Source organism: Mesorhizobium sp. Pch-S (assembly GCF_004136315.1).
Classification (GTDB): domain Bacteria; phylum Pseudomonadota; class Alphaproteobacteria; order Rhizobiales; family Rhizobiaceae; genus Mesorhizobium.
In genome coordinates, this window is the sequence record NZ_CP029562.1 from 4,042,220 (window position 1) to 4,496,578 (window position 454,359).

Consider the following 454,359-nt stretch of genomic DNA (forward strand, 5'->3'; position numbering starts at 1 on the left):
GTGGATGCCTTCACCGTTGGCGTGATGGCCGTCGCGTTCGTGTCGGCTGCCTACAGCTCGGAAGTGTTTCGCGGCGCCCATGCCGCTATCCCGATCGGGCAGTTCGAGGCCTATACGGCGTTGGGACTGCGTCCGCTTGCAGGGCTCTGGACCGTCATCATCCCGCAGATGTTCCGGCTGGCGCTGCCGGGTCTGGGCAACGTCTGGATCATGGCGATCAAGGAAACGACATTGCTTTCGGTGATCTCGCTTGCCGAGCTGATGCGGGTTGTCGGCGTCGCCGGACGCACGACCGGGCAACCCTTCGTCTTCTATGGCGTGGCGGCGCTCGTCTATCTCGTGCTGGTGGCGATTTCCTCGCGGGCATTCCACATTCTCGAAACCAGAATGCGCTGGGCCTGACCATGGATATCGAGACAGCTCTTCATGTCGCAGGAGAACTTGCCGGGGCGATCTGGGTCACCCTGGCGCTTGCGGCTGTGACTCTGCCGCTGGGTTTGATCTTTGCTGGCCTGGCTACCTGGGCAAGGCGCTCGCCCTATCGTGTCCTCAGGGGCGTAGCATCGACCTATGTGCTGGCGTTCCGTTCCATACCTCTGCTCGTGCAGATATTCGTGCTTTACTACGGCCTCAGCCAGTTCGCCTGGCTGCGGGCCAGTCCGGTCTGGATCGTGCTCAAGGATCCGTTTGCCTGCGCGGTGATCGCGATGAGCGTCTGTGCGGGCGCCTATACGGCGGAAGTGATGCGGGGCGGTCTGGCCGCCGTGCCCGAGGGCGCAATCGAGGCGGCTCGCGCGCTCGGCCTTTCACGGTTCAAGACGTTCCTGCTGGTGACTATGCCGATCGCCATACGCCGGGCGCTCCCGGCCTACAGCAACGAGATCGTCGTCACCTTGAAGTCGACCTCGCTTGCCTGCACGATCACGGTGATGGAGCTGACCGGGGTCGCCAAGGACCTGATGAGCCAGACCTTCGCGGTCATCGAAGTGTTCTGCATGGTGGCGCTCATCTACCTGATCATCAACATGGTGCTGATCTTCCTGCTGCAGCAGGTCGAGAGATGGCTGACGCCACCGTATCAACGCAAACCGATGTTCGCGGGGTTGCGTCGTGCGGCCGCAAAGCGTCCGCTTGAAGGGGCTGTTTCACAGAAGGGGTAAAGCCAGGGCAGCGCTCAGCTCACTGCGGGGCTGCATCCTCATCGGTCCAGCGCGGACGGCGCATCTGGAACGTCTCGGCCGTTGCGAGATAATCCATATAGCCGAGCCGGGCGACATTGCCGGCCTTCTTCTGATCGAAGAGCCCGTCCGTCAGCATGGCATCATCGATATGGATGCCGACGACCTCGCCCATGACCACGAAGACTCCGGCCCAGCGACCATCGAGGCCTTTTGGTTCGATGATCTCGGTCAATCGGCATTCGAGCACGGCGGGAGCGCCTGCGACATGCGGGGTGGCGATCAGCCTCGAATTGGCGGCTTCCAGCCCGGCATAACCGAATTCGCTGATCCCGCGCGGTGCGTCGACCGAGGTCGCGTTCATCTGGCGGGCAAGTTTTTCACCGACCAGGTTGACGGCGAATTCGCCTGTTTCACGGGCGAAGACGACGCTGTCCTTCTCGGCATCGGCGGAGAACCAGACGAGATAAGGATCGACTGAGAGTGCATTGAAGAAGGAGTAGGGCGCGAGGTTTGTCGCGCCCAAGCTGCTGCAGGTCGAAATCCAGCCGATCGGCCGTGGCGACACGATCGCCTTGAACGGATCGTGGGGCAGGCCATGGCCGTCGGATGGACGGTAGAACATGAACGTCAGTCCTGTCGTGCCGCGACGAGATCCGCCTCGACCTTCCAGGCCGGGTTGGCAAGGCCTGTCACCACGACGGCTGTCGTTGCGGTCTGGACCCCGGCAAAGAGGCGGTTGCGGATGCCGGCATAGGTGATGATGTCCTCGGCCGACATGCAATAGGCGTTGAATTTGACGATGTCGGCGAAGGTCATGCCAGCGGAAGCGAGGATGGCGCGGATGTTCTCCATCATCTGCTCGGTCTGTTCTTCCAGGCTCTCCGGCACGGTGCCGTCCGGCCGCACGCCGACTTGGCCAGCGACGTAGAGATGGCGGCTGGCGGCCGGCACTTCGACGGCATGCGCATAGAGGTTGCGGGCAGGCGGTGCGATGGTCGCCGGATTGTGCAGTTTGTTGCCGTTGGTCATTTTATCCTCCCTTGGAAGCCTGAAATTCAGCGCGTTGAGCTGCAAAGCTCGTCGCAATCGTGATGACGGTTTGGTTGCCGAGATGAACCATATAGTTCACTTTGTCAACCAAATCATGTTGCGTGTAACGCGACAAAGGAGTGGATTTCCGATGGCGTTTCGGGTTGAGGTGAAATCGCGCTTCCCGCTTTGGGCGAATGCGGACGGGCGCCTGCAGGGGACGAGGGAATGAGTGGACCGGACAGCGGCGTCGACGATGCCGACAACATGGCGCATCTGATCGAAGCGCATGACGCACGCGATCTGTTTTCATTCCAGTTGCAGCGCCTCGCATCGCTTTCGAGCCGCATCGCTTTCCTGTCGATCAGCCCGCGCTACAAGCTTACGGTTCGGGAATGGCGCGCGCTTGCCGTGCTCGACTATCTCAAAGAAGCGCCGTTGCAGCTTCTGGCCAACCACAGCGGTCTTTTGAAAAGCCAGATGAGCCGTGTCGTGTCCGGCCTCATCGACCGCGGCCTGATCAGCCGCTCGGAAAACCCCGAGGACGGCCGCAGCATCCTGCTGCGTCTCACTGGTGAGGGCAGGGAGATCGTGGCGAAGATCCTCGCCGATTCCGAACACCGCAACGAGATGATGCTCTCGAGCCTGTCTTCGGAAGAGCGTTCGCAGCTTCAGAAATCGCTGCAGGCCGTCTTCAAGAGTTCGATCACCTATTACGACCAGCTTCGCCGCGAGGTCGTCGCCGCTGGTGGCGATCTCGGCGAGGAAGAGTGATGCCAACGCCACACATCCTCCTGGACGCGTAGAAGACGTTTCAGCCTCGTTTGCGCATGCTTGTTTCGAAATCGGTTCCGATTTTGGGGCGCGGGCGCAAGTCGCCTGCTTCCGCTGCCTCCAGTCTCCAGACAAATCATCAGCTTGGCCGCTGCGTGCAAAATGTGCGGCGGGGTTGAGATATTTTCACTCAAGATAGTTGACGATGTGAACTACATAGTTTACGAAATCAACTAAATTGGAATTGAGGAATACGGATGGAACTGGCGAAGCTGTTCATCGATGGCGCATGGTGCGAGGGGAGCTCCGGACGATCCGGCAAGGTCATCGATCCGGCAACCGGTGAAACCTTCGCTTCGGTGACACATGCTGCTCCGGCCGATCTCGATCGCGCGCTGTCCGCCGCCCGGCGCGCCTTCCTCGAGTGGCGCCTGGTTTCGCCTTATGAACGTTCGAAATTGCTGCGCAAGGCAGCCAACCTGTTGCGCGATCGCGCGCCGGACATCGCCGCGCTGATGACGCGCGAGCAGGGCAAGCCGCTTGCCGAGGCGCTCGGCGAGACCATCGGTTCAGCCGATCACATCGACTGGTATGCCGAAGAAGGGCGCCGTGCCTATGGCCGGCTTATCCCCGCCCGTGCGCCCGGTGTGCGCCAGATCGTGATCAAGGAGCCGGTCGGTCCCGTCGCCGGTTTCTCACCGTGGAATTTCCCCGTCAGCCAGGCGGTCCGTAAAATCGCCGGCGCTGTGGCTGCCGGTTGCACGATCATCATCAAATGCCCGGAAGAGACGCCGTTCTCCCCGATCGAACTGGTCCGTTGCTTTGCGGATGCCGGTGTTCCGGCCGGCGTCGTCAACCTCGTCTTCGGGGTGCCGGCTGAGATATCCGAGTATCTCATTCCCGCTCCGCAGATCCGCAAGATCTCCTTCACCGGCTCCATTCCGATCGGCAAGCACCTCGGCCAGCTGGCGGCCGCTCACGTCAAGCGCGCGACACTCGAGCTTGGCGGGCATTCGCCGTTCATCGTCTGCGAGGACGCCGACCCCGAGGACGCGGTCAAGCTCGGCCTGTTCCTGAAGTACCGCAACGCCGGGCAGGTCTGCGCCGCGCCGTCCCGCTATTATGTGCATGAGCGGCACTACAAGCGTTTTGTCGATGCCTTCGTTGCCGGTTCGGAAAGCCTGAAAGTCGGTCCGGGCACGGAGGCGGGCGTTCAGATGGGACCGCTGGCCAATTCCCGCCGCCTCGACGCCATGCAGGCTTTCGTTACCGACGCCGAGAGCCGTGGTGCCAGGGTGCTAGTCGGCGGCAAACGCATCGGCAACCAGGGAAATTTCTTCGCGCCGACCGTTCTGGTCGACACACCTGACGACGCGCGTCTGATGGTTGACGAGCCGTTCGGTCCGCTTGCGCCGATCGCGCCCTTTTCCAGGCTTGACGATGCGATCGCGCGTTCGAACAGCCTTCCCTATGGCCTTGCCGCCTTCGCCTTCACCCGCTCTGAGCGCACGTCGACGCTGCTCGGCGAACAGCTGGAGTCCGGCATGGTTTCGATCAATCACTTCGGCATTGCCGCGCCGGAGACACCGTTCGGCGGCGTCAAGGAAAGCGGCTATGGCAGCGAAGGTGGAGTGGAAGGCCTCGATGCCTTCTTCCAGACGAAGTTCATCAGTGAACTGGGGCTCAAGGACGCGGCGGCCTGAGCCTTAAAACAGAAAGAAGTGACGCCGATCAACGTCAATTGTGTGTCATCAATGGGAGAGATGAAGATGCACAAGTCTGTCAAACGCGGACTTATCACAGCAGCGGCCTGGGCCGTATTGTCGACCACCGCCATGGCCGCGGATACGCTGACGCTTGCAGGGCTCGGCGGCAAGGTTCAGGACGACCTCACTGCAACGCTGTTCAAGCCATCGGCGGAAAAGATCGGCGCCGAACTTCGCACGGAATCGCATGACGGCATCGCTGCCGTACGTGTGCAGGTGCAGTCCGGTGCGCCGGGCTGGGATGTCGCGCATCTCGGTGCTGAAGACTGCGCCATTGGCGCGGCCGAGGGTTTGTTCGAACCGATCGACTATTCGATCGTCAATGGTGACGGTATCCCGGAAGGCGTGCGCGCCAAGAACTGGATCGCCACGAACACCTATTCGGTCGTTCTCGCCTGGCGCACCGACAAATACGGCGACAACCCGCCAAAGGACTGGAAGGACTTCTGGAACGTCGAAAAGTTTCCAGGCCGCCGGGCGCTCAGCGTCTATCCGCAGGAGATGATGGAGATCGCGCTGCTCGGCGACGGCGTCGAACGCGACAAGGTCTACCCGCTCGACACCAAACGTTCGCTGGCGGCCCTCGAGAAGATCAAGCCGAGCGTGTCGGTATGGTGGACCTCGGGTGCGCAGTCCGCGCAGCTGCTCAAGGATGGTGAAGTCGACATGGAAGCCATCTGGGGCAGCCGTATCGCCGGCGTCATCGCCGACGGCGCACCGGTCAAGTTCACCTATCAGGATGGCGTCATCGGCTTTGGTTGCGTCGCCATCCTGAAGGGCTCCAAGAACGTGGCAGCCGCGCAGAAGCTTGTTGCCAACATCGTCTCGCCCGAGATGCAGGCGCGCATCCCGACGATGATGGGTTACTACGGGCCGTCGAACAAGAAAGCCTTCGAGGCAACCCAGTTCTCCGCCGACATACTCGCGCAATCGAACGCTTCGCCGGAAAACGCGGCAAAGCAGGTAACCATGCAGCCGACCTGGTGGTCCGAGAACATCCAGAGCGTCCAGGAAGACTTCAAGAACCTCATCGTCCAGTAGGTCCCGCATTCCTGGAATTCGGAAGGTGGATCGTGGCGTCCACCTTCCACCCAGACCTCGACGTTGCACCGTGTGCCGCACGTCTGTTTCGACGCGCAAGCCGGTGCAGCGATCTCTGACTCGTCTTTGTATCGGTGGATTGTCGATGATGCTGCCAACGACCTTTGTAGAGAAAGCCGGTCAAACGCGGCGGCTGACCGAAGCGCTCGACGCGTCCCGTCGTCGGTCGCAAGATGCGTCCTGGCCGCTTTCACGCTTGAGTGCGTAGCGAATGCCGACCGTTTACAAGGAGGCCGCGATGCCCGGCAGGGTCGAAATCCGAAACATCAAGAAAGCCTATGGCAGCTTTCTCGCGCTCGATGACGTGTCGCTTGATATCGCGCCGGGCGAGTTCCTGACGCTGCTCGGACCGTCGGGATCGGGCAAGACGACGCTTCTCAATGTGCTTGCCGGCTTCGTGCGTCCGGATTCCGGCTCGATCACCATCGACGGCGCCGAATTCCTGCTGCTGCCGCCGCACAAGCGCAATCTGGGCATGGTATTCCAAAACTACGCGCTGTTTCCCCATATGAGCGTGCGCCGCAATGTCGGCTATCCGCTGCGCCTGCGCGGCGTCTCCGGCGTCGATCTCGATCGTCGTGTCGAGGAAGCACTTGGCCTGGTCCAGATGGCGCATCTCGCCGACCGTGGCGTCAACGCGCTCTCGGGCGGCCAGCGCCAGCGCGTGGCGCTGGCGCGCGCCATCGTCTTCGAACCGTCGATCCTGCTGATGGACGAGCCGCTTTCGGCGCTCGACAAGAAGCTGCGTGAGCACATGCAGCTTGAACTGAAGCGGCTGCATGATCGATTGGGAACGACCACGGTCTATGTCACGCATGACCAGCGCGAGGCATTGACGCTTTCGGACCGCATCGCTGTGGTGAACGGCGGCAAGATCGTGCAGCTCGGAACACCCGACGAGATCTACGACCGGCCGAAGAACAAGTTCGTGGCGGATTTCATCGGCGAGACCCGCTTCCTGCCCGTCGAAACCAATGCTTCGGGCGCGTTGCTCTATGGCCGTCCGCTCAGGACGCGCGACGACTGGAAGAGCAGCGACAAACCCTGGCTCGTCATCCGCCCCGAGCGGCTGCGCTGGAAGGGCGACGAAACCGAGACCGCGAACCGGATCGAGGCCGAGGCGACCGACATCATCTATCAGGGCGACAGCTATCTGATCACGGTCCGCATGCCTGACGGCATCGAGCTCGACCTGCGTCGCGGGCCAGACCTCGGCGGCAGGGACCTGCCGGAGCGCGGGCAACCGATCCAGCTGTGGCTCGACCGCGAACACACGATCCTGGTGGCGGACAAGTCATGACGATGGTGCTCAATCACCCGGGCATCACCGATGCCGACCACAATGCCGATGCCTTGAAGCGACAGGGCAGCCGCGAGCGTCGCGCGCTTGCGTCGCTGACGCTGCCGGGCGCGATCCTGATCTTCCTTGTCCTGGTCCTGCCGATCGGCTGGCTGTTCTGGCTTTCCTTCTTCGGGCCTTCCGGGGAGCCGACGCTGGAAAACTACACGCGCATGCTGAAGCCGATCTATGTGCGCACCTTTATCTCCACCTTCGAGGTGGCAGGCCTGGTGACACTCGTCTGCGTGCTGCTCGGCTATCCCGTTGCCTACCTGCTGTCGCAGCTTTCCGAACGCACCGCAGGGCTGCTGATGATCTTCGTGGTTCTGCCGTTCTGGACTTCGGTACTTGTGCGCACCTACGCCTGGCTTGTGCTGCTGCAGCGCACCGGACTGGTCAATACGTGGCTGATCGAGGCCGGACTGATCTCCACGCCGCTGCCGCTGGTGCACAACATGCTGGGCACGGTGATCGGCATGGTGCATGTCATGCTGCCGTTCCTGATCCTGCCGCTCTATGCCTCGATGCGGGCGATCGACCCGGTCTACATGCGCGCCGCCGCCAATTGCGGCGCCACGCCCTCGCAGGCATTCCGCCAGGTTTTCCTGCCGATGTCGCTGCCCGGGCTTGCCGCCGGTGTCGCGCTCGTCTTCGTGCTCTGCCTCGGCTTCTTCGTCACGCCGGCATTGCTTGGCGGCGGGCGTGTCGCGATGTGGGCGATGCAGATCGCCAACAACATCTCCGTGTATGGCAACTGGGGTGCTGCGAGTGCGCTCGGGGTCGTGCTCCTCGTGGTCACCGCCATCATCCTCTACGTCTTCAAGCGACTCTTCAGGGTCGACGGTTTCGAGGGCGTACGCTGATGCTGAACCGTCCCGCGACCGAGACCCAGATCACGCATTTCCAGAGGCTGTGGCTCTACATGCTGGTGGCGCTGGTGTTCGCCTTCCTGATCATCCCCTGCCTCATCGTCATTCCGATGTCCTTCTCGGGCAGCAAATATCTGGAGTTCCCACCCCGGAGCTGGAGCCTGCAGTGGTACCAGGCTTATCTGGGATCGCCCGAGTGGCGCGCGGCCACTTTCGTGTCGTTGCGCGCCGCGCTGCTGACGACGGTCTTCGCGACGACGTTCGGCACGCTTGCCGCCTACGGAATCTCGCGGGCTTACGGCGCTGCCTCGTCGCTGGCGCGCGGCGTTTTCATGCTGCCGATGCTGGTGCCGCTGATCCTCATCGCCATCGGCTGCTTCTTCGTCTACGCCAAGATCGGCCTGAACGGCACGACCATCGGCCTGGTCATGGCGCATACCGTGCTGGCGTTGCCTTTTGTCGTCATCGCGGTGCTGAGCGGCCTTGCCAGCTACGACATGAACCAGGAGCGTGTCGCCCAAAGCCTCGGCGCATCCCGTCCCTGGGCCTTTCTCACCGTCACGCTGCCGCAGATCCGTCTTTCGGTGATGTCGGGTGCGCTTTTCGCCTTCGTCACCTCCTTCGACGAAGTCGTGATCGCGCTGTTCATCTCCGGCGGAGAGAACGCGACGCTGACCCGGCTGATGTTCGCCAACATCCGCGACCAGATCGATCCGACCGTTGCGGCGATTTCCTCGCTGCTGATCGGGCTTTCGATAATCCTGCTGGTCGGCTCGCATCTGCTGCGCGGCCGGGAGGATCGCAAATGAGCGCCGATGTCGTCATCTGCGAATGCTTCGCGCGCGACGGCCTGCAGCACGAGCCCGATTTTGTCGCTACCGCCGACAAGATAGCGTTGATCGACGCGTTCACCGCGGCGGGTTTCCCGCGCATCGAGGCGACCAGTTATTCGCATCCCGGCAAGGTGCCGGCCTTTGGCGATGCGGGCGATGTACTCGCCGGCATCGGGCGGCGTCCCGGCGTCTACTACAAGGCGACGACACCGAACCTTACCGGCGTCGAGCGGGCAGTGGCCGATCTCGCCGCCGGGCATGGCGCCAACGAGGTGAGCCTGCTCGCCTCTGCAACTGAATCCCACACGCAGCGCAATCTCGGAACATCGCGCGAGGGCCAATGGGAGCGCATTGCCGAGATGGTGGATGCCGCAGGTAAGCGATTCCGGCTCGTCGGCGTCATCTCGGTAGCGCTCGGCTGCCCGTTCGAGGGCGTGGTCCCACCAGAGCGGGTCGTCGAGGATGTGCTGCGCTTCGCAAGGCATGGCGTTAAGATCGTGACGATCGGCGACACAACCGGGCTCGGCACGCCGACCAAAGTCGCGCGGCTTTTCCGTCTTCTGAGCGCCGCCGCTTCGGACGTGATCTGCGTCGGTCATTTCCATGATACGCGCGGCATCGGCGTCGCCAATTGTGTCGCGGCCTATGAAGCGGGCTGCCGCTATTTCGATTCATCCTTTGGCGGCGTCGGCGGCCATCCGACGAAGATCCGCTACGGCTCAGGTCGCGCGGGCAACGTCGCCACCGAAGATCTGGTCAATCTGTTCGAGATGGAAGGGGTCTCCACCGGGCTCGATCTCGACAGGGTGATGGTTGCCTCGCGCCTCTGCGAGCAGGTGCTTGGGCGCCAGCTCGACAGCAAGGTGGCGCGGGCAGGGTTCGCGACATCGTTCGCCGAGGCCCACGAGAATGCGTGAGAGGACCGAAATGCCAGAATGCATAGTTGTCGAGGACAGGGGTGCCGTGCGGATCATCCGCATGAACCGGCCCGACAAGCTCAACGCGCTCAATACAGAGCTGACCCAGGGGCTGCTCGACGCATTGAACGCGACGGATGGCGACGATGCGGTCCGTGCGGTCGTGCTTGCCGGCGAAGGCAAGGGGTTCTGTGCTGGCGCCGATCTCTCCGAATTCAAGGACCTGACGCCGGACCAGCAGCATCGCGTGCTGGCTCGCGCCGACCTGACCTGCCGGCTGCAATCCAAACTGCAGGAGATGAAGAAGCCTGTCGTGTCGGCGGTGCAAGGTGCTGCGGTCGGTGGCGGCGCGGGCCTGGCGATCGGCTGCGACATGATGGTGGCCGGAGCCGACCTCAAATTCGGCTATCCCGAACTCAAGCACGACATCGTCCCGGCCCTGGTCATGACCGGGCTGCAGCGGCAGCTCGGACGCAAGGCCGCTTTCGAGATGGTGAGCCTTGGCCGATTGATCGGCGCCGAAGAAGCGCAGGCGCTCGGCCTCGCCAACCGGGTCGTTCGCACGGACGCCGTAATCGATACAGCGCTCGAGATCGCGAACCAGTGGGCGAAGGCCAACCCGATGGCGATGGCCGCCGCCAAGGCACTGTTCTATCGTGTTGCCGACCTGCCTTTCGATGCCGCCATGGCCGCCGGACGCGACGTCAACGCGCTGATGCGCGGCTTCCGGAGGACCGAAAAGTGAAGCCCCTCGACGGTATCCGCATCCTGGATTTCAGCCGCGTGCTCGCCGGGCCGATGGCAACGCAGATCCTGGCGGAACTTGGCGCCGAGGTGATCAAGATCGAGCGGCCGGGCAGCGGCGACGAGACGCGCTCGTTCGAGCCGCGCGTGGCCAGTGGTGACAGCGGCTATTTCTTTGCTTTCAACCGCGGCAAGAAATCGGTGACGCTCAACCTCAAGTCGCCAGACGGCCAGGCGATTGCCCGCTCACTGGCGCAGAACGCGGATGTTGTCGTCGAGAACTTCCTGCCGGGGGAAATGGCGCGCTTCGGGCTCGGCTACGAACAGCTTTCAGCTGATAACCCCAAGCTTGTCTACGTCTCGTGCACGGGCTTCGGACAGACCGGCCCTTACAGCGACCGCAACGGCTACGACACCATCTTCCAGGCGCTGTCGGGCGTTATGGCCCTGACCGGGCATCCGGATGGCGCGCCAGCCAAGGTCGGGGTGCCTTTTGCCGACCTGTCATCCGGCCTCTGGATCGCCATCTCCGTTCTGGCAGGCATTGCTGGACGGGCACAGTCGGGACGCGGCACCCATGTCGACCTGTCGATGCTCGACGTGCAGGTCTCGATGCTGACCATTGCCGCCGCGCGCTGGTTCCTGCTGGGCGAGGACCCGAAACGCACCGGCACCGAGCACCCCGGCCGTGTTCCGTCCGCGGCTTTCGAATGCGGGGATGGACGCTGGTTGCACATCTCGGGTTCCGACCAGCATTGGGCGGCAATCTGCGCGGTGCTTGACCTGGATGAACTTGCGGCGGACGCGGCACTGGATCGCAATTCCGAACGCGTCGTCCAGCGCGAACGGGTGATGGCCGCTATGACGGCGGCAATTGCCGGGCGTGGACGCGACGAGCTTGCCGAAGCATTGCGCGCTGCCAATGTGCCGGCAGGCGAGGTCAACAGTGTCGCCGAGATCCTTGCCGACCCTCATGTCGAGGCGCGCGGCATGGCCGCCGCCTTCGAACATCCGAAAGCCGGCCGGATCGGCGCGTTGCGGACTCCGGTCAGGCTGTCCGGTTACGACGAGATTTCGATCGGCGTACCGCCGGTTCTCGGCGCCGACACCGAGGTCGTGCTCGGCGAGATGCTCGGTTTGCAGGCCGAGGAAATAGACAGATTGCGTGGCGAAGGAGTGATCTGATGTCGGGACCGGTCAAGGTCAAGCGCGAGGGAGCGGTCGCCCGCGTCGTTCTTTCACGATCCGAGGCGCGAAACGCACTCAACCTGCCGATGTGCCATGGGCTGACCGAAGCTTTCAGGGCGATTGATCGCGATCACGATATCCGTGTCGTGATCGTCGAGGGGGAGGGGCCGGTGTTCTGCGCCGGCGCCGATCTCAAGGAGCGCAAGGGGCGCGACGCGGCCTGGATCCGCCAGCGCCGGCTCGCCTCCTTCGAAGCCTATTCGATGATCGAGCGCTGCGCGCGACCGGTGATCGCGCTCGTCCAGGGGCCAACCGTCGGTTCGGGCGGCGAAATCGCCATGAGCTGCGATTTCATTGTTGCGGCGAGCGATGCGAGCTTCCGTTTTCCGGAAGCGCATTGGGGCACGGTCGGGGCCACGCAGCGGCTGCAACGCGTTGTCGGTGTGTCACGGGCCAAGGAACTGCTCTACACCGGCCGCGAGATGCCGGCTGCGGAAGCCTATGCGCTCGGCATGGTGGCACGGCTGACTGAGCCATCGAAGCTTTCGGAAGAAGGCATGACGATCGCGCTCAAGATCGCCGAGGCGCCACCGCTCTCGATCGCGCTGACAAAGCAGTCCGTCGACCTTGGCTCGCGGACGGACCTGGATTCAGGCATCCGCATCGAACTCGCCGCGATCGAACGCGTGCTTGCCGACAATGGCTGGAAGAACGGCGTCGACCGTTTCCTGCAGAATGTCGGCAACGGCACCGCCGACGCCAGTTGAACCGTCCTTTGTTGCCACATGATCTTCGTTTGAAAAGTCCGCAACTTTTTGAGGATCGTGCTTTCAGGAGACCGCTATGACCCAGCTCGCCAATTCCGCCGCCGCCCGCGACATCCGCTATCAAATCCACTCGCAGACCAATATCCGCCAGCATGAGAAGGATGGTCCGCTGATCATCACGCGCGGCGAGGGCGCCTATATCTATGACGACAGCGGCAACCGTTATCTGGACGCCATGTCGGGCCTGTGGTGCGTGGCGCTGGGTTATTCCGATACCTCGATCAAGGAGGCGGTGAAGGCGCAGATCGACGAACTGCCTTACTTTCATCTGTTCGCGCACCGCTCCAACAACCCTTCGATCGATCTCGCCGAGAAACTGATCCAGAATTCACCCGGCATGTCCCGTGTCGTCTTCCAATGTTCGGGTTCGGAAGCAAACGACACCGCCGTCAAGCTGATCTGGTACTACTGGAACGCGCTTGGCCGGCCCGAGAAGAAGAAGATCATCGCCCGCAAGCGCGCCTATCATGGCACCGGCATCGCTTCCGGCAGTCTCACCTTCCTGCCGAACATCCATCGCGAGTTCGATCTGCCGATCGACCGCTTCCTGCATGTGACATGCCCGCATTTTTACCGCGAAGGCCGGCCAGGCGAGAGCGAGGCCGATTTCGTCAAGCGACTGGCCGATGAACTTGAGCAGCTCATCCTTGCGGAAGGTCCGGAAACCGTCGGTGGCTTCTTTGCCGAGCCGGTGATGGGCACCGGTGGCGTCGTGATGCCGCCAGACGGCTATTTCGAAGCCATTCAGGCGGTGCTCGACAAATATGAGGTGCTGACGGTTTCCGATGAGGTCATCTGCGGTTTCGGACGCACGGGCACCTATTGGGGCGCGGAAGCGGTCGGCTACAAGCCGGATATGATCACCTGCGCTAAGGCGCTGTCGTCTGCCTATCTGCCGATCTCGGCTGTCATCGTGTCGGAGAAGATCGTCGATGCGATGCGCGAGCAGTCCGACAAGGTCGGCGTCTTCGGTCACGGCTACACCTATGGCGGTCATCCGGTGTGCGCGGCGGCCGCTCTTGCGTCGCTCAACCGTTATGAAGAACTCGATACGACCCGCAACGCACGCGAGACCGGAGCCTATTTCCAGAAGCGGCTTGCCGAATTGAAGGATCATCCGATCGTCGGCGAGGTGCGTGGCATCGGGCTGATGGCCGGTGTCGAGCTCGTCAGCGATAAAAAGACCAAGGCGCCGTTCGACGCGTCGGTCGGGGCGGCGGCGGCCTGTTCGCGCTTCGCACTCGAGCGTGGCCTCGTCACCCGCAATCTCGGCGAGACGATGTCGTTCTCGCCGCCCCTGATCGTGACGACGAAGGAAATCGACTTCATCGTCGACACGTTCCGGGAAGCGCTCGACCAGACGCTGGCATGGGCCAACGCCAAGGCCGCAGCCTGATCGATCGGCCAGAGCACATGAACGTCACCACGCTTTTCATCAATGGCGCGATCCGGACGATGGATCGGGCGCGCCCGACAGCCGAGGCGATCGCTGCCGATGCCTCGGGTCGCATTCTTGCCCTCGGCACGACAGCCGAGCTTCGGGACCTCGCCGGCCCCGATACCACGGTCGTCGATCTCGGCGGACGTTTCGTCATGCCCGGTATCGTCGACTTCCACATGCATGTCATTTCCGGCATGACGACACGATTGCGCTCCTTCGCCATCGACGCCGGTGACGACTTCGAGGCCGTGCTGATGCGGGTACGCAAGGCAGCCGAAGGCAAACCGGAAGGTGCCTGGCTCACCGGCAGCGCTTACGGGGCGACGGCACTGGCCGATATCGAGAAGCTCGGCATCGAGGCAAAGCGGCTGCTCGACGAGGCGAGCGGCGGCCGCCCCGTGCTCCTTACCCATGGCAGCCTGCACGGCGCCTTCGCGAACGGTGCGGCGCTTGCCGCTGCGGGCATTGACGCCTCCACAGCTGACCCCGCCGGCGGCCGTATCGTGCGCGTTGACGGCGAGGTGACCGGCCTTCTCGAGGAAAGCGCGATGTGGATCGTCGATGGCGCCGTCCCGGCGCTCGGCGACGGCGAGATCGTCGATGTGGCACGCGCCGCCGTCGGCTATTTCAATTCGGTTGGCGTCACCGGCTTTTCCGACGCGCAGTCGACGCCGGAAATGATCGCCGCTTTTCGTACCCTCGACAATGCCGGCGAGCTTTCGACCTGGGCTGGATTCCACCTGTCCGCCAGCCGCACCTGTTCGACCTGGTCCAAGGAAGCCGAGGAGTTTCTGAGCCGCCATGAAGCCGCCTGCGGCCCGCATATGGTGGCTGGCAACGCCAAGATCTTCCTCGACGGCGTGCCGTCGCTGAAGACTGCGGCAATGATCGCGGCCTATCCCGGCACGAACGAACATGGCGAAATGTATCTGTCGCCGGATGAGCTCTTCGCCGAGATCGCCGCGCATGACCGGCAAGGCATCGGCGTGAAGGTCCATGCGGTGGGCGATGCCGCCATCTGCCGTGTGCTCGACGCCGTCGAACGGGTCCGTGCCGAAAACGGTGACAATGGCCCATGGCACCACATCGCGCATGGCCAATACATTCCGCATGAGGATATCCCGCGCATGAAACGGCTGCGGGTCATCGCCGACCTCAATCCGCCGATGTGGTTCGTCAACCATGCCAGCCTTGCGCATGAACGTGTTGTCGGCAAGGAGCGCTACGCCACCGTCTGGCCGATCCGCACCATGCTGGAGGCCGGCGTGACGATGGCGGTTGGGTCCGACTGGATGACAGTCTTCCCGGAACTGAGCCCATGGCAATCGCTGGCCGGGTTGCTCACCCGCGCGGATCCCTCGGGCCGGTTGCCGGGTGTGCATTCGCCGCACGAAGCCATCACACTCGACCAGGCACTGCCGCTGATGACGCGCAACGGCGCGCAAGGCATGGGCCTTGGCGACAAGACCGGTCAATTGGCACCAGGCTTCTCGGCGGACTTCATCGTGCTCGACCGCGATCTCCACGCCGTGGAGCCGCGCGCCATTGCCGATACAAAAGTCCTGAAGACCTTCTTCGAAGGCAGGGAAGTCTACACCGCTTGAAATCTGGCCGGGCAGGCCTCGACAGCAACACCAAGCAAAACCCCGCCGGAGCCTATCCGGCGGGGTTTTCATTTGCGGTTCCGGCCCCAGGTGAGCCGGAACCGAACTTGCGTATCCTTCAGCCGACCCTGGCGAGCGCCTTGTCGAGTGCTTCGACGAGCATGTCGGCGTTCTCGCGCGAAAACACCATGGGCGGGCGGATCTTCAGGAGGTTCCTGCCGGCGCCGGTAAGACCGACCAGCACGCCGCGGGTAAGCAGATCTTCGATCACGGCACGTGCCTTTGTCGGTGACGGCTTGTCCCCTTCGACAATTTCGACGCCGGCGAAAAGGCCGGTACCGCGCACGTCGCCGATCGCGGCGTGGCGACCCATCAGGCCGGCGAGGTTTTCGCGCAGATGGGTGCCAATATGGAGCGCGTTCTCCTGCAGCTTTTCTTTCTCGATGACATCGAGCACGGCGAGGCCGGCGGCTGCGGCGACCTGGTTGCCACCGAAGGTGTTGAAGTAGCGCTGGCTCTGAAGGAAACCCTCGACCAGCGAGCGGCGCGCGACGACGACGCCCAACGGAATGCCGTTGCCCATCGGCTTGCCCATGGTGACGATGTCGGGAACGAGCCCGGCGTGCTGGAAGCCCCAGTAGTGGCTGCCGGTGCGGCCGAGTGCGGTCTGCACCTCGTCGGCAATGACAAGTCCGCCGGCGCGACGGATCTCCGCAATGGCCGGATCGAGATAGCCGGACGGCACCGAATAGAGACCGTCGGATGCGAAGACCGGGCAGACGAAGAAGGCGGCCGGATGATGCCCACGCTTCGCCAGTCCTGCAATGCTTTTTGTGTAGGTCGAGGCATAATCGCCGGAGGACAGTGCGTTGCCGTTGCCTCCGGCGGCACCCGCGAAGCGGGGCGCGGACACGGTGCCGATCCAGGGTTCGAGGCGGTCATGCGGCAGCGTTGCCGTGTCGAGCGCGCCGATGATGGTGGAATTGCCATGGAACGCGGCGTCGGTAACGAGGGCACCCGTGCCACCGGTATTCGCGGTCGCGATGCGCCAGGCGAGCTCATTGGCTTCGGTTCCCGAGCAGACGAACATCGCCGTGTCGAGATGGTCCGGCAGGGTGGCCGTCAGCCGCTCGGCATAGTCGACGATCAGCTCGCTCGGATAGCGGGTGTTGGAGTTGAAGACCCGCACCTGGTTCGCCACAGCGTCCGAGACCTGCGGGTGGCAGTGACCGACATGCGGCACGTTGTTGTAGGCGTCGAGATAACGCTTGCCATGCGTGTCGGTTACCCAGACGCCTTCACCTTTCACCGGCATGAAGGGCTGCTGGTAGAACTCCTTGTACATCGGCCCCATGGCTTTCCGGCGCCGCGCCATCAGATCCTCAAAGTGCTGGTCGGTCGAGGTCGAACGGGGGGCTGCTGCAAGCGCGGTCATGGCTTTCTCCAGATGTTCTGAGGCGTGTTCGGGATTGATCGACAGCGCGCGCGAGAGCGCTTCCCATCCCATTTCGGATATATCGGCCCGATAAGGCGAAGGACCGTCCAATGTGGCGCTGCGCCAGGCCACGATGATCTCGCGGGACAGCAGCCGCATCTTCACAAGGTCGAAGAGGACGGCGACTTCGGCGTGTTCAAGCGGCATCGCGGTGGCATAGGCGGACAGGAATTCGGAAGCGACACCGAGAACATCCGGCTCGCGGTAGAGCTGGTGAGCGATCGCTATCGCCGCCTCGTTGATGAGGCAGGTCTCCACCATGTCGCCGAAGTCGATGATGCCGGTGATCGCACCGGAACACGGGTCGCGCATGATGTTGTTCTGGTGGATGTCGTTGTGGACCACCTGCCTGCGCAGTCCGGTGAAGGCCGGCACGACATGCGTCGTGAAATCCGTCATGACCTTCTCGGCGATCGCGCGACGCCTGGGGTCGGTGATGTGGTGGATGCGATCTTCGAGTGCCGCAGCGTGTCGCAGGTCCCAGATCATGTCCGTAGGGCCGCCGGAATGCCGGAAGCTGGAAAGTGCGCGATCCAGTCGGCCAGCCAGCCGGCCGGCGTCACGGCGGAAGCCGGGGGTGGCACGAAAGTCGAGTGCCGGCTCACCGGGCAGGTGCGTGACGAGCCGTGCCATGAAGACCGCGCTGTCGTGGTGCACGGGCACGATCGTCGCTCCTTCCAGCGAGGTGACCGTGCGCGGTACCGGCAGATCCTGATCGGCCATGGCGATGTGGTCCAGCGCGGCATTCTGGAAGGCGAGCGCCTGAGCCGGCTCGGCCGCATTGGCGATCTTCAGCACATAGTGGCGGCCATCCGCGGCCGTTACCTTGAGGTTCTGATCACGCTCGCCGGATAGAGGTTTGAAGGTGCCGGACAGCCCGTAGACGTCGAGCAGTCGTGCAAGTTCGGTGGCGGCAAGACGAGGAACACGGGCGGTCAGGATGTTGCCTGCCTCCGTACTGGCTTCCGCAGATTGTCGGGACCTGCTTTCCAGCATGTTCAAGCTCCTGATCTGGTGCGGAAGTCGTTCATAGTGCGGAGTCGTCGACGGCTTGTCGCAACGTTGGCGGATGCGTTGACATGACGGATCTGATTGTTTCTTTTCGCGACAAACGAACCGGCAGGGAGATGGTATGAGCGAGAACCGCACCGTGCTCGTCAGCGGCTACGCCCAGGCCCCGCGTGGTACCGGCATGTCGGAAACCATGACCTGGATCGGCGTGGTACTGGAGATCGATTTGCGAACCCACGAGATCGTTGCGGCCGACGCGACCTTCGTGACGGACTTGGCGCGTGACTTCTTTCGCCGGACGGTGCTGGGCTATCGCCTGACCGACGGGCTCGAAGGGCTCACCGCACTGATTGAAAATCGTATCCATACGCCGTCAAAGAACTCCCTGCAGACTGCGCTCCAGGCGGCCTTCCAGCGCTATGTCGAGGCCCGCCAGGCGGGCAAAGGCTGAGCGGTATTCCGCGATCAGGCGCAGTGTCAGTTCCTCGGCACCGGGGAGATCATCGATCAGTCCTGCGCTCTGGCCGGCCTCGATCTTGCCGTTGCCAACATCGCCGTCGAGAGCCGCAAGCTTGAGCGAACTGGCGGCGAAGATCGCACGGCGTGTCTCGATGTCGGCGCCGGCGGTTTCTGCCTCGAGGAAGCGCACCGCGAAATCGTTGCAGACCATGCGGATCGGGCTCATGCCACGGCCGACCAGCGCCGTGTCGGCGATCCCGGCGGCGAGGACCTTCTGCTTGTAGGCCTCGTGCACGCTCGCCTCCTTGGTGGCGAGATAACGTGTTCCGAGCTGTACCGCGTCAGCACCGAGCGCGAGCATGGCGACGATGCCTGCGCCATCGGCAACGCCACCGCCGGCGATCAGGATCGCTTCGGGTGCTGCCTTGGCGATGGCGCGAACCAGAACGAGCGTCGACACTTGATCGGGTGGTGGATGACCGCCGGCTTCGCCGCCGACGGCGACAATTGCGTCGACACCGGTTTCGAGAGCTTTCAGCGCGTGAGTCTCCGAAGCGACGACGTGGATGCACTTGATACCGGCGGCCTGGAAGCGGCCGAGATACTTCTTTGGACCGCCCTGCGAGGCGATGAGGATGGGTGCCTGTTCCTCGATGACGATATCGAGGATTTCATCGGCCTGCGGCCGGTAAAGCGGCACATTGACCGCGAAGGGTTTGTCGGTCGATGCTTTCAGCGTTCGCAGCGCATTGCGGAAATCCTCGACGAACATCGGGCCAGCGGCAAGAACGCCGAGCCCGCCGGCATTGCAAACGGCGGCCGGCAGCACCGGGTTCGACGAGGCCCAGCTCATCCCGGCCTGGACGATCGGGTGAGCGATGCCGAAAGTCTTGGTGAAACGTGTGGTCACGAGGCGCTCTCCTCAAGGCCGAAATGGCGTTTGGCGTGCTCGATCAGCAGGCGCTTCGGCACTTTCGAACTGGCGGTGAGGCCGACGATGTCGAAGCTTTCGATGACGGCGAGATATTTCGGCAGTTTGAAGCCGGCGAGCCTTGGTTTCGCCCAGGCCAGAACCTCGTCGGCGGTCACAACTTCGCCGTCGCGCGGCACGACATAAGCGCCGGGCACCTCGATGAGGCGGGGGTCGGGCAAGGCGAACACCTGTGCCTGACGGATTTTCGGATGGCCGATCAGCACGTCCTCGACGTCGGCCGGCGCGACATTCTCGCCGCCGACACGAATAATCTCCTTCAGCCGTCCGACAAAGGTGACGCGGTCGTCCTCGCGCATGACACCCATGTCGCCGGTCTTGAGGAAGCGTCGGCGGTCATGGTCTCGCGCGTCGCCTGTTCGTCACGGTAGTAGCCTTTCATCACGCACCAGCCGCGCACGCGGATTTCGCCCTTCTGGCCGCGGGGCAGTTCGAGACCGCTCGTCGGATTGCAGATACGGACTTCCAGGCCGGGATGAGGGCGCATCCAGCCGGCGATGCGCTCTTCCACCGGATCAGTGTGATCGGAGGCCATGATGTTGGGTGAAGCTTCGGAGAGGCCATAGCCGGTCACCGTCTGTTCGGCGCCGAATTCCTCGACCGCGCGGCGCATGATCGCCGGGCTTATCGCCGCCCATCCGCCGCGGAGCGTGTAGGAGTGCGGTTCGAAGTCCGGGCTGCCCAGCATCATCAGATACATGGTGTCGTTGCCGGAGGTGAGGGTGCAGGCCTCTTCGCGGATGAGCCGAAGCGCTTCCTCGCCGGTGAAGCGATGCATCGTCACCAGCGTGATGGCGTGCACGGCGGACAGCACGACCGCGAGCGTCGAACCGGCAACGTGGAAAAAGGGGCGGGCCGACAGGTAGCGGTCGCCTTCGCGAGCGCCCATGCGTTCGCCGAGGAAATGGGCGTCGGTCACCATATTGGCGTGGGTGAGCAGCACCGCCTTCGGGAAAGAGGTCGAACCGGAGGTGAATTGGATCAGCGCGACGTCGTCCGGCTCGGGCAAGGCTGGGAGATCGACGCCCTCGCCCTTGGCGAGGAAGTCGGCATACTGCCTGCAGGTCCCCGGCGCCGCATCGCCGAGTACAACGACGTCGGTCAGAAGCGGCAGTTCTGGCGAAGGCAGCGCGGTATCAACCGTTGAGCAGACCTCGCGCAGCACGGCGATGAAGTCGATCTTCAGCAGGCTGTCGACTGTAAGCAGCATCCGCGCGTCGGCACGTTCAAGCTGCATGCGGATCTCTCCTGGCGTCAACCGCGTGTTGACTGGCACGCAAACCGCGCCGACCCGCACGATGCCGTGGAACAGGATCGCCCATTCGACACTGTTGCCGGCGCAGATCGCGACATGGTCACCGCGACGAATGCCCGAGGCGACAAGACCGCGGGCCACCTTCAGGCTCTCGTTTCGCAGTCGGTCGAAGGTTATCCTTTCACCGTTGCCGACCAGGGCTTCGGTGTCCGGCCGAAGTGCCACCGCGCGATCGAGCGCCTCGCAGATGGTGGCCGGGATATCGGAAGAGCCGGACGGTTGCCGGTTCTGCATCTGGGTCACTGACCAGTCCTCCAAAACGAAAAACCGGCGGCTGTCGTGGCAAAGCGCCATGACATCCGCCGGTCTGAAATCCTTGAAAATCGCACCGCAGCCTTTTTCGGCGCGGTGCCAGGAAGTCTCCTAGCACCTGTTTGAATGAACTTCGATGCGATGGATGTCAAGCCGACGAGTTGGCAGGTGCCGGGGAGCATCAGGCGCGCGCGTTGTGCCGCCCATTGGGCCGAGGTGGGTGACATGACCGGGATTGTCCGAGTTTCGAGGTGGTGCGCCGAGCGGTTGACAGATAGTTGATAACGTGAACGATATAGTTCACATTATCAACCAAAATATCGCAAGGAGCTGGAAGCCTTCAGCAGACTGCAAGAGCGTGCTTCTGACGCGAACGGGACCATGGACTGTCCCGTTCGGTCGAAGGGCAGCTGTTACCTGGCGATGACCATTCGGCAACGCCGGCACGCTGTCATGTCCTGAATTTCACCCAGACCAGGAGAAAGCAGATGAGGGGAATGTCGCGAACTGGTTTTCTATCCATGGCCTTGTCGGCCATGTTGTTGTCCGCCGTGCCGGGCGTCATTTTGGCTGAAGAAAGCAGGTCGGCACAGACGGAAATCGTCAGCAACAAGAATGTTGCCATCGAAGTTCTTGTCGAGGGCAAGGGGCCGGCTGTCGTGCTTTTGCCGTCGCAGGGACGGGACAGCTATGGCGACTATGACGTGCTCTCGAAGACATTGGCTGCCGGTGGCTTCAAGGTCCTGCGGCCGCAGCCGCGGGGAATAGGCAAGTCGGTCGGTCCGATGAAGGGGGTGGACCTCTATGATTTCGCGCAGGACGTCGCCAATGTCATCGATGCCCTGGGTGATGGACGTGCGGTCGTGGCCGGTCATGCCTATGGTCATTTCGTTGCCCGCATGACCGCAACACGCTATCCCGAAAAGGTGCGCGGCGTCGTCGTTGCCGCTGGTTCCGCCAGCGACACGGCGGAACGCAATCCGCTTGTCTGGTGGGCCCCCGACTTCGCAGGCAATCTCAGCCTGCCGGACGAGCAACGCCTGGCTGCTTTGAAGGGAGCTTTCTTTGCCAAAGGCCATGACGCAAGCGGCTGGTTGAAGGGCTGGTATCCCGAGGTCACAGCGATGCAGTCGGAAAAACCGGTACCGAGGAAGATCTGGTGGGCGGCAGGCACCGCGCCCATCCTCGAGATCATCCCCGAGGAAGACCCGTTCAAGCCACGTGATCGCTGGGACGAACTGCGCAAGCAATTCGGCGAGCGCGTGACCACGGTGACGGTGGCCAATGCCTCGCACGCGCTGATGCCGGAACAGCCCGCCGCAGTCGCCGAGGCCATTTCAAAATGGGCGCACGACCTCCCGAAATAGCGCCGTTCTGTCTCGTGCAGCGCCCTAGCAAACACCGTGGCGGGCCGGCCATGCCGGGCCGCCATCATCGTGTGTCAGCGCATCAGCTTTCGGAATTCCGACTGGACGGCAGTCATGGCGGGAAGATAGAGGCGCGCCATTTCATCGGTCTCCGTACGCGATGCAGCGACGCCGACGTTCATCGCCGCGACCGTCTGGCCGCGCGAATTGTAAAGTGGGATGCCGATCGAGCGCAGCCCGAGCTCGACCTCCTGATCGACGATCGCATGACCTTGCAGCCTGACCCGTGCGAATTCTGCAACGAGCGCTTCTGGATCCGTAAGGGTATGGGCGGTTCGAGCCGATAATGGTGCCTGGGAAAGGATTTCTCTGGCTGCAGCTTCGGGCAGGGCAGCAAGCAGCACCCGGCCCATCGAGGTACAATAGGCGGGCAGGCGGGAGCCCGGCATGAGGCCGATCGACATCACCTTCCTTTGCGCCGCGCGTGCCACATAGACGATGTCGGTTTCATCGAGGATCGAAACCGAGGAACTCTCGCCGATCTGTTCGGACAGGCGGTCGAGCAGGGGTTGCATCAGCTGCGGAAGCGGCATGGTGGCGAGGCAGGCCGTGCCAAGCCGCAACACGCGCGGTGTCAGGGTGAAGAACTTGCCGTCATAGTCGGCATAGCCGAGATGGGCCAAGGTCAGCAGGCAGCGCCGCGCCGTAGCCCGGTCGAGCCCCGATGCGACGGAAACCTCCGATATCGATTGCCGCGGATGCTCGGCCGTGAAGGTTTCGATGACCGACAGGCCCTTGGCCAGGCCGCCCATGATGTCGCGTTCCAGGAGGGACATCGCTTCACTTCCATGCATATTGATTTGTGCGAATAGTCAACAAAAGAACGATATCGCACAAACTGTATTGAAGGACCACTTCATTGTCGCATATTGCCGTATCCGAGTAGGAGGACAGCATGGACAAGACAGTGGCCAGCCTTGCCGAGGCGGTGGCCGTCGTCCAAGACGGCGCGACCGTGATGATCGGCGGCTTTGGCGGCGCGGGTGCGCCAATCGAATTGATCCACGCGCTCATCGACCGTTTTCGGGCGACCGGCAGCCCGGGACGGCTGACCGTAGTCAACAACAATGCCGGCAATGGTCGCATCGGCATTGCCGCCATGATCGATGAAGGCATGGTGACGAAGATGGTGTGTTCGTTTCCGCGTTCGTCCGACCCGCGCGCCTTTACCGAGAAATATCTGGCGGGTGAGATCGAACTGGAACTGGTGCCGCAAGGAACGCTCGCCGAGCGCATTCGCGCCGGGGGCGCGGGCATCCCGGCCTTTTTCACGCCCACGAGCTACGGCACCGAACTCGCCGCCGGCAAGCCGGTCGCCGAGTTCGAAGGCCGCAGCTATGTGCAGGAGCGCTGGCTGAAGGCCGATGTGGCCCTGATCAAGGCCGAACTGGCCGATCGCCGCGGCAATCTCACTTATCGCAAGGCGGCGCGCAATTTTTCACCGTTGATGGCGATGGCCGCCCGCACGACCGTGGTGCAGGCGCATGCGATCGTCGAGCCAGGTGGCATCGATCCCGAGCAGGTGATGACACCTGGGATCTTCGTTGACCGTATCGTCAAGGTAGTCGACGCCGCGCAGGAAGAGGCGCTGATCAGGCAGGGAGTGGAATACGCATGAAACTCACCAACGCCCAGATCGCCTGGCGGGCGGCGCAGGACATCGAAGACGGTGCCTATGTCAATCTCGGCATCGGCTTTCCCGAGATGGTGGCGCAGTTCCAGCCCTCCGGCCGCGCGGCGATCTTCCACACCGAAAACGGCATCCTCGACTTCGGGGAAGCGCCGGTGGCGGGAGAAGAGGATTGGGATCTGATCAACGCCGGCAAGAAGGCGGTGACGTTGAAGCCGGGGGCTGCGTTCTTCCATCACGCCGACAGCTTCGCCATGGTGCGTGGCGGCCATCTCGATGTGGCGATCCTCGGTGCCTACGAGGTCGCCGAGACGGGTGATCTCGCCAACTGGAGCACCGGCCCGAAAGGGGTGCCGGCGGTCGGCGGCGCCATGGACCTCGTGCATGGCGCCAAACGTGTCGCGGTCATAACCGACCATGTCACCAAGGACGGCAAGCCCAAGCTGGTCAAGCGCTGCAGCCTGCCGCTGACCGGAGTGGGCTGCGTGACGCGCGTCTACACCAGCCTCGCTGTCATCGACATCGTGAGTTCGCGGTTCGTGCTGCGGGAAAAGCTGCCAACTCTCAGCCTTGACGAATTGCAGGCACTCACCGGCGCTGAATTGCTGGTCGAAGGCGAAATCATCAACCTGAACGTTCCGGAAGTCTAAGATGAGCGAAGCGTATATCTGCGATTATGTTCGCACGCCGATCGGGCGGTTTGGCGGGGTGCTTGCGTCGGTTCGTGCGGATGATCTCGGCGCTGCGCCGATCAGGGCGCTGGTGGCGCGCAATGCCGGCATCGACTGGGAAGCGGTCGACGACGTCTATTATGGCTGCGCCAACCAGGCCGGCGAGGATAACCGCAACGTTGCCCGCATGGCGGCACTGCTGGCCGGACTGCCGGTGGCGGTGCCGGGCTCGACTGTCAACCGCCTCTGCGGTTCGGGCATGGATGCGGTGGCCATTGCCGCCCGCGCCATCAAGGCAGGCGAAGCCGAGCTGTTGATTGCCGGTGGTGTCGAATCGATGAGCCGTGCTCCCTTCGTCATGCCCAAGGCCGAGACCGCCTTCTCGCGCCAGGCCGAGATCCACGACACCACCATCGGCTGGCGTTTCGTCAATCCGCTGATGAAGAAGCAGTACGGCATCGATTCCATGCCGGAGACCGCTGAGAACGTCGCCGAACAATTCGCGGTCAGCAGGGCCGACCAGGATGCCTTCGCGGTGCGCAGCCAGGACAAGGCCGTGGCAGCACAGGCCAATGGCCGGCTGGCGAAAGAGATCGTTGCCGTCACCATCCCGCAGAGGAAGGGTGATGCGATCGTGGTGGCACAGGACGAGCATCCGCGTGCCGGCACCACCGTTGAGACGCTGGCCAGGCTCGCAACGCCGTTCCGCAAGGAGGGCGGCACGGTGACGGCGGGCAACGCCTCGGGCGTCAATGACGGTGCTGCGGCATTGATCGTGGCCTCGGAAGCAGCGGTGCGGAAGTATGGCCTCACCCCGATCGCCCGTGTGCTGGGTGCTGCCACGGCTGGTGTCGAGCCGCGCATCATGGGCATCGGCCCGGTGCCAGCGACGCAAAAGCTCTGTACCCGGCTTGGACTGACACCGCAGGACTTCGACGTGGTTGAACTCAACGAGGCATTCGCGGCGCAGGGCCTTGCGGTGCTGCGCGAGCTCGGGCTCGCCGAGGATGCACCACACATCAATCCGAATGGCGGCGCGATCGCACTCGGTCATCCGCTCGGCATGAGCGGTGCCCGCATCACCGGCACGGCGGCGCTGGAACTGAAGGAGCGCAGCGCCCGCCTCGCGCTCGCCACCATGTGCATCGGCGTCGGGCAGGGCATCGCCATCGCACTCGAAAGGGTGTGAGTTTGGCCAAATCGTACTCAAGCTGACGGACAGTCGCTTGCTCCGGCTCAAACTTTTCCTGATGGGTCTGCGCTGGCCAGAGCAATTCCGGGAAAAGTGCGTAGCGGTTTTCCGTGCGGAACTGCGTAAAAACAAGGAGCCGGAGCGTTTCCGTGTTTCCGTTAAAATGGAAACGCTCTAGCATCAGCTTGTCGTTCTCAGTATGACAGCCATACACTGTTGACCGAAGGCTGTTGTCCAACCGGGAGCAGGCACCAACTTGTCCACCGAAATGCCGGGGTAGTGGCTTTGGCTCAAAGGCAAAGACAGATCGCATCCGAGGATAGCGAGGAACGGAAACTTCGCTATCTGCACGTCTATGACTGGATCCTCGATTTCATCGCCAAGAACAATCTGACCGGCGGCGACAAACTGCCGAGTTCGACCGAGCTCGCCAGATTGACCGGCGTCAGCCTGATCTCGGTGCGACACGCTCTCGACAAGCTGGAACACGCCGGCAAGATCCACCGCCACCAGGGCATCGGCACTTTCGTCGCCAAGGATCGCATCGTTAGCGAACCGAGCAGAACCGGGCGTCTTCTGGAAACGCTCTCTCCGTCCGGCGGGCCGGACCTCGCCACGGAGGTGCTTGCCATCAACATCGGCCTGCCCGGGCCGGAGATTGCCAAGGCGCTATCGATCGAGATCGGCCAGCCCGTCTGGGAAATCATGCGGCGTCGCAGCCTCGGGACAACACCGGCGATCCTGGAGCAGGCGGTGCTGCCGCTCAGCCTTGTCCCGGCCATCAACGAGAGCGATCTGCAGGCGGGCGACTCGCTCTACACGTTGCTTGCCGAGCGTTACGGCCTGCGCGACGACTATGCCGAACAATCGCTGGAAGTGGACAAGCCCACCGCTGCGGAGCGCGAGGCGCTGGACCTTGGCCCGCGTGACCAGATCGTGCGGATCAGAGGTGTTTCCTTCACCGCCGATGGCAAGGCCTTCGACTGTTACCAGCAGACCTACAAGGCCTCGGATTTCGTGTTCTATACGTCAGGTTCCGGAAGCCGGCATCTGCTGCAACCGACCGACATGAAACAATGGGTGGTGCTGCCGCTGCATGGCGGCAAGTCCGCGTCTTCGGCGAAAAAGGTGGCCGGCCGCTCAGGCCGATAGGTCGGCCAAGGTCGAGCGGTTCGGATCCGGGTGGGGGATGCTGGCGAGCAGCGCCCGCGTGTAATCGGCCTTCGGCGAGCGGACCACCGCGGAAGCCACACCTTCTTCCACGATCCTGCCTTGATGCATGACGGCAATACGGTCCGCATAGTGCGCCGCAGTCGAAAGATCGTGCGTGATCATCAGGATGCCCATCCTGGCGTCGGTGCGCAGTTCGTCGAGGAGCTCGAGCACACCGGCGCGCACCGATACGTCCAGCATGGACACTGGCTCGTCTGCCAGCAGCAATTCCGGTTTGAGCACGATCGCCGAAGCGATTGCGACGCGCTGGCGCTGGCCGCCTGACAGTTCATGCGGGAAGCGGTTGAGATAACGTTCGACCGGGGTCAGACCGACGCGTTCGAGAGCCGCATGGATCAGGCTGTCGCGCTCTTTGGCCGTCAGGCCGATGCCGTGGACGCGCAATGGTTCCTCGACCGTCGAGCGCACGCGATAGCGCAGGTCGAGTGACTCATACGGATCCTGGTAGATCATCTGCACTTGGCGGCGCAGTGGCCGCCACTGTCCGCTGGTCAGGCCGGTGACGTCACGGCCATTGAGATGGATGGATCCGGAGCGCGCCCTGACCATGCCGAGGATCGCCTGCAGCGTCGTTGTCTTGCCGCTGCCGGATTGTCCGACCAGCGCGACCATCTCACCACGATCGACGTGCAGCGAGACGTTCTCCACCGCGGAAGGCGCTTCCGGCTCAGCGCCACGCATCACATCGCGGAGGCTGCGGACGCGCGGGTAGGATACGCTGATGTTCCGCACTTCGAGCAAGGGCGAGGCGGACTCTGTTTTCGTCGATGCCGGGGAAGTCCTGACGGGAGCCTCCGGCGTGCTGAACACGTCCGGCGTCGCCTCGAAAAGCTTGCGTGTGTATTCGTGCTTTGGCCGATGATAGAGGTCGCTGACCTCTCCCTGTTCGACGACCTCGCCTTTCAACATGACAGCCGCCCGGTGACAGCTTTGCGCGACGATGGCGAGATCGTGTGTGACGAGGACGAGCGCGAGGTTCAACTCTTTGCTCAGCCGGACCAGCAGTTTCATCACCTGGTCCTGCACCATGACGTCGAGGGCTGTCGTTGGTTCATCGGCCAGCAGGACCTTGGGCTCGCATGCCAGGGCCATCGCGATCATGGCGCGCTGGCGCATGCCGCCGGACAATTGATGCGGAAAGCGCGCGGCATGATCGGCCGGGATGCCGACCAGCTCCAGCAATTCGCCGATCCGGCGTGTCATGGCGATGCCACGTGCAACGCCATGCATCTGCATAGCTTCTGCGATCTGCCAACCGATGGTCCTGACCGGATTGAACGCGCTCATGGCACCCTGGAAGACCATGGCGATATCTTTCCAGCGATGCGGCGCGACGCTGGCTTCTCCACCATGCAGGATATCGGTGCCGCCAAGCAGGATGCGGCCGGAGACTTCCGCGGTTGCCGGTAGCAAGCCCATTGCGGCGAGAATGGTGGTGGTCTTACCCGAACCGGATTCGCCGACGAGCCCGAGGCGCTCGCCGGGGGCGAGTTCCAGGTTGACGTTCTTGACGACATGGAATTCGGCGCGGCCGTTGGCGGTGTTGGCGCCGAACCAGATGTTCAGGTCTTGGATTGCGAAGGCGCTGCTCAAGCTGGAGTTCCTTGTCAAATAGCATCCGGCCCGCGGCCGACGAGCGGACGCAGCTTCCAGCCATGCAATGAGAGATATGAGACCTTGAGGCGGGGATTGAGCCCGTCCTCGATCGAACGGCCGAGCATGTAGCAACCCATGATCAGCACGGCGACAGCAACGCCGGCGGGAACGATCGCCCACCAGGCGCCGCTGCTGACCGCTGCGCGATCGAAGGCGTGTTCCATGATGGTGCCCCAGGTGATCGCTGTCGGATCGGACAGGCCGAGAAATGCCAGCGCGGTCTCGTTGAAGATGGCGACGGTGATGGCCAGCACGGTGTTGGCAACCAAAAGCGGCCCGATCTGCGGCAGGATGTGGCGAATGATGATGTGGAAATGGCTGGCGCCAAGCGCCTCGACGCGTTTCACATAAACCCGTTCACGCAGGCTTTTGACCTGCGCACGGATAAGCCGCGCGGTACTCGTCCACATCAAGGCGCCGATGACGATGATGACATGGGAGAGGCTTGGGCCCCACACCGCGGCAATCACGATCATCAGCACGATCTGCGGGATGACGAGGAAATAGTCGGTGATGCGCATCAGCACCGTATCCACCCAGCCGCCGAAATAACCCGACAGGATACCGACCGTCGCACCGATGCCGATGGCGATGAGGGTCGCGGTCGCGCCGACGATCATCGAGATACGACCACCGCGCAGCACCAGGCTGAACACGTCGATGCCGCCGTCGTCACAGCCGAACCAGTGTTGCCAGGAGGGTGGCTCGAACACCGCGCAGGTAGCTTCGTGGACGCTGTAGGGCTCGATCAAAGGCGAGATCAGCCCGAGCAGGACGAAGACGGTGACGATGGCAAGGCCGGCAAGCGCGGCGCGCTGGTGCAGCACGTCGTTCAGCATCGGCCAGAAGCCGAGCCGGGTCTCGGCTTCCGGGGCGGCTGGCCCAGGCAGGGAAAGGGTCATGTCGTTATCCGGGGATCGAGCTTGTAGTAGATGAGGTCGGCAATGAGGTTGAAGGTGATCACCACCACGGTGATGGCTAGGAACCCGCCTTGAAGCATCGGATAGTCGCGCTTGAGCACTGCCGTGTAGAGAGCCCGGCCAATGCCCGGCCAGGAGAAGATGACCTCGATGAGGATGGAGCCCGTGACGACGGCGCCGAGCGACATCGCCACCATGGTGACGATCGGCAGCATGGCGTTTCGCAAGGCATGCGCACGGATGAGCCGGCCTCGCGGCACGCCCTTTGCCTTGGCCGTCAGGATGTAGTCCTCGCCCAGCGTTTCCAACATCGCTGAACGCACGATCAGCGCGTTCTCGGCATAAAGGGTCAACGCCAGTGTGGTTACGGGCAGCACCATATGCTTCAGCGTGTCGAGGAAGGTCTCCCATCCCGAGCCACCCATGGCGAAGGGATCGCTCATGCCGGCAGATGGCAGCACGCTGGCGAATATGATGAGCAGCATCATGCCGAGAAATTGCGTCGGGAAGGCATAGAACAGGACGGCGATGTTGGTGCTGAGGTGGTCGGTCATGCTGCCACGGCGAACGGCCGAAATGACGCCGACGATCACACCGAGCGTCAAAGCGAGGATCGTGCCTGTCGCAACCATCGGGATGGTGTTGCCAAACGCTTCGACGAGATTGTCGAACACCGGCTGCCTGTTCATATAGGAAACGCCGAAATTGCCCTGCAGCGTCTGCTGGAGATAAAGCAGGTATTGTTCCCACAGCGGCTTATCGAGACCGAACTGTGCGGTCAGAGCCTGTTTCAAGGCGGGTGAGGCGTTCGGCACGCGCGAAATCTGACTGACCGGGCCGCCGGGAAGCACGCGGAACAGGATGAAATTGAGCGTCAAGGCCACAAAAACCGTGACGACAGCGAAAACTATTCGCTTCCAGATATAGGCCGATCCCCGCAACGCCTCTGCTCCTCCCAAGCGGCTTGACATGTACTCATCATACTCAGTAGCCTGAATATGAGGCAAGTCCCCATTTTGGAGAATCTTGCGTCTCGGGAGAACACAATGAAAAAGAAACCTCACCAGAGTTGGAATATCCGCACCCTGGCGATCGCCGCAGCAGTCGCGGCAGCGGCCGTTTTCCAGGTGCCCGCAATACCATCAGCCTCTGCAGCCGAAATCCTGCGTATCGGCGCGACCCAACCGATCGACTCGCTCAACCCGTTCGTCTCGGACTCCGATTACAGCTCAGTGTTCTATCAGTATGTGTACCCACACCTGACTGAATATGATGCCAAGCTCGAAATCGTGCCGTCCTTCGCCACCAAGTGGGAAACCTCGGCGGATGGCAAGGTCTGGACGTTCCACACCGTCGCGAATGCGAAGTGGTCCGATGGCGAGCCGCTGACGGCGAAGGATGCGGCCTTCACCTTCAACCTGATCCGCAAATTCCAGACCGGCACCACCGGCAAGCTGGCCGGTTGGGTTGCTCATATGGAGGATGCCAAGGCCACCGACGACAACACGCTGGTGCTGACCTATTCCTTGCCGGTCGCCAATGTGCTCACGCAGCTGCAGGCGTTGCCGATCCTGCCGCAGCACATCTGGGAGCCTCTGGCGGAGGGCGATGGCGAACAGATCCCGACCTTCGCGAATGCCGCCCCCGTGGTCGCAGGTGGCCCGTTCATGCTGACCAAGCATGAGAATGAACAGATCGCGCTTTTTGCCCGCAATCCGAACTGGTGGGGCGAGAAGAAGCCAGTGATCGACGGCTTCGGTCTGCAGTTCTTCGCCAATGACGATGCCATGATCACCGCGCTTGTCACCGACAAGCTCGACATGATCGGCGAGCAGACGCCGCCGACATCCGTCGAGACCTTGAAAAAGGCCGGGATGACCGTGCTGAGCGGGCCAGGGGTCGGCATGAAGACGCTGATCATCAACACCAGCGCCGACAAGCCGAACAATCGGGAATTGCTCGACGCCAAGGTGCGCGAAGCCCTGGAGTACGCCATCGATCGGGAGACGATCGACAAGATCGTCTGGCTCGGCTTCTCCACGCCGGGTTCGACCATCGTGGCGCCGGCAAGCGGTTATCATGACGAAGCGATCAAGCCGCTGCCCTACGATACCGACAAGGCAAACCAGATCCTGGACGAGAAGGGTTACAAGAAGGGCGCCGACGGCATCCGCATCGTCGACGGCAGGCGCATGGCCTATGAAGTGATCTTCCCGACAGAAGAGAACGGTACCGGCGACCGCGCCTTCCAGATCATCCAGTCGGGCTTCAAGAAGATCGGCGTCGAGATCACCCAGCGCAAGATGGATCCAGGCGCCGCGGCCGAAGCGATACAGGCTCCCGAGGCGAAATATCTCGATTATGATTTCGCGATGTGGAGCTGGGTGCCACCGGTGGAGCCGGACTTCATGCTGAGTATTGTCACCTGCGCGGCGCGTGGCGGCAACAGCGACAGCGGCTACTGCAATGCAGACTACGACAAGATGTATCTGAAGCAGGGTACACTGCTCGACAACAAGGAACGCCGGGCCGAGATTTCCGCCATGCAGAAGCACATCTTCGAAGCTCGTCCCTATATCGTGCTCAACTATCCGAATGTCATCGAAGCCCACAGCCCGAAATGGGAAGGCTTCGTGCTGTCGCCTCTGGTTGGTTCGGTGAACAACCTGTCGACCGAAACGCTGATGAACGTTCACAAGGTGAAATAGCATGACCACCCTATGCATCGGCAGCGAGCCGTCTGTTCTGGCCAAAGCGAACATTCTGGTGATGCCCGCTTTTGCGGGAGCCAGTGGGTTTGAAGTTGCCGATGCTGAGTTGGCGGGGAAGGCGGCACATGGCGGGCAATTTGCCCGTCATGTGCTGCGCCTTGATCCATCCTTCGAGGGCAAGGTCGGGCAGCTTTCGGCACTTCTGGTACCGGCGTCGGACCAGCCGGCGGTGCTTCTGGTCGGTCTCGGAGCGCGCGAAGCTTTTACTGCAAACACGCTGCGCGAAGCCCTGATGCCGGTGGCGTATTTCCTGCGGAAGCGAGGTCAAGGCGTCATTGCGTTGGATGGGCTGGGAGCCGAGCCGGCCTCTATCGTACGGGCTGCGGCAGAAGCCTGTCTGATTGGCGGCCATGCCCGGATGAGCAAGTCCGAAGTCGTGATCGAGCTTCTGGTGTCCGGTTCAGCCGGGCTGCAACGCGCCTTCGAAATCGGCATGGCAGCGGGCAGGGCGGTCAATTGGGTGCGCGATCTTGTCGAAACGCCGGGCGGTGACCTCGTGCCGGCGCGTTTTGCGCAGATTGTGGCCGAGCGTGCACGGCAACTGGGTGTTGGTGTAGAGGTTTGGGACGAGGCTGAACTGGCCAGGCAAGGGTTCGGAGCGACGCAGGCTGTCGGTCGCGGCAGCGCGAACAAGCCATGCGTGGTGTGCCTCTATCCTGGTCGCAAAGAGGCGCGTCTCGGTTTGGCGGGCAAAGGCATCACCTTCGATTCCGGCGGCATCAATCTGAAGCGGAATGCGGAAGAGATCGCCTGGATGAAGGCCGATATGGCCGCTGCCGCTGCGGTGGCCGGCGCCGTTTTTGCAGCCGTGGAACTCGGTGCGGATCCAGACGTGACTGTCGTCCTGCCGATGGCGGAGAACATGCCGGGTGGCCATGCCTTGCGTCCGGGCGATGTCGTAAGTCATCCCGGTGGCCGCAAAACGGAAGTTGTCGACACCGATTGCGAAGGCCGCCTGGTTCTGGCGGATGCAGTTGCTCATCTCGCCAGGAGCGGCGTCAAAGAGATCATCGATGTCGGCACGCTCACCGATGGCGGCGGCGTCGGTCCGCTGTTGTGGGGATGCTGGTCGACATCGACCTCGCTTGCTGCTGCGCTTTGCGATGCCGGCGAATTCGCCGGCGAGCCGGGCTGGCGATTGCCGCTCAGAGCCGAGTACGAACGCCTGATCGAATCGAAAGTCGCCGACATCGCCAACGCGCCCTTGTCGGTTCCAGACAGCGGTCAGCTTGCCGCTACCTATCTCCGGACATTTGCTGGTGACGTCCCCTGGGCTCACATCGACAATGGATCGAGCGCCTATCTCGACCAAGGGTTCGAACCGTGGCCGGTGGGAGCCACGGGCTCGCCGGTCAGGGCGCTGCTGCAATTGCTGCTCAACCGGGCTGGTGAATAGGTTCCAACGCCATGACATCGATCGAAATCATCGCGCAGCGGCTGCGCGCACTGGCTGATGAATTCACGCAGCATTGGCCAATTCCCGGAGGCATCGTCATTGCTGTCTCGCGCGACGAGACCCTGCTCGAACTTCCCTTTGGTCTTGCCAACATTGATGCGCGCCAGTTGGTCACGCGCGAACATCTGTTTGCCATCGGCTCCATCAGCAAAGGCTTCGTCGGCTTGACGCTGCTGCAGCTTGCCGAGGAGGGAAAAGTCGATCTCGACGCACCCGTCACAACCTATCTGCCCTGGTTCAGTGTCGGCTCGGACTACCCGATGTTCACGCTGCGCCATCTGCTCAACCACTCTGCTGGATTGCCTGCCGGGACCGACTCCCTGCCGGACGAAATCGGGCAAGGCTGGTGGCTAAGGGAACTTTCCACGGGCTTCGCGCCCGGCAGCGCGTTCCACTATTCCAACATCGGCTACATTCTGCTCGGTCTTGTCGTTTCTGCCGTCACCGGGCAACCGACCGTCAAAGTCTACAGGGAGCGACTGCTCGCGCCGTTCGGGATGGCTGCCAGCGCGCCTTGCATCTCGAACCGGGACCGGCATCGATTTGCGGTTGGTTACGCGCCTGCTCGGGATGACTGTCCGTGGCTGCCAGGAAGTGCGTTGGCGCCGGCAACCTGGTTCGAAACCAACACGTCCGATGGCAACATCGCCGCGACAGGTCCGGATCTGGCGCGGTTCGTGCGGATGCTGCTGGGGGCGGGGCAACTGGATGGAAGAACGGTTGTCAGCCCGACAGCGTTCGAACAGTTGACCGGGCTTCTGGCGCCGGAAGGAGAGCCGATCGTCGAGTACCTGGCGGATACCGGTGTCGAGCGGAGCGTCTACGGTCTCGGCATCAATGCCGAGACCATCCGGGGTGGCCATTGCCTGACCCATGGCGGTGGCATGGTTGGGTACGCCACGTTCGTGCTGGCGGATCTGTCTCGCGATGTCGGCATCGTCGTGCTGACCAACGCCAATGGCGACTGTCCGGGCGCGCAAGTGATTGCCCGCGCGGCACATGCCTGGCTGACAGGTCATGAGATCGAGTTGCCTCCGATCAGGCTCGACCTCGATGTGCACGATCAGCTTGCGTTCCAGCCCGCGATGCTGGGCGATTTCTCCGCCCATGATGCGGTCGGCAATCCGGTCGCTGTCTCTTTTGCCGTCGATGAGGGCAAGGTCATGCTTTCGAGTGGAGGCATCCGGGGGCACGTCTTCAAGACGTGGTCGTCGCGTTACGTCACCGATCATCCTGCCTTCGCGACGTTTCACCTGACATTCGAACAGGGTATCGACGGTGGGGAGGGCGGATGGAACTATGGTCCGCTCGAACTGCGCCGAAAGCCGAACGCTTCGACAGGCGGCGGCAAGGCTTCCAGCGCCTGCGTCGGTCACTACCGCTCGCATTCGCCCTGGTACACGAATTTCCGCATTGTCTCGCGCGGTGGGCGCCTGTTGCTGATCGCGCCCGGTGGCGTCGAGGCACCCGGCGAGGACCTGGAACTGGTGGAACTCGAGCCCGGCGTTTTCCGGGTCGGCGCCGAAACCCATGCGCCCGAGCGCCTGGTTCTCGGCCCGGTCGTCAACGACAAGGTCATCTCGGTGACCCGGGACGGCAATCGCTATTCACGAACCTTCACCGATTGAACGACGGTCTCATTATTCCATTCGTTGTCGTTGACATGTCATCATACTCATTATAATAAGTATGCAAACTTGTTCTCCGAGGAGAGATTTTATGCCTGCATACAAGACACCCTCGCGCTCCACCCGGAGCCGAGACTATTTTGCCCGCTCCAGCGAGATCATCCCGAGTGGTGTCAACAGCACGGCGCGCGCCGTCTGGTCGGGCTGGGATCCTTATCCGCTGTTTGTGGATCGCGGCACAGGCTCGCGTCTCTTCGACGTCGACGGCAATGAGTACATCGACTATCTGCTCGGCCTCGGGCCGATGATCCTGGGCCATCGTCCGCAGAAGATCACCGATGCCGTCGTGGATTTCATCCAGAATCGCGGTACGGTTTTCGCGATGCCGGCGGCCGAAGAGATCACGCTGTCGGAAAAGATCATTGCCGCGGTGCCGGCGATCGAGCAGGTTCGCCTGTGCAACACCGGAACCGAGGCGGTTCTCTATGCCGTACGCCTTGCCCGCGCCTTCACCGGCCGCAAGAAGCTCATCCGTTTCGAGGGCATGTATCACGGCTTCTCCGACGGCGTTTACTGGAGCAAGCATCCGACCCTGGAAACGGCAGGCCCCGACAAGACGCCGAAGGCAATCCCCCAAGGTCCCGGCATGCCGGCCGGTCTCGACGATTCCCTGATCATCCTGCCATGGAACGATGTCGAGGCGCTGCGCGACGCGATCGCCCGCGAAGGCCAGAACATTGCTGCCGTCATCACCGAGGCGGTGATGTGCAACACCGGCTGTATCCTGCCGGAGCCGGGTTATCTCGAAGCGATGCGCGAATTGACGGCCAAGGCCGGCATCATCCTGATCTGCGACGAGGTCATCACCGGCTTCCGTCTCAGCCTCGGTGGTGCGCAGGGCTATTACGGCCTCCAGCCTGACCTCTCCACCTTTGCCAAGGGCCTTGGTGGCGGTTTCCCGGTCGCGGCACTCGGCGGGCGCAAGGACATCATGGCGCTTGTCGCGGACGGCACCGTCTCGATGGCGGGTACCTATGCGGCCAACGGCATCGCGGTGACGGCAGCCAATGCGACGCTCGACCAGTTGGCGACGCCGGGCCTCTACGACACGCTCTACCAGCGTTGCCAGAAGCTGTTCGACGGTTTGGCCAAGGTGATCGCCGACAACGACATCCCGGCCTATGTGACCGGCGTCGGGCCGGTCATGCAGCTCTGGTTCGCCGACAAGCCGATCCGCAACTATCGCGACGCTGCCCGTTATGCACGTCACGACGTCTTCCGGACATGGTGGGAAGAGATGCTCGACCGTGGTGTCCTGTTCCACCCCGGCGCGTTCGAGAACCTGTTCATCTCCTTCGCCCACACCGAGGACGACATCGCGCAGACCGTCGCCATCGCCGGCGAGGCGATGCGTGCGGTCAAGGCAAAGCACTGAACCTCCGACAAGGCGCCTTTGCATGCAGGCTGAAGCCTGCAAAGCTCGGGCGCCTTCTCCCTCAAGGACAGCAATGAAGAACGACAACGTCATCCTCGGCATCGATCTCGGCACCTCGGCCATCAAATGCGTGGCGATGTCGGTGTCGGGCAAGGTCATGGCCACTACCGAGGCGGCGTTTCCCCTGACAAGGGAGTTGCCCGGCCAGGCCGAGCAGAATCCGCTCGACTGGCTGGCTGCCCTTGAGGCTGCGGTCAAGCAGTTCGACGCAGATGTTGCAAAACAGGTCTCCGCCATCGGCCTGACCGGCCAGCTGCCCACCCTGGTCTGTCTGGAGGGTGATCGGCCGCTGCCATCCGCGATCACCTGGATGGACAGCCGCGCCGACACCTGGGCATCGGGCATCCTCGACGAGCGCAAGCGGCAGATGATCTATGAACGGACGGGAATGCCCATCGATGGGCGTTACCTGGCGCCGATGTTCCGTCATCATCTCGACTGTTTCGGCAAGGGCGTGACCACGATCCTGTCCGCCAAGGATTTCCTGCATTTCGCGCTGACAGGCGAATTGGCGACCGATCCGTCGACTGCGGCGGGATACGGTCTTTACGATCTCGACGGCAAATCCTGGGCTTCGGACCTCTGTGCCATATGGGGTGTCGACACGTCTCTGCTGCCGGCGATCCGGCCGGCTGAAGCGACGAGCCCGCTTCGCGACGACGTGGCGACGCGCCTCGGCTTGCCGGCAGGCGCACCCGTGGCCGTCGGCTGCGCGGACTCGGTCGCCAGCGTCTATGCCATGGCCGGCCTCGGCAGCGGCACGGTGTGCGTCACCACCGGGTCCAGCACCATCATCATGGACAGTCTGCGCGATCCGTTGCGCGACCCGCAGCGGCGCTATCTGCTGACGCCTCATGCTGTCGATGGCGTGTTCGGGCGTGAAATGGACCTGCTCTCGACCGGTACCAGCTATCGCTGGCTGAACGACTTGCTCGGCTGGGACAATGGCAGGATCGACGCCGCAGCGGCGACATCGCAGGCAGGCGCCAACGGCCTGATGTTCTCGCCCTATCTGGCTGGGGGCGAGCAGGGCGCGTTGTGGAATCCGAACCTGCGCGGCGTCCTGCATGGTCTGACGGTGCAGCACAAGGCGCAGGACATCGCCCGTGCCTATCTCGAAGGCGTGCAGTTCGAGATCAGGCGTTGCATCGACATCCTGGCGGAGACCTCGAAGATCGAGCGTGTCGTCCTGGCCGGTCACGCCGTTTCGCATGTCTCGACGCGGCAGATGCTGGCCGACATTCTGGGGCGCCCGGTGGTGAGCTATCATCACTCTTCGCCGGCCGCGATCGGCGCGGCATTGCTGGCTATTCCTCAAGCCGAGCGTCCTGCACCAACAGCATCACAGACGGATGTGGTCGCCCCTTCCGTTATCTCCACCAACTACGAAAAGATCTATCGGCGCTACTCAGCGCTCTTCCCCGCGATTGCCGAGGCTTCAGACTGAGATGACGAAATTGAACGTGACCTGGGCGGCGGATCGCGCTGCCATGGCGAAGCTCGCTGCGAACCATGTCAGCGCCGCGTTGCTCGACGGATCCGTGACGAGCCTCGCCTTGCCGACGGGCGATACCCCAATCGGCATGTATGAGGAGTTGTCGCAACGCTGCCAGCGCGGCGAAATCAGCTTCGGCGACACGACGCTGTTCAACCTCGATGAATATGTCGGCATGTCGCCCGACAATCCGCGCAGCTATCATGCCTTCATGCGACGCCATCTGATCGACCGCATCGATGCACCCGAGGATCAGGTCAATCTCCTGCGTGGTGATGCTTCCGACGCCGATGAGGAATGTCGCGCGTTCGATCGCGCCATCGCTGCGGCCGGCGGCATAGACCTTGCGGTGCTGGGATTGGGCGCCAATGGGCATATTGCCTTCAACGAGCCAGGCGTTGCCTGGGATCTCGATACGCATGTGGTTGCTTTGGATGAGAGGACACGGCAGGCGCATCGTCCCAACTTTCCCGACGAAGTCAGTGTGCCAAGCACGGGCGTGACAATGGGCATCAACACGCTGCGCTCCGCCAGAAAGGTGCTGTTGCTATGCGCCGGCGAGAGCAAACGCGAAGCCATGGCCGCGCTGTTGTCCGGCCGCGAGGACCCGGCCTGGCCCGTCACCAGCCTGCTTGGGCACAGCGACCTGGTGATCGTGGCCGAAGAAGCCCTGATGCCATCCTGAAGGCCGTCCGTGGAAGGCCGCTGACAGTCCGACACAATCAACGAATGGGAGCCGAACATGACCTGGAGTGGTGTCTTTCCTGCCGTAACGACCAAGATGGATGCCTCGGGCGTGATCGATCTCACCGCTACCCAGGCAAGCATCGATCGTCTCATCACCAACGGCGTGTCGGGCATCATAGTTTTGCCGATGCTGGGCGAAAATGCCTCGCTTACGCAGGCTGAGCGCGACGCTGTCGTGCGGGCGGCCAAGGAAGTGGTTGCGGGGCGCGTGCCGCTTCTTTCAGGTCTGGCGGAACTCTCGACAGACAATGCCGTTGCTGCAGCCCGAAACTATCAGCGGCTCGGAGCGGAAGGCTTGATGACGTTTCCGTCTCTCGCCTATCGCACGGATCGGCGCGAGACGGCGACATGGTACAAGACCGTCGCCGAAGCCAGCGATCTGCCGATCATGATCTACAACAATCCACTCGCCTATAAGGTCGATGTCGACGTCGAGACGTTGAAGATGCTGGCCGATGTCCGGGGCGTCGTCGCGATCAAGGAAGAGACCGGCGACATCCGCCGCGTGACGGACCTCTTCAATGCCTTCGGCGATCGTTTCGACATCTTCTGCGGTGTCGACGACCTCATCCTGGAAAGCGTGGCACTCGGCGTCGTCGGCTGGGTATCGGGCATGACCAACGCCTGGCCCGCCGAATGCGTGAGGTTGTTCGAAACGGCCAAGCGCGGCGACTTCGCTGCGGCATTACCGCTGTACCGCTTGCTGACGCCGGCCTTCCATCTCGATACGGACGTCAAGCTCGTCCAGTACATCAAGTTGGCCGAGCATCTTGTCTATGGCGCTCCGGAACATGTCCGGGCTCCGCGCCTGCCTGTGATCGAGGAGGAACGGGCGAGGGCGGAAGCGGTCATCAGGGCGACGATCAAGGCTTTGGCCAACGCGAATTGATCGATCGCTTTTGCAACTCGAACAAGCGTTGCCGGCAGTTAGCCCGGCAATGCCCGCGTTTCAGGACCAGTCTCCTCGTAAACATCAGCTGCGCGACGCTTCGCAGGTCAGTGCTTCAAACGACACGAAGATAGCTGGTCATGCCTGTCTTCTGGTGTTCGATGATGTGGCAATGCAGCAGCCAGTCGCCAGGATTGTCGGCCACGAAGCCGAGCTGCACCTTCTCATCGGCCTGGATCAGGTAGGTGTCCGAGATCAGCGGCTGGACCTGGCGCTTCGAAGAGGAGAGCACCGTGAAGCTCATGCCATGCAGATGGATGGGGTGGGCATGCGGCGTCAGGTTCTCCATGTCGATGACGTAGCTTTTTCCCAACTTCAACTCGGCCAGTGGCGCAGTTGGATCGGGCGTATCGCCCGGCCACGGCACCTTGTTGATGGCCCAGAAGCTGTAGCCAAGCGAACCGCAGATGCTGTCTGCCGCCACATTCTCTGCCGTCGCACTGAGGGCCAGCCGGATGTGCTGGGCTGAAGCGACATCGACATGTTCGATGGGATTGGCTTCGAGCGGTGCGAGATCACGCGCGTCGCGCCGCAACGAGGCTCCGGACGAGCGCAGTGTTGCCAGCACCGCCGACTTCGTTCCGCGAATATCCTCGAGGCTGACAAGCGCTCCCTCTTTGTCGGGCATGCGTATCGCCAGTTCCAGGCGCTGGCCGGGGCCGAGCTGGATGAGATCGAGGGGGAACGGCTTCGGAAGCGGATTGCCGTCGATCGCGATCACCGTTGCGTCCGCCCCCTGGACACGAAACGAATAGATGCGCGTCACATCCGTGATCGCCACGCGCAGACGCACGAGCCCACCCGACGGCGCATCGTATTGCGGCTGCTCGATCCAGTTGGCGGTGCGCACCGTGCCGAAGGTTCCGGTGCGTGCGGCGTCGCGAGGCCGATACTGCTCGATGAATTGCCCGTCGCCACCAAGGCGCCAGTCGCGCAGATTGAGCACCACTTCCGCATCGAATTCAGGGTCGCTGGGGTTCTCGACGACGATCACGCCGGTCAGGCCGTGACCCATCTGAATCAAGGTGTTGCAGTGCGGGTGGTACCAGAACGTGCCCGCGTCGGGCGGCGTGAAGGCATAGTCGAATTGATCGCCAGTATAGACATAGGGCTGCACGAGGAACGGCACCCCATCCATTTTGTTTGGGACGCGGATGCCGTGCCAGTGGATGGTGGTCGGTTCGTCGATGCCGTTGACCAGCCGCGCCGCAAAGGCCGCGCCCTTCTTCATGCGCAACACCGGCGGCATTCCCGCATCGCCGTAGGTGAGCACATCCCGGGTCAGGTCGGTGCCCGTCAGTTTTGCCTCGATCTTCCGCGGCTTGAGGATTTGTGGTTCCGGAGCAGCCAGCGCGGAGCGAATGGAATTGCCTGTCCAGCCCAGCCCGAAACCACAGGCAACCCCAGCCGACGCCTTCAGGATGGCGCGGCGCGTGACTTTCGGCATGAGGGCTCCACAATTCGATTTTGACCGATGCCCAAGAGGCAGGATGTCTAGGCCCGGCCGGCTATCGGCATCAGCCGCAGATCTGCCGTGCGACGGCGTTCGCAAGCTGCCAACAGGGCGGAACTCAGGATCTCCATATCGGTTTTGGTGTTGGGTCGCCAGCCGCAGGGACAAGGATCGACACCGGAGTGCGCGTCCGCCATTTCCCGATAGATGGTGCCGATCGATCGTGCCACCAGTCGCATCACCGCCAAGGGCGGCAATCCCGCACGGTGCATGACCTCGCAAATCTCGTTCATCACAGTGGTGCGGATATGTGCCTCGGCGTCGGCATGGCGATTTTCTACTTCGATTTGTGACACGCGTTAACTCTCTGCATTATCGTTTGAAGGGATTGCCGGCGTGGCTGTTCGCTGCGTCGCGCTTCTCGGCATCGCTGCGGCCGTCCGCAGCCAGGATTCCCGAGGAATACACGACCATATAGCGCGACGGCGCCGATGAAAACAAAAACATGAATATTTTTGTCATATTTTGTTGCGGCAGATCGGAGGCGCATACACATGCCGACGGTTCGCCTTCAAGTCGACCGCTGTTCGCCCCTCAATAGAACTCTTTCAGGGTCAGCGTCGTTTCACGCCCGTCGCAATGGGTGAGATTGACCTTTCGACCGGGTCTGCCGACGCTCCAGGCCCGCTGGGCGCCATTTTGCCAGGTTGCGTCCACCATTTGGCCATCGACCTTGCAGATGCGATCGTTGACCTTCAGCCCGGCCTTAGCGGCTGGCGAGCCCCGCATGACGTGAAGCAGGACCAAACCTTCGGTGGTGTAGTTGCCTATGACGCCGCTGGTCGAGGAGGGCCGATCGGGGACGGATGTCTCGCGTGGGGACAACACCATGCGTTTCGCCTGCGCATCGATCATGAAATTGAACCGTTCCAGCAGTCCCATGCCGACAAGCACATCGAATTGCGGGAAACCGGACACGGCCGTTTCAGTCGTACTTGTCGGAACGCGCTCGAAACGCAGACCGGCAAATTGAACGATGTCTGCACGAAACAGACCCTCGACTTGAATCCGGCCAATCACCTGGGAGACACGATCGGTCATTCGCTCTGGCGTGATCGCGAGCCGAGGCAACACAGCATTGCGTATTATAAGATCGCTGTCTGCGCCGGTGTCGATGGCTGTACGGTCGAACTCATGGCCGTTGATGGAAATGCGTGTTTCAAAAGGGCCGTCCGGAGTCATCTTCAAAGGCACCTTGGTACCGGCGGGCAGGGCAGAAGCTCCGCTGGGCAACAGGCGCAAGCGGTTTTGATCCCAATCGACTTGCAGTGCATGGGTGGAAAGAACATCGGCACCAACGACGATAGCGAATGGTGTGCCAAGCTGGGCCTGAAGGTCACTCAAATCCAGCACTGCGATTGTTTCGCCGCGTTGGCGCAGACCAGCGAATTCGAAAGAGGTGAAATCGGTCCCCTGGGTCTCCACGGTCTTGCCGAAGACGTCAAAGGATCCGAGATGACGGAGCGGCATTGCCTTTCTCTGGGCCACACCAAGGTCCAGTATCGTGTGGCTCGTGCCCGTATCGATCAGCGCGGGCAGGGTTTCACCATCCAGCACCGCATCGACAATCAAAAAAGGATATGCCGCGGGTTTCAGCTCGATCCATTCAGGCTTGGCGGCAGCGCCCACGGCAATTGGCTGGCCGGGTTGAGTCGTTGTGGGCGATGTCTTGCTTTGCGCCATATTGCAGCTGCAGGCCAGCGCAAACAAAACCGCCCCCGCATACAACCGGCGGACCAGCGGAGCTTGCCTGATCGTTGGTGGACGAGGTCTCATGCGCCCGCGTTTCAGAACAGAAAACATGCTGCATCTTGCGGGCACAAAAAACTTCTGCAAGCGCATTCAAGAGCTAGGCCGAAATACTGGCAGCGACACAAAGAGGCGGTCGTCCGGTTGCGTCGTGGCCGGTCGGTCCCGGGTGTGTCGACGATCCGATTCCCGCCGTACGTTTGCGTGGCGACCGTGCCCGGAAGGTTACTGCAGCATGGTCCCTGGCGGTATTATAGATCTTGCATGACCCTCGATACCGAGTCGCCCTCCCGCCTTGCCGTCCTTGCCAAACCATCGCAGTGGCTGGTGCTGCTCCCGTTGACGCTGGTGTTGATTACGCTGCTTGAGCTGGTCCACCTGCCTGCGGCGCTGTTGATCGGCTCACTGGTCGCGGGAATCGTGGCAGGCGTCAACGGTGCCACCACCCGCGTGCCGCGCATGGCATTTGCCTCGGCTCAGGCAATAATCGGCTGCCTGATCGCGGGGTCGATCTCCCTCAGCATCTTTTCAACGCTGGCCGAGGGATGGCTGCTGGTGTTGGGTGTCGTGCTGGCGACGCTGACAGCGTCCAGCCTTCTGGGCTGGCTGATCAGCCGTCTCGACATTTTGCCAGGGACGACCGGCGTCTGGGGCGCCGCGCCGGGTGCGTCTACCGCAATGGTGCTGATGGCGGGTGCGTTCGGGGCGGACCAGCGCCTGGTCGCCTTCATGCAATATCTGCGCGTGGTGATCGTCACCATTGCAGCAGCCGCCGTGGCGCGGCTGTGGGTCGACAAATCAGGCGTGGCCGAACCGGCAATCGTCTGGTTTCCACCTCTCGATTGGCCGGCTTTTGGCTTGACCCTGGTGGTTGCTGCGGTTGGTGGTTTTGCGGGCCGCATGGCGCGTTTGCCATCGCCGTTTTTCCTCGGCGCCTTCATACTCGGCGGCTTCGTCCATCTTGCGCTTGGGCAGACGATGCAGATACCGGAATGGCTGCTGGCGCTGAGCTATGTCGCCATCGGGTGGACCATCGGGCTGAATTTCACCATCCATACCGTGCGGCATGCCGCCAGGGCATTACCGCAGATCATCGCCGCCATTCTCGTGCTGATGGGTTTTTGCGGGCTGATGGCCTGGCTGATCGTCAGGATGTTCGACGTCGATCCGCTCACCGCCTATCTGGCGACCAGCCCGGGTGGCATGGATTCGGTGGCGATCATTGCTGCGGCGTCGGACAAGGTTGATCTTTCCTTCGTGATGGCGCTGCAGGCAGCCCGGTTCCTCGTGGTTCTGTTGGCTGGTCCCAGCATCTCGCGTCTGGTTGCCCGGACGCTGAAGTAAAGGGCTCTGGCTGCTGAACTTCGGGCTGCACAGACAATCTTCACCCGGTCGGGTGAACCAAGTCCCTGTAAAAACGACTGGAAAAACAGGTCGCATAGGGCCAAAAACAAAATCGAGGCTTTGCGCAAGATCGCAGGGACGTGACTCTCAGGTCGAGGACGACAGTTGCACGGCTGGGTATTGCGATCGTTTCGACTGCTGGTTTTTCTTCTCGTTCCGTTGTGGTTCGCCGCCGGCGCGCAGGCTGCCGAGCCGAGCAAGCTTACGATCGTCACATCTTATCCTGCTGCGTTCTTCGAGCCGTTCCAGAGGGCGTTCGAGGCGAAAAACCGCGACGTGAGCATCACGATAATCCAGCGAAACACCGCGAGCGCCAGTCGCTACATCATCGAAAAGCAGGAGCAACCGGCAGATATGTTCTGGGCGTCGGCTGCGGATGCCTTCGAACTGCTCAAGCGGCACGGTAGTCTGAGAAAGGTCCATCCCCGTATCACGGGAGCGCCCGAAAAAGTGCTTGGCTATCCGTTGAATGATCCGGATGGCTACTATCTCGGCTTCGCCTTGTCGGGCTACGGCATCGTCTACAACGGAGCCTATCTGGCGCAGTACGGACTGGCGCCGCCACGCGAATGGCAACAACTCCTCGAACCTGTCTATTCCGGCCATATCGGCATTACGACGCCTTCCCGTTCCGGCACCACACATCTGATGGTGGAAGCGCTGCTGCAGACCTACGGCTGGGACAAGGGCTGGGCGATGCTTTCGAACCTGGGTGGTAATCTTTCCACAGTGACGGCGCGCAGTTTCGGTGTTGCCTCGGGTGTCGCCCAGCGCCGGTTCGGCATCGGCATCACGATCGACTTTCTCGCTCGGACACCGAGCATAGGCGCCAATGACACGGTTTTTGTCATGCCGTCCGACACTGTCTTCGTGCCTGCCAGCATTGGCATTCTGTCGCGCGCCCGAAACGTCGAAGCCGCCGAACGCTTCATCGATTTCATATTGTCGGAAGAAGGCCAGCGCATACTTCTCACGCCGGCAGTCGGGCGCATTCCAGTCAGGCCGTCCCTCAATCGCGGGCTGTTGCCCGGCAACGATGCCGGGCTGCTCAAGGACACAACCTTCGACGCAGGCCTTTCGGCCGAACGGTACGGCCTCGTCAACCTGATGTTCGACGACTATGTCGTCCGCCGCCGTGCGGTTCTGGCGCGTCTTTGGAAACGCCTTGCTGAATTCGAGGCGATGAACATCGTGTCGCCGAGAACGCAGGCCTTGTTGTCGCGCGCGCGACACAGCCTCGAGGCGCCTCCCATTTCGGAGGCTGAGGCACGCCGGCTCGACAGTGATTTGAAAGCCGAATGGCCGCGGCGCATCGCGTGGTCGCCGTCTCAGATCGAATTTGCCGCTCGTCTGCGCGGCAACATCGAGCTCAAGCTGGCTGATGCGGAGGCCCTGATCGCTGAAATTTCCGACGATCAGGGATCCCGATGGCGGCGATAACCGATACGATCCCGGTTCATGATCTGTCGCGCAGACAGCGCTGGCGGATGGGCATCGGCGGTCGCCTGTTCGCGGCATTCGTGGCCATCGTCGGGCTGGCGGTCGGAGCCTGCGTCGTCGGCTGGCTTTCCTATGCTAGGCTTTCGGGGGAGCTTTCGGCAATTGTCGAAGCCCAGATGCCGCGTCTAGCCTTCGCGTCGCGTCTGTCGAAAGCCGGCGCGGACATCGGCTCGGTAACGGCTGTCCTCACCGGAGCTGGTACGCGGGCCGAATATGACGAAGTGCGTGGTGTCTATGCTGAGCGTCTGAAGGCTTTGCAGGACCTGCTCACTCAACCTGACGCCGCGCGCGACGTCGCCCAGATCGGTCCGGTTGCCGGCGCCATCGGTGAGAATCTGAGCCGGATAGACATCGCCGCCGGCAAGCGATTCACACTGCTCGAAGCGATGCGTGCCGACACCGATGAACTGCGCTGGCTGCAGGCCGATCTGATCGAGGAAGCGGATCCTCTCGTCGATGACATCCGGTTCAACATCGAGGCCGAGGCGCGAAAGCCAGGCGGCTCTAATGCGCTTGGCGAACAGCGCAAGAGTGAGGCGCTTCTGACCGCGCTGTCCCAGGCGAACCTCGCCATCGGGCTGATCGGCCGACTGGTCAATGCGACCACCGTCGCGGAGATCCAGGAGACCAACGCATTTCTTGGCGACAGCGTCGACGAACTGGCCACGCGACTGGACACGCTTTCCGGATGGCCCGACAGCATCACGCTGCGCCAACTCGCCCGTCGGATACTCGAGCAGGCGAATGTGCGCACGGGGATTCCGAACCGGAAGAATTCCGAGATGGCGCAGGCCGTCAAATTGAGTGAGTTAGCGCAGGAGAATGCGCGGCTCGTGGAAACCCTGGGCCGCAATATCGAGGCCGAAGTCACCGCCATTCAGGCGAGTGCCAACGCCGCCAGTCTGCGCGCCGCGCAGGCCATCGACATCGGCCGCAAACTGCTGGCCGCGATCGCGTTGCTGTCGGTCACTGTGGCAATCGCCATCGGCTATCTCTACGTGCACCGCAATGTGCTGTCGCGTATCCGTCAATTGGCGGTGGCTGCGGGCAACATCGGCGAGGGACGGCACTCGGTCCAGCTTCCACCCATCGAACCAGACGAGCTCGGCGATCTCGCTCATGCGCTGGCGCTGTTTCGCCAGACACGGGACGAACTCATCCAATCGGCAAAACTTGCAGCTCTCGGCCAGATGGCCGCGGGAATAGGGCATGAGCTCAACCAACCGCTGGCGGCGATCCGCGCCCATATCCACAGTGGCTCGACACTGATCAGCCGCGGCAACAGTGAGCAGGCGCTGGTCAATCTGGAAAAGATCAAGGCGCTGACGGGGCGCATGGCCGACCAGATCAGCCATATTCGCCGCTTCGCCCGACGTCCGGACGCCCAATTGCGTGCGATCGAGCTGAAGGCGGTGATCGCTGATGCTCTCAGCCTGCTTGAGCATCGCTTCGACGAAGAAGAGACAGAACTTCGACTGGACCTCGCCGATGAAACGATGCTGGTCCTGGCCGAGCCGATCAGGCTGGAGCAGGTTGTCGTCAACCTCGTCACCAACGCGCTTGATGCCGTGAAGGAGACGACGCGGCGCAGCGTGACGGTAACGGCCAGGCCGACAGCCGATGGTGCGAGCCTGATTGTCGCCGACACCGGATCCGGGATCGCCACCGCGGATTTGCAGGCGGTGTTCGATCCGTTCTTCACCACCAAACCAGCAGGGACCGGCCTCGGTCTCGGTCTTTCCATCTCCTACAACATCGTCAAGGACTTCGGCGCCGACATCACGGTGATCGAGAGCGGGCCGCAAGGCACACGCTTCCAGGTCCGGTTGAAAGGACCCGAAAGATGATCGATGTCATCCTCGTCGATGACGATGCCAACGTGCTTGATGGTTACCGCGAGGTGCTGGAACTTGAAGGCCTCGAAGTTGCCGCCCATGCTTCAGTGGCCGCCGCCGTTTCCATTATCAGAGCCGACACCGAAGCAGTCATCGTCTCGGATGTGCGAATGCCTGGGCATGATGGTTTCGACCTCATCGCCCTGATGCGCGGCATCGATCCAGATATCCCGATCGTGCTGATGTCCGGCCATGGTGATATTCCGATGGCTTTGCGCGCCATGCGTGAGGGCGCATGGGATTTTGTCGAAAAGCCGGCCGATCCGCTGCATCTCATCGAGACGGTCAAACGCGCGCGCGCACACCGGCAGCTTCTGTTGGAGAACCGCCGTCTGCGTTTGTCGGCCGACGCCGATGGTTGGGAAACGCGGCTCATCGGTCATTCGGCGCCGGTCGTTGCGCTGCGCGAGAAATTGAAGCGCGTTGTCGGCATTGCCACCGACATCCTCGTCATAGGCGAGACCGGAACAGGCAAGGAGGTCGCGGCGCGCGCCCTGCACGATTTCAGCAATCGCAAGGGCAATTTCGTCGCCGTCAATTGTGGTGCCATTCCCGAGACCATGCTGGAGTCCGAACTCTTCGGCCATGAGGCCGGTGCCTTTACCGGGGCGCGTGAAAAACGCATCGGCAAGATCGAACATGCCGATGGTGGCACCCTGTTCCTCGATGAGATCGAATCCATGCCGCTGGCCGCTCAGGTTCGTCTGCTGCGGGTTCTGCAGGAACGCGTCATCGAACGGCTGGGGTCGAATACGGAACGGCCCGTCGACCTGCAGGTGGTGGCTGCCACCAAGGCCGACCTGCATCAACTGGCGGGGCAGGGGCGGTTTCGCGAAGACCTTGCCTATCGGCTTGATATCGCGCGGATAGAACTGCCGCCACTCAGTGTCCGCAAGGGCGATGTCGGCCTGCTGTTCCGGCATTTCCTGGCGCTTGCGGCCAAGCGCCAGGGGCGGACACCACCGAAGGTCGATGCGGCATTCCTGACAGGGCTTGAGCGTCGATCATGGCCGGGCAACGTTCGCGAGTTGCGCAACGTCGCCGAGCGCTTCGTTCTCGGCCTTGAAGATCTCGGGGCGGACGGGAACACGAGCCAGTCGACGACGCTGGAAGAGCAGATGGATCGCATGGAACGCACCATCATCCTCGACAGCCTGTCCGCTCAGGAAGGGCGTGTGGGAGCCACAGCCGACGCACTCGGCATTTCGCGCAAGACGCTCTACCTCAAGATGCGCAAGCACGGCATAGCTGCGCGTGGCGAGGATGGTGACGTTACCTGAATTACCCATGCTGCAGCGGGGTAACGTTACCGTTTTTACCCAATCTTCGCCAAGGAAGCCCGGAATTGCGGGATTTCCGCAACTGGCACGTCGCTTGCTCCACTCCTGGTCAACCGCCAAAGCCTGGCGGTGATTGGGAGGAGGTATCTTATGTTGAAGACCATTGCCGCGGCGATGCTGATCTCGGCTGCCGCCATCGTTGCCGCTCACGCTGAAGAGGGCGGTAAGGTGACCATCGTCACGTCCTTCTCAAAGGATGTGACCGATCCATTCAAGGCCGGTTTCGAGGCGGCCAACCCCGGCTACACGCTCGATGTCCAGAACAAGAGTACCAGTTCCGGCGTCAAATATGTCGATGAAACCAAAGGCAACAACCAGACCGATCTGTTCTGGGCTTCCGCGCCGGATGCCTTCGACAGCCTGAAGAGCCGAAAGCTTTTGACCAGATTCACGCCATCCGTGTCCGGCCTGCCTGAAAAGGTCGGCTCCTATCCGGTCAACGACCCGGATGGCTTCTATTTCGGCTTCGCGGCATCGGGCTACGGCATCATGTCGAACGACCGCTATCTCGAAGCCAACAACATCGCGAAGCCCACGGAATGGGGTGACCTGACGAAGCCGGAATATTACGACCATGTCGCGATCGCGGCTCCCTCGCGCTCCGGCACCACGCACCTCACCATCGAGACGATCCTCCAGGGGGAGGGTTGGGACAAGGGTTGGGGGACGCTCAAAGGCATCGGCGGCAATCTGCAGCAGGTCACCGAGCGCTCGTTCGGCGTGCCCGATGCCGTGAATTCCGGCCAGACCGGCATCGGCATCGTCATCGACTTCTTCGCCTTCTCGGCGCAGGCGAGCGGCTTCCCGGTCAGTTTCGCCTACCCATCGGTGACAACGGTGGTCCCGGCCAATATCGGCATCATCGCCAACGCTCCGAACCAGAAGGGCGCGGAGGCGTTCGTCAACTATCTGCTTTCGGAGAAGGGCCAGACCGTCCTCCTCGAACCGACGATCCGCCGCCTGCCGATCAATCCCGCACTCTATGAAAAGGCTCCCGAAGGCTTCCCGAATCCGTTCAAGGATCCGCGTTTCCAGTCGATGATCACCTTTGATGCCGATGTCTCGAAGAAGCGTACCGATGTCGTCGACACTTTGTTCGATCAACTGATCTCGTTCCAGCTCGACAAGCTGAAGGGGGCGACCAAGGCAATCCATGCCGCCGAGGGGGCGTTGGCCAAAAGTGACAATCCGCAAGCACGCGGATTGCTCGAGGAGGCGCGTTCGCTGATCGCGGCGATGCCGATCACCGCCGAGCAGGCGGCAAGCCAGGAAATCCGGGATGCATTTACCGGCGGCGACCAGAAGACCGCTCGCCAGGCTGAGCTCGAACAGCAGTGGGCGGCATTCGCCACCGAGAAATATACGGCTGCCCAGAGCAAGGCGGAAGCCGCGCTGGACCTCATCGACTGAGCGAACCGGCGTGTCGGCCGTCTGCGCGAGCAGGCGGCCATTTCCGATCACCTACGTTTTCCGTGCTGGCCTCATCAGGCCTGGCATGATGAACTCATCCGGAGCCAGTCATGGCATTTGCTGCCGCAATCCCGATAAACCGTATTTCAGCCAGGCCCGGCCAGATCGCCGCGGTTGCCTTGATCGCCCTGTTTCTGGCGATCTTCCTGATCATTCCGGCGGGAACCGTGATCTACACGGCCTTTACGGAAAAAGGCACCGGCGCGCTCACCATCGTCAATTTCCTGGACTTCTTCCGTACCAGGCTGTTCCAGCAGTCCTTCTTCAATTCGGTCTATGTGTCGGCCATGTCGGTGGTCTGGGGTACGCTGATCGCCCTGCCTCTGGCTGTGCTCACCACACGTTTCGAATTCCGCGGCTCGCTCCTGATCCAGACGCTGGGGTTCATTCCCCTGATCATGCCGCCCTTCGTCGGTGCGGTGGCAATGCAATTGCTTTTTGGCCGCAACGGTACCGTCAACCTCCTGCTCAATGATTGGCTGGGGTTCCGCATCCCTTTCATGGAGGGGCTGAACGGCGTCATCTTTGTGCAGTCCCTGCACTATTTCCCGTTCATCCTGATCAATCTGTCGACCAGCCTGCGCAACATCGACCGATCGATGGAAGAGGCGGCCCAGAACCTAGGCTCCTCCGGTTTCCGCCTGTTCCGCCGCATCGTCTTTCCACTGGCGATGCCTGGTTATCTGGCAGGAGCCTCGCTGGTCTTCGTCAAGGTTTTCGACGACCTGGCCACGCCGCTGCTGCTCAATGTCAAGGATATGCTGGCGCCGCAGGCCTATCTGCGCGTCACCTCGGTCGGCCTTACCGATCCGATGGGCTACGTCATCTCGGTCATCCTGATCGTGGTGTCGATCTTTGCCATGTGGCTGTCGGCGGTGGCGATGCGCGGCAAGGACTATTCGACCGTTCAGCGTGGCGGCGGCGGGCTTTCCAAGCGTCCGCTCGGTCGCGGCGAAGCGGTGGTGGCGTATTGTGTGGTGGGACTGATCCTGCTTCTGGTGCTGTCGCCACACATCGGCCTTCTGCTGTTGTCGCTGGCCACTGTGTGGTCGTTCAGTCCGCTGCCGGACGGTCTTACGGTCGCTCACTACACCCGCGTTTTCGGCGAGAGCTCGCTCTACATCAAGAACACGCTGATCTATGCCAGCCTGGCAGGTCTCATCGACGTCATCGTCGGCGGCGCCATCGCCTACCTCGTGCTGCGCACCAAGGTCATTGGTCGGCATTGGCTCGACTGGGCGGCCACCGCAGCCCTGGCAATCCCCGGGGTGGTGCTCGGCATCGGCTATCTCCGCACCTTCTACGGCGTCACCCTGCCCGATGGGACCCCGCTTGCAACCCTCTGGGTGATGGTCGTGCTGGCGCTTGCCATCCGCCGATGCCTTATGCCCTGCGGGCCTGCTACGCGGCGCTGCAGCAGGTCTCGCAGTCGCTCGAGGAAGCGGCGGAAAACCTCGGCGCCACCAAGCAGCGCACCATCCGGCGCATCGTGCTGCCGCTCATGACCGGTGGTCTGCTGGCGGGTTTCGTCACCTCTTTCTCGACCGCGGCCGTCGAGCTTTCGGCAACGCTGATGCTCATCCAGAGCAATTCCGACGCACCCATAGCTTACGGGCTCTACGTCTTCATGCAGTCACCCGCCGGACGCGGGCCGGGGGCGGCACTCGGCGTTATCGCCGTCATCATGGTCGCGGTCTGCACGCTGTTGTCCCACTACGTGGTCGAGCGTCGCCAGAAGACGCTCGGGATGCACAAATAAGAACTCCAGGGAGCGAACGATGAACATTGAAATCCGAAATGACGCGGGCTCCCGTGGAGCTGCCAGGGCCGTCCGCATCAGCGATGTCAATCTCTACTATGGCCAGCAACACGTGCTGAAGGACATCAACCTCGAGATCAGGCCTGGCGAGTTTTTCGCCTTTCTCGGCCCCTCCGGCTGTGGAAAGACGACATTGCTCAGACTGATCGCGGGTTTCAACCATGCCCGCCAGGGAAAGGTGGTGATCGGTGGTGACGATATCCTCGACATGCCGCCCTGGAAGCGCGAGATCGGCATGGTGTTCCAGTCCTATGCGCTCTGGCCACATATGACGGTGGCGCAGAACGTTGCCTTTGGCCTGGAAGAGCGGCGCCTGCGCAAGGCCGAAGTCGAGCGCCGGGTGAACGCCGCGCTCGATCTGGTCGGGCTCAAGCACCTTGCGGAGCGCCGTCCGGCGCAACTCTCTGGCGGCCAGCAACAGCGCGTGGCGCTGGCGCGAACCATCGCGATCGAGCCCAGAGTGCTTTTGCTTGATGAGCCGCTCTCCAATCTCGACGCCAAGATGCGCGTGGAGGTGCGACGCGAGCTCAGGGAATTGCAGCAGCGGCTGCACCTGACGACCATCTTCGTCACCCACGACCAGGAAGAGGCGAATACGGTGTGCGATCGCATCGCCGTTTTCAACGAGGGCCGCATCCAGCAGGTCGGCACGCCAATGGGGCTCTATGAGAAGCCGGCCAATCTGTTCGTCGCCAACTTCCTCGGCACGGCGAATATCCTTGGTGGAAGCGTGACGGGTGGAGGGAATTCACGGCGTTTCGACGTTTCCGGCGCCGGCTCCATCCCGATCCCGGCTCATGCGGACGTGCCTGAAGGCGCCAAGCTGGTGCTGCGCCCGCAATATGTCGCGATCGGCGTCGATGAACCGGGTTCCGTATCGTTGCCGGGCAGGATCGCGCATCGCGAGTTCCTCGGGGCTACCGTGCGTTACGGCGTCCAGGTCGGAACCGCCACGGTGCTCGTCGATGCGCCATTCCACTCGGGTGGTTCCCTGCTCGAAGCCGGCAGGGAGACCACTATCGGCTTCAAACCGGAGTCGGCGCTCTGGCTGGCGGACTGATGATCCCGCGCCAGACCGGCGAACATCAACTCGGCAAGCTCATCGCCAGGTCCCAGAAGGCCTTGACCAGCTTGCCGCTGGCGCGTTCGCGCAGGCAGATGAGGGCTTCGTCCATCAGCACTTCCGGTGCCTCGATCTGGATCGGTTTCAGCCTCCCGTCATAGCCGAACTCGGCCTTGGTGACGAAGCCGACGCCGGCGCCCGATGCCACGATCTCACGCACGGCCTCGCGGCCTTCTGCCTCGATCGCGGGCTTCAGGTCGACGCGCATTTCGGCAGCCAGCGCCTCCAGCTTGAAGCGGGTCTTCGAGCCGCGCTCGCGTAGCACCAGCGGATGCGAGACGATATCGGCCAGCGCGAGCTTCTTCGCACTGGCCAGCGGGTGGTTGTGAGCGACGAAGGCGATGATCGGCGAGGAATTGAGCTTCAGGATCTGGAAGTCGGAGCTTTCCGGGATTTCACCCAGCACGCCCATGTCCGCCTCATAGGCATAGAGACCGGAGATCACGGTTTCGGTGTTGCCGGCCCTGAGCGACACCTGAACGCCGGGGTATTTCGCCCGGAATGCCGCCAGGACGTGCAGCAGATGGTGCGCGGCGTCGGCGATGATGCGCAGCGTACCTGCACGCAGGGCGCGCGATTCCGACAAAAGGTCATTGGCCTGCTGCTCATTGTCGAACATGCGATGCGTGATCTCGAGCAACCGCTCGCCCTGCGCCGTCAGCGTCACCTGCTTCTTGTGGCGGTTGAAGAGCAGCACGTCATATTCTTCCTCCAGCTTGCGAACCTGGTCGGAAATCGCCGGCTGGGTCAGGAACAGCGTCTCGGCGGCGCGCGAAAAACCGCCGCAGACGGCGACATAGTGGAAGGCCCGCAACTGCACGTATCGCATGGCTTCTTTCCATAAACGGAGACGATGCAACCATAGAAACTAACGAATTGACTTATGTAAAGGCCGGGCTGATGTTTTTTCGACGAGAGGATGCCGGCCATGCATTTTTCACTTCTCTTGCTGCATCTCGCAGGCGCGACCCTGTTGCTGCTCTATGCCGTGCACATGGTGCGCACCGGGATGGAGCGCGCCTATGCGGGGCTGCTGCGCCGGCTGTTCGGCGAGGCAAAAGGCGGCACGTTGCACGCTGTAACAGGCGGAGCGGCGATGGCGGTGATGTTGCAGAGCTCGACCGCGGTGGCGATGATCGCCTGCGGCTTCGTTGCCAGCGGCCTGCTCGCCGTGCCGGTGGGACTGGCGCTGCTGCTTGGCGCCGATTTCGGCTCGGCGCTGGTCGTGCGCATCCTGTCCTTCGATCTTGGCTGGCTGGTTCCGGTCTGTCTGCTGATCGGTGGCATCATGCATCTCAAACTCTCCGGCGAGAGGCTGCGCGAAACCGGGCGCATGCTGCTCGGCATCGGCTTCATCCTGTTGTCACTTCGCTTCATCGGCGAAGCGACAGGCCCGCTGCGTCATGCCGAGTTGCTGCCGGTGATCGCCGGCTATCTGGCGAGCGACGCCATGATGGCCGTGCTGCTCGGCGCGCTGTTCACCTGGCTGATCCACTCAAGCGTCGCGGCAATTCTCATGATCTCCGCCTTTGCCGCCCAAGGCGTCATCCCGCTCGAAGCCGGCTTGCCGCTGATCCTTGGCGCTAATATCGGCAGCGGGTTGATTGCCTTCTGGCTGTCGCGCTCCATGGACGGGGCGGCGCAGCGGCTGCCGCTTGGCAATCTGTTGTTTCGCGCGGCTGCGGCCGTCATTGCGCTGGTGATGGTCGAAACCCTCGGCGTGCCTGCCATCCTGCGCGGACTGGATCCGGCGACGGCGCTGGTCGATTTCCACCTCGCCTTCAATGCCGTGCTTGCCCTGTCGTGCCTGCCTTTCGTCAAGCCGGTCGCCCGGCTGGCGACACGTGTGACGCAGCAGGCTCCAGGTGAAGGGGAGGCGGACATCGCCCGTCAACGGCTCAGCGCGCTCGACCGCTCGGTGATCGGTAGCCCGACCCTGGCACTGGCCAGCGCGACACGCGAACTGCTGCGCATGGGCGAACTGGTCGAGCAGATGTTCCGGCCGGTCATGGACATGTTCCGCTCTGGAACGTCCGAACAGATCGCCCGGCTGCGCGGCATCGACGACGAGATCAACGACACGCATACCGGCATCAAGCTCTACATCGCCGAGGTCAATCGCGGTGAGCTCACGGGAGATGAGGCACGCCGTGGCATCGAGCTAACCGATGTTGCGATCAATTTCGAATATGCGGGTGATATCATCGCCAAGAACCTCCTGCTGCTGGCATCCGAGCGGGCCGAAAAGGCATTGCAGTTTTCCGCCGAGGGTTGGCGTGAGCTCGACGAGCTGCACGCCCGTGTTGTCGAAAACTCGCAGCTCGCGCTGAACGTATTGATCTCCAATGACGTCGCCTCCGCGCGCCAGCTGGTCGCCGAGAAGGAGCACGTCCGCGCCATGCAGCGCGAGAGCCATGAGCGTCATCTGCGCCGGCTCCAGTCCGGCAGGATCGAGAGCATCGAAACCAGCGACATCCACCTCGAAGCCGTGCGCGCCTTCAAGGAGATCAATTCGCTGCTGGTGGCGACCGCCTACCCGCTGCTGACCCGCACCGGCGACCTCGCCAGCAGTCGTCTCGTGCGTGTGACCAGGTCATAAATTAAACTTATCTTCGGATACAAAATAACGATTTTTCAGATATCTGGTTCTCTGCAACAATCCTCACATCGAAGCGCCATATCGTTGCGCGGTGGAGGACAGTCGATGCGAGCCGAATTTTCGCCTGTAGAAGGTTTCGATCCGCCGGCCCTGGGTGAGCCCTATCTGCTGACGCCGGGACCGCTGACCACAGCCTACGCCGTCAAGCAGGCGATGCTGCGCGACTGGGGGTCCTGGGATGGCGATTTCCGGGCGATGACCGCCGATCTGCGCCGCCGCCTGCTGGCGTTGATCGGCGACAGCAAGGGCGAATATGACTGCGTGCCGATCCAGGGCTCCGGTTCCTTCTGCGTTGAGGCGATGCTCGGCTCCTTCGTGCCGAAGGACGGCAAGGTGCTGGTTCTCGCCAACGGCGCCTATGGTCTGCGCGCCGCGCAGACCATGCAGTATCTCGGCCGCGCCTACACGCTGATCGACAAGGGGGACTACCTGCCGCCGCGTGGCGACGAGGTGGGGGCAGCCCTCGATGCCGATCCGGCCATCACCCATGTTCTCGCCATCCATTGCGAGACCAGTTCCGGCATCCTCAATCCGGTCGCCGAGATTTCTGAAGCCGTCTATGCCAGGGGCCGCAAGCTGCTGGTCGATTCCATGAGCGCGTTCGGTGCCATCCCTCTCGAAGTCGGCAGGATCCGCTACGAGGCGATGGTCTCCTCGGCCAACAAATGCATCGAGGGCGTGCCGGGCTTCGGTTTCGTCATCGCCAGGAAAAGCGAGCTGGAAAAGGCCAAGGGCAACAGCCACTCGCTGTCGCTCGACATCCACGCGCAATGGGCTGCGATGGAGAAGACCGGCCAGTGGCGCTTCACCCCACCCACCCATGTGGTGGCTGCCTTCCTCGAGGCCTTGCGCATGCATGAAGCTGAAGGTGGCGTCGCCGCCCGCGGCGCACGCTACAGGAAGAACCGCGACGTCATGGTCGAAGGCATGCGCCGGCTCGGGTTCGAGACCTTGCTGTCCGATCGCTGGCTGTCGCCGATCATCGTCACCTTCTTCTGCCCGTCGGACGGCAACTTCGTCTTCGAGCGCTTCTACGAGCTGATGAAGGACAAGGGCTTCATCATCTATCCGGGCAAGCTGACGGTGGTCGATTCCTTCCGGGTCGGCTGCATCGGCCGCATGGATGAACACGTCATGCGCCGTGTCGTCGAGGCCGCCCGCCAGTCGCTGGCCGAAATGGGCGTGACGAGCGCCGCGCCGCCCCAGGCAGCCTTGGCCGAACGCGCCAAGCTTGCCGCCTGATCGAACCAAACCAATAAGGAACCACCCCGATGAACCAGATGTCTCCTGTCACCGTCTCGGCCAATGGACGCGACTATGCCTGGCCACGGGTGCCGGCGATTGCGATCTGCCTGGACGGCTGCGAGCCAGCCTATCTCGACGAAGCGATCAAGGCAGGGCTGATGCCGGCGCTGGAACGCATCAAGGCAAAAGGCACCGTGCGCACCGCGCATTCGGTGATCCCGTCCTTCACCAACCCCAACAACCTCTCCATCGCCACCGGTCGTCCGCCGGCTGTGCACGGCATCTGCGGCAACTACCTCTACAATCCGGAAACGGGCGAGGAGGTGATGATGAACGATCCGAAGTTCCTGCGTGCGCCGACCGTCTTCCAAGCTTTCTACGACGCTGGCGCCAAGGTGGCGGTGGTAACGGCGAAAGACAAGCTGCGCGCGCTGCTCGGCCATGGGTTGGCCTATGACGACAACCGCGCCGTCTGCTTCTCTTCCGAGAAGGCGGACACCACGACGAAGGCCGCCAACGGCATCGACAATGCCTCCGCCTGGCTCGGCCGCCCGGTGCCGGAAGTCTATTCCGCCGAACTGTCGGAGTTCGTCTTCGCGGCCGGTGTGAAGCTGCTCAGGGAATTCCGGCCGGACGTCATGTACCTGACCACCACCGACTACGTGCAGCACAAATATGCGCCGGGCGTGAAGCAGGCGAACGACTTCTACGCCATGTTCGACCGCTATCTCGCAGAACTCGATACACTGGGTGCCGCTATCGTCGTCACCGCCGATCACGGCATGAAGCCCAAGCACAAGGCCGACGGTTCGCCCGACGTCGTCTATGTCCAGGACCTGCTCGACGAGTGGCTGGGCAAGGATGCCGCGCGCGTCATCCTGCCGATCACCGATCCTTATGTCGTGCATCATGGTGCGCTCGGTTCTTTCGCTACCGCCTATCTGCCGAAGGGCGCCGACCGTGCCGCTATCATGGCGCGGCTCGCCAAGATCGATGGCATCACGCTGGTGCTCGGCCGCGAGGAAGGCTGCGCCCGCTTCGAACTGCCGGAGGACCGCATGGGCGACATCATCATGGTGTCAGCCGAGAACAAGACCATCGGCACCTCGGAACACCGCCATGATCTTGCAGCGCTCGACGAGCCGCTGCGCTCACATGGTGGTCTGACCGAGCAGGCCGTGCCCTTCATCACCAACCGTGTGCTGGCCAACCAGCCCGAAGCGCCGCTGCTGCGGAACTTCGATGCCTTCTATTATGCGGTGATGGCAGCCGCTCAGCCGGCGCAGTGAGGACGATGCCATGACCAAGGCAGAAACGTCGATCAAGGTCCGGCACGAGCCGATGCGCATCGCAGGCCGCAAGGTCGATGCCGACGATGTCATCGAGGTGCGCTACCCATGGGACGATACGGTGGCCGGCACGGTGCCGGCTGGCGGGGCGGCCCATGCCAGGGAAGCTTTCGAAATCGCTGCCGGCTACACCTCGAAGCTGACACGATACGAGCGCCAGAAAATCCTCTTGAAGACAGCCGAACTGCTCAACGCCCGCAAGGACGAGATTTCCGACCTCGTCACGCTGGAGCTCGGCATCTCCAAGCAGGATTCGCTCTACGAGGTCGGCCGTGCCTATGACGTGTTCACGCTGGCCGGCCAGATGGCGATCCAGGATGACGGCCAGATATTCTCCTGCGATCTCACCCCACATGGCAAGCAGCGAAAGATCTTCACGCTGCGCGAGCCGCTCAAGGCGATCTCGGCGATCACGCCGTTCAACCACCCGCTCAACATGGTGGCGCACAAGGTGGCGCCGGCGATCGCCACGAACAACTGTGTCGTCGTCAAGCCGACAGAACTCACGCCGATGACGGCGCTGGTACTGGCTGACATCCTCTACGAGGCGGGCCTGCCGCCGCAGATGCTGTCGGTCGTCACCGGTTGGCCACAGGATATCGGCGACGAGATGATCACCAACCCGAACATCGAGCTGATCACTTTCACCGGCGGTGTGCCGGTCGGCAAGATGATCGCGTCGAAAGCCGGCTACCGGCGCCAGGTGCTGGAGCTTGGCGGCAACGATCCCCTGATCATCCTCAACGATCTGTCCGACGACGATCTCGTGAAGGCGGCTGACCTGGCCGTCGCCGGCGCCACCAAGAATTCCGGCCAGCGCTGCACGGCGGTGAAGCGCATCCTTGTGCAGGAGAAGGTGGCCGACCGCTTCGTGCCCATGGTGCTGGAGCGCGCCAGGAAGATCGTGTTCGGCGATCCGATGGACCTTGCCACGCAACTCGGCACCGTGGTGCATGAAAAGGCAGCCGCGCTGTTCGAACGCCGTGTGCACATGGCGGCGGAGCAGGGTGCCGAGGTGCTCTACAATCCTGGGCGCAGGGGCGCGCTGTTGCCGCCGATCGTTGTCGACCGCGTGCCGCACGCCTCAGAACTGGTGATGGAAGAAACCTTCGGGCCGATCGTGCCGATCATCCGCGCCCCGGACGATGACGATGCCCTGATCGCGCTGTCCAACTCGACCGCCTTCGGCCTGTCGTCGGGTGTGTGCACCAACGATTTCCGCCGTATGCAGAAATACATCTCCGGTCTGCAGGTTGGCACCGTCAACATCTGGGAAGTGCCCGGCTATCGCATCGAGATGAGCCCGTTCGGCGGCATCAAGGACAGCGGCAACGGTTACAAGGAAGGCGTCATCGAGGCGATGAAGTCCTACACCAACGTCAAGACCTTCTCACTGCCCTGGTAGGGCGGTGGTGGCAGGGGCGCACCTGCCACCGTTCGGGAATCCTGGAGACGGCCATGGCGATCGTGCACACCGAAGGGGAGTCCAACAAGGCGCCTGCCCGCAAGGACTGGGACGCGCGCCAGGATCATGCGCCGTCGCGCGAACTGCTGCGGCGCGACGCCGATGCCTTCCTGCACCAGTCGCTGTCCAGTCCGTGCGTATCGACCATCGCCAAAGCCGAGGGCATCTGGATCGAGGACCTGGCCGGCCGGCGGCTCATGGATTTCCACGGCAACAGCGTCCACCATATCGGCTATGCGCATCCGCGCCTGATCGCCGCCATCAAGCGGCAGCTCGACGAGCTGTCCTTCGCGCCGCGCCGTTTCGCCAACGAACCTGCTGTCGAGCTTGCAGAAAAACTCGGCCAGCTGGCGCCCGCCGACCTGTCGAAAGTGCTGTTCACCACCGGTGGCTCCGACGCCATCGAGGTTGCGCTGAAGATCGCGCGTGCTGCCACCGGCCGCTTCAAGACGCTGTCCTTCTGGGATGCTTTCCACGGTGCCGGTTTCGGTGCCGCCAGCGTCGGCGGTGAGGCGACGTTCCGTTCGCAGATTGCCGGTCCGCTTATGACCGGCACCGAGCATGTCGCGCCCTGGGCCAGCCGCAACTGCGCCTATGGCCATGACAGTCTCGAGGCCTCGGCCAGGGCCTGCGCCAGCATGATCTCCTATGTGCTCGGCCGCGAGGGCGATTTCGCCGCGGTCATCGCCGAGCCGATGCGGGCAACGCCGCTGGTGCCGGCGCCTGGTTTCTGGAAGGCGGTGCGCGAGGCCTGCGACCGCCATGGCACGCTGCTGATCTTCGACGAGATCCCGACGGGTCTCGGCAAGACTGGAAAATTCTTCTCGCATCAGCATGACGACGTTACGCCCGACATCGTGGTGTTGGGCAAGGCACTGGGCGGCGGCGTGTTGCCGATCGCCTCGGTCATCGCCAGGCGTGCGCTCGACGTCGCCGGCGATTTCGCCATCGGCCACTACACCCATGAAAAGAACCCGGTGACGGCGCGGGCCGCGCTCACCACCATCGCCATCATCGAGGAGGAAGGCCTGGCCGAGCGCGCGGCCGAACTCGGCGGCTACGCCATGGACCGGCTCGCCGAGCTGATCGGCCGTTCGCCGCATGTCGGCGAGGTGCGCGGCCGCGGTCTGATGATGGGCGTCGAGCTGGTCGATGATCGCGAAAGCTACCGGCCGGCGCGGGAGTTGGCAGAACGTGTCTACTACCGCTGCCTGCAAGAAGGGCTGAGCTTCAAGATCAGCGCCGGCAACGTGCTGACCCTGTCGCCGCCACTGGTCATCGGTATGGCAGATCTCGAACGGGCGCTTGCCATCGTCGAAGACGCTGTGATGGCTGGGTGACCGGTCGGCTCGCAAAGAAAAAAGCAGGAAAGTGGGAGACGACAGTGACGCAGTATGACTTGGCGGTGGTGGGGGCTGGTATCGTGGGGCTCGCCCATGCGCTTGCCGCCGCGCGACGCGGCCTGAGTGTGGTGGTCATCGATCGCGATGCCCAGGCCAATGGCGCCTCGATCCGCAATTTCGGGCTGGTTGTGGTCAGCGGGCAGGAGCCCGGCATTTCACGTGCGCGCGCCGAAAAAAGCCGCGCCATCTGGCTCGATCTCGCTGATGAGGCCGGGCTCGACGTCCTGCATCGCGGCAAGCTGGTGATCGCCCGCCGGCCTGAAGCGCTTGCCGTGCTGCAGGCCTTTGCCGCAACGCCGGATGGCGCCGAATGCGAGCTTCTGTCGCCGGCCGATGTCATCTCGCGGCAGCCCGCCTTGCACGCTGCCGAGATCTCCGGTGGTCTGTACAGCCCGTTCGAACTGCGCGTGGAATCGCGTGAGGTGCTGCCGAAACTGACCGCATTCCTGGGCGAAGGGTTGGGTGTCGAATTCCGCTTCGGCGTCGCCGTCACCGCGATTGAGCCCGGCAGCGTGGTGACCAGTGCCGGGCGGATCCATGCGGCAAGGGTGGCGGTGTGTCCGGGTGACGACCTGACCAGCCTGTTTCCCGAGCGCATCGGCCAGTATGGCGTCCGCCGTTGCAAGCTGCAGATGCTGCGCCTCGCCAATCCCGGATTCAAGTTGGGTTCGGCGCTGGTCTCGGATCTCAGCCTGTTGCGTTACGAAGGCTATGCGGGGCTGCCGGAGGCAGCGGCGTTGCGGCGTCGGCTGGAGAGCGAGCAGGCTGGTGAACTTGCCAATGGCGTCCATCTCATCGTCACACAGAGTGCCGACGGCTCGCTGGTCATCGGCGATTCCCACCACTACGGCACGACACCGGATCCCTTCGGTTCCGATGAGGTCGACCGGCTCATACTGGGCGAATTCGCCAGGCTGTTTCCTGCGGCCCAACCGACCGTGACCGCGCGCTGGACCGGAACCTATTCCTCAGCCAGCCACGCCGCGTTTCGCGACGCCCCGCATGAGGATGTCCGTCTGGTGATGGTTACGTCCGGCACTGGTGCCAGCACCGGCTTTGCGCTGGGCGAAGAGACGGTGGCGGAGTTGTTTGGCTGACACAGACCGTTTCAATGGATGATGCGGGGTGCAAATAGCGGATCTCCGCACTCGGATGCTCACATACTGAAATACGCTCCGCTTCACTGCGTGCGTTTCGTTCATATCGATCAATGTGAAATGGTCTCCGGGGTGCAGCGATACGCGTCGGAGGCGAAGCGCTTCATGTCGACTGTCGGCGCTCGGAAGTCTTGCGTGACACCCGTGTGACAAACATCAGTAGAACCTATTCCATCATAGGATAAATAGATTTCACTTATCGTATTGGCCTCATCTAGAGTGGCTCATGGACGACGCGTGCCGGCATCTCTGGGCCGGTACAGCCGCAAACCGGCGTCCCAATGCATCGAAGAATGTGCCACCAGACGGGGAATCCAAGCCATGAAATCTCGCATAGCATCCGTGCTTGCAGCGCTTGCTGCAACCTTCGCTGCCTCGGCGGCGATCGCCGAAACCAATCTGACGGTCTACACCGCGATCGAGGCCGTCGACCTCGACCGTTACAAGGCCACTTTCGAAAAAGCCTATCCGGACATCAAGATCAACTGGGTGCGCGACTCCACCGGCGTGATGACGGCGAAGCTGCTTGCCGAGAAGGACAATCCGCAGGCCGATGTCGTCTGGGGGCTGGCCGCGACCTCGCTGCTCCTGCTCAAAAGCGAGGGCATGCTGGAGCCTTATGCGCCGGCCGGCGTCGACAAGCTCGACAAGCGTTTCGTCGACAGTGCCAACCCACCGTCCTGGACCGGCATGGATGCCTATGTCGCCGCCATCTGCTTCAACACCGTGGAGGCAAAGAAGCTTGGTATCGCAGCGCCCAAGAGCTGGAAGGACCTGACCAAGCCCGAATACAAGGGCCATGTGGTGATGCCGAATCCGAACTCCTCGGGCACCGGTTTCCTCGACGTATCGGCCTGGCTGCAGATGTTCGGCGAGAAGGATGCGTGGGCCTTCATGGATGGCCTGCACCAGAACATTTCCGCCTATACGCATTCGGGTTCCAAGCCCTGCAAGATGGCGGGCGCCGGCGAGACGGTGATCGGCGTTTCGTTCGAGTTTCCCGGAGCCAAGGCCAAGTCCGCGGGTGCGCCGATCGACATCATCTTCCCCGAGGAAGGTTCCGGCTGGGAGGCTGAAGCCACGGCTATCGTTGCCGGCACCGCCAATCTCGAAGCAGCCAGGAAGCTGGTCGACTTCGCGGTCTCTAAAGAGGCCAACGAGATGTACAATGAAGGCTACGCCGTGCTCGCCTATCCCGGCATCGCCAAGCCGGTCGAGCATCTGCCTGCCGATGTCGCCGACCACATGATCAAGAACGACTTCGAGTGGGCTGCCAACAACCGCAAGGCGGTGCTGGCGGAGTGGGCAAAGCGCTACGACGCCAAGTCCGAGCCGAAAAGCTGAACATTCCAGCCGGGCGTCGTCAGAAGCGGCGCCCGTTCTGCTTGAACTCCAGAGCGTTTCCGCTTGCACCAAAGATGGGCCACGAGATGAAACACGAGACCGTGACCGGAGCGGGCGCCGCCCCGCTGCGCCTTGCGCATGAGGCACCAGAGAGGCCTGGCTATCTGGTCATCGACCAGGTGTGGAAGACATTCGGCGACTTCGTCGCGCTGAAAGGTGTCTCGCTGGACATCAGGGAAGGCGAGTTCATCTGCTTCCTCGGACCTTCCGGCTGCGGCAAGACCACCTTGCTGCGTGCCATCGCCGGGCTCGATCTGCAGACGCGCGGCACCATCCGGCAGGCTGACAGGGACATTTCCAACCTGCCGCCGTCAAAGCGCGACTATGGTATCGTCTTCCAGTCCTATGCGTTGTTTCCCAACCTGACGATCGAACGGAATATCGCCTTCGGCCTTGAGAATGCCCGGCGACCGAAAGCGGAGGTCCAGGCTCGTGTCGCGGAACTGCTCGCTCTGGTCGGCCTGTCGGAACAGGCGAAGAAATATCCGGCTCAGCTGTCCGGCGGCCAGCAGCAGCGCATCGCACTTGCCCGTGCCATGGCAGTCTCGCCGGGCCTGCTTCTGCTCGATGAGCCGTTGTCGGCGCTCGACGCCAAGGTGCGTGTCCATCTGCGCCATGAAATCAAGGAACTGCAGCGCAAGCTCGGCGTCACCACCATCATGGTCACCCATGACCAGGAAGAAGCGCTTTCGATGGCCGATCGCATCGTGGTGATGAACCACGGCGTCATCGAACAGGTCGGAACACCAACCGAGGTCTATCGCCATCCGAAGACACTGTTCGTCGCCGACTTCATCGGTGAGACGAACCAGTTCCCGGCGCGGATGATCCACAGAGAGACGGTCGGGCTCGCCGGTACCGAACTCGCCTGCGCGTCCTGCGAGCTTGCCCAAGGCAGCGACGTAACAGCAGTGATCCGCCCGGTCGACATCATTCCTCATTCGCTTGACGGGCACGAAGACATCAGGACGCCGCAGAACCTGCTCGACGTCACGGTGGCGGAGATGGAGTTCCTCGGCGGCTTCTGGCGCTGCCGGTTGTCGTCGCCGCGCTTCGGCGAGCGTGTGCTGGTCGCAGACTTCTCGATCAATGCGATCCGCCGCCTGGGGATCGAGAAAGGTGGCGCGATGCGGGTGGAGTTGCCGCAGAACCGCATGCTTGTTTTTGCAAGGGCGGGCTGAGATGAGCGCCGCAGCTCTTGTCCTTCCTGCCGGTCGCGCGCCGCGCCTGCATCTTTCGTCCGACGACATGGTCAAGCGCGGCCTCATGCTGGTCATCGCGCTTTATCTCGTCTTGGCGCTGGCAGCGCCGCTCTACGTGCTGCTGTCGAAGTCGATGTCGACCTACCGCTTCGATCTCGACACCTTCGAGATTGCGCGCAGCGATGAAAGCGGTGCCGCTTTCGGCCCGGCACGTACCGTGGCCGCGCTCAACGCGGATGCCAAGGCGATCTCCGAGGCGCAACTCGCCAGCGGTTCCGACGGGCGGCTGTCGCTGACCAAGCTGTACGAAGACTTCAGTTTCCGCAGCCCGGTCAAATACCGCATCCGCGGCACGACCGACCAGTCCGCCTTCCTGGTCGGTTCGGACCTGAAGCGCGGCACGGATTGGGTGGAGGTCGATTCCAACACCTTCCGCCGCGTGGTGCTGCGCCCGGCGCGCACCGTCGGCTTTGACAATTTCGTCGCCTATTTCTCCACGCCCTCGCTGGCGCAGGCGATCTGGAACTCCGTGCTGATGGGCGTCGTCAGTACGGTGCTGGTCATCGCCATCGCCTTCGGTCTTGCCTATGCGCTCAATCGCAGCCGCATGCGCGGCAAGGGCTTGTTCCGGCTGATCATGACGGTGCCGATCCTGGTGCCGTCGCTGCTTCCCGGCATCGCGCTGGTCTATCTGTTCGGCAACCAGGGCCTGTTGAAAAGCTGGATGATGGGCCATTCGATCTACGGGCCGATCGGCATCGTCATCGGTTCGGTCTTCTTCACGCTGCCGCACGCGCTGCTCATCATCTCGACGTCGCTCAGCGTTGCTGACGCCCGCCACTACGAAGCAGCGGTGGCTTTGCGTGCCACCAAATGGCGCACCTTCTGGACGGTGACGGTGCCCGGCGCGCGCTACGGTATCGTGTCTGCTGCCTTCGTCGTCTTCACCATGGTGATCACCGATTTCGGCCTGCCCAAGGTCATTGGCGGCCAGTACAACATGCTCGCCGTCGACATCTACAAGCAGGTCATCGGCCAGCAGAATTTCGAGATGGGCGCGGTGGTGTCGGTGCTGCTTATCATTCCGGCGATCGCAGCGTTCTTCGTCGACCGCACCATCCAGAAGAAACAGGTCGCGCTGCTGTCTGCCCGCTCGGTGCCCTACGAGCCGAAACCGAACCATGGCTTCGACTGGGGCTGTTTTGCCTACTGCGCCCTGATCGCGGCGTTCATCCTGACCATGATCGGTGTCTGCCAGCTGGCGGCAATGGTGAAGTTCTGGCCCTACGACCTGACGCCGAGCCTGAAGAATTTCCGCTTCGACCTGATGGATGGCGGCGGCTGGGCCTCCTACCACAACTCGATCAGGATGGCGCTCCTGACCGCTTTCTTCGGCACCATCATCGTCTTCATCGGTGCCTATATGGTGGAAAAAAGCGACGGCTTCCGAGCCGGGCGTTCGTTGTTCCAGTTCCTCGCCATGCTGCCGATGGCGGTGCCCGGCATGGTGCTCGGCCTTGCCTACATCTTCTTCTTCAACAACCCGGCCAACCCGCTGCACGCCATCTACGGCACTATGACCATCCTGGTGGTCTGCACGATCACCCATTTCTACACCGTATCGCATCTCACCGCGCTGACGGCGCTGAAGCAGATGGACCGCGAGTTCGAGCCGGTGGCGGCCTCACTGAAGCAACCGTTCCACAAGCTGTTTTTCCGCGTCACGCTGCCGGTCTGCCTGCCGGCGATCCTCGATATCTCGATCTATCTGTTCGTTAACGCCATGACGACCGTTTCGGCCGTGGTGTTCCTCTATTCGACGCAGACGCAGCTTGCCTCGGTGGCCGTGCTCAACATGGACGATGCCGGTGATGTCGCGCCGGCCGCCGCGATGGGCATGATGATCTTCTACACCAACATCGCAGCGCGACTGATCCATGCGGCGGTGTCACGTTTCCTGCTGTCGCGAACTCAGGTCTGGCGGGCGAGATGAGAGCTGGAGATTAAGGTCCCTGCTCGGAAGTTTGCTATCTGCAGCCTCGCGGACCGTGCCGAGTGCTCCGGTGCCCGCATTTCGCGAGCGAAGGCCGATCACCAATGAACCATGCACGCCGGTGCCTTCGACGGGATTTTCCCTGCAACCGGAGGCACCGGAAAGTACTGGGTCGTCACCTGGACTTCGGTTGCGGTCTTGTCGTTGAAAAGCCGCGCGATGAGGTGCAGCGCCTCATCGAGGCCTGAAGATATGCCGCCGCCGGTGAGTCGGTTGCCGGATTCGACAAAACGGGGATGACCCCTGGCCACTTTGACGGCGGGAAAACGGCGCAGGCAGTCGACAAACGCCCAATGTGTCGTGGCCTTGTGGCCGTCCAGCAGCCCGGCCCGAGCCAGCAGCAGCGCACCTTCGCAGACTGAGCAGACCCATTTCGCCTTGGCTGCGACCTGCCGCAGGTAGGCGAGATAGGGTGATGCCGGGTCGCTCATGATCGTCCCTAGCGCATCAGGGGCGCCGCCAGGCACCCACAGGATGTCCAGCGTTGGCGTTGCCGCGAAGCTGGCCTGGGCGTCGAAGCGCACTCCGTTCAGCGAGGTGACGGGTCTGCCGTCTATCGACAGGAGAACCGTCTCCAATCCCTTTTTCTTGTCGACCCAGGAGAACATCTCCAGAGGACCGGCAACATCGAGCAGGTTGACGCCGTCATAGACCGGGATGCCGAGTTGCATGTGATCCATCCTCTCCATCCGAAATGTGCATGATCTGCCGTGGAGTTGCCGTCGCATTTTCTTTCAAGGGAATGCGACGCTGCCAGAAAGGGGTGTCCCATCGTGCCGCCGCTGCATAGTGGGCCGCGAGCATCGGGACGTAGTCGCTGAAGCCTTGAGCCGCGATCATCGAATACCGTGCACGGGCAAGGTTTTCGCGCCCCTCCAGCATGTCCGACACGGCGTAGGCTGCCAGGATACCCGAGCGCAGGGCGTGTACGATCCCGCGCGATGAGAGTGGGTCGGCTGCAAACAGGCAGTCCCCCGCAGCAACCCAACGTTCGCCGGCGGCCGGATCGATCGTGGCGGTTCCGGCCGGCTTGACCAGGCTTGTGATTTCGCGCGCCCCGGCCGGCAGGAGCCGCGCGACGAATTGCGTTGCAGCCAGGGAGCGATACCAATGGTCGGCTTGACGCAGTCCGTTGCCCAAGTCGGGATCAGTGAGGCATGCCACCACACGGTGCCGGCCCGGCAGATCGGCGCTGTACCACCAACCTTCGGGACGAGCCTCGACGACCATCCGGCAGTCGCCGGGGGCGCCATCGAAAAAGCGGGAATAGGCGGCAAGGTGTCCGTGCGCGGTAACCTTTGCGCCGAAGTGCCGCGCCAGTCCCCAGCCGCGGCCAGTCGTCCAGATCACTGCCTGTGCGATGATGTCTGCATCAACCAGTTTGAGTCGCCAGCCGCTGTTTTCGCGCGTTGCCGATCGTACTGCTGTTCCGAGCCACACTTCGACGCCCGCCACTTCAGCGGCGCGCAGCATCAGCCGGTCGAACCGTGCCCTGTCGAGATGCCAGCCTGCGCCGTGGGCGGAGAAGATACTGTGCTTTTCACCGGGCGGTTCGTCCGCCCAGGCAGAAACCAGCGTGCGATTTTCAACGAAGGCGGTGTCCGAAAAAAGCGTCCAGGCCCCAAGCTGACGCAACAGGCCCTGCGCTACCGCCGGCAGCACTTCCCCCGGCTTTGGTCGGTCGTGCCGTCCCGCCTCGATCAGAACCACCCGCCGCCCGGGCGCGTGGCGGCGCAGCATCAGTGCCGCCGCTGCACCGGCCGGTCCACCGCCGATGACAACGAAGTCAGTTTGCTCTGACAGCATAGAAGGAGGCCACGACCCCGGCTGGATTGGTGCTGCCGCCGTCTCCCGAGTGCGGGATGGTGCGCACAACCGAGCCGACTATCGCCGGCACCTCCAGGCGATCGGTGCTGTTCGGCCAGACAGGTACGAGCCAACCGATATAGTCGTAGATCCATTCCTCGCCGCCGACCACGCCTTTGCCCTGGAAACGGACCTGCATGGGAGAGCCGTAACCGAAGCTGCCGCGCAGATCGAGCGACCATCCCGGTCCGCCGATAGTCCCGGCAAGTTCCGTTTCGGATTTCTCCACGATGGCCAGCGTGCCTTCGCCAAACAGGAGGTCGTTGGCCGCCTTGCTGATATCGGGGTCGTTGAGGAAGCTGCGATAGGTCCAGTTGCCGATAAAGGGGTTGCTCATCCTCATTCTCCGGAATCTTCGACGCAGATGTATTTTTCAGCAGGCGAGGGCTGGTCGAGCCCGCCCGCGGGATTGCGAACGATGAAGCCGAGCTTGGACCACTCGGTCACCATCTTGAGGTCGCCGGCAAGCGTCTGCGGAATGCCGCGCGCCCAGTTGCGGAACTGAAGACCGTCCTTGGTGGGATAGTAGGTCTGCATTGGCCGGTGTGCCGGCCACCACAGGGTCTCCCATACCCGTCTTTCGCGTTCGAGCAGCGTGTCGCCGACGCTGTCGGGATACAGCACGTTCCACTCCTCATAGGTGACGTCGATCGTCTGGGTGGAACATTCGTTGAAATCGGCTTGCCAAGGCAGGCCGCTGAGCTTGGTAAGATCGCCCGGCTGCAGGCCGGTATCGAAATCGCTGCCCTGGGACAGCGGGTCGGATGCATAGGCGATATAGCCTTCCTCGCTTACGCCCGAGCCCCAGCGGTTGGCATTCTCCTGTGCCGCGGTCAGCGCAAAGCTGTACCATTCAGGGTCGGCCTTGATGCGATAGGGCTCGCGCCAGATCGCTGGATTGCGGATGATCCACGTCACTTCGCCGCCTGGGCAGAACGCGCCGCCGAGGCCGTTCGACAGCACGCCCCGATCCAGGCCGCGGCCGCCCGGCACATTCCAGTCCGCGTAGGGCTGCCATGGATCGATCGCCGGAGCGAAGCCCGCCTCCACCTCGTCGATGAAGATGCCATCGGCCCATTGCCGCAGCAGGAACAGCTGCGTGTCGGTCAGCCGCAGGAATTTGCTCACCGTCTTGTTGGTGATCGGATTGTCACCGGCGAGCAAGGGCATCAACGGCAGATGATAGGTCCGTGTCGCCGGATTGGCTTCCAGCCGGAACAGGTTTTCCTCACCGGGTTTGCGCAACAGGTTGAAGAGATATTGCCGCGCGGGGCGGCCAGGGTCGGTGGTCGCGTCCCTGCCTGCTGCGGCAAGTGACCGGTCGAGCAATTGTCCGGATCGGTATTCGAACGCCAGCCGCCGCAGCGCCGCCGCGATCGGCTCGTCAGGATCAGTCGTGCGGTCCGGCGTTGCAGGTTCCTGTCGCGACGAGGGGCGGGCGACCGCCAGCATCCGCTTCCGTGGCGCCGCCGCGGCAGCGGCAATGCGTGCGATGACATCGGTGACCGCCGCGTCATAGGCATCGCGGGCTGTCGCATAGGCGTCGTCCGCCGTCGTGTCGTTCTCGCTGAATGTCTGATGCCAGCGCATGGCATAGGCACGCGGCGTTTCACCATCCCGTGGCGCACATACGGCAGCGCTGAAAGCCGCCGCCGCCGCCTTGAGTGCTGTGCCGGCATCGCCGACCACCGCGTCATTTGCCGTGCCTGGCGCCTGGGTCGCGTCGAGCAGCATCAGGCTCGGTTCAACCACGCTCTCGAGCAGACGGCCGCCGACGTGGTCGGCCTGTGCGCGCGCTTCCTTCTGCGCCAGCGCGCGCGGTGCGATCCGTGGTGGGATGCACAGGCGATAGGGATCGAAGGTTCCGCGGCTGGTCTGGTTGTGCGGAAAGTTTGATTGCTGAAGGATGTTGGCGAAATAGGAGAATTCGTCGGCACGGAAAATGATCGGCCAGATGTCGCGCCAGAACCAGGGGCGATAGGCGGGGTTCCACTCCACGGGCCCGGCCTTCCAATGCAGCAGGGCCGCCGTGTCGGTCGGGTCGATTTTCTGAGGGGCATCGAAGGTGCCGGCGGTGCCATACATGTCGGTGCGGTAGGCGAATTCGCGGATCGACATATCCTCGACCACGTCTTCCAGCGTGATCATGTCGAGGATTTCCGGCGCGTAGCGCGGGTAGCCGACCAGAACCCAGGCCGGGTATTCGACATCGATGTAGCGCAGTGCCTGGACACGCTCCTCCATCATCACCAGCCGCGCCATCACCGGTCCATCGGAAATGTCGTCAAACCAGCCGTCGCTGTTGGCATAGGTCTCGATGCGGGGATGACCGAAACCGCTCAGGAACGAACCGCTGTTGCCGTATCCGCCAAGCACCAGCAGCCGGCCGTCGTCGTCCGTCATCATGTCGCCAAGCGTGTCGATCTCGTTCGGCGCCATTCCCGCCGGCGGGAAGGTGACGGCGTAGGCCGGGTTGGTGTCGCGGCCGAAACGCGCCTTGCGCCGCGAGGTGCAATCGATGGCTTGCGGGCCGGCGTCGATGATCAGTTTCTGCCGTTCGACCGGATCGGTGATGCCGGAATTGCGCAGGGGCGTGCCATCGGGATAGCCGGCCTCGCCACGCAGGCCGTCAAAGGTGAACCATGCCGCCTTCTTGTTGGCGAGCTGAACACGCCACTGGATATCGACCAGTTTGCCGCGATTGCCGCCACCTTCGATGTGATCGCCGATCCTGAGCGCAATGCCTTCGGGATGGGCTTCGTCATAGGCGAAGATCTGAAACCGCGCGGCCTGGCGCTTGATGCGCCCCTTGCTGTCCTTGAAATGCTTGATGGGCGCGTCGCCCTTGGCGGCGTTGCCGTTGGCGTCGCATTCGATCGGCAATTGCGCGGGCTTTTCCGGTGTGATGCAGAAGGCTTCCGGGCTGTCGCCAAGCCGGGCGATGCCGACTGCGGGATGGATGCGATAGATCTTTGGGTCGGCCATCGATGTCCCCCTGAGCCTGTGCCGGCCACATGTTGTTTCAGTCGAGAAAGTTGAGCGAGACGCCGTCGAGCCTCAAAAGCTCGCGGTCCTCTTCGTAAGAAGCGCCGATTACGACCAGGCTCACCGTCAGGCTCTTGGCGCCGGCAGCGATCAAGCGCCGCGCGGCGCGGGTTACGTCGATGCGGTGGTTGCGAGGCGTGTTCATGCTGCGCTCGCGCAGGTCGAACTTGCGGTTTTCCGCCGGTGGAATTTCGCAATGGCCAGGTCCGCCATAACATTCGCCATGTCCGAACACGGCGGCATAGCCGGCATAGCCGGGTACGTTGAGCGGTGTGCTGGCATCGGCGTCCGGCGTGTTCAGGAACACACGGATGAAGCAGGAGCGCGGCAGTTGCGGTACACGGTGCAGCCGCACCTCGGCCGATCGGAAACTCTTGGTCGCATCAGGCACTGCGATCGGCGCCGAGACGAAACGGCCGACCGGATTGGTCAAGCCGACCGGCATCAGGCATCCGCCGCGAACATACTCATAACCGAAACGGCTCATGTCGAGTGTGTCGCGCACCGCATAACTCCACGGTGTCAGTGCCGAATCGAGATCGGCCGGCAGGCCGTCCGGGTGATCCTGCTGCCAGCGCCACCAGAGCCGGTCGATGTTCGCATGGACGGGCCAGAAGATCGGATCATAGGACGCGGTCAGGTTCGAGAACATGTCGCCGAACTGCGGCTCGGAATAGAGATCGTCACGCTGGTGGAATTTGCGGCCGGCGACGCGCACCGCGCTGTTGCGATCGGTGGGCGCATCCGTCTTGAAAGCCGGGTTCATGCCGCCGGTCCAGATGTGCATCGTGTTGTGCGGGTTCTGGTCGAGGAAGCCGAAACTGTCGACATAGAGGCTGCCGCCGCCGAAATCGCGGAAGGTGCGCAGCGAAAGGATCTCGTCGATATCCTCCTGCGCCGGGTAGTGGTAGTGGATGACGGTGTTGATCGTGCCCTTGCCGAACTGGCCGGAATAGCGCAGCGGATACCAGAGCGAATTGGCGTCAAGAAGCGCGTCGATCAGGCGCTTGCGGTTTTCGCCGGCCACATACTCCTTGCCGCACGTGGCGCTGACGGCATCGTAGGCCTGCGTCGGGTTGGCCCAGAGCTGTCCGACCAACGTGTCGACGCTGGCCGGAAAGCCATGATCACGCAGGAAACGCGCCGAAGTTTCGGTGAGATAGCCCTTGAAGGCATCGGGAAGGATCGCGCCATTGGCCGGGTCTTCAGGCTTGTAGCGCTGCGCCGGGAAATCCCACCACGGCATCGTCACATCCGGGCAGAAATCCTGCAGCGCCTGTTCAAATTCATAGAGATAGACGCGATGCCATGGCAGGAACCGCTCCCAGCCATGCTGGCAGTGGTTCTGATGGATGAGGGCCAGGTTGTTGTAGGAACGCTTGTCGCCGACCCACTTGTTCAGCTTGTAGAGTTCGCGGAAGGCATGGCGCAGCCGCTCCTTCTGCGGTTCGCTCAGCACATCGACATCCATGCGCTGCCGCAACTCGCCCTTGGCATAGCGCCAGGCTGCTGGATCCGACGCCGGGCCGAAGACCGGGCCGGGAAGTCCTTTCACCTCGACGCGCGCTTCGGTCGGGACGCTGACCTCACCGGCGAGCGCAATCTGCTCGATCAGGTCCCCGGGACAGCCTTCCTCGATCCAGGTTTCGATGCGGTCGATATCCTCGTCGGCGATGGGCGAGCCACCCCAGGGCAGGCGCGGGAACTGCTTGCCGTCGAAAGGCGGCAGCCCGCGCAAACCACGGATCAGTGCCGAGCGCGCGCCGCGGCCCCTGGCATCGCTCGTGCCGCAACATGTGGTGGTGAGTGGCGCGATCAGCGGCATGCCGTGCAACTGCAGTCCCAGGAACTCCGGCAGGGCCAGCCCCGTCAGGCTGCCTGGCCCTTCGGTGCCGCCGGCCGCGATGAGGATTGCCTCGACGTCGCTCCAGGTGAAGGGTGGTGTCGGTTCGGATCGCGGCGCGTCACTTGTGGCCATCGTGACCACCCATCTGGCCGTCCATCTGCATGGACATGGCGCTGCCTTGCGGACCAACCACCTGATCGGGCAGCACCACCGCCACGTTCTGCATCATGCCCTGGTCCTCGTGATCGAGGATATGGCAGTGGAGTACGTATTCGCCGATATAGCGTTCGTAGCGTGTGCGCAGTGTGATGGTGTAGATGCCGGAGAAACCGGCCGGCAGCGATTGCGGGATCAGGCTCTTGATCCACAGCGTATCCTTCCAGACCCCCTTCAACCCCGGATATTGCGGATCGAAGGGCTCGCCACCGGCATCGTCGACTGCGCCCGCCGCGCTGACGTCCTTGCCATTGGGATCGATGACCGAGACGATCTGGAACGGGTTAACGTGAATGTGGAACGGGTGACTGACGAAATGGGATTGCAGCACCCATTCCTGCGCCTTGCCGAGTGGCAGCTGGCGGTCGATCCGCGTTGGGTCGTAAGGCCTTACATCGGCTGTCTTGAGCGTGTTGCCGACCTCGAATTTCACGTCCTTTCCGGTCGTGTCGATGAAGAAAGTCAGCTCCTGGGTACCATTGCCCTTGACCTCTTCGTCGGTGACGTCGGGATGCGGCGTAAAGCGCGTCAGCTTTGTGCCGGCCTTGAGGTCAGCCACCACCGCTGCCTTGACGTTGGACGGCATGTTGGTCTCGGCAAGCGCAACCAGCTTGTTGTTGAGGTAGGTCTCGACGTTGGTGACCGGCGTCCCGGCTGCGACATCCACGATCGAGAGCAACTGTGGCTCGACGTTGAGCCCGTTGACCACGCCCGACTTCGGCGCCGAGGAGTCGATCACGCAATAACGGCCTGCCTCTGGAAACACCACAAGCGCGTCGAAGCGGTAGCCGGGCTGGAGAGTTGCAACCTTGGTCATCTGCCCTGAAGCCATCGTCAGGCCGTCGGCCGCGACCAGCATGTAGGGCACGGGTTTCGTGTCGCATGTATCCTTGATGAAGGCGGCGCTGGCGTCAGCCTGAAGCAGCGTCTTTGCGCCAGGCTGCAACTTGCCGTCGAGAACCTTGAAGAATTGCAGGCTGATCGTGTCGCGCACACCGGCGTGGATCATGCGCCAGCGTTCGATCTGGCCCTGTTTGGCGGTCAGGGGGTTGTTGGCATCAAACACTTGGCCGTTCAGCGACGTATACCGACCGGAGGCCGGCCAGGTTCCAGGGCCAAACTGGTCGTAACCTTCGATGCCGCCGATATCACCCGGGTCGCAAATGTACCGGCCGTTGATATCCTGCTTGATGGGACCCAACTCGCCGGGCTTCGCGGCCGGCGCACGACAGGCATACTGGATCTGCTGCATCACCAGCAGCCGCTCGGGGATCGCGGAGGTCGGGATCAGCGTATCGAGGTCACCATGCGCGGAAGGCGTCGGCGGACGGTTACCGCGAATGATGAGTGCGCCTGCCATGCCACTCGACACCTGCAGAGCGGTGGAGCCGTGACGGTGGGTGTGGTACCAGAACGTGCCTGAAGGGTGATCGGACGGGATGTTGTATTCGTAGGTGAACTTCGTCTGCGGATTGATCGACAAGAGCACGTTGTCGCTGTTGCCTGACGGGCTTACCCACAGCCCATGCGTATGCAGATTGGTTCCGTTGAAGCAATGCGGGATGTCGGGCATTTGTCCGCCAGGCATACAGCCGGGGTCGCCTGGCTGGGGGCCCGCCGGCAGCTGGTTGTCCAATGTGACGCGCACTGTATCGCCGGGAGTCGCCTCGATCGTCGGCGAGACATAGGGCGCCTTGGGATCGACACCCTTGCCGGTGTACCCGCGCAGATGAACCTTGTCGTATCCGCCTGTCGACGGATTGTAGATCTGGTTGTCGATATACTGGATCTTGAGATTGAGCAGGCGATCCCCGCGTACTGGCGCTGTGTTGCCGGGCAACGGCGCGGCCGGAGCAAGCTCTTTCAGAACAGGTTTGGCGATCGGCTCGCGCTCGTCCTGCAATACCGGCGGATTGATGATCTCGGCCATCGCGGGCAGCACCGCGAAGGGTGTCAGGCTGCCGACAAAAACCCCCGCAAAAAACCGCGCACGCGCCATCGATCCTCCACGCAGCATGGGGCTCCCCTTCAGATATATTATAAACTGCTAACATACTGCGCTGGATATTGATGCATGTCCAGCGCCTTGCCCTGTAGAGCGAGAAATTTTACTTGTCGTAAGACTTTGCGGGATTTCCTGATGTCACATTTATACCGCTCATAATCAAATCAGTTAGAATTTCGTTCTATTTGTAAAAAGCCGGCTGAAGGTTACGCGTCCGCTGAGACGGCGGATACTGAACACATCTCCTTCATTTGACGTACTGTCCTGCTGCTTGCGCGGTGAGACGAACAGGGCTGTGTCACAACGCAGTTGATCTTTCAGATCAGAACTTCTTGCCCAGGTTGATCAGGAAGCCGTTGTCGGTGCCGCCATCGCTGCCGAACAGGCCGCGATATTCGAGCCGGACTGCAAAATCCTGCGTCGTCTGGATGTTCATCCCCAGCCCGAGCATGAAACGGTCCTTTGCCGATCCGTCGATCGAGGTGTGATAGAACGGCCCGCCGAACATGTCCGCGTAGTTCATCGTGATCGCGCTGTCGCCCTGGAAGTCATGCTGATACTCCAGCCTGAGTTGCGGCGTGATCACGCCGAAGCTGACGGGGATCTTATAGGCCAGCCTCAGACCAAGGTTCCCGGTGACGGTGTCGATATCCTGCTCGCCATAATGCAGCGCCAGTGACGGATCGCCTTTTTCGGTGAAGGCATCCAGCGTGGCGCGAGCCACGTCCAGGCGCGCGTATGGCGAAATCAGCCAGTTCTCGACCTGATACTTGGCGCCCGCCGAGACCGAGGCGAACCACTGACCGCCGTCGCGCTCACCGGTGACGAAGCCACCGCCTGATGTCAGGTAGCGCTTGGAATCGAACGAGAGCCATTGGTAGCCAAGCAGGCCGTCGATGAAGAAGTTCTGACCCGGGTGGTAGCTGGCATAGAGCCCTGCCGTGTAGGCCTTGCCGGTGCTGCGGCTGCCATTGTCGCCGATGTCACTGACATCCCGGCCGTAGCCGACACCAAGCCCGAGCGCGAACGCACGGCTGAATCGATAGTCGATGCCGCCGCTGAGCCCTGTCGTCTCGAACTTGTAGCCGTCATCGCCTTCCCGGTCGCCGACGTTGATCGAACCCCCCGTCCAGATCGTCACCTTGCTGTGGCCGAAGCTGCCGGTGCCGAAGCCGCCAGGTGTGCTCGCCGTGGTGCTGTCGTCCAGATACGATTTGAAGGGCAAGTCCTTTTCGGCCGCTACCTGACGGCTGCCGCAGGATTCGCCGTGCGGAACCAGATCGTCCTTGCCGCAGGTGCTGTTGAAGGAAAGGGCAATGCCCTGGACAAAGGCCAGGGTGTCGGTGGGTTCCTGGCCATTGTCACCGTCATGCAGCCCCTCCAGCCGCTGCTGGAAGTTGCCGATCTGCGAGTTTGCGAAGCGGCGTGTCGCGGCCGTCTCCGCGTTGAGGATGCCCATGACTTCGCTGTCGCGCGTCGGGTCGGGCCGCCCCTGGACGTTGATCGTGATCGCGGTCACCGCCGAGGTTGCGTAGGCGTTGCTGAGCGTGAAGGTCACCGTCACGGTGCCTTCGAACGTCGTCGTCGGCGTGAAGGTCATCTGGTAGCCGTTGAGCGACGTCGTACCGGATGACGATGGTGGCACCGAAACCAGGCTTGCGCTGGTGAACGGACCGCCGCTGGCGTCCTTGGCAAGATCGACAACGACTGCCTTGCCCGACATCGTGGTGACACTCTGCGCGACGGCAACCGGACGCGGCCTGACATTGACGGTTACCAATGCCGGCGCGGACGTTCCGCCCGGACCGCTCGCCGTGTATTGCAGGCTGTCGGAGCCGGTGAAGGAGGCGCCAGGCGTGTAGACGATGTCGGTGCCGCTCACTATGGCGGTGCCGTGTCCCGGCGCACTGACGATCGCGATCGCGGTGATCGTCCCGGTATCATTGGCGAGGACGTTGATGGTTACAGGCTGGCCATCGAGTGTCTGGGCCGTATCAGGATTGGCGACCGGCGGGTTGTTGGCGATCGCCAGCGTGTAGACTGCGGACCCCGTGTAGCCGAGATGGTCCGTTGCCGTCACCGTGAAAGTGGATGAACCGACGACCGTGGGGGTGCCCGAGAAGACGCCGGCCGATGACAGGGATATGCCGGGCGGCAGTGTGCCGCTTGTCACCGCGAAGCCGTAGGGCGTGCTGCCGCCGTTTGCGGTCAGCGCCTGGTTGTAGGGGAGGCCATATTGGCCGTCCGGCAGAGCGCCTGGAGAAAGCGTAATGGTCGGGGCGGCGATGACAAGCGTGTACGCCACGCTCGTGGTGCCGGCGGTTCCGGTCGTGCTGTCGGTCACCGTCACGGTGAAGTTGAAGGTGCCGTCGACGGTTGGCGTGCCTGAAAGCAGGCCTGCCCCAGACAAAGTCAGGCCGGTAGGCAGCGCACCCGCGGTAACCGAGAACGTATATGGCGCGTTGCCACCGCTTGCCGTCAATGTCTGGCTGTAAGCGGTTCCGGCGGTGCCGGATGGCACGCTGGGCGGCAGCATGGTCAGGCTGGGTACGGCAACGGTCATGGTGTACGGGCGTGACCCTGTTTGACCGTGGGCGTCGCTTGCCGTGATCGTGAATGAAAAATTGCCGGCTGCCGTCGGAGTGCCCGACAGCGCTCCGGTTGGACCGAGCACCATGCCAGGCGGCAGTGTGCCCGCGGTCACCGAGAAGCTGTAGGGAGCAACCGCACCGGTTGCCGTCACGGTGTCCGAGTAGTTTGAACCGGCTGTCGCGTTCGCCAGCGTTGTCGGATTGACCACGACAACAGGTGTCGCGACCTGCAATGTGTAGCTGACATCGGTCGAGAAGGGCGCTCCGGCTCCGGTGCTGCTGTCCGTCGCCCTGACGGTGACATTGTAGGAACCTGGCACGGTGGCGGTTCCCGAAAGCTCGCCGCTGCCGCTGAGGTTCAAGCCGGTGGGAAGTGTACCGGCAGAAACGGTGTAGCTGTAGGGGGTCGTGCCGCCGGATGCCGTGAACTGCTGGCTGAACGCTGCGCCATAGGTCACCGGAATGGTACCCGCCGGTGGCGTCAGTCCGAGCGTCGGCGCGCCGACGGTCAGCGTGAATGGCTGGGATATCGATACGGGACCGGTTCCGCTGCTGCTGTCGGTGGCTGTGACGGTGAGATTGAAGGAGCCGGCCGCCGTTGGCGTCCCGGAGACGGTAACGCTGTTGGAGGTCGTCCCCGTGGTGGAAAGCCCCGCCGGCAAACCGCTTACCGCCACGGTGTATGGCGCCGCGCCGCCGGATGCGGTGAAGGTCTGGGTGTAGGTAGCGCCAACCTGCGCCGCGAGCGGACCGGAGGCGTTCACGACGATCGTCGGATCGCCGACGGTGATGGTGACCGTCGCCGGCGCGGAGGTTCCACCACTGTTTGTCGCGGTGTAGGTGAACGTGTCAGGGCCACGATATCCGGGGGTGGGCGTGTAGCTGATCGACAGGCCGGTTGCCGTGGCGGTGCCGTGGTCAGCCAATGTGGCAATAGCGACGGACAGCGCCGCCCCACCGGTGATGTTCAGCGTCACCGGATTGGCGCTGCTGCCGTAACCGACAGTGGCGGACACCGGATTGGCGACTGGCGGAATGTCGATGATCTGGACCGAGTAGGCGGTGCTGCCGGTGGCGGCCGTGCCTGTGGTGCTGTCCGTCGCCGTCACGGTGAAGTTGAAGGTACCCGGGGCGGTCGGTGTGCCTGACAGCGTGCCGGTCGTGGACAATGTCAGCCCCGCAGGCTGCGCACCGGACGTGATGGCAAAGGTGTATGGGCTATTACCGCCGCTTGCCGACAGTGTCTGGTTGTAACCGGACGCGACCGAGCCGTCTGGAAGGCTGGGGGGCGATACGGTCAGGCTGGGAAGGCCGACCGTCAAATTGTAAGGCCGTGTGCCTGTCTGGCCGTTGGCGTCGGTTGCCGTGACCGTGAATGCGAAGGTGCCGGATTGTGTCGGCGTGCCTGTGAGCTGGCCATCCGTGGCCAATGACAGCCCGGCCCGGAGCGTGGCCGGTACGGTCGAGAATGTGTAGGGCCCAATACCGCCGGATGCGGTGAAGGTGGCGGAATAACTCGAAGCTGCCGTGGCGTTTGTCAGCGTCGAGGGTGAAACCACGATGGAGGGTGCTGCGACCTGCATCACGTAGTTCTGTGTCCGGGCAAACGGTGCGCCGGTGCCGGTGCTGCTGTCCGTTGCCCGAACCGAGAAGGTGAACAGTCCCGTTACGGTCGGTGTTCCCGAGAGCACACCGGAGGTGGGGTCCAGCGACAAGCCTGCCGGCAGTGCTCCGGCACTGACGGTATAGGTGTAAGGCCCTGTACCGCCGGAGGCAGTGTATTGTTGGCTGTATGCTGTCGCATAGGTCGCGCTGAGTGTTCCCGCCGGCGGCGTCAGGGCAAGGGTTGGTGCGCTCACCGACAGGGTAAAGGGCTGAGAAATCGAGACCGGACCGGTGCCGGTACTGCTGTCGGTGCCCGTGACATCGAGGTTGAAACTGCCGGCCGCGGTTGGTGTTCCGGAGACAGTAACGCTGCTGGAGGTCGTCCCCGTTGTGGAAAGCCCGGCCGGTAGGCCGCTTACCGCCAGTGTGTATGGCGCAGCGCCGCCCGATGCGGTGAAGGTCTGCGTATAGGCGACGCCGATCTGCGCGGTCAGTGCATTGGATGGGGTGACGGTGATCGTCGGATTGCTGACCGTGATGGTGACGGTTGCCGGCGCCGAAGTCCCCGCCGAATTGGTCGCCGTATAGGTGAAGGAATCCGAGCCGCGGAAGCCCGTATTGGGCTGGTAGGTGATCGATGTCCCGCTCGCGATGGCCGTCCCGTTGGCTGCTGCAGTGCCGATCGCGACGGAAGTCGGTGTCCCGCCTGTGGTGTTGAGGGTGATTGGATTGGCGCCGCTGTTGTAGCCAACAGTGGCTGAAACCGGATTGGCGACCGGCGGGATGTTGACGATTGTCAGAGCGTAGCCGCGCGGCGCGCTGGAATAGGGAGCGCCGGTGCCTGTGCTGTTGTCCGTTGCGGTGACCGCGAAGTTGAAATTGCCGGCAGCGGTCGGTGTACCGGACAAGGTGCCGGTTGAGGCAGACAGAGTGATGCCGGGAGGAAGCGCGCCAGCTGTGACGACATATGTATAGGGCGAGGTGCCACCGGAAGCCGGATTGAGTGTGGCCGAATAAGCCGCGCCCATCGTGCCATTGGCCAAAGTCGTGGCCGGCAGCGTGATGGTCGGTGCGGCGACCGTCAGGGAATAGGGCTGAGTACCGCTGAACGGCCCGGGCGCGCCGCTGGCGTCTGTGGCCCTGACGGTGAAGTTGAACGTTCCGCCCGCAGTCGGCGTGCCGGAAATCGTGCCTCCTGGAGCGAGCGTGAGTCCGGCGGGAAGCGAGCCTGAGATGACGGAAAATGTATAGGGAGATACGCCGCCGCTGGCAGTGACGGTGGTGCTGTAGGCCGATCCGACAGCCGCTCCGCCCGGCAGGGTTGTCGGGGCTACCACGATGGTTGGCGCGGCATTGATGTCGACGGTTACGGTGTGGAGTTTCAGCCAGACACCGCCAGTCGAGATCGTGGTGCTGTCCTGCACTTTTATCGTGAAGGTGAAGCTGCCCAGGGTCGTTGGGGTGCCGGAAAGCAGGCCGCCGCCGGACAGTGACAATCCAGGCGGCAGGGTGCCTGTTTCAAGAGTGTAGGCATAAGGCGCAGTACCGCCGCTCGTGCTGAATTGCTGGCTGTAGGCAATACCCTGCGCGCCAGCTGCAGGGCTGGCCGGCGAAACAACCATTGTCGGTCCGGGAACGCTGAAACTGTAGCTTTTGTCGGCCGTCAATGCCGTGGGCGATGTCGAATCCGTCACGTGCACGGTATAATTGTAGGGACCTGAGCCGGTCGGAGTGCCTGAAATCCTGCCGTTTGTCGCAAGGGTGAGCCCCGGCGGCAGGCTGCCGCCACCCGGAGTGTAGGTATAGGGCGCCGTGCCATTGGCGGATGTCAGGGTCTGATCATAGAAAACGCTGATCTGGGGCGTTGGCAGGCTTGCCGGGCTGACGGTAATCGGCGAGGAGGCGGGGGTGATCGTAACGTTGACCGTCACGACACCAGCAGAGGCGTCCTTGAAGGTGAAGGTGTCCGTGGTGGCACCATCGCCGTTGTTGACATAGGTCAGCAATCCTGCGGCGGCATTATCGATCGTTACATGTCCATGCGCGGGTTGCACCACGTCGCTTTGCGGGTTTGTGCCGAAGGGGTCGCATGACGACGCATTGATTTGTTTGCTGCCACCAGACACCACTGTGATGGCAATAGGTGTGGGGCACCCGACCGACGGAGCCGCCTGTACCGGAGAGGCCGCCCCGGCAGCGAGGCAAACAAGCGCCAGCATGCCCAACCACAGCACGAAGCCGCTTGCAAGCGTACGCGCACGCTCGGTGCGATACTTTGTATTCCAGTTCAATGCATGCCCCCATGCCGGAAATTTGTACGCTTTATTGCCGAGTCGGAGAATTCTTCGATATCAAATGTACCGATGGATTCGAAATGCCTGCACGATTTCTATCGTGGATTCCCACTCGAAGTAGATCATGAAGTTTTATTCATGTCCACCTTGAGCTTAAAAATACACTTGCAGAATCCATGAATCGTGAGCAATATCAATATAATGTCTTGAGCTTGGGTGATTGGGGGAGATAATGGCCGAAGTTTTCCTCGGGCAGATCATGATGACCGGTTTTGCTTTCGCGCAAAAGGGTTTCGCCTTTTGTAATGGGGCGATTGTGTCGATCTCCCAGAATCAAGCGCTCTTTTCGCTTCTGGGTACGGTATACGGTGGCAACGGCACGACGAATTTTGCGTTACCCAACCTGCAGAGCCGCACACCTGTCGGGTTTGGATCCTCGGTCGATCCGTCCTGGCAGCCTTCACCCTATGCGTTGGGAGAAACTGGCGGCGCTGAGAATGTCACGCTGCTCGTCCAGCAACTGCCGGCACACAATCATGTCGGCAACGCAACCACGACAGCGGGTGCCGGACGCAGCCCCGGCAACGCGCTTTATGGCACCACCACGAATGCAATTTATGCCGCACCGGGTGGCCGTGTGGTTCCCTTGGCGACTCCGACCGTTACCTTTGTCGGTGGCAATCAGTCACACCCGAACATCCAGCCTTACGAGACGATCAACTACAACATCGCGATGAACGGAATCTACCCGTCGCGCTCGTGACATCGGCCAGCCAGCGCAACCTCTGCACGGAGATCATCGATGAGTGAGCCCTATGTTGGCGAAATCCGGATGTTCGGTTTTCCGCGCGTGCCGAACGGATGGCTGCCTTGCAATGGAGGACTGTATTCCATTGCCGAGTATGAAGTGCTGTACCAATTGATCGGTACGACTTATGGAGGCGACGGACAGGTTACTTTCGCCACTCCCCAACTTTCCGGGCGCGTTCCGATACACCAGGGGACTGGTCCCGGCCTTTCGCGCTACATTATCGGCCAGATGGCAGGCAGTGAATCAGTGACTTTGCTGCCGATGCAGATACCGCAGCACAATCATTCGATGACCGCGACGCAGTCGACCGCCAACGCCACCTCCGTTAGCACGACCGTGGAACTCGGTGCCGTTACGAACGACACGATGTACGTGACCGATCTTACCGGAGCTGCGCCCGTGGTTTCCGCTCCACAATCGACACAACCCAGCGGTGGAAGTTCACCTCACGACAACACAATGCCGACCTTGACGGTGCAGTTCTGCATCGCCTGGGCCGGAATTTACCCATCGCAAGGCTGAACAGCGCTGAGGGTTGTTTAACGGAACCGGTTCGTCATCAAGATCGCAGGAATGTCCCAATGACCACGCCTTTCATCGGTGAGATACAGGTTTTCGGTTTCAACTTCGCTCCCCGCGGATGGGCGTTCTGCAGTGGTTCGCTTGTGCCGATCCAACAGTATTCGGCGCTTTTCTCACTGCTGGGCGTCAATTATGGCGGCAATGGCACCACCAATTTTCAGCTGCCTAACCTCGTCAATCGCGCTGGCTGCAATCAGGGCCGGGGGCCAGGATTGACTCCGCGCGCCATTGGCGAAACGTTCGGCGAAAATAGCGAGACATTGACGGTGGCCGAAATGCCGGCCCACATGCATCAGTTTACGATATACAATCAAAGTGATGGAACCAAGAAAGCGGCCTCGCCCTCCGCCGGCAATTCTTTGACGTCGCCGGCGAACACAAGTGCATTTGTCGCGGGTCACAGGCGAACGCGCAGTTCATACCCAACATGATAGGTTTAAACGGCGGCAGCCAGCCACACGAGAATCGGCAACCCTACATCGCGATCAACTACTGTATAGCGATGGCGGGCGCCTTCCCGTCCTTTGGATGATGGGGCTTCTTGGCGTGGAACCGTTGCCGGCATTTCCTGCCGGTGCGAATTCTCAGCTCAAGCTGTCTCATGGCGCGGCCCGCGCAGCGACGTATGAAGATATTGTATTCCTGCGTCGGCTCTACTGGTCCTTCCGTATGGACGAAATGGAACCGGTGCCCTGGCCGCCGGAACTGAAATGGGCGTTCATCGACCAGCAGTTCGATCTGCAGCATCGCCACTATGTGGCGCGGTTCTCAGAGGCTGATTTCCTTATTTTGCTGCACGGGAACGAGCCGATTGGCAGGCTCTATGTCGATACCGCCGCCGAGCAATGGCACGTCATCGACATCGGCTTCCTGCCACAGTGGCGCAACCTCGGCAAAGGGCAGGTCATGCTGAAAACGATCCAGCGCCAAGCCAGGGCCCGCTCGGCCAGCGTCATGCTGCATGTCGAGCGTCGAAATGTCAGGGCTCAGGCTCTCTATCGCCGCCTGCACTTTCGTGAAACCGAAGCCGGCGACACGCACATTCAGATGCAATGGACGGCGTCCTGAGCGTCATCGCGGCAGCCAGAACCCGTTAGTTGAAGATCGCCTGATAGACGATGCCGTCCTTATCCCTGGCGACGGGAACGAGGAAGATGTCCATCTGACCGAGGGTGGCGTTTTTCAGCTTGTAGAGTTTTTGCGGCAGCACCACCTGCGAACCGCTCCGGAACATCAGGGAAAAGGGAGATCGTCGCATTCCGGGAAAGCCGGATTCCGGCAAAGGGCGGGCCTCCGCCAGGGTAAGCGCTACCGAACTCTCTCCAAGCTCGATGTCGAACGCGCTGCCGACGCTGCCGGCGAAATGACTGAGTGTTACGATTTCCATGATTTATCCGCCCCATCGGATCGTTGGCAAAGCACAAGTCACGCACTTGTGCGAAGCCTCTTCGAGAATAACGTGTGCGCCGGCTTTCCGACATTGTATTTTTTCAAGGCATGCCAAGGTTCCGTTGGATCTTTCCTTTAATACAAGGCGGAATGATCTGCCGGATTCCAGTGATTGCCTGTCGGCAAGGCGAGGTCGTCAGCTTTACGGCCTTTCACCGCGCTACAACGCCTCCAGGCTTATCGTGGGCGGTGCGGTCATCAGCCTGGAAGGCTGGTTCACGACGGAGCCGCTGCCGAAAAAAGCGACGAACAGGATCGACGTTCCCCAGTTGAAGTCGAATGAATAGCTGTTGCCGCCAGCCGTTGCATAGTAACCGGCCGGGGCCGGCGTGGGGTGACCGGGGCCGGTATCGCCATACTGCGAGTTCAGCGCGATGGCATAGGCATTGTTGCCACTCGTATCCTGAGGTCCGCCGATGATGGCGAACAGGCACAGGTTGGCCGAATTGGCCTGGAAGCCAAGCTGCATGTATTGCGGTTCGGTGATCGCCTGCAGTGTACCGTTGACGGGAACTGGAATGGGTTCGCCTGTGGTCGGCAATGTTACAGGCAGCGCCCCGATGCCGGGGCCATAGGCAGCGATCCAGATCGGCGTGTTGTTGTTCGTGCTGATGTTGGTCACGTTCAGATTGTTGGCCTGCCAGTTGCTGATCAGGACTGTCGGCTGCAGCGCAAGCGCCGGCGCCAGCAGGAACTGTGGCTGGCCGCCACCGCTGGTCAGCGCCAGCTTGCCGGCATTGTTCATCGGAGAGCTGTTCTGAAAAGCCAGGATCATCGACCCGGCCGGTGTCTGCGTCATCGTTGCGCTTTGACGCACTGCCAATGTCACTGGCAAGCCATTCCAATCCGACGCTGCGGGGGGCTGATCGAATAGGGTGAATTCCGAAGGCGGCATGGCTTCCGTTCGAACTGAGGCCGCGGCGAAAATGCTCAAAGGCATAGATTACAAAGACTGCAGCAATGCCGTCACTGGTGCTGCCGTCTGCGGCGACAGATTGACCACATAGACAGACGCAGCGCCCCAGTTGAAAGGCAGCGCGTATCTGTTGCCGGCGGCGGTTGCAAAAAAACCGGCCGGCGGAGCCGGCAAGGGGGGCGGCCCGGTGTCGCCGCCTGGTGCATTGAGGGCAATCACATAGGCGTTGTTGCCGGACTGGTCCTGGGGACCGCCCACGACGGCAACAACTTCGAGATTGCTCGTACTTGCACTGAACCCGAGCTGCATCCAGTTCGGTGTCGTCGTTCCCTGAACGGCCTGGCGCATCGCCAGCTGGACCGGCGTGCCGATTGTCAGCGGCCCGGGTTGCATGCCGGGGATGCCCGGGCCATAGGCCTGAACGAGGATTGGGGTCGCGGCATTGACGCTGATGTTTGTGAGCGTGAGGTTGTTGGCCTGCCAGTTCGCGGTCAAGATGCTGATCATCCGGGCCAGCGCCGGAACCGGAAGGATCGTCGGATCGCTGCCGCCCGAAGTGATGGCAAGCCTGCCGGCATTGTTCTGCTGCGACTGGTTGAAGTAGCCGACGATGAGGGAGCCGTTGGGCGTCTGCGGCATCGTTACGCTGCCGCGCACGGCGAGCGTCTGCGGCAAGCCGTTCCAGGCCGCGTTGACCATGCCTTCCGGGACGACGTCGCGCATGTCGGGAAGTCCTATTTCTTGCCGCCGTTGTGGTGGGAGCCGGCGCGTGGGCCGGCTCCCGCGTTTCAGTCACAGAGACAGCAGTTGTGCCGTCAGGGACGAGGCAGTCGAAGGCGACATGTTCGCCACGTAGACAACCGAGGAACCCCAGTTGAATTCGAAAGAATAGTTGTTGCCGCCCGTGGTCGCATAATAGCCCTGCGGAGCTGGCGTCCCCGTGCCTGGGCCGGTGTTGCCGGAGGGCGAGTTCAGCGCGATGGCATAGGCGTTGTTGCCCGATGCATCCTGCGGGCCGCCGACGACGGCGACGATGATCAACTGGCCCGTATTCGTTCCAAGCGCCAGCTGCATCCAGTTCGGGGTCGAGGTCCCCTGCGCGACAGCGCCAGGCTTGAGGGTCAGCGCGGTGTTGATGGCGAGTGTGACCGGCTTCTGGCCGGGCAGGCCGGGACCGAACGCTTCGATCCAGATCGGGGTGGCGGCCGCGACGCTGACATTGGTGACGTTGAGGTTGTTCGCCTGCCAGTTGTTGACGAGGATGTTGGGCTGCGAGAGCAGTGCCGGCGCGTTGAGGAATGATGGCTGCGAGCCACCCGAAGTCAGCGCCAGTTTGCCGGCATTGTTCAGCGAAGCGGTGTTCTGGTAGGCGAAGACCATCGAACCGTTGGTCGTCTGCGGCATTGCCGCACTTTCGCGGTAGGCCAGCGTCAGCGGCGAGCCGTCCCAGTTGGTGGTGGATGCATTAGCACCGAGGATATTGTATTTCGCGGTCGTTGCCATCGATTTGCCTCGCGGTTTGCGGTTTAAGACTGTTGGTCCTGCACGTTGTCGAGCGGCGGCCTTACCGTCGCCCTGTCGTTGTCTCGTCATCGGAGATGCGGCCACATTTCATGGCTGCGGCCCGATTCATCAGGTTTCGAAAACGGCTTTCCTCCTTCCGGTCATGTCCGCGCGACGCCGCCGCAAAAGCCGCCAGGGCGGTCAGTTGGCGTCGATGTCCGTGAGCTTCAGTTGCAGATTGCTGAAGCGCAGCACCGGCGTGTTGACGCCGCTGAGCGCTGCATAAAGCGTGATGTCGAAGACCAGCATTGCCCCGGCCGGCACTGCATTGGCGCCAAACACGATGTCGTTGCCGGATGCCCAGCCGGCGATCGCCTCGGCAAAAAGCGCCGCGAAATCGCCAAGTTGCGCCGGTTGCTGGCCATCGATCTCGAACGAGCGCGCCAACACGATCGGAACCAGCGGGCTGATCGAGGCGCTGTCGAAAGCGCCTCCGGCAACCGCGGGCAGTGGGAACTGATACGAACAACCCACCTTCACACGCCTTGTCGTCGCATCCGCGAGATTGGCGGCCGCATGAGCACCGAGCAGCGACTGTGTCTGCGTCGGGTCGGCCAGAAGGTCCGCCATGATGGTGTAGATGCGCTGGCACAGGCTCGCTGGCGACGATGGGCAGGCGCTCCCGGCCCCTTGGCCGGGCAGTGTCGTCACGTCGATCGGTGTGGCATTGTCGATGAATGGGGTGACGGGCTGGCTCGGCCGTACCTGCGGCGTCTTGTAGACGAATTCCGACACCACCTGCCACGCCGACTTGTCAGCGGCCTCGAGCGTGATCAGGTTGCGCTCGATCTGCACGACGGCCAGTGCGTTCTCTGCCGCGAGTACATTGAGCGCATCGACTTCGATCGTGTGCGCAACGCCGAAACCACCCGACGCGGCATTCTCTACCTCGAACAACAGGCCGTTGGGTGGCGATGGCTGGACCGGATGCTGGTTCGGGTAAGGAGTCAGGTTCGACGGGTCGAGCGCGGTAACGGTCAGCGCGACATTGGCAAAGCTCGATTCACCCTGCGCGGCTGGCCACTGCACTTCGATCAGCCGCGTCGTTCCGTCCGGCTGCAGTGCATCGGTGACGACGTAGCTGTCCGTGACGCTCGCCAGGCGCTGCGCATCGACAAGGTTCAGACCCGGATTCCAGTCCTTGTTTGCAGTCACTTCGCCGATGGCGGTGGCGAAAGCGTCAACGGCGTCTGCCCAGGCCGGATCGGCGGGGTTGCGCAGCAGCGGACCGATGGCGCCATAGACCGCAGAAGTACGCGCCAGCGCCGTGAACAGATCATAGGGGCCATCAATGCCCGGACCGTCGCCGACGCGGTTCGGTGAGCTGTCCGAGGCGGCGCTGAGCCTGGTGTTGTAGGTGACGGCGGTGTTGATCTGATCCTGGGCAACCAGGAACGCCTGATAGGTATAGAGGTAGCTCCAGTCCGCGCCGTCGGCGATCGGATTGCCCGAAGCCGATGCCGGCGTGTACTTCGACCATGTCTGGCCGATCATTGTCGGCGGCGTCGGATACTGGCGGTAGACCACCGGTATGGTCGTCAGCGTGTCGGCGGGGCCGATATGCGGTACGCCCTGTGGATAGGGATCGATCAATTGCAGCCAGATCGAAGGGCGTGCCTCGCCCGGGGCGCCCGCCGGGGCCAGGAAGTATTGCAGATTGGTCACGGCGAAGCGCAGGTCGAACGGCACAACCGCCGCTGCCGCGGCATCGGGATCGCCATAGAGGAAAGTGAGCGGACTGGCGCCTGTGCTGCTGATGCCGACATGCGCGGTTGACAGGCCGGAGTTCTGCCGTGTGGCCGAGAAGGTGCCGGCGCCCGAGCCGCTGGCCGCCATGGTGATGGTGAAGGTCGTGTCGCTAGTGACGTCGACGTCGTAGACACCGTTCGTCGGCAATTGGCCGGAACTCGCCTGGAACATCATGAGCACCCGGCTGCCATCGGTCAGGCCATGCGGATTGCCGGTCGTTGCCGACAGCGTCGTACCGCTCCAGCTGTAGCTTCCGGCCAGCACTGCTTCGATCTGGCCGAAAAGCTCGATGTTGCCGTCGGCGGCGGCCGACACGGGCTGGTTCCAGGTCACATCGTATTGCACGATGGTATCGACGGAGTACGCCGTCATCAGGGCGGCGCGCATCTGCTGTTCGAACACGTCCTGAGCGATTGCCAGTGCCGCCGTCGTGCCCGTGAATGGTGATTGCGGACCGAACAGCCAGTCCACCTCATACTGCGCGTATTTCTGCGCCAGCGTCTCGCGGCCGAGCGCAATCTGATTGTAGGCACCGGGCGCGACCTCGAAAGCCTTTGCCGCCGAGGCCGGTGACAGCACGTCGTCCACGGCCTGGAAGAATGTCCGGTTGAGCTGGTCGAGGTCGGTGTCGACGAACAACTGCTGCGCTGGCAGCGCCGGCAGTTTGGTCGATAGTGCCGGCATCGGCACACTGGCGCTGTTGAGCACGTTGTCGAGCGGCTTGGGTGACAGGAAGCGCGGACCAGCTCCGGCGACGCCGATCGTGATATCGAGCAGCGATGCTGCTGCGGCCCACAATGGCTGCGAACCCCGTTGCGCGCTGCCGGTTCCGTCCTGTGCGAGCTTCAAGGCTTTGAGCCGTTTGCGTGCAAGCCCCGTGCTCGACAGCTTCTGTCCGGACGGAGCGTCGGTGCCGTTCATGCCCACCGCCAGTTTCTGGGCGGGGAAAGCACCGGTGAAGGCGGCGGCGAATTGCGACATGTTGCTGGCGCCGCCTGTTGCCGGGACAAAACCGGTCGCGACGTTCTGGGCCGACGGTACCAGGATCGTTCCGAACTGGTCCTTCAGATAGGGGGAGATCAGATTGGCGTCTCGCGTGATGCCGAGCAGCACGACGATCTCGAAGAGCGGCGGCAGTGCGCCTGGGCCACTCACAGGCATCGAGATGGTCACAGCGCTCGGGAAGTTCGTGCTGGTACCCGCAAGCCAGTCGACCAGGCCTGCGACCATGCCGGTGACCTTGCTGGTATCGGCGGCCGGGACGGCAAAACTGGCGAAGCTGCTGCCGTCGGCCTGAAGCGCGAGGCTTGTCTCCACATAGAACGACACGCCGGGGCCATTGATCTGATCTTCGATGATGCGGAAGTTGGCGAGCGCCGCGGCTTTCTGGTCGGCCGACATGCCGCTGAAAGCAGCCTGGCTCGGCGTCAGCGTGATCTCGATCGTGTTCGCCTGCGAAGCATTGAAGCCATAGGTCGGCAGGATGCCGGGCCATTGGTCGACCGGCACGAGCGGGTCGAAGTAGAGATTGGTATCGCTGTAGCTCGCTGGCGTCGGTAATTGGTTGCCGAAGGCGTCGTTGACGAAGAACGACAGTGCGAACTTGTCGCCGATGGAAGCATAGCGATCGGGTGTCGGCGAACCGACATTGGCGGTCGCCACATTGTAGAGCGGCGCAAACACGCGATACGTGCTGGTGGTCGCTGACGGATCGGGTTTCTGCGGCTGGATGGGTGCCGACAGATTGCTCAGGACGAAGCCTGTCGTCGCCTGGACCTGGTAGGTGATGAGGCTGTAGAGGGAATTCAGCGCTGCCGGTGTCGCACCTGCTGCAAGCAGAGCCTCATGCAGGTCGTCATCGTCGGTGACGCCGGATGCGCGCAATGCCTCGATGATATCGCTACGCGCATGGTGGCTCGCCGCGCCGAGCCGCTTGCTCTTTGCCAGGCGAGCAGGTGTCGCGAGTTGCATGACGCTCTCGGCGCGTGTGAGCTCGACACCGAAGGTGCCGGGTGCAACCTTGACGTAGCGCGTCTCCAGCGCTGGATCGGCGGTCTCGGCATAATAGACGAGGCCGTTCTGCGTTCCGGCCAGCACGACGGCATTGTGATAAGGCTGGATCGCCAGTGGCGAACCGTTCTGGTTGCTGCCGCTGCCAGGCTTGTAGGTCACCAGCAGGGTGACCTGTGCCACGCCTTTGACGAAGAGCGCGGTCGGCAGCGAATTTCCGCTCTTGTCGATGAAACGCAAATAATAGCCCGGCGCGTTGGTGACGGTCGCCTGCTGGATGATCTGCAGGAAGCCATAGCCGCCATCACTTCCGACATCGGTGCTGGCACCGACCGAAACGCCGGCCGGCAGGTCAAACGCAAAGCCGAGCAGTCCTTGCGGCGGCTGCGATACCGTCGTGGTGTTGGTGCGCAGTGCAAACACGGCGTCGGCATCGACCGTGGCCGAGACGAGCCCCGGGGCGCCTGCCGCTGTCTGGTAGAGGATCTGGATCGCATCGATCGGCCGGTCGCCAGCCTTGAGATCGTCCAGGATGCGGCCGAGCAAAGCCTCGTCCGATTGGCTGGCGCCGGACAGTGCGTAGACATCGGGCAGCATGCTGCCCTGCGTGGCGCCGGGGATCTGCTTGACCGTCAATGTGACGCTGGTGGCGAAGGTGATATCGCCAGTCGGCAGCGGCGTGCCGTCCGGCATATACGCGCCTTGTGCCTGGCGCGATTTCACAAGCGCGGGAATGGCGGCGGTGCCTTCGTTCGTCTGAAGCTTCGCCAGGCTGGGCGCGAACGGCCGCAGGCTGAGGGCACTGGCGCCGGATGGCGTCCAGACGATGGCATTCTCCAGCGCGAAGGACTGAGGACCTGTCGAGCTGAGTGCGATCGGCGTCGGAGTGCCGGGCGCTGTAACGGATGCCTCGGTGAGGCCCTGATACTGAGACAGGACGTTCTTGGTGAGCGAGAACGAGGCGTTCGTGGCGAGCCAGCCCTGCGTCTTGTCGGGGTTGGTCAGCGTGATGCTGTAACTGTCACTCTTGGCGAAACCGCCTGCCGGGAATTCCTGCCACAACAGCGCATACAGCGGGTTGGTGAGGGTCGAAGCTGCACCACCAGGCACGGTTAGGCCTGCGGTATAAGGCAGGCGTACGCCGCCACGCAGCGCACTCGACATCTGCCCGGCGAGGCCCTGGAAACGCGTCTGCGCACCCGGGGTGGGTGCGGCAACTGCCGCCATGAACAGCTTGTCGAGCGGCGACGAGGTCAGCCCGCTGTTCTGCATCGTCACCAGAAGCTCGTGGATCGCGCCGCGGATCAGGCCCTTGAAGTAGTCGAGGAAAATCTCCTGCGACAGCGGGGTCGTTCCGCTGCCCACATTGGCTGAGGAGGGATTCGAGGTCTGGTTGACGAACAGCTGGCTGAAATAGGCATCGACTGTCTGCAGGTAACTTGGCGAGACAGGGTTCTGCGCCTGGAACTGATAGGACAGGTCCTGCGCGTTGCCGTTGCCGTCCGCACGCCCGCTGGTGGCTATATTGAGGAACGGCGGCATAGGGAACACGGTTGCCTTGGCATCCGCAGTCGGGGTGGCGAGCGTGGCGCCGAAATTGGCGAGCTGGCCAAGCACCGTCGGATAATCGATCCATCCGGTCAGCGCATCCGGGTCGCTGTCGAGCTCCTTCAATCCGAGCGTGCCGCTGGCCGGGTCGAATTCGAGCAGGACTTCCGAGTTGTAGGCCGCCAGGTTCAGCGCGTGCATGACAGCGAAGGTGGCGAGCTGCGTCGTCACGGCCTCGAATGGCTTGAAGTCGGCATAGGTCGGGTTTTGCGGCGGGTTGTCGTCATATTGCACGCCGAGCGAGGTGACGACCCACGGCGCTCCGTTGCTCGTCGCGTCCGGAAACACCACCGTCAATTCCGGCAGGAACAGGATCGGCAGATTTTTCGGCAGGTTAGGCAGCAGCCCGACGCTCGGCGCGACGCTGGCAAGAAGCCTCTGTCTCAGCCCGGCGAAACTCTCGACCCTGGCCTGCTGCGAGGAACCGGCTAGCTGCCACTCGAAGCGGAAGGAGGCGTTGAAGCTGAAGCTGATCGAAATGGAGAACAGGAAGAGGTTGATGTGGACCATCACGCTGACGCTGACACTGGCCTCGATGTAGAGCAGGATGGAGCCGCTGCCGCCACCTGGAACGCTGGGCGGCTCCAGTGCAAGGATGATACCGATCGATGCCTGCAGGCGGACATTGACGCTGGCCTTGATGATGACGAAGTCGATCGAGCCATAGAGCTCGCCGATGATGCCGAACTGGCCCTGCAGTGAAAGCGCGTCGGGTTTTTTGGCGAGGTCGCCGCCGCCGCTGGTCAGATAACCGGCTGCACCCTGGATGATGCCGAAGAACGTGACACTCACGCCGGCCTTCAGCGGGCCTGCAGTAAAATCCTTGCCGACACCAAGCCGAGCGGCAAACCCGAAGGCTAGGATGCTCTGGTAGGTGCCCCTGAAGACGTCGGGATCGGTGGCGGAACTCAGGCTCGCGATGTAGAAGCCGCCCGATCCGGTGACGGGAATGGGACCGGCCTGCGCCTGCACCTGGAAGCAGACGCTCCAGTTGTCGCCGTCCGGGAAGCCGAGATCGACCTTCCAGTCGCCATTGGTGTAGACGTCGACGCCGAGCGTCGGCAACGTCAGCGAGGCAGCGCCGACCTGGAACGTGCGCAGGCTGTCCGGCAGGCTGAAGACCGTGGCGAATTTGCCGATCGTGTCGGATATCTTGGTGTAGACGACCTCGATCTCCGCACCCTTGCCGGCGCCGCCGGTCAACCGCAGCAGCAGCGCGTAGAATGGCGTCACGTCATAGAAGACGAAGCCGACCTGGATGACTTTCAGGAGATTGAAGTCGGTGACGATGATCCACTTGCCGTCGGGATGGTAGATGTCGGAATATTTCTTGTTCTGCAGGGCTTCCCAGAAATCGTCCTGCATGAACTTCAGGAAATCGTCGAAATTGGCGGGCGGATTGGTCGGATCGGGACCAACCCGCTGGCCGATCCCGAGATAGACCAGATCGAAGACATCGCTTGCGGCTCCGGCCCTGACAGGCGCCCGTCCCGGTACGAGCAGTTCCTGTGTGTCGCCGCCGCCACCGCCGTCCTTGCCCTGGTTGTAGGCGCCGATCCAACCGATCTGGTCAGCGCCCTCGGTCGGCGCGAACAGTCCAATGCTGATAGTGCCGTCCGGCGGCAGCCGGTTGCCCAATATCTCGATGAAGCAGTTGTGCATGCCGAGCACCAGCATCCTGGGATCGGCATTGGCGGCGTATTCGAGGTTGAACTGCTCGATCGAGATGGTCAGCACGCCCTCGATCTTGATTTCGAGCTTGCCGTCGACCTGCGGCAGCTGGATGCCGAAGGCAAGGCCGCCTCCGTCCTCCGGGCTCAGCCAGCCGATCAGCACGCTGAATTTGAAGGCGGACAGCGAGCCCACGAGCCCGCCCATCGAGCCGAGATCGAGGTCGAAGATCAGAGCGTAGTTGAAATTGTCCTGCAGCGTGATGCCGTTTTCGGCGAGCCCAGGCAGTGAACCGAGCGAATAATAATTCAGGCTCTCGATCGTCTCGTCGGCATCACCCGAATAGAGGAACGACTGCAGCTTGAACGGGATCATGTCGAGCAGGCTGTCGGCGCCACTGCGCTTTTCGGTAGAGCCGAGATCGAGCCGCAAGTCGCCTGGTGCGAAGGAAAGCGACAGGTTGTCGGTCGACGGCTGCTGCTGCACCGAAGGATTGTAGATGGTCAGGTCGAAGCCGACCTCGATGCCGAGATTGGAGAAAACCAGCTTTTCGAACGAGAACAGGTCCAGCACCTGCAGTTCGTTGAATTCGATGTCGCCCCATATGCCGAAATGCGCCTTGATATGGGTGGTGGTGCCGTTGCTCGGCGAGGTTGCCGGCGTCTCCTCGTCGAAGGAGAATTGCAGCTTGCTCAGCGTGATCTGCTTGAGGAACTTGTTGTCGGCAAAGTCGAAGACGAAGTCACCCTGGGCGACGAAGGAATAGACGCCTTGTCCGGAGCTGCTGTCGTCGCCGCTGGTCGCGTGCGCCTGGTAGGAGCCCATGATGGCGATGACATTGGCCCCGTCTCCGGCGGGTGCGTCCTGGCCAGGGTCGAGGCTCACGCCGACCTTGAACAGCTTGTTGATGGTGAGATTGATCTCGCAGGCGAAACTGCGCAGCTCGGAATTGGTGAACAGCGCGCGCAGATACTCGACCTCGAAGCCGAAATCGATGCCGGCCGCCGGCGCGGAATTGGTCGCCGCCTTCTCATAGTCGACCAATGCGAAGGTCGCGCTCTGGGCCAGCGTCGGCACGGATTGTGACGGATCGGTGTTGTTGATTTCGATGCCGACATGGTGGACGCGAAAGCCGGCAATGCCCGGATCCTGCATGCCGCCAAGCACGGCACGCACCGCGGTCGGCAGCTCGTCGAGCTGCATGTTGCAGTTGACGGCGAGGATGCCGTTGAAGGCGGGGTTGGTGACTGTCTGATAAAAGTTCCAGTAGAGCGAGGTGGTGTCCGGCTGCCCGCCGCCTTCGGGAAACACGCTGGCCTTCGCATCGGCGATCAGCTTTTGCAGATAGGTCTGTGCGGCGGTGGCGGTGAAGGTCTTGTTGAAGGTGTCGGGCTGCGACCACAGCCTCGTGTCGGCGACGAGCTGCTCGATCGTTTCGCCCGGATAGAACTTCATCATGAAGATCGGCGGCGTGCCGTCCGGTGCGGCCAGCCCGCCCGATGAAAGATCGAAGGTCCAGTCGCCTATTTCGAGCTTGTCGGCCGAGAAGTCGAACAGGGACTGTCCCTTGCCGAGCGGGTCGGCACTGGCCGGGTTTTCGCTGATCACCGTGAAGATCTGGTTCTGCTGGACCGCCTTGCAGATCGACGGGCCCATGTCGGCGAATTCGAGGATGCCGGCGGCGCTGGTCGCCATCTGCAGCCCTGTCCACGCCAGCGGCGTGCCGGCAAGCTCGGCCAGCATGCCTTGCGGCGTCATGGCAAGGATTGATGCGTCGGTTGAAGCCGCCCGCTCCGATTTGAGCGTCGGTGCAGGAATGAACCCGGCAGCGCGCCTCGGGTTGAGCGCGCGCGACTCCATCTCGAGATAGTCCGTAGCGTTCAGGCCGGGGTCGGTGGAGAAAGCGAGCCCGGCATAGGGAACCAGTGGCACAGGTGGGGCGTCGCCCTGAGCGCTCCACGATGCCACCGGGAAATAATCGAGCACATAGACATCGAGGCCCGAGGCCGGAGGGGCTCCTTCAAGGAGGGCCGATGAGCTGGAAGGCTGCTTGTACAGCGGTGCGCGTTCCGGCTGGGAGACGTAGCTGCCTTGCTGGACGATCAACTGCACCCACGAGGTGGTGGCGATGGCATCGAGAAAGGCCGGATCCGTCGATGAATCCTGTGCTGACGGAATGCGGTAGGCCGGCTGTCCCGGTACGAACTGCAACTTGTCGGGTATGTCGCCCACCGTGACGCCCAGGAACTCGGTGCCTGTGACGCCGCACAGCATCTGCACGGTTTCAGTGCCTGTCGCAGCTGTCCGATCGCTGCCGGTGTCGAGTGCCAGCCCGAATTGGCCTGCCGGCGCCAGGTAGTAATAGCGCTCTTCGCCGGGCGATTGCTGCGGCCGACCAGCAAAGACGAGGCGGCTGGCCGTGCCGATATCACCAGTGTTGACGGTGCTGAGGGCGAACGGCTTGCCATTGGCGGTGACGAAGGTCGAACCAAGCAGCGGGTCGGTGAACTGGAAGAAGCTGCGCGACGCGTCGAGTGGCCCAAGAACATCCAAAGTGACGTTGAAGCCGAACGGCGTCGTCGCTCCACCAGCGCCACGGAAGACGGGATAGCTCAAGGCGCCGACCAGCCCGCCACCCGTTGGCGGGCTGAAATACATCAGGCCGGCTTCGAACTGGACGAGGTCCGTGGCGGCGAGGTCGAACGCCGCATTCACCGTTCCGGCATATGGTCCGGTGAGCGCCAGGCTGGCATAAGGCGCCTGTGAATAGAAGGTTACCGTGGCACCCGCAGGCGGCGTCGCCGTCAAAAGCAGTGCGGCCGGTGGCTGACTGTTGGCGATCTGCAGGCTGTTGGAAGCATCGTCGAACAGGATCGTCGTCGACAGCCCGAACAGGTCCGGCTGTACCTGGAACGTCACGCTTTGCCTGAACGCCAGGGAGAAGGACTGCGAGACCGTTGGCGTGGAAGTGCCTTGTCCCATTACCGCAACCAGCACCGGCGCGACGGTCAGCGGTTCCGGGAACCAGCCGATCTGCGTTCCGGAGTTGGAAGTAAAGGCAGCGCGGATGCCGGCTTCGAAAGCTTTCCAGTCGCGTGTGGCCGAAGGCGCGAAAAAGGCAACGTAACCCAGCTGCGCCGGATCGATCCAGCTCTCTGCCGTCAGGTTGAATGTCGGGTCACTGCGGGTCGCGTCCTGAAACAGGAAAGCTACTCGGGCATTGGCAGGGGTATCAGCTAGGTAAACGCCACTTGCGTCGCGTTTGAAAGCGATCATACCCGTCCCCCAACATGCCAGAGCACAACCAGTCCATGCTCTGCATCCGGCGGATGAGAACTTGGGTATGGCTTCAATTCTACATAGACACGAAGTATAACGATAAGACGAATAAGTAGGCTTGTAAAAGACTTTATTTGGGTGATTCTCAAACAGACATAAATCTTAGCGAATGGCTTCGCCGACGAACTTCCATATACGTATATGAGCTTATTTTTAGTTTGTGAAAATAGTATCGGATTTTAAATGAAATCAATGGTTTAGAGTTTTCTAATATGCCGACTTCCATTTTTCTCCTGAAATGATTTGCCGGACAAATCAGGCTTTCGCTGTGTATTGGAGAACGCGATTAAAGCTGGCGATGGTCGGCCGGATTGGGCCGGCAACCACCTGATCTTACTTGGTCAGCTCGGCGACACGGCTCAACGCGGCCGAGAAACCTCTCAGAGAGATCTTCAGGTCGAGCGGCTGGGAAGGTGAGAACGATCTGGCTGCAATGTTGAGAACCGTGCCACCTTTGAGCTTGGCGACATCGTCCGCTTCGAATGACACCGGTGCGAGACAGCCCTGTGGCAGGCAAGTGGAAAATGGCACTGGCTGGCTCTTCGCATCGGCGTCGATTTTCACGCTGGCACCATCGGCGAGTGCCAATCCGAAGGGAAGCTGCAGCACACCATTGAGCTTGCCTTGCGTGGCCGAGAATTCGACGGTGACGACATTCTGGCCCGTCTGGTTGTTGCTCTGCACTTGCCGCATAACGCAAAAGCTCTGTTCGTCACGCCCCTGGCAGGCCACAACCCAGTCCTGATAGGTTTCGACGAGCGAACCGGCACCACCGGGCAACGGTGCTGCCAGCGTTGGCGCAACCATCGCCGGGAGAGCGGGCAGACACAGCGCCCTGGCCACGATCTGGACGGTTTTTCTGAAGAACCGATTGCTGGCCATTTATTGTCCATTCCCGAAAAATGTCGCCTCGTCTGCGAACGAGACCCACGGCCATGCCGGGAACTCGACCAGTGCCGGGTCTGCATGCGCGTGTGCTGTGCCGAAGGCAAAAAGCTGGGTGGTCGAAAAACCTTCGGGAACCAGCGTCCGCGGCGGAAGAGGGCGGTTGAACAGTGCATTCACATCTGCAGTGGCGAATGCGATGTCGTTGTTCAGCACGTAGTTTTGCGCGTCGACGCCACCAAGCCGCAAGCCGGTGATGCTGATCGTCTTGCCCTGCCCGGGATTGGCGTCGATGAACTGGCCGCTTGCCGCGCCAACCTGCAGCGCATCGCCGGCCACGGCACCGACGAAGACAGCCTGCGCGTAGTCGAGCCGTACATCCGTGGTTCCGTCGTAGGTCTTGTTCACACCTCGAATTCCGGTAATCGCCGAGATCGTTGCGCGTGCGATATCGGCCGTCGTCACGGCGGTTTCGGCGATCGCATAATTCGCGGCATCCTGACCGGAAAGCGTGACCCCTCCGAGGATCACGACCTTTCCTGTACCAGCATTCCTGTCGGAGAACAGGGCGCTCGAATAGGCGAAGGACACCTGGTCGGCTGCCAGCACCCCGTCGAGACGGCCGCCCGTGACCGTTGCCCATCTGTTACCGTCATAGGTTTTGCCGGCGGCGGTCAAGTCGACCAGCGAGAGGTTCGCCCTTGCAATGTCCGCCGTGGTCGTCGCGGTCGTGCGGGCCAGCGTATAGTTGCCAGCATCGGCACCAGACAGCGCGATGCCCGTGATGCTGATGGTCTTGCCGTTGCCTGCGTTCTTGTCCGCGTACGTCGCGGTGAGGAATGTCGACGACAGATCGTCGCCGGCGATCCTGTTGTCGATTGCGCCTGCGTTGGTGATCTGGGCATCCGTCGAACCATCGTAGACCTTGCCGGCGGCCTTATAGCCGTCGACGGAAACGGTGCGTTTCTCGATGGTGGCCGTCGTGGAAGCCGTGGTGTTCGCAAGCGTGTAGTTGCCGGCGTCGTCGCCACCCAGCGCCAGGCCTGAGATGACGACTGTCTTGCCGTTGCCGGCGTTCTTGTCCAGGAAGGCGCCGCTTGCGCTGGCAACCGTCAGCCTGTCGCCATCGACCATGCCGGTGAAGCCGGCAACGCTGGCATCGAGGGTGGCTGCGGTCGAGCCGTTGTAGACCTTGTCGGCGGCGGTGATGCCCGTGATGGCGGAAATCGTTGCCCTGGCGATATCGGCCGTGGTCGATGCGGTGGTGTTTGCAAGCGTGTAGTTGTTGGCATCGTCGCCGCCCAGCGTCAGGCCGGAGATGGTGACGGTCTTGCCGTTGCCGGCGTTCTTGTCGCCGAACGCACCTGTGGCGCTGGCAACCGTCAGCCTGTCGCCATTGACCATGCCGGTGAAGCCGGCAGCACTGGCATCGAGGGTGGCTGCTACCGAGCCGTCGTAGGTCTTGTCGGCGGCGGTGATATCCGTGACGGAGGAAATCGTCGCCTTGGTGACGTTCGCGCTCGTCGTCGCTGTGGTGTTGGCCAGCGTGTAGTTGCCGGCGTCAGCGCCCAACAGGGCTATGCCGCTGACGGTGACACCCTTGCCGCTACCGGCATTCTTGTCCGCGAAAGCCGCATTGAGGAAGGTCGACGCCAGATCGTCGTCGGCGATCATGTTGTCGATCGTGCCGGCATTGGTGATCTGGACGCCCGTCAAGCCGTTGTAGACCCTGTCAGCGGCGGTAAAACCGCCGACGGAAACGCTGCGTTTCTCGATGGTTGCCGTTGTCGAAGCCGTGGTGTTGGCAAGCGTGTAGTTGCCGGCATCGTCGCCACTCAATGTCAGCCCGGCGATAGTCACGGTCTTGCCGTTACCGGCGTTCTTGTCGCCAAACGCGCCGGTTGCGCTGGCGACCGTCAGCCTGTCGCCATTGACCATGCCGGAGAAGCCGGCACCCGAGAGATTGAGGGTGGCATTGGCCTGTCCATCATAGACCTTGTCCGACGCGGTGATGCCGGTGACGGCGGAAATCGTCGCCTTGGCGATGTTCGCGCTCGTCGTCGCCGTCGTGTTCACCAGCGTGTAGTTGGCGACGTCGGCGCCCGACAGGGCGATGCCGCTGACGGTGACGGTCTTGCCGCTGCCGGCATTCTTGTCCGCGAAGGTGGCGGCAAGGAATGTCGACGCCAGATCGTCACCGGCGACCATGCTGTCGATCGAGCCGACATTGGTGATCTGGACGCCCGTCAAGCCGTTGTAGACCCTGTCTGCGGCGGTAAAACCGCCGACGGAAACGCTACGCTTCTCGATGGTGGCCGTTGTCGAAGCCGTGGTGTTGGCAAGCGTGTAGTTGTCGGCATCGTCGCCACCCAGCACCAGCCCGGAGATGGTGACGCTCTTGCCATTGCCGGCGTTCTTGTTACCGAACGCACCGGTTGCACTGGCGACCGTCAGCCTGTCGCCATTGACCATGCCGGAGAATCCGGCGCCCGAAAGATTGAGGGTCGCATTGGCCTGGCCATCATAGACCTTGTCCGATGCGGTGATGCCGCTGACACTGCTGATCACAGCTTTGGCGATATTCGCGGTCGTGGTGATCGCACCAAGGTCCAGAATGTAGTGATCGGCATCGGCACCACCGAGCACGAAGTTCGTGATGGTAACGGTTTTGCCGTTTCCTGCGTTCTTGTCGGAGAACGCGCCTGTCGCGGAAGAAAGCAGCAATTCTTCACCGGCGACCAGCCCCTGGAAGGTCGCGCCTGACAGGTTCAACGAGGCTGCGGTCGAACCATCATAGGTCTTGTTTGCAGTGAGGATGCCAGAAATGCCGGTAATGACGGCGCGGACGATGTCGACGGCATAGGTGCCGTTGGTAAGCGTGTAGTTGGAGGCCAGCCCCGTGCCATCGCCAAGCGCGAGTGTTCCGAGCGCAACGACCTTGCCGGTTCCGAGACCGTTGTCGACCATCATGCCCTGGCCGGTCAGGTTGAGCGTCTCGCCATTGGCGAGGTTGAGCAGGCTGAAGATCGATGCATTGAGGACCGATGTGCGGTCGTAACCGCGGCTGCCGGAAAGCGAGATCACGCGTTTGTTGATCGTCAGGCCACCGGTGTCAAAACCCATGAAGTAGTCGCTGGCATCACCCGTCGCATAGCTCATCGACAGCATGCCCGGTGTGGCCCAGCCATAGGTCCCGGCGTTGAACGTGTTGATCCCGCTGCCCCAGCCCGCGGTGACATTGCCTGCACCGATGCCGCTGAACACGACGCCGCTGGTCGACGGCGTATCGCCATAGCTGCCGGTGGCATTGCCGCCGACCCGTACGTAGTAGTTATAGATGGGGATTGACGTCAGACCACGAATGACCGGCGCGCCACCGGCCTTTGGCGTCGCCCAGACCGAAGCGAAGTCCCAGCCCGCCGCGATGAGGCGGAATGGATCGTTCAGTTGCTGCAGTGTGAGGTCCGTCAGTGGTTGGCAGTTTGGATTGCCGCAAGCGCTGGCGCGGCCCGAGGCAGCGGAACTCCAGCTGCTGTTGCTGATCGTGGCCTGGTTCTGTTCCACCAGTCCGCCAGTATTGTTGTTGCCGCTGACCGCACCCGCGGCAAAGGCGTTGGTGATGGTGCTAAGGTTCATGCCAACCAGCCCGCCGACATTCTGGCTGCCACTGACCGCGCCCGATGCGTAGACGGTATCGAGAGTGCCCTGGTTCGTTCCAACCAACCCGCCGACAGCCTGACTGCCGCTTACCGCGCCGCTGGCATAGGCGTTCTTGACGGTGGAAAATGTCCTGCCAAACAGTCCGCCGACATTGTCGGCGCCGGTGACGGTGCCCGTGGAATAGGCGATGTTGATCTGCGCGTTGTTTTGACCGACCAGGCCGCCGGTGTAGTTCGCACCGCTGACGTTCATCGTCGAGAAGACGTTGTCGAGGGTTCCGTTGTTCGTCGAGCCGACGAGGGATCCGGTGCTGTGTCGTCCGATCACCTTGCCGCCGACAAGGCCCACATTGCGGATCTGCGCGTAGTAGGTCTGACCGAACAGGCCCACGCCATCCATATCGGGACGATTGATGACGAGGTTGGAAATCGTATGGCCTTGCCCGTCGAACCTGCCGGTGAACAACCCCATGCTGGCGTTGTCGCCGACCGGTAAAAAGCCCTTGCCCGCGGAGGACGACGTCGCCCACATGTCGGAGCGGCTGTCGTCGGTCAGGAGGCTGCCGAAGTCGATATCGTGCAGCAGCCGGTAGTTGGCGCCGACATTCAGGGCCATGAGCTGAAGCTGGTTGACGCTGGAAATGACGGTCGAATATTCCGACCGCAGGAAGGGTCGGGTGTTGCCCTCGATCATGTACCAGTCGTTCGCGAAATCCCAACCGACATAGGTCGCCTGTGTCAGCATCTCCGCCGTCGTGTAACCGCCGACATTGGACATGGTGGGGGACCCCCAGCCTGGCTGCCAGTAGATGAACCGGTCGGTCCCCGCGCTTTCGCGATCGAAGAAGCTGTCGCGGATGAATGATCCCGGACTGGCCACGCCCGCCAGGCCGCCCACATATACCTGTCCGGTGACCCTGCCGCTCGAGAAGGCCTGGGACACAGTGCCTTTTGACAGCCACCCGACCAGCCCGCCGACGTAGCCGCCACCATTGACGCTGCCTGTCGCGTAGGACTGGGTTACGGTGTTCGTATCGAACTTCATGTAGCCGACCAGCCCGCCGACATTGTTGTTGCCGCTGACCGCGCCGGTCGCATAGGAGCGCAGGACCGTTCCGCCCTCCAAAAGGCCCACCAGACCGCCGACGGAGTTGGCGTTGTCTGCTCTCACGCTGCCTGTGGCAAAGGAATCCGAGACAGCGCCGTTGCTGAAACCGACAAGGCCGCCCACATTCCAGCGTGCGAAATTGCTGGTGGGCACGAGGACAGATCCGGACGCGTGGGAGCGGCTGATCGTTCCGCGACTGTTGTAGCCGACAAGGCCACCAATGCCATCTCCCATCGCCTCTACCGTTGCAGTGGACCAGGCATTGGTGATCGTTCCCCATTCGGTGCCACCCAGCAGTGCGCCGACGTTGTACGCGCCCCTGATGCTGCCGCCGGAAACGCCGATGTTGCCGATCTGGCCACCATTGCCTTCTGAGCCGCCCATGAAGCCGACCAGGCCGACGTTACCTTCGCCCGGACGATTGATGGTGAGTTTCTTGACGACATGGCCGAGTCCATCAAGCCCGCCGGTGAATTTCCCTGCGTAATCGCCGATCGGGTCGAAGCCCGCCCCGCCGTTCCAGCCAGCCGTCGCCGTCGCATCGATATCGGCGCCCAGCACGTAGTAGCCGGAAAGATTGCCGTTGATGCCCTGCAGGTCCCGGCCCGTGGTACTGCCGGCCGCGCCAAGCGCGGTTATGACGGTCCAGTCGATCGCAGCAGCGGTGCCTTTCTGCGTGCGGAACAGGCTGCCGGCGGCAAGGTTGACGGGGGCATTGATCGTGTAGCTGCCGGCGGCGTTCGTCTGCGCATACTGCAAAACGAGGCCGTCCGCGAGCGTCGTGCCGGTCGAGTTGAGGCTGGCATTGACGACGATATCCTTGTCCGCCCGCAGGGTCAGGACATGGGAGCCCCATGTCACCGGAGCGTTGACGGTGATGTTGCCGTCGTCGCCACCGGCCGCGTTGTATGTGGTGACCGTGACATCGCCGGTGGCAAGCGACGCCTGGAGTGCTGCCGCGTAGTCGGCGTCGATGGTGATGTTGACCGGGTCGATGAGCCAGTGGCCACCGGAGGTTTCCACCTTAGCAGTCTTGTCGATCTTCACCTTCGCGGCGGAGGTTTCGACCTTTCTCGCCTTCAGCTTGCCCGCGACCTTGACCTCGCCGTGCTGCATGTCGCCAAGCAGCAGGATACGTCCGTCGCGCGTGCCGATGGAATTTGCTTCGATGGTGCCGGTGTTGTTGACGACACCCTTCATGGCTGCCGATGCGCCCTTGGCCGTCAGGATGGCCACACCCTTGCTCGCCTTGATGACGCCCTTGTTCTCGACCAGCGTTTCCATGGTCGAACCCTTCACCTCAACGGAGAGCAGGCCGTCGCCATTGAAGTCGAGCAGCACGTCCGTTCCGCCCGCAAGCGCGGTGTTGCCGGTGATCGTGCCAGCGTTGGAAACGGATGGCGCGATCAGCGCGACGGTGCCGCCGGCGATATCGCCTTCATTGACGATCGATCCGCCTGTGCCGGTGAAATTGTAGTGGCCGGCGAGGAACTTCTCGTTGCTGATGCCAAGGGTTGAAGCGACAAAGGCGCCGGTCTGCACGCGACCTGTCTTGCCGACGGCCACGCCGTTGGGATTGATCAGGAAGACCTGCCCGTTTGCGGTGAGGTTGCCGAGGATCTGCGAAGGATCCTGCCCGGTCACGCGGTTCAGGGCAGTAGAGGTTGCGCCCGGCTGATTGAAGGTGACGGAGTTACCCGCACCGATGGAGAAGCTCTGCCAGTTCGCGATCATCCTGTCGGAGGACTGGTTGATCGTCATGGCGCCACCGTTCGCGCCGATCGTCGCCGAACCGGAAACAACCTGTCCGCCAGTGGGCAGTGCTTCCTGCGCCAGGGCAGGGGAGACGAGCACGGTGGAAGACAGCAGCGCCGCGAGGGTGCTCGCCGCAGCGCCGCCTTCCATCCGGGTGCCCGCTGCCAGCCTGTTCCTGCGCCGTCCGGCCTTGCCGCCACCGGAGCCGCGCGCGCATTCCGGCACCACGATCAGACGGCCGAGACTCTTCGACCAGATATGCCTGTAGATCCTGTTCATGTTTCCACCTCAGAATTTGACCGCGGCCTGCAACCAGAACTGGTTGCGGCGCGTGCTGCCGTCGGCATTCTCGTCTGTCAGGCGATCGCGGCCGGGATTGGAGCCGAGCGCATGCGCCCAGGCTGCGGAGAAGCTCAGGTTTTCGCGGGACCAGCGGGCTGAAATGCCGGCGCTTGCCAGTCCGTAATCGTTGCAGCCGCACGCACTGGCGGTTGCAATGCCGTTCGACCGCCTGTTCACGCGCACGTAGCCGGCATCGAGGAACGAGGCGACCTGCAAGGCGCCCCACATGTCCGCAGGCACGTCGTAGCGCAGCTCGAGCGTGCCGAGCACGCCCATGTCGCCGCGGCCTTCGCCAACCGGATAACCACGCACACCGTAAGGACCACCGAGCGAGAAATCCTGCGAGCTGTCGAGGTTCTTGCTCGCCCACTGGCCGGTGACGCGGCCGAACAGCGAGAAATCACCGGGGAGCGCCTGTAGGCGCGCGACCTGGCCATTCAGCGTGTGGAAGACGCCCTGCGTGCGCAGGCTTGCCGTGTCCGCTGCCAGCGCGCCGGGAACGCGCGAAAGATCGAGATCGCCAAAGGTCCAGCCGAGCGACCAGTTCGTCAGTCCGCCGCCGAGCAGATCGTCGCGCAGGTCGCCACCGATGCCGAGGGTGCCCGAGATGACGCGCTTGTCCTGCAGGCGACCGACGAGGCTGTCATCGATCAGGGCTTTCCAGTCGAGGCCAGCGGTCAGCCGGACATTGACGTCGCGCGAGCGTACAAGGCTGTAGTCGAGGCCGACGCCAGCATAGTGGGCGAGGCCCTCCAGTCCGAGGGCGGAACCGACGGCATCGATGTTGCGGTAGTCCAGAAAACCGTAATTGGCATTGAGGGACAGCGGGCTGATGCCCAGCGGGATGCTGAAGGCGGCTTGCCCGAACTTCTGCCCTTCGGAAAGGGTCGTCGTAAAACGCGTGACGTCGCCATAACCGGAGAGATCCGTCATGACGACTTGCCCGTTCGCCTCCGCCTTGCCGGTGGATGGCGAACCGGCGTTGTCGCCCCAGAGGCTGGCGGACAAGAGCGGTGTCTGTTCAACGCCGATGATGAGCCGGCTGGTCTGCGGAGCGTTGCCGGCCACCAGTCTCGCCCGTGCCGTGACGCCGGGAAGATCGTTCATCCGCAGCAGGACCGCCTCCAGATCCTTCTTTTCCACGCCTTCGACAGGAAGGTCGGCTACGATGCGTTCAAGCCTGCCCTGACGAATGCGGACGTCGCCGCTGCGTTCGAAGGTCGTCTCGCTGAGGCGCCCTTCGCGGATTTCGACACGCAGTACGCCTTCGGTGATGTCCTGTGGCGGCAGGATGGCAAAAGCCAACACCCGCCCTTCCTTCTGCGCAGCCATCGTCACAGTGTCGGCGATTGCCTTGATGCCGGCGATGTCGAGGCGCTGCCCCTGAACGGACGCCGCGATACGCGTACGTTCTGCCTCCGGCAGGATCTCGGTCCTGCCGCTGAAAATGAGCTTTTGAACGACGATCGTCTGGCCCTGCCGAGGTGCCGCAACGCGCTTCTCCCGAGGGGTCGTGTCGTCGGCGGACGGCAGTCGATCCAGTCTCTGGGCGTCTTCGCGCCGTTGCTGCTCACGTAGAAGCGAGCCTGCATCCTGCGCAGCGGCGGGAAGGGATATTCCTGCCCACAGAAGGCACAGAAGAGCCGAAGTCCTGAAATGCACGACATGTTTCCTTTGAAATGACCCCGGCCCGGACAGGCCGGCGAGCGGCGTCATCCACGCAGGTCTATGAAAAGGTGCCAGGATCGTCGCCGTCCATTTTTGACACTTGCCAGCCGGTGCTTCCCAGGGCCGTCGCGACGGTGAAAGCCTTGTCGAGAGCGAGCAGTTTGTAAGCCTGCGCGCGAGCGTACTCGTGGTAGAAGTCGTGCGAGATCCAGATGCGGGAATGTCCCCGCCGTCCGCTCCAGCCGATCCCGCCGATCGATTCCGCCTCGGTGATCTTGCGGCTGGCATGCGCGCGGGACAGTCCGAAGGACCGGGCCATGTAGGAAATCGAGCTGAGATCGGTGAGGAAACCGCCATCGACCCGCGTCACCATGCGATCGATGCCCGCAACGAGCCGGTCCATCAAAAGGCCGCCGGCATCGGCCCATGTGAAGATCGTATAGAGCGGTCCCGGCGTGCGGACGCCGGGGTTGGAGAGCATGGTGCTGCCCGCGACCGGCGCAAGGCCGATCAGCCAGTTCTGGGGATCTGCAAGAAAGCGGGCGTTGCGTGCCTTGCTGTCGAGCATGTCGAGGGCACGGAAATGGAGGCTGTACCAGCGTATCAGGATCAGGAGGGTTTCGTCGGAAGGGACGAACGCATCGTGCGATGGCCGTATGACGCCGTATTTCAGCGCTTCGTCAAAGAATGCATGAGCGGTGTTGCGGCTGGCGATGCCGTGCTGCAGGGCCAGATGCGCCATGCGGCGCCGTGTCAGGCAGGGCCGGCCGTCCGCAACCCCGCGAAAATGCTCGGCAAGCGCTGCCTGGCAGAGCAGCCACCGCTGCTGTGTTGCAAACAATGCCGCTGCCCTGGGGGCGATCCCGTGAATGGCGACGAACTCTGCCGACATCATCGCCACCGCCGCAGCGAAGCCTTCGCTCGCAATCAGCCTGTCAGCATTTCCCGCAGCGATCGCTGCGGAGCCATCGACAGCCCGGTCGTCCTGCCACTCAAAAACACTTCCCATGAAATGGTGCTCGTCCCGCCTGAATTTGCGGGGTGAACGACCTTCCGGCATGGCCTGTGTTCGACCGAATCGCCGTTTTCTGCCGCACCTCATCCCCGTCCCGGTGCAATCGCGGCTGCGCCGTGCAGCCCAATGAAGAGCTTAGGCATGATCTTCCGCCCGGGTCCTGAAAACGGCGGCGCAAAGGTCTGAAAAGTTCTGAAATCTTCTGAAAGCGCGGGTGGCGGGATGTGTGAAAAGCGGGGAACTGTACGCTTTTTCGCCTTTCCGGCGCGTGTTGACCGTTGCGCTGTGGTCTCTCTATGGTGCGCCGCCGTTGGCGGTCAGTGGCTTGGGTGTGGAAGCGTGTTCAGTTTCTCGGGATTCACGCTGGATCCGGAACGCGGGGAATTGCGTACCCCCAGCGGGGAGTTGGCGCGCCTGCGCCCGAGAGCATTCGAACTGCTGCGGTTCTTCGTCGTCAACCCACGACGCCTGATCAGCAAACGCGAACTGATGGAAGCCGTCTGGCCGGGTATCCATGTCGGGGAAGACAGCCTCTTCCAGGCGATCCGTGATATCCGCATCGCGCTGGGCGACGCTGACAAGCAGATCATCAGGCTCATGTTTGGCCGCGGTTATCTGTTTGCGGCCGATGTTTCCGGGATTGGAAATCCGGCGCCGGGTGACAATGAGGCAGTTTCCGCGCCGCCGCCCGTCATGCGCGGCCGTCGCGCCCGCCTGGGGTTTCTTGTCGCTGCGCTTGCCCTGGTGGCCGTTGCGATTGGCGTAACCGTTGTCATGAAAGGCAGCTTCGTCCATCCCTTGCCAGCCTCGCTCGGTGTCCGGCCAATCGTGCATGTTGCCGAGGACCCGCAAGCCAGCTCCCTGTCCCAAGGCATCCTGACAGAGCTTGTTGGCGGTTTTTCGAAGATCGACGGCATCGATCTCATCGAACAGGGGGAGAGGAGCGTTTCGGATCGACGACGACCTGCGACTTATGAAGTCCAGGGAGAACTGCGTCGCGAAGGGCCGTCCTGGCATTATCAGGCGCGTCTCATTGATCTCGCGACCGGGCGCATCGAGACCGTTGCTGAAATTTCGGCGGATCCGGCGGGAAGCGATATCCAGAAATTGCAGAGCCGGTTCGCGGCGCGCATTGGCTATGCCCTTGCTGAAAAGCTGAATGGCCTGCAGGCCGTCGAACAACCAAAACGGGATGTCACGGGTGATGTCGCGATACGGCAGGCGATCGCCTCGATCAATCAGACGACACGGGAGCGCTTTTCAACCGCACGTGCAATCCTCGAGACGAACCTCGGCACTGATCCCGACAATGTCGATCTGCAGGTTGCACTGGCTGGACTTCATCTGCGTGGCATCCAGATGACCTGGTATGATCAGGCCGAAACCCTGGTCGCGGAGGAAAATGCGCGGGTCCTTCTGGAGAAGGCACTGAAGGCACGGCCGAACAATGCCGCGGTGCTCGGCGCCTATTGCCGCTTTCTCACCGTAACCAACCAGTTTTCCGAAAGTCTTGTTGCCTGTGCAAGGGTTCTGACGGTCAACCCCTGGGATGGAATGGCCCTCTTTCATCTCGGCATGACGCAGATTCAACTGGGTCGTTTCGATGACGCGCTTGCAGTCTTTTCCGAGGCTGACCGGTTCGACACGCCGGAAGTCTCTCGATGGACATGGATGCTGGGTGCAGGCTGGGCAAGTCTTCTGGCGGGACGGAATGAAGCCGCAGTTGACTGGCTTGAACGCTCGGTTGCGATAACGGCAGCATCTGGCCGAGCCCACCTGCTCCTTGCTGCAGCGTACCAACGTCTCGGGCGGGACGAAGATGCAAGAAAGGCTCTCGCGAAAGCGATGGAAATCAGGCCGGATTCCACGTCTCGCAACATTTCACTGCCGGCTCGCAATGCCAGCGACGTCTATCTTCGTGCCCGTCAGGACATCAACCGCATACTCGTCGGGCTTGGCTTGCCGAGCTAGCTGCATTGACCGCCACGAGCGGGTGGCGGCTGGTCCAACAAGAAGAATGATGGCGATCATTGCCGTGGGCATGTTTTGTGTCCCCTTTCTACAGTGGCTTGCCGCTATCGTGCGGCATACGACTGCGAATCCACGGCGAGACAAAGGGCATTGGCAGGGATGCAACCCCCGACAGAAACAGTCACTTCCAATGAGATCATGCCACGCCAGACAGAAGTCGTGGTCATCGGCGGCGGCATCATCGGTGTCAGTACGGCCCTGTTTCTGGCAATGGCAGGGGTTCCGGTCGTCCTGTGTGAAAAGGGCGAAATCGCGGGCGAACAATCCAGTCGCAACTGGGGCTGGGTCCGCAGAATGGGACGTGACCCGCGCGAACTTCCGCTGATCGTTGAAGCGATCAAGATCTGGGAAGACCTTTCCCGAATGCTTGGTGAAGACGTCGGCTACCGGCAAACCGGTATCCTGTACGCCTGTGAAAATGCCGGAGATGAGGCGCAGCGGGAAGCCTGGCTGAGAGCGGCCGGACCTTACAGCCTGGACACACATATGATGCGGGGGCAGTCGCTCGCCGACTTGCTGCCTGGTGCGGCAAAGCCTTGGCGAAGTGGTCTCTATACGCCAAGCGATGGACGCGCCGAACCGCAGAAGGCGGCCCCGGCGATTGCGCGCGCAGCGCAGCGACAGGGTGCCGTTGTCCTGCAGCAATGTGCCGTCCGTGGTGTCGAAACGACATCCGGGCGGGTAACATCGGTGGTGACGGAGCGCGGTCCAATCGCATGCAAGACGGTGGTTCTCGCCGGCGGAATCTGGAGTACGCTTTTCTGCCGCAGTCTGGGTATTCGTCTGCCGCAGCTTGGCGTGAGGGCCTCCGTTCTGCGGACCAGCCCGCTTGACGGACCTCCTGGCGCTGCCTGGTCATCGCAGTTCGCTTATCGAAAGCGTCTCGACGGCGGGTACACCATCGCCAATGGTTCTGAAAACCGCGCCGAAATAACCCCGGACAGCTTCCGCTATTTCATGGATTTCCTGCCCCTTCTCAAAATCGAGGGGCGACACCTCCAGCTGAGATTTGGCCGCGCCTTTTTCGACCGATGGCGATTGGAGCGCCCATGGGCTCTCGATGATGTTTCACCATTCGAACACGTGCGCACCCTTGACCCCGACCCGGTCGAAACGACGCTCGACAAGGCCTATCGATCCTTGACGCGCGTCTTTCCCCGATTCAGCGAGGCCAGGATCGTGCAGAGATGGGGTGGGATGATCGATGCGATGCCAGACACGATCCCGGTCATCTCGCCCATCGATGTGCTTCCCGGACTGATCGTTGGCACCGGCTTTTCCGGTCATGGCTTTGGAATTGGACCCGGGGCAGGGCGCCTTCTTGCGGATCTGGCGCTCGGCCGGGAGCCGATTGTCGATCCGTCTCCATTCAGGCACTCAAGGTTCCATGACGGTTCTCCGATCCGACCCTTCGGCGGCGTTTGATGGCCGGTCCGGGCAGATTTCCGGCCACGATGAACGGCTTGAGCCCGGAAGCCCGCAGGGGAATTGAGGTCAGTGCTGGCGTGCGCCAGCGCAAGACGTCGCCCGCGAAACGCGCAGATCGTTCTCGCCGGGGGGCCTGGCTCGACTGATTGCATCAATCGGCGAAGTAAACTACGCCATGGCTGGATAAAGGGCTCGGAAGATGTCAGCGACGTGGCGTATTGGCATTCTGTTTTCTCGCAGTGGCATCACTGCGGTCACGGAATCCGAGCATTTCTTCGGAACGGCACTGGCCATCGAGGAGATCAACGCCGGCGGCGGCGTCCTGGGACGCCAGATCGAGCCGATAGCTTATGATCCGGCTGGCGATCCCGAGGGGTATCGCTCCCTGGCCCGCAAACTGCTGACCGAAGACGACGTCAACGTGATCTTCGGATGTTCGATGTCGGGAAGCCGAAAGGCTGCCCTACCCATCGTCGAACGACACAATGGCCTGCTCTGGTATCCGTCGATCTATGAAGGCTTCGAATATTCCGAAAACGTCCTTTATACGGGCGCCACCCTCAACCAGAACACATTCGCGCTCGCCGATTTCATCATGCAGCACTATGGGTCGCGCATCTTCATGGCCGGTTCCGACTACATCTATCCGCACGAATCCAATCGGGTCATGCGCGATCTGCTGGAGTGCAAGGGCGGCGAGATCGTCGGCGAACATTATGTGCCGCTGGATGCTGACGAGCGCACGATGCGCCGGCTCATGAAGGAGATCGAGAAAACCGAGGCTGATGCAGTGTTTTCGACCGTCATCGGGCGCAGCGCACAGAAACTCTACGGCATGTATGCCGATGCCGGTATCGATCGGGAAAAGCGTCCAATCGCGAGCCTGACACTCGCCGAAAGTGAAATCCGTGTCATCGGTCCAGAGCGGTGCACCGGTCACGTCCTGTCTGCTCCCTATCTCGCTACGGTCGAAAATGACGAAAACCATCGCTTCATCCGAGCCCTGACGGCTCGCTTCGATGGCAATGCCATGGCGACGATGTGGTCACAGACCGCCTATGCCCAGATTCACCTGTTTGCGCGAGCTCTCGAACTGGCGGAAACCCTTGACACTCACCGCCTGGGGCAGGCGGCGTTGGCGGTCGACTACATGTCGCCGGAGGGGCGCCTACACTTTGATCCGGAAAACCGGCATGTCTGGTCCACGCCTCGCATCGGGGTCGCGAATGCGAAAGGACAGTTCGATATCGCCTGGGAATCGCAGGTTCAGATACGGCCTGATCCCTATCTCGCCTCCATTCGTTTCGAGGAGCCGTGGTTGCAGAGCTCATAAGGTGTCGACATTGAAACGAATCCTCGACGATCTGCGCCAGGCGCGGGTTCTGGTTCTGCACCCGCGGGACGAGGACGGGTCGGCATTGGTCGATCATCTCAAGCGGCTGGGCTGCGACGTCAAGGCGATGTGGCCGCCGCCAGCGACGCTCTCGGCCGATCTCGACGCCATTTTTCTGCAGGTCGGCGACACTGCGATCGATCCGCTGGTCTCGTTGCTGGAAGGTACCAAGGCCGCGGTCATAGCCATTGTGACCTATGAGAGCCCGACTTCGCTGAAGGCGATTGTCGATCTCAATGCGCACGGCGTCCTGACCAAGCCGCTGCGTCAGCTTGGCGTGCTGACCCAGTTCGCCCTGGCGCGATATCGCGTCGGCTACTAAAGCCGGCTGGCCAATAAGGTCCGCAAGCTGGAGGATACGCTGAAAGGCCGCCGGGCGATCGAGAAGGCAGTGAAGATCCTAACCGAGCTGAATGGGATCGAGGAAGACGCAGCCTACAAGCTCATCAGGGATCAGGCGACCTCCAAGCGGGTTGCGATCGTCACCGTAGCCGAGAGCATTATCTCGGCAAGCGAGGCGATGCGGGCTTTTGGTCTCACCGTGTCGGGGCCGTTGAAAGTCTGACGGCTGCCGGCTTCGACTGCGCATGCCGACACTGATCCTGCGGCGCCTGCTTTTGCCGCCGCTCTATTTTTTGCCGCTTGACGACTTCCGCCAAACTGTGTTTGCTTCAGCGAGAGAGCAGGTTTGCTCGGCGGCTGGATAGCCGCGAAAATTCTGGCTGTGCAGCCCTTGGCTAGCGGATTGAATTCCGCGCCAGGGGTTTTTTGCGTTTGGAGATAGACTTGAGCATACCGACGGAAGTGCTTCGCCCCGATTTCAACGTCGCCTGCATCCAGTACGAGCCGGTCATAGGCAGGGTCGATGCCAATCTGGCCGCCATGGAGGCGCGCATCCGCGAGGCGCACGCCAGTGGTGCCAGTCTGGCTGTGCTGCCCGAACTGGCCGATACAGGCTACGTCTTCGAAAGCCGCGAGGAACTTGCGCGCCTGGCCGCGCCAATTCCGGACGGATTGTCAGCGCAGCGTCTGATCGCATTGGCCCAGGAACTCGGCATCCACATCGTCTGCGGGCTCGCTGAGAGAGATGGCGACCTGTTCTACAACTCTGCCATCCTTTGCGGCCCATCCGGCTATATCGGCAAGTTCCGCAAACTCCACCTGTGGAATCGCGAGAAGCTGTTCTTCGAGCCCGGAGATCTTGGTCTGCCGGTGTTCGACACGGCTCTGGGACCGATCGGATTGGCAATCTGCTACGACGGCTGGTTCCCGGAGACATTTCGCCAGCTCGGGCTGAAGGGCGCGGAACTGGTCTGCGTGCCGACCAACTGGGTGCCGATCCCCGGTCATGACGGCGCAGACGTACCGATGGCCAACATCCTTCATCAGGCCGCGGCTCATTCGAATGCTCTCTATATCGCTTGCGCCGACCGCATCGGAACGGAGCGCGGACAGCCGTTTATCGGCAGCAGCATCATCGTGGGCCCGAATGGCAGGCTGTTGGCAGGCCCCGCCAGCCGAACTGGCGATGCCATTCTCATGGCTGCCGTTTCGCCTGGCATCGCAGTGCAAAGCCGCATCGTCAGCGAACGCAACGATGTGATCAATGATCGACGGCCGGACGTCTACGGCTGACCGATACGAATCCACCAACGACAACCATGAAAAAAAGGGGAACCAACATGGGTAGAACGACAAGAAAACTGCTTTTCGCGATGGCCGGCGCGCTGCTGGCGACAGCAGCATGGGCCGAGGAGCCGATCAAGATCGGCATACCGGTTGGCCTGTCTGGTGCCAACAGCGTGGTTGCGCCGTCGGTGGTGCAATCGGCCGAGCTGGCCGTCGAGGAGATCAATGCGGCGGGCGGCGTGCTGGGGCGCAAGCTGGAGCTTGAGATCGCCGACGATGCCTCGGGCGCGGCGGGGGCGCAGAAGGCATTCGACTCGCTCGTTTTCCAGAAGGAGGTCAACGCCATCATCTCGATGGAGACCAGCGCGGCCCGAAATGCCGGCCTGCCCATCGTCGCGAAGGGCGAAGTTCCCTTCATCTACACCTCCTTCTACGAAGGGCGTTCCTGCAGCCCAAACCTCTATGTGAACGGCTGGGTGCCTGAACAGCAGGTGCCACCCGTCGTCGACTATTTCGTCAAGAAGGAGGGAGCCAAGAAATTCTTCCTGGTGGGCAGCGACTATGCCTTCGGCCGGGGCATGCTCGAGTTCGCCCGGACATATATCGAGAAGGCTGGCGCGCAGGTCGTGGGTGAGGAATATCTGCCCATCGAAGGCACTGACTGGACGGCCATCATTTCCAAGCTGAAAAGTTCCGGTGCCGATGCCCTGATCACATCGACTGCCGGAGGAGCGCCGAACGTCACGCTCACCAAGCAGCTGCGGGGCGCGGGCGTGAAACTGCCTTACGGCAATCTCGCCGTTGACGAGGGGACGGCCAAGAGCATGGGGCCTGACGCTGCAGGCATATACATTGCAGCCTCCTACGTGACTTCCATCGACAGCCCGGCCAACAAGAAATTCCTCGAGGCCATGCAGAAGAAGTTCAGCGGTGATTTGCGCACGCCCAACGACCTTTCCGTGCCGCAATATGAGGGCATCTATCTCTACAAGGCTGCTGTCGAGAAGGCGGGTTCCACCGATACGTCCGCCGTGCTTTCAGCTCTGGGGGAAGTCTCCTTCGCCGGTCCGCGCGGTACGGTTTCGATGAACAAGCAGCACCATGCGCCGCTGACGATGTATCTCGGCCAGGTGCAGGAGGACGGCTCGGTGAAGGTGGTCGATACTTTCGCGGATGTCGATCCCGGCACCCAGTGTCCCAATCTCTGACATCGATCTGATCGAAAGGGGCGGCTGGGCCTGCTCCTTTCGACACAGGGAGAGATCATGACCATTCTGCTCGACGTTATCACGACCGCAGCCATCCTGTTTGTCGTCGCGGCCGGACTCCTGGCGATCTTTGGCGTGCTCAAGATCATCAATTTCGCCCATGGCGCCTGGCTGACGGTCGGCGGCTACTGCGCGGTCGCCACCATGGCGATGGGGCTCAATCCATGGCTGGCGCTGCCGATCGCATTCGTCGTCGGCTCGGCCCTCGGTGGCATTACCGAAGTGCTTGTGGTGCGGCCGCTCTACCGGCGGCCGCTCGATGCCATCCTCGCCACCTGGGGTCTCGGTATCGTCGTCGGTCAATTGATCACGCTGTTGTTTGGCCGTGACGTGCAATTCACGCCGAACCTGCTCTCGGGAACGATCGATGTCTTTGGTATCGACTACTCGTTCTATCGGCTCTTCATGGTCCTGGCGGCCCTGGTCGTCGGCCTTGGTTTCGCCGTGCTGCTTGACGGAACCCGTCTTGGCCTCTCTGCCCGCGCGGTCATCATGAACGAGACGCTGGCGCGCGCGCTGGGCATCGATACGGCGAAAGTGCGCCTGACCACCTTCATGATCGGCACGGGGCTGACTGCACTGGCTGGAGTGCTCCTGACACCGCTGACCAGCGTGGACCCCGACATGGGGCTGGCCTGGCTCATCGGCGCCTTCATGCTGGTCATGGTGGCGGCTCCTCGTTTGGCGCCCTGGCCGTGGCGTGTCTGGTTTTCGGCGGAGCGCAGACGCTGGTCAGCACATTCGTCAGCCCGGTGCTTGGCGGCATCACGGTCGCCGTCCTTTGCGCGCTCGTGCTTCGTATCAGCCCGAAAGGATTCGCTAGTGCCTGAATCCAGATTGCCCAACATCCGGGTTTGGCTGCTCGGGGCGCTCGTCGTCGCTTCGCTGCTCATGATCGCATTCGGCCCGACCTTCCTCGACCGCTTTGCCCTCAACGTGCTCAGCCGTTCGATGATCTACGCCATGCTGGCAGTGACCGTCGATCTGCTGTGGGGGTACACGGGTGTCCTGACCTTTGGCCAAGCTGCTTTCTTCGGCATCGGCGCTTACGCAACCGCCATGGTTCTGACCCATCTGGGCAACAGTCCCGAACTGATGCTGTTGGCTCTCGCGCTGGCCATACTGGTTCCGCTGGTCTTGGGTATCGTGGTCGGCTGGCTTTCCTTCGGCTACGGCACCACCCCGCTCTACGCCACCGTGATCTCTCTCGTTCTGCCGATCGTCGTCACGCAGGTCGCGTTCTCCGGGGGGCAATGGACAGGATCAAGCAGCGGGCTGGTGGGGTACGCCACCCTGCCGCTCAGCCTGGCGGGATATTTTCGGCTGACGGGTATCTGTCTTCTCGCCGTCGCCGCCGCGGCCTGGATTTTCGTGCGTTCCGATGCAGGCAAGGTGCTCGTCGCGATCCGCGACAACGAGGCCCGCTGCGCCTATCTCGGCCTCAACGCCAGCCGCATCAAGATCGCTCTTACCGCCGTTCTGGCTGGCGTGACGGGGTTGGCCGGCTTTCTCTTTGCCAATGCATCCGGTGTGGTTGCACCCGAAAACACCGGCTTTGTCTTTGGCACCGAACTGGTCATCTGGACGGCACTCGGCGGTCGAGGCACCATTCTGGGCCCGGTGCTCGGAACCATCGGCATCGACTACCTTTCGGCCAGCCTTTCGGGCCAGCTGCCATTCCTGTGGAAGCTTGTCGTCGGTGCCCTCTTTGTGGCGATGATCATCCTGTTGCCGAACGGCCTGGCCGGGTTGGTCGGGAAAATCCTGCCGCGCGGCAAAGGCCCTCGGGGACAGGACAGCCCTTTGCGCCTGGCGCAAGCCATGCAGGCACGGCAGGACGTCGTCGACAAGCCATCGCTTTTGACGATCCACGATCTGGGGAAATCCTACGGCAGCCTGAACGTCCTGCAAGGCATCAATCTGACGGTGCAGCCAGGCGAACTGGTCAGCCTCGTCGGGCCTAACGGGGCCGGCAAGACGACGCTGATGCGTTGCCTGTCCGATGGCACTGAATCGATCAGTGGCTCGGTATCCGTGCGTGGCGTCAACATTGCGGGTCTTGCTCCTGACGCCATCGTGGCCCTGGGCGTCGGTCGCAAATTCCAGGTCGCGAGCGTGTTCGACAGCCTGACTGTCGCCGAGTGCCTGCGCATGGCTCGCGCGGCACGACACGTTCCCAGCCTTGTACACAGCTCGCAGGAACTGGATTTGCCTTCGGCCGCGGTGGATATCCTGAAATTGACAGCGCTCGACGGAATGCTCGATCGGCCGGTCTCCTCACTGTCGCATGGCCTGAAACAAAGCCTTGAACTGACGATGGTCGTAGCGCTGGAGCCACAACTGATCCTGCTCGACGAGCCGACGGCGGGCTTGACCAAGACGGAACGGATGACCATCGGAACGATCCTCAAGAAATTGACAGGTGAGTTGGGATTGGCGGCCATTCTGGTTGAGCACGACCTCGACTTCGTCCGGGACATATCGAGCCGCATCGTGGTGCTGCATCAGGGCCAGCTGGTGCTCGATGGGACCGTGCAGGACGTCGTCAATTCCGAGCTCGTCAAGGCAATCTACTCAGGAGGCGCACATGACTGAACCAACCGCGCCTGTTGCAAAACTGTCGCTCACCGCTGTGTCCAGCGGATACGGCGCCATCAACATCATCGACGCGTTGTCGATGGCCGTCCCTCGTGGCCAGATATTTGCCCTGATGGGCAAGAACGGCATGGGCAAGACGACTCTGCTGAAGACGATCCTCGGCTTCGTGTCGATGCGGTCGGGCAGCATCGATCTCGATGGGCAACCCATCGCCGGTGCATCGCCAGCTTCGCTGGTTGCTTCCGGCGTCGCCTATGCTCCGCAGGAGCACGCGCTGTTCCAGGAACTGACGATCCGCGACAACCTTCGTCTGGCCCTGCACACGGACAAGGAGCTGAAGCAGGGGATCGAGCGGGTCTGTCAGCACTTTCCCTTTCTCCGGGAGAGGGTGAACCAGAAGGCGGGAACGCTCTCGGGCGGTGAGCAGAAGATGCTGATCCTCGGCCGCGCCTTGATGCTTCAGCCGAAGCTTCTGTTGATCGACGAGATATCGGAGGGTCTCCAGCCTTCCGTGGTCGAGCGGATTGGAAGAGTGCTCGTCGAGGAGTGCAGGGCAAACAACACCACCGTGTTGATGGTCGAACAGAATCTCGATCTGGTGCTTGGCATCGCCAATCGCTGGGCCGTGCTGAAGCTTGGCCGTATCGATGACGCCGGCGAAATGGACAGCGGATCGCGGGCACGTATCCTTGCGCATCTCAAGATCTAGCGTGCATGCGCGAAAGCGCTTGGCGAAGCGGTTCGATCGCTGGCCCAGATGAGCAATGCAATGTCTGAGAGTACGATGGTAGCGGGAGAGGGACTTGAACCCCCGACCCCAGGATTATGATTCCCGTGCTCTAACCAACTGAGCTACCCCGCCATCAGGGAGGCGCCAATCCATGGAAGCCACTTTGAAGTGGGCCACAAGGTCAGCGCCAAGGTCGCGCGGATATAAGGGGGCGGTGGTAATCCTGTCAAGCACGGAGACAGGGCAGAAACCAGAGAAACTCACATATGTTCGAACGGCTCGGCTGGATGGCCGGGACAGCGGCAATGCAGGCCTTGTTTAGGTGGCAGACGGGATTGGGACGAGGCTGATGCCAGGGGACCCTTGCCCCAGGTGATGACAGAAAGCTCATCGCGCCGGCTCATCGAAAAGTGGTGCATCGGCGTCAGCCAATCCAACAGGCGATGGTGACGGGGTTGAGTTCGGCGAAGGGCACCGCTATGTCTCAACCACGATTTTTGCGCGAAATGCTTGAGTTCCTATTTGATGAAACCGCGTATAGCAGTCCTCGGATGCGGGTACTGGGGCAGCAACCATATCCGGACGCTGAAAGGGCTGGGCGCACTCCATGCGGTTTCAGATGCCAATTTCGCGCGTGCTGAAGGTTTTGCCAGCGAACAGGACTGCCTGGCCATCGCGCCGGACGACCTTTTCAAGCGCGACGATGTCGACGCCATCGTCATGGCGCTGCCGCCGCAGTTCCATGCCGATCTTTCGATCCGTGCCGTCGAGGCCGGCAAGGACGTGCTGGTCGAGAAGCCGATCGCGTTGACAGTGCCGGATGCCGAGCGCTCGGTTCAAGCGGCAAAGGACAATCACCGCGTCTTCATGGTTGGCCATGTGCTGCGTTTCCATCCGGCTTTCGAGAAACTGAAGGCGCTGGTGGATGCCGGCGAACTCGGCGAAATCCGCTACATCCATTCACACCGTCTCGGCCTTGGCAAATTCCACACCGAGAATGATGCGTTGTGGGATCTGGCGCCGCACGACCTGTCGATGATCCTGGCTCTTACCGGCACCGAACCGCTGGAAGTGCGCGGCGAGGGGGCGGCGCTGCTCGACCATCTCAGTGATTTCGCGCATCTGCACATGCGCTTCCCGAACAATCTGAGAAGCCACCTCTTTGCTTCGCGGCTCAATCCCTATCGTGAGCGCCGCCTGACCGTGGTCGGCGCCAGGGCGATGGCGGTTTTCGACGACGTCGAGCCTTGGGAAAGAAAGCTCGCGGTTTATCATCACGCCGTATGGCAGGACAGCGGTCAATGGGCCGCCACCAGCAACGAGCCGACCTATATCGAGGTCGAGCAGGGAATGCCGCTGACGCGTGAGCTGCAGCACTTTCTGCAATGCATCGAAACGCGCGCCGAGCCCCGCACGGACGGCGAAGAAGCGATCCGGGTGCTGCGTATCCTGACCGCGGGTACGGTCACCCACGGCCGTATCGGCGGCTGATGTTCCCAGAGCTTTCCGTTTTTCGACGGAAACGCGGAAACGCTCCAACTTTCGTTTCTACGAAATTCCGGACGGAAAACCGCTACGCACTTTACCTGGAATGCTCCCGCCATTTATGGGGTCTGGCCGTTACTCTGCGGCGATAGTCGACGGCTTCCCGGTCAGGCGGCTCAGCATGGCTTCGGCCTCGGCGCCGCGTTCCGACCGCTCGATGAAGCCGCCGCCAAAGACGCGGGCCTCATTGCCGTCATCGGAATAAAGCACGCATGCCTGGCCCGGCGCGATGCCGGACTCGCCATCCACCAACTCGACCCAGGTGCTGCCGTTGCGGTGATGGAGAACGGCAGGCCGCGGCGGGCGCGTCGAGCGCACCTTGGCGAACAGTTCGAGGCCGCCGGTCGGAATGGCTGCAAGGGCGTCGTCGCCCAGCCAGTTCATGGACCGCAGATAGATCTTGTGCGTTTCCAGCGCCTCGCGCGGACCGACGATGACCCTTGAACGGTCGGCGTCGAGATGAACGACATAGAGCGGTTCGCCAGAGGCGACACCGATGCCACGGCGCTGGCCGATGGTGTAGCGCAGGATGCCGTCATGCCTGCCAAGCACCCGGCCGTCGATATGGACGATGTCGCCGGGATTGGCGGCTGTGGGCTTCAACTTTGCGATGACGTCGGAATACTTGCCCTGCGGCACGAAGCAGATGTCCTGACTGTCCTGCTTGGCGGCTACAACGAGGCCCATCTGTTCAGCCATGGCTCGTACGTCCGGCTTGGGCAAACCGCCAAGGGGAAAGCGCAGGTAGTCGATCTGCGCCTGCGTGGTGGCAAACAGGAAATAGCTCTGGTCGCGATCGGCATCGACCGGACGATACAGGGCGCGATGGGCGCCGTTGGCCCTTGAACGGATATAATGGCCTGTCGCCAGAGCATCGGCACCGAGATCCTGGGCCGTTGCCAGAAGGTCGGCGAACTTGACGGTCTGATTGCACGACACGCAGGGGATCGGTGTCTCGCCGGCGACGTAGCTTTCGGCGAACGGATTGATCACAGCCTTGCGGAAGCGTTCTTCGTAGTCGAGGACATAGTGAGGGATGCCGAGGGTTTCCGAAACCCGGCGCGCGTCCTCGATATCCTGGCCCGCACAGCAGGAACCGGCGCGATGGGTGGCCGCGCCATGGTCGTAGAGTTGCAGGGTTACGCCGACGACATCATAGCCCTCGCGCTTGAGGAGACCGGCGACGACGGAGGAATCAACGCCGCCAGACATGGCAACGACAACGCGCGTGTCTTCTGGGCGTCCGGGAAGGTCCAGGCTGTTCATCATGTCAGTTCCGAATTCAGGCCACAAACAAGCGGCCCCGACTATATAGGGCATCGGTCACGCAGGCGCCAGCACAAGCAGGGGCCAGCCGGCCCTTTGAGTTCCGACACTTGCATCCGACGCTTGCACTGGCATCAGGTCATGCCGGATGCGGATATCCGGCGCATTTGGCGCGCTGTCGGGCTTTTGTCTCAAAAGCTTACGAAAAGCCTAACGTGACGTTCACGAACATTACTTATCCATGAGCAACCGCTTAGGCAATTTTTAAAGCTGTGGCGGTACTGTGGCAGGGATTGGTTCTGTGAGTTTTCAGTAGAGAGTACGATGACCGATCTGGTTAGACCGCGAGTCAAATATGTTATAGGGCCTGACGGCAGCCCTCTTACGATTGCCGATCTGCCGCCGACGAACACCCGTCGTTGGGTTATTCGGCGCAAGGCGGAAGTGGTTGCTGCGGTGCGGGGCGGATTGCTCAGCCTCGACGAAGCCTGTCAGCGCTACAAACTCACGACGGAGGAATTTCTTTCCTGGCAGGCGTCCATTGACGAATATGGCCTGGCTGGATTGCGAACGACGCGTATTCAGCAATACAGGCACTGACAGGTCTGTTTTTCGAGAATGAAAAAGGCGCGGGTTCCGCGCCTTTTCGTTTGATGCGGCTTCAGATTTCGAGCGCTATCTTTCCCGTGGGCCTGGTTGCCAGAAATGCGTGAGCCTCCCCGGCCTGCTCCAGCGGGAATATCCTGGAGACATGAACGCTCAGCTTTCCCGCCTCGATGAGTTTGGCCAGCTCGCCGAGACCTGCCTGATCCGGAACAACCGAAATATGCTCATGGCGGATGCCGCGCGCCCTGGCCTCGGCCTTGGCCTTGTCGGAAATGCCGAGCAGTGAAACCAGCGTACCACCGTCTTTCAGGACCTTGAGAGCTTGTTCCGCGTTCTCACCTCCGATCGGCTCCAGGACGATATCGATATCCGACACCACGTCGGAAAAACGCGTCGTCGTGTAGTCGACGACCTCATCGGCGCCGAGACCGCGAACAAAGTCGAGCTTTGAAGAACTCGTCGTCGCCACGACATAGGCACCGCGCGCCTTGGCGATCTGCACGGCGAGATGCCCGACGCCGCCGGCGGCGGCCTGGACGAGGACGCGTTGGCCAGACCTGACTTGCGCCGCTCCAACCAGTCCCTGCCAGGCGGTCAAGCCGGCGAGGGGCAGGGCGCCGGCATGGATGTGGTCGATTCCCGTGGGTTTCAAGACGAGTTCATTGGCGGGAGCTGTCACCAACTCGGCATAGGCTCCAGCTTCCCTGGGAAACAGCGGCATGCCGAAGACTTCGTCGCCCACCGCAAAACCGGACGCCTCCGGACCGAGCTTTTCGATGACGCCGGCAATATCCCAGCCAACTGTGAAAGGTGGTTCGCCGAGCAGCGGATAAGCCCCGCTGCGGACGGCGGTATCCACCGGATTGATGCCTGCCGCATGAACCCGCACGAGCACCTCTCCTCTGGCTGGCTCCGGGGCAGGGCGATCTGCGATGGTCAATACTTCAGGCCCGCCAACGCTGGTCTGGACAATGGCACGCATGGGTGTCTCCTGTTTTGAATGACACTATAGAAAAGATAGTATCTATCCATTGTCCAGTACGTACCATTTTGATATATAGGTACCTCATGTATAGCGATGATTGCGAACCCTACGGCTACGACGCGTTCCGGCGGACCTGCCCGTCGCATGCCGTGCTGGAAATGCTTTCGAGTAAATGGGTCTATCTGACGGTGGGCGCGTTACGGCGTGGCCGCATGCGTCATGGTGAGCTGGCCCGGAAGATGGAAGGCATCACGCCCAAGATGCTGACCCAGACGCTGCGTACGCTGGAACGCGATGGGCTGGTTCGACGAGAGATTTTCCCGGTCATTCCTCCGCGCGTGGAGTATGAATTGACCGCGCTGGGGCATGACCTTGCCGGTCTGCTCGACCAGATTCGTTCCTGGTCTGAAGTGCATGTGCCCGATATCAGAAGCGCGCGCCTCGCGGCGGAGGAAATCAGCGGGCAGGTGCCTGGTCGCTGATGCAACAGAGGCTGACCTGAGAAAGTCGGCTTTGAATGTCGCGAATCTCGGGAAGCGCAGACTAGCCGATCATTGCGCTGCGACCGCCGGTTTCCGGCTCGCGTACCCGCGAATCGCGTGATTCGAGCAACTCCGCCTTGGCCAGTTCGGCTTCGGCCTCATTGAGCAGGGCTTCAGCTGCGCTGCGCTGCTGAGCGAGGTCCGCCTGCGAGTTGCGGAGATTGTCGCGCCGCAGCCGTGCTGCCTTGGCGAAGGTCGGATAGGCGAAGTGGTTGATGTCGGTGATGCCGGCTTTTTTCTCTTCGGCCGTGATCTGGAACTCCAGTTCTCCAGCCATGCGCTCGAATTCGGCGATCATCATGTCCAGCTGCAGAAGCTGCCGGCGTTTCTCATTCACCTGAAATTGCTTCAGTCGAACGAGGTTCTCGCGTGACTTCATGATTCGGTACTCCTGCCAACGCACACTTGCACTATCGCCCCGCTGGCCTTGCGAGGCTCCCGTGTTGCCCGTATTCCCCCCGATTTTCGGAACTCTATGGAAAACAAAGTCCTAAGATTTTTTCCGAACGGTAACCATTCGTTTACGGGCATTGTTAATCATACGGGTCAGGGCTTAAGGCCGGGTAAAAATTTCGACCCGGGCGCGGGACGTAAGAGATGAGTCCGTTGAGTCGGTTACGGCACTTTCTTAATGTGCCGAATCAAAATTTGACGCGATGAATCGTCTTTGGATTCAAGTGTGTGTGGAAAGAGGTTAAAATTTCTGGTATCGCTTCGAACGCGAAATTAGGATTTGTTAACCATTCAGTGGCAGCTTCGGCTCAGGCAATCACTGCTCCGGTCCCGGACGGGTCAGGTTCGGCAGCAGAAAGGGGAATAAAATGCGCGTTCTGCTGATAGAAGACGACAGTGCAACCGCCCAGAGCATCGAACTGATGCTCAAATCCGAAAGTTTCAACGTCTACACCACCGATCTCGGTGAAGAAGGCGTCGATCTCGGTAAGCTCTACGACTACGACATCATTCTCCTGGATCTGAACCTCCCGGATATGTCGGGCTACGAAGTGCTGCGCACGCTGCGCCTCTCCAAAGTGAAGACGCCGATCCTGATCCTGTCAGGCATGGCCGGCATCGAGGACAAGGTCCGCGGTCTCGGTTTCGGCGCAGACGACTATATGACCAAGCCATTCCACAAGGACGAGCTGGTCGCCCGTATCCACGCCATCGTGCGCCGTTCCAAGGGCCATGCCCAGTCGGTCATCGCGACCGGCGAACTGATCGTCAACCTCGACGCCAAAACCGTCGAAGTCAGCGGCCAGCGCGTGCATCTGACCGGCAAGGAATATCAGATGCTGGAACTGCTCTCGCTGCGCAAGGGCACCACGCTGACCAAGGAAATGTTCCTCAACCACCTTTATGGCGGCATGGACGAGCCGGAGTTGAAGATCATCGACGTCTTCATCTGCAAGCTGCGCAAGAAGCTCGACGCGGCCTCCGGAGGCCAGAACTACATCGAAACGGTCTGGGGACGCGGCTATGTGCTGCGCGAGCCGGAAGAAATTCGCGAAAGCGCCTGATCGACCCTAGAGTCGAACATCAAAGGACCCGGCCTGTGCCGGGTTTTTTGTTGGGGCCGGCGCCCGGCCGCGTGTCGTATCGCGGCTTGTCTGCAGCGCGCGAAAGCGATCCAGCAACTGGACACGGTTGAAGGGCTTCAGCAGATAACCATGTGCGCCCGCACGCTTGGCACGCATGATGGTACCGAGATCGAGCTCGACCAGAAGAGCGACGATCTGCGGAACGATCGGGCTGCCGATCGAGCGGATATGGCCGATGAACTCCGTGAGTTGCATGTCCGGCAGCGACACATCAAAAACAATGATGTCCGGCATTTCCGCGGAACAGAGATCTATTGCTTCCCTGCCGGCCGTGGCTTCTATGACCAGCATGCTTTCGCTGGTCAGGATGCGCTTGGCGACCTTGCGGATCACGCTCGACTTGTCGACGAACATGCAGCGTTTCATGCCGATCCCTCTTTCCCGCCTGGAATGCGGGTCCTACCCTTCGCTGCACTATTAGCGCAGGGCGTTTAAAAAGCGGAAAAGGCAATGCGTAAAATTTGCACGAGACTGCCCATCTCGTGCAGATAAGGCCTGGTCAGGGCGCAAAATTCGCCGCTGCGCGTGCCGGCCGGCCGGGAATGGGCAGGTCGTAAGGGCTATGTGGCCAGTAGAACGATCTCATCCGCAGTGGCGCGGATCGTAATCGTCATGCCGGCCTCTCGCGCCAGCAGCAGCGTATAGTATGGCTGTACCGAATGGGCGTCGATCGGCTCTTCGGGCTTGCCGCCCGAGTGAAGCTCGAGGAATTTCGGCGGAACCCGCAGCATCGGGCCGCTTGCCGCAAGGGTGAAACGCGGTTCGGTTTCCAGCTCTTCCAGGGATATGGACAGCCTCCCGCCTCGTGGAATGGCTGCATTGGCGATCAGAACCAGGTTCAGCAGCAGCTTGACCTTGTTCTTCGGCAGCAGGGCGCGACCGCCTGTCCATGTCAATTCCGGCTTTTCGTTTTTCAGATAGGCAACCGTGACCGCCTCCGCGTCACCGGTATCGATGAGCATGCCGGCCGAGCCGGCCGCACCGTAGGCAATGCGTGCGAACTGCAGGCGAGCCGACGCATTGCGGGCGCTCTGGCGAATAAGGTTCATGGCGTCCTCATCGGCGCCACCTTCGTCCAGCAGTTCAAGTCCGTTGTTGATCGCGCCGACCGGCGAGATGATGTCGTGGCAGACCTTGCTGCAAAGCAGTGCGGCGAGCTCGGAGGGGGTAAGGGTGAAAAGGTCAGCCATGGAAACCTCGAAAAGATGCAACAGCGCCTGGACATTCGTCCATCGCACCGACCGCGCGAATCACGCTCTTCCCAGTTCCGTCTGGATATACGGCGCGTTCGGGTGGAGCAACCAATCCGAGATGGTCCCTAGGCGCATCGCGCCGGCCGCTTGGCAAAAACATATCTGCGACCGGCCTTCGAACCGCCATCATCATGTGAGAGCTTAATGGTTGAAAAAGAATTACGGCATAGTTTGCCAAGGAATGGCACCGGAAGCGGCCGATTGAGAGTCGCGGGTGCGAGGCGTCGGCGAAGGTGCTCCCAGACGGAGATTGGAAGCATGCATTCCCGATTTCGCGATTGGCGCATTCCCCGCGCTCTCGCCCTGACGATCGCCCTGTTGGGCTTTTTCACCCTTTCGCTCCAGGCTTCGTACGCCCAGCAGTATACGTCGCAGGAAATCGTCGACTCAGGCCACAAGTTCTTCGGCGAAACCTCGGGCGGGTTGGCTACGGTCGTCGAGAAGATCTTCTCAACCTACGGTCTGCCGAACGGTTATGTGCTGGGGGAGGAGGGTTCGGGTGCTTTCGTGGGTGGCCTCACCTACGGCGAAGGCAAGCTCTACACCAAGAATGCCGGCGACCACAAAGTCTACTGGCAGGGCCCATCCCTGGGTTGGGATTTCGGCGGGCAGGGTTCCCGGGTCATGGTGCTGGTCTATAATCTCGACGATGTCAGCAACCTCTACAATCGCTTTGCCGGTGTCGCAGGTTCGGCCTACGTGATCGCGGGCCTTGGTTTCAATGTTCTCAAGTCGGGCAACGTGCTTCTTGTGCCGATCCGCACCGGCGTCGGCGCCAGGCTTGGCGTCAACCTGGGCTACCTGAAGCTCACGCAGCAGCCGACCTGGAACCCTTTCTGATCCTGGCGGCTTGATTACGATCTGCGGGTTGTGAAAGAGGTCTCCAATCCGCAGAAATACTGGTGCCGAATACTGGATTTTGCCTGTCAGACCATGCAAAGTTTTGCCTGCTTGGCGCGAGTGGCCGAACTTAACGGATAGACCATCTTGGTTCAGTCGATCCTCTTCTTCCTCCTCGGTTTCCTGTGTGCGGGTTTTTTGGTCGTCCTGATCGCGCCTGCCGCCTGGCGACGGGCGGTTGTGCTGACGAAAAAACGGATTCAAGCGGCAATGCCGCTCACCTCCACGGAAATCACCGCGGACAAAGATCGCTTGCGCGCCGAGTTTGCGGTGACTGCACGCCGGCTGGAGATGGATGCCAAAACCTCGAAGGAGATGGCCAACGATCGTTTCATCGAGGTCAATCGTGTCCGCGAAGAGTTGAAGCTGGCGGCGAGCGAAGCGACCCGCAAGGCGGAGCTGATCACCGTGCTGGAAACCGCTGGCACGGAGTTGAAAGTGCAACTGGCGCAGCGCGCGGCTGAAATCGGGCGTATGTCGGAGAAACTTGCCAAGCTTGAAGCGGATGCGGCGAAAAAGAATGAGGAGATCGAGAAACTCGGTCAGCTCTATGAGGAGGCCAGCTTCTCGTCATCCAACAGGCAGATCGAACTGGTGGCGCGCGAATCCGAGATCGAGAAGCTGAACAACGACATCTCCGTGCTGCGCGCCCAGCGCAAGGAAGCGGAGAAGCGTCATCAGGATATTTTGACCGAGGGCAAGGCTGCCATCGATGCGCTGGCAAACGAGAAGAAGAAGCTGGCGGACCGGGAACAGAAACTCGAACGTCTTCTTTCGACATTGGCGGACCGCGACGAAACGCTGGAGCGACGTGAGCGGGAACTGGCAAGGCTGAAGGAAGAAATGAAGAAGAAAGGATTGCAGGCCGAAATCCCCGCCAAGGGGCAAGGTGCTGCAGCCAATGATGGACAACGCCATCAGGAGGACCGCGCGGCGATGCAACTTTCTCCCCTGCTTTCCGGTGCTGCCGGCGGTGACACCGAAAAAGCGGTCGCCAAGCTCAACAATGATCGCGAACGGCTGGAGGCGAGGCTGACGACACTTGTTCGTGAGAACAAGAAGCTGCGAGGGGCCACTTCCTTCGAAAACGGCCAGCGCGACGGCGGGGCGAGAGAGCAGCGCGAGGGTACGCTTCTGCGTGAACAGATGCAGGACCTCGCTGCCGAGATCATAACGCTGACGGCTGCGCTGGAGGGACCGAATTCGGAAGTCGCCAAGGCGCTCGCCGTTCCGGAGGCTGGCGCAAACGCCGCCAAGAACCGCGCCGCAATTCGCAGCATCGCCGAACGCGTGCGGGCGCTGCAGAAGACCACCTCGCCGGGCTGACATATCGCAATCCGCGATTTTCGGTTCTCCAAGCGTAAGTTGAACCCTAACGATCACTCGCGGAGAAATGGTGCAGGGCGATGGCCGAGGCCGCCGCTACGTTCACGCTGTCGAAGCCCTTGGCCATGTTGATGCGGAGCGTTTGCATTCGCGCCAGCAGAGGCGCCGGCAGACCTTCTCCTTCCGTGCCGAGATAGAGAGCAGTCTTCTCACCTGGCTGGACGTCGCGAATATCCGTCACGCCGCTCGGCGAGAGCGCAAAACTCTTGAAGCCGCAGGCCATCAGGTCGGTCGACAGGCTGGCGGGATCCGGAGCCGCAGCAAAAGGCACCTTCAACGCGGCGCCAACCGAGACCCGGATCGCTTTGCGGTAGAGAGGATCACAGCACGTCGGGTCGATGAATACGGCATCGGCGCCGAAAGCGGCTGCGTTGCGGAAGATCGCACCCAGATTGTCGTGATTGGCAATGCCTACAGCGACGACAATCAAAGCCTTTTGCGGAAGCGTGCGGAGGATGTCGTCAACCTGTAACGGTGTGCCCTTTTCTCCCACAGCCAGTATGCCACGGTGGATGGGGAAGCCGGCGATGCGATCCATGACCTCGCGACCGGCTACGTAGACAGGCACCCGTACAGGCGCCTTATCGAAAACCTCCTCGAGGCCTGCGAGGCGATTCTCCAGCACGAGCACGGACTCAGCCTGGAAGCGACTGCCATTCAAAAGCACATTCAGGACGACTTTGCCTTCGGCAATAAAGCGTCCCTGTCTGCCGACGACATCACGCTCGCGAATGTCGAGATATGGGGCGACCCGGGGATCTTCCGGATCATCGATACGAATGGTGTCCATCGGCGACCGCGGATGAGAGTTTCAACGTCTCCTGCACAATCGCGGATCGGACGCTTCGAGGTCGCTATAGCTTGGCGAGCTTCATTTCGGAAGCCATCTCACGCGCAGCACTGCTGCTCGCCTCTCGCGATCAACCTGATCTGGACAGACCGTCAATACAACCAGGACGATTTGTGGTGTTTATTTGCCGGTACCGAGAAATCGCGAATGCTGCTGGGGTTCGGAGCTGCCTCCGAAAATCGCGCCCAGGGTGCGAAGCAACTGGCGAACGGCATCCGAGCGGCAGGAATAATAGATCATCTGCCGGTCGCGGCGCGTCTGGACCAGACCGAAGGCTCGCAGCTTTGCCAGATGCTGCGAAAGAGCAGATTGGCTGAGATCCACCTTTTCGGCGATCGTGCCTACTGTCAATTCGTCATCGATGAGATGATTCATGATGGCGAGCCGCTTCTCGTTTCCCATCAGTGTGAGGAACGCAGCTGCGGTTTCGGTATCGGAGACCTGGTTTTCTGGAAGCATCAGATGCCCACCTTTGTTCATCACGGAAGCCATGGGGGCAATGGCGTTATGATTCACTCATACACTAATTTTATTAAGTGTTGCAAGTGTGGATGCAACCTTAAGTCACAACTGCGTGATCATGCGTCTGCCGTTCGCTCAGGAATTGACCGTCTCCTGCGCCGCCGCAGCTCGGCCGGCCTTCGCCATCTCCACCAGCGTCTTGCGCAGATCCTGCTGTGTTTCCAGCGGCTTGGGAAAGAACACACGTTCGACCCGGTCACCGTTGACCAGATCCATTCCATCCGCGTCGAACCCGGCCAATGACCAGCCTTCGCCTTCCGCCCTGGCGTAGTGGTGGGCATAGACCGCCACGGCGTCGAGATGTTCGCTGTTCATGTGATCGAGTGCGGACTGCTCGCTTTCAGCCAAGGTGCCATTGATGGCACCATCCACGATCAGATCGGAATGATCCAGCAGATAAGCCTTTCCGAAACCGCCGTTGAGCGAGGCGCGTTCGACGTCGAGCCGGAAGAAGGAAAAATCCCCAAGGCCGACGTAAAGCCTCGCTTTGGGATTGCGGTTGAGGTAGCGGCGTTCCGCCCGCATCTGCTCGTCCGCGCCTCGTTCCAGCCGGGTTGCACGGCAAATCAGGCTCATGCGCGGATGGGCGAGAGCGTCTCCCTTGCCGGGTTCGCCGACCAACAAAGAACAGCGTGGATCGGCGAGCAATGCGCCCGTATGGGCGGCGAGCATCGAGATCAGGATCAGTGGCGTGCCATCAATATCGGTGGCAACACCAACACGGCTGACAAGCGGCGAACCTGAGGCCGGCTCGATGACGGCAAGTGCCCCGTAGCGCGCGGTGCGAAGCAGAGTTTTGGCCAGCTGGATCGACTGGGCGTCGGTTTCCCGGATCACGTCTTTCTTCGGCTGTTCCACCACACTCACCATTATAAGCTGAATATTGTCATCCACTTATCAGCCGATCACACCGGCTTTGACAAGGGCCTCGGTCTCGTCCTCCGGAACGCCAAAACGCGCCAGGATCGAGGCAACCGGGCGTCTGTTTTCGGAAGCCGGCTCGCTTACCGTGGATGGTGTCGCCGAAAAACGGGGAGCCGGCGCCGGTCTGGTGAAACGGCCGACATCGACAAAGGCATTGCGCGCACGATTGTGCGGATGCTGCCGTGCTTCGGCGAACGACAACACCGGCGCGATGCAAGCGTCGGTCCCGGCAAACAGCCGATCCCACTCGTCGCGGGATTTTTCCTGCACCCGGACAGCTATGGCCTCACGCATCCGAGGCCAGAGTTTCTGGTCGTACTGACCTGCCGCGAACTGTTGGTCGAGCGGTAACAGACGGGCGAACTCTGCAAAGAACTGCGGCTCCAGGCATCCAACGGCGATGTGGCGACCATCGGCAGTTTCGTAGGTGTCGTAGAAAGGGCAACCGGAATCGAGAAGATTGACACCACGCCGATCATTCCAGAGGTCGCTGGCCATCGCGGCCTGGATCGGAAGGGCCAGCATGGAAGCCCCTTCGACCATGGCCAAGTCGACAACCTGTCCTTTGCCTCCACGAGAGCGCTGGAACAGTGCCGCAAGCAATCCGGTCATCAGCATCATGGTCCCTCCGCCATAGTCGGCGACCAGGTTGAGTGGAGGGACGGGTCTTTCGCCGTCGTGGCCGATGGCGTGCAGGATACCTGAGTAAGCGAGGTAGGTGATGTCGTGGCCGGCGCGATCGGCAAGGGGACCGTCCTGTCCGAAACCCGTCACGCGTCCGTAGATCAGCGCCGGATTGCGTGCCAGGGCCGCGTCGGGTCCAAGGCCAAGCCGTTCCATCACGCCCGGCCGAAAACCCTCGATCAGGAAATCGGCTTTCCCGGCAAGCCGCAGCACCAGTTCGGTGCATTCAGGACGCTTCAGGTCCACGACGAGGACATCGCGGCCATGCCGGTCGATATCATGTTCGGCCGGCAACTGCAGGAATTGCCGGCCGGCGCTGCTGCGCTCGATCCGGAGTACCGCCGCCCCCATCTCGGAAAGCATGAGCGCGGCGAGGGGGACGGGACCGAGCCCCGCCATTTCGATCACGGTAAGTCCGGCCAGCGGCCCGCGTCCGGGTTCCTGCGGGTTGGCCGGCACCATGGCTTATTTCGGTGCCATGCGGATGGCACCGTCCAGGCGGATGGTTTCGCCATTCAGCATCTGGTTTTCGACGATGTGCAACGCCAGCGCCGCATATTCGGACGGCTCGCCGAGCCGGGAGGGGAAGGGCACGGCTGCACCGAGCGAATCCTGCACTTCTTGCGGCATGCCGGCCATCATCGGTGTCTTGAAGATGCCGGGAGCGATCGTGCAGACGCGGATGCCCGAGCGGGCAAGGTCGCGAGCCACCGGTAAGGTCATGCCGACAACGCCACCCTTGGAGGCGGAATAGGCGGCTTGCCCGATCTGCCCGTCGAAAGCCGCGACCGAGGCCGTGTTGATGATGACGCCGCGTTCACCGCCGGCCAACGGTTCGAGCTTGGCGGCGCGGTCCGCAACCAGCCGGATCATGTTGAAACTGCCGATCAGGTTGACCTCGATCACCCTGCGATACTGATCGAGAGGATGGGGGCCGTCCTTGCCGACGGTCTTCACACCGATCGCGATCCCGGCGCAATTCACCAGGATGCGCGGTTCTCCGAGCGATTTTGCAACCTCGGCCACCGCGGCCGCCCCGTTCTCGGCGCTGGAGACGTCGCATTTGACCGCGATGCCGCCAATGTCTGCCGCCACCTTGTCGGCTCGGTCGATACCAACATCGAAAAGAGCGACCTTGGCACCCTTGGCTGCAAGCGCGCGCGCCGTCGCTTCACCCAGGCCTGAGCCGCCTCCGGTCACGATTGCGATCTGGCCGTGTGGGTTCATGCGCTGTTCTCCTTGCTTGTCGGGAATATGCTAGGGGGCCGCGGCAAACGCTGCAACAGGCAAGGCATCAGGGTGAAGGTGACCCGGCGTTACGCTGGTTCGCCGACACCGACCTGGTCGGCGTGATGAACCATGCCGGTCAGTCTGGCCGTTGCGCCCGGTTCGATTTCATGCGTCAGAAGACGGTCGAGGTCGACCGGCCTTGGCATGGTGATTTGTCCGCGCGGAATCCGCTTGAAGCCGAGCGGGCCGTAGTAGGGCTCATCGCCGACCAGGATAACGCAGGCTGAACCAGCCTTTGCAGCGGCCCCCAGCGCCATGGCCACCAGCTTGCGACCGATGCCGAGGTTCTTGAACGCCGGCCGCACGGCAAGGGGGCCAAGAAGCAGTGCTTTGCCGGAGCCCGCCATGACCCTGGTCATCCGCACCGACGCGATCACGGTGCCGCCGTTCATGGCGACGAAGGAAAGGTCGCGCTCGTGAGGGCCGCCCTCGCGGATCTTGTAGGCGGCGCGGGCGAAGCGTCCAGGCCCGAAGGCTTCTTCGTTGATCGATTCGATTTCGGGATCATGCGCCGGGGTTTCCGGCAGGTAGGTCACGTCGGCAAGGCTCATGGTCTTTGCGTTCCGGTATGCAAGGAAAGGTTGCTGCAAGCGGCAGCGTTCGCCAGTCAGCGCTTCAAGCGCGGGCGATCTTTCGTCGTCGGTCGAACCGGATTCTTGCAAAGTCGAACATGCGGATTGTCCGCTAGCATCAAATATTCACGATCGCAATCGGTGTTTTGAACGGTGTTGCGCCAGCGTTTGACAGTGTGTTCAGCCAAAACGCATTTCCCAGGGCCGGCATGCCCCCTAGATTGCAGCCGCAGGACAGGAGGAATGTCGATGGGATTGCTGGTCGATGGCAAATGGCAGGACCGCTGGTACGATACCAACAGCAGCGGCGGCAGGTTCGAACGCTCCCAATCGCAATGGCGCGACTGGGTAACCGTTGACGGCAAGCCGGCGGAGGGACGTTCGCGGGGCTTCAAGGCGGAGCCTGACCGCTATCATCTCTATGTTTCGCTCGCCTGTCCCTGGGCGCATCGCACGTTGATCTTCAGGGTGCTGAAGAAGCTGGAAACCGTGATTTCTGTCTCGGTGGTCCATCACCTGATGCTCGAAAACGGCTGGACCTTCCAGGCCGAAGACGGTGCGACCGGCGACACCCTCTATGGCCTCGACTTCCTGCATCAGGTCTACACAAGGGCGGATCCTGCCTATTCAGGTCGGGTTACCGTGCCTGTCCTGTGGGACAAGAAGGAACAGACCATCGTCTCCAACGAATCTTCCGAGATCATCCGGATGTTCAACTCAGCATTCGATGAGTGGGGCGATGCGTCGGTCGACTTTTATCCGCCTGCGTTGCAAACCGAGATCGACGCAGTCAATGGGCAAGTGTATGGCGCCGTGAACAATGGCGTCTACAAGGCGGGTTTCGCGACCAGCCAGGCTGCCTATCAGGAAGCCTTCGGAGAGCTGTTTGCGGCGCTCGACGGTCTGGAGGCAAGATTGTCACGCCAGCGCTATCTCGTCGGCGATCACATTACCGAAGCGGACTGGCGGCTGTTCACCACGCTCATTCGTTTCGATCCGGTCTATGTAGGTCATTTCAAATGCAACCTGCGCCGCATTGCCGACTATCCGAACCTGTCGAACTATCTGCGCGATCTTTACCAGGTCCCGGGCGTGGCCCAGACGATCGACATGCATCACATCAAGGCGCACTACTACGCCAGCCATCGTGACATCAATCCGACCGGCATCATTCCGCTTGGTCCTCAGGTCGATCATCTGGCAGCACACGACCGTGCCCGCTTGAAGAAGGCCGCCTGAGCTTACCAGTAGGGCGAAACCGTCATGCCCTGGAATGTCTCGGCAATGCGCCTGAGCGTTGCCGGAGTCGTGCCTTGCGGCAGTTGTTCGAGCGGGAAGAAGCCGGCCTCGGCGATCTCGTGGTCGGGACGTTTCGGCTCGGTCTGGTGAAAAGCCTCGACCAGGTAGAGCCCGACATGGTCACGCGGGCTTGATGTCCTGTTGAAGTGGATGGATTGCAGCGCCGGTGGCGCCGAGATCGTGATGTTGCCTTCTTCCTGGAGCTCCCGGGCGAGCGCCTCTCCCATGGTCTCCCCCTTTTCGACGCCGCCTCCCGGCAGCTGCCAGCCGGGGACATAGGTGTGGCGGATGAGGAAGATCGAATTGCGCTCGCGGTCATGAATCAGGCCGCGGACGCCGAGGGTCATCGGTCGCTTCAGCACGAACAGGGTGTGGAAGAGCTTCGCCCTGAGGCGGGGCCAACCGCTCTGGCGGAAGGATAGTTCGGGATCTGTGCCGGTCATTTCAGGTGAACCACTGGTGGATTGCGGGCGATCGGTCGCTTATGAAGGTTTCATGTTCAGGCTTGCGCATCTCTCCGACGCCCATCTCGGTCCGTTGCCCGGTGTATCGTATCGCGATCTCGCCTCCAAGCGCGTGCTGGGCTATGTCAACTGGCAACGCAACCGCCGCCGTACCATGCACGATGCCGTCATCGACACGCTGGTCGCCGATCTCAAGGCAAATGGGGCCGACCACATTGCGGTGACCGGCGACCTGGTCAACCTGGCGCTGGACAGCGAAATCGAAATGGCCCGCCTGTGGCTGGAGATGCTCGGGTCGCCAAGCGACGTTTCCGTGGTTCCCGGCAATCATGACGCCTACGTTCCCGGCGCCTTCGACAAGGCGTGCCGCGCATGGGCGCCATGGATGAGCGGCGATGGCGCCAATATCCACGTCGATCGTCATAGTTTTCCCTATCTGAGACGTCGAGGCGAAGTCGCGCTGATCGGCGTGTCGACCGCGCGCGCAACCGCGCCGTTCATGGCGAACGGCTTCTTCGAGGAGAAGCAGGCCGAGCGTTTGGCGCAGCTTCTGGACCAAACCGGCAAGCAGGGCCTTTGCCGCGTGATCCTCATCCATCATCCGCCGATCCGCGGCGCGGTGGCCCAAACCAAGCGGCTTTTCGGCATCCGCCGGTTTCAGAACATCGTCAAGCGGCATGGCGCCGAACTGGTGCTGCACGGCCATTCACATGATCCGACGCTGTTCTGGATCGGGCGGGTTCATCGATTGCCCGTTGTGGGCGTTGCCGCTGCCGGGCAGGGCCCTGGGGGACGGCATCCTGCCGCGCAATACAATCTGATCGAGATCGATAAAACCGCGAATGGCTGGCGTATCGGATTGACACGTCGCGGGATCACCGGACCTGCGCTCGCGATCGCCGACCTTCAGACACTGGAGCTCGGCGCAGAACCGGAAAAATCTACGGTCTGAGGGTCTCGATCAAGGGCAGGAGGCGGTCCCAGAACAGGGCAGTCGAGACGGCGAGGCCCGCGAGCACGCCGACCAGCACAAGGCCAAGCCAGCTAAGGATCGTGCGGCCACGTGTTCGCACGTCTGCCTGGGGCTTGGTTTCCGTTGGCGGACCGGCTTGAGGCTTTGGCTGCTCCATCGATTCGATGCCGCCTTCCATGAGGCGCTGCCGTTCGACCAGACGCTCGGCGACATAGCGGGTGACCTGGTCGCCAACGATCTTCATATCCGGGGACTCGGCCAGAACGACACGGCCAAGACGCGTGTCCTTGACGAAACGATAGGTTCGACGATCTCGGCCCATCGCGACATGGCTGACGGCGTCGATCCACAATCGTGGCTGCAGTCCCGAAGACAGCGCGAAATCGAAATAATCGATATCGGAGGTTACGTCTGCAAAGACCGGCGACAGCTCCGACGCCAGCAATTCCAGCCGCATGCGATGAGCTTCGCGCATGTCGACGACGACGTCGTCGCGGTCCGCCAGCGCGTTCTTCACGTCGCGGACAGCCTCCGACAGCTTGCTGCGCGCCTGGTTGATCGGGGTAACGGTTTCGCCTGCTTCCGGCATCGCCTTGCCTCGCGGTTTGGTAAACCACCGGTTAACACGAACCGGGAAGGATTTCATCCATCGCGATTGTGTCGGAATGATCTCGGAACCGCTGGGCGTCGGGTATCAGGGAAAATCCGGTGTCGAAATCGGTTCATTCGCCTGATTTCGCAGGATGCCGCGTAACAGTTCGATGATAAGTCCTGGGGTCTCGTCGATCAGCATGTGGCCGGCGACAGGCACCAGATGCAGGTCGAAATGGGCAGGCAGTTTGTCTGACTGGCTGACGGGCAGGACGGTGTCCAGGACCCCCCAGACGACCGCGACAGGCATGGCGAGACTGGCGACCAGTTCGGCCGGAATGACGCCCTGCCGCCCGCCGCGCGTGATGGCCATCACGATCTCGGCGAGCTTTTCCATCTGGCCGGAGCGGGCGCGCATCGCCATATCATCGGCAACGGCTCGTTCGGACACGAGATGTCCAGGGCCCGACATGGCCGCAAGGCACGCCCGGATTTCATCATCCTGAGCAGCCTTGGCAAAGCGACGCAGCAGTGCCGCGTCGATTTCCTCGCCATATCCCCCTGGCGCCAACAATGTCAGCGAAGCAATACGCTCGGGCGCTGAAAGCGCGATCAAGGTCGCGACAGCCCCGCCCATCGAATGGCCGACAAGGTGAACCTGGTCGGCGTTGCGCTCCACGAGGTCGGCAAGAACGGCTTCAGCCATCCGTTTCGGCGATCGCGCTCCCTCTACTTCCAGCGAAGCACCATGGCCCGGCAGGTCATAGGCGATGATCTCGGCCGCGTCGGCAAGCTGAGACCCGATCTCTGTCCACATGCCATGAGAACCACCGAAACCGTGCAGCAGCACAATCGTTGGTCCGGTTCCTTGTTCGTGAGCGAAGAGGGAAGTCATCAAGTCGCGCCGCTCAATCCCGCCGTTCGAAGGGCTCCGATGAATTTTTCTATCATATCAGCCGGGTAGTTACGCTTGAGAAGAGTTGCCCGCGGGTTGCTGACATAGGTCGGGAAATTGGCTTCCAGCAGATCGATGATGTCTTTGACCAGGCGCTGGTTGCCGGCTTCGGATGCCACGATCAATCGCCCCGTGAGAAAAAGCGGATTGGGAGCGACTGTTGCAAGAGGAGCAACCGCCTTGGTTGCGAGTGCCTTGTCGCCCTGCATGTAGGCGCTTGCAAAAAGCCCGTAGTCCCACCATGCGGCGTGGGCGCCGTTTGCGGCTTCGATCGCCTGGGTCATCGCGGTCGCACCCCTCGTGTAGTCGCCGCTGAAGGTCAGGGCATAGGCATAGGCAGCGATCGCCTGGGGATCGTACGGGTTCATCCCGTATGCCTTGGATGTCCACTGGACAGTGTCTGTCCACATCCCGAGCCGATTGGAGATATAAGCCTTGGCATTGTAGGCGCGGGGACTTGAAGGATCTGCCTGTATCGCGCGCTGGGCGAATTCCGCAGCCTTCTCCAACGAGGCGTCGGCGGGATAGGCATAGCGCCAGATCAACCCGGTTGTCGTCAGGGTCGACAAGCTCGAATAGACGAGCGACGACTTGGCATTGCCGTCGGCCAGGGCCTCGAAACAACGATAGGCCTTTTCGTGGACTCTGGCGTTGGCCTCGAGTTCGAAGGCATTTTCCTGGATCAGGCAGTCAACGAGGCCCTTGGCCTGGCCGCTCCGGGCCAGGGACGTATAGATGGCGCCGGATACCGGTACCGTGTCGCCCAGAATTTTTCCGACCTGAGGGCCAACCTGCGCCGAGGTGGTGTCGAATTCCGTCAAGTTGCGGGACAAGACGACCGTTCCGTTTTGCAGGTTCTGGATCTCGACCGCGACGGTTCCCGTCGAAGGACCTGGCTGGACGTTGAAAACGAAGCTTGTGGCGTCCGCCGCCCTGTTGCGGTCCTGGGCCGGATCGCGACCGACAAAATTGATGGTTTCGAAATGGGAAAGACCGGCTCGCAGCGCGGTGACCACGCGCTCCACGGCGGCGCCGGTTCCTTTTGCCGTGAGATAGACGATTGGCAGATCTTCCAAGTTCTGCACGGTCCCTGTCGCAGGTGACGGCTGCGGAGCGGTCGTCGCAACGCCGGTTGCGTGCTTCAGTCCGGCGTTCTGCAGCCCCTGCAGGAGTTTCTCCGTCATGTCGGGCGGATAGTGATTTTTGGTGAAGGTGGCTCGTGGATTTGCCGCGAAATCAGGGAACCTGGTATGCAAATCCGCCAACAGGCGCGTCATTTCATCGGACTTGCCGTCCTGGGTTGCGACGATGAGTTGTGCCACGAGGTATTCTGGCTGGGGTTCGACTGTCGACAGTGCCTGTGCGGCACGCTTCTGCAATTCGAGGTCATCCAGCATGAACGCTCCTTGGAAGAGCGCATAGTCGAGCCATTTGCTGTGCGGGTTTGCGAGGTTGAGGCTGCGTGCCAGCAGGGCCGTGCCTTCCCGATAGTCGGCCACCATCACAAGCGCCCAGCCGTAGTGATAGACGGCTCTCAGATCATAGGGGGCTGCATCATAGGCTTTCTTCGCCCAGCGAACCCTTTCCTTCTGGTTTCCGATGACGCCTTCGGCATAGGCGGCCATGCGATAGGCGCGCGAACTGCTCGGATCGATCTGAATCGCCTTGTTCACATAGGCCATCGCCTGCTGCACGCTCGGATTGGGCGGATAAGGATAGCCCCAGACGATCGCGTCCAGTTGCTGGCCTGCGAGGGTCGCATAGATCATCGCCGATGTTTCGCCGTGCGCGACCAGATTTTCCAGACAACGATAGGCGGCTTCATGGCCTTCGGCGCTCTGGTTGGATGGATAGCTTTTTGAGAGAATTACGCAGGTGGTCAGGTCGTTTTGCAGACGATTTTGCTCGATGTAGCCATAGATGGACCCAAACGGGCCGGTAACGCTGCCGAGGATCTTGGCAACATGATCGGTCACCTGCGAAGCGGTGGTCTCGAACGCAGTCAGCGTCTCTGAAGTCAGGATGCGCCCCGTCTTCAGGTTCTTCACCTCAATTGCCACGCTGCCAAGGGTAGCGCCCGAGCCGAGCGTGAAGACAAAAGTCGTGGGATCGTCAGCGCGCAGCGGATCCTCGCTGGGCTTGCGATCGATGAACTGGATGGTTTCCATGTTGGAAAGACCGGCGCGCAATATCGTCTCGACGCGCTGGATCTGCGGGTTTTCCTGCCCTGCGAGAAGATAGACGGCAGGGAGTTTTTCCAGTGCCGTCGCTACTCCCAGCGCCGGCTTGTCACCTCTTGCCGGATTGCCGGGAACGAGGTCGGGGCCGTAGGCCTGACGCAGCATCAGCACCATGAGAGCGACAACAACGATGAAAAAGACCGCGATGGCGATCCAGAAGGCATGAAGATGCCTGAACAGGAAAACAGCGGAGCCCGGAAGGCTCTGCATGCCGGCTGTCGGAATGGGTTCTGCTTCCGCCAGCGCGATTGAGCCCGTCTGCTTTCTAGTGATCGGGACCAGTTGCGGCGTCTGCGGATGAAACGGGATTCCGACCCCGTTGGGTTCGTAGCTTGGGACATAGCTGCCGCGTGGGATCACGATGCGGATCGGCTCGCCGGAACCTTCACCGCTAAAATACTGGTCGAGCAGTTCCCTCAGCCTGCCCGCCTGCACACGCACCACTGCATCGGTGGAAGGGTCGAACCCCGAATCCTTTCCAAAGACATCGATGGCAATGGAAAAGCCCTTGAGCTTGTCGGCCTCGCCGGACTGTTCGCGCTCAACCAGATAGCGCAGCAATTCGCGCGCACGCTCGGAGCGTCCAAATGTCTGGCTCGCTAACAGTCTATCAAGCGTTTCGCGCACTGCGGGGGCGGCAGGCGTGGAATGCTGCAAGTGTCGAACCTCTCAAGCCGGCACAGGTCGTACGACATTACCCGCGATACTCGCACTTCCGCGCCAATACCGTCCCAAGCCCGGTTGAATCATTACAACCCCGGCTGGAAAAATCCAGCCGGGGTTTTTCGTAAAGCGTGGAAATCAGTAGGCTTTGAGGCCGATTATGCGATTTGCAGCGGATACAACCGCTTCAAGCGATGCAGCAACGATGTTGGTGTTGATACCCGCGCCGAAGACCTTGCCACCAGGATGCTCCATTTCGACATAGGAGACGGCCGAGGCGTTCGAACCACGCTGCAAGGAATGCTCCGAGTAGTCGAGCACCGACATCGAAATGCCGACATGCCGCGAAAGCGCGTCGACAAACCCGTCGATCGGACCGGTACCCGTACCTTTGATGATGGTTTCCTTGCCCTTGTCGAGAATGACTGCCTCGACAACGCGCCGGCCTTTCACCGCAGGATCCGGGAATGTCTGATGATCGACAAACTTCAACCTGCCATGAGGCTGTTCGACATATCTGTCGATAAAGCGGTCGTAGATCCGCTTTGCCGGCACTTCCTTGCCCTCGGCATCGGTGATGGCCTGGATGTCCTGGCTGAATTCGATCTGCAGATTGCGCGGCAGGTTGATGCCGTAATCGGCCTGCAGCACATAGGCGATGCCGCCCTTGCCGGACTGCGAATTGATCCGGATGATCGCTTCGTAGGAGCGGCCGACATCCTGCGGGTCGATCGGCAGATAGGGCACTTCCCAGACTTCCTTGTTGGCGCTCTGTATCGCCTTCATGCCTTTGTTGATGGCGTCCTGATGCGAGCCGGAGAAGGCCGTATAGACCAGTTCGCCGACATAGGGATGGCGTTCGGGAATCTTGAGCTGGTTGGAATACTCATAGACGTCCTTCATGCGGTTGATGTCGGAGCAATCCAGATCCGGGTCGACGCCCTGCGTGAACATGTTGAGCGCCAGCGTGACGACGTCGACGTTGCCGGTGCGCTCGCCATTGCCGAACAGCGTGCCTTCGACACGGTCGGCGCCAGCCATCAGGCCAAGCTCGGTCGTGGCGATACCGGTGCCGCGGTCATTGTGCGGATGCAGCGAGATGATCAGGCTGTCGCGATTGTCGAGATGGCGGATCATCCATTCGATGCGGTCGGCATAGACGTTGGGCGTCGACATCTCGACGGTCGACGGCAGATTGATGATCAGCTTGTTGTCGGGTGTCGGCTTCACGATTTCGGTGACCGCGTTGCAGATCTCCAGTGCCACCTCCAGTTCGGTGCCGGTGAAGCTCTCCGGCGAGTACTGAAAACGATAACCGCCACCGGCCTTGGCGGCCATGTCGGTGATCATCTTGGCGGCGTCGGTGGCAATCTGCTTGATGCCGGCGACATCCTTCTGGAAAACGACGCGGCGCTGCAACTCGCTGGTCGAATTGTAGAAATGAACGATCGGGGTCTTGGCACCCTGGAGTGCCTCGAAGGTGCGCGTGATCAATTCCGGACGGCACTGTACCAGCACCTGCAGGTCGACATCGTCCGGAACGCCGCTTTCTTCGATGCACCAGCGCGCGAAATCGAAATCGGTCTGCGACGCGGATGGGAAGCCGACCTCGATTTCCTTGAAGCCCATGTCGAGCAACAGTTGGAACATGCGCGCCTTGCGTTCATGGCCCATCGGGTCGATCAGCGCCTGGTTGCCGTCGCGCAGGTCGACGGAGCACCAGATCGGGGCTTTTTCGATCTTCCTGTCCGGCCAGGTGCGATCGGTGAGGCCGACCAGCGGGTAGGGTTCATACTTGCGTACGGCACTCGGCATGCCTTTGGGGGCGAAAGCTTGGGGCATGTCGGCCTCGACGCTCGTTCGTTGCGTGAAATTCATTTTTCAGTCTCCCGGCTGCTGTCCGGCATTGCCGAAGCACAAGCAGCGCCTTCAGAGCAATTCCAGGAAAAGTGTGTAACGGTTTTCCGTCCGGAATTGCGTAAAAGAGTTTAGAGCGTTTCCGCGTTTCCGTGAAAAACGGAAACGCTCCAGCGAAGTCAATCGGTTTGGTGACTTGAGGAGCTTGCCTGGGAATAAGCCCTGGCGGCAACGACCGCCGGGCGCTCCTTCAGCGGACCCGGCGATCGCCGATAAGGCCGAGAAGAAGTAGAGCCGAGGAAAGCGCGCGCACGGTCTCGCCGGCCAGGCCGGTCGGACGGAAAGCAGATGCTGCTGGGCGCGTCTTCATGGTCGCTCTCTTACAGGAGCGTTCCTTTCGAGGCAAGCCAGACGTCATCAGGTGCTATGAGGCCAGAGTGCCCGAGCGGTTTTCCTTTGCGGTTTCACACAAATGCGGCAGACTTCGCCGATCGCATAGCGACCAGGAGGACTGACCATGAATTTCGTGTTCTTCTCGCCGCATTTTCCGGCCAACGGTGCCGATTTCTGTGATCGTCTGAAAAAAGCCGGCGCAACGGTGCTGGGCATCGGTGACGCGCCCTACGACCTTTTGGCGCCGAGACTCAAAGGGGCGCTCAGCGAATATTATCGCATCACCGACCTGGAAGATTACGACCAGACCTATCGGGCGATGGGGCACTTCATCCACAAATGGGGTCGCATCGACCGGTTCGAGTCGCTCAACGAGCATTGGCTCGATCTCGAGGCCGGTATCCGTACCGACTTCAACATCGAAGGCATCAAGCTCGACTATGTGAAGAACATCAAACGCAAAAGCCGCATGCGGGCCTCTTTCCGCAAGGCCGGCGTCAACGTCATCGCTCAGCGCAAGACATCGGACCGCGCTGGTGCCATGACCTTCCTGCGCAAGGTCGGCTATCCGGTGGTGGTGAAGCCGGATTCCGGTGCGGGTGCAGCACACACCTACAAGATCTCCAACGTTGCTGAACTGGACGAGTTCTTCCGCATCAAGCCGGAAGGCATGAGCTTCGTCATGGAGGAATTCATCGACGGGCTGGTTGTGACCTATGACGGCCTGGTCAATCGGGACGGCAAGATCGTCTTTGCCGCGAGCACCAAGTATGACGACTCCATCATGGACGTCGTCAACAAGAACAAGCACATGAGCTACACCTGCCGTCCGGAAATCCCGGCGGAGGTGGAGGAGGCCGGCCGCAAGATCGTCAAGGCATTCGACCTCAAGGAGCGCTTCTTCCATATCGAACTGTTCGAAACCAGGCAGGGCCGGATCATCGCGCTCGAGGTCAACATCCGACCACCCGGCGCCTGGATGCCGGACGCGATCAACTACAGCTTCGATATCGATATCTATGCCGAATGGGCCAACATGGTGGTCCGGAACGAGGTCGGCGGACCGTTCGAAGGCAAGTATTTCACCGTTTACGCCAGCCGCAAGAAGCATATCCGCTATCGCCACAGCCACGCCGATGTGTTAGCCGCCCACGCCGACAAGATCGTCCATCATCAGGACATCGAAGAGGTCTTCAGCCGCGCCATGGGAAACTACGCCTATCAATTGCGGTCGCGCGACCGCCAGGCCCTGCGGGAAGCGGTCGACTACATCCATGCCGAGGAGGCGTAAGCGATGGACATCTCCTATCACAAGCGCTGGAGTGGCAAACTCGGGCGCGACATGGAATACAAGCGCTACGGTTATGCCGGCCGTTCCGTCATTGTCTTTCCGACCTCGCAAGGGCGCTTCTACCAATTCGAGGATGCCGGCGGAGTGGGCTCACTGGCCGAGTTCATAGACACCGGCCGCATCCAGATCTTTACGGTCGACGGCATCGACAGCGAGAGCTTCTTCGACAAGCACGGCGCCCCCGCGCAGCGGATCGCCCGGCATGAAGCCTATTTCCGCTATCTGCGCGAAGAGGCCTTGCCTGAATTCGCGGCCATCGCTTCGGAAGCCAACGGCGGACGCTCGCTGAAACCGCTGTTCTCGGGCTGTTCGATGGGGGGATATCACTCATCGAATTTCGTGTTCCGCTATCCCGATCTGGCCGCCGGCGTGATTTCCCTCTCCGGTGTCTATTCGACCCGGGGGTTCCTCGGGGACGGCCTGGCTGGCGATATCTATTACAACTCTCCGCTCGACTATCTGCCCGGCGTTTCCGATGACGCCCTGCTTTCACGGTTGCGCGCGCTGCGGCTGATCTTCTGCTGCGGGCAGGGTGCCTGGGAAGAGCAGATGCTGGCGGAAACGCATGCATTGGAACGCGTGCTGCGTGACAAGGCCATCCCGGCCTGGGTCGACTACTGGGGCGGCGATGTCGACCACGACTGGCCGTGGTGGCACAAGCAGCTTCCCTATTTTTTCAGCCGCTGGCTGGATGAGGATCTGAAACACCGGCTGGATTGAGGTTGTCCTTTCGCATTCCCACCTTGTTGTCTGCCCTTCCCGATTGTCGTAACCAATCCAAGGGTGAGGGATGAGGAGGAACAGCATGGCATTTTCTAAATTCACACGTCGCGCGGTCTTGGCGCTCGGTCTGTCGGTGCTACCACTGGCAGGCATGGTCTCTCAGTCGGTCGCGCAGGAATTCCCCAACCGTACGGTGACGCTGGTGGTGCCGTTCGCCGCCGGTGGCTCGACCGACCTCGTTGCACGCATCATCGCGCAGAAGATGTCTGATGATCTCGGCCAGCAGGTCATCGTCGAGAACGTCGCCGGTGCTGGCGGCAACATCGGCGCCGATCGCGTCGCGCGCGCCGATCCGGATGGCTACACCATCCTGATGGGCACCGTTGCGACCCATGCGCTCAACCCGCTGATCCTGAAAACCAAGCCCTACGACCCCGAGAAGGACTTCTCGCCGGTCTCCCTGCTGGTGATCGTCCCCAACGTGCTGGTGGTCAATCCGGAATTGCCGGCCAAGAACGTGCAGGAGCTGGTTGCGCTGCTGAAGGCTGAACCGGATAAATACTCCTACGCCTCATCAGGCATTGGCACGCCGCTGCACCTCTCGGGCGAACTGTTCAAGATCATGGCGGGCGTCGAAATGCAGCACATTCCCTACAAGGGCGCTGGTCCGGCACTCAACGACGTGATCGCCAACCAGGTGCCCATCATGTTCGACAACCTGCCGTCCTCATCCTCGCACATCAAGGGCGGCACGCTGAAGGCGCTGGGCGTGACGACGGCCAAACGTGTGCCGTCGTTCCCTGACCTGCCGACCATCGCCGAGTCCGGCGTGCCGGGTTACGAAACCTATACCTGGAATGCGCTGTTTGCGCCGCCCGGCACGCCGAAGGAGGTGGTCGACCGCCTCAATGCATCGGCGAACAAGGCGATGAAAGATCCGGCGGTGATTGCAAAGATGGGCGATTTCAGCGCCACCATCGTCGGCTCGACCCCGGAAGAGCTTGGCTCCCACGTCAAGGCAGAGCTCGCCAAATGGGAGCCGATCGTCAAGCAGGCCAAAATCCAGGTCGATTGATCGAAGCCTCCGAGCGGTTGCGCGGGAGTTAGCCCTGCGCACCCGCATCGGCGGGCTGGTTCAGCCCATAGCCACCTGCCGGTTCGGTTTCGAACTGAAAGTCGAACCCGGACACCATCGGGCGGGCCTTGGCGATTGCTTCCTGCACATGCGGAAGCTGCAGTGATGCCTTGTGGCTCGCGGCATCGATCCAGACCTCGGTGACCCAGATCGCCGTTGTGTCTGCGGGGTCACGGGCGACGATGTAATTCAGGCAGCCGGGCATGGAATCGGTGGCTTCGAGCAGGAGCTGCAGGAGTTCCTCTCGCTTGCCGGGAGTTGCGCGCATCTTTCCGATCAGGCCATACATCAGGCACTCCCTTCGATCGCCACCCTCTATACTGATCATCCGATGAAATCGGGCCCGATATCAAGGCCTTAGATAAGCATACCCTGCGGCCTGCAGCTCGGCGAGTTTCACGACCCCGCCAGCATCGGCGCTGACGAAGCCCTCGAACAGATCCGGCAACGCTATGTCCATGCCGTGCATGGTGTTGGCGCAGGCCTGTGGCGTCATGCCCCTTTTCACCAGACCGGCAAAACGGCTGGAGACCGCTGCTGAAGCGCCGTCGCGCTTGAAAGCGGCCAGCGCCGGACCATGGACCACCAGGACGATGTCGACCTCGCCGCCGGTGCCATCGAAATGGTTCTTGATGTTGCCAAGCACGAAGGCGACCTTGTCGAGGTCATCGAGATGGTAGGCGACCTTCTGTCTTGGATACGATACCGGCGCAGCCGTTGCCGCCGTCAACCCCAGAAGCGCTCCGGTCGAAGCCAGAAATCCGCGGAAGATATCCCTGCGAAGCATGAAAACCGTCCCGTTCTAGGCAGCATAATGCGCGTGGCCTTCGACTGGTTCCTAGCATAAAATCCGCGACAGCGGATCTCTGTGGGAGGGCTCGATGATGATGTCGAGAAAGATCGCAGCGGGGAGTGCAGCAATCGTCGGCGCGCTCATCGCGACAGCCGCGGCTCATGCCGATGAGCCGCGCATGCTGAAGGAGCTCAGCCCGGATGGCGGCGGCGCCTGTTTCAGCCGTGTTTATGATGCGAGCCATCTGAAAGCCCACCCGCATCAGAAGGTTGCGCGGATCTTCTTCTATCATGGTCCCGATCCGGTCAGCCGACCGAGCGAAGACCCGACGGATGGCTTGGGTACCGCTGGCTACAACGGCTTCATGGCGACGACGGTACGGGGTGCTTCCAAGCCCGAATGGGTCGGCGGCTGGTGCAATGTTTCAGGAGAGACAGGCGAGAAAGCCGCGATCCATTGCGGCATGGAGTGCGACCGGACCATGGCCGAGCTGAGCCTGGATGCCAAGGGACGGCTCAAGGTCGATGCCTTCGACCGCGACATCTACCTGGACATCGGCGCGGAAGACGAGCTTGGCACGGCGGAATACGAGCGCCAGGCACTTGGTACGGACGATAACGGCTTCCTGCTCGAGCGAAGGCCCGCAGCGGATTGCAAGGCGGAATTCGCACGCATCGCTCCGGCCAATCCGGCGCAGGGCGATCCGTTGCGCATACGGTTGAAGCCTGACCAGCCCTTCTGCTTCGGGCGGGACTATTCACTCGAGCACCTGGCATCGCATCCCGAACAGGTGACGCAGACCATCCGGGTCTCTCGTGGCGCGGCACAGGTTGCAAGCTTTGCCGCCCAGGGAAGCGCCGCGGACTGGCCGAATGGTGCCGATCTTGTGGTTGCCATGACCACACGCAAAGGCGGTGTGAAGGCCACGCAAAGTTACTCCTGCCAGGGCGAAGCCGACCAGTGGCGCTGCGTGGCGATTGTCGCCACCGGTGGGGCGTCCTGCGATCTCTCGGAAAAGGAAATCTACCTGCGCCGCGGCGCCAATGGCACCATGATGCTGGCCAACCCGAAGGAAAGCCTGCCGCTCACCGATCTGTGCCAGGGGGGCGGCGATACAAAATCGGACGACAGGGTCTTCCGCCTGGAGGCGATGCCGCAGTCAGCCTGTTCGCAGTAAGCTTGAGCAAAATAGAAAACTGGAGCGTTCCCGCGTTTCCGTGAGAAAGGGAAACGCTCCCGGCTTCAGGCGAAGGGGACCGCAACCGTTCCCTTCGGCAACTTGGCTTCGTTGTCCGGCTCGACGTGGATGGTGACACGCACGGACGGGATCTCGGCCTTCAACGCATCCTCGATGCGGTCGCAGATGACATGGCTGTCGCCGACCGACATATCCGCATCGACCACCATGTGAAATTCGATGAAGGTGGCGCGGCCGGCAATACGGGTCCTCAGGTCGTGGACTTCCTGCGCGCCCTTTGAATTGGCAGAGATTATGTCGCGGATGCGCATGTGCTCGTCCATCTCGACGGCGCGGTCCATCAGCCCGCTCATCGACGAACCGATGACATGCCAGCCCTGCCACAGGATGTTCAGCGCAACGATGACGGCCAGCGCGGGGTCGAGGAAGCGCCAGCCGGTGTAGACTGCCCCGACCAGACCCACGAAGACGCCGACCGAGGTGACGACGTCGGTCAGGATATGCTTGCCGTCGGCGACAAGGGCTGGGGAGCGCGCGGAACGGCGCTGCTGATCAGCATCCAGGCCCAGACGGCGTTGAGCAAGGTCGCGAGGCCGTTGACGGCCAGACCCATCCACGGCTGTTCGAGCGGGGCCGGATTCTGCCAGGTGCGCCAGACCTCGTTGAGGATCAGCATGGCGGCGACCACGATCAGCACACCCTCCAGAACGGCGGAGAGGTACTCCGCCTTGTGATGGCCGAAGGGGTGGTCCTGGTCGGCGGGCTTGTGGCTGATGCGGATCGCCCAGAAGGCGGCAGCCGAGGCGATCACGTTGACGATCGATTCCAGTGCATCCGAATAGAGCGCGACAGAGCCGGTGATCAGCCAGGCGAGCAGCTTGAGGCCGAGCACGACGAAGGCCACCACGATCGACCAGAAGGCGAGCGTGGCGACTTTCTGCTTGGATGCGTCCTTGGCCGTAACTGCTGTCATTTCCGTCTAGGCAGCCTTTTCCTTTGCCTTGCGCGGCAGATGCGCGACGACATTCTCGATCATGCGCATGCCGGCGTTGTGACCGAGGGTCATGATCGATTCGGGATGGAATTGCACGGCTGCAATCGGCTCCTTCTTGTGTTCGAAGGCCATGATGACGCCATCCTCGGTCTCCGCCGTGACGATGAAATCATCGGGCAGGCGAACCGGGTCGGCAAAGATGGAATGATAGCGGCCGACCGTCACTTCCTTGGGCAGCCCGGAGAAGACGACGCCGGGTTTCGAGACGCGGATGCGCGATGGCTTACCGTGCATGGGGATGGCGAGCTGCCGCAGCTCGCCGCCATAAGCTTCGGCCAGCGCCTGCAGGCCGAGACAGACGCCGAAGATCGGCAGTTCGCGTTTCCGCGCTTTCTTGATGGTGGCGGCGCAGTCGAAATCCTTTGGTGTGCCGGGGCCGGGCGAGAGCACGACGAGATCCGGCTTGAAGCTGTCGAACACTTCTTCCGGCACCGGCGTGCGCACGGTGGACACATCGGCGCCGGTCTGGCGGAAGTAGTTCGCCAGCGTGTGGACGAAACTGTCCTCGTGGTCGACGAGCAGGATACGGACACCTTCGCCGACGCGGGCGGTGGCGCGTTCGACACCGGCGGAATTGCCGGCCTTGGCGTCGCGGATGGCGGAGAGCATGGCGGAGGCCTTCAGTTCGGTTTCTGCTTCTTCTTCCTCGGGGATGGAATCGAACAGCAGCGTGGCGCCGGCTCGCACTTCGGCGATGCCGTCCTTGATGCGGATGGTGCGCAGCGTCAAGCCGGTGTTCATGTCGCCGTTGAAATGCACCATGCCGATGGCACCGCCATACCATGCGCGGGGGCTCTTCTCATTCTGCTCGATGAACCGCATGGCCCAGAGTTTCGGGGCACCGGTGACGGTCACCGCCCAGGCGTGGGACAGGAAGGCGTCGAAAGCGTCCATGCCCTCACGCAGGCGGCCTTCGATGTGGTCGACCGTGTGGATCAGGCGCGAATACATCTCGATCTGACGACGGCCGATGACACGCACCGAGCCGGGCTCGCAGACCCTGGACTTGTCGTTGCGGTCGACATCCGAGCACATGGTGAGCTCGGACTCGTCCTTCTTGGAGTTGAGCAGCTTGAGGATCTGCTCCGAGTCCGAAATGGCGTCGTCGCCGCGCTTGATGGTGCCGGAAATCGGGCAGGTCTCGACGCGGCGGCCATTGACGCGCACGAACATCTCCGGCGATGCACCGATCAGATACTCGCCTTCGCCGAGATTGATGAAGAAGGAATAGGGCGAAGGGTTGATGGTCTTGAGGCGGCGCGAGATTTCCGAAGGAGCCGTTTCGCAGCGCTCGTAGAACATCTGGCCAGGCACGACCTCGAACAGATCACCGCGCTTGAAGCTGTCCATCGCCCGACGCACCAGCTTGGCATATTCGCCGGGCTCATGATCGCCGCGCGGCGGGATGCGGTCGGCCGGTCTGAAGGGTTCGGCCACCGGCTCGCGCGGCAGGCCCTCGGTCGAAAAGCCGTTGCCGGCATAGTCGTAGCGGTCGGTCCAGGCCTTGGCGGAATAGTGGTCGACGACCAGGATCTCGTCGGGCAGGAACAGTACGAGGTCGCGCTGGCTTTCCTTGCGCTCGAGCTTCAACTCGACGGGGTCGAACTGGAAGGCAAGGTCGTAGCCGAAGGCGCCATAGAGGCCGAGATTGCTGTCTTCGGGGCTCTTGAACAGGCCGGTGATGGCGCGCAGCACGGTGAAGACCGAAGGCATCCGGCTGCGCTCTTCTTCGGTGAAGACCCGGCCGGGTTTCGCAATCTCCAGCCTGGTCAGCGCCCTGGTGCTCTCGCTGACGGTGATTTCCGCAAGACCGGCCAAAACGCTGTTGATCGTGGGCAGCAGTACTTCGCCACGCGCGTTCAGCGCTTCGATCTTCATCGCGCGGCCGCGCGATGAGATGACCAGCGGCGGATCGATGATGGCGGTGTCCCAGCGTGTGTAGCGGCCGGGATATTCGTAGTTGGACGAGAAGACCGCGCCGCGCCGCGCATTCAGGCCATCGAGATAGGATTCGATCGCGCCCTGATAGGGTGTGTCGTGCCGCTGTCGCGTGATCGCGATGCCGCCGGCGGTTACGAACCGCTCCGCGCCGTTTTCCAGGATTTCCACCGTCATTGCCATCTCCCTGTTCCGCCGCGGCGAGGTCTGGAGGCATTTCTGGAAAACGAAAAGGCCGCCGGACTTCTCCTGCGGCCATTCTGGTCTTTCACGCACACGCGTTTTCGACAGGCCGCTGCTAGCTGGCCCACCACCAAATGGTCTTGATCGAAAGCATGTTCATGGCGAATTCCTTAGCGGCGAATGGGGGCTCATGCAACCGGATTTGCGTGGAGGGTGTTCACGCCGAGTGAACGAACTCCTCGTTGAAGATGGACGAAGCCTCAAGGTTGCGCGCCAGAAGCGCGCTGCGTGCCGCGTTGACCATTCCGGGCGGTCCGCACAGATAGGCCTCGGTTCCGCTGTCGAGCGGGATGGTGCGGACCGCATCCAGCGCCGCGATCGGATTGCCGACGAAGCCTTCCCACGCATCCGTGGCCTTGTCGGCAGCCAGCGCTACTTCCAAAGGCAGCGTTTCGGCGAGCTTGCGCAGGGTTTCGAGCGCATAGGCATCTTCGGCGTCGGCGAAACCGGCGATCACGGCCAGCGGCGGTGTGGTGGCGGGGTCGATGCTTGACAGCATCGAGACGATCGGTGCCAGGCCGGTACCGCCGGCGACAAACAGCTTCGGCCGTGCGGTCGCGCGCAGGTAGAAGACGCCGAACGGGCCGCGCACCGTGAAGGCATCCTCGGGCCTGGCCCTCTCGTTGAGATAGGTGGACATGGCGCCGCCGGGCAGGTCTCGCACATGCAGCACCTGTTCCTTGCCCGAGGGCGGGTTCGCCATCGAAAAGCGGCGCGGGCTGGCCATGCCGGGAAAAATCACCTCGACATACTGGCCGGGCAGGAAGGGCAAGGGGAACTGGAGCCGGTAGCGGATTTCCCAGACCGAGCGCGATGCCCGTGAAAACGTGTTGATCCTGGCGCGGCGCAGGGAAGGGGGCGTCACGTCGGTGCGCTGGTAGGGCAGGGTCAAGGCCATGCCGGGTTGCGCCGGGGTGATGCACAGAAGCACTTCGCCGCCATTGGCGTCGCGCGCCATGCAGGTTCGGCATGTGCCTTCGCGGCAATTGCTGGCCAGCACGTTGCCGGCCTTCTCGGCCGAAACGAGGATGGACTGGCCGTCGACCGGCGCGAAATGCATCACCTCGCCATCGGAAAAGGTGAGGTGGATGTGATCCTGGTTTTCCATCAGAAATCGTCGGACACGTAGCCGGTTGAAAGGCCGTCGATGCTGACGACGTTGTTGGCGAGACGATAGGCTTCGATCTGGTCCTCGCTCTGGCCTCCGGCCCATCTCACCAGCTCGTCGCGCTCCTGCATGTCGCTGACGACAGGAATGCTCCAGCCGCAGGAGGTCGCCACGCTCTCGACATGGAGCCGGAAGAGCTGGCGCACGCCGGGAAGGTCAGGATAGGGCGCACGCAGGGTTGGCCATTCCGGATGGTCCGGCCGGATCAGGTCGGCCTTGCCATAGAGGCGCAGGGTCATGGCCTTGCCGGAAAAGGCGCAGAACATCATCGTCATGCGTCCGTTCTCGGTGACGTGGGCGGCGGTCTCGTTACCCGAACCGGTCAGGTCGAGATAGGTCACGGTTCGCTCATCCAGCACCCGCAGCGTGTCGAGCCCTTTAGGTGACAGATTCACGCGGCCGTCCTGCGGCGCGGTCGCAACGAAGAACAGCTTCTGCGCTTCGATGAAGGCCCGCATGTCATCGGGGATGGTACGCCAACCCAGTCCCATGGCTCTCTCCTCACCACATCATGAAGGAAGCGACGTCGGCATCGGCGACCTTGCCGGCGATGACGTCGGTGATTGCCTGGTCGACGATGGCAACGCCTTCGGCGGCTTCGTCCTCCGTCAGCGTCAGCGGCGGCATGAATTCCAATACGTTGGCCTTCAGGCCGACATAGGTCAGGGCCGCGCCCAATTCGTAGCAGCGATAGATGATCTTGGCCGTGGTGGTCGCATGCACCGGTTCGCGTGAGTCGCGATCGACGACAAGGTCGACACCGACGGCGAGGCCGCGACCGCGGACTTCGCCGATGATCTCGTGCCGGTCGGCCAGCGCGCGCAGGCCGTCGGCGAAGATCTTGCCGACGCGGCCGGAGCGTTCCACCAGTTGCTCGTCCTCGATCGCCTTGAGCACCGCGCCGCCAGCTGCCGTCGCAACCGGGTTGCCGGCGGTGGTCAGCAGGGCGAAAGCCGGCGCGTGATCCATGATCTCTTTCGGTCCGATCACCGCCGACAATGGCAGGCCGCCACCCAGCGCCTTGCCGAACACCACCATGTCGGGTGTCAGGCCCTCGTGCTCGAAGCAATGCAGGAGGCCGCTGCGAGCCAGGCCGACCTTGACCTCGTCGACGACGATCCTGATGCCATGCCGGCGGCAGCGCTCCTGCAGTGCCTTCAGGAAGCCGGGCGGTGGCACGATCAGGCCGCCGTCGGACATCAGCGGCTCGATGAAGACGGCGGCGACCTGTTCGGGCGGGCAGGTGGTCTCGAACTGGTAGTCGAGCATGGCCAGTACGGCTTCGGCGCTGAAGCGTGGCCGGTAAGGGTCGGGATAGGGCAGCAGCAACACGCCGGGCCTCGGCAGCGTGTGGGTCATGGCGGTGTGGCCGCTGATGCCCATCGAGCCCGAGAGATTGCCGTGGTAGGAGCCGATGAAGGAGATGAAGCGCGGCCTGCCGGTGGCGGCTGCCAGGACGCGCAACGCGCAGTCGTTGGCATCGGATCCGGAGTGGCCGAACCAGACCCGGCGCTCGCCGTCCCCCGGCGTGATCGCCAGCAGCTTCTCGGCCAGGGAGACGGCCGGTTCATTCGGATAGAGCAGCAGGCTGGCGCCCGCCATGTTGCGAATGGATTTCTCCACCGCCTCGACGATGGCGGGATGACCATAGCCAAGCAGCGCTGGGCCAGCTGAGCCCGACAGGTCGAGCACTTCGCGGCCACCTTCCTCGATCAGCCGGTTGCCACGGCCGCCGATGAGCGAAAGCGGCGAGAAACGCAGCCGCCCGATTTCCGCAATTGCCCGTGCATCGCGCTCGCGCAGGCCGAGGTTGCTCATCCCAGAGCCTCCTGGACGTGCGCAAGTGCTGCAGCCATTCTTGCGGCCCATTCCTCGATGCCGGCCTTGTCGGAGAGCAGATCCTGGCGGATCTCGACCAGTGCCGCCTCGATGCCACGCCGATCGCCATGGATCGGAACGGCGTAGTCGGCATCCTCGCTGATCACGTATGGAACATTGGGCGCGACGTTGAGCGATGGGTCGACACGCAGGCCGTCGAGAATAGCCTCACCCAGATGGGCTGCGCGGTCGTAAAGCACGCCGGCGTGCCATGGGCGTCTCTCCCCCAGGAAAACCGGGGTAAAGGAATGGATCGTCACGATGCGCGTCGGCCACCCGGCGGCCTGGCGGCTATCGAGATGGCGTGCGACCAGGTCGTGAAACGGCTTGAACATGACGGCTGCGCGCCGTTCCCGCTCGACGTCGTCTACACCGGCATTGCCGGGAATGTCGGTGTCCTCGGAGCGCACCGGGATGCTGCCTTCCGAACCGAGCGGCCGGTTGAGGTCGATCAGCAGACGCGAATAGTTGCTGAGGAAGGCAGGAGCGTCGAGCCGTTCCGAGAGACGGCGCGTCACCTCCGCCGCGCCGATGTCCCACGCGATGTGGCGCTGCAGATGCGGCGCGTCCAGGCCCAGGCCGTGGTAGCGGGCTGGCATATGGTTGGACGCGTGCTCGCACAGAAGCACGATGCCGGAGCGGCCGTCCGCGTTGAGCACCTCGACGGCCTGTGGCCAGTCGTGTTCGGGTTCGGCATCCATAATCAGTAAAGCTTTCGGTACAGATCACACACGCCGACGGGGTCGAGACCGGCGAGACGCTCGGCTTCATGGCGTTTGACCCCGACAAAGGTCTCCACGAAGAGTGGTGAGAACCAGCCGGTGACTGTTTCGTCGGCGAGCAGGGCATCCAATGCTGCCGGAAGGTTTTCCGGCAACCGCTTCAGGCCAAGCTTCGCCTTTTCCGCCTCGGTCATCTGCTCCGGATCACCGGTCACCAGCGGTGGCGTGGCGAGGCCCGCCTTGATGCCTTCCAGCCCGGCGCGCACGATGGCGGCCATGGACAGATATGGATTGGCGGTCGCATCGGCGGCGCGATATTCGATGTTGTACTGGCGCGAGGGATCGCGTCCGCCAATCGTCACCGTCGGGCAGATGCGCAGCGAGGCTTCGCGGTCGCGGTCGGCCAGCCAGGTGTAGGACGAACTCCAGCTGTGCGGCTTCAGCCTGTAGAAAGAAGGCACGCTCGACGCCGTCAACGCGGTGATCGCCGGCAGGTGTTTCAGGACACCGGCGCAGAAGGCACCGGCAATATCCGACAGGCCGCCCGGCTTGCCGGCGTCATAGGTCACCGGCTTGCCGGCGGCGTCGGTGAAGCTGAAGTGGATATGCACGCCGTTGCCGACACCGTCCGGCACCGATTTCGGCGCGAAGGTCGCGTGCCAGCCATTGTTGCGGGCAAGTTCACGCGTGATCTCGCGGATCGCCACGGCGCGGTCGGCCGCAGTGAGTGCGTCGGCCGGGGCGTGCGTGACCTCGAATTGTTCATCACCGAATTCGGCGATGATGACCTCCGGTGCGACGCCGGCTTCCTCCAGTGCCGCCATCAGCGTCGGCGCGAACGGATCGGCCCGCCGCAGCGCGGCGAAAGACAGCGAATGGGCAGGGGCGAAATCGGCGCCTGAAATCTGGAATTCCTGCTCGAAGGCACCCGTGAGGCTGAGGCCGGTCACGGCCTTCAGCTCGGCGAGCGCATCGATCAGCATGGTGCGGGTGCAACCGAGCCACGGCGTGCCGTCGAGTTCGACGATGTTGCCGGCCACCATGTCGAACGGCGTGGCCGAGCCGGTCAGCGCTGTGCGGAAGCGCGCCTTGAGATCGGGAATGAGGCGCAGGTCGCCCGACGAGCCCCAGGGATTGGGGACGACAATGGAGTTGAATGGCGTCAGCGACAGATTGGCCTGCAGCCAGCCGACACCGGTGGCGGCGACCTTTTCCAGGCGGCTTTCGGCTACCGAGCGACCACGCGTGATCGCCGCGAGATCCGTCGTGACGACGGCGACGAGGGATTCGACAGGCGTCGTCATGCGGCCTTCCCCATCGCTTCGATGCGAGCCACGGCGGTGTCGGTATCGGTGACCCAGCAATAGCCGCCGAATGCCTTGAGCGCGATGTCATGGCGTTCCTGCGTGCGGGTGGCGCAGGCGTCGGACACGCAGGTGACGAGATAGCCACGATCGGCGGCATCGCGCACGGTCATGTCCACGCATTGGTCGGTGAGGACACCGACCACGATGAGGTAGCGGATGCCGAGGTTCTTCAGCAGGTAGTCGACATTGGTCGAGTTGAAGATGCCTGAAGAGGTCTTGGGCAGCATGATCTCGTCGCCAACAGGGGCGAGCGGCGCAATCGGCAGCCCTTCCGGCAGGCTCGGCGGGATATGGATGGGCGTGAGCTTGTGATCGAGCGAACGGTCGCGGCCGTCCTCGGTCAGGCTCTGGATGATGGTGTGCAGCACCTCGACGCCGTTGGCACGCGCAGCTCTCAGCAGCCGCTCCTGGTTGGGGATCGTCTCGGTCGCCGTCTGGCGATAGAAGTAGTGATCCGGCCCAAGCTCCGGATGGTCGGGGTCGGCACCCGGCTCCAGCCATATCCGCTGCATGTCGACGAGCAGGAGCGCGGTTTCGCCGCGACGAAACGGTTCGTCGCGCCTGGGGAGGGATTGGGTCATTGCTTGCGGTCCTGCCTTGGTGATTTCGGTCCGGGGGTTGTCCTGGCGCCATCCTGCGACGGTTCGTCGAGGGTGACGGCATTGGCATGCCGCACTTCCTCCAGCCGCTCAATGCGGGCGCGGCCCTCGTCTCCCAGGGTCGAGAGGATATGGGCGGTGAGCGCTTCCATCTGAGCGATGGCTGGCGCCAGCGTATCATAGGGAGAGGCGACCTCGAGCGGGCTGACGATGGTCGTCTCCGCGAATTCCGCGACCGGCGACAACCACTGGTCGGTGAACAGCACGACGCGCACATCGCGCGCGGCTGCCTGACGGGCGAAGGAGACGACATCGAGCTGGTAGCGGCGATAGTCGAAAACGACGAGCACATCCTTGCGACCAAGGTCGGCGAGGATGTCCAGGGATTGGCTGGAAAGGACCCCGATGTCGCGAACGTTTGCCCGAAACTGCAGCAGGTATCCGGCGAACATGCCCGCCACGTGACGGCTGAAGCGCCCGCCGACCAGCACGATATCGCCCTTGGCTTCCATGATCAGGCGGGCGGTACGGTCATATGTGGTCAGCGGCGTGATGCTCGCTGCCTTTCCCATCGCCTCGTCCACGGAGGCCAGATAGGCTAGGATAGGGTTGTCTTCCGAACCGGATGGACGCTTGGCTTCCATCATCAGCAGCGGCGAATGCAGTCTCGCTTCGACTTCCGCCAGGAGCTTTGCCTGGAAGTCCGGATAGCCCTCGTAACCAAGCTTGACAGCCAGCCGTACCACGGTGGGATCGCTCACCCCGGCGCGGCGGGCGAGACTTGAAGCGCTGCCGAGGCCGGCGCCCGGATAGTCCGTGAGCAGCAGGCGCACGATCTTCTCCTCGGAAGGAGTAAGCGCCAGATCCTGCCGCATCAGAACATCGCGTATCGCCATCTGCCTCCCCTGGCTGCTCTTTTTATCGTTGCAGAGTTTATTACAGAAACAGAATTATCGGTCAACAATGAAGAAATATTGACATAGCTCCCGATGTCGTCTTAGCTGGCCGTAAAGCAGCGACAGACTGTGGGGAACGACGAATGAAGAACGGCGATGACATCATCATCGTGGGCGCCGGGATCGTAGGATCGAGCGCCGCGATGTACCTGGCCGGCGAAGGTGCGCGGGTAACACTCATCGAGCAGACGCATCCCGCGGGAGGACCTTCGGGCAAATCGTCCGCGCTCCTGCATGCCTTCTACCTGATGCCGGAACTGTCGCAGCTTGCCATTCGCGGGCGGGAGATCCTGGTTGCTCTTCCGGAACTCGCGCAGGAGGGATCCTTCGTCACGCAAGTCGGCATGATGTGGGTTTGCGGCGAAGAGAACACCGTGAGCTGGTCAGCGGCCGCCGAGCGCATTCGCGGCGAGGGCGCCCGAATGGAGACATTGACGCCAGCCGAATTCGCTGCCGAAGCCCCCGGCTTTGCCTCTGACGACGTGGCGCTTGCGATCTGGGAGCCGGAATATGGTTACGCCGACGCCTTCGGCGCCACCAATGCGATAGCCCGCGCGGCACGCGCACGGGGCGCCCGGATCCTGCAGAACACTCCCGTTGCCGGGCTGCTGCGCGCAGGCGACCGGATCAGCGGCGTCGCGCTCGCCGACGGAACCCAGCTCGAAGCCGACACGGTCATCCTGGCTGCCGGACCGTGGACGCGCCGCTTGCTCGCAACGGCCTCGCTCGACCTGCCGCTGCATGTCGAGCGCCATCCGATGGCGGTATTGAATGCCAGCGGCAAGGCGCGTCACGTCATGCCCTGGGCCTGGTGCGATGACATTTCCCGCAACTATGCAAGACCCGACAATGATGGCGTGATCCTCGCCGGCACATGGGCCGGTGGCGGCACCGGAATGCGTCATGAAGAGACCATCCGCCCGAGGCTGGTCGAGGACCCGGACAATTACATGGAGGGTGTCGAGGAGGCCGAGTCGGTCGATATTCTCGAGACCTTCGCCTCCCGCGTGCCAGCGATGATGGAGCTCGGGATCAGGCCTGGCTATGCCGGCCTCTACGACATGAGTCCGGACGATCTACCGGTGATCGGCGCCATGCCGGGCGTCGAAGGGTTGCTTGTTTCGGCGGGTTCGTCGGGGCACGGCTTCAAGACCGGGCCGGCTGTGGGCGAGGCCGTTGGCAAGCTGGCACTGCATGGTGCCCAGCCTATTCTGACGCCGTTTTCCCCGACCCGTTTCGGAGCCGTGTGATGGCGGTCATGACGATGGAGCAGAGCACGTCTCGTTCGATCCTGCCGGCGGCTTTCCGCAATGCAGGCGTCGATGCGCTGGCGATGATCGCCGCGCTGGTGCTTGCAGCCCTGGCGATCTACCTCTTCGGCAACGCGGCGATGCAGCGTGTGGTCACCTATGCGGCGATCATGCTGACGGCGGTGCTGGGCCTCCAGATATTCTCCGGCAACACCGGCATCGTTTCCTTCGGCCATGCCGCCTTTGTCGGACTTGGCGCCTATGCCACGGGCATACTGACATTGCCCGCCGCCCTGCAGCGCACCGCCCTGCGCGACCTGCCGCAGTTCCTGTCCGGATACGAAATGTCCTTTTTTGCGGCGCTCGCGGTGGTGGTGGTTCTGGCCGTACTGGTCGGCCTAATCACCGGAACGCCTTTGCTGCGGCTTTCAGGGTCCAGTGCTTCGATCGCCACGCTTGCCTTGCTCATCATCGTCTACACATTGCTGGTCGCGGGCCGCGAGATCACGCGAGGCAGCCAGCCCTTCTATGGCGTGCCGCGCGAGGTTGGGCTGTGGACGGCTGTCGCGATCGCGGCCATGGCGATCGTGGCTGCGCGACTGTTCCGCGAAACCTCCTTCGGTCTGGCCGCACGCGCTGCCGCCGACGACGAACGCGGTGCCGCCGCTGTCGGCGTCGACCACCGCATGGCGCGGCTGGCCGCTTGGGTCATGGGTGCCGTGGCCGCTGCTGCCGCCGGCGCCATGATGGCGCAATTCCTCGGCGCCTTCTCGCCCAAGGATTTCTATTTCGATTTCGGCTTCACCATGCTTGCCATGCTGATCGTCGGCGGCATGACGTCCTCGCTCGGCGCATTCGCTGGTGTGGTCGTCACGGTGCTCGTGGTCGAGGTGGTCCGCCGTTTCGAAGGCGGTGGCATGGTGCTCGGCCTGCAGATGCCCGTGTTGTTCGGCCTCACGCAGGGCGTGCTGGCGGTGGCCATGATCCTCGTCATCTGGCGGCGTCCGACGGGCCTGTTCGGCGACCACGAACTCAACCTGCTGCGGCGCTCCGGCACGAAGGCAAATCCCGCCAGTTCGGCGCCGGATGTCGTGCCTGTCCGCGCAGCAGGCGGCCCGATATCGGTCGAACACCTGTCGCGCCGCTATGCAGGCGTGGTGGCGGTCGATGACGTGACGCTCACCTTCCAGCCCGACAGCATCACCGGCATCATCGGGCCCAACGGGGCGGGCAAGACGACGCTGCTCAACATGATCGCGGGTGATGTCACGCCGAGCTCCGGCACCGTTTCGGTCGGGGTGCCATCGCGACGAGCAAGCGCGTTCCGCTTCGCCCGCGCCGGCATCGCCCGCACCTTCCAGAACATCCGCGTCTTCCCACGCATGACGGTGCTCGAAAACGTCGTCGTGGCCGCTCGCGAAGTCGAGCCGGGCCTTGCGGCGGCCGAGGCAGCCGCACGACATGAACTGGCGCGCATGGGGCTGGAGGCTTTCGCGGATCGGCCGGCAGCCTCTCTCGCCTATGGACAACGCCGCCGGCTGGAAGTGGCACGCGCTCTGGCATTGAAGCCGCGCTTCCTGCTGCTCGACGAACCGGCGGCCGGCATGAATGCGGTGGAGACAGCCGAGCTCGTGTCGATCCTGGCGGCCGTGCGCAGCGAACGGCATATCGGTGTGATCCTCATCGAACACGACATGCGGCTGGTGATGAACCTGTGCGAGCGCATCGTCGTGGTCGATCGCGGTCGCGTGATCGCCGACGGCACGCCGGCGGAAGTGCAGAACAACCCTGCGGTCGTGGCCGCCTATCTCGGCAGCCGCACGGCACGCGCCCGCAAGGAGAACGGCGTCCAATGAACAAGAACAACCGGACATCCAATGGGAGAACTCATATGAGGCATATTCGCAATCGTTCAGCCTTGCTTGCAGCCATATCCGCCATCGCCGTCACGACAGCCGCGCCGGCCTTCGCGGAAGAGATCATCATCGGCGCTGCGACCGCCCAGACGGGCGGGCTTGCACCCTACGACCAGCCGGCACTGGCCGGGTTGCGCATGGCGATCGATGAACTGAACGCCAAGGGCGGCCTTGCCGGCAAGTACAAGGTCAACCTGATCATCAAGGACACGCGCAGCGACACTGCGCAGACGGCCACCGTCACGCAGGAGCTGATCGACGCCGGCGCCAAGATCATGATCACGCCGTGCGATGCCGACCCATCGATCTCCGCGGGCCAGCTCACCCAGCCGCTCGGTATCCCCTCGCTGACGCTCTGCGGCTCGGCACCTGTGCTTACCCAGGCGGTCGGCGACGTGATGTTCGGTACCTATCCAGCCGACAATCTACAGGCGACTGCCGTCGCGGATTTCGCCATCGCCGAAGGCAAGCGCAAGGTCTTCCTGCTGACATCGCCCGACGCGACCTATGTCGCCAACCTGCCGGAGTATTTCGGCAAGGTGTTCGAGAAGAAGGGCGGCAAGATCGTCGGCCGCGGCACGTTCACCATGAACCAGCCGGACTTCTCAGCCGAGATCACCAACATCAAGGGCCTGGCCGAGCAGCCCGATCTGATCATGACGGCTGCCTATGAGCCGGATTTCCCGGCTTTCATCCAGCAATTGCGTGGCGCCGGCATCAACATTCCCGTCTATGGTGCCGATGCTATCGGAACCCCGACCATCAAGGCGCTTGGCAAGCTGGTCGACGGTGTCGTGTACACCGCGGCCGGCTATCCGGAAGCCGGCAGCAAACTGGAGGCCTTCAATGCAGCCTTCACCAAACACGCAGGCCATGCGCCGGAATCCACCTATGAGGTCAATGGCTACGAGATCGGGCTGATCCTCGACCAGGCAGTGAAGACCGCCGGTTCGGACGATCCGAAGGCGATCCGCGATGCCATCGCCAATCTCAAGGACTTCGAGGGCATCACCGGCAAGATCACCTATGCCGGTACCGACCGCATGCCGCTGCGACCGGTCGTACTGATGCGCTACGAAGGCGGCGAGCCCAAATATGTCGAAACCGTCGTGCCGGCCGCGGCCGACGTTCCGGCGCCGTGACGCCATGCTGAGCGTCGAGGCCCTCAGGATCCGATATGGCGAGGTCGAGGCGGTGCGCCGTGTCGACCTCACGGTTGGCGCCGGCGAAATCGTCGCGCTCGTCGGCGCCAACGGTGCCGGCAAGAGCTCAACGCTCGGCGCCGTCGCCGGGCTGGTGCCGGCGGCCGGCGGCAGGGTGCTGCTCGAGGGCAAGGACATCACCGGCATGCCTGCCGAAGCGATCGCACGTCGTGGCGTGGCACTCGTGCCGGAGGGGCGGCGCATCTTCGCCAGCCTGACCGTGGCCGAGAATCTGCGCCTCGGCGGTGCCGTCCACCAGACCGCCTCCGAGGCGAAGGCGCGGGAAGAGGAGATGCTTGAGCTGTTTCCCATCCTGCGCCGCTATCATCAGGTGAAAGGTGGAAACCTCTCCGGCGGCGAGCAGCAGATGCTGGCGATCGCGCGCGCCCTCATGGCACGGCCAAAGCTCATTCTGCTCGACGAGCCGTCGCTCGGGCTTGCTCCACAGATCATCGACACCGTGTTCGACCTTATCGCGCAGCTCCGCAGCAACGGGCTGACGGTGCTTCTGGTCGAGCAGAACGTCGCGCTCGCGCTCGAGATCGCCGACCGCGCCACGGTGCTCGCCAATGGCGAAGTCGCATTGACAGGCACGGCCGCTGAACTCGCCAGTTCCGATCTCGTGCGCCAAGCCTATCTCGGAGCCTGATCATGATCGCGCAACAGATCATCAATGCAGTGAGCCTCGGCGGCGTCTATGCGCTGCTGGCGCTTGGACTGGCCATCGTCTTTTCCATCGTCGGGCTCATCAATTTCGCCCATGGCGAACTGATGACGCTGACGGGTTACGCGCTGCTCGCAGCCCTCATTGCCGGCGTGCCATTTCCTGCGGCCGTGCTCCTCGCCGTCATCTGCGCGGCTGTCGCCGCGGTGGCAATGGAACGTGTTGCCTTCCGGCCGATGCGCGGCGCCAGTGTCACCAGCCTTCTCCTGACCAGCTTCGCCGTCTCGGGACTGCTCAAGGTCATTTTCCAGAACGGGGTGTCGGCGCGCCCGCAGGCCGTGGCCATACCGAGCTGGATGACCGGCGCCTTCTCGATCGGCGATTTCACCATCGGTGTCGGGCCGACGATTTCGATCGTCGTCTCCATCCTGGCATTGATCGCCCTGGAGTTTTTCCTGCGGCGCACCGTGACCGGTACGGCGATGCGGGCGGCCGCGGAGGATTTCGACGTCGTGCGGCTGATGGGCATTCCCGCCAACCGTATCATCGCGACGGCATTCCTCTTGTCCGGCCTGCTTGCCGGGCTCGCCGCGATGCTTTGGGTGGCGAGCCGCGCCTCGGTCGATCCGCTGATGGGTTTCACTCCCGTGCTCAAGGCCTTCATCGCTGCCGTCGTCGGCGGACTGGGCAGCCTGCCGGGCGCAGTGGCTGGCGGCTTCCTGCTCGGCGTAACCGAGGTCCTCTTGCAGGCGACGTTGCCGGCGGCCATCGCGCCCTACCGTGACGCGATCGTGCTGTCGGGTGTCATCGCGGTGCTGCTGATCCGACCCCAGGGTCTCATTCCGGCCGTGCGCGTGCAGAGAAGCTGAGGTCTGCGGGGCGAACGACAGCGGCAGCAACAGTCGCGCTCCAGGCGCTTGCCAGGAGCAGCCCGGTGCTTGGCTGTGCATCGACGCATGCGCAAAGATAAAACAAGGAGACAGCGGCATGACCGCAGCGAAGCTGAACATCGTTCCGTTCGTGAGCGTGGATTCCATGATGAAGCTGGTGCTGGCCATCGGCGTCGAGCGCTTCCTGACCGAACTGGCAGCCTATATCGAAGAGGACTTCCGCCGCTGGGAGCTGTTCGACAAGACACCGCGCGTCGCCTCGCACAGCCATGACGGCGTCATCGAGCTGATGCCGACCAGCGACGGCCGCCTCTACGGCTTCAAATATGTCAACGGCCATCCGAAGAACACGCGCGAGGGCCTGCAGACGGTGACCGCCTTCGGTGTTCTGGCCGATGTCGGCTCGGGCTACCCGATGCTGCTGACCGAGATGACCATCCTGACGGCACTGCGCACCGCCGCCACCTCGGCGCTGGTTGCCAAATACCTGGCGCCGAAGGGTGCCCGCACCATGACCATCATCGGCAATGGCGCGCAGTCGGAGTTCCAGGCCATCGCCTTCAAGGCGATCACCGGCATCGACCGGCTGCGGCTCTACGACATCGATCCGTCGGCCTCGAAGCGCTGTGCCAGGAACCTCGCCGGTATGGGCTTCGACATCACCATCTGCGCCTCCGGCCAGGAGGCGGTGGAGGGCGCCGAGGTCATCACCACGGTGACGGCCGACAAGCAGTATGCGACGATCCTGACCGACAACATGGTCGGTTCGGGCGTGCACATCAACGCGGTCGGCGGCGACTGCCCCGGCAAGACCGAACTGCATCGCGACATCCTGCTGCGCTCTGACATCTTCGTGGAGTTCCCGCCGCAGACGCGCATCGAGGGCGAGATCCAGCAGCTGGATGCGGATCATCCGGTGATCGAGCTTTGGCAGGTGATGGCGGGCAAGGCTGCGGGCCGCACCAGCGCCAAGCAGATCACGCTGTTCGATTCGGTCGGCTTTGCCACCGAGGATTTCTCGGCGCTGCGTTATGTGCGTGACCAGCTGCAGGCGACCGGCCTTTATGAGGAACTCGACCTGCTCGCCGATCCCGACGAACCGCGTGACCTCTTCGGCATGCTGCTCAGGGCAGACAAAAAGCAAGGCGGCGCCAAGGGCGCCGCCTGACAAGAAGCTGTGCCGGCTGCTCTAGTGCCGCCCTGGCGTTTCGGCGAGATAGCGTTCCGCCAGCGTCGTCCAGTAACGCACACCGGTGGCGATGATGTCGTCGTTGAAGTCGTATTGCGCGGTGTGCAAGGGGCGAGGCGCTGCCTCGCCCTCTCTGGCTGAGCCGAGGAACACGTAGCTGCCGGGTACGCTGCCCAGCATGAACGCGAAGTCCTCGGCGCCCATGATCGGTTGCATGTCGTCGTCGACGAGCTTTTCGCCAACGACTTCCTCGGCGACGGAGGCGGCAAACTGCGTTTCAGTCCGGGTGTTGCGAAGCACGGGATAGCCTCGCTCGAAAATGAACTTATGCCCAGCGCCGACAGCTTCGGTGGCGTTGCGCACGATCTTCTCCAATCCGGCCTCGAAGGCGTCGCGAACGCTGTCGTTAAGTGTGTACAGGGTGCCGCGAACGACCGCTTCGTCCGGCGTGACATGGACGCCCTGACGGTGGCTCGGGTCGCCGCTGCGGAATTGCGTGATCGACAGCACCACGGGTTCGGCCGGGTTCAGGTAGCGCGCCTTGAACATGTGCATTTCCTGCACGATCGCGGCTGCCGTCAGCAAGGGATCCGCAACGGCGAACTGCGTCGCGGGATGTGCGATGCGGCTCAGCACATGGAATTCGAAGGTGTCGATCGATGCAAGCATCGGCCCGGTCCGCATCATGAAGCGACCAGCCGGGACATTGGGAAAATTGTGCATGCCGAAGACCGCATCGACGGGGAATTTCTCAAACAGGCCGTCCTTGACCATGGCATTGCCACCGCAGTGCTGGTCACCGGTCTCCTCGGCTGGCTGGAAAATGAAACGCACGGTACCGTCGAAATCGCCATTCCTGGCGAGATGGCTGGCTGCTGCCAGCAGCATGGCGGTGTGGCCGTCATGCCCGCACGCGTGCATCTTGCCGTCGATCGTCGAGCGGTGGTCGAATGTGTTCTCCTCCTGGATGAACAGCGCATCCATGTCGGCGCGAAGGCCGACCACCACAGGGCTGGTGCCACGTTTCAGCGTGCCGACCACACCTGTTCCGCCAAGACCACGATGCACCTCGATGCCGAATTCCCGCAGTTTCGTGGCGACGAAATCGGCCGTCGCTTCTTCTTCGAAAGCTGTCTCGGGATGGGCATGGAGATGCCGGCGCCAGGCCGTGGCCTCTTCAACGAGGCTGTTGTCGATCGGCGATCTGGTCATTTGTGGTCTCCTCCAATTGTCCCGCCTGGGCTGCGACTATGTCTGTGTCCTTCGGATCGGTAGCCGCAGCTTGCCGATAAGCTCCACCAGCCCCTCAGGCGCCAGCCTGAGCACCAGGATCATTGCCACGGCAATGACGATGAAGCGGGCATCCTCGAAACCCTGCAAACCGGCCATAGCCTCGGTGGCGAAGGTCAGGACAAGCGCGGCAAGCACGGGTCCGAAGACGGTGTTGACGCCACCGATCAGGACCATCGACAGGGCAAGCGACAACGTTCCAAAACCGAAGACTTCCGGCGATGCAACACGCAGGTATATCGCGTAGAAACCACCGGCGATGCCGGTGAAGATCGCGCTCAGCGTCAGCGCCAGGATACGCTGGCGGGCAACGGAGATGCCGCGCGCCGCGGCATAGTCCTCGGCATCGCGGACCGCCTTGAGCGATTTTCCGAAGGACGAGTTGCTCACCAGCGCGAGGAAGAGACAGGAAAACGCCAGCAGCACCAGGCCGACATAGTAATAGCCGAACTTGAAATCCTTCAGGAAACTGTAGCTGCCCAGCTCCAGGAATGGCAGGCGGACCATGCCCTCCGCGCCCCCGGTGACCTGGGATTGGCTGAGGACCAGTTGCAGCACGAGTTGCGTGAAGGCGAAGGTGACAAGGACGACATAGATGCCCTTAAGCCGCGCGACCGGAGCAGCCAGCAGCAGCGCCGAGAAAGCGGCTGTGCCGCCGCCCAGCAGCATGGCAATCCAGGGATTGACGCCAAACGTCTTGCTGGCGATCGCCGCGGTATAGACTCCGATGCCGAAGAAGGTGAGGTGTCCGAAATTGAAGACGCCGCAATGGCCGAGGCTGAGGTTCCAGTTCGAGGCGATGACTGCGTAGACGAAGGCGATGATGAACAAATGCCTGACATAGCTATCCGCGATGAACAGCGGCACGACGGCAAGCGCAGCAAACAGGGCCGCAATGGCGAGGAGGTGACGTTTGTTGGTCATCATTTGCCTCCGAACACGCCATTCGGCCTGAACAGCAGGACCAGGATCATGAGCAGGAACAGCACGAAGGGTGTCCAGTAGAGACCCAGTCCCAGGATCAGAAACGCTTCGATGAAGCCGATGAGATAGGCGGCTCCTGCGGTCGCGCCGAGATTGCCCAGCCCGCCGAAGATGACGACGATCATCGCCTTGGTCAGCGGTTCGCTGCCCATCGTCGGCGTGATGAAGCGGATCGAGCCGAGCAAGGCACCGGTGAGCCCGGCCAGCGCAGCCGAGATGCCGAACGCGAGCGCAAAGGCGATTGGCACATCGATGCCGAGAAGTGCCGCCGAATCCTGGTTCTGGCCGACTGCACGCAGGCTGCGGCCGCGATTGGTCATGACGGTGAAGCGCCACAAGGCGACCAGGATAAGCGGCGCCAGAACGATCAGGAGGGCTTCATGTGCCGAGATGGTGGTGCCCAGGATCTGTACCTCGCCAGGGATCAGGCGCGGCAGCTGCTTCAGTCGCGCGCCCCAGATCATCTGCGCGCCGCGTTCGAGAATGACCATCGCAGCGAGCGTGGTCATGGCGGTGATCAGCAGCATGTTGCGGTTGCTGTAGAACGGCCGAACAAGGAGGCGTTCGATGACGATGCCGATAAGTCCGGCGGCAAGCGTCCCCGACAGGATGCCGACGATCGGCCCCAAACCGAGCACTTCGCTGACGGTCCAGGCGATGAACGCCCCGACCATCATCAGTGCGCCATGGGAGAAGTTGAACACGCCCAGCGTGGTCCAGACGAGGCTGAGGCCACTCGACATCAAGGCATAGAGCGAGCCAAGCACGAGACCGGAGACGAGTGTTGCGAGAAGGGCTTCCATCAGTGTGTTCCCTCCGCACCGAAGTAGAGGCGCATCACCTCTTCGTGGTCGGGTGCATTGGCGCTGCTGATCTCGCGCACCACCTCGCCATGCTCGACCATATAGAGGCGGTTGGTCAGCGACAGCAGGAACTCGACATCCTGCTCGACGACGATCAGCGGCACTCCGGTCCTCGAAATCTTGGCAATGGCTGCCGCCAGTTCTTCCTTCAGGCGTGGGGATAGTCCCAGCGTCGGCTCGTCCAGCATCAGCAGGCGCGGCGCACACATCAGGGCGCAGCCGATCGACAGCATCTGGCGCTCGCCGCCCGACAATGTGCGCGCAGTTTGCTGCTTGCGCTCGGCAAGACGTGGAAACAGCCCATAGACCTCATCGATACGCCGCGCGGCTTCCGCCCTGGCGCGTTTGCTGAAGGCTGCCAGCTCCAGCGTCTCGGCGATGCGCATGGTGCCGAACAGGGTGTTGCCTTGCGGCGCGTGGATCAAACCCGCTGCCACGATCGCCGGCGGGCGTTGTGTGGTGATGTCGTTGCCATCGAAAGTGATCGAGCCAGCGGTCGGACGCAACAGGCCGGAAATGGCCCTGAGCAAAGTCGACTTGCCGTGGCCGTTCGGTCCGAACAGGCCGATCGACTCGCCTTCGTCGATGTGGACCGATAGCCCGTTCAAGACGCGGGCAGCGCCATATCCGGCTTCCAGGCCGGCGATGTCGAGAAGCCGCCGCATCAGCTGCGCCCTCCAAGATAGGCTTCGATCACCTGTGGGTTCCGGACGACATCGTGCGGGTCGCCGGCGGCCAGGACGCTGCCCTGGTTCAGCACGATCAGGCGTTGCGAGACCGACAACAGCAGGCTGAGCACATGTTCGATGAGGAGCACGGTGATGCCGCTCCTGTTCACCGCCACCAGAAGATCGTCGAGCCGCTGGATTTCGGGTTTCGTCAGCCCCGAAGCAGGCTCATCCAGCATCAGCAGGGCCGGCTTGGATATCAGAGCCGAGGCGATCATGAGCTGTTTCTTTTCGTAGACGGACAATTCTCGTGACGGCATCGAGCGGCGCGTCCGGCCGAAATCCACCGAGCGCAGGGCATCTTCGATGCGCGCTTCGGCCTCGGTGCGGGAAAGCCGGCCATTATAGGTGGCGCTGACCAGCAAGGTTTCGTCGGCAGACAGTGCCGGGAACTCGGCATCCTTCTGGAATGTGCGCACCAGACCCGCCCGCGAGATGCGATGCGCCGGCCAGCGATCGATGCGCTCGCCCATGAAACGCACTTCGCCCGCCGTCGGTCCGAACGGGACGCCGGTGATCAGGTTGAACAAGGTGCTCTTGCCGGATCCATTGGGGCCCGCAATGCCGAGGATTTCGCCGCGCGTGACGGTGAAGCTGACGTCGTTGACCGCCTTCAACCCACCGAAAAACTTGCAGGCCCCTGCGATCTCGAGAATGTTTTCGTTCATGCGTGTCGCTCGATGGAGAGGGTGCCGCGCCTGGAGCGTTTCCGTTGCTCACGGAAACGCTCCAATTCCTTGTTTTCATGCAATTCCAAGGAAAGCCGTTGCGCAGCTTTCCTGGAATGGCTCTGAGCGCGGGTCTGCCGGATCACTTCATCCAGACAGGCTGCTTGAACTCGCCGCCTGCATAGTCCTTCGGATAGAACAGCACGCGCTTGCCATCCTGGATCTGATAGAATTGGATCGGCATTCCGTCCTTGCCCTGGACCGCGAGGTGCGTGGCCGGGTCAAATCGCGTGCGCCCCATGGCAGTCTGCTTGTCGGCCTTGCCGATCTCGGCACCGATTTCCTTGCGCTTGGCAGGATCGCCGACCTTGGCCAGTGCGTCGGCATAGAGCATCACCTGCTCGTAGAGCATGACGCCATAGGAGCCGGGCTCGACATTGTATGCGGCCTTGTACTTGCCGATGACTTCGTCGGCGCGCGGGTTGCTGGCTGCGCGCACCGGGCCGCCGAGGGCGTTGTAGACGATGCCCGAGGACTTCTCCTTGGTCAGTTCCAGGAACTCCGGCACCGACGGTGCATACTGGATGAAGACGAGGCTGTTGGTCGGATTTTCCATGAACTGACGCATGAAGGTCGCGGCGTTCGCGGAGACGTAGTCGGTGTTGATCAGCAGGGCAGGCGGATCCTGTCGTACCTTGGCGAGGAAACCCCGCCAGTCGTTGATCTCGCCGAAGGGCAGCAGGTCATTCTGCGTCACTTCCCAGCCGGCAGCCTTGAAGGCCTCGGCCATGCCGTTGGCAATACCCTTCGAATAGGGATTGTCGGATGCCACCAGCGCCACTTTCTTGTTCGGCAGCTTCAGCTTGCCGCTCGTGGCAAGTTCGTCGATGACCGGCACGATCTCGGTGTTGTAGGCGTCATAGGACGGCGTCAGCGACCACACGGTGGTGAAGCGGGACGGGTCCGGCGAGACGATGTCCTTCGTCTGCTGCGAATTGCCCGAGACAAGATAGATCATGTCCTGCTCGGCCATCATGTCGATTTCAAAATTGCTGGTCGACGCATAGCCCGTGAAGATGGCGCCCGTCGCCTGGTCGCCGAGCAGGCGCTCGGCCGCGGTGGCGACCTTGTCGGCGCTGGCATCGCCGACATCGGCAACGACGGCTTCGAAAGTGTGGCCGGCGATGCCGCCGGCCTTGTTGAGATCCTCCACTGCGAGCTTGACGCCGTTGGCCACTTCCTGGCCGTCTGCTGCGGCAGGGCCGGTGAGGGGAGCAAGAATGCCCAGCTTGATCACGTCGGCGCTGGCGAAAGCGGTTGAGGCAGCCAGTGCGAGCGCAGAGACCGCGCCCATGAAAATACGTCTTGTCAGCATGTCGTTCCCCTTGCCGTTTTTATGTCTGGAGCGGTTCCATTTTCACGGAAACGCGGAGATGCTCTAACTCTTTGTTTCTGCACAATTCCGGTCGCAAAACTGCTGCGCCTTTTTGCCGGAATTGCTCTAGCGTGTTCCACAGTTGTCGATGATCGCTGCGGCGATCACCTTCGTCGTCTCGATCAGGCTTTCAATCTCCACGCATTCATTGTCGCCATGGAAGCCGTCGCCGGCCGGTCCGTAAATCACCGGCACCACGCCTGCGCCGGCATAGTGGGCGGCGTCGGTGACGGCTTCGAAGCCTTTGATCTCGGGCGTCTTGCGCTGCACATGCCGCGCCCGTTCGGCGAGCGATGAGACCAGAGGGTGATCGGCGGGTGTGTTCATCGGCGGGAAGTTCAGGCCGAACAGATCCCATTCGATCGCCGGAGGATGATCACGCATCCAGGCGTCCGTCTGCGCGAAATGGCTGACAAAGTTTTCGAATTCTGCCTTCACGTCCTCGAACCGCTCCTGCGGCATGAACTTGTAGTCGAGGTCGATGGTAACGATGTCGGGAATGATCGCGGCATTGGTCATGATCAGCGGCGTGCCATCGGGCCCGAGGCCCGCGCCACCGCGGATGACTCCGGGGTTGATCGTGGCGAGGCCGGCCGGCGTCAGCGGATGCCAGTTGTCGCGACAGCGTGACTGCTCGAAATCGCGCAAGGCCATGAGGAAACGCGTCGCGAGCTCAATGGCGTTGACGCCGGGCTCCAGGCGACCCTGGACGTGGGGTTGCGGCCACATCGAATTGAAGCGCCAGCCGGCATGAGCCTGCTTGCCGAAGATGGTGACCCTGACCCAGGTCAAGCCGCCTTCGGCTGGTACAATGTTGCCCCATGTCGGCTCGGCAATGATCGCGCGCCGGGCGAGCCGCTTTTCGCGCTTCACCAGATCCATGGCGCCGAAACCGCCGGCTTCCTCGTCGACGACGCTGTGAATGGCCAACCGGCCTTCGAGCTTGATACCGGCCTGCTTCACTGCGCGTGCCGCTGCCACGCAGGCAGCGACGCCGGCCTTCATGTCGACGGCGCCGCGCCCCCAGAGCTTGCCTTCGGCGATCTCTCCGCCAAAAGGATCGCGCGCCCAGCGGCTTGCGTCGCCGACCGGGACGACGTCGATGTGGCCGCACAGGATCAGGCTCCTGTCGTCGGAGCCGTCCCATTCGCCGATCAGGTTCGGCCGACCGGGGAACACATCCCAGCCGCGCGTTTCGAAACCAAGGTCCTTGAGGTGCCCGTCGAGAAGAAGCTGAAGGTCCGCCTCTCGGTTGATGCCTTGCTCGACCTGGAACTTTGGATTGACGGAAGGGATCCTGACCAGGTCGCGTGCCAGATTGACGACATAGTCCCGGTCGGCGTCGATACGGCTCCAGACTTCGTTGGTTCCATCGCTCATCGGCTCGTCCCTTCCAATTCAGCAATCAGCGCGTCGGTGGTGACCTGACGGCAATAACCCTTGATGGTGTTGAGTGAGTTGTTGTGCCGTTCGCCGGTGTAGGTGGCGCACGCATCGGTCACCTGGGTCACCAGATAGCCGAGGTCGCAGGCATCGCGGATGGCACTTTCCACGCACTGGTCGGTGAGGATGCCACTGATGACCAACTGGCGGACGCCGAGATTGCGCAGGATGTAGTCGATGTGGGTGGAGACGAAGACCGACGATGACGACTTGGGCAGGCTGATCTCATCGTCGCCGGGAGCAAGCTCGTCGATGACCTTGCCATCCCACGAGCCCCTGGGCACGTTGAAGCCGGTGATCTTGTAGTCGAGGCTGCGGTCGCGCCCGTCCTTGGTCAGGCTTTCGATGGTGGTGTACATCACCTCGATGCGGCTGTTCCGGAATGCCTGTTGCAGGCGCTGCATGTTGGGGATGACGCGATTGCCGAGTTCGTCGAAAAACCAGCCATATCGGCGGTCGAATTCGGCGTCTTCGAGCTCGGCGAACTCGGCGCCTTTGCGATGGGCCGAGAAATTCTGGACATCGATGAAAAGCAGGGCGGATTGCTCGGGCACGAGCGCCACGTCGCGGGTCAGCATGATGGGTCGGTCTCCGGCTTGGCTGCACTGCAAACGGCGTTCATTTCGCGCGCGGTGGTGATGGCGCATGCACGCGGATGGGGTACTGTGGCGAGACTTGCGTCTGCGTGAGATTTTCCGCGCCGATGCCTTGAGTTGCCCGGCGCTGAAGGCCGTCTGGGGAGGCCGGTCGGGATGTGAAGGTCGGCCAGGAGATCTTGGGGACTATGCTTGCAGTCAAGAAAAAGGAGACACTGCGCCGCGCTGGCGATCCCCTTAGGCGAAGGGACCTCAACACGCGATGCGCGCAGTGCTGATGGCAAGTTGACTTCCAATTTCAGTTCCCATTCTTTTTTCCAAAAGATGATGAAAAAATTCCATCAATGTCAATCGATAAAACGATATTGACTGAAAAATTTCTATATGGAAGGGTGCGGCATGGAGCTACGCCAACAGATCGACAGCCTTGCCGAAACGCTTACCCCTGCCGAGCGAAAGCTCGCGGCGGCGCTCCTGTCCGACTATCCGTTCGCCGGGTTGCAGACGATCCAGACACTCGCCGAGCAGACGGGCGTGTCGGCGCCCTCGATCACCCGCTTCGTCACGAAACTGGGGTGTCACGGCTACCAGGATTTCCAACGGCGGCTGATCGGCGAACTGAAGGAGGGTCACCGCTCTCCCGTCGATCTGCATGAACGCATGACCAGCGGCGGCGCGGATTTCCTGCAGTCCTTCCTGGATCTTACCGCGGAGGCGGTCCGCGCTGTCGGCGAGTCGCTGACGCAGAGCCAGTTCGAAAGGATCTGCGACCTGCTGGCAGATGACAAGCGTGCCATTTACATCGTCGGCGGCCGTATCAGTGATGCCATCGCGCAGCACTTCTCGCGGCATCTGCGGCAGGTCAGGCGCAATGTTTTCCACCTGCCGCCCGATACCGAGATCTGGCCTGAATATATCCTGCGCATGCGCGCGCGTGACCTGCTGATCATCTTCGACTTCCGGCGCTATCAGCAGCGGCTGGTCGAACTGGCGGACAAGGTGCGCCGATCGGCAGGGACCTCTGTCATACTCGTCACGGACAAGTGGATGTCGCCCGCTGCCGCCTATGCGGCCGAGGTCATCGCGTTGCCGACTGAAAACAGGACCGCATGGGACAGCTATGCCGGCGCGCTTGCGGTTGTCGACGCCTTGGTTGCAAGCATTTCCGAGCGGGACTGGGATGCGACGCGAGACCGTATCAAGGCGTGGGACGCGGTCCGGTTCGAGCGAAGCGACAAGTCCGGGGAATGAATTCACGACGATGAGTCGATTGCGGCTCATCTCCTTGCCGGACGTCGGCCTCAATCATGAAGCCAACGTCCGTTGGGGTTGGCAGCCGAAATCACATGACCAGCAGCGGGGCTTTCCCGGAAACACGATCGTAAAGATCGATCACGTCCTGGTTGAACATGCGCACGCAGCCTGCTGACGCCGATTTGCCGATCGAACGCCACTGCGGCGAGCCGTGGATGCGGTAGAGCGTGTCCTTGCCGTCCTTGAAAATGTACAGCGCACGCGCGCCCAGCGGGTTGGTCACACCGGGCTGCATGCCCTGCCGCCATTTTTCCAGCTTCTGATCGCGGCGGATCATGGACGCCGGTGGCGTCCAGGTCGGCCATTTGCGCTTCCATTGCACGATCGCGCGCCCTTTCCAGGCGTGACCTTGCTTGCCAAGTCCGACGCCATAGCGCATGGCCTTGCCGTTGGGCTGGACCAGATAGAGGAAGTTCTGTCGCGTATCGACGACGATCGATCCGGCTGGTTCTCCCGTCGGATCATCGACAAGCTGGCGCAGGAACTTGGGATCGACCTTGCCAACATCGATGGCCGGCAGGCTATAGCCGCCGTCATCGATGGCCGCATACCTCCCCGTATCCCTGCCCTGGTAGGATGCGGGCTCGATTTTTGCCGGAGCCATGGCTGTCGTTGCTGCAATGGCCGGCATTGGCGGAAAGACTGCGGCGGCTTTTGTGTTGGCCTGGACGGTCTGTGAGCATCCGGCGGCGATCATGAGCGGCAGAACCGCAATGCCCGGCAAGCACCGCCGAAGCATCGAGAGGATAGTCATTTCTGGTTTGTTGCCTTTTATGGATATGGAATGTGGGCTGAAAGCCGTGCTTTCTTCTTCATCTCAACATGACCACGATGTGGCCCTTGGGCGCCGCAAAGCAGATTGTTTTGCCATGTGGTGTGCGGGCAACATCTTTCCTGCCGTCTGTGGTAATGCAGGGCCGATATGCGAAAGCAGAGGTCACCCGGGCTGAGGTTTTTCCGTCAGGTCGCGACGCAGGAATTCGTTCAGCCGCTCGACCGCGGGCGTCGCCGACATCGGATTGCGCATGATCCCGATTTCCAGATCGGGAAGCGGCGGCAGGCCCTCGTTCTCACCGATGATGCGCAGGGAAGGCGGCACGCTCAATTGTGCCAGTCCGGCAACGGCCAAACCGGCCTGAACGACGGCGATGAGACCGAGCAGGCTGGCGCTGGAATAGGTGCAGTGAAAGGTGCGGTCTATGCTGGACAGCACCTGCAACATGTTCACACGCGCCGCACAACCGGGTTCGAACAGGGCGACCGGCAAAGGATCCTTTTCCCAGGCGACGTGATTTGGCGAAGCAACCCAGACACAACGCTCCAGCCGCAGCACTTCGAGCGCCTGGTCCGGCAGTCGGGTGATGATAGCGAGATCCAGCCGGCCTTCCTCCAGCGTCTTCACCAATGCAGTCGATTGCTCGCAGACAAGCTCCACCGTCACCAGCGGATGCGCGGCGGAGAACCGCGACAGAACCGGTGGCAACAGATAGGCGGCATAGTCGTCCGGGACGCCGAGCCGGACACTGCCCGCTTCCTCGGGGCGGGTAACGCTGGCCAGGGCTTCATCCGAGAGCTTCAGCAACCGCCGGGCATAGACCAGGAATTCCTCACCGGCGGCATTCGGCACTACCGCGCGCGGTGTGCGGATCAGGAGCGGCTTTCCGATCGTCTGCTCAAGCCGCTGCATCTGCATGCTGACGGCAGACTGGCTTCGCCCGACACGTGGGGCGGCATTGGAAAAGCTGCCGCTCTCGGCGATGGCGACAAAGGTCTTCAGCAGATCGAGGTCGAGGGGCAGGGCCATGGTGCTATCAGCATAACGAATAGCTTTCACCAAATCTATTCGTTTGCATGAAGATGAGTGCAGTGGCTTGCTGATCGTCCACGCGACGCGGACAAACCCATATGAGCGACATGCCGACCAGCCGATTTCCTGCCCTGAGCCTGGCGGTCGCGATGATGATCGCCGGCACGGTCGGTGCCTTTGTCACGGAGGCGGGGGTCGATCCCATCACCACCGTCTTCTGGCGCTGCGTTTTCGCCACGCTGTTCCTGGGCGCATGGTGCCTGCTGCGCGGCTACCTGCCGGATCCTCGCCTTTCCAGGGCCAGGCTGTTACGCGCGGCGCTCTGCGGCGTCTGCATGGTGCTGAGCTGGGTCTTCTTCTTTGCCGGTTTTGCCCGCACCTCGATCGCCGTCATGACGATCATCTATCACATCCAGCCGTTCTTCGTGGTCTTGATCGGCGTGGTGTTTCTCAAGGAGCGGGTCAGCGCTGACCAGGTCGTCTGGATGGTTCTGGCCTTTGTCGGAGTCGTGCTGGCGAGCGGTCTTGTCGCTTCAAATACCGTAATCACCGCGAGCTGGGCCATGGGCATCCTCATGGCGCTCGGCGGCGCGCTGCTCTATGCGATCGTGACGGTCCTCGCCAAGGGGCTCGGCGAGCAGCGCCCGGAAGTGACGGTGTTGTGCCAGACCGTCGTGGGCGCGCTCATGCTGGCCCCGCTGGCGAATTTCTCGCAAAGCATTGCGATCACGTCCTGGGGATGGTTGATCGGCATTGGCGTGCTGCACACTGGCGTCGCTTATGTGATGATGTTTTCGGCCTATCCGCGCCTTTCCACGCCGGTCATCGGCGTGCTGACCTTCATCTATCCCGTGGTCGCCATTCTCATCGACTGGGCGATCTATGATCATCCGATCGGGCTGCCGCAGGCGATCGGCATGGTGATGATCGCGTCCGCGACATTGGGTGTGCGTCTCGGGTGGCGTTTTCCGGGACGGGCGGCATCCATATCTCCCGCCGAATAGCTTGCTGCACGGTCTGGTGTCACACAGCCTTCAAGCCGGAAACCTACAGAGCTGCTCTAACGTCCTTTCCCTGGAGCAGCCGTGGCCTACGAACGAAACGACGCCTTTGCCGAGACATTCACCGAAATCGGCAGGAGCGGGCCTCCCCATTATCTCAACCGTCGCTTCGACGCGGATGGCACATTCCTGCCGCAGCCTGGAAACACCATCGTCAGCCATGTCATCGACGGTTCGGCAACGCAGCGAGCGCTGGCGCGTGTACGTGAGGCGCTCAAGGCACTGCCTTACGGCGACCGCTTTGCCTATACGCCGGTTTCCAGCCTGCACATGACCGTCTTCCAGGGCACGATCGAAGGGCGGCGCAAGCCGGCCTACTGGCCGCAGGAGCTCGCCTTCGAGGCACCGATCGACGAGACCACGACCTTCTTTCTCGAGCGCCTGAAAGCCTTTCCGGAAGCGTCGGAATTTCGCATGCGGCCCGTTGAAGTCACTCCGCTGGGGTTGGTCGTGACCGGTGCCACGCTTACAGACGAACAGAGCATTCGCGCGCTGCGTGACCGGCTGACCGTGCCTTTCGGCTATAGCCACCCGGATCACGACAGCTATACCTTCCACATCACGCTTGCCTATCTCAAAGCATGGCTGCCGGCAGGTGCAGAGACTACTTATCTGCCAGCGCTGGCTGAGCTGACGCGCGAACTTGCAGCGGAGGTCGAGGTGCTTGAACTCGAAGTGCCGGCATTCTGCACCTTCAACGACATGACCGAATTCAAGCCACAGCACTACATTGCCTGAGTGTGCGGCGCGGGCCTGGCCTTTCGTTAAGCTTCAAGTGCTCCGGCGCGGGCATCCTCGCTGCGCTCGCTGCCAACCAGCTTGACGAGATCGTCCCCCTTTCGCGTGATGCGATGTGACCGGCGGGTCAGGATATAGCCATCCTGTGGCGCGAAGATTTCGGCACGGCCGCCGGCTTCGCCTGGCGTGTGCACGATGGTGGCCAGCCTGTCGCCCTTCTTGACCCAGTCGCCGGGCTTCACGTCATAAAGCAAGGCACCGGCCTTGGGGGCGGGCATCATGTCGATGTTTTCGAGCGGCGCGACTACGCCTTCGAAGCGGCCGGGCTTCGGCACCGTGGTGTCGGCAACGACGCCACGCGCGACAAGTAGCCTGTAGAGGCCCGCGGCATCGGCTTCAGCGGTTGCCCCGTTGACGTCGGCAACGCCGCGATATTCGACGGTCGTGACGACAAGGCTCCCGAGCCTTTCCCTGCCGCTGGCCAGATGCGGCTGCAACGATGCTTCCTCGAAGGCCGAGCCGCTTTCGCCTTCCCAAAGCAACACGGCTTCAACACCCATGGCGGCGGCACAATCCTGCATTGCAGGCCACAACACGGCGGGTACGTAGAGATAGGCGGTGCTTTCGTCGTCGCAATGCAGGTCGAGCACGATGTCGTGGCCGACCGATAGCTTGAGCAGCCGTGCCTTCAGGCGCTGGTCGACCGTCGGAAGGTACTCTTCCTCAGGCAGCAGCGAGATATCCGGCTTGTCGATCAGTGGGAAGTCGCGGTTGAAATTGACGCGGTTCGGCAGGTGGAAACGGCCTTCCAGCTCGCCGAAGATGTATTGCGCGCGACCGACCGGATTGGCCCATGGCACGACGGTGATCGAGCCTTTGATGCGACCTTCGGCTTCGGCTTTGGTAAGCAACGGCATCAACGCATCAATGGCAACCGTGCCGGGCAGCTCGCCGGCATGCAATGCCGCTTGCAGATAGGCGGTTGGCGCCTTGCTATCGCTTCCCTTGAAACGGTAGACCGGAAATTCGTAGGCAACGCCCGCGCTGTCGCCGACAAGCCGCTCGATCGTCTTTTCCATGGTCTTCTCCCTTCGGGAGCAATTCCAGCAAAAGTGGGTAGCGGTTGCGTCCGGAATTGCGTCAAACAAAAATCAGAGCGTTTGCTCGTTTTCGAGAATAACGGAAACACTCAAGTGATTGCCGTTCTTGCCGTGCATACGGGTGCATGTCGAGTGGTCCAGCGCTGCGGACGATGAGCGCAGCGCTGGATCCGGCATTGCCGATCAGACGAGCGGCTTGAGTTCCTGCGCAATCGTTGGCAGCAGCTCGGCGACATTGGGATGGATGTGCACGGCACGTTGCAGTGTCCTCACCGGCGCCCTGGCGTACATCAGGTCGAGCACACAATGCACCACCTCGTCGCCCCCGGGTCCCAGCACGGAACAACCGAGGATTTCGCCACTGTCGGCATCGACCAGGATCTTCATGAACCCTTGCGTCTCACCCTTTTCCACCGCCCGGCCAACTCTGGTCATCGGGCGCTGGCCAACCAAAGCGCGACGACCGGACCTGCGCACGGCTGCCTCGGTCATGCCGGCACGGCCAAGTGGCGGATCGGTATAGAGCGCATAGGCCTCGATACGATCACTGACTTTGCGAGGATCGTTGTCGAGCAGGTTTGCGGCAACGATTTCGTAGTCGTTGTAGGAGGTGTGCGTGAAGGCACCCTTGCCGTTGCAGTCGCCCATTGCCCAGATATGCGGCACGCTGGTGTGCAACTGATCGTCCACCTCGACGAAGCCGCGCTTGTCGACCGTCACGCCAGCCTTGTCGAGGCCAAGGTCGTCGGTGTTTGGAATACGGCCAAGCGCCAGCAGCACATGCGAGGCGATCACGGGCGGCTTGCCCTGCGCAAAGGTGACGGCAGTCTGGTCGTCCTGCCTGGTGAAGGAGATCTCTTCAGCACCGAGGTGCACGGTGATCCCTTCCTTCTCGAACATGGACAGGATGGTTCCGGACACATCCTCATCCTCGCGTCCGATCAGACGAGGGGCTCTTTCGATGACGGTGACCTCAGAGCCAAAACGGCGGAACATCTGCGCGAATTCCAGCGAGATGTAGCTGCCACCGACGACAACGAGATGCCCGGGCAGCACGTCGAGGTCCATGATCGATGAGTTGGTGAGGAAGGTGATGTCGGCGAGGCCGGGCAGGTCCGGCACCGAGGCACGGCCACCGACATTGAGGAAAATCTTCCCCGCGGTGAGCAGGTCATCGCCGACACGAACAGTGTGCGGATCCTCAAAGCGGGCATGGCCGCGGAACAGCGTGCAGCCAGGCATGGATGCGATCCAATCTTCCAATCCCTTGCGGGCGTCGTTGGACACCTTGTCCTTGCGCGCCTTGATCGCTTTCATATCCACGCCGACAGGACCGGAAAGCGTCACGCCATAGTCGGCAGCGCGGCGAGCGAGGTGTGCGGCATAGGCACTGGCAACCATTGTTTTGGTCGGCATGCAGCCGGTGTTGACACAAGTGCCGCCAACCAGCTTGCGCTCGACCAGCGCGACCCTCATGCCGGCAGCACTGAGGCGGCCGGCCAGCGAGGGGCCGGCCTGGCCGCAACCGATGATGATGGCATCGAATGTCCTGGCTGCGCCCGTCATGCGACAGCCATGACGATCAGAAGCGCACCGACGATTGCAATGACATCCTCGACCAGGGCGGCGGGGAGGTCGCGTCCGAAAGCGGCGGCCATCCTGGCGCGCAACTCCGCACCGCCATAGGTCCCGATGACAGCGCCGACGGCACCGGCGATCAGTCCGCCGATCAGTACTCCTCCCGTCGTGCCGACGACAGCGCCGGCAAAAGCGCCTCCGACAAGCCGTGCGCCAAACTGCTGCGGCACCTTGCGGCTTGGCGTGGATGGAAGCTGGTCGGCGATCAGCTCGACAACGGCGAGGACCGAGAAAATGGCGACGGTGATCCAGTGGCCGGTGAAGCTTGCCCAGGTACCGGTCACCGGCAGCCAGCCAAGATAGGTGCCCCAGGCCACCGCGGCGGGCGCCATCATGGTTCGCAAGCCGGCGACGACGCCGATCAGCAGCGCAAGCAGAAAAAGCATCTTAACCCCCTCGATTGACCAGCAGTGGCCACATGAGCAACCTATCATATGAGTGGTATTTGACCATGGCTGCGGTATCGGACGAACGCGTTCGCAACCGCGCTGATCGCGATGCCACGGCGAGCATTCCGGAGACCGGCAATGATGAAAAGTGAACTGCAGAAGATGGCCTCCGGTGAGTGGTACAACTGTGTCGACCCGGAACTTGATGTGTTGGTCTCGCTGCCAGCGAAGCGATCTTCGAGCACAATTCGCTGCCGCCCCGGCAGCGCGGCGACATCGCGCCGGTTCTGCGCGGGCTTTTGGGACTGGCGGGGCAAGGCGTGCGCATCGAAGCGCCTTTCCATTGTGCCTATGGCTTCAATATATTCCTCGGGGATCGCGTTTTCCTGAATGCTTCATGTGTCGTTCTGGACACCGCACCGGTGCATATCGGCAAGGCGACCATGCTTGGTCCGCATGTGCAGATCTATTGTCCCGAACATCACAAGGGGGCGGCCGAACGGCGTTCCGGTCTGGAAATCGGCCGGCCGGTTACAATCGGCGAGAACGCCTGGATCGGCGGAGGTGCCATCATCCTGAGCGGCGTGACGATCGGCGACAACGCCATCGTCGGTGCCGGTTCCGTGGTGACCCGGGACATGCCCGCCGGAGCCACCGTCGTCGGCAATCCTGCTCGGCCAGTTCGCTGAAATCATTGTTCCTGTGGGTTGACAGGCAAGCCGCGGGTCGCGTTACTAGCGTCGTTAATGTTCTCAGGGCGGGGTGAAAGTCCCCACCGGCGGTAAGAGCTTCGGCTCAAGCCCGCGAGCGCTTTCCGGCTTGCCGGAAAGGTCAGCAGATCCGGTGCGATTCCGGAGCCGACGGTTACAGTCCGGATGGAAGAGAACGAGCGGATCAACGGTAGCGCAAGCTGCCGCTTTTCCGTGTCGTGCGTCCTGATTCTGGTTCGAAACGGAAGGAAGGACCCATGAATCAGCAATCCCAGAAACAGTTCGAAACCCGTCGCGTCGCCGTCATTCGCGCACGCTGGCATGCCGATATTGTCGACCAATGCGTCGAAAGCTTTACCAAGGAAATCGAGGCGTTGAGCGGAGGTAGTCTGGTCGTCGACGTCTTCGATGTGCCGGGCGCCTATGAAATTCCGCTGCATGCCAAGACGCTTGCCCAGACAGGCCGCCATGCAGCGGTGCTTGGCGTTGCCTTCGTCGTGAACGGCGGCATCTATCGCCACGAATTCGTGGCGCAGGCAGTGCTGGACGGCATGATGAATGTCCAGCTCGGGACCGGCGTACCGGTGCTGTCAGCTGTGCTGACGCCACACAATTTCCACGACGGCGCCGAGCATCACCGCTTCTTCTTCGAGCATTTCAAGGTCAAAGGCCGCGAAGCGGCCCATGCCTGTGTCGAAATCCTCAAGGCGCGCGAGTTGATCGCGGCTTAAGCAAGAGAATAGGGCAGTAGGGCAGGTCGTTTTCGACTGCCCTACTGCCATTCCCGTTTAGAACAACCCCTCGATCTGTCCCTGATCGTTGAGGAAGATCTTCTCCGACGATGGTTTGGAGGGCAGGCCGGGCATGGTCATGACCTCGCCGCAGATGATGACGACGAAGCCGGCACCGGCAGCAAGACGGACCTCGCGCACCGGAACCGTGTGGCCGGTCGGAGCACCACGCAGGTTCGGATCGGTCGAGAAGGAATACTGCGTCTTGGCCATGCAGACGGGAAGGTTGCCGTAGCCGGCCTGTTCCCACTGGTGCAGCTGATCACGGATCGCCTTGTCGGCGATCGCCTCGTCACCGCGATAGATGCGCTTGACGATGGTGTTGATCTTCTCGAACAGCGGCATGTCGTCGGGATAGAGCGGCGAGAACTGCGAGGCGCCGCTCTCGGCGATCTCCACCACCTTGTGGGCAAGCTCCTCGATGCCGGCGGAGCCCTGCGCCCAGTGCTTGCACAGGATCGCCTCGGCCCCTTGCGCCGCCACGAACGCCTTCATCGCCTCGATCTCGGCATCGGTGTCGGAGACGAAGTGGTTGATGGCAACCACCGCCGGCACGCCGAACTGCTTCACGTTCTCGATGTGACGACCGAGATTGGCGCAGCCTTTCTTCACCGCCTCGATGTTCTCCTGGCCGAGGTCTTCCTTCTTCACCCCGCCATTCATCTTCATGGCGCGCACGGTGGCGACGATGACGGCAGCGGCCGGCTTCAGGCCAGCCTTGCGGCATTTGATGTCGAAGAACTTCTCGGCACCGAGATCGGCACCGAAGCCGGCTTCGGTCACGACATAGTCGGCGAGCTTGAGCGCGGTGGTGGTGGCGACCACCGAGTTGCAGCCATGGGCGATGTTGGCGAAGGGGCCGCCATGCACGAAGGCAGGGTTGTTCTCCAGCGTCTGCACCAGGTTCGGCTGGATGGCATCCTTCAACAGCACCGCCATGGCGCCGTCGGCCTTGAGGTCACGGGCATAGACCGGGGTCTTGTCGCGGCGATAGGCGACGATGATGTCGCCGAGGCGCTTTTCGAGATCCTTCAGGTCGGTGGCAAGGCACAGGATCGCCATCACCTCGGAGGCGACGGTGATGTCAAAGCCGGCCTCGCGCGGGAAACCGTTGGCGACACCGCCGAGCGAGACGATGATCTGGCGCAGCGCGCGGTCGTTCATGTCCATGACGCGGCGCCAGGCGACGCGACGGATGTCGATGCCGAGTTCATTGCCCCAGTAGATGTGGTTGTCGATGAGGGCCGACAGAAGGTTGTGGGCGGTGGTGATGGCGTGGAAGTCGCCGGTGAAGTGCAGGTTCATGTCTTCCATAGGCACGACCTGGGCATAACCGCCGCCGGCGGCACCGCCCTTGACGCCGAAATTGGGTCCGAGCGAGGCTTCGCGGATGCAAACGACGGCCTTCTTGCCGATGCGGTTGAGGCCATCACCCAGACCGACCGTGGTGGTGGTCTTGCCTTCGCCGGCCGGTGTCGGGTTGATGGCGGTGACCAGGATCAGCTTGCCGTCCTTGTTGCCTTTGACCGACTTGATGAACTCGGCCGAGACCTTGGCCTTGTCATGGCCGTAGGGCAGCAGATGCTCGCTCGGAATGCCGATCTTCTCACCGATCGCCTGGATCGGCTGTTTCTTCGCGCTTCGCGCGATCTCGATGTCACTCTTGTAATCGGCCATATCCGGTGATCTCCCAAATCATCAGGCGAGGCATTCGCCGTCGGTGTCGTGCGGCATAGAAGCCGAGTGTGGGCCGTTTCCGCCGTCTCAAAACAGCCGCGCAATACGCGAAATGCGACAGGCTTATCCGGAGCGAATAGTGAATAGGCAGTGGCGAATAGCGCACGGCACAGCGGTGTCTGCCGGCCAGCCTGCGACATAACCACAACCGGCTAACTTCATTCGCTATTCGCTATTGCGCCAGCACGTTGCTGATTTCGACCAGGTTCGAGCGGACGCGCAGGACGTAGAAGCCCATCGTCGTCAGATGCGTGGCGAAGATGCCTGTTTCATCGCTGTTTGCGATAAGCCAGGGCTGGATGCGCAGGGCGGAGACGAACTGGGCATCCATGGTGTCCCACAGGCTCTTGAGGTTCTTCTGCTTGAGCACGTCCTCGTAGTCTGCCTGCGCTGCCATCATCAGTCCGTAATAGGCATAGAGCTGACCATAGGCGAACCAGAAGCGATCATCCGCACGCGGGTCGAAGAAGCCATAATTGTAGTTCTCTGCCCGGTCCTTGAGAATCGCCGAGGTCGAGCCGATGTCGGATGCGATACGGTCGAGATACTGCTTGAGATTGTCGGCGCGGGCATCGAAGACCGCCTGGCAGGCGCCGAGCCTGGCATTGAAAGCACGCAGTTTCTTGATCGCATCACGGTAGTAGCTCGGCGTCGGCGTCTTGGGGCCGAACGGGCTCAGGCCGAAGTACCAGGTGTATTCGTCGAACTGCAGATTGCCGCGGGCATCCTGCAGGTCGCCGTCGATCTGCGACGTGGTGCGGACACGGCCCATATTGTCGGCGAGTTCGGTGGCGGTGCGTCGCACCGCCTGGTTGATGCCACGCTGGAACGAGGCTTTGTTGTCCATGAACGGCGTCTTGTCCCAGTCGTAACCGAAAAGGCCGACCTTGTAGAGGATCATGGAGGAGATCCAGGCGTTCTGGTTCACGTTGAAATCGGTCAGGTCCGCCGCGACGTCTGCAATCGCAGAGCGTCCGCACGATTTGGTCGTGTCGGTGCCGCCGCCGGCAGTCACCTGTTCGCCCGCCGAGACGTTACGGCTTTCGAATTTGTACTTGTCGACATAGTTCGGATCGAAATTGTTCCACCACTGCGTGGCATAGAAGAAGTTGGCGTAGAGGGCGAGGAGGATGAGCAGGCCGACGCCCACCAGGGTCTTCAGGATCCAGCCGCGCTGAAAATACCAGCGGCCGAGCCACATGAACGGCCACAGGATGATGCCGATCAGCAGGCCGATGCCGCGGCCTATCCACTGGAATATCCGGGTGATGAAATTCACGATCGGATCTAGCATGCCGTGGCACCCCCTAGTCGGTCAGGCCATAGAGACGGTTTCTGAACGTCTCCTTGTCCCTGAGATATGTGGTTTTCAGGACGTCGACAACATGTGACCGCCAGGCCTCGCTGAAGCCTTCATAGTCCTTGTAGAAACCCTGTTTGTTGAAGACGTACCTGGCAACGAAATCCGAGGGTACAAAATCCGAGATCAGCCGGTTGGTCAGCCAGGCATCGGCATGCCTTGGTTTGGCACGAACGACCAGGAAGCGCTGCCGGGGCTGCACATCCTCGATCTTGAGCTGGCCAAGCTGGCCGATCTCGCGCTTGGCGGCATTAAGGAAGGGGAAATCGCCGTCACGGTTGATCGTCGAAGCGTTGTTGTGGATCCAGGTCTGCAGCCAGACCTTGTCGACGCTGGACAGATTGCGATCCGGGTCGGAATGCCAGATCAGGTTGCGCACCACCATTTCGGCGCGGTGCTCGAGATAGCCGGAGCTTTCGATCCACGAAGCGCGCGGCAACTCGATACGACCGCTGGAAGCGAGGAAACGGAAGACGGCGTCAGGATCCTTGATCGACAGGTAACTCACCTGCCATGGCCGCGAGCGCCGGAACCCCGGTGCGGCAGGGTCGCCGATGACGGTGGTCACATCGGGGTCAACGAAAACGTACAGCCCGCCGAAATGGCTCGTCCAATAGGCGTTGTGGCGGAAAATGACCTGGTCGGGCACCAGCGCGTTTTCGCGGATGTCGCCGGTGACCTTGGCCAACTCCACCATGCGCTCGAGCATCTTGTTGTCGCGCCAGGCGTTGGGTTCCTGCTTCAGCCGGTCGACCAGCGTGCCGAGTTCCGAAGCCTTGCCGAGGACGTCCTCGGCCGAGAGGACACGGAACTCCACCTGGTTGATGGAGAGCAGATCCTCGATGTCATTCACCGTCGAGACCGAATCCTCGATCTCGCCATAGATGACGTCCTTGATCGTCAGCGCGTCGATGGCGCGGCTGTTCTTCGACATGAACTCGAACATCAGCTGTGAGGTGTTCGAGAAAGCCGTGTGCACCACCGGCAGGTCAATCTGCGACGGGGTCAGGATGATGAACCGGCGGTTGATGCCGTTGGGATCGAGATAGTCATAGTCGCCGCATTCCTCGGCGATCTCGGGTGAGAAACCGGTTCGATCGACGTGAAAACTCTTCAGCCTGGTGGGCTTAAAGCCGAACGCCTTCAGCGCCTTGTTGTAGCGGTCGATGAGATGCGGCTCGTCGACCGGCAGCAGCCGGCCGTAGATGAGTTCGTTGTCGCGCAGGAGGTCCATTATTCCTTCTCCCCGTTCACGGGGAGAAGGTGCCCGAAGGGCGGATGAGGGGCGGCACAGGCAGTCATGGTTGTTTGTCGACACCTGTTGATGCGGGAAGGAATTTGATGTCGTGTGAAGTCATTTTCTGATCCAGCGTGCCGTCGAGCGCGGCGAGAATCGTATCCAGGACCGAGCGTCGGTCTTTGAGAACATCTGCATGCCAAATCCGCAATACGGACCATCCGTTTCCATTCATGGTTTCGTCCCGGAAGCGATCTGTCTGGCTTGTGGCATGCTGGCTACCATCAACTTCGACGACAAGGTTTGCTTCGCGACATGCGAAGTCCGCAAAATACGGGCCGATCGGTAACTGGCGGACAAATTTGTAGCCATTCAGGCGCCTTCCGCGAAGTTCGTACCAGAGCTTTTCCTCGGCCTCATTGTCTACGCGCCGAAGCAATCGCGCTCTTGAGGTTCTGGACTCATTGCCGCCACGCATGGCGCTGCCCCTCATCCGTCACTTCGTGACACCTTCTCCCCGTAAACGGGGAGAAGGAAAGAGATTACGCGTTCCACAGCCCCTTCTTCTTCAACTCCTCCATTTCCCTGACTGCCCTTTCGCGCAGTCGAGCGTCGCGCAGCAGCCTGTCGACCGCCGCATCGTCGGACTTGTCGGCGTAACGGAATTCGGAATCGGCGTAGCGGTTGATCTCCTGCATGATAACGTCCATGTCGAACGGACGACGCAACTCCTCGATCATCGCCTTCTTGTCGTCGTAGCTCTTGTGCATGAAAGCTTCGGGTTTTTCGAACCACTCGTCCGGCAGTTCGATGTCCATGGCACGCATCTTGATGGCGTCGGTGACGTTCTTGATGGCGCGGCCGGTGAAGCGCGGCTCGGCTTCTTTGATCAGGTGCAGGTAGCTGCCGACATCTTCCAGCGTCTTCGGCTCGCCACTCTCCTTGATGAAGCGGTCGTAAACCTTCAGCAGGCCGTCCTCATGCGGCTTGTCATGACCTTCATAAGCCTCCGCCACGGCGCGCTGGATCTCCTGGGCGGCGTAGAGCTTGTGCTCGCCGAGCGGGATCTTGTGGTTCTTGCCGGCAAGCAGCACGAAGATGTCGATATAGTCGTCGCGGGTCTGCGGGCCGTCGACCAGCCAGCGCGCTCCGGCGCGCTGGCGCAGCGCGTCGTCGACATTTTCGGGATAGTTGGAAAACATGCCGAAGGCGCAGTTGCCGCGTACCACCGTGCCGGCGCCGGCAAAGGCATCCATCAGCACGCCGGTGATTTCCTGCTGTCCGGCGGATGCACGGTCGTCGGAACGCTTGGCCGCCACCTGGTCGATGTCGTCGATGGTGCCGAAGCCGATCGCGCGCGGATTGAGCACATTGTTGATGAACTGTCGGCAGTTCTGGCCGGATTTTCCCTGGTAGGACGAGATCTGGTCGACGCCGAAATTCTCATAGGCGAAGGGATAGCCGGCGACCTTGCAATAGTCGTTGACCAGGCCGGCGATCATCTGGATCAGCGTCGTCTTGCCGGTGCCGGGTGCGCCGTCGCCGATGAAGGTGAACAGGAAACCACCGAGTTCGACAAACGGATTCAGCTCCCGGTCGAAGTCGTAGGCCATCAGCATCTTGGCCAGCTTCACCGACTGGTATTTGGCGATGTGATTGCCGACGACCTCTTCGGGTTTCTTGAAGGTCATCACCAGCGGTTTCGACTTCTTGCCGGGCGCGACATCGAACCCATCGATGGTGAAGTCGTCGGTGTCGATGCGAAGGTGTGTGTTCTCGAAGGCGCCAAGCCCGTCGAAGCGGGCCTTGCGTGCAAGCAGGCCATCGATGGCAACGCGCGCAAAGCTCTTCGCACGAGTCAGGAGATCGGCGTCGTCTTTGGTGCCGGCGAGAGCCTTGTCGAGGCCGGCAACAAGAGATTTCACCGCATCCTGCGGCGTGTCGAACAGAAAATCCGGTTCGGCTATGTCGTTCGGCGCCTCACCATCGCCGTCAATGAGCTGAGCCAGATAGGAAGCAAAAGCGAAAGCAGCGACATAGGCGGAGGCGGAAAGCAGCTTCTTGAATTGTGTGGCCTGATCACCCTCGAGTGGTGAACGCGCGTTCTGCGCCTGCATGCTTTCAAGGTCGGTCGAGCGCGCGAAGATGTCGGAAACCGCCAATGCCACGGCAATGCCGCGTCGGGCACGGTAAAGGAGCGTGTGTTGCGGGATCGACATCAACTGATCGTCGGGTCGAATGGAGGCCACTGTCTTCTGCAGCTCGACCTCGCGCGTCTTGCGCAGCGATCCGCTCGAAACCGTTGAGACGAAGCGGCGACCCGTGCCGGCAAGCGCCGTGCCGGATTCGCCGGACGAATCCTCCAGCACGACAATGCGGGTGATGAAGCTCTGCGCGGTGGCGCGGTGCTTCTCGATGTCGGCTTCGGGAATGGTGGTAAGCCCGGTGTCCATTCGATCCCTCGTTACGCAGTCTCGGTCAGGCGGTCAGACGTCGGAAATTACCCGCCCGCCGGACAGGATGTGCACCTTGTAGCCGTTGAATATCTTCTGGGCTTCGCCGGCCGCATAGAGCGCCTGATAGGCTTCGTGCGGTACCAGCGCGTGGTTCTCGAAACTGGAGACACCCTGCCGTGTCGCCTCCAGGTCGTCGGTGTTGATGAAGAATTCCTGCGTCGTCTTCTCGCTTGAGAAAAGGCCGCGGCGGCCGGGCTTTTCACCTTTCGAATAGACCTCCTGGATGGTCCAGGTCAGCAGCCAGGCATTTTCCGGCTTGCGCACCTTGGCCAGTACCTCGGTCACCGTCGAGTTGTTGTCGGTGATGCCGGCGGAATAGAAGGGGCCAAGAACCACGCGCCGCAACTGCTTGGGATGCAACGGCTCGAAATCCTTGTCGAGGTTGACGGCGATCGTCAACGGAGACAACGAGTAGGACGAATTCTTTTCGGTGAAGTCGTCGAAGCGCCGCGCGAGGTCAGGGTTCAACAAGCCGTCCACGGGCAGCGGAATCTCGACCTTTTCATTCAGTCGTCCATCCTTGCCGACCAACTGACGTACGATGTCATCGGAGGAATCTTCCACGGTCACCATATAGATCAGCGGCAGGTTGGCGGTGCCGTCGAAGCTTGCCCAATGCACGAGATAATAGGGCAGGCCGGACTTCGGATTGACCGAGACCTTGGCTGTCTGTGCCAGCGTGAACGGACCGAAGGTCTCGCCGCTCTTGATGTCTTCCAGGTAAAGCCGCTCTGCCATCGACTTCTGCAGCGTCGTCGGGAATTCCTTGTGGCGCAGGATGAAGTCGGCCATTTCGGCGCGCAGCTCGCGCGCTGACGGAATGGTGGCGAGCCGGCTGTCGGCCTGGCGCCGGTCGTTCTCCAGTTCAAGCAGGTTCTGAAAGACCGGATAGCCACTTTCAGCACGGGAGATCTTGAAGGTCTCCATGAAGCCGAGACGGTTGCGCCAGCAGGTGAAAGACTTGTCGAGGCGGCTGATGTACTCGGCCACGATCTTGGCGACGATGCCATGCCGGTAGAGCGGCGAGCGATCGTCGCGCATGAAGATCTCGAGGCCGGACAGGGCAGCCGTTATGGCCGAGAAATAGCGCTCGGCCGCATCGGTTTCGATGCTCATGCCTTGGCTCCCTTCCACGTGAGGGGAGCAAGGTGGTTGGTGAGGTTACAAAAAGGCATCGATGAAAGCGAACTGTCCTGCCGTGCTAGCGCAATTCCAGGAAAAGTGTGCACGGTTTTCCGTTCGGAATTGCGCAAAAACAAAGAGTTAGAGCGTTTCCGCGTTTCCTTGAAAAACGGAAACGCTCTAAGGTCAGGACTGAACATAGTTCGCTGAATTGTGCTTCTTCATGACTTCGTCGAAGCGGCGGGCGAAGGCGTCGTCGGCCAGCTTCTTGCGGCGCTGGATGTCGGCGGTCGCTACCATGTTCTTCTCGTGCATTTCGAGCAGGTCGCCAATGTGTTTCTGGGCGGCGGCGCCAATTCCGGCCATCGTCTCTTCAGCGGTGGTATCCACCTGCGAGCCCAGCGTGTTGATCTTGTGCGCGACATCCTGCTGGGCAGCCGTCTTCAACGAATCCTCCAGCGCCTTGTAGAGCACGATGCGCTGTTCTGTATCGATGGTCAGCTTGTTGATCAGCGTCGACTGCGCGGCGATCTGATTGTTCAACGAATCCACAAAGGTCTGGAACATGGAGGTGTAGCGTTCCAGCGTCTGGCTGGCCGCAAGCAATTCCTGTTCCTTGGCCTGGCGCTCGTTGTATTCCGTCGCGAGCTTGGTGCGATCGCTCTCCAGTGCGGTGCGTTCCTTCTGGCTGGTCGAGGCGGCGATCTTGTTTTCGATGTCGAGCAGCAGCGGGTTCAGTTCCTGGATGCGCTTCTGAACGGCTTCGAGTTCGGCCATGGTCGCCTTGCGGCGTTCGATCACCTGCGAAAGGCTGGTCTCGGAGGTCTTGTAGCGCTGGTCGAGCACTTCCTTCTGCGCTTTCAGGATGCCGACGATCGTGTCGGACTTGGCCAGAAGCTCCTGCAGGTTGCCGGCGAGCGACATGTTGCGCACGCGGTCGGTACGCATGCGCTGCTTCTTCTGCGCCGAAAAGATACCGACGAAGCTTTCCCAGCCGGTGTAGTTCTTCATGCTTTCGAATTCGGAGCCAAAGACATTGGTCGCGTCCTCAAGGCCGATGATCAGATCGGCGATGTTGGCTTCCATTGTCTTCTGCTGCTTGAGAACATCCTGAATGCGGGCATTCTCGATGTCGAAATTGGCGTCGCCGATCTTCTGATCAGCCTTGGCGAGCGTGTCGAGCACGGTACCGGACTGCTCGATCTTGGAACGCATGTCTTCGACGACCTGCCTGGTCTTGGCGATTTCGGTATCGAAGTTTTGCAATGTCGCCATCAGATCCCCCTAGTGGTGGCAAGTCCAAACTGCTCGTTGCAGTGGTGGCGAATATATGTGGGGCGATTGGCGATTGAAAGACGCATACAGTGCTTTCGCCGCGAGCATGGTCATTCGCGGCGATGCTTGCGACGAAAAATCCCTGTTACGGTTTCGGATCGGCTTTCAGATACGCGATGACATTGGCGATCTCAGTGTCGTCCTTCAGGCCCATGTAAGCCATCTTGTTGCCTGGAACCTTCTGTTTCGGGCTGCGCAGATAGTCGGCCAGCGAGGTCTCGTCCCAGACGAGGCCTGCAGCGCCCGCGTCCTTCATGGCCTGCGAATATTTGGCCAGATAGCTTGGCGCGGTGCCGGCGGTGCGGCCGATGACGCCCAGCAGATGCGGTCCGAGCCTGTCCTTTTCGGATGTGGCGTCATGGCAGGCCATGCATTTGTTGAACACTTTCTTGCCGGCGACCGCGTCACCATCCGCGAGCGCGGGCAGGGCAACGAGCGTGGCGAGAATGGCGATGGCTGGGCCGAGTGCCTGGCGTTTCATGATCGTTCCTCGGATGGATAGCAACGCTGTCAGCGTATCAGCAGCCGCCCGCGAACGGCCATAGTACTCTTGGCCGCAGCTTGTAGCCCAACTCGGGAAGAATGCGCCTCAGGGGCGTGAAAAGCCGATGAAATCATCGGGTTGCGCGCGGCCCATCTCCTCCTCCCAGTGACGGCGGCAGAGCGAAACATAGATGTCCTTGCCGATCGCCACCTGCTCGCCCTGCCGGGCGACCTTGCCGTCGGGGCCGAGGCGCACGACCATCGTGGCCTTGCGGCCGCAGCGACAGATGGTGCGTACTTCGCGCAGGTCATCAGCTATTGCCAGAAGGGCGCGCGAACCGGTGAAAAGATTGCCCTGGAAGTCGGTGCGCAGGCCGTAACACATCACGGGAATGCCGAGCCGGTCGGCAACACGCGCGAGCTGCCAGACCTGTTCTTCCTCCAGGAACTGTGCCTCGTCGATGAAGATGCAGTGCACGGTGGTGTGTTCGTGGTGCTCGGCGATGCGGGCATAGAGGTCGTCGCCGCTGCGGAACATTTCCGCCTCCGCCTCCAGGCCGATGCGCGACGAGATGAAACCCGTGTCTCCCTTGCGGTAGTGGCCGGCTACGAACAGCATCGTGGTCATGCCGCTTTCGCGATAATTGTAGGAAGCCTGCAAGAGCATGGTGGTCTTGCCGGCGTTCATGGTTGCGTAGTTGAAATAGAGCTTGGCCATGACCCTTTATGCAGAAGTTGTGAGCGGCGGGGAGGGGCGCTTTCGGACCTTCCACCAAAAAAGCTCGGCCGTGTCGCTGATCGGCCAATGCGCGCCGTCAATCGTATCTCCTGGTGCTTGAAACAACACAAGAATGGTGTTTGGCTGACACAACAAGGCCAGGCGCAGGAATCCGCTTCGCCAAACAAACACAATGGGAGAAAGTTCATGTTGCGCATGAAGTCTATCGTCGCAGGATTCGGCCTGGCTGCCTTGCTGTCCACCAGCGCGGCGTTCGCCGGCGATGCCGCAAGCTGCAAGAAGGTGCGCCTCTCGGATGTCGGCTGGACCGATATCCAGGCGACCACCGGCGTCGCATCCGTGCTGCTCACCGCGCTTGGCTACGAGCCGGAAGTCATCCAGCTCTCGGTGCCGGTCACCTATGCCTCGCTGAAAAACAAGGATCTCGACGTCTTCCTCGGCAACTGGATGCCGTCGATGACCAACGACATCAAGGATTATACAGCCGACGGTTCGGTCGAGACCATTTCGGAGAACCTTTCGGGCGCCGGTTACGGCATCGTTGTGCCGACCTATGTTGCCGAAGGCGGCGTGAAAACGCTGACCGACCTCGGCAAGTTCAAGGACAAGTTTGAGGGCAAGATCTACGGCATCGAGGCCGGCAATGACGGCAACCGCATCATCCTCGACATGATCAAGAATCCTGCTGACAACCTGCAGGGTTTCGAACTGGTCGAATCCTCGGAGGCCGGCATGCTGACGCAGGCCGAGCAGTCGATGAAGGAAAACAAGTGGATCGCCTTCCTCGGCTGGACACCGCATCCGGTGATGGGCGCCATGAAGATCACCTATCTCGATGGTATGGGTGACTCCGGCTTCGGCGCGGCGACCGTCTCGACCAATGTTCGCAAGGGCTATCTGCAGGAGTGCCCGAATGCGGGTGCCTTCATCAAGAACCTGAAGTTCAATCTGGATATGGAAGGCCAGATGATGGATGGCATCCTCAAGGGCGGCAATGCCAACGACGTCGCAAAGGACTGGCTGAAAAAGAACCCGGACGCTGCAACGCCCTGGCTTGCCGGCGTGACGACCTTTGATGGTGGCGATGCGGCTGCTGCTGTGAAAAGCGCGATCGGCGGCTGACCGAAATCGCTCTTTCCGTGAAAAACGGAAACGCTCTAGGTAGGGCAGCCGCCCGTCGGGGGCTGCCCTTTTTTGCAGGCTGTGACAAGATAACGATGCCTCGAGGGTAGGACGGAGGCATGACGAGGGAGGGCAGATGGATCCCGTTTCGAATTTCCTGGTCGCTTGGAAAATACCGGTCGGCTTGTGGGGAAAGGCGTTCTTCACGTTCCTCACTGACAACTTCAACACCATTTTCCGCGGTTTCTCGAACGGGCTGAACACGCTGCTCGACGGCATCGTCAATCTGCTTCTGATGATGCCGCCTGTTGTCGTCGTCCTGCTGATCGCGCTGCTTGCGTGGTGGCTGCAGCGCTCCAGGGCGCTGGCGATCGGCGTCCTGCTCAGCCTGCTCTTCATCATCAACCAGGGCCTGTGGAAACAGACCGTCCAGACGCTCGTTCTCGTCGTTGCCGCTGCCGCCGCCTCCATGGCGATCGGCGTGCCGCTTGGCATCTGGGCCGCTCACAAGCCGAAGGTCTACAGGGTCATGCTGCCGGTCCTGGACCTGATGCAGACGCTGCCGACCTTCGTCTATCTGATCCCGGTGCTCACCCTGTTCGGACTTGGCAACGCTCCGGGTCTCATCGTCACCATCATCTTCGTTATTCCAACGGCGGTGCGCCTGACTCACCTGGGTGTCACCTCGGTGCCGAAAGCGATCATCGAGGCCGGCGAAGCCTTTGGTGCCACCAAACGCCAGCTTCTGTGGAAGGTCGAACTGCCGGCGGCGCTGCCGACCATCATGGCGGGATTGACCCAGTGCATCATGCTGTCGCTGTCGATGGTGGTGTTCGCCGCGCTGATCGGCGCCGGCGGCCTTGGCACCGAGATCAACCGCGCACTTGGCTCACGCAAGATCGACCTTGGACTTGAAGCTGGTCTTGCCATCGTGGTGCTGGCGATCGTGCTCGACCGCATGACGCGTATCGGCGTGGGAGGCAAGAAATGACTGTTGCCGTCGATTTCAAGAATGTCGACATCGTTTTCGGCCCGGATACGCGCGATGCGCTGGCAATGGTCGACAAAGGAGCGACCCGCGCGGAGATCCTGGAGCAGACCGGCAATGTTCTGGGTTGTGCCGGAGCCAATCTCACCGTCAATGAAGGTGAGATATCCGTGCTGATGGGGCTGTCCGGTTCCGGCAAGTCGACGCTGCTGCGTGCCGTCAACCGGCTCAACATCGTCAGCCGTGGCCAGGTGATGGTAAAGAATGGCAACGGCATGGTCGACGTCGTCTCCTGCGACGAGGCGACATTGCGCCAATTGCGCCAGCATCAGGTCGCCATGGTGTTCCAGCAGTTCGGTCTTTTGCCCTGGCGCACCGTGGAGGAGAATGTCGGTCTGGGCCTCGAACTTGCCGGTGTACCGGAAGCTGAACGCAAGACGCGCGTGGAGAAGCAGCTCAAGCTCGTCAACCTCGATCCGTGGGCGAAAAAGTACGCGCATGAGCTGTCCGGCGGCATGCAGCAGCGCGTCGGCCTGGCCCGGGCCTTCGCCACGGAAGCGCCGATCCTGCTGATGGATGAACCCTTCTCGGCACTCGATCCGCTGATCCGCACCAAGCTGCAGGACGAACTGCTGCAACTGCAGAAGACGCTGAAGAAGACCATCATCTTCGTCAGCCATGATCTCGAGGAAGCACTCAAGATCGGCAATACGATCACCATCATGGAAGGCGGGCGCATCGTGCAGTCCGGCCCACCCGAAGACATCGTGCTGAAGCCGGCCAACGACTATGTGCGTGAGTTCATCTCCAACGTGAATCCGCTCTCTGTGCTGACTGCGTGGAATGTCATGCGCGATCGTCGCGACCTGGAAACCGCGGATGATGGGTGGATCTGGCTCGACCGGCGCAAGACGACGCGGTTCAAGATCGACAGCCACGGGCTGGTGGCTGCCGCGGAACGCGATGGCAAGCCGGCGGTTTGGATTTCCTGCGCTGACGTGGAACGCCAGCCCGACGAGGCATCGCAGGTATTCTGGGCGACGCCTGGAACGTCGCTGAAGACGGTGATGCTTGCGATGCACCGCTCGCAGACTGCGCCGGTGGCACTGTTCGACGACCAGTCGCGGTTCGTCGGCGCCATCGGTATTCGCGACGTGCTGTCGGCTGTTCTGCGGCGCTAGAGCAATTCCGCGTTTCCGTGAAAGCGGAAACGCTCCAGGGACATCAGGCAGGCCGTATCGTTCCTGAAGTTCCGCTGTGCGCAGGTCGTCCTGCCGCGCATTCGAATATAATCATGTTATGCCAGAGCCTCCTCACCCGATGGTCCATCGGGGCAGGGCAGGCTTGCTGGTTTTCGATTCCGACCCATATCGCCCGTCGGGTTCCTGGGAGGGAATGAGATGAGTGCCCGGAATGCTCCTGCTGCAGTTCGTATCGCATATTGGTTCTGGATCGTCGCGATCATCACCGCGCTGACCGAACTGGCCGCCCGTTTCCTGAGTGACCCGCGTGGGCCGATGCAGGCCCTTTCCGAGAGCGGCACCGAACTTGCGGTGCGCACCTGTGCTTATGTGCTGCTGTTTTCGCTGGCGACCTTCATGCGGCGCGGCTCCAACGTCGCGCGTCACCTGCTGACGCTGATCTATGGCGGCCTCGGTACGCTTTCCCTGGTTCTGGAACCGATCATGTGGGTCGCGGACGGTGGTGATGCACTGAGCTTCATCAGTGAAGCCAGTCTTGCGATGTGGTCGATGATTATCAGCCGCATCCTGCATATCTTGGCCGTCTGGGGTGGTGTCATCTTCGCCTACCGCAGTGACGCCGGCGCGTACTTCCGTCGCGCGCCAACAGCGCAGACCGCCCGGCCTAGGTAGCGAGTGGCAGGCGCAGTTCGGTCTGAAGCCCGCCTTCCGGATGGTTTGACAGATAGATTTCGCCGCCGGCGGCGCGAGCAATGTTGCGGGCGATCGTCAAGCCGAGGCCGAGACCACCCGTCTCGCGATTGCGCGATTTCTCCAGCCGGATGAACGGGCTGAACACGGCATCGAGCTTGGCCTGCGGTATGCCGGGGCCTTCGTCCCGGATGACCAGGGCAATCTGGTTATCCGAATGGTGCAGGCTGAGCTGCGCTCGCTGACCATAGGTCACCGCATTCTGGACGAGGTTGGTGACGCATCGCCTGAGCGCGACCGGTCTCGCCCTGCATATCAGTTCACGCGAAGGCAGTTCGTTGTCATCCAGCGTCACGTCCGGGAAGCCGTCGGCAATCGACTCCACAAGGGATACGAAATCGATGCGCTCGCTCTTCTCTTCGGCCACCTCGAAGGTGGCGAAGTCGATGACGGAGCGGGCGATGTCCTCGATATCGCCGAGGTCCCTGGCAAGGTCTTCGCGCAGCTTCGATTTGCGCAGCAGCGCAAGCCGCAGGCGCATGCGGGTGAGCGGGGTGCGCAGGTCGTGCGCCAGCGCAGCCGCCAGCTGTTCGCGGTCCTCGACATATTCGCGCAGCCGCGACTGCATCACATTGATGGCGCGCGCCGCGGTTCTGATCTCACGACTGCCGGCTTCGGATATCGCAGGACTTTTCAGATCCTTGCTGATGCGCTTCACCGCCGTTTCCATGATCCTGTAGGGCGCGGTCAGGCGACGGATGGACCAGACCGACATCACAACCACCAGCCCGGCCATGATGCCGTAGAGCGGCAGGCTTTCCGGACTCAACACCGGTCCCGGCGGGATGATCGGTTCGGTGAAGTTCAGCCATTGACCGTCGGAGAACTGGATCGAGGCGGTCAGCTTGTCGCTGTGCGCAAAACCTGCGGAGAGCGTTAGCAGATCCTTCTCCACCTGGCCGATGTCGGTGCCTGGCCTGCGCGGCGGCTTTTCGGATTCGGTGGCGGCGTCACGCCGCACTCTCGCTTCGATGACGCCGAAGCGAGACAGGCGACTGACGAGAATATCTTCCAGTTCCGCCAGTTGATCGTCCTGGGCGATTGACGACGCGACGACCGGCGTGTCCGAAACCGTCAGTGCGTAGCTGGTGCTTGCCACCCCTGAAGCCATGCGCTTGCGGTCCACCGGTGTGGCCGAATAGAGCAGTTGCACGACGGCGAAGGCACGATCGTTCAGCCGATAATAGTCGACGACGTCGGATGCCGCGGCGCGGTCGCGCGCAACGATGTAGAGGGTCGCAACCTGGCTGACGAGCAGGCTGGCGATCACCACCAACAGGACCCAGGCAGGCAGGGTCTGAGGCAGGAATCGCTTCATTCGCTGACGGTCTCGGGAATGAACTGGTAGCCGCCGCTGCGTACCGTCTGAATCAACTGCGGCGTCTTTGGATCGTCTTCCATCTTGCGACGCAACCGGCTGACCAGGATGTCGATGCTGCGGTCGTAGGCGATGGCGCCATCGCCGCCCGAAAGCTCGATGAGCTGATCGCGGGTCAGCACGCGCTGGGCACTCTTGACGAACGTATGCAGCAGATTGAACTCGGCGGCGGTCAGTTCCACCCGCACATCGCCGGGCGCCACCAGGCTGCGGCGCGAACAATCCATGGTCCAGCCTGCAAAACGGTAAATCTGCCGGGGCGGCAGGCGCTTTGCTTCGACAGCTCCGCCGTTGCGCCTCAGCACGGCCCGGATCCGTGCCAGCAATTCGCGCGGGTCGAACGGTTTCGGCAGGTAGTCATCGGCCCCCATCTCGAGGCCGACGACGCGGTCGGTGGTCTCGTTGACCGCCGTCAGCATGATGATCGGGATGTCCTGGTTGGCGCTACGCAGTTCGCGGCAGAGTTCGAGGCCGCTCTTGCCCGGCAGCATCACGTCGAGAACGACCAGGTCGAAATGACCACGCCGCATGACGGTTTCCATTTCGGTGCCGTCGCGTGCCACCGAGGTGCGCAGGCCGCGTTTCTCGAAGAATTCCTGCAGCAGATCGCGGATGCCCCTGTCGTCGTCGACGATGAGAATATGCGGATCGGTTTTCACTCAATACCTGTCTTCTGGACCGGTCTCTCGGCCGGCGGCGAGGTCGTGATTTGCGTCATATAGGATAGGACCGCCCGGGTGTCTTGGCCAGCGGATCGACAAAAAGTCCGCAGAAACAATCCAGAAACAAAATTCAACAAACTGGAAAAACTCCTGAAAAAAATCAATGGCATAACAGTAACCGCAGCGGCCAGAACACCGGTCGCGGCGCCTCGCCACAGGGAGACCAGGACCCGGCCATGCCAAGAAGTTCGTATCGATGGATGGGAGCGCTGTTCGGCATTTCGCTCGCCATGGTCGGTGCCGGACATTCGAACGCGGAAGCTGCGATCACCCGAAGCGAACGTTGCAACCGGCTAAGTCGACAGCTCGACGAGGCCATCGAAAACCACGCCCAGGCGGTGCAGGTCGCCCAGGCAAAGGTGCTCCAGAAAAAGGCGACCCGCTACTGCGCCGATCACAAGCAGGCGCAGGGTATCCGGACTTTCGCCAACGCACTGAAGCTCCTCGGAGTGACACCGGACGATTCCAGCCAGTGAAGCTCGAAACCCAGCCTGCGAACAAAGGAAAGCAGATCATGAAAAAGACCCTTCTCTCCGCTCTCGGCCTCGCCGTTGCTCTCGCCTTCTCGATGCCAGTTCTCGGCACTTCCGCCGCCAACGCCGCTTCGGCGACCGCGACGACAACGACGACCGCCCCAGCGGCTGCCCCGGCGGCTACCGCCACCACGACCGCCAAGAAGCCGGTCGAGAAGATGGCGGTCAAGAAGGTGAAGAAGCACAAGAAGGCTGCCAAGAAGGCCGAAGCCAAGAAGACGATGTAATTCGTCCTGGCGACCTCGAGGCCGTCTTCGAACCCCCTCACGAAGGCGGCCTTGCCACTTAGGACTAAGACCCGCCGCGGCCATGCGGGCCACAGCGGAAAGGCGCTCCGACGCGCAGAACGGGTGACGCCCGAGCGGCCCACCCGCTGTTCCGCCCCAGCACCAGGGTTCTCGAAGACCGCTGGCAGTCGGCCCTCGGCCGTGCCTCCGGACAGGCCCGCGCAACCAGGAACAACTCCCATGAAGAAGTCCATCCTTTCAGCTCTCGGCCTTGCTGTCGCGCTCGCTTTCGCGGTTCCTGCCCTCGGCACAGGCACGGCAAATGCCGCCGAAGTCGCCAAGCATGTCGTGCACAAGAAGCATCACCGTCACCACAGCGTTGCGCACAAGAGGCATCACGCAAGCAGGCATCACGCCCGTAAGCATCATCGGCATCATGCCCGTCGGCACCATGTCCACATGGCCGCCAAGAAGGTGTGAGCACTCCCGACCGACAGGCTAAGAAAGGCCGCCTCCGGTATCCGGAGAGCGGCCCTCTTTTTACCGATGTCGATGCGCGTGGTTGTCTTCGCGGTCCGATCGCAAGGCTGAACGCTCCGTTTCCTAGCGGCCCTCGCGATACCACATGCTGCCCATCGCCAGGAGCAGCAGGCCCAGGCCAAGGAAACCGCCGAAAAGCGGAACACGCGAGACAGCCTTCAGCACGCTGTCATTCGTGGTTCGCAGGCCGATCCAGTCGCGACCTGCCGCTTCAGCCTGGTCCCTGATCGGCACGATCGAGGGCAAGGTAACATCACCGCCGGTGCCGGCGGCCACACGGCGCACGCTGCCGCCCGTGGCCTCGGCTGCGGGTTTCAGGATGTTCTCCGTCGAAACCACGTCGCCGAATTCCGGTGCATTGACTGGACCGACATGCGCCAGCGCGGTGAGATCGCCGCTTGCGACCTGATAGAGCCCGATCTCGCTCACTTCGACACTGCCGCTGAAGATGCCGGGTTCCGATTTCTGCAGCTTGATCGTCAGGGCCTTGCCGGACGGTGTGATGATGCGCGCGCTGCCGGGGTCCTCGCTCATGGTCTGGCGGCGGACTTCGAGCGTCATGCCTCGACCCTCCGTGGTCAGGCGTTCCTCTTCGAGCTCCGGCTCCTTCATCAGCCAATGCGCGATCCGGCGATAGAGCTGCACATAGGGGCCACCGCCTTCGAAACCGCGAGCCCACAGCCAACCCTGGTCGGACAGCAGCATGCCGACACGACCTTCGCCCTTGCGGTCAAGCACCAGCAGTGGGCGATCGTCGGCGCCTTTCATGACAACCTCGCCCTCCGGCCTGTCGATGCCGATGGTGCGGAACCAGCGCCCCCAGCGTGGTGGGTTGAGCTCGGAGCCCTCCAGGCCTCGTGTGACGGGGTGGCGTTGGCCGAGGTCGGTCAAGCGCGGATAGAAGGACTTGTCGATCACTTCACCCGTGGGCATGCCGGGCAGGGCTCCCATCAGGGGTGTGCGTGCGATGCTGGCCTGGCCACCATACTCCGGACCGGCGGCGATGAGCAGCGCGCCGCCTTTTTCGACATATTCCGTGATGTAGTCGTAGTAGAGGGTCGGCAGCACATCGCGGTGCTGATAGCGATCGAAAATGATCAGATCGAACTCGTTGATCTTCTCCACGAACAGTTCGCGGACAGGAAAAGCAATCAGCGACAATTCATTGATCGGCGTCCCATCCTGTTTTTCCGGCGGCCGCAGGATGGTGAAGTGAACCAGGTCCACCGAAGCATCTGATTTCAGCAGATTGCGCCAGGTGCGCTCGCCAGCGTGCGGCTCTCCCGAAACGAGCAGGACGCGCAGATTCTCGCGGATGCCGTCCACCAGCGCGATCGTGCGGTTGTTTACATCGGTGAGTTCGCCGTCTTCCTTCGGAATGGCAAGCTCGACGATGTTGCGGCCCGCAGTCGGGATCGTGACCTGCAGGGGCATTTCCTGACCAATGAAGGCGCGTTCGACGGCCACCTGCTGGCCGTTGACGGAAACACGCACTTCAACCGGCCCGGTCTGGCCGTCGGTGGCAATGACGCGATAAGTCATGTCGAGCGGCTTGCCGACCAGTCCGAAGCGAGGTGCCTTGTCGAAGCGGACGCGGCGGTCCTTCTCGCCTTCCTGGCCGGTGATCAGCGCGTGCAGCGGGGCGTTGAGTTCCGAACGTCCGGCCGGCACGTCGTGCACTTCGCCGTCTGTGATCATCACCGCACCGGCGACACGCGACGGCGGCACGTCGCGCAGCGCGCCGTTCAAGGCCGAGAACAGTCTTGTCTCGGTACGCTCTTCGGCTGCTCCACTCTTGCCCGCTTCGACAACACGCACGTCGAATTGCTTGAAACGGGCAATCCGTTCCTTCAGGCCGGCAAGGGCTGCATCCGTCTGCGCCTTGCGATCGCCGATATCTTGGCTCTGGCTGCGGTCGACGACGACAGCCACGACGCTTTTCAAAGCTTCGCGCTCCTCATCGAGCAGAACAGGGTTCAGGAGAGCGAGCGCAAAGGCGGCGAGCGCTGCAAGACGCAGGTAAGCGCCCCGCTGCCGGAACCACAGACCCGCGCCCGCGATAAGCGCCAGTGGTGCGAGGATCGCTGCCAGCAGCGGCCAGGAGAGCAGGGGGTCCAATGCGACCGACCAGTTCATGTCACTGCCCAAGCCGCTGCAGCAGATCCGGCACGTGGACCTGATCCGATTTGTAGTTGCCCGTCAGCATGTACATCATGATGTTGACGCCGGAGCGGAAAGCCAGTTCGCGCTGCATTGGATCGGACGGCACGGTCGGCAGCAGGGGGCTGCCGCTGCCATCTACAGCCCAGGCACCGGCGAAGTCATTGGCGGTGATCATGATCGGGGTAACGCCGTCTCCGGTTCGGACCGGGCGATTGTCGGGATTCGCCGCCTCCAGTGAAGCTTCCACCCAAAGCGGACTGCCTGCGAAACGTCCCGGGAAATCGTTGAGAATGTAGAACGACTTGGTCAGCACGTGATCGGACGGTACCGGTTCCAGTGGCGGCACGTTGAGACTGCCGAGGATTTCGCGCAGGCGCAGGGTTGCCGGACTGGTCGATGTCTCGATCGATGCCGCGTACTGGTCGCGCGTGTCGAACAGGATCTTTCCCCCGTTCTTCATATACTCGTCGATGCGGGCAATCGCCGCTTGCGACGGCGTCGGGACATTGGCATCAACCGGCCAGTAGATGAGCGGATAAAAAGCCAGGTCGTCGCTTTCGACGTTGACGCCGGTGGGTTCTCCTGGTTCCAGCGCGGTCTTTTCGCGCAGGAAGCGGGTCAATCCCGTCATGCCGGCTCGACTGACGGAATCGATGCTGGAATTGCCGGTCAGGACATAAGCGAGGCGGGTCACCGATGTGGCCTCGATTGCCTGGGGGTCGTCAGGCTTGGCGTCGTTTGCCGAGGCTGGCGGAGCTTGCAGGAACAGAGCGGGAAGCACGATCAGTGCAAGGACCGCTGCAGTGATCCGTCTGGCGTTCCGGCGCCAGAGGCCGGCAAGCCAGAGCACGATGAGGCCATCGAGGATCAAAAGGGCAAGCGCTCCGAACAAGAGCGGTCCTTTCATGTCGCGCGACTCGTCGACCGCGTAGCTCTCTGCAACAATCGGTACCGATGTTGTCGGTCTACGGATCGGTGTCAGTGTGGCGTCGGCAGTCAGCAAATTGTGTGCGAACACGCTGTCTTCCGTCCCGTAAAGACCCGGCGGATTCTCGATCGTCACGGCAAGCGGCCCTTTGCCGGTCTGCAGCGGCTTTGCATCACCACTCGGGGGTTCGATCTGCCCGTCGGCGGCGATCATCCGGTATGGCGGCAACGATGCGGCCGGTCCGCTTTCCGCGCTTCCCGTTGCGCCCTGGTTGCGTGAAAGCTGGACGATGGCCCGCAACATTTCGACGAAGCTTCCCGAAATCGGCAGGTTCGACCAGGTTGCCGCTGGCGTGATGTGGAAAAGCACGACGATGCCCTTGCCGCGGCGATCTGCCGTCACCAGCGGCGTGCCGTCGGCCAGCGTCGCCCAGGTGCGCTCGGCAAGCGTTGGTGTCGGTTCTGCCAGGATCTGGCGGGTCACGGTGACATCCTGTGGCGGAGCGAGTTTCGCAAAGGGGCCGTTTGGCGGGAATTCGGTCACCTTCTGCGGTTCGGTCCAGGACAGGGTGCCGCCGAGCTGACGCTCGCCCAGCCGCAGCTTCACCGGCAGCAAGTCTTCGTCGTTGCCGGCGGTAAGCAGGCGCGTGCTGGCAAACCGGACCAGTGTGCCACCGTTCTGCATCCATTTGATCAATGGCGCGCGCGTGGCCTCCGGCACCGTGCCGACATCGCCCATGACAATGACGGCAGGCTTCTGCTCGAGCAGCTCGGGAATGGCCTGCAGCAGGTCCGGACTCTTCGGCTCGATGATATCTGCAGACGGCTCCAGCGCCCGGCGGATATAATAGAGCGGAGACAGGAGCTGTCTCGTGTCGTCTGTCGGCGCCTGGGAGAGCAACCCGACACGCCGCCGTTTAGCCGTGCCGTCCAGCAACCTTACGCCGGCTGCCTGATTTTCACCGTCGAGTGCAATCGATGCAAAATCGTTGCGCAGCTCGAAGGGAACGACGATCTCGCCGGACGCCGTTGTTTCGCCTGGCCGGAAGGTGATCGGGGCGTCGCCGATGCGACGCCCCTTCTCGTCGAAAGCACCGGCAGTCATGAAGCGGGGAGTTGCTCCTGACGGTGCGCGCACTGCCGTGACGCTGAAGCGATCGAGGCCGTTGTCGGCTGTTGTGAGTCCGACCATGTCGAGGCGATCCGGCGTCGCCCAGACAATGTTGGCCAGCTTGCGTTCGAGCAGCGGTGCAAAGGCCTTGGCATCGTCCTTGGCGGCCAGACCGTCGGTCAGCATGGCCAGCGTCACGCCCGCCTTGTCCCCGATCGTGTTTGCGACAGCAAGAAAGACTCCTTCCCGATCGACCGGTACGGGGCGTGGCCTGACCGCATTGAGGCGACTGCGTGCTTCACCGGCGCCGTAGGGGCCAATGTCCTGATTGGCCTTCTCCGACGTGAAGGCCAGGATGATCGGCATTTCCTTCTTTTCTGCGTCGTTGATCAGGCGGCCCGCGGTCGCGACACGTTTGTCCCAGTCTGGTGCGCTCGCCCAGCCATTGTCGATGACGAGTGCGAGCAGGTTTCCCCCGACGGGGATGCGTTCGCGCGGGTTCCAGACAGGTTCGGCGATCGCGAAAATGACAAGGGCGGCCATAACCAGCCGCAGCAGTGTCAACCACCAGGGGCTGCGGTTCGGCGTGTCGTCGGATTTGAGGACCCTGGCCAGGATCCTGAGTGGCGGAAACACTTCCGTTTGTGGCTTAGGCGGCGTGAAGCGCAGCAGCCACCAGATGATCGGCAGGACAATCAGCCCCCACAACACCATCGGCGCGCCGAATGAGAGTGGAAGCCAGCTCATGTGCCGACCCTTCCGAGATGGCTGTCTTCCGAGCTCAAGGCCATATGCAGGCGGACCAGCGCTTCCGAAGCCAGGTGGTCGGTATGGTTGACCGTGTAGCTCCAGCCCAGGCGTTTCGCCCAGGTGGCGACCGTCTCACGGCGGGCGACATAGAGATTACGATACTCGTCGGCCAGAATCTCGGCGCGGCCCGCGGTCAGCTTGTCGCCGGTCTCAGGATCGGTGAACTCGGTGCGGCCGGCGTAGGGGAAGGTCTCTTCGGCGGGGTCTGCCACCTCGACCAGATGCGCGCGAGCGCCGCGACGCGCCAGGCCATCCAGCCATTCGAGCGTTTCTCCGGCCGGATCAAGGAAGTCGCTGACAAGAATGACGTCGGAAAAGCGACGGATGCCAGAGAAATCCGGCTTTGCCGGCAAAATGCTGGCCTGTGCCAGATGCGACGCGATGCGCTCGGCGCCGTTGCGATTGATGAATGGGTCTATGAGGCCAGGCCATGCGATACGCTCGCCGCTGCGCGACAGCAATTCAGCCATCGCGAGTGTCAGCACAAGCGCGCGCGACTGCTTGGAAACCTTGGCTCCCGCCGACTTGTAGAGCATTGACGAAGAAGGATCGGCCCACAGCCACACGGTGTGGGCCGCTTCCCATTCGCGGTCACGCACGTAGATATGGTCATCACGCGCCGAGCGGCGCCAGTCGATGTTGGCAATCGCTTCGCCTTCGACATAAGGCCGAAACTGCCAGAAATCCTCGCCGATGCCACGTTTGCGGCGACCGTGCCAACCGGCGATGACGGTGTTGACGATGCGACGTGCCTCGATCAGCAGATCCGGTACCAGCGAAGCACGCAGGCGTCCTCTGGCCAGCGCATCCCGCGCGGCTACTGGTGCCTGTGCCTCGCCTATCCTCGCCATCAGGCCTCTACCTAAAGTCCCTTGGTGAGCTTGGCCACCACGTCGCGTACGCTCATGCCTTCGGCTCGTGCCGCAAAGGTCAGCGCCATGCGGTGCTGCAGTACAGGCTCTGCCAAGGCCCTGACGTCGTCGACGGATGGCGCAAGGCGTCCGTCATAGAGCGCGCGGGCGCGGGCGCACAAGGTCAATGCCTGGCTGGCACGCGGACCCGGGCCCCAGGCGATGTTCTTGTCGGTCTCGGCGTCCCCCTGGCCCGGACGGGCGGACCGCACCAGTTTGAGGATCGCCTCGACAACGCTCTCGGGCACCGGCATGCGGCGTATCAACGTCTGGATCTCACGCAGCCTTGCCGGGTCGAGCACATTCTCGGGCTTGGCTTCGTCGACACCGGTTGTCTCAAGCAGGATGCGCCGCTCGGCTTCGATCTCGGGATAGAGGATGTCGACCTGCATCAGGAAACGGTCGAGCTGTGCCTCGGGCAGCGGGTATGTGCCTTCCTGTTCCAGAGGGTTCTGCGTGGCGAGCACATGGAAGGGAGCGGGCAGGTCGTGTCGCGCACCCGCTATGGTCACATGGTACTCCTGCATCGACTGCAGCAATGCCGACTGCGTGCGCGGCGAGGCGCGGTTGATCTCGTCCGCCATCAGCAACTGCGCGAAGATCGGGCCGCGAATGAAGCGGAAGGAGCGCTTGCCGATGTCATCCTGCTCCATCACTTCGGAGCCCAGTATATCGGAGGGCATCAGGTCCGGCGTGAACTGGATGCGGCGGGCGTCGAGACCCAGCACCACCCCGAGTGTCTCCACCAGCTTGGTCTTGGCAAGGCCTGGCACGCCAACCAGCAGCGCATGGCCGCCGGCCAGGATCGCGACCAATGTGCGTTCGATGACGCTTTCCTGGCCGAAGATAACCTTGCCGACGCCGTCACGAATGCGCGAGATATCGGAAAGCGCCTTTTCCGCCTCGGCGATCATCTGCTTTTCGTCGATCGGGCTTTCCTTGACCATCACGCTCATGAGGCATCGATCCTTGTCGTTGGGGACACCCGTGTTGTCGTAAACATAGGCCCCGCATCATCTCAGCGCTTATTATGCCGCGATTCGGCCGTCGCCGGGCTCTGGCCCCGAGCTTATTTGACCGTGTAAGGCTGACAAGCGCAACAACAGTGACTATTTCGTGACGATGACTGAAGCTTCCGGACAAACGCCTGACAGCCTGACCGCCGTCGCAGATGCGCGCGGGCTGGAAGCGCTGGTCGCGCGCGCGACCCGCTCCGGCAAGGGGTTGCCACCGGTGGAGCGCTGGAATCCGCCTTTTTGTGGCGACATCGACATGGAAATCCGCCGGGACGGTACCTGGTTCTATCTCGGGACACCCATCGGCCGGATGCCGCTGGTGCAGTTGTTCTCAACCGTGCTGCGCAAGGATGAAGACGGCAGGACCTATCTGGTCACTCCCGTCGAGAGGGTCGGTATCCGGGTGGTCGACGCCCCCTTTGTCGCCGTCGAGGTCAATGTCTCCGGCACTGGAGATGGCCAGGTCATCACCTTCCGCACCAATGTCGGCGATGTCGTCGAGGTCGGGCCGTCCAATCCGCTGCGTTTCGTGGACGAAGCCGAGACCGGCGGGCTGAAGCCCTACGTTCTGGTGCGCGGTCGGCTTGAGGCGCTGGTGTCGCGTGCCGTGATGTATGAACTGGTCGGGCACGGCGAAGAGATCGACGTCGACGGCGTTGCCATGTTTGCGGTGCGGTCGAACAAGCAGACCTACCCGATCATGCCGGCGGCGCGGCTTGCGGAGTTGAGCAACTGATGGATCAGCCGGTTCCTTCATTGTTTTCGGCTGCCGATTTTCGGGCGCGCGCGGCGCGCGAGGAAAATTTCATCATCCATCCGGATGAGGATGGCGACCATCGTTTCAATCCAGGGCATCCACGCCTGAAGCGCAGCGAACCGCTGCGCGACGCGGCGGTGCTGATTCCGGTGGTCGATCGGGGCGCGCAGGCCACGGTATTGCTGACCAAACGCGCCGAGACATTGCGCAGCCACACCGGGCAGGTCGCTTTTCCGGGTGGGCGCATCGATAGTGGTGACCGCTCCGCCGAATTCGCCGCATTGCGTGAGACCGATGAGGAAGTCGGGCTCGGACGCGAGTTCATCGAGGTCATCGGTCGCATGCCCGACTATGTCTCGGGCAGCGGCTACCGCATCGCGCCGGTGCTTTCGATCGTGCGGCCCGGTTTTTCGCTGACCTTGAACAGCGACGAGGTCGATGCCGCCTTCGAGGTTCCGCTCGGCTTCCTGATGGACCCGGCCAATCATCGTCGTGACAGCCGGTTCTGGAACGACCTCGAATGGTTTTTCTATGAAATGCCCTATGACGGCCAGCGGATCTGGGGCGTCACGGCCGGCATCATCCGCACCCTCTACGAAAGGCTGTATGCTTGATGAGCCAGGTCTCCATTGCCGACAAGGCCGACTGGCTCAACGACAAGCATCTCAAGCGGTTGCTCGAAGCACTATCGAGCGATGGCGAGGAAGCCCGCGTCGCCGGCGGTGCGGTGCGCAACGCGCTGATCGGCGAGCCCGTAGCCGACATCGACGTCGCCACCACCACCTTGCCCGACGAGACGGTGCGGCGTGCCAGGGCTGCCGGGTTCAAGGCCGTGCCGACGGGTATCGACCATGGCACCATCACTGTCGTTGCATCCGGCAAGGGCTATGAGGTGACGACGCTGCGCGCCGATGTCGAGACCGACGGCCGTCACGCCAAGGTGTCGTTCGGCCGCGACTGGAAAGCGGATGCGGAACGGCGCGACTTCACCATCAATGCTCTGTATGCCACGGCGGACGGCACGGTCATCGACCTGGTTGGCGGCATCGCCGACATCGAAGCTCGTCAGTTGCGTTTCATCGGCGATGCCGAAAAACGCATCCGCGAAGACTACCTGCGCATCCTGCGCTTCTTCCGGTTCTTCGCGTGGTATGGGGCAGGGCGCCCGGATGCGGAAGGTCTGAAGGCGTGCGCACGCTTGAAGGAAGGGCTCGACCAACTTTCCGCCGAGCGCGTCTGGTCGGAACTCAAGAAGCTGTTGTCGGCGCCGGATCCTTCACGGGCGCTGCTGTGGATGCGCCAGGCCGGAGTGCTGTCGCGTGTGCTGCCGGAAAGCGAGAAATGGGGTATCGACGCCATTCACGGGCTGGTCGCGGCAGAGCGCGATCTCGGTTGGCCTGCACAGGCGCTGCTCCGGCTGGAGGCAATCGTACCGCCCGATGCCGCACGCATGAAGGTCCTTGCCGAGCGGCTGCGTTTTTCGACGGATGAGGGAAACCGGCTGCAACGCTGGGCGCTGGCGCCGGCGATCGAAATGAAGACCACAGAAGGCACTTTGGCCAAGACACTCTATCTTGGCGACCGCCAGTCCATTGTCGACCGGTTGAAACTGTCGCTCGCTTCGGCGCGCGTGCGCGTCGCGATGGATGGCAATGCAGCGTTGACCGACGCTGGCGGCTATGCGCGTCTGCTCGGCTTTGCGGAAAAGTGGGAGAAACCGGTATTTCCGATCAAAGGTGCGGATATATCGGCCCTCGGCGTGCCGCCGGGGCCGAAATTCGGAACCCTGCTCAAAAATCTGGAAGGCGAATGGATCGGCAAGGGCTTCAAGCCCGACCGCGGCGCGCTGCTCGAACGCGCCGCCGAGATGCTTGCTGACTAGGGCCGCTCGACGCGCTTGGTCAGGCCGCGTCGCGGACCTTGTCGATGCGCGAGCGGATCGCTTCGATCATGGTTTCACGGATGATGGTCTCGCCATGGGTCTCGCGCATGTGCTCGACGGCACGACGCATGACTTCGGCTTCCTCGTCTGCCCGCGTATGCCATTCGCAGCCGGGGACCAGCGAGCCGCAATGAAATTCCTTCATCGGAGTCCTCCTATCTCGTCATCTGGAACGTCCAGCATAACACGCGCCCGCCATTTTGGTTGCGTCGAAAATGGCGGAGCAGGGACATTGTGGTTGTCAGGAAGCGGGCAGCCTAGAGCGTTTCCGTTTTTCACGGAAACGAGGGAACGCTCTAACTTTTTGTTTTTTCGCAATTCCAGGAAAACCACTACGCACTTTTCCTGGAATTGCTTCAGGGCCACTTCACCTGTGGCGGCAGGCTGGACAGGATGGAATTGACGTTGCCGCCTGTCTTCAGCCCAAACAGCGTACCGCGGTCATAGAGCAGATTGAATTCGGCGTAGCGGCCGCGCCGCACCAACTGCTCGTCGCGGTCGCCATCGGTCCAGTTCTCGTTGAAATTACCGCGCATAAGGTGCTGGTAGACGACCAGGAAGGCACGGCCGACATCCTGTACGAAGCGGAAGTCCGCTTCCCAGCCGCCCTTTTCCTCCGTCGAGTGCAACCAGTCGAAGAAGATGCCGCCGACGCCACGCGCCTCGTTGCGGTGTGGCAGGAAGAAGTATTCGTCGCACCAGTCCTTGAACCTCGCGTAATCGGCGACGGCGGGGTGTTTCTCGCAGGCGAACTGCATGGCGCGGTGAAAGCGAAGCGTATCGGGATCGTCCTGGGTGCGGCGGCGGTCGAGCACCGGCGTCAGGTCGGCACCACCTCCGAACCAATGCCGGGAAGTGACGACCATGCGTGTGTTCATATGCACGGCGGGCACATTCGGGTTCCATGGGTGTGCGATCAGCGAGATACCGCTTGCCCAGAAGCTCGGATCCTCCTCGGCACCCGGTATCTGTTTGCGAAACTCCGGCGAGAATTCACCGTGAACGGTCGAGGCGTGCACGCCGACTTTTTCGAAGACGCGTCCATGCATGATCGACATGACGCCGCCACCGCCTCTGCCTTCTTCGCGCTGCCAGGGGGTGCGCTCGAAGCGCCCCGGCGCCCAGGAGGACTGTGGGCCAGCCACTTCGTCCTCGATCGCCTCGAAGGCGATGCAGATCCGATCGCGCAATTCCTCGAACCAGGTGCGTGCGCGTTCCTTCCTGTTTTCGATGTCCGCCGGCAAGCCGACCGGTATTTCGGGTCTTTCCAACTGCCATCTCCGCTCGCGGGCATGGTTGCCCGACAAATGACTCGTCTTTTTCGGGCGCGATCCCTAATCTCTTGAAACGTTGGGTCAAGGAGTTCTTTCATGCGTACTCCATCAAGACCACCGCTGGATGGCCTCAAAAAGAGGCTGGATCGGGCCCGCGCCGAGGCGACGCCGCGTGATGGTTTCCTGCGCGAGACTTTCGTCCTGCCGCGCACCGATGCCAGGTTGAAAGCCAAGGAATGGTTCGAGCGGTGGCCGAAACAGGCCTATTGGACCAGCATTGAAAGCTGGTTCGAGCGCCCTGGTGATGTGATCGAGTTCACCATTCGCAGGCTGCCGGCGGCGGATTGAGCGCTATCGGCGTGCCAAAATCCGGTTGAAGGTCCTTCAAAACAGATGATCACAGCTTCGCGACGACAAATCCGCCGAATTCGTCGCTTGACTTCAAGTTAACTTGAACTTTTAGAACGAAGACCTTCGAAGGCGAACGAAGGTTGCAGCGATGTGTGGAACAGGCCGGGCTCTGTCGCAGGAATGTCTCGGAGCAAGCCAACGGCGAGAGCTTGCTGAACCAGGAGGATTGCAACGGGACGCGGTCGGTGCTGCGTCAGCCAAGCTGCCGCAGCGCTTCGCCCGCAACCATGGCCACCGAAAGCGCGACATTGAGGCTGCGGGCGCCGGGCTGCATCGGGATGAGCAGGCGGACATCGGAGGCAGCGTGAACCGCCTCGGGCACGCCGGCCGATTCGCGCCCGAACAGCACGACATCGTTCCTGGCGAAAACAAAATCGGTATAGGGCACTGCTGCCTTGGTCGACAGCAGCACCAGTCGGCGCGCTTCGCTTCGTCGCCAATCCTCGAAGCTCGCCCAGTCGACATGGCGGGTCAGCGCGGCCATTTCGAGATAGTCCATGCCGGCGCGCCTGAGATTGCGGTCGGAGAGGTCGAAGCCGGCGGGTTCGATGATGTCGACGGCAAGACCCATGCAGGCCGCAAAGCGGAGGATTGTTCCGGTGTTGCCGGCGATATCCGGCTGGTAGAGCGCGACGCGCAGACCGTGCTTCATTTCCGGCTGTTCTCAAGTTCTGCCGCAGGGCCTGATCGCAAAGTGCGTGGCAGATCGGCCACAGGCATCCCATGGTTTCGACGATTGCTGGACTGGCGTCTGGTCATTTTCTTCGAATGCGTGTATCAGGCCGGCATTGTCAACACGAGCCGACGGAGGCGTTCATGGAAATGATGACCATGCGTAATGCACGCTTTCTCGCCTGGGGCGTATGCCCGACGGCTGGCTCGGTTCGACGTTTCTCCTAACTCTTTAGGCCCAATCGCACCGATTCCAGCCGGACCTTCTTTCCGGCCATCAAGGGAATCCTGCGATGTTTTCTCGTCAGTCCAAGGGACCTCCGGTCCCCTCCGAGTTTAATCAGTCTCAACCGTTTGGCGCTCCCGGTGTGCATTCCGCCGGCGCGCGCAATCCATCTTTCGACCTGTTCTTTTCAATGGAGGACGGACCCATGTTCGATCCCTTTAAGACTCCAGGCTCCCGCAGCCTGCACGACCGCAAGCTGGCAACCTGGGCGTTGCTGGTCGGTGAGACCCGTTCTTCGGCTGTCCACGCCGAAATGCGTCGCAGGCCGCATCGCGGCATGCTGCCGGACGTCGACTTCTCGCGCGCTGTTCCGGCTCCGGGCCGGCCGTCGCTGGTACGCCGGTTCATCCGGCTGCTGCGACCTCGTCTGGTAAAGACGGATACTCCTGCCGCAACTTTCCAGGAGGGCGAGCGTAGCGGAACCGAGCATTCGGGTGCACATATCGATGGCGCCCGCATTGCTGGTCCGGCAACGCTACGCGCCGAAGACGATCGCGAAGTCATGACCCTGTCGCGCGCTGCATAAGGCTGCGCGCGACCTCATTCCTTACTAGAGTACGAAACCATGTTCCGCTGGTTTGAAAAGAAACTGAACCCGTTTCCGGCCGCAGAGCCGGTCGAGCCGCCAAATACGCTGTGGGCTTTCTGCTGGTATTTCACCAAGCCGGCATGGCCGTTCGTGCTGCTGGCAACCGTGCTGATGGCGCTGATCGCCTTCCTGGAAGTCTGGATGTTCGGCTTCCTTGGTCACATCGTCGACTGGCTGTCGGCTCAGAACCGGGAAACGTTCCTGCAGACCGAATGGTGGAAGCTGGCGGGCATGGCGCTGGTGATCGCAATCCTGCTGCCGGCTGCGGTGACGCTTTCGTCCTTCAACACCTACCAGACGCTGTTCGGCAACTATCCGATGCGCATCCGCTGGCAGGTGCATCGCTATCTGCTCAAGCAGTCGATGGCCTTCTACCAGGACGAGTTCGCCGGACGCATCGCCACCAAGCTGATGCAGACGGCGCTTGCCGTGCGCGAAACGGTGCTGAAATTCGCTGAGGTCCTGAACTATGTCGTGGTCTATTTCCTCGGCATGCTGATTATCGTCGGCTCTGCTGATTGGCGCCTTGCGGCACCGATCGTGCTTTGGCTCGTCGCCTATCTCGTTGCCTTGCGTTACTTCGTTCCACGACTTGGCAAGGTGTCGGAAGCCAGGCCGACGCACGTTCGGTCATGACCGGCCGTATTGTCGACAGCTACACCAACATCCAGACCGTGAAGCTGTTCTCGCATGGACGTCGCGAGTCCGACTACGCGCGCGAAGGCATGACCGAGTTCCTCGACACCGCCTATGCGCAAGGCAGGCTGATCAGCAAGTTCTACATCGTGGTGTACCTGCTGAATTCGCTTTTGCTGCTGGCTGTCGGTGCGATGGCGATCGGCTTCTGGCTGCACGAGATCGTGACCGTGGGTGCCGTGGCGGTGGTGGTTGGCCTCGTGCTGCGCCTCTATGGCATGTCGCAATGGATCATGTGGGAGGTGTCGGGCCTGTTCGAGAACATCGGCACCGTGCAGGACGGCATCAGCTCGATCTCGATGCCTCGGCTGGTTGAAGACAAGCCGGGTGCCGGTGACCTTCAGGTCAGTAAAGGTGAGATCCGTTTCGACGACATCCGCTTCCACTATGGCAAGCAGAAGGGTGTCATTGAAAACCTGTCGCTGACGGTGAAGCCGGGCGAGAAGGTGGGCATTGTCGGTCGTTCGGGTGCCGGCAAGTCGACGCTCGTCAACCTGCTGCTGCGCTTCTACGACCTCGAGGGTGGCCGCATCCTGATCGATGGCGACAACATCGCCGACGTCACGCAGGATTCGCTGCGCGCCCATATCGGCATGGTCACGCAGGACACATCGCTGCTGCACCGCTCCGTGCGCGACAACATCCTCTATGGTCGCCCCGAAGCCGGAGAAGAGGCAATGCTGGAGGCAGCGCGACGTGCCGAGGCGCTCGGCTTCGTTGGCGGATTGTCGGATGCGAAGGGCCGCAAGGGCTTCGACGCGCATGTCGGCGAACGCGGCGTGAAGCTCTCCGGCGGACAGCGCCAGCGTATCGCGATTGCCCGCGTCATGTTGAAGGACGCGCCGATCCTCATCCTCGACGAGGCGACTTCCGCGCTCGATTCGGAGGTCGAGGCGGCGATCCAGGAGAACCTGTACAAGCTGATGCAGGGCAAGACAGTGATTGCCATCGCGCACCGCCTGTCGACCATCGCAGCGATGGATCGGCTGGTGGTGATGGATCAGGGCCGTATCATCGAGGAAGGTTCGCATGACGAACTGGTTGCCAAAGGCGGGCTCTATGCCCAGCTTTGGCAACGCCAGTCGGGTGGGTTCCTGCTGCATGACGACCCCGGCCACGAACCCGCAGCCAAGATGAAGCTCGAGGTGACGGACGAGGCGGCCGAATAGATCCGGTCTCACACCCACCCGCTCCAACTGGAGCGGGTGGGTGTCCTGGGCCGCCCGAAAGACAATGCTGGGCGAGGTCCGGCCCGAAAAACAAATCTATACAGTCCGGCTGTGGGGCCTGTGGTCCCCCAGGGACCCAAGCCCGCACGAGTGAAGAAGATGTTCGCCAAGGTTTTCGAGTGGTTTGAGACCCGCTACTCGCCCATTGCGCTGGCTGAAGAGCGTCAGCCGCCAATGGGGCTGTGGAACTTTTTCCGCTATTTCATCATGCAGTTCCGCGCCGGTTTCGCGATGCGCATGCTGTTCGTCGCTGCAGGCGCGATCGTGGACGCGATGCTGCCGATCTTCGTCGGCATCATTGTCGGCCTGCTGGCGAGTTCCGACCCGCGCAGCTTCTTCACGGAGCATGGAACGACACTTGTCGTCATGGCCGGCGTTGTCTTCCTGCGGCCGCTCACTATCGTGCTCGACGCGCTCGTGCGCAACCACGCGATCGCCCCCAACTTCATCGATCTCATCCGTTGGCAGAGTCATTGGCATGTCACGCGGCAGGACTGGACGTTCTTCCAGAATGACTTCGCCGGCCGCATTGGCACCAAGGTCATGCAGAGCGGCGATTCCATCGAGATCGCCGTCAACCTGACCATCGATACCGTCTGGTATGCAGTGGTGTTCGTGATCGTTGCCATCACCGTGCTGGCGCAGTTCGACGTCACGCTCGTCGCGGCGATCGCTGTCTGGCTGGTGCTCTATGGTCTGCTGCTCAGATACTGCATGCCGCTGATCGCGCGGCGCTCGACGGACCTTTCGGAAGAATGGTCGGTGATGAGCGGCCGCATCGTCGACAGCTACACCAACATCCTGACGTTGAAGACGTTCTCGACCGGCGAACATGAGGACAGATATGTTTCACAGGCCGTGCTGAAACACGCCCAGACATTCTACCGGCTGATGCGCGTGTTCACCGGCATGTGGTCGGCCCTGTTCGTCATGAACGCCAGCCTGCTCGTTGCGATCAGCTGGCTGGCGCTGGCGCGCTGGAGCACGGGCGGGATGAGTGCCGCAGCCGTGGCTACAGCCATTCCTTTTGCATTGCAGATTGCGGGTATCTCATACCGGATACTGGACGCCGGTGGGAACATCTTCCGCCAGATCGGGACGGCCGCCAACTCGATGACCACGATCGCCAGGCCGATCAGAATGTTCGACGCGCCCGGCGCCGAAGCATTGCAGGTGACCAGGGGCGCGATCGAACTCGACCGGGTCAACTTCAACTACGGGCGCAAGGATGGAAAGGGCGGTCTTATCGAAAACCTGTCGCTGAAAATCGCGCCGGGCGAGCGGGTGGGGATCGTCGGGCGATCAGGCGCCGGTAAATCGACATTGGTGAACCTGTTGCTGCGTCTCTACGACGTTCAGGACGGCCGCGTCCTGATCGACGGTCAGGATGTGCGCGACGTGACGCAGGAGAGCGTCCGTGCGGCGATCGGATTCGTCAGCCAGGATACCTCGCTGCTGCATCGCTCCGTGCGCGAGAACCTGAAATACGGACGCCAGGACGCCACGGATGCCGACATCTCGCGGGTGGTGGATGCAGCCCAGGTGGCCGATGTCGTCGCCGGCCTGGTCGACCGCGAGGGACGATACGGCTTCGATGCCCATGTCGGCGAGCGTGGGGTGAAGCTCTCCGGCGGGCAGCGCCAGCGCATCGCCATCGCGCGGGTGGTGCTGAAGGACGCGCCGATCCTGATCCTCGACGAAGCAACCTCGGCGCTGGATTCCGAGGTCGAGGCGGCGATCCAGGAGAACCTCTATCGCCTGATGGAGGGCAAGACGGTGATCGCCATCGCTCACCGGCTCTCGACCATCGCGGCGATGGATCGGCTGGTGGTGATGGACCAGGGCCGTATCATCGAGCAAGGCTCTCACGATGAGCTGGTTGCCAGGGGTGGCATCTATGCTCAACTCTGGCAGCGCCAGTCGGGCGGGTTCCTGCTGCGCGACGATCCCGCACAGGAACCCGCCGCCGTCACGAATGCGGGATTGACCGAAGAGGCAGCGGAGCGATGATTGCTCCGACAGACGCCGGTCGTCGCTCTCGCGAAGACGTGAATCGGAACAAAAGGATGAGCGTGGCGATTGATGCCTTGATTCAGGTTCCTGATGCCAAGTGTGAGGACACCGATACGTGACCAGCGAACGTTTCCGTGATCGCATCTGGCGCTCCGTCGAAGGTGCCATCGACCCGTTCAGCGATACGGATCGTGAAGTGCTGCCGGCGGATGCCTGGCGCTTCATTCTCTACTTTGCCAATCAGGCCAAGGGCGCCTTCGTGCTGTTGCTCATCACCGGCGGCCTGGCCGGTGCGGTGGATGCGGCGATGTACTGGTCGGTGGGCTGGCTGATCGACCTGCTCGACAAGTCTTCGCCCGCCACCCTGCTTGCCGATCACTGGCCGGCGCTGGTTGGACTGCTGTTGCTGATCCTCGTCGTGCGTGCCGTCATCATGATCGCTTCGGCGGTGGTCGAACAGCAGGTGGTGGTGCCCGGCTTCTATTCGATGGTGCGCTGGCAGGCGTTCCGGCGCGTGATCCAGCAGCCTTATGGTTTCTACCAGAACGATTTCGCCGGCCGCATTGCGACCAAGATCATGCAGGGCGGCGAAGCCGTCGGCGATTTCATCATCAATGTGCTGCAGACGATGTGGTCGTTCCTGACCTTCCTGATCCTGGCCATCACCATCCTGATGTCGCTGGATCCCCTGATGGGCGTCGTCGTGGCGTTGTGGTTCGCAGGCTATGCCGCCATCGTCTGGTTCCTGTTGCCGGAAATGCGACGTGCCGGCCGTGAGACCGCCGACCAGCGCTCGGTTTTCAATGGGCGGCTGGTCGACGCTTTCACCAACATCGTCGCGGTCAAGCTGTTCGACAGTGGCAAGCGCGAGCACGCCTATATCCGCGACGGGCTGGAAGGCTTCCTGACCGCGGTGGTGCGGCTGACACGGGCGATCACCACGGTGCGTTCCTCGGTCGCCATCCTCAATGGCATCATGATGAGCCTGATCGCCGTCATCGCTGTCATGAACTGGACGTCGGGCCACATCTCGACCGGCGCGATCGCCGCAGCACTCGGCCTCGTATTCCGGCTGAACCAGATGTCGGGCTGGATGATGTTCAACATCAATGGGCTGGTGCGCAACTACGCCACCGTGCAGGACGCCACCCGCACGATCTCCGTGACACCGGCTATCCGCGATGCCGAGGACGCTGCGGTGCTGCCGCGCGCCAGTGGCGACATTCGTTTCGAAAATGTCTCTTTCCACTATGGCAAGGAAGGCGGCGTCATCGACAATCTGAACCTGCATATCCGTCCGGGCGAACGCGTGGCGATCGTCGGACCTTCGGGGGCCGGCAAGACGACGATCGTCAACCTGATGCTGCGGCTGTTCGATGTGGAAAAGGGCCGCATCCTGATCGACGGCCGCGATATCCGCGAGCTGACCCAGGCTTCGCTGCGCGCGCAGTTCGGCGTGGTCAGCCAGGAAGCAATGCTGATGCATCGCTCGATCCGCGACAACATCGGCTATGGCCGCGAGGGCGCCTCCGAAGCGGAGATCGTGGAGGCGGCCACGCGCGCTGCCGCGCACGACTTCATCGTCCATGTCGAGGACCCGCGTGGTCGCAAGGGATACGAGGCCCAGGTCGGCGAACGCGGTGTCAAGCTTTCCGGCGGACAGCGGCAACGCGTGGCGATCGCCCGCATGATGTTGAAGGATGCTCCGATCCTCATCCTCGACGAGGCGACCTCGGCACTCGATTCGGAGGTCGAAGCGGCGATCCAGGACAATCTCTACCAGTTGATGGAGGGCAAGACCGTGATTGCGATCGCGCATCGGCTGTCCACCATCGCCGCCCTCGATCGTCTGGTGGTCATGGACAAGGGCCGAATCGTCGAAGAAGGGACCCACGAGGAACTGGTCGCCGCCGACGGCCTTTATTCGCGGTTGTGGAAGCGGCAGTCGGGCGGTTTCCTGTTTAGCGGCGACGACTCACTGGACGCCGCAAGCGCGGCGGAGTGAGTCATCATGGCATCCGGCAGGTATCGGGCGACACGTGAAAGGGTGAATTATGACACTTAGGCCGCCATCGGGTTACTCGGGCTCCTCCAGCGGTTTACTGGCCGAGGCGATGTTCGATGCGCTGGGGCACGAGGTGCTGGCGGAGAAGGCCGCCGCGCTTGGCAGAGCGGGTGAGCGGGCCGAAAAAGCACTGTTGCGGCTTAAAAACCATACCGGCGACGAGGCAGACAGGGCGAAGTTGCTCAAGGAGACGGCTGGTTTCGTCTATGCCTGGTTCATCCAGCGTGAATTGTGCGGTTTTCGACGCCATGACGCGGTGATCCGTGACCTTCAGATACCCCGCGAAGTGCTTGTCAGGCTGGGGGCGGCATAGGATCATTTTCCGGCGCGGCATTTCTCCCCGCGACAATCTGCCCTGTAGTCTTCACCCGACTGGACAAAAACGGGCCGCACGCATAAACCGAAATCCAAATGCCGGAGGAATTCGCTAGCCTGTTGCCATGCGCTGTCGGGCGGGTGCGAATTGAGCGGGGATGCTCAAGCGGGACAGGGGGCTCGCCTTTCGGTGCGGAAGAGGCGAAAGGACCAGGCAGCCGTGAGCGCAACCGACGAAAACCATGATCCCAATCGCCGTGATTTTCTTTACATAGCCACCGGCATGGCCGGCGTGGTTGGCGCGGCTTCTGTCGCCTGGCCGTTCATCGATCAGATGCGTCCGGATGCTTCCACGCTGGCGCTGGCTTCAGTCGAGGTGGATGTGTCCTCGCTGACGCCTGGCATGTCCCTGACGGTGAAGTGGCGTGGCAAGCCCGTGTTCATCCGCAACCGCACACCGGAAGAAGTGCAGGCTGCGCAGGAGGTCAAGCTCGAACAGCTGAAAGACCCGCTTGCACGCAACGCCAACCTTCCTTCGGATGCCACAGCCAACGACATTGATCGTTCCGCTGGCAAGGGCAAGGAAAACTGGCTGGTGATGATCGGCGTGTGCACCCACCTCGGCTGTATCCCACTTGGCCAGCAGGGTGAATATGGTGGCTGGTTCTGCCCGTGCCACGGCTCGGTCTACGACACGGCGGGCCGTATCCGCCAGGGACCGGCACCCGAGAACATGGCCGTTCCGGTCTTTTCATTCATCTCCGATACCAAGATCCGCGTCGGCTGAGGCAGGGGGACATTTCCATGAGCGAGGGACACTCGACCTATACGCCAACGACCGGTCTTGGACGCTGGTTCGACGCACGCATGCCGCTGCCGCGGCTCGTCTATGACTCCTTCATCGCCTATCCGGTGCCGCGCAACCTGAACTACATGTGGACGTTCGGTGGCATCCTGTCGATCATGCTGGTGTCGCAGATCATCACCGGTATCGTGCTGGCGATGCATTATGTCTCCGATACGAGCCTCGCCTTCGGTTCGGTCGAGAAGATCATGCGCGACGTCAACAGCGGTTGGCTCCTGCGCTACATGCACTCCAACGGCGCGTCGTTCTTCTTCATCGCCGTCTACCTGCACATCTTCCGCGGTCTGTACTACGGTTCCTACAAGGCTCCGCGCGAGTTGCTGTGGGTGCTCGGCTGCATCATCTATCTGCTGATGATGGCGACCGGTTTCATGGGTTATGTGCTGCCGTGGGGCCAGATGTCCTTCTGGGGCGCTACCGTCATCACCGGCTTCTTCACCGCCATTCCGTTGGTCGGCGACTGGATCCAGCAGCTTCTCCTCGGCGGCTTCGCGGTCGATAATCCGACGCTGAACCGCTTCTTTGCACTGCACTACCTGCTGCCGTTCATGATCGCCGGCGTCGTTGTGCTGCACGTCTGGGCGCTGCACGTCACCGGACAGAACAACCCGACCGGCATCGAGGTGAAGTCGAAAACCGACACCGTCGCCTTCACGCCTTACGCGACCGTCAAGGATGCGCTCGGCATGGTCGTGTTCCTTCTGGTGTTCGCCTACTTCATCTTCTACATGCCGAACTATCTCGGCCATCCGGACAACTACACGGTTGCCGATCCGCTGAAGACGCCGGCCCACATCGTTCCGGAATGGTACTTCCTGCCGTTCTACGCGATCCTGCGTGCCATCACCTTCAACATCGGACCGATCGATTCGAAGCTCGGCGGCGTGCTTGCCATGTTCGGTGCCATCGCGATGCTGTTCATCCTGCCATGGCTGGATACCTCGAAAGTGCGCTCGGCGGTCTATCGCCCGTGGTACAAGCTGTTCTTCTGGCTCTTCACCGCCAATGCCATCTTCCTTGGCTGGCTCGGTTCGAAGCCGGCGGAAGGTTGGTATATTCCGGCAATGCAGGGCTCGACGCTGTTCTACTTCGCCTTCTTCCTGGTCGTCCTGCCGGTGCTCGGTCTGATCGAGACGCCGCGCCGCCTGCCCAATTCCATCACCGAAGCGGTGCTGGAAAAGAACAAGGCGGGCTCCGGACATCCCGCTGGCGCGACTGCCGCGCCGGAAACCAAGGGCTGAGCGAAAAGAGAATCCAGGGGATATTGGTATGAAGAAGATTCTCATTTCGCTGGCAGCGGTTTCCGCACTGCTCGTCGGTGCGGCCGCCTACGCCGAGGAAGCCGGTAAGGCAGGTGAGGCCTCGCACGCGGCCAACCCGACCCATTTCCCGATCCACGAACCCAAGGAAATGAAGTGGACCTTCGCAGGGCCATTCGGAACCTACGACAAGGCTCAGCTGCAGCGCGGGCTCAAGGTATACAAGGAAGTCTGCTCGGCCTGCCATTCGATGAAGCTGGTGGCTTTCCGCACGCTTTCGGACCTCGGTTATTCCGAGGTGCAGGTGAAGGCGCTCGCCGCCAGCTACACCGTGCAGGACGGTCCGAACGACGCCGGCGAAATGTTCGAGCGTCCCGGCCTGCCGTCCGACCACTTCCCGTCGCCTTATCCGAATGACCAGGCGGCTGCGGCCGCCAATGGCGGCGCTGTTCCGCCGGACATGTCGCTGCTCGCCAAAGCGCGCGGCCTGACGCGCGGGTTCCCGCAATTCGTCATCGACATCTTCACGCAATATGCCGAGAGCGGGCCCGACTACATCCATGCGCTGCTCAACGGCTATGACGAGCAGCCGCCGGCCGGCATGAAGATCCCAGAGGGCACGCACTACAATCCGTACTTCAATGCGGGCGTGTCGCTGAAGATGCCGAAGCCGATTTCGGCTGATCAGGTCACCTATGACGACGGTACCCAGCAGACGGTCGAGCAGTACTCGGAAGACGTCACCGCGTTCCTGATGTGGGCGGCCGAACCGAAGCTGGAAGACCGCAAGAAGACCGGCTTCCGCGTCATCGTGTTCCTGCTGCTCTTCGCGGTTCTGATGTACCTGACCAAGCGCAAGGTCTGGTCGAACGTCGCCCACTGACATCCGAGACACGCGTAAAAAAGGGGCCGGCCTGTTCATTCAGGCCGGCCTTTTTGTTTTCGGTTGGCGTCACATGCCTGTCACTGCATCGGAAGAAGCTTTGCCATCCCACTCGACAGGATGGTTCCCATGCGCAAAACCAGCTTCCTTGCCGGCCTGCTTCTTCTTGTCCTGACCACGACCGGTCAGGCTGAGGACGCGAAGCCTTTCATTACCAATGCCGACGTCGATCTGACTGCGATTCTGCCGCCGCCACCCGCCAACGATTCCACCATCACCAAAGCAGAACTTGCCGAGGTTTTGACGCTGCAGCTTACGCGTACTCCTGAAATGGAAGCACGGGCCAAGGCTGATGCCGAAGAGAATGTCTGGCGGTTTTCCGACGTCATGGGTCCGAAGTTCACCAAGGAAGCGCTGCCGAAGCTTGATGCTTTTTTTGAACGCGTGGTGGCTACCGAAGGCGCGGTCGTCGACCCCGCCAAGGATGTCTGGAAACGTCCTAGGCCGCATATGCTGAGTGATCTGGTCAGGCCCGTCGTCAAGCCGTCCACCTCGGGTTCTTGGCCGTCAGGCCACACGACCCTCGGCACCGTGATGGGGATTGTCCTGTCCGACATGGTTCCCGAGAAGCGTGCCGAGATCATGGCGCGGGCATGGGAATATGGTCACAACCGGGTCGTCGCCGGGATCCATTATCCTTCCGACATCGAGATGGGGCGGATTTCGGGCGCGGTGATTGCTTCCAACCTGCAGCACAATGCGGAATTCGAGACCGAATATGCTGCGGCGAAGGCAGAGTTGCGCGCTGACCTCGGCATGTAGTGAAAAGCCTCGAACCGGCACCGCCAACCGATGATTGCGAAAAGGGGCGTCGGAACGATGTCCCTTCAGCTTTTCTGGATAAGTCGCCTGCCTGATAGACACCCATACATGCGCGTGTTTACGTGCGGTTGGGGGGCGTCGTTAGGGAGGAAAGCCGTGGCTGGTCCATCTCACTCGACTGCCGCTGATTCCGGCATGCGCGAGCGCGTCGTTCGAAAAGTTGCCTGGCGGTTGATGCCGTTTCTCGGCCTGCTTTATTTCATCAACTATCTTGATCGTACCAATATCGGTTTTGCCGCGCCGCACGGCATGAACGATGCGCTGGGCTTCGACAAGGCTGCCTTCGGGCTTGCCTCAGGCATCTTCTTCATCGGTTATCTGCTGCTTGAAGTGCCCAGCAATCTTATCCTGCACAAGGTGGGGGCGCGGCGCTGGATCGCGCGCATCATGGTGAGCTGGGGCATCGTCGCCTCGCTGATGGCCTTCGTGCCAAATGCGCTGTCGATGTATGGCCTGCGCTTCCTGCTCGGCATTGCCGAGGCCGGCTTCTTCCCCGGCATCATCCTTTATCTGACGTTCTGGTTCCCCAAGCGCGAGCGTGCGCGTGCAGTGGCACTGTTCATGATCGCGATACCGGTGTCGTCGGTGATCGGCTCGCCTTTGTCCGCATGGCTGATCTCGGCTGGTCATGGATTGGTGTTCGGGCTGGACGGCTGGCGCTTCATGTTCCTGGTCGAAGGCCTGCCGGCGATCCTGATCGGCGTGCTGTGCTGGTTCTATCTCACCGACAAGCCGCAGGACGCTGCCTGGCTGACGGCGGAAGAGCGCAACTGGCTGCAGAACGAGATGGATAGCGAACATGCCCAGACAAGCCAGCGCTATCACTACCCGCTCAGAAAGGCGCTGACACAGCCTCGCATCCTGGCACTGGCCTTCGTCTATTTCGGCGTCGTCTACGGGCTCTACGCGGTTGGTTTCTTCCTGCCGACGATCATCGCCGGCTTCAAGCAGGCCTTCAACACGGAGTATTCGATCATCGAGCAGGGTTTCATCGTCGCTATCCCCTACGCTTTCGGCGCGATTGCCATGTATCTGTGGGCCAGGCACGGCGACCGGACAAGGGAGCGGGTGTGGCACGTGGCCATTCCAGCCATTGTCGGCGGTCTCGCCATTCCGGTCGCGCTTTACATGCAATCGCCTTTCACCACGATGATCGCGGTGACGATCTGCGCCATGGGCATCTGTTCGGCGCTGCCGACTTTCTGGGCATTGCCGACACGGTTCCTGACGGGGGCTGCGGCAGCCGGCGGCATAGCGCTCATCAACTCGCTGGGTAACCTTGCCGGGTTCGTCGGACCCTATGTGACCGGCTGGCTCACCGACCTGACTGGCAATCCGAAGGCAGGGCTCTGGGTGGTCGGGGCCTTCATGATCGCCGCCGGGATCGTCGCCGTCCTGCTCAAGGCAGCGCCGGAGCCAGACGACGGGCGGGTTGCGGAGTCCGATACATTGCCGGCGTAGCGGCCTGCACTCATACACGCCGGAAGTCGCAGATAGGATGGCTTCCGGCTTTTCTTTGCCTGCCGCAGCCGTTAGAGCGTTTCCGTTTTCACGGAACCGCGGAAATGCTCTTTTTGTTTCTACGCAGTTTCCGACGCAAAACCGCTACACACTTTTGCTGGAATTGCTCTATCGATGGGCGGAACAGGGAATGGATTCTTGATGTCATCGATCGAAGAGACACTGCTTTCCGCCATCCGCACCATCCCGGATTATCCGAAACCGGGTGTCCTGTTTCGCGACATCACCACGCTGCTTGGCAATGCGCGCGCCTTTCGCCGGGCCATCGATGAACTGGTGCATCCCTATGCCGGGCAGAAAATAGAAAAGATCGCCGGGATCGAAGCGCGTGGCTTCATCCTGGGCGGTGCCATCGCGCATCAGCTGTCGGCCGGCTTCGTGCCGATCCGCAAGAAGGGCAAGCTGCCGCATGAGACCGTGCGCGTCGCTTACAGCCTGGAATACGGGCTCGACGAGATGGAAATGCACAAGGACGGTGTAGTCCCGGGTGAGAAGGTGATCCTGGTCGACGATCTGATCGCCACAGGCGGCACGGCAGAAGCGGCGGTAAAGCTGCTGCGCCAGATCGGCGCCGATATCGTGGCGGCCTGCTTTGTCATCGACTTGCCGGATCTTGGCGGGCGCAGGAAGCTCGAAGCACTCGACGTGCCGGTGCGCACGCTGATCGCCTTTGACGGGCATTGAGAAGGTCGAGTCTCCAGGCAGGCGCAGTCTCGCTCTGGAAGGCGGACCTCACATCCCTTTGATCGCCCTGAACAAGGTGAAGGCAGCGACGGCCATCAGGAGCAGACCGGCGCCCCGGCCGATCCAAACGGTTGCCGCGTGATTTTCGGTCAATGCATCGCGGCCGCGCAAAGCGGCGAGTGCCAGCCCGCCATAGACGACCATCTGCACGGTGATGGTCATGGTGCCCATGATCAGCGCCTGCAGCCAGATTGGGCCGTAAATCGGTTTCATGAACTGCGGGTAGACGGCGAGCACGAACAGCCAGGCCTTGGGATTGAGCACGCAGGTAAGCACGCCTTGCGCCAGGATCGTGCCAAGAGGGCGGGCTGCTGCTGCCTCGACCCTGTCGACGGCAATGGCGCTGCGGGATAGCGTGAAGCCGATCCACATCATGTAGAGCGAGCCGGCCACCATCATGGCTGGCGCCACCACCGGCAGCAAAGTCGACAGGCCGGTCACGAAGATCGTGCCGAAGATGGTGTGACAGATGCCGCCAAGCATGATGCCGGCGGTTGCTGCAACACCTGCCTGCCGCCCCCCGGTGAGCGCATTGGCCAACACGAACAGCATGTCCATGCCGGGCACGACAATGATGCCGACCAGCAGAACGAAGTAGAGCCACAACGCGCTGGCATCCATCGGCCGTATCCCCCAAACCGGATCCGCCGCCACGGCGAACCTCGCTCCCTGTCGAGGGCCGATCCAATAGCGCAGGCATGCTGACACCCTGCTGTCAGGATGCGATGGCGATGCTCGGGTTTTGAAAAGCTTATTCAGCCTTCACCAGCACGGAACTTTCGAACTCGATCACCTTGTCGCCGGTGGAATCGAAGGCCTCGCACAGAATGGTCAGCAACCGCCAGCCCGGCCGCGATGCCAGTGCGCGGTGAGCCAGGCCGGTGCGTGTGAAGGTGACTGTCTCGCCCGCGAATACCGGTTTCAGCCATTTGAGGTTGCGGAACCCCGGCGAGGGGCCGTATTCCGGCTCCGGACCAGGGCCATCCCAGGCGATATCGGGCCGCTTCGGCGTCTTCAGATTGTATTTCATCCAGGTCGAGGCTGTGTGCCAGCCTGAAGCGCACAAACCGCCGAGCAGGCTCTTCCTGGCCGCCTCTTCGTCGACATGGAAGACCTGCGGGTCGAACTTGCGGGCGAAGGCCTTGATCGCCTCCGGCTCGAAGGTGTGAGAGCCGAGCGTGACGGTGACGCCGATGCCGAAATACTCGTCGAGCGTCATGCCTCGCCTCCGGCCCGGGTCAGGAACATGCCGGTGTTCTCCAGTTCGAAAACCGCCTCATTGCGCTGGTTGAACAACTCGGCGCGCATGGTGACGAAACCGAGCCTCGGCTTCGACTTGGACAGGCGCTTGGCAAGCACCGTGGTGCGGCCGGTCAGCGTGTCGCCGGCAAGCACCGGCTTCTTCCATTTGACCTGGTCGACGCCGGGCGCCCCCTGCGAGGTGGATTCCAGCAGGAAGGCGTCGCACAGCATGCGCATGAACATGCAGCAGGTGTGCCAGCCGGAAGCAGAGAGACCGCCGAGAAGGCTGGCCTTGCCGGCTTCCTCGTCGAGATGCATGGGCTGGAAGTCGAATTCGGAAGCGAATTCGATGATCTCCGCTGCCTTCACTTTCTTGGTGCCGAGGTCGAGGATGGCGCCTTCCTCGAAATCCTCATAGGCCCATTTCTTGCCGGTCATCACGCAACCTCGTTCAAGCTTGTACGATTATTGTGACCGTTGCCCTGTCCTCCCGCAAGATCATGCGGGTCTTGGTTCAGTGCTTTAAGCCATGTGGATGGCATGATCCCGGCAAGTCTCAGATCGTCAAAGCCAGCCGCGCCGGCGGAAGTAGAGATAGGGCAGGATCGCGGAGACGATCATGAGGCCGATCGCGAATGGATAGCCGACCGCCCATTTCAGCTCCGGCATGAGTTCGAAATTCATGCCGTAGATGGAGGCCACCAGCGTCGGCGGCAGGAAGATGACGGCCGCGACCGAGAAGATCTTGATGATGGCGTTCTGTTCGATGGAGATCATGCCAAGCGTGGCGTCGAGCAGGAAGCTGATCTTCTGCGACAGAAACGTGGCGTGGTCGGCCAGCGACAGCACATCCCGCGCCAGCGTCTTGATGCGGGCGCGGGTATCCTTGCCCATCTTGGTCTGCGTGGCAGCATGCGCGAGGAAACCCGCCACCCGTTGCAGAGAGGTCAGGCTGTCGCGCACGCTCGAGGCAAGATCCTCCTTGCGGCCGATGCTCTTCAGGAGTTCCTGGAAATCGCGGTCGCGGCGCGAGGCCTTGGTCGCCGTCGCTTCGAAGATGTCGCGTGAGATCGCCTCGATATCGCGGCCAGCTTTCTCCAGGATGTCGGCGAGGCGATCGACGATCGCTTCGAGCAGGCCGAGCAGGATGGTGTCGGCGCTGGTGCAGCCGGTGGCCACTTTCTCGGCGCGCAACGGAAATGTCTTGAAAGCCCGCGGTTCGTGATACCGCACGGTGACCAGTCGTTTCGACGCCAGCACGAAGGTGACCGGCGACATCTCCGGCTTCTCGCCTTCTGTCTGCGATGGCAGGTTGGCAGTCATGAAATATCCGCCGTCCTCGACATAGAGGCGGCTGGATATCTCGATCTCCTCCATCTCCTCGCGCGTCGGCACGGCGATGCCGAACACCGCCTCGATCGTGGCTTCTTCTTCCTTGGTGGGATTGAGCAGGTCGACCCAGACGATGGCGTCCCGGTTCTGCTCGATGTCCTCAACGGGACGCAGGCGGTCATTATCCACGACGAAGGCTTTGATCATCGCGTGGTCTCCCATGCTGGAAACGATATGAGGCCCAAAGGGCACAGGCTCATGACGGCACCGAGGGGAGAAATCCAGCCGGTGCAAGGGCGCGATAGACCCGGGGTCGAGCCGCGTCAAGCTTCAAAGATTGCCAGATTCCTGGCGCGGAGCAGGCGATGCACTTGCCGCGGAGTGATCGGTGTAGAATAAACGTCGCGTTGCTCTCCGGGACATGATCGCGGTTTCAAGTGCAGTCCGGCGCCAGAACCATTGTCGAAACCTGCAGCTTTGCTCTCGGGTCGGCTGATCTTCTCCGCGCGCGCGCTTCTGCGCGTCGTTTCGCTCTGCACATGCACGAGACATTCTCGGTGGTTGTCGTCATCGCCGGAAGCGCTTCGCTGTATTCGAAGAGATGGAGCAAGAAGGCGCAGGCAGGCGACGTATTTTTCTTCAATCCATTCGAGGTCCATGGTGGTGGCAGCCTGGATCAATCGGTCCAATATGAGGTTCTCTATCCGTCGCGCCACCTGGTCGCTGATTGCCTGTCCGGCGCAGGATGCAGGACCTCTATTCCCTTGTTTCAAACCGACGTTCTGCGCAAATGCGCAGCAACCGAGGCATTCATCGATGTACTGTCGTCGGCGACATCGGGCATCACCCAGGTCGAGACAGCGCTGGGCACCTTGTTGCGCAGTTGTTCGTTCGAATCGGTCAGCTTTCCCGAACGTAGTATGACCGCGGTCCGGGCAGCCTGCGATTTTATCGAAGAACGATACATGCACGCCGTCAGCACGGACCTGCTCGCCCGTCATGTCGGGCTTCACAAGAGCCATTTCATTCGGACATTTCATCGGGCTACGGGTATTGCGCCGCAGACCTACCTCCGGCAGTTGCGGATCGCGAGGGCGCGGGATCTGATCTGCGAAGGTGCTGAATTGTGCGAGGCAGCACAGTCAGTCGGCTTCTGTGATCAGGCGCACCTCACGCGCGAATTCAAGAAAGTCTATGGAGTTCCTCCCGGCCGCTTGTCGCGCGACCTCCGGATCTCCCGTCACTAGAGCGTTTCCGTTTTTCAAGGAAACGCGGAAACGCTCTAAGTTTCGTTTTCGCCGCTTTTTTGTAACGCCGAGTGATTCCACTCGGCTACAAAATGCTCCAGGCACGCAAATCCCGTTCAAGAATCGATTCCTCGCTTGGCCTATCGGTAGGACCTCAACTCCAGGAGGTCGATCATATGTCCCGCCAAGTCTCGGAAACTTATCTGAAAACCCATCCGGACAGCGAAGGCCACTATGGCAGATATGGCGGTATCCATTATCCCGAAGCGCTCCGGCCCGAACTGGTCGCCTTGGCTGAAACATACCGACGCGCCTTGGGCAGCGAGGATTTTCAGCGCAAGCTCGAGGACGCTCGCGCGCATTTCCAGGGCCGTCCCACGCCCGTGCACCGCCTCGCCAATCTTTCCGCCCAGATCGGCGGCGCGACGCTGTTCGTCAAACGCGAGGATCTGAACCACACCGGTGCCCACAAGCTCAATCATTGCGTCGGTTTCGCCCTGCTGGCGCGCCACATGGGCAAGACCAAGCTGATTGCAGAGACAGGTGCCGGCCAGCACGGGGTCGCACTTGCCACGGCGGCAGCCTGTTTCGGCCTGGAATGCGAGGTCCACATCGGAGAGGTCGATTTCGAGAAAGCCCACTCCAATGTGAGCCGCATGAAGGTTCTGGGGGCAACTGTTGTTGTCGCGACACGCGGGCAGTCCGCTCTCAAGGAAGCGAGCGATTCCGCCTACGATGCTTACGTGCGGCAGCATCGACAGGCACTTTATGCGATCGGCTCGGCGATCGGCCCGCATCCATTTCCAATGATTGTCCGCGATTTTCAATCGGTCGTCGGACAAGAGGCCCGGCAACAGTTCCTGGCGATGAACAATGGAGCTCTACCCAACCATGTCGTGGCATGCGTGGCTGGAGGGTCGAACGCGATGGGCATCTATGCCGGCTTTCTCGACGACAAGGGTGTGTCGTTGCACGGCGTCGAGCCATTGGGAAAATCAGCCGAGCCTGGCGAGCATGCCGCGACATTGAGCTTCGGAACACCTGGAACGCTGCATGGTGCGCGCTGCATCGTTCTTCAGGACGCGGAGGGCAACGTCGCCAAGGTTTCTTCAATCGCGTCCGGGCTTGTCTATCCGGGCGTCGGCCCCGAGATATGCATGCTCCATGATGCGGGGCGTGTGTCGTTCACCGCGGTGGACGACATGCAGGCCGTTTCGGCATTCTATCGATTATCCAGGGCTGAAGGCATCATTCCCGCGCTCGAGAGCGCGCACGCGGTCGCGTTTGCGATGCAACTGGCGGAACGGTGCCGACCGTCGGAGCGAATCCTCATCAACCTTTCAGGCCGGGGGGACAAGGACGTGGACTTCGTGACGACGAACTACGGTGGCTGATCTGCGGCGAGTGGACTTGGAGCTAGACGCGTGCAAAATCGCGACATGTCGGACGTGCACCACTTGCGATCCTCGGGCCTTGCACTTGAGAGCCACATCAGCGGCCGCAAGATTGCCCAGAGCGCGGGCGAAGCTTGGATGGGGTTGGAAGCGCAGATCTTTCGCCGCCGTTTCCGGGAGGACGAGCTTCTTGTCCCAGCGGTGGCAGAGCCTTTCCTGGTTTGGATTGTCTCCGGGGAAGCCTTGCTCGAGGAGTGCGACCCTGGTGGTGAATGGCATGGCGGAGTTGTGAAGGCCGGATCCTTTTTCCTCACCCATACCGACACTCCATACCTGATGCGATGGCAGGCGCGCGAGGAGACGCCCTTCGAGGTGATGCACCTCTATCTGGATCGGAGCCTCATCGACAGGGCGGCGGTCACACTGGGTCTGAAGGCGGTCAGATGCCGGTTTCGCAACATCTCGATCGGTTCTGACGGCCTGATTTCCGCCATCATGGCCGCCCTTGCCGATGAGCTTGGGATCCAGCCGCGCGCGAATGGACTGTTCGTACAAGGGCTGGCCCAGAGTCTCGCCATCCACCTTCTGCGTGGATATTCGGATATGACCGGGAAGCCGCTGCGCGCGCTTGCACAACTGCCTGCCTGGCGGCTCCGTGCTGCGGTCGATCATATGGAGGCGCATCTTGACGAACCGTTCGATCTCGACCGTCTCGCGGATCTCTGCGGGATGAGCCGGTTTCACTTCAGCCGGGCTTTCCACAACACGACCGGGTTCAGCCCGTCGCGGTGGTTTATTCGACGCAGGATCGCGCTCGCAAAGCAGATGCTGCGCGAGCGCGATGCCCCGATTATCGAAATCAGCATGGCTGTCGGCTATGAGAGCCCCGGGCATTTCGCTCAGGTTTTCCGTCGCGAGACGGGCATGTCTCCACGCGCCTACCGCCTTGCCTGAAAATTCTGCGCAAAATCACGATGGTTTTGACAAACCCGCGAACGCCGCAAACCGTCGCCTTGTCTAGGTGTCTCTGCATTCAACCGATGTCCCCTAGTCGGGACCAACGAATGGAGCAGACCCATGAATATTGTTGGCAAAGTCGCGCTTGTCACCGGCGCATCGAGCGGGATAGGCGCAGCCACGGCAAAAAGACTGGCGGCGGAAGGAGTGATCGTGGGGCTGGCGGCTCGCCGCAAGGATAGGATCGAAGCGCTTGCCGCGGAGATCGAGGCGGCTGGCGGCAGGGCGCTCGCCTTGCAGGCGGATGTCACCGATCTCGGTTCCTGCGAAACGGCAGCGCGAGCTCTGATCAATCAGTTCGGTCGTCTCGATGTGCTCGTCAACAACGCCGGCTTGATGCCGCTCTCCGACGTGGACAGCCTGAAGACGGACGAATGGAAACGCATGGTGGATGTGAACGTCTCAGGCGTTCTCAATGCCACTGCATCCGTGTTGCCGCAGATGATTGCTCAGCACTCGGGCCACATCTTCAATATGTCCTCGATTGCCGGGCGCAAGGTGTTCACCGGCCTCACGGTTTACTGCGCCACCAAAGCCGCCGTTGCGGCGTTTTCGGACGGGCTTCGAATGGAGGTCGGCCCCAAGCACAACATCCGCGTCACCTGCATCCAGCCAGGGGCGGTAAAATCCGAACTCTACGATCACATCACCGATGCAAATTATCGCAGGCAGATGGACGACCTGGCTTCGAAGATGACCTTCCTTGAAGGGGAGGACATCGCGGATACCATTCTTTTTGCACTGAAGTCGCCCGCACGCATGGATGTGGCGGAGCTGTTCGTCCTGCCGACCGAACAGGGTTGGTAAGCTGAAGGATCGCTGCGCGAAAATGTGACGATCCTTCCCAAGACCGGGATCGCAAAGGCGACTGCCGGCGATGGGGTCAGAAAAACTCGTCGAGCAACTGGTAGTAGGAAAGCTTCGCCGGATCGGCGTCTGGTTTTCCATACAAGGCGAGGAAAGGCGCGATCCATTCCTCGCCGAAATCGTCGCGGATGCTCCTGCAGACAAGCGCGAGATCCTGGCAACGGTCGGCGACGCCAAGCCGGCCGCAGTCGATGAAACCGGAGAAGCGGCCGCCATCGACCATCAAGTTCGGCAGGCAGGCATCGCCATGGGTGACGACGAGGTCCTCGCTCGTCGGACGGAGGGCGACCAGATCGGCAAAGACCTGCTGCGCTGTCTGCCCGAGGCGCTCACCGTCGAAATCCTCTTCGTCGATCAGCCCGGCCTCCAGACGCGCCCTGGCATCGGCGATACGCCGTTCGAGCCTGTGGTCGAACGGGCAGGAGTGCACATCCAGCGCATGCAGGGTTCGCAGCGCGCCGGCTATCATCGCGATGGTGGTTTCGGCGGGCAGGGGGCCAGCAGACTCCAGGTCTTTGCCCGGCAGGGCGCTCATCAGCAGCCAGTTACGGCCGCCATGCACCGCGAAGGCCAGGACCTCGGGGCAAGATATCCCCTGAGCTGCAAGCCAGCGCAGGCGTTCGGCCTCTGCCGGAACTTCGGCGAAGCCGTTGGCATCGTCGATCTTCAGGAACAGGCTGGACTTGCCCGGTGCATCCAGTTTGAAGACACCGGCATCCGACAGGCCGGTCATCTGCTGCCGTGCGCCATACCCGATGACGAGTTCCGGGAATGGCAGCGGCAAGGGGATGGTATTCATGTTCTCGAGCTCTTGACCCGCAGCGTGTGTCACGAGCCGCTCGGCGCCGCGGCGAAGGACAGCGTCGTGGCGACGTTTCTTTCATGGACGGCTTCATAGGGCTCGAAATAGTGAACCCAGCCCGCTTCCAGTTCCGGCGCGATGAATTCGCGCAGGCCCTGCGAACGTAGGCGGGGGTCCTCGACGCAGCGCAAAAGGCCTTTGATGTAGGCAGCCGTGGCATCGATCAACGTGTTCCGATAGCCGCCACCGGCGATCATTTCGGGAGCGCCGTGATTGGGCAGTATCGCTGCGGGATGTAGCGAACGAAGCCGCTCCAGATCGACAAGATGTTGCGCGAAATGCTGAGGTTCGCCGACATAGGTGACGGTGTCTTCAAGCGTGTCGCCAGCGAACAACAACCGCGTCTCCGGCAGCCACAGCACCGTCGCGTCATCGCTGTGGATGTTGAGCTCGATCAGCCTGACTTGGTGCCTGCCGATCACGAGTGTCATTTCGCCTTCGAACAGGATGGTCGGGAGCACCAGCGGTGAAATCGCCGGCGGGCCTTCGAGCGTCCCGGCCTCGATGTCGGCCTTCTGTCGCTCAAGATGAGCTGCGGTGCGCCAATTGGCGATGATGGCGCAGTCGGCAAAAACGCCGGTGCCGGCAACATGATCGAGATGCCAGTGGCTGAGCACGACCGTGAACCTTTTCACCCCCTTGGCTTGAAGGGTGGACCGGATCAATGCCGCATGGTCAAGCGAGACATGCGTATCGTAGACCAGAGCTTCGTCACCGCTGACCAGTGCATAGCTGGCGATGCCGAGCGAGAGCGCTCCGTCGTCCACCCAGTTCGGGTGGTCGGCAAATCGCTGGTTTTCGATGCGGCCGTCGTAAAAGGCGTACACGTCGGGGGCCGGTTGCAGGATGCGCAGATGTCGGGTTGCTGCCGAAACCATAGCTCACCTATTGCCTTTGCCCTCGGAGCGTTTCCGTTTTTTACGGAAACGCGGAAACGCTCTAAGTTTTTGTTTTCGCCGCATTTTGTAACGCCTAGTGATTCCACATGGCTACAAAATGCTCTGGGGCTCTTGCGATGCGAACGGTCAGGTGTTGAACTTAAACAGCATGACGTCGCCGTCCTGCACGACATACTCCTTGCCTTCGTCGCGCGCCTTGCCGGCTTCCTTGGCCGCCACTTCACCGCCCAGCGACACGAAATCGTCATAGGCGATGGTCTGGGCGCGGATGAAACCGCGTTCGAAATCGGTGTGGATGACGCCGGCAGCACCCGGTGCCTTGGTGCCACGCTCGATCGTCCAGGCGCGCGTCTCCTTGGGGCCTGCGGTGAAATAGGTGATCAGGTGCAAAAGCTCGTAGCCGGCGCGGATCAGTCGGTCGAGGCCTGGTTCATGCAGGCCCATCGCCTCCAGGAATTCCTTCTGCTCGCCGTCCGGGAGCTGGGCAACCTCGGCTTCGATGGCTGCCGAGATGATGACGGTGGAGGCGCCTTGCGCCGCTGCCATCGCTTCGACCGCCTTGGTGTGCTCGTTGCCGGTTGCGGCCTCGGCCTCGGCGACGTTGCAGACGTAGAGAACGGGATGGGCGGTGAGCAGGTTGAGATCCTGCAGGATCTTCAGGTCCTCGGCTGCGATGTCCTTCAGCAGGACGCGGCAGGGCTTGCCGTCCTGCAGCAGCGCCAGCGCCTGTTCCATCACCGGCAGGACGGTCATGGATTCCTTGTCCTTGGCCTGGGCACGCTTGCGCACGTTGACGATGCGCCGTTCGAGGCTCTCGAGATCGGAGAGCATCAGTTCGGTCTCGACCGTGTCGGCATCCGCCACCGGGTTGATGCGGCCCTCGACGTGCGTGATGTCGTCATCCTCGAAGCAGCGCAGCACGTGCACGATGGCATCGACCTCGCGGATGTTGGCGAGGAACTGGTTGCCGAGTCCTTCACCCTTCGAAGCGCCGCGCACCAGGCCGGCGATGTCGACGAAGGAGATGCGGGTCGGGATGATCTCCTTCGACTTGGCGATTTCGGCGATCTTCTTCAGGCGCGGATCCGGCACCGCCACCTCGCCGGTGTTCGGCTCGATGGTGCAGAAAGGATAGTTGGCCGCCTGGGCCGCCGCGGTGCGCGTCAGCGCGTTGAACAGCGTGGACTTGCCGACGTTGGGCAGCCCAACGATGCCGCATTTGAAACCCATGATGATGTGGTCCTATCGGGAGTTCGAATTTTGTTCAGGGCTATGGGCGAAAGGGCCTTGGATCGTCAAGTCTTTCGGCGTCGCAAGCGACATTGCTGCCGCCGTCAGTCGGGATTCTTGTCGTAGGCCTTGGTTCCCTCGGGCAGGACCACCCATGAATGGCGCCGGCAGTCGTAGACAGAGTCTTCCGGAGGCGGGAAGTCCGGATCGGCGAAACAACCGACCGCAACGGCCACGTACATCGCCTCGGCGCCTTCCTCGGTGTGGAACAGGCTGGTGCCGCAGACAGGGCAGAACCTGAAGAGATAGCGCGAGCCCCTGTCGCCGATGCGCAGGTATTCGGTGGCAGTGCCGGTTGCCTTGTAGGGCGGAGCAAAGGCGGCAAGCGCCGCGAAGACGCTGCCGGTGCGGCGCTGGCAGGCGAAGCAATGGCAGATACCGGCGCCGAGCGGCGGATTGTTGACCTCGATGCTCAGCTGCTCGCAGGAACAGGATGCGGTTCGGGTTTGCATGGCAGGCGCCTCGCCGGTTGCGTCGGAGCGAACATTGCGTTCCCTTCATCGCATGAAGCGCGGCTAACGCGTAGATGCAAAGTTTTGGAGCGACCTTGCCCTTCCGAAAGGGATGCGCAGCGCTCCAATGTCTCGGCCGGTGTTCAATCCTTGTTGCCGAGCAGCTTCTTCAGCATTGCAGCCATCGGCCCGTTCTCAGGGACCTTCACGGCAGGCTGTTGTGACCTTGCCTGGCGGATGTGGCTCTGTGCCTTGGGTGCGGCCGCCTGTTTAGGCGCCTTGGCCGGAGGTGTGTCGTCCGGGCCCGTCGGCTGCAACTTGTCGCGCAGGGCCAGCGTCACTCGGTTCATGAAGGAATTGTCGTCGCCCCGGGCGATCAGGTCGGCGCTGTCGGCCATGCTGTCGAGCAGCACGTCCAGCCACTCCTGGTCGGCCTTCGAGAAGTCGCCGAGCACGTGACCGTGCACCATTTCCTTGGCGCCGGGATGGCCGACGCCGATGCGTACGCGGCGATAGTTGTTGCCGATATGCTGGTCGAGCGAGCGGATGCCGTTATGGCCGGCGGAGCCGCCGCCGATCTTGACCCGTATCTTGCCGGCGGGAAGTTCGATCTCGTCGTAGAATACGGTCACAGCCGTGGCGTCGAGCTTGTAGAAGCGCAGCGCTTCGCCGACCGCCTGGCCGGACAGATTCATGAAGGTCTGCGGCTTGATGAGCAGGATCTTTTCACCGCCGATCCTGCCTTCGGCGATCTCGGCCTGGAATTTCTTCGACCAGGGCGAAAAGGAATGGCGGCGGGCGATAGCGTCCGCCGCCATGAAACCGACATTGTGCCGGTTGTTGGCATATTTCGCGCCGGGATTGCCGAGACCAGCAAACAGAAGCATGGTGACGGCCCTCCCGGGCTGCGAAAATTACTTCTCTTCGCCGGCTTCCGCAGCGGCCGGGGCAGCTTCCGCTTCCTCGGTCTCCGGCTTCATCGCGGCCGAGCCGGCGATGGTAGCAATGGTGAAGTCGCGGTCTGAAATGACCGGCTTGACGCCAGCCGGCAGCTTGACCGCCGAAATGTGGATCGAGTCGCCGATGTCGGCACCAGTCAGGTCGACCTCGATGAATTCCGGGATCGCGTTGGCCGGGCAGTGGAATTCCACCTCGTGGCGAACGATGTTGAGCACGCCGCCGCGCTTGATGCCAGGCGACTTCTCTTCATTGATGAAGTGAACCGGAACCTCGACGTTGACTTCGGTGTTCTTGCCGACTCGCAGGAAGTCGACATGCATCGGGAAGTCCTTGACCGGATCAAGCTGATAGTCCTTCGGCAGGACCTGAATCTTCTTGCCGTCGACGTCGATCGTGGCGACCGTGGTCAGGAAACCACCGCCATGGATCTTGTAGAAGATGTCCTTGTAGGACAGGGCGATAGCCAGAGGGGGCTGCTTGTCGCCATAGATAACAGCAGGCACTTTGCCTTCGCGGCGAACTGCACGGGCGGACCCCTTACCGACCTGTTCGCGCGACTCGGCCTTGAGCTCGTAAGTATCGTGGCTCATGGTATTTCCTTTCGCGTTGCTGGAGCATTCCCGGTCTCCGGCAAGCCGGGTTCCGAAAATGTCGAAAGCCGCGAAATCCGCGGCCCTCGTCCGCGTTGCCTCCAAGGGTGTCTACGCGGGTGGCGGCTCTATAGCGGAAGGCGGCCAAACGCGCAAGCTTGGCCGCCTTCCTGCTTTTTCTGCTGGCTTATGCCGCCTTGGCTGCCTTCTTGGCTTCCTTCATGTTGGGCAGGAAGATCGTGAGCAGGCCGAGCAGGGGCAGGTACGAGCAGATCTGGTAGACGAAGTCGATGCCCTTGGCATCCGCCACCACGCCGAGGATGGCAGCGGCGATGCCACCCATGCCGAAGGCGAAGCCGAAGAAGATGCCGGCGATCATGCCGACACGGCCCGGGACCAGCTCCTGCGCGAACACGACAATGTTGGAGAAGGCCGACGACAGGATCAGGCCGATCAGGATGGTGAGGATCACCGTCCACTCCAGGTTGGCGTAGGGCAGGATCAGCGTGAACGGCAGCACGCCGACGATCGAAAACCAGATCATCGCCTTCTGGCCGTAACGGTCACCGAACGGTCCACCGAGCAGGATGCCGAGCGCGGACGAGCCGAGGAAGGCGAACAGCAGCACCTGCGACATCTGCACGGAAACGCCGAACTTCTCTATGGTGTAGAAGGTGTAGTAGCTGGACAGGCTGGCGATGTAGGCGTTCTTGGAGAGCACCAGCACCGTCAGGATCACCAGCGACCACGTCACCCGGCCACGCGAGAAGGGAGAGACGTGAACAGCCGCTGGCCGGTTGCCGGTTGCCTTGCGGTAGCGGATATACCAGTTGCCGACCTGCCAGAGCACGATGATGCCGATCAGCGAGCCGATGGCAAACCAGGAGATGCTGGTCTGGCCGAACGGCACGACGATGAAGGCCGCGGCAAGCGGGCCCATTGCCTGGCCGAAATTGCCACCCACCTGGAACAGCGACTGGGCGAGGCCATGCTTGCCACCGGACGCCAGCCTGGCGATGCGCGAGGATTCCGGGTGGAAGATCGACGAGCCAATGCCGATCAGCGAGGCGCCGAGCAGAAGCAGCCAGTAGTGGCCGGCATAGGCGAGGATGATCAGGCCGACCAGCGAGGAAGCCATGCCCCAGGGCAGGGAGAACGGCATCGGCCGCTTGTCGGTGATGATGCCGACCACCGGCTGCAACAGCGAGGCGGTGACCTGGAAGGTGAAGGTCAAAAGGCCGATCTGCCAGAAATCGAGGCTGTAATTGTCCTTGAGGAGCGGATAAATGGCCGAAAGCAGCGACTGCATAATGTCGTTGATGAAATGGCCGAAGCTTACCGCCAGGATGACGGTGAAAGCTGTGGTAGTCGCCGCGCTTGTCGCGCGACCGGCTGTCGCTGCGGTATCGGTCAAGATCATGCTCCTTGCTACGGTGCGCTGATATTCGAGCGAGGCTGGCCTGCGAATGGCAGCTTCCGTGCTCTCGTGTTCGAATGCACGCGTCGCCTTGCGACTCCGAAAGCTGACCATTTCAGGCGCGTCCTGGCTTGAATCGAGCCGCACCCTTGTCGCGGACGGCAGTTTGCCGCCGCGCCGGCGCTTATAATCCTGTTGTGGCGCTGCTTCTTTCGTGGTTTGGTCCATTTATTACGCAAGTGGGCCAAACCATGCCAACAAGTGTTTCTTACCTTGAGGCTCCGGTCACCGATCTGCATCGTCGTCACCGTGAACGGCTCGAATGGCTGGATCGTGCGAGGGATCTCGTCGTCGCGCTGCCGTCGGAGTATCCGGACGGCTACACCGTCCCCGACCATCGTCATAACCGCAGCCAACTGCTGCATGCCCTGACCGGGGTGGTGCTGGTGAAAACGCATTTCGGTCGCTGGATGGTTCCGCCTGACCATGCCATGTGGATCCCGGCCGGCATCAAGCACGCGGTGGAGATGCAGGGCAACGTCTCGATGCGCTCGGTCTATGTCGCGCCCGACTCGGTCGCCGGCCTGCCGACGAACCTGCGCGTCGTCGGGGTCAGCGACCTGATGCGAAGCCTGATCATCGAAGCCGTGACCTTGCCGACGGACGAACCGCCGAGCGAGCGAGCGGCTCTCTTGATGGCGCTGCTTCTGCACGAGATCCCGGCCATGGAAGAACGGCCGCTCGGTCTGCCGTTCCCGCATGATCCACGCATTGCGGCACTGTGCCGGCGCTTTGTCGCCGAACCTTCGCCGCATGCCATCATCGATGACTGGGCCGAGACCGTCGGCATGAGCCGGCGCACTTTCACCCGCGTGTTCCACCGGGAGACAGGGTTGTCGTTGTCGACCTGGCGCCAGCAGGCGTTGCTGCTCGCCGCCCTGCCGCGGCTCACCGACGGCGAGCCGGTGACGCGCGTTGCGCTCGATCTCGGCTATGACAGCGTGCCGGCCTTCACCACCATGTTCAAGCGCATGCTGGGTCTCTCGCCGCGTGGTTATCTAAGGGGCGCACGCGAGGTCGGGTGAGGGTGAGCAGTCACCATCAGATGGTGTCGGTTGCGGTGCGCCATAGGCTGCAATGTCCTGGGCCCTATCCGGTAGCGAAAAGGGAGGGTACGTAGATCAGGCAACTGTCTTCGTACTTTCGCTTGAAAATGCCCCATTTTCTACTCGCTGACACTTCCAGCCAGGCTCTGTTCGCCATTGTTGCGATTGCCTTGATCGCAGGGCTGGCGCGTGGCTTTTCGGGTTTCGGCGCGGCGCTCATCTTCGTGCCGCTGGCCAGTTCGGTGGTCGGTCCCAAGGTCGCGGCGCCGCTGCTGCTGGTGGTGGACGGTGTGATGGCCGCGGGTTTCGTCCCCGGAGCGTGGCGGCTGGCCGACAAGACCAATGTCCTTGTCATGGCGGTCGGTGCGGTGGTCGGCGTGCCGCTCGGCACCTATGCACTGGCGCATCTCGACCCGTTGACCATCCGCTGGTCGATCATCGTCGTCGTCGTTGCGCTTCTGCTGCTCCTGATGTCGGGCTGGCGGTACCACGGTCGCCCCAAAGCCTATCTCACCATCGCGGTCGGGGCGATTTCGGGCATCTTCTCGGGTGCGGCACAGGTCGGCGGGCCGCCGGTCGTGGCCTATTGGCTGGGCGGCGGCTTTGCCGGCAACACGGTCCGGGCCAACATCATTCTCTATTTCGCCGTTTCTTCGGCGATCACGGCTGTCAGCTATCTCTGGGGTGGTCTGATCACTGCACCAATCGTGGCGTTGGCTGTCGTTTCCGCGCCAGCCTACGGCCTGGGGTTGTGGCTCGGAGCGCACATGTTCGGCATTGCCAGCGAACAGACCTTCCGCAGGCTGTGTTTCGGCCTGATCGCGCTTTCGGCGCTGATCAGCCTGCCGGTGCTCGACGGGCTTCTGCGATAAACAGAACGTCGGACAAGCCAAGCGTCGCTTCGGGACCAACCAGATAGGTCTAGTCGAACAGGCTCGAAACCGACTCTTCCGTGGCGGTGCGCGAGATGGCCTCACCCATCAGGTCGCCGATCGAGATGACGCGGACATTGTGCGCGTCGATGACCGCCTGGGTCGGCTGGATCGAATCGGTGATGACCAGTTCCTGTAGCTTGGAGCCGGTGATGCGGGCCACCGCGCCGCCCGAAAGCACGCCGTGGGTGATGTATGCCGTAACACTGGTAGCGCCGTTGGCCAGAAGTGCATCGGCCGCATTACACAGCGTGCCGCCAGAATCGACGATATCGTCGATCAGCAGGCAATCCTTGCCGCGTACGTCGCCGATAACGTTCATCACTTCCGATTCACCCGGCCGTTCGCGGCGCTTGTCGACGATGGCGAGCTGGGCGTCGATGCGCTTGGCCAGCGCACGGGCGCGCACCACGCCGCCAACGTCCGGCGAAACGACCATGACGTTGCCGAGTTGCTTGTATTTGGCCTTCACGTCGCGCGCCATCACCGGCACTGCGAAAAGGTTGTCGGTCGGGATATCGAAGAAACCCTGGATCTGGCCGGCATGCAGGTCGAGCGTGAGCACGCGATCAGCACCGGCGCGGGCGATCATGTTGGCGACCAGCTTGGCCGAGATCGGCGTCCGGCCGGAGGCGCGGCGATCCTGGCGGGCATAGCCGAAATAGGGGATGACCGCCGTGATGCGCCTGGCAGACGAGCGCATGAAGGCATCGATCATGATGAGCAGTTCCATCAGATGATCGTTGGTCGGGTAGGAAGTCGACTGCAGGATGAAGACATCCTCGCCGCGCACATTTTCCTGGATCTCTACAAAGATCTCCTGGTCGGCGAAGCGCCGGACACTAGCCTTGCCCAACGGGATGTTGAGATAGCGGGCGACCGCTTCGGCCAGCACCCTGTTGGAATTGCCCGCGAAGAGTTTCATGCACCGTACCTGGTGGTGGAGTTTATGGGGGCTTTTAACCAGCCTTGCCGGTATTGCAAGCACCGTATTGACGATTCCGCAGTGGAATCCCAACAAAGGTTTAACCCAAGGGAAAGGTCTTCTGCGCGCTAGCCGGCTAGATTCCCAGTGCAATTCCAGCAAAGTGCGTAGCGGTTTGCGTCTGGAATTGCGTCGACAAGAAGTTGCAGCGTTTCCACGTTCCGAGAAAAACGGAGATGCTCCAGAATCAGCCAGCGGGACGGCCGGCCAGCCAGTTGGTCAGCTGGGTGATGGTCTGGTCGGCAATTGCCTGCATGGTTGCAGGCGGTACAGCCGCCCAGCCTTCGGCGCCGCTGACGGTCGGTGCTTTCTGCTGGCCGTTGATGCGGTGCAGACGGGTGCCCGCCGGGTCATAGACGTCCCAGACGTAGATGACGGTGGTGTCCTTGCCCTCGGAAATGGTCGAGAAATAGCCCTTCAGCACGTGGGTGGCACCTTGGCCGGCGCTGCCGGCGAGCGTGATGCCGCTTTCCTTGGCGCGTGCGGCGAGGCGCTGGGTGAGGGGCGTGGCCGCCTCTACCGAGGTTCCGACGATCGGGGCAATCTGCAATCGGGCCTTGCCGAGGATGGCGGCAGCCTGCGCTGGCGTCGGTGCAGGGGTGGTGATGCCGGCAGCGGCGGGCACTGCCGCCCCGGTCATCGGGTTCGCGGGCGCTCCAGCCTGTGCGGGGGCAGCAGCAGGCGAGCCCGGTGCGGGTTGCGCCGTCGCTTGCGCGGTGGGAGCCGGCTGCAGGGCGTCACTGGCCCTGTTGCAAGCCGACAGCGCCACGGCAACAAGCAATGGCGCGATGGTCAGGCATGATCGCCTCATCGACTGACGAACTCCTCGGCGACGAACAAATGCCCTTCCCGGCATCGATTCAGCGCACGATCAAGTCGAGATCATGGCGCGAGAGCGGCTTCGGCTGCGATTCGGTGGTGAGATAGGTGCGGCCAAGCGTCATCGCGGTCTCCGTTTCGGAATCCATGATGATCATGTGCGCGAACAAGGTCATGTTGGGAGCGATCGGCTCGGGATTGCCCTGGTAGAACATCGGCATGTCCATCCAGGACGGCGTGAAGCGGGCACCGACCGAATAGCCGCAGGCATTGAGCCTGTGACGGGTCAATCCGTGCGTTTCCAGGGTACGGGCATGAGCGTCGAAGACATCACCGAAGCTGTTGCCGGGCGTCATCGCCTTTTCGACCGCCAGCAGGGCGGCGCGGGAGGCATCGAACAGTTCCTGATGGCGCTTGGAGACCTTGCCGGTAAGGGCCGTGCGCATCATCGGCGCATGGTAGTGATGAAAGACACCGGCCCATTCCAGCGTGAGCTGGTCATTCTTGGTGAGCTTGCGGCGGCCCGCCTTGTAGCGGCACAGAAGCGCATCGGCGCCGGAGCCGATGATGAATTCGTTGGCGGGATAGTCGCCGCCACCGGAAAAGACCGCTCCCTGCATGGCAGCCAGGATCTGAGCCTCATCACCGCCCTGCTTGATCAGCGGCAAGGCCGCGTCCAGGGCGTCATCGCTCAATGCAGCAGCCTTTTCGGCCTTGGCGATCTCCGCGGGGCTTTTGAACAGGCGCAGCCGGCCGACAATGCCGGAAGCATCGGCGATCTGGCCGAAGGTCTGCAATTGCTCATCCAGCCTGCGGCCGTTGTAGGCGGTGAGGCCGTGGGTGTCGTATTCAACGCCGATGCGTGCGCCGAGCAGGTCGAGATCGTTCAGAAGGTTGCGCAGGTCGATTGCCGGATTGGCGTCGGCGCGGTCCATCCAGACAACGATGTTGTCGATGGTCGAGGTATGACGGGCCTGCCGCAGGTCGGCTGAGCGGGTCAGCAACACCATGGAGCCGTCGGCCTTCACCACCAGGCACTGGAAGAAGCAGAAGCCGAACGTGTCATAGCCGGTCAGCCAGTACATGCTTTCCTGCGCGAACAGCAGGATGGCGTCGAGTTTCTTCTCGGCCATCTCGATCATCAACCTGTCGCGGCGGGCGTCGAATTCGGAGCGTTCGAAATGCAGCGCCATCAGCCATTGTCCTCCAGCACGATCGCCGACAGCTGGCGTCCGTAATCCGCCTCGTTGCGGTGGACGGTGCGGCGATAGGAAAAGAAAAGATCTTCTTCCGCATAGGTGCAGCGGTCGAGTGCGTCGGCGATCACGCCAGCCTGTCTCAGCCGGTCGATCGTATAACGGTTGAGGTCGAACATGGCGTGACCGGCTTTGCCCGACGGCATGAAATAACGCTCGTTGCCGGCATCCGCCTCGACGAAGCGGGCAACGAACTCCGGCCCGACCTCATAATTGCGCGGGCTGATCGATGGACCGAGCACGGCGACGATGTTTTCGCGCCTGGCGCCCAGGCCTTCCATGGCAGCGATGGTGTTTTCGAGAACGCCCGTGAAGGCGCCTTTCCAGCCGGCATGGGCAGCGCCGACGACGCGGGCGCTGGAATCGGCGAACAGCACCGGTCCGCAATCGGCGGTCGTGGCAGCAATGGCGATGCCGGGCCGGTCGGTAACGATGGCGTCGACCTTGGGCCGCTCTCCATCGAACGGCTCGCGCGCGACGACGACGTCGGGCGAATGGATCTGGTGGGCGCTCAGGAGGTGCGTGGCGGGCACGCCCATCCAGTCGGCGACACGCCGACGATTCTCACGCACCAGCTCGGGGTCGTCCTGCGAGCCCGCGCCGATGTTGAGACCTCTATAGATACCGTTTGAGACACCTCCGATGCGGGTGAAATAGCCATGGCGAATGCCTTGCGCCGCAGCCTTTTCGAGCATCGGAGACCGGATCGGCTCCGGCTTCGTTTCGTTCAGCATGTCTGTCTTGTCTTCGTCAGGTCAGGATTCGTCCAGGCGCCACGCCGACGGTTCGAAGCGCGGACAGTGGGACAGGGCGGGGGCCGAAGTCAATCGTGCTTGCAGGCATGGTTGTCGAACAGGTCAACGCAAGGCGGCCACCCAATACGCGAAATGATCGATCATGAAGGGGACCCTTGGTGCGTCGTCCACAGCCTCCGCCAGCTCCCACAAACGATGCGCGCCGGTCAGGACCTCGACACGCGTTCGCTCGAGTGGGCAACCTGAAAGCGCTTCGTAGTTGGAAATGATGCGTTCGGTCAGGTCGGTGGCGATGAAGTTCGAATAGATGAAATCACGGTGCAGTGGTCCGAAACCGGAATCGGCAAAATCGTAGATGCCGCTGAGGCGGCTGCTCTCGTGATCGAAAGCCATGTTCCAGCCATGGCCGTCGAAGAAGCCATAGGTCTCGCCGTAAGGATCAGGCGGCAGATCGGCCCAGGATGCGATGATCCGTTCGGCCTGCGTTTTCAGGTCACCCGAAAGAAGCGGCAGCGCCTTTTCGCGGACTTCGTCTGGTTTCGCCCAGGCTTCGACCGGGCTGGCGCCGGCGGCTCGCATCGTATCCCTGTCGAGGCCGTGCAGGTCGACGTAGAAACGCGCGAGACACAGCGCCAGGTTCTCGCGCGCTTCCTCTGGCAGACGCTCGTAGTGAGGTGTCTCCAGATAGCTGCCTTTCAACTTCTGATGGCGCGAGAATATCCGCGAAGCCTCTATCAGCCGGATATCGGGAACCGGCATGGCAACGGCGGGACGGATCACATTGAGGAGGCTGATTTCCCTGATCAGCGACTTTTCCGCGATCTCGTTGCGCGGGAATTTGAAGATCAGCCGGTCGTCGACATCGACCGCGATTGAATCCCAACCCTGGGTGAGCAGGCTGAAGCGCGACCCGGTCAGGTCGGGAAACCTGCCAATGATGATCGCTTTCAACGCGTCGAGTTCGGCTTCCTGCATCGTTTGCATCTTGCCCATGCCTCTTAGCCGACGCGGTCGCGGAACACCGGCAGCACGATCTGCTCAGGGGCGATGGCCAGTACCTTGAACAGTTCGCCCATCGCCTGTGGTCCAGCAAGGCGTTCGACTTCGCCGGTCAGGCGCGCGCGCGTGGCCTCGTCAGCGTCGGCGCCGAGGCGACCGGCGCGTTCGAGTAGCCCCATGGCAAGCAGGAACGAGCCCTGTGTCGTGGTATCGGCGCGCAGGCCGGCGGTGCGGGTCGAAGCCGCAAGGGCAGCGAAATCAACATGCGCGGTGAGATCGGCTTCACCGGGGCTGGCAAGCACATCCTCGTACTGGTGGTTGCGCAAGGCCTGCAAGGTGTCGCCAACACCTGGCTGCAGATGACCGTAGTCGAAGAACAGGCCAACACCGCCCCGCGTTGCTATGTGCTCGGCGATCGTCTGCATCAAGGCTGAACGTGCCGGGGCGAGTTCGACTATGGCACCGTTGGGTGCACCTCTGCATCGGCCGGCAGCAGCGCGGGATCAAGGGAGGCCGCACCGGCAAAAAAGGCGAGTTCACCATTGGCATTCAGTCCAACCATGCGTTCGCGCCAGCCATCGGCGGTCCGTACGAATTGCCGGATCGGAACGGCATCGAACAATTCGTTGCCGACGATCAAGATCGGTTGATCGAGCAAGGTCGCAGCCGTTTCGTGCCATGCAACATCGATAGCAATGCCAGCCAGCGTATTCTTCTGGACCTCGCGCAAGCGTGGGCTGGTCTCGATGAGCGCGATGGAGGTGCCCGTGGCAAATACCGGGTCGAGGCGGTGCAGGGTGCGCAGCATGTCACGCATCAAGGTGCCGCGACCCGGTCCGATTTCGGCCAGGGAGACAGGCGTCGGCGAGCCGATCGTACGCCAGGCCTCATAGAGCCAGACTGCCACCAGTTCACCGAACATCTGGCTGACCTCCGGTGCGGTGATGAAGTCGCCGCCGGCGCCGAAAGGTTCGCGCGTCGTATAATAACCCGCCTCTGGATCGAACAGACAAAGCGCCATGTATTCGCTGGCAGGGATGGGCCCGACCGTCGTGATCAACTCGATGATGCGGCGCTTCAGCCCGCTCATGCCGGCTGTGCGTGGGTGACGGGTCTGGCCGTTGCCATGCACCAGATGCCGATGAGAACCATCGGTGCTGACAGCACCATGCCCATGGTCAGCCAGCCGCCGAACAGATAGCCAAGCTGCTGGTCGGGCTCGCGGAAGAATTCCACGAATATCCGCGACAGGCCATAACCGGCGACGAAGGCACCCGAGACGAAGCGCGGCGTCATGAGTTTCAGCCGCGAATGGGTGAGGAAACGCAGCACCAGAAAGAGTACGAGGCCTTCGAGCAGTGCCTCGTAGATCTGGCTGGGATGGCGGGCGAAGGGGCCGCCGTTCGGAAACTCGACCGCCCAGGGTACCGTGGTCAGCCGTCCCCAAAGCTCGGAGTTGATGAAATTGGCAAGCCGGCCGAGCCCGAGGCCGACAGGCACGCCTGCCGCCACCACGTCGAACAGCGACCAGACATGGATGCCGCGCGAGCGGGCGAAGAAATACATTGCCAGGATGGTGCCGGTGATACCGCCGTGGAAGGACATGCCGCCATCCTGGAGATAGAAGATCTCGATCGGATTGTTGAAGTAGCGCGGGAAATTGTAAAAGAGCACATAGCCGAGCCGGCCGCCGGCGACGATGCCGACTGCGGCCCAGACGACGAAGTCGTCGATGTCGATGGGCTTCATCGGCAGCTTACCATCCGGCCACAGCCTGGTGTTGGTGATGAGGCGCTTGGCATACCACCAGGCAAACAGGATGCCGACGACATAGGCGACGCCGTACCAATGCACTTTCAAGGGTCCGAAGCCGAAGAACGGGCCGATCTGAAAGATGACCGGATCGATGTTCGGAAAAGAAAGGGCAGCCAGCGGCAGCAGGTCGCTCAAGGAAATCTCCCATGCGGATCGCGTCAAAGCGGAATGCGACGTTGTATCGCCGTTCCGCTCTATCTCTTTGTTTTGCCGCATGATCCTACCCGAAAAGTCTGCAACTTCGCGGGATCATGCTTTGCGGCGCGGACCATGGGACAGGCTTTTGGCGCGGTCAAGGCGGAGCAACCTTGCATTCTGGCATGGGGCTCATTAGGTCAAATCAACCAACAGGGGTTTTGCCATGTCGACCGGACCGAACCGCATCCTCGATGAATTCGCCAAGCTGGTGACCGACGCAGCCGGAGCCGCCCAGGGCGTGCGCCGTGAGGTGGAAACCGCCTTCCGGGCGCAGGCCGAGCGGTTGCTGAATTCCATGGAGATCGTGCAGCGCGAGGAATTCGAGGCGGTGCGCGAGATGGCAGCCAAGGCGCGTGAGGAAAACGCCAGGCTGACGGCGCGCATCGAAGCGCTGGAAGCGCAGCTTGGTGGTTCCGTCGCGGCCAAGACCGAAAAGCCGGCTTCTGCCGCCACCGCGAAGCCACGCGCAAAAAAATAATTCGTTAAATCTTTCCACAACCCGCCGTCTGAAAAAGCGCTTTGTCGTGAATCGCTTAACGGTGGCGTGTGACTCTTTGTGACTCCGCTTTCCACATGCGAATGGCCCGCCCCAAAAAATTGGGCTGGTCACGCGACTCCCGATCAATAGACTGAATTTGCTGCATGATTCGGAACGGGGTCATGCGCCGGGCGGTGGGGTCCGGTCATGGGGTGTTGCGTCGAGCAGTCCAGGCCGTCCGAGTTCTTGAACAATTGTTCGTTGTGCGTGCCTCCCCCGCGGAGCGTGCGGTGGCGCTCCCAGAACGACAGGAAGCATTCCATGGAACTTCTCGAACTCGAATTCTCCCGCGAAATCCATCCGGTCGATGTGATCGAGCAGGTGGCGCACAACAATGACTGGTCCTTCGAGCGGGCCGGAGACGACGAAATCTCGATCTCGGTGACCGGAACCTGGACCGACTATCATGTGTCCTTTTCCTGGATGGAGGATTTCGAGGCGCTTCATCTCGCTTGTGCTTTCGACATCAAGGTTCCCGAGAGCCGCACACTCGAGGTGATGCGGCTGCTGTCGCTGATCAACGAGCAGATGCTGTTCGGTCATTTCGACCTTTGGGAGCAGGAAGGCGCGATCATGTTCCGCCAGTCGCTGCTGCTTGCCGGCGGTGTCGAGCCATCGAGCCAGCAGGTGGAAGTGCTGTTGTCCTCGGCATTGGAGGCATGCGAATGCTACTTCCAGGCGTTCCAGTTCGTCGTCTGGTCGGGGACATCGGCCAAGGATGCGCTGTCGAGCGTGCTGTTCGAAACCTATGGCAATGCCTGATCGCCGAGAAAAATGACTGCCAGTACCGAGCGTAAATCCGAGATCACCTTTGCCGATTTCGACCGTGTCGACATCCGTGCCGGCACGATCGTCGAAGCCGAGCCTTTTCCGGAAGCACGCAAGCCTGCGATCAAGTTGAAGATCGATTTCGGGCCGGAGATCGGCGTGAAGAAGTCCTCTGCCCAGATCACCAAATATTATACGCCGGAGAGCGTGGTCGGCCGGCAGGTCTTTGCGGTGGTGAATTTCCCGCCGCGCCAGATCGGCAAGTTCATGTCGGAAGTCCTGACACTCGGTTTTCCCGATGGCGATGGCGAGGTCGTGCTTGGCGCGATCGAACGCAAGGTGCCGGACGGCGGCCGGCTTTTCTAGAGTATTTCCGTTCTCGCCAAAACGCGGCAACGCTCGAACGCTTTGTTCTTGCGTAATTCCGGACGGAAACCACTCCAAGCCTGTCTTTGGAAATTCGGCGGGATCAGGCCGCGAGTTTCTCGTGTCTGCCGAGCGCTTCGTGGACGGTATCCATGAACATGTCGGCGCAGGCCTTCCACGTGTAGCGCATGGCGCGTTCGCGCGCTTCTGCCCGGCTTACGGTCAGGGCGTCGAGGCAGGCCTGGCGCAGATCGTCCGAGACCTTGCCGCCGATGCCGTCGCCGACGATGTCGATCGGTCCGGTTACCGGATAGGCGGCGACCGGCGTGCCGCTGGCCAGCGCCTCGATGATGACGTTGCCGAACGTGTCCGTGCGGCTGGGAAACACGAAAACGTCCGCAGAAGCGTAGATTTCTGCGAGTTCCCCACTCGGGCGATGGCCGAGGAAATGTGCGTTGGAATAGCGTGCCGACAGCTTGGCGCGTTCCGGTCCGTCACCGACGATGACCTTGCTGCCGGGCAGGTCGAGATCGAGGAAAGCGGGCAGGTTCTTCTCAATGGCGACGCGGCCGACCGACAGGAAAATCGGGCGCGGGAAGGGCAGTTCGCCGCGCTTGTCGGGGCGGAAATGCTCGATATCGACACCGCGCGTCCAGGGCTTCAGCTTGTTGAAGCCGCGTGAGGTGAGATCGTCGGCCAGCGACTGTGTGGCGACCAGCGTGCCCTGGCCGGAATTGTGGAAATCGCGCAGCCAGTTATAGGCCCAGCGTTCCGGCACGGGCAGGCGGGCGCTGAGATATTCGGGAAAACGCGTATGGTAGCTGGTGGTGAAAGGGCGGCCATTTGCACGGCAGTAACGTCGCGCCATGATACCCAGGGGGCCTTCGGTGACGATGTGGATATGATCGGCGTTCGAATCTGCAATCAGCCGGGCGACATGGCGCGGCGTGGTCAGCGCCAGCCGGATGTCGGGGTAGGTCGGCAGGGGCAAGGTGCGGAAGGTGTTGGGGGTCAGAAACTGGGTTTCGACGCCTTGCGCCTTCAGCGTTTCCGTCAGCCGCTCCAACGTGTGAACGACGCCATTGACCTGGGGGCGCCAGGCGTCAGTGACCATCAGGATGCGCATGGGACCTCGCCGCAATGCCGTGGGGTTTGTGCGCGCGCGTTCGGAAGGGAAGGCCGGTCAACAGCCATTCCTCGCGCCAGTCCGGCCTGGCGGGCAGGACGCCGGGATCCAGGCGCCAGATCGAATCATGGACTACCGCGCGTTTCATGGGCGCTGTTGACCATGTTTTCATGACGTGGCGATGAATTGGGGAGGGGGCGCCTCGAAGCCCCGGGACTAAGGCGTTCCCGCTTTCCAGATGCAAAACCGCACTTTGCCGGAATTGCTCTAGGACGGCACTCTGATGATGGCGCGCAAGCCACCGAGCGGACTGTCTTCGAGCGCAATGTCGCCGCCGTGGGTCCGTGCGATGTCGCGCGCAATGGAAAGGCCGAGGCCGGTGCCGCTGGCATCGAGGTTGCGGGCTTCGTCCAGCCGCACGAACGGTTTGAAGACTTCCTCGCGCTTGTCTTCCGGGATGCCGGGACCATCGTCATCGATGGTCACCACCAGCGCGCCGCGGCTGTTGACTGCCTTGATGTCGACCGTCTTGCCATAACGGAAAGCATTGCCGGCGACATTCGACAGCAGTCGCTCGAAGGCATTCGGCCGGACGTGCACGAGCTTGGGGCCGCTGACCGTGGTGGTCAGCTTGCGCTTGCGTAGAGCGGCTTCGTCGCGCAGCTTCTGGAAATATGTTTCGAGGTCGAAATCGCCCTGGTCCTCGGAGGCCTCGCCACGTGCGAAGGCAAGATAACCTTCGAGCATCGACTGCATGTCCTGGATGTCCTGGTTGAGCGCCTCGGTATCGGTGCGCTTGCCGCCGATCAGTGCCAACTGCAATTTGAAACGGGTGAGTACGGTGCGCAGGTCATGGCTGACGCCGGTCAGCATTGCCGTGCGCTGCTCCATCTGCCGCTCGATACGCTCGCGCATCTGGATGAAGGCGAAGCCGGCGCGTCGCACCTCCTCGGCGCCACGCGGCCGGAAATCGCGTGGCATCGGCCGGCCCTTGCCGAAACTCTCCGCAGCTTCGGTGAGCGCCAGGATTGGCCGGATCTGGTTGCGCAGGAAAGGGATGGCGATCATCAGGAGCACCAGCGAGGCGCCGACCATCCAGATCAGGAAGACGATGGTGTTGGAAGCATAGGCCTGGCTGCGGCGCACGAAGACACGCAGAACCTTGTCTTCGAGCTGGATACGCACCTCGATGACGTTGGAGTTGCCAACGGTATCGATCCAGAAGGGACGGTTGATCTGGCGTGTGATCTCGGCCGGAAGCACGTCGTCCAGGATCGAGAAGAAGGGCCTCGGTCCCGGCGGTGGCAGTGGGTCGGGAGGCAAAAGGTCGACCTTCAGCTGCATGCGGTCCTGCGCCATGCGGATGATGTTGGCGTAGTCGGCTTCGCGCGGATAGGTTTCCATCAGGTCGACGACGGCAGCGATATCCCGCACCACCGCCTGCGACAGGCGCTGTGTCATCTGCTGCCAGTGCCGCTCGAGGAAGACGTAGGCGACGACCGACTGCAACAGGATCATCGGGGCGATGACGATGATCAGCGAGCGGGCATAAAGCCGCTTCGGCATATAGAAGGAAACAAGGCGCCAGAACCTGCGCCAGCCGCGCGGCAGCGCACCCAACGTGCGCGCGATGCGTCCGTCCTGCGGTTGCGGTCTCTGCAGCTCCGAAGTCGCCATTCACCTACCGGTTTGCGCGATGTCGTCGCCGAAGCGACGGCGTTGCATTCTATTCCACGCTCAACCGATACCCAATACCGCGCACGGTCTGCAGCCAGACGGGATTGGCCGGATCGCGCTCGATCTTGCGGCGCAGGCGGTTGATCTGGACGTCGATGGTGCGCTCGCCGACCTCCGAATCGTACCCAACCAGTTCGTGACGCGGTATTGTCTCGCCGGCACGAGCAGCGAAGATCGCCAGGATCTCCTGTTCGCGATCGGTCAGTTTCAATGCCTCGCCACCCTTCTTCAGCTCGCGCTTGGCGATCTGGAAGGTGTAGGGACCGAACACCAGCTGCTCGACCTTCGGCGTGGTGGCTGGACCGCCACGGCGCAGGATGTTGTTGATGCGCAGGATGAGTTCGCGCGGATCGAATGGCTTCGGCAGGTAGTCGTCGGCTCCGGCCTCGAGGCCGCTGATGCGATTGTCGGTCTCCGAGAGCGCCGTCAGCATCAGGATCGGCACATTCTTGTCGGTCCGCAGCGAGCGGGTCAGGTCGACACCGCTTTCGCCGGGCATCATGATGTCCAGCACCAGAAGGTCGAAATCCAGGCCGACCAGCTTGCGCCTCGCTTCGTCGGCGTTGCCGGCCACGGTGATGCGGAAGCCGTTCTCTGTCAGATATTGCTTGAGCAGGTTGCGGATGCGGGTGTCGTCGTCGACCACCAGGAGATGCGGCGCGTCGTCGTTCGGCGCGGGCGGCCTGTCGGTCCTCTCAATGTTCTCCATCATCGTCCCCTGATCGTTGCTGGGTAGGGTTCGCGGGCAAGATATCAATCTGCGCCCTCAATTCCGGATTGACCATCGCTTTCAGGAACAACTCAATCGAAGCGCGGTTCCCTAAACCGGAATCTCCCAATGCCGTATGGATGCGGCGCGACTGTGGCCGCGCCAGCGCCAATGCCAGCGCGCGGCCTTTTTCGGTTGGATAAAGTTCGCGCTGGCGACGGTCGCGCGGGCCTGGTAGCTGCACGATATGATCGGTGTCGATGAGCTGCTTGAGCACGCGCGCCAGCGACTGCTTGGTGATCTTGAGCACGTCCAGCAGTTCCGCGACGGTGAGGCCAGGCCTGCGGTTGACGAAGTGCAGCACACGATGGTGCGCGCGACCGAAGCCGTAGTCGGCGAGGATTTCGTCTGGATCGGAAGTAAAGTCGCGATAGGCGAAGAAGAACAGCTCGATAAGGCTGAAGTCGATGCCGTCCTGTTCGCCTACCGGTGTTTTGATCGGCGCTCCTCGAGCGGTCTTGCGGTCAGCCATGATGGTCCTGCGTTTAGCTGAAAAATATGTCAGCATTATTGACGTATTTTTCGGGCAATGGTAATTTTCGACAAGCTTTAGGGCTGATTGCGCACGAAAAGGCAAGGCGGCAACGCTTTCGACTAACTTTTCATCGGTGTGTATCCGACCCTGCGCAAGCATCGCGCAGATTGCCCTCAAGCCGATCGACAGCAACGCAACGTGACAACGCTGCGCAGGCCTGCCTGCGCCCGGGAGGATTCTATGACGACTGTTCCCTTCGACCAACTGGATGGATTCATCTGGATGAACGGCCAGTTCATCAAATGGGCAGATGCGAAAGTTCATGTGCTGACGCACAGCCTGCATTATGGCGGTGCCGTTTTTGAAGGCGAGCGCGCCTATGGCGGCGAGATCTTCAAGCTTACCGAACACAGCGAGCGGTTGCATGAATCGGCGCGCATCCTCGGTTACGTCATTCCCTATTCGGTGGCCGAGATCGACGAGGCCTGTCGCACTCTCCTGAAGATGCAGGGTTTCCAGGACGCCTATGTCAGGCCGATCGCCTGGCGCGGCAGCGAACAGACGTCGGTGGGCGCGCAGAACAACCGCATTCATTGCGCGGTCGCCATCTGGCAATGGCCGAGCTATTTCGACCCGGAGCTGAAAATGCGCGGACTGCGGCTCGACTGGGCGGAATATCGCCGGCCGGATCCGCGTACCGCTCCTTCGAAATCGAAGGCATCGGGGCTCTACATGATCTGTACCATGTCCAAGCACCTCGCCGAGGCAAAGGGCTATGCGGACGCCCTGATGCTTGACTGGCGCGGGCAGGTGGCCGAGGCGACCGGGGCCAATGTCTTCTTCGTCAAGGACGGCAAGCTGCACACGCCGGTCGCCGACTGCTTCCTCGATGGCATCACGCGACGCACGGTGATTGACCTGGCGCGTCAGCGTGGCATCGAGGTCATCGAACGCGCCATTCTGCCAGAAGAACTCGCAGGCTTTGACGAATGCTTCCTGACCGGCTCGGCTGCCGAGGTCACGCCCGTGAATGAGGTCGGACAATACCGATTCGCTGTTGGCGCCATCAGCAGAACGCTTGTTCAAGCCTATGCGGACGCTGTTCAACCGGCGAAAACAGTCGCGGCTGCCTAGGAAATTTGGCGGTTTGTGTTCAAAACGCAGTTATGCGCTGCTTTTTTGCTCGCGCTTTTTTCTGCCGTTTGACTTTCAACGGATTCGCGGTCTCATTTTGGTGTCTGCCTGCGGCGGCAGGCATCCAAGGAGGGACTAAAGAATGGAAACACTTCTCCCGATCATCGTCCAGGTGGTCACTGGTATCATCGGCGGTCAGGCGGTGGGTGCAGCGCTGCAGCAGGCGGCAATGTCCCAGCTTCCCAAGATCCTCGGTGGTGCCATCGGCGGCGTCGGTGGCGCTGCTATCCTCGGCAGTCTGCTCGGCGGCGGCGCGGTTGATCCGGCTGCGGCCACGGCGGCTGCGAGCGGCCTTGGCGGCGCGCTCAACCTCAACAACATCGTCGGCGGTGCCGGCGGTGGCGCGATCCTGACCGGCATCATCGGCCTGGTCATGAACGCGATGAAAAAGTAAGCGCTGACATTTCAGATTTTCAAGAATGGGCGGCTTCGGCCGCCCATTTCATTTGCCTGCCCTTGTTCGGCCCGTGCGTCGACGAACTGGACGCAGGCGTTTTCGCCCTCTAGTTGAAGGGGAAAGAAATCAAGGAGCCACCATGGGTCAGCTCAATGCCGGCATCGTGCCGGTCACGCCGTTCCAGCAGAACTGCACCATCCTTTTCGATGGTGAGACCAAGGCGGGAGTGGTGGTCGATCCCGGTGGCGATGTCGAGCGCATCCTGGCGGCCGTGCGCGACAATGGCATTTCGGTCGAGGCGATCTGGATCACGCACGGCCATATCGACCATGCCGGCGGAGCCATGGACCTCAAGGATGCGCTGGGCGTCGACATCATCGGCCCGCATGAAGATGACAAGCCATTGCTCGACAATCTCGAGAACCAGGCCCGTCGCTTCGGGATCACCGACACCATCCGCAACTGCGTGCCGGACCGCTATCTCACCGAAGGCGAGACGGTGTCGTTCGGGGGTCACACCTTCGAGGTGCTGCATTGCCCGGGACATGCTCCTGGCCATGTCGTTTTCTTCAACCGCGATGCGCGTTTCGCCCATGTCGGCGACGTGCTTTTTCATGGCTCGATCGGCCGGACGGATCTTCCCGGCGGCGATCACGACACCCTGATCCGCATGATCAAGGAAAAGCTGCTGCCGCTTGGCGACGATGTCGGCTTCCTGTGCGGGCATGGTCCGGGCAGCCGCTTCGGGGATGAGCGCCGCTCCAACCCATTCCTCGTCTGAAACGTCGAGCCTGCAGGCAAGCGCATGGAAAAAGCGCCGCCCGGGAGGCGGCGCTTTCTGGTCCAGGCAGGGAACTGGATTTTTTGTTCGGGGTCAGTTGGCGTTGCAGAAATGCTGCAGGCCGTCATAGCCCGTGAACGTGCCTGAACGCGCGTTGAATGAACGGTAGCGGTTGGAGCAATAGCTGTACCATTCCGGGCTCCACGGCTCGATGGCGCCAGCATAGCGATAGTATTGCCGGACAACGGGCCGCGGCCGCACGACATAGCGGGGACGCGGCTCGTAATACGGATCGTAGTCGTCGTAGTAGGCCGGTTCGCGATAACGCGGCTGCGACAGGGCGCCTGCTATGATCGCGCCGGCAGCGAGACCGACGACACCGGCTGCCAGGGCATCGCCACCGCGATCGCGGTGATGGCGGCGCCAGCGCCAGTCATCGGCACTTGCAGGGGAAAAGGTTGCCAGGGTCGTCGCACCTACGGCGACGGACAGGATGGCGGCTTTGACAAATCGGTTCATGACGGTCTCCTTCGTTCCGGTTCGCCGCTTCTGTCGGAGGCGTCGTCCGGTCTTGCAGCCAGTAATAGGCGGTCGTGGCTGAACGGAGGCTGAACGAAATCGCTGCCGCGAAATCTGTCAAAGATGTCCCACCGCGCCATTTTGCGATGGGCAATGCTCAGTCGATCGAGGTCGTTCGTGACTGATCGGCTCAACCGACCGTCAGGTTGACCGCCTTGGGACCCTTGCCGCGCTTGTCCGGCTCGGTGTCGAAAGTCACTTTCTGTCCATCTTCAAGACCAGGAAGCCCGGATGCCTGCACGGCGGAAATATGAACGAAAACGTCCTTTGCTCCATCGTCCGGCGTAATGAAGCCGAAGCCCTTGGCATGATTGAAGAATTTGACAGTGCCGGTCTGCGGCATGGGAAACTCCTTGTGAACCCCATCAGTCCAGTCTCCGGGCACATGGTGACCCAGAGTGGAAATTTGTCGTTTATTTTGGCGGTATCGGCAAGAAAAACTTTTGCCGTTGGTTAGCCGTCAAGCTGCGAATGCTTGAGCGGGCAGACAAAAGGCGCAGCGATGACCGCCGCGCCTTTTGGATTTGTTGCCGCGCGCTGATCCGACGCCGTCTTATGCTGCGGTCAGATTGACCGCCTTCGGTCCCTTGCCCTTGCGATCGGGTTCGACTTCGAAGCTGACCTTCTGTCCATCCAGCAGCGTGCGCAGGCCGGAGGCCTCGACTGCTGAAATATGAACGAAGACGTCCTTGTCGCCGTTGTCGGGCGTGATGAAGCCGAAGCCTTTGGTGGAGTTGAAGAACTTTACGGTACCGGTCTGGGCCATTGGAATAACTCCTCACCCGTTCAATGATGGGTTCCGCCCCTCGTCCTGCGCCGATGGGCAGTTCCCGGTGGTTTTTTCGGCGCTCATGCATTTGCGCATGACAAAACCCCCCGCCGAAAAACGGGGCTGTCAGAGATTCACATTATCGGGGAAAGGGTCGTTCAAACGTTCCAGTCTCCGGGTCGCAAATGCCCGAACACGGAATCTATCGCACGGAAATGTGATCGTTGCAAGCTGGAGCAGGTTACTGGGCTCCCAGCTTGCGCTCGCACTAGACCCTCGGCAAGCCGGGGTCATCTGCCACAGGCCGGGAAAGATAGGTACAGGACCCAGGACGAGCTTTTCACCACGGCACGACGCGGCGCTTGCGTAAGCCTCCGCAACGTCTATTCAATCGGGAATGATACAGCGCCGCGGTCGCGGTGCGGTGTCACCGGCGCATGCGCCGGTTTGGGGGTGATGGAGAGAGGGCCATGACATTTCTGAAATTATTCCTGCGGCCGCAAACCCTTGCGCTTGCGGTTCTGGCGATCGTGCTGGCTGCCTGTACCGTTGTGGTGGATGAGGGGCCGGGACCTCGGCCGCGCCCGCCTTATCCAGACCCGGGGCCACAATTCTGCACGCGCGAATATGAACCCGTCTGCGCGCGGCGTGGCGGCGACAGGCAAACTTTCGCCAACGCCTGCATGGCACGGCGCTCCGGATATCGCGTCATCGGTGACGGTCAGTGCCGTGGCGGAGGCTGGGATGATGGGGATGACCGCCCGCAGTTCTGCACGCGGGAATATGCCCCGGTCTGTGCGCGCCGGTCTGGACAATTGCAGACCTTCCCGAACGGTTGCGAAGCGCGTGCCGCTGGCTGGCGCGTCGTCGACGACGGTCCTTGCTGATCAACGCGCAGGCGCCTGTTGCCGATGGTCGTGGGCGCCCGCCGAACACGCCGCGCTTGAAAGCGCCTGCCGGATGGCCTAGAGCGTTTCCGTTTTTCACGGAAACGCCGAAACGCTCTACCTCTTTGTTTTTACGCAATTCCGGACGGAAAACCGCTGCGCACTTTTCCTGGACTTGCTCTAGGTCGCAACAGGCTCATACGAACATGGCAGGTGTCCCATCAACCGGGCATTGAGAAGGCGCGAAGGCGCAAAGGGCGGAGCAGGTGGCTCCGGGCAGCCTCCACGCGGGGGCGATGTTGATCGGGCTGTTGCCCAGGCTTTGCAACTGCACCAGACGGGGCGGCTGCAGGAAGCGGAAAGCCTTTATCGGCAGGTTCTTGCTGCCAAGGGCGATCATGCGGCTGCGGCGCATTTCCTCGGGCTCCTGTTGCACCAGACCGGTCGCGGCGCCGAAGGACTGGTCCTGATCGAACAGTCGCTGCGTGCTGAACCTCGGAACCCCGATTTTCTCAACAACTATGGCACCGTGCTGCGCGACGCCGGTCGCACCGTTGCTGCTGCCGATCAGTTCCGCAAGGCGGTTGCCGCAAAGGCCGATCACGCTGCAGCGCGCGAAAACCTCGGTTCCACACTGCGCCAGATCGGCCATTTCGATGCCGCCGAGGAAGTTTTCCGGGCCACGATCGGTCGCAATCCCTTCCATATGCGCGCAAGGGCCGGGCTCGCCGAAACACAGCAGGAGGCGGGCCGGCTGGACGACGCGCTCGCCACGTTCCGCGAAGCGCTGACCATCCGTCCGAAGGATGCCGATCTCAACCATGGCTACGGCGTCGGGCTGATGGAGAAGGGCCGCCTGGCCGAGGCGGCCAACCATTTCCGCACCGCGCTGGCGGCGGAACCGGCTCAGGCAAAATCCTGGATGATGCTTTCGCAGGTGAAGCCACAACGCGAGCCTGACAACGAACTTGCTGCCATGGAAGCACAACACGTCAAGGCGCCGGCCGACAGTCTGGCACGCATGCAGCTATCCTTCGGTCTCGGCAAACTGCATGACGATCTCAAGATCTATGACAAGGCTTTCGACTATTTCGCCGAGGGCAACGCGATCCGTCGCAAAGGCATCTCCTATGACGGCGCAAGGACGCGCGCAGAATTCGAGGCGATGAAGGCGACCTTCAGCAACGAGTTCTTCGAAAAACACAAGCCGAGCACCATCGAGGACGATGCACCCATCTTCGTCGTCGGCATGCCGCGTTCGGGCACAACGCTGGTCGAACAGATCATCGCCAGCCATCCGCAGGTGTTCGGTGCTGGCGAGTTGATCATCCTGAAAACGGCCGTCGGCAAGGGGTTCCCTCTCGATATGAAGGGCGGCTTCCCAGCCGGTATCGCTGATATGCCGGACAAGGCCTTTGCCGATGCCGGTCACGACTATCTCGACATGCTGCATGCCCGTTACCCAGGCTTCAAACATGTCACCGACAAGATGCCGGGTAACTTCCTGCTGGTCGGCTTCCTACACCTGATGCTGCCGAAGGCCAAGATCGTGCATTGCAGCCGCAATGCGGTTGCGACCTGCCTGTCTATCTTCAAGTCGCATTTCCGCGGCGACGGCCACCTCTACGGCTATGATCTCGCCGAGCTGGCCGATTTCCACAATCTCTATGTGGACATGATGGCACATTGGCACGCGGTTCTGCCGGGCGTCGTGCATGACGTGCGCTATGAGGATTTCGTGGCCGATCAGGAAGGACAGAGCCGGGCACTGATCGACTATCTCGGCTTGCCGTGGAGTGATGCGGTGCTGTCATTCCACGAGAACGAGCGGCAGGTGCGTACGGCCTCGGCCGCCCAGGTGCGCCAGCCGATGTACAAGGGGTCCGTCGATCTCTGGAAACGATATGGCGACCGGCTAAACCCATTGATCGAGCGGCTGAAGTAGCAATTGCTCCAAAAACGAACCACCGGATCGTTGGGGATACGATCCGGTGGTTCGAAGCCTGCCTCCTTGATGGAGCATTTTGTAGCCAAGTGGGATCACCTGGCGTTACAAAAATGCGGCAAAACAAAACTTGGAGCGTTTCCGCGTTTCCGTGAAAAACGGAAACGCTCTAGGAAAGGCGGCTGGCTATTTGGGGGCGTTCATCGCCCAGTTGACGCCGAACGGATCGCGCAGGCTGCCCCAGCGGTCACCCCAGAACATATCTGCGAGTGGGCTCTCGATATCGCAGCCGGCTTCCACCGCGCGGCTCCACCAGCTATCGATGTTGTCGGCCTGGAGGATGAGCTGCATCGTGTAGCCTTGCGCCGGCTGATGCGGATGGCCGTGGTCGGGATAAGCGTCGCACAACATCAGCGAAGAACCGTTGATGTAGAGATGGATGTGCATGGTGCGCCCTTGCTCGTCGGGCGGATAGGCAAACACTTCCTCCGCGCCGAAGGCACGCTTGTAGAATTCGGCAGCCTTCGTGGCGCCATCCACCTGCAGATAGGCGATCAATCCGCCGAGCACTTTCGGACGAGGATACTCAGTCTGTGTGGTCGTGTCGTTCATGGGGGGCTCCTCTCGTTCTTGTTGTTCAAGCTTACGGATTCAGCGAATTCGCTCGGGCGATCAGGCCGAACGGCCGGTTTTCCCAGCCGTCGACGGTCTCAGGCCAACCGATATCTCTTCGCAGTTCGACCGGCAGCGAACGAAGCACGCGCTCGGTCCGAGCGCGGGTGCGTGCCGCCGAGTATTCGGTCGCGATGCGACCAATGGATGACAGGATCGACATGGTGCATTCTCCCTTGGTTGGCGGCGACATCATTGTGCCGACACTCAAGGAACGAATGACGCGACTGCTTTCCGACAGCGGGGGCGAGATTTTTTTCGCAACAGGCTTAGTGGCGAACGCGGTGGCGGGATGACTGGCCGAAATGTGCCGGTTAAACGCTGCGCCTCAGCATGTAGCAAAGGATACCGAACAGCACCGGTGAAAACGGAACCGTCATAAGCAGATAGCCACCTTGGCCAAGAGCGCTTTCGAAGAAATATGAACAGACGACTACGGCCAGTGTCAGCCCGGCAGCAAGGAGTGCTGCAGCGCCGCGGCCGTCAGAACCATCCGATGAAATGTCAGTTCTTCTGTCCGGCTTCATTGGAAACGCCGCCCCGGCTGAGAGCCCGTTTCGCCGAGAATAAAGCGCAACCATTACCTCTTTCTGAAACCAGCACTGCCCTTCCCGGCAAGTGTGGTTACCGAGGATGTCAGTGTCCTGGCCGGCCTGTCTTGCCCGGGCGCCGCTTCTGCCTGGCCTTGTCCGCCGGATCCTCGTAAGAACCGATGCCAGCGCGCTCACGCACGATCGGCTTGACGTCCTCGGGTTTGACAGGACGCATGCCTTCGACGGGCTTTTCGGTGCGCCGCACCGTCATCTCGTCGAGCGAGTTCTTGCGGAACAGCGACCTGGTTTCATTGTCGCTCACGCTGTCGCCACTACGTGGCTCGCTCCGCGAGGGCGCGCCATCGGGCGCGGTAGCCTGTCGGCTACTCCGGCTTCGCCGGGAATCATCCGGCGTGCCGTAATCCGAGCCATGCGCTTCGGCAGCCGTCTGCTTCTTGAACAGCGAACGTGAGATTGCGCCGGCCGGTGTCTCCTGGTCGGTTCCTGGGCCCATGTCGTCGATGGAGGGTTTCTGGAACAGCGGTTTCTTCACCGGAACCGCGCCATCGGCGCCCATCTCGTCGAGGTGCGGTTTGCGGAACAGGTTGGGCCGGGCAGCCTTGGCGGCTTCTTCGGCGGCACGCGCTTCGTCGAGCTTGCGGAAACGCTCCTGTTCTTCGGCGGTACGATGTTTGGCGACACCCTTGTTGTGCTTGCCCTTCTCACGACCAGAGGCGGGACTCTGCCCTTCGACTTCACGCGCCAGCGGATCGTCGGAAATGGCGAGTTCCATCTCGCGCAACCGCTTGATCTCGTCGCGTACGCGGGCGGCCTTTTCGAAATCGAGATTGGCGGCGGCATCGCGCATCTGTTTGTCGAGCGCTTCCAGATGGGCCTTGAGGTTGTTGCCCATCATCGCGCCGGCATTGTCGGTAAACTGCGAGATGTCGGCGCGGACGTGATCCTTTTCGTAGACCGAATCCAGGATGTCCGCGATGCGCGACTTCACGCTCTCCGGGGTAATGCCGTTGGCGGTGTTGTATTCCATCTGTTTTTCGCGGCGGCGATTGGTCTCCGCCATCGCACGTTCCATCGAGCCGGTGACGGTATCGGCATAGAGGATGACCTTGCCGTCGACATTGCGCGCGGCGCGGCCAATGGTCTGGATCAGCGAAGTCTCCGAACGCAGGAAGCCTTCCTTGTCGGCATCGAGGATGGCGACAAAACCGCATTCGGGAATGTCGAGGCCCTCGCGCAGCAGGTTGATGCCAACCAGCACGTCGAATGCGCCGAGGCGCAGGTCGCGCAGGATCTCGATGCGTTCCAGCGTATCGATGTCGGAGTGCATGTAGCGCACGCGAATGCCATTCTCGTGCAGATATTCGGTCAGATCCTCGGCCATGCGCTTGGTCAACACCGTCACCAGCGTCCGGTAGCCCTTGGCGGTGGTTTCACGGATTTCGCCGACGACATCGTCGACCTGGCTCTTGGCTGGACGGACCTCGACTGGCGGGTCGATCAGGCCGGTTGGGCGGATGACCTGTTCGGCGAAGACGCCGCCCGACTGCTCCAGCTCCCAGCTGCCCGGCGTGGCTGAGACGCCGACGGTGAGCGGGCGCATGGCATCCCATTCCTCGAAGCGCAGCGGCCGGTTATCCATGCAGGACGGCAGGCGGAAGCCATATTCCGCCAGCGTCGCCTTGCGCCGAAAGTCGCCCCGGTACATGCCGCCGATCTGCGGTACGGTGACGTGGCTTTCATCGATGAACACCAGGGCGTTGTCCGGGATGTATTCGAACAGCGTCGGTGGCGGATCGCCGGGGTTGCGACCGGTGAGGTAGCGTGAATAGTTCTCGATGCCGGCGCAGGAGCCGGTTGCCTCGAGCATTTCGAGGTCGAAGCGCGTGCGCTGTTCCAGCCGCTGCGCTTCCAGCAGGCGTCCGGCTTTTTCGAGCTCGACAAGGCGATGCTGCAACTCTTCCTTGATCGACTTGATGGCCTGGTTGAGTGTCGGCCGTGGCGTCACATAGTGCGAGTTGGCGTAGATCTTCACGCTCTTCAGGTCACCGGTCTTGGTGCCGGTCAACGGATCGAATTCAGTGATCGACTCGATCTCGTCGCCGAACATCGAGATTCGCCAGGCGCGGTCCTCGAGGTGGGCCGGGAAGATCTCGATCGTATCGCCACGCACGCGGAACGAGCCACGCACGAAGTTGGCGTCCTGACGCTTGTACTGTTGCGCGACGAGGTCGGCGAGCAACTGCCGCTGGTCGAGGCGGTCGCCGATCGTCATCTGGAAGGTCATCGCCGTATAGGTTTCGACCGAACCGATACCGTAGATGCAGGACACCGACGCCACGATGATGACGTCGTCACGTTCGAGCAGCGAGCGCGTCGCCGAGTGGCGCATGCGGTCGATCTGCTCGTTGATCGAGCTTTCCTTCTCGATAAAGGTGTCGGTTCGCGGAACATAGGCTTCCGGCTGGTAGTAGTCGTAGTAGGAGACGAAGTACTCGACCGCGTTGTCGGGGAAGAACTTCTTGAACTCGGCATAGAGCTGCGCGGCCAGCGTCTTGTTCGGCGCGAGAATCAGGGCGGGGCGCTGCGTCTCCTCGATGACCTTGGCCATGGTGAAGGTCTTGCCCGAACCGGTGACGCCGAGCAGCACCTGGGTGCGGTCCTCGTTGGCAACGCCTTCGACCAGATCCTTGATGGCCGTCGGCTGGTCGCCGGACGGCGTGAATTCGGTCTCCATCTTGATGGTGATGCCGCCTTCGGACTTTTCCGGACGCTCGGGGCGGTGTGGTGTCCACAAGACGCCGTTCTTGTGCAACGGGTTGCCGCTCTCGATCAGGTCGGCCAACGCCTGAACTGTCGCGGTGACGCCTGAATTGGACAGGAAGGCTGCGTCTTCCAGGCTGATGTCGAGACCGGCGACCGGGTTGAGGCCGGCAGCCGCGCGCTCCTTGGCGGAAGCCGCGCCACCCATCGAGGTACCACGCGCCGTACGGGTCGGTGCGGCGCTCTTCTCCGGCACTTTCTTGGGTTTTGGCGGGGCCTTTTCGGCTTCCTTGGCGATCTGCTCGGCCCAGCCCGAGATCGAACCACTCAATGGCGTGCCGGTGAACTCAGCCTGCTGGGCCTCCTCGAAGCCGCCGCCCCGATGCAACGGTTCCGAAGCGTCGAGGTAATCGGTGACACCGTTGCCGCGTTTGCGCGGTGCGGAACGATCCTCCGGGCGAGGCGGGTTCTTTTCAGGGGATTTGGCCATGCTCCGAATATGGGAGGAGTCCGCTGAAATGGGAAGAGCCGAAAGGCTAGGAACGAGCTCACGACTGCAATGTCAGCTGGGCTCCTGACATGAGGTTGTCAGGAGCGGATTCGGGATCGCAGTCCATGCTGCCGCAATGGTGGTCACCTTTCAGGCCGGATCGTGCTGGCCCGGCACAGATGGTCGATCTGCTCCATTCAGCACGCGTTGAGCAACCCTATCTTGTTTCATGTTGGGGACGGGCGAGGGGCCGGACCGGGATCGTATTCGGCTGGCGATCGGTCAGCCGTATTCTCTGGGAGGAGAAACATCGTGACAAACCTGCAGGATGTCTATGTCCAATCCGATGCGCTCGGCGTTGCGGAACTGGTGCAGCGTGGCGAAGTCTCGCCGCTGGAAGTGATCGAGACCGCCATCACGCTGATCGAACAGCTCAACCCCAGGCTCAACGCGGTTGTCCACCAGCTCTATGACATGGGGCGAGCGACCGCGGTGAACGTCGACCGCAACGCACCCTTCGCAGGCGTTCCGTTCCTGGCCAAGGAACTCGGCAGTTCGTGGCAGGGCGCACCGCTGACCAACTCGTCATCCTATATGAAGGATCTGGTGGCACAGGCGGATTCCGAGACGGTGCGCCGCGCCAAGGCAGCGGGTCTCGTCCTGGTCGGCAAGTCGAATGCCCCTGAAAACGGCTGGTCGATCTCGACCGAGCCGAAACTCTACGGCGCGACCATCAATCCGTGGAAGGAGGGCATTACCGCCGGTGGTTCCAGCGGCGGCACGGCGGCGGCGGTGGCGTCACGTTTGGTGCAGATCAGCGAGGCCAGCGACGGTGCCGGTTCCATCCGCATTCCCGCATCCTGCTGCGGCATCGTCGGCCTGAAACCCTCACGCGGTCGCGTCACCCTCGCTCCCGACGGCGACTTCTGGTACGGCGGTGCCTATTTCCTGTGCCATTCGCGCACGGTGCGTGACACCGCAGCCTATCTCGACGCCGTGGCGGGCGCGTTGCCAGGCGACGCCTATGTGCCGCCGAGACCTGCTGAAAGCTGGCTGGAACTGTCACGGCGCGCGCCGAAGCGGCTGCGTGTTGGTTACACGATCACCTCCAACAACGGCACGCCTGTCGATCCGCAGGTGCAGGCAGCCGTGCTGGCCACGGCCAGGGCGTTGGAAAGCCTCAGGCACGATGTCGAAGAGCACGATATGGCGCTCGACGGCAATGACGCGTGGAGCACCTACTGCCATATGGGACCAGTCGAGACGGCGGCGATGTTCGAAACCCTGGCCGAGGCTATCGGCCGACCCGTCACGCGTGGCGATGTCGAGCCGATCACCTGGGCCGTGATCGAACGCGGTCGATCGATCAGCGGTATCGAGCACGTGCGCGACGTCGAAAAGCTGCGCCGGCTCAGCCGCGCGATCGCGCAGGACCTTTCGCCCTACGATATCTATGTCACGCCGACGCTGACGCAGCTGCCTCGCCCTATGGGGTATTACGACATGTCGATGGCCGATCTCGACCGTTACAATGCAAAATGGGCGGATGCCGGCTTCGCCTATCCATTCAACATTTCCGGTCTGCCGGCGATCTCGCTGCCGCTCGGCTGGTCGCAGGACGGCATTCCGATCGGCGTGCAGCTTGTCGGCCGCTATGGCGACGAGGCTTCGGTGCTCGCCGTCTCAAGCCAGCTCGAAGAGGCGATGCCCTGGAAGGACAAGCGCCCGCCGATCACTGCATGAGGTGGAGGTCGCGACCGCACCTTCGTTGAGTCTGGTCATCGAAGCTCCAATCCTGACACATTTCGAACCTATGTTCGGACACACCATACGGCCGTCAGGCGCCGTTAAACCGCTGTCGTGGTTACATAACGAAAGCCTGAAATGAACCGTGATCGGGTTCCTATTGCGGTGCAACATACCGGACCCTAATTTGCGGCCGTCTTGGTGAGCGGCAGGGGCGAACAAAGACAGGCGCGCGCGGAAATCCTGAAAGGATCACCGCCGTGACCGGTTCCGATTGGAGTACGGTTTGGTACCGGCGGAGATCGCTCTAGAGCAATTCCAGCAAAAGTGCGCAGCGTTTTCGCGGCTGGAATTGCGTAAAAACAAAGGGCCAGAGCGCTTCCGCGTTTCCGTGAAAAACGGAAACGTTCCAGTGGCGCTCGTGTCGCGAAAACCCGTTCGTTTCGTAGCGATGCGCATGGTTCTGCCCACAGGAGCCAGCGTCGCCGCATGAGCAGCATCACTGGACGCCTCGTCAAGGGAAGCATGTGGCTCAGCCTGTCCAGGGCGATCGTCAACGCTCTGGCGACGCTCTCGACCTTCGTGCTGGCTTGGTATCTGACGCCCGCCGATTTCGGCCTCGTGGCACTGGCCACGACGATGCTGCTGATCGTCGACACGGTCACCCAGATTTCGCTTTCCGAAGCGCTCATCCGCCACAAGGCGCCGGATGAATCGCATTTCAGCGCGGCCTGGACACTGAATGCCTCGCGCGGGCTGCTGCTTGGCCTGTTGTTCGCGGTTTTCGCCTATCCGGCGGCGCTCCTGTTCAACGAGCCACGGCTTACCGGCGTCATGCTGGCGCTTGGCGTCAGCATCCTCCTGGGCGGCCTCATCAATCCGCGCCGGATCATGCTGCAGCGCGACCTGATCTTCTGGCAGGAGTTCGTGCTCGCGGTCTCGCAGAAGCTGACGGGTTTCGTTGCGGCGGTGGCGATTGCCATGATCTATCACAGCTATTGGGCGCTGGTGATCGGAACGCTGGTGAGCCAGGCCACCAACGTGGTGGTTTCCTACATGGTGCTGCCGTTCCGGCCGAGGATCACCTTCCGCCATATGAAGGAGTTCTTTTCGTTCTCGGCCTGGCTCACCGCGGGCCAGATCGTGAATACGCTCAATTGGCGCTTTGACTATCTGCTCGTCGGCAAGATGCTCGGTGGCTCCGCCCTCGGCTATTATTCGCTGGGCAGCAATCTGGCGATGATGCCGACGCGCGAAGCGACCATGCCGCTGACGCAGACGATCTATCCCGGGTTCGCCAGCATCCGCCACGATCCGGCGCGCCTCGCCGCCGCCTATCAGCGCGTGCAGGCGCTGGTCGCGGCGATCGCGCTTCCGGCCGGTATAGGCGTCGCGGTGATCGCTGACCCGCTGGTCCGGCTGACGCTTGGCGAGAAATGGGCGCCGGTGATCTTCATCATCCAGGCACTTGCCTCCGTGTTCGCTTTGCAGACTCTCGGTTCGCTGGTGCAGCCACTCGGCATGGCCAAGGGCGAGACGCGGCTTTTGTTCATCCGTGACGCGCAGATGCTGCTGGTGCGCGTTCCGGTGATGGTGGTCGGACTGGTCATGGCCGGCCTGCCCGGGGTGATCATCGGTCGCGTGTTCACAGGTCTGTTCAGCGCGCTGGTCAACATGATCCTGGTGCGCCGTTTCATCGGCGTCAGCGTATCGAAGCAGCTTTGGGCAAATGTACGCGCACTTGCCAGCATCGCGCTGATGGCTGCCGGCGTCGCGGTGGCGTCACACTATCTGGATTACACAACCGACAAGGTCGAACTCGCCAAGCAACTGGTGGTTCTGGTCAGCCTTGGAGGCTTTTTGTACTGCGCTTCCACCTTCATGCTCTGGATGCTGATGGGACGGCCCGAGGGGCCAGAGACCGAGATCCAGAAAATCCTGGGCAAGATCTATTCGAAAGTCCGCCCCGCCTGACGAAACGCGGTGGCCGCACGTGGCCGCCCAAAAGCCAGATCGAGACATCCCAGATGGAGACGTCCATGACACCGAAATCAAACCTGGTCCTGATCAAGGAACTGCAGGACAGGATTCATGACTGCCTCAAGGACTATCTGTCGGTCGAAGAGCCGATGGCGATCCTCGATTTTCCGGACATCCGCAACTGCGGCGATTCCGCGATCTGGCTGGGTGAGATGGCCTATTTGAAGGATCGCTTCGGCGGCAAACGGCCAGCCTATGTCTCGCGCATCGATGATTTTTCGGCGGAAGAGCTGGAGCAGGCGATGCCCAGTGGACCGATCTTCATCCATGGCGGCGGCAATTTCGGCGATATCTGGGTCGCACACCAGGATTTCCGCGAGCGGATCCTCGAGCGTTTTCCGAACCGCCAGATCATCCAGTTTCCGCAGTCGATCCACTACGCGTCGCCCGAGCGTATCGCGGAAAGCGCACGCGCTATCGCGCGGCACAGGAATTTCGTGCTGCTGGTGCGTGACGAGGAGTCCAGAGAGTTCGCCGAGAAATACTTCGACTGCCAGGTTCGCCTCTGCCCGGACATGGCTTTCGCCATTGGCGCCATCAAGCCGGCTGCCGCCGAGTTTCCGGTGCTGGCCATGCTGCGCTCCGACAAGGAGAAGGCAGGCGATGCCGATCTCTCGGCCGATGGCGATATTCCGGTAGAGGACTGGACGAGCGAATCCGCGCGAAGCGTGCGCGTTTCCAAGGCGATCGGTGCGGCATCCGGTTTGCTGACGTTGAAACCCGGCGAGGTACGGCTGCGCAAGCTCGACGCGGCGGCGCACAACCGCTTCCAGCGTGGCATCCGCCAGATCTCGCGCGGGCAGGCCATCGTTACCGACCGCCTGCATGTCCATATCTGCTCGCTGCTGATCGGACGCCCGCACGCCGTGCTGGACAACAGCTATGGCAAGGTGCGGCGTTTCATGAACGCCTTCTCGGGCGGAACCGATCTCTCCTACAAGGCAACGTCGCTCGACGATGGTATCGCGTGGGCGCGCAGCCAGGCAGGGCAGAGGATCGCCGCATGAGGTCGCCGGCTTCGCACGGAGGCACGCTGCGATGAGCCTCGTTACCTTCATCATCCCCGTCCGGCATCAGGACAACGCCCGCGACTGGGGGCTGCTCAAGGCGAACCTCACCCAGACCGTGGCGTCGATCTCGAACCAGACCGACAGCGATTGGCAAGGGATCATCGTGGCCAACGAAGGAGCGGACCTGCCCGATCTGCCGCAGGGCTTCAGTGTCGTGCGCGTGACATTCCCGCCGAATGTCCTGCACGAGATCGACAAGGCCAACATCGAAGACGTCTACGACGCTTTCCGCGCCGACAAGGGACGGCGGGTGCTGATGGGCATGCTGGCGGCGCGCGACAGCGGCTTCTTCATGATCGTGGACGACGACGATTTCGTCAGCGCCCGTATCGTTGAACATGTCGCCAGAAATCGAAACGCGAATGGCTGGACGATCGACAAGGGCTACATCTGGGACGACGGTGGCAAGATCCTGCTGGGATATGACGACTTCAGCCATCTGTGCGGAACCTCGCTGATCATCCGTGCTGCCCTCTACGGCTTGCCAGAACGTTTCGAGGATGCGTCCCTGGACTGGATCAAGTCGATGCTGGGCAGCCATGTCCGCATCGCCGACATCCTGGCCAAAAATGGTACATCGCTGACACCGCTGCCGTTCCGTGGCGCTGTCTACCGCGTCGGCCATGCCGGATCGCACAGCAAGGCGCCCAGCCTGCTGGTCAAATATTTCCTGAGCTGGGAAGCCCTGAAGCGGCCGAGGCGCCTGCTGCGCAACATGGGTAAACTTCGCTTTCTCGATGATGGCGCAAGGCGGGAGTTCTTTGGGCGGGCCGCGTAGCGCCTGGTCCTCGTGACGTACCACTTCACCGCTTGCGGCGGAGTGTATAAACCGGGGCGAACAATCCTGGGCCGTGCGTGTCGAACTATCCGCTTTCCTACAAGCTCTCCTGGCTGCCGCGTTTCCTGAAACCGTCGCTGCGTGGCGATGCGAAGGATTTCGGACCGGCGGCGGCGGACCTTTTGCTACCTCGACCAGACAGGACCGTGCGACTCGCCTTCATCGGAGATGTCTCGGCCGTCGCCTCCAGCCGGGCGCCGATATGTGATCCAGCGCTGAAGGCGCTGCTCGGTTCCGCCGATCTGGTGATCGGCAATTGCGAAAGCCCGATCGTCCGACATGTGCGGGCGCGGCTTGGCACGTGGCTCGGCACGCATCATGCCATGAAAGAGGCCTTCCTGGCCGAGGCGATGGCTGCAGTCGGCATCGAGCGCGAGCGGCTGGTGCTCTCGCTGGCCAACAACCACATGCTCGACCAGGGTGTCGAGGGTTTCACCGAGACGGTCGGGGCGTTGCAGCGGCTCGGGATCCGGATCATCGGTACGGCAGACGGCGGCCCCGTGCAGAGGATCAAGGCGGACGGTCTCACCATCGGTTTCGCGGCCTTCACGGTCTGGCGAAACGCTGCCGAAGCATTGTTTTCGGGTCGTGTGTCCACGGAAGCCAACCCCGGGCGCTGGCCTGCAGGCAGCCTGGCGGGCGTGGATCTCTTATGCGCTGTACCGCACTGGGGCTGGGAATTCCGGCATTTTCCGCAACCGGAAACCGTAGCGCTGGCACGACGGCTGGTCGAATACGGGTTCGGGCTGGTTGTCGGGCATCACGCGCATGTCCTGCAGCCGGTGAAGCAGATCGGGCGGGTGCCTGTTGCTTATGGGGTGGGTGACTTCCTGGGTACTGCCCTGGCTCGGCAGCCTTGGCCGGGGCGTATCGGCGGGATCTTTACCGTCGATGTAAGCGCTGAACCGGAGAGCCTCGGCAAGGTCGCGGCGTACCGGATGCATCCGTTTGTCCGGCTGCGCGACAGCGGCCGCGAGCGGCTGGTAACGGTGACAGATCTTACCAGGACACTGCGTGCTCGCGTGGAAGAGAGGCTGGCTTCGGTTCTGGGAACTGCTCAGCCGTAGCGCAGTTTCATGGCGACGATGGCTGCAACCAGCATGAAGGTGAAGCCATTGGCGAGGATGACCGGCCATGAGCCGATCAAAATGCCATAGAGCGCCCACAGCAGGATGCCGAAGGCGAGGACGCCGGTAGTGACAAGTGAGATGTCGCCGGCGCGACGCTCGCGGGCGATCTTGGCGACTTGCGGAATCCATCCGACCGTCGTGATGAAAGCAGCGACCGCGCCGATAATTTCGATCGAGGGGTGCAAGACGTAAACTTTCAGAAAGATCGGCCGGGAGCGCCGATTGAACCGGTCCAATATGCCAGAATGCGCGATTCTTGGGAAGAGAGGTGCGAACTGAACCGAAGAAGAATTGGGCTCATCGCAGGGTATCAAGGTAAAAATGTCCCGGGTGTGTGATTTTTGCCCTAACCAGCTGAAGGAGAACGGAAAACGGCGTTTCGCTGCCGAGAAACCACCCCTTAAGCCTATGATTTCGTTTGGCAAAGTTACCCAATGTGATTTGGGGCTGGTGCTCTGGGTTCCTTAATTTCAGTTGTCCCGTCGTTTTCGCAACGCTGCAGCTGATGGTGTGGAGCCGACCGGGACGCTTCCGACCCCAAAAACGGAGCTCTGACCATGAACAAAATCAAGATGCTTGCCGCGACCGCTTCCGTCGCGCTGTTTGTGTTGGCTGGCCCAGCCCATGCCGCGACTGTGCAAGGCACGATCAAATCGATCGACCCGGATACCAAGTCGTTCACCCTTGATGACGGCAAGATCTATCAGCTTCCGGCGGAGACCACGGTCGACAAACTCAAGGTGGGTATCAAGGTGGCGGTGACCGTCGACGACAAGACAGGCATCGTGACGTCGATCGTCAAGTCATCCTGAGACCGACGCGAAGGCGTTTCTTCCCAACCAGTGTATCATTCGGAGAAAGCCGGCCGACGGGCCGGCTTTCTTGCGTCTCCCGGCCATCGGCCAAGCCGTCGCGGTATGGTCTTTGCAAAAGGCCCGCGCTATCGGTTGGAAAACGAGGGGGGAGCATGGCCGAGCAAGGCATGGGGAAACGTCAAGGCGGCTGGCGGCCTAGCCGACGACTGTTGCTCGGTGCGGCGGTGGTTGGCGGTGCAGTTTTGTGGGGTGGAAACACGGTAGCCCGGCTGATGCGCAACCCGTCCTCGGCGAAGGATGCCGGACGCATCACCGACGTGGATGGCCATGCCTTGCCCCTCACACCTATGGAAAATGCGCCGATCCATGATGCCAGCCTGACCTGGCTGACCAAAGGCGGAACCGTGAACGACGCCAGCGGGCTTTCACGCACACCCGTCTACGGCATGGTCGAAGTGAGCAGCGAAAAAGACGTAGCGGAAGCACTGACGTTTGCGCGTGCCAGTGGCCTGAAGGTCTCAATGGCGGCGGTGCGGCATTCGATGGGCGGTCATGCCTTCGACGACAACGCCGTTGTCCTCGACATGCGCAAGTTCAACGCCGTCTCGGTCGATGCGGCAGCAAAGACGATGACGGTGCAGCCCGGCGCCACCTGGCACGACATCCAGAACATCCTGCATCCGCGTTTCGCGGTGAAGGCGATGCAGTCGACGGATATCTTTTCCGTCGGCGGCTCGCTGTCGGTCAATGCACACGGCATGGACCATCAGGCCGGTTCGGTTGCCGGTTCGATCCGGTCGCTGCGCGTCATGCTGGCTGATGGCTCGGTGCTGACGTGTTCGGCGTCTGAGAATACCGACCTGTTTCGCCATGTCGTCGGCGGCTACGGACTGTTCGGTGTGGTCCTGGAAGCAACGCTCGACATCGTCGACAACGCTGTCTACCGCACCAGCCGTGAAATCATAAAATCGGAGGAATTTCCGCGGTTCTTCAGCGAGGTCCTGGAGCCCAACCGCGAGATCGGCCTGTTCTACGGCCACCTGTCGACGGCACCGGGAAATTTCCTGGAGGACATGATCGTCTATCGCTACGAAAAGGTGGCCGAGCAGCCCCCTGGAGACCAGCCGCCGATCGGCGAACCCGGCGCGGTCGGTGTCAAGCGCCTGATCATGAACCTGGCGAAATGGGGCGCACCGTTCCAGGAACTGAAATGGTTCACCGAGAAGACGCTGGAGCCACGCTTTGAAAGCTGTACGGTGGCGCGAACAGCGGCGATGGGCGAGGGCGAGGCCTGCCTGGTGACCCGCAACAATCCGATGCACGATTCCGTGCCATACCTGTTCAATGATCTGGCCGGCGAAACCGATATCCTGCACGAATATTTCGTGCCGCGCGCGGCCTACAATGCCTATATCGCCGAGGTGCGTGCGATCCTGCACAACCAGCCCTTGCCGGTGCTGAACGCGTCGGTGCGGGTGGTGCACAAGGAAGACATCGCGCTGAACTATGCGCCGCAGCCTGCCTTCTCTCTTGTGCTCTACATCAACCAGCCGGCATCCGAGCAAGGCAGTGCGCAGATGCGGCAACTGACGCGCGCACTGATCGACGTGACCATCCGATATGGCGGTCGTCTCTTCCTGCCCTATCAGTTGCACTATACCGGTGCGCAGTTGCTGGCATCCTATCCGGAACTGCCGCTCTTCCTGGCACGCAAGCGCAGCTACGACCCGAACGAGCTGTTCTCCTCGACCTTCTATCGCGCCTTGAAGGCACTCAGCCCCACAGCCTGATGCAACGGAGAATTGGGATGCGTTACGGAGCGAAGATGGCAGGTGTCATTGCCGTCATGCTTGCCTCGGCCCCCGCGGTTTCGGAAGATCTCAAGGCCTACAAACTCACCATCGACGGCGTCTCTGTCGACATCGATCCCGGTGAGGATGCGACCGTGACCCTGCCGAACGGCAAGGACGCGCGGGTCAAGCTGGAGCGCAATGCGTTCGCGACGTTCAGCAGCAAGAGTTTTTCCTTCGTGCACCCGAGCACGGTGACGGTGACAAAAACCAATCTCTCCAAGGGAGTCGACCAGCACCTGATGGCCTCGGCGGTCGGCTCGATGGTCATCATCCAGGAATATTCCGACATGAACCCGGTCATGCTCAACCAGTTCATGCTGCAGGAGATCACCAAGGAATCGGTGCGGGCAGGCGGAAAGCTCACGCAGAAAGCCGGTTCGCGCAAGCTTGCCGACGGCAAGGTGCTGAAGGGACTGACGGCCACGGTGAAGTCCAGCACCGACCAGGTTGCCTATGAGGTGATGAGCTACGGAACCGCGGACCAGGGTGTGGTGGTGATCACCAGTCTGGACGATGACAACGCCGCAGCCGACCGGCCGATGATCGACAGGTTCTGGCAGAGCCTGAAACTCCGCATGGGTGGGTAGACTGTGGTCACCACCCACCTTGCAGTTGCGCTGAAAGCCAGCCGGCAGAGCGTTTCAGGATCATGGCGGTGTTCGAAACGGTCCGATCCAGTCTGGTCTTGACCAGCGTGTAGCCACTCTCCGTACGGTAGAGGGTGGCATCGCTGCCCTCGACATCGGGTTCACGGGCTTCCGTCCTGATTTCGATCGCCGCTACGGGGCGCGGGCCGACCGGATTTTCCGGTCGATGCAGGCCAAGTGCGGCGATTTCATCATCGAGCGCAGTCGACGCGACTTTTGGCGGAGCGGCTGAAACGGTGATCGCCGTTTGCGGCTGGACGGTCCGGCATATGCCGGAGACCACCGGATAGCTGAAACCCTTGCGGTGGCGCAGCATCTGGTTTTTCATCGCAGCCTCACAGTCGGCTACGGTCGACCATTTGGCTGGTGTTTCGCCGATATATTCACACAGCTTTGCGTCGCAGTCGCATCCCACGATGGTCATGGCGACAAGTGCGGTCTTGATCACGGCTCAGCCCCTCGAAATCAGAGGCAGGATCGCTCAGCAACACGGCGGGATTTCGCTGCGATTGTGAAATCAGCGTGGCGGAAAGTGTCAATAATCGTAGACGTGCTCCAGTCTTGCCCCGCTCTTGATCAGAGCGGGAACGACCGTATGGAGCTTGCGCACGGCGACGACGAGGCCGGTGCGACGCAGCGCCTGGTCGGCTGGCAGCGGGTAGGCGAACAACTCGCGGGCGCCTTCAGGAACGGCAACCGGGCTATTGGACAGAACCGTGGCCATGATCTCGTCATTGCCGCCGATCTCGACGAAGGAAATGCCCTTCTCGATCAAACGCGGGATCATCTCCGTGAAGACCTGATAGCGCTTGGTGATGAAGACGGCGCCCTCGGCACCATGATCGCGTTCCAGCAAGGTGTCAGGTTCGCCGCGCGTCGCCTCGCCGACCGGTCCCCTGGCCCAGACATGGATGTCGAGCATTGCAGGATCGGAGGTGGCGGCAAGCGCCTGTTTGATCAGATCCGCATAGCCCTGCTTGATCGTGTCGGCGAGACCGAAGGCGAGCTTGCGTTCGTTTGGGCGCACCGCACCGTCATTGGCGGCGGGCTCGACGGCCAACAGACCCGAGCGTTTTTCGGCATAGGGGAATTGATACCAAGGAACCTGATCGAGGAAGGCGGCATAGTCAGCCGCCACCCTGGCCTGGTAGGCATCGGCCGCCGTGCGATGGCCACCGATCGCTTCCGTGACGCGGCCTGCCGTGTTCTCGTATGCCCACTGGATCGCGTGCTCGATCGTGTGGCTGGTGCCGATGACCGCAAGCATCTGATGGTTTTGCCAGTTGAGCGGGTAGGCGGAACTGGCGCGGATGACCATCGCATAGTCCTGCCAGAAGCGACCGATATAGGACCAGTAGGGAAAGCCGCTCGGCGGATTGTCCTTCACATAGCCGGCATATTCGCGCGCCGCATAGACGATCGCCCATTCCGGATAGGTAAGGAAGGTCGATTCCTCCGGCCGCTGGTAGCCGGGGATCTCGGCGCGTGCCTTTTCGGCCAATTCCCTCGGTGGGGCACCTTCGGCAATGCCGGGCAGGGGGGTGGTATCAAGGGCCGGGGTGGTGAGCCAACCATAGGTCAGGCCCAGGATCGGGATGAGCAGGACGGTAACGACCAGCCAGACGATCGCCTTGAGGATGCGTTTCAGCCAACGCAGCACGAACATGGCTCAGGCCGTTGCGAAGTGGTCGTGTACGCGTTTGGCCAGTCCGAAGCCGATGTAGACGGCAATGCCTCCGATCAGGATATGCGGCAGGTTGGCGAAGAAGCGTGCCGGAAACTCGATGTCGCTGAAGGAGCGGAAGCCATTTATGAAGATGCCGCCGTCGAGGCAGCCGGAGCCGGTGACGAGGCCGAGGATGCCGTCGAAAAGATAAACCGCGCCGAACAGCTTGAAGTAAAATACCGACTGGCGGTGGGAGATGAAAGCGGCGACCGCCGCCCAGACACCCGAGAAGGCGTGCAGCAGATCATCGTACCACTGCAAGGAGAAGAGGCCGAAGAGGTAACCGTTGGCATCGTTGAAGGCCGGAACATATCCGATCGCCACAACGGCGAAGAACAGCACGGCATAAGCCAGGGCGAGTTTCTGAATCAGCGTCATGGAAGGTCCCTCTCTCCTCGAATGACGAGGGGACGATAGCCGATTCCGTTCCTGTGTGCAGCCGTGGCGCGTTGGGGCACGCAGCGGCCATGCCAGCAACCGGAGCTTCTGGAAATCGCGATCGTGAAGCTGACCCCAAAAACAGTTGGCGCCGGGATCTCTCCCAGCGCCTCCCTGTCAGACCAGGACCAGTCAGCGGCGGCAATTTCCGAAGGACATTGCACCTGCCGGCCTTGATTTTGACGACCCGTCCGTCTGCTTCCCCGAAGGGCTGCATCCATCCGGATCACGTCGGTCTCGACCCTTGCGGGTTTCGGTCGACGTGCCATCGAAGGTCTTGCCCGGCCTTCATGGCTCGCATCGGTCCGCCGTTGGCGTTCGCACGCTTTCCGCGGCCCGGCACATCGCGGCTCTCGATTTCGCAACGAGCAAGCCCGTTGCTGATCTGCGCGGTGCAGGCCTCAGGAGTTCCGCGTGGTTGCCGTTGTCTTTCGACCGTTCAATCCGTGGCCGCCTGAGATGAATTAACCATACGCCCGATCACCGGGATGCGGAACCACAGACGGCCTGTGAATACTGGGGTTATCGGGAATAACGTGTGGTAAAAGGGGTTTTTTCGGGTAAACGGGACGGTTTTGCCCAAGCCGCGAACTTGCGTGCAACCGCCTCCACCCTTGCCGAGTTCTGAGTGAGACGCTTTTATACGGGTAGGACCACCGCAAGGGGAGACGCGGTTGAAGGTCGGCATCATTCTCAATCCCATTGCCGGCGACGGTCGGCTGAAGCGCGACTGGGCTGATGTCGCCAGCGCGCTCGAACGGCATCTCGGTCGCTTCGAAATGCGTGAGACATTGGCGGAAGGCGACGCAGAACGCCTGGCGATCGAATTCGCGGCCGAGGGATACGATCTGGTCATTGCCGCTGGCGGTGACGGTACAGCCTCCGAAACCGCCGATGGCCTGCTTCAGGCGGCAAGGGAGGGGTATGATCACGCCGCACTCAGTCTGCTCGCCTGTGGTACTGGATCGGATTTCGCGCGCGGTCTCGGCATGCCGGACGACGTCGACGCGGTGCTCGAGCGGATCGCTGCTTGCGAAATACGGATGATCGATGTCGGGCGCATCTCCTACATCGATGATCACGGCGCCTTGGCCAGCCGGCATTTCATCAACATTGCCAGTCTCGGCCTGTCCGGTCATGTCGATCGCGCGGTGAATGCGGACAGGCGCAAAGGACGTATCCCGGCGAAGGTTCTGTTTTTGTGGCGCACGGTCACGGAGTTCTTCAACTACCATTTCGACGACGTCGTGGTCACCATCGATGACGGAGAACCGATCGCGGGACGTGTCGCCCTGGTGGCGATTGCCAACGGTCCCTTCTTCGGCGGCGGCATGATGATCGCGCCGGATGCCTCGCTGGACGACGGGCAGTTCGACATCATCATCCTGCGCGCCGGGGGCAAGGTCGCGCTCATGCGGGATATCCGTCTGCTTTACACCGGCCGGCACCGGAACCATCCTGCGGTCACCATCCTGCGCGGCAGGAAGGTCCTGGTCGAGCCGGCGGTCGGTGCTTTCGACAACAGTGCCCTGGTCGATATCGACGGCGAGGCGCCGGGCCGGGTCCCGGCGGAATTCGAGATCATGCCCCGTGCCTTGAAGCTGAGGTGCTGATTCAATTCCTTCGCATCTTGAATCAGCTTCCTTTCGGACTGATTCCTAAGATTGCAGCAAAATGCTGAAATTGCTAGGTTTTTTATTCTATCTTGTGGGTCGTCATGGGAACAAAGGATCTGGTGCCATCTCCAAATGCAGTTGCTTGCCATTCCAGGGATGTGCCTCGCAGACCGCTTCATCGAGCTCAACGCCGAGGCCGGGTTCCTTCGATGGAATGACCCAGCCGTCCTGCCATTCGATCTTCTTCCTGAGCAAGGTGGCGTGGAAACCGTCCCATTGCTTCAGGGATTCCAGGATAAGGAAATTCGGCAGTGTTGCAGCAAGCTGGATGTTGGCAGCGCCCACGATCGGCCCGCAATAGCAATGCGGCGCGATCTGGATGTGATAGGCCTCGGCCATCGCCGCGATCTTCTTGGTCTCGAGAATGCCGCCGGAACGGCCGAGGTCTGGTTGCAGGATGGTGGCGGCACGGTTTTCGATGACGCGTGCAAATTCGACTTGGTGGTCAGCCGCTCGCCGGTGGCTATCGGGATCGACGTGCCGCGCGCCACCTGCGCCATCACTTCCGGCATATCAGGCGGCACCGGTTCCTCGAACCAGAGTGGGTCATATGGCTCGATGGCGCGGGCCATGCGAAGCGCGCCGGAAGCCGTGAACTGGCCGTGGGTGCCGAACAGGATATCCGCTCGCGTGCCGACCGCCTCGCGGATCGCCTTGATCATGCGGGCTGAGAGGTCGATGTCGAGGAGGCGCGGCTGATGGCCGTCGAAGGCTGTGTAGGGACCGGCGGGGTCGAGCTTCACGGCGTTGAAGCCCTGATCGACGTAAAGTGCCGCACATTCAGCAGCGAGATCGGGATCGTTGTAGACATTGCGACCGCGGGCGTCCTCCGAATGGACGCTGCCTTCATGCGGGTAGAGGTAGGTATAAGAACGCAGCTTTTCGTGTACCTGGCCGCCGAGCAGCTTGTAGACCGGCTTGTCGGCCTCCTTGCCTATGATGTCCCAGCAGGCCATTTCGAGTGCAGAGAAACAGCCCATGCCTGAGACGTCCGGGCGCTGGGTGAAACCCGACGAATAGCAGCGGCGGAAGAAACTTTCGACATCGTGCGGGTCACGGCCGATCAGGTAGCGTTCGGCCATGTCTTCGATCATGCGGGCCGTGACGTGTCCCGAGAAGGTGGCGTTGTAGGCTTCGCCATAGCCGACGACATTGGAATCGGTCGTCAGTTTGACGAAGATGAAATATTTGCCGCCGATGCCAGGTGGCGGATTGCCGACAACCCAGGTCTTTATGTCGGTGACTTTCATCGATTGTCCTCCAGAACCATTTCAGCGCCCTTCCACCCCGTCATGATCGAGGCGGCGTTGGTGTTGCCGGCGATGTTGTCGGGAAAGATCGACGCGTCGATGACGCGCAGACCGCTAATGCCATGGACCTTCAGGCGCGGATCGACCACGGCATGGGCGGGATCCGGCCCCATGCGGCAGGTCGATACGGGGTGATAGACGGTACCGGAACGCTTCCTGAAATCCTGAATCAGGTCTGCATCGGAAGTGATTGAAGGTCCAGGCAAAACCTCTTCCGCGATGACGTCGGCGAGCGCCGGTTGTGTTGCGATCCGGCGCAGGAATTTCACCGCGTCGAGCATTTCCGACACGTCCTCGTTGGTCGAAAAAGCGTTGGGGGTGATCGTGGGATGTTCGAGTGGATTCTTCGAGCGGATCATGATTTCGCCGCGACTGGATGGACGGCAATTGGAAAGGCCGATGGAGAAGCCAGGCCATGGGTCCGGGGAGAGGATCGGCCGCTCGCCGGATTTCGGCAGCACGGTGGAAAAGGCCTGGAAGTAGAGTTGCATGTTCGGACGCGGCTGATCCGGATCGGTGCGGAAGAAACCACCGCCCTGGTTCATCGACATCGACAGCGGGCCGGAGCGCAGCACAAGATAGTGCAGGCCAACCAGAAGCTTGCCCCACCAGGGCCGCAGGATCTGGTTGAGGGTCGGCCATTTGGCTTTCCAGGTGTAGTTGATGCCCTGGTGGTCCTGGAGATTTCGGCCGACATTTTCCGACTGCTGCACGAGCGGAATGCCGAGGCTGGACAACAGGCCGGCCGGGCCTATGCCCGAGAGCTGGAGAAGCTGCGGCGAGTTGATCGAGCCGCCGGACAAAATCACTTCCCGACCGGCGCGCGCGGTTCTGATTTCGCCGTTCTGGACATATTCGATGCCGATCGCGCGCCTGCCATCGAACAGGATCTTCGTCGCCAGCGCATGTGTTTCGACGCGAACGTTGGCGCGTTTCATGGCGGGACGGAGGAAACCGCGTGCCGTCGACATGCGCCGGCCATTCCTGGTCGTGATCTGGTAGATGCCGACGCCTTCCTGGCTTTTGCCGTTGAAGTCGTCATTGGCAGGCAGGCCGGCCTGTTCGGCAGCCTTCAGGTAGCGCATCGTCAACCGATGGACACGGGAACGGTTGTCGGTGACGTGGATCGGGCCACCACGACCGCGCCACTGGTTCCCGCCCGCCTCGTTGTCTTCGATCGCCTTGAAGATCGGGAGGACGTCGTCATAACCCCAGCCAGGGTTGCCGGCAGCTGCCCAGGCATCGAAATCCTCGCGGGCGCCGCGGATCCAGACCATGGCGTTGATGGAGCTCGATCCGCCCAGGATCTTGCCACGTGGCCAATGATCGGCATTGCCGGCAAGGCCGGGATCTGGCTCGGTCCTGTAATTCCAGTTCACTGCAGGGTCGAAGAAGGTCTTGCCGTAGCCCAATGGCATCTGCACGAAGAAACGCCGGTCGCTGCCACCGGCTTCCAGGACCAGCACCGTAAAACGTCCCGATGCCGAAAGCTTCTCCGCTACGACCGAGCCAGCCGACCCGGAACCGACGACGATAAAATCATAAGTCTGCATGGCGAATGGCGGTGCCCGGTCTGCTTTCTTAGAGCGCCGCGCGTCCATTCGGACGCGCAAAGGACGCTCTGACATTTTGAATCCACGCATCGCGCTTTCCGAAAATCGATTTCGATTTTCGGGCCGATGCGTTGGTCAGACTAGCTGTCGCATTCGTCGCTATCACCGGCACTTCCGGCATGCGGTGTGAGAAAAACGACCACAGCGGCGGGCTGTTCATTTCCCGCAACAACGGTGTGCATGATCGTTGGCGTTGACGCTTCACCGGCGCGCGGCTACGGCATCATGACATTCGGCACGAGGGATTTTCGCATGGTGCACTACGCGGACGGAAAACCGAACGGCGACCTGACGCTGCGGACACTTGCGATGCCTTCAGACGCCAATGCGGCTGGCGATATTTTCGGCGGCTGGGTGATGGCGCAGATGGATCTGGCCTGCGGTATCCGGGCTGCCGAGCGCGCCAAGGGCAGGGTGGTAACCGCGGCAGTGAAGGAGATGTCCTTCGCCAAGCCGATGAAGATCGGCGACACGCTCTGCATCTATACGGTCGTGGAGCGCGTCGGCCGCACCTCCATGACGCTGAAGGTCGAGGCCTGGGCGCAACGCTACCTCTCCGACCTCATGGAGATGGTGACGCATGCCGACTTCGTCATGGTTGCGCTTGACGGCGAAGGCAAGCCAAAGCCCATACCTGCCGAATGATCCTGCAGCGCAATTCCAGGAAAAGTGTGTAGCGGTTTTCCGTTCGGAATTGCGTAAAACAAGTGCGTCAGGCCGCTGCCTTGACGCCGTCGAAACGGGCGCGGGCAGCACTGACGCGGCCGGCATTGGTGATGGCCCATTCGGCCAGCCCCTTCACTGGTATCAATAGTTCACGGCCAAGGTCGGTCAGCTCGTAGTCAACCCGTGGTGGAATGGTCGGGAACACGGTGCGCGTGACGAAACCGTCGCGCTCCAGGCTGCGCAGCGTCGTCGTCAGCATTTTCTGGGAGATGTTGCCGATGCAATGCTTCAATTCGTTGAAGCGTTGCGGGCCTTCGCCAAGATTTTGGACGACCAGCAACGACCATTTGTCGCCGATGCGCTGCAGGATATCGCTGACTGCCAGACAGTCGCCGGTGACGTGGGGGTGCCTCGGTTTCAAAAAAGTGCCTCCTTGCCAATCGAGTTGACAGTATCAGATATAGCGTCGGTATCCAAATGATACTCCCAATTCGTCCCTGCAAGGAGTCTCCGATGTCAAAACCCAAGATCGCCGTCGTGATTGGTTCGACGCGCGCAACCCGTTTCGCCGACGTGCCGGCGGAATGGATCGCCAAACTCGCCGCCAGGCACGGCGAGTGGGACGTCGAACTTGTCGATCTGCGCGACTATCCGATGCCGTTCTTCGATGAGCCCGCATCCTCGCTCTGGGCGCCGTCCAGGAACGAGATTGCGCAGCGCTGGCAGAAGAAAGTCGATGAATTCGATGCATTCATCTTCACGGCCAGCGAATACACACACGGGCCGAGTGCCGTGCTCAAGAATGCGCTCGATTACGCCTATACCGAATGGAACAAGAAGCCTGTCGGCTTCGTGGGATATGGCGGTGTCGGCGGTGCCCGCTCGATAGAACAGCTGCGCCTCAACGCGATCGAGCTGCAGATGGTGCCTGTGCGCACCGCGGTCCATATCGTCTGGGCGGACTACATGGCCGTGAAGGGCGGCACAAAGCTGTCGGAGCTCGAACACATCAACCAGGCTGCGGAAGACATGCTGAACCAGCTGTCCTGGTACACGCTAGCGCTGAAGGCAGCGCGCGACGCCGATCTGGCGACGGCTGACGTCGAAGCCGCCTGAGCTTGATCTTTCATGCAAAGGCGGCTCGCCGCCTTTGCATCTCCAAGGTTCAGATCTAGCGCGCAGTACCTTGCTGCCCGCCGGCGAGCCGCGCCGCGATGACCTTGTCGATGCGGCGACCATCGAGATCGACCACCTCGAAGCGCCAGCCCTGTGCATCGACCGTCTCGCCGGTGGTCGGCAGATGGGCAAGATGCGACAGGAGGTAGCCGGCAACGGTCTCGTAGTCGCGGTCTTCGGGCAGGTCGAAGCCGAGCAGGTCGGCCATCTCGTCGGCCGGCATGTAGCCAGCGAGCAGCCAGGAGCCATCCTCGCGCTGGACGGCGCTCTCCTCTTCGTCACCGGCGTCGAGATCGGAGCGAAACACACCGGTGATCGCTTCCAGGATGTCGGCCGGTGTGACGATGCCTTCGAAATGGCCGTATTCGTCGTGCACGAGCGCCATCGGCACTTCGGATTCACGCAAGGTTGCGAGTACGTCCAGCGCATCCGCCTGATCGTGCACGATGGGCGCGGTCTTGACATGCTTGCGCGGATCGAGTGCACGGCCCGCGAGCAAGGCAGCCAGAACGTCTCTCGTCTGCACGACGCCGATCATGGCGTCGACGCTTTCGCCTGCAGGCAGGCGCGAGTGCTGCGTTTCCATCAGAAGTTTGCGGATCGCCGTGTCGTCGGCCTGGAGGTTGATCCAGTCGACATCGGTGCGTGGCGTCATCACGGCACGCACAGCGCGGTCGCCCAGACGCATCACACCGGCAATCATGCGGCGCTCGTCCGACTCGATCGTGCCGTGGTGTTCGGCTTCGGCTACCAGCATCTTGATCTCTTCGTCGGTGACCTTTTCCTCGCTTTCGCCGCGAAAGCCGAGCAGCCACAGAACGGCGCGGCCGGAGATGTCGAGCACGAAAACAATGGGAGCTGCGATCTTGGCGAGCACCGCCATGAACGGCGCGGCACGAGAGGCAACACGCTCGGGGTCTCGCAAGGCGATCTGCTTCGGCACCAGTTCGCCGACGATCAGCGAGGCATAGGTGATGATCGCCACGACGATGCCGACACCGACGGGGTTGGCGAAACGCGGGCCGACACCGGAATCGGCCAGGAAATCGGCGAGGCGCTCGCCCAGCGTAGCGCCCGAAAAAGCACCCGACAGAATACCCACCAGCGTGATGCCGATCTGGACGGAAGACAGGAATTTGCCTGGATTGGCGCCGAGCTCCAGCGCGCGCGCCGCACCGCTGACATGGCGGTCGATCATCGCCTTGAGCCTCGCCGGACGGGCAGAGACGATGGCGAGTTCGGACATTGCCAAAAGGCCGTTCACGCAGATGAGAGCGACCACGATAGCGATTTCAGCGTAAAGCATGCGCGCTCAATAGCATCCCGCCTGCCACTTCGGAAAGCGGCGGCAGGCGTTTTGTCCAAAGCGTATTGAACTTTGATCGAGTGCGCGACCTCAGCGACAGGCGCGATAGCCGTTCCTGCGGTTCTTGATGTCGAAATGGAAGTGGTTGCGGTGATCGTAGTTGTAGCCGGGGCCGAGCACGGTGGTGAAGTAGTCGCAGCCGTCAGATCGCACCGAATCGAGGAAACCGCTGGTGCGGAAGGCGAACCAGCCGGGCTTGCGCACGTCGATGTCCTCACCGTTGTTGAGTTCGATACTCATTACGTCGAGCGCGTTACCCTTGCCGTGTTCGGACAGCACGCCTTCGCCGGCAATCCTGCGGCAGGAATAGCTCGATCCCTGGCGGATGGTCTTTACACCGGAGAGATAACGCCAGCGCGCTGTCGGCACCAGCTCGCGCTTGGTCCAGGCGGCAAAGGTCGCGGCCATGTTGCAGGTCAGCGTCGCTGCCGGCTTCATCTGGACACTGCCGATCGCCGTGACCTTGACCGGATGTGCTATCCCGCACTGTCCCTCACGGATAGGGGAGAGATCGGTGTAGGCGACGTCGAGCCGCTTCAGTTCGTTGCGGCAGTCGATCTCCTCCGAGGACAGCTGCTCCACGGGAGACATCGGTTCGTCCATGCGCGGATAGGCTGCCGTCATGTAGGGGTTGGATGGTACCAGGGTTTGCATCCCGGACAATTCCGGTGCTGCCGGCGCCATCCTTGGCACTGCAGACGTCGTTGAGCCGACATCGACGGCGGGCTTCAGTTCGAAAACATCGCCGGTCGTGCAGGCAGCGACCGTCGCCAGAATGCTCAGCGCAGCAAGTCGCCTTGTCGCGGCCCATGGTTCGCGCCTGGGTCGCCCGGCGATGAAAGTTACTCCGGCCATCGTTCTTCCCGTCCCTCGGGCAAGCCCCTCGAGCCAAGGCCGTTTTACGCCTCAAGGGTAAAGGAAAGCTCAGCAGTGCGGTTTACGGCTGTGTTGGAAATGCGGCGGAGAAGCTATTGGCAGAAGGTGCCGCCATTCTTGCGCGGGGCGAGGTCGAGATGCAGGTGCAGGGCATGGTCGGCGTCGCTGCCGGGGCCCAGCACCGTCTTGAACGGTCCGCAGGCTGCCTTGCGGATCAGGTCGATCAGCTTCGCCTGCGGCGGCGATGAAGTCTTGCCGATCTCGACGGTGGTGCCGTCCGCGAGTGTGAACGCGGCAATGTCCAGGGCATTGCCGAAGGCATGCTCTGAAAGCTTGGAACTGCCGTTGCGAGGGCGACAGACATAGCCGGATGCCTGCGAGATCGATTTCAACTCCTGGCCGAGTTCGGCTTTTGCAGCAGGCGCAACCACATCCTTGACGAAGCGGGACATGGTTTCGGCCATCGCGCAGTCAAGTTCGACATCCGGTGTGACTTCGACAGCCTGTCCCAGCTTCTTCAGCATCAGCGGATAGGGCAGCGAGCAGCCAAGCACATCGTCGTGCTTTGCCTTTGCCTCTTCGAATTCCGCGCCAAGCGTTTTCAGCCGTTCACGACATGCGGTTTCCTCCGCAGGCATTTTCTCAACGGGTGAGATGCCGGAGCGAGGATCGGACAACGGCTTCGTGGCTGCGGGTTTTTTCCAGTCCGGAGGCAATTCGGGACCCTGAAACGGTTTGCGGCCTTCCTGCTCTTTCACAGCCTTGTCATGGGCTGCGTCGGGCCGTGTCTGCGGCAAGGGCACATCGGCGGGGGCAGGGGTTTCAGGAGGGGCTGGCGCGATTTCGCCCATGTCCCTGCGAAGGGCTTCGGGGAGCGGCGCCGTTGCGGGCAGACTTGGGGATCTTGCCGAGGCAGGGTTGCCGTCGAATGAGGCGACGGCACCCAGAAGCGCGATTCCGATTGCCGCCAGCGGCCGTTTCAACAGCGTCATGAAACGCAAACGACGACTGTTAGCTTTGGTTGCCTGGCGCCGGGAACTCTTCGTTCACAATGGGTTACGGCATTGTTGCAGAAGGCTCGCGCCGGTAATGGACAAATGCAGTTGACTGGTACGGCGGGTGGCCTGAAATGGACATCCCTCCTTTTGCCGGATTTTCCCGATGTCGCTGATTCTCTCGCCTCGCGTCCTGCCGATCCTCATGCTCATCGCTTCGAATGTGTTCATGACGTTTGCCTGGTACGGACATCTGAAATTCAAGAGCTCGCCGATCTGGATTGCCGTCATGGGCAGCTGGCTGATCGCCTTTTTCGAATACTGGCTGGCCGTGCCGGCGAACCGTATCGGCAACCAGGTCTATTCGGCTGCCGAGCTGAAAACGATGCAGGAGGTGATCACGCTCACCGTGTTTGCCGTGTTCTCGGTGCTCTATCTCAAGGAGACACTGACCTGGAACCATGCCATCGGCTTTGCGCTGATTGCCGGTGGTGCAGCTTTCATCTTCAAGGGGTAGATTGCGGCCATGGCGGGATGAAATCGGGCGCGCCCGGCGTTATCCTGTCATTGACAGGCCAGGAGGAGTTCCCCATGCACAAGCGACTTCTGATCCACGCGGCGGCCGTTCTCGTCGCCATACCGTTCGCCACCGTCCAGGTTCAGGCTGCCGGTGGCGGTAGTGACACACCCAGTCCGACCGTCACCAAATGCAAGAAGGGCGAGGTCTACGATACCAAGTCCAAGAAGTGCGCGCCGCCCAAGCAAGGCATGCTGGACGACGACAACATCTACGAGGCAGGGCACGATCTGGCGATGGCCGGCCGCTATGACGAGGCGATCGCGGTCCTGACGCTCGCCTCGAACAAGAAGGATCCGCGCATCCTCAACTATCTCGGATATTCGCATCGCAAGTCCGGTCGCATCGTCGTCGGCCTCGGCTATTATGAGGAGGCGCTGCGGCAGAACCCGGACTATACGCTGGTGCGCGAATATCTGGGCGAAGCACGCCTGCAGATGGGCGACGTCGCCGGTGCGCGCGAACAGCTGAGCGAGATCGAAAAGCGTACGGGCAAGCAATCGCGTGAATACGGCATGCTGTCCGAGCAGATCGACCATTACGACAGAAGCTGAGAGCCAACCTGGTGGTTTCAGGGGAGTGAGGCCAGAAGTCGCGGTCGGCAGAACCTGCCGATACGGGAGCTCGCGCACCGCTTTTTTGAGATGAAAATCGGCTAGAGATTGCTATATTACGGGAATCTGAGGTGAGACGGTTCCGTCAGCCAGAAGCTGCCGGGCCGTTTTCTTTTTGTACCCAGCGACAGGGTTGGTCCCGCTTCAGGGGCCGGCAGGAAAAGGTGAGATGATGAACAAAGTGCCGATGACAGGCGGAGGTTTCGAGGCTCTCAAGGAAGAGCTGCGCTGGCGCCAGCAAGAAGAGCGGCCGCGCATCATCGAAGCGATCTCCGAGGCACGTTCGCATGGCGACCTTTCGGAAAACGCCGAGTATCACGCCGCCAAGGAGCAGCAGAGCCTCAACGAGGGCCGCATCAGCGAACTCGAGGATCTGGTAGCGCGTGCTGAAGTCATCGACGTCTCCAAACTCTCCGGCAGCACCATCAAGTTCGGCGCCACCGTCGTCCTGGTCGATGAAGACACCGAAGAGAAGAAGACTTATCAGATCGTCGGCGACCAGGAAGCAGACGTGAAGGCTGGCCGGATTTCGATTTCTTCACCGATCGCCCGCGCCCTCATCGGCAAAGGTGTCGGCGACGCCATTGAAGTCAATGCACCCGGTGGGGCTCGCGGCTATGAAATCGTGAAGGTCCAGTTCGTCTAGCCCTGTCGGCATTCGAGGTCGGGCCTTCATCCAGGCGCAGCCGCCCCATCGTCTATCTGCCCTTCAGTCTCAGCAAAGCCATCGCCTCGGCGACTGCGGCCTGTGGCGTCACAGGCTGGTCGCCGTGAGTGACGAGGGTCGAGGCGTATTGCCCGCGTGGACCGGTGAGGCCCGGCTCCGTCGTCAGGAAAATCGCAACTGTGGGCAAGCCGAATGCGGCTGCCAGATGGGTGAGGCCGGTATCGGCGCCGATGACCAGCGTGGAGCGGCCGATCAGACCGGCGACCTCCACCAATGGTGATTTCGGTACCACCAGCGTTGCCGGCACGGCCTTGCCGACCGCTTCGGCCACGGCACGTTCCTTTTCGTTCGACCAGGTCGTGACCGGCGTAAATCCCCGCCCGACCAGAAGCTCGGCTGTGGCGATCCACTCCTGAACCGGCCACTTCTTGTCCTCGCGGCTGGTGCCGTGCAGCAAGGTCGCGACCCGTCCGGTCGGGATCGGCGAATGGCCGGAGGGTACAGCGATGCCGGAATCGAGTATCGACAGGTCAGGCTCGTAGCCGAGAGCCAGCGCGAACAGGCGTCGCGTGCGCTCGATGGCGTGCAGATCGCGCGGGACGCCGTAGCGCTGATCGTAGAAGAGCGCGGCGGAAGGTTCGCGCGCGCTCGCCCTGTCGAAACCGGCAATCGGCGCGCCGGCGAATTTCGCCACGAAGGCTGATTTCAGCAATCCCTGCGCATCCAGTACCAGGTCATAGTGCGCAGCACGCAAGGCATCGCGCAGGGCGCGGCCTTCGCGCCATGTGGCCGGTGAGGCGAGTTGCCTGCGCCAGCGTCGCAGCGCAACCTTGTGGATCGTGCCGATCGCCGGATGCAACGCCACGATGCTGGCGAAAGGTTCTTCCACACACCAGTCGAAGCTGATGTTCGCGCGGGCGCGCAGGGCATCCTGAACGGCTGGGAAGGTATGGATGACATCGCCCATCGACGAGGTCTTGACGATGAGGACCTTCATGCTGCCGTCGCTTGTTCCATCAGGCGATCGGCTGCCTGGACGACACGTTCGACATCGAGCGTGTTGAGGCAGTTCATGTGGCCGAGCGGACAGACCTTCTTGTGGCAGGGCGAGCAGGAAAGCTGCAGCCACACCAGCTCGCGTTTTTCAGCGAGCGGCGGCGTGTTCTCCGGCGATGTCGAGCCGTAGACGGCAACGATCGGCGTGCCGACGGCTGCAGCGACATGCATCAGGCCGCTGTCGTTGGACACAGCGAGCTTCGCCGCGGCGATGACGTCGATGGCGTCTTCCAGGCGGGTCTTGCCGGCAAGGTCGACGCAGCCAGGTGCCAGTGCGGCGATTTCTGCCGTCACCGCGCTGTCGTTCTTCGAGCCGAAGAGCACGACCTTCAATCCCTGCGCCATCATCGCGCGGGCAAAGCCGGCATAGGACGCGCTTGGCCAGCGTTTGGCCGGGCCGAATTCCGCTCCCGGCATCATCGCCACGAACCTGCCCGGCTGGAGATCGTTTCGCGCAAGCAGTTCGGCCTGGTTCGCGCCGTCAACGGTCAGCCTCGGAGCCTGGAAAGTGCCGCCACGTGCCAGGGAAAAGAAGCCGTAGGCGGTACGCCGCTTTTCCTTCTTGGGTTGCCCGACAATGTCGGTGAGCAGGCCGTAGCGCATTTCGCGCAAATGGCCGACGCGTTTCGGAATCCGGGCAAAAAACGGGATCAGTGCCGATTTCAGGCTGCCTGGCAGCACGTAGGCCATGTCGTAGCGGCCCTTCAGCATGCGGCCGTATCTACGTCGAACGCCAAGTTCCAGCTTGCCGGACGGCACCGGCATTTCGATCTGCTGGCGAACCTCCGGCATGCGCCCGACCAGCGGCGCGGCCCATGCCGGCGCCATGACGTCGATGCCGGCATTCGGATAAAGCTCCTTCAACGCCGAGAACAGGCATTGCGCCATGACCATGTCGCCCACCCAGCGGGGGCCGATCACGAGGATCGTCGGGCTTTCAGCCATTCGACATAGTCTTTCACGCCGGTTTCCACATCGCGGAACTGTCCGTTGTAGCCGGCAGCACGCAGGCGGGACATATCAGCTTGGGTGAAGCTCTGGTAGCTGCCCTTCAGGTGGTCGGGGAAGTCGATATATTCGATGCTGCCCTTGCCGAGCGATGCGATGACGGTTTCGGCGATGGCACGGAACGGCTGGGCACGGCCGGTGCCGCAGTTGAAGATGCCGCTGGCGCCACGCTTCCAGAGCCAGAGATTGACGTCGGCGACATCGCCGACATGGATGAAGTCACGGCTCTGCTCGCCCGGGCCGAAGCCGTCATAGGCACCGAACAGCTTCGGGTTTTCGCCGCGACCGACCTGATTGAACAGATGGAAGGCGACCGAGGCCATGGTGCCCTTGTGCTGTTCGCGCGGGCCATAAACGTTGAAGTAGCGCAAGCCGGCGACCTGCGAATGGCCGGGGCCGACCACGCGGCGGACATAGTCGTCGAAGAGTTTCTTCGACCAGGCGTAGACGTTGAGCGGCTGCTCGAAGTCCTGCGTCTCCTGGAACACGGAACCACCGCCATAGACCGAGGCCGAGGATGCATAGAGGAACGGCACGCGCTGTTCGAGACAGGCATGCAAAAGGCGCTTGGAATAGGCGAAATTCACTTCCATCATGAATTTGCCATTCCATTCGGTGGTGGTCGAGCAGGCGCCCTGATGGAAAACCGCTTCGATACGGCCGAGCTTGCCGGCCTCGAACGCGGCCGGGAATTCGTCCTTGTCGAGATAGTCGGCGATCCTGAGATCGGCCAGGTTGACGATCTTGTGGCCGTCGGTCAGGTCGTCGACGACAAGGATGTCGTCATGGCCTTCGGCATTGAGCGCGGCGACGATATTAGAGCCGATCATGCCGGCGCCGCCGGTTACGATGATCATCGGGACCTCGAATTGTTGAGCGGATCGCGGTCCTTATAGGAGAGGCAGGGGATCGTGTCGACAAGGGCGGACCGCGTGACGGGCAAGGAACGTCACCGCAGTTGCGCTGCCCAGGTTTGCGGTATATCCGCTTGGCCCATGAGCGAGTTGCACCTGTCTTCTCCCGAGATCCTTCACCGCGCGATCGCCCGGTTTGCCGGTGTCACCGTGCTGGTGGTCGGCGACCTGATCCTCGACCGCTTCGTCAGCGGCGTGATCGAACGCATCTCGCCAGAAGCACCGATCCCCGTCCTGCATGGCCGCGGTGAAACCCAGGCGGTCGGCGGCGCCGGCAACGTCGTTTCCAACATCGTCTCACTGGGTGGCAAGGCAATCCCGATCTCGGCGCTTGGCAACGATGCCGCCGCCCGCAGCATCATGCGCATGTTCGCGGAACTGGGTGTCGATACGGGTGGCATCGGACAGACGCCGGATCGCATGACGTCATCGAAGAGCCGCTTCAGCGCGCTCAACCAGCAGGTTCTGCGGTTCGACGAAGAGGAAATCCGGGCGCTGGATGCCACGGAGCGGGCAAGGCTGCTTGCGGATTTCCGAGCAGCACTTGCCAAGGCGGACATCGTCATCCTGTCCGACTATGGCAAAGGCATCCTGCTGGACGGCGTTGCTGCCGAGCTGATTGCGATCTGCCGCGAGGCCGGCAAGGCGGTTCTCGTCGACCCGAAGGGGCGTGATTATGCATGCTACCGCGGCGCGACTGCGGTGACACCCAACCGCAAGGAACTGGGCGAGGCGGTCGGGCGTTCGGTCTTCGCCGACGACGACATCGTCGCTGCCGCGCGCGAACTGATCGCGGCGAATGGTTTCGACTTCGTCCTGGCGACCCGCAGCGAAAAAGGCATGAGCGTGGTCGATGCGCAAGTGGCGCGCCACATCGCGACGCAGGCGCGCGAGGTTTTCGATGTTTCCGGTGCCGGCGATACGGTGATTGCCTCATTTGCGCTTGCCCATGCTGCAGGCGCCGACCGCGCGGCAGCAGCGGCCATTGCCAATGCCGCCGCCGGTGTCGTGGTCGGCAAGCGCGGCACGGCACGCCTGACAGCGGATGAGTTGACCGGCGCATTGTTCCGCTCGCATGGCGTCGTCCACAAGGATGCCGTGCTAGACATGGCCGCCGCACAGCGTCTGGTGGCGACCTGGAAGGAAGAAGGCCTGACGGTCGGTTTCACCAACGGTTGCTTCGACATCCTGCATGCCGGTCATGTCAGTCTGCTCAATGCCGCGCGTGGCCAATGCGACAGGTTGGTCCTTGGGCTGAACAGCGATGCCTCGGTGCGGCGGCTGAAAGGTCCCGATCGACCCGTAAACGACCAGCATGACCGTGCCTGCGTGCTGGCGGCACTGGCGTCCATCGATGCCGTGGTGGTCTTCGAAGACGACACGCCGCTGAAGCTGATCGAGGCTCTGCAACCCGATATTCTGGTCAAGGGTGCGGACTATACCGTCGATCAGGTTGTGGGTGCCGACGTGGTGCAAAAAGCCGGCGGCCGTGTGGTTCTCATCGATCTCGTTGCCGGCAAAAGCACCACCGGCACCATAAGCAAATTGCGCGCCCGTAGCGGAACCTGAGATACCATGTCCAACCTGAATGACTACCTTGTCCGCTCGGCGGCCGCGATCACAGCCATGGTCGAACGTGACCTGACGGCCGAAATGCAGCGCGCGACCGACGCAGTCGTAACGGCATTGTCTTCGGGCAAGGCCTTGCTGATCTGCGGCAATGGAGGATCGGCGAGCGATGCCATCCACATCGCCGGCGAACTGGTTGGCCGCTTCCTGAAAGAGCGCAAGGCCTACAACGTCATAGCATTGCCCGCCAATGCGGCCGTGCTGACCGCCTGGGGCAATGACTACGGCTTCGACACCGTGTTTTCGCGGCAGGTGGAAGCGCATGGCGCCGAGGGCGCCGTCTTGCTGGCCATTTCGACCAGCGGCAATTCCCCCTCGATCCTTGCTGCTGCGGAACAGGCGCGCGCCATGGGCATGACGGTGATCGGCATGACCGGCGATACCGGCGGCAAGCTGAAGCCGTTGTGCGATATGCTGCTCAATGTGCCGTCCGGTTCCACACCGATCATCCAGCAGGGCCATATCTGCCTCTACCATTATCTCTGCGAAGAGGTGGAACAGCGGCTGAGCAACGGCCCCACTGCCTGATGGCCGAAACGAGCGCTCCGTACCCGCTCGATGAGCCGGGGCTTTGGGTGGAGCGGGTTGGCGACAAGGTCTTTCAGGACGGAGGCCCGGCGCTGTTCCTCGACCGGGATGGCACCATCAATGTCGACACCGGCTATCCGAGCGACCCGGAGCAGGTGGTGTTGCGCGACGCGATCCTCCCGGTCATCCAGGCGGCCAACCGGGCCGGTTGGCCGGTGGTGATCGTCACCAATCAGTCCGGTATCGCGCGCGGATATTTCGGATGGGACGTTTTTGCCGCCGTCAACGGCCGTGTCCTGACGCTCCTGCGTGAGAAGGGCTGTTTCGTCGACATGGTGCTCGCCTGCGCCTACCACGAAGCAGGAAAGGGTGGGTTCGGGGTGGGCGATCATCCGATGCGCAAACCCAACCCCGGCATGCTGCTGAAAGCAGCCGAGATGTTGGGAACCGATCTTGGGGGATCGGTCATGATCGGCGACAAGGATGCCGATACCGAGGCCGGGCGCCGGGCAGGGCTGTCGCGATTGTTCCTAGCAAGAGAGGCGAGTGTCGCGGCTGAGCAGGCGGCGGCCGTAGAAATCCAGGCTATTTCCGGGATTTGAGGTTCGCTTGATCGGCGCGGCGTTCGTCGCGTTCCTCGAACAGCTTCGCCTCGGTCACATAAGAATAGAGGAAAACCATCGCCGAGTGGACGTAGCCGTGTCGGCCGCACAGGAAGTAGCGCTTGCCGACGTAGAATTTGAGGAAATTGATCCAGGGCGAGAACATGAGCCGCGACATGCTCGGCTTCGCGCCTTGTTCAACCTGGGCTTCGACCTTGAGCGATGAATAGGAATTCGTACGTTTCAGTTCGTCGGTCAGTGACGTCGCGCGTCGGTGCAGCAACATGCCTTTCTCGATGATCGCAGTCTTGCCCGGCACCTTGAAGGATTCATGCACGCGCTGCGCAACATCCATCGTCGCCCTGTCGCGGCGGAAAAGGCGGAAGATGCGGTTATGTGCCACCCAGCGGTGGGCATAACCATAGCCTTTCAGATAGTCGCGGCGGCGGACGTACCAGCCGTCGATATCAGTTTTGCCTGATTGCGTGATTTCGACGATGGACTGCTTCAATTCGGCATCGGCGCGCTCATCGGCCTCGATGCAGAGGCACCAGGGCTGGGAGGCTCGTTCCAGGGCAAAAAGCCGCTGCCTGGCGAAGCCCGGCCAGTCATTGTGCAGGAGGCGGATTGGATAGCCCCTGGTGATGAATTGCTGGATGCATTCCAGGGTGCCGTCCGTCGAGCCCGAATCCACAACCACGATCTCGGCGCAGAAGTCGACGCTCTCCAGGCAGTCGGCAATCATGTCGACTTCGTTCCTGCAGATGATCAGTGCGGAGACGGGCGTGTTGAACTGAGACATGAGGGGAAAATTAGGAGCGGGACAGGCTGCGTCCAGCCATGCGCCTTTACTGCGTTTGGTTCAAGGCGTTGATTTCGACTAGGCCTTCATCTTTCACCTGACGGATGGTCAAGGCGGTGCGCACCGTATCGACATTCGGCGTGGAAGTCAGTTCTTCGATGACGAAACTCTGGAATGTCGCCAGATCCCTGGTCACGCAATGCAGCAGAAAGTCGGACTCGCCCGATACCATCCAGGCATCGCGCACGATCGGCCAGCTGCGGGTGCGCTCGGCGAAGGCTTTCAGTTCCGCGTCGGCCTGGTGATGCAGGCCGATCAGGCAGAACGCTACCACGTCCATGCCAAGTGCCGGCGCATTGAGCAGGGCACGATAGCCACGGATGATACCGGTTTCCTCGAGCCGTTTGACGCGGCGCAGGCAGGGTGGCGCGGAAATGCCGACGCGACGTGACAGCTCGACATTCGTCATACGGCCATCGCGCTGCAGTTCGCGCAGTATCTTCCAGTCAATGGCGTCGAGATCGGCCTTTATCGGCATGGTTTTCCGCCCGCTGCGCAAGAATCTTTCGCAAACACGTCATTAAACGAGTTTGCGGGCAGCGCCATCCCCGCACGCCCGGAATTTTCGGCATTCATCCTGGATTAACCATGAGGCGCCGGTTTCCGACAGTCATACAAGCATTGTGGGGACACTTGTCGCACGTCCTTGCTGGCGGACTGGGCAGCACTTACATTGCGCGCAACAGTTGCCGCTCGTTTCGGGCCGCTTGACGCGGCCGTCTTTCGCAAAGGCCGTTCCATGACCGTCAAGCACGCGCCCGTCCTCATCATCGGCTCCGGCCCGGCCGGTTATACGGCCGCTATCTATGCCGCCCGTGCCATGCTGAAGCCGGTGCTGGTAGCCGGCCTCCAGCAGGGCGGCCAGCTGATGATCACCACGGACGTCGAAAATTACCCAGGTTTCGCCGACCCGGTGCAGGGCCCGTGGCTGATGAGCGAGATGCAGAAGCAGGCAGAACATGTCGGCACGGAAATCATCAACGACATCATCACCGAGGTTGATCTCGACGTTCGCCCATTCGTGGCAAAGGGCGATTCCGGAACCACCTATACGGCCGACGCGCTGATCATCGCCACCGGCGCGCAGGCGAAATGGCTGGGCATTCCTTCGGAGCAGACCTTCATGGGCTTCGGCGTTTCGGCCTGCGCCACCTGCGACGGGTTCTTCTATCGCGGCAAGGATGTCGCGGTGATCGGCGGCGGGAACTCAGCGGTCGAGGAGGCGCTCTATCTCTCCAATCTGGCCAAGACGGTCACCGTCATCCATCGCCGCAGCGAGTTCAGGTCCGAACGCATCCTGCGCGAACGGCTGATGAAGAAGGACAATGTCCGCGTCATCTGGGACACCGTGGTCGACGAGATCACCGGGCGTCCGGGCAAGACGCCGTTGCCGCCATCCGTAGAAGGGCTGACGTTGCGCAATGTGGCGACCGGACAGGAAAGCCAGTTGAAAATCGACGGCGTGTTCGTGGCGATCGGCCATGCACCGGCCGTGGAGTTGTTCACCGGCAAGCTCAAGCAGAAGTCGAACGGCTATCTGTGGACCGCGCCGGATTCGACGCGCACGGACGTGCCGGGCGTGTTCGCAGCCGGTGACGTGACGGACGATATCTATCGCCAGGCGGTGACGGCGGCGGGCATGGGCTGCATGGCGGCGCTCGAAGCGGAAAAATATCTCGCTGGGATAGAGGTGCATCGGGAAGCGGCCGAATAAGCCGCAAAATCTCCGAAATCTTTCTTCAGACGCCAAAACGAAACGAGGGGAATCATGGCGCTGGATTGGGACAAACTTCGCGTGTTTCACGCAGCCGCCGAGGCTGGGTCGTTCACGCATGCTGCCGAGACACTGCATCTGTCGCAGTCGGCTATTTCGAGACAGGTCAGCGCGCTGGAGCATGATGTCGGCGTGCCGCTGTTCCATCGCCATGCGCGCGGCCTGGTTCTGACCGAACAGGGCGAGATGCTGTTTCGCACGGCGCATGACGTGCTGATGAAGCTGGAGTCGATCAAGACGCGGCTGGCTGAATCCAAGGACCGGCCGTCAGGCATCCTGCGCGTGACGACCACGGTGGGCCTTGGCGCCGGCTGGCTGACCGATCGGGTGCAGGAGTTCATCGACCTCTATCCGGAGATCCATCTGCAGCTCATCCTCGCCAATGAGGAACTGGATCTGACCATGCGCCAGGCGGACTGCGCGATCCGGCTGAGGCAGCCGCAACAGCCCGACCTGATCCAGCGCCGCCTGTTCACGGTGCACTTCCACCTCTATGCATCGCCTGCCTATGTGAACAAGTTCGGCAAGCCGGCGACGGTGGCTGAATTGAAGAACCATCGCATCGTCACCTTCGGCGTGCCGGTGCCGACGCATCTGTCGGAGCTCAACTGGCTGGAGACGGTCGGCGACTTCGAAAGCGGGCAGCGCGTGCCGACGCTGCAGATCAACGACATCCTGTCGATCAAGCGCGCCGTTCAGGGCGGTGCAGGCATCGCCATGCTGCCGGACTATGTCGTCGGCAAGGATGCCGGCCTGGTGCAGCTGCTGCCGGAAACCGAAGTGCCGTCCTTCGATACCTACTTCGCCTATCCCGACGCGATGAAGAACCAGGCAAAGCTGCACGTCTTCCGCGACTTCATCATCGCCAAGGCCCGCAACTGGTCCTATTGACCCCTGGGCTCCCGGGGCCGGCGCGGCGCTCATTCCCCGTCGCGATCGCATGGAACGGCTAAGCGCCGTGCCATGGCGTCAGCCGCGGCAGCCAGCCTGGCACGGCGCGCCGATAGGTCTCATACTCATCGCCATAGCGTCGGACGAGTGTCGGCTCTTCGTAGAAGTGCACGAACGACGCCATGGCGATGCCCATTACCACCCCGTAGAGAACCACCGCCCAGCTCGCGAAAAGCAGTGCCTGGCCGGCGATGATCGAAAGCACCGCGACATACATCGGGTTGCGGACATGGCGGTAGATGCCGCCCACCACAAGCTTCTCGGTCGGAGCAACCGGTGCCGGAGTGCCCACTCCCTCGAGCGCGAAGCGGGCAAAGGAATGCAGCAGGACCAGGACCGCCACCGCGATCAGGATGCAGCCGATCACGACGTACGGGAGCGACATCGAAAGGGGGAGACGGTAGCGGTCCAGGATCAGCCAGGGCAGCAGGCCCGCAACGACGCAGGGTGCCGCCAGGAAGAAAACCGCGCTGCCCAAAATTGCCGAAGTCCTGGTCTTCATGGCGATCCCTCAATCGTCCCGTTGAAGAAAATGGGTGCTGCCCTTTGCCTTGTTTGTCGGCAGGCCTTGATCCTTCGTCCGCCTATGAATGCATCGATTTACGGTGCAGCATGCTGGCTACGGGGCAATATGCCTGCTTTTCTGGCCCTATGGCCAAGAAATGTACGTTGGACCACAGCCTATGCCTTTTTGCATGTGTGCGTTGCAAAATAGGTGCTTGTTTGTTGGGCAGGATGCGCCCATATATCAATCATCTCCTGGGCGCGTTCTCCTCCCATTAGCGCCCTCGAGTGTTCCCCTCTGGAGGTTTAGCCCTAACGGGCACTTCCATTCAACTTAGCCGGGTCTTCTTGATCCGGCTTTTTTGTTGCCTGTCGATGGTGCAATCGGGCGGCCGAAGCGAGCATCCGGAAGCGCGGGTATATCTGTTTGAAAATGGGTGTCTGAGACGCGGAGTCCGTACCGTCGAACGTTAGCTTTCCATCATGTAACGGTCACGTGTAACCCTAAGTAACATGCAGAACGCCCGAATTAGCGCGTATGCATTTAATCAGGACGCGGTCAGAATCGTTCGAGGGATGGGGGCATCTCACGCTCGATCGGGCTCTGGCAACGACCGCGTCCAGCCTAATTCTTCCGGTTGAGGTGACGACACCTGGATTGGATACATGCGGCGGACCTGAGCTCTTTTCTCCCAAGAAAGCGGTCCGCGAAAACGGCGTCCGGTGAAACCGGACGCCGTTTTGCTTTTACCGTCAAAACCGGCTTCGCGCCTGGAGACTTCGAAGCCGGATCAGCAGCCGTCAGGCAGCTTTGCCATTGGCGTTCATCACATCGTCGGCGAGACGCCCCGTCAATTCCGCCATGTGATCGAAACTTGCCCGGTAACTGGCAACACCCGCCGTCGCCGACCGCAGCTCAATGATCAAGTCGCCGATCTCGGCCTGCGGCATGGTCGCCTCCACGACGTCCCAGCCCGGCCAGTCGGCACGGGCATCATAGCCGAGGATCTGTCCGCGCCTTTGTGGAATGAGAGCGATGATCCTGGCCGTCGCGTCGGAAGGGGTGACGATCTCGACCTTCATCACCGGCTCCAGAAGCACCGGCGAGCAGGTCGCCATGCCTTCCTTCATGGCGAGCTTGGCCGCCATCTGGAATGCCATGTCCGAGGAGTCGACGGAATGGTAGGAGCCGTCGGACAGGTTGACGGCGACGTCGACGACGGGGAAGCCGAGCGGGCCGCATTTCAGGTAATCCCGAGCGCCTGTCTCCACCGACTGGATATAGGTCTTGGGTACCACACCGCCGGTGATTGTGTCGGTGAACTGGAAGCCGGTGCCACGTGGCAGCGGCTTGATCTCCAGCACGACGTCGCCGAACTGGCCGTGGCCGCCCGACTGTTTCTTGTGGCGGCCGCGTTGCTGTACCGATTTGCGGATGGTTTCGCGATAGGGCACCGCGGGGGCGTGTCCTTCCACCGGGATCTGGTTCTTGCCCTCCAGCCGTTCGCGCACCACGCGCAAATGCATCTCGCCGTGGCCCGACAGCACGGTCTCCGCCGAGTCCTGGTTGTGCCTGAGGCTGAGCGAAGGATCCTCCTCGGCAAGACGCTGGATGGCTGCCGACATCTTGACGTCGTCCTTGCGCTCCTTCGGCCGCAAGGCGAAAGCGAACACCGGTTGCGGCGGAGCGAGATCGGCGAGTGGCTTGATGCCTCCTTTTGCCGACGTCAGCGTCTGGCCCGTGCGGACCTCGTCCAGCTTGCCGAGCGCGACAGTCTCACCGACCTTCGCAGTGGTGAGCTTCGACTGGTCCTTGCCGAGCATGCGGTAGATGCCGGACACCTTTGCGCTGTTGCCGTCGGGCAGGAACAGCTCGGTGCCGTCATTGATCTGGCCCGAAAGGATACGGGAAACCGAAAGCTTGCCGCCATGCGGCGTGTGGATGGTCTTCATCACCTGCACGACAGTGGTCGAGCCGGAGGGTGCGCCAAGGCGCTTGCGCGTGGCCTCGATGTCGGGTGCATCGTGACGGATCGTCTTGAGGAGACGCAGCACGCCGTTGCCTTTCTCGGCCGTGCCGATCAGCACCGGCGTTACCGTGCCGGCACGCAGATCAGCTGCAAGGTCGTCGAAGACGGCGTCCTTCGGCGGTTCGATCTCCTCCAGCAATTGTTCCATGAGCTGGTCGTCATGATCGGCGAGTGTTTCCAGCATCGAGAACCGCGCCTCGATCTCGCGCGCCTTGTCGTCACCCGGTATTTCGGCGACTTCGCTCTCGGCGTACTCGCGGTAGATGTAGGCGCGCTCGAGTGCGAGGTCGATCGAACCGATGACGACACCGTCCTTGCGCAGCGGGATCTGGCGCAGCAGCAGCGGCACGGAACTGGTCGGCTGCAGCATCTTCAGCGTCTCGCGCACGCCGGCGATCGCCTTGTCGACCTTGTTCAGGAACAGGATGCGCGGCACGCCGAGATCATCCAGCTTGCGCATGATCAACTGCAGCGCAGGGATCTTCTTCTCATCCGCCTCCGCCACTACGACGGCGATGTCGCAGCCTGCCAGGACAGGTTCCGCCTCGAAGGCGAATTCGATGGAGCCGGGGCAATCGATGAAGGTGAATTCGTCACCCATGAATTCGGTGGTGGCTACGGTTGCTTCCACGCTCATGGCGTGGGCGCGGGCTTCCGCGGAATGGTCCGATACCGTGTTGCCGGACGAAACCGGGTTCTGGCGAGGAATGGCGCCCGTCCGGGCGAGAATGGCTTCGAGAAGTGTCGTCTTACCGCTTGCGAAGGGACCGACTATGGCAATGCATTTCGGTCCCGAGCGTCGTCCTCCGGCGCGATTACCCATGCTGACCTCCACTCAGGCATTCCGCTGAGAGCGGCGGCCGGCCTGTTCGGCCGTCGCGGGTCGAAAGCGTTTGCCAGCGGCCCGGAAACATCGAAACATGGGTTCGAAAGCAGGGCAAGGAAAATAGATGATGAGCGGCGTTGCTTCGTCGACAAAGCGCCTGCCCTGAAAATCTGAAAGGAGAATTCGATGAAGATCATCGCCTGCGGCAGCGTGCCGACCATCATCGCCTCGGACGCCTATTTCACCGGCCGGGTGACGCAGAACCCGATCATCGAGGCAGAGGCGCCGGCGCGGCTGAGAGCCACCTCGGTAAGCTTCGAAGCCGGCGCGCGCACGCACTGGCACACTCATCCGCTCGGCCAGACGATCCATGTCGTCTCGGGCGCGGGGCTGGCGCAGAGCTGGGGCGGACCGGTCCAGGAGATCAGGGCCGGGGACACCGTCTGGTTCGAGCCCGGCGAAAAGCACTGGCATGGTGCGGCCAGCAAGACGGCGATGACCCATATCGCCATGCAGGAGGCGCTCAACGGTTCACCCGTCGACTGGCTGGAGCCGGTCAGCGACGAGCAATATCAGGGTTGATACGGCGCTGGCGCCTTACGAAAAAAGCCCGGTCGTGATCGGGCTTTTTTGTGAGTCATCTGAATCCCTTGGCAGGATCAGCTGAGGCTGCCCGTGAAGCGCTGGATGCGGGTGCAGGCTTCTTCCAGCAGCTTCTCGGAGGTTGCGTAGGAAATGCGGAAGTTCGGGCCGAGGCCGAAAGCCGAACCGAACACCACCGCCACGCCTTCGGCTTCCAGCAGTTCTGAGCAGAAAGTCTCGTCGGAATCGATCACCTTGCCGCCCTGCGTCTTTTTTCCGATCAGCTGGGCGCAGGATGGATAGACGTAGAAAGCACCTTCCGGCGACGGACAGGAGATGCCACGCGCCTGGTTCAGCATCGACACGACGAGGTCGCGGCGCGCCTGGAAGATCGCCTTGTTCTTCTTCACGAAGTCCTGCGGGCCGTTCAGCGCTTCCACCGATGCCCATTGCGCGATCGTGCAGGCGCCCGAGGTCTGCTGGCCCTGGATCATGTCCATCGCCTTGATCAGCGGCAGCGGGCCGGCAGCATAGCCGATGCGCCAGCCGGTCATGGCATAGGCCTTGGACACGCCGTTCATGGTCAGCGTGCGCTCATAAAGGCGCGGCTCCACCTCGGCGATGGTCCTGAAGACGAAATCGCCATAGGTGAGGTGCTCATACATGTCGTCGGTCAGGATCCAGACCTGCGGGTGTTTCAACAGCACCTCGGCCAGCGCCTTGAGTTCGGCCTCCGTGTAGGCGGCGCCGGACGGGTTGGACGGCGAGTTCATGACCAGCCATTTGGTCCTGGGCGTGATGACCTTCTCGAGACCTTCGGCCGTCAGCTTGAAGCCGTTGTCGATACTGGTCTCGGCAAAGGTCGCCGTGCCGCCGCAGATCGCCACCATCTCGGGGTAGCTCACCCAATAGGGGCGGGGGATGACGACTTCGTCGCCGGGGTTCAGCGTCGCCATGAAGGCGTTGAACAGGATCTGCTTGCCGCCGGTGCCGACGATGGTCTGTTCCGGCTTGTAGTCGAGATTGTTCTCGCGCTTGAACTTCTTGGCGATGGCGTCGCGCAGCGGGGCAATGCCCGAAACCGGCGGATACTTCGTTTCGCCACGACGGATCGCTTCGATCGCCGCGTTCTTGACGTTGTCGGGCGTATCGAAATCGGGTTCGCCGGCGCCGAGGCCAATGATGTCACGGCCGGCGTTTTTCAGCTCGCGCGCTTTCTGCGTGACCGCGATGGTCGCGGAAGGCTTTACGCGGGAAAGGGCGTCGGCGAGGAAGGCCATGACAAATCTCCATAGGGGCAGCTGCGAAACCCGGCAGCGGCGTCTCTATTGTCGTATCGGCAAAACAAGCGCAAGCTTCGTTTGCTGAGCCAGTGGCTCGGTTTTGGCTTCGCAAAGGCCAATCGGATCATTAACGCGCGGTAAAACCTTGGTCGGTAGATTTGCCTGGTTTTCGCACGCGACGAAGCGAGGGACAGTGTCGCGCAGCATCGGGCTCGCCCATATCATTCGTCACGACGATGGCACCTCGACCGGGGTGTGGGGCCTGTACACCCTGAAGAGCGCGTTTCAGCCGATTTTCGCCTTTGAGGATGGCAAGCTCTCCATCGCGGCCTTCGAGGGACTGATCCGGCCGTTTCGCGATGGCGAACCGCAAGCGCCGGGCCAGTTCTTCGCCACCTGTCCGCCGGCCGACAGACTGCATATCGAAGCGCTGACGCGAACGTTGCATCTGCTCAACGCCGGGGCCTGTCTGCCGGAAGATGCCAGCATCTTCATCAATTTCGATCCGTCCGTCTTCATCGACCGGGCCGTATCGGACAGCGCGCTGCGTGAAATGCGCCTGGTGCTGCACGAAGCGGGCATCGATCCGAAGCGGGTGGTCTGCGAAGTGACGGAGCAACGCTCCGCCTCCAAAGCAGCACTGAGCGACTTCGTCGAGGCGCTGAGAGCAAACGGGTTCCGCATCGCCGTGGATGATTATGGCGCCGATGAGTCCGACATCAACCGGATCAAGGAGCTGAAGCCGGATATCGTGAAATTCGATGCCCACTGGATCACCCAGCTGATGGAGTCGGGTGCCGGTTTCGCCTTGCTGATGACGATGGTGGCGGCATTCGAGGGACGGGGCATCCGGACGGTCTTCGAAGGCATCGAGGAGAGCTGGCAGCTCGACCTTGCCGAAAAATCCGGCGCGTCCATGGTGCAGGGCTACGTTCTGGCCAAGCCCGAGATCGCGCCGACGAGTTTCCGCAGCTACGCCAGGGCCGTGCATATGCCCGAACCTGGGCCGCAGGCCGGACAAGATCTTGGCAGCGGCATCTCCGCGCGGCAATCGACCCGCCCGACAAGGACTTTCGGAAAACGGATCGTCCAGTGAGTGCCTGACGGAGTGGCCAACCGGTCGCTCCTTTGCTTCTCCGCTTTGTCCGGATTCGGGTGGCCACATCGTTGCCGGCATGCTGTCGACGGCCGAACGCGCCTATCGCGACGCGTAGACGTATCAACGGCGTTTATCGGTATTCACAAAAAGAAATCGCTGGATGCCCAGGTTCTGCTCGGGCAAACGGATGCTTCAAGGGAGCCAGCATGACCATTCTCTACAGCATGATCGACAGCGGCAACTGCTACAAGCCGCGCCTCCTGATGGCCAAGCTCGGTCAGTCCTTCACCAATGTCGAGGTGTCTTCCCATAACGGAGCGACGCGTACTCCCGAATATGTGGCCAAGAACCCTAACGCCATGGTGCCCATGCTGGAGCTGGATGATGGCCGCCGCATCGCCGAATCCAACGCCATCCTGCTCTATCTCGCCGAGGGCACGCGCTTCCTGCCTGCCGACCGCTATGAGCGCGGTCTGGTCTATCAGTGGCTTTTCTTCGAGCAATACAGCCATGAGCCGAACATTGCCGTGCGCAAGGCGCTGCTGACCTTCCCGGAAAGAGCCGGGGATGCCACGCCGGAACGTCTCGCAACAACGCTGGAGCGCGGCAACAAGGCGCTCGGCGTCATGGAGCACAGGCTCCTGCAGGGCCCGTTCTTCGCGGGAGACACGTATAGCATCGCCGACATCGCGCTCTACGCCTACACCCATACCGCAGAGTTCGGCGGCTTCGACCTCAAGGCTTTCCCGGCCATCTGTGCCTGGTTGAAGCGGGTGGAAACACACCCCGGCCATGTGCCGATCGAATGGCTGCCGTGATCCGGAGCATTTTGTAGCCAAGTGGAATCACCTGGCGTTACAAAAATGCGGAGAAAACAAAAACTTGGAGCATTCCCGCGTTTCCACGAAAAACGGAAATACTCCAGGTCACAGACGGGTGCCGAAACTGATCACAAGGATGACGCATGATCCTCATCGGGCAATATGATTCACCCTTTGTCAGGCGTGTCGGCATAGCGCTGACGCTTTACGGAATTTCGTTCGAGCAGAAGCCCTGGTCGACGTTCGGCGATGCCGACAGGATCCGGCCCTACAATCCGCTGACCCGCGTGCCGACACTGGTGCTGGATGATGGCGAGGTGCTGATCGAGAGCCATCTCATGCTCGACTATCTCGACAGCCTGGTTCCGGCCGGGCAGGCGATGTTCCCGCGCACCGAACCGTTGCGGCACAAGGCGTTGAAGGTTGCCGCACTGGCCACCGGCATGGCCGACAAGGCTGTGAGCCTGTTCTACGAGCAGCGCCTGCACAGCGAGGTGTCCGATATGTGGACCGACCGCTGTCGGACGCAGATCGCCACAGTGCTGGACGTACTGGAGAAGGACCGTGCCGGAGAGGTGAGCGAATTCTGGTTCGGGGACCGGATCGGCCATGCCGACATCGCCGTGGCGGCAGCGCTGCGCTTCCTCAACGATGCGCATCCGGGATTGATCGATATGGCCATGTTCCCGAGGCTTGCCCAGCATGCCGCGAAGCTGGAAGCCTTGCCGGTCTTCAAGCTCATCGCGCAGGAGTTCGTGGCGCCGGCTTGATGCCAACGGTCATCTGGATGACCGTTGCGGCGCGCGACCGCGCGCCATCCCAAAAACAAAAAGGCGGGAAAAATCCCGCCTTTCGTTAAGTCTGCTAGCCTGACCCGGAGCGTCTCTGGTGGTGCCGGTGGCAATCTGCCACTTCGGCGATCCTTCCGTTTCCGCTCCGGCGCGCTTCTCGCGCGACCGTCAGTACATCCGTGACTTGCCGCGCGCCCCGGGCAGATACCCGGCGCGCGCCTTGCGCCAAATCAGGCTGCCGACAGAGATCCAGCGGACGACTTGCCAGTGCGGCGGTCCTGCTCGATCTCGTAGCTGATCTTCTGGCCATCAGCCAGGGTGGTCAGACCAGCGCGCTGCACAGCGGAGATGTGGACGAAAACGTCCGCGCCGCCGGCGTCAGGCTGGATGAAACCGAAGCCCTTGGTGGCGTTGAACCACTTGACCGTTCCAGTTGCCATATCAATGTTCCTTCACATTCACTTGCGTTTTCTTCAGACCGGACCCTATCCGGCCTTTGGTATCGAGATTTTGGAGAAAGACGGGAGCAAACGCGAAGATCGCGAGGCGTAGGGTCAATCGGCCCAAATATCAACGCAACGGATATAAGCGACTTTTTCACCAAAAACAAGGCGGTGTTGTTTGATCCTGACGCAAGACACTGGGCGACTGGCAAGCTGTCGGGCGTCGGCGTAATCTATGATCAAAGGATGCTTCGCGCTGGAGGAAGCCATGAGAAAGACGATCCTGCTTGCCGCATGCCTTTCGCTCGTCGCGGCCGAAGCGCAGGCGATCTCGCGCTACGATCCGTCCCGCATGAGCTGCGACCGGGTACAGAGGCTGGTCGATCGTGAAGGTGCCGTGATCCTGCGTTATCGCTCTCCCCGCAATCCGCGCCTCACGCTTTATGACCGTTATGTTGCAAGTGTTGAATTCTGCGACATGGGCGAGGTTCGCAGCCGCGCCTCCGTGCCGAGTGCCGATACCGGATCCTGCCCCGTTTACAGATGCAAGCGTCCCGATTTCGACCGCCGTCGTTTCATCATGCCGTTCGACTAGAGTGCCGACAGGGTGAGTGCTCTTCGAGCGGCGGGAGAGGATCTCGGGTGCGTCCTTCGAGGCTCGCTTCGCGAGCATCTCAGGATGAGGACCGTTGTAGAGAGCCCCCAAAACTCTGAGATATCTCGAAGCTTGGATGATGTTTCACGCAACGTTCCTCATCCTGATGTGCGAGCCCGCAAAGCATTCAAAAGATAGCAAAAAATCGTGCGGGCGAGCCTCGAAGGACGCACCGAAAAAGCGAAGTCGAAGCGGACCATCAGAACCCGAAGGAAGCCTGCTTCGAGGGCGGCGGGCCGACCCGAACGCCTTCCATCGCCAGCATTTTTTCTTTGGTCGCCGAGCCGCCAGGCGCCGAGAAGCCGCCTATCTTGCCGCCGACCGCGGTGATGCGGTGGCAGGGAATGACCAGCGGGACCGGATTGGCGCCGAGGGCCGCGCCCGTCTCACGCGCAAGCCCGGTGTGGCCGGCACGCCTGGCGAGTTCGCCATAGGTAGTGGTTTCACCGAAGGCCAGCTTGCGCGCGGCATCGTAGATGGCGAGCCGAAAATCGTCGACGCCATCAAGGTCGACCGGCACGGTTGAGAAATCGACGGTTTCACCGGCGGCATAGGCCTTGATCGCCTCGACCAGTTCGCCCACCCAGCCGGGAGCGGTACCGTCCTCGAAACGCTTGCCGGGCACGCTTTCCAGCCGCAGCAGGCGCCGTTCCAGGTTGTCGGCGCTCGATTGCGGCAGGCACAGGCGGATCAGTCCGCGCTCATTCCAGGCGATGCCCATGAAACCGAGTGCTGTGGAGAAAATGGTGTGGCCGGGGGCGACGGCCAGATTTTTTTCGACATTTTTTTCAATGGCGGTCTGCATGGTCGGCTCCTTCCATTCCGACACCGGTTTCCAGCAAAGCCAACGGTGCCTTCAAGTACAAATCATGAACGATTCTGCATGTTTTGCGGCTTTTCGCCACCCGAAAACCGATAATCGGCCATGTTGCCCGACCAAAAGTGGTGGTGTAAGGAGCATTTAACGATTTGCACGAACAGAGCGCGGCTTGCGAACAACAACCCACACCCTGTCGATCGGCATTCTCCTGGCTGCGGCCGGTGTCTCCGGTTGCACCTCAACGACTGCCGTCAAGCCGTCACTGGCTCCCACCACGACCACGGTGAGCGAGGCTGACGCCGGCTTTGCGCTGGCGCTGCCCGAAGCCGTTTCGGTGCTGCCGGAATCCTCCGGTCTGGCGCCGGTGCAGTTCGCGGCACTTCCGGCTGAAGCCGCCGGCAACGCCTTCGCCGGCGCGACGCCACAGCAGCATGCCGACAGCCCTGCCACGCTGGCGACGACGCCAGGCACCAGTGCGCGGCTTGCCAACAATTCGACCTTTGTCGCGCCAGCACCGGTCCAGCCCGGTGGTACCGCCGCCGCTCCAGCAACGGTCGCCGTCAATGGCAAAGCCGTAACCGCGACCCAGCCGGAAGCCACGGTGCAGCCGGTGGTGCAGGGGCAGCAGACCCCGCAAGCCGCAACGGTTCAGGTGGCGGTTGCCCAGCCGACGACCACGCAGACCGGTGCGCGTGTCAGCACGCTGTCGACCCGCATGGGTGGTGATCTGCCTGCGCCGAAACCGAAACCGGTGGTCGTTGCTTCGGCAGCCACCAGCCTGGTGTTTCCGTCGGCGCCTGCCGCGCCGAAAGCCATCGCATCGCTGCCGGGCGTGCAGCCTGTCGCCTATTCCGGCCCGGTGCCGACCTATCTGATGATCCCCGAACCGGAAGCCGAAAGGCCGGGACCGGTCAGCGCCGGTCGCGGCGAGGTCGATCGGCTGATCGCCAAATATGCGGCGCTCTACGAGGTGCCGGTGGAACTGGTGCGCTCGGTGGTCAAGCGCGAGTCGACCTTCAACCCGCTCGCCTACAACAACGGCCACTGGGGCCTGATGCAGATCAAGCATGCCACCGCGCGTGGCATGGGTTACGGCGGCGCGCCCAAGGGCCTGTTCGATGCCGAGACCAATCTGAAATACGCAGTGAAATATCTGCGCGGCGCCTTCCTGGTGGCCAATGGCGACTACAAGCGCGCCGACCGCCTCTACCAGACCGGCTATTATTACGACGCCAAGCGCAAGGGCCTGCTCGAGGAAACCGGGCTCGGCCGCGATCGCAAGCGCAAATCGGCTCCCGACGCCTGAGCCGGGCGCGGCCGGACGCAGGGGGACACCGATGACGCAGCCCGAGGCCGGGACGGCCGACGATATCAGCATCCGTTTGCGACGTTCGCTTGCCGGCGACCTGCCGGCTCCCGTCTGGGCTGATGGTTTCACGATGCGGACGTTCCAGCCGGCAGACGCGCGGGCCGTGCACAAGCTGCTGACCGAAACCCTGCAGAAGGAAGAGAAGAACTTCGACCTCTGGTGGGCGCAGCATTCCTCCGATGCCGAGTACGACCCCGCGCTGTGGTTCGTGGTCGATGACGCCGAAGGCCGGCTGGTCGCCGTGGCGCTGTGCTGGACCGGCGACTACCTCAAATATCTGGCGGTGCATCCCAGCGCCCGGCGCAACGGACTGGCGGAAGCCCTGCTGTTGCATGTGTTCGCGGTCTTCAAGGCACGCGGTGCCAGCCGTCTCGACCTGAAGACCAAAGTTGTCGAAAACGCCAATGCCATTCGCCTCTACAGGCGCCACGGCATGGTCGAGGTCGACTGGAACGGTTGAGGCCGTCTCGTTACCTGCCGCATTTGCGTACCCGGAAGAGGGGACCTGCATGAACGCGCTGAACGCTGTCATCGATTTCCTGAACACGATCTTCTGGGGCTATGTGCTGATCTATGGCCTGATCGCGGTCGGCATCTACTTCACGCTGCGGTTGCGCTTTATCCAGATCCGGCATTTTCCGGAACTGTTTCGCTCGGTGATGCGGGTGCCCGAGAACGACACCAGCGGCATCACGCCGTTCCAGGCTTTGTGCACCAGCCTGGCTTCGCGCGTCGGCACGGGCAATCTCGCCGGCGTTGCCGTCGCCCTCTATCTCGGCGGACCGGGGGCGCTGTTCTGGATGTGGGTGGTGGCCGCCGTCGGCATGGCCACGGCCTATTCGGAAAGCGCGCTGGCGCAGCTCTATAAGATCACCGACCACAACGGCCAGTACCGGGGCGGACCGGCCTTCTACATCTCGAAGGGGCTGAACGCGCCCTGGGCGGGTGTGCTTTTTTCCATCTGCCTGGTCGTCGTCTTCGGCCTCGTCTTCAACGCCGTGCAGGCGAACTCGATCGCTGATGCCATGCAGGGGGCTTTCGGCGTCGACAAGCTGTGGGTCGGCTTCGCGCTGGCGGCGCTGACGGCAGTCGTCATCTTCGGCGGCATCCGCCAGATCGCGCAGGTGGCCGAATATGTCGTGCCGTTCATGGCGATCGCCTATCTCGGCATGGCGCTCTATGTGGTGCTCGCCAACATCACCGAAGTGCCCGGCGTGCTGGCGCTGATCGTCAAGAGTGCGTTCGGCATCGAGCAGGCCGCCGGCGGCGTTGCCGGCGCCATGCTGAACGGGGTCAAGCGCGGGCTGTTCTCCAATGAAGCCGGCATGGGCTCGGCACCCAACATCGCTGCGGTGGCGACGCCGTCGCCGCATCATCCCGCGAGCCAGGGCTTCGTGCAGGCGCTGGGCGTGTTCATCGATACGCTGCTGATCTGCACCGCCACCGGCATCATGATCCTGCTGTCAGGCGTGATGACGCCGGGCTCGGAACTGACCGGAACGCCTTTGACCCAGGAGGCGATGGTCGCCCATATCGGCGAGGCCGGGCGCTACTTCATCGCCGTCGCGATCTTCTTCTTCGCCTTCACGTCGATCATCGGCAACTACGCCTATTCGGAGAATGCCATGGTGTTCCTGAAGATCGACAACAGGGGCACGCTGAGCGCGCTGCGCGTCGGCGTGCTTTTGATGGTGATCTGGGGCGCCTACACCTCGGTGGCGGTGGTGTTCAACGCCGCCGACGCCACCATGGGCCTGATGGCTTCCGTCAATCTCGTGGCGATCATGCTTTTGTCCGGCACGGTCGTGAAACTGACCAGGGACTATTTCGAGCAGCAGAAGACTGGCATCCCGCGCTTCGATCCGGACGCCTATCCCGAGCTGAAGGGCAAGATCGAACATTCGATCTGGAAAAATTGAAGCCGGAGCGTTTTCTACTTTTCAGGAAACGTTTCCCGGTCCGGTCGCGCTGGAATTGCTCTGGGAGCGCGTCGAGCTGCCACGCTTGTCTGCCGGCGTCGTCCGCTTATCCTGCGATCAGCACAGGAGACAATGATGGACTGGAAACTGCCGAGACAAGGCGCGTGCCGTTGCGGAGAGGTCAGGATCGAGGTGCGCGCTGCACCGCTGGTGACCATGGCCTGCCACTGCACCGGTTGCCAGAAGATGAGCTCTTCCGCCTATTCGCTGTCGGCCGCCATCCCGGCCGAAGGGTTTGCGGTGACCGAGGGTGAGCCGGTGGTCGGCGGTCTGCACGGGCCCGACGCGCATCACTATTTCTGCCCGCGCTGCATGACGTGGATGTTCACCAGGGCCGAAGGCATGGACTGGTTCGTCAATGTGCGGCCGACGCTGCTGGAAGGGGCGGGTGACTTCGCGCCCTACATCGAGACATGGGTCGGCGAAAAACTGCCTTTCGCTGAAACGGGAGCGGTGAAGAGCTACGAGGCTCTGCCGCCGATGGAGGACTATGAGGGGCTGATGGCGGAATTCAGGGGGTGGCGGTGAGAAAGTCGATACTTTGCAGGGCATGAAGAGATGCAATAAAATGAAGAAATAAGATAGAAACTGAATCAATCTTCAATGGGGGATCGATTCATGATCGGAGGGGGGGAATGGAAGCTGAGTTTTTCTATGTTTGTGTATATAAGAAGAACGGTCAAGCCGTAGGTCATATTATCTCTCCTGATGGGGAGTTTAAAGATGATATGGATGAGCAGAAATTAGAATTAGATCATGAAAACGAGCTGAAAAACAAATCATCTGAAGAGTATCTAAGTATATTTAATTGTTTTGTACATCAATGCTTTCATATGTGGAAATACTCCCATTTGTTGCTTCAATATCTCCTTTTATGAGTTATTCAATAAGATCCGGGGAATTTCTAAATTTTCTCAATGATAATTCGGTAATTTCAGAAGAGACGGATGCGAAAACCGTCTTCAAGATGAAATCGCGGTATTGGAAAGAGTGCAGCGAGATTTCAGAAAGCGCGGTAAAAGCGTCTGAGGTTGGTCAGCAAATACCAAAAATGCTGATGATTGGAATAGTGAGTTCTTATGAGCACCATTTGGCAAGGTTGATAAAGAGAATTCTATTAGACAACCCTTCAAAATTGGCCTCTAGTGAGAGGCAAATTAGTGTTAAAGAAGTTTTTGATTTGAGTGATATTCTTAATTTTAAAGAAATGATACTCGAGAAAGAAATTGATCTCGCAATGAGAAATTCTTTCGAGGAGCAGATTTCTTGGGTCGAAAAGGCGGTAGGAATAAAGAAAGAGATAAAATCTGAGTATGGAGACTGGCCAAAAGTTGTGGAGATTTTTGAAAGGAGGAATCTTTTTACGCATACAAATGGGGTTGTGAATGACCGGTATCTGAAGAAGGCGTCCAAGCTTAAGTTTAGTGGTCATTCTAAATTCAGTAAGGGGCAGGAGCTTCTTGCTAATCCCAAGTACTTTAGAAGTTCCCTTGAGACTATTCTTGAGTTTGGTGTAAAATTAATACAAGTAATTTGGAGAAAAGTCGACAAGCCATCGAAGATAATGCAAGATGATTCTCTCGGTGATATTGCATTTGAAATGATAGAGAGGGGATATTACTCCCTTGCTATTAAAATACTGGAGTTTTTCTTCTTTTTGGATGGCGCAAAGCGGGAGGAGAGGCGACTGGTTTGCTTGGTGAATTTGGCGAATGCTTACAAATTGATTGGCGACAACAACAAGGCAAGACAGCTTTTGGATGCTGAAGACTTCTCAGTCGTTAGCGACGTGTTTCGGATTTGTGTAGCTTCAGTTCGAGAGGAAGTCGGCGAGGTCGTTAGGTTGCTGAAAAAAATGGGCGCGGAATGTGAGTTTGGTGAACGTGCGTATGAAGAGTGGCCAGTATTTTTTCATGTGAGAGACGACGTCGCGTTTCAGGCCGCCTTTGCCGAGGTTTTTAAGCGAGATTTTGTACCCGCTCCAAAGAAACGCCGAGGTGTTGTGCAGTCTGTAGCAAAAGGTTCCGAAAAGAAGGCAGATAGTCGCAATAAAAACCGCCTCCAAGGTGAGCCGTTGATCGTTGTAGAAAATAGGTTAGATGTTGTCGATGCTCCTGGCGGCTAATTGTCGATTGAGTGCAAACTATTCTTTTGTTACTTAAATGGTTCTCGTCTTTCAGACGTGTTGTCCATTCGATACGGGAAACAACGCCTAGCTCAAAAATACTCCTGCAACGGCCGAACCTCGAGCGAGCCGGCGCGCAGTGCTGCGATCGCTTCGGCCACAGCGCCCATGCCGGCCAGCGTGGTGTAATAAGGCACCTTCTGCATCAGCGTGGCGCGGCGCAGCGACTTGGAGTCCGACACCGCCTTCTGGCCGTCGGTGGTGTTGAAGACGATCTGGACCTGGCGGTTGCGGATGGCGTCCTCGATGTGCGGGCGGCCTTCCAGAACCTTGTTGATCTTCTCGGCCTCGACGCCGTTTTCCTTGAGGTAGCGCGCGGTACCGGATGTCGCCAGCACCCGGAAGCCCTGGCCGGCCAGGCGCTTCACCGCCGGCAGCGCGCCGGCCTTGTCCTCGTCGCGCACCGACACGAACAGCGTGCCCGAGCGCGGCAGGTCGACGCCGGCGCCGAGCTGGCTCTTGGCGAAGGCCATGGCGAAGTCGCGGTCGAGGCCCATGACCTCGCCGGTCGACTTCATTTCGGGTCCGAGCAGGATATCGACGCCGGGGAAACGGGCGAAGGGGAACACGGCTTCCTTGACCGCGACATGGCCGGGGCGACGCGGATCCGGCTTTTCGCCGTAATGGGCGAAGGCGCCGTCGAGATCTTCGCCCGACATGATGCGCGCGGCGATCTTGGCGATCGGCTTGCCGACCGTCTTGGCGACGAACGGCACCGTGCGCGAGGCGCGCGGGTTCACTTCCAGCACGTAGATGACGCCGTCCTTGATGGCGTATTGCACGTTCATCAGGCCGCCGACATTGAGCGCCCTGGCCAGCGCCGACGTCTGCCGCTCCAGCTCGTCGACCAGCTCGGTCGACAGCGAATAGACCGGCAGCGAGCAGGCGCTGTCACCTGAGTGGATACCGGCCTCCTCGATGTGCTCCATGATGCCGGAGACGAAGGTGGCCTTGCCGTCGCACAGGCAGTCGACGTCGACCTCGATGGCGCCCGACAGGTAGGTGTCGAACAGAAGCGGGTTCTTGCCGAGCAGGGTGTTGATCTGGCCGGTCTTGTCGTTGGGGTATTTCTGCTTGATGTCCTCGGGCACCAGGCCCGGCACTGTGTCGAGCAGATAGGTCTGCAGCATGCCTTCGTCGTGGATGATCTGCATGGCGCGGCCGCCCAGCACATAGGACGGACGCACGACCAGCGGGAAACCGAGCTCGCCGGCAACGGTGCGGGCCTGCTCGACCGAATAGGCGATGCCGTTCTTCGGCTGCTTCAGGTCGAGCTTGTGCAGCAGCTTCTGGAAGCGGTCGCGATCCTCAGCAAGGTCGATGGCGTCGGGCGAGGTGCCGAGGATCGGGATGCCGGCGCGTTCCAGCGCATCCGCCAGCTTCAGCGGGGTCTGGCCGCCGAACTGCACGATGACGCCGTGCAGGCTGCCGGCCGCCTTTTCGGCGCGCAGGATCTCCAGCACGTCTTCGGCGGTCAGCGGCTCGAAATAGAGGCGGTCGGAGGTATCGTAGTCGGTCGAGACCGTCTCCGGGTTGCAGTTGACCATGATCGATTCATAACCTGCCTCGCGCAGCGCATAGGCGGCGTGCACGCAGCAATAGTCGAACTCGATGCCCTGGCCGATGCGGTTGGGGCCGCCGCCGAGGATGACGACCTTCTTGCGGTCCGAAACCTTGGCTTCGTCGGCGAGGCTGCCTGCGAAAGGCGTCTCGTAGGTCGAATACATATAGGCCGTCGGCGAGGCGAATTCTGCGGCACAGGTGTCGATGCGCTTGTAGACCGGATGCACGCCGAGGGCTGCGCGGCGCTTGGCGACCGCATCGCCGTCCTGGCCGGTCAGCGATGCGAGACGGGAGTCGGAGAAGCCCATCGACTTCAGCATGCGCAGGTTGGTGGCATCTTCCGGCAGGCCGTGCTCGCGGATGCGCGCCTCCATGGCGATGATGCCGCCGATCTGCTCGAGGAACCATGGGTCGATCTTGGAGATGGCATGCACTTCCTCCAGCGAGGTGCCCATGCGGATCGCCTGCGCCACCATGCGCAGCCGGTCCGGCGTCGGCGTACCCAGTGCTGCACGGATGGCGTTCTTGTCGTCGGCGCCGCCATTGCCGCCGAGGCCAGGGATCTCGATCTCGTCGAGGCCGGTGAGCCCGGTTTCCAGGCCGCGCAGCGCCTTCTGCAGCGATTCCTGGAAGGTGCGGCCGATGGCCATCACTTCACCGACCGACTTCATGGCCGTGGTCAGCACCGGCGAGGCGCCGGGGAATTTCTCGAAGGCGAAACGCGGGATCTTGGTGACGACATAGTCGATCGACGGCTCGAAGGAGGCGGGCGTGGCGCCGCCGGTGATGTCGTTCTCCAGCTCGTCCAGCGTGTAGCCGACGGCAAGCTTGGCGGCGATCTTGGCAATCGGGAAGCCGGTCGCCTTGGAGGCGAGCGCCGAGGAGCGCGACACGCGCGGGTTCATCTCGATGACGACGAGGCGGCCATCGGCTGGATTGACGGCGAACTGCACGTTGGAGCCGCCGGTTTCGACGCCGATCTCGCGCAGCACCGCGATCGAGGCGTTGCGCATGATCTGGTATTCCTTGTCGGTCAAGGTCAGCGCCGGGGCCACGGTGATGGAGTCACCGGTGTGCACGCCCATCGGGTCGATGTTCTCGATCGAGCAGACGATGATGCAGTTGTCGGCGCGGTCGCGCACGACTTCCATCTCGTATTCCTTCCAGCCGAGCACCGATTCCTCGATCAGCACTTCGGTGGTCGGGGAGGCATCGAGGCCGGAGCCGACGATCTCGAAGAATTCGGTGCGGTTGTAGGCGATGCCGCCGCCGGTGCCGCCCATGGTGAAGGACGGACGGATGATGGCCGGCAGGCCGACATGGTCGAGCGCCTGGGCTGCGATCGCCATGGCGTGGTTGATGTAGCGCTGCTTGCGATCGCCTTCGCCGAGGTTCCACTGCGTTTCGAGAGCATCGAGCGCGGCGTCGAGATTGGCGGCACCCGAGGCCTTCAGCGCGGCGCGCTCGGCCTCGTGTTTCTTGCGGTCCTCGTCCTTGACGGCCGAGGCGTTGGCCAGCATCGAGCGCGGTGTCTCCAGGCCGATCTTGGCCATGGCCTCGCGGAACAGCGAGCGGTCCTCGGCCTTGTCGATGGCATGCGCATCGGCACCGATCATCTCGACATTGTAGCGCTCGAGCACGCCCATGCGGCGCAGCGACAGCGCCGTGTTGAGCGCGGTCTGGCCGCCCATCGTCGGCAGCAGCGCGTCCGGCCGCTCCTTGGCGATGATCTTGGCCACGACTTCCGGCGTGATCGGCTCGATGTAGGTGGCGTCCGCCAGCTCCGGATCGGTCATGATCGTGGCCGGGTTGGAGTTGACCAGGATGACGCGGTAGCCTTCCTGCCTGAGCGCCTTGCACGCCTGGGTGCCGGAGTAATCGAACTCGCAGGCCTGGCCGATGACGATAGGGCCGGCACCGATGATCAGGATGGACTTGATGTCGGTGCGTCTTGGCATGGGTTCGGTCCGTTCATTCTAGCCTGCGCGGAAGACCCGGGGCGGGGGATTCTCCGTTTCGCATGACGATGCGTCGCAGAGGCCCGGCCAGGGTGCGCAGGATGGATTCTTGTATCAGGCTAGGCGGGCCTTATAGGGGAGAGTTTTCGCCGATGTAACCCCGAAAATGCACGATACCGTTGCCGTTTTGCCGCGCCGATCCGCTTGTTTGCCGGATGGCCACAAAACGCCGGCCTTGGATGCCGTTGCAGGAGGTGGCGTGCCACGTGTCGATGGCAGGCATGTGTCAGCATGTGAGCCCAAGTTTACTCGACGCCTCTTTGGCCTGTGTTAGGGTCGCTGCAACGAGGAGGCCCATGTCATGCGCGTGTCCGTCATCGTCACCTTTCCGGCCAAGGCTCTCGTGCGGGAGAGCAGCCAGCTTGCCTTCTCAAGGGAACGCTACGACCCGATCGCCGCCCCGACCAAAAAGGGCGGGCTGCTGGTCGATCCGGCCTTTCCACCGCTGCCGATCGCGGCGCGCACGCCGGGCAAGGTGAGGCTGGCGGCCTCGCATATCGAGAAGGCGCCGGTCTTTGCGGTGCGCGGCACGATCGAGGCCAACCGCATCGACGATGTGCGCAGTTCCGGCCGTGGCGTGCAGATCTTCGCCGATCCGCAGATCGGCATGTTCAAGGACCCTTATTGCGGCGTGGATGCCGTTGGCACGCGTGAGGACGTCGCCCGGCTGCTCGGGCTCGACCGGCTCAGGGACAAGGGACTGGAGGGCAAGGATGTCGCGCTCGCGATCATGGACACCGGCATCAACATCAAGCACCTGAAGGCGCATGGCATGTCGCCGAAGCTCGACAGGAAGATCTCCTGGGCGCCGTCCAACATCCGGAACACGCCCGGCGACTATGCGGTCGACCACGGCACGATGTGTGCCTATGACGCTCTGATCGCGGCGCCGGCCTGCAGCCTGCTCGATTTCCCGATCCTGCAGTCGGAGACGCCGGGTGGCAGCGTCATGGCCGGTTTCCTGAGCGACGCGCTGCTGGCCTTCTCCTACCTGCACCAGCAACTCACCGGTCCGGACTGGAAATACAAGGCGCTGGTCATCAACAACAGCTGGGGCATGTACCATCCGAGCTGGGATTTCCCGCCCGGCCATCCCGGCCGCTATGCCGACAATCCGAACCATCCGTTCAACATCATGGTCGGCACGATCGCGCGGGCAGGGGCCGACGTGCTGTTCGCCGCCGGCAATTGCGGTGCCGACTGCCCGAGCGGGCGCTGCCAGGGCGTGACACGCCACTCGATCAGCGGCGCCAATGCACATCCGGACGTGCTCACTCTGGCCGCCTGCGACATCGATGGCACGCGCCTCGGCTATTCCAGCCAGGGGCCGGCCATTCCCAATATGGCGCGTGAAAAACCCGATCTCACCAGCTACAGCCATTTCCTCGGCTCGCAGGCTTTCGGCGAAGGCTCGCCCGATACCGGCACGTCGACGGCGAGCCCGGTGGCGGCAGGCTGTATCGCGGCGATCCGCAGCGGCCTGCCGAGTAGCAAAGTCTCGCCGCGCGACCTATTTGACCGTATAAAGGCAGAGGCGCGGAAGCAGCCCTGGCCGAAGTCCGGATGGAACAACGACTACGGCGCCGGGATCATCGATCCATTGCCGGTGGCCGAGCATTACGGACTGTAGCCGGCGTCGGTGCGTGATCTGCAAGCCGGGGGCGGGGCGGACATTGCAGGCTTTTCGGACCAGGATCGTTTGGCAGATGAAGAGATAGAGCGGATATGTCCCGCGACATGGTGCTCATGACCATTGCCTGTCCCGAAGGCGAGCCCGGCCTCGACCGGGCCGCCGAACTGCTTGGCGTGCCCGCTGCCGAGATGGACAAGGGTTTCGGCGTGGTCGTGCTCGATCCGCAAAAGGGGCTCTATGCCGTGCAGGTCCACGAAACCGCCATCAGCCAACGTCCGACCGCGGATACGGGCGGCCAGGCGGTGAAGGGCCCATTCTCCAACCCGCGCATCGAGCCGTTCGGACCGACGCGGAAATAGACAGGTTTGCCATCGAGTGAAAACCGTCGTTATGCCGGGACGGTATCCTTGGCGAACCTGAATCTCATTTCCTGTTGCCGCTTTTCAAATCCTCCAGTGCCTGCTTTGCCTCGGGGAAGTGCGGCATGAGGCGCAGCGCTTTTTTCAGATCGGCCCTGGCTTTGGCGATCTCGCCTTTCTGCCTGTAGGCCAGACCGCGCCGATAGAAGGGCTCGGGATCCGTGGGCCGCAGCTTCTCCGCCTCGTTGTAGTCGGCGATCGCTTCGTCGAGACGACCCTTCGTCGCGTATACCGCGCCGCGGTTGACGTGGGCCTTGAACTGTTTGGGATTGAGGTCGATGGCTTTGTCCAGATCGGCGATCGCCTTGTCCGACTGCCCAAGCAGAAACAACACCGTGCCGCGGGAATTGTAGATGTCGGCATCGTTGGGATCGAGAAAGACGGCCTTGTCCATGTCGGCCAGAGCGCGGTCGAACTGCTTGAGCGTCGCATAGATGGTGCCGCGCCCGCTGAACGCCATGGCGGTACCCGGATCGATCTCGACCGCCTTGTCGAAATCGGCGATGGCGGCCTCGGAGTGACCGGAAAAGGCGTAGGCATTGGCCCGCGCGACATAGATGATCGCGTGACCTTTCACCCGCCGGTTTCCGATCAGCTCGATAGCCCGGTTGAAATCGGCAATGGCTTCATCCTGGCGGTTGAGCTGCGCGTAGGCCTTGCCGCGGGTGAAATAGGCCTGGATGTTTCCAGGGTCGAGATCCACTGCTTTGCTGAGATCAGCTATAGCCCTGTCGGGCTGGTTCACCCGGAACCGGGCGTCGCCACGTCCTTCGTAGAATACGGCGTTGTTCGGGGAGAGCTCTATGGCCCTGTCATAGTCCGGGAAGGCGCGGTCGAATTGCCGTTGCTGCGCGAAGGCCATGGCGCGGTTGCCGATCGCGTCGGCATCGTCGGGGTTGGCCCGAAGCGCCTTGTCCAGGTCCGCGAAGGCAAGGTCGTACTTGTTCATCCGTGTATAGGCGGCGGCGCGGCCGCCGTAGGCGCGGGCGTAGCCAAGTTCGATCGAACGGCTGTAGTCCGCAACCGCCTTGTCGAGCTCCTCCATGCGCAGATAGGCGGTGGCACGGTTGTTGTAGCTCTGGGCGTGCCGTGGCATCAGCCGGATCACTTCGTCGAGATCGGTGATCGCCTTTTTATTGTCCCCCTTGCGGAACCAGATCGAGGCGCGCCTTTGATGAGCAACGATGTCGTTGGGGTCGAGGCGGAGACGCATGTTCTCCTGTTCGAGCTGGCTGTCGAGGTCTGCCTGCTGCGCAAGGGCTGAGGATGCGAAGAGTGCCAGCGCCAGAAGCGCCGGACCTGGCCATCTCATTGTCGCGATCTCCCACCGATCGGCCAACGCCTTCCCGCACATCCGTGAGCAGGCACGGAGCGGCGCGCGAAAGCAAGCCGGAAACGATCCTGACGATGACCTAGTACATCGCGAAAACGGAGCGTTTCCAGTGGAAGCGCTCCGTTCGGTAGGATGCTAGGCCCCGTTTGCCGGCCTGGCGGCGAGGCAATCCAACCTCAGTTCAGGTTCTTGCGGCGTTCCAGTTCGGCTTCGGATGGCTGGCTGGGCGTGAAGTCACCGGTTTTGACCTCACCGTCCGGCACGTAATTGGCCACGATCACGCCGCTCGGATAGGACTTCGCCTTCACCAGCTTCAGCTCGGATGGAGCGACGCTGTCACCGAACAGTCTCTTGCCCTTGCCGAGCAGGACCGGGAAGGTCAGGACGCTGAGTTCGTCGACCAGGCCATGCTTCCACAAGGTCTGCAGGAAATCGCCGGAGCCCTGCACCAGAAGGTCGGGGCCGTCTTCGGCCTTGAGTTTCTTCAGTGCCGCGACGACATCGGAACCGAGCAGCTGGCTTTTCTGCCAGGCGAGCTGCGGCGTCGAGCGCGAGGCGACATATTTGGTGATGTTGTTGAAGCTGTCGGCGATCGCCTGGTCCGGACCGTCCTTGATGAAGGGCCAGTGCGCGGCGAAGATGTCGTAGGTCTTGCGGCCAAGCAGAAGGTCATAGGGGCGGCCGAAGATCTCGCCGAGTGCCGCGCCCAGCTCCTCGTCGAAATGCGAGGCGACCCAGCCACCGAATTTGAAGCCGCCGGTCGGGTCTTCCTGCGGGCCGCCGGGCGCCTGCATAACGCCGTCGAGGCTGACGAAGGTGGCGACGATGATCTTTCTCATGATGGTCTCCAGGATCTTTCCTCGGCCAATTCCGAAGTCCGCCCTAGGACGGATGGACAGATGGCGTTCCTACACGGAAGCGCAAAAAAATCGCAAACGAATGATTGGACTGCCGTCCGGCCAAACGGGCCGGACGGCAGTCTGGCAAGGGCTATCGATCGGCGAGCCTGACCAGCATCTTGCCGGTGTTGTCACCGCTGAACAGGCCGAGGAATGCTTTCGGGGCATTGTCGAGGCCGTCATAGACGGTGTCGCGCGACTTGACCTTGCCGTCTTTCAGCCAGCCGATCATCGCCGCGGAGAATTCCGGATAGAGATCGTAGTGGTCGAGCACGATGAAGCCGCGCACCGAAAGCCGCTTGATGATGATGGCGGACAGGTGGTGCATCGTCTCGGAGGGCAACTCGTCATTGTAGCCCGCGATCATGCCGCAGATGACGATGCGGGCGGAATCCTTGGCGACCGCCAAGGCTGCATCCAGGTGACTGCCGCCGACATTGTCGAAATAGACGTCGATGCCTTCCGGGGCGGCCTTGCGCAGCGCGGCGGTCAGGTCTTTGGTCGTCCTGTAGTTGATGACCTCATCGGCACCAAGCTCGCGCACCCATGCGACCTTGTTGTCACTGCCCGCCGACGCGATGACGCGGGCACCCTTGGCCTTGGCGATCTGGACTGCCATCGAGCCGACCGCGCCGGCCGCGGCCGAAATGAAAACGGTGTCTCCCGATTTTAGCGCGCCGAAGCGTTCGAGGCCGACAAAAGCGGTGAAACCGGGAACGCCGAGCGGTCCGAGCCAGGCTTCGGCGGGTGCGGCGGCAAGGTCGACCTTGGTGGCTGTCTGGGCGTCGATCAGCGCGTGGTCGCGCCAGCCGGAGAAATGGCTCACCACGTCACCCTTGGCAAAGCCGTTGGTCCGCGATTCCTCGACCACGCCGACGGCGGCGCCTTCGAGCACTTCACCGACCTGGAAAGGCGCGATGTAGCTCGGCTGGTCGCGCATGCGGCCGCGCATGTAGGGGTCGACCGACATCCACAGTGTCCGCACGAGCAACTGACCATCGCCTGTCGCAGGCAGGGAGCGCGTGGCCGAACGGAACGTATCGAGGGTAGGGGTGCCGGTGGGACGGCTGTTCAAGAGAATTTCCTGGGCTACAACAGACATCGTGTCTCTCCTATATTACGGACAGTAAGCTACTGTACGTAACTTACTGTTGGTAACATAAGCGGCCAGACATGGCGTTCAAGCAGGCCGCGAAAAGAATTCGGTGCAGGAAATGAACCAGACGAAGAGGCTGGCCAAGGCAGACCGGCGCCAGCAATTGCTGGAGACGGCGCGCCACGTCATCGGCAAGGAAGGCACCGAGGCGTTGACGCTCGGCCATCTGGCTGAACAGGCCGGCGTTTCCAAGCCGATCGCCTATGAGCATTTCGGCACGCGCGCGGGGCTGCTGATCGCGCTGTGCGACGACTACAATGACCGGCAGCTTGCGGCACAGGCCAGGGTGCTGGACGCCGGTGGCGATTCCGTCGAAGCGGTGGCGCAGATTTTCGCCTCGACCTATGTCGGCTGCGTGCTCGACATGGGTCCCGAAATGGGTGCGACCTTTGCCGCGCTTGCCGCGACGGAGGAGACAGCCGCCTTTCGCCAGGCGCTGCGTGACGGTTATGTCGAACGCTATCGCCGGGCCTTCGGCCGGCTGATCGATCTCGATCCCGCATTGGCCGGCGCGCTCTACAAAGGCCTGCTCGGAGCCGCCGAAGCCTTGGCACAGGATGCCGCGACAGGCCGTCTGACGCGCGAGGAGGCAGTCGCGGCGCTGACGCGCATCTTCTCGACGACGCTGAAGCCGTATGAGAAAAAATCCGCCTGACCTGATCGTCTGGCCGACATCCACCGACTATCCCTGCTGCGGCCAATTGTGGGTTGCCCGGCGGCACCCTGGCGGGTAGCGTCGCCGCTCCCAGAAGGAGTGAGCAATGGATTATCGAACAGCGACCCCTGCCGATCTTGCCGAGATCTTTCGCAATCTCTCCCTGCGCATGGCCGACCAGTACACCGCGGCCGGGCTAAACATCGAAGACGCCAAGGATGAATTCCTGATGAGCCTCAAGGAGGGGCGGGCCCATACGTTGCTGGAAAGCGGAAACCCCGTTGCCATCATCGCCTGGCAGGAAACCGGTGAGACCGCACAGACCGCGTTCGCGGCTCATGAGAGCTTTTTCGCACGCGGCAGCGTCCGGTTCTGCAAGGCGCACATCCGACGCATCCAGGCGCTTTGCGGCAATCTGCCGATCGATTCGTTCAGCTGGTCGGATCGCCCCGAGATCGCCAAATGGTTCCGGGTCCTCGGCTTCCGGGAAAAGGGCAAGGAGAACGGATATACCGTCTATGAACTGGATCGCGCCTGACGCGCGTCGCGATCTTTCAGGTTTGCCTTCTCACGAACTCTGATGCCGGTTCTTCATTTGTGACGACGGCAAACCAGTTTTCGCCCGTTTCTCATAGTGGAATGAAATCCCACTTGAGGAGCCCATACAAATGGCGAACCCGAATTTCGACCGTCCCGTGCCCATCCGCATCGACGATGCGCGCGATGTGCAAAATGCACGGGACGCTTATGACATCCTGACCCACTGGCAAGGCATCCCGGACCTCGATCACACCGGCGCGATCGCAGTCTGCCGCAAGGCACTGATGGGGCAACGCACCGGCAAGGAAGCCCGGCAGGCGTTCCAGCGCTTTGCCCACAACAATCGCATCCTCGCGGACGACCCGGCGGCTGGTGCATTGCGCATGCGCGCGCCCTGGCCGCGCTGATGGTGTCAATCGCGTTGCAGCGATGGAGACACGCTCATGATCGAATTGACGGAAAAGGAGCAGCGCTTCCTCAAGCGCGTGCACGAAGTCACCCATTTCCCCTGGACGAACATGGTGAAAGCCGTGGATGCCAATGGCAAGGCAATGCGGTTGTCGCGGGCGACGTTCGAACGGCTGCGTGACGACGGCATCCTCATCCGCTCTTCCAGCGACCTCACCTCCAACATCTACAGGCCGATCAGTGCACCGGTGACGCCGCAGGTGGAAGACGCCTTGTCCGACGCCTGACTGCTGTTTTCCGAAAGGCTCCAACTGACGCAGCTTTTTGGAACGGGTGCCCGCTGCGGCCGTTCCCCGTTCTCATAAGGGGAACACGACAATGTCCGTCAAACTCTACTGGACAATCTACACGAGCTGCCTGGTGGTCGGCATGAGCCTGGCAACGGTGATGGTGGTGGCCTGGTAGACGCATCGCTGATCTGACGCGGTGTTCCGAGCAGCGTGCTGTCATCTGGCACGCACCCATGAAGCCGTGCGTTTGCGGTGGCGCAGCCACAACAGGCCGATGTTGAGCGCAAAGCCGGCAGCGAGCCCGGCCAGCCAGATGCCGGTGACGATCCGGGCCAGAGCCTGTGCGCTGTCGTTGCCCCCGTAACGGTACTCCTGCCAGATCCAGAAACATGAGATCACGAAGGCCAATACGGCGACGGCGAGCAAGCTGGTCAGCCAGTTCCGCATCGCCAGCGTGCCCACAAACGGGATGAGAAGGATCACGGTTCCCGCTATCCAGAACATCGGTTCCATGGCCCGCCTCCGTGACCTATCCCATCCCGACCCCGGCCGGCGGTGCTTCATGCCGGGACACGGTCCACGCCCCGCCAGGGCATGCTTTGTGTACAGCAAGGCCGGAAAGCTGGATGTGAACCGTTTCACCGTCGGTGCGGGCATATTCAGGAGGCGGCGATCCAGCCTGGAGCAATTCCAGGAAAAGTGCGTGCGGTTTTCGGTTCGGAATTGCGTAAGAACAGAGAGTTGGAGCGCTTCCGCGGTTCCGTAAAAAACGGAAACGCTCTAACGGTCGGGGCAGGTCTCGGGCAGGCCGTTCAGACCCTGCTTTGCGGTCTGGAATGTCGCGGTGGTGTCGCCGTCCTTGCGGGTGAGCCGTACGACATAGATACCGTCGAAATCATCGCCTTGCCATTTGGGCACGACGTCGGGATCACCGTCGTGATCCTTCATGATCTTGCGCGCCAGCTTGACCAGCTGCTTGTGTTCCCAGGCAACGACAACAAGCGCATTCGCATAGGCCTTGTCTTCCAGCCTGTCCTTGAGCTTTGCGATATCCTCGACACCGATGCCGGCGTTGACAGGCAGTCCGAAGGTGATGGCCATCGGCTCGACCGTGGCAAGCGGCCGGATGTAATCATAGGCCGTGCCCTTGTCTGTCTTCTGGTCTGACGGATTGGGCGCGAAAATGGCGGCGGGAACCCCGAAACGCGCCTTGATCACGCCGGGCAGCCGCAGGGACCGGTTAAGACCCTGGCAGTTGAGCTGGCCGAGCCCTTGCTGCGGCTTTTCGCCATGGCGGATCAGAACGATGGTCTCGACGTTTTCGGCTGCACTGGCAGCCGAGAGCGGGAGCGCCAGACCGATGTTGACGGCCAGGGTGATCAGACGAGCGGCCTTCAAATGCATCGTGTTTCCCGCGTTTTCGCTGAGTAGAACCAGACTGCGATCGTCTGGTGATTGATGGTCCCACGCTAAAGCGTTTCCGTTTTCCCGGAAACGCTTTAGCTCCCAGTTTTATGCAGTTCCGGACGCAAAACCGCTACGTGGTTTAGCCGGACTTGCGCCAGGCGAGCCTGTTGCAGAACGTAGAAGGCAAGCAGGATTGCGGCGTCAAGCTCGAAGACCTCCTCCATCGCCGAAAGCGCATGCGAGGACGATGCGGAGATGTCGATGACCTGCGCCAGGCCGATGAAGGCGACGTGCGCGAGAAACAGCGTATGGCTCGAGAGATGTCTCGGATCGCCCCGGAATCCCCTGAGCAACTGCGTCGCGACAAAAATCGTCAACGCGACTGAGGCAGCAAGCAGCAAACCCACCAGGAGCCAGGCCAGAAGCGGGTCGAGGTCGTGTGCCAGGCGAAAGACGACGATGAGCAGGTCGTGGAAGCCATCCAGTTGTCCGCCCCCATAGAGCGGCGGCGGCTGGAAGCCGAACAGGCGCGACCCGAAGCTGGTTTCGTCCATCAGCTCGGCGAAGCCGACCAGTCCCGCCAACAGCAGCGGAAGCCGCATTCCCCACAGTGCCACGGAAGCGGCGGCACCGAACGCGGCCAATGCGAAGAAAATCGCAGTGGCCATTTCGACGATACCATCTTCCTGCAGCAGCAAGGGGCGAAGATCCGGCGCCTCGACCGCGACAAAGGCAGCGGCCACCGTCACGATGCCGACAACCAGAAACGCTCCCAGCAGGAGCCCGAATTGATCCATCCCGCGGGGAAGACCGATGTTGGCGGAATGACCGCCCTGGAGACCTGTCGCCACGGTTTCTCTCCTGTCGCAAAACAGTCATGGAATCGTCACCTAGGTCCGGTTTCGGGCAAAGGGAGGGCGGGATTGTGGGCGGCTGAGCACATCGTGATGCAGCCTGTAACGTTGCATGAGATGGCGCCGGCTCAGCCGTTGTGAAGAACCCGAAAGCGATCGGGGTCTGCGGGGTGCCGTTCCGCGACCTGTATTGGAGGCCAGGTCCATTGCCATACGTCGATGCCAGGCGTGCGCGAGAACCGGACTTGCCCGCGGGTGCCTTCGACGGCGATGTTTGGCCAGGCTTCGGCCATATGATCCCGATCCGTGCCGGAGGAACGCAGCACTTCTGCGAGGACAGCGATGGTGTCGTAGCCTTCGAAAGCAACGAACGAGGGCGTCTCCGACAATTTCCGGCGAAGGTCTGCTTCGACACGTGCGCCGAGGGGGGCGAGGTGTTCCGGCAGATAGCGCAGGAAGGGGATTGCCGCACCTCCCGGCATTGTCGCGAATTCGGCAAATTCCGGTTGCCCGGCCGGTGCACCGATCAGGATTTCAGGCAGGAGCTGGCGGACGGCTTTGACGAGAGAGGTCACTGGCTCAGGGTAGCCGGCCAGAAGCAGCAGTGCGGTTGCGCGATTGTCGACGAGCTCGTCGCAAAGCGCCATGGGAGCGAGGGCACGCGCGTCGAATTCGACGACGGTCCCACCATGCCGGCCGAGACAGTCCCGCAGAATGCGGGCACCTGAAGCCCAGTAGACACTCTGGTCGAGCGCCAGTGCGATCCGGCTGTGGCCGGCCGCGAGCAGGAAGTCCGCATAGACCTGCCAGCCGCGTGACTGCGGCGGTGCCAGCCGCGCGATCCATTGCGTCGGCTGCTCGGTCAGCGTGTCGAGCACTGCGGACGAGCAGAGGAAGGGCAGCCGAAGGGCATCGGCCCTGGCAGCAACAGCCCGCGCAACGACGCTGTGATATTCTCCTGCCAGGGCAGCCACGCCGAGGCTTGCCAGTTCATCCACCGCCGCCACCGCCTTCCGGGGATCAGCGGCAGTGTCCCGCACCACCAGCTGAAGCGACCTTCCGGCGATGCCGCCAGCGGCATTGATTTCGTCGATGCCCAGTTCAAGCCCGCCGAGCAGGTGCCGGCCTGCCTGAACCCAGCCGGGCGGGGTCAGCGGAGCCAGGGCGCCGATCCGGATGGGTGACCTGTCAATCGTGTTCATGCGTTGCTGTCTAAGGGAGGCTTTGCCGGAATGGACAGGGACAGTGCAGTACAAATTTGACAATCTGTATCGGTGTCCTGGCCGGTACAGTGGGCTCCGGTTTCATGAAGCCCTTGATGCGGGTCTCCCCGGGCCGTGCGCATAGTTTCGGATCGTGGTTCATCCGGCTTGCGCTTTTCCTTGCGAGCCGTGGGCTGTTTCGGCATCTGGTAGCCGTGGAATCGTCGAAAGCAGTGAGCAGGCACATGACCAAGGACGAAGTTGCCAAGGACTATCTGGACTTCCTGAGAACGGCGCTGACCGTTTTCACCTGGACGGCGTTGTGCACGGCCGTGACGGTGTTCGCGTGGAGTCCGGAGATACTCGAGTATGGGGTCCTGGCGCGATTGCTGGCGGCCATCGTCTCCTTCGTAGCCCTCACAACCACGATCGGCGGCGCCTACAGCCTGGTCTTGTCCGCCTACGCGCTGCGCAAGAAAATCATGCCTCACGCGCCCTGGGCCATCCTGATGCCGGTGGTGTTCTTCGGGCCCATCGCCCTGTGGGTCTTCGGGCTGGCCGCGGTGTCGATCTTCGTGGTGCCGATGCTCAAGAACATCGCCCAGTACTAGCCTAGTGTCAGGTTGCGCCAATGATGGGAGGCGGCAGGTCTGCTTGTCGGGTAGCGCGCGGTGTGATCTTCTGCCCACGAGCCGTTTTCATCGTTTTGGGGGAAGCATGAACAACCGGATTTTCACCCGCATTGCCGCTCTTTCCGTCGCCATGGTGTCGGCTCTCGTCATCGCCGCCACCCCAGGTCTTGCCGACGCCACCAATCCAACGGCCGACATTGACGGCGCTTCCGACAACGTGCTGGTCAAACGATATGACGGCTCCTTCATCGTCTCCTACGAGAAGCTCGCCTATACCGATTTCAGCTTGCCGCTCTCGGCGCTGAAGCCCAGCGAGGATCCGGACGCACGCGACAAGAACAACAACCGGAAGTTCGCGCCTGAGAAGAAGGTCGAGGCCGAAGGCGCTCTCACCCGCATCGCCTATGTCCTGCCGCCGGATCGCTCGCCGCTCGAAGTGCTGCGCAACTACCAGGATGTGATCGCCCAGAAAGGCGGCGAGCTGTTGTTCGAGTGCAAGAAGGAAGAATGCGGCGGGGCTGCCGATCGTGCTTCCAGCGGCGGCGGCAACGACATGAGCCTGACCATGTTCTTCTTTTACGACAGCGACCTGAAGGACGCCGACTTCAGCAATGGCAAATGCGCGCTCGCGTCGACGATCACCGACCAGCGCTATTTCACGGCCAAGGTGCCGGAGGATGGCGGCGATGCCTATGTCGCGGTGCAGACCTACACCGTGCTTGACGACCTCTATTGCAAGGAACTGAACGGCCGCACGGTGGCGGTTGTCCAGGTCTTGGAGCCCAAGGCACGAGACAAGAAAATGGTGGTCGTCGAAGCCGCGAAGATGAATGAATCGCTGTCGGCGACGGGATCGATTTCGCTCTACGGCATCTATTTCGATACCGACAAGGCCGACATAAAGCCGGAGTCCGACCCCACCTTGAAGGAGATCGCCACCCTGTTGAAGGACGATCCGAAAATGGCCGTGCTGGTTGTTGGTCATACGGACAACCAGGGAAGCTTCGATCACAACATCGACCTGTCGTCGCGCCGCGCACAGGCAGTCAAGGCGGCATTGGCGTCGAAATACGAAATCGATGAAAAGCGGCTCACAGCAGCGGGGGCCGGCATGATGGCGCCCATTGCTTCCAACGACAATGACGAAGGCCGCGCCAAGAACCGACGCGTGGTCCTGGTCAAGGCGAACTGAACGCAAGGTTCTGGAACAATGATCGCAGACTATATCGATCAGTTCATCATGTTGTGCGCCGGGTTGTGGATGTCCGGGGTGGGGTTTGGGTTGCTTGCGTTCCCCATCCAGGCCAATCCCGGGCAATCGGGATGGTGGGAACATCTCATGAAGCATTTCAAGTGGATGGGCCCGCTTCTCATGGTGATCGCCATCGTGCTGGCCGTCGCCAAATAGGGACGTGTCCTGCTGGACAATTCTGGCTTTCGATCGAACTGAGCGAAAAAGGAAAAGCGTTTCCTCAAGCGTGTCGCGACGATCCCCCATTTTCCCTGGTCGAACAAGGTCGCAGCCGCCGACACCAAGGGCAAGTCGATGCGGATTTCCCGCGCCACTTTCGAGCGTTTCAAGGAAGAGCGCATCATCATCTGCACCGGCAGCGGGCTGACGTCGAACTCCTATTCGGTCAATCCATCCCGATCGCTCCCGAGGTCGAAGAGATCAACCTTTCGTCCTGACAACTGGAAAGCCGCCAGCTTGCCCATGGGCATCTTCGAGGCGGGATGAGTAAATCTCACCGCCATTGCCAGCTAAACTCCTTTGACGAGATAAATTCCCCGGGCCGACAATTCCCGCAGGCGCCACGCCAACACAAGGGGGGAATTGGTATGCTCACGAGACGCGAATTGCTGGTTACGGCTACTTCCGCACTGACGGTTGGCGCACTGGGCGGAGTGGCCTTCGCTGAGCCCGACGAGGCTCTGGTCGCGCGGGCCCGCGAGGAAGGCAGCATCACCTGGTACACCGGCATCGTGGTCAATCAGCTGGTGCGGCCGGTGGTGGCCGGCTTCAAGCAGCGCTATGGCATCGATGTGCGGTTTACGTCGGTCACCGAAGCGGAGACCGTGCTGCGCATGCGCAGCGAGGCGAATGCCGGCCAGAACCTGGCCGACCTGTTCGATTCCTCAGGTGCGGTGTTTCCGCCGCTGCTGGCTTCCGGGCTTGTCGGTCAGTTCCAGCCATCCAATGCCGCTTCCTTCTCTCCGGATATGAAGGACAAGGATGGCTACTACACCGCCATCTATTCGATCTACCTGACCACGGGCTACAACACCGATCTCGTCAGCGAAGAGGAAGCCCCCAAGGGCTACGAGGACCTGCTCGATCCGAAATGGCACGGCAAAATGGCTTGGGCAGACACGCCTGCATTGTCGGGTCCTGCCGGCTTCATCGCCAATGTGCTGGACATCATGGGCGACGAAAAGGGCATGGACTATCTGAAGCGCCTGTCGACGCAAAAAATCGTCAACGTCCCCGGCAACCAGCGCGTGGTCCTCGATAACGTTATCGCCGGCCAATATCCGATCGGTCTGATGATCTACAATCACCAGACTTACATCAGCCGCGCCAAGGGAGCGCCGGTGAAAGCGGCGCGAACCGAGCCATTTGTCGGCCATCTCGGCGCGATCTTCCTCGCCAAGAATGCGCCGCACCCGAACGCAGCCAGGCTGTTCATCGAATATCTCTGCTCGCCGGAAGGGCAGGGGCTGGTGCGTGACGCAGGTTATCCGCCCGCTGATCCGCGCATTCCGCCCAAGGAGCCAGGAACCAGTCCGGTTACTGCAGGCTTCAAATACAGGATGATGACGCCCGCGGATGCCGGCGAGCCGCTGGCGAAATGGGTCGCAATCTACAACGAACTGTTCAAGGCGTAGTCCGGCCGTCGTCCAACCCGTCCTGCAGCCCCGATCACGCCGCCACGGCTGATGGCCTACACCACTTCGAGCGTGTCCTCGAGCTTGGGAATTCCGGCGAGTTCGGCACCGGCAACGATGCTGTCGAGCAGACCGGGAAAACGCTGGTCGAGGTCCTCGCGGCGCAGCGTGAGAAAGCGCTGCGTACCGACCGCTTCGGTGCGGGTGACGCCAGCTTCGCGCAGCTTGGCCAGATGGTAGCTGAGGTTGGTCTTTGAGCCCAGCGCCAGGAAGCGGCTGCAGTTCATTCGTCCCTTGCCGTCCTGGCAACGGGCGAGGTGGGCGACGATGGCCAGACGGGTCGGGTCGCCAAGCACCGAAAGCACCAGCGGCAGGCTGATCTGATCGGCGGTTGGGTGGGGCAGGGTCATCGACATGCGCTCAAGGTAGGGGCGTTTCCGGCCCGATTCAATGCGCCGGCAAACCGCGCGCCTGAACGGTCCGCTGACATGATGCTGGCAGGAGCCTTGTGCCATGGAATTGAAAAACCGCCAAGCCTTGTTCAAATATTCAATGTTTTTTGAACAAGGCCTGGCTGCAAGCAATTGACAAACCGCCGGGACAAGTTCAATTGTTCAATATTCTTTGAACTAAGGATATCCCATGGACAAGCGCCTCTACTGGCTCGCGCTCGGATCGTTCACCATTTCGACCGAGGGTTTTGTCATTTCCGCTCTGCTGCCGGAGATCGCCGCGGATGCCGGCATCTCGGTGCCGGTGGCGGGTGTGCTGATCACCGCTTTTGCGCTGGCCTATGCGGTCGGCGCGCCGGTGCTGGCGACACTGACCGGCGACTGGGACCGCCGCCGCATCATTCTGTGGACGCTGGCTTTCTTCGTGCTCGGCAATATCGTGGCCGGGCTTTCGTCCTCCTTCGCGGTGCTGCTTGCAGCGCGTATCGTCATGGCACTGGCGTCGGGTCTCTTTGCCGCCACCGCACAGGCAACGGCGGTAGCGCTGGTCGATGCGCATCACCGTGCGCGCGCCATCTCCGTTGTGGTCGGCGGCACGACCATTGCGGTGGCAGTCGGGGCACCGCTCGGCGCGCTTCTGGGAACCTTCGCCGGCTGGCGCGGCACCTTCTTTGCGGTGGCCGCACTGGGCACGCTGGCGGGGCTTGTCTTGGCCTGGCGCCTGCCACGCGGGCTGGTTGGCACCCGTTTGCCGCTCAGTGAGCGGTTGCGGGCAGCGTTGCGCCCTGGCGTGCTGCCGATCCTTGTCCAGACCCTGCTGATCCTGACCGGTGCCTTCACGGTGTTCTCCTACATTGCGCCGCTGGCGATCGAAGGCGCGGGTCTGAGTGAACTCGCCTTGCCGGGCCTGCTGCTCGCCTTCGGCATCGGTGCGGTTCTCGGCAACATCACGGGCGGCCAGATGGCCGACCGCTTTGGTGCCACGCGCACGGTCGCGTGGTCGTTCGGGCTGGTGACCATCGTTCTGGCGTTGATCTCGGCAGTGCCGGTTCTGCCGCGTCCGGTTGCCGGTCCCGCGCTGTTCGCGCTGATCGCCGCCTGGGGCCTGATTGGCTGGGCTTTTCCGCCGGCACAGGCCAGCCGCATCGTGAAACTGGCGCCGGATGCTGCACCGATCGTGCTCTCCCTCAATGCGTCGGCGCTTTATCTTGGCGTCGCGCTGGGAGCGGTGGTCGGTGGCGTGGTACTGCAATATGGCGGCACGGTCGATCTCGGTATCGCCGCGGCACTCTTCCCGCTCGCCGGTCTCGGTTTGCTGCTGCTCAGCCTGCGTGTCGCAAGACCGTCGGCGATGCCGGCCGAATAGACTCAGGCGGGCCGCTTGCCATCGAGGCTCTTCGACGAGAACCAGACATCGCCGAAGATGGCGGTGGCGGTTGCGTCGGGAGCCTTTTCTTTCGTGATGAAGACGGAACGGCTGCGTTTGGCTTCCTCGGACGTCGGTATCTTGAACGACGCACCGTCTGGTCCAGCGTCCGAGGCGCCCACGCAGGGGATGAACCAGGAGCGCATGAAGGGCTGGCAGGCAAAGCCTTTTTCCAGTCGCGTCACCAAGACGGCAAGGCCGATCTTTTCCGCCGGCCGCCAGGGAAAGACCAGCCGTCCTCCGGGTTTCAGCGCCCGCAGCCAGGAAGCAGGCGGAGCAATGGCGCCGGCATTGACATAGATGATGTCCGACGGTGGCAATTCAGCATGCACGGCGTCGCCGTGCACCACGTTCACAGTGTCATAGCCAGCGAGGTTGTCGGTCGCACGGGCGGCGAGATGTACCTCGTATTCATAGGCCGTCACCTTGCCGGCAGGGGCCACGAGCCTGGACAGGATAGCACTGTAGTAGCCGGTGCCGGCACCGATATGGGTGATGTGCTCGCCAGGTTTCGGCGCTACCTTCGTCATCCACATTGCGTGCAGCAACGGTTCCCCGTTGTTGATGCCCTTGTCGCGATCCAGTGCCACCAGATGGTTCTGGTAGAGATGGACCGGATCGGCGCTCGGTGTTTCGATGGCACGACGGCCGGATGTCCAGGGAATGACGATCACCGTCCATGGGCCTGGACCCAGGAAGTCTTCGCGCGGGATGGTGGCAAGGGCCTCTTCCAGGCGCGGATCCTGCGCACCGGCATTCGCGGCAAGCAGACTGGCATAGAAGCGGCGGGCTTCGGCGACGCGTGTCATGGTCTCTTGCAAACCTTGCGGCGGCGTGGACACGATATCCACACCGCCGCAAACATAACCCAGTTTTGAGAGCGGCGTATCGTCTCTTGCTTCAGGCGACACCGGTGAAGATGTCGTAGAGCAGCTTGAAGTTGAGTGTGAGGATCAGCGCCGCGACGATCCAGGCCAACACCGCGACCCATCTGGAGATCGCAAAGGAACCCATCTTGTTGCGATCCGATACGAACTGGACCAGCGGGACCACGGCAAAGGGCAACTGCATCGACAGGATCACCTGGCTGAGCACCAGGAGATCGGCGGTGCCCTTTTCACCATAGATCGCGGTGACGAACACGACCGGGATGATAGCGAGACCGCGGGTCAGCAACCGGCGTGCCCAGTGCGGGATGCGCAGGTGCAGGAAGCCCTCCATCACGATCTGGCCGGCCAGTGTCGCGGTCACCGTCGAGTTGAGGCCCGAGGCAAGCAGGGCAATGGCGAACAGCGTCGAGGCAATACCAAGGCCAAGCAGCGGCGACAGAAGCTCGTAGGCCTGGCCGATCTCGGCGACATTCTGGTTGCCGCTGCCGTGGAACGCGACCGCCGACACGATGAGGATGGCGGCGTTGACGAACAGCGCCAGCATCAGTGCTATGGTTGAGTCCAGCGTCGCCCATTTGATGGCGTCGCGCTTGCCGGACTCCGTGCGTGGATAGGCACGGGTCTGCACGATCGACGAGTGCAGGTAGAGGTTATGCGGCATCACCGTCGCGCCGATGATGCCCATGGCGATGTAGAGCATGGCCGGGTTGGTGACGATCTCGGACGACGGCACGAACAGGCCGTGCAGGATCGAGCCGGGCTCAGGCGCTGCCGCGAAGATCTGGATGGCAAAGCAACCGAAGATGATGATGAGCAAGGCGACAACGAAGGCTTCGAGATAGCGGAAGCCCTTGTTCATCAACAGAAGCACCAGGAAGGCGTCGAGCGCGGTGATCAGCGCGCCGCCGATGAGCGGGATGCCGAACAGAAGATTGAGGGCGATGGCCGTGCCGATCACTTCGGCAAGGTCACAGGCGATGATGGCGAGTTCGCAGGCCACCCACAGGGCGTAAGCGACCGGCTTTGGGTAATAAGCGCGGCAGGCCTGGGCGAGATCGCGGCTGGTGGCGATGCCGAGGCGGGCGGCCAGCGCCTGCAGGAGGATCGCCATCAGGTTGGACAACATGATGACGAAGAGCAGCGTGTAGCCGAATTGTGCGCCGCCGGCGAGATCGGTCGCCCAGTTGCCGGGGTCCATGTAACCCACCGAAACCATGTAACCCGGTCCCATGAAGGCAAACAGACGTCTGAACCATGTGCCGGTTGTCGGTACTGCGATGGAGGAATTGACTTCCGGGAGGCTCGGTCGCCCATCGCCCATCGGCCGGAAAAAGGCACGCTGGGAAGGTATTGTTTCGGCGACGTCGGCGTCTTGCATGGGGAGCCTGCTGGGTCTGGTCTGGATTGTCTGGCAAGCTAGATTTATGCCTCTGCTCAACATTATGCAACATGCTATATTTCATTGTCTCGGCTTTTTGATCGCATGATGGTTTTCGCTTAAAGGCAGCCAGTGAAGGTGTTTCGATCGGGAAGGGCGGTGCGGAAGCATGACCGTTTGCAGCCTTTCGAGCCGAAATACAAAATCCGCTTAAAAATCAGAGCTTGTGCTATAAAAGCTGAAAGCCGGTTTCAAACCGGCTGCCGAATGTCGAGGAGAAACGATTGGCATCGAGACAGAGAGCCATCCCGCGCGACGAGCCCCTGCCGGATGCCGATGTGCATTCGGAGGGGTTCCGTCAGACTCGCGAAGCGCTCCGCAGCGCGCTGGTGGAGGATTATGTCGAACTGATCGCCGACCTGATCGAGGACGGTAACGAGGCGCGTCAGGTCGACATAGCGGCCAGGCTCGGCGTGGCCCAGCCAACCGTCGCCAAGATGCTGACCAGGCTGTGCGCCGAGGGCCTCGTGTCGCGCAAACCCTACCGCGGCGTGTTCCTGACCGAAGCAGGGCGCAAGATGGCCGAGGAAAGCCGCATCCGTCACCAGACCGTGGAGGCCTTCCTGCGCGCACTCGGCGTCAGCGCAGAGACCGCGCGCATCGATGCGGAAGGCATCGAGCACCATGTCAGCGCCGAGACGCTGGAAGCGTTCCGGCGCGCCATGGCGAAAGGGCTTTAGTTTCTTCAATGGCTGCAGCCGTCGTTGGACGGTCGTTGGGAAGGTGTTCGACGGTCAGGGTGACCGTCCTTGCAGCTCCGCGCGCATGCTCGCAGAACGAAAAATCCTGTGACTTGCCGCAACCGTTGCGATAACACTGACTGGGTTCGGCCAGGCGGCCGAAGTGAATTTATGCGAGGAGTTGCCATGCTCTGGAGAGGTCGCCGGCAGAGTGACAACATCGAGGACAACCGGACCGATGGTGGCGGTTTGCCGGGCGGTCTGGGTGGCGGTCCCGGCCAGTTCCGCATCCCGATCGGTGGCCGCGCCGGCGGTGGTGGGCTGTCGACCATCATCATCCTTGTGGTGCTTTATTTCGGGCTGAAGTTCCTCGGCATCGATCCGATGCAGGTCCTGGGTGGCGGTGGCGGCGGGTTGCTGCCCGGCGACAACACACAGATCAGCCAGTCCGACCAGCCGGGGCAGAGCAGCGCGCAGGCCAACGACGAGATGAAGCAGTTCGTCGCGACCATCCTTGCCGAAACGGAGGACGTCTGGACCGGTATCTTCCAGGCCAATGGCCTGACCTATGAGCAGCCCAAGCTGGTGCTGTTCTCCGGCCAGATCCGCTCGGCCTGCGGTTTTGCCAGTTCCGCGTCGGGGCCGTTCTACTGCCCGGGCGATCACAAAGTTTATCTGGATACGGCCTTCTTCGACCAGCTGTCGCGGCAATTTGGCGCTTCCGGTGACTTCGCCGAGGCCTATGTGATCGCGCATGAGGTGGGTCACCACGTGCAGAACCTCACCGGCGTGCTGCCCAAATTCAATCAGATGCGGCAACGCATGAGCGAAGCCGACGCCAACCAGATGTCGATGCGGGTCGAGCTGCAGGCCGACTGCTTCGCCGGCGTCTGGGGCCGCTTCACCGCACAGAAGGGCATTCTGGAGCAGGGCGACCTGGAAGAAGCGCTGAACGCGGCCAAGCAGATTGGCGACGACACACTGCAGAAGAAGATGCAGGGTTATGTCGTGCCGGAAAGCTTCAATCACGGTACCTCGGCACAGCGCCAGCGCTGGTTCAAGGCCGGCTTCGATTCGGGCAAGCTGTCGTCCTGCGACACCTTCAACAACCCGATCTGATGGCTGTCTCGCATGGCGATCGAGAAGCGCATCGCGCTTGACGCGCAGCTTTCGCTGTCGCGGCGGGTCTTCGGGGCGTGGCGGCTGCTCGACACGCCGGAGCGCCCCGACGCACAGGCGGTGGCGCGCCTTGTCGGCATGGCAGTCGATCTCGGTCTCACCAGTTTCGACCATGCCGATATCTATGGCGATCATGGCGTCGAGGCGGCCTTCGGTGCTGGCCTCGCCGCCTGGAAAGGCAGGCGCGAGAGCATCCAGCTCATCACCAAATGCGACATCATGCTGGTCTCCCGGAATCGTCCGGACAACTGGATCACGCATTACAACACCAGCGCAGCCCATATCGCGGCGTCGGTGGAGCGATCGCTTACCAATCTCGACACCGACTATCTGGATCTCCTGCTTCTGCACCGGCCGGACCCGCTGATGAATGCCGACGAAACGGCGCGCGGCCTGGAAAACGTGGTGCGCGCCGGTAAGGTGCGGGCGGTGGGTGTGTCCAATTTCACGCCCTCGCAGATCGACCTGCTTGCCGCGCGGCTGCCGTTTCCGGTCGTCACCAATCAGATCGAGCATTCCGTTCTGGAGACGTCCGCGCTGTATGACGGCCGGCTCGATCACGCGCAGCGGTTACGCTACGCGCCGATGGTCTGGTCGCCGCTTGGTGGCGGGGCACTGTTCACCGGCGAGGGTAAGCGTGAGGACCGGGTGCGGGAGGCGCTGGCGAAGGCAGCGAACGCGCATGGCACAGACGACATCTCGGCGGTTGCGATCGCCTGGTTGTTGCGTCACCCGGCGAGGCTGGTTCCGGTGCTCGGCACCATGAAACCGCAGCGGCTCGCCCAACTGGCGGGGGCGCTCGACATCGAACTCGACCGCCAGCACTGGTTCGCGATCCTGGAAGCCAGCGAAGGCAGGCCGGTGCCATAGTTTGGCGCAATGAAGCGTTGACCAGCCAATCGACCGTCGTTCGCAAATTGCTTCACAAAACCAACCCTGTCCTGACGGCTGCTGTCAGGAGAAAGCCCTGACGGCCGTTCTTTCATTGTTCCTATGGCAAGCTTCGCCTATAAGAGCCGTCCCGCTGCAGACCGGCGGATGAGGGAAGAGCCACCATGTTGGAAGCCAAGACCGCCAGACGGGGCCTGATCCTCGTCTTCACCACGCTTTTGCTCGACATCATCGGCTTCGGCATCATCATGCCAGTGCTGCCGGCTTATCTGCAGGAACTGACCGGCGTCGGCGTCAGTGAGGCTGCCATCGAAGGTGGCTGGCTGTTCTTCGTCTATGCCGCCATGCAGTTCGTGTTCGCGCCTATCATCGGCGGCCTCAGCGATCGCTTTGGCCGGCGCCCGGTGCTGCTTGCCTCGGTGCTGACCTTCTCCATCGACAATCTGATCTGCGCCATCGCGTGGTCCTATCCGATGCTGTTCATCGGGCGCGTGCTCGCCGGCATCTCCGGCGCGAGCTATTCGACCACTTCGGCCTTCATTGCCGATATCTCCACCGACGAGAACCGGGCCAAGAATTTCGGCCTGCTCGGCATCGCCTTCGGCGTCGGCTTCGTCATTGGCCCGGTGCTCGGTGGCCTGCTCGGCACGTTCGGGCCGCGTGTGCCGTTCTATTTCGCCGCCGGGCTTGCGCTGCTCAATTTCATCATCGGTTATTTCCTGCTGCCTGAAACGCTCGACAAGAAGCATCGCCGCCGCTTCGAGTGGAAGCGGGCCAACCCGGTCGGCACGCTCATGCAGATGCGCAATTATGAGGGCATCGGCTGGATCGGCCTGGCGTTCTTCCTGATGACGCTCGGGCATATGGTCTATCCGGCGGTGTGGTCGTTCGTTTCCACCTACCGCTACGGATGGAGCGAGCAGCAGATCGGCTTTTCCCTCGGTGCTTTCGGGTTGTGCGGCGCGATCGTCATGGCGACCATCCTGCCGCGTGTCATTCCAGCGCTCGGCGAGTGGAAGACAGCGGCGATCGGGCTGTCCTTCACGGCCGCTAGTGCACTCGGCTATGCCTTTGCGATGCAGGGCTGGATGATCTACGCCGTCATCGTCGCAGGTTGCCTGGAAGCACTTGCTGATCCGCCGCTGCGCAGCCTCGCCGCCGCCAAGGTGCCGCCTTCGGCACAAGGCGAGTTGCAGGGGGCGATGACCTCTATCTTCTCGATCACGTCGATCATCACGCCATTGCTCTACACGGCGATCTTCTCATGGTTCACCGGGCCGGATGCGCCGATAACGTTCGGTGGTGCGCCTTATCTGCTTGCGGCGTTCTTCCTGGCCATGTCGGTGCTCGTCTTTGTCACCAAGGTGGCGAAACCGACGCCGAAGGAGGTTGAGCAGATGCATGCGCAGGAAGGCGCGGCTGGTGGTCATTGAGACAAAAAAGGCGGCCTCGGCCGCCTTTTTCATTGATCGAATGAGAAGCGTCAGGCCCGCTCGGCCAGTGCCGGCTCGCCTTTCCTGGCGCGGATCAGGTTGGCGAAGCGGCGGAACAGATAGTGCGAATCCTGCGGGCCGGGCGAGGCTTCGGGATGATGCTGGACGGAGAAGACCGGGCGACCCTTCAGCGTGATGCCGCAGTTCGAGCCATCGAACAGCGAAATATGGGTCTCCTCGACACCTTCCGGAAGCGACTTGGAGTCGACCGCAAAGCCATGGTTCATCGAGACGATCTCGACCTTGCCGGTGGTGTGATCCTTGACCGGGTGGTTGGCGCCGTGGTGGCCCTGGTGCATCTTCTCGGTCTTGCCGCCAAGCGCCAGCGCCAGCATCTGATGGCCGAGGCAGATGCCAAACACCGGAATATCCGTCTTGAGCAGGTCCTTGATGACCGGAACGGCATACTCGCCGGTGGCAGCCGGATCGCCAGGACCGTTCGACAGGAATATGCCGTCCGGCTTCATCGCCAGGATCTCGCCGGCACCCGTCTTGGCCGGCACCACCGTGACCTTTGCGCCGAGGCCAGCGAGCAGGCGCAGGATGTTACGCTTCACGCCATAGTCGATTGCCACGACGTGCATGGTGGGTTCCGACTGCTCGCCATAGCCTTCGTTCCAGGCCCAGGGCATCTCCTTCCAGACTGAAGACTGGCCGGAAGTGACTTCCTTGGCGAGGTCGAGGCCGACGAGGCCGGACCACGCGGCGGCACGGCGCTTCAGATCATCGATGTCGAATTTGCCGTCGGGAGCATGCGCGATGACGGCATTGGGCATGCCCTTCTCGCGGATCAGCGCTGTGAGCGCGCGCGTGTCGATGCCGGACAGGGCGACGATGCCGCGGCGTTTCAGCCACTGGTCGAGATGACCGGCGGCGCGGAAGCTGGACGGGTCGGTGACATCGGCCTTGAAGATGGCCCCCACTGCGCCGGCGCGCGCGGCGGGGTTCAGGTCCTCGATGTCTTCGTCATTGGTGCCGACGTTGCCGATATGGGGGAAGGTGAAGGTGACGATCTGGCCGGCATAGGACGGATCGGTGAGGATTTCCTCGTAGCCGGTGAGTGCTGTGTTGAAACAGACTTCGGCGACGGCCGAACCGGTGGCACCGAGGCCGCGCCCTTCGATGACCGTACCATCGGCCAGCACCAGCAGGGCAGTCGGCGTTTCAGTGGTCCAGGGGGCAGTCGCGGCCATGGCGGCTCTCCATCAAGAGGCGAACAAATGGCAACCGTTCCGGTCACAGACTGCGCGCCAAAAAGCGCCGGGCAGCTTTGCCCGCGCCAATCCATGTAACCAGTTTGGTTGCAAGGCCCTCCCTTAAGTGAAGGGGCGGGCATGGTCAATCGTCGCGGGCATGGCGAGGCAGGATTTGTGACGCAAGCTTGTGATTTCGATCGAAATGCCATTTATCAGGTCAAAACCAAGGAGCAGGACGATGCGCGAGAAGGTCACCGAAGAGGTCAAGGCAGCCATGAAGGCGGGCGACAAGCCACGGCTCACCACGCTGCGGCTGATCCAGTCGGCGATCAAGGATCGCGACATCGCCAACCGCGGCAATGCGAAGGACGCGGCCAGCGACGACGAGATCCTGCAGATCCTGGCCAAGATGGTGAAGCAGCGCGAGGAATCCGCCAAGGCTTTCGATGATGGCGGCCGGCCGGAACTCGCGGCCAATGAGCGTGCCGAGATCGCGATCATCCGCGATTTCCTGCCCAAGCAGATGGATGCCGCCGAGACTGAAGCGGCGATCCGCGCTGTCATTGCCGAGACAGGTGCAGCCGGCGTCAAGGACATGGGCAAGGTCATGGCTGCGTTGCGTGAAAAATTCGCCGGGCAGATGGATTTCGGCAAGGCCAGCGGCGTGGTGAAAGGGCTGCTCGGTTAGAGGAAGCCGAGCAGGGCAGGAATGCTCGCAGTTTCCTCAGGCCCAACTTTTTTCGGGAAAATTTTTCGGGCGATGTCGAATCCATGCCGGGCTGTTCGACAAGGGTCGTCAACAACGCACCGCAAGGAGATGACCTGTGCGCTATATCTGCCTGATCTATTATGATGCCAGGAAGCTGTTCGACGGCAGCGCTGAATCCAACGCCGCGCTCGCCGAATGCGCCAACCATGACGAGAAGCTGAAGGAGAGCGGCCATTTCGTCGCCGGTGAGGCGCTTGAATTGCCCAGCAGTGCCATGACCGTCCAGGTACGCGACGGCAAGATGTCGTCCACAGATGGACCGTTCCTGGAAACCCGCGAGATGCTCGGCGGCATCGTCGTCATCGACGCCCTCGACCTCAACGAAGCGGCACGGGTGGCAAGCACCCATCCGCTGGCCCGTATCGGCTCGATCGAAGTGCGGCCTGCGGTGGATTTCTCGACGCCGCCTCCCACGCTGGACGATCTCTGAGTGACGAATGCCGAGGCACGCGCAGCCATCGAGGCGGTCTACCGCAACGAAAAGCGGCGCGTGCTGGCAACGCTGATCCGCCTGCTCGGCGGGTTCGATGCGGCGGAAGAGGCCTTGCATGAGGCCTTTGCCGCTGCCGCGCAGCGCTGGCCGGTCGATGGCGTGCCGTCCAATCCTTATTCCTGGCTCGTTTCGACCGGCCGCTTCAAGACCGTTGATCGCTGGCGTCGCCAGGCCAGGCTCGCTGCGGCCGTGCCGGATCTGGTCGCTCTGGCTGATACGACGGTCGAAACCGTGTTGCCGGAGATGATCCACGACGATGAACTGAGGCTGATCTTCACCTGCTGCCACCCCGCGCTCGCGCCGGACGCGCGCATCGCGCTGACATTGCGCGAGGTCGCCGGGCTGACCACCGAGGAAATCGCGCGCACCTATCTGGCGCCGGCACCGACGATCGCTCAACGCATCGTGCGTGCGAAGGCGAAGATCCGCGACGAGGCGATCCCCTATGAAGTGCCCGGCCGTGCGGAATTGCCGGCCCGCATCGAAAGCGTGCTGAAGGTGATCTATCTCGTTTTCAACGAAGGCTATGCTGCAACGGAGGGGCCGGACCTGACCCGCACCAATCTGGGCGCCGAGGCGATCCGGTTGGGGCGGCTGGTGGTGGGGCTGCTTGAGGAACCGGAGCCGCTTGGTCTTCTGGCGCTGATGTTGCTGCATGAGTCCCGGCGAACGGCGCGTATCGATATGGCGGGCGACCTCGTGCTGCTGGAGAATCAGGACCGTTCACTGTGGAAGAAGGAACTGATCGCCGAAGCCTTTGGGCTTGTCGAGCGTGGCTTCGCCATGCGGCAGATCGGCCCTTATCTGCTGCAGGCGGCGATCGCGTCCGTTCATGCAGGTGCTTCCAGCGTAGAGCGTACCGACTGGGCGCAGATCGTTGGCCTCTATGACACGCTGCTGCGGGTCGATCCTTCGCCGGTCGCATCGCTCAACCGTGCCGTGGCCCTTAGTATGCGCGACGGGCCGGCGGCAGGACTGGCGGCGGTGGAAGCGGTGCTGAGCACAGGCGCTCTCGACGGCTACCATCTGGCACATGCGGCGCGTGCAGACATGCAACGCAGGCTTGGGCAGATCGAGGCCGCGAGGATTTCCTACATACGCGCGCTGGAACTGGCGCGGCAGCCGGCCGAGCGGCGTTTCCTGGAAGCGCGGCTGGCTGAGATCGACTGCGAGTGAGCCAGTGAAATTCCAGGAAAAAATGCACTTCCCGGTTCCGTAAATGTATAAAAACAAGAGCTAGAAGTTTCCGTGAAAACGGAAACGCACTAGCGGCCGTACTGCACGACCCACTCGGGGGGCTCCTTCTCTGCGCTTCCGTTGACCTTGACGTCGTACTGTCTCGCCCAGCGATAACCCCACATCGGACCAAACTTCGTCGCGACCGTCAGCGGCTGCTGGTAGGCGGGATCGGCCTGTGCCGTTTCCAGCGTCGTGAAGCGATATCCGGCTTCTTCGAACAGGATCAGAATACGGTCGAGGGTTGCGGCATTCAGGCTGTTAACATGCAAAAGCATGATTGCGGGCGGTTCATAGCCGAGCACCTGGTGGTTGAGGTTGGCGTAGTAGGCGATCTGCTCCCTTGTGTGCTCGAGGTAAGCAGCCACGATCCGCCCGGCCTTGGCGGTATCCTCCGCGGCAAGCGCCTTTTCATAAGCTCGGTCGAACAGATAGTCGGACGTATCGATGGTCGAAGCGGCCAGTGTGTAACCATGTTTTGCCGCAAGCTCCGCGATCGCCTGCTGCTTCTCCGGCGTGTTGCCGACATGGTTGTAGGGAAAACGCAGAAATCGCGGTTTTGAGACTGTGGCCGCGAACAGGAAAGAGCCGATGCTGCGTTCGCCGTCAATGATCTCCTTCTCGATGGCATTGACGTCGAGCCCGTTGCTGTCGGCATGGGAGTAGGTGTGGTTTCCGAGGTCCAGCCCGGCGTTTATCCAGTCTTTCAGCATGTCCTTGCCGAGCGGGCCAAGCTGTTCCACGCGCTTTTCAACGACGAATCCGGTCGCGGGGGTGGCATGGGCTTTCAGCGCAGCAAGAATATCGCGGTTAACCTGCTGAACGGCATCGGAGGTCGGCGGAACAGGCGCTTCCGGATCGGCAGCATTGACATGCGGCAGGTCGTCGAAGGTGATGGCAACGGTTCGCATGGCGGTCGATTCAGCCGCCTGCAACCCGATGGGGCCGCATAGGGAAAACAGCGCGAGGCCCATGAGGACTGCGGCCACCGCGGCAAGCCTGCCCTGGGCAATGGTCTTTCTGATCTGGGTCATTTCGCTTCAGGGTTTTGTGATCATCTTGCGTCTTGTTCGGGCATGTTCATTGCGCCTGCATTGCGCCGACGGACCAAACGGGCTTCATCGTGGAAGAGAAAACAGCACCAAAACCCGTCGTGGTTCTGCGCGACGCCCATCTCGCCGAACGCTTGTCCCTTGAAGATCTGCAATGGCGGGCTTCACTGGTGCATCCAACCTATCGCGACGCGTTGCTTGAGGATCGAGGCATCGTGCACCTGCCTTTGGAGCATCTGGCTGACGGCGGTGGCATCGTGGCGGAGATCGACGGCATGGTGGTGGGTTTCGCTGTCTGCTGCCGGTCGGAGGCGGGGAATCGGAACTCGACGGCCTCTTCGTCGAGCCGGAAATGGCAGGCCAGGGCGTTGGCAGGGCACTGGTCGAGGAAGCAAAGCGGCGTGCCGAACGGTCAGGTGACGTACTGCTCAAGGTCGTCGCCGCGCTGGAAGCGGAGGGGTTCTATCGCCGCTGCGGTTTCGAGCTGGTTGGCGAGACGGAAACCTTGCTCGGCAGGGCGTTGATCATGCTGCAGCGGCTAGAGCATTCTGTAGCCAAGTAGAATCACTTGGCGGTGCAAAAATGGCGCGAAAACAAAAGCTTAGATCGGTTCCGCGTTTCCGTGAAAACGGAGCGCTCTAAGGGGCTGACAATTTCAAGCAACTGTCAGCTGACCGTGCGAAACGCATGTGACGGCATTGGCTTCCGCAGTGAAGGACGCTACCAATTTCACATTGTGAAATTTTTCGGCTGGCTTTGCTTGACAAGCCTTGGCACAGCCGACAAGTTCCGCATTGTAGATAACGCGTTAACTATCGACTGTTCCAGGGAGGATGGGAATGGCCATTTCGCGTCGGAAATTCATGCAGGGTTCCGCTTCGCTTCTGGCGGCGCCGGCGCTGCTCGGCAGCACGGGCGCCCGCGCGCAGGAGACCGTGACGCTCAAGCTGCATCACTTTCTGCCACCGGTCTCCAACGTGCATTCCAAGCTATTGGAGCCGTGGGCAAAGCAGGTGGCCGCCGACAGCGGCGACAAGCTCAAGATCGAGATTTATCCCGCCATGCAGCTCGGCGGCAAGCCGCCGCAACTTTATGACCAGGCGCGGAACGGGGTCGTCGATATTGTCTGGACATTGCCTGGCAATACACCAGGACGTTTCCCGTCGACCGAAGTGTTCGAACTGCCCTTCGTAGCGGCATCGAAGGCCACCGCCAATGCACCGGCAGCGCAGGAATATGGCGAAGCCAACCTCGTCAAAGAGACCGCAGACGTCAAACTTCTGTCGTTCTGGGCACATGACCAAGGCCTGATCCACACCAACAAACCGATCGCCAAGATGGAGGATCTTGCAGGCCTAAAGCTGCGCAATCCGACCCGACTGGCCGGCGAGGCGCTTTCGGCGCTCGGCGCGGTCTCGGTGTCGATGCCCGTTCCGCAGACGCCGGAAGCCCTGGCGCAGAAGGTGATCGATGGCGCCGTGATCCCCTGGGAAGTCGTGCCCTCGATCAAGGTCGACGAACTGACCCGCTACCACACCTCGGTTCCGGGTACGCCGACGCTCTACACCGCGACCTTCTTCCTGGCCATGAACAAGGATCGTTATGCCGGTCTGCCTGACGATCTGAAGGCAGTGCTCGACAAGAACTCCGGCATGACCTTTGCCAAGCTCGCGGGCAAGATGTGGGACGATGTCGGCACGCAAGTTGCCGAGAAGGTCAAGGCCAGCGGCAAGAACACGGTCTCTGAAATCAGCGAGGAAGAGAAAGCCCGTTGGGTCGAAGCGACGAAATCCGTGCGCGAGAAATGGGTCGAGGACATGAAGGGCAAGGGGCTCGATGGAGCTGCTCTGCTTGAACAGGCCAAGGCCCTGATTACGAAATACAGCGCAGCCTGATGCGGGCAGCGTTTTCGTCTTTCACGGAAACGCGGAAACGCTCCAGTTCTTAGTTGTTGCGCGATTCCGGGCGGAAAACCGTTACATACTTTTCCTGGAATTGCTCTGGCGTGGCCGGTTGCGCCTTTCGCCAATCCGGATGAGGGAGGTTTGATGGAGGCGCAATCGGGGTCGCCGGGGCGCTTTGCCCGCGTCGCTGAACAGATAGCGGCGGCGGTGGCGATTGCCGGCGGCTTGCTGATCCTGATCGTTGCAGGACTCGTCACCACCAGCGTGATCGGCCGCTGGCTGTTCAGCAAGCCGATCCCGGCCGACTATGAATTTGTCGAGATCGGCATCGGTGTAGCCGTCTTCGCCTTCCTGCCCTACACGCAGATGCGCAATGGCCACATCGCTGTCGACACCTTCACGCAGCGCCTGCCAGCCAGGCTGAATGCCAGGATCGATGCCGTGTGGGATCTCGTGCTCGCTGCCTTCCTCGGCTTCTTTGCCTGGGGGCTGGTGTCCGGCGCACAGGAATCCTTCCAGTACAACGAAACCATGGTTCAGATTTCCTGGCCGATCTGGCCGGTCTACGCGATTTGCGCAGTTCTTGCGGTGGTGGCCTTCCTTGGCGCCTTGGCGGTTGCCGTGCTGAAGTTCGGAGGCCGCCCGTGAGCGGTGTCGAACTCGCCCTTTTCGGTTTCGCGGCAATGCTGGTCCTGATTGCGATCCGCATGCCGATCGCACTGGCCATGCTGGTGGTCGGCGCAGGTGGCTACGCCTATCTCTCCGGCTGGAATGCGCTGTTCTACTACCTGCAGACCAACACCTATCGGCAGTTTGCGTCCTACACGCTTTCGGTTATCCCGCTGTTCATCCTGATGGGTGCGCTGGCCGAGCGTTCCGGCATGGCGGCAACGCTGTTCCAGGCGGCGGAGCGGCGGTTGGGCAAGACGCGTGGCGGTCTGCCGATGGCGGTCATCCTTGCCTGTACCGGCTTCGGCGCCATCTGCGGTTCCTCGGTCGCGACCACGGCAACATTCGGGCGTGCGGCAATGCCGGAGTTGCGGAGAGCCAAAGTCGACCTCGGCCTCGCCACCGGCACGATTGCGGCAGGTGGCACGCTGGGCATCCTCATCCCGCCTTCGGTCATCCTGGTCATCTATGCCATCACCGCCGAGCAGAACATTGCCAAGCTGTTCCAGGCGGCGCTCATTCCTGGCCTGCTGGCTGCTGCTTTCTACTGCATCGCGATTACCGTCGTCGTGCGGCGGCGGCCGGAATTGGCCCCGCCGGTCGAGCGGGAAATAGAACGCTTGCCGCAACCGGCATGGGCGCGGCCTGCCGGCGGCCTGGTAGCACTGGCTGCCATCGGCGCGGGGTTCCTGGGTCTGGTCAGCATCACGGTCGCGGTGCTCGCAGCGATCATCGGGCTGGTGCTGCTGGTTGCCGATTTCGCGCTGGTGCCTGCTGCCGCTGTTGCGGTCATCGTCGTGGGCGGCATCTATGGTGGAGTCTTCACCCCGACGGAAGGGGCGGCGGTCGGCGTCATCGTCATGCTCGTCTTTGGGCTCGCGCAGCGCAAGCTGAATGTCGGTAACATGCGCGAGGCGCTGCTGCAGACGGCAGAGACCTCGGGCATGATCTTCCTGATCCTGCTTGGCGCGGAAGTGTTCGGCGCCTTTCTGGCGCTGACGCGCATGCCTTCCACCGTTGCCGAGATGATCGGCAATTCCGGGATGGCTCCCTATGCGGTGCTGGTCGGCATGCTGCTGGTCTATATCGTACTGGGCGCGGTCATGGACGAACTGGCGATGATCCTGCTTACCTTGCCTGTCTTCGTGCCGATCGTGCTGGCGCTGGATTTCGGCATGGGCGCGGAGGATGTGGCGATCTGGTTCGGCATCCTCGTGCTGGTGGTGGTCGGCATCGGGCTTGCCGCGCCGCCGATCGGCCTGAATGTCTTCATCATCAACAAGATCGCCGGCGATGTGCCGATAACCCGCACCTATCGCGGCGTGATGCCCTTCGTCATTGCCGACGTGATCAGGCTGGCGCTGCTGACGGCGTTGCCGGCGCTCTCGCTATGGCTGGTGCGCGTGCTGAACTAGATTGTTTCGGCGCCTCCATAAAGCTCCAGGGTTCAAGCGGTCTCGTCACGGCGTTTGGTGCTCATCGAACGCAGCATCTCGTCCATCGCATCGCGCGCGGCAAAATTGACCCGGGCCATGTCCCGCAGCCGTGCCCGGACCTTATCGGAAGGGGTTGCTTCGGTGCCCTTCAACAACTGGTTGGCCAAAGCTTCGAGCAGCCGGTTCTGCTGCGCGAGCATTTCTTCATAATTTTCCGAAACCTCATAGAGGATGCGCTTGGTGCCCCGAACGCTGCGGCGGCGGGCAAGCGTGTATTGTTCGAGGAGGCGCGCGGCGACGCTGGCGCTGCTCTTGCTGATCTCGAGATCGGCGGCGATACGGTCGAGGTCGACGGCTTCGGGCATCAGCAGCAGATAGCCATAGAGGCGCGCCGCCGCCATTGGCACACCCCAGGGCACGAAGAGCCGGGCGATGTCTTCGATGAAGCATCGATGTTCGTCGATAATTGACATATTCGATATTTTCCGAATATACTTGATTTGCTGAAAATATTACCGGCTCGGCCGGATCAGGGCAATCCGGCTGCCCTCGCCGAAATGGCGCAATTCCCAGCAAGTCAAAGCGAGATGGCCATGATCCGCTACTATCTGCAGTTGATCATCTGGATGTTTTTCATGGCGGTGGTCACTTTCCTTGCCGCGGGAACACTCGCCTATACGGCCGGCTGGGCCATGATCATCCTGTTCATCGGTGGCGGGGTTGCGATGATTGCGTGGCTGTCACGCCGCAGCCCGCAATTGCTGCGCGAACGGATGGCTTCGCCGATCCAGAAAGATCAGGAGGGTTGGGACAAGATCTGGCTGTCGCTGTTTATTCTCGCCTTCTGCGTGTGGTTTGCCTTCATGCCGTGGGATGCAGCGCGTTCGAACTTCACGGCCATGCCCATGTGGCTCCAGATCACTGGCGGCCTTCTGGTCCTCGCCAATTACGCGGGCTGCTTCTGGACGTTCAGCGAGAATACTTTTGCAGCGCCCGTGGTGAAGATCCAGGAAGGGCAAAGGGTCATCGACAGCGGGCCTTATGCGTTGGTGCGCCACCCCATGTATTCGAGCGCACTGCTGCTGTTTTTCGGCATGCCGCTGCTGCTGGGGTCCTGGACAGGTCTGTGGGGATCGCTCGTGCTCAGCGTCGCTTTGGCATGGCGTTCCGTGAACGAGGAAAAGGCGCTGCGACGCCAGTTTGTCGACTATGGCGACTACAGTGGTCGCGTCCGCTATCGGCTGATTCCGTATCTCTGGTAGGGCAGCCGCTTTCTGGATTACTCTGCAGCACTCGCAGGCATGGGCGGCCGCAGACCGCTGCGACGCTCGGCGGCATAGGAGATGACCGCCACGGCAAATGCCACGACCATGGCAACGATGCCGAGCACCGGCAGGATGCGATAGCCGTAGCCGGCGCTGAGGACCATGGCGCCGACCGAGGAGGCGAGAGCAATGCCGATGTTGAAGCCTGACGGGATCAGCGACGAGGCGAGGTTCGAGGCGTCAGCCGTCCAGGACAGGATACGGGCCTGGATCGGAGCTCCGATGGAGAAGTTGAGCGCTCCCCACAGGGTGATCGCTACAACCATCGGCAGCGGGTAAGGACTGACCAGATACACGATCGTCAGCATCACCGCCTGCAGCGCGAACATGGTGATGAGCGACGGCATCAGCTTCCAGTCCGCCAATCGTCCGCCGACGAAAACGCCGATGGTGGCGCCGACACCATTGAGCAGGAGCACCCACGGCACCTGCGCCTTCGTCAGGCCGGTGACCTCCTCGAGGAACGGGGTGATGTAGGTGTAGAGCGTCATCTGGCCCATCATCAGCATCAGCATTAGGATGAGTGAGGTCCACACCTGCTGGCGACCCAGCGCCCGCACTTCATGCGCCAGCCCGACCGGCCTCGTGGAGGCGCCGGTGGCGCGGGGAAGAAGAACCGCCATGGCCAGCAGGGAAGCGACGCCGAGCAGGCTCATCACCCAGAAGGTGGCGCGCCAACCCCACAGGTTACCGATCGCGGTGCCGACCGGTACGCCGATGATGTTGGAAACAGTCAGGCCGGACAGGACAAGCGCGATCGCCATGCCGCGCTGTTCAGGGCGCACCAGACCGACGGCAACCACCATGGCGACGCCGAAATAGGCGCCATGCGCGACCGCGACTGCCACGCGCAGCACCAGCATCGACAGGAAATCGGGTGCTACGGCGCAGGCGACCTGGCCGATGGTGAAGGCGACGGCAAGGGCAATCAGCAACGTCTTGCGCGATACTTTCGACGTGGCGAGCGTCAGCAGCGGACCGCCGATGGCGATGCCGAGTGCATAGCCGGAAACGAGGTACCCGGCGCTCGGAATGGAGACACTCAGACCTTCTGCCACTTGCGGCAGAACGCCGGCGATGACGAATTCGGTTGTGCCGAAAGCGAAGGCGGCGAGGAAAAGCGCAATCAGGGGAAGCGGCATCGTATTGCTCAAAAGGCCTATGAAATGGCCTCAGAACACGATCGCGTCTGTCAGGCAATCCAGAAATCGTGGACCACGGTTTAGTTTTTCTGGATGGCCTCAGCTCGCTCGCAGCCGGGAATCGCTGAGCAGGCCGCGCTTTTCGAGCACCGGATAGGCGATTGAGGCCAGCAGCGAGTTGATCTGTTTCAGGTCGCGGATGGTGTCGAGATGGATGCTGCTGGTTTCGATGCTGTTGGGCGAGCCGTCGCGCAGACGCAGGAAATGTGCCTGGCTGGTCTGCTTCTCGCGATCGCGCAGCCGGTCCTTTTCCTCAACGATCTGACGCGCGGTCTCGGCGTCGCTGGAAACCAGCACGTTGAAGGCCAGCCTTGCGTTGGCCAGTACCGAAGCGTGGAAGGCGGTGAGCTCACGCCAGCCCTCGGGCGTGAATTCCAGTCCGCGCTCCATCTTCTTGCGCACCAGAGGCAGCATGTTGCGCACGATGATGTCGCCGACCTGTTCGAGCTTGACACAGGCACCAATCAGTTCCTGGCAGCGCAAGGCCTCGTCTTCGGTGAGCGAGTTCTTGGTCACCTTGGCGAGGTAGAGCTTGATGGCGGCGTGTTTCTGGTCGACCCGGTCGTCGAGGGCCGCAAGCGCCCTGATCTTGTCTTCATCGGCCTGTTCGTAGAGGTCGATGACGCGCTTCAACATGATCTCGACGGTTTCGCAGACGCGCACGACTTCACGGGTGGCGTTGCCGAGCGCCTGCGAGGGCACGCTGAGCGCGGCTTCGTTGAGTGCCGACAGCTCGGTGACCTGGAAAGCGTCGGCGGGAGCTTCCTTGACGCCCATCGCCACGATCTTCTGGGAGGCCCTGTAGACGAGCCCGGCCAAAGGCAGGCCGGCCAGCAGGATGATGACGTTGAACAGGATATGCGCGTTGACGATCTGGTCCGGTCCGGTGCTGCCGAGGAATGTCACCGGTGGCTTGAAGGACAGGAACAAAGCCAGCATGACCAGCGAGCCGAGTCCGCGCATCAGGAGGTTGCCGACCGGCACGACGCGCACGGCCGGCTCGGCATTGCGGGTGAGCAATGGCGCGATGATCGAGGAGCCGAGATTGACGCCCAGCACCAGCACGATGCCGAGTTCCGGCGGGATGAAGCCGCGCCCGGCCAGCGTGGTCATCAGCAGCACCGCTGCAATGCTCGACTGGAACAGCCAGGTGGCGAGCGCTGCCAGAAGATAGGCGGTAACGGGATCGCCCTTGAAATAGTCGATAATGACGGGCAGCAACTGGCTTTCGCGCAGCGGCTCGGAGGCCTGCCCGATCATCTCCAGCGACAGGAGCAATAGACCGACGCCGATGAGGATGCGGCCGATCTGGCGCCAGTCGCGCCGTTCGGTGGCCATGAACATGATCGTGCCGGTGATCAGGCAGATCGGCACAATCAGCGATAGGTCGAAAGTGAGCAGCTTGACGACTACGGCCGAGCCGATCTCGGCGCCGCGCACCGCGAGCTGTCCCGCCATGCCGGAAACGATGCCGGCACCCGCAAAGGAACCCACCAGCAGTGTGACGGCAGTGGAGCTTTGCAGCGCGATCGCCAGCGCCGTGCCTGCCAGCACCGCCAGCAGCGGGTTCTTCATGGTGCCGCGCAGCTTCAGCCGCAACACATCGCCATAGGCGCGCTCGACGCCGGTCTTCACCATGCGGGTGGCGAACAGCATCAGCGCGACGGCACCGGCCAGATGCAGGAGCACGACCGAGCCGCTCATGGACGCACCGTCGACGCGACGCGCGCGGCATGCCGCAATCCGTCAGGATTTACGGATGGAAGTTTGGCCGGTGGCGTCAAACTGGCGTCGGCCTGATTTGAAACGGCGTGGATCATGAGGGTTACATATAGGGCAAAACAGCCGATTCTTACATTAGCCGGATAATAATTTGCTGTTGATGCAGCCATGCTTCGACAAGCGGCGGCCGGTGTCGGATTTGGACATGAACGGACCATGCCGTGTCGTTGGTCGACATGAAGCGCATGGACCGGTCAACTGTTGCAAAACGACGGGTCAAAATAGAGAGGAATGCTCTTCGGGAAGGTTTGGAAAGTCTTCTAACCGTCGGTGTTCATTACGAAATTGTAATGCTGCCATTCAGTTTTGGTTCATGTTGTGAACTCTATTTCCGTCGTGTCTACAAACGAGGAGTCACACCCATGAAACGTCTTGTTCTCTCGGCCATGGCCGTTTCGATGCTGGCTGCGTCAACCCTGCAAGGCTTCGCTGCACCAGTCGCGACGATCTCCGTGCCGCAGTCGAATGTCACTGCGGTCCAGTGGCAGGAGCCGATCCGCAAGGATCGCCGTTACGAAGAGCGGCGGCATGGCGACCGGCGTTACGACAACCGCTACGACCGCCGCACCGTCGAAAAGCGCGTGATCATCCGCAGGGACGTGGTGCGTGAGCCGCACTGGAGGACCGGCCAGCGTTACCAGGAATGGAAACGCTACCAGGGCATTCGCGACTACCATCGCTATGGCCTGCGTCGTCCGGGCACCGGCCAGCAGTGGATCCGCGTTGGCGATCAATATCTCCTCGTCGGTATCGCCACAGGCCTGATCGCTGGCGCACTTGCCGCGCGCTGAGCCGGGTTCTTCAAAAACAAAAAGGCGGCCTGCAGGGGCCGCCTTTTCGTTGCGGACGCTGCCTGTGAAAACCGGGCATTGCCCGCGATTGCGATAGCCAGTCGGGGCGGCCGTGCTTATATGATCACCATGCGCTTTCCCCCAACCTTCCTCGACGAGATACGCGACCGCGTGCCGATCTCCTCGCTGATCGGCTTGCGTGTGGCCTGGGACAGGAAGAAAACCAATGCGCCGCGCGGCGACTATTGGGGGTGCTGCCCGTTCCACGGCGAAAAGACGCCATCATTCCATTGCGAGGACAAGAAGGGGCGCTACCACTGTTTCGGCTGCGGGGTTTCGGGCGACCATTTCCGGTTTCTTACCGAGCTGGACGGCATGAGCTTCCCCGAAGCGGTCGAGCGCATTGCCGAGATGGCAGGCGTGCCGATGCCGGCGCGGGACGAACAGGCGGAGCAGCGCGAAAAACAGCGTGCCAGCCTCACCGACGTCATGGAGATGGCGACTGCGTTCTTCCAGGAGCGGCTGCAGGGTTCCGAGGGAGCCAGGGCGCGCGCCTATCTGCGCGAACGCGGTCTGACGCCGGCGACACAGCAGTCGTTCCGGCTGGGTTTCGCACCGGACAGCCGCAACGCGCTGAAGGAGTTCCTGGCCTCCAGAGGGGTCGAGAAGGCGCAGATCGAGGCCTGCGGGCTGGTGGTGTTTGGCGACGACATCCCGGTCTCCTACGATCGGTTCCGTGACCGCATCATGTTTCCAATCCCGGATTCGCGTGGCCGCATCATCGCCTTCGGCGGGCGCGCCATGTCGGCGGACGTTTCGGCGAAATACCTCAATTCCCCCGAGACCGAGCTCTTCCACAAGGGCAACGTGCTCTACAATTTTGCGCGTGCCCGCAAGGACGTGGCGCGTGGCGGCACGGTCATCGCGGTGGAAGGCTATATGGACGTGATCGCACTGGCGCAGGCCGGTTTCGAGAACGCGGTGGCGCCGCTTGGCACTGCGCTCACCGAAAACCAGATGGAATTGCTGTGGCGTATGTCGCCTGAGCCCATCCTGTGTTTCGACGGCGATGGCGCCGGCCTCAAGGCCGCCTGGCGAGCGGCTGACCTGATCCTGCCGTCGGTCCAGTCCGGGCGCACCGCGCGCTTTGCGCTGCTGCCCGAAGGCAAGGACCCCGACGACCTGGTCAAAGCTGACGGGCCGGACGCCTTTCGTGCCGTGCTAGCCGAAGCACGGCCGCTGGCGGACCTGATCTGGACGCGTGAAACCGGGGGCAACGTCTTTGAGACGCCGGAGCGTCGTGCCGAACTCGAGAAGACGCTGCGCGAGATCACCAGCCGCATCCGCGACGAAAGCGTCCGCTATCATTACCAGCAGGAGATGCGCGAGCGCGTGCAAAGCTTCTTTGCGCCGCAACGCGGAGGGCGCCCGTCGCGGCCCGGTGAACGCGGTGAGCGAGGCCAAGCCGGCCGGCAGGGCGGGCAGTGGTCGCGCGGGGCTGCTGCTGCCGGGCGCAATGCGATCACTGAAAGTCTCGGTCGCTCGGCGCTGGTAAAACGCACCGGCGAAGTGATGTCGGTGCGCGAGGCAACCGTCATGGTGGCGCTCGTCAACCATCCGGCGTTGATCGACGAGAATTTCGAGCATGTGGAATTCCTCGACCTTGCCAACAGTGACCTGCGCAGGCTGCATGCCGCGCTGCTGGACGCGCTCGCACATGAGCAGGCCAGCGACCGCGGCACCATCATCGAGGCGATCGATCGCCTTGGCTGTCGCGAGGTGTGGGAACGTGCGGTGGCGCTGATCCGCCGCACCAGGCAGTGGCCGGCGTTGGAAAGCGCGGCGATCGACGATGCGCGCGACGCCTTCAACCAGGTGCTGCACTTGCACCGCAGCCAACGCACATTACATAGGGAGCTGAAGCAGGCCGAAACGGCGCTCGCCAGCGATCCCACCGATGAGAATTACCGGCATCTGGTCGAAATCCAGGCGCAGTTCCGCGACGTGCAGGCAACAGAGGCATTGATCGAAGGGTTTGGCGTATCCTCCGGCCGGGCGGGCAGGGCATAGCCGACCAATCAGGCGCCTAATTGATTCGCTTTTTTAAGGCGAATCATGCGAGAGGCGCTTGACCTTCTGGCAGAATGACGGAATCAGAACGATTCGAAACGTTAACCCATGCCCGGCATCGGCGCTAAATGACGATGTATGCACTGGACGGGAAGGGAAACCCGCCACAGATATCAGGGTTAATCTGGACTTAAGTGAGAAGCAGGTACTGGCATGACTGGCGCGTTTGTGAACGAGCGCAACTGATTTGTCAGCAGCGAAGCGGCCCTTTGGACGGCCGCCTGGAGAAGACTTAGAATGGCGACTAAGGAAAAGGAAGAGGTCGAAACCGAACGCGAGGGCACGACTGACGGCCCGTTGCTCGACCTTTCCGACGATGCTGTCAAGAAGATGATCAAGGCCGCGAAGAAACGCGGCTATGTCACGCTCGACGAGCTGAATGCGGTGCTGCCGTCCGAAGAGACGGACCCAGACCGCATCGAAGATATCAATGCGATGCTCAACGACATGGGCATCAACGTTGTCGAAGACGACGAACAGAGCGACGACGCCGAAGGCGAGAGCGCCGATTCGTCGGAAGATGACGCCAACGAGCTTGCCGAACAGACCGGCACCGCCGTTGCCACCGTCGCCAAAAAGGAGCCGACCGACCGCACCGACGACCCCGTGCGCATGTATCTGCGCGAGATGGGTTCGGTTGAGTTGCTGTCGCGTGAAGGCGAAATCGCCATCGCCAAGCGCATCGAGGCCGGTCGCGAGACCATGATCGCGGGCCTTTGCGAAAGCCCGCTGACCTTCCAGGCCATCATCATCTGGCGAGACGAGCTCAACGAAGCCAAGATCCTGCTGCGCGAGATCATCGACCTCGAAGCCACTTATGCCGGCCCCGAGGGCAAGCAGGCGCCGGTCGTCGAGCGCGTCGAGGAAGACGCAAAGCCGAAGGAAGAGCCGAAGGCCGGGCGTCGCCGTGGCGGCGACGACGAGGACGACATCACCAATGTCGGCGGCGACACGCGCGGTCTCGAGGAAGACGAAGAGGACGAGGACGAGGCGAGCCTGTCGCTGGCAGCGATGGAAGCCGAGCTTCGCCCGCAGGTGATGGAGACGCTCGACGTCATCGCCGACACCTACAAGAAGCTGCGCAAGCTGCAGGACCAGCAGGTCGAGAACCGTCTCGCCGCTGCCGGTACGCTTTCGCCGAGCCAGGACCGGCGCCTGAAGGAGCTCAAGGACGAGCTGATCACGGCGGTGAAGTCACTGTCGCTCAACCAGGCTCGCATCGAGGCACTGGTCGAGCAGCTCTACGACATCAACAAGCGCCTGGTGCAGAACGAAGGCAAGCTTCTTCGTCTCGCTGAAAGCTATGGTGTACGCCGCGAGGAATTCCTCAAGGAATACCAGGGTTCCGAGCTGGACCCGAACTGGATTCGGAACATCGCCAACCTGACGACGCGCGGTTGGAAGGAGTTCACCAAGAACGAGCAGAACGCGATCCAGGACCTGCGCTCCGAGATCCAGAACCTCGCCACCGAGACGGCGATCTCGATCCTGGAATTCCGCAAGATCGTGAACCAGGTGCAGAAGGGCGAGCGCGAGGCAGCGATCGCCAAGAAGGAGATGGTGGAAGCCAACCTTCGCCTCGTCATCTCGATTGCCAAAAAGTACACGAACCGCGGCCTGCAGTTCCTGGATCTGATCCAGGAAGGCAATATCGGCCTGATGAAGGCTGTCGACAAGTTCGAGTATCGGCGCGGCTACAAGTTCTCGACCTACGCCACCTGGTGGATCCGGCAGGCGATCACCCGTTCGATCGCCGATCAGGCCCGCACCATCCGTATCCCGGTGCACATGATCGAGACGATCAACAAGATCGTGCGCACCTCGCGCCAGATGCTGCACGAGATCGGCCGCGAGCCGACGCCGGAAGAGCTGGCTGAAAAGCTGGCCATGCCGCTGGAAAAGGTGCGCAAGGTGCTGAAGATCGCCAAGGAGCCGATCTCGCTCGAGACGCCGGTGGGCGACGAGGAGGATTCGCACCTCGGCGATTTCATCGAGGACAAGGGCGCGATCCTGCCGATCGATGCCGCGATCCAGGCGAACCTGCGCGAGACCACCACACGCGTGCTGGCTTCGCTCACGCCGCGCGAGGAGCGGGTGCTGCGCATGCGCTTCGGCATCGGCATGAATACCGATCACACGCTGGAAGAAGTCGGCCAGCAGTTCTCGGTGACGCGCGAACGCATCCGCCAGATCGAGGCCAAGGCGCTGCGCAAGCTCAAGCATCCGAGCCGCAGCCGCAAGCTGAGAAGCTTCCTCGACAGCTAAGACAACGAAGCCCGGGCAAGTCCCGGGCTTTTTCTTTGGAGCAATTCCAGCAAAGGTGTGAGGCGTTTCCGACAAAGGTGGAAATGCTCTGGAGGTCATCGATGCGCACGTTGCTGATGCTTGCCGCTTGCCTTGCGACGTTGCCGTTCACGGGAGGCGATGGCGCGCTGGCCGCGAAAAAGGTCGGCATGGCCAACCCAGCCTCGGTTCACTGCGTGAAGATCGGCGGCAAATCCAGGATCCGAACCGACGCCAGCGGCAACCAGACCGGTTATTGCCATCTGCCGAACGGCCGCATCTGCGAGGAATGGGCGCTTTTTCGTGACAAGAAATGCGTGAGGCCGAAAGGCTGAAAAACGGCCCTCGCGACGCGCGCGAGGGCCATCAATTCTGATCAGAGACAATTCGTCTTGAAATTACCGGCGTTGAGTTCGCGCCCATTGAGAAGCAGCGACGTGCCGGGCGACTGTGTCAGCGAACCGTTTACATAGGAACCGAAGCTCGACACCAGGCAATTGCGCGGTGTGCCCTTGATCGTGACGTCGCCGCCGACATCGACGGCAGGCCCCATGAAATAGAGGCCGGCTTTCGCGGCGTTCTCGATGCGCATGTTGCTGAAGGTGATGTCCTTCACCGGCCCGCCGAGGAAATCCCAATCACTGCCATAGACGAAGGCGCCATAGGTGCCGGCATTGGTGATCACGACATCCTTGAAATGAATGTCGGAGACCGGGTTGAAGAAGATGCCGGCATTGCGGGTGCTGTCGACCGACAATCCGTTGACACGCACATTGGTGGTCCTGGCTTCCTCGGGTAGGGTCGACGCGGTAACCAGCATCAGGCCATTGATGCCGCCCTTCAGCGTCATGTCGGTGATGGCGACGTTCGACGTGCCCTGCAGCACGACCAGGTCCATGTCGAGGCCCTGCGCGGAGTTGTCGACCGTCACCTTGTTCATGGTCACGTCTTTTGCCGCGACCAGCAGCACGCCTTCGCGCCGTGACTTGCTGATCGTCACATTGTCGAGCGTGATGCCGTTGGCCGCCTGGGTGATGACCGGTGGCCAGTCGTTGTCGTCGATGCGGCTGCCGGCGAAGATGCCGTAAGTGACGCTGTCGATGGTTGTGTCGCGTACGGTCAACCCGCTGGTGCCGAGGGCGCTGATTGCAGCATGAGGCGCGCGGTTCGGGTTGCCGACCGCGAATTCGCAGTCCGAATTGTTATTGCAGATGTAGAGGTCGCGGATCGATGTCTTTTCGACGAGTGCGCCGGTGACATTGTCGAGGCGGATGCCATCGCCGGCGGTCTTGCTGATCTGGACATCGCGAACCGTGATCCCGGCTGCCCCGTTGCTGGCGATACCGCTCAGGCCGCCGCTGACGGCGAGATGGTCGATCGTGCTGCCCGAGGCCATGGCGACGACGTTGGCGAGTGGATTTGAGCCGCTCAGGCGCGTTGCGGCGCCATCGTTGCGGAAGGCGGCCTCGAAGCGGCTGGTGGTGCCGCGCACCGCGATGACGCCGCCGCCGCCAAGCATGTATTGCCCGACGCCAAGCTGCATGGTCTGGCCAAGCGTGATGTCGCCACTGGCCAGGACAAGTGCGTCCTTTCCGGCCGCGGTCAACGCGGCGTTGATGGCCCTGGCGTCGCCACTGGCGGCCGAGACGTTGACCACCTTGCCAACCTTGCGGCCATCCGAGGCGAATTCCGCCGCCTCCACGGCACCTGTAGCGCCGGCATAGGTGCGGATGAAATCGGCGCGTTCGACATGCTGGTACATCGGGTCGAAGGCTTCCTGGCCGACACGGCTGGACCCGCCGAGCGGAACACGCAGGCGCGCGGTGACGGCGAACTCGCTGCGGTCCTGCTTGTCGTAGGAGACAGAAGCGCCGAGCGCCAATGTCGAGCCCGAAACATCGGGAAGACCGGCGAAGCTCAGTTCCGCCCGTGCCTTGATGCCGAGCGTGTCGTCAATCGCTCCCTTGCCGTCGTACCAATAGGTGCCACCGAAGATCTTCATCTGGGCAGCCATGTCTTCCGGGAACAGTGGCAGCCGAACACCTGCTTCCGCATCGAAACCGCCGCGGGCAATTTCACCGCCGGCGCGGAATTTCAGTTCGTCGCCGGTGATGAAGACGCGGCTGAGGCTGGCGATGGCCTTCTCGTCGGTCAGCGGCAGGTAGACGTTTGCGCGTGCCTCGTAGAGCGGCCCGAGCGCTTCGGCACCGAAGGACAGTTGCTTGAAGTTGTGGCCGTACTCGCTGTTGAAGCTGTCGAAATAGCCGTAGGCACCATAGACCCAGTCATTCGCGGCGCGATGGCGATAGCCGAGGCCGAAGGAACCCTGGCGCGCCGAACCTTCGACGAAGCTGCCGCTGGCGTCGAAGAAGGCGGCATTGCCGTTGTCGAGTTGCCAGGGCAGGAACAGGCCGATGCCGCCAGTGCCGCTGCCATAGGCAAGATTGCCGTCGACTTCCAGAATCGGTTGCTGGACTTGCGAAAAGGCATGGTTGGAGAGGGCGGTGCCGCTGATCAGCGCCGCTGCGAACAGGCTTGGGAATTTCATGACAGGCTTTTGGATTCCGATTGAACGGCGTTCGGATATTATACCTGATTAAAAGAGTCCAGTTATATCCGAAGATATACAGAGCCAATGGCAAGGCCTGTTTCGCGCAGGAATTCAAAGGGTTGTCTGGTAGGCCCTGTTAGCCCAGAGGCTGGACGCATGTTGGCTCAATCGGCGGGGCCGTCGTCCAGGGACAGATCATGCTCTGCCCATTGGTCTCGTGGAATCTCCGCACCAAGCAGGAATTCGAAGGCGACGACGGTCTTGAGGTCCGGTGCCACCTCGCAGTTGAACGCGAGCCCGTACCAATGCTTTCTGCTGCGCATCGCCGCACCTTTTGCCTCGAGCGCATGGTCCGTCACCTTCGCATCCTTCATCGCGTATGGAACGACCATGTCGGGCTGGAAGCCGGTTCCCTGCCGGCGCAGTTGCGCGAGGGCCTCTATGTTGCAGAGCTGGATGACCCGCTCCTGCGGCGCCAGTTGCGGCAGAGCCTTGCGCGCGCTGCGGCTGCGCGGATCGGCAAGAACCTGCGCTGAATAGAGTTTCTCGGCCTTGACCATCGGTGGCTCGGCGGGTGTTGGGCGCGGGGCCTGGGTGACCGGCTGCGTTGCAGGAGCACTCGGCACAGCTTTGGGCGCTACGGCTGGTTTGCCTTGCTGCACCGGTTCCGGTGGCTTCGGCGCCGGCACAAAATCGACCTTGATGCTTTCGATTGGGGGTAGCCGCAGAGTTTGCGGGATGGGCAGCAACATCACAGCGGCCAGCAGCGACAGATGCAGCAGGCAGGACGCGCCGACGCTGAGGCGCAAATCGGCATGCGCGCCCTGTGATGGTGAAAGTACGGAAGCGGACACAACGCCAGTGCTTCTGGCGGCAGCGGTTGGCTCGATCGTGACAATTGGAGGGCGCAAGGCAGGGTTTCGTCAAAACGCGAGGACAACGACACCCAAGACCCAAAGGCAACAGTGCGGCAGTTTGGTGATGAATGGAAGTGACGCTTTTGCAATGCGCGGGGCCGTCGACCGGCAGCAGTCTCGATCGGAGAAACTGATTCAACGCGTTCGGGAGCAGATTCGGAAAGCCCGGCCAAGTCATTGGCCGGGCTGTCTTTTCGGGCCGGCTATTTCGCGCTGGCCGGGAAGGTCGGCAGCTTGGCGACATCGTCCGCATCGTGCTGGACGATCAGGGTTGCGCCAAGCGCCCTGGCCATCGACTGCAGTCGCGTCATCGAAGCGAGACTGTCGGCCCGGTTGGTGTTGAAGGGTGGGACACCGCCCGTCTCGAACTGTTTTTCAAAGTGGGCGACATCACCGCTGAGCAGGACTGGTCCCTTCTCGGCGAGCCGTACCAGCAGCGCGTGGCTGCCGGGTGTATGGCCGGGGGTAGACAGCATGACAACCGAGCCGTCGCCGAAGACATCCTTGTCGCCTTCAACAGCGTCCAGCGGCGCACCAGAGCTGAGCCAGGGCGCCAGGAGGGAGGGTTCGGCGCCGAACGGCACCGGCTTCGACTTCAGCGCTTCCAGATCGGCCCTGCCGATCATCAAGCGTGCCTTCGGGAAACTGGCGGACTGACCGACATGGTCGAAATGATAGTGGCTGATTCCAATCAGGCTAATGGCTTCCGGTTTGATGGCGATCTCCCTGAGCTGATCCGGAACCGTGCGGTCGAGCGTCGGCGCCAGCACGTCGTTGGCCGCGAGTGGTTTGCCGAGCAGTGCAGCAGGCAGACCAGTGTCCCACAGCATGTAGTCGTTGCCGTGCCTGACAACGTAGCAACTGTCGGTAAGCGTCCTTTTTTCACCGGCATAGGCGAAGGTATCGGAAAAGACGCTGAGATCGCCGACCGCGATGCGACCGCAATCGAGGCGCCACAGTTCAACCTGCGGTGCGGCAGTTGCGGTGCCCGCGGTGGTGGCGATAGCCGCTGCGAAGATGAAATTTCTGAGCATCGTCGTTCGATCCTGTGTTGACGGTGGATCGAGGTCTACGATCTGGCGTCGCGCGAGTGGTGTCGGAAGTGCTCGAATTTTGTGCCGGAAACGCTCATTCGTGTTGCGCAGATACGCAGCGGCGGACTAGGCTGGGCGAATGAGTGACACGAAATCGTCCCGTCTTGCCAAGCGCTTGTTGCAGGCATTGCGGCCGCTCGCACTCGACCCGGCACGACCACAAAAGCGGCCCGGCATGCACCCGCATGGACGGCAGCTGTTCAGCTATTGTTGTTTTACGGCTGAGCGGCTTGCCCGGATCAGCAACGAGAAGCCGCTTATCGGCGTCGTTCTCAGCGGTTCCAAGGAGATCTGGCTGGGCGACGCCGGGCAGCGTTTCGAAGAAGGTGACGTGTTCGTCTTTCCGCATGGGCGAGCCTTCGACGTCGTCAATGTGCCGGCCGAGACGAGCGGCATCTACGAGTCCCTTATCGTTGAAGTGGATCATGTGCCGGAATCGGTGCGTCGCCTTGGCCGACCGTCCAGAGCCGCCGCTGCCGGGCTCGATCTGCGTGTGCCACTGTCGGAAGATCTGGTTACGGCGCTCTGCCACGCTGCGCCTGTGCTCGCCGCATCCGGTCACGCGGCGTTGCTGGCCGAGCACAGGCTGACTGAAGTGCTGCTTCTGCTGCACAACGTGCCGGCTGCAGCCTGGCTGTTTGAAGCCTCGCTGCCGGAACGTATTGCGTTGCTGGTCGCTTCGGCACCGGCGCAGCGCTGGACGGCCGAGATGCTTGGTCAGGCGCTTGGCATGGGCGCCTCGACATTGCGTCGTCAGCTTGCAGGCGAGGGCACTTCGCTGAGGGTGGTGCTTTCAGCCACGCGCATGCAGCTTGCTCACGATGTCCTTGCCAGGGGCGAGGGGAACGTCACGGCTGCTGTCAGCGCGGCCGGTTATGCCTCACGCTCGCATTTCGGCCGCCAGTTCCGTGGTCTTTATGGCGCATCGCCAAGTGTGGTACGTCAACAGGGTTCACCCGAACCGTCCAACTGAAGAGACGCCCATGTCGCCCGAATTCCTGCTCACCACTTTGATCATCGTCGCCTCACCGGGCACCGGCGTCGTCTATACGCTTGCCGCGGGGCTCTCGCGCGGCGGACGGGCGAGCGTGCTGGCGGCTTTCGCCTGCACGCTGGGCATCGTGCCGCATCTGGTTGCCGCGTTGACCGGGTTGGCGGCCCTGCTGCATGCCAGCGCCATCGCCTTCGAGGTCGTGAAATATGCCGGCGTTGCCTATCTGCTCTACATGGCCTGGCAGAGCCTGCGCGAACACGGTGCGCTGAAGGTGGAGGCGAAGCCCGATGCCCGCAGTGTCCGTCAGGTCCTGATCGATGGCGTGCTCATCAACCTGCTCAATCCGAAGCTTTCGATCTTCTTCGTGGCCTTCCTGCCGCAATTCATCGCGCCCAACGAACCGAATGTGCTGGCGCGCATGCTGGAACTGTCGGGCGTGTTCATGGCAGCGACCTTCATCATCTTTGCCATCTATGGCCTGTGCGCGGCTTCGGTGCGCGACCGCATCATCGGCAGCGTGCGCGTGATGACGTGGTTGAGACGCAGCTTCGCCGCCGCCTTCGTGGCGCTCAGCGCAAAGCTGGCCCTGACCACGCAGCAATAGAGGCATCGAGACACTGGCGGGTACGCAGAAACTGCTCACCATCACGACCAGTGGTCCCGGGCTCTACGAGTTCACGGATCAGACCGCACGGTTCGTCGTCGATGCCGGAATCGAAACAGGATTGCTGACCGCTTTTGTGCGGCATACGTCCTGCTCGCTCGTCGTCCAGGAAAATGCCGATCCGGATGTGAGGCGCGACCTGGAAGCCTTCTTCCGCAGGCTGGTGCCGGCGGCAGATGATCCCTCGATGGACTATCTCGTCCATCGTTTCGAGGGGGCGGACGACATGCCGGCGCATATCAAGAGCGCGCTGACGCTGGTCTCGATCTCGATCCCTGTCTGCGGCGGCCGTCTTGGGCTCGGGACATGGCAAGGCATCTATCTTTTCGAGCATCGCAACCTTCCGCACCGGCGGGAGGTACTGCTTCATCTCGCCTGAAGAAGGGGAGGTGCCGAAGCACCTCCGCTCAACGTGCCGGCTCGCAGACCATCCCGACGATGCGGCGCACAATCGGCAGAACGACGAGCAGGGTAGGAAAGGCGACCAGCCAGGACAGGCCCCAGGCGACCATCCAGATGCTGGGCATGGACGGGTGAAGGCCGAGGCTCTTCAGCGTCGAGATCAACGAGACGATGAAGGTCATCAGCAGCGAAAGAACAAGCGGGCTGATGATGGCAGCGTAGCGTGCAGGCAGTCGCCTGCGCCGAGTGGTATCGTTTGTCATGGAAGTTTTCCGAAAAGCTCCGGTTCACAGCAGGGCATCCTTGGCCTCGTGGGCAGCCCGGCAGAACCGGGATTGGATGCGTTGCTTGACGTCAGACGCTTACGGAGAGGCGATCGCCTTCGCCGCCCATATAGCGGCGGCGTTCATAAGAATCAATATCTGCTTCAACACGTGTAAGATGCATCGTAAGATATATCTTGACTCATCGAGGGCGGCATCTTAATTAAGATATATCGTAAGACATAACGCATGGAGTTAAATATGCACAGACATCATTCATTCGGGGAGCGCGCCGAGCGCGCGTTCTGGCACATGGCCGGTCGTTTCGGCGGCGGCCGTGGCGGTCACGGTCCCTTCGGGCACGGCCGGCGCGGTCATGGCGGCCCCGGCGAAATGCTGAGAGCCGGCCGCATGTTCGGCGATGGCGATCTCAAGCTGATCGTGCTTTCCCTGTTGTCGGATGCGCCGCGCCACGGCTACGACATCATCAAGGCGCTGGAAGAGCGTTCCTCCGGCATCTACAGCCCGAGCCCGGGCGTGGTTTATCCGACGCTGACTTTCCTGGAAGAAGCCGGTTATGCCATCTCGTCCACCGAAGGTGCCAAGAAGGTGTTTTCCATCACCGAGGCCGGTGCGGCTCATCTGGAGGAAAACCGCGACATGGTCGAGCGTGCGCTCGATCATCTCGAGCGGGTCAGCGCCAAGATGGCCAAGGCGCGCGAGTGGTTCGGCTGGGATGACGATCGCGAGCGGCGCCACGACCACGACGAACGCCGCAATCCGGAACTGAAGCTGCTTCGCCGCCGCCTGCGTGCGGCACTTGCCGAGATCCTCGAGGCACCTGCCGACAAGCAGGCCGAAGCAGCCAGCATCCTGAAGGAGGCTGCCGAGGCGCTGGAGACGCTGGTCAAGCGCTGAGCCACTAGAGCAATTCCAGGAAAGTATGTCACGGTTTTCCGCCCGGAACTGCGTAAAAACAAAGAGTTAGAGCATCTCCGCGTTTCCGTGAAAAACGGAAACGCTCTGACGGCACAGGCAAGGGGCAGGCCGATGGATCCCAGCGCGCTTGCCCGTTGCTGTCAGGACGGCTACTGAACGGTGGAACCCGCGCAGGCTGTCTTTGAACCACTGCGTTGCTGAATCGGTGGAGGTCGCCCCATGTCCTTTTTCAAACGTCTCTTCGGTGGTGGCGGCGGCAGTGAACCGGAAGAACCTGGCAAGGCCAAGCCGGTCAAGGAGATCGAGCACAAGGGTTTCAGCATCGCGGCGACGCCGTACAAGGCGGACGGGCAATACCAGACCTGCGGTGTCATCTCGAAGGAGATCGATGGCGTCGTGAAGGAACACCGTTTCATCCGTGCCGACCGTTTTGCCGGGCTTGATGATGCCGTCGACATCACGCTGAAGAAGGGCGTGCAGCTCATCGACGAGCAAGGCGAGCGCATTTTCGGCTGACCTGTCGTTTTCTGGCCCCGAAAACACAACAGCCGCCGTGGCGACACGGCGGCTGTTGCTTTTGGTCGACTCTGTTAGGCCGCGGCAGCCTGGAGAGCTGATCCGGCCACCGAGGCGGCAAGTGCGTCGACCTGTTTTCCGGCTTTGGCGAGTGCGGCATTCAATGCCTCCTCACCCTTCGCGGCACCTTCCACGCGAATGATTTCCACATCGGTCATGCCGTTGAAGGCCAGCACGCTTTTCAGATACGGGACGGCAAAGTCCATCACGGCACCCGGACCTTCGGAATAGACGCCGCCCGACGCCAGCACCACATAGACCTTCCTGCCCGTAACCAGACCTTGCGGGCCGTTCGCACCGTAGGAGAACGTGCGGCCGGAACGCATGATGTGGTCGATCCAGGATTTCAGTGTCGAGGAAATCGAAAAATTGATGAAGCCGGTGGCCAGTATGATGTGATCGGCGGCAAGCAGTTCGTCAACGGCGGCGTCGGAAACACAGACAACCTCGGTCTGGCGAGGCGTGCGTGCCTCCGCCGGCGTGAAAATGCCGCTGGCATAATCCGGCTCGATATGCGGCAGCGGATTGGCAACGAGATCGCGCTTTTTCAGCGTGGATCCGGGCAGGGCAGCCTGCAGCTTGTTGGCCAGCTCGGTGGCGACCCGGGTTGAATGCGAAGCCTCGCCGCGCGGGCTCGAGGTGACGAGAAGGATGTTGGACATTTCAGCTCTCCGTTGGTGATGGCGGGCGACCGCCTGATTTCGAAGAGACAGATAGCGCTCGACATCGATCTAAAAAATTGGGAAAATATCTATCGAATATATCCATGGATTAGATAAGCTATGTTGGCGAACCCGACCCTCGACCAATTGCAGGTGTTCCTGGCCGTGGCTGAAACCGGCAGCTTCTCCGGTGCGGCGCGCCATCTGAACCGCGCGCAATCGGTGATCAGCTACACCATCGCCAATCTGGAGGCGCAGCTCGAACTCAGGCTCTTCACCCGCGAAGGCACCCGTGAGCCGATACTCACCGTCGAAGGCAAGGCGATGCTGGCGGATGCACGTCGCATGGTCGGCGTCCTGCAGGATATCCGCGCCCGCGCCGACGGGCTGAAGCGCGGACTGGAGGCGGAGGTGACGATTGCCGTCGACGTGACGGTGCCTTCGCCAGCCCTGGTCAGGGCCCTGGCAGCCTTCGAGGCCGAATTTCCATCCGTAACGCTGAAACTCAACGTCGGCGCGCTCGGCGTGATCTGGGAGCAGCTTGCGCGGCGGCTCAGCGATCTGAGCTTCGGCGGATCGCCGCGTGATCTCGGCGACGATCTGGTGTCGGTGCGCATCGGCGAGGCTTCGATGGTGCCGGTCGCTGCGCCGGGCCACCCGCTGGCAATGTACAAAGGCAGGGTGCCGCTGTCTTTTGTGCGCGAGCATATCCAGCTCGTCGTCTCCGACGTCAGCAAGGTCACCGAAGGCAAGGAATTCAGCGTCTTTGCCTATCGCACCTGGCGCATGACGGACATGGGGACAAAACGGGACCTGATCGTATCCGGCCTTGGCTGGGGCGGTCTGCCGACCTGGATGATCCTGCAGGATGTGCAGGCGGGGCGCCTGAAGGTGCTCGATCTCGAGCCTTATCCGGAGCGGCCTTACCCGCTGCATGCCTTCTACCGGGCGGATGCGCCGCCCGGGCCGGCAGGAACCTGGCTGATCGAGCGGTTCAGGCAGGAATTGCCGACTGCCTGTTCGACGCTGCAGCAGATGAGCGACCGGAAAAGGCACGGAACGGCGGATCAGGAAGAGGTCTTGCGCATCAACCCGTCGACGACTGCGGCAAGCACGGCACGATAGTCCTGCGCGGATGCGCCCGCATCGACTGCGAGCGCGGCACGGTCGAATGCCGCTCCCAAAAGGGATGTCAGCGCTTCCAGCGGTAGCTTGGGCAGGTCGCCTGCGCGCATGGTCGCTGCCAGTCCTTCGCGCAAGGTGCGATTGCCGTGCCGGCCGTCGATATCGTCCATCTCGGCGCGTCCGAGCACCGCCGGCCCGTCGAGCAGCAGCAGCCGCGTGCGGCCGGGTAGGCTCATGGCCGCGACATAGGCCTCGCCGCCGGCCAGCAGCGCGTCCCGTGCTGACAGCGTGCGCGGAGTGGCCTGTTCTATCGTTTTCGCGACCGCAGCTGCCTCGGCCTCGACCACGGCCCGGAACAGCGCCTGCTTGTCGGCGAAGTGATGATAGAGCGCGCCGCGCGTGACGCCGGCTGCGGCCACGATCTCCGGAGTGCCAGTCTCCGCGTAGGATTTCTCGGTGAAAAGCCGCCGTGCGGCGGCGATCAGCTCGCCGCGCGTGGCCTCGGTGCGGTCACGGTTGGACCGGCGCGAATTCGCCTCTTGCATACATGCAGCCTGTATGTTAATTCAATCTACATGCAGACTGTATGTTTATTTCGAGAGGAAGGAAAGCCATGAAAACTACCAGCTATTATCCCGTGCTGATGACCGGCGATGTCGCCGGCACCACCGCCTTCTACGTCGAGCATTTCCGCTTCAAGCCCCTGTTCGAAAGCGACTGGTACGTGCACCTGCAGTCGTCCGAGGACAAACGCGTCAATCTCGGCATCGTGCAGGGCGACCATGAGACCATCCCGGTGGAGGGACGGGGGCGTGCGTCGGGGCTGCTCATCAACTTCGAGGTGAAGGATGTCGATGCCGTGCATGAGCGGATCGTGGCGGCCGGGTTGCCGATCCTGCGTTCGCTGCGTGACGAGGCATTCGGCCAGCGCCATTTCATCACCCGCGATCCGAACGGGGTCCTGATTGATGTCATCAAGCCGATCCCTCCGAGCGAGGAGTTCCTGGCACAATTCGCGCCTGAGGCAGTCGGCAAGTAGCCGGTAAGTCAACTGACAGGGCATGTCGGTAGCGAACCGCCGGGGTGCCTCTGCGAGATGGCGCCGACATCACGTGCAACTTATGCTGGGCCCGTTGAAACGGGCCCTTTCCATGCGTGACATCAACCTTATCCGAGCTCCCTTCAACCTTGGTTTGCGTCCACTGAGGCCGCGCCATGAGCCCGGCACATGGCGGGCGCCGCAGGCGCTGACGGAGGCCGGTCTCATCCAAGCGCTGGCGCCGGCGCAGGTCATCGATCTGGAACGCCCTGCCTACAGCACCGAGCCGCAGCCGGGCACGAAACTGCGCAATGGTCCTGCGATCCGGAGCTTCAACCTGCGACTGGCAGATATTGTCGCCGATACGATCGGGCGAGGGGCGTTTGTGCTCATCATCGGCGGTGACTGCACGATCCTGCTCGGCGCCCTGGCGGGTGCGCGACGCTCGGGACCGTTGTCGCTGGTTCATGTCGACGGCCACAGCGACTTCCGTCATCCCGGCAATGACGACGACAACCTGCCGCTTGGCTCGGCCGCCGGCATGGATCTGGCGGCCGCAACGGGGCGCGGCGAAACACTGCTCACCGATTGGCCGGGCATAGCAGGCCCCTTGCTCCACGACGATCAGGTGATGCAGATCGGCGAGCGTGAGAACCGCGATACCGATTACGCTTGGCGTGACATCGAAGCCACGGATATCACACAGGTCGATGTCTTCGCCGCACAGGAGCTTGGCGCAGCAGGAGTTCTTGCCAAAGCCGAGCCCGTGCTGGCAAGCCACGGTCGCCACTGGGTGCATTTCGACGTCGACGCGCTCGATCAGGCGGTCATGCCGGCGGTCGATTCTCCCGGCAGTCCGGGTATCGATCCGGATCAGCTCATTGCCATCCTAGCCGCGCTGGTCGCCAGGCCGGGTTGCGTCGGCATGAACGTGACGATCTTCGATCCGGATCTGGATCCGAATGGTGAACTGGCGGTCTGGCTGGTGAATTTCCTGCGCAAGGTGTTCGACGGATTCAATCCGCCTGCAGGAACATGAGATCGCTAGCAGTTGCCTGGCGCGACGTAATCTGTGGCGAGAATATTATCGTCACCCCAGCGCTTCAGGGCCAGGATGATCGGCTCCAGTGACCGCCCACGCTCGGTCAGCGAATATTCGACCTTGGGAGGAACTTCCGCGTAGACCTTGCGGTCGATCAGGCCGCTCGTCTCCAGTTCGCGCAACTGATTGGTCAGCATGCGCTGGGTGACGTTCATCTTGCGGCGCAATTCGTTGAAGCGAAGCGTGCCCTTCTGGATGAGGTGGTAGAGGATGACACCTTTCCACTTGCCGCCAATGAGTTCCAATGTGCCTTCCACCGGGCAGGCCGGGGAATTGCGCAGATCTTGATGACGGATGCGGCCCACAGGATGTCTCCACGGTATCATTTTCGACACTATGTACAATAAAAGTGCATTCTTGCGATCAATGTACATAAAGCACATCTGGCATGTACGCAAAAAGGAGACATGCCATGCGCGCCATTGGGTATCTGGAACCACAGCCGATCTCGGCCCCTTCGTCCCTCGTCGACATAGAGCTGCCGCGCCCAAAGGCCCTTGGCCGGGACATACTGGTCGAGGTCAAGGCTGTTTCGGTCAACCCGGTCGACACCAAGGTCCGTGCCAACGCGAAACCGGTCGATGGTCAGCACAGGGTGCTAGGCTGGGATGCCGCCGGCGTTGTCGTTGAAACCGGTCCCGAAGCGAGCCTGTTCAAGCCCGGCGACGAGGTCTTCTATGCTGGAGCCATCAACCGGCCCGGCTCGGATGCCGAATTCCATCTCGTCGACGAGAGGATCGCGGCACTGAAGCCTCGCTCCCTGGATTTCGCGGCGGCAGCCGCCCTGCCGCTGACGTCGATCACCGCCTATGAGGCGCTGTTCGACCGGCTGGATGTGACCCGGCCGGTTGCCGGCGCGGCCAACGCCATCGTCATCGTCGGCGCTGCCGGTGGTGTCGGCTCGATCGCCATCCAGCTCTTGCGCGCACTGACTGACCTTACGGTCATTGCCACCGCCTCACGGCCCGAAACGGTCGAATGGGTGAAGGCGCGCGGCGCGCATCATGTGATCGACCACAGCAAGGCGATGGCGGATCAGGTCGCAGCACTTGGTGTCGGGGCGCCGGCTTTCGTTTTTTCATTGACCCACAGCGATGCACACGCCGGCGAGATCGCCAAGCTGATCGCGCCGCAGGGCAGGGTGGCGCTGATCGATGATCCGAAATCCTTCGACATCATGCTGTTCAAATCGAAGGCGCTGTCGCTGCACTGGGAGATGATGTTCGCTCGGCCAGTATACGAGACCGCAGATGTCATCCGGCAGCATGAGCTTCTGACCAGGGTGGCCGGGCTGGTCGATGCCGGCAAGGTCAAGTCGACCATCACCGACAACTACGGAAATATCTCGGCTGCGAATTTGATGCGTGCGCACGCCCAGATCGAATCCGGCACGACGCTGGGCAAGATCGTGCTTGCCGGCTGGTAATTTCAGCCGGTTCTTGGCACCGGCGTCACCGCGATGCGGCTGATGCCGGTGCGGCGCAGCACGGTGCAGACCGTCTCGCGGCCGATGCGCTCGGCATCGAGCATCCGGACCAGATCATCAACGCCGGTCACCGGCCGCCCGTCGATCGCGGCGATGATATCGCCTTCCTTCAGGCCGGCCTTTGCTGCGGGGCCGCCGGGCTCGATGCTGCGCAGCCGCACTGCCGTGCTGCTGGTGACCTGCGAAAGCAGGGCTGCCCGACGCGGCAGGTTGGTCGTGTCGGCGGAAATGCCGATGAAGGCGCGGCGTACGCGGCCGAAGCGGATGATTTCGGCGATGACAAAATTGGCGGTGTTGGAAGCGACCGCGAAGGCGATGCCTTGCGCGCCGGGGATCATGGCGGTGTTGACGCCGATGACTTCGCCAGCGGAGGATACAAGTGGACCGCCGGAATTGCCGGGATTGAGCGCCGCGTCGGTCTGGATGACGTCATCGATCAGGCGCCCAGTTGTGGCACGCATGGAACGACCGAGCGCCGAGACGACACCGGTGGTGACCGTCCACTCGAACCCCAGCGGGTTGCCGATGGCGATCGCGATCTGGCCGCGCCTGAGCCGTTTGGAGTCGCCGAGCGGTGCGACATTGGCGAAAGAGCCACCAGCGCGCACCAGCGCGATGTCGGTGTCCGGGTCGGCACCGAGCACACGTCCTTCATCGACCGTGCCGTCGGGCATGGCGACACGCACCGCTCGCGCATCGCCGACAACGTGGAAATTGGTGACGATCAAGCCGTCCGGCGAAATGACGAAACCCGAACCGTGCCCCGCGCGCCCACCAATCCGCTCGATGCGGCAGACAGCGGGGCCGATGCGGTCGACGGCGTCGGCGACCGTGGTGGAATAGGCATCAAGCAGGGTGTCGTCCCGCGGAGCAGGATCGAGAGCTGGCAGCGCCATGGCAGGCTTCCCATGTGAAAACGCGGATCGATGCCTATATGTGCGGAGCAACGGCTTTCACCGCGACCTGACCAGATGGCCAGCAGCCGCTCTTCCTAGCCGTCAGGCGAGTATCATTGCCGGTGCGAGCCAGCGATATCTGGGGAACCAACAATCCCGGAGGTCATCATGAGCGACTTCAATCTTGGCGCCTTCTCGGACGCCGTCGCCGATATCGCGGAAGGCGCGGCAGCTGCCGTCGCCAGTCTCAACGCGCACCATGGCCGCACCACCTCAGCCTTCCACTGGGGCGCCGGCTATTTCGTTGCCGCCGAGGAGGTTCTGGATGCCGACGATGAAATCGAATTGACGCTCGGCTCTGGTGAACGTGCCAAGGCGACGCTCGCCGGCCGCGATCCCTCGACGGGCGTGGTCTTGCTGAAGACCGAACGAACTGGTCTGCCGGTGCTGACACAAGCGGCAGCCCTGCGCCCCGGCAATGTCGCGATTGCGCTCGGCAACAGCGATGGCGCGGCTCTTGCGGTGCTTGGAACGGTCGGTGAGGTGGGGCCTGCCTGGCGTTCCATGCGTGGCGGTACGATCGACCGTCGCATCAACCTCGCGGTCGGTGCTGGCAGCCGTTTCGAAGGCGGCCCTGTGCTGGATGCCAGAGGCGGGCTGATCGGCATGCTTCTGTTCGGACCACGCCGCCGCGCGCTGGTCATCCCGTTCGAGACGATCGAGCGCACGGTGGCTGTGCTTAAGGAAAAAGGGCATGTCGTGCGCGGTTATCTGGGCGCGGCCCTGCATCCCGCGCGTGACGGCGACACCATCGGCGCCATGGTGATGGGATTGGACGGCAGCGGTCCGGCCAAGGCTGCCGGCCTGCATGTCGGCGACATCGTCGTGGCCTGGAACGGCGAACCGGTGGGAGGGCCTCGCGACCTGATGCGCAGGCTGGGGCCGGACAGTGCAGGCAGGGAAGTCAAGCTCGGCATCCTGCGCGGTGGCAGCCGCAACGAGGTTGCCGTGACGATCGGTGAAAAGCCGCTGAACTGAGAGGATCGATGGCAGACAGGCGACTGACAGTGCTGATCGCGCTCGGCGATGCCGGGCGGGCCGAACGGCTGTCTGCGTCGCTGGCCGCGGGAGAGGAGTTCGCGCCTGTTGCGGCTGGCAGCGGGTCAGGCGTCGATGTGGCTATCGTCGACAATGCCGGCCTTCAGCTGGATGCGCCGCTGGTGCTCCTGTCGTCTCGTCCCGTCGCCGCCGTCAACGGCAATGCGGGCCGCGTCTTCGCCGTCCTGCCGCCGAATGCCGAGCACGGGCTGATCGCTGCCGCGGCGCGACTGGCGGCGGCCGGATACCACGCCGTGCGCGATGAAGAGGCCCTGGATGCCGGCTTCCCGGCCGAGACAGGCGATCATCATGGCGAACACGAGATCCTGGCGCGGCCGTCGCTGTCGCCGCGCGAGGCGGAGGTGCTGGCCCTGCTTGCCGAGGGCGCGCCCAACAAGGTGATTGCCCGCCGGCTCGACATTTCCGTGCATACCGCCAAGTTCCATGTCGCGGCGATCCTGACCAAGCTTGGAGCAGCCAATCGCACCGACGCGATCGCGATTGCGATGCGGCAGGGCCTGGTGCTGGTCTAGAGCAATTCCAGCAAAAGTGCGTAGCGCTTTTGCGTCCGGAAATTGCGTCAAAACAAGAAGATAGAGCATTGCCGGCGATTCTGTTTTCGCCAGAAATGCTCTAGTCTCCCCAGCGTTATCATCGTCAAAGGCGCTCGCATCTTGCATCCCTGTCCCGGTCGGGCAAGGATCGGTCATTGCTGCAGGGAGGCCGATGCATGTCGCTCAAGGGAAAAACACTGTTCATCTCCGGCGGGTCGCGCGGCATCGGGCTGGCGATCGCCTTGCGCGCCGCCCGCGATGGCGCCAATGTCACCATCGCCGCCAAGACCGACACGCCGCATCCCAAGTTGCCCGGTACCATTCACACGGCCGTCGAAGAGATCGAAAAGGCTGGTGGCCGAGGGCTCCCGGTGCTGTGCGACATCCGCGAGGAAACACAGGTCGCGGAAGCCGTGGCAAGGACCGTCGAGCGTTTCGGTGGCATCGACATCTGCGTCAACAATGCCAGTGCCATCCAGCTCACCGGCACGCTCGAAACCGACATGAAACGCTACGATCTGATGCATCAGATCAACACGCGCGGTACGTTTCTCGTTTCCAAAATGTGCATTCCGCACCTGAAGTTAGCGTCAAACCCTCATATTTTGAATCTGGCGCCGCCGCTCGACATGAAAGCCAAGTGGTTCAAGGGCCATGTCGCCTACACGATGGCGAAGTTCGGCATGTCGATGTGCACGCTGGGCATGAGTGCGGAATTCGCCCCGGCGGGGATCGCAGTCAATTCGCTGTGGCCGTTGACGGCGATCGACACCGCGGCGGTACGCAATCTGCTCGGTGGCGAAACGGTCGCGGCGATGAGCCGTTCGCCCGAGATCATGGCAGATGCGGCACATGCAATCCTGACGCGCTCGTCGCGCGAGGCGACCGGCAATTTCTACATCGATGAGGAAGTGCTGCGCGCTGAAGGTGTCAGCGATTTCTCGAAATACGCGCCGGGAGCAAAGGGGCCTCTGGCCGGAGACTTCTTTGTGCCGGATGAGGTGTTTGCGCGCTCGGAAACCAAGGTGACCGGGCTGTTTTAGAACCGATCGGCGAACGCCAGGATCAGTCGGGCGAACGGCTTTTGTCGTCTTTTCCGTGCCCCATCAGACGATCGATATAAGCCAGCATCAGCGCGGAAAGCACGAAGGTGAGGTGGATAATGGTCAGCCACATCAACTGGTCGGTGGAGTAGGACGAGGAGTTCAGGAACACCTGCAGCAGGTGGATCGACGAGATCGCCACGATGGTCGAGGCGACCTTCACCTTCAGCGAACCGACATCGATCGTGCCCAGCCAGTGCACCTTGCCCTCATGCTCGTCGAAACGGCTGACGAAGTTCTCGTAGCCGGAGATGATGACCATGACGACGAGCGATGCGACGAGGGCGGCATCGATGAGGCCGAGGATTTTCAGGATCGTGTCGGTGTCGCCCAGCACCATGACGGTGCTCACGAATTCGTAGAGTTTCTTGCCGAAGGAAAGCGCATAGATGGCAAGCGCCAGGCCCAGCCCGAGATAGAACACCACCAGAAGCCAGCGCGAGGCCAGGATGATGGATTCGATGGCGAGTTCGAGGCGTTTCATAAAATGCGTCCGTGCTTCCAGTCGGCGTCGTCTTGTAGAGCAATTCGAGCAAAAGTGTGTAGCGGTTTTGCATCCGGAATTGCGCGGAAGCAAAAGTCAGGGTGTGTCCGCTTTTCCAAGAAAACGGCAACGTCCTGGCGGGTGGTGCGTCCTGGCAGGACACGAATGCGCCAAGCCGGATCCGTTGATTCCGATTGATCCTAACAAAAGACCCGGTCGGTGGAGTAAGCCGGCCGGGCCTCTTGACGTCCCGTTCAGGACGGGACGGGGCAGGGAACCCTGTTAATATCTGGGACTCCCATTGTGGCGAATCAATGCCGCAGAGCAATTCCAGGAAAAGTGCGTAGCGGTTTTTCGTCCGGAATTGCGTGAGGCAACAGGTCAAGCAATTCCAGGAAAAGTGCGTTGGTTCTCCGTCCGCAATTGCTTCGGACAGAAAGCTGGAGCGGTTCACAGAAACGGTGAACCGCTCCAGCGGCTAGGCGCCTACTTTGCGCTGGCGACCGGCGCTACCAGCGGCGTGATGCGGCGGATGGCGACGCGCCGGTTCTCGCGTTCCGGCTTCTGCGTTTTCACCTTGAGGTAGCGCTCGCCGTAACCCTGTGTGCTCAGGTTTTCCGGCGGGACGTCGAAGACACTGCTCAGAGCGTTGGCGACGGCCTCGGCGCGGCGGTCGGACAGCGCCAGGTTGGCGACGTCCGAACCGACGGCATCGGTGTGGCCCTCGATCAGGAAGGTCTCGGCCGGATTCTTGGCCAGCAGCTTCTGCATGGCCTCGGCCACGCCTTGCAGCTTCTCGACCTCGCTTTCGGGAATGGTTGCCGAACCGAACTCGAAGTTCAGCGTGTCGAGATCGATGCGGCGGGCGATGTCGCGGACGCGTGCCGAGCGCTTGACCTCGTCGATCGAATAGAGACGCTTGACCTTTTCCACCGGCGGACGCTCCAGGAAGACATAGTAGTCGTCGGGGCTTTGGACGTACTCCGACTCCAGGATGTATTCCCGGCGCGGAATATCGATGTAGATCGGCGGCAGCTCATCGCCGGGGTCGCGCCATTCGCTGATATCTTCGTAATAACGCTCGTCGACATAGCTCAGCACATATTCGCGCCCGTCCGGCGTGATGCGCGACCGCCTGATGATATCGCCATTGCGGTTGCGGATGGTGATGATCTGGTTGCCATTGTCGCGCACGATCGTCTCGCGGGTGCGGCCGCGCGGCAGGTCCTCGTAATAGACGTCCTGGGCGTCACGGGTGATGCGGGGACGGTCGTTGCTTTCGACGATGATCTGGTTGTTGAACTGGATGATCGTGCGATCGCCGTAGTTCTTGACGATATCGGCCCCTTCCGGACGCGGGCGCCGGCGTATGTCGAAATCCGGTGCGCGTTCGAGCCGCGTGCCTTTCTCCTCCGTCACCGGAGCGATTTTCTCCGGCTGTATCGTCACCTGAGCCGCCTTGTCGTCCTTGGGTGGCGGCACCTTTTCCGTCGGCTGCTGAACCGGCTGGGCAGGCTGTGTCACCGGCTGCCCGGCAGGCTGGCCAGGCTGTTGCGGCTGGGTGCTGCCACCCTTCTGGCCCCGACCGCAGGTTGGGTTTCCTTCTGGCTGTCGAAGATCGGCGCGGCATTGGGATCGGCCGGCGCTCCGGTCGTCTGTCCGGCTGGCTTCTGCTCTCCGGTCGCCGGTTGCTGGACACCTTCGGCTGGTGCCGGTTGTTGTCCACCCTGCGCCGGCTGGGTCGGCTCGCCGGGTTTTGGCTGTTCGCCGGGCTGCTCGGCAGGCTTGGTTGCCGTGCCGCCTTGATCAGTCGGGTTCTCGCCGGTCGTTGGCTTTTCGCCCTCCTTGGCAGGCTCTGCGGGCTTGGGTTGCTCGGCCGCCGGCTTCTCACCACCCTGGGCCGGCTGTTCGGCCGGTTTGGCAGCAGGCTGTTCGGCTGGCTTGTCCGTCGGTTTTGCTGCCGGCTCAGCCGGTTTTTCGTCGGGTTTCGCTTGTGTCGGCTCTTCCGCTGGCTTGGCTGCGGGCTCTTCCTTGACTGGCTTGTTTTCGGCCGGCTTCTGCTCCTGCTCAGCAGGTTTCTGCTCGGGTTTGGCGTCCGGCGCCTTTTCGAGAGGCGCCGGCTGCTCGGCCGCGGGTTCAACCTGCTCCTTCCTGGGCTTCTTGCGCGGCTGCTCCGGCTCGGCGGCTGGGGCTTCCTGCTGCGCGGGAGCAGCTTCGGCGGGCGCGGGCTGCTCTGCCGGTGCCGGCTCAGCCTGTTCCTCGCTCTGCTTGCGCTTCTTGCGCGGCTGTTCCGGTTCGGCGGCAGGCGCTTCCTGCTGGACGGGGGCAGCTTCCGCTGGTGCCGGCTGCTCTGCCGGCGCCGGCTCGGCCTGTTCCTCGCTCTGCTTGCGTTTCTTGCGCGGCTGTTCAGGCTCGGCAGGTGGTTCTGCCGCCGGTTCCTGCTGTGCCTGTATCGGTGTCGGTTCCGGAGCCGGCGCGGGTTCGGGCGCCGCAACGGGTTCAGGTGCGGCAACCGGCTCTGGCTGCGGAGCAGGAGCCTGTTCGACAACCGGTGCGGGTTCGGGGGCCACAGCGGGTTCAGGTTGCGGCTCCGGCGCAGCCTGTTCTACCGGTGGCTGGCCGCTTTCGGCCGAGCCGTCACCTTCGGCCTGCGCAAGGATCAGCGGGGAAGGCACGCTTGCTGCCGGGTCGTTCTTGATTGGCAGGGCAGCAAGTGGCGTCGAAGCCATCAGCAGGCCGAGAGCGGTTCCGGTCAGAATCCGTTGTTGGCGTTTCATATCGAATCTCCTGTGCAGGGACGCTGCCGAGGCCCGTAGGCGCGGTCGGTTCGACCGGCAAGAGCCGCAGCGGTGAGAGTAGGGGTATCGAACAGGCGTTTTGATGACACCGGCCGGAGACGCTTGACGTCGCGGCTGCGGCGCGCCACATGCGCCGGATGGAAAGCGAACCCTTCTGGAAGGCCAAGACGCTGGAGGAGATGTCTCCCGCGGAATGGGAATCGCTGTGCGACGGTTGCGGCAAGTGCTGCCTGTCGAAGCTCGAGGACGAAGATACCGGCGAAATCTACTGGACGAGCGTCGCCTGTCGCCTGTTCGACGCCGGCACCTGCCGTTGCCACGACTACACCAACCGTCTGGCCAAGGTGCCCGACTGCGTCGGCCTCACGCCGCAGAATGTCCGCACCATCAGCTGGCTGCCGTCGACCTGCGCCTATCGGCTCGTCGCTGAAGGGCATGATCTCTACTGGTGGCACCGCCTGCTCTCCGGCAGCGCGGAGACCGTGCACGAGGCAGGCATCTCGATGCGTGGCCGGGTACGCGCCAGCGAGACGGATCTCGCTGAGCCTGAAGACTATTTCGACTATGTGCTCGACGAGGAGCCCTGAAACAGGGCGAGCCGTCGAACAGGCATGCATGCGGCCACGCCGCCATTCCTTTTCCATGCCCGACTATGGTCATCAGCGAAATGAACCTCGCATGAACGAGCGGTTCCCGTTCGGTTCAGCCATGTCCCGCTAGGGTCACATCATCGCTTCGGCGAACAGGGTTCACAGCAAACAGGCTTCCACAAGGAGAAGATCATGTTGACCAAGATCAAGGCTGCCGCACTTTCGGCTTTCGTCGCTTTTGGCGCTCTCGCTGCCGTTCCTGCCACCGCGCAGGCCGACGGCATCTATCTGAACCTCGGCAGCGGCGAGCCGCGCTTCGGCGTCTACGCCGGTGACCGCGACCAGCGCGACTGGCGCCGCGATCGCTGGGACCGCGAGCGGGGCTGGGATCGCCGCGATCGCGGCTGGGACCGTGATCGTCCCGGCTGCTCGCCGGAATGGGCACTGAACAAGGCCGAGCGCATGGGTATCTGGCGGGCTCGCATCGTCGACGTCAATCGTCGCGTGATCAAGGTCGCCGGCCGCCAGGACGGCGAGCGCACCATGGTCGTATTCGGCCGTGAACGTGGCTGCCCGGTGCTTTACCGCTAAGACGCTAGGCCGCAAGGTTCAAAAAGAAGGCCCCGGCGGAGCGATCCTCCGGGGCCTTCTTTTTGTGACCCGACAGACGGGGTGCTCGGTACCCGGCACCCCGCTGCATCATTTCAGTTCGAAGGTGACGTTGACCATGACCTTGTAGGCGTTCTCGCCGGCCTGCACAGGCACCGAAGCGCCGGCGGCGTCATAGGCCTTGGCGTTCATCGGCATGGGCGGAGGTGCATAGCTCTGGTCGGTGATTTCCAAGACCTTGCCGACGCTGACGCCGGCGGCTTCCGCAAGCGTCTTCGCCTTGGCGATGGCGTCGGCCACGGCCTTCTTGCGTGCTTCGGTGACAACGGTAGCGGGATTCTCGTTGGTGAAGGAGATGCCGCCGCCCTGATTGACGCCGAGCGACACGGCCTTGTCGAGTATCTCACCGGTCTTGGAGATGTCCCGCACGCGCACCGACAGCGTGTTGGTAACCTGGTAGGCGATCAGTTCCGCTTCCTGGTTGCCGTCTGGTTTGTTGGTGTAGTTGTAGCGCGGGTTGATCTGGATGCCTGCCGTCTGCAGGTCGCGCTCGGCAATGCCGGCTGCCTTCATTGCGGCAATCACGGCTGCCATGGCGTCGTTGTTGGCGTTGAGCGCCTCACGGGCGGTCTTGGCTTCGCGCATGACGCTGAGCGACAGCAGGGCGAGATCGGGTGCGACGGTGGCTTCGCCTTCCCCGGACACGATGATGCGCGGTGGCTGCGGGGCTTCGGCTGCGTTGGCGATCGCAGGCATTGCGACGGCGGCGGCGAGGGCGAGGGGCAAAAAGGCTCTGGTCATCGAAAAACTCCGTTGTTCGCCAGTGGCGATGGCCCGATTAGGCGCCGAATATGGATTGATTTGGGCGATGTTGGCGAGAGTGCTCGTAAAGCCTTGTGTGGGGACACGAAAAACACTATCCAGCCCGCGTGGGGCCTGTAGCTCAATGGTTAGAGCCGGCGGCTCATAACCGCTTGGTTGGGGGTTCGAGTCCCTCCGGGCCCACCAGTCAACTATTTTGACTTTGATTTTATTGCATTTTCTTCGATTTTCCCCGAACCTGTTTTTCGGTTCGGGATATTGTGTTCTCCATCTGGTCGGCAACGCGGCCAAAGGATTTGACGCCAAGGCGTTTTCTATCGGCCTTGCGAGTGCAGGTTTCGGCCTGTTCGACCTTCAGCCAACCGAATTGCGCCATCAACTCGTGAGCGCTCGCGCCATTCATTGGCAGCGAGCGTCGCGCCGAGCTTTCGCAATCCGTGAGCGGATTTCTTGATCTTTGCATCTTGGCACCGGGCAGAGAACCAATTTCCAAAGCTTTCCTTGGATGTAAATGGCTTGCCATCGTCCTTGACGATGAAGTGCAGATCCCCGGTTTTCGTGGCGGCAATCGTGTCCAGTAGGCGCATCTTCGGGACTATTTCGAGTTCGCAAACGTAGCAGTTGGCGCGCCTTCTTATCCAGCCAATTTGGCAGCTAGGCTAGCGAGATGGCGCCCCTGAAACTTTGCCCCTTCAAGGTCGATCTCCGTGGGAGTTCGCTCGCCGCGCTTGCCCGATAAGGTGGATGCTCCGTAAGGGGAGCAACCAACGAGTGCGTCCATGTGGGTTAAGCCGCCATAGCTATAGGGGAGGCCAACGACGATCATGCCAAGATGAAGCAGAACGGTGTGAAAGCTTAGGATTGTCGCTTCATGACCGCCGTGCTGAAGACCCGTAGAGGTGAAGACCGCTCCCAGTTTTCCGACCAGCCTGTCTTGGGCCCATAGTTGACTTGTCTGATCGAGGAAATTCTTCATTTGGGCGGCCATCATCCCGTAGCGTGTCGGGGTGCCAAAGATGATCGCATCGTACGAGGGCAGTTCAGCGACAGAGGCTGTGGGAACCGGCTGATTGACAATGTATCCGGCCTTCGCGGCAATGGCTGGCGGCACCAAATCTGGGACGCGTTTGACAACTACCTGGCCTCCAGCTTGGCAGGCACCTGCCGAGATGGCATGCGCCATGGTCTCGGTGTGCCCATAAGACGAATAGTAAAGTACGAGAATTCTTGCCATCCCTCACTCCTCCTAAGCCGACTATATTGTGCGGAAGAGGATCTTCTAGGCTCGGCAAACGCATCATCGTGTTGTTGAACAAACAACATTCAACGTCATCCCATGCGCCCGCCATGACTGTTGCATGTCGTGCAACGCGGTTTTCGAAGCGTGGTCGATACCGTTTGATTATCAGGCGACTAGTCTTTGAGCCGGCTGCAAGCGAATTCCGCTTTCAGGAAGCAAAGAAGGATGCCTCATGGACAACCCCGCACAAAATGCTGGCTCAGCCCCGGTGAGAGTTGCGAAATTCAATATATCTGACGCCCCCCTTAGCAAGCTCTATCCCGAGAAAACCATCGAACTCGGAGACGTAATAGATCGCAGATCCGGTGGCACCATCAGCATAGGCTATGCCCGGTACAAATCGGGTGAAGCCAACGATTGGAAGGTCACTTACGACGAGGCCCTGGTTATCACCAAGGGCAACTTCACCGTCGTCTATGACGGAGAAGACTATACGGCCGCTCTGGGGGAGGTGATCTATCTGAAGAAGGATACGACAATTTTCTATCGCGCAAATACGGACGTTGAGCTTGTTTACGTAACCTACCCACATTGGCGGCCTTAGCTGCACAGGCGCGCCGCCTATCAGGGGAGTAAGGGGTGAGGCTGTAAATCATTCCTTCTCCCTTTGTTTTCCAGTTTGATCGCCTTCTGATCACAGTCAGAGGATTTTGTGTTCTTGGCAACAACTCTGGCTAAGTCCGCAGTCTCGCCAATGCCGTCAGCGCCATCGCTGCTCATGGCATGAAGCTGCTCATTGATTGCGAAGTCGGAGCAGATCGAACGTCGCCCAGTCGACACCTCGCCAATCGAATGAACGCAGGGCAACGACGCTTGGGATGAGATTTTCCCGAGTTCTGCGCTGCGATCATTGGCCGTGTGATGATGGTTGCGGCAACGCTCGCCTGATGCCGATACGGCGCTAACCGGCGACCATCAGCCCAACAATTCCGCCACTCAACGCCAGATGCTCACAGGCAAATTGTTGATGGACGATGCGCAGATTCGGATCACGGTAGATCCACCATCGGTGGAAGAGCAGATCCGAGCCGAGCGTGAACAGGATCACGCCAACACCGCCTTGGACCACCGTGGCCGGATTCAAGAAAAGCAGGCTTGCAACCGTCATTGCAATCGTGCCCGCACCAACCAAAACAGCGCCGCCGCGGCGGATGCCTGCTCGGGCGAGATCCTCCACATTCCGAGCAAAACGGATGGTATTGAACGATGCAGACCACAGGAAATAGAAGGAGACGGCTGCGCGCCCGAGAAATGTCAAAAGCGTGAGCGTTTCGGGATTCATGGTTGCCATCTCTCGCATCATGGTGCTGTTGCGACACGCAAGCCAAGCTTCACTACAGACCAGCATAAGGTGATCTTGCTGCGGGTCTTCCGGTTTTTTTGAGCCACCGGTAACGGCCGGTGTCCTTTGCTGCGTAGTCGGGATCGAGATAGACGAAACACCGCTGGATCATAAAACTACGAATTTGAAAGACGTCGCAAAAGCGCCCGCTTCCCCAGATTGGCTGGTCCATTTCCCAGGAGCCGTCGAGGTGTTGGCCGCTGGTACGGCCTTCGACGACGACGATTTCGGAGCCGGAGAATATCCAGTTGAAGTCTTCGGTGTGATGACGAATTCGCGTTAGCGTCGCGCCGACATCCCCAAACAAGCGGCCGATCTCGACCCGTCCGTTGGCGAGCCCCCATTTGGGAAAGAAGACCTGGGCGTCTTCAGCGAACAACTCCAGAAAAGGTCGACCGTCGGAAGTGCTGCCGTTGTCGATCGCGTTGAAGTACTCCAAAGCGACCAATTTTCGCTGCTCGTCAGTCATCGGGAGCGCGATATGCATGGAACCCCCTTGATTGGAAGGCGGCGACTATCGTGTGTGAACTGCGCAGGGGTCGTGTTCGAAATGAAAACCGGACGCCGCTGCGCGGTTCGGCGAGTTAGAACGGCTATTGGCGCCAGTGAGGATGGGTCACGTAGACGAGTTCCACATCATCATCCGCGCGGTACAGGACCTTGGTGCCGTTCTTGAGATAGATCACCTCTCCAGGCAATGCGGTGTACTCGGTGCCGTCGTTCACCACCGTGAATTTGCCACGGGTAATGATAAGCGCTTCGTCATAGGTGACTGTCCATTCATTGGACTCACCTGATTTGTAGCGTCCATAACCCACCGTCATGGTGCTCTCGGACGTTCTGTCGATGACGTCCCCAAGTTCGATGGGTTTCTCCGGATACAATCTGGTGAGCGGAGCATCCGCGATGCTGAACTTTTTGATGGTGACCGCGGTTCCAGCGAGTGCGGCGGTTGCGACAACCGACAATGTGAGTGCGGTACAAATCTGTATCAAAGCGCGTTTCATGAGGTCCTCCCTTTGCTTCGCTGATGCCGGCGAACGCCACTCAATCGTGCGCGGACGTTTTCGAAATTTGCCGGCAAGTGAAATCTAGCTGTTGCAAGATTGGATGGTACCTGTGATGTTTAGAAAAGCGCGTTGCGCGCTATGCAACAGCACGAGCAAACGATATGCGCCCGAGCCTGGAAGAACTGGAAGCGTTTCTGCACGTGGCCGAAACGGGAAGTTTTACCAAAGCAGCGGATCGTCTCGGCATATCCAAATCCGTTGTGAGCCGTCGCTTAAGTGCGCTGGAACGCCGATTGGGGGCGATGCTGGTAAGCCGCACCACGCATGCGGTTACTCTGACGGAATTAGGCAGTGGGTTCCTGGAGCGTGCGCGCAGAACACTGGATGACATTGACGAGGCAATGGAAGTCGTTGGTGCCGGCGCCGTCGCGATCCGAGGGCTGGTGCGCATAACGGCGCCGACAAATCTCGGGACGCTGCATGTGCTGCCGGCTCTGATGACGTTGATGGCACTGCATGAGGGGCTGGAAGCCGATCTGGATCTCAATGACCGTTATGCCGACATCGTTGCAGGTGGTTTCGACCTGGCAATCAGGATCGGTGACCTGAAGGATTCTGCTCTTGTCTCAAGACGGCTTGGTACCGTCCGACGTTGTGTTGTCTGCAGCCCGCAATACCTTGAAAGAAAAGGCCGCCCCATGACGCCGGACGACCTGGAGCACCATGAATGCCTTGCCTACACGAACATGAATCCGAGTGACCAGTGGCGTTTCATGGTCGATGGGAACTGGAAAGCCACTCGCACCAAATACCGGCTGCGCACCAATGACGGCAATGCGCTGTTGACAGCAGCTGTCGCCGGCCGGGGTTTGGTGGGCTTGCCGAACTTCATTGTCCAGCATGATGTCGCAGAAGGAAAACTGGTTCGCGTGCTTGAGGATTTCGCACTGCCGGAGGTTGGCGTGTTCGCTCTGTTTCCCTCAAGCGCTCGTCTTCCAGGCCGCGCGCGCGCTGTCGTCGAACATCTCGCCGAGCATTTCCAGCGCGCCTTTATCTGACGGCCCGCTGAACGTGACTGTTCGGATTTCTGCCAGCGTCTTCGCCTAAGCTTTTGGCCAGCGCTGTGAAATCTCAGGATCGCTTGTCCCGAAGACGTCCGACAGCCACAGGATACGATCATCGTCCCAGGCTCGCCCGGTGAACTGAATGCCGATCGGCAAGCCGTCGATGTCGAAACCGGCGCGGACCGCACAAGACGGAAGTCCCGACAGGCTTTGTGGCGCCGTGTAGCTCATCACAAGCTTACGAAATTCGACTTTCGAGCCACGGTGATCGACGTAGTCGGTTCCGATGGACGCTGGAGAGCCTGCCGATACAGGGCTTACGATCGCATCCACCTGTGACAGGATACGTTCCATGCCCGACCGAAAATCTGCTCGCCGTTCCACTGCCTTGAAATAGGCAGAAGATGTAGTGGCACCTGCCAGCTTGAGGCGATCCAAAACGGCATTGCTGTATTCCGATTTGCGTTCGGGAAAGGTGCGTAGGATCAATTGATGATAGTGGTGCGCTTCAGCGAGGATCATCGGGGCAAGGATCGCGTAGGGATCGCTGAGCTGGGGTAATGGCCACGCAATTTCGATGATTTCTGCGCCGAGCGACCTTAATCTGCTCAATACGCGGTCGAACACCGCGGCATGGTCGGACGCCAGTTCGACTGTATCCATATCGCGCACCACCCCTATGCGCAGCCCCCGCAGATCGGTCGGGTTGTGTTGGGAAAAATCGGACGATGCCTGGCCAGCCAACCGTCCGTCCATGGCTGCAAGGACGAGCGGGAGATCGGATGGAACACGGGCCATCGGTCCGATGTGATCGAGGCTGGGCGCAAGTGCAGTAGCTCCCTCGACGGGTATGCGAGCGCGGGTTGGTTTCAGCCCGGCGGTTCCGCAGAAGGCTGACGGGATGCGAATGGAACCGGCGGTATCAGAGCCAATGGCGATCGGGACCAAACCAGCTGCAAGTGCAGCTGCCGAGCCACCACTGGAACCTCCAGGCACGCGGTCGAGATTCCACGGATTGCGGGTCGGTCCATGAAGCCGGCCCGTCGTGGTGATACCCCAGCCAAACTCATGTGTGGCGGCTTTGCCGAGCAGGATGGCACCGGTAGTCCGCAGACGTTCGACAGCTACGGCATCCTTGGTGGGGATATGATCGGCGAAATGAACGGCGCCATATGTCGTACGGATGCCGGCGGTGTCGAGTAGATCTTTTGCAACGAACGGAACGCCATCAAGGGGCAGCGCTTTATTCTCCAAGTAGCGTCGCTCCGACGCCCGAGCTTCGACGAGCGCCCGATCCAGGCAAAGCGTCGTCAACGCGTTGATCGATGGATTGATCTGATCTATCCGTCGCGCCGCTGCTTGAATGACTTCGACGGGCGAGAGTTTGCGAACACGAAACGCGTCAATCAGCTGACGCGCCGACAGGTTTTCATCCGGAAACATATCGATTTTCCTAGTACATTGCTTCGATAAGGCGTGGGAGTTCCTGGCGCCATCCTGGCCCCAGGCGCTCGGCCGCAGCGGGGTATCGTTCGGCAACGAGAGCCGCGATTTTGAGAGTTGTGCTTTGCGCGAAACCGATGTCTTGCAGACGCGTCGGCAGTCTTAGCCGGATGACAAGCTCCCTCAATCTGAGGGCCGCTTCCCAAGGATCCGTACTGCCATGTCCGGCATAGGAATCCGCTGGGGCTAGCGCCGCAGCGATCGTGTTTAGGCGCTCCGGATCGATTGCTGCAAAAGCTTCCATCACTGGAGCCAAAGTGATGCACGATGTGAGGCTGTGTGGAACTCCGAACGATCCACCAAGAACGTGACCGATGCGATGGCTGAGGCCAAATTGCACATTCGCGGCAGCAAAGTAGCAACTCCAGGCAGCGAGCTGCGCTTCGAGGCGTACCGGGACGGCTCTCCATTCGGGTGACGATAGAGCTCGGACCATCCGCTGAATGCCAGCCAAAGCCAGGGTATCCGTAATTTGCGGGGTAGGGGAGCAGAGCAACCCCTCGATCGCGTGGTCGAGCGCCTTGATCCCCGAACTCAGCCATAGCGCTTCGGGTGTGGCAGCGGTTACAGCCGGATCAAGAACGACAAGAGCCGGGGTCGCGGAAATTTCTGCGAAACTGCGTTTGAACGTTTCCTCCCCGTCCTTCTCCGTCATCCCGAAGAAATGCGAGAACTCGGCTCCGGACAGCGTCGTTGGCACGGCGCCGACAAGAGGAGCGTGATCTTGCTCGTTCGAAAGGACGTGCGAAACCGCTTTTGCCGCGTCGATCACACTTCCACCGCCGAACGCGACGAGCACGTCAATGTCGCTCCGACGGGCAAGCTCGGCGATCGCGAGTACTGACGTCAGAGGGACATGGGCCGGAACCGTTTGCGCAAGTCCACAAAACCGATGCTGAAGGGCTCCGATGAGCCCTCGCAGCAGACCGCCCTCTGCTTCCAGGCTCTTGGTGGTGATCAACAGAGCTCGAGGTTTTCGAAGGCGATCGAGTTCTTCGCCGATGCGAAAACGGCTTCCCTCGCCCCAGATCACCGTTTTGAGCGGAAGGGCCTGATAACGGCCCTCGGCAGCAGTGGCGGCGTCAATTTCTGACGCCGTCGTGTCGCTGGTAAGTGAGCCTTTCATTGGTCGTCAGTCCGCCAATATGGCCGGCTCCGCGACGATGGGTTCAAGGCGCGGGATGATATTTCCCCTTTCGCTCTCGAGCCATGGCGGCAGAAGGATCTTGTCGCCGAGCGAATCGAGGGTCTCATCCTTCAACCAGCCGCCTTCATTGGTTACCGCCGCTTCGAACAACACGCCTGCTGGAGTTCGGAAGTAGACTGAGGTGAAGTAGTTGCGGTCCTTCGGCTCGGAGACATCTGTGAACCCGAGACCCTCCAGGTGGAGTTTCAGATTTTGCTGCGTTTGGCGATCACCCATGTCGAATGCTATGTGATGGACAACCCCCTGCGCGAACGTCCACGTTCCCTGGGGCATTTCCGGCTCATGTAAAACTTCGAGTATTTTCCCGGAAGTTCCGTCGTCGATGGCATAGCGATAGTGTGGGCCGTCGGACGCGATCTGTGCGAAACCCATACCGTCCTTCAGGAAAGCGTCGAATTCTGGGATATCACGCGCCGAGACGGTAACGGCTCCGATAGAGCGGATGGCAACCTCACCATCCACTCCTGCGCCAGTCCATGGTGAGGGTTCAGATGAGACGCTTTCCATGATCTCGTATTCGATGCCTGCCGGATGATCGAAGACGACACGGCGTTCGCCGAAGCGTTCAATGTATTCCGTGTGATAACCGTGATTGGTGAGACGCTGCTTCCAGAATGACAAACTTCCTGCAGGAGCAGACAGAGTGATCGAGGTTACCTGTCCCGAACCCCGTTGACCTCGAGGCCGCCAGCTCATGGGGAAGGAGGTCAGGAGTGTGCCTTCGTCACCCGAACCATTGCCGTAGTACAAGTGATAGATAGGTTCTTGGCCATCGAAGAGAACCGTTTTCTTTCCCAGGCGCAGTCCTAACGCCTTCACGTGGAAATCGTAATCTTCTTGGGCACTACCGACACAGAACGTTACGTGATGGTAGCCGCGTACGCGTGCATCTTGAGCCATTTTTTCCTCCTGGTTGAAGTGTCGAGCGCTCGGCCGATGACCTCGCTCATGCAAGTGCGTTCGCCGACCAGCGCCATTGCTGGATGGCTTCGTTTGCAGGGAAGCGCCGATGGCGTGGATTAAGGACGCCGTGAGCCGGCGCCACAATCGCCTGGCGGAGCAAAACCGTGTTGCGGATGATGGAACGGCGCTGATCGCCAAAGACGAAGCAAAGCCTTGGGAAAAGAGGGCTAGTCGGCTTCGCATTGTGTTGTGATTTTCACAACACAATTATGCATGGACCTATCTTACGCGCATTCAAGCAACGCAATACATGCCACCGGCTTTACATAGGAGAGCGTGATGGCAAAGATCTTGGTTCTATATTATTCAGCTTATGGTCATATCGAGACCATGGCGCACGCGATTGCCGAAGGTGCCCGAGCGGCTGGTGCGGAGGTCGCGATCAAGCGTGTTCCGGAGTTGGTTCCGGAAATGATCGCACACCAAGCAGGATATCATCTCGATCAATCTGCGCCAATCGCCATGGTCGAAGAGCTTCCGACCTATGATGCTATCATTTTCGGGACGCCGACCCGTTACGGAATGATGGCAGCTCAGATGAAGAACTTCCTGGATCAGACCGGCGGTCTGTGGTTCGAGAACAAATTGGTAGGGAAGGTCGGCGGCGTTTTCACCTCGACAGCCTCCCAGCATGGTGGACAGGAAGCCACGATCCTCAGCTTCCACACCGTCTTGCTCCATCTTGGAATGATCGTTGTCGGCCTGCCTTATAGTTATCCTGGTCTGACGAACATGGACGAGATCGTCGGCGGTTCCTCTTATGGAGCCTCTACACTGTCCGGCAACGATGACAGCCGGCAGCCTTCGGATATTGAACTCGAAGGTGCGCGTTTCCAGGGAAGACATATCGCGGAGGTCGCGGCGAAACTGGCGGGTTGAAGCTTTCGCGCGAATGCTCTCCCAGCGTTTCTCGGGAGAACGAACGAGATATCGCTGCCTTCAATTGAGCTGGGCTCGCGCTCCGCTCAATCAAGTTTCGATGAGTGAGCGAGGCGACGGGCACCCCCGCTCACTCCATTTGAGATCATACGAGGGATATGGGTTGGCTAACCACCCGCCAAGCCATTGATTTTCTTGTCGCGGCACGCATCCTCCGGGCCCACCATTATCGTTGTTTGTCAGCTGCTTGCTGGCAGACTTGCCGAAGTCTTCGCCAGGTCGCGGCTTGCGGCGCAACGAGACGGGACAGTCGATCCATTCCCTGCCATCAACATGAGATGCCGATGCCAGACTGATCGGCACAGCTATCGCAGGAAGCGCTGCTCGTCGGTGCGGACGCTTTCCATCCCCTGCAGCCGGAAGACATCCTCCACGGGCAGCAGGTCCCGATGCACCTGCTGGACCCCGCCATCCGCGATCACGCGAAGGAATGTCTCCCTCATGGCCGTAGCGGCGGCACGGATCGCGTAGTTCCCATAGATGATCATACGAATGTTGCCGAGTGCGCGTATGCGTGCCGTGCTGAGCTCCGGGTAGGCGTTGGGGACAATAACCAGGGGGATGTTGCCATTCCAGGCCTTCGAGAAGCTCTCGATCTCGCCAGGATCCTTCTTCTTGGAGTGGACCAGGATCATGTCGGCCCCAGCCTGTTCATAGGCGCGGGCACGCGACAGGGCTTCGGCCTCGCCCAACCCGGCAATCAGCGCTTCGGTGCGCGCGATGACGAGGAAGTCAGGATCCGATCGCGTGGCGATCGCAGCTTCGATCTTGCCCTGGAATTCCTCCACACGAACCAGGTCATGATTGCCGTCAACGGCGAGGCTTGTGACCTTCGGGAATGATTTGTCCTCGATGACGACTGCGCTGGCACCCGCCCGTTCATATTCCCGCACCGCGTGAATGACGTTGATGGCGTTGCCGTATCCGGTGTCGATGTCGGCGACGATCGGCAGGGATGTCCTGCCGGCAACGGCTCGAAGCATTTCGAGATGCTGGGTCATCGAGATCAGGCTCATGTCGGGAAGCCCGTAGAGCGCCGAGAGCTCGAAGCCCGATGCCCACAATCCGTCGAACCCGGCCTGCTCGGCAAGGATGGCCGACAATGGGCTGTGTGTCGCCATGATGTGGACCAGGCCCTGCTCGACCATTGCCCGGCGCAAGCGTGTCGCTTTGCTCATGATCGAAATCCTCACCTCAGTGCCTCACACGCATCGATGATGCGTTTGCAGGCCAGATCGAGTTCGGTCCGCGACGACGCATATGAAATTCGCAGGAAGGATGGCGCCAGGAAGGCAGACCCTGGCACGGTCGCGATACCGAAGTCGTCGAGAAGATAGTTCGTGAAGTCGGTGTCGCAGGTGATGAGCTTTCCCTGCGCGGTGCGTTTGCCGATCAATCCCGCGCATGACGGAAATACATAGAAGGCGCCGTCCGGCACGGCGCAGGTCAAGCCCGGTGCCTGGTTGAGAAGGTCGACGACAAGATCACGCCGCTTCTGAAATTCTGCCCTGAAGTCCGCGACATGACACTGGTCACCGCCGATGGCTTCGATCGCAGCGTATTGGGAGATCGAGCTGGTGTGCGATGACGTCTGGCCCTGGATCGTATTCATCGCCTTGATGAGGTGCATCGGTCCGGCAGCGTAACCCACCCGCCAACCCGTCATCGCATTCGCCTTCGAGACGCCGTTCACGATCAGAACGCGCTCGGAAAGCTCCGGAGCGACGGCAAGGATGGTGGCGAAGGCAACATCATAGATAAGCTTCTCGTAGATGTCGTCCGAGAGGACATGCACCTGCGGGTGATCCCTCAGGACCTCGGCCAATGCCGCAAGCTCACGTGCCGAATAGACGGCGCCGGTCGGGTTGCTGGGCGAATTCAACACCAGCCACTTCGTGCGTTCCGTGATGGCGGCTGCAAGGGCTTCCGGCCTGAGCTTGAAGCCGTGTTCCGGTTCGCATGGCACCAGGATCGCCGTTGCACCTGCCAGGGCCACCATATCGGGATAGGAAACCCAGCATGGGGTTGGAATGATCACTTCGTCGCCGGCATCCAGGCTCGCATACAGTGCATTGAAGATGACCTGCTTGGCGCCGCAGCCGACCGTGACCTGATCGACATCGTAGTCCAGCTGATAATCGCGCCTGAGTTTGGCGCAGATTGCCTGGCGCAGCGGCAGGACGCCGGCAACTGCCGTGTAGCGCGTGAGGCCTTCGCCGATGGCGCGCACGCCAGCGTCGCGGATCGATGGCGGAGTCGGGAAATCCGGCTCACCCTGGCTAAGCACGATGACGCTGACTCCACCGTTCCTCAGAGCCGTGGCGCGCGCGGTCATCGCTTTCGTTTCAGAAGGTCGGACAAGCTGGAGACGGCGTGAAACGAGTGTCAATGCGAATACCCCGGCCAAACGGTGCGGCCGGTCTGACGTATTTCATTCTTCCGGAGCAACCCGGGCCATCTAGCAACTGAATGCTGCCCATCGACAATTTCGATGTGACTTCAGCCCGACTTCGCCTTTGCCGGTTCCTCGCGGCACAGGCGCACCAGCCATCTGCAGAACATCCGTGCCAGGTCCAGGTTCTGGCTGCGATCCACCGCGTGGGCGTGATACTGCATGCCGCTCGGTGTGCGTGTGCCCCTGACGACCTCCAGCAGTCCCTGCCTGATCAGGTCGCGAACAAGGACTTCCGGGGTCACCAGCAGGCTTCTGCCGTGTGCGATCGCCGGAAGCGCCAGATAATGATGATCGTAACGGGCCCCCAGCTTGATATCGTCCTGACGGATGTCCATCCCCCTCAGCCAGGTGGGCAGGACATCGGGGCGTGACGTTATGGAAACGATCGGAACGCGCGTGACGATGTCGATGTCCTTGCCGGAGACCTGTCGCGGAGACCCGACACAAACCAGATCCTCGTTGAGAAGAACCCATCTGTCGGAAGGCTCGGCAAGGGCAAGATCACGTGTGATCAGCACATCGAAGTTGTCGGCGGATGTCGGCTGGGAGAGCGTCGTGACAACGTCCACGACGGCACCACCGGCCTCCGTTGAAAACGCCTGGATATTCGGGATGAGGAGCGTCGAGGCGAAGGTTGGCAGCGACGTCCTGACAAGAATGCGGTTCACGTCCGATTGCCGGCGCTTCATGCGCTGCGCTGTAAAATAGATCGTGTCGAGCGGCTCGCTGACCGCGGTTGCGAAGAGCCTGCCGAAAGCGGTGAGTTCCGAATTGCGTCCCCGCCGCTCGACAAGTTTCGAGCCAAGGTAAGCCTCGAGAACGGCGAGATGCCTGCTGACGGCGCTTTGCGCGATGCCCAGCACCGCGGCGGCCCGGGTCACGCTCCTTTCGCGCGCGATGACGGCAAAAGCGCGCACGGAATTGAGCGGCAACGATTCTTGTCCCTCGGGCAAAACAGGTCTCTTTCCGGAAATGACGGCGGATCACAATCGAACGTATTTGGTTCGAATTATTCGATGATTGTCACAGGAGCGTAACAGCAGGCCGATAGCCCGAAAAGCGTCAATTGCAATGCGGCCGATAGCGTAAGACGAGTCGCCATCCATCCATATCCAGGCCTGCAGACGGGTTGCGATTGAAGCACGGCAGGCGCCGACATCAGGGCAGACGGAATGCACATGTTGACTGCAAATTCTCAGGGCCGGCGTGCCGGCCTCATTGGTCCGGACGTCGGGCCGAACATCGCCCGCCTGCATCTCCGGCCGGATGAGGCGGCTGCGCCTGTCGCCAGCCCCGTTCCGTTGATCGAGATTCGAAATCTGACCGTTTCCTTTGGCGGCGCGCGCATCCTGCGCGGCATCGACCTCGCCATCGACGCTGGCGAAAGCATCGGCGTGATAGGCGGAAGCGGAAGTGGCAAGTCGATAACCTGGCTCGCCGCAATGGGCCTTTTGCCCAAGACCGCACAAATCGGCGGAAGTGTCCTGCTTCGTGGCAACGAGATCCTCGGCGCTTCCCGGTCGACGCTGGAGCGTCTGCGCGGCGGGACAATCGGCATCGTCTTCCAGGATGCCGCGGCAGCGCTCAACCCGGTTCGTAGCGTCGGCTGGCAGATTGCCGAGGTGCTTCGTCTGCATCGCGGCATGACCGGCCAGCCTGCGCAGGAAGAAGCGAAGCGGTTGCTGGACCAGGTCGGGATTCCGGAAGCCAGACGGCGGCTCAGCTCCTATCCATTCGAACTCTCGGGTGGTCAGAACCAGCGTGTCATGATCGCGATGGCGCTGGCCGCACGACCGGCCATCCTAATCGCTGACGAGCCGACGACCGGTCTCGACGTGACGATCCAGGCCCAGATTCTCGATCTGCTGCGGGCGCTTCGGCGGGACATGGGAATGGCGCTTGTGATGATCTCACACGACCTAGGCGTCGTCGCTGATGTTTGTGAGCGGACCTATGTCATGGATGCCGGTGTTGTCGTCGAAGAGATTTCGATCCGGGATCTCCACAGATCGGCGAAGCATTCCTACACAAGGCGGCTGGTCGCTGCAGCTCCGGCCTGGAACACCGGCAGGAACCCGGCGGATCACGCACCATCGCCAGACCGGGTATCGGTCAAGGCTACTGTCGAAAACGCCGCATGACCGCCGTTCCCCTCGTCGAGGCCAGAGACCTCGTAAAGACCTACGGATCGCGCAGGCCCCTGACGAGCAAAGGGCAGCCGGTGCGCGCGGTCAACGGCGTCACGTTGAAGCTTCAGCGCGGCGAAACGCTCGGTCTCGTCGGAGAGTCCGGGTGTGGCAAATCCACGCTCGGGCGCCTGATTCTTGGCCTTGAGGCAGCCGATAGCGGCAGCGTGGACTTCGATGGCAGCCCTCTCGCCCCGCCTGGCAGCGCGGAATGGCGCCGGTCTCGCGCGCGCATGCAAATGGTGTTTCAGGATCCGCTGTCGGCGCTGGACCGCTTGCTGCCGATCGCTGCGCAGATCCGTGAACCACTGGTGATCCACAGGTTCGGATCGCAGGCCCAGATGGATGAGCGTGTGGGCGACCTGCTAAACGCCGTCGGCCTCACTGCGGCTCAGGGAAAGCGATTGCCCGGCGAACTGTCAGGCGGCCAGAGGCAGCGCGCCGTGCTGGCAAGGGCGCTGGCGACGTCGCCGGATCTGTTGGTGTGCGACGAACCGACCTCGGCACTGGATATGCTGGTCCAGGCGCAGGTTCTCGACCTTTTCGCAGAAATCCAATCGGTATCGGGCGTGGCGATCCTGTTCATAAGCCATGACCTGCGCGCGCTCCGTCAGGTCAGCGACCGCGTGGCGGTGATGTACCTCGGCGGCATCGTCGAAGAAGGGCCGACCAGACAGGTGCTGGAGGCGCCACGCCATCCCTACACGCAGGCCCTGATCTCATCCGTGCCCGGTGTTCACGGATTGAACCCCAACCGTATCCTGCTTCGTGGCGAGCCGCCAAGCCCGACACAGCGGCAGCCCGGCTGTGCATTCCATCCGCGCTGTGCGGGTGCTGTCCACGCTTGCGGCCAGACGGTTCCGGCATTTCGTCCCGCTTCCAGCCCGTCCCACCGGGTCGCGTGCCACCTGCTGCCGACGGGCGGCACGCCGGCGGCCATCGCGAGGACAGTCGCATGACGTTCGTGGTCGTAAGACTGGCACGCGCGCTGCTGACCATCCTGATCGTGGTCAGTTTCGCCTTCGTCGTGCTCCGACTGTCTGGCGATCCCGCGCTCGCCATTCTCACCAACGAGGCGCCGCCCGAGGCGTTGCTTGCGTTCCGGCAATCCTGGGGTCTCGACCAGCCTGTTCTGGTTCAGTACCTCACCTATCTTCGCACCATCCTGAGCGGCGATCTTGGCGTGTCGATGCGCGATGGGCGCGATGCGTTCACCGTCGTCGCCGAGCGCATTCCAATCACATTGGCGATAACCATCCCGGCGCTCGTGATCAGCATAGCCATCGGCGTCACCGCAGGCATATGTGCCGCCTTCAATCCCAACAGCCGTCTTGACCGTGGCATCATGCTGGGTGCGGTCGCAGGATTCACGGTTCCGTCTTTCGTTCTCGGGCTGCTGCTCGTTCTGGTGTTTTCCGTATGGCTCGGGATCCTGCCATCCGGCGGTGCGCAGCATTGGACGAATGCGATCCTGCCGATCGTGACGCTTGGCGTCGGCAACGCGGCAACGCTTGCCCGGTACACCCGTGCGGCGCTGCTCGAGGTCCTCGACCGACCCTATGTCCGGACAGCAAGTGCAAAGGGAGTGCCGTGGCGGCTGACGATCCTGAGCCACGCCTTGCCCAACGCTGCCATTCCCATGGTGACAATCCTCGGTTTCCTCGTCGGGCAGCTTATCGCCGGCGCCGTGGTGGTCGAGAACGTGTTCTCCTGGCCAGGTGTCGGTCGCTTGCTCGTGGCGTCGGTGGCGAGCCGTGACCTGGCCGTCGTTCAATGCCTGCTGTTTTTCGTGGCGGCAACGATGATCGCCGCTAACATCGTTACCGACATCCTCTACAGCCTGTTTGACCCGCGTCTTCGCGCTTCTACCCATGGAGGTGGCGCATGAGCGACGCCGTCAAACAGGAAGAGCAGCTTGGCATGGAGCCGCGGCGCCTTCCTTCCGCGAGCATATGCTGCGCGATTGGATGGCTCGGCCTACTGCTGGCGTTGGGCCTGTTCGGCCGATGGCTGGCGCCCTATGACCACACGGCAATCGATCTGCTCGACCGGCTTGCCCCGCCAGTCGGATTTGGCGGCAGTTTCGCGCATCCCCTGGGAACCGACGAACTCGGTCGCGATCTCCTGTCCCGTCTGCTCGTGTCGATCCAGATGAGTGTGCTGATCGCATGTGGTGCGACGCTGCTGGGTGCGATTCTCGGGACGCTGCTGGGCTTTCTGGCCGCGCATGTGAGGGGGACGGTCGAACAGGCAATCCTGGCGCTGGTCGATTTCCAGGCGACGATGCCGTTCCTCATCCTGGCGCTGGCGATCCTCGCTTTCATCGGCAACTCGCTGGTTATCTTCATAGGACTGCTGGCCCTGCATGGCTGGGAACGCTATGCGCGCATCGCACGCGGCCTTGCTCTCAGTGCCAACACTCAAGGCTATGCGGGGGCGGTCTGGCAGCTCGGAGCAAGTCCGGCACGGATCTACCTTGTCCACATCCTTCCCAATGTCATGGCGACGCTGATCGTGTCGATGACCATTGCGTTTCCCGAGATCGTGCTGGTGGAGAGCGGACTGAGCTTCCTGGGCCTCGGCGTCCAGCCGCCGGCTACGTCGCTTGGCTCCATGGTCGGTAATGGTCGTGACTACCTCGCAACCGCGCCCTGGATCCTGATCATTCCCGCAGCGACCATTTCCCTGATGGCACTGTCTGTATCCCTTGTCGGGGACTGGCTTCGCGATCGGTTCGAAAGGACCGGATTGCGCTAGGCGGTCCCAATCCTCGCAAACACCGACCTCAGCAGGAGCGCTCCCATGCCGATCACCAGAAGGACTTTGATGAAGACCGCGGCGGCGAGTGTCGCGCTTTCGGCGTTCGCCCGGCCGACGCTCGCCGAAAAGGGCAGGTCCGGCCTCGTGGTGGCCCTGCCGGCCCAGCCCGACTTCACCGATCCCGTCATGGCCAACAATACGCCGACCTTGCGGACGCTCTACAACGTCTATGACGCGCTGCTGCGGCTGGACTACAACGACAATCTCAAGGTCGTGCCGGCTCTCGCCCAAAGCTGGCGCAGGCTGGACCCAACCACGCTGGAATTCGTCCTGCGGCCAGACGTCAAATTCCATGACGGCTCGACGATGACCGCCGACGATGTCGTCTTTTCCTTGAGCGAGACGCGCCGCAAGGGGCCCGAGGGGAAGGGCGCTACGGTTGCCGCACAATACCAGCGCAACATCGATACTGTTGTTGCAGCGGACTCCCAGACGGTCCGCATCACCACGAAGGCGCCTGATCCGGCAATCGAGAAGAAACTAGCAGCCTGGTCATGCCAGATCGTGAGCAAGGCTGCCTTCGAGAAGGCTGGGAGCTGGCAGGCCTGGTTTCAGGCTCCTGTTGGGACCGGACCCTACAAGATCAAGGAAAACCGCAAGGATGTCGGCCTGATCCTGGAGGCGCATGACGACTACTGGGGCGGTCGCCCGCCGTTCGAGCGGATCGAGTTCCGTGTCGTTCCCGAAAGCGCCTCGAGGGTCAACGGCTTGCTGGCCGGAGATTACGACCTGGTCTCCGATCTGCCGCGCGACCAGTTCGATGCCATCGGGGGCAATGATGCGCTGGATCTGCTCGGAGGCGCCATCCTCAACATGCGAATCCTGGCAATCGACACCACCGCTCCCTGGCTCTCCGACCCGAACATTCGCAGGGCCATGAGCCTCGCCATCGATCGCGAACTGATCGTCAAGCAATTGTGGGCCGGCCGCATAGCGGTTCCGAATGGCGCACAGTACCCGATCTTTGGCGACGTCTACCTTCCCGAGTTCCCGGCGGTTGTCCATGATCCCAAACGGGCCGCCGAACTGGTCAAGGCTTCCGGCTATGGTGGCGAACCGATCCCCTACAGGCTGCTCAACAACTGGTATCCGAACCAGGTGCTGACCGCGCAGGTTCTGGCCGAGATGTGGAAAGCGGTCGGCCTCAACATCGCCCTGCAGCCGATGGAGAATTTCAGCCAGGTCTACCAGAAGCCGATCGGTGCTGTGTGGGATGAATCGATCGTGCCTGCCTGGCCCGACCCGACCGCGATGGTATGGCGGCAGTATGGGCCCGGCGGTGGCCTCAACAAGCTGGCGATCTGGAATTCGCCTGAATACCAGGAGATCGGTGCCAAGTTCGAGCAGAGCAGCGATGCCGACGCGCGTCGCAAACTGCAGCTGCGGTCGCTCGAGATCATCGCCGATCAGGTCCCATTCATCATCCTGCACAGCAACGGCGGCTTCTTTGCCAAGAAAAAAACCGTCGCCTGGGCGCCGTATCCCGCTTTGCCGATGGATTTCGGGCCGTTCAATGCAGCGACGATGCGGGGTATCTGATGATCAAGATCATTCAAATCACGGATATCCATCTGGTGCCGCCCGGAACGGAGCTGCGGCGGCTCGATCCGGAGCGGCGTTTTCGCGACTGCCTGGAACAGATCGAGGCCGAGCACGGTGACGCCATGGCGGTGGTTGTCTCCGGTGATCTCACCGACAATGGCGATCGGCCGTCCTACGAGTTGCTGCGCGACATCCTCGCCGACTATCGCCTGCCACCGGTTTACCTGACGCTGGGCAACCACGATCGACGGGCAACGTTCTCGCATGTGTTCCCCCGCGCGATGGATGCCAGCACGGGTTCGGTGCAGGCGCAGATCGACCTCGGCTCGCAACAGGGCATCGTGCTCGACACCTGGATGGAGGGTGAGCACGCCGGCACGCTGTGCCGGCGGCGGCTCGACTGGCTGGCCGAGCGGCTGCGGCTGGACCCGCGACCGGCGCTGTTGTTCATGCATCATGCGCCGCTGCGGGTGGCCTTGAAGCGGATCGACCAGATTCCCCTTTTGAGCGACAACGAGCTTTGGGAAACGCTCGCCCCGTTCCGGGAGCGCATCCGGCATCTGTTTTTCGGGCATATGCATCGCAATGTCAGCGGCTCATGGCGGGGCATTCCCTTCACTGTGCTTTCCGGGACGACGCATCACGGCATGCTGGATTTCCAGACCGAACTGATCAGGGACACGATCCTGGATCCCTTCTATGCGGTTATCCTGGTCGATGAGCGGGATGTCGTCGTGCATTTCAGTCAGGTCCGATTGCACTGGGACGCAACGAGCCGGGGCCCGGGTCCGACCAACGTCGCCGTGCGCGAAAACTCCGCGATTCCTGCCTGAACGGGGATCTAGGATCGATCCGTGTCCGCAGCTCGATGTGTGACGGCCATGGCCGCCACACCTGTCAGCACCAGTGCCAGGCCAACAAATTGCATCGCGGTCAGGGCTTCGCCGAAGCAGATGACGCCGATGGCAACGCCTATCGGAACACGCAGATAGGATTGTGCAGTGGTCACGACCGAACCCAGCGATCTGAGAAGCCTGAAATAGAGCACGAAGCCGATCGTGGTGGGAAAAATCACCAGCGCCGCCAGGCCAACCAGGGATCGAACGGATGGTGTGGCCTGCCAACCATCATCGAGGATGAAACTGAGTGGGATCAGAACCATCGCGCCGCACAGCAGGGAACCCGCCGCCGGTGCCGTAGGATCGAGGTGGCGGAAGCGCCAGCCGAGTGTCGCGGAGAACGCGAAGCAGACCGCTGCGCCAACAACGGCAACCTGCTGCGGCAATCCGTCGAGCCATGCGCCGTGAGCGTTCTGACCGACAATAAGGACAACGCCGACAAGGCCGAGGACCACGCCGGCGATCCGCTTGGCACTGGAAACTTCACGCCGGGTCACGAATGCGCCGATCAGGAAGGCGAAGACAGGCGTGGTGGAACTCAGGATCGTGACGACGGATGTGTCGATCGTCTGCTGGGCCCAGGCAATCAGCGTATAGGGGATCACGCTGTTGAAACAGGCCTGCAGTGCGAGCGCGCCCCATTCCTCCCGCGTCCTCGGCAGGCTGATATGGTGATAGGCCATGAATGCCAGCAGCATCGCGCAGGCCAGGGCAGTCCGCCAGGCGACGAGTGTCGCCGGGGGGATTGTCTCGACGGCGATCTTGATCAGACCGAACGTCGCTCCCGAGAAGGCCGACATCAACAGCAGCAGCACGTAGTCATTGACCATGCCTCTTGCGGCGATGTCCCGGGGCTGGGAGACAGACATCGTCATCCTCCTGCTACGGCAAGCGGATCTGCACGCCCGGCTGGTGCTCCAACGCTGTCGATGAATGTCCTGCACCAGATCTCAAACAGGATTGCATTCCAGGCGTATCTGAAATTCGTCGGTGTCAGCCCTGACCGCACATCCGCCTTGATCCTGTCGGCTGATGATGGATCAAGCAGGCCGCGAGACCGGAGAGTCCTTGCAGGCAGGTAGTGTTCGAGCAATTCGAGAACCACGGTCTGCATTTCAGCGTCATAACGAAGGTGCTGGATGCCCTTTCGACGATAGCGGATCGAGGCCGGCACAATGGAGCGCAGCGAACGTCGGAAGAGCCGCTTCACCCCAAGCATGTTGACCTTGTCGGCGTCACGCATCTGCAGGGCAAATTCAATGAGCTGCTTGTGCGCGAACGGCGCGCGCAGCTCGATGCCATGATGGCGGGCCAGCAACGTTTGGGCACCGGTGCGCTCGTCCCAGGTATCGAGGTCGGATTTGAGCGCATCAAACAGTGTCGAGGTATGCCCGAGCCAATGCCGAAATCCGCCTGAAGCGTTGTCATGCCCGACGACAGAACAGGGTTCTGAACCGGGCTGAGCCTTGTGATGAACACCTTGGTCGACGGCTTGCTTGATGCCCAGGGGGCGAAGGTAACGCTCAACCGTCCTTTGCCGCCAGAGCCGGCGGTGGGTCGACATGCCAGCGAAGATCGCATCGCTGACGTTGCCGGAGTAGAGGACGTCGACATGCCTGGCAGCCAGACTCCAGAGTGCGCTGAGGCACGGCAGTTCATCATAGCCGCCGGGGTTGCCGAGGATCGCCACGGTCTCTTCGACATGATCACGAACGTCCGACGGGCCGACGAACAGTTCGTGATGGGAGGTCCCGAAATGCGCGGCCGTTGCGCGTGCGCCACGGATTTCGGGATCGTCGGGACCGTAGCCGACAGTGAACGTATCCAGTCGTTCGCCCGGATAGGCCTCACGCAACAAGGCCGTGATGGCCGCGGAATCGATGCCGCCGCTCAGCGTCACGCCGATCCGCAGGCCGCTGGTCGGGCCGCTGTCGCGAACAGCTTTCCGAATCCGGGAAAGCAGGACCCCAGGCGAGGACGCCTGCACCGGCAAAGGATAGTCGCCGGGCCGTGGATGCAAACGGTGGATCTTGTGCGCTTCCGGCGTGACAATCTCAAGGTAACCGGGCCTTACCGGTCTCACCGTCTTGAGGAATGATGTAAAAGGCGGCGCCCAGCCTTCGCGCAGGAAGTAGGCGATGGCCGACCCGTCATAGTCCCTGGCCACCCCTTCAAGTTGCAGGAGGTCTGCCATGGAAACGGCATATGCCAGCAGCGTCCGGGTGCGTGCTCTGTAAAGGGGGACCGTGCCGAACGGGTCGCGCGCCAGGTATGCGGTCCTGCTGGTGCCGTCGAACAGCGCGATCGCGAACTGCCCGTCCAGATGGTCGAAAGCTGCGATCCCGGTCTGCGCGAACAGCGTAATGAATCTGGCGGGATCGAACTCGACCGAATCCATTCCATCCAGAAGACGCGGGCGGCCAGAGACCTCAAGCGACATTCCGCCGGTTTCGATCGCGAATCCCGGGCCTGTGATCGCCTTTGTCTGATTGGCGATGCCCTGCGTCGACGATGCTGAAAGTTCTATGACGGTGAACATGCTCAACGCCCCGGGACATTCAACACGAGACTGGTCGGCGACGGGGACAGGCCTGGCGCCGCAGGTTCGGAATTTTCGGCCTGACCGGGCCTCAGATCGGGCGTCTTCCCGACCCGCCACGGACCGAAGGCTAGGGCGAGCGAGGCGGCTACGCAGAAGACCGTGACAACCACATACATAGCCCCGGCCGTTTTGGGGATCCGGACCGGTGCGACGTGCAAGGCAGCCAGTGCAAAGAGAGCCAGGGCCAGCAGATCGGGAAAAGCGCCGGCTGGGATCAGGGGGCGGGCCAGGAACATCACAGCTGTCACCGGCAATGCATAGGTGGTCGGAACGCCGATGAAGCGTCCGCCGGGAGAGCCGAAGACATTGAAATAGCTCAGGCGCAGTGCGCTCGCCAGAACCAGTGTTGCCGCCGCGACGACCGACAGAAATGAACCCTGTCCGACGCCGATCAGGGTGACCGCGGGAAAAACGCCCGCGCTCACCAGATCCGCCAGGGAGTCGAGGTTCTTGCCGACTTCCCCTGTCTCGGGCGCTCGGCCCCTGGTGCGCTTCGCGACCACACCATCGAGATGGTCGGCCAGCAGTGCCCAGAGCGCCACCGCGACACCTGCTTCGGGTTGGCCGACAAGCGCCAGGCTGATGCCGACAACGGAGAGGACGAGACCTGTACCGGTGATGGCGTTTGCGGGATCGGCAAGTTGACGGAGCATGTGCGTTCCTCCCCGGCCTGGGCCGTGCTCAAGAAGCTTGCGACAAAACGGGCAGCTCAGGCGGGGCGAAGAGATTTTCCGCCATTTTCAGATCCGCCTGGTTGTCGATTTCATACCATTTGACGGTGTCGCAGCGCGCCGCAGCGATCTTCAGGCCGCGACCGATCAGCTGCGCCAGAACCTGCTCGGTGTAGGTCGTCCCGGCTCCCGTGCCGATCAGGTCGTCGAGGGCAGGGACGATGACGCCTGAAAGCGTCGCGCGGGAAAAACGGAACAGGTTCAGCGTCTTGAACAGCCGTGGCGCTCCTGGCTGGTTCAGGTCTGCCGCAGTCTGCTTCATGCGTACTTCCGCAATGGTCGAGGTCGGACCAAGAACGACGGCGGAGCCCTCCATGTCTTCCGTGAACGGCGCCACCGCGGCCACATCGCCTGCGCCCGTCGCCAGCAGCGACACCAGGGCCTGCCTTTCGAAGAAGACGTCTCCTTCGAGCAGGAAGATATCTCCGCTCAGCAGGGTGTGACGTGCCAGCCAGAGTGAATAGGCGCTGCCGGTGCGGTCATAGACAGTGGATTCGACGTAGTCGATGTCGACGCCGGCAAAGCGGTCGCCACAGGCATACTCGATTGCATCCTTGCGGTAGCCGACGACGATGGTGGCCGATTTCACACCCATGGCGCCGAGATTGCGCAGTGCGTTGTGGATGATCGAAACGCCGAGAACCTCTACGAGGGGTTTTGGCCGGAAGTCTGTCAACGGCCGCAGCCGCGACCCCATGCCTGCAGCCAGGATGACTGCGCTTTGCGGTACTTCAGTCCTGAACATGAGAGTTTTCCTTAAGCTACGTTGCGGGATGCCTTGGTCCAAGATTCAAAGGTTTCGACGAGCCTCTCCAGACCAAGGGCAAGCTTGTCGTGGGTGATCCCGTAAGAGAGGCGCAGACCCATGTGGTCGCCGAAGGCGCTGCCCGACACACCGGCGACGCCGGCCTCGGCAAGCAAGGCATTTACGGCGTCATCCGCGCTCCGCGGCGTGGCTGAACCCGGGCCGATATCTAGAAGGCTGCCGAGATCCAGGTAGAAGTAGAATCCGCCCTGCGCCGATGGCAGCGGTGCAAGCGTCTGGCGCGACAGGATGTCGAGTCCTAGCCGTCGGGCCTGCGCCAGCTGATCAGAGAGGCGTCTTTCATAACTGCCGTCACCGCGCTGCAGATGCTCCAGGACCGCGTGCTGGGCGATCACATTGGGGTTCGATGTCGTGTGGGACTGCAGTGCCTTGGCTGCGTCGATCACGCTCTTTGGGCCGGCCATATACCCAATGCGCCAGCCCGTCAGGGCAAGTGTCTTGGAATACGCGTTGATGATGACGGTTCGCGACCGAACCTCCGGCACCAGCGAGACTATGGGGTGGTGGACATGCGGCGCATGCGCAAATGCCCCGTAGCACTCATCGAAGATGATCCAGAGATCGTGGCGGATCGCCAGGTTGGCGATGTGCTCAAGGGTGATCTGGTCATAGACGGCGCCTGTCGGATTGCTGGGCGTATTGATCACGATCGCGCGTGTCTTCGGTGTGATGGCACGCTCGAGTTCCTGCGGTCTTGGAACAAAACCGCTGGCGCGTGTGTCGACATGCACCGGTCGTCCGCCAGCGATCAGAACCTGCGCCGGGAAGGTCGTCCAATAGGGACTCGGGATGATGACTTCGTCGCCCGGATCCAGCAGGACCATCGCCGCATTGAACAGGGCCTGCTTGGCGCCGCTCGTGACCGCGATTTCGTCGGTATGCCAGACCTGCCCGGTTTCGCGGGACACCTTTGCGGCGAGGGCTTCGCGCAGTTCGCGAAGCCCGACCGTGTCGGTGTAGCGGTTCTCGCCGCGCTCAATGGCGGCCAGCGCACCCTCACGGATGCTCGGCGCAAGGTCAGACCATATTTCTCCGGCGGTAAGGTCGATGACCTCCTTGCCGGCATCGGACGCCGCCTTGGCGGCTGCGCGGGCGGCAGCCGTTCCCGACGACGCAAAAAGCCTCGTACGTTGTGCCAACATTGTCGGCCCTCATGATGTTGTTGTGATGGTTGGTGGAGCGGATCAGACCCGGCGCTACTCGGCGGCGACCGCCGCCGGAGGAAGGTAACGTGTCTCGGCTTCCGCCAGTTCGCGGTAGTTGAGCAGGTCGAACACATCGTCCAGTGTGGCGACCTCGTTTTCGATGCCGGCGATCGTCCCTTCGCGAAGGATGCGTTCGCAGACCTGGCGCATGGCCGAGACGGCCGCACGCATGTTGTGGTTGGCCCAGATCACCGTCGATATCTTGGCCGCACGGTATTCATCCACTGGCGTGCGATAGTATTTGGTGGGGACGATCACCAGTGGCAGGCGGTTGCTCCATTCCCTGGCGAAGGCCAGGATCTCGCTGGCGTCCGACTTGCGTGAATGGATGAGGATCGCATCAGCGCCGGCGTCCGCATAGGCATGTGCACGCATCAGTGCTTCCTGCTGGTCGTAACCCGCGATCAGCGCTTCGACGCGCGCGACCAGCACGAAGTCCTCGGAACCAAGCGTGTCCTTCACCGCGCGCAGCCGTCCGCAGAACTCACCGATCTCCGCCAGCGGATGGCGATCACCGACGAAGGAGTTCATCTTGGGAAAGCCCTTGTCCTCAAGGCAGACGCCGGCTGCGCCATGCTGGAACAGCTTCTTGGCCGCGAGCCGCGCATTGTTGAAATTCCCAAAGCCGCTGTCTCCATCGACAAGGATCGGGATTGAAGCCGCATCGGCCATCCGCTCGACGACTTCGACGAGTTGCGTCCAGGATGCTTCATTCGCATCGCGATAACCAAGGCTCGATGCAATCGACAGGCCGGACGCCCATAGTCCCTTGAAGCCTGCGCGCTCCGCGATGGTGGCCGAAAGCGCGTCATGCGCTTCCATGATGAAACCGAGTGTATTGGCCTGGATTATTCCCCGCAGGCTCGGCTTGGCTGCTGCCGAAACGACGGTGTTTGAAAGGCCGGATTCTCCAACGTGCGACATCACTGCTCGCTCCCAGTTGAGGTGCATTGCCGTTCGTTCCGACAATTCAAGCGTGAGGCGTTTCCGCCGGCCTTGTCACGGGCCGGCCGATTGGGAAGCGCCACAATTTGCTTGAGCGTCACCGAACTGTCATACGTTAGTCACACCACATTATGGTTGTCAATTCAAAAAATATCCGGATTATGGATATCACTTTTTAGCCGGCTATGGACAAATGGGCATAGACTTGTCAAGCTGGGCGGTATCAGGCATTTGGGAGGCAACTGGGTCCTGAGATACACGCTGCTGATGCCAAAGACGGTCAAAGAGACGGAGCTGGCGAGCGGGACGCAACTTCTGGACCGCGCGGTAGCGGTGCTGAATTTCGTCGGCCAGGCGGCAGGGTCGGGCGGCGCCAGCATCGCCGACATCAGTGACGGGCTGAATCTCAAGCAGCCGACCGCGCATCGGATCGCCGTCGCCCTTGAGCGCCATCGGCTGATCGATCGCGACAGCCTCACAAAGCGCTACAGGCTCGGGCTGGGCCTTTTTGTTCTGGGCGTCCATGCTGCCGACGAGTCCGGGCTGCGTACACTGGCGCAGCCGGCGCTGACGCGCATCGGCGCGGCCACCGGCGACACCGTCTTCCTGATGGCCCGGTCGGGGGTCAATGCGATCTGCGTGGATCGTCACCAGGGCACCTACATGATTGACAGCCTTACCGGCGGCATAGGCGGGCAGATACCGCTGGGTGTCGGCTCGGCCAGTCTGGCGATCCTGGCTTCATTGCCGCCGCTGGAGGCCGACGCCATCATCGAGGCGAACTCGCCGCTCTATCCGCAGCACCATGGCCTGACGGCGGGTCGCGTCCGCAGCCTGCTGCCGGCAATACGCCAGGAAGGTTATGCTCTCGACAGGGGTGACCTGGTCGCGGGGATATCGGCGTTCGCCGTCGCGATCAGCCCTGGGCAAAGGCCGAGCGGGGTGGCAATCGCCGTGAACATGACCAGCGCGAGGCTGCCGCAAGAGCGGTTCGAACAGTTGCTTCCGCTGGTCCGGCGGGAAGTGCAGCAGCTGGAAGAGCAGATCAATCCGCTGGAGATCATGTTCCGTCAGCGCCCGGCCAGGTGATCATCCCAAGGCCTGGCGACGTCACAATTCCTGCCTCTTTGCGAATGTTTACAAGTAAGCCGGCAAGGTTTAGAGTTCACTCATATTACGGATATCGATAGGCTGGATTCCCCTTTCGTATGGAGTGTTGGGGCAGATGGTTTGCGATCGGCGTGCGACTGGAACTTTCGTGGCTGTCGTGCTCTGCGTGCTGATGACGATGGTGCTGTCGAAGGCAGCTCTTGCGTCGGAACGGTATCAACTGAGCGAACCTGGAACGCTGAGCGTCGCGATCACCGGGGATATGCCGGGCCTTGTCGCGCTCGATGGTTCGCTTTCGGGATATGACGGCGAAATCCTCCAGATGGCAGCGACGAGACTTGGCCTCAAGATCAGGCCGGTTCCGATGGAATGGTCCGGTGCGATCGCTGCGACGCAGTCCGGGGAGGTCGATATCATCGGTGGCAATGTTGCCTGGACACGGCAACGGGCCGGCGTACTCACCATGACCGATCCCACGGCCTATTTCCAGAACGGGATCACCCAGAAGATTGGCCAGAACTGGAACCGTCTGGCGGACCTGGAGAACAAGACGGTCGGGTCGATGATCGGATTCGGGTTTCTGGTCGAACTGAGGCGGCTGCCCGGCCTTCAACTGGTGCTCTACGACACACCGGACGCGGCGATGCGTGACCTTGTCATCGGCAGGATCGACGCGATGATCGGTGATCCGCCGGCCATCGACTATGCGATCTCACGAAATCCGGACTGGCGGCTGCACACGGTGCCGTTCATCGACAACAATCCGGACTTTCCCCTGTTGACGAGCACGGGGCGGCAGTACGTCTTCGGCCTCTCCAGGAACAATCAGGCGCTCGCCGACGATCTCAGCCGTGAGATCAGGCTGCTGTGGTCTGATTGTCAGGTCCGGCAGATCGGCAAGCACTATGGCCTGCTGAGTGAGACGAATTTCCTTCCCTCGACCGACAATTTCCGAGCCGGCATCGACAGGCCAGTCGATTGGGTAGCCCCGCGGTGTCGGCAATAGCAGGTGGGCTTGCATGGTGGTCGACTTCGGCTTTGTCCTGTCGGTGCTGCTGGATGGCGCGAAAATCAGCGTCATGATCGCCTCCGGCGCGCTGGCCCTGGCGATTTGCCTCGGTTTCATGATGGCTTCGGCGAGTTTTCTGCTTCGGTCCAGGCTGCTTGATACACTCGTTGCGATCTATGCGGAGACGCTGCGCAACATACCCAGCCTTATCTGGCTGCTTCTCGTGTATTTTGGTCTGGCTCATGTCGGGATCCGGCTTCCGCCCGTGCCGGCAGCCACGGTCGGATTGGGCATCATAGGATCGGCGGTGCTTGTGGAAGTCTTTACCACGGCATTCCGGTCGGTGGCAGCGAAGCAGAGCGAGCCGGCTCGGGCGCTGGGCCTTTCGAGTATCCTCGCCTTTCGGTTGGTGATCGTCCCCAATTCCTGGCGCGTAAGTTTGCCACCGGTCGGCAACTATGCGCTCGCCCTCGTCAAGGACACCACGCTGGCCGCAGCGATCGCTGCGCCGGAGCTCATGTTCCAGGCGCGTATGCTGGTGAACCGCACATTCGAGACTGGACTGATCTATGGGCTCGCGGCGTGCATCTATCTTGGTATTGCCTTCATCCTGTTTCGCCTGACAAGACTGGTTGAACAGGCGGCGGTCCAGGAATGAACGAGCTGGCTCTCTATTTCGTCGACTGGGGTCCGCGCCTGTTCGCGGCCGCGTCTCTCACCCTCGTCTTGACCGCAGCCGGCTTTTGCGGCGCGTTTCTGCTCGGTCTTGCCCTGGAAGCGATGAGGACGTCCCGCAGCGCGAGGCTCCGCGACTTTGTCAGCTGGTATGTCTGGGTTCTGCGGGCCATTCCGCTGCTGATCGTTCTCTACATGCTCTATTTCGTCCTGCCCGGCATCGGCTTGACGCTGTCACCATTTCTTGCGGGCACGCTCGGCCTTGTCCTTGTGCACGGCGCCTATCTGGCGGAGGTGTTGCGAGCGGGAATGCAGACGGTAGAGCAGGGGCAGTGGGAGGCTGCGCGCGCCCTTGGACTGCCACGTCTGCTGTGCCTGCGGTTCGTTGTCATTCCCCAGGCCGTGCGCCAGATGTCGGGTCCCCTGATCATAGCCTTGATCTCGGTGCTGAAGGACAGCTCCGTCTGCGCGCTGATCGGCGTCAACGAACTCACCTTGACCGCGCGCGCGATCATGTCCGAGAGCTTCATGCCGCTGCATGTCTTCCTGTTCGCCGGCCTTTTCTACCTTGCGCTCGGCTGGCCGGCTTCACTGCTGGCGCGCGCCGTCGAACGGCGGATGAACAGCCTTCAGGGCCGGCAACCGCAAGGCCTGCGACCATACAGGCGGCCGGCGCGGCTGGCCGAGTTGGCGAGATGAGGTGCCAATGACACGGGCCTCACTTCCGGTCATGGCCCTGCGGGGCACGCCCTATGAGCGTGGCCATCAGCATGGCGCGGCGTTCGAGCGCGATATCGTCTCGGCTCTGGATCGGCTTGCAAAGGCTTTTTCGGCACGGGCCCTGCGCACGGCACGACGCACGGCGGAAGCGTCCTGGCGGACCATGACCGCTCTTGCGCCTGCCATCGCGGCCGAGATCGAGGGAATGGCCGACGGCGCAGGTTGCGCGGTCGAGGATATCTTCCTCAATATCGGTTTCGAGTTTTTTGGAGAGCCTTCGCCGACGGGCTGCAGCGCGCTCGCCTTCAACGGTGGGAGCGGTGCGGTTGTTGGCCAGAACTGGGATGCTCCGAGAGGCGCGAAATCCGGTCTGGTGCTGTTCATGCATACGGGTCCTGACGGATTTCGACTGGCCACGGTGGCCTCCAGGGGCACGCTGGGCTGGGTTGGCCAGAATGGCTCCGGGCTGGTCTGGTGACCAACGATCTCATGCTCGACACAGCGACGGCGGGCTTGCCCAGCCAGGTGGTGCGCCGCATGATCCTGTCCGAGCCGGACATAACGGGTGCGCTGCGTCTCATGCCGCGATTGCCGCACATGGGGGGACGAACCTACCTGCTCGGCGATGCTTCCGGCCGGATAGCGGGGGTCGAAGTGTCGCCGAAGGCCGGTGTCAGAATTCTTGGCGACGACGGGCCACTCTTCCACACCAATCATGCGTTGCTCAGCCAGACGAAGGCTGTCGAGAACCCCGCCCTGCTGCAGCAGGTGTATCCGTCGACTTATGACAGATACACCTCGCTCGCAGGGGCGGCCGGGTCCCTCAATTCTGTTGCCGATGCCATGCGCGTGCTGCGCAACCGGGCGGGAGCTCCCAATGCCGTAGCGAAGAGCTACTCGCGCGAGGAAGCAACCGAGACCGCGTGTTCCATCGTGTGCGATCCCGCCGCCGGCGTGATGCATGTCTGTCTCGGTCTTCCCCGCGTCGGCGCATTCGTTGCGCACAGTCTTGCATCAAACGGAACGGTCAGGCGGCGGTCAGGTCCGATTTCGCCAGTTGCGCGTGCCGATACTCAGCAAACCTTGCTGCAAGTTCATGCGCGATCTCTTCGCAATCCGCGAGAGGTACGGCCGGGCAGTCGAAGCCGATTTCTTCGCGGATGATCGCGGCGGAATCCGCCATGAAGCGGATGGTGCCGTCCGCCTCGACGGAGTCGATGCCATCGAACTTCTGACAGGCACGATTGATGGCGAGAGCCTCATCGATCGACAGCCCTTCCGGCAGATCGACGGACAGTCCGTCCGGCGAAATCCTGACGGGGTAGCCGCCGACGAGACCCAAGGGCCCCGGTGCATGGACGACGCGGTCAATGCCATCGGCCAGCGTCCGCAAAACGGCGGTCGCTGAAGAGGCGGTCACCGACTGCCCGGCCAGACCCTTCACGCGCCGGAAGCGTCCGGCGACAGTTTCGAACACTGCACCATGATCGATTGCGTCGGACGGCAGGGCCTTGCCGTCGAGATAGAACGTCAGATGATATGGCGCACCGTCCGTTCCGCCTGAGCTCGGCATGCGATAGCTCAGGAAATGATGGGCAAAGAAGCGCACGGCGACGCGCCTGACGTCACAGCCGAGAAGATGGGCGGCGGCGAGCTGGATTCCCGGAACGGCGTTGGCGATGTTGCCGATGCCGATCAGGGGGGAGGCGTTTTCGGCAGCGAGTGCCGCATTGGTCACATCTGGATATGAAGCGTTGACGACCTTGGCCTGCACACCCGACATGCCGACCGCCTGCATCAGGCGTCGCACCAGAACCAGATGCATGGCTGCCCAGACACCGCCGCGCGCCTGATCCAGACGCTGGAAGGCGGCATGAGGCAGCTGGGTGATCACCCACCACGAATGCAGGGTCGTTGCATTGAAGATGATGTCCGGCTGAATCGCGGCGAGATAAGCCGCGGTCGCCTCGACATCCATCAGGTCGACGGCGGCGACCTTGATGCTGGCGTGATGGCCGAGATTGGCCGCGGTGTAGCGCGCCAGGTTCGCGCGCAGCGTTACCTTATGGCCATCGCGTGCCGCGATGTGGATGTCGTAGTCGCGGCCGCTCTGGCTCAGAAAATCAAGGACGCCGCCGCCGAGAACGCCGCAGCCGAGTATCAGTATCCTGGTAGGATGGTCGCCTGTGTTGAGTGCCATGTGTGCGTCCCGCGTCAGAGTTGGTGGTTTGGTTCAATGCGCCCGACAATGGCGGCCGTTTGTGACAGCAACTTTTAGGACGCGGCGTACCGACCATCTTTGAGATCGATCCATCTGAAAATCCGATGGCTGTCACGCTTCTGAAAGATGCCTGTCATCCATACTGGATAGCCTCCAAGCTTACCTGCTGGCGCATCGCCGTGCGGAGGGAACGGCAAGGTGGAGACCAAGGAATGACGCAAGCCGCCAACGTTGCGCGATACCTGCCACTGGACAGTGCGGTCCTGGAGGTCGATCTGGATGCGGTGCGCGCCAACTACGTCGTTTTGACCGGTCTTCTGGGTTCCGACGTCATCACCGCTGCAGTGGTCAAGAGCGATGCCTACGGACTCGGCCTGGAGCCAATCGCCAGAACTTTGTGGGATGTGGGCTGCACGTCCTTTTTCGTCGCCAATCTGGAAGAAGCCCTGAGACTGCGTGCGGTCTGCCCGTTTGCCAGGATCGCTGTTTTCCATGACGACTATGTCCGCTTCAAGCGGATCTATCGTCTGGAGGACATCCTGCCGGTGATCAACACCGCGGAGGAGATGGACTTCCACTTCCGGACGGCCGCGGCCGATCCTTATCTGCTCAATGTCGACACCGGCTTCTCCCGGCTCGGCCTTTCCCCGTCGGAGGTTGCAGATTTCTGTAGGAAAGGATGGTTTTCCAAGCATCCGCCACGGATCCTGATCAGTCATCTGGCGTGCAGCGAAAACGCGTCGAACACCATGAATGAAGTGCAGAAACAACGATTTGAAACCTTGCGCGGACTGGTCCGGCCTGTGGCGAGCAGTCTGGTCGCGTCGGCGGGAGCGTGGCTCGACAGGTCGTTCCATTTCGATCTCGCCCGCATCGGGTCGGCCCTGTTCGGGCTCAACAATGCGGGTGTCCATCCCAATCCGCTGCGTTGCGTCCTGCGCCTGCGTGCCCGGGTGCTTGCGGTTCGGGAAGTCTCCGCGCACGAAGCCGTGGGATACGGGGCGACATTCCGGGCCCGTCGCAACAGCCGGATCGCGATCGTCGGCATCGGCTATGCCCAAGGCCTGCCTTGGGCCTGCGCCGGCAGAATTTCTGTTCGCTTCGGTGCCCACGCCGCTCCCGTCGTAGGGCGCATATCAATGGAGTACGTCACGGTCGACGTGACGGACGTGCCATCCGAGCTCTGCGGCGCTGGCGCTTGGGCGCAGTTCCTGGACGACGAATTCGGGGTTGGCGACCTTGCCACGGAGATCGGCGTCAATGCCCAGGAGATCGTCATGCGGCTGGGATCGGGTTGCCTCAAGCGCCATCGGCAGGATGGCAACGGGGAAACCGGACCGTTCGATTGGCCCCAGAGCTATCCTGCACCCGAAATGCTCGGGCTGCCGCCTTCAATCGGCGATCGCGCCGTCCTGGGCGGCATCTAGCCATGTCCTCCATCGGCAATCGGAATGCGGGTGTGGCTCTGGCCGTTCTGGCTGCGGTGTTCTGGAGCACGGGTGGTCTATTCTCGCGGTTGATCGCGGTCGACAGCTGGACGTTGCTGTTCTGGCGCAGCACCTTCAGCGCGGTTTTCGTGCTGATGTTCCTGACGCTGGTGCTGCGAGAACCCCTGAGCGGCATCGCAGGCAGGCTCACACCCGCGGCATGGCTGGTTGCCGGCATGTCGTCGACGGCAATGGTTGCCTTCATCTTCGCGCTGCGGAACACGACGGTCGCAAATGTCGCGGTCATTCATGCCGGGGCGCCTCTGATCGTCGCGGCCCTTTCCTGGGTCCTGCTCGGCGACAGACCGCCATCGGTCGCGCTGGTGGCCGGGGTCGCTGCCATTGCGGGTGCCGTCCTGACCGTGGGGGCGTCGGCCCTTTCGGGAGGTGGTTTTACTGGTGATTTCCTGGCGCTGATCATGACGCTTCTTATGGCTCTTATGGCCATCGCCATGCGGGGGAACGAAAGGTTCCCGGTGGCTGAGACCCTGATCCTGTCCAACATATTGTGCGCGGTGGCCGTGTTGCCGTTCGCAAGCCCGCTCGCTGTCGCGCCGAAGGACATGGCCTGGCTGGCTTCATTCGGACTCGTGCAGATGACGCTCGGCTTCCTGACCTTCGGCCTGAGCCTGCGCTATCTGCCGGCGCGTGATGCCGCGCTTATCGGCGCCGTGGAGACCCCGATCGCACCGATCTGGGTCTGGCTGGCTTTCCACGAGGTGCCGGCGCGGTCCACCATACTCGGCGGTTCCATCATCCTTATCTCGGTTCTCGCCTTCCTGCTCAGCGTCGATCGCAAGCCGGCAAGTTCGTATCTGTCGAACTAGAATGCCGCGTCTTGCCCTCTGGCCAATCACCCGGCAAACCATCGATTTCCCTGCGCGGGCAGACACCCTGCGTTTTCGATTTCCAACTGATCGGTAACGCGGCCAGAGAATTGACGTCAGGGCCTTTCTATTTGCTCTGCATGCGCGGGTTTCGGCCTGCTCGACCTTCGGCCAACTGAATTGCGCCATCAGTTCGTGAGTGCTGGCGGCGTCGTTGGCGGGCAGGCTTGCTGTGCTGCCCGCGAAACGCCGTGAGGTGTTTGGCAGATAGGGGATAGGGCTCGTCTTCCGGGCACCAATTCCCGCACCGTGGCGTTCATCTCGACAACACCAAGTAGAAGCATGGCGAGCGGACTGTTGTCCAAGTTGCCGAAAACAGCTGTCTCGCTAGCTCCGGCGTGCGTCAACGAGTTTCGACCGCTCTTTTGTCAAGGCGTCGGCCATTTCGGTGACAATTCTCGATCTCTTCTGATTGGGAAAAAGCATCAGCGTTCGGAAGCTTACGGACGGCACCAAAGGTCGTAGCGTGACGCCACGTTCAATGTAGCCCGTGGCGGTCACGGGATCGACGATGCCACAGCCCAAGCCCGCCAGAACCAATGCGCAGACCGTCGACGAATATGCCGTCTCCACCACCACCTGCGGGGCCACGCCGTACTTCGCGAATATGGCCTCGGCCTCGTGGCGGGTGGTATCTTCCGGAGCGAGGGCAACGAAGGGCAGGCGATCGAGGTCGGCGGGATGCACGACATCTTTCCGGGCCAGGGGATGCCCTGGAGGGATGGCCAAGGTAGCCGGAATTTCGGCAAACGGAATCGCCTCCAGGCCGTTCGTGTCTATCTCGTCCGCAGTGATCGCGATGTCGAGCTGGTTTGCTGCCACCATGTCCCGTATCGAAGAGGATCCGCTCACATAGAACGACACGGCAACCTTGGGATTTCTCTGACGAAACCTTGCTATGGCGCTTGGCAGCAAGTTCGTGCTGAAGGCCGACAGGCAAGCCACCCGGATGTCGCCCGAGCCATAGTCGCGAATGCGCGCTGCCGCGCTGCGTAGCTTGGCAAGGCCTGCGAGGGATATCTGGACCTCGCGAAAGAAAAGTTGACCCTCGGCCGAGGGGATCATTCGCCCTTTTTCCCTGTCAAACAGCTGGAACCCGATGGAGCGCTCCAGCGTCATGATCGCCTTGCTGACCGCAGGTTGAGAGATGCCCAGAATTTCAGCGGCCCGCGAGGTCGTGCCGTAGGTCATCACGGCCTGATAAGTTTCGATCAACCGGACATCCATGAATTTTCCTATAACTAAAATGAATTGAATGACATCATGTTGATATTGGACAGAATAGTCCACCGCGTGTCAACAACGTCTCAACAGGAGATGAATGGCATGCATGATGAAACAAGGTCGGTGTCGAAGGTCCCGGTAAGTCTGGCTGGCTACGACAGTCTGACCGTGCCGATCCACCGTGCCTCGACGATCCGCTATCCGGACGCAGCGTCCTTTGCCGCCCGCTTCGAGCGCGATGCGGACGGGTATGTCTATGGGCTCTATGGCACGCCCACGCACCGCTATCTCGAAAAGAAGATTACCGAACTCGAAGAAGGTGCCCGCACCGTTCTGGCCCCTTCGGGGCAGGCTGCGGTTGCTTGCACGATGCTCGCTCTCGCAAAGTCGGGCGAAAGGATATTGATACCCGATACCGTCTACGGCCCAGTGCGCGATTTTGCGACGCATGAACTGCCGGCGCTTGGAATAGAGGCGGTTTTCTATGATCCTCTCGACCTGAAGGAACTCGACGGGCTCATCAACTCCTCGACGCGGCTGGTGTGGGCCGAGTCTCCCGGCTCTGTTACCCTGGAGATGCAGGACGTTCCGGCGATCGTCGAGATGGCGCATGCCCACGGCGTTCTCGTCGGCTGCGACAACACCTGGGCCTCGCCGCTCAACTTCAGGCCGTTGCGCCATGGCGCGGATGTCGTGGTGGAGGCGCTCAGCAAACATCTCTCTGGTCACTCCGATCTCATCCTGGGTTCAGTGACCGCCAGGGACGATTCCCTGGGTCTGAAGCTCAAGGCAGCTTTCGGGCGATTGGGCATCGGCACGTCACCAGACGATTGCGCGCTCGTTGCCCGCGGAATTGAAACGCTGGCGGTTCGTCTCAAGCGCTCCAGCGCTTCCGGACTTGAGATCGCTGCATGGCTCGCGAGACACCCCTGCGTGGAGACCGTGAGCCACCCGGCGCTGCCTGAAGATCCCGGTCATGAAATATGGCAGCGCGATTTCAGTGGCGCTTGCGGCGTGTTTACGTTCACGCTCAAGCAGCGATACGCCGACCAGGCGTTTTCTGCCCTGGATACGCTGGAACTGATATCCATCGGAGCCTCATGGGGAGGGACCAAAAGCCTCATGGCTCCGACCTCGGTAAAGGCGTTGCGGAGCGTGCGGCCCTGGACCGGCCCGGACTATCTGTTTCGCCTGAGTGTCGGCGTCGAGCATCCGGACGATCTCAGGAGGGATTTTGAACGCTTCTTCGCGGCGCTCACCTTGAATGCCGCAACCGCAGCATAAGGCGATGCGGTGATGGTCCAATAACTTTCACGAATAGAATCGGTAGAAGGCAATATTGGACGGAATGGAGAATGATTTTTTATATGGCACTGCCGGATGGAGAGTGGGCCATCCTCGGTAATCTTCAAGGTCACGGAAAAGAGTGACCGGAACAGAACAATGGGAGAGTGGACATGTTTGGAAAGACTTGCCGGACTGTAGCGACGTCGAGCACAACGCTTCTCGTCCTGTTGGCGCTGGGGTGCGCCGCTTCGGCACAGGCCTTCGATGTATCGCGTATCGAGGCCGACAAGGAACTTGCGGGAAGAGTACCTGACAAGGTCCGTCAAGCCGGTGTGCTCGTCGGTGGTTCGGACAACGACTATGCGCCGTGGGAGTATCTTGCGGGGGCCGACGGTCAGACCCCTGAAGGCATCGACATTGACATCGGCAATGCCATCGCCGCCAGGCTGGGCCTGAAGTACGAATCCCGAACCGCGCAGTTCACCACCATCCTGCCGGCACTGGGGACCAACTACGACATCGGCATGTCGGCTTTCTCGATCACCGAGGAGCGCAAGAAGGTCGTCAATTTCGTTTCTTATGCCGAAACGGGCAACGAGTGGGTGATCAAAGCGGGCAACCCGACCGGTTTCGATCCGAAGAACGTCTGCGGTCGCCAGATCGCGGTGCAAAGCGGCAGCCGCCACGAGGAAAAGCTCATGGAGGTCAACAAGGCATGTGCCGACAGTGGCGGCAAGGAGATGGCCATTCTGCCTTTCAAGACACAGACAGAAGCCGTCACCCGTGTAGCCACCGGCGGTGCCGACGCGACGATTACAGGCAGTGCAACGGCACTTTATGCGGCATTCAAATCCAACAAGACGCTGGAAACCATCCGGCCGGTTGGCGACGAACTCAACGTGCGCGGTCTCAACGGCATCGCGATAGCCAAGAAGGACATGGCGCTGACCGAAGTCATATCCGACACGTTGACGACCTTGATCAAGGACGGCACCTACAATGCGATCCTGGACTCCTGGGGCATGGGGGCGGTCGGTGTTCAGAAGGCCGAGATCAATCCGGCATCGGATCACTGAGGTGGGTGGCAACGAGGTCAAACTGGCGACAGATCACCGCCAGTCGGATCCGGCCCACGGTCGGAGGGAAGGCGTGGTCCGCAACCAGGTGGTGCCAAGGCGCCATCCAGGGCGCTGGGTGGCCGTGGTCCTTATCCTGATCATCGCGATGCAGGCTGTGCAAGGCTTGGCAACGAACCCCAATTTCCACTGGGGTACCTACTACGAGTACGTCTTCTCGCCCTTTGTGATGCGCGGCGTCGGCTGGACGCTGCTGCTGACCGTCGTCGCCATGGCGGTCGCGATCCCGCTGGCCCTGGCTCTTGTCATGATGCGCGAGAGCGGAAATCCCATCCTTAGAAGCGCTGCCTGGTGTTGGGTGTGGTTCTTTCGGGGAACGCCGGTCTACACGCAGCTGGCATTCTGGGGCCTGTTCGCGGTGCTGTTTCCGCGCATTACGCTTTCCGTGCCCTTCGGTCCGGAACTGATCAGCGTCGACAGCCGCTGGATCGTGACTCCGGCAGTTGCCGCCATTTTTGGACTGGGTTTCAACGAGAGCGCATATCTCGCCGAGATATTCAGGGCTGGCTTCCGCGCCATAGACCGCGGGCAGAGCGAGGCAGCCCAGGCCATCGGCATGTCGCAGGCCAAGATCTGGACCCGAATCCTGATCCCTCAGGCCATGCGGACCATCATTCCCCCTACGGGCAACGAAACCATCGGTATGCTGAAAATGACATCGCTGGTGCTGGCAGTGCCATTCACGCTCGACTTGATGTTCGCGACCAATGCCATCGCCAATCGTACCTATCTGCCGGTGCCGCTGCTCCTGGTTGCCGCCTCATGGTATCTGGTCATCACATCGGTGCTGATGGTCGGGCAGTACTATCTGGAGCGCTACTACGGCCGCGGCCATGACGTGATCGTCGTCAAGGGAGGGCCGAACTGATGCATGGGATATCAGTCGCACCCGCCGTCGAACTTCTTGGCATCCACAAGTTCTACGGAGACTTTCACGCCTTGCGTGGCGTGGACCTCAGCATCGCCAGAGGCGAGGTCTGCGTTGCCATCGGTCCGTCCGGATCGGGAAAGTCCACCTTGCTGCGTTGCATAAACCAGCTTGAGATGATCTCGGCCGGTCGGGTCCGCCTGAGCGGTGTTCTTCAGGGATACCGGGAGCTCGATGGCAGGTTGCATGAACTGTCGCAGCGCCAGATTTCCGAACAGCGCCGTCGTACAGGCATGGTCTTCCAGCGTTTCAATCTGTTTCCGCACATGACCGCGCTTCAGAACGTGATCGAGGGGCCGGTGCAAGTGAAACGCCAGCCCGGAAGGCAGGCGAGGGAGCGCGGGATGGCCTTGCTGGAGCGCGTGGGTTTGGCTGGCCTCGGAGATCGTTATCCAAATCAGCTGTCGGGTGGCCAGCAGCAGCGCGTGGCCATCGCCCGCGCCCTGGCTATGGATCCGGAGGTCATGCTGTTCGACGAACCCACCTCCGCGCTCGATCCGGAACTGGTTGGCGAGGTGCTCGACGTTATCAAGGATCTGGCACGCACCGGCATGACGATGATGCTGGTGACGCATGAGATCGGGTTCGCCAGGGAAGTCGCCGATCATCTCATCTTCATGGACAACGGCATCGTGGTGGAGAGCGGCAAGCCACGGGACATTCTTACCAACGCGCGGGAGGCCCGCACACAAGCCTTCCTCTCCAAGGTCCTTTAATCGGTACGTCGTCCATTTTCCGTAAAGCCTGCCAATCGGGAAGTCACAATGAGAAGCATCGACGCGGTCCTCGATCAGGTGGACGCCAACCTCGCTGCCTCTGTCGACAAGTTCGTGCGATTCCTTGCGTTCCCGTCCGTCTCCAGCCAGCTGGACGGCAAGGAAGGGATCGCGGCATGCGCGAGATGGCTCAGATCCGAGTTGGAGGGCCTGGGCCTAGAGGCGCGGATCGTCAGGACAAGTGGTCATCCGGTAGTCATGGGGACGTCGCGGACGGCAAACGGGAACCTCAGGGTCCTGCTCTATGGTCATTACGACGTGCAGCCGGCGGAGCCGCTCGATGCCTGGGCAACGCCGCCTTTCGAGCCGGCGTTCAGGGACGAAGACGGCCTGAGGCGGATCTATGCGCGCGGTGCATCGGACAGCAAAAGCCAGGTCTGGTCCTTCATCGAAGCCCTTCGCGCCTGGAAGGAGACGGAGGGCGCGATACCGGTCGACGTGACTGTCCTGCTGGAGGGGGAGGAGGAGACCGGTTCGCCAAGCCTTCCTGCCTTTGTCGATGCTTATCGCGATGAGCTTGCCTGCGACGTGGCCTATATCAGCGACAGCGACATGTGGTCCCCGACCAGGCCCGCCATCACAACGCGTCTGAAGGGACTGCTGCACGAAAAGATCACGATCGTTGCACCAAACAGGGACCTTCATTCCGGCCAGTTCGGCAATGTGGCAGTGAATCCCTTGCGTGTTCTCACCAAGGTTCTCGCCTCCATTCATGACGAGCAAGGACAGGTGACCATCGATGGCTTCTATGATGGCGTAATGCCTCTGCCGAAGGTTTTGCGAGAGCAATGGGCCGCTCTGTCTCTCGATGAGGCTCTTGCCGGCGTGTCAGTCACCGGAGGTCCCGACGAAGCTGGATACGGAACGATCGAGTCGATGTGGGGGCGTCCCGCTATAGATTTCAATGGCATTGTGGGCGGGAATACTGGCCCCGGCGAGCGATCCGTTCTCCCTTTGTCAGCTTCGGCGCGGCTGTCGTTTCGCCTCGTTGGCGAGCAGAAGCCGGAGCACATCAGAGCGATCTTCAGAAACTTCGTGGAAAGCCGCCTTCCGCCCGGGTGCCGTGTCGAATTCGAGGGAGGTGGGGGCAACGCGGCGGTGTCTGTGAATGAGAAGAGTCCTTACCTGGTGGCCACCGGACGAGCACTTGACGCTGAATGGCCGGAGCGGACCCTGATCAAAGGAACCGGCGGGACCGTTCCACTCGTCAGACTGCTAACTGACCGACTTGGCGTGGATTGCATCGTCACCGGCTTCATTCTGCCGGACGACGCTATCCATGGTCCCAACGAGCACTACGACGTGGAGCGACTCCGCAAGGGGACACGCAGTTGGGTGCGTATCCTGTCGGAACTGGGACAGGAACAATCGTGTTGATGGACGATCCTAAGCGCTGATGAACGCAAAAAAGACCCGGCAGCATGGCTGCCGGGTTTGACAAGTGGAGTGTCGGTCGGTGGTCAGAAGTTACGCTGGAAACGGACCATCCCGGAGAACCCGTCATCGTCCGTCGCCGGCTTGCCGTCATCGAGGCTGAAATAGGCGATTTCCGGCGTGATCACGAACCCCGGCACTGGCTCGTAATTGACGTTGGTAACGACAGCGAAATGGTTGTCCGCCTGTCCGCGCGCAGCGCCCGAGCCCTTGCTGACGCCCGAGTCGCTGTAAGAGGCCTGCAGGTTGAACTTGAGCTTGGTGTTGATGCGGTACGAACCGCCGGCCCACACCGCCCAGTCACCCTTCCATGGCTTGTAATAGTTGAAGCTGTCTTCGTCGCCGGTGCCATAGCCGGCCATCACGAACAGCGAGAGCTGCTCGTTGATCTTGCCGTCGAGCCGCGCCTTGACGGCACCTTCTTCGTAGTTGGCGTCGTAGCCCGCCACCACCGTGACGCCGCCCCACTTGGCGGCATATTTCAAACCGCCGACGACATGCGGGACATAAGAATCCAGTGAGTAGTCGGCACCGTAGGAACTGCCGCCCTGTTCGAGCGAAACGACAGCCGAAAGACCGTTGTCGTTCTTGTAGGTATAGCTGATCAGATTGGTCTCGACCGGGCTGTAGGGCACGATGTCGTCGCCGATAACGGAACCGGCGTAGTTGGCGAAGGTTTCAAAGACCGATTCATCCTTGCCGATGCGCAGGCCTCCGAGCTGGACCCAGCCATAATAGAGCGAGACCAGGTTCGGGTCGCCGTGATAGCCGTCGCGGTACGAGAAGTTGGTCTGCGTGAACGTCGACAGCGTGCCGAGTTCCGTCTCGCTGCCGGTCCAGGTGCGAAGCGAAAAACGCCCCTGCACGTGGTAGGTATCGTCCGTGCCACCGGATTTGTCCGCGACGTCATTGTGGCCGCCATAGGGGCCTTCACCGGCGCGAACTTCGTAGCGGATGAAGCCGCCGACACGCAGGCAGGTTTCTGTTCCTGGAATATAGAAGTAGCCAGCGCCGTAGATATCACAGATACGGACGTATTCGGCTGTTTCAGGTTCGGCAACGACTGGGTTGTCTGCAGAGTATGCGGCAAGCGGGATCGTGCTCAGCGCCGACGCGCTAAGCAAAAGATACAGATTTTTCAATTTCCCCTCCAGATAAGATCTGTCACAGATCTTAATTTGCTAGCGTTTTGCGCTTAGCTGCATCTTGGAAGGTATTTTTCTGTCATAAAATGTTCAAACCACTTATTAGAATGGGCTTTTGAAATTTCCTCACGGTTTCGTTATCGACGCCTTCGACTTCTTTCCTGGCTCAAAGACCGGTGATGGCGATCCCTGCGCCCGATACCTTGTAGGTGCGGTTTATCGAGATCAGCACTGACGTCAGCGCTTCCGCCGCAGCGGAATTTGCGAGAACGCCTCCGCCGATACCGCGATTGGCCACGACGCCGGCCAATTCGATCACGGCATCGCGCGCCTCTTTGTCGTCACTGAACACCAGCACGTCGCAGTCGGCTCGTCCGCCGGCATGGAGCTTGCTGGCGCCGACATTGTGAAAGGCGGAAACGACGCGAACGCCGTCGCCGAGCTGTCGCTGCGCGATCTGCGCCGCCGAGCCGCCATCGGGCAACTGCACCGTGCTCACCTTCGGCGGTACCAGCGGGACGACGGCATCGACCAGGATCTTGCCTTGCAGCGCCGGCTTGATCTCTTCCAGCGTCGTTGCATGGCTGGCAAAGGGAACCGCCAGAACGACGACATCCGCCGCCGCTGCCGCGCCAAGATTGTCGCTGCCTCTCGCAAGGTTGCCAAGCTCGCCGGCAAAGGCTTTTGCCTTCTCGGGCGAGCGGGAGCCGATGACGACTTGATAACCCGCGGCGGTCCAGGCCTTGGCGAGGCCGGAGCCAAGGTCGCCGGTTCCACCGATAATGCCGATGACAGGTTTCTCTGGCATGCTGGTATTTTCCGTTTGCTGGGGTCGAATGCGTGACGGTGCTAGGCGCGCTTCGCGAGTTCGACGGCCTTGGCCAGCTGCTTGAGCTGGTTGGGGTGGTCGTACATCGGATGCAGCACGATCTCGTCGACACCCTTGGCGATGAGTTTTTGCAAACCCTCGGCGCATTCTTCCGGCGGGCCGAACACCGCAACACGATCAGCCATGCCCTCGACGGTGTAGACGGGATTGTCCTTGAAACCGACCGAAAGGATCTGCTGCACGCGGTCGCGTGCTTCCTCGCGGGTCGGTTCGACTGCTGCATAGACATTGACCGAGATCGAGAAACTTGCCGGATCACGGCCGCTGACAGCCAGTTCGTCGCGCAGGATCGCCAGTTCCTCATCCCGTTCTTCGGCGGGAATCATCGCTGCGCCTGTCCAGCCATCGGCAATGGCGACCGCCCGCCGCAGTGCGGGTTCGCTGCGCGCGCCGATGATGATCGGCGGGCCGGGCTGCTGGACCGGCTTGGGCTGCATGCGGATGCCCGAAAAGGAATAGATCTCGCCGTTGAAATCGGCTTCGCCCTCTGCCCAGAGTGCGCGCATGACGGCAATGCCTTCCACCAGGCGTACCGTCGGTTTGTCGGTCGGGATGCCGAGTGCGGCGAGGCGTGGCCGGTGATAGGCGTTGCCGACGCCCATGCCGACAGTAAGACGGCCCTGCGAGAGCTGGTCGATCGTCGCGAGGTCGCGTGCCAGCACGGCCGGGTTGCGATAGCCGGAAAACAGCACGGAAATGCCGAGGCGCATGTGCTTGGAAATGCCCGCCGCATAAGAAAGCTGATGCAGGGGATCGAGCGAGAAATTCTTGTCGTTCAACGTGTCCTGTGTCCAGATTCCGTTGAAGCCAACGTCCTCGGCCAAGCGGATGAAATCCGAAAAAGTCGTAGGGTCGCCTCTCAAGCCGACGGCGAAGGACGTTGATCGATTGGCGGTCGATCCCGGGTGTGTCGTTGTCAAAATCCATACTCCATCGTTCTGCGGGCCGGTTGGGATGCGGCCGCTCAGCAAAATCGTTTCGGGGTGGAGGCCCTCACAGGAACAACTCCTGCGTTACCGGGCGGAGCACGTCGCGCGCGCTGCTGCCTGCAATTGCCTGCCATCTGAGACCGCGCAGAACGATGACCGGCAGGCCGGCATCCTTCTGCATGAGAAGGCCGGCGGCGGCTGCGACTTCGTCGGCAAATGCCGGCAGCGTCGCTTTCAGGCCGCGCCCATAGGCGTCGGTTCGACCGGCCCAGTCGACGATGGCCGGCACGCCGGCTGTGCCGATCGCGATGTTGACCAATCCGTTGCGCCAGGGCCGGCCGAATGTGTCGCTGACGATGACGCCGATGGGCGCGCCGTATCTTGCTTCGAGGTCGCTGCGTATCGCCCGGGCGCTTGCATCCGGATCTTCCGGCAACAGGAGCAGCATGCCGTCGCGGCCATCGCCCAGATTGGATTCGTCGATGCCCGCATTGGCGCAGATCCAGCCGTGGCGGTGGCGTGTGATCAGCAGGCCATCCGGTGGCTGGCGCCGGGCCCGGATCACGTCGCTGGATTCCGAAAGGATGGCTTCGACCTTGTGCGGGTCCTTGCCGATCTCGGCGGCGAGCGCGATGGCCTGCTGCGACGGCTGGAACTGCTTTGCCGCAACAAGGCGTCCTTCGCTTTTCGAGACGATTTTCTGGGCAACCACCACGATATCGCCGGCCGCCAGCGCGCGGTTTGTTCGCGCGAGCGCTTCAACGATCAGCGTGGCAAGGCCGTCGCCTGCCACGACTTCCGGCATCGTGGCGACGGCAAAACACTCGGCCTCGACAGGACTGCGGAAGGCTTCGACATGGTCGCGCAGGTCCTGCGGCGTGTCGATGTCCCTTGAGAGATAGGCAAGCTGAAGTTTCTCGGAGGATCGACCGCTTAGACGCGCTGCCGCCTCATGTGCTTTCGCGGAATTCGGGCCGTAGCAGAAGGGGATCGCATCGGGTGGCGTCAGCAGCAGTGCATTGGTGCCACCGTCGGCGGACACCCCGATGGCGACCGAACAGCGTTCGCGTGCAGCCAAAAGCCGGTCCACCTCTTCATCGACAAGGGTCGCGATATCGGCGTGAACGACGAGGAGTGACGTCGCACCGATATCGTTCGCCCATGCGCTGGCGCGGCAGGCGGCCGCATTGATGTCGCCGTGCGCCGTCTCTTCGATGATCGATGCGCCGTATTTCTTGCCGATCGCCGCTGTTTCCCGCGAGGCGGTCACGACGCCGATCGGCTCACCCGCACGTGTCCGCATGAAGAACTGCAGCGTGTTTTCGAACAGCAGCAAAGCGAGCTTTTCGCGCGCGTCGTTTGCAAGGACGGGGCTCAAGCGCGTCTTTGCCGCTCCCGGGTCCTTCATGAGAATGGCGATGGCAACGGTCACGACGCGGCCTTTTCGCTACGGTCCCGCAGGTCTGTCGCCCAGGCCAGGACCTCGGCAGCAAGGCGTTCCGCATCGTCCGGATCACGCATCAAAATGTCGGTGGAGAGCACCGAAAGGTCGCGCGCCCGAAGCTCCTTCTCCTGCGGACGGTCCTGCGCATCGATGGCAAAGCCGTCGAGCAGGCCGTTGTAGCGTTCGGCAACGCCGATCGCGGTCGTCGCCATGCCGAGCCCGTCCATCAGCCGGGCGAGCGGACCCTTGACGGCCTTGCCATCGATGAGCGGCGACACGCCGAGCTTCAGGGCTCGTGAAGCACCGATCGCTGTGCGGAAACCGTCGACGGCGAGGATGGGTTCGATCGAGAGCAGGGGATTGCTGGGGGCAAAGACGATCAGCTGCGCATTTTCGACGGCCGCCAGCGCTTCAGCTCCGGGTCTGGCATGTTCGGCTCCTTCGTAGCGAAGTTCCAGAACCTTCGGCTCACAGCGGCGGCCGACGAACCACGGCTGAAAATCCATCCAGCCTTCGGTGGTCCTGAGTTTGGTCCGGACCGGGTCGTCGCTGGCCGGCAGGACGCGCGCGCGGGCACCGAGGCGCTCCGCAGCGTCCTGCGTGACCTTGGTCAGGCTGTTTCCCGCCGCAAGCTGCCAGCTGCGCCAGATATGCAGTCCGAAATCGGCATCACCAAGTTTCATCCAGGTCGGGGCGGCGAGGGTGGCGAGCACATCCAGGGCGCGCACGCTGTCGTCCGCGACGCCCCAGCCCTGTTTGCGGTCGATGCGATCGGAAAGTGTGTAGATCAGCGTGTCGATGTCGGGGCAGACACGCAGGCCGTAGAAATCGTCGTCGTCGCCGATATTGGCGATCACAGTCAGTGTGCCCGCCGGCAAAACCCGGGCAAGGCCTTCGGCCATGCGCGCGCCGCCGACGCCGCCGGCAATCAGCACCACGTTGCTGACGAACGTTCGCATTAGCGCGCTGCCATGGCCGCGGCGCGCCCACTGAGAAACGCGACAGGGTTGGTCCGATGCGACCGCTCGACAAGTGGAGCGATCTCGGCGGGATCATGGCCGGAGAAATCCTCGACCATGTCGTAGAGCGTGTTGCGCTGCACCGGCATGCGCCCGGCTGCGCGGATGATCCGCACCATTTCAGATGGCGTGATTTCCTGGCCGTGGCTGGCGCCTGCCGCGCGCGAGATGCTTTCGTTCATCAGCGTGCCGCCGAGATCGTTGGCGCCGCAGTGGAGCATGAGATGCGCCATCTCCGGCCCGAGCTTCACCCAGGAGACCTGGATGTTGTCGATGTGCCCGGCCAGCATCAGCCTGGCGACGGCATGCATCCTGAGGCTCTCTCCAGTGGTCGGGCCGGGCCGTGCGGCCGGATGGTCGCGATAGAGCCGCGTCTGGTCGTGGATGAAGCCCAGCGGCACGAACTCGGTGAAGCCGCCGGTGTCTTTCTGGATGGCGCGGATGCGGGCGATATGAGCCGCCCAATGGGCAGGACCGTCAATGTGCCCATACATGATGGTTGCGGTTGTGCGGATGCCGGCGTTATGGGCTGCGCGAATGATGTTTTCCCATTCATCCGCAGACAGCTTGTTACGGGTCAGCTGCAGCCGGATCTCCCTGTCGAGGATTTCAGCCGCGGTGCCCGGCATCGAACCCAGCCCAGCCTGTTTCAGCCCCGCCAGATAGATGGCGAGCGGAATGCGGCTCTTCCTGACGCCGTACCAGATTTCGAAGGGCGAGAAGGCATGCACGTGAATGTCGGGGACGCGGCGTTTCACCGCCTCGAGGATCTGCACGTAGTAGTTCGGGGGCAGGTCGGGATGCAGGCCGCCCTGGATGCAGACCTCCGTGCCGCCGCGGTTCCAGGCCTCTTCGGCCCGCCTTGCCACTTCATCCAGCGAGAGCCATTCGGCGCCGGCCGCATCCTTGCGGACGCCGAAATTGCAGAACTGGCAGGCCATGTAGCAGACATTGGTGAAGTTGATGTTGCGCACCACCACGAAGGTGACCTTGTCGCCGACGCGCTGGCTCCGGATCGTATCGGCAACATGCAGCAACGCTACAAGGTCGGACCCTTCGGCCTTGAAGAGCTTTTCACCCTCGGTCCGCGTCAGTTCCCGTCCTGCCAGGGCGGCATCGAGGATGCGCGCGAGAGGCAGGCTCGCTTCCGCCAGACTGGCTTCAAGCGTTGGCTTGCGGTCGATGAGACTTGGAAAGTCCTGCATATCAATTCACGATCTGGCTGCGGGCGAAACCGTCGGCGCCGGCGTGATCCGACAAGGCGGCTGCCAGTGGTGCGGTCTCGTTCAGGAAGGCCGGGTAGACGGTAAGCCGCTCGACCAGCCGGTAGCCTTGCGCCGCCGTGCGCCGGGCCAGTTCGGACAGCTCCGGCCACGCCCGTTCCGGGTTGATGTGGTCGATCGTGAGAGGAGAGATGCCACCCCAGTCGTTGATGCCGGAGGCGATGTAATCTTCGAAGCGGTCGTCGAGATTGGGAGGCGCCTGCAGGCTGATGGACGGGTCGAGCACCAGCCTGGCGACGGCGAGCGTGCGCAGCATGTCCTCATGGCTTGGCTCCATCCATGCTGCCATCGCCGTGTCGGCCTTGGCACGGAAGTTCTGCACGATCACTTCCTGCACATTGCCGTAGCGCTGATGGATTCGGTCGATGGCGACGAGGCTTTCGACGCGCTCCTCGAATGTCTCGCCGATGCCGATGAGGATACCGGTGGTGAACGGCACGCCGAGCCGTCCGGCAGCCTCGATGGTCCTGAGCCGTAGCACCGGTGACTTGTCCGGGCAGGCGTGGTGCGCCATGCCGGGTTTCATCAGCCGCTTGCTCACGGTTTCAAGCATCATGCCCATGGAGCCGGAGACTTCGCGCAGTTCGGCGATCTCGGCTTCGGTCAGCGTGCCGGCATTGACGTGGGGGATCAGCGAGGTGTGCGCGAGCACCAGCCTGCATGCTTCGATGACATAGTCGATCGTCGTCGCATGGCCGAGTCGTCGCAGGGTTTCACGCGCTTCCGGATACCGCCGCTCGGGGCGCTCACCGAGCGAGAACAGCGCTTCCTTGCAACCCAGTCGTTCGCCGTTTCGCGCGATCTCGAGCACTTCATCCGGTGACAGGTAGCCGGAGCCTTGCTGGCCGGGGTGTTTGACAAAGGCGCAATAGCCGCAGGTGTTGCGGCACATGGTGGTGAGAGGGATGAAAACCTTGCGTGAATAGCTGATCGCGTTGCCCCAGCCGAGATCCCGGAGCGTTGCAGCCTCTGCTTGCAACTGTGCTGTCTCCCGGCTGGTGAAGCGGGTGGTTTCGTCAACGTTATGGGCCATCCGGCGACCAACCTCTCTGGGCGGCAACAGACCGGAGGGATCCGATGCAGCCTAGGCAATCCGGGGTCCAGACTGGTCAGCCGGGAGTGTTTGCGTCAAACGACTTAACCGAATGGACGGTTGAGTTGTGCTCAACAACCATAGGAGCATGCGAGACGGCCGGTTGATCGTACCTCACATGGTCGTTCGCTTTAGTCGGTTGAAATCACGCCCTCTCGCCCACACAAAGTCGGGGCAAAATGGGGAGGCATGTGTGGCTGGGCGATGGATCGAGGCGAATGGCCTGCAACTGCGATACGACTTCACCAAAGGCCGTCGGGCACCGATCGTCCTGATCCACGAAATGGGGGGCACCCTCGAGAGCTGGGACGATGTCGTGCTGCCGCTGTCGGAGTTCGCATCCGTCCTGCGCTACGACCAGCGCGGTGTCGGGCTTTCGGAGAAGGTGCCCGGGCCTGTCACGGTCGAGCAATTGGCCGACGACCTTGCCAGCCTGCTAGAAGCCTTGTCGATCAAGGAGCCGGTTGCTGTGGTCGGAAACGCTGTCGGCGCCTCGGTGGCCGCCGCGTTTGCCGCGCTCCATGCCGACCGAGTGGCGGCCCTTGTCATGCTGGCGCCGGCGACAATCATGAGCGTGGAGAGGCGCGAGGCCGCGCTGCGTCGCATCGAGGCGATAGAGCGGCATGGCGTGCGCGCGGCATTTGCCGATGGCAGCTCCGATGTGCCGGCGCGCTTCGCAACACTGCGCCTGGCGACCGATCCGATGGGGCTTTGCGCGATGTGGCGCATGCTCGCCGATCTTGACATGACCGGGTTGTTGCCGCGGATCGCCTGTCCGACGCTGGTGGCGCATGCGACGCGCGACACTTCGCGCAGCGAGCAGGATATCGCCAGGGTCGCCGGAATGATCCCTGGCGCACGCATGACCGCGATCAACACCACGCACTACATGGCCATGGAAACACCGCGGCTGGTTTGCCGGACCGTCATCTCGTTCCTCGAGGAATGCGGATTTCAGTAGTTGCGGCAGAGATTGAGGCGCGCCGAGCGAAACTCAATAATGGCAATGTCGCTGGTTCTCCTTGTGCTCGCCATGGATGAGCAAAAGTCAAACAGCGGCGCCGTTTAGTCGTTTGACGGTCAAGAGGGCGCTGCCTACCGTCCGGCCATGATGGGCACCATCGACAGCGTTCAGGGACTAGAGAGTGGCGACAGTTCGATTTTCGGTTGAGGGGTATGTTGCAACGGTGACGCTGGATCGTCCCGAGGCGATGAATGCGATCGATCCTGAAACCGAGATCGAACTCCGGGGTATTTTGGCGCGCATCGAGGCCGATCGTGCAATCCGTGCCGTGGTTCTGACCGGCGCCGGCGAGAAGGCGTTCTGTACCGGCGCCGACCTCAAGAAGACCATGGCCATTTCGGAAACTTACGCTGCAAAGGCCTTTGGGGCCGGCGATGAAAGCTTCGTTTCCGGTTTCTCGATCGACAAGCCGATCATCTGCGCCATCAACGGTTATGCGCTTGGCGGCGGCCTCGAGCTGGCGTTGGCCTGCGACATCCGTATTGCTGCCGCGCATGCCCGCTTCGGGTTGCCGGAGGTCAAGGTCGGCACCATACCCGGCGCCGGTGGCACCCAGCGCCTGCCGCGCACCATTGGCGCAAGCGATGCCATGCTGATGCTTTTGACGGGCGACATGGTCGACGCGACCGAGGCACTGCGTCTCGGCCTGATCAGCCGTATCGTTCCGGCGACCGATCTTTTGAGGGAAGCTCACGCTCTTGCCGAGCGGATCGCAGCCAATGCGCCGCTTTCCGTTCGTGCCATCAAGCGGCTTGTCACCGATGGCCGGGCCATGCCGCTCAACGAAGCGATCAGGCTCGAGCGCCTGGTCTGGGGATTGCTGCGCGATACCGAGGACAGGCTGGAGGGGCGGCGGGCATTTCAGGAAAAACGCCCACCGAATTATGTTGGCCGCTGATCAGACCTGTGTCGGTGCGATTGCGCCGGCGGCATCGATCAAGTGAAGGCAGATGGCAGCTTGGCCGTGAAGCGCATTGAGGAGACGTGACCGGGAATGATTAACAAGCAGGTTGAGGATGTCGCCCAGGCGCTTTCGGGAGTAACCGACGGTGCATCGGTGCTCGTCGGCGGATTTGGAGCAGTCGGGCAGCCGAATGTCCTTCTCGACGCACTGGGGGAAATGGGGGTCAAAAACCTAACCGTCATAGCCAACAATGCCGGCTTCGAATCCGATATCGGACTTGGCCGCCTGATCGGCAGGGGTTGCGTCAGCAAGATGATCTGCAGTTTCCCGCGCGGCTCTTCATCATTCGACACTTTCTACAGAGCCGGCAAGATCGAGTTGGAAGTGGTGCCGCAAGGCACGCTGGCCGAGCGCATTCGCGCCGGCGGCGCCGGCATTCCGGCTTTCTACACGCCGACCGGGGTCGGCACACAGTTGGCGGCGGGCAAGGAGACGCGGACGTTCGGAGAGCGGGACTATCTGCTGGAACACGGCCTTACCGCAGATGTCGCGCTGGTCGAAGCCTGGGAAGCCGACCGCTGGGGCAATCTCACCTTTCGCGGCAGTGGCCGGAACTTCAACCCGATCATGGCCATGGCCGGGCGCCTCACCATCGTCCAGGCGCAGCATGTCGTCCCGCTGGGCGCGATCCTGCCCAATGATGTCGTCACGCCCGGCATCTTCGTCGATCGCGTCGTCCATGTCCCGTGTGGCGATCCGCCGATAGCCAAGGTTGCCACGGCACAGGGAGGCACGAAATGACGGTCAGCACCTACAAGCCCTGGGGCAAGCTCGACATTGCGCGCCGCGTGGGCGCCGACATTCCGGAGGGGTGGTACGTCAATCTCGGCATCGGCCTGCCGACGCTGGTGGCCGACCACATTCCCGAGGATCGGGAAGTCGTGTTCCATTCCGAAAACGGTATCCTGGGCATGGGGCCGGTGCCGGCCCCCGATGAGGTGGATACCTGGCTGGTCAATGCCGGCAAGGAAAATGTCACCCTGGTCCCCGGCGCCTCATTGTTCCACCATGCAGACAGCTTCGCGATGATCCGTGGTGGCCATCTCGATCTCTGCGTGCTCGGCGCCTACGAAGTCGCGCAGAATGGCGACCTTGCCAACTGGACGACCTCGCTCAACGACCGCGTCCCGGCTGTCGGCGGCGCGATGGACCTTTCGGCGGGCGTGCGCAACGTGTGGATCATGACCACCCACACCACCAAGGACGGCCAGCCGAAACTGGTGGAACGCTGCGGCTATCCGTTGACCGCCGGCAAAGCCGTCACACGTGTCTATTCCGACCTCGCCGTGCTCGATGTCACGACCAAGGGGTTTGTTGTCATCGACATGGTGGAGGGGCTGACGCGGGACGAACTGCAGAAACTCACAGCAGCACCGCTTCACTATGCTTGAACTCTCAGAACACGACATACCGCCCACCGAGCCGGGTCGAGCCAATGGCGCGACGCACGCCGGCGCTGTCGAGGCGGCAACAAACAAGAACAAGGGGAAGGACATGGACAAGGCTTCGACGATGACCCTGGAGGTGACCGGCCTCAGCAAGATGTTCTTCGTCTCCGACGAGAGCACGGCTGGCGGTATACGCGAAGCGACGTTTTCGCTGAAGCCTGGCACCTTCTTCACGCTTCTCGGGCCAAGCGGCTGCGGCAAGACGACGACATTGCGCTGCATTGCCGGCCTGGAAAGGCCTGATCGTGGCCTGATCCGGCTCGGCAACGACGTCCTGTTCGACAGCTCCCGCGGCATTGCCGTACCACTCAACCATCGCAACATCGGCATGGTGTTCCAGTCCTATGCGATCTGGCCGCACATGACGGTGTTCGAGAACGTCGCCTTTCCCTTGCGGGTTGCCAAGGATCGCAAATACAGCCGTGCGGAAGTCACCAAGCTCGTTGACGATGCGCTGAAGCGCGTCGGGCTCGATGGTCTGCAGACCCGCTCCTCGACCCGCCTGTCCGGCGGCCAGCAGCAGCGTGTGGCCCTGGCACGGGCCATCGTGCGGCAGCCGAAGCTGCTGCTGCTGGACGAACCGCTTTCCAATCTCGATGCGACGTTGCGCGACGAGATGCGCACCGAACTCAAGCGCCTGCAGCAGCAGGTCGGCATCACCACCATCTATGTGACGCATGACCAGACGGAAGCGCTGGAAATGTCCGATCTGGTCGCAGTGATCGACAAGGGCAATGTCGTGCAGATGGCGCCGCCGCGCGACATCTACAACCGCCCCACCAGCGCTTTCGTGGCCGGTTTTGTCGGCGCCACCAATCTGGTGCGGGGTAAGGTTCGTCGCGAAGTGAACGGAAGCGGCTTCGGCAGCGTCGTGCTCGAAGGAGGGCATGAGATCCAGTGCGCCTTCCAGCAGGTGCTGCCGGCCGAGAAGGATATCGCCGTCTCGATCCGGCCGGAATCGATGAGCATCAAGCCGCTGGCGGCCCCCGTTCACGACGGCGACAATCGCCTCAAGGGTACCGTCATGCTGAGCGGTTTCCTGGGCAATATGATCCGCTACAACGTCAAGGTCGGCGAACGCGTCTTCCAGATCAATGCCGGCCCCGAGACCATGTTCGAGATCGGCTCCGAAGTGTTCGTCGATTTCCCCGGCTCGGCCGCACTCGGCGTTCCGTGGGAACTGGTCCCAAGCGAACCGGTGAAAGCAGCCGGGGCCTGACAAACGACCCAGGCAACTGTGCGTTCGAAGTCAATCGAGGCGGATCCCGTTCCGCCTCGATTTTTTTTGTATCTCGTCCGGATGATGATGCGCCCGTTGCCCGCAAGCATCCATAAAGCGGCGCGCAAAGCAAAACGCGGGCCGATGGCCCGCGTTTCGTTACTTGCCGGATCGCTGCTTGTCAGGCCGCGAGGTCGCTGATCCTGGCGACGTTCTGCAGGTGGATCAACTGGTCGAACAGGCGACGCGCCTTGGCTTCATCCAGCTGCTGCTTGCTGCAGGCAGCAAATTTGCTCCACAATTCCTCTTCGCTCATCCGGCGTGTCCAGTGGCCGCGCGCATAGGGAACGCTCGGGCTTTCGAGCATTGTGCCGTTCTTCAGATAGATGCGCACGCCGCCGCTGTAGCCGAGATTGGGCTGGGTGTCGGCGGGAATGCTCTTGTCTGTTGCCGGCGTGATCACCTTCATCAACGCCTGAACCTTCGGCTGGCTGTAGAAGGCTTCGCTCAGCTCATAGAATGTCCCTTGCCGCGAGATGATGGCGCCCGCGACGCCAAGCGCAATGCTGTGGCTCGGCACAAAGTTGATGGTCGACGGCGATTTCGAGACGACGGCATATTGCGCCTCGCTGATCATCACGTCCACGCGTTCGATCGCGTCAGGCGAAACGTCATGTTCCCGGACGAGATCGAGAGCTCCGTCGATGGCACGCTGGTTCATGTTGCCGAACGGATACTGCTTGACGTTGATGCCGACGGTTTCCAGCCGCCAGGCCTTGCCGAGATCCTCGATCGGCGTGTCGAGGTCGACTGCACCCTTTGGGGAAAGCGCGACCAGCATACCGCGACCGCTGCGTTCCAGTCCGTCATTCGGGGTCGTCATGCCGGCCCTGGCCAGCCGCGCCGCCATGACGCCGGCAGCCGCACCGCGTCCGACCTGGAAGGGGCCGACATCGGTGTCGAAACTTGCCGTGATGCCGCCGGGCATCGCGGCAGCGATGCCGATGGCGCGCAAGGTGGTGTCCGGGTCGAAGCCGTGCAGGCTGCTGATGGCGATTGCAGCCGCCGTCGGACCGAACGCCGCCGTCGCATGCCAGCCCTTGCCGGCATAGGAGTCGGGGTCGCGTTCCGAAAGGCGCGCCCAGGCCTCGTAACCGGCGGCGTAGCCACGGATGACATCCTTTCCGGAAGCGCCGCTGGCTTCGGCCTCGGCAATCAGCGCCGGCATCAGGATCGTGCTGGTGTGACAGCCGGAGAAAGCGACGTCGTCATAGACGACGCTGGTGGTGGTGGCCGAGTTCACGAAGGCCGCTTCGGTCGTCGAGGCGCGTTCCTTGCCGAGGAAGATGCGGGCATCGCCCTTGCTGCCGCGCGTGCCGAGTTCGGCCAGGACGATGTTGGAGACCGATGTGCCGATGCCCGACATCATGACGCCGACGGTATCGGCCATGCCGGTGTTGATCGCTTCGACCGCCAGGTCGGGAATGTCTTCATATTTCAGCTTGGCCGCAAACTCGGCAAGCGTGCGGGATATGGGGGCGGGCATCGACGGTTTCCTCTCTGATTTTTCTTGATTGGGAGCTTCGAGACGCGTGGCGCGATGATCAAGCGAGCTTTCGGCAAGCCTGCTTGAGAATTCATCGCGACGGCGTGCTCAGGCGAGCTTGAACATCGGCAGCACGTCGCCGTCGGGCTGCCGTTGGATAGCAATCTCCACCGCCTTGCCAATGCGGATCGCTTCCAGGTCGCTGTCGACGATGTTGGTCATCATCGTCGGACCTTCCTCGAGCGACACATAAGCGATGGCGTAGGGAGGCTTGGCCTGGCGCATGATGCTGTAGGAATAGATCGTTCCACGACCGCTGGCTTCCCGCCATTCGGTGTCGGCGCTGGTGCAGAAGGGGCAATGGGCACGGGGATACCAGTGCACCCGCCCACAGCTGCGACAACCCCTCACCAGAAAACGGCCTTCCTCGAGCGCGGACCAGAACGGTTGGATTTCCGGGTGATGCGGTAGCGTGTTCGACAAGATGGACATGATGCTTCCTATTCGCGTTCGAGGATGAGGCTCGCCGAGCCGTGGCGCGTGCCGAGCAGGCCGCCGGTGCCGTGCGCCATGGCGAGATCGCAATTGGCGACCTGCACGGCGGGATGGGCTTCACCGCGCAACTGGCGCACCGCCTCGATGATCTTGGTCATGCCGCCGCGATGGTTGGGGTGGTTGTTGCAGAGGCCGCCGCCGTCCGTGTTGAACGGCAGCTTGCCGATGCCAGAGATCAGATTGCCGTCCGCGACGAAACGGCCGCCTTCACCCTTCTTGCAGAAGCCGAGGTCTTCCAGCTGGATGATCACCGTGATGGTGAAGCTGTCGTAGACCGAGACATATTTGATGTCGGCGGGAGTGAGCCCGGCTTCTTCGAAGGCAAGCGCGCCGCTACGGGCTCCGCCGGAATAGGTCAGATCGACATCGCCGCCAGCAAGATGCTTGATCGCTTCGGCAGCGCCGCGCACCTTGACCAGCGGCCGCTTAAGGCTGCGGGCGATCTCGGGGCGGGCGACGATGACCGCGCCACCGCCGTCGCTGATGACGCAACAATCCAGCCGGCGCAGCGGATCGGCGACAACCGGCGAGTTCGCTACGTCTTCGACCGTCACGACATCGCGCAGCATTGCGTTCGGATTGTGCTGGGCATGATGCGAGGCAGCGACCTTGACCCATGCCAGTTGCTCCGGCGTCGTGCCGAACTGGTGCATGTGCCGCATGGCGCACATCGCATAGGCGTTGAGCGTGGTCATGCCGAAAGGCTGTTCCCATGGGAAGTCCGGCTGCACCGGGTTGTCGATGCGCTGCGGCGCACCCTTCTGCTGGCCCTCGCTGCGCGGCCTGCCAGCCAGCGTGATCAGCGCGATGTTGCATTTGCCTGCGGCGATCGCCTGGGCCGCGTGGTTGACATGCAGGATGTAGGAAGAGCCACCGACATTGGTGGAATCGGCGTGGCGCACCTTAAGGTTCATGTATTCGACCAGCGACAGCGGTCCCGTACCCGGCGCATCACCGCCGCAGAAATAACCGTCGATGTCGTCCTTGCTGAGGCCGGCATCGGCGAGCGCCCCGAACGCCACCTCGGCATGGAGCTGCGGCAGCGATTTGTCGGGTGCTTTGCGGGTGGGATGCTCGTAGGCGCCGACGATGTAGGCTTGTCCGTTGATGCTCATGCTTTTCCTGCTTTTTCCTGTTTTCCGGAACTGGCGGCGGCCGCCGCCAGTTCGTCGAAATAGGCCGTCGCGACGACCGATGGCCGCTGGCTGAGCGCCGCAAACCAGTTTGCCAATGAGGGGTAAGCGTCACGCCAGACAACGTCGGCCGGCAGGCGGAAGTCGATGTAGGAGAGGGCCGACGCGATCGCGATCTGCGCCATGTCGAAAGGCGCATGCATCATCCCGGGCGCCTCGGCTTCGAGGGCGGCAAAGATCAGTGGCAGCTTCTCCTTCAGTGCGGCCAGGCGCCGCTCCGACTGGTCCGGCTGGTTGCGCGATTTCTCCGAAAGCAGGCTCATGAGCGCCGCGATAAGACCGTCGCCAAGTGCCAGCAGGCGCATCATCGCGATTTCCGCGGCAACTTCGCGCGGATGCAACTGGGCCTTGCCAGGCACGAGATCGAGATAACGACAGATCACATTTGAATCGAACAGCGCCTGGCCGTCGTCCAGGATCAGCGTCGGGATCTGCCCCAGAGGGTTGACCGAGAGCATGGTCGGGTTCGCGGCCAGGGCCGTCACGACCATCGGCTCCACCACAATATCGCGGATTGCTCCCGTCTCGTGAGCGGCGATCAAGACCTTGCGCACATAAGGCGATCTGGAGGATCCGTAGAGTTTCATCTTTTTCATTTTTACGGCTCAGAAAAAATCAATCGCCACATACATTTTCTGCAACGCCATCATCTTTGTCGTCGTTGCAAAATCATTCTTCCAGGGAGCATCGGGGTAGTTGATTAGCAAGCAAAATTGCGTCAACATCGCCAGAATTCATACGTCTAGACAAATCGAAATCGTGACGATGGTCAATTGACCATTTGGAATGTTCGAATGAGTATTTCTCAAGGATGAGCATGTCGAAACGTCTTCCTCCGCTCAACGCACTGCGTGCCTTCGAGGCTGCAGGCCGTCACGTCAGCTTCACCAAGGCCGCCGAAGAGCTTTTTGTAACGCCTGGCGCCATCAGCCGTCAGATCAAACTGCTCGAAGACGTGCTCGGCCTTGAACTGTTCGAGCGCACGAGCCGCGATCTCAGGATACCCGACGAGGCGCGAGAATATTCGATCGCTCTCGGCGACGCGTTCGAACAGATCAACCGGGCTACCAAGCGGCTGATGTCCGCACACCGGGCGCGTTCTCTGCGCATCCATTGCCCGATGACGTTCACGCTGCGCTGGCTGATGCCGCGCCTGCCGCTGTTCCACCGGCTTTACCCGACGCGCCAGATCCAGCTCACGACCACTCTCCTGCCGATGCCGGCCAACCTGCTGCATCTCGGCGATGCCGACGTGGTGATCCAGATGGGCAAGGGCGACTGGCCCGACCTGATTGCGCACAGGCTCGCCGACAGCGCGCTGGTCCCGGTTTGTAGCCAGGCCTACCTGTCGTCGATGGGCGGGACGATGGCGGTCGAAAAACTGAACGAGGCGACGCTGCTGTGCTCGATGGCCCGGCCGGACGACTGGCGCGACTGGCTTGACGCCGCCGGCGGGCACGATATCGACGATCAGCGTGGCCTGCATTTCGAAAGCTCAAGCCTTGCCTATCAGGCAGCCATCGAAGGCATAGGTATCGCCATCGGCCAGATATCGCTGATTGCCGGCGATCTCGTCGCAGGCCGTCTCGTCGCCCCGTTCGACTTCGTCCACGACAACGGCAATGCCTATTACCTGACCTATGCCAAACAGTCGGAGAACGATTCCCGTCTCATGGAATTCCGCGACTGGATCATGGAGCAGGTGGTCGAGTTCGAGGCCTGGCTGGCGGAGTCGCAGGGGCCGGCGGTGCTGGCTCTCAAGCCGAACCAAGCTCAATGACACCGGCTTTTGCAAGTGCTGTGATCTCGTCGGCGCTGTAGCCGGCGATCTCGCTCAGGATCGTTGCAGTGTTGGCGCCGATGCCTGGGGCAGGGCGCTTGATCGCCAGCGGCGCTTCATCGATCTGGAACGGAAAGCCCTTCACGCGTTTGCCGTCGAAGCACTGGATGGCGTGCGACCAACTTTGACCTTCGAGTTTGAGCATGCCGGCGCCGTCCTGAGACGGCGCAGCCGCCAGCCCGATTTCTTGAAGTGATTGGGTTGCAGTTTCGCTGTTCCGCGCCGCGACATGGGCGGCCAGCGCGCTTCGCAATGCGGCGTCGTGCAACTGGATGCTTCGGCCAAGCAAAGTGTTCAGGGCATCGAGGTCGGCAGCACGAACCGAGATGGCGACCCACGTCCCGTCCGCAGCCTGGAAGCAATCCTGCAGCAGGAATGGCTCCTGCGCATTTCCGCTGCGGCGGGTTTCTTCTCCCATCGATGCCGCAACGAAGGTCTCGCCGATGAGGAAGGATGTCAGGTCGCGCTGCGACAGATCGAGATGCACGCCGGGGCCACCCTGATGGACCGAGCGGAGGGCGGTGGTGATCATGCTGGCGGCAAAGATCGCTGCCACCTGGTCCGGATAATTCACGTCCCGCCCGCTGATCACCGGCGCGTCGTCCTGATAGCCGGTTCCCCAGGCAAACCCTGCCACCGCTTCGAGCGTCGAGCCGTAGGAGACATGACTGGCGTCCGGCCCGGTCTCGCCCTGGCTGGAAACCGAGGCGAGGATGATACGGTCGTTGACGGCGCGCAGCGCCTCGAACGAAAGCCCGAGTTTCGGCAGTACGCCGCGGCGGAAGTTTTCGACCACGACATCGCTGCAAGCCACGAGCCGCAGCATGACCTCGCGGCCGGCAGCCTGCTTGAGGTCTATGCTGATCGCCTGCTTGTTGCGGTTGGTGGCCCGAAACAGCGGTGGCATGTCGTCGTCGGCTTTGGCTTCACCGGTTGGCCACAACCGGAAAGGATCGCGATAGGTCGGGGATTCGATCTTGATAACCTCGGCGCCGAGGTCGGCCAGGATCGCAGATGTCGCCGCGCCAGCGGTGATGATGCCGAGATCGAGGACACGGCAGCCTTCAAGTACACTCACGATATGCCGACCGCTGTTGCGACCGGCGTGGTTCCGATCGTGTTGGAGAATGCAGAACCGTTCCACAGCACCGGCAGGCGCGGCGCAAAAATCGTGCCTTGCGCCTTGGGCGGATGCGGTAATTCCTCGAACAGTGCGCGCGCTGCATTGTGTGGATCGTCAAGCGCTTCTTCGGGCGCCCATACCGGTCCTAAGGGGAGCCGGAACGACAGCGCTTCTTCATGCAACTGCCGGCGCGTGCGCGAAAGGAATGCGTGCTCGATGACCTCGGCGAGCTCGACGGCGTTCTCAAGGCGCCCCTGGCGCGTGGCGAACTTGTCCTGGCCGATCCGCTCATCCCTGACCATCATGCGCAGATGCGGCCAGTCCGGCTCCTGGTAGACCAGCGCGATCCAGCCATCGGCGCAACGCACGATGCGCCATTCTGCCGACGCACCGGCGCGCCCCGGTGGCGTTGGCGCATCCGGTTCCAGCGGAACGGCCTTCCAGTTCAGCCAGACGACGATGTCCAGCAGGCTGGCGCGTATCGTCGCCGCACTATCCGAGCCTGGTTCCCTGGCGAGGGAAGCGGAGAGGCCACAGAAGGCGGCAAGGGCGAGCGCATAGGCTTCCTGGTGACCGACCAGTTTCAAGGGCTGGCGCTCGGCGTCGCCCACCATGTTCAGGAAGCCGCCCAGTGCCGCGACCGTGAATTCGGTTGCCGTGATGTCGGTTTCGGCATTTCTGCCGCCGAAAAGCGAAAGCAGTGCGATCTTCTTCGGCAGATCATCGGCGGGGATCGCGCCATGGACCTGAGGGTCGAGGATCGCAACATCGGCCTTGCGCAGGATGCCGGTCAGGAATGCACCGTCAAGGCTGCAATCGACCACCGATTTCCCCGCTGAAAGGAATCGCCGCAGAGCCTCCGGGATTGCGGATGTCGCCTCGTCGGCAGAGGCATGGTCCTCGACCTGGATCACCTTCGCGCCGAGGTCGGCGAAGATGCGCCCGGCCATCGCAGCCGCAAGCCGAAGCGCACCGCCAGGCGGGCCGCTGACGGCCTCGATGACCGTCAGCCCTTCATAGGGACGTGCAGGCTTCATTTCAGTGTGCGTTCCCACAGCTTGAACATCTTTGCCCAGGTCGCTTCCGCTGCCTGAGGCTGGTAGGCGCGTCCGGCGGTGAAGCAGTAGCCGTGGCGGCTGTTGGGGTGAATTTGGCTTTCATGATTACCGCCCGTTGCCTTGATCGCCTGTTCGATCGCGGCAATCGTTTCCGGAGGCGTCGCCGTGTCCGTCTCGGCGAAGCCGAAATAGAGCTCGCCTCTCACCTGCGACATCAGCTTGTGCGGGGAGCCGTCGTCTTCGGTGAAAAGACCGACGCCATAGAGGGACGCGGCCGATGCAAAACGGTCGCCGAAATAGGCCGACAGCGACACGACATAGCGTCCGCTCATGCAGAATCCGACGCAGGAAACCCTGTCGCTCTTGGCGTCCGCTTCACCGTCGAGATAGCCGAACAGGCCGGCGGTGTCCTCGTTGACCGTGTCGTTGTCGATGCTGCGCAGGCACGCGCCGACGACGGCAGACATGCGATCGTCCCGGCGCGGCAGGTCGAAACGCACCGTTCCCAGCCGGTAGTAGAGATCAGGCAGGGCGCAGTAGTAGCCTTGGGCCGCGATGCGCCGCGCCATGTCACGCAGCTCCTCGCGAATGCCGGGGGCATCCATGTAGAGAATGACGACGGGGTAGGGGCCGCCGCCATCCGGGCGGACCGTGAAAGTCGGCATCCGGCCGTGCTTGGTTACGACGAGTACTTCGTTTTCGCGCATCTTATCCTCGGTTCAGCTGCTGGTGTCGGCGGCTTTCAGCTTGAAAGCATGCTGGGTTCTGTCGAGATGACGCCGGTAAGTTATCGATACCGGCCTGCCGATCCAGCTCCCTTGTGGTTCCTCGCCAACAAGATTGGAAACGACGATCGGCCCCTCGGCCAGCCGCACGGCAATGACATTGTAGGGTTGCGGGTAGTCCTCGAAATACTGCCGGTGAAAGACCACCCATGACAGGATGGTGCCTTCGCCGGAGATTTCGGCCCATTCGTAGTCCATCGAATTGCATTCGCCGCAGATTGGTCCCGGCGGATAGCGGAAGCGCTCGCAATGCGCACATCTCGGCAACGCCATTTTCTGGCGTTCCATGCTGTCCCACAGGGGCAGGTCGTAAAGCGACAGGACGCGTTGGGAGTTTGCCATGGCTCAGTGTCCGTAGATGATCGAGACGGCCTTGCCGGCAACGTCGGAGCTGTAGTGGACATGGCGACAGTCGGGCACTTGGCGCTCGCCGGCTTCGCCGCGCAGTTGCCGCACCGCCTCGAGCTGGTGGTTCCAGCCCTGCATGTAGCTTTCCGACAGATGTCCACCGCCGGTGTTCACCGGCAGGCCCTTGGCAAGCGAAATGCCATGCTCGCTCATGAACTTGCCGGCTTCTCCGGTCCGGCAATAGCCGTAGCCTTCCAGCGCCAATGGGATGTGCAGCGAAAAGCTGTCGTAGATCTGCAGTGCATCCATGTCCGAGGGGCCAAGCGAGGCCATCGAAAAGACCTGCTCGCCGACGGCCTGCTGCGCCGGTTGGTAGAAGTCGGTCAGGCGAGGCTCGAGGCTGGTGGCGCCGGTGTTGAGATCGTGCCGCCCGATGCCATGGATCGGCACGGGGGCCCGGCCGATGCGCCTGGCCTTGCCCGCTTCGGCGATGATCAGGGCGACGCCGCCATCATTGATCAGGCAATAGTCGAACAGGTGCAGCGGCTCGCAGATGTAGGGCGAGGCGAGATAGTCCTCGACTGTGATCGGCTTGCGCATCAGCGCCTGCGGATTGCGTGACGCGGCCAGTCTCTGCGCGACGGCAACTTCGGCGAGTTCCGCTTCGCTCATGCCTCGCTCCTGCATGTAGCGCCGCGCCATCAAGGCATAGAGCGCACCTTGCGAGGTGAAGCCCCATGGGGCGTGGTAGATGTAGGACAGGAAGGCCGAACCACCCTGTGCATCGGCGCCGCCATAGTTCACCGCGGCCGAACGCTGGTCATTGCCGTAGACCAGGGCGACGACTTCGGCCTGGCCGGCGTGGATGGCCATGCAGGCTTCGAGGACGGCAAGCATCGCGTCGGCCTGACCGCCCCAGCGGACATCCAGCCCCAGCAGTTCGCAACGCGCTCATAGGCAACCGTCGGCCCGACAATCAGACCATCGACATCCGTCCGGGAGATGCCGGCATCCGCAAGAGCAGCGACAAATGCCTCGGCTGCGTAGCCATAAGAATCATGCGGTTTCTGGCCTGCTCTGACCCGGGCGTGATCCGCGGGCCAGTCCGTTTGGCCAATACCGATCACCGAAGCTGTCTTGGCAGCCATGCCGGCAAGTCTCATCACGCCTCCACGCCCGCGGCATTCGCACACCGCCGCATTCTGCTTCTCTGCACTGTCGTTCATGTTGCCCAAGGGGCGGACAACTGCCGCCACAGTTCTTGGATGGGCCTTGGTCCGTCAACCGACTTAAGCGTAACGTTTGTTGAGCTATTCTCATCCAAGTGGTGGCGCCCATAGCAAAGCGGCGCTGGCCTAGAAGAACTCAACGGTTGGTCAGTTTCTATCGGTTGACGATATGAACAGCATGCCGTGCCCTGTCGCAAAGACCGGTTGCAGGAGGAGCAGGGATGGGGACGCAGTGGATTGAGGCCAATGGTGCACGCTTCCGTTACGAGCATCGGCGGCGCGACGTCGGTACGCTCGTCCTGGTGCACGAAATGGGTGGCCGGCTTGAGAGTTTTGACGGGATCGTGGCGGACCTCGGCGAGCGCTGGAGCGTTCTTCGCTATGATCAGCGCGGTGCCGGCCAGTCTGACCGCATCGCCGGATCGTTGAGCCTGGATACCCCGGCTGCCGACCTTGCCGGCATTCTCGACAGGCTGGAAATCGCTGGACCGGTCGTTGTTGTCGGCGCGGCGCTCGGCGCGTCGGTGGCGATACGGTTTGCCGCAAAATGGCCGGCGCGCGTGGCGGCACTCGCGCTTCTTGCCCCCTCGACCGGCCTTATTCCAGGCAACTATGCCGCAACGATCGAGAAGATCGAACTGCTGGAGAAAAGCGCGCGGGAGGGGACGCCGGCGCAGGCGAGCAATGGCGCGCCGCTGCCCGATCCGGCAAGTTCTGCTGCGACATGGCGCATGCTGATCGGCCTCGATCTTGCGGCCGATCTTGCGGGCCTGCCCTGTCCGACACTGGTGGCAGCGGGATCGCGCGATAGCTTTCGGCCGCCGGCTCATGTCGCGGAAATCGCGGCCCGGATTCCAAAAGCGCAATCGCTTGTTCTGGACACGGGCCATGTGATGGCGATCGAGACGCCCCACCTCGTCGCGGCAACGATCGCGACGTTTCTGAATGGCATCGGTTTCGTGCCTGGCTCTTCAGGATCGGCAGGGGTATCGGCATCGTCGGGCTTGGCTTCCGGTTGAGGATTCCTCACGGATGGGGTCTTTTTAGTCGTTTGACGATTGAGGGGCCCGGCAAGCAACATGCACCATCAGTGAGACTTGGCAGCAACCAAGCCACACGGCTTGCCAACAAGCCGGCCACACAAGGGAGGACTCTTTGAACAATACCCGCCGCACTCTTTTGAGGCTGGCCGGAGCCACGCTGGCGCTGTCGCTGGCAGGTGCTTCGGCTTTTGCCGATCCGTCACAGGAACTCATCGATGCCGCCAAGGCCGAAGGCCAGATGGTCTGGTACACGGGCCTGATCGTTCCGCAGGTCGTGCGCCCGCTGGCTGAGGGCTTCCAGAAGAAATACGGCATCGAGGTCAAGTATGCCACGACCGGAGATGCCGATACCGTGCTGAAGCTGACCAGCCAGGCGCGTGTCGGCAAGATGGAAGCCGATCTCTTTGATACGCCTGGCACCGCGATCGCTCCGCTCAGCGCCGCCAACCTGATCGAGCCGTACCAGCCGCTGGCGCTTGCCGATTACGACCCGATGTTCAAGCCGGCGTCGAAGCTCTATTCGGGCATCTACACGCTGTTCCTGACCACCACCTACAACACCGATCTGGTTCCCGCCGACCAGGCGCCGAAGACTTACGAGGATCTGCTCGACCCGAAATGGAAGGGCAAGATGGTCTGGACCGATACGCGCGGCGTTTCAGGCCCTCCCGGTTTCATCGGCAACATCCTGCAGACGATGGGCGAAGAGAAGGGCATGGACTATCTGCGCAAGCTTTCCCAGCAGCAGATTGCCCGTGACCCGGGCAGCCAGCGCGTCGCTATCGACAAGGTGATCTCCGGCCAGTACGAGATCGGTGTGATGACCTACAACCATCACGCGGAGATCAGCAAGGCGAAGGGTGCGCCGATCGGCTGGGTGAAGATGGAACCCCTGGTTGCCAATCTCGGTGCCATCGCCATCGTCAAGAACGCACCGCATCCGAATGCCGCCAAGCTCTTCCTCGAATATCTGTTCTCCGAGGACGGCGCGCAGATCATCCGCGAAGCCAACTACCCGCCCGGCCATCCGAACGTGCAGGCCAAGATCCCCGCGATCAGCCCCAAGACCGGCAACTTCAAGTTCACCTTGCTGTCGCCTGAGGTTGCCTCGCAGGAAGCCGAGCCACTCAAGACCTGGCTCAAGATCTATGACGAGCTGTTCAAATGACGGCCATCATTGATGGTTCCTCCCAGGACGCTCGGCCCCGGATTTCCGGGGCCGGGCGGCGTTACCGCGATCCGCTCTGGCTGCTGTCGCTTGTGATGGTGGTCATTGTCGGCTGTCTCGTCCTACCGCCTTTCGTCGCGCTGGTGCGCAACAGCCTGTTCGAGATCATGCCCGATGGTTCGTCCGGCGCCTTCACGCTGGAGAACTTCGCACGCCTCGCGGCCAACGGGCATTTTCTGCAGAGCACGATCAATTCCGTTGTCTTCGCCTTGCTGTCGACCGTGCTGGCCATCCTCATGGGTGGTTCTCTGGCCTGGATCGTCGAGCGCACCAATGCGCCGTTTCGCGATCTCGCCTATCTGATGACGGTCGTATCGCTGAGCATTCCAGGCGTCATCTACGTGCCGGCATGGCTGTTCTTCCTCGGACCGACCGGGCCCTTGAACGACCTCTACAGGCTGGCCGGTGGCAGTGGTCTGCTGTTCAACGTCAATTCAATGGCCGGCATGGTCATCATCGAAGGGTTTGGCTGGATTCCGCTGACCTTCCTGCTTTTTGCCGCAAGTTTCCGCATGGCCAATGCCGAGCTCGAGGAGGCAGCCCGCATGAGCGGCGCCAATGTCTTTGAGATGATGCGCAGGGTCTCCATCCCGCTGGCCGCACCGGCAGCCTTCGCGGCAGCGCTGTTCATCTTCATTCGGTCACTGCAGGCGTTCGACATCCCGAAGCTGGTCGGCACCGGTGCCGGCATCAAGCTGCTGACGACCGACATCTATGACAGCATCCGCACCGTTCCGCCGCAGATCGGCTACGCCAGCGCCTTCTCCGTCGCCTTGACCATTGTCGTCGCCGGGCTGCTCTATCTCTACAGTCGCCTCGCCATGAACGCGTCGCGCTTCGCGACGGTGACCGGCAAGGGCTACAAGCCGCGGCCGCTGGCCCTGGGCTGGGCGCGCTGGGTGTGTGGCGGCATCGTCCTGCTCAACGTGCTGATCGTGCTGGTGCTGCCGCTGCTGATGCTGCTCTGGGTCGCCGTCACGCCCTTCATTCGCCCGGTGCGCTGGTCGGCGTTTTCGTCGCTGACGAGCGACAACTTCGCCTTGGTGCTAACCGACGACCGTTATCTGGAACTGGTCACCAACACGCTGATCGTGTCGGCGTCGGCTGCCACGGTCACGATGCTGCTGATGGTGATCTGCGGCTGGCTGGTGGCGAGGCGGCGTGTTTATCACACGGCGCTCGACCAGATGATCGCGCTGCCGATGCTGATCCCCTCAATCGTGCTCAGCGTCGCGATGATGGATCTGGCGCTGCGTTCGCCGATCCCGCTTTATTCGACGCTGACCATCGTCGTCATCGCCTTCGTCGTTCACTATCTGCCGTTCGGCATGCGCTACACCTTCACCGGTTCGCTGCAGCTTCACAAGGAGCTGGAGGAATCGGCGGGCGTCTGCGGGGCAACGCCGCTCGGCATGCTGCGCCGCATCGTGGTTCCGCTGCTGATGCCGTCGATCGTTGCAGGTTGGCTGTTCGTGTTCCTCAATGCATCGCGCGACCTGTCGACGGCGATCATCCTGGCAGGACCCGATACCAAGACCATCGCGGTCGCGATCTTCGACCAGGCCATCAACGGCCAGTTCAGCGAGGTGGCAGCGCTGGGTCTTCTGTGGTCGGCGATGATGAGCATCGTTGCGATGATCTTCTATTTCCTTGTGCAGCGCCGCTCCAGCGGCGGCGGCATCTCGTTCTAAGACATCTCGTTCCGGGATGTTCGGCTGATCACCAGCCGAAAACAAAAGCAGGCGAAACGTTCCGGGCGCGTTGGCCGGAGCGCGGGATTTTGGCCGGCCCGAGGGCGGGCCGCGCGGAGGCAGTGGCATGACGAGTTTTGCCGAGTGGATCGGCCGCAGAAGCGAAGAAGAAGATGTCGTGACGGGACGGCTCGTGGAGAGTTTCCGCGCCGTGTTCGATCCTCATCTCGCCGTCGTGCCTGCGGGTCTGGCGCCGCTCGGCATCCACTGGTGCCTGGCGCCTTCGATCGCCCGGATGGGAGAACTCGGGCCAGACGGTCATCCGATGAAGAACCGGGAACTGCCGCCGGTACCGGCGCCACGCCGCATGTGGGCGGGTGGCTGGATCGAAACCTTCGATCCGCTGCGCGTCGGCGATCGTGTGCGACGCATCTCGACTATCGCCGATGTTGCACGCAAAGATGGGCGTTCCGGAGAATTGTGGTTCGTCGGTGTCGAGCGCGACTATGTGACGGAGCGTGGCGTCGCCGTGCGGGAACGCCACGATATCGTTTATCGGGAAGCGGCCCGACAGTCGCCTCGCACTGCCGAGCGGCTGGCGCGCGAGGAAGCCGAAACAGTGCGACGTTCAAGCCGGGACTGGTCAGTGGCGACGTCGCCGACCTTCCTGTTTCGATACTCCGCCATCACTTTCAACGGGCATCGCATCCACTACGATCTTCCCTATGCTGTCGAGACGGAGGGCTACGAAGGCCTGGTCGTGCACGCGCCGATCCAGGCGACACTGCTTCTCAACCTGGCAGCGGAGGATGCGGGCGTTCCACGTCGTTTTGTCTACCGCGGCGTGTCGCCCGCCATTGCCGGGCACAAACTCACCGCCCGCGCCGGTGCCGGCAAGGAGCGCGACAGCCTCTGGATCGAGGGACCGTCCGGCCGCGTGTCCATGACAGCCAGCGCCGTGGGCCGTTTTGACTTAACCGGGCCGGCTTAGCCCGCGTCACGCCTGGCCAGGCTGGCTCGGGCCGAAGCAAATCAAGCACTGGAGGAAACCATGTCTCATGATCTGCAGTTCTATATCGACGGCGCCTGGGTCGACCCGGTCGAGCCGAGGCGGCTGGACGTCATCGATCCCTCGACCGAGGAGGCTTTCGCCGAGATTTCACTCGGCTCGAAGGCGGATGTCGACAAGGCCGTTGCCGCAGCGAAGCGGGCCTTTGCGAGCTATGGTTCTACCAGCGTGGCGGAGCGGCTCGATCTCCTGAACCGCATCATCGATGTTTACAAGAAGCGCAGCCGGGATCTTGCGCTTGTCGTCTCGCGCGAGATGGGGGCTCCGAGCGAGTTTTCGCTGGAATGGCAGGTCGGCATCGGCCTGTCGCACCTGAAGAAGACGGCCGAGGTGCTGCGCGACTATCCGTTCCGGCAGGCCAAGGGCCGGCAGATGGTGGTGCGCGAACCGATCGGGGTCGCCGGTCTCATCACGCCCTGGAACTGGCCGCTCAACCAGATCACCTGCAAGGTCGGACCTGCGCTGGCTGTCGGCTGCACCATGGTGCTGAAACCGAGCGAGGTCGCGCCGCTCGACGCCATCATCTTTGCCGAAATCCTCGAAGAGGCGGGCGTGCCCAAGGGCGTCTTCAACCTCGTCAATGGCGATGGCCCGACTGTCGGCCAGGCGTTGGCCAACCACCCCGACGTCGACATGATGTCATTCACCGGCTCGACCCGCGCCGGCATCCTGGTGGCGAAGGCGGCGGCGGATACCGTCAAGCGTGTCAGCCAGGAACTCGGCGGCAAGTCTGCGAACATCCTGCTGCCCGACGTCGACTTTTCGGTTGCCGTGGAGAAGGGCGTCGCCGGCTGCTTCGGCAACAGCGGTCAGTCCTGCAATGCGCCGACCCGCATGTTCGTGCCGCGCGATCGGCATGACGAGGCCGCCTCCATCGCGAAGGCGGCAGCGGAGAAGTTCGCGGTGGGACCGGCCAATGCGCCCGACATCGATCTCGGGCCGGTGGTCAGCCAGATCCAGTTCGACAAGATCCAGGACCTGATCCAGAGCGGCATCGATGAAGGGGCGACGCTGCTGACCGGCGGTCCGGGCCGCCCCGCTGGCCTGAACCGCGGTTATTTCGTGCGCCCGACGGTGTTTGCGGATGTCTCGCCCGACATGCGCATATCGCGCGAGGAGATCTTCGGGCCGGTGCTGTCGATCCTGCCTTATGACAGTGTCGACCACGCGGTGGAACTGGCCAACGACACGGTCTACGGGCTCGCCTCCTACATCCAGTCCAGGGATATCGAGAACGCCCGGAAGGTCGCGGCCCGCATGCGCACCGGCAACGTCCATATCAATTACCCAGCCTGGGACGCGGCGATGCCGTTCGGCGGCTACAAGCAGTCCGGCAACGGCCGCGAATACGCCGAATACGGTCTGGAGGATTTCCTCGAGATCAAGGGCATTGCCGGTTACGAAGCCGCCTGACGCAAGCAGTCTCTGGCGCCGGGAAGAGCCTCCTGGCGCCAATCGATCCACGCCATTCCAATAGAGCACCGCGCGAACGGCAACCTGTCGTCCTCCTGTCCGCGCGATTACCGTCATGCACCTCAACGCACTCAACAGCACGAGTTTTCGCCTCTATCTCGCGGCGAACTTCGTCTCGGTAACCGGCATCTGGGTCAACCGTGTCGTTATCGGCTGGTTCAGCTGGACGCTGACGCAATCCGCCGCCTGGGTCGGCATCGTCTCATTCCTGCTGTTTGCACCGACGCTGTTTGCTGGTCCGTTTTTCGGCGTGCTGGCCGACCGCGTCGACATCAAACGCGGTGCGTTGACCACGCAGGCGCTGCTCGGCATCCTCATGCTGGCACTCGGTGTCCTGTTCATGCTCGGCGTGCTCGACATCTGGATGCTGAGCGTTCTCGCGCTGCTGTTCGGTCTTACCTCGAGCGCCAACACGCCGATCCGGCTGACCCTTGTGCCGCTGATCGTCTCGCGCGAGGCACTCTCCAACGCCATCACGCTGATCTCCATCAACTTCAACGCCGCGCGTCTGGTCGGTCCTGCGGTCGGCGGCCTGCTTCTGGAGAAGACGGATCCCGGCGGAACGATCGCCGCGGCCATCCTGATGACCTTGCCGATGCTGGCGGCCTTGGCCTTTCTTCGACCCCGGACACGGGAAGGCGGTGTCGCACCTCGGGAAGGGATAACCAGCCAATTAGTTGAGGCGTCACGCCATATCTGGGCGAACGGCTGGCTGACTCAGGCGATGACGATCACCACGATCACCGCGCTGGTGCCGCGCGGGCTGCTGGAAGTGCTGCCGGCGGTTGCCGACGGCATGTACAAGCGCGGCGCGAGCGGGTTGGGGCAGATACTTTCCGCCGTTGGCACCGGCGCGCTGCTCGCCGGAATCTCGATCACGCTGCGCAAGCGCAAGACGCAACATCTGGAGGAGTTGCAGCGCAGCTATATCTGGATGGCCGCCGGTACCGCGGCAGTGGTGGTCATGGGACTGGTCCAGAACTGGTTCGTTGCGCTCGGCCTTGCCGCGCTGATGGGAGCGTCGGGCACTTTCACCGCAATCGCGGCACAATCCGTCATGCAGATCGAAACACCCGACGCCTATCGCGGCACCACGATAGGACTCTGGCTCTTCGCCAGCATCGGCGGCAATGCGCTGGGGGCACTGGCCTTCGGCGGCATGGCGGATGCCGTGAGCATGCCGGTGACCCTGCTTGTGCTGGGGGCGGCCGGTGTCGCTGCCGCCTTGATCTCATGGCTGCTGGCCGCACGCTCCTGGTAGCCAGTCCATCAGCAGGTTTCGTCACACGGCCTTGCGAATTAGTTGTTTGACGATTCAGCCCAATCTTTCGACCATCGCGCTGTTCAGAAAGAAACCCGAGCCAGCGAAGCGGATTGAAGCGCCGCCACGGATGGGTACGTTCAGAGGAGGGAGAAATGCAGTCTGACAATTCCGGGGGCGTCATCAGCCGCCGCATGGCCTTCAAGGCGGCCTTGCTGGGGGCCGCCGCATCGGCGGTGGCCATGCAGCCATATGCGGCCGCGGCCGCAACCGAGAGCAAGGAAGATCCTGGTGTCGTGCCGGCACCCCTGCCGAAGCAGAAAGCGCAGAAGGAAGGATTACTCGACGTCGGCGATGGCCATTCGATCTGGTATTTCGATACGGGCGGCGACGGCGAGGCGATCGTTCTCCTGCATGCCGGCACCGGCAGCGGTGCTGTCTGGGGTTATCAGCAACCGGTGTTTGCGGATGCCGGCTACCGCGTGATCGGCTACTCCCGCCGCGGCCGCCTGAATTCGAAGCTCGGCGATCCGGAAAAGCCCGG

The 454,359-nt window shown here is 61.9% G+C and carries 414 protein-coding genes, 2 tRNA genes, 8 pseudogenes and 1 riboswitch (2 of these 425 only partly in view); of the genes and pseudogenes, 224 read left to right on the forward strand and 200 right to left on the reverse strand.

The annotated features are described in order from the left end of the window. Both C1M53_RS18985 and C1M53_RS18990 read left to right on the forward strand, forming a co-directional pair. On the forward strand, positions 1 to 402 hold the 3' portion of the coding sequence (locus tag C1M53_RS18985; protein ID WP_129413649.1) for an ABC transporter permease subunit. It extends 309 nt beyond the left edge of the window; the window shows 402 of its 711 coding nt (coding positions 310–711); its start codon lies beyond the left edge, outside the window; it ends in the stop codon at positions 400 to 402. Positions 403 to 404: 2 nt separating this feature from the next. After that, on the forward strand, positions 405 to 1,160 hold the full coding sequence (locus C1M53_RS18990) for an ABC transporter permease subunit (RefSeq protein WP_129413650.1): 756 nt from the start codon (positions 405 to 407) through the stop codon (positions 1,158 to 1,160). Between the two features lie 19 nt (positions 1,161 to 1,179). Here the strand turns inward: C1M53_RS18990 and C1M53_RS18995 are convergent, their stop codons facing one another. Next, positions 1,180 to 1,803: a flavin reductase family protein gene (locus C1M53_RS18995; RefSeq protein ID WP_129413651.1), complete on the reverse strand. Its 624-nt coding sequence runs from the start codon at positions 1,801 to 1,803 to the stop codon at positions 1,180 to 1,182. A gap of 5 nt (positions 1,804 to 1,808) precedes the next feature. Next, positions 1,809 to 2,210, reverse strand: coding sequence for a RidA family protein (locus C1M53_RS19000; protein WP_129413652.1), 402 nt, complete (start codon positions 2,208 to 2,210; stop codon positions 1,809 to 1,811). 228 nt (positions 2,211 to 2,438) lie between these two features. Between C1M53_RS19000 and C1M53_RS19005 the strand changes: the two genes are divergently transcribed. From C1M53_RS19005 to C1M53_RS19060, 12 genes are all read left to right on the forward strand, one after another. Beyond that, positions 2,439 to 2,984, forward strand: a complete 546-nt coding sequence (locus C1M53_RS19005) for a MarR family winged helix-turn-helix transcriptional regulator (RefSeq protein ID WP_129413653.1) — start codon at positions 2,439 to 2,441, stop codon at positions 2,982 to 2,984. Positions 2,985 to 3,241: 257 nt separating this feature from the next. Then, positions 3,242 to 4,687, forward strand: coding sequence for an NAD-dependent succinate-semialdehyde dehydrogenase (locus C1M53_RS19010; RefSeq protein WP_129413654.1), 1,446 nt, complete (start codon positions 3,242 to 3,244; stop codon positions 4,685 to 4,687). A gap of 66 nt (positions 4,688 to 4,753) precedes the next feature. Further along, the gene (locus C1M53_RS19015) at positions 4,754 to 5,791 is read left to right on the forward strand and encodes an ABC transporter substrate-binding protein (RefSeq protein WP_165358184.1); all 1,038 of its coding nucleotides are present in this window, start codon (positions 4,754 to 4,756) and stop codon (positions 5,789 to 5,791) included. Positions 5,792 to 6,089: 298 nt separating this feature from the next. After that, entirely contained in the window at positions 6,090 to 7,151 is a 1,062-nt protein-coding gene (locus C1M53_RS19020) for an ABC transporter ATP-binding protein (RefSeq protein WP_129413656.1), read from the forward strand. After that, a complete protein-coding gene (locus C1M53_RS19025; protein WP_245488206.1) occupies positions 7,148 to 8,053 on the forward strand; it encodes an ABC transporter permease in 906 nt (301 codons plus the stop codon). The genes C1M53_RS19020 and C1M53_RS19025 overlap by 4 nt, the downstream gene beginning before the upstream one ends. Further along, a complete protein-coding gene (locus tag C1M53_RS19030) occupies positions 8,053 to 8,868 on the forward strand; it encodes an ABC transporter permease (RefSeq protein WP_129413657.1) in 816 nt (271 codons plus the stop codon). The genes C1M53_RS19025 and C1M53_RS19030 overlap by 1 nt, the downstream gene beginning before the upstream one ends. Further along, positions 8,865 to 9,809: a hydroxymethylglutaryl-CoA lyase gene (locus C1M53_RS19035; RefSeq protein ID WP_129413658.1), complete on the forward strand. Its 945-nt coding sequence runs from the start codon at positions 8,865 to 8,867 to the stop codon at positions 9,807 to 9,809. The genes C1M53_RS19030 and C1M53_RS19035 overlap by 4 nt, the downstream gene beginning before the upstream one ends. Positions 9,810 to 9,819: 10 nt before the next feature. Then, positions 9,820 to 10,554 (forward strand): enoyl-CoA hydratase/isomerase family protein, encoded by a 735-nt coding sequence (locus tag C1M53_RS19040; protein ID WP_129413659.1) that lies wholly within the window; start codon positions 9,820 to 9,822, stop codon positions 10,552 to 10,554. Further along, the gene (locus C1M53_RS19045) at positions 10,551 to 11,738 is read left to right on the forward strand and encodes a CoA transferase (RefSeq protein WP_129413660.1); all 1,188 of its coding nucleotides are present in this window, start codon (positions 10,551 to 10,553) and stop codon (positions 11,736 to 11,738) included. Before C1M53_RS19040 ends, C1M53_RS19045 begins: the two co-directional genes overlap by 4 nt. Then, positions 11,738 to 12,508 (forward strand): enoyl-CoA hydratase/isomerase family protein, encoded by a 771-nt coding sequence (locus C1M53_RS19050; RefSeq protein ID WP_129413661.1) that lies wholly within the window; start codon positions 11,738 to 11,740, stop codon positions 12,506 to 12,508. Before C1M53_RS19045 ends, C1M53_RS19050 begins: the two co-directional genes overlap by 1 nt. A gap of 76 nt (positions 12,509 to 12,584) precedes the next feature. Beyond that, entirely contained in the window at positions 12,585 to 13,964 is a 1,380-nt protein-coding gene (locus tag C1M53_RS19055) for an aminotransferase (RefSeq protein WP_129413662.1), read from the forward strand. Beyond that, positions 13,937 to 15,613, forward strand: a complete 1,677-nt coding sequence (locus C1M53_RS19060) for an amidohydrolase (protein ID WP_129413663.1) — start codon at positions 13,937 to 13,939, stop codon at positions 15,611 to 15,613. Before C1M53_RS19055 ends, C1M53_RS19060 begins: the two co-directional genes overlap by 28 nt. 118 nt (positions 15,614 to 15,731) lie before the next feature. On the opposite strand, the gene C1M53_RS19065 is transcribed toward C1M53_RS19060, so the two are convergent. Beyond that, complete coding sequence (locus tag C1M53_RS19065; protein ID WP_129413664.1) at positions 15,732 to 18,104, reverse strand: aminotransferase class III-fold pyridoxal phosphate-dependent enzyme; 2,373 nt, start codon at positions 18,102 to 18,104, stop codon at positions 15,732 to 15,734. A gap of 136 nt (positions 18,105 to 18,240) precedes the next feature. Here C1M53_RS19065 and C1M53_RS19070 point away from each other — a divergent pair, with 136 nt between their 5' ends. Beyond that, on the forward strand, positions 18,241 to 18,570 hold the full coding sequence (locus C1M53_RS19070; protein WP_129413665.1) for a DUF3870 domain-containing protein: 330 nt from the start codon (positions 18,241 to 18,243) through the stop codon (positions 18,568 to 18,570). On the opposite strand, the gene C1M53_RS19075 is transcribed toward C1M53_RS19070, so the two are convergent. Genes C1M53_RS19075 through C1M53_RS19080 form a run of 3 tightly spaced genes read right to left on the reverse strand, consistent with a single transcriptional unit; the run spans position 18,493 to position 21,118 of the window. Then, on the reverse strand, positions 18,493 to 19,488 hold the full coding sequence (locus tag C1M53_RS19075) for a nitronate monooxygenase (protein ID WP_129413666.1): 996 nt from the start codon (positions 19,486 to 19,488) through the stop codon (positions 18,493 to 18,495). The two genes, C1M53_RS19070 and C1M53_RS19075, sit on opposite strands and share 78 nt — an antisense overlap. Continuing rightward, positions 19,485 to 19,877, reverse strand: a complete 393-nt coding sequence (locus C1M53_RS31930) for a hypothetical protein (RefSeq protein WP_207213018.1) — start codon at positions 19,875 to 19,877, stop codon at positions 19,485 to 19,487. The genes C1M53_RS19075 and C1M53_RS31930 overlap by 4 nt, the downstream gene beginning before the upstream one ends. Next, positions 19,829 to 21,118, reverse strand: a complete 1,290-nt coding sequence (locus tag C1M53_RS19080; protein ID WP_245488628.1) for an AMP-binding protein — start codon at positions 21,116 to 21,118, stop codon at positions 19,829 to 19,831. The genes C1M53_RS31930 and C1M53_RS19080 overlap by 49 nt, the downstream gene beginning before the upstream one ends. A 539-nt stretch (positions 21,119 to 21,657) precedes the next feature. On the opposite strand from C1M53_RS19080, the gene C1M53_RS19085 reads away from it, so the two are divergent. Then, positions 21,658 to 22,503: an alpha/beta hydrolase gene (locus C1M53_RS19085; RefSeq protein ID WP_207213020.1), complete on the forward strand. Its 846-nt coding sequence runs from the start codon at positions 21,658 to 21,660 to the stop codon at positions 22,501 to 22,503. Positions 22,504 to 22,577: 74 nt separating this feature from the next. Here C1M53_RS19085 and C1M53_RS19090 read toward each other — a convergent pair whose 3' ends face one another. After that, positions 22,578 to 23,339: an IclR family transcriptional regulator C-terminal domain-containing protein gene (locus C1M53_RS19090; RefSeq protein WP_129413667.1), complete on the reverse strand. Its 762-nt coding sequence runs from the start codon at positions 23,337 to 23,339 to the stop codon at positions 22,578 to 22,580. Positions 23,340 to 23,458: 119 nt separating this feature from the next. Here C1M53_RS19090 and C1M53_RS19095 point away from each other — a divergent pair, with 119 nt between their 5' ends. The 4 genes from C1M53_RS19095 (at position 23,459) to C1M53_RS19115 (ending at position 27,208) form a co-directional block, all read left to right on the forward strand. Then, entirely contained in the window at positions 23,459 to 24,181 is a 723-nt protein-coding gene (locus C1M53_RS19095; protein WP_129413668.1) for a 3-oxoacid CoA-transferase subunit A, read from the forward strand. Then, complete coding sequence (locus tag C1M53_RS19100; protein WP_207213021.1) at positions 24,178 to 24,843, forward strand: 3-oxoacid CoA-transferase subunit B; 666 nt, start codon at positions 24,178 to 24,180, stop codon at positions 24,841 to 24,843. Before C1M53_RS19095 ends, C1M53_RS19100 begins: the two co-directional genes overlap by 4 nt. Before the next feature lies 1 nt (position 24,844). Further along, positions 24,845 to 26,053: a 3-oxoadipyl-CoA thiolase gene (gene pcaF, locus C1M53_RS19105; protein WP_129413670.1), complete on the forward strand. Its 1,209-nt coding sequence runs from the start codon at positions 24,845 to 24,847 to the stop codon at positions 26,051 to 26,053. A gap of 288 nt (positions 26,054 to 26,341) precedes the next feature. After that, entirely contained in the window at positions 26,342 to 27,208 is an 867-nt protein-coding gene (locus tag C1M53_RS19115) for a GntR family transcriptional regulator (RefSeq protein ID WP_129413672.1), read from the forward strand. Here C1M53_RS19115 and C1M53_RS19120 read toward each other — a convergent pair. The 3 genes from C1M53_RS19120 to C1M53_RS19130 are packed head-to-tail and all read right to left on the reverse strand — an operon-like array spanning position 27,197 to position 30,836. Beyond that, the gene (locus C1M53_RS19120; RefSeq protein ID WP_129413673.1) at positions 27,197 to 28,882 is read right to left on the reverse strand and encodes an ABC transporter ATP-binding protein; all 1,686 of its coding nucleotides are present in this window, start codon (positions 28,880 to 28,882) and stop codon (positions 27,197 to 27,199) included. The genes C1M53_RS19115 and C1M53_RS19120 overlap by 12 nt on opposite strands. A gap of 14 nt (positions 28,883 to 28,896) precedes the next feature. Beyond that, positions 28,897 to 29,847 (reverse strand): ABC transporter permease, encoded by a 951-nt coding sequence (locus tag C1M53_RS19125; RefSeq protein ID WP_129413674.1) that lies wholly within the window; start codon positions 29,845 to 29,847, stop codon positions 28,897 to 28,899. Continuing rightward, positions 29,844 to 30,836: an ABC transporter permease gene (locus C1M53_RS19130; RefSeq protein ID WP_207213022.1), complete on the reverse strand. Its 993-nt coding sequence runs from the start codon at positions 30,834 to 30,836 to the stop codon at positions 29,844 to 29,846. Before C1M53_RS19130 ends, C1M53_RS19125 begins: the two co-directional genes overlap by 4 nt. Positions 30,837 to 30,911: 75 nt before the next feature. On the opposite strand from C1M53_RS19130, the gene C1M53_RS19135 reads away from it, so the two are divergent. The 7 genes from C1M53_RS19135 (at position 30,912) to C1M53_RS19165 (ending at position 40,346) form a co-directional block, all read left to right on the forward strand. Further along, a complete protein-coding gene (locus C1M53_RS19135) occupies positions 30,912 to 32,573 on the forward strand; it encodes a peptide ABC transporter substrate-binding protein (RefSeq protein ID WP_165358185.1) in 1,662 nt (553 codons plus the stop codon). 1 nt (position 32,574) lies between these two features. Continuing rightward, positions 32,575 to 34,032, forward strand: a complete 1,458-nt coding sequence (locus C1M53_RS19140) for a leucyl aminopeptidase family protein (protein ID WP_129413676.1) — start codon at positions 32,575 to 32,577, stop codon at positions 34,030 to 34,032. Between the two features lie 11 nt (positions 34,033 to 34,043). Then, positions 34,044 to 35,720: a serine hydrolase domain-containing protein gene (locus tag C1M53_RS19145; protein WP_129413677.1), complete on the forward strand. Its 1,677-nt coding sequence runs from the start codon at positions 34,044 to 34,046 to the stop codon at positions 35,718 to 35,720. 91 nt (positions 35,721 to 35,811) lie between these two features. Further along, positions 35,812 to 37,155, forward strand: a complete 1,344-nt coding sequence (locus C1M53_RS19150) for a glutamate-1-semialdehyde 2,1-aminomutase (RefSeq protein ID WP_129413678.1) — start codon at positions 35,812 to 35,814, stop codon at positions 37,153 to 37,155. 73 nt (positions 37,156 to 37,228) lie between these two features. After that, positions 37,229 to 38,662 (forward strand): FGGY-family carbohydrate kinase, encoded by a 1,434-nt coding sequence (locus tag C1M53_RS19155; protein ID WP_165358186.1) that lies wholly within the window; start codon positions 37,229 to 37,231, stop codon positions 38,660 to 38,662. Between the two features lies 1 nt (position 38,663). Continuing rightward, on the forward strand, positions 38,664 to 39,395 hold the full coding sequence (locus C1M53_RS19160) for a glucosamine-6-phosphate deaminase (RefSeq protein WP_165358187.1): 732 nt from the start codon (positions 38,664 to 38,666) through the stop codon (positions 39,393 to 39,395). 57 nt (positions 39,396 to 39,452) lie between these two features. Further along, positions 39,453 to 40,346: a dihydrodipicolinate synthase family protein gene (locus tag C1M53_RS19165; protein ID WP_129413681.1), complete on the forward strand. Its 894-nt coding sequence runs from the start codon at positions 39,453 to 39,455 to the stop codon at positions 40,344 to 40,346. 115 nt (positions 40,347 to 40,461) lie between these two features. Here C1M53_RS19165 and C1M53_RS19170 read toward each other — a convergent pair whose 3' ends face one another. From C1M53_RS19170 to C1M53_RS19180, 3 genes are all read right to left on the reverse strand, one after another. Further along, complete coding sequence (locus C1M53_RS19170; protein WP_129413682.1) at positions 40,462 to 41,853, reverse strand: multicopper oxidase family protein; 1,392 nt, start codon at positions 41,851 to 41,853, stop codon at positions 40,462 to 40,464. Between the two features lie 47 nt (positions 41,854 to 41,900). Continuing rightward, on the reverse strand, positions 41,901 to 42,215 hold the full coding sequence (locus C1M53_RS19175) for a hypothetical protein (protein ID WP_129413683.1): 315 nt from the start codon (positions 42,213 to 42,215) through the stop codon (positions 41,901 to 41,903). 238 nt (positions 42,216 to 42,453) lie between these two features. After that, positions 42,454 to 43,722, reverse strand: a complete 1,269-nt coding sequence (locus tag C1M53_RS19180; RefSeq protein ID WP_165358188.1) for an aspartyl protease family protein — start codon at positions 43,720 to 43,722, stop codon at positions 42,454 to 42,456. A gap of 210 nt (positions 43,723 to 43,932) precedes the next feature. On the opposite strand from C1M53_RS19180, the gene C1M53_RS19185 reads away from it, so the two are divergent. The 7 genes and pseudogenes from C1M53_RS19185 (at position 43,933) to C1M53_RS19215 (ending at position 54,156) form a co-directional block, all read left to right on the forward strand. Beyond that, positions 43,933 to 45,012 (forward strand): AbrB family transcriptional regulator, encoded by a 1,080-nt coding sequence (locus tag C1M53_RS19185; RefSeq protein WP_129413685.1) that lies wholly within the window; start codon positions 43,933 to 43,935, stop codon positions 45,010 to 45,012. A gap of 219 nt (positions 45,013 to 45,231) precedes the next feature. Beyond that, positions 45,232 to 46,512, forward strand: coding sequence for an extracellular solute-binding protein (locus tag C1M53_RS19190; protein WP_281040936.1), 1,281 nt, complete (start codon positions 45,232 to 45,234; stop codon positions 46,510 to 46,512). Next, positions 46,500 to 48,419, forward strand: coding sequence for an ATP-binding protein (locus tag C1M53_RS19195; RefSeq protein ID WP_245488207.1), 1,920 nt, complete (start codon positions 46,500 to 46,502; stop codon positions 48,417 to 48,419). The genes C1M53_RS19190 and C1M53_RS19195 overlap by 13 nt, the downstream gene beginning before the upstream one ends. Next, on the forward strand, positions 48,416 to 49,747 hold the full coding sequence (locus C1M53_RS19200) for a sigma-54 dependent transcriptional regulator (protein WP_129413687.1): 1,332 nt from the start codon (positions 48,416 to 48,418) through the stop codon (positions 49,745 to 49,747). Before C1M53_RS19195 ends, C1M53_RS19200 begins: the two co-directional genes overlap by 4 nt. A 150-nt stretch (positions 49,748 to 49,897) precedes the next feature. Then, positions 49,898 to 51,217: an extracellular solute-binding protein gene (locus C1M53_RS19205; protein ID WP_129413688.1), complete on the forward strand. Its 1,320-nt coding sequence runs from the start codon at positions 49,898 to 49,900 to the stop codon at positions 51,215 to 51,217. Between the two features lie 110 nt (positions 51,218 to 51,327). Next, a pseudogene (locus C1M53_RS19210) lies at positions 51,328 to 53,036 on the forward strand (iron ABC transporter permease). Between the two features lie 19 nt (positions 53,037 to 53,055). Then, positions 53,056 to 54,156, forward strand: a complete 1,101-nt coding sequence (locus tag C1M53_RS19215) for an ABC transporter ATP-binding protein (RefSeq protein WP_129413689.1) — start codon at positions 53,056 to 53,058, stop codon at positions 54,154 to 54,156. Between the two features lie 25 nt (positions 54,157 to 54,181). Here the strand turns inward: C1M53_RS19215 and C1M53_RS19220 are convergent, their stop codons facing one another. Continuing rightward, positions 54,182 to 55,048, reverse strand: coding sequence for a LysR substrate-binding domain-containing protein (locus tag C1M53_RS19220; protein WP_129413690.1), 867 nt, complete (start codon positions 55,046 to 55,048; stop codon positions 54,182 to 54,184). 99 nt (positions 55,049 to 55,147) lie between these two features. Here C1M53_RS19220 and C1M53_RS19225 point away from each other — a divergent pair, with 99 nt between their 5' ends. The 9 genes from C1M53_RS19225 (at position 55,148) to C1M53_RS19265 (ending at position 68,096) form a co-directional block, all read left to right on the forward strand. Beyond that, positions 55,148 to 56,818, forward strand: coding sequence for a Na/Pi cotransporter family protein (locus C1M53_RS19225; RefSeq protein WP_129413691.1), 1,671 nt, complete (start codon positions 55,148 to 55,150; stop codon positions 56,816 to 56,818). Positions 56,819 to 56,923: 105 nt separating this feature from the next. After that, positions 56,924 to 58,120, forward strand: a complete 1,197-nt coding sequence (locus C1M53_RS19230; protein ID WP_129413692.1) for a 2-aminoethylphosphonate--pyruvate transaminase — start codon at positions 56,924 to 56,926, stop codon at positions 58,118 to 58,120. Between the two features lie 29 nt (positions 58,121 to 58,149). After that, positions 58,150 to 59,412 carry a phosphonoacetate hydrolase gene (gene phnA / locus C1M53_RS19235; protein WP_129413693.1) on the forward strand — a complete coding sequence of 421 codons (1,263 nt, stop codon included), beginning with the start codon at positions 58,150 to 58,152 and terminating at the stop codon, positions 59,410 to 59,412. 10 nt (positions 59,413 to 59,422) lie between these two features. Then, entirely contained in the window at positions 59,423 to 60,877 is a 1,455-nt protein-coding gene (gene phnY / locus C1M53_RS19240) for a phosphonoacetaldehyde dehydrogenase (protein ID WP_129413694.1), read from the forward strand. Between the two features lie 53 nt (positions 60,878 to 60,930). Then, entirely contained in the window at positions 60,931 to 62,277 is a 1,347-nt protein-coding gene (locus C1M53_RS19245) for an aspartate aminotransferase family protein (RefSeq protein WP_129413695.1), read from the forward strand. 44 nt (positions 62,278 to 62,321) lie between these two features. After that, on the forward strand, positions 62,322 to 63,437 hold the full coding sequence (locus C1M53_RS19250; protein ID WP_129413696.1) for a TIGR03364 family FAD-dependent oxidoreductase: 1,116 nt from the start codon (positions 62,322 to 62,324) through the stop codon (positions 63,435 to 63,437). A gap of 381 nt (positions 63,438 to 63,818) precedes the next feature. Then, entirely contained in the window at positions 63,819 to 64,841 is a 1,023-nt protein-coding gene (locus C1M53_RS19255) for a putative 2-aminoethylphosphonate ABC transporter substrate-binding protein (protein ID WP_129413697.1), read from the forward strand. Positions 64,842 to 64,927: 86 nt separating this feature from the next. Then, a complete protein-coding gene (locus C1M53_RS19260) occupies positions 64,928 to 66,082 on the forward strand; it encodes a putative 2-aminoethylphosphonate ABC transporter ATP-binding protein (RefSeq protein WP_129413698.1) in 1,155 nt (384 codons plus the stop codon). 1 nt (position 66,083) lies between these two features. After that, positions 66,084 to 68,096, forward strand: a complete 2,013-nt coding sequence (locus tag C1M53_RS19265; protein WP_129413699.1) for a putative 2-aminoethylphosphonate ABC transporter permease subunit — start codon at positions 66,084 to 66,086, stop codon at positions 68,094 to 68,096. 98 nt (positions 68,097 to 68,194) lie between these two features. Here C1M53_RS19265 and C1M53_RS19270 read toward each other — a convergent pair whose 3' ends face one another. The 7 genes from C1M53_RS19270 to C1M53_RS19300 form a co-directional block, all read right to left on the reverse strand. Beyond that, entirely contained in the window at positions 68,195 to 68,827 is a 633-nt protein-coding gene (locus C1M53_RS19270) for a DJ-1/PfpI family protein (protein ID WP_129413700.1), read from the reverse strand. Beyond that, positions 68,802 to 69,962, reverse strand: a complete 1,161-nt coding sequence (locus C1M53_RS19275) for an FAD-dependent monooxygenase (RefSeq protein ID WP_129413701.1) — start codon at positions 69,960 to 69,962, stop codon at positions 68,802 to 68,804. The genes C1M53_RS19270 and C1M53_RS19275 overlap by 26 nt, the downstream gene beginning before the upstream one ends. Continuing rightward, on the reverse strand, positions 69,943 to 70,359 hold the full coding sequence (locus tag C1M53_RS19280) for a hypothetical protein (protein ID WP_129413702.1): 417 nt from the start codon (positions 70,357 to 70,359) through the stop codon (positions 69,943 to 69,945). The genes C1M53_RS19275 and C1M53_RS19280 overlap by 20 nt, the downstream gene beginning before the upstream one ends. A gap of 2 nt (positions 70,360 to 70,361) precedes the next feature. Next, positions 70,362 to 73,007, reverse strand: coding sequence for a LodA/GoxA family CTQ-dependent oxidase (locus C1M53_RS19285; RefSeq protein ID WP_129413703.1), 2,646 nt, complete (start codon positions 73,005 to 73,007; stop codon positions 70,362 to 70,364). 37 nt (positions 73,008 to 73,044) lie between these two features. Next, positions 73,045 to 75,045: a tyrosinase family protein gene (locus tag C1M53_RS19290; protein ID WP_129413704.1), complete on the reverse strand. Its 2,001-nt coding sequence runs from the start codon at positions 75,043 to 75,045 to the stop codon at positions 73,045 to 73,047. After that, positions 75,032 to 77,146 carry a multicopper oxidase domain-containing protein gene (locus C1M53_RS19295; RefSeq protein ID WP_129413705.1) on the reverse strand — a complete coding sequence of 705 codons (2,115 nt, stop codon included), beginning with the start codon at positions 77,144 to 77,146 and terminating at the stop codon, positions 75,032 to 75,034. Before C1M53_RS19295 ends, C1M53_RS19290 begins: the two co-directional genes overlap by 14 nt. Positions 77,147 to 77,456: 310 nt before the next feature. Then, positions 77,457 to 83,621, reverse strand: a complete 6,165-nt coding sequence (locus C1M53_RS19300; protein ID WP_129413706.1) for a putative Ig domain-containing protein — start codon at positions 83,619 to 83,621, stop codon at positions 77,457 to 77,459. Between the two features lie 235 nt (positions 83,622 to 83,856). Between C1M53_RS19300 and C1M53_RS19305 the strand changes: the two genes are divergently transcribed. Genes C1M53_RS19305 through C1M53_RS19320 form a run of 4 tightly spaced genes read left to right on the forward strand, consistent with a single transcriptional unit; the run spans position 83,857 to position 86,085 of the window. Further along, positions 83,857 to 84,387: a tail fiber protein gene (locus C1M53_RS19305; protein WP_129413707.1), complete on the forward strand. Its 531-nt coding sequence runs from the start codon at positions 83,857 to 83,859 to the stop codon at positions 84,385 to 84,387. 39 nt (positions 84,388 to 84,426) lie between these two features. After that, entirely contained in the window at positions 84,427 to 84,957 is a 531-nt protein-coding gene (locus C1M53_RS19310) for a tail fiber protein (protein WP_129413708.1), read from the forward strand. A gap of 59 nt (positions 84,958 to 85,016) precedes the next feature. Continuing rightward, complete coding sequence (locus C1M53_RS19315) at positions 85,017 to 85,448, forward strand: tail fiber protein (RefSeq protein WP_245488209.1); 432 nt, start codon at positions 85,017 to 85,019, stop codon at positions 85,446 to 85,448. Beyond that, positions 85,405 to 86,085: a GNAT family N-acetyltransferase gene (locus tag C1M53_RS19320; RefSeq protein WP_245488210.1), complete on the forward strand. Its 681-nt coding sequence runs from the start codon at positions 85,405 to 85,407 to the stop codon at positions 86,083 to 86,085. The genes C1M53_RS19315 and C1M53_RS19320 overlap by 44 nt, the downstream gene beginning before the upstream one ends. 25 nt (positions 86,086 to 86,110) lie before the next feature. On the opposite strand, the gene C1M53_RS19325 is transcribed toward C1M53_RS19320, so the two are convergent. The 9 genes from C1M53_RS19325 to C1M53_RS19365 form a co-directional block, all read right to left on the reverse strand. After that, complete coding sequence (locus C1M53_RS19325; protein ID WP_129413710.1) at positions 86,111 to 86,404, reverse strand: hypothetical protein; 294 nt, start codon at positions 86,402 to 86,404, stop codon at positions 86,111 to 86,113. Positions 86,405 to 86,626: 222 nt separating this feature from the next. Beyond that, on the reverse strand, positions 86,627 to 87,265 hold the full coding sequence (locus tag C1M53_RS19330) for a hypothetical protein (protein ID WP_129413711.1): 639 nt from the start codon (positions 87,263 to 87,265) through the stop codon (positions 86,627 to 86,629). Positions 87,266 to 87,409: 144 nt separating this feature from the next. Beyond that, complete coding sequence (locus tag C1M53_RS19335) at positions 87,410 to 88,105, reverse strand: hypothetical protein (protein ID WP_129413712.1); 696 nt, start codon at positions 88,103 to 88,105, stop codon at positions 87,410 to 87,412. Between the two features lie 69 nt (positions 88,106 to 88,174). Further along, positions 88,175 to 88,885 (reverse strand): hypothetical protein, encoded by a 711-nt coding sequence (locus C1M53_RS19340; protein ID WP_129413713.1) that lies wholly within the window; start codon positions 88,883 to 88,885, stop codon positions 88,175 to 88,177. A 201-nt stretch (positions 88,886 to 89,086) separates the two neighbouring features. Then, entirely contained in the window at positions 89,087 to 99,259 is a 10,173-nt protein-coding gene (locus C1M53_RS19345) for a hypothetical protein (RefSeq protein ID WP_129413714.1), read from the reverse strand. A 396-nt stretch (positions 99,260 to 99,655) separates the two neighbouring features. Further along, positions 99,656 to 100,129 carry an invasion associated locus B family protein gene (locus C1M53_RS19350; protein WP_245488629.1) on the reverse strand — a complete coding sequence of 158 codons (474 nt, stop codon included), beginning with the start codon at positions 100,127 to 100,129 and terminating at the stop codon, positions 99,656 to 99,658. 75 nt (positions 100,130 to 100,204) lie between these two features. Further along, positions 100,205 to 107,008 carry a YDG domain-containing protein gene (locus tag C1M53_RS19355; protein WP_129413716.1) on the reverse strand — a complete coding sequence of 2,268 codons (6,804 nt, stop codon included), beginning with the start codon at positions 107,006 to 107,008 and terminating at the stop codon, positions 100,205 to 100,207. Positions 107,009 to 107,017: 9 nt separating this feature from the next. Further along, on the reverse strand, positions 107,018 to 108,733 hold the full coding sequence (locus tag C1M53_RS19360; RefSeq protein ID WP_245488211.1) for a ShlB/FhaC/HecB family hemolysin secretion/activation protein: 1,716 nt from the start codon (positions 108,731 to 108,733) through the stop codon (positions 107,018 to 107,020). Between the two features lie 64 nt (positions 108,734 to 108,797). Continuing rightward, on the reverse strand, positions 108,798 to 109,748 hold the full coding sequence (locus C1M53_RS19365; RefSeq protein ID WP_129413718.1) for a hypothetical protein: 951 nt from the start codon (positions 109,746 to 109,748) through the stop codon (positions 108,798 to 108,800). A 390-nt stretch (positions 109,749 to 110,138) separates the two neighbouring features. Here C1M53_RS19365 and C1M53_RS19370 point away from each other — a divergent pair, with 390 nt between their 5' ends. The 9 genes and pseudogenes from C1M53_RS19370 to C1M53_RS19410 all read left to right on the forward strand — a co-directional run bounded on the left by C1M53_RS19370 (position 110,139) and on the right by C1M53_RS19410 (position 120,810). After that, positions 110,139 to 111,725 (forward strand): tetratricopeptide repeat protein, encoded by a 1,587-nt coding sequence (locus C1M53_RS19370; protein ID WP_245488212.1) that lies wholly within the window; start codon positions 110,139 to 110,141, stop codon positions 111,723 to 111,725. Positions 111,726 to 111,884: 159 nt separating this feature from the next. Then, complete coding sequence (locus C1M53_RS19375) at positions 111,885 to 113,210, forward strand: FAD-binding oxidoreductase (RefSeq protein WP_129413720.1); 1,326 nt, start codon at positions 111,885 to 111,887, stop codon at positions 113,208 to 113,210. 202 nt (positions 113,211 to 113,412) lie between these two features. Continuing rightward, complete coding sequence (locus C1M53_RS19380) at positions 113,413 to 114,546, forward strand: transporter substrate-binding domain-containing protein (RefSeq protein WP_129413721.1); 1,134 nt, start codon at positions 113,413 to 113,415, stop codon at positions 114,544 to 114,546. Between the two features lies 1 nt (position 114,547). After that, positions 114,548 to 115,171 (forward strand): annotated as a pseudogene (locus C1M53_RS19385) (ANTAR domain-containing protein). A gap of 227 nt (positions 115,172 to 115,398) precedes the next feature. Beyond that, positions 115,399 to 116,241 (forward strand): nitrilase family protein, encoded by an 843-nt coding sequence (locus tag C1M53_RS19390; protein WP_129416261.1) that lies wholly within the window; start codon positions 115,399 to 115,401, stop codon positions 116,239 to 116,241. Between the two features lie 47 nt (positions 116,242 to 116,288). Beyond that, positions 116,289 to 117,443 carry a substrate-binding protein gene (locus C1M53_RS19395; RefSeq protein WP_129413722.1) on the forward strand — a complete coding sequence of 385 codons (1,155 nt, stop codon included), beginning with the start codon at positions 116,289 to 116,291 and terminating at the stop codon, positions 117,441 to 117,443. A 57-nt stretch (positions 117,444 to 117,500) separates the two neighbouring features. Further along, positions 117,501 to 118,333 (forward strand): annotated as a pseudogene (locus C1M53_RS19400) (branched-chain amino acid ABC transporter permease). Between the two features lie 61 nt (positions 118,334 to 118,394). Continuing rightward, positions 118,395 to 120,098, forward strand: a complete 1,704-nt coding sequence (locus C1M53_RS19405; protein ID WP_129416262.1) for an ATP-binding cassette domain-containing protein — start codon at positions 118,395 to 118,397, stop codon at positions 120,096 to 120,098. Further along, positions 120,091 to 120,810: an ABC transporter ATP-binding protein gene (locus C1M53_RS19410; RefSeq protein WP_129413723.1), complete on the forward strand. Its 720-nt coding sequence runs from the start codon at positions 120,091 to 120,093 to the stop codon at positions 120,808 to 120,810. The genes C1M53_RS19405 and C1M53_RS19410 overlap by 8 nt, the downstream gene beginning before the upstream one ends. Before the next feature lie 76 nt (positions 120,811 to 120,886). Here C1M53_RS19410 and C1M53_RS19415 read toward each other — a convergent pair. Next, positions 120,887 to 120,963 (reverse strand) — tRNA-Met (locus C1M53_RS19415). Positions 120,964 to 121,356: 393 nt separating this feature from the next. On the opposite strand from C1M53_RS19415, the gene C1M53_RS19420 reads away from it, so the two are divergent. Next, positions 121,357 to 122,322 carry a Gfo/Idh/MocA family oxidoreductase gene (locus C1M53_RS19420; protein WP_129413724.1) on the forward strand — a complete coding sequence of 322 codons (966 nt, stop codon included), beginning with the start codon at positions 121,357 to 121,359 and terminating at the stop codon, positions 122,320 to 122,322. Between the two features lie 129 nt (positions 122,323 to 122,451). On the opposite strand, the gene mnmA is transcribed toward C1M53_RS19420, so the two are convergent. Further along, complete coding sequence (gene mnmA / locus C1M53_RS19425) at positions 122,452 to 123,642, reverse strand: tRNA 2-thiouridine(34) synthase MnmA (RefSeq protein WP_129416263.1); 1,191 nt, start codon at positions 123,640 to 123,642, stop codon at positions 122,452 to 122,454. Between the two features lie 324 nt (positions 123,643 to 123,966). On the opposite strand from mnmA, the gene C1M53_RS19430 reads away from it, so the two are divergent. Then, complete coding sequence (locus C1M53_RS19430; protein ID WP_013529904.1) at positions 123,967 to 124,242, forward strand: DUF1153 domain-containing protein; 276 nt, start codon at positions 123,967 to 123,969, stop codon at positions 124,240 to 124,242. Positions 124,243 to 124,303: 61 nt separating this feature from the next. Here C1M53_RS19430 and C1M53_RS19435 read toward each other — a convergent pair whose 3' ends face one another. Then, positions 124,304 to 125,230: an NADP-dependent oxidoreductase gene (locus C1M53_RS19435; RefSeq protein ID WP_129413725.1), complete on the reverse strand. Its 927-nt coding sequence runs from the start codon at positions 125,228 to 125,230 to the stop codon at positions 124,304 to 124,306. Positions 125,231 to 125,316: 86 nt separating this feature from the next. Between C1M53_RS19435 and C1M53_RS19440 the strand changes: the two genes are divergently transcribed. After that, a complete protein-coding gene (locus tag C1M53_RS19440; RefSeq protein ID WP_129413726.1) occupies positions 125,317 to 125,715 on the forward strand; it encodes a helix-turn-helix domain-containing protein in 399 nt (132 codons plus the stop codon). Between the two features lie 61 nt (positions 125,716 to 125,776). Here C1M53_RS19440 and C1M53_RS19445 read toward each other — a convergent pair whose 3' ends face one another. Then, the gene (locus tag C1M53_RS19445) at positions 125,777 to 126,154 is read right to left on the reverse strand and encodes a flagellar export protein FliJ (RefSeq protein WP_129413727.1); all 378 of its coding nucleotides are present in this window, start codon (positions 126,152 to 126,154) and stop codon (positions 125,777 to 125,779) included. A 442-nt stretch (positions 126,155 to 126,596) separates the two neighbouring features. On the opposite strand from C1M53_RS19445, the gene ctrA reads away from it, so the two are divergent. Continuing rightward, the gene (ctrA, locus tag C1M53_RS19450; RefSeq protein ID WP_054311454.1) at positions 126,597 to 127,292 is read left to right on the forward strand and encodes a cell cycle two-component system response regulator CtrA; all 696 of its coding nucleotides are present in this window, start codon (positions 126,597 to 126,599) and stop codon (positions 127,290 to 127,292) included. A gap of 6 nt (positions 127,293 to 127,298) precedes the next feature. On the opposite strand, the gene C1M53_RS19455 is transcribed toward ctrA, so the two are convergent. Continuing rightward, positions 127,299 to 127,739 carry a response regulator gene (locus C1M53_RS19455; RefSeq protein ID WP_129413728.1) on the reverse strand — a complete coding sequence of 147 codons (441 nt, stop codon included), beginning with the start codon at positions 127,737 to 127,739 and terminating at the stop codon, positions 127,299 to 127,301. 194 nt (positions 127,740 to 127,933) lie between these two features. Further along, positions 127,934 to 128,563, reverse strand: a complete 630-nt coding sequence (locus C1M53_RS19460) for a histidine phosphotransferase family protein (RefSeq protein ID WP_129413729.1) — start codon at positions 128,561 to 128,563, stop codon at positions 127,934 to 127,936. Between the two features lie 321 nt (positions 128,564 to 128,884). On the opposite strand from C1M53_RS19460, the gene C1M53_RS19465 reads away from it, so the two are divergent. Beyond that, positions 128,885 to 129,466: an EipA family protein gene (locus C1M53_RS19465; protein ID WP_129413730.1), complete on the forward strand. Its 582-nt coding sequence runs from the start codon at positions 128,885 to 128,887 to the stop codon at positions 129,464 to 129,466. 270 nt (positions 129,467 to 129,736) lie between these two features. Further along, positions 129,737 to 130,852 (forward strand): hypothetical protein, encoded by a 1,116-nt coding sequence (locus tag C1M53_RS19470; protein ID WP_348629996.1) that lies wholly within the window; start codon positions 129,737 to 129,739, stop codon positions 130,850 to 130,852. Positions 130,853 to 130,898: 46 nt separating this feature from the next. On the opposite strand, the gene C1M53_RS19475 is transcribed toward C1M53_RS19470, so the two are convergent. The 6 genes from C1M53_RS19475 to C1M53_RS19500 form a co-directional block, all read right to left on the reverse strand. Beyond that, complete coding sequence (locus C1M53_RS19475; RefSeq protein ID WP_129413732.1) at positions 130,899 to 131,702, reverse strand: RNA methyltransferase; 804 nt, start codon at positions 131,700 to 131,702, stop codon at positions 130,899 to 130,901. 180 nt (positions 131,703 to 131,882) lie between these two features. Beyond that, a complete protein-coding gene (locus C1M53_RS19480) occupies positions 131,883 to 132,221 on the reverse strand; it encodes a metalloregulator ArsR/SmtB family transcription factor (protein WP_129416264.1) in 339 nt (112 codons plus the stop codon). A 138-nt stretch (positions 132,222 to 132,359) separates the two neighbouring features. After that, complete coding sequence (locus C1M53_RS19485) at positions 132,360 to 133,154, reverse strand: HugZ family protein (RefSeq protein WP_129413733.1); 795 nt, start codon at positions 133,152 to 133,154, stop codon at positions 132,360 to 132,362. Between the two features lie 27 nt (positions 133,155 to 133,181). Then, a complete protein-coding gene (locus C1M53_RS19490; RefSeq protein WP_129413734.1) occupies positions 133,182 to 134,354 on the reverse strand; it encodes a CaiB/BaiF CoA-transferase family protein in 1,173 nt (390 codons plus the stop codon). Positions 134,355 to 134,357: 3 nt separating this feature from the next. Next, positions 134,358 to 135,119, reverse strand: a complete 762-nt coding sequence (locus C1M53_RS19495; RefSeq protein WP_129413735.1) for a 3-hydroxyacyl-CoA dehydrogenase — start codon at positions 135,117 to 135,119, stop codon at positions 134,358 to 134,360. A gap of 89 nt (positions 135,120 to 135,208) precedes the next feature. Next, positions 135,209 to 135,733, reverse strand: a complete 525-nt coding sequence (locus C1M53_RS19500) for an N-acetyltransferase (RefSeq protein ID WP_129413736.1) — start codon at positions 135,731 to 135,733, stop codon at positions 135,209 to 135,211. Positions 135,734 to 136,003: 270 nt separating this feature from the next. On the opposite strand from C1M53_RS19500, the gene C1M53_RS19505 reads away from it, so the two are divergent. Further along, entirely contained in the window at positions 136,004 to 136,993 is a 990-nt protein-coding gene (locus tag C1M53_RS19505; protein WP_129413737.1) for a glutathione S-transferase family protein, read from the forward strand. Positions 136,994 to 136,995: 2 nt separating this feature from the next. On the opposite strand, the gene C1M53_RS19510 is transcribed toward C1M53_RS19505, so the two are convergent. After that, the gene (locus tag C1M53_RS19510; RefSeq protein ID WP_129413738.1) at positions 136,996 to 137,496 is read right to left on the reverse strand and encodes an NUDIX domain-containing protein; all 501 of its coding nucleotides are present in this window, start codon (positions 137,494 to 137,496) and stop codon (positions 136,996 to 136,998) included. Between the two features lie 52 nt (positions 137,497 to 137,548). Between C1M53_RS19510 and C1M53_RS19515 the strand changes: the two genes are divergently transcribed. After that, a complete protein-coding gene (locus C1M53_RS19515) occupies positions 137,549 to 138,469 on the forward strand; it encodes a metallophosphoesterase (protein WP_129413739.1) in 921 nt (306 codons plus the stop codon). Here C1M53_RS19515 and C1M53_RS19520 read toward each other — a convergent pair. From C1M53_RS19520 to leuA, 4 genes are all read right to left on the reverse strand, one after another. Beyond that, a complete protein-coding gene (locus C1M53_RS19520; protein WP_129413740.1) occupies positions 138,459 to 139,079 on the reverse strand; it encodes a hypothetical protein in 621 nt (206 codons plus the stop codon). The two genes, C1M53_RS19515 and C1M53_RS19520, sit on opposite strands and share 11 nt — an antisense overlap. Positions 139,080 to 139,184: 105 nt before the next feature. Further along, on the reverse strand, positions 139,185 to 139,976 hold the full coding sequence (locus C1M53_RS19525; protein ID WP_348629997.1) for an alpha/beta fold hydrolase: 792 nt from the start codon (positions 139,974 to 139,976) through the stop codon (positions 139,185 to 139,187). After that, positions 139,976 to 142,837, reverse strand: coding sequence for a hypothetical protein (locus C1M53_RS19530; RefSeq protein WP_129413742.1), 2,862 nt, complete (start codon positions 142,835 to 142,837; stop codon positions 139,976 to 139,978). The genes C1M53_RS19525 and C1M53_RS19530 overlap by 1 nt, the downstream gene beginning before the upstream one ends. A 240-nt stretch (positions 142,838 to 143,077) precedes the next feature. Beyond that, the gene (gene leuA / locus C1M53_RS19540; RefSeq protein ID WP_165358346.1) at positions 143,078 to 144,754 is read right to left on the reverse strand and encodes a 2-isopropylmalate synthase; all 1,677 of its coding nucleotides are present in this window, start codon (positions 144,752 to 144,754) and stop codon (positions 143,078 to 143,080) included. A 559-nt stretch (positions 144,755 to 145,313) separates the two neighbouring features. Between leuA and C1M53_RS19550 the strand changes: the two genes are divergently transcribed. The 3 genes from C1M53_RS19550 (at position 145,314) to C1M53_RS19560 (ending at position 148,338) form a co-directional block, all read left to right on the forward strand. Continuing rightward, positions 145,314 to 146,480: an ATP-grasp domain-containing protein gene (locus tag C1M53_RS19550; protein WP_129413745.1), complete on the forward strand. Its 1,167-nt coding sequence runs from the start codon at positions 145,314 to 145,316 to the stop codon at positions 146,478 to 146,480. 3 nt (positions 146,481 to 146,483) lie between these two features. Continuing rightward, on the forward strand, positions 146,484 to 147,260 hold the full coding sequence (locus C1M53_RS19555; protein WP_129413746.1) for an alpha/beta hydrolase-fold protein: 777 nt from the start codon (positions 146,484 to 146,486) through the stop codon (positions 147,258 to 147,260). A gap of 85 nt (positions 147,261 to 147,345) precedes the next feature. Then, positions 147,346 to 148,338 (forward strand): tripartite tricarboxylate transporter substrate binding protein, encoded by a 993-nt coding sequence (locus C1M53_RS19560; protein WP_129413747.1) that lies wholly within the window; start codon positions 147,346 to 147,348, stop codon positions 148,336 to 148,338. Positions 148,339 to 148,366: 28 nt separating this feature from the next. On the opposite strand, the gene C1M53_RS19565 is transcribed toward C1M53_RS19560, so the two are convergent. Together C1M53_RS19565 and C1M53_RS19570 are read right to left on the reverse strand one after the other, a co-directional pair. Beyond that, on the reverse strand, positions 148,367 to 148,687 hold the full coding sequence (locus C1M53_RS19565; RefSeq protein WP_129413748.1) for a putative quinol monooxygenase: 321 nt from the start codon (positions 148,685 to 148,687) through the stop codon (positions 148,367 to 148,369). A gap of 60 nt (positions 148,688 to 148,747) precedes the next feature. After that, a complete protein-coding gene (locus tag C1M53_RS19570; RefSeq protein WP_129413749.1) occupies positions 148,748 to 149,185 on the reverse strand; it encodes a DsrE family protein in 438 nt (145 codons plus the stop codon). A 94-nt stretch (positions 149,186 to 149,279) separates the two neighbouring features. On the opposite strand from C1M53_RS19570, the gene C1M53_RS19575 reads away from it, so the two are divergent. Then, complete coding sequence (locus C1M53_RS19575; protein WP_245488213.1) at positions 149,280 to 150,368, forward strand: hypothetical protein; 1,089 nt, start codon at positions 149,280 to 149,282, stop codon at positions 150,366 to 150,368. A gap of 65 nt (positions 150,369 to 150,433) precedes the next feature. On the opposite strand, the pseudogene C1M53_RS19580 reads toward C1M53_RS19575, so the two are convergent. The 9 genes and pseudogenes from C1M53_RS19580 to C1M53_RS19620 all read right to left on the reverse strand — a co-directional run bounded on the left by C1M53_RS19580 (position 150,434) and on the right by C1M53_RS19620 (position 160,254). Then, positions 150,434 to 151,362 (reverse strand): annotated as a pseudogene (locus tag C1M53_RS19580) (cation diffusion facilitator family transporter). Between the two features lie 6 nt (positions 151,363 to 151,368). Beyond that, a complete protein-coding gene (locus C1M53_RS19585; RefSeq protein ID WP_129413750.1) occupies positions 151,369 to 153,558 on the reverse strand; it encodes an anthranilate synthase in 2,190 nt (729 codons plus the stop codon). A 223-nt stretch (positions 153,559 to 153,781) separates the two neighbouring features. Next, the gene (locus tag C1M53_RS19590) at positions 153,782 to 154,732 is read right to left on the reverse strand and encodes a 2Fe-2S iron-sulfur cluster binding domain-containing protein (protein ID WP_165358191.1); all 951 of its coding nucleotides are present in this window, start codon (positions 154,730 to 154,732) and stop codon (positions 153,782 to 153,784) included. Beyond that, positions 154,732 to 155,283, reverse strand: coding sequence for a pyridoxamine 5'-phosphate oxidase family protein (locus tag C1M53_RS19595; RefSeq protein WP_129413752.1), 552 nt, complete (start codon positions 155,281 to 155,283; stop codon positions 154,732 to 154,734). Before C1M53_RS19595 ends, C1M53_RS19590 begins: the two co-directional genes overlap by 1 nt. A 10-nt stretch (positions 155,284 to 155,293) precedes the next feature. Further along, on the reverse strand, positions 155,294 to 156,610 hold the full coding sequence (locus C1M53_RS19600; RefSeq protein WP_129413753.1) for an aspartate aminotransferase family protein: 1,317 nt from the start codon (positions 156,608 to 156,610) through the stop codon (positions 155,294 to 155,296). Further along, complete coding sequence (locus C1M53_RS19605) at positions 156,607 to 157,371, reverse strand: N-formylglutamate amidohydrolase (protein ID WP_129413754.1); 765 nt, start codon at positions 157,369 to 157,371, stop codon at positions 156,607 to 156,609. The genes C1M53_RS19600 and C1M53_RS19605 overlap by 4 nt, the downstream gene beginning before the upstream one ends. Positions 157,372 to 157,373: 2 nt before the next feature. Continuing rightward, positions 157,374 to 158,696 carry a glutamine synthetase family protein gene (locus C1M53_RS19610; protein WP_129413755.1) on the reverse strand — a complete coding sequence of 441 codons (1,323 nt, stop codon included), beginning with the start codon at positions 158,694 to 158,696 and terminating at the stop codon, positions 157,374 to 157,376. Beyond that, complete coding sequence (locus C1M53_RS19615) at positions 158,693 to 159,340, reverse strand: isochorismatase family cysteine hydrolase (RefSeq protein ID WP_129413756.1); 648 nt, start codon at positions 159,338 to 159,340, stop codon at positions 158,693 to 158,695. Before C1M53_RS19615 ends, C1M53_RS19610 begins: the two co-directional genes overlap by 4 nt. Beyond that, positions 159,337 to 160,254 carry a MurR/RpiR family transcriptional regulator gene (locus C1M53_RS19620; RefSeq protein ID WP_129413757.1) on the reverse strand — a complete coding sequence of 306 codons (918 nt, stop codon included), beginning with the start codon at positions 160,252 to 160,254 and terminating at the stop codon, positions 159,337 to 159,339. The genes C1M53_RS19615 and C1M53_RS19620 overlap by 4 nt, the downstream gene beginning before the upstream one ends. A gap of 143 nt (positions 160,255 to 160,397) precedes the next feature. Between C1M53_RS19620 and C1M53_RS19625 the strand changes: the two genes are divergently transcribed. The 6 genes from C1M53_RS19625 to C1M53_RS19650 all read left to right on the forward strand — a co-directional run bounded on the left by C1M53_RS19625 (position 160,398) and on the right by C1M53_RS19650 (position 167,404). After that, positions 160,398 to 161,564: an FAD-binding oxidoreductase gene (locus C1M53_RS19625; protein WP_129413758.1), complete on the forward strand. Its 1,167-nt coding sequence runs from the start codon at positions 160,398 to 160,400 to the stop codon at positions 161,562 to 161,564. Further along, on the forward strand, positions 161,564 to 163,420 hold the full coding sequence (locus tag C1M53_RS19630; protein WP_129413759.1) for a branched-chain amino acid ABC transporter ATP-binding protein/permease: 1,857 nt from the start codon (positions 161,564 to 161,566) through the stop codon (positions 163,418 to 163,420). The genes C1M53_RS19625 and C1M53_RS19630 overlap by 1 nt, the downstream gene beginning before the upstream one ends. A 35-nt stretch (positions 163,421 to 163,455) precedes the next feature. Beyond that, positions 163,456 to 164,622: an ABC transporter substrate-binding protein gene (locus tag C1M53_RS19635; RefSeq protein WP_129413760.1), complete on the forward strand. Its 1,167-nt coding sequence runs from the start codon at positions 163,456 to 163,458 to the stop codon at positions 164,620 to 164,622. 4 nt (positions 164,623 to 164,626) lie between these two features. Next, positions 164,627 to 165,331, forward strand: a complete 705-nt coding sequence (locus C1M53_RS19640) for an ABC transporter ATP-binding protein (protein WP_129413761.1) — start codon at positions 164,627 to 164,629, stop codon at positions 165,329 to 165,331. A 2-nt stretch (positions 165,332 to 165,333) separates the two neighbouring features. Continuing rightward, positions 165,334 to 166,215 (forward strand): branched-chain amino acid ABC transporter permease, encoded by an 882-nt coding sequence (locus C1M53_RS19645; RefSeq protein ID WP_129413762.1) that lies wholly within the window; start codon positions 165,334 to 165,336, stop codon positions 166,213 to 166,215. A 118-nt stretch (positions 166,216 to 166,333) separates the two neighbouring features. Then, positions 166,334 to 167,404, forward strand: a complete 1,071-nt coding sequence (locus tag C1M53_RS19650; protein ID WP_129413763.1) for an ornithine cyclodeaminase — start codon at positions 166,334 to 166,336, stop codon at positions 167,402 to 167,404. A 21-nt stretch (positions 167,405 to 167,425) separates the two neighbouring features. On the opposite strand, the gene C1M53_RS19655 is transcribed toward C1M53_RS19650, so the two are convergent. The 8 genes from C1M53_RS19655 to C1M53_RS19690 all read right to left on the reverse strand — a co-directional run bounded on the left by C1M53_RS19655 (position 167,426) and on the right by C1M53_RS19690 (position 175,414). Then, positions 167,426 to 168,637: an amidohydrolase gene (locus C1M53_RS19655; protein ID WP_129413764.1), complete on the reverse strand. Its 1,212-nt coding sequence runs from the start codon at positions 168,635 to 168,637 to the stop codon at positions 167,426 to 167,428. Positions 168,638 to 168,673: 36 nt separating this feature from the next. Further along, the gene (locus C1M53_RS19660) at positions 168,674 to 169,642 is read right to left on the reverse strand and encodes a branched-chain amino acid ABC transporter permease (RefSeq protein WP_129413765.1); all 969 of its coding nucleotides are present in this window, start codon (positions 169,640 to 169,642) and stop codon (positions 168,674 to 168,676) included. Continuing rightward, positions 169,639 to 170,502, reverse strand: coding sequence for a branched-chain amino acid ABC transporter permease (locus tag C1M53_RS19665; protein WP_129413766.1), 864 nt, complete (start codon positions 170,500 to 170,502; stop codon positions 169,639 to 169,641). The genes C1M53_RS19660 and C1M53_RS19665 overlap by 4 nt, the downstream gene beginning before the upstream one ends. Next, positions 170,502 to 171,227 carry an ABC transporter ATP-binding protein gene (locus tag C1M53_RS19670; protein ID WP_129413767.1) on the reverse strand — a complete coding sequence of 242 codons (726 nt, stop codon included), beginning with the start codon at positions 171,225 to 171,227 and terminating at the stop codon, positions 170,502 to 170,504. Before C1M53_RS19670 ends, C1M53_RS19665 begins: the two co-directional genes overlap by 1 nt. Next, positions 171,227 to 171,958 carry an ABC transporter ATP-binding protein gene (locus C1M53_RS19675; RefSeq protein ID WP_129413768.1) on the reverse strand — a complete coding sequence of 244 codons (732 nt, stop codon included), beginning with the start codon at positions 171,956 to 171,958 and terminating at the stop codon, positions 171,227 to 171,229. The genes C1M53_RS19670 and C1M53_RS19675 overlap by 1 nt, the downstream gene beginning before the upstream one ends. Before the next feature lie 142 nt (positions 171,959 to 172,100). After that, positions 172,101 to 173,333 (reverse strand): ABC transporter substrate-binding protein, encoded by a 1,233-nt coding sequence (locus C1M53_RS19680; protein ID WP_129413769.1) that lies wholly within the window; start codon positions 173,331 to 173,333, stop codon positions 172,101 to 172,103. Between the two features lie 126 nt (positions 173,334 to 173,459). Beyond that, positions 173,460 to 174,773 carry an ArgE/DapE family deacylase gene (locus tag C1M53_RS19685; protein ID WP_129413770.1) on the reverse strand — a complete coding sequence of 438 codons (1,314 nt, stop codon included), beginning with the start codon at positions 174,771 to 174,773 and terminating at the stop codon, positions 173,460 to 173,462. Continuing rightward, positions 174,770 to 175,414 (reverse strand): isochorismatase family cysteine hydrolase, encoded by a 645-nt coding sequence (locus C1M53_RS19690; protein WP_207213023.1) that lies wholly within the window; start codon positions 175,412 to 175,414, stop codon positions 174,770 to 174,772. The genes C1M53_RS19685 and C1M53_RS19690 overlap by 4 nt, the downstream gene beginning before the upstream one ends. A 417-nt stretch (positions 175,415 to 175,831) precedes the next feature. On the opposite strand from C1M53_RS19690, the gene C1M53_RS19695 reads away from it, so the two are divergent. Further along, the gene (locus tag C1M53_RS19695) at positions 175,832 to 176,683 is read left to right on the forward strand and encodes a MurR/RpiR family transcriptional regulator (RefSeq protein ID WP_129413771.1); all 852 of its coding nucleotides are present in this window, start codon (positions 175,832 to 175,834) and stop codon (positions 176,681 to 176,683) included. A gap of 91 nt (positions 176,684 to 176,774) precedes the next feature. On the opposite strand, the gene C1M53_RS19700 is transcribed toward C1M53_RS19695, so the two are convergent. Beyond that, the gene (locus tag C1M53_RS19700) at positions 176,775 to 177,350 is read right to left on the reverse strand and encodes a L,D-transpeptidase (protein ID WP_245488214.1); all 576 of its coding nucleotides are present in this window, start codon (positions 177,348 to 177,350) and stop codon (positions 176,775 to 176,777) included. Here C1M53_RS19700 and C1M53_RS19705 point away from each other — a divergent pair. After that, entirely contained in the window at positions 177,349 to 177,696 is a 348-nt protein-coding gene (locus C1M53_RS19705) for a hypothetical protein (RefSeq protein ID WP_165358001.1), read from the forward strand. The genes C1M53_RS19700 and C1M53_RS19705 overlap by 2 nt on opposite strands. Here the strand turns inward: C1M53_RS19705 and C1M53_RS19710 are convergent. Next, entirely contained in the window at positions 177,684 to 178,550 is an 867-nt protein-coding gene (locus C1M53_RS19710) for a LysR substrate-binding domain-containing protein (RefSeq protein WP_129413774.1), read from the reverse strand. The two genes, C1M53_RS19705 and C1M53_RS19710, sit on opposite strands and share 13 nt — an antisense overlap. 101 nt (positions 178,551 to 178,651) lie before the next feature. Between C1M53_RS19710 and C1M53_RS19715 the strand changes: the two genes are divergently transcribed. Both C1M53_RS19715 and C1M53_RS19720 read left to right on the forward strand, forming a co-directional pair. Further along, positions 178,652 to 179,557 carry an EamA family transporter gene (locus C1M53_RS19715; protein ID WP_129413775.1) on the forward strand — a complete coding sequence of 302 codons (906 nt, stop codon included), beginning with the start codon at positions 178,652 to 178,654 and terminating at the stop codon, positions 179,555 to 179,557. 81 nt (positions 179,558 to 179,638) lie between these two features. Then, positions 179,639 to 180,352, forward strand: a complete 714-nt coding sequence (locus C1M53_RS19720; protein WP_129413776.1) for a DUF1868 domain-containing protein — start codon at positions 179,639 to 179,641, stop codon at positions 180,350 to 180,352. Between the two features lie 26 nt (positions 180,353 to 180,378). Here C1M53_RS19720 and C1M53_RS19725 read toward each other — a convergent pair whose 3' ends face one another. From C1M53_RS19725 to C1M53_RS19735, 3 genes are all read right to left on the reverse strand, one after another. Then, a complete protein-coding gene (locus C1M53_RS19725; protein WP_129413777.1) occupies positions 180,379 to 181,431 on the reverse strand; it encodes a succinylglutamate desuccinylase/aspartoacylase family protein in 1,053 nt (350 codons plus the stop codon). Positions 181,432 to 181,635: 204 nt separating this feature from the next. Continuing rightward, entirely contained in the window at positions 181,636 to 183,018 is a 1,383-nt protein-coding gene (locus C1M53_RS19730; protein WP_129413778.1) for an FAD-containing oxidoreductase, read from the reverse strand. Further along, a complete protein-coding gene (locus C1M53_RS19735) occupies positions 183,015 to 183,476 on the reverse strand; it encodes a DUF4126 domain-containing protein (protein ID WP_129413779.1) in 462 nt (153 codons plus the stop codon). The genes C1M53_RS19730 and C1M53_RS19735 overlap by 4 nt, the downstream gene beginning before the upstream one ends. A 32-nt stretch (positions 183,477 to 183,508) precedes the next feature. Between C1M53_RS19735 and C1M53_RS32375 the strand changes: the two genes are divergently transcribed. The 3 genes and pseudogenes from C1M53_RS32375 to C1M53_RS19745 all read left to right on the forward strand — a co-directional run bounded on the left by C1M53_RS32375 (position 183,509) and on the right by C1M53_RS19745 (position 184,920). Beyond that, a complete protein-coding gene (locus C1M53_RS32375; protein ID WP_281040904.1) occupies positions 183,509 to 183,631 on the forward strand; it encodes a hypothetical protein in 123 nt (40 codons plus the stop codon). Then, positions 183,618 to 184,168, forward strand: a pseudogene (locus tag C1M53_RS19740) (sugar O-acetyltransferase). The gene C1M53_RS32375 and the pseudogene C1M53_RS19740 overlap by 14 nt, the downstream one beginning before the upstream one ends. Positions 184,169 to 184,223: 55 nt before the next feature. Beyond that, positions 184,224 to 184,370: riboswitch (FMN riboswitch) on the forward strand. A gap of 76 nt (positions 184,371 to 184,446) precedes the next feature. Next, on the forward strand, positions 184,447 to 184,920 hold the full coding sequence (locus C1M53_RS19745) for a 6,7-dimethyl-8-ribityllumazine synthase (RefSeq protein WP_129413780.1): 474 nt from the start codon (positions 184,447 to 184,449) through the stop codon (positions 184,918 to 184,920). Between the two features lie 57 nt (positions 184,921 to 184,977). Here the strand turns inward: C1M53_RS19745 and C1M53_RS19750 are convergent, their stop codons facing one another. From C1M53_RS19750 to C1M53_RS19790, 9 genes are all read right to left on the reverse strand, one after another. After that, positions 184,978 to 186,657, reverse strand: coding sequence for a formate--tetrahydrofolate ligase (locus C1M53_RS19750; RefSeq protein ID WP_129413781.1), 1,680 nt, complete (start codon positions 186,655 to 186,657; stop codon positions 184,978 to 184,980). A gap of 232 nt (positions 186,658 to 186,889) precedes the next feature. Next, positions 186,890 to 188,011 carry a DUF2333 family protein gene (locus C1M53_RS19755; RefSeq protein ID WP_129413782.1) on the reverse strand — a complete coding sequence of 374 codons (1,122 nt, stop codon included), beginning with the start codon at positions 188,009 to 188,011 and terminating at the stop codon, positions 186,890 to 186,892. A 13-nt stretch (positions 188,012 to 188,024) separates the two neighbouring features. After that, positions 188,025 to 189,311 carry a DUF6638 family protein gene (locus C1M53_RS19760; protein ID WP_129413783.1) on the reverse strand — a complete coding sequence of 429 codons (1,287 nt, stop codon included), beginning with the start codon at positions 189,309 to 189,311 and terminating at the stop codon, positions 188,025 to 188,027. A 64-nt stretch (positions 189,312 to 189,375) separates the two neighbouring features. Then, positions 189,376 to 189,792: a DUF559 domain-containing protein gene (locus tag C1M53_RS19765; protein ID WP_129413784.1), complete on the reverse strand. Its 417-nt coding sequence runs from the start codon at positions 189,790 to 189,792 to the stop codon at positions 189,376 to 189,378. 64 nt (positions 189,793 to 189,856) lie between these two features. Next, on the reverse strand, positions 189,857 to 191,767 hold the full coding sequence (locus C1M53_RS19770; RefSeq protein ID WP_129413785.1) for an AAA family ATPase: 1,911 nt from the start codon (positions 191,765 to 191,767) through the stop codon (positions 189,857 to 189,859). A 33-nt stretch (positions 191,768 to 191,800) separates the two neighbouring features. Beyond that, positions 191,801 to 192,946: a hypothetical protein gene (locus C1M53_RS19775; protein ID WP_129413786.1), complete on the reverse strand. Its 1,146-nt coding sequence runs from the start codon at positions 192,944 to 192,946 to the stop codon at positions 191,801 to 191,803. Between the two features lie 192 nt (positions 192,947 to 193,138). Beyond that, positions 193,139 to 194,227, reverse strand: a complete 1,089-nt coding sequence (locus C1M53_RS19780) for a hypothetical protein (RefSeq protein ID WP_129413787.1) — start codon at positions 194,225 to 194,227, stop codon at positions 193,139 to 193,141. Positions 194,228 to 194,372: 145 nt separating this feature from the next. Next, positions 194,373 to 194,768, reverse strand: coding sequence for a cytochrome c family protein (locus tag C1M53_RS19785; protein WP_129413788.1), 396 nt, complete (start codon positions 194,766 to 194,768; stop codon positions 194,373 to 194,375). A 108-nt stretch (positions 194,769 to 194,876) separates the two neighbouring features. Continuing rightward, a complete protein-coding gene (locus C1M53_RS19790) occupies positions 194,877 to 195,488 on the reverse strand; it encodes a thymidine kinase (RefSeq protein WP_129413789.1) in 612 nt (203 codons plus the stop codon). Between the two features lie 207 nt (positions 195,489 to 195,695). On the opposite strand from C1M53_RS19790, the gene choX reads away from it, so the two are divergent. From choX to C1M53_RS19810, 4 genes are all read left to right on the forward strand, one after another. Further along, a complete protein-coding gene (gene choX, locus C1M53_RS19795; RefSeq protein WP_129413790.1) occupies positions 195,696 to 196,631 on the forward strand; it encodes a choline ABC transporter substrate-binding protein in 936 nt (311 codons plus the stop codon). A 136-nt stretch (positions 196,632 to 196,767) separates the two neighbouring features. Beyond that, a complete protein-coding gene (choW, locus tag C1M53_RS19800) occupies positions 196,768 to 197,622 on the forward strand; it encodes a choline ABC transporter permease subunit (RefSeq protein WP_129413791.1) in 855 nt (284 codons plus the stop codon). Then, on the forward strand, positions 197,619 to 198,800 hold the full coding sequence (choV, locus tag C1M53_RS19805; protein WP_129413792.1) for a choline ABC transporter ATP-binding protein: 1,182 nt from the start codon (positions 197,619 to 197,621) through the stop codon (positions 198,798 to 198,800). Before choW ends, choV begins: the two co-directional genes overlap by 4 nt. A gap of 219 nt (positions 198,801 to 199,019) precedes the next feature. Then, positions 199,020 to 199,493, forward strand: coding sequence for a hypothetical protein (locus C1M53_RS19810; protein ID WP_129413793.1), 474 nt, complete (start codon positions 199,020 to 199,022; stop codon positions 199,491 to 199,493). Here the strand turns inward: C1M53_RS19810 and C1M53_RS19815 are convergent. Continuing rightward, positions 199,486 to 200,889, reverse strand: coding sequence for an ATP-binding protein (locus tag C1M53_RS19815; RefSeq protein ID WP_129413794.1), 1,404 nt, complete (start codon positions 200,887 to 200,889; stop codon positions 199,486 to 199,488). The two genes, C1M53_RS19810 and C1M53_RS19815, sit on opposite strands and share 8 nt — an antisense overlap. Continuing rightward, positions 200,886 to 201,608 (reverse strand): response regulator, encoded by a 723-nt coding sequence (locus C1M53_RS19820; protein ID WP_129413795.1) that lies wholly within the window; start codon positions 201,606 to 201,608, stop codon positions 200,886 to 200,888. The genes C1M53_RS19815 and C1M53_RS19820 overlap by 4 nt, the downstream gene beginning before the upstream one ends. An 83-nt stretch (positions 201,609 to 201,691) precedes the next feature. Here C1M53_RS19820 and C1M53_RS19825 point away from each other — a divergent pair, with 83 nt between their 5' ends. The 3 genes from C1M53_RS19825 to C1M53_RS19835 all read left to right on the forward strand — a co-directional run bounded on the left by C1M53_RS19825 (position 201,692) and on the right by C1M53_RS19835 (position 202,911). Continuing rightward, positions 201,692 to 202,147 carry a hypothetical protein gene (locus tag C1M53_RS19825; protein WP_348629998.1) on the forward strand — a complete coding sequence of 152 codons (456 nt, stop codon included), beginning with the start codon at positions 201,692 to 201,694 and terminating at the stop codon, positions 202,145 to 202,147. 38 nt (positions 202,148 to 202,185) lie between these two features. After that, positions 202,186 to 202,431 carry a hypothetical protein gene (locus C1M53_RS19830; protein WP_129413796.1) on the forward strand — a complete coding sequence of 82 codons (246 nt, stop codon included), beginning with the start codon at positions 202,186 to 202,188 and terminating at the stop codon, positions 202,429 to 202,431. A 240-nt stretch (positions 202,432 to 202,671) separates the two neighbouring features. Next, on the forward strand, positions 202,672 to 202,911 hold the full coding sequence (locus C1M53_RS19835; protein WP_129413797.1) for a hypothetical protein: 240 nt from the start codon (positions 202,672 to 202,674) through the stop codon (positions 202,909 to 202,911). 123 nt (positions 202,912 to 203,034) lie between these two features. Here C1M53_RS19835 and C1M53_RS19840 read toward each other — a convergent pair whose 3' ends face one another. The 4 genes from C1M53_RS19840 to C1M53_RS19855 are packed head-to-tail and all read right to left on the reverse strand — an operon-like array spanning position 203,035 to position 209,849. Beyond that, a complete protein-coding gene (locus C1M53_RS19840) occupies positions 203,035 to 205,107 on the reverse strand; it encodes a hypothetical protein (RefSeq protein WP_129413798.1) in 2,073 nt (690 codons plus the stop codon). 1 nt (position 205,108) lies between these two features. Beyond that, positions 205,109 to 207,919, reverse strand: coding sequence for a DUF4159 domain-containing protein (locus C1M53_RS19845; protein WP_129413799.1), 2,811 nt, complete (start codon positions 207,917 to 207,919; stop codon positions 205,109 to 205,111). After that, positions 207,916 to 208,833 carry a DUF58 domain-containing protein gene (locus tag C1M53_RS19850; protein WP_129413800.1) on the reverse strand — a complete coding sequence of 306 codons (918 nt, stop codon included), beginning with the start codon at positions 208,831 to 208,833 and terminating at the stop codon, positions 207,916 to 207,918. Before C1M53_RS19850 ends, C1M53_RS19845 begins: the two co-directional genes overlap by 4 nt. Before the next feature lie 11 nt (positions 208,834 to 208,844). Beyond that, a complete protein-coding gene (locus tag C1M53_RS19855; protein WP_129413801.1) occupies positions 208,845 to 209,849 on the reverse strand; it encodes a MoxR family ATPase in 1,005 nt (334 codons plus the stop codon). Positions 209,850 to 210,015: 166 nt separating this feature from the next. Here C1M53_RS19855 and C1M53_RS19860 point away from each other — a divergent pair, with 166 nt between their 5' ends. The 3 genes from C1M53_RS19860 to C1M53_RS19870 are packed head-to-tail and all read left to right on the forward strand — an operon-like array spanning position 210,016 to position 212,548. Further along, entirely contained in the window at positions 210,016 to 210,645 is a 630-nt protein-coding gene (locus C1M53_RS19860) for a DUF1285 domain-containing protein (protein WP_129416269.1), read from the forward strand. Continuing rightward, on the forward strand, positions 210,645 to 211,280 hold the full coding sequence (locus tag C1M53_RS19865) for a CoA pyrophosphatase (protein WP_129413802.1): 636 nt from the start codon (positions 210,645 to 210,647) through the stop codon (positions 211,278 to 211,280). Before C1M53_RS19860 ends, C1M53_RS19865 begins: the two co-directional genes overlap by 1 nt. Continuing rightward, a complete protein-coding gene (locus C1M53_RS19870; protein ID WP_129413803.1) occupies positions 211,280 to 212,548 on the forward strand; it encodes a CCA tRNA nucleotidyltransferase in 1,269 nt (422 codons plus the stop codon). Before C1M53_RS19865 ends, C1M53_RS19870 begins: the two co-directional genes overlap by 1 nt. 19 nt (positions 212,549 to 212,567) lie before the next feature. On the opposite strand, the gene C1M53_RS19875 is transcribed toward C1M53_RS19870, so the two are convergent. Continuing rightward, entirely contained in the window at positions 212,568 to 212,753 is a 186-nt protein-coding gene (locus C1M53_RS19875; protein ID WP_129413804.1) for a DUF1059 domain-containing protein, read from the reverse strand. 211 nt (positions 212,754 to 212,964) lie between these two features. Then, positions 212,965 to 213,879: an oxygen-dependent coproporphyrinogen oxidase gene (gene hemF / locus C1M53_RS19880; protein ID WP_129413805.1), complete on the reverse strand. Its 915-nt coding sequence runs from the start codon at positions 213,877 to 213,879 to the stop codon at positions 212,965 to 212,967. Positions 213,880 to 213,978: 99 nt separating this feature from the next. Between hemF and C1M53_RS19885 the strand changes: the two genes are divergently transcribed. After that, complete coding sequence (locus C1M53_RS19885; RefSeq protein ID WP_129413806.1) at positions 213,979 to 214,230, forward strand: hypothetical protein; 252 nt, start codon at positions 213,979 to 213,981, stop codon at positions 214,228 to 214,230. 256 nt (positions 214,231 to 214,486) lie between these two features. Here C1M53_RS19885 and C1M53_RS19890 read toward each other — a convergent pair whose 3' ends face one another. After that, complete coding sequence (locus C1M53_RS19890) at positions 214,487 to 214,945, reverse strand: tRNA (cytidine(34)-2'-O)-methyltransferase (protein WP_129413807.1); 459 nt, start codon at positions 214,943 to 214,945, stop codon at positions 214,487 to 214,489. Between the two features lie 451 nt (positions 214,946 to 215,396). Between C1M53_RS19890 and C1M53_RS32175 the strand changes: the two genes are divergently transcribed. The 11 genes and pseudogenes from C1M53_RS32175 to C1M53_RS19945 all read left to right on the forward strand — a co-directional run bounded on the left by C1M53_RS32175 (position 215,397) and on the right by C1M53_RS19945 (position 228,252). Further along, positions 215,397 to 215,777 carry a hypothetical protein gene (locus tag C1M53_RS32175; RefSeq protein ID WP_245488215.1) on the forward strand — a complete coding sequence of 127 codons (381 nt, stop codon included), beginning with the start codon at positions 215,397 to 215,399 and terminating at the stop codon, positions 215,775 to 215,777. Between the two features lie 39 nt (positions 215,778 to 215,816). Continuing rightward, positions 215,817 to 217,705 (forward strand): annotated as a pseudogene (locus C1M53_RS19900) (ABC transporter ATP-binding protein). Between the two features lie 159 nt (positions 217,706 to 217,864). Next, positions 217,865 to 219,775 (forward strand): ABC transporter ATP-binding protein, encoded by a 1,911-nt coding sequence (locus C1M53_RS19905; protein ID WP_129413808.1) that lies wholly within the window; start codon positions 217,865 to 217,867, stop codon positions 219,773 to 219,775. Between the two features lie 118 nt (positions 219,776 to 219,893). Continuing rightward, on the forward strand, positions 219,894 to 221,783 hold the full coding sequence (locus C1M53_RS19910; RefSeq protein WP_129413809.1) for an ABC transporter ATP-binding protein: 1,890 nt from the start codon (positions 219,894 to 219,896) through the stop codon (positions 221,781 to 221,783). Between the two features lie 49 nt (positions 221,784 to 221,832). After that, a complete protein-coding gene (locus C1M53_RS19915; protein WP_129413810.1) occupies positions 221,833 to 222,156 on the forward strand; it encodes a DUF6665 family protein in 324 nt (107 codons plus the stop codon). Between the two features lie 222 nt (positions 222,157 to 222,378). Further along, positions 222,379 to 222,945 carry a ubiquinol-cytochrome c reductase iron-sulfur subunit gene (gene petA / locus C1M53_RS19920; protein WP_129413811.1) on the forward strand — a complete coding sequence of 189 codons (567 nt, stop codon included), beginning with the start codon at positions 222,379 to 222,381 and terminating at the stop codon, positions 222,943 to 222,945. Between the two features lie 17 nt (positions 222,946 to 222,962). After that, entirely contained in the window at positions 222,963 to 224,264 is a 1,302-nt protein-coding gene (locus tag C1M53_RS19925) for a cytochrome b N-terminal domain-containing protein (RefSeq protein ID WP_129413812.1), read from the forward strand. A gap of 28 nt (positions 224,265 to 224,292) precedes the next feature. Continuing rightward, on the forward strand, positions 224,293 to 225,165 hold the full coding sequence (locus C1M53_RS19930; RefSeq protein ID WP_129413813.1) for a cytochrome c1: 873 nt from the start codon (positions 224,293 to 224,295) through the stop codon (positions 225,163 to 225,165). Between the two features lie 129 nt (positions 225,166 to 225,294). Further along, positions 225,295 to 225,987 (forward strand): phosphatase PAP2 family protein, encoded by a 693-nt coding sequence (locus C1M53_RS19935; protein WP_129413814.1) that lies wholly within the window; start codon positions 225,295 to 225,297, stop codon positions 225,985 to 225,987. A 156-nt stretch (positions 225,988 to 226,143) separates the two neighbouring features. Further along, entirely contained in the window at positions 226,144 to 227,508 is a 1,365-nt protein-coding gene (locus C1M53_RS19940; RefSeq protein ID WP_245488216.1) for an MFS transporter, read from the forward strand. Between the two features lie 198 nt (positions 227,509 to 227,706). Then, positions 227,707 to 228,252, forward strand: coding sequence for an adenine phosphoribosyltransferase (locus C1M53_RS19945; RefSeq protein ID WP_129413815.1), 546 nt, complete (start codon positions 227,707 to 227,709; stop codon positions 228,250 to 228,252). Between the two features lie 48 nt (positions 228,253 to 228,300). On the opposite strand, the gene C1M53_RS19950 is transcribed toward C1M53_RS19945, so the two are convergent. The 4 genes from C1M53_RS19950 to corA all read right to left on the reverse strand — a co-directional run bounded on the left by C1M53_RS19950 (position 228,301) and on the right by corA (position 231,093). Next, entirely contained in the window at positions 228,301 to 228,933 is a 633-nt protein-coding gene (locus tag C1M53_RS19950; protein ID WP_129413816.1) for a LysE family translocator, read from the reverse strand. 130 nt (positions 228,934 to 229,063) lie between these two features. Beyond that, on the reverse strand, positions 229,064 to 229,531 hold the full coding sequence (locus tag C1M53_RS19955; protein WP_129413817.1) for a MaoC family dehydratase: 468 nt from the start codon (positions 229,529 to 229,531) through the stop codon (positions 229,064 to 229,066). After that, on the reverse strand, positions 229,528 to 229,992 hold the full coding sequence (locus C1M53_RS19960; protein ID WP_129413818.1) for a MaoC family dehydratase: 465 nt from the start codon (positions 229,990 to 229,992) through the stop codon (positions 229,528 to 229,530). Before C1M53_RS19960 ends, C1M53_RS19955 begins: the two co-directional genes overlap by 4 nt. A gap of 126 nt (positions 229,993 to 230,118) precedes the next feature. Beyond that, positions 230,119 to 231,093 carry a magnesium/cobalt transporter CorA gene (gene corA, locus C1M53_RS19965; RefSeq protein WP_129413819.1) on the reverse strand — a complete coding sequence of 325 codons (975 nt, stop codon included), beginning with the start codon at positions 231,091 to 231,093 and terminating at the stop codon, positions 230,119 to 230,121. A 230-nt stretch (positions 231,094 to 231,323) separates the two neighbouring features. Between corA and C1M53_RS19970 the strand changes: the two genes are divergently transcribed. The 4 genes from C1M53_RS19970 to C1M53_RS19985 all read left to right on the forward strand — a co-directional run bounded on the left by C1M53_RS19970 (position 231,324) and on the right by C1M53_RS19985 (position 235,351). Then, the gene (locus C1M53_RS19970; protein ID WP_207213024.1) at positions 231,324 to 232,133 is read left to right on the forward strand and encodes an AraC family transcriptional regulator; all 810 of its coding nucleotides are present in this window, start codon (positions 231,324 to 231,326) and stop codon (positions 232,131 to 232,133) included. Positions 232,134 to 232,309: 176 nt separating this feature from the next. Then, positions 232,310 to 233,527: a tryptophan synthase subunit beta gene (gene trpB / locus C1M53_RS19975; RefSeq protein WP_129413821.1), complete on the forward strand. Its 1,218-nt coding sequence runs from the start codon at positions 232,310 to 232,312 to the stop codon at positions 233,525 to 233,527. A 30-nt stretch (positions 233,528 to 233,557) separates the two neighbouring features. Beyond that, entirely contained in the window at positions 233,558 to 234,481 is a 924-nt protein-coding gene (locus tag C1M53_RS19980) for an AraC family transcriptional regulator (protein ID WP_245488218.1), read from the forward strand. 123 nt (positions 234,482 to 234,604) lie between these two features. Continuing rightward, the gene (locus C1M53_RS19985) at positions 234,605 to 235,351 is read left to right on the forward strand and encodes an SDR family oxidoreductase (RefSeq protein WP_129413822.1); all 747 of its coding nucleotides are present in this window, start codon (positions 234,605 to 234,607) and stop codon (positions 235,349 to 235,351) included. 76 nt (positions 235,352 to 235,427) lie between these two features. On the opposite strand, the gene C1M53_RS19990 is transcribed toward C1M53_RS19985, so the two are convergent. From C1M53_RS19990 to C1M53_RS20020, 7 genes are all read right to left on the reverse strand, one after another. Next, positions 235,428 to 236,210, reverse strand: a complete 783-nt coding sequence (locus C1M53_RS19990) for an APH(3')-II family aminoglycoside O-phosphotransferase (protein WP_129413823.1) — start codon at positions 236,208 to 236,210, stop codon at positions 235,428 to 235,430. A 29-nt stretch (positions 236,211 to 236,239) separates the two neighbouring features. Further along, on the reverse strand, positions 236,240 to 237,151 hold the full coding sequence (locus C1M53_RS19995) for an MBL fold metallo-hydrolase (protein ID WP_129413824.1): 912 nt from the start codon (positions 237,149 to 237,151) through the stop codon (positions 236,240 to 236,242). Between the two features lie 147 nt (positions 237,152 to 237,298). Next, a complete protein-coding gene (ychF, locus tag C1M53_RS20000; protein ID WP_129413825.1) occupies positions 237,299 to 238,402 on the reverse strand; it encodes a redox-regulated ATPase YchF in 1,104 nt (367 codons plus the stop codon). A 104-nt stretch (positions 238,403 to 238,506) separates the two neighbouring features. Next, a complete protein-coding gene (locus C1M53_RS20005) occupies positions 238,507 to 238,914 on the reverse strand; it encodes a GFA family protein (RefSeq protein ID WP_129413826.1) in 408 nt (135 codons plus the stop codon). Positions 238,915 to 239,057: 143 nt separating this feature from the next. Further along, positions 239,058 to 239,801, reverse strand: a complete 744-nt coding sequence (gene pth, locus C1M53_RS20010) for an aminoacyl-tRNA hydrolase (protein WP_129413827.1) — start codon at positions 239,799 to 239,801, stop codon at positions 239,058 to 239,060. Positions 239,802 to 239,828: 27 nt separating this feature from the next. Beyond that, the gene (locus tag C1M53_RS20015) at positions 239,829 to 240,464 is read right to left on the reverse strand and encodes a 50S ribosomal protein L25/general stress protein Ctc (RefSeq protein WP_129413828.1); all 636 of its coding nucleotides are present in this window, start codon (positions 240,462 to 240,464) and stop codon (positions 239,829 to 239,831) included. Positions 240,465 to 240,651: 187 nt separating this feature from the next. After that, positions 240,652 to 241,884, reverse strand: a complete 1,233-nt coding sequence (locus tag C1M53_RS20020; protein ID WP_129413829.1) for an MFS transporter — start codon at positions 241,882 to 241,884, stop codon at positions 240,652 to 240,654. Between the two features lie 248 nt (positions 241,885 to 242,132). Here C1M53_RS20020 and C1M53_RS20025 point away from each other — a divergent pair, with 248 nt between their 5' ends. Next, complete coding sequence (locus C1M53_RS20025) at positions 242,133 to 242,966, forward strand: helix-turn-helix transcriptional regulator (RefSeq protein ID WP_129413830.1); 834 nt, start codon at positions 242,133 to 242,135, stop codon at positions 242,964 to 242,966. 128 nt (positions 242,967 to 243,094) lie between these two features. Next, positions 243,095 to 243,859, forward strand: coding sequence for a sulfite exporter TauE/SafE family protein (locus C1M53_RS20030; RefSeq protein WP_129413831.1), 765 nt, complete (start codon positions 243,095 to 243,097; stop codon positions 243,857 to 243,859). Between the two features lie 49 nt (positions 243,860 to 243,908). Here C1M53_RS20030 and C1M53_RS20035 read toward each other — a convergent pair whose 3' ends face one another. From C1M53_RS20035 to lgt, 7 genes and pseudogenes are all read right to left on the reverse strand, one after another. Continuing rightward, entirely contained in the window at positions 243,909 to 244,844 is a 936-nt protein-coding gene (locus tag C1M53_RS20035) for a ribose-phosphate pyrophosphokinase (protein WP_129413832.1), read from the reverse strand. A 247-nt stretch (positions 244,845 to 245,091) separates the two neighbouring features. Next, a complete protein-coding gene (locus C1M53_RS20040) occupies positions 245,092 to 245,715 on the reverse strand; it encodes a hypothetical protein (protein WP_129413833.1) in 624 nt (207 codons plus the stop codon). A gap of 49 nt (positions 245,716 to 245,764) precedes the next feature. Further along, entirely contained in the window at positions 245,765 to 246,916 is a 1,152-nt protein-coding gene (locus C1M53_RS20045) for a Xaa-Pro peptidase family protein (RefSeq protein ID WP_129413834.1), read from the reverse strand. Further along, positions 246,916 to 247,713 carry a peptidoglycan editing factor PgeF gene (gene pgeF, locus C1M53_RS20050; RefSeq protein ID WP_129413835.1) on the reverse strand — a complete coding sequence of 266 codons (798 nt, stop codon included), beginning with the start codon at positions 247,711 to 247,713 and terminating at the stop codon, positions 246,916 to 246,918. The genes C1M53_RS20045 and pgeF overlap by 1 nt, the downstream gene beginning before the upstream one ends. Positions 247,714 to 247,836: 123 nt before the next feature. After that, on the reverse strand, positions 247,837 to 248,727 hold the full coding sequence (locus tag C1M53_RS20055) for an aminoglycoside phosphotransferase family protein (protein WP_245488219.1): 891 nt from the start codon (positions 248,725 to 248,727) through the stop codon (positions 247,837 to 247,839). A gap of 5 nt (positions 248,728 to 248,732) precedes the next feature. After that, positions 248,733 to 249,823 (reverse strand): annotated as a pseudogene (locus C1M53_RS20060) (class I SAM-dependent methyltransferase). Further along, a complete protein-coding gene (gene lgt, locus C1M53_RS20065) occupies positions 249,820 to 250,689 on the reverse strand; it encodes a prolipoprotein diacylglyceryl transferase (protein WP_186307080.1) in 870 nt (289 codons plus the stop codon). The pseudogene C1M53_RS20060 and the gene lgt overlap by 4 nt, the downstream one beginning before the upstream one ends. A gap of 220 nt (positions 250,690 to 250,909) precedes the next feature. On the opposite strand from lgt, the gene C1M53_RS20070 reads away from it, so the two are divergent. The 3 genes from C1M53_RS20070 to C1M53_RS20080 all read left to right on the forward strand — a co-directional run bounded on the left by C1M53_RS20070 (position 250,910) and on the right by C1M53_RS20080 (position 252,418). After that, the gene (locus C1M53_RS20070; protein ID WP_129413836.1) at positions 250,910 to 251,224 is read left to right on the forward strand and encodes an accessory factor UbiK family protein; all 315 of its coding nucleotides are present in this window, start codon (positions 250,910 to 250,912) and stop codon (positions 251,222 to 251,224) included. Positions 251,225 to 251,545: 321 nt separating this feature from the next. After that, entirely contained in the window at positions 251,546 to 252,046 is a 501-nt protein-coding gene (locus C1M53_RS20075) for a YbjN domain-containing protein (protein WP_129413837.1), read from the forward strand. A gap of 12 nt (positions 252,047 to 252,058) precedes the next feature. Beyond that, positions 252,059 to 252,418 carry a tRNA-binding protein gene (locus C1M53_RS20080; protein ID WP_129413838.1) on the forward strand — a complete coding sequence of 120 codons (360 nt, stop codon included), beginning with the start codon at positions 252,059 to 252,061 and terminating at the stop codon, positions 252,416 to 252,418. A gap of 103 nt (positions 252,419 to 252,521) precedes the next feature. Here C1M53_RS20080 and C1M53_RS20085 read toward each other — a convergent pair whose 3' ends face one another. The 4 genes from C1M53_RS20085 to C1M53_RS20100 form a co-directional block, all read right to left on the reverse strand. Continuing rightward, positions 252,522 to 253,544 carry a glycosyltransferase family 1 protein gene (locus tag C1M53_RS20085; RefSeq protein WP_129413839.1) on the reverse strand — a complete coding sequence of 341 codons (1,023 nt, stop codon included), beginning with the start codon at positions 253,542 to 253,544 and terminating at the stop codon, positions 252,522 to 252,524. 267 nt (positions 253,545 to 253,811) lie between these two features. Next, entirely contained in the window at positions 253,812 to 255,221 is a 1,410-nt protein-coding gene (locus C1M53_RS20090) for an ATP-binding protein (RefSeq protein ID WP_129413840.1), read from the reverse strand. Between the two features lie 49 nt (positions 255,222 to 255,270). Next, positions 255,271 to 255,990: a response regulator transcription factor gene (locus C1M53_RS20095; RefSeq protein WP_129416274.1), complete on the reverse strand. Its 720-nt coding sequence runs from the start codon at positions 255,988 to 255,990 to the stop codon at positions 255,271 to 255,273. Continuing rightward, positions 255,977 to 256,522 (reverse strand): MarR family transcriptional regulator, encoded by a 546-nt coding sequence (locus tag C1M53_RS20100; RefSeq protein ID WP_129413841.1) that lies wholly within the window; start codon positions 256,520 to 256,522, stop codon positions 255,977 to 255,979. Before C1M53_RS20100 ends, C1M53_RS20095 begins: the two co-directional genes overlap by 14 nt. A gap of 243 nt (positions 256,523 to 256,765) precedes the next feature. Between C1M53_RS20100 and C1M53_RS20105 the strand changes: the two genes are divergently transcribed. The 3 genes from C1M53_RS20105 (at position 256,766) to C1M53_RS20115 (ending at position 258,897) form a co-directional block, all read left to right on the forward strand. Beyond that, complete coding sequence (locus tag C1M53_RS20105) at positions 256,766 to 257,659, forward strand: branched-chain amino acid aminotransferase (RefSeq protein ID WP_129413842.1); 894 nt, start codon at positions 256,766 to 256,768, stop codon at positions 257,657 to 257,659. Positions 257,660 to 257,801: 142 nt separating this feature from the next. Further along, positions 257,802 to 258,113 carry a hypothetical protein gene (locus C1M53_RS20110; protein ID WP_129413843.1) on the forward strand — a complete coding sequence of 104 codons (312 nt, stop codon included), beginning with the start codon at positions 257,802 to 257,804 and terminating at the stop codon, positions 258,111 to 258,113. A gap of 142 nt (positions 258,114 to 258,255) precedes the next feature. After that, positions 258,256 to 258,897: an MBL fold metallo-hydrolase gene (locus C1M53_RS20115; protein ID WP_129413844.1), complete on the forward strand. Its 642-nt coding sequence runs from the start codon at positions 258,256 to 258,258 to the stop codon at positions 258,895 to 258,897. Positions 258,898 to 258,990: 93 nt separating this feature from the next. Here C1M53_RS20115 and C1M53_RS20120 read toward each other — a convergent pair whose 3' ends face one another. From C1M53_RS20120 to C1M53_RS20130, 3 genes are all read right to left on the reverse strand, one after another. Next, entirely contained in the window at positions 258,991 to 259,416 is a 426-nt protein-coding gene (locus C1M53_RS20120; RefSeq protein WP_129413845.1) for a BA14K family protein, read from the reverse strand. Between the two features lie 190 nt (positions 259,417 to 259,606). Continuing rightward, positions 259,607 to 259,819, reverse strand: coding sequence for a cold-shock protein (locus C1M53_RS20125; protein ID WP_024925394.1), 213 nt, complete (start codon positions 259,817 to 259,819; stop codon positions 259,607 to 259,609). 210 nt (positions 259,820 to 260,029) lie between these two features. Continuing rightward, positions 260,030 to 260,242, reverse strand: coding sequence for a cold-shock protein (locus tag C1M53_RS20130; RefSeq protein WP_129413846.1), 213 nt, complete (start codon positions 260,240 to 260,242; stop codon positions 260,030 to 260,032). 473 nt (positions 260,243 to 260,715) lie between these two features. On the opposite strand from C1M53_RS20130, the gene C1M53_RS20135 reads away from it, so the two are divergent. Together C1M53_RS20135 and C1M53_RS20140 are read left to right on the forward strand one after the other, a co-directional pair. Continuing rightward, the gene (locus C1M53_RS20135; protein WP_129413847.1) at positions 260,716 to 261,132 is read left to right on the forward strand and encodes a Kazal-type serine protease inhibitor domain-containing protein; all 417 of its coding nucleotides are present in this window, start codon (positions 260,716 to 260,718) and stop codon (positions 261,130 to 261,132) included. 322 nt (positions 261,133 to 261,454) lie between these two features. Continuing rightward, a complete protein-coding gene (locus tag C1M53_RS20140) occupies positions 261,455 to 263,077 on the forward strand; it encodes a tetratricopeptide repeat-containing sulfotransferase family protein (protein ID WP_245488220.1) in 1,623 nt (540 codons plus the stop codon). Positions 263,078 to 263,263: 186 nt separating this feature from the next. Here the strand turns inward: C1M53_RS20140 and C1M53_RS20145 are convergent, their stop codons facing one another. From C1M53_RS20145 to uvrB, 3 genes are all read right to left on the reverse strand, one after another. Further along, positions 263,264 to 263,689 carry a VOC family protein gene (locus C1M53_RS20145; protein ID WP_129413849.1) on the reverse strand — a complete coding sequence of 142 codons (426 nt, stop codon included), beginning with the start codon at positions 263,687 to 263,689 and terminating at the stop codon, positions 263,264 to 263,266. Positions 263,690 to 263,720: 31 nt separating this feature from the next. Then, positions 263,721 to 263,912: a hypothetical protein gene (locus tag C1M53_RS20150; protein ID WP_129413850.1), complete on the reverse strand. Its 192-nt coding sequence runs from the start codon at positions 263,910 to 263,912 to the stop codon at positions 263,721 to 263,723. A 473-nt stretch (positions 263,913 to 264,385) separates the two neighbouring features. Continuing rightward, on the reverse strand, positions 264,386 to 267,553 hold the full coding sequence (gene uvrB / locus C1M53_RS20155; RefSeq protein WP_129413851.1) for an excinuclease ABC subunit UvrB: 3,168 nt from the start codon (positions 267,551 to 267,553) through the stop codon (positions 264,386 to 264,388). A gap of 312 nt (positions 267,554 to 267,865) precedes the next feature. Between uvrB and C1M53_RS20160 the strand changes: the two genes are divergently transcribed. The 5 genes from C1M53_RS20160 (at position 267,866) to C1M53_RS20185 (ending at position 274,314) form a co-directional block, all read left to right on the forward strand. Next, complete coding sequence (locus tag C1M53_RS20160) at positions 267,866 to 269,296, forward strand: amidase (protein WP_245488221.1); 1,431 nt, start codon at positions 267,866 to 267,868, stop codon at positions 269,294 to 269,296. Between the two features lie 492 nt (positions 269,297 to 269,788). Continuing rightward, positions 269,789 to 271,273 (forward strand): lipopolysaccharide biosynthesis protein, encoded by a 1,485-nt coding sequence (locus C1M53_RS20170; RefSeq protein ID WP_129413852.1) that lies wholly within the window; start codon positions 269,789 to 269,791, stop codon positions 271,271 to 271,273. Between the two features lie 65 nt (positions 271,274 to 271,338). Then, positions 271,339 to 272,346: a polysaccharide pyruvyl transferase family protein gene (locus C1M53_RS20175; protein WP_129413853.1), complete on the forward strand. Its 1,008-nt coding sequence runs from the start codon at positions 271,339 to 271,341 to the stop codon at positions 272,344 to 272,346. A 31-nt stretch (positions 272,347 to 272,377) separates the two neighbouring features. Next, positions 272,378 to 273,187: a galactosyl transferase gene (locus C1M53_RS20180; RefSeq protein WP_129413854.1), complete on the forward strand. Its 810-nt coding sequence runs from the start codon at positions 272,378 to 272,380 to the stop codon at positions 273,185 to 273,187. Between the two features lie 77 nt (positions 273,188 to 273,264). Beyond that, complete coding sequence (locus tag C1M53_RS20185) at positions 273,265 to 274,314, forward strand: CapA family protein (protein ID WP_129413855.1); 1,050 nt, start codon at positions 273,265 to 273,267, stop codon at positions 274,312 to 274,314. Here C1M53_RS20185 and C1M53_RS20190 read toward each other — a convergent pair. Continuing rightward, positions 274,305 to 274,562, reverse strand: coding sequence for a SemiSWEET transporter (locus C1M53_RS20190; RefSeq protein WP_101939654.1), 258 nt, complete (start codon positions 274,560 to 274,562; stop codon positions 274,305 to 274,307). The two genes, C1M53_RS20185 and C1M53_RS20190, sit on opposite strands and share 10 nt — an antisense overlap. A gap of 372 nt (positions 274,563 to 274,934) precedes the next feature. Between C1M53_RS20190 and C1M53_RS20195 the strand changes: the two genes are divergently transcribed. From C1M53_RS20195 to C1M53_RS20205, 3 genes are all read left to right on the forward strand, one after another. After that, positions 274,935 to 275,189 carry a DUF1344 domain-containing protein gene (locus C1M53_RS20195; RefSeq protein WP_165358192.1) on the forward strand — a complete coding sequence of 85 codons (255 nt, stop codon included), beginning with the start codon at positions 274,935 to 274,937 and terminating at the stop codon, positions 275,187 to 275,189. 170 nt (positions 275,190 to 275,359) lie between these two features. Then, on the forward strand, positions 275,360 to 276,982 hold the full coding sequence (locus tag C1M53_RS20200; protein WP_129413856.1) for an FAD-binding oxidoreductase: 1,623 nt from the start codon (positions 275,360 to 275,362) through the stop codon (positions 276,980 to 276,982). A gap of 17 nt (positions 276,983 to 276,999) precedes the next feature. Next, positions 277,000 to 277,632, forward strand: coding sequence for a hypothetical protein (locus C1M53_RS20205; RefSeq protein WP_245488222.1), 633 nt, complete (start codon positions 277,000 to 277,002; stop codon positions 277,630 to 277,632). 7 nt (positions 277,633 to 277,639) lie between these two features. Here the strand turns inward: C1M53_RS20205 and C1M53_RS20210 are convergent, their stop codons facing one another. The 3 genes from C1M53_RS20210 to C1M53_RS20220 form a co-directional block, all read right to left on the reverse strand. After that, positions 277,640 to 278,140 (reverse strand): hypothetical protein, encoded by a 501-nt coding sequence (locus C1M53_RS20210; RefSeq protein ID WP_129413857.1) that lies wholly within the window; start codon positions 278,138 to 278,140, stop codon positions 277,640 to 277,642. Between the two features lie 87 nt (positions 278,141 to 278,227). After that, entirely contained in the window at positions 278,228 to 279,358 is a 1,131-nt protein-coding gene (locus C1M53_RS20215) for a hypothetical protein (protein ID WP_129413858.1), read from the reverse strand. Between the two features lie 3 nt (positions 279,359 to 279,361). After that, a complete protein-coding gene (locus tag C1M53_RS20220; RefSeq protein ID WP_129413859.1) occupies positions 279,362 to 279,796 on the reverse strand; it encodes a hypothetical protein in 435 nt (144 codons plus the stop codon). Positions 279,797 to 280,530: 734 nt separating this feature from the next. Between C1M53_RS20220 and C1M53_RS20225 the strand changes: the two genes are divergently transcribed. Continuing rightward, entirely contained in the window at positions 280,531 to 281,469 is a 939-nt protein-coding gene (locus C1M53_RS20225) for a diacylglycerol kinase family protein (protein ID WP_129413860.1), read from the forward strand. Between the two features lie 102 nt (positions 281,470 to 281,571). Here C1M53_RS20225 and C1M53_RS20230 read toward each other — a convergent pair. Both C1M53_RS20230 and C1M53_RS20235 read right to left on the reverse strand, forming a co-directional pair. Next, positions 281,572 to 282,782, reverse strand: a pseudogene (locus tag C1M53_RS20230) (mandelate racemase/muconate lactonizing enzyme family protein). Then, positions 282,779 to 284,395, reverse strand: a complete 1,617-nt coding sequence (locus C1M53_RS20235; protein ID WP_129413861.1) for a GMC family oxidoreductase N-terminal domain-containing protein — start codon at positions 284,393 to 284,395, stop codon at positions 282,779 to 282,781. Before C1M53_RS20235 ends, C1M53_RS20230 begins: the two are co-directional and overlap by 4 nt. Positions 284,396 to 284,707: 312 nt before the next feature. Here C1M53_RS20235 and C1M53_RS20240 point away from each other — a divergent pair, with 312 nt between their 5' ends. Then, the gene (locus C1M53_RS20240; RefSeq protein WP_129416279.1) at positions 284,708 to 285,100 is read left to right on the forward strand and encodes an acyl-CoA thioesterase; all 393 of its coding nucleotides are present in this window, start codon (positions 284,708 to 284,710) and stop codon (positions 285,098 to 285,100) included. 67 nt (positions 285,101 to 285,167) lie between these two features. On the opposite strand, the gene C1M53_RS20245 is transcribed toward C1M53_RS20240, so the two are convergent. Further along, positions 285,168 to 285,542 (reverse strand): helix-turn-helix domain-containing protein, encoded by a 375-nt coding sequence (locus tag C1M53_RS20245; protein WP_129413862.1) that lies wholly within the window; start codon positions 285,540 to 285,542, stop codon positions 285,168 to 285,170. A 92-nt stretch (positions 285,543 to 285,634) separates the two neighbouring features. On the opposite strand from C1M53_RS20245, the gene C1M53_RS20250 reads away from it, so the two are divergent. Further along, on the forward strand, positions 285,635 to 286,237 hold the full coding sequence (locus tag C1M53_RS20250; protein ID WP_129413863.1) for an NADPH-dependent FMN reductase: 603 nt from the start codon (positions 285,635 to 285,637) through the stop codon (positions 286,235 to 286,237). 55 nt (positions 286,238 to 286,292) lie between these two features. On the opposite strand, the gene C1M53_RS20255 is transcribed toward C1M53_RS20250, so the two are convergent. The 3 genes from C1M53_RS20255 to C1M53_RS20265 form a co-directional block, all read right to left on the reverse strand. Beyond that, positions 286,293 to 287,603, reverse strand: a complete 1,311-nt coding sequence (locus C1M53_RS20255) for a hemolysin family protein (RefSeq protein WP_129413864.1) — start codon at positions 287,601 to 287,603, stop codon at positions 286,293 to 286,295. A gap of 90 nt (positions 287,604 to 287,693) precedes the next feature. Next, on the reverse strand, positions 287,694 to 288,518 hold the full coding sequence (locus C1M53_RS20260; RefSeq protein ID WP_129413865.1) for an extensin family protein: 825 nt from the start codon (positions 288,516 to 288,518) through the stop codon (positions 287,694 to 287,696). A gap of 113 nt (positions 288,519 to 288,631) precedes the next feature. Continuing rightward, positions 288,632 to 289,531 (reverse strand): extensin family protein, encoded by a 900-nt coding sequence (locus tag C1M53_RS20265; RefSeq protein ID WP_129413866.1) that lies wholly within the window; start codon positions 289,529 to 289,531, stop codon positions 288,632 to 288,634. A 169-nt stretch (positions 289,532 to 289,700) separates the two neighbouring features. Between C1M53_RS20265 and C1M53_RS20270 the strand changes: the two genes are divergently transcribed. The 3 genes from C1M53_RS20270 to greA all read left to right on the forward strand — a co-directional run bounded on the left by C1M53_RS20270 (position 289,701) and on the right by greA (position 291,371). Further along, positions 289,701 to 290,051: a DMT family protein gene (locus C1M53_RS20270; protein WP_186307079.1), complete on the forward strand. Its 351-nt coding sequence runs from the start codon at positions 289,701 to 289,703 to the stop codon at positions 290,049 to 290,051. Between the two features lie 74 nt (positions 290,052 to 290,125). Further along, entirely contained in the window at positions 290,126 to 290,665 is a 540-nt protein-coding gene (locus C1M53_RS20275) for a tetratricopeptide repeat protein (RefSeq protein ID WP_129413867.1), read from the forward strand. Positions 290,666 to 290,897: 232 nt separating this feature from the next. Then, positions 290,898 to 291,371 (forward strand): transcription elongation factor GreA, encoded by a 474-nt coding sequence (gene greA, locus C1M53_RS20280; RefSeq protein ID WP_129416281.1) that lies wholly within the window; start codon positions 290,898 to 290,900, stop codon positions 291,369 to 291,371. A 52-nt stretch (positions 291,372 to 291,423) separates the two neighbouring features. Here the strand turns inward: greA and waaC are convergent, their stop codons facing one another. From waaC to rfaD, 3 genes are read right to left on the reverse strand one after another with little or no spacing between them, the layout of a single operon-like run. After that, entirely contained in the window at positions 291,424 to 292,389 is a 966-nt protein-coding gene (gene waaC / locus C1M53_RS20285) for a lipopolysaccharide heptosyltransferase I (RefSeq protein WP_129413868.1), read from the reverse strand. Further along, complete coding sequence (gene waaF, locus C1M53_RS20290) at positions 292,386 to 293,393, reverse strand: lipopolysaccharide heptosyltransferase II (RefSeq protein WP_129413869.1); 1,008 nt, start codon at positions 293,391 to 293,393, stop codon at positions 292,386 to 292,388. Before waaF ends, waaC begins: the two co-directional genes overlap by 4 nt. After that, complete coding sequence (gene rfaD, locus C1M53_RS20295) at positions 293,366 to 294,313, reverse strand: ADP-glyceromanno-heptose 6-epimerase (protein ID WP_129413870.1); 948 nt, start codon at positions 294,311 to 294,313, stop codon at positions 293,366 to 293,368. Before rfaD ends, waaF begins: the two co-directional genes overlap by 28 nt. A 138-nt stretch (positions 294,314 to 294,451) precedes the next feature. On the opposite strand from rfaD, the gene rfaE1 reads away from it, so the two are divergent. Genes rfaE1 through C1M53_RS20310 form a run of 3 tightly spaced genes read left to right on the forward strand, consistent with a single transcriptional unit; the run spans position 294,452 to position 297,129 of the window. Next, positions 294,452 to 295,939 (forward strand): D-glycero-beta-D-manno-heptose-7-phosphate kinase, encoded by a 1,488-nt coding sequence (rfaE1, locus tag C1M53_RS20300; RefSeq protein WP_129413871.1) that lies wholly within the window; start codon positions 294,452 to 294,454, stop codon positions 295,937 to 295,939. 6 nt (positions 295,940 to 295,945) lie between these two features. Next, positions 295,946 to 296,527 (forward strand): SIS domain-containing protein, encoded by a 582-nt coding sequence (locus C1M53_RS20305; protein ID WP_129413872.1) that lies wholly within the window; start codon positions 295,946 to 295,948, stop codon positions 296,525 to 296,527. Then, complete coding sequence (locus tag C1M53_RS20310) at positions 296,527 to 297,129, forward strand: HAD family hydrolase (RefSeq protein WP_129413873.1); 603 nt, start codon at positions 296,527 to 296,529, stop codon at positions 297,127 to 297,129. Before C1M53_RS20305 ends, C1M53_RS20310 begins: the two co-directional genes overlap by 1 nt. Here the strand turns inward: C1M53_RS20310 and C1M53_RS20315 are convergent. Beyond that, on the reverse strand, positions 297,113 to 297,931 hold the full coding sequence (locus C1M53_RS20315; protein ID WP_129413874.1) for a glycosyltransferase family 2 protein: 819 nt from the start codon (positions 297,929 to 297,931) through the stop codon (positions 297,113 to 297,115). The genes C1M53_RS20310 and C1M53_RS20315 overlap by 17 nt on opposite strands. A gap of 46 nt (positions 297,932 to 297,977) precedes the next feature. Beyond that, positions 297,978 to 298,469, reverse strand: coding sequence for an Lrp/AsnC family transcriptional regulator (locus C1M53_RS20320; protein WP_129413875.1), 492 nt, complete (start codon positions 298,467 to 298,469; stop codon positions 297,978 to 297,980). A 261-nt stretch (positions 298,470 to 298,730) separates the two neighbouring features. Here C1M53_RS20320 and trxB point away from each other — a divergent pair, with 261 nt between their 5' ends. Then, positions 298,731 to 299,705 carry a thioredoxin-disulfide reductase gene (trxB, locus tag C1M53_RS20325; RefSeq protein ID WP_129413876.1) on the forward strand — a complete coding sequence of 325 codons (975 nt, stop codon included), beginning with the start codon at positions 298,731 to 298,733 and terminating at the stop codon, positions 299,703 to 299,705. Between the two features lie 54 nt (positions 299,706 to 299,759). After that, positions 299,760 to 300,656, forward strand: coding sequence for a LysR family transcriptional regulator (locus C1M53_RS20330; RefSeq protein ID WP_101937785.1), 897 nt, complete (start codon positions 299,760 to 299,762; stop codon positions 300,654 to 300,656). 58 nt (positions 300,657 to 300,714) lie between these two features. On the opposite strand, the gene C1M53_RS20335 is transcribed toward C1M53_RS20330, so the two are convergent. After that, on the reverse strand, positions 300,715 to 301,218 hold the full coding sequence (locus C1M53_RS20335) for an isoprenylcysteine carboxylmethyltransferase family protein (RefSeq protein WP_129413877.1): 504 nt from the start codon (positions 301,216 to 301,218) through the stop codon (positions 300,715 to 300,717). Between the two features lie 803 nt (positions 301,219 to 302,021). Then, the gene (locus tag C1M53_RS20340) at positions 302,022 to 304,073 is read right to left on the reverse strand and encodes an elongation factor G (protein ID WP_129413878.1); all 2,052 of its coding nucleotides are present in this window, start codon (positions 304,071 to 304,073) and stop codon (positions 302,022 to 302,024) included. A gap of 189 nt (positions 304,074 to 304,262) precedes the next feature. Here C1M53_RS20340 and C1M53_RS20345 point away from each other — a divergent pair, with 189 nt between their 5' ends. Further along, positions 304,263 to 304,658: a cupin domain-containing protein gene (locus tag C1M53_RS20345; RefSeq protein WP_129413879.1), complete on the forward strand. Its 396-nt coding sequence runs from the start codon at positions 304,263 to 304,265 to the stop codon at positions 304,656 to 304,658. A 77-nt stretch (positions 304,659 to 304,735) separates the two neighbouring features. Here the strand turns inward: C1M53_RS20345 and C1M53_RS20350 are convergent, their stop codons facing one another. Continuing rightward, on the reverse strand, positions 304,736 to 305,938 hold the full coding sequence (locus C1M53_RS20350; protein WP_129413880.1) for a pyridoxal phosphate-dependent aminotransferase: 1,203 nt from the start codon (positions 305,936 to 305,938) through the stop codon (positions 304,736 to 304,738). 196 nt (positions 305,939 to 306,134) lie between these two features. On the opposite strand from C1M53_RS20350, the gene C1M53_RS20355 reads away from it, so the two are divergent. The 3 genes from C1M53_RS20355 to C1M53_RS20365 all read left to right on the forward strand — a co-directional run bounded on the left by C1M53_RS20355 (position 306,135) and on the right by C1M53_RS20365 (position 308,631). Then, on the forward strand, positions 306,135 to 307,037 hold the full coding sequence (locus tag C1M53_RS20355) for an EAL domain-containing protein (protein WP_129416282.1): 903 nt from the start codon (positions 306,135 to 306,137) through the stop codon (positions 307,035 to 307,037). A 209-nt stretch (positions 307,038 to 307,246) separates the two neighbouring features. Continuing rightward, entirely contained in the window at positions 307,247 to 307,858 is a 612-nt protein-coding gene (locus C1M53_RS20360) for a glutathione S-transferase family protein (RefSeq protein WP_129413881.1), read from the forward strand. Between the two features lie 146 nt (positions 307,859 to 308,004). Beyond that, a complete protein-coding gene (locus C1M53_RS20365) occupies positions 308,005 to 308,631 on the forward strand; it encodes a glutathione S-transferase N-terminal domain-containing protein (protein ID WP_129413882.1) in 627 nt (208 codons plus the stop codon). Positions 308,632 to 308,882: 251 nt separating this feature from the next. Here the strand turns inward: C1M53_RS20365 and C1M53_RS20370 are convergent, their stop codons facing one another. Beyond that, positions 308,883 to 309,092 carry a cold-shock protein gene (locus C1M53_RS20370; protein ID WP_024925349.1) on the reverse strand — a complete coding sequence of 70 codons (210 nt, stop codon included), beginning with the start codon at positions 309,090 to 309,092 and terminating at the stop codon, positions 308,883 to 308,885. A 271-nt stretch (positions 309,093 to 309,363) separates the two neighbouring features. Here C1M53_RS20370 and C1M53_RS20375 point away from each other — a divergent pair, with 271 nt between their 5' ends. Then, positions 309,364 to 309,690 (forward strand): hypothetical protein, encoded by a 327-nt coding sequence (locus C1M53_RS20375; protein WP_129413883.1) that lies wholly within the window; start codon positions 309,364 to 309,366, stop codon positions 309,688 to 309,690. Positions 309,691 to 309,949: 259 nt separating this feature from the next. Here C1M53_RS20375 and C1M53_RS20380 read toward each other — a convergent pair whose 3' ends face one another. Further along, entirely contained in the window at positions 309,950 to 310,555 is a 606-nt protein-coding gene (locus tag C1M53_RS20380) for a methylated-DNA--[protein]-cysteine S-methyltransferase (protein ID WP_129413884.1), read from the reverse strand. 184 nt (positions 310,556 to 310,739) lie between these two features. Here C1M53_RS20380 and C1M53_RS20385 point away from each other — a divergent pair, with 184 nt between their 5' ends. The 6 genes from C1M53_RS20385 (at position 310,740) to C1M53_RS20410 (ending at position 316,043) form a co-directional block, all read left to right on the forward strand. Continuing rightward, a complete protein-coding gene (locus C1M53_RS20385) occupies positions 310,740 to 311,876 on the forward strand; it encodes a transglycosylase SLT domain-containing protein (protein ID WP_245488224.1) in 1,137 nt (378 codons plus the stop codon). Positions 311,877 to 311,907: 31 nt separating this feature from the next. Further along, entirely contained in the window at positions 311,908 to 312,399 is a 492-nt protein-coding gene (locus C1M53_RS20390) for a GNAT family N-acetyltransferase (protein WP_129413885.1), read from the forward strand. Between the two features lie 58 nt (positions 312,400 to 312,457). Beyond that, a complete protein-coding gene (locus C1M53_RS20395; RefSeq protein ID WP_129416284.1) occupies positions 312,458 to 313,858 on the forward strand; it encodes an alanine/glycine:cation symporter family protein in 1,401 nt (466 codons plus the stop codon). A gap of 132 nt (positions 313,859 to 313,990) precedes the next feature. After that, a complete protein-coding gene (locus C1M53_RS20400; RefSeq protein WP_129413886.1) occupies positions 313,991 to 314,446 on the forward strand; it encodes a GFA family protein in 456 nt (151 codons plus the stop codon). A gap of 107 nt (positions 314,447 to 314,553) precedes the next feature. Beyond that, positions 314,554 to 314,796 (forward strand): hypothetical protein, encoded by a 243-nt coding sequence (locus C1M53_RS20405; protein WP_129413887.1) that lies wholly within the window; start codon positions 314,554 to 314,556, stop codon positions 314,794 to 314,796. 89 nt (positions 314,797 to 314,885) lie between these two features. Further along, the gene (locus C1M53_RS20410; protein WP_129413888.1) at positions 314,886 to 316,043 is read left to right on the forward strand and encodes a hypothetical protein; all 1,158 of its coding nucleotides are present in this window, start codon (positions 314,886 to 314,888) and stop codon (positions 316,041 to 316,043) included. A gap of 92 nt (positions 316,044 to 316,135) precedes the next feature. Here the strand turns inward: C1M53_RS20410 and carB are convergent, their stop codons facing one another. After that, positions 316,136 to 319,624, reverse strand: a complete 3,489-nt coding sequence (gene carB, locus C1M53_RS20415; RefSeq protein ID WP_129413889.1) for a carbamoyl-phosphate synthase large subunit — start codon at positions 319,622 to 319,624, stop codon at positions 316,136 to 316,138. A 361-nt stretch (positions 319,625 to 319,985) separates the two neighbouring features. Here carB and C1M53_RS20420 point away from each other — a divergent pair, with 361 nt between their 5' ends. Beyond that, entirely contained in the window at positions 319,986 to 321,314 is a 1,329-nt protein-coding gene (locus C1M53_RS20420; protein WP_129413890.1) for a S8/S53 family peptidase, read from the forward strand. Positions 321,315 to 321,409: 95 nt separating this feature from the next. Beyond that, complete coding sequence (locus C1M53_RS20425; RefSeq protein WP_129413891.1) at positions 321,410 to 321,676, forward strand: hypothetical protein; 267 nt, start codon at positions 321,410 to 321,412, stop codon at positions 321,674 to 321,676. Between the two features lie 64 nt (positions 321,677 to 321,740). Here C1M53_RS20425 and C1M53_RS20430 read toward each other — a convergent pair whose 3' ends face one another. From C1M53_RS20430 to C1M53_RS20440, 3 genes are all read right to left on the reverse strand, one after another. Continuing rightward, positions 321,741 to 323,048, reverse strand: coding sequence for a tetratricopeptide repeat protein (locus C1M53_RS20430; protein ID WP_165358193.1), 1,308 nt, complete (start codon positions 323,046 to 323,048; stop codon positions 321,741 to 321,743). A gap of 197 nt (positions 323,049 to 323,245) precedes the next feature. Next, positions 323,246 to 323,908, reverse strand: coding sequence for a dihydrofolate reductase family protein (locus C1M53_RS20435; protein WP_129413893.1), 663 nt, complete (start codon positions 323,906 to 323,908; stop codon positions 323,246 to 323,248). Between the two features lie 151 nt (positions 323,909 to 324,059). Then, complete coding sequence (locus tag C1M53_RS20440; protein WP_129413894.1) at positions 324,060 to 325,070, reverse strand: NADP-dependent oxidoreductase; 1,011 nt, start codon at positions 325,068 to 325,070, stop codon at positions 324,060 to 324,062. A 112-nt stretch (positions 325,071 to 325,182) separates the two neighbouring features. Here C1M53_RS20440 and C1M53_RS20445 point away from each other — a divergent pair, with 112 nt between their 5' ends. The 4 genes from C1M53_RS20445 to C1M53_RS20460 all read left to right on the forward strand — a co-directional run bounded on the left by C1M53_RS20445 (position 325,183) and on the right by C1M53_RS20460 (position 327,014). Continuing rightward, entirely contained in the window at positions 325,183 to 325,779 is a 597-nt protein-coding gene (locus tag C1M53_RS20445) for a TetR/AcrR family transcriptional regulator (protein ID WP_165358194.1), read from the forward strand. Positions 325,780 to 325,885: 106 nt separating this feature from the next. Then, positions 325,886 to 326,317, forward strand: a complete 432-nt coding sequence (locus C1M53_RS20450) for a hypothetical protein (protein WP_129413895.1) — start codon at positions 325,886 to 325,888, stop codon at positions 326,315 to 326,317. A gap of 130 nt (positions 326,318 to 326,447) precedes the next feature. Continuing rightward, a complete protein-coding gene (locus tag C1M53_RS20455; protein WP_129413896.1) occupies positions 326,448 to 326,726 on the forward strand; it encodes a DUF982 domain-containing protein in 279 nt (92 codons plus the stop codon). A gap of 36 nt (positions 326,727 to 326,762) precedes the next feature. Beyond that, positions 326,763 to 327,014, forward strand: a complete 252-nt coding sequence (locus C1M53_RS20460) for a hypothetical protein (RefSeq protein WP_129413897.1) — start codon at positions 326,763 to 326,765, stop codon at positions 327,012 to 327,014. 219 nt (positions 327,015 to 327,233) lie between these two features. Here C1M53_RS20460 and C1M53_RS20465 read toward each other — a convergent pair whose 3' ends face one another. The 4 genes from C1M53_RS20465 to C1M53_RS20480 all read right to left on the reverse strand — a co-directional run bounded on the left by C1M53_RS20465 (position 327,234) and on the right by C1M53_RS20480 (position 330,480). Further along, positions 327,234 to 327,530, reverse strand: coding sequence for a hypothetical protein (locus C1M53_RS20465; RefSeq protein WP_129413898.1), 297 nt, complete (start codon positions 327,528 to 327,530; stop codon positions 327,234 to 327,236). 267 nt (positions 327,531 to 327,797) lie between these two features. After that, entirely contained in the window at positions 327,798 to 328,421 is a 624-nt protein-coding gene (locus C1M53_RS20470) for a hypothetical protein (protein WP_245488225.1), read from the reverse strand. Between the two features lie 95 nt (positions 328,422 to 328,516). Next, positions 328,517 to 329,275, reverse strand: coding sequence for a hypothetical protein (locus C1M53_RS20475; protein WP_129413899.1), 759 nt, complete (start codon positions 329,273 to 329,275; stop codon positions 328,517 to 328,519). Between the two features lie 131 nt (positions 329,276 to 329,406). Beyond that, complete coding sequence (locus C1M53_RS20480) at positions 329,407 to 330,480, reverse strand: ABC transporter substrate-binding protein (RefSeq protein ID WP_129413900.1); 1,074 nt, start codon at positions 330,478 to 330,480, stop codon at positions 329,407 to 329,409. 245 nt (positions 330,481 to 330,725) lie between these two features. Between C1M53_RS20480 and C1M53_RS20485 the strand changes: the two genes are divergently transcribed. From C1M53_RS20485 to C1M53_RS20505, 5 genes are all read left to right on the forward strand, one after another. Next, the gene (locus C1M53_RS20485) at positions 330,726 to 331,091 is read left to right on the forward strand and encodes a hypothetical protein (RefSeq protein ID WP_129413901.1); all 366 of its coding nucleotides are present in this window, start codon (positions 330,726 to 330,728) and stop codon (positions 331,089 to 331,091) included. Between the two features lie 106 nt (positions 331,092 to 331,197). Then, positions 331,198 to 332,304, forward strand: a complete 1,107-nt coding sequence (locus C1M53_RS20490) for an OmpA family protein (protein ID WP_129413902.1) — start codon at positions 331,198 to 331,200, stop codon at positions 332,302 to 332,304. Positions 332,305 to 332,322: 18 nt separating this feature from the next. Continuing rightward, entirely contained in the window at positions 332,323 to 332,520 is a 198-nt protein-coding gene (locus C1M53_RS20495; RefSeq protein WP_129413903.1) for a hypothetical protein, read from the forward strand. A gap of 138 nt (positions 332,521 to 332,658) precedes the next feature. Further along, positions 332,659 to 332,850, forward strand: coding sequence for a hypothetical protein (locus tag C1M53_RS20500; protein ID WP_129413904.1), 192 nt, complete (start codon positions 332,659 to 332,661; stop codon positions 332,848 to 332,850). 101 nt (positions 332,851 to 332,951) lie between these two features. Next, a complete protein-coding gene (locus tag C1M53_RS20505) occupies positions 332,952 to 333,998 on the forward strand; it encodes an extracellular solute-binding protein (protein ID WP_165358195.1) in 1,047 nt (348 codons plus the stop codon). A 56-nt stretch (positions 333,999 to 334,054) separates the two neighbouring features. On the opposite strand, the gene C1M53_RS20510 is transcribed toward C1M53_RS20505, so the two are convergent. Continuing rightward, complete coding sequence (locus tag C1M53_RS20510; protein WP_129413906.1) at positions 334,055 to 334,408, reverse strand: helix-turn-helix transcriptional regulator; 354 nt, start codon at positions 334,406 to 334,408, stop codon at positions 334,055 to 334,057. 232 nt (positions 334,409 to 334,640) lie between these two features. On the opposite strand from C1M53_RS20510, the gene C1M53_RS20515 reads away from it, so the two are divergent. Next, positions 334,641 to 335,816 carry an MFS transporter gene (locus C1M53_RS20515; RefSeq protein WP_129413907.1) on the forward strand — a complete coding sequence of 392 codons (1,176 nt, stop codon included), beginning with the start codon at positions 334,641 to 334,643 and terminating at the stop codon, positions 335,814 to 335,816. A gap of 2 nt (positions 335,817 to 335,818) precedes the next feature. Here the strand turns inward: C1M53_RS20515 and C1M53_RS20520 are convergent, their stop codons facing one another. Both C1M53_RS20520 and C1M53_RS20525 read right to left on the reverse strand, forming a co-directional pair. After that, positions 335,819 to 336,685: an rRNA adenine N-6-methyltransferase family protein gene (locus C1M53_RS20520; RefSeq protein ID WP_129413908.1), complete on the reverse strand. Its 867-nt coding sequence runs from the start codon at positions 336,683 to 336,685 to the stop codon at positions 335,819 to 335,821. A 91-nt stretch (positions 336,686 to 336,776) separates the two neighbouring features. Continuing rightward, positions 336,777 to 338,087, reverse strand: a complete 1,311-nt coding sequence (locus C1M53_RS20525) for an Nramp family divalent metal transporter (protein ID WP_245488632.1) — start codon at positions 338,085 to 338,087, stop codon at positions 336,777 to 336,779. 341 nt (positions 338,088 to 338,428) lie between these two features. Between C1M53_RS20525 and mntR the strand changes: the two genes are divergently transcribed. The 4 genes from mntR to C1M53_RS20545 all read left to right on the forward strand — a co-directional run bounded on the left by mntR (position 338,429) and on the right by C1M53_RS20545 (position 342,387). Further along, positions 338,429 to 338,884 (forward strand): manganese-binding transcriptional regulator MntR, encoded by a 456-nt coding sequence (mntR, locus tag C1M53_RS20530; protein WP_129413910.1) that lies wholly within the window; start codon positions 338,429 to 338,431, stop codon positions 338,882 to 338,884. A 186-nt stretch (positions 338,885 to 339,070) separates the two neighbouring features. Beyond that, complete coding sequence (locus C1M53_RS20535) at positions 339,071 to 340,003, forward strand: neutral zinc metallopeptidase (protein ID WP_129413911.1); 933 nt, start codon at positions 339,071 to 339,073, stop codon at positions 340,001 to 340,003. A 12-nt stretch (positions 340,004 to 340,015) separates the two neighbouring features. Continuing rightward, entirely contained in the window at positions 340,016 to 340,933 is a 918-nt protein-coding gene (locus C1M53_RS20540; RefSeq protein ID WP_129413912.1) for an aldo/keto reductase, read from the forward strand. Between the two features lie 185 nt (positions 340,934 to 341,118). Further along, positions 341,119 to 342,387 (forward strand): TCR/Tet family MFS transporter, encoded by a 1,269-nt coding sequence (locus C1M53_RS20545; protein ID WP_129413913.1) that lies wholly within the window; start codon positions 341,119 to 341,121, stop codon positions 342,385 to 342,387. Positions 342,388 to 342,437: 50 nt separating this feature from the next. Here C1M53_RS20545 and carA read toward each other — a convergent pair whose 3' ends face one another. Beyond that, a complete protein-coding gene (gene carA, locus C1M53_RS20550) occupies positions 342,438 to 343,640 on the reverse strand; it encodes a glutamine-hydrolyzing carbamoyl-phosphate synthase small subunit (protein WP_129413914.1) in 1,203 nt (400 codons plus the stop codon). Between the two features lie 241 nt (positions 343,641 to 343,881). Between carA and C1M53_RS20555 the strand changes: the two genes are divergently transcribed. From C1M53_RS20555 to C1M53_RS20565, 3 genes are all read left to right on the forward strand, one after another. After that, on the forward strand, positions 343,882 to 344,331 hold the full coding sequence (locus tag C1M53_RS20555) for a GatB/YqeY domain-containing protein (RefSeq protein WP_129413915.1): 450 nt from the start codon (positions 343,882 to 343,884) through the stop codon (positions 344,329 to 344,331). Positions 344,332 to 344,467: 136 nt separating this feature from the next. Beyond that, a complete protein-coding gene (locus C1M53_RS20560) occupies positions 344,468 to 344,842 on the forward strand; it encodes a YciI family protein (RefSeq protein WP_129413916.1) in 375 nt (124 codons plus the stop codon). Then, on the forward strand, positions 344,843 to 346,081 hold the full coding sequence (locus C1M53_RS20565) for an RNA polymerase sigma factor (protein WP_129413917.1): 1,239 nt from the start codon (positions 344,843 to 344,845) through the stop codon (positions 346,079 to 346,081). It begins immediately after the preceding gene. Between the two features lie 89 nt (positions 346,082 to 346,170). On the opposite strand, the gene C1M53_RS20570 is transcribed toward C1M53_RS20565, so the two are convergent. Next, entirely contained in the window at positions 346,171 to 347,175 is a 1,005-nt protein-coding gene (locus C1M53_RS20570) for a polysaccharide deacetylase family protein (protein ID WP_129413918.1), read from the reverse strand. A gap of 313 nt (positions 347,176 to 347,488) precedes the next feature. On the opposite strand from C1M53_RS20570, the gene C1M53_RS20575 reads away from it, so the two are divergent. The 4 genes from C1M53_RS20575 (at position 347,489) to C1M53_RS20590 (ending at position 351,181) form a co-directional block, all read left to right on the forward strand. Next, positions 347,489 to 347,755: a GNAT family N-acetyltransferase gene (locus C1M53_RS20575; protein ID WP_348630056.1), complete on the forward strand. Its 267-nt coding sequence runs from the start codon at positions 347,489 to 347,491 to the stop codon at positions 347,753 to 347,755. Between the two features lie 277 nt (positions 347,756 to 348,032). After that, positions 348,033 to 349,088: a TRAP transporter substrate-binding protein gene (locus tag C1M53_RS20580; RefSeq protein WP_129413920.1), complete on the forward strand. Its 1,056-nt coding sequence runs from the start codon at positions 348,033 to 348,035 to the stop codon at positions 349,086 to 349,088. Between the two features lie 153 nt (positions 349,089 to 349,241). Continuing rightward, a complete protein-coding gene (locus C1M53_RS20585) occupies positions 349,242 to 349,745 on the forward strand; it encodes a TRAP transporter small permease (RefSeq protein ID WP_129413921.1) in 504 nt (167 codons plus the stop codon). Continuing rightward, on the forward strand, positions 349,742 to 351,181 hold the full coding sequence (locus C1M53_RS20590; RefSeq protein ID WP_207213025.1) for a TRAP transporter large permease: 1,440 nt from the start codon (positions 349,742 to 349,744) through the stop codon (positions 351,179 to 351,181). Before C1M53_RS20585 ends, C1M53_RS20590 begins: the two co-directional genes overlap by 4 nt. Positions 351,182 to 351,213: 32 nt before the next feature. Here C1M53_RS20590 and C1M53_RS20595 read toward each other — a convergent pair whose 3' ends face one another. Then, positions 351,214 to 351,675, reverse strand: coding sequence for a hypothetical protein (locus C1M53_RS20595; RefSeq protein ID WP_207213026.1), 462 nt, complete (start codon positions 351,673 to 351,675; stop codon positions 351,214 to 351,216). Between the two features lie 120 nt (positions 351,676 to 351,795). On the opposite strand from C1M53_RS20595, the gene C1M53_RS20600 reads away from it, so the two are divergent. Beyond that, on the forward strand, positions 351,796 to 352,464 hold the full coding sequence (locus C1M53_RS20600; RefSeq protein WP_129413922.1) for an isoprenylcysteine carboxylmethyltransferase family protein: 669 nt from the start codon (positions 351,796 to 351,798) through the stop codon (positions 352,462 to 352,464). A 17-nt stretch (positions 352,465 to 352,481) separates the two neighbouring features. Here the strand turns inward: C1M53_RS20600 and C1M53_RS20605 are convergent, their stop codons facing one another. Next, positions 352,482 to 353,669 (reverse strand): MFS transporter, encoded by a 1,188-nt coding sequence (locus tag C1M53_RS20605; RefSeq protein ID WP_129413923.1) that lies wholly within the window; start codon positions 353,667 to 353,669, stop codon positions 352,482 to 352,484. A gap of 99 nt (positions 353,670 to 353,768) precedes the next feature. Further along, entirely contained in the window at positions 353,769 to 355,433 is a 1,665-nt protein-coding gene (locus C1M53_RS20610; RefSeq protein ID WP_129413924.1) for a Na/Pi cotransporter family protein, read from the reverse strand. A 440-nt stretch (positions 355,434 to 355,873) separates the two neighbouring features. On the opposite strand from C1M53_RS20610, the gene C1M53_RS20615 reads away from it, so the two are divergent. The 4 genes from C1M53_RS20615 (at position 355,874) to C1M53_RS20630 (ending at position 361,050) form a co-directional block, all read left to right on the forward strand. Further along, complete coding sequence (locus C1M53_RS20615; RefSeq protein WP_129413925.1) at positions 355,874 to 356,302, forward strand: RcnB family protein; 429 nt, start codon at positions 355,874 to 355,876, stop codon at positions 356,300 to 356,302. A gap of 129 nt (positions 356,303 to 356,431) precedes the next feature. Then, positions 356,432 to 358,372: a DNA primase gene (gene dnaG, locus C1M53_RS20620; RefSeq protein WP_129413926.1), complete on the forward strand. Its 1,941-nt coding sequence runs from the start codon at positions 356,432 to 356,434 to the stop codon at positions 358,370 to 358,372. Between the two features lie 297 nt (positions 358,373 to 358,669). Then, positions 358,670 to 360,697, forward strand: a complete 2,028-nt coding sequence (rpoD, locus tag C1M53_RS20625; RefSeq protein WP_129413927.1) for an RNA polymerase sigma factor RpoD — start codon at positions 358,670 to 358,672, stop codon at positions 360,695 to 360,697. Positions 360,698 to 360,798: 101 nt separating this feature from the next. Further along, positions 360,799 to 361,050: a DUF333 domain-containing protein gene (locus tag C1M53_RS20630; protein WP_129413928.1), complete on the forward strand. Its 252-nt coding sequence runs from the start codon at positions 360,799 to 360,801 to the stop codon at positions 361,048 to 361,050. Positions 361,051 to 361,091: 41 nt separating this feature from the next. Here C1M53_RS20630 and C1M53_RS20635 read toward each other — a convergent pair whose 3' ends face one another. The 3 genes from C1M53_RS20635 to C1M53_RS20645 form a co-directional block, all read right to left on the reverse strand. After that, positions 361,092 to 363,263 (reverse strand): right-handed parallel beta-helix repeat-containing protein, encoded by a 2,172-nt coding sequence (locus C1M53_RS20635; protein WP_129413929.1) that lies wholly within the window; start codon positions 363,261 to 363,263, stop codon positions 361,092 to 361,094. A gap of 167 nt (positions 363,264 to 363,430) precedes the next feature. Further along, a complete protein-coding gene (locus tag C1M53_RS20640) occupies positions 363,431 to 364,120 on the reverse strand; it encodes a DUF930 domain-containing protein (protein WP_129413930.1) in 690 nt (229 codons plus the stop codon). Positions 364,121 to 364,386: 266 nt separating this feature from the next. Next, complete coding sequence (locus tag C1M53_RS20645) at positions 364,387 to 365,217, reverse strand: N-acyl homoserine lactonase family protein (protein WP_129413931.1); 831 nt, start codon at positions 365,215 to 365,217, stop codon at positions 364,387 to 364,389. Between the two features lie 139 nt (positions 365,218 to 365,356). Here C1M53_RS20645 and C1M53_RS20650 point away from each other — a divergent pair, with 139 nt between their 5' ends. From C1M53_RS20650 to C1M53_RS20660, 3 genes are read left to right on the forward strand one after another with little or no spacing between them, the layout of a single operon-like run. Further along, the gene (locus C1M53_RS20650) at positions 365,357 to 366,250 is read left to right on the forward strand and encodes a helix-turn-helix domain-containing protein (RefSeq protein WP_129413932.1); all 894 of its coding nucleotides are present in this window, start codon (positions 365,357 to 365,359) and stop codon (positions 366,248 to 366,250) included. Between the two features lie 10 nt (positions 366,251 to 366,260). Beyond that, on the forward strand, positions 366,261 to 366,875 hold the full coding sequence (locus C1M53_RS20655; RefSeq protein WP_129413933.1) for a LysE family translocator: 615 nt from the start codon (positions 366,261 to 366,263) through the stop codon (positions 366,873 to 366,875). A 13-nt stretch (positions 366,876 to 366,888) separates the two neighbouring features. Continuing rightward, complete coding sequence (locus C1M53_RS20660; protein WP_129413934.1) at positions 366,889 to 367,314, forward strand: secondary thiamine-phosphate synthase enzyme YjbQ; 426 nt, start codon at positions 366,889 to 366,891, stop codon at positions 367,312 to 367,314. A 28-nt stretch (positions 367,315 to 367,342) separates the two neighbouring features. On the opposite strand, the gene C1M53_RS20665 is transcribed toward C1M53_RS20660, so the two are convergent. Further along, on the reverse strand, positions 367,343 to 367,600 hold the full coding sequence (locus C1M53_RS20665; protein WP_129413935.1) for a DUF2798 domain-containing protein: 258 nt from the start codon (positions 367,598 to 367,600) through the stop codon (positions 367,343 to 367,345). A gap of 261 nt (positions 367,601 to 367,861) precedes the next feature. Here C1M53_RS20665 and C1M53_RS20670 point away from each other — a divergent pair, with 261 nt between their 5' ends. After that, entirely contained in the window at positions 367,862 to 368,518 is a 657-nt protein-coding gene (locus C1M53_RS20670; protein ID WP_129413936.1) for a PadR family transcriptional regulator, read from the forward strand. A 240-nt stretch (positions 368,519 to 368,758) separates the two neighbouring features. Continuing rightward, positions 368,759 to 369,055 carry an HlyU family transcriptional regulator gene (locus C1M53_RS20675; RefSeq protein ID WP_129413937.1) on the forward strand — a complete coding sequence of 99 codons (297 nt, stop codon included), beginning with the start codon at positions 368,759 to 368,761 and terminating at the stop codon, positions 369,053 to 369,055. A 74-nt stretch (positions 369,056 to 369,129) separates the two neighbouring features. On the opposite strand, the gene C1M53_RS20680 is transcribed toward C1M53_RS20675, so the two are convergent. Further along, a complete protein-coding gene (locus C1M53_RS20680) occupies positions 369,130 to 369,777 on the reverse strand; it encodes an FMN-dependent NADH-azoreductase (protein WP_129413938.1) in 648 nt (215 codons plus the stop codon). A 120-nt stretch (positions 369,778 to 369,897) separates the two neighbouring features. Here C1M53_RS20680 and C1M53_RS20685 point away from each other — a divergent pair, with 120 nt between their 5' ends. Continuing rightward, positions 369,898 to 370,902 (forward strand): LysR family transcriptional regulator, encoded by a 1,005-nt coding sequence (locus C1M53_RS20685; protein ID WP_129413939.1) that lies wholly within the window; start codon positions 369,898 to 369,900, stop codon positions 370,900 to 370,902. Here the strand turns inward: C1M53_RS20685 and C1M53_RS20690 are convergent. Then, positions 370,845 to 371,447, reverse strand: coding sequence for a TetR/AcrR family transcriptional regulator (locus C1M53_RS20690; protein ID WP_129413940.1), 603 nt, complete (start codon positions 371,445 to 371,447; stop codon positions 370,845 to 370,847). The genes C1M53_RS20685 and C1M53_RS20690 overlap by 58 nt on opposite strands. Before the next feature lie 68 nt (positions 371,448 to 371,515). Between C1M53_RS20690 and C1M53_RS20695 the strand changes: the two genes are divergently transcribed. Continuing rightward, entirely contained in the window at positions 371,516 to 371,941 is a 426-nt protein-coding gene (locus C1M53_RS20695) for a VOC family protein (RefSeq protein WP_129413941.1), read from the forward strand. A 112-nt stretch (positions 371,942 to 372,053) separates the two neighbouring features. Continuing rightward, positions 372,054 to 372,980, forward strand: coding sequence for an arginase family protein (locus C1M53_RS20700; protein WP_207213027.1), 927 nt, complete (start codon positions 372,054 to 372,056; stop codon positions 372,978 to 372,980). Between the two features lie 5 nt (positions 372,981 to 372,985). Here C1M53_RS20700 and C1M53_RS20705 read toward each other — a convergent pair whose 3' ends face one another. Then, positions 372,986 to 373,348 carry a winged helix-turn-helix transcriptional regulator gene (locus C1M53_RS20705; RefSeq protein WP_129413942.1) on the reverse strand — a complete coding sequence of 121 codons (363 nt, stop codon included), beginning with the start codon at positions 373,346 to 373,348 and terminating at the stop codon, positions 372,986 to 372,988. A 107-nt stretch (positions 373,349 to 373,455) separates the two neighbouring features. Here C1M53_RS20705 and C1M53_RS20710 point away from each other — a divergent pair, with 107 nt between their 5' ends. Further along, a complete protein-coding gene (locus tag C1M53_RS20710; protein WP_129413943.1) occupies positions 373,456 to 374,469 on the forward strand; it encodes a zinc-binding alcohol dehydrogenase family protein in 1,014 nt (337 codons plus the stop codon). Positions 374,470 to 374,471: 2 nt separating this feature from the next. Here C1M53_RS20710 and C1M53_RS20715 read toward each other — a convergent pair whose 3' ends face one another. After that, positions 374,472 to 375,425 carry a trypsin-like peptidase domain-containing protein gene (locus C1M53_RS20715; protein ID WP_129413944.1) on the reverse strand — a complete coding sequence of 318 codons (954 nt, stop codon included), beginning with the start codon at positions 375,423 to 375,425 and terminating at the stop codon, positions 374,472 to 374,474. 168 nt (positions 375,426 to 375,593) lie between these two features. Between C1M53_RS20715 and C1M53_RS20720 the strand changes: the two genes are divergently transcribed. From C1M53_RS20720 to C1M53_RS20730, 3 genes are all read left to right on the forward strand, one after another. Then, the gene (locus C1M53_RS20720; protein WP_129413945.1) at positions 375,594 to 376,463 is read left to right on the forward strand and encodes a S1C family serine protease; all 870 of its coding nucleotides are present in this window, start codon (positions 375,594 to 375,596) and stop codon (positions 376,461 to 376,463) included. 8 nt (positions 376,464 to 376,471) lie between these two features. Then, positions 376,472 to 377,056, forward strand: a complete 585-nt coding sequence (locus C1M53_RS20725) for a helix-turn-helix transcriptional regulator (protein WP_129413946.1) — start codon at positions 376,472 to 376,474, stop codon at positions 377,054 to 377,056. A gap of 197 nt (positions 377,057 to 377,253) precedes the next feature. Next, a complete protein-coding gene (locus C1M53_RS20730) occupies positions 377,254 to 378,120 on the forward strand; it encodes an NAD(P)-dependent oxidoreductase (RefSeq protein WP_129413947.1) in 867 nt (288 codons plus the stop codon). 22 nt (positions 378,121 to 378,142) lie between these two features. On the opposite strand, the gene C1M53_RS20735 is transcribed toward C1M53_RS20730, so the two are convergent. The 3 genes from C1M53_RS20735 to C1M53_RS32540 all read right to left on the reverse strand — a co-directional run bounded on the left by C1M53_RS20735 (position 378,143) and on the right by C1M53_RS32540 (position 381,441). Further along, positions 378,143 to 378,664, reverse strand: coding sequence for a TIGR00645 family protein (locus tag C1M53_RS20735; RefSeq protein WP_129413948.1), 522 nt, complete (start codon positions 378,662 to 378,664; stop codon positions 378,143 to 378,145). Between the two features lie 486 nt (positions 378,665 to 379,150). Further along, on the reverse strand, positions 379,151 to 380,188 hold the full coding sequence (locus C1M53_RS32535; protein WP_245488226.1) for an OmpA family protein: 1,038 nt from the start codon (positions 380,186 to 380,188) through the stop codon (positions 379,151 to 379,153). Continuing rightward, the gene (locus C1M53_RS32540; RefSeq protein WP_348629999.1) at positions 380,185 to 381,441 is read right to left on the reverse strand and encodes a hypothetical protein; all 1,257 of its coding nucleotides are present in this window, start codon (positions 381,439 to 381,441) and stop codon (positions 380,185 to 380,187) included. Before C1M53_RS32540 ends, C1M53_RS32535 begins: the two co-directional genes overlap by 4 nt. A gap of 158 nt (positions 381,442 to 381,599) precedes the next feature. Here C1M53_RS32540 and C1M53_RS20745 point away from each other — a divergent pair, with 158 nt between their 5' ends. Continuing rightward, complete coding sequence (locus C1M53_RS20745) at positions 381,600 to 382,049, forward strand: YcgN family cysteine cluster protein (RefSeq protein ID WP_129416289.1); 450 nt, start codon at positions 381,600 to 381,602, stop codon at positions 382,047 to 382,049. Between the two features lie 195 nt (positions 382,050 to 382,244). Further along, on the forward strand, positions 382,245 to 382,643 hold the full coding sequence (locus C1M53_RS20750; protein WP_129413949.1) for a hypothetical protein: 399 nt from the start codon (positions 382,245 to 382,247) through the stop codon (positions 382,641 to 382,643). Between the two features lie 108 nt (positions 382,644 to 382,751). Here the strand turns inward: C1M53_RS20750 and C1M53_RS20755 are convergent, their stop codons facing one another. Further along, entirely contained in the window at positions 382,752 to 383,462 is a 711-nt protein-coding gene (locus C1M53_RS20755) for an SIMPL domain-containing protein (protein ID WP_129413950.1), read from the reverse strand. Between the two features lie 131 nt (positions 383,463 to 383,593). Between C1M53_RS20755 and C1M53_RS20760 the strand changes: the two genes are divergently transcribed. Next, positions 383,594 to 383,669, forward strand: a tRNA-Ile gene (locus tag C1M53_RS20760). Between the two features lie 22 nt (positions 383,670 to 383,691). Here C1M53_RS20760 and C1M53_RS20765 read toward each other — a convergent pair. Both C1M53_RS20765 and wrbA (C1M53_RS20770) read right to left on the reverse strand, forming a co-directional pair. Next, entirely contained in the window at positions 383,692 to 384,006 is a 315-nt protein-coding gene (locus C1M53_RS20765; protein ID WP_129413951.1) for a hypothetical protein, read from the reverse strand. A gap of 111 nt (positions 384,007 to 384,117) precedes the next feature. Then, the gene (gene wrbA, locus C1M53_RS20770) at positions 384,118 to 384,717 is read right to left on the reverse strand and encodes an NAD(P)H:quinone oxidoreductase (RefSeq protein WP_129413952.1); all 600 of its coding nucleotides are present in this window, start codon (positions 384,715 to 384,717) and stop codon (positions 384,118 to 384,120) included. 238 nt (positions 384,718 to 384,955) lie between these two features. On the opposite strand from wrbA (C1M53_RS20770), the gene C1M53_RS20775 reads away from it, so the two are divergent. Beyond that, the gene (locus C1M53_RS20775; protein WP_129413953.1) at positions 384,956 to 385,327 is read left to right on the forward strand and encodes a cupin; all 372 of its coding nucleotides are present in this window, start codon (positions 384,956 to 384,958) and stop codon (positions 385,325 to 385,327) included. Between the two features lie 357 nt (positions 385,328 to 385,684). Here the strand turns inward: C1M53_RS20775 and C1M53_RS20780 are convergent, their stop codons facing one another. The 3 genes from C1M53_RS20780 to C1M53_RS20790 form a co-directional block, all read right to left on the reverse strand. Continuing rightward, the gene (locus C1M53_RS20780; protein WP_129413954.1) at positions 385,685 to 386,074 is read right to left on the reverse strand and encodes a hypothetical protein; all 390 of its coding nucleotides are present in this window, start codon (positions 386,072 to 386,074) and stop codon (positions 385,685 to 385,687) included. A 43-nt stretch (positions 386,075 to 386,117) separates the two neighbouring features. After that, on the reverse strand, positions 386,118 to 386,612 hold the full coding sequence (locus C1M53_RS20785) for a nuclear transport factor 2 family protein (RefSeq protein WP_129413955.1): 495 nt from the start codon (positions 386,610 to 386,612) through the stop codon (positions 386,118 to 386,120). Between the two features lie 106 nt (positions 386,613 to 386,718). After that, positions 386,719 to 387,132, reverse strand: a complete 414-nt coding sequence (locus tag C1M53_RS20790; protein WP_129413956.1) for a cupin — start codon at positions 387,130 to 387,132, stop codon at positions 386,719 to 386,721. Positions 387,133 to 387,296: 164 nt separating this feature from the next. Here C1M53_RS20790 and C1M53_RS20795 point away from each other — a divergent pair, with 164 nt between their 5' ends. Next, on the forward strand, positions 387,297 to 388,193 hold the full coding sequence (locus C1M53_RS20795) for a LysR family transcriptional regulator (protein WP_129413957.1): 897 nt from the start codon (positions 387,297 to 387,299) through the stop codon (positions 388,191 to 388,193). 45 nt (positions 388,194 to 388,238) lie between these two features. Here the strand turns inward: C1M53_RS20795 and C1M53_RS20800 are convergent, their stop codons facing one another. The 3 genes from C1M53_RS20800 to C1M53_RS20810 are packed head-to-tail and all read right to left on the reverse strand — an operon-like array spanning position 388,239 to position 391,809. Next, positions 388,239 to 389,642 (reverse strand): amidase, encoded by a 1,404-nt coding sequence (locus C1M53_RS20800; protein ID WP_129413958.1) that lies wholly within the window; start codon positions 389,640 to 389,642, stop codon positions 388,239 to 388,241. A 10-nt stretch (positions 389,643 to 389,652) separates the two neighbouring features. Next, complete coding sequence (locus C1M53_RS20805; protein WP_129413959.1) at positions 389,653 to 390,828, reverse strand: iron-containing alcohol dehydrogenase; 1,176 nt, start codon at positions 390,826 to 390,828, stop codon at positions 389,653 to 389,655. A gap of 6 nt (positions 390,829 to 390,834) precedes the next feature. Continuing rightward, the gene (locus C1M53_RS20810; protein WP_165358197.1) at positions 390,835 to 391,809 is read right to left on the reverse strand and encodes a VOC family protein; all 975 of its coding nucleotides are present in this window, start codon (positions 391,807 to 391,809) and stop codon (positions 390,835 to 390,837) included. A 342-nt stretch (positions 391,810 to 392,151) separates the two neighbouring features. Between C1M53_RS20810 and wrbA (C1M53_RS20815) the strand changes: the two genes are divergently transcribed. Further along, a complete protein-coding gene (wrbA, locus tag C1M53_RS20815) occupies positions 392,152 to 392,751 on the forward strand; it encodes an NAD(P)H:quinone oxidoreductase (protein ID WP_129413961.1) in 600 nt (199 codons plus the stop codon). Positions 392,752 to 393,116: 365 nt separating this feature from the next. Here wrbA (C1M53_RS20815) and C1M53_RS20820 read toward each other — a convergent pair whose 3' ends face one another. From C1M53_RS20820 to C1M53_RS20830, 3 genes are all read right to left on the reverse strand, one after another. Beyond that, complete coding sequence (locus C1M53_RS20820) at positions 393,117 to 393,989, reverse strand: isocitrate lyase/phosphoenolpyruvate mutase family protein (protein ID WP_129413962.1); 873 nt, start codon at positions 393,987 to 393,989, stop codon at positions 393,117 to 393,119. Between the two features lie 11 nt (positions 393,990 to 394,000). Then, a complete protein-coding gene (locus C1M53_RS20825; protein ID WP_129413963.1) occupies positions 394,001 to 395,146 on the reverse strand; it encodes a pyridoxal phosphate-dependent aminotransferase in 1,146 nt (381 codons plus the stop codon). A gap of 164 nt (positions 395,147 to 395,310) precedes the next feature. Then, the gene (locus C1M53_RS20830; RefSeq protein ID WP_129413964.1) at positions 395,311 to 396,219 is read right to left on the reverse strand and encodes a LysR family transcriptional regulator; all 909 of its coding nucleotides are present in this window, start codon (positions 396,217 to 396,219) and stop codon (positions 395,311 to 395,313) included. A 225-nt stretch (positions 396,220 to 396,444) separates the two neighbouring features. On the opposite strand from C1M53_RS20830, the gene C1M53_RS20835 reads away from it, so the two are divergent. From C1M53_RS20835 to C1M53_RS20860, 6 genes are read left to right on the forward strand one after another with little or no spacing between them, the layout of a single operon-like run. Next, positions 396,445 to 397,407 (forward strand): ABC transporter ATP-binding protein, encoded by a 963-nt coding sequence (locus C1M53_RS20835; protein ID WP_129413965.1) that lies wholly within the window; start codon positions 396,445 to 396,447, stop codon positions 397,405 to 397,407. Then, positions 397,404 to 398,411 (forward strand): ABC transporter ATP-binding protein, encoded by a 1,008-nt coding sequence (locus C1M53_RS20840; protein ID WP_129413966.1) that lies wholly within the window; start codon positions 397,404 to 397,406, stop codon positions 398,409 to 398,411. The genes C1M53_RS20835 and C1M53_RS20840 overlap by 4 nt, the downstream gene beginning before the upstream one ends. Next, a complete protein-coding gene (locus C1M53_RS20845; RefSeq protein ID WP_129413967.1) occupies positions 398,408 to 399,340 on the forward strand; it encodes an ABC transporter permease in 933 nt (310 codons plus the stop codon). Before C1M53_RS20840 ends, C1M53_RS20845 begins: the two co-directional genes overlap by 4 nt. Then, entirely contained in the window at positions 399,337 to 400,209 is an 873-nt protein-coding gene (locus C1M53_RS20850) for an ABC transporter permease (RefSeq protein ID WP_129413968.1), read from the forward strand. Before C1M53_RS20845 ends, C1M53_RS20850 begins: the two co-directional genes overlap by 4 nt. Before the next feature lie 45 nt (positions 400,210 to 400,254). Beyond that, complete coding sequence (locus tag C1M53_RS20855) at positions 400,255 to 401,811, forward strand: ABC transporter substrate-binding protein (protein WP_129413969.1); 1,557 nt, start codon at positions 400,255 to 400,257, stop codon at positions 401,809 to 401,811. Next, on the forward strand, positions 401,811 to 402,647 hold the full coding sequence (locus C1M53_RS20860; RefSeq protein WP_129413970.1) for a phosphodiesterase: 837 nt from the start codon (positions 401,811 to 401,813) through the stop codon (positions 402,645 to 402,647). Before C1M53_RS20855 ends, C1M53_RS20860 begins: the two co-directional genes overlap by 1 nt. Positions 402,648 to 402,655: 8 nt before the next feature. Here C1M53_RS20860 and C1M53_RS20865 read toward each other — a convergent pair whose 3' ends face one another. Genes C1M53_RS20865 through aepX form a run of 6 tightly spaced genes read right to left on the reverse strand, consistent with a single transcriptional unit; the run spans position 402,656 to position 409,001 of the window. Continuing rightward, positions 402,656 to 403,582, reverse strand: coding sequence for a DMT family transporter (locus C1M53_RS20865; protein ID WP_245488227.1), 927 nt, complete (start codon positions 403,580 to 403,582; stop codon positions 402,656 to 402,658). Positions 403,583 to 403,584: 2 nt separating this feature from the next. Further along, positions 403,585 to 405,252, reverse strand: coding sequence for an asparagine synthase-related protein (locus C1M53_RS20870; protein ID WP_129413971.1), 1,668 nt, complete (start codon positions 405,250 to 405,252; stop codon positions 403,585 to 403,587). Positions 405,253 to 405,254: 2 nt separating this feature from the next. Then, positions 405,255 to 405,968 carry a CDP-alcohol phosphatidyltransferase family protein gene (locus tag C1M53_RS20875; protein ID WP_129413972.1) on the reverse strand — a complete coding sequence of 238 codons (714 nt, stop codon included), beginning with the start codon at positions 405,966 to 405,968 and terminating at the stop codon, positions 405,255 to 405,257. Positions 405,969 to 405,996: 28 nt separating this feature from the next. Further along, positions 405,997 to 406,791: a phosphocholine cytidylyltransferase family protein gene (locus tag C1M53_RS20880; protein ID WP_129413973.1), complete on the reverse strand. Its 795-nt coding sequence runs from the start codon at positions 406,789 to 406,791 to the stop codon at positions 405,997 to 405,999. An 11-nt stretch (positions 406,792 to 406,802) separates the two neighbouring features. Next, positions 406,803 to 408,014, reverse strand: coding sequence for an aminotransferase class I/II-fold pyridoxal phosphate-dependent enzyme (locus C1M53_RS20885; protein WP_129413974.1), 1,212 nt, complete (start codon positions 408,012 to 408,014; stop codon positions 406,803 to 406,805). A gap of 54 nt (positions 408,015 to 408,068) precedes the next feature. Continuing rightward, positions 408,069 to 409,001, reverse strand: coding sequence for a phosphoenolpyruvate mutase (aepX, locus tag C1M53_RS20890; RefSeq protein WP_129413975.1), 933 nt, complete (start codon positions 408,999 to 409,001; stop codon positions 408,069 to 408,071). 288 nt (positions 409,002 to 409,289) lie between these two features. Between aepX and C1M53_RS20895 the strand changes: the two genes are divergently transcribed. The 5 genes from C1M53_RS20895 (at position 409,290) to C1M53_RS20915 (ending at position 413,014) form a co-directional block, all read left to right on the forward strand. Beyond that, positions 409,290 to 410,111: an IclR family transcriptional regulator gene (locus C1M53_RS20895; RefSeq protein ID WP_129413976.1), complete on the forward strand. Its 822-nt coding sequence runs from the start codon at positions 409,290 to 409,292 to the stop codon at positions 410,109 to 410,111. A gap of 169 nt (positions 410,112 to 410,280) precedes the next feature. Next, the gene (locus C1M53_RS20900) at positions 410,281 to 411,138 is read left to right on the forward strand and encodes a transporter substrate-binding domain-containing protein (RefSeq protein ID WP_245488228.1); all 858 of its coding nucleotides are present in this window, start codon (positions 410,281 to 410,283) and stop codon (positions 411,136 to 411,138) included. Between the two features lie 13 nt (positions 411,139 to 411,151). Then, the gene (locus C1M53_RS20905) at positions 411,152 to 411,799 is read left to right on the forward strand and encodes an amino acid ABC transporter permease (protein ID WP_129413977.1); all 648 of its coding nucleotides are present in this window, start codon (positions 411,152 to 411,154) and stop codon (positions 411,797 to 411,799) included. Next, positions 411,796 to 412,515: an amino acid ABC transporter permease gene (locus tag C1M53_RS20910; RefSeq protein ID WP_129413978.1), complete on the forward strand. Its 720-nt coding sequence runs from the start codon at positions 411,796 to 411,798 to the stop codon at positions 412,513 to 412,515. The genes C1M53_RS20905 and C1M53_RS20910 overlap by 4 nt, the downstream gene beginning before the upstream one ends. 7 nt (positions 412,516 to 412,522) lie before the next feature. Then, positions 412,523 to 413,014, forward strand: coding sequence for a C45 family peptidase (locus tag C1M53_RS20915; protein WP_129413979.1), 492 nt, complete (start codon positions 412,523 to 412,525; stop codon positions 413,012 to 413,014). 549 nt (positions 413,015 to 413,563) lie between these two features. Here the strand turns inward: C1M53_RS20915 and C1M53_RS20925 are convergent. After that, a complete protein-coding gene (locus tag C1M53_RS20925; RefSeq protein WP_129413981.1) occupies positions 413,564 to 414,736 on the reverse strand; it encodes a hypothetical protein in 1,173 nt (390 codons plus the stop codon). Positions 414,737 to 414,969: 233 nt separating this feature from the next. Here C1M53_RS20925 and C1M53_RS20930 point away from each other — a divergent pair, with 233 nt between their 5' ends. Both C1M53_RS20930 and C1M53_RS20935 read left to right on the forward strand, forming a co-directional pair. Further along, complete coding sequence (locus tag C1M53_RS20930; RefSeq protein WP_129413982.1) at positions 414,970 to 416,184, forward strand: alanine racemase; 1,215 nt, start codon at positions 414,970 to 414,972, stop codon at positions 416,182 to 416,184. A gap of 32 nt (positions 416,185 to 416,216) precedes the next feature. Beyond that, positions 416,217 to 417,071: a DMT family transporter gene (locus tag C1M53_RS20935; protein ID WP_165358199.1), complete on the forward strand. Its 855-nt coding sequence runs from the start codon at positions 416,217 to 416,219 to the stop codon at positions 417,069 to 417,071. Positions 417,072 to 417,458: 387 nt separating this feature from the next. On the opposite strand, the gene C1M53_RS20940 is transcribed toward C1M53_RS20935, so the two are convergent. Continuing rightward, positions 417,459 to 418,358 carry a LysR substrate-binding domain-containing protein gene (locus C1M53_RS20940; protein ID WP_129413984.1) on the reverse strand — a complete coding sequence of 300 codons (900 nt, stop codon included), beginning with the start codon at positions 418,356 to 418,358 and terminating at the stop codon, positions 417,459 to 417,461. Positions 418,359 to 418,457: 99 nt separating this feature from the next. Here C1M53_RS20940 and C1M53_RS20945 point away from each other — a divergent pair, with 99 nt between their 5' ends. The 5 genes from C1M53_RS20945 to C1M53_RS20965 all read left to right on the forward strand — a co-directional run bounded on the left by C1M53_RS20945 (position 418,458) and on the right by C1M53_RS20965 (position 423,859). Next, positions 418,458 to 419,639 carry an aminotransferase class I/II-fold pyridoxal phosphate-dependent enzyme gene (locus C1M53_RS20945; RefSeq protein WP_129413985.1) on the forward strand — a complete coding sequence of 394 codons (1,182 nt, stop codon included), beginning with the start codon at positions 418,458 to 418,460 and terminating at the stop codon, positions 419,637 to 419,639. Positions 419,640 to 419,812: 173 nt separating this feature from the next. After that, the gene (locus C1M53_RS20950) at positions 419,813 to 420,718 is read left to right on the forward strand and encodes an ABC transporter substrate-binding protein (RefSeq protein WP_129413986.1); all 906 of its coding nucleotides are present in this window, start codon (positions 419,813 to 419,815) and stop codon (positions 420,716 to 420,718) included. A gap of 73 nt (positions 420,719 to 420,791) precedes the next feature. Next, a complete protein-coding gene (locus tag C1M53_RS20955) occupies positions 420,792 to 421,646 on the forward strand; it encodes an amino acid ABC transporter permease (protein ID WP_245488229.1) in 855 nt (284 codons plus the stop codon). Next, entirely contained in the window at positions 421,646 to 422,422 is a 777-nt protein-coding gene (locus tag C1M53_RS20960) for an amino acid ABC transporter ATP-binding protein (RefSeq protein WP_129413988.1), read from the forward strand. Before C1M53_RS20955 ends, C1M53_RS20960 begins: the two co-directional genes overlap by 1 nt. A gap of 48 nt (positions 422,423 to 422,470) precedes the next feature. After that, on the forward strand, positions 422,471 to 423,859 hold the full coding sequence (locus tag C1M53_RS20965; RefSeq protein ID WP_129413989.1) for a M20/M25/M40 family metallo-hydrolase: 1,389 nt from the start codon (positions 422,471 to 422,473) through the stop codon (positions 423,857 to 423,859). A gap of 83 nt (positions 423,860 to 423,942) precedes the next feature. Here C1M53_RS20965 and C1M53_RS20970 read toward each other — a convergent pair whose 3' ends face one another. From C1M53_RS20970 to cofG, 7 genes are all read right to left on the reverse strand, one after another. Continuing rightward, positions 423,943 to 425,058 (reverse strand): porin, encoded by a 1,116-nt coding sequence (locus tag C1M53_RS20970; protein ID WP_129413990.1) that lies wholly within the window; start codon positions 425,056 to 425,058, stop codon positions 423,943 to 423,945. A 169-nt stretch (positions 425,059 to 425,227) separates the two neighbouring features. Beyond that, complete coding sequence (gene npdG / locus C1M53_RS20975; RefSeq protein ID WP_129413991.1) at positions 425,228 to 425,869, reverse strand: NADPH-dependent F420 reductase; 642 nt, start codon at positions 425,867 to 425,869, stop codon at positions 425,228 to 425,230. A 41-nt stretch (positions 425,870 to 425,910) separates the two neighbouring features. Then, positions 425,911 to 426,921, reverse strand: coding sequence for an LLM class flavin-dependent oxidoreductase (locus C1M53_RS20980; RefSeq protein ID WP_348630000.1), 1,011 nt, complete (start codon positions 426,919 to 426,921; stop codon positions 425,911 to 425,913). Between the two features lie 22 nt (positions 426,922 to 426,943). Next, the gene (cofE, locus tag C1M53_RS20985) at positions 426,944 to 428,311 is read right to left on the reverse strand and encodes a coenzyme F420-0:L-glutamate ligase (RefSeq protein ID WP_129413993.1); all 1,368 of its coding nucleotides are present in this window, start codon (positions 428,309 to 428,311) and stop codon (positions 426,944 to 426,946) included. Then, positions 428,308 to 429,282 (reverse strand): 2-phospho-L-lactate transferase, encoded by a 975-nt coding sequence (cofD, locus tag C1M53_RS20990; protein WP_129413994.1) that lies wholly within the window; start codon positions 429,280 to 429,282, stop codon positions 428,308 to 428,310. The genes cofE and cofD overlap by 4 nt, the downstream gene beginning before the upstream one ends. Beyond that, positions 429,282 to 430,547, reverse strand: a complete 1,266-nt coding sequence (cofH, locus tag C1M53_RS20995; RefSeq protein ID WP_129413995.1) for a 5-amino-6-(D-ribitylamino)uracil--L-tyrosine 4-hydroxyphenyl transferase CofH — start codon at positions 430,545 to 430,547, stop codon at positions 429,282 to 429,284. The genes cofD and cofH overlap by 1 nt, the downstream gene beginning before the upstream one ends. A gap of 1 nt (position 430,548) precedes the next feature. Further along, positions 430,549 to 431,658: a 7,8-didemethyl-8-hydroxy-5-deazariboflavin synthase CofG gene (gene cofG / locus C1M53_RS21000; protein WP_129413996.1), complete on the reverse strand. Its 1,110-nt coding sequence runs from the start codon at positions 431,656 to 431,658 to the stop codon at positions 430,549 to 430,551. Positions 431,659 to 431,911: 253 nt separating this feature from the next. Between cofG and C1M53_RS21005 the strand changes: the two genes are divergently transcribed. The 5 genes from C1M53_RS21005 to C1M53_RS21025 all read left to right on the forward strand — a co-directional run bounded on the left by C1M53_RS21005 (position 431,912) and on the right by C1M53_RS21025 (position 436,373). Continuing rightward, the gene (locus tag C1M53_RS21005; RefSeq protein WP_165358201.1) at positions 431,912 to 432,679 is read left to right on the forward strand and encodes an alpha/beta fold hydrolase; all 768 of its coding nucleotides are present in this window, start codon (positions 431,912 to 431,914) and stop codon (positions 432,677 to 432,679) included. A 184-nt stretch (positions 432,680 to 432,863) separates the two neighbouring features. Further along, positions 432,864 to 433,640, forward strand: coding sequence for an enoyl-CoA hydratase-related protein (locus C1M53_RS21010; RefSeq protein ID WP_245488230.1), 777 nt, complete (start codon positions 432,864 to 432,866; stop codon positions 433,638 to 433,640). Positions 433,641 to 433,736: 96 nt separating this feature from the next. Further along, complete coding sequence (locus tag C1M53_RS21015) at positions 433,737 to 434,447, forward strand: 3-oxoacid CoA-transferase subunit A (RefSeq protein WP_129413998.1); 711 nt, start codon at positions 433,737 to 433,739, stop codon at positions 434,445 to 434,447. Next, positions 434,444 to 435,097: a 3-oxoacid CoA-transferase subunit B gene (locus C1M53_RS21020; protein WP_129413999.1), complete on the forward strand. Its 654-nt coding sequence runs from the start codon at positions 434,444 to 434,446 to the stop codon at positions 435,095 to 435,097. Before C1M53_RS21015 ends, C1M53_RS21020 begins: the two co-directional genes overlap by 4 nt. Further along, positions 435,090 to 436,373 (forward strand): ABC transporter ATP-binding protein, encoded by a 1,284-nt coding sequence (locus C1M53_RS21025; RefSeq protein WP_129414000.1) that lies wholly within the window; start codon positions 435,090 to 435,092, stop codon positions 436,371 to 436,373. Before C1M53_RS21020 ends, C1M53_RS21025 begins: the two co-directional genes overlap by 8 nt. A 181-nt stretch (positions 436,374 to 436,554) precedes the next feature. Here C1M53_RS21025 and C1M53_RS21030 read toward each other — a convergent pair whose 3' ends face one another. From C1M53_RS21030 to C1M53_RS21045, 4 genes are all read right to left on the reverse strand, one after another. Continuing rightward, a complete protein-coding gene (locus C1M53_RS21030; RefSeq protein WP_129414001.1) occupies positions 436,555 to 437,919 on the reverse strand; it encodes an MmgE/PrpD family protein in 1,365 nt (454 codons plus the stop codon). A 108-nt stretch (positions 437,920 to 438,027) separates the two neighbouring features. Further along, positions 438,028 to 438,411: a Zn-ribbon domain-containing OB-fold protein gene (locus C1M53_RS21035; RefSeq protein ID WP_129414002.1), complete on the reverse strand. Its 384-nt coding sequence runs from the start codon at positions 438,409 to 438,411 to the stop codon at positions 438,028 to 438,030. Between the two features lie 8 nt (positions 438,412 to 438,419). Further along, positions 438,420 to 439,589 (reverse strand): thiolase domain-containing protein, encoded by a 1,170-nt coding sequence (locus C1M53_RS21040; RefSeq protein ID WP_129414003.1) that lies wholly within the window; start codon positions 439,587 to 439,589, stop codon positions 438,420 to 438,422. Continuing rightward, complete coding sequence (locus C1M53_RS21045) at positions 439,586 to 440,263, reverse strand: glutathione S-transferase (RefSeq protein WP_129414004.1); 678 nt, start codon at positions 440,261 to 440,263, stop codon at positions 439,586 to 439,588. Before C1M53_RS21045 ends, C1M53_RS21040 begins: the two co-directional genes overlap by 4 nt. A gap of 221 nt (positions 440,264 to 440,484) precedes the next feature. Between C1M53_RS21045 and gcvA the strand changes: the two genes are divergently transcribed. After that, positions 440,485 to 441,447, forward strand: a complete 963-nt coding sequence (gcvA, locus tag C1M53_RS21050) for a transcriptional regulator GcvA (protein WP_165358202.1) — start codon at positions 440,485 to 440,487, stop codon at positions 441,445 to 441,447. Here the strand turns inward: gcvA and C1M53_RS21055 are convergent. From C1M53_RS21055 to C1M53_RS21075, 5 genes are read right to left on the reverse strand one after another with little or no spacing between them, the layout of a single operon-like run. After that, positions 441,425 to 442,585, reverse strand: a complete 1,161-nt coding sequence (locus tag C1M53_RS21055) for a CoA transferase (protein ID WP_165358203.1) — start codon at positions 442,583 to 442,585, stop codon at positions 441,425 to 441,427. The two genes, gcvA and C1M53_RS21055, sit on opposite strands and share 23 nt — an antisense overlap. After that, a complete protein-coding gene (locus C1M53_RS21060; RefSeq protein WP_129414007.1) occupies positions 442,582 to 443,667 on the reverse strand; it encodes a CoA transferase in 1,086 nt (361 codons plus the stop codon). The genes C1M53_RS21055 and C1M53_RS21060 overlap by 4 nt, the downstream gene beginning before the upstream one ends. Next, complete coding sequence (locus C1M53_RS21065) at positions 443,664 to 444,395, reverse strand: dienelactone hydrolase family protein (protein ID WP_129414008.1); 732 nt, start codon at positions 444,393 to 444,395, stop codon at positions 443,664 to 443,666. The genes C1M53_RS21060 and C1M53_RS21065 overlap by 4 nt, the downstream gene beginning before the upstream one ends. 12 nt (positions 444,396 to 444,407) lie before the next feature. Beyond that, complete coding sequence (locus C1M53_RS21070) at positions 444,408 to 444,815, reverse strand: OB-fold domain-containing protein (RefSeq protein ID WP_129414009.1); 408 nt, start codon at positions 444,813 to 444,815, stop codon at positions 444,408 to 444,410. Between the two features lie 3 nt (positions 444,816 to 444,818). Further along, positions 444,819 to 445,718: a thiolase family protein gene (locus C1M53_RS21075; RefSeq protein ID WP_207213028.1), complete on the reverse strand. Its 900-nt coding sequence runs from the start codon at positions 445,716 to 445,718 to the stop codon at positions 444,819 to 444,821. Positions 445,719 to 446,271: 553 nt separating this feature from the next. Here C1M53_RS21075 and C1M53_RS21080 point away from each other — a divergent pair. From C1M53_RS21080 to C1M53_RS21110, 7 genes are all read left to right on the forward strand, one after another. After that, positions 446,272 to 447,069 (forward strand): alpha/beta hydrolase, encoded by a 798-nt coding sequence (locus tag C1M53_RS21080; protein ID WP_129414010.1) that lies wholly within the window; start codon positions 446,272 to 446,274, stop codon positions 447,067 to 447,069. A gap of 136 nt (positions 447,070 to 447,205) precedes the next feature. Beyond that, positions 447,206 to 448,261 carry an extracellular solute-binding protein gene (locus tag C1M53_RS21085; protein ID WP_129414011.1) on the forward strand — a complete coding sequence of 352 codons (1,056 nt, stop codon included), beginning with the start codon at positions 447,206 to 447,208 and terminating at the stop codon, positions 448,259 to 448,261. Beyond that, entirely contained in the window at positions 448,258 to 450,012 is a 1,755-nt protein-coding gene (locus C1M53_RS21090) for an iron ABC transporter permease (protein ID WP_129414012.1), read from the forward strand. The genes C1M53_RS21085 and C1M53_RS21090 overlap by 4 nt, the downstream gene beginning before the upstream one ends. Before the next feature lie 127 nt (positions 450,013 to 450,139). Then, positions 450,140 to 451,003 carry a MaoC family dehydratase N-terminal domain-containing protein gene (locus C1M53_RS21095; RefSeq protein ID WP_129414013.1) on the forward strand — a complete coding sequence of 288 codons (864 nt, stop codon included), beginning with the start codon at positions 450,140 to 450,142 and terminating at the stop codon, positions 451,001 to 451,003. Positions 451,004 to 451,063: 60 nt separating this feature from the next. Continuing rightward, a complete protein-coding gene (locus C1M53_RS21100) occupies positions 451,064 to 452,494 on the forward strand; it encodes an aldehyde dehydrogenase family protein (RefSeq protein ID WP_129414014.1) in 1,431 nt (476 codons plus the stop codon). Between the two features lie 115 nt (positions 452,495 to 452,609). Then, the gene (locus tag C1M53_RS21105) at positions 452,610 to 453,815 is read left to right on the forward strand and encodes an MFS transporter (protein WP_129414015.1); all 1,206 of its coding nucleotides are present in this window, start codon (positions 452,610 to 452,612) and stop codon (positions 453,813 to 453,815) included. Between the two features lie 155 nt (positions 453,816 to 453,970). After that, positions 453,971 to 454,359 carry the 5' end (the start) of an alpha/beta hydrolase gene (locus C1M53_RS21110; RefSeq protein ID WP_129414016.1) on the forward strand. The gene runs 571 nt beyond the window's last position, so 389 of the gene's 960 nt are visible here — the first part of the coding sequence; the start codon lies at positions 453,971 to 453,973; its stop codon lies off the right edge, out of view.

What these genes read in the sequence shown, in the direction of transcription:
- C1M53_RS19010 (WP_129413654.1), top strand. Translation starts at nt 3,242, where the DNA reads ATGGAACTGGCGAAGCTGTTCATCGATGGCGCATGGTGCGAGGGGAGC.
- C1M53_RS20145 (WP_129413849.1), bottom strand. Translation starts at nt 263,689, where the DNA reads ATGAACGACACGACCACACAGACTGAGTATCCTCGTCCGAAAGTGCTC.
- C1M53_RS19615 (WP_129413756.1), bottom strand. Translation starts at nt 159,340, where the DNA reads ATGACCCAATCCCTCCCCAGGCGCGACGAACCGTTTCGTCGCGGCGAA.
- C1M53_RS20120 (WP_129413845.1), bottom strand. Translation starts at nt 259,416, where the DNA reads ATGAACCGATTTGTCAAAGCCGCCATCCTGTCCGTCGCCGTAGGTGCG.
- C1M53_RS20585 (WP_129413921.1), top strand. Translation starts at nt 349,242, where the DNA reads ATGGAGGCGCAATCGGGGTCGCCGGGGCGCTTTGCCCGCGTCGCTGAA.
- C1M53_RS19960 (WP_129413818.1), bottom strand. Translation starts at nt 229,992, where the DNA reads ATGACCGGCAAGAAATGGGCCTATGAGGATTTCGAGGAAGGCGCCATC.
- C1M53_RS19745 (WP_129413780.1), top strand. Translation starts at nt 184,447, where the DNA reads ATGAATCAGCAATCCCAGAAACAGTTCGAAACCCGTCGCGTCGCCGTC.
- C1M53_RS19100 (WP_207213021.1), top strand. Translation starts at nt 24,178, where the DNA reads ATGAAACTCACCAACGCCCAGATCGCCTGGCGGGCGGCGCAGGACATC.
- C1M53_RS21080 (WP_129414010.1), top strand. Translation starts at nt 446,272, where the DNA reads ATGGGGACGCAGTGGATTGAGGCCAATGGTGCACGCTTCCGTTACGAG.
- C1M53_RS20785 (WP_129413955.1), bottom strand. Translation starts at nt 386,612, where the DNA reads ATGCATATCGCGCTCCCGATGACTGACGAGCAGCGAAAATTGGTCGCT.
- C1M53_RS21105 (WP_129414015.1), top strand. Translation starts at nt 452,610, where the DNA reads ATGCACCTCAACGCACTCAACAGCACGAGTTTTCGCCTCTATCTCGCG.
- C1M53_RS19855 (WP_129413801.1), bottom strand. Translation starts at nt 209,849, where the DNA reads ATGAGCGTGATGGTCAAGGAAAGCCCGATCGACGAAAAGCAGATGATC.
- C1M53_RS19255 (WP_129413697.1), top strand. Translation starts at nt 63,819, where the DNA reads ATGAAATCTCGCATAGCATCCGTGCTTGCAGCGCTTGCTGCAACCTTC.
- C1M53_RS20875 (WP_129413972.1), bottom strand. Translation starts at nt 405,968, where the DNA reads ATGCTCCGTCAACTTGCCGATCCCGCAAACGCCATCACCGGTACAGGT.
- C1M53_RS20465 (WP_129413898.1), bottom strand. Translation starts at nt 327,530, where the DNA reads ATGGAACCGATGTTCTGGATAGCGGGAACCGTGATCCTTCTCATCCCG.
- C1M53_RS20860 (WP_129413970.1), top strand. Translation starts at nt 401,811, where the DNA reads ATGATCAAGATCATTCAAATCACGGATATCCATCTGGTGCCGCCCGGA.
- choW (WP_129413791.1), top strand. Translation starts at nt 196,768, where the DNA reads ATGGATCCCGTTTCGAATTTCCTGGTCGCTTGGAAAATACCGGTCGGC.
- C1M53_RS19125 (WP_129413674.1), bottom strand. Translation starts at nt 29,847, where the DNA reads ATGACCCTTTCCCTGCCTGGGCCAGCCGCCCCGGAAGCCGAGACCCGG.
- C1M53_RS20105 (WP_129413842.1), top strand. Translation starts at nt 256,766, where the DNA reads ATGACGACTGTTCCCTTCGACCAACTGGATGGATTCATCTGGATGAAC.
- C1M53_RS21015 (WP_129413998.1), top strand. Translation starts at nt 433,737, where the DNA reads ATGATTAACAAGCAGGTTGAGGATGTCGCCCAGGCGCTTTCGGGAGTA.
- C1M53_RS19265 (WP_129413699.1), top strand. Translation starts at nt 66,084, where the DNA reads ATGAGCGCCGCAGCTCTTGTCCTTCCTGCCGGTCGCGCGCCGCGCCTG.
- C1M53_RS20645 (WP_129413931.1), bottom strand. Translation starts at nt 365,217, where the DNA reads ATGCTCAGAAATTTCATCTTCGCAGCGGCTATCGCCACCACCGCGGGC.
- C1M53_RS19260 (WP_129413698.1), top strand. Translation starts at nt 64,928, where the DNA reads ATGAAACACGAGACCGTGACCGGAGCGGGCGCCGCCCCGCTGCGCCTT.
- C1M53_RS20745 (WP_129416289.1), top strand. Translation starts at nt 381,600, where the DNA reads ATGGAAAGCGAACCCTTCTGGAAGGCCAAGACGCTGGAGGAGATGTCT.
- C1M53_RS20130 (WP_129413846.1), bottom strand. Translation starts at nt 260,242, where the DNA reads ATGGCCCAGACCGGTACCGTAAAGTTCTTCAACTCCACCAAAGGCTTC.
- C1M53_RS20425 (WP_129413891.1), top strand. Translation starts at nt 321,410, where the DNA reads ATGTCCCGCGACATGGTGCTCATGACCATTGCCTGTCCCGAAGGCGAG.
- C1M53_RS20605 (WP_129413923.1), bottom strand. Translation starts at nt 353,669, where the DNA reads ATGCCGCTTCCCCTGATTGCGCTTTTCCTCGCCGCCTTCGCTTTCGGC.
- C1M53_RS19465 (WP_129413730.1), top strand. Translation starts at nt 128,885, where the DNA reads ATGCATTCCCGATTTCGCGATTGGCGCATTCCCCGCGCTCTCGCCCTG.
- phnA (WP_129413693.1), top strand. Translation starts at nt 58,150, where the DNA reads ATGAACCAGATGTCTCCTGTCACCGTCTCGGCCAATGGACGCGACTAT.
- C1M53_RS19840 (WP_129413798.1), bottom strand. Translation starts at nt 205,107, where the DNA reads ATGAACTGGTCGGTCGCATTGGACCCCCTGCTCTCCTGGCCGCTGCTG.
- C1M53_RS20125 (WP_024925394.1), bottom strand. Translation starts at nt 259,819, where the DNA reads ATGCCGCAGACCGGCACTGTCAAATTCTTCAATCATGCCAAGGGCTTC.
- C1M53_RS20110 (WP_129413843.1), top strand. Translation starts at nt 257,802, where the DNA reads ATGGAAACACTTCTCCCGATCATCGTCCAGGTGGTCACTGGTATCATC.
- C1M53_RS20615 (WP_129413925.1), top strand. Translation starts at nt 355,874, where the DNA reads ATGAAACGTCTTGTTCTCTCGGCCATGGCCGTTTCGATGCTGGCTGCG.
- C1M53_RS20720 (WP_129413945.1), top strand. Translation starts at nt 375,594, where the DNA reads ATGAGCGACTTCAATCTTGGCGCCTTCTCGGACGCCGTCGCCGATATC.
- C1M53_RS20600 (WP_129413922.1), top strand. Translation starts at nt 351,796, where the DNA reads ATGATCCGCTACTATCTGCAGTTGATCATCTGGATGTTTTTCATGGCG.
- C1M53_RS19915 (WP_129413810.1), top strand. Translation starts at nt 221,833, where the DNA reads ATGACACTTAGGCCGCCATCGGGTTACTCGGGCTCCTCCAGCGGTTTA.
- leuA (WP_165358346.1), bottom strand. Translation starts at nt 144,754, where the DNA reads ATGCCGAGTGCCGTACGCAAGTATGAACCCTACCCGCTGGTCGGCCTC.
- C1M53_RS19515 (WP_129413739.1), top strand. Translation starts at nt 137,549, where the DNA reads ATGTTCAGGCTTGCGCATCTCTCCGACGCCCATCTCGGTCCGTTGCCC.
- C1M53_RS20940 (WP_129413984.1), bottom strand. Translation starts at nt 418,358, where the DNA reads ATGGATGTCCGGTTGATCGAAACTTATCAGGCCGTGATGACCTACGGC.
- C1M53_RS19135 (WP_165358185.1), top strand. Translation starts at nt 30,912, where the DNA reads ATGAAAAAGAAACCTCACCAGAGTTGGAATATCCGCACCCTGGCGATC.
- C1M53_RS20520 (WP_129413908.1), bottom strand. Translation starts at nt 336,685, where the DNA reads ATGACACGCGTCGCCGAAGCCCGCCGCTTCTATGCCAGTCTGCTTGCC.
- C1M53_RS19490 (WP_129413734.1), bottom strand. Translation starts at nt 134,354, where the DNA reads ATGGTGCCGGCCAACCCGCAGGAACCCGGACGCGGGCCGCTGGCCGGA.
- C1M53_RS20915 (WP_129413979.1), top strand. Translation starts at nt 412,523, where the DNA reads ATGACACGGGCCTCACTTCCGGTCATGGCCCTGCGGGGCACGCCCTAT.
- cofD (WP_129413994.1), bottom strand. Translation starts at nt 429,282, where the DNA reads ATGCGAACGTTCGTCAGCAACGTGGTGCTGATTGCCGGCGGCGTCGGC.
- C1M53_RS20340 (WP_129413878.1), bottom strand. Translation starts at nt 304,073, where the DNA reads ATGGGTAATCGCGCCGGAGGACGACGCTCGGGACCGAAATGCATTGCC.
- C1M53_RS20180 (WP_129413854.1), top strand. Translation starts at nt 272,378, where the DNA reads ATGAGCCTCGTTACCTTCATCATCCCCGTCCGGCATCAGGACAACGCC.
- C1M53_RS20485 (WP_129413901.1), top strand. Translation starts at nt 330,726, where the DNA reads ATGACCAAGGACGAAGTTGCCAAGGACTATCTGGACTTCCTGAGAACG.
- C1M53_RS20885 (WP_129413974.1), bottom strand. Translation starts at nt 408,014, where the DNA reads ATGTTGGCACAACGTACGAGGCTTTTTGCGTCGTCGGGAACGGCTGCC.
- C1M53_RS19950 (WP_129413816.1), bottom strand. Translation starts at nt 228,933, where the DNA reads ATGGATGCCAGCGCGTTGTGGCTCTACTTCGTTCTGCTGGTCGGCATC.
- C1M53_RS20910 (WP_129413978.1), top strand. Translation starts at nt 411,796, where the DNA reads ATGAACGAGCTGGCTCTCTATTTCGTCGACTGGGGTCCGCGCCTGTTC.
- C1M53_RS19445 (WP_129413727.1), bottom strand. Translation starts at nt 126,154, where the DNA reads ATGAAGTCACGCGAGAACCTCGTTCGACTGAAGCAATTTCAGGTGAAT.
- C1M53_RS20515 (WP_129413907.1), top strand. Translation starts at nt 334,641, where the DNA reads ATGGACAAGCGCCTCTACTGGCTCGCGCTCGGATCGTTCACCATTTCG.
- C1M53_RS20025 (WP_129413830.1), top strand. Translation starts at nt 242,133, where the DNA reads ATGCCAACAAGTGTTTCTTACCTTGAGGCTCCGGTCACCGATCTGCAT.
- corA (WP_129413819.1), bottom strand. Translation starts at nt 231,093, where the DNA reads ATGATCAAAGCCTTCGTCGTGGATAATGACCGCCTGCGTCCCGTTGAG.
- C1M53_RS20855 (WP_129413969.1), top strand. Translation starts at nt 400,255, where the DNA reads ATGCCGATCACCAGAAGGACTTTGATGAAGACCGCGGCGGCGAGTGTC.
- C1M53_RS19280 (WP_129413702.1), bottom strand. Translation starts at nt 70,359, where the DNA reads ATGAGCAACCCCTTTATCGGCAACTGGACCTATCGCAGCTTCCTCAAC.
- C1M53_RS19775 (WP_129413786.1), bottom strand. Translation starts at nt 192,946, where the DNA reads ATGAGCATCGAAACCGATGCGGCCGAGCGCTATTTCTCGGCCATAACG.
- C1M53_RS19930 (WP_129413813.1), top strand. Translation starts at nt 224,293, where the DNA reads ATGAAGAAGATTCTCATTTCGCTGGCAGCGGTTTCCGCACTGCTCGTC.
- C1M53_RS20275 (WP_129413867.1), top strand. Translation starts at nt 290,126, where the DNA reads ATGCACAAGCGACTTCTGATCCACGCGGCGGCCGTTCTCGTCGCCATA.
- C1M53_RS20205 (WP_245488222.1), top strand. Translation starts at nt 277,000, where the DNA reads ATGCGTTACGGAGCGAAGATGGCAGGTGTCATTGCCGTCATGCTTGCC.
- C1M53_RS19495 (WP_129413735.1), bottom strand. Translation starts at nt 135,119, where the DNA reads ATGAACCCACACGGCCAGATCGCAATCGTGACCGGAGGCGGCTCAGGC.
- C1M53_RS19485 (WP_129413733.1), bottom strand. Translation starts at nt 133,154, where the DNA reads ATGGTGAGTGTGGTGGAACAGCCGAAGAAAGACGTGATCCGGGAAACC.
- C1M53_RS19245 (WP_129413695.1), top strand. Translation starts at nt 60,931, where the DNA reads ATGGCGATCGTGCACACCGAAGGGGAGTCCAACAAGGCGCCTGCCCGC.
- C1M53_RS19220 (WP_129413690.1), bottom strand. Translation starts at nt 55,048, where the DNA reads ATGCGATACGTGCAGTTGCGGGCCTTCCACTATGTCGCCGTCTGCGGC.
- C1M53_RS19160 (WP_165358187.1), top strand. Translation starts at nt 38,664, where the DNA reads ATGACGAAATTGAACGTGACCTGGGCGGCGGATCGCGCTGCCATGGCG.
- C1M53_RS20700 (WP_207213027.1), top strand. Translation starts at nt 372,054, where the DNA reads ATGCGTGACATCAACCTTATCCGAGCTCCCTTCAACCTTGGTTTGCGT.
- C1M53_RS19375 (WP_129413720.1), top strand. Translation starts at nt 111,885, where the DNA reads ATGCAACCCCCGACAGAAACAGTCACTTCCAATGAGATCATGCCACGC.
- C1M53_RS19755 (WP_129413782.1), bottom strand. Translation starts at nt 188,011, where the DNA reads ATGCTAGATCCGATCGTGAATTTCATCACCCGGATATTCCAGTGGATA.
- C1M53_RS20780 (WP_129413954.1), bottom strand. Translation starts at nt 386,074, where the DNA reads ATGGCAACCATGAATCCCGAAACGCTCACGCTTTTGACATTTCTCGGG.
- C1M53_RS20410 (WP_129413888.1), top strand. Translation starts at nt 314,886, where the DNA reads ATGAAATCGCGGTATTGGAAAGAGTGCAGCGAGATTTCAGAAAGCGCG.
- C1M53_RS20260 (WP_129413865.1), bottom strand. Translation starts at nt 288,518, where the DNA reads ATGGCCGGAGTAACTTTCATCGCCGGGCGACCCAGGCGCGAACCATGG.
- C1M53_RS19275 (WP_129413701.1), bottom strand. Translation starts at nt 69,962, where the DNA reads ATGCTGTCAGAGCAAACTGACTTCGTTGTCATCGGCGGTGGACCGGCC.
- C1M53_RS19055 (WP_129413662.1), top strand. Translation starts at nt 12,585, where the DNA reads ATGACCCAGCTCGCCAATTCCGCCGCCGCCCGCGACATCCGCTATCAA.
- C1M53_RS32175 (WP_245488215.1), top strand. Translation starts at nt 215,397, where the DNA reads ATGTTCGATCCCTTTAAGACTCCAGGCTCCCGCAGCCTGCACGACCGC.
- C1M53_RS19570 (WP_129413749.1), bottom strand. Translation starts at nt 149,185, where the DNA reads ATGCTTCGCAGGGATATCTTCCGCGGATTTCTGGCTTCGACCGGAGCG.
- ychF (WP_129413825.1), bottom strand. Translation starts at nt 238,402, where the DNA reads ATGGGTTTCAAATGCGGCATCGTTGGGCTGCCCAACGTCGGCAAGTCC.
- C1M53_RS19630 (WP_129413759.1), top strand. Translation starts at nt 161,564, where the DNA reads ATGGCGGTCATGACGATGGAGCAGAGCACGTCTCGTTCGATCCTGCCG.
- pcaF (WP_129413670.1), top strand. Translation starts at nt 24,845, where the DNA reads ATGAGCGAAGCGTATATCTGCGATTATGTTCGCACGCCGATCGGGCGG.
- C1M53_RS19750 (WP_129413781.1), bottom strand. Translation starts at nt 186,657, where the DNA reads ATGGCCGATTACAAGAGTGACATCGAGATCGCGCGAAGCGCGAAGAAA.
- C1M53_RS20440 (WP_129413894.1), bottom strand. Translation starts at nt 325,070, where the DNA reads ATGTCTGTTGTAGCCCAGGAAATTCTCTTGAACAGCCGTCCCACCGGC.
- C1M53_RS19510 (WP_129413738.1), bottom strand. Translation starts at nt 137,496, where the DNA reads ATGACCGGCACAGATCCCGAACTATCCTTCCGCCAGAGCGGTTGGCCC.
- C1M53_RS19875 (WP_129413804.1), bottom strand. Translation starts at nt 212,753, where the DNA reads ATGAAGGAATTTCATTGCGGCTCGCTGGTCCCCGGCTGCGAATGGCAT.
- C1M53_RS20030 (WP_129413831.1), top strand. Translation starts at nt 243,095, where the DNA reads ATGCCCCATTTTCTACTCGCTGACACTTCCAGCCAGGCTCTGTTCGCC.
- C1M53_RS20150 (WP_129413850.1), bottom strand. Translation starts at nt 263,912, where the DNA reads ATGTCGATCCTGTCATCCATTGGTCGCATCGCGACCGAATACTCGGCG.
- C1M53_RS20905 (WP_129413977.1), top strand. Translation starts at nt 411,152, where the DNA reads ATGGTGGTCGACTTCGGCTTTGTCCTGTCGGTGCTGCTGGATGGCGCG.
- C1M53_RS20865 (WP_245488227.1), bottom strand. Translation starts at nt 403,582, where the DNA reads ATGTCTGTCTCCCAGCCCCGGGACATCGCCGCAAGAGGCATGGTCAAT.
- C1M53_RS20715 (WP_129413944.1), bottom strand. Translation starts at nt 375,425, where the DNA reads ATGGCGCTGCCAGCTCTCGATCCTGCTCCGCGGGACGACACCCTGCTT.
- C1M53_RS19505 (WP_129413737.1), top strand. Translation starts at nt 136,004, where the DNA reads ATGGGATTGCTGGTCGATGGCAAATGGCAGGACCGCTGGTACGATACC.
- C1M53_RS21045 (WP_129414004.1), bottom strand. Translation starts at nt 440,263, where the DNA reads ATGAAAAAGATGAAACTCTACGGATCCTCCAGATCGCCTTATGTGCGC.
- C1M53_RS20240 (WP_129416279.1), top strand. Translation starts at nt 284,708, where the DNA reads ATGGTGCACTACGCGGACGGAAAACCGAACGGCGACCTGACGCTGCGG.
- C1M53_RS19145 (WP_129413677.1), top strand. Translation starts at nt 34,044, where the DNA reads ATGACATCGATCGAAATCATCGCGCAGCGGCTGCGCGCACTGGCTGAT.
- C1M53_RS19025 (WP_245488206.1), top strand. Translation starts at nt 7,148, where the DNA reads ATGACGATGGTGCTCAATCACCCGGGCATCACCGATGCCGACCACAAT.
- C1M53_RS19675 (WP_129413768.1), bottom strand. Translation starts at nt 171,958, where the DNA reads ATGAACGAAAACATTCTCGAGATCGCAGGGGCCTGCAAGTTTTTCGGT.
- C1M53_RS20750 (WP_129413949.1), top strand. Translation starts at nt 382,245, where the DNA reads ATGTTGACCAAGATCAAGGCTGCCGCACTTTCGGCTTTCGTCGCTTTT.
- C1M53_RS20775 (WP_129413953.1), top strand. Translation starts at nt 384,956, where the DNA reads ATGGACAACCCCGCACAAAATGCTGGCTCAGCCCCGGTGAGAGTTGCG.
- C1M53_RS20480 (WP_129413900.1), bottom strand. Translation starts at nt 330,480, where the DNA reads ATGAACACGATTGACAGGTCACCCATCCGGATCGGCGCCCTGGCTCCG.
- C1M53_RS19340 (WP_129413713.1), bottom strand. Translation starts at nt 88,885, where the DNA reads ATGGCAACGACCGCGAAATACAATATCCTCGGTGCTAATGCATCCACC.
- C1M53_RS19555 (WP_129413746.1), top strand. Translation starts at nt 146,484, where the DNA reads ATGGACATCTCCTATCACAAGCGCTGGAGTGGCAAACTCGGGCGCGAC.
- C1M53_RS19925 (WP_129413812.1), top strand. Translation starts at nt 222,963, where the DNA reads ATGAGCGAGGGACACTCGACCTATACGCCAACGACCGGTCTTGGACGC.
- C1M53_RS19870 (WP_129413803.1), top strand. Translation starts at nt 211,280, where the DNA reads ATGAGCCAGGTCTCCATTGCCGACAAGGCCGACTGGCTCAACGACAAG.
- C1M53_RS19595 (WP_129413752.1), bottom strand. Translation starts at nt 155,283, where the DNA reads ATGGGACTGGGTTGGCGTACCATCCCCGATGACATGCGGGCCTTCATC.
- C1M53_RS20310 (WP_129413873.1), top strand. Translation starts at nt 296,527, where the DNA reads ATGGCCGAAACGAGCGCTCCGTACCCGCTCGATGAGCCGGGGCTTTGG.
- C1M53_RS20135 (WP_129413847.1), top strand. Translation starts at nt 260,716, where the DNA reads ATGACATTTCTGAAATTATTCCTGCGGCCGCAAACCCTTGCGCTTGCG.
- C1M53_RS19185 (WP_129413685.1), top strand. Translation starts at nt 43,933, where the DNA reads ATGACCCTCGATACCGAGTCGCCCTCCCGCCTTGCCGTCCTTGCCAAA.
- C1M53_RS19660 (WP_129413765.1), bottom strand. Translation starts at nt 169,642, where the DNA reads ATGATGACCAACAAACGTCACCTCCTCGCCATTGCGGCCCTGTTTGCT.
- C1M53_RS19470 (WP_348629996.1), top strand. Translation starts at nt 129,737, where the DNA reads ATGCCGCTCACCTCCACGGAAATCACCGCGGACAAAGATCGCTTGCGC.
- gcvA (WP_165358202.1), top strand. Translation starts at nt 440,485, where the DNA reads ATGTCGAAACGTCTTCCTCCGCTCAACGCACTGCGTGCCTTCGAGGCT.
- C1M53_RS19380 (WP_129413721.1), top strand. Translation starts at nt 113,413, where the DNA reads ATGTCAGCGACGTGGCGTATTGGCATTCTGTTTTCTCGCAGTGGCATC.
- C1M53_RS19770 (WP_129413785.1), bottom strand. Translation starts at nt 191,767, where the DNA reads ATGGACACCGGGCTTACCACCATTCCCGAAGCCGACATCGAGAAGCAC.
- C1M53_RS20595 (WP_207213026.1), bottom strand. Translation starts at nt 351,675, where the DNA reads ATGTCAATTATCGACGAACATCGATGCTTCATCGAAGACATCGCCCGG.
- C1M53_RS20950 (WP_129413986.1), top strand. Translation starts at nt 419,813, where the DNA reads ATGTTTGGAAAGACTTGCCGGACTGTAGCGACGTCGAGCACAACGCTT.
- C1M53_RS19305 (WP_129413707.1), top strand. Translation starts at nt 83,857, where the DNA reads ATGGCCGAAGTTTTCCTCGGGCAGATCATGATGACCGGTTTTGCTTTC.
- C1M53_RS19090 (WP_129413667.1), bottom strand. Translation starts at nt 23,339, where the DNA reads ATGTCCCTCCTGGAACGCGACATCATGGGCGGCCTGGCCAAGGGCCTG.
- C1M53_RS19610 (WP_129413755.1), bottom strand. Translation starts at nt 158,696, where the DNA reads ATGACGACGCCTGTCGAATCCCTCGTCGCCGTCGTCACGACGGATCTC.
- C1M53_RS19410 (WP_129413723.1), top strand. Translation starts at nt 120,091, where the DNA reads ATGACTGAACCAACCGCGCCTGTTGCAAAACTGTCGCTCACCGCTGTG.
- C1M53_RS20360 (WP_129413881.1), top strand. Translation starts at nt 307,247, where the DNA reads ATGACCATTCTCTACAGCATGATCGACAGCGGCAACTGCTACAAGCCG.
- C1M53_RS20880 (WP_129413973.1), bottom strand. Translation starts at nt 406,791, where the DNA reads ATGTTCAGGACTGAAGTACCGCAAAGCGCAGTCATCCTGGCTGCAGGC.
- C1M53_RS19585 (WP_129413750.1), bottom strand. Translation starts at nt 153,558, where the DNA reads ATGACGGTGGAAATCCTGGAAAACGGCGCGGAGCGGTTCGTAACCGCC.
- C1M53_RS19635 (WP_129413760.1), top strand. Translation starts at nt 163,456, where the DNA reads ATGAGGCATATTCGCAATCGTTCAGCCTTGCTTGCAGCCATATCCGCC.
- C1M53_RS19430 (WP_013529904.1), top strand. Translation starts at nt 123,967, where the DNA reads ATGACCGATCTGGTTAGACCGCGAGTCAAATATGTTATAGGGCCTGAC.
- C1M53_RS19130 (WP_207213022.1), bottom strand. Translation starts at nt 30,836, where the DNA reads ATGTCAAGCCGCTTGGGAGGAGCAGAGGCGTTGCGGGGATCGGCCTAT.
- C1M53_RS19565 (WP_129413748.1), bottom strand. Translation starts at nt 148,687, where the DNA reads ATGTATGGCCTGATCGGAAAGATGCGCGCAACTCCCGGCAAGCGAGAG.
- C1M53_RS20375 (WP_129413883.1), top strand. Translation starts at nt 309,364, where the DNA reads ATGAGAAAGACGATCCTGCTTGCCGCATGCCTTTCGCTCGTCGCGGCC.
- C1M53_RS19000 (WP_129413652.1), bottom strand. Translation starts at nt 2,210, where the DNA reads ATGACCAACGGCAACAAACTGCACAATCCGGCGACCATCGCACCGCCT.
- C1M53_RS20850 (WP_129413968.1), top strand. Translation starts at nt 399,337, where the DNA reads ATGAGCGACGCCGTCAAACAGGAAGAGCAGCTTGGCATGGAGCCGCGG.
- C1M53_RS20805 (WP_129413959.1), bottom strand. Translation starts at nt 390,828, where the DNA reads ATGAAAGGCTCACTTACCAGCGACACGACGGCGTCAGAAATTGACGCC.
- C1M53_RS19695 (WP_129413771.1), top strand. Translation starts at nt 175,832, where the DNA reads ATGGAGCTACGCCAACAGATCGACAGCCTTGCCGAAACGCTTACCCCT.
- C1M53_RS20040 (WP_129413833.1), bottom strand. Translation starts at nt 245,715, where the DNA reads ATGAGGCGATCATGCCTGACCATCGCGCCATTGCTTGTTGCCGTGGCG.
- aepX (WP_129413975.1), bottom strand. Translation starts at nt 409,001, where the DNA reads ATGTCGCACGTTGGAGAATCCGGCCTTTCAAACACCGTCGTTTCGGCA.
- rfaE1 (WP_129413871.1), top strand. Translation starts at nt 294,452, where the DNA reads ATGAGCGAGTTGCACCTGTCTTCTCCCGAGATCCTTCACCGCGCGATC.
- C1M53_RS19330 (WP_129413711.1), bottom strand. Translation starts at nt 87,265, where the DNA reads ATGACGCAGACACCGGCCGGGTCGATGATCCTGGCTTTTCAGAACAGC.
- C1M53_RS20365 (WP_129413882.1), top strand. Translation starts at nt 308,005, where the DNA reads ATGATCCTCATCGGGCAATATGATTCACCCTTTGTCAGGCGTGTCGGC.
- C1M53_RS19935 (WP_129413814.1), top strand. Translation starts at nt 225,295, where the DNA reads ATGCGCAAAACCAGCTTCCTTGCCGGCCTGCTTCTTCTTGTCCTGACC.
- pth (WP_129413827.1), bottom strand. Translation starts at nt 239,801, where the DNA reads ATGCTTCTGTTTGCTGGTCTCGGCAATCCCGGCGCGAAATATGCCAAC.
- C1M53_RS19520 (WP_129413740.1), bottom strand. Translation starts at nt 139,079, where the DNA reads ATGCCGGAAGCAGGCGAAACCGTTACCCCGATCAACCAGGCGCGCAGC.
- C1M53_RS19480 (WP_129416264.1), bottom strand. Translation starts at nt 132,221, where the DNA reads ATGCTTCCAGAAAACCAGGTCTCCGATACCGAAACCGCAGCTGCGTTC.
- C1M53_RS19815 (WP_129413794.1), bottom strand. Translation starts at nt 200,889, where the DNA reads ATGAAGCGATTCCTGCCTCAGACCCTGCCTGCCTGGGTCCTGTTGGTG.
- C1M53_RS19605 (WP_129413754.1), bottom strand. Translation starts at nt 157,371, where the DNA reads ATGGATGCCGAACCCGAACACGACTGGCCACAGGCCGTCGAGGTGCTC.
- C1M53_RS19625 (WP_129413758.1), top strand. Translation starts at nt 160,398, where the DNA reads ATGAAGAACGGCGATGACATCATCATCGTGGGCGCCGGGATCGTAGGA.
- C1M53_RS21075 (WP_207213028.1), bottom strand. Translation starts at nt 445,718, where the DNA reads ATGCTTGCCGTCCTCGAAGCCTGCATGGCCATCCACGCCGGCCAGGCC.
- C1M53_RS20675 (WP_129413937.1), top strand. Translation starts at nt 368,759, where the DNA reads ATGTCCTTTTTCAAACGTCTCTTCGGTGGTGGCGGCGGCAGTGAACCG.
- C1M53_RS20320 (WP_129413875.1), bottom strand. Translation starts at nt 298,469, where the DNA reads ATGCCGATAAAGGCCGATCTCGACGCCATTGACTGGAAGATACTGCGC.
- C1M53_RS20840 (WP_129413966.1), top strand. Translation starts at nt 397,404, where the DNA reads ATGACCGCCGTTCCCCTCGTCGAGGCCAGAGACCTCGTAAAGACCTAC.
- C1M53_RS19020 (WP_129413656.1), top strand. Translation starts at nt 6,090, where the DNA reads ATGCCCGGCAGGGTCGAAATCCGAAACATCAAGAAAGCCTATGGCAGC.
- waaC (WP_129413868.1), bottom strand. Translation starts at nt 292,389, where the DNA reads ATGAAGGTCCTCATCGTCAAGACCTCGTCGATGGGCGATGTCATCCAT.
- C1M53_RS21095 (WP_129414013.1), top strand. Translation starts at nt 450,140, where the DNA reads ATGACGAGTTTTGCCGAGTGGATCGGCCGCAGAAGCGAAGAAGAAGAT.
- C1M53_RS20570 (WP_129413918.1), bottom strand. Translation starts at nt 347,175, where the DNA reads ATGACCCAGATCAGAAAGACCATTGCCCAGGGCAGGCTTGCCGCGGTG.
- C1M53_RS19885 (WP_129413806.1), top strand. Translation starts at nt 213,979, where the DNA reads ATGCGTACTCCATCAAGACCACCGCTGGATGGCCTCAAAAAGAGGCTG.
- C1M53_RS20175 (WP_129413853.1), top strand. Translation starts at nt 271,339, where the DNA reads ATGACACCGAAATCAAACCTGGTCCTGATCAAGGAACTGCAGGACAGG.
- C1M53_RS20445 (WP_165358194.1), top strand. Translation starts at nt 325,183, where the DNA reads ATGAACCAGACGAAGAGGCTGGCCAAGGCAGACCGGCGCCAGCAATTG.
- C1M53_RS19500 (WP_129413736.1), bottom strand. Translation starts at nt 135,733, where the DNA reads ATGAGCCTTGCCGACGTGACCTACCTGCCGGAAACCCCGGCGCATGAT.
- C1M53_RS20265 (WP_129413866.1), bottom strand. Translation starts at nt 289,531, where the DNA reads ATGACGCTGTTGAAACGGCCGCTGGCGGCAATCGGAATCGCGCTTCTG.
- C1M53_RS20510 (WP_129413906.1), bottom strand. Translation starts at nt 334,408, where the DNA reads ATGACCCTGCCCCACCCAACCGCCGATCAGATCAGCCTGCCGCTGGTG.
- C1M53_RS20825 (WP_129413963.1), bottom strand. Translation starts at nt 395,146, where the DNA reads ATGACCGCGCGCGCCACGGCTCTGAGGAACGGTGGAGTCAGCGTCATC.
- C1M53_RS19905 (WP_129413808.1), top strand. Translation starts at nt 217,865, where the DNA reads ATGTTCGCCAAGGTTTTCGAGTGGTTTGAGACCCGCTACTCGCCCATT.
- C1M53_RS20215 (WP_129413858.1), bottom strand. Translation starts at nt 279,358, where the DNA reads ATGTTCGTGCTGCGTTGGCTGAAACGCATCCTCAAGGCGATCGTCTGG.
- C1M53_RS20405 (WP_129413887.1), top strand. Translation starts at nt 314,554, where the DNA reads ATGGAAGCTGAGTTTTTCTATGTTTGTGTATATAAGAAGAACGGTCAA.
- C1M53_RS20730 (WP_129413947.1), top strand. Translation starts at nt 377,254, where the DNA reads ATGTCGCTCAAGGGAAAAACACTGTTCATCTCCGGCGGGTCGCGCGGC.
- C1M53_RS20430 (WP_165358193.1), bottom strand. Translation starts at nt 323,048, where the DNA reads ATGAGATGGCCAGGTCCGGCGCTTCTGGCGCTGGCACTCTTCGCATCC.
- C1M53_RS19460 (WP_129413729.1), bottom strand. Translation starts at nt 128,563, where the DNA reads ATGGCTGACCTTTTCACCCTTACCCCCTCCGAGCTCGCCGCACTGCTT.
- C1M53_RS20370 (WP_024925349.1), bottom strand. Translation starts at nt 309,092, where the DNA reads ATGGCAACTGGAACGGTCAAGTGGTTCAACGCCACCAAGGGCTTCGGT.
- C1M53_RS20680 (WP_129413938.1), bottom strand. Translation starts at nt 369,777, where the DNA reads ATGTCCAACATCCTTCTCGTCACCTCGAGCCCGCGCGGCGAGGCTTCG.
- C1M53_RS20670 (WP_129413936.1), top strand. Translation starts at nt 367,862, where the DNA reads ATGCACAGACATCATTCATTCGGGGAGCGCGCCGAGCGCGCGTTCTGG.
- C1M53_RS19790 (WP_129413789.1), bottom strand. Translation starts at nt 195,488, where the DNA reads ATGGCCAAGCTCTATTTCAACTACGCAACCATGAACGCCGGCAAGACC.
- C1M53_RS20835 (WP_129413965.1), top strand. Translation starts at nt 396,445, where the DNA reads ATGTTGACTGCAAATTCTCAGGGCCGGCGTGCCGGCCTCATTGGTCCG.
- rfaD (WP_129413870.1), bottom strand. Translation starts at nt 294,313, where the DNA reads ATGATCATCGTAACCGGCGGCGCCGGCATGATCGGCTCTAATATCGTC.
- trxB (WP_129413876.1), top strand. Translation starts at nt 298,731, where the DNA reads ATGACCGTCAAGCACGCGCCCGTCCTCATCATCGGCTCCGGCCCGGCC.
- C1M53_RS20525 (WP_245488632.1), bottom strand. Translation starts at nt 338,087, where the DNA reads ATGGGCGATGGGCGACCGAGCCTCCCGGAAGTCAATTCCTCCATCGCA.
- C1M53_RS20200 (WP_129413856.1), top strand. Translation starts at nt 275,360, where the DNA reads ATGGGGAAACGTCAAGGCGGCTGGCGGCCTAGCCGACGACTGTTGCTC.
- C1M53_RS20545 (WP_129413913.1), top strand. Translation starts at nt 341,119, where the DNA reads ATGTTGGAAGCCAAGACCGCCAGACGGGGCCTGATCCTCGTCTTCACC.
- C1M53_RS20650 (WP_129413932.1), top strand. Translation starts at nt 365,357, where the DNA reads ATGAGTGACACGAAATCGTCCCGTCTTGCCAAGCGCTTGTTGCAGGCA.
- C1M53_RS19845 (WP_129413799.1), bottom strand. Translation starts at nt 207,919, where the DNA reads ATGAGCTGGCTTCCACTCTCATTCGGCGCGCCGATGGTGTTGTGGGGG.
- C1M53_RS20450 (WP_129413895.1), top strand. Translation starts at nt 325,886, where the DNA reads ATGGATTATCGAACAGCGACCCCTGCCGATCTTGCCGAGATCTTTCGC.
- C1M53_RS20460 (WP_129413897.1), top strand. Translation starts at nt 326,763, where the DNA reads ATGATCGAATTGACGGAAAAGGAGCAGCGCTTCCTCAAGCGCGTGCAC.
- C1M53_RS19785 (WP_129413788.1), bottom strand. Translation starts at nt 194,768, where the DNA reads ATGAAACGCCAGGCACTCGGCCCAGCCATCGCCATTCTCGCCACGCTC.
- C1M53_RS19620 (WP_129413757.1), bottom strand. Translation starts at nt 160,254, where the DNA reads ATGGCGATACGCGATGTTCTGATGCGGCAGGATCTGGCGCTTACTCCT.
- C1M53_RS19730 (WP_129413778.1), bottom strand. Translation starts at nt 183,018, where the DNA reads ATGACGGGCGCAGCCAGGACATTCGATGCCATCATCATCGGTTGCGGC.
- C1M53_RS20870 (WP_129413971.1), bottom strand. Translation starts at nt 405,252, where the DNA reads ATGTTCACCGTCATAGAACTTTCAGCATCGTCGACGCAGGGCATCGCC.
- C1M53_RS20965 (WP_129413989.1), top strand. Translation starts at nt 422,471, where the DNA reads ATGAGAAGCATCGACGCGGTCCTCGATCAGGTGGACGCCAACCTCGCT.
- pgeF (WP_129413835.1), bottom strand. Translation starts at nt 247,713, where the DNA reads ATGCTGAACGAAACGAAGCCGGAGCCGATCCGGTCTCCGATGCTCGAA.
- C1M53_RS19710 (WP_129413774.1), bottom strand. Translation starts at nt 178,550, where the DNA reads ATGGCCCTGCCCCTCGACCTCGATCTGCTGAAGACCTTTGTCGCCATC.
- C1M53_RS19865 (WP_129413802.1), top strand. Translation starts at nt 210,645, where the DNA reads ATGGATCAGCCGGTTCCTTCATTGTTTTCGGCTGCCGATTTTCGGGCG.
- C1M53_RS20580 (WP_129413920.1), top strand. Translation starts at nt 348,033, where the DNA reads ATGGCCATTTCGCGTCGGAAATTCATGCAGGGTTCCGCTTCGCTTCTG.
- C1M53_RS19590 (WP_165358191.1), bottom strand. Translation starts at nt 154,732, where the DNA reads ATGGAAAACCAGGATCACATCCACCTCACCTTTTCCGATGGCGAGGTG.
- C1M53_RS20390 (WP_129413885.1), top strand. Translation starts at nt 311,908, where the DNA reads ATGACGCAGCCCGAGGCCGGGACGGCCGACGATATCAGCATCCGTTTG.
- C1M53_RS20930 (WP_129413982.1), top strand. Translation starts at nt 414,970, where the DNA reads ATGACGCAAGCCGCCAACGTTGCGCGATACCTGCCACTGGACAGTGCG.
- C1M53_RS19435 (WP_129413725.1), bottom strand. Translation starts at nt 125,230, where the DNA reads ATGCGTGCCATTGTCCAGACCAGCGTTGGCGGGCCTGAAGTATTGACC.
- cofH (WP_129413995.1), bottom strand. Translation starts at nt 430,547, where the DNA reads ATGCAGGACTTTCCAAGTCTCATCGACCGCAAGCCAACGCTTGAAGCC.
- C1M53_RS19890 (WP_129413807.1), bottom strand. Translation starts at nt 214,945, where the DNA reads ATGAAGCACGGTCTGCGCGTCGCGCTCTACCAGCCGGATATCGCCGGC.
- C1M53_RS19525 (WP_348629997.1), bottom strand. Translation starts at nt 139,976, where the DNA reads ATGACTTCCCTCTTCGCTCACGAACAAGGAACCGGACCAACGATTGTG.
- C1M53_RS20690 (WP_129413940.1), bottom strand. Translation starts at nt 371,447, where the DNA reads ATGCAAGAGGCGAATTCGCGCCGGTCCAACCGTGACCGCACCGAGGCC.
- C1M53_RS20100 (WP_129413841.1), bottom strand. Translation starts at nt 256,522, where the DNA reads ATGGCTGACCGCAAGACCGCTCGAGGAGCGCCGATCAAAACACCGGTA.
- C1M53_RS19165 (WP_129413681.1), top strand. Translation starts at nt 39,453, where the DNA reads ATGACCTGGAGTGGTGTCTTTCCTGCCGTAACGACCAAGATGGATGCC.
- C1M53_RS19395 (WP_129413722.1), top strand. Translation starts at nt 116,289, where the DNA reads ATGGGTAGAACGACAAGAAAACTGCTTTTCGCGATGGCCGGCGCGCTG.
- C1M53_RS19350 (WP_245488629.1), bottom strand. Translation starts at nt 100,129, where the DNA reads ATGGTTGCGCCAACGCTGGCAGCACCGTTGCCCGGTGGTGCCGGTTCG.
- cofG (WP_129413996.1), bottom strand. Translation starts at nt 431,658, where the DNA reads ATGGCCCATAACGTTGACGAAACCACCCGCTTCACCAGCCGGGAGACA.
- C1M53_RS20170 (WP_129413852.1), top strand. Translation starts at nt 269,789, where the DNA reads ATGAGCAGCATCACTGGACGCCTCGTCAAGGGAAGCATGTGGCTCAGC.
- C1M53_RS20895 (WP_129413976.1), top strand. Translation starts at nt 409,290, where the DNA reads ATGCCAAAGACGGTCAAAGAGACGGAGCTGGCGAGCGGGACGCAACTT.
- C1M53_RS21025 (WP_129414000.1), top strand. Translation starts at nt 435,090, where the DNA reads ATGCTTGAACTCTCAGAACACGACATACCGCCCACCGAGCCGGGTCGA.
- C1M53_RS19365 (WP_129413718.1), bottom strand. Translation starts at nt 109,748, where the DNA reads ATGGGAAGTGTTTTTGAGTGGCAGGACGACCGGGCTGTCGATGGCTCC.
- C1M53_RS19355 (WP_129413716.1), bottom strand. Translation starts at nt 107,008, where the DNA reads ATGAACAGGATCTACAGGCATATCTGGTCGAAGAGTCTCGGCCGTCTG.
- choX (WP_129413790.1), top strand. Translation starts at nt 195,696, where the DNA reads ATGTTGCGCATGAAGTCTATCGTCGCAGGATTCGGCCTGGCTGCCTTG.
- C1M53_RS19680 (WP_129413769.1), bottom strand. Translation starts at nt 173,333, where the DNA reads ATGCTGACAAGACGTATTTTCATGGGCGCGGTCTCTGCGCTCGCACTG.
- C1M53_RS19700 (WP_245488214.1), bottom strand. Translation starts at nt 177,350, where the DNA reads ATGGCTCCGGCAAAAATCGAGCCCGCATCCTACCAGGGCAGGGATACG.
- C1M53_RS19040 (WP_129413659.1), top strand. Translation starts at nt 9,820, where the DNA reads ATGCCAGAATGCATAGTTGTCGAGGACAGGGGTGCCGTGCGGATCATC.
- choV (WP_129413792.1), top strand. Translation starts at nt 197,619, where the DNA reads ATGACTGTTGCCGTCGATTTCAAGAATGTCGACATCGTTTTCGGCCCG.
- C1M53_RS19990 (WP_129413823.1), bottom strand. Translation starts at nt 236,210, where the DNA reads ATGAATACCATCCCCTTGCCGCTGCCATTCCCGGAACTCGTCATCGGG.
- carB (WP_129413889.1), bottom strand. Translation starts at nt 319,624, where the DNA reads ATGCCAAGACGCACCGACATCAAGTCCATCCTGATCATCGGTGCCGGC.
- C1M53_RS19335 (WP_129413712.1), bottom strand. Translation starts at nt 88,105, where the DNA reads ATGCGCGACGTCGTCCCGGAAGGCATGGTCAACGCGGCCTGGAACGGC.
- C1M53_RS19690 (WP_207213023.1), bottom strand. Translation starts at nt 175,414, where the DNA reads ATGCTGACCCGCGACGTGGCGCTCGTGCCCGAGCAATCCGCCCTGCTT.
- C1M53_RS19060 (WP_129413663.1), top strand. Translation starts at nt 13,937, where the DNA reads ATGGGCCAACGCCAAGGCCGCAGCCTGATCGATCGGCCAGAGCACATG.
- npdG (WP_129413991.1), bottom strand. Translation starts at nt 425,869, where the DNA reads ATGCCAGAGAAACCTGTCATCGGCATTATCGGTGGAACCGGCGACCTT.
- C1M53_RS20820 (WP_129413962.1), bottom strand. Translation starts at nt 393,989, where the DNA reads ATGAGCAAAGCGACACGCTTGCGCCGGGCAATGGTCGAGCAGGGCCTG.
- dnaG (WP_129413926.1), top strand. Translation starts at nt 356,432, where the DNA reads ATGCGCTTTCCCCCAACCTTCCTCGACGAGATACGCGACCGCGTGCCG.
- C1M53_RS20630 (WP_129413928.1), top strand. Translation starts at nt 360,799, where the DNA reads ATGCGCACGTTGCTGATGCTTGCCGCTTGCCTTGCGACGTTGCCGTTC.
- C1M53_RS18995 (WP_129413651.1), bottom strand. Translation starts at nt 1,803, where the DNA reads ATGTTCTACCGTCCATCCGACGGCCATGGCCTGCCCCACGATCCGTTC.
- C1M53_RS19985 (WP_129413822.1), top strand. Translation starts at nt 234,605, where the DNA reads ATGAATATTGTTGGCAAAGTCGCGCTTGTCACCGGCGCATCGAGCGGG.
- greA (WP_129416281.1), top strand. Translation starts at nt 290,898, where the DNA reads ATGAACAAAGTGCCGATGACAGGCGGAGGTTTCGAGGCTCTCAAGGAA.
- wrbA (WP_129413961.1), top strand. Translation starts at nt 392,152, where the DNA reads ATGGCAAAGATCTTGGTTCTATATTATTCAGCTTATGGTCATATCGAG.
- C1M53_RS19655 (WP_129413764.1), bottom strand. Translation starts at nt 168,637, where the DNA reads ATGACCAGATCGCCGATCGACAACAGCCTCGTTGAAGAGGCCACGGCC.
- C1M53_RS21060 (WP_129414007.1), bottom strand. Translation starts at nt 443,667, where the DNA reads ATGAAGCCTGCACGTCCCTATGAAGGGCTGACGGTCATCGAGGCCGTC.
- C1M53_RS20635 (WP_129413929.1), bottom strand. Translation starts at nt 363,263, where the DNA reads ATGAAATTCCCAAGCCTGTTCGCAGCGGCGCTGATCAGCGGCACCGCC.
- C1M53_RS19830 (WP_129413796.1), top strand. Translation starts at nt 202,186, where the DNA reads ATGAAAAAGACCCTTCTCTCCGCTCTCGGCCTCGCCGTTGCTCTCGCC.
- C1M53_RS19640 (WP_129413761.1), top strand. Translation starts at nt 164,627, where the DNA reads ATGCTGAGCGTCGAGGCCCTCAGGATCCGATATGGCGAGGTCGAGGCG.
- C1M53_RS20500 (WP_129413904.1), top strand. Translation starts at nt 332,659, where the DNA reads ATGCGGATTTCCCGCGCCACTTTCGAGCGTTTCAAGGAAGAGCGCATC.
- C1M53_RS20470 (WP_245488225.1), bottom strand. Translation starts at nt 328,421, where the DNA reads ATGCATTTGAAGGCCGCTCGTCTGATCACCCTGGCCGTCAACATCGGT.
- C1M53_RS19180 (WP_165358188.1), bottom strand. Translation starts at nt 43,722, where the DNA reads ATGTTTTCTGTTCTGAAACGCGGGCGCATGAGACCTCGTCCACCAACG.
- mnmA (WP_129416263.1), bottom strand. Translation starts at nt 123,642, where the DNA reads ATGAACAGCCTGGACCTTCCCGGACGCCCAGAAGACACGCGCGTTGTC.
- C1M53_RS20710 (WP_129413943.1), top strand. Translation starts at nt 373,456, where the DNA reads ATGCGCGCCATTGGGTATCTGGAACCACAGCCGATCTCGGCCCCTTCG.
- C1M53_RS19725 (WP_129413777.1), bottom strand. Translation starts at nt 181,431, where the DNA reads ATGGAAAAGACGATCGAGCGGCTTGTCGGCGACAGCGCGGGCGTTGCC.
- C1M53_RS19230 (WP_129413692.1), top strand. Translation starts at nt 56,924, where the DNA reads ATGCGAGCCGAATTTTCGCCTGTAGAAGGTTTCGATCCGCCGGCCCTG.
- C1M53_RS20790 (WP_129413956.1), bottom strand. Translation starts at nt 387,132, where the DNA reads ATGAAACGCGCTTTGATACAGATTTGTACCGCACTCACATTGTCGGTT.
- C1M53_RS20505 (WP_165358195.1), top strand. Translation starts at nt 332,952, where the DNA reads ATGCTCACGAGACGCGAATTGCTGGTTACGGCTACTTCCGCACTGACG.
- C1M53_RS20845 (WP_129413967.1), top strand. Translation starts at nt 398,408, where the DNA reads ATGACGTTCGTGGTCGTAAGACTGGCACGCGCGCTGCTGACCATCCTG.
- C1M53_RS20540 (WP_129413912.1), top strand. Translation starts at nt 340,016, where the DNA reads ATGGCGATCGAGAAGCGCATCGCGCTTGACGCGCAGCTTTCGCTGTCG.
- C1M53_RS19850 (WP_129413800.1), bottom strand. Translation starts at nt 208,833, where the DNA reads ATGGCGAGGATAGGCGAGGCACAGGCACCAGTAGCCGCGCGGGATGCG.
- C1M53_RS19550 (WP_129413745.1), top strand. Translation starts at nt 145,314, where the DNA reads ATGAATTTCGTGTTCTTCTCGCCGCATTTTCCGGCCAACGGTGCCGAT.
- C1M53_RS19205 (WP_129413688.1), top strand. Translation starts at nt 49,898, where the DNA reads ATGTTGAAGACCATTGCCGCGGCGATGCTGATCTCGGCTGCCGCCATC.
- C1M53_RS21035 (WP_129414002.1), bottom strand. Translation starts at nt 438,411, where the DNA reads ATGTCCATCTTGTCGAACACGCTACCGCATCACCCGGAAATCCAACCG.
- C1M53_RS19015 (WP_165358184.1), top strand. Translation starts at nt 4,754, where the DNA reads ATGCACAAGTCTGTCAAACGCGGACTTATCACAGCAGCGGCCTGGGCC.
- C1M53_RS20305 (WP_129413872.1), top strand. Translation starts at nt 295,946, where the DNA reads ATGTCCAACCTGAATGACTACCTTGTCCGCTCGGCGGCCGCGATCACA.
- C1M53_RS20080 (WP_129413838.1), top strand. Translation starts at nt 252,059, where the DNA reads ATGACTGCCAGTACCGAGCGTAAATCCGAGATCACCTTTGCCGATTTC.
- C1M53_RS20960 (WP_129413988.1), top strand. Translation starts at nt 421,646, where the DNA reads ATGCATGGGATATCAGTCGCACCCGCCGTCGAACTTCTTGGCATCCAC.
- C1M53_RS19070 (WP_129413665.1), top strand. Translation starts at nt 18,241, where the DNA reads ATGAGCGAGAACCGCACCGTGCTCGTCAGCGGCTACGCCCAGGCCCCG.
- C1M53_RS20250 (WP_129413863.1), top strand. Translation starts at nt 285,635, where the DNA reads ATGTCAAAACCCAAGATCGCCGTCGTGATTGGTTCGACGCGCGCAACC.
- C1M53_RS20315 (WP_129413874.1), bottom strand. Translation starts at nt 297,931, where the DNA reads ATGTCTCAGTTCAACACGCCCGTCTCCGCACTGATCATCTGCAGGAAC.
- C1M53_RS19315 (WP_245488209.1), top strand. Translation starts at nt 85,017, where the DNA reads ATGACCACGCCTTTCATCGGTGAGATACAGGTTTTCGGTTTCAACTTC.
- C1M53_RS19780 (WP_129413787.1), bottom strand. Translation starts at nt 194,227, where the DNA reads ATGGCGACATTGCAAAACTTCGATACCGAAATCGCCAAGACCAGGCAG.
- C1M53_RS19735 (WP_129413779.1), bottom strand. Translation starts at nt 183,476, where the DNA reads ATGCTTTTTCTGCTTGCGCTGCTGATCGGCGTCGTCGCCGGCTTGCGA.
- C1M53_RS20335 (WP_129413877.1), bottom strand. Translation starts at nt 301,218, where the DNA reads ATGAAGACCAGGACTTCGGCAATTTTGGGCAGCGCGGTTTTCTTCCTG.
- C1M53_RS20725 (WP_129413946.1), top strand. Translation starts at nt 376,472, where the DNA reads ATGGCAGACAGGCGACTGACAGTGCTGATCGCGCTCGGCGATGCCGGG.
- C1M53_RS20555 (WP_129413915.1), top strand. Translation starts at nt 343,882, where the DNA reads ATGCGCGAGAAGGTCACCGAAGAGGTCAAGGCAGCCATGAAGGCGGGC.
- C1M53_RS20685 (WP_129413939.1), top strand. Translation starts at nt 369,898, where the DNA reads ATGTTGGCGAACCCGACCCTCGACCAATTGCAGGTGTTCCTGGCCGTG.
- C1M53_RS20270 (WP_186307079.1), top strand. Translation starts at nt 289,701, where the DNA reads ATGTCGCTGATTCTCTCGCCTCGCGTCCTGCCGATCCTCATGCTCATC.
- C1M53_RS19150 (WP_129413678.1), top strand. Translation starts at nt 35,812, where the DNA reads ATGCCTGCATACAAGACACCCTCGCGCTCCACCCGGAGCCGAGACTAT.
- C1M53_RS19065 (WP_129413664.1), bottom strand. Translation starts at nt 18,104, where the DNA reads ATGCTGGAAAGCAGGTCCCGACAATCTGCGGAAGCCAGTACGGAGGCA.
- waaF (WP_129413869.1), bottom strand. Translation starts at nt 293,393, where the DNA reads ATGGCTGAAAGCCCGACGATCCTCGTGATCGGCCCCCGCTGGGTGGGC.
- C1M53_RS19155 (WP_165358186.1), top strand. Translation starts at nt 37,229, where the DNA reads ATGAAGAACGACAACGTCATCCTCGGCATCGATCTCGGCACCTCGGCC.
- C1M53_RS19440 (WP_129413726.1), top strand. Translation starts at nt 125,317, where the DNA reads ATGTATAGCGATGATTGCGAACCCTACGGCTACGACGCGTTCCGGCGG.
- C1M53_RS19325 (WP_129413710.1), bottom strand. Translation starts at nt 86,404, where the DNA reads ATGGAAATCGTAACACTCAGTCATTTCGCCGGCAGCGTCGGCAGCGCG.
- C1M53_RS21065 (WP_129414008.1), bottom strand. Translation starts at nt 444,395, where the DNA reads ATGCGCGAAAACGAAGTACTCGTCGTAACCAAGCACGGCCGGATGCCG.
- C1M53_RS19050 (WP_129413661.1), top strand. Translation starts at nt 11,738, where the DNA reads ATGTCGGGACCGGTCAAGGTCAAGCGCGAGGGAGCGGTCGCCCGCGTC.
- phnY (WP_129413694.1), top strand. Translation starts at nt 59,423, where the DNA reads ATGACCAAGGCAGAAACGTCGATCAAGGTCCGGCACGAGCCGATGCGC.
- C1M53_RS19715 (WP_129413775.1), top strand. Translation starts at nt 178,652, where the DNA reads ATGAGCGACATGCCGACCAGCCGATTTCCTGCCCTGAGCCTGGCGGTC.
- C1M53_RS21090 (WP_129414012.1), top strand. Translation starts at nt 448,258, where the DNA reads ATGACGGCCATCATTGATGGTTCCTCCCAGGACGCTCGGCCCCGGATT.
- C1M53_RS21020 (WP_129413999.1), top strand. Translation starts at nt 434,444, where the DNA reads ATGACGGTCAGCACCTACAAGCCCTGGGGCAAGCTCGACATTGCGCGC.
- C1M53_RS20035 (WP_129413832.1), bottom strand. Translation starts at nt 244,844, where the DNA reads ATGAAACTCTTCGCGGGCAATTCCAACAGGGTGCTGGCCGAAGCGGTC.
- C1M53_RS20045 (WP_129413834.1), bottom strand. Translation starts at nt 246,916, where the DNA reads ATGGCGCTGCATTTCGAACGCTCCGAATTCGACGCCCGCCGCGACAGG.
- trpB (WP_129413821.1), top strand. Translation starts at nt 232,310, where the DNA reads ATGTCCCGCCAAGTCTCGGAAACTTATCTGAAAACCCATCCGGACAGC.
- C1M53_RS20055 (WP_245488219.1), bottom strand. Translation starts at nt 248,727, where the DNA reads ATGGGCAAGATGCAAACGATGCAGGAAGCCGAACTCGACGCGTTGAAA.
- C1M53_RS20220 (WP_129413859.1), bottom strand. Translation starts at nt 279,796, where the DNA reads ATGACGCTGATTCAGAAACTCGCCCTGGCTTATGCCGTGCTGTTCTTC.
- C1M53_RS19560 (WP_129413747.1), top strand. Translation starts at nt 147,346, where the DNA reads ATGGCATTTTCTAAATTCACACGTCGCGCGGTCTTGGCGCTCGGTCTG.
- C1M53_RS19405 (WP_129416262.1), top strand. Translation starts at nt 118,395, where the DNA reads ATGATCGCATTCGGCCCGACCTTCCTCGACCGCTTTGCCCTCAACGTG.
- C1M53_RS21030 (WP_129414001.1), bottom strand. Translation starts at nt 437,919, where the DNA reads ATGCCCGCCCCCATATCCCGCACGCTTGCCGAGTTTGCGGCCAAGCTG.
- C1M53_RS19140 (WP_129413676.1), top strand. Translation starts at nt 32,575, where the DNA reads ATGACCACCCTATGCATCGGCAGCGAGCCGTCTGTTCTGGCCAAAGCG.
- C1M53_RS19285 (WP_129413703.1), bottom strand. Translation starts at nt 73,007, where the DNA reads ATGGCCGACCCAAAGATCTATCGCATCCATCCCGCAGTCGGCATCGCC.
- C1M53_RS19170 (WP_129413682.1), bottom strand. Translation starts at nt 41,853, where the DNA reads ATGCCGAAAGTCACGCGCCGCGCCATCCTGAAGGCGTCGGCTGGGGTT.
- carA (WP_129413914.1), bottom strand. Translation starts at nt 343,640, where the DNA reads ATGGCCGCGACTGCCCCCTGGACCACTGAAACGCCGACTGCCCTGCTG.
- C1M53_RS31930 (WP_207213018.1), bottom strand. Translation starts at nt 19,877, where the DNA reads ATGGGTGTCATGCGCGAGGACGACCGCGTCACCTTTGTCGGACGGCTG.
- C1M53_RS19835 (WP_129413797.1), top strand. Translation starts at nt 202,672, where the DNA reads ATGAAGAAGTCCATCCTTTCAGCTCTCGGCCTTGCTGTCGCGCTCGCT.
- C1M53_RS20350 (WP_129413880.1), bottom strand. Translation starts at nt 305,938, where the DNA reads ATGGCCTTCCTCGCCGACGCCCTTTCCCGCGTAAAGCCTTCCGCGACC.
- C1M53_RS20945 (WP_129413985.1), top strand. Translation starts at nt 418,458, where the DNA reads ATGCATGATGAAACAAGGTCGGTGTCGAAGGTCCCGGTAAGTCTGGCT.
- C1M53_RS19215 (WP_129413689.1), top strand. Translation starts at nt 53,056, where the DNA reads ATGAACATTGAAATCCGAAATGACGCGGGCTCCCGTGGAGCTGCCAGG.
- C1M53_RS20455 (WP_129413896.1), top strand. Translation starts at nt 326,448, where the DNA reads ATGGCGAACCCGAATTTCGACCGTCCCGTGCCCATCCGCATCGACGAT.
- C1M53_RS19575 (WP_245488213.1), top strand. Translation starts at nt 149,280, where the DNA reads ATGATGATGTCGAGAAAGATCGCAGCGGGGAGTGCAGCAATCGTCGGC.
- C1M53_RS20925 (WP_129413981.1), bottom strand. Translation starts at nt 414,736, where the DNA reads ATGGCACTCAACACAGGCGACCATCCTACCAGGATACTGATACTCGGC.
- C1M53_RS19195 (WP_245488207.1), top strand. Translation starts at nt 46,500, where the DNA reads ATGGCGGCGATAACCGATACGATCCCGGTTCATGATCTGTCGCGCAGA.
- C1M53_RS20695 (WP_129413941.1), top strand. Translation starts at nt 371,516, where the DNA reads ATGAAAACTACCAGCTATTATCCCGTGCTGATGACCGGCGATGTCGCC.
- C1M53_RS20095 (WP_129416274.1), bottom strand. Translation starts at nt 255,990, where the DNA reads ATGGAGAACATTGAGAGGACCGACAGGCCGCCCGCGCCGAACGACGAC.
- C1M53_RS20090 (WP_129413840.1), bottom strand. Translation starts at nt 255,221, where the DNA reads ATGGCGACTTCGGAGCTGCAGAGACCGCAACCGCAGGACGGACGCATC.
- C1M53_RS20655 (WP_129413933.1), top strand. Translation starts at nt 366,261, where the DNA reads ATGTCGCCCGAATTCCTGCTCACCACTTTGATCATCGTCGCCTCACCG.
- C1M53_RS19225 (WP_129413691.1), top strand. Translation starts at nt 55,148, where the DNA reads ATGCATTTTTCACTTCTCTTGCTGCATCTCGCAGGCGCGACCCTGTTG.
- C1M53_RS19600 (WP_129413753.1), bottom strand. Translation starts at nt 156,610, where the DNA reads ATGAGCAACCTCGGCCTGCGCGAGCGCGATGCACGGGCAATTGCGGAA.
- C1M53_RS20535 (WP_129413911.1), top strand. Translation starts at nt 339,071, where the DNA reads ATGCTCTGGAGAGGTCGCCGGCAGAGTGACAACATCGAGGACAACCGG.
- C1M53_RS19290 (WP_129413704.1), bottom strand. Translation starts at nt 75,045, where the DNA reads ATGGCCACAAGTGACGCGCCGCGATCCGAACCGACACCACCCTTCACC.
- C1M53_RS21040 (WP_129414003.1), bottom strand. Translation starts at nt 439,589, where the DNA reads ATGAGCATCAACGGACAAGCCTACATCGTCGGCGCCTACGAGCATCCC.
- C1M53_RS19685 (WP_129413770.1), bottom strand. Translation starts at nt 174,773, where the DNA reads ATGAGCGATGGAACCAACGAAGTCTGGAGCCGTATCGACGCCGACCGG.
- C1M53_RS19005 (WP_129413653.1), top strand. Translation starts at nt 2,439, where the DNA reads ATGAGTGGACCGGACAGCGGCGTCGACGATGCCGACAACATGGCGCAT.
- C1M53_RS19310 (WP_129413708.1), top strand. Translation starts at nt 84,427, where the DNA reads ATGAGTGAGCCCTATGTTGGCGAAATCCGGATGTTCGGTTTTCCGCGC.
- C1M53_RS20435 (WP_129413893.1), bottom strand. Translation starts at nt 323,908, where the DNA reads ATGAGAAAGATCATCGTCGCCACCTTCGTCAGCCTCGACGGCGTTATG.
- C1M53_RS19095 (WP_129413668.1), top strand. Translation starts at nt 23,459, where the DNA reads ATGGACAAGACAGTGGCCAGCCTTGCCGAGGCGGTGGCCGTCGTCCAA.
- C1M53_RS20015 (WP_129413828.1), bottom strand. Translation starts at nt 240,464, where the DNA reads ATGAGCCACGATACTTACGAGCTCAAGGCCGAGTCGCGCGAACAGGTC.
- C1M53_RS19085 (WP_207213020.1), top strand. Translation starts at nt 21,658, where the DNA reads ATGGCCTTGTCGGCCATGTTGTTGTCCGCCGTGCCGGGCGTCATTTTG.
- C1M53_RS19270 (WP_129413700.1), bottom strand. Translation starts at nt 68,827, where the DNA reads ATGCAACTCGGCATCCCGGTCTATGACGGCGTCAACCTGCTCGATGTT.
- C1M53_RS20330 (WP_101937785.1), top strand. Translation starts at nt 299,760, where the DNA reads ATGGCGCTGGATTGGGACAAACTTCGCGTGTTTCACGCAGCCGCCGAG.
- C1M53_RS20115 (WP_129413844.1), top strand. Translation starts at nt 258,256, where the DNA reads ATGGGTCAGCTCAATGCCGGCATCGTGCCGGTCACGCCGTTCCAGCAG.
- uvrB (WP_129413851.1), bottom strand. Translation starts at nt 267,553, where the DNA reads ATGGCCAAATCCCCTGAAAAGAACCCGCCTCGCCCGGAGGATCGTTCC.
- C1M53_RS32540 (WP_348629999.1), bottom strand. Translation starts at nt 381,441, where the DNA reads ATGAAACGCCAACAACGGATTCTGACCGGAACCGCTCTCGGCCTGCTG.
- C1M53_RS20255 (WP_129413864.1), bottom strand. Translation starts at nt 287,603, where the DNA reads ATGCTTTACGCTGAAATCGCTATCGTGGTCGCTCTCATCTGCGTGAAC.
- C1M53_RS19765 (WP_129413784.1), bottom strand. Translation starts at nt 189,792, where the DNA reads ATGCGTGGCGGCAATGAGTCCAGAACCTCAAGAGCGCGATTGCTTCGG.
- C1M53_RS20800 (WP_129413958.1), bottom strand. Translation starts at nt 389,642, where the DNA reads ATGTTTCCGGATGAAAACCTGTCGGCGCGTCAGCTGATTGACGCGTTT.
- rpoD (WP_129413927.1), top strand. Translation starts at nt 358,670, where the DNA reads ATGGCGACTAAGGAAAAGGAAGAGGTCGAAACCGAACGCGAGGGCACG.
- C1M53_RS20795 (WP_129413957.1), top strand. Translation starts at nt 387,297, where the DNA reads ATGCGCCCGAGCCTGGAAGAACTGGAAGCGTTTCTGCACGTGGCCGAA.
- C1M53_RS19200 (WP_129413687.1), top strand. Translation starts at nt 48,416, where the DNA reads ATGATCGATGTCATCCTCGTCGATGACGATGCCAACGTGCTTGATGGT.
- C1M53_RS20020 (WP_129413829.1), bottom strand. Translation starts at nt 241,884, where the DNA reads ATGATCTTGACCGATACCGCAGCGACAGCCGGTCGCGCGACAAGCGCG.
- C1M53_RS20735 (WP_129413948.1), bottom strand. Translation starts at nt 378,664, where the DNA reads ATGAAACGCCTCGAACTCGCCATCGAATCCATCATCCTGGCCTCGCGC.
- C1M53_RS20810 (WP_165358197.1), bottom strand. Translation starts at nt 391,809, where the DNA reads ATGGCTCAAGATGCACGCGTACGCGGCTACCATCACGTAACGTTCTGT.
- C1M53_RS20755 (WP_129413950.1), bottom strand. Translation starts at nt 383,462, where the DNA reads ATGACCAGAGCCTTTTTGCCCCTCGCCCTCGCCGCCGCCGTCGCAATG.
- C1M53_RS19955 (WP_129413817.1), bottom strand. Translation starts at nt 229,531, where the DNA reads ATGACGCTCGACGAGTATTTCGGCATCGGCGTCACCGTCACGCTCGGC.
- C1M53_RS19295 (WP_129413705.1), bottom strand. Translation starts at nt 77,146, where the DNA reads ATGCTGCGTGGAGGATCGATGGCGCGTGCGCGGTTTTTTGCGGGGGTT.
- C1M53_RS19995 (WP_129413824.1), bottom strand. Translation starts at nt 237,151, where the DNA reads ATGGTTTCGGCAGCAACCCGACATCTGCGCATCCTGCAACCGGCCCCC.
- C1M53_RS19030 (WP_129413657.1), top strand. Translation starts at nt 8,053, where the DNA reads ATGCTGAACCGTCCCGCGACCGAGACCCAGATCACGCATTTCCAGAGG.
- C1M53_RS20195 (WP_165358192.1), top strand. Translation starts at nt 274,935, where the DNA reads ATGAACAAAATCAAGATGCTTGCCGCGACCGCTTCCGTCGCGCTGTTT.
- C1M53_RS19860 (WP_129416269.1), top strand. Translation starts at nt 210,016, where the DNA reads ATGACTGAAGCTTCCGGACAAACGCCTGACAGCCTGACCGCCGTCGCA.
- C1M53_RS19650 (WP_129413763.1), top strand. Translation starts at nt 166,334, where the DNA reads ATGACCGCAGCGAAGCTGAACATCGTTCCGTTCGTGAGCGTGGATTCC.
- C1M53_RS20420 (WP_129413890.1), top strand. Translation starts at nt 319,986, where the DNA reads ATGCGCGTGTCCGTCATCGTCACCTTTCCGGCCAAGGCTCTCGTGCGG.
- ctrA (WP_054311454.1), top strand. Translation starts at nt 126,597, where the DNA reads ATGCGCGTTCTGCTGATAGAAGACGACAGTGCAACCGCCCAGAGCATC.
- C1M53_RS20665 (WP_129413935.1), bottom strand. Translation starts at nt 367,600, where the DNA reads ATGACAAACGATACCACTCGGCGCAGGCGACTGCCTGCACGCTACGCT.
- C1M53_RS19810 (WP_129413793.1), top strand. Translation starts at nt 199,020, where the DNA reads ATGAGTGCCCGGAATGCTCCTGCTGCAGTTCGTATCGCATATTGGTTC.
- C1M53_RS20075 (WP_129413837.1), top strand. Translation starts at nt 251,546, where the DNA reads ATGGAACTTCTCGAACTCGAATTCTCCCGCGAAATCCATCCGGTCGAT.
- C1M53_RS20085 (WP_129413839.1), bottom strand. Translation starts at nt 253,544, where the DNA reads ATGCGCATCCTGATGGTCACTGACGCCTGGCGCCCCCAGGTCAATGGC.
- C1M53_RS19665 (WP_129413766.1), bottom strand. Translation starts at nt 170,502, where the DNA reads ATGGAAGCCCTTCTCGCAACACTCGTCTCCGGTCTCGTGCTTGGCTCG.
- C1M53_RS19035 (WP_129413658.1), top strand. Translation starts at nt 8,865, where the DNA reads ATGAGCGCCGATGTCGTCATCTGCGAATGCTTCGCGCGCGACGGCCTG.
- C1M53_RS19455 (WP_129413728.1), bottom strand. Translation starts at nt 127,739, where the DNA reads ATGAAACGCTGCATGTTCGTCGACAAGTCGAGCGTGATCCGCAAGGTC.
- C1M53_RS20490 (WP_129413902.1), top strand. Translation starts at nt 331,198, where the DNA reads ATGAACAACCGGATTTTCACCCGCATTGCCGCTCTTTCCGTCGCCATG.
- C1M53_RS19645 (WP_129413762.1), top strand. Translation starts at nt 165,334, where the DNA reads ATGATCGCGCAACAGATCATCAATGCAGTGAGCCTCGGCGGCGTCTAT.
- C1M53_RS20380 (WP_129413884.1), bottom strand. Translation starts at nt 310,555, where the DNA reads ATGCAGACCGCCATTGAAAAAAATGTCGAAAAAAATCTGGCCGTCGCC.
- C1M53_RS19705 (WP_165358001.1), top strand. Translation starts at nt 177,349, where the DNA reads ATGGCTGTCGTTGCTGCAATGGCCGGCATTGGCGGAAAGACTGCGGCG.
- C1M53_RS20345 (WP_129413879.1), top strand. Translation starts at nt 304,263, where the DNA reads ATGAAGATCATCGCCTGCGGCAGCGTGCCGACCATCATCGCCTCGGAC.
- C1M53_RS20400 (WP_129413886.1), top strand. Translation starts at nt 313,991, where the DNA reads ATGATGGACTGGAAACTGCCGAGACAAGGCGCGTGCCGTTGCGGAGAG.
- C1M53_RS19760 (WP_129413783.1), bottom strand. Translation starts at nt 189,311, where the DNA reads ATGGACCTCCTGCGCGACAACGAACTCATCTACGGCCGGCTGCTGCCG.
- C1M53_RS19345 (WP_129413714.1), bottom strand. Translation starts at nt 99,259, where the DNA reads ATGATCGCTTTCAAACGCGACGCAAGTGGCGTTTACCTAGCTGATACC.
- C1M53_RS20495 (WP_129413903.1), top strand. Translation starts at nt 332,323, where the DNA reads ATGATCGCAGACTATATCGATCAGTTCATCATGTTGTGCGCCGGGTTG.
- C1M53_RS20235 (WP_129413861.1), bottom strand. Translation starts at nt 284,395, where the DNA reads ATGCAGACTTATGATTTTATCGTCGTCGGTTCCGGGTCGGCTGGCTCG.
- C1M53_RS21070 (WP_129414009.1), bottom strand. Translation starts at nt 444,815, where the DNA reads ATGGCAAACTCCCAACGCGTCCTGTCGCTTTACGACCTGCCCCTGTGG.
- C1M53_RS18990 (WP_129413650.1), top strand. Translation starts at nt 405, where the DNA reads ATGGATATCGAGACAGCTCTTCATGTCGCAGGAGAACTTGCCGGGGCG.
- C1M53_RS21100 (WP_129414014.1), top strand. Translation starts at nt 451,064, where the DNA reads ATGTCTCATGATCTGCAGTTCTATATCGACGGCGCCTGGGTCGACCCG.
- C1M53_RS19420 (WP_129413724.1), top strand. Translation starts at nt 121,357, where the DNA reads ATGAAACCGCGTATAGCAGTCCTCGGATGCGGGTACTGGGGCAGCAAC.
- C1M53_RS32375 (WP_281040904.1), top strand. Translation starts at nt 183,509, where the DNA reads ATGAGCAACCTATCATATGAGTGGTATTTGACCATGGCTGCGGTATCG.
- C1M53_RS20070 (WP_129413836.1), top strand. Translation starts at nt 250,910, where the DNA reads ATGTCGACCGGACCGAACCGCATCCTCGATGAATTCGCCAAGCTGGTG.
- wrbA (WP_129413952.1), bottom strand. Translation starts at nt 384,717, where the DNA reads ATGGCAAGAATTCTCGTACTTTACTATTCGTCTTATGGGCACACCGAG.
- C1M53_RS20765 (WP_129413951.1), bottom strand. Translation starts at nt 384,006, where the DNA reads ATGGCAAGCCATTTACATCCAAGGAAAGCTTTGGAAATTGGTTCTCTG.
- C1M53_RS19475 (WP_129413732.1), bottom strand. Translation starts at nt 131,702, where the DNA reads ATGGACACCATTCGTATCGATGATCCGGAAGATCCCCGGGTCGCCCCA.
- C1M53_RS19670 (WP_129413767.1), bottom strand. Translation starts at nt 171,227, where the DNA reads ATGCGGCGGCTTCTCGACATCGCCGGCCTGGAAGCCGGATATGGCGCT.
- C1M53_RS20610 (WP_129413924.1), bottom strand. Translation starts at nt 355,433, where the DNA reads ATGAGCGGCTCGGTCGTGCTCCTGCATCTGGCCGGTGCCGTCGCGCTG.
- C1M53_RS19080 (WP_245488628.1), bottom strand. Translation starts at nt 21,118, where the DNA reads ATGCAGAACCGGCAACCGTCCGGCTCTTCCGATATCCCGGCCACCATC.
- C1M53_RS20005 (WP_129413826.1), bottom strand. Translation starts at nt 238,914, where the DNA reads ATGCAAACCCGAACCGCATCCTGTTCCTGCGAGCAGCTGAGCATCGAG.